Origin of the sequence: Bombella saccharophila (assembly GCF_026385475.1) — a bacterium.
GTDB lineage: Bacteria > Pseudomonadota > Alphaproteobacteria > Acetobacterales > Acetobacteraceae > Bombella > Bombella saccharophila.
Genome location: NZ_JANIDW010000001.1, coordinates 1 through 461,373, shown reverse-complemented (window position 1 = coordinate 461,373; position 461,373 = coordinate 1). Strand labels below are relative to the sequence as shown.

399 protein-coding genes, 6 tRNA genes, 1 pseudogene and 1 riboswitch (1 of these 407 only partly in view) are annotated in these 461,373 nt (G+C 53.7%); of the genes and pseudogenes, 164 read left to right on the top strand and 242 right to left on the bottom strand.

Going from position 1 to position 461,373, the window contains the following annotated elements:
- The 5 genes from rpmG to NQF64_RS02015 form a co-directional block, all read right to left on the bottom strand.
- A protein-coding gene (rpmG, locus tag NQF64_RS02035) for a 50S ribosomal protein L33 (RefSeq protein ID WP_043561310.1) crosses the window boundary here: on the bottom strand, nucleotides 1–161 show its 5' portion. The gene continues 7 nt to the left of window position 1, outside the view; the window shows 161 of its 168 coding nt (coding positions 1–161); it begins with the start codon at nucleotides 159–161; the stop codon falls past the left edge of the window.
- A 182-nt stretch (nucleotides 162–343) separates the two neighbouring features.
- The gene (locus NQF64_RS02030) at nucleotides 344–2,074 is read right to left on the bottom strand and encodes a hypothetical protein (protein ID WP_266106304.1); all 1,731 of its coding nucleotides are present in this window, start codon (nucleotides 2,072–2,074) and stop codon (nucleotides 344–346) included.
- Nucleotides 2,075–2,230: 156 nt separating this feature from the next.
- Complete coding sequence (gene pgsA / locus NQF64_RS02025; RefSeq protein ID WP_099025994.1) at nucleotides 2,231–2,794, bottom strand: CDP-diacylglycerol--glycerol-3-phosphate 3-phosphatidyltransferase; 564 nt, start codon at nucleotides 2,792–2,794, stop codon at nucleotides 2,231–2,233.
- Nucleotides 2,795–2,847: 53 nt separating this feature from the next.
- A complete protein-coding gene (gene uvrC, locus NQF64_RS02020) occupies nucleotides 2,848–4,716 on the bottom strand; it encodes an excinuclease ABC subunit UvrC (RefSeq protein WP_266106303.1) in 1,869 nt (622 codons plus the stop codon).
- A gap of 303 nt (nucleotides 4,717–5,019) precedes the next feature.
- On the bottom strand, nucleotides 5,020–6,048 hold the full coding sequence (locus NQF64_RS02015) for a dipeptidase (protein ID WP_099025996.1): 1,029 nt from the start codon (nucleotides 6,046–6,048) through the stop codon (nucleotides 5,020–5,022).
- Between the two features lie 101 nt (nucleotides 6,049–6,149).
- Here NQF64_RS02015 and NQF64_RS02010 point away from each other — a divergent pair, with 101 nt between their 5' ends.
- Nucleotides 6,150–6,947, top strand: coding sequence for an exodeoxyribonuclease III (locus NQF64_RS02010; protein WP_266106302.1), 798 nt, complete (start codon nucleotides 6,150–6,152; stop codon nucleotides 6,945–6,947).
- Nucleotides 6,948–7,015: 68 nt separating this feature from the next.
- Here NQF64_RS02010 and NQF64_RS02005 read toward each other — a convergent pair whose 3' ends face one another.
- The 7 genes from NQF64_RS02005 to NQF64_RS01975 form a co-directional block, all read right to left on the bottom strand.
- Entirely contained in the window at nucleotides 7,016–7,717 is a 702-nt protein-coding gene (locus tag NQF64_RS02005; RefSeq protein ID WP_099025998.1) for a response regulator transcription factor, read from the bottom strand.
- 134 nt (nucleotides 7,718–7,851) lie between these two features.
- Nucleotides 7,852–9,702, bottom strand: coding sequence for a cation:proton antiporter (locus NQF64_RS02000; protein WP_266106301.1), 1,851 nt, complete (start codon nucleotides 9,700–9,702; stop codon nucleotides 7,852–7,854).
- Nucleotides 9,703–9,817: 115 nt separating this feature from the next.
- On the bottom strand, nucleotides 9,818–11,131 hold the full coding sequence (locus NQF64_RS01995) for an RsmB/NOP family class I SAM-dependent RNA methyltransferase (protein WP_266106300.1): 1,314 nt from the start codon (nucleotides 11,129–11,131) through the stop codon (nucleotides 9,818–9,820).
- A 48-nt stretch (nucleotides 11,132–11,179) separates the two neighbouring features.
- Nucleotides 11,180–12,664 carry an IMP dehydrogenase gene (guaB, locus tag NQF64_RS01990; protein WP_266106299.1) on the bottom strand — a complete coding sequence of 495 codons (1,485 nt, stop codon included), beginning with the start codon at nucleotides 12,662–12,664 and terminating at the stop codon, nucleotides 11,180–11,182.
- A 145-nt stretch (nucleotides 12,665–12,809) separates the two neighbouring features.
- Nucleotides 12,810–14,198, bottom strand: a complete 1,389-nt coding sequence (hemN, locus tag NQF64_RS01985) for an oxygen-independent coproporphyrinogen III oxidase (RefSeq protein ID WP_266106298.1) — start codon at nucleotides 14,196–14,198, stop codon at nucleotides 12,810–12,812.
- Nucleotides 14,199–14,313: 115 nt separating this feature from the next.
- Nucleotides 14,314–14,387, bottom strand: a tRNA-Gln gene (locus tag NQF64_RS01980).
- A gap of 87 nt (nucleotides 14,388–14,474) precedes the next feature.
- Nucleotides 14,475–15,497 (bottom strand): DUF475 domain-containing protein, encoded by a 1,023-nt coding sequence (locus tag NQF64_RS01975; protein WP_266106297.1) that lies wholly within the window; start codon nucleotides 15,495–15,497, stop codon nucleotides 14,475–14,477.
- A 137-nt stretch (nucleotides 15,498–15,634) separates the two neighbouring features.
- On the opposite strand from NQF64_RS01975, the gene NQF64_RS01970 reads away from it, so the two are divergent.
- A complete protein-coding gene (locus tag NQF64_RS01970; RefSeq protein WP_099026004.1) occupies nucleotides 15,635–16,426 on the top strand; it encodes an RlmE family RNA methyltransferase in 792 nt (263 codons plus the stop codon).
- A gap of 36 nt (nucleotides 16,427–16,462) precedes the next feature.
- Here NQF64_RS01970 and mfd read toward each other — a convergent pair whose 3' ends face one another.
- On the bottom strand, nucleotides 16,463–19,957 hold the full coding sequence (gene mfd, locus NQF64_RS01965; RefSeq protein ID WP_266106580.1) for a transcription-repair coupling factor: 3,495 nt from the start codon (nucleotides 19,955–19,957) through the stop codon (nucleotides 16,463–16,465).
- Between the two features lie 107 nt (nucleotides 19,958–20,064).
- On the opposite strand from mfd, the gene recG reads away from it, so the two are divergent.
- Both recG and NQF64_RS08980 read left to right on the top strand, forming a co-directional pair.
- Nucleotides 20,065–22,167 (top strand): ATP-dependent DNA helicase RecG, encoded by a 2,103-nt coding sequence (recG, locus tag NQF64_RS01960; protein WP_266106296.1) that lies wholly within the window; start codon nucleotides 20,065–20,067, stop codon nucleotides 22,165–22,167.
- Between the two features lie 281 nt (nucleotides 22,168–22,448).
- Nucleotides 22,449–23,147 (top strand): cold-shock protein, encoded by a 699-nt coding sequence (locus NQF64_RS08980; protein WP_323670696.1) that lies wholly within the window; start codon nucleotides 22,449–22,451, stop codon nucleotides 23,145–23,147.
- A gap of 85 nt (nucleotides 23,148–23,232) precedes the next feature.
- On the opposite strand, the gene smpB is transcribed toward NQF64_RS08980, so the two are convergent.
- From smpB to NQF64_RS01930, 4 genes are all read right to left on the bottom strand, one after another.
- Nucleotides 23,233–23,736 (bottom strand): SsrA-binding protein SmpB, encoded by a 504-nt coding sequence (gene smpB, locus NQF64_RS01945; protein WP_099026006.1) that lies wholly within the window; start codon nucleotides 23,734–23,736, stop codon nucleotides 23,233–23,235.
- Between the two features lie 9 nt (nucleotides 23,737–23,745).
- The gene (gene dapA, locus NQF64_RS01940) at nucleotides 23,746–24,645 is read right to left on the bottom strand and encodes a 4-hydroxy-tetrahydrodipicolinate synthase (protein WP_099026007.1); all 900 of its coding nucleotides are present in this window, start codon (nucleotides 24,643–24,645) and stop codon (nucleotides 23,746–23,748) included.
- 82 nt (nucleotides 24,646–24,727) lie between these two features.
- The gene (locus tag NQF64_RS01935) at nucleotides 24,728–25,567 is read right to left on the bottom strand and encodes a prephenate dehydratase (RefSeq protein WP_266106295.1); all 840 of its coding nucleotides are present in this window, start codon (nucleotides 25,565–25,567) and stop codon (nucleotides 24,728–24,730) included.
- Nucleotides 25,558–26,307, bottom strand: a complete 750-nt coding sequence (locus tag NQF64_RS01930) for a 3-deoxy-manno-octulosonate cytidylyltransferase (RefSeq protein WP_266106294.1) — start codon at nucleotides 26,305–26,307, stop codon at nucleotides 25,558–25,560. The genes NQF64_RS01935 and NQF64_RS01930 overlap by 10 nt, the downstream gene beginning before the upstream one ends.
- A 68-nt stretch (nucleotides 26,308–26,375) precedes the next feature.
- Here NQF64_RS01930 and NQF64_RS01925 point away from each other — a divergent pair, with 68 nt between their 5' ends.
- The 3 genes from NQF64_RS01925 (at nucleotide 26,376) to NQF64_RS01915 (ending at nucleotide 30,110) form a co-directional block, all read left to right on the top strand.
- Nucleotides 26,376–27,170, top strand: a complete 795-nt coding sequence (locus NQF64_RS01925) for an inositol monophosphatase family protein (protein ID WP_099026010.1) — start codon at nucleotides 26,376–26,378, stop codon at nucleotides 27,168–27,170.
- Between the two features lie 83 nt (nucleotides 27,171–27,253).
- The gene (serA, locus tag NQF64_RS01920; RefSeq protein WP_155573507.1) at nucleotides 27,254–28,516 is read left to right on the top strand and encodes a phosphoglycerate dehydrogenase; all 1,263 of its coding nucleotides are present in this window, start codon (nucleotides 27,254–27,256) and stop codon (nucleotides 28,514–28,516) included.
- Nucleotides 28,517–28,613: 97 nt separating this feature from the next.
- Nucleotides 28,614–30,110 (top strand): YifB family Mg chelatase-like AAA ATPase, encoded by a 1,497-nt coding sequence (locus NQF64_RS01915; RefSeq protein ID WP_266106293.1) that lies wholly within the window; start codon nucleotides 28,614–28,616, stop codon nucleotides 30,108–30,110.
- Between the two features lie 16 nt (nucleotides 30,111–30,126).
- Here the strand turns inward: NQF64_RS01915 and metC are convergent, their stop codons facing one another.
- A complete protein-coding gene (gene metC, locus NQF64_RS01910) occupies nucleotides 30,127–31,356 on the bottom strand; it encodes a cystathionine beta-lyase (protein ID WP_266106292.1) in 1,230 nt (409 codons plus the stop codon).
- A gap of 149 nt (nucleotides 31,357–31,505) precedes the next feature.
- Here metC and NQF64_RS01905 point away from each other — a divergent pair, with 149 nt between their 5' ends.
- Entirely contained in the window at nucleotides 31,506–32,249 is a 744-nt protein-coding gene (locus NQF64_RS01905; RefSeq protein WP_155573506.1) for an endonuclease/exonuclease/phosphatase family protein, read from the top strand.
- On the opposite strand, the gene cls is transcribed toward NQF64_RS01905, so the two are convergent.
- The 11 genes from cls to hpnA all read right to left on the bottom strand — a co-directional run bounded on the left by cls (nucleotide 32,167) and on the right by hpnA (nucleotide 45,500).
- The gene (gene cls, locus NQF64_RS01900; protein WP_266106291.1) at nucleotides 32,167–33,588 is read right to left on the bottom strand and encodes a cardiolipin synthase; all 1,422 of its coding nucleotides are present in this window, start codon (nucleotides 33,586–33,588) and stop codon (nucleotides 32,167–32,169) included. The genes NQF64_RS01905 and cls overlap by 83 nt on opposite strands.
- A 19-nt stretch (nucleotides 33,589–33,607) precedes the next feature.
- Nucleotides 33,608–35,818, bottom strand: a complete 2,211-nt coding sequence (gene parC, locus NQF64_RS01895) for a DNA topoisomerase IV subunit A (protein WP_266106290.1) — start codon at nucleotides 35,816–35,818, stop codon at nucleotides 33,608–33,610.
- 43 nt (nucleotides 35,819–35,861) lie between these two features.
- Nucleotides 35,862–36,632 (bottom strand): DNA repair protein RecO, encoded by a 771-nt coding sequence (gene recO, locus NQF64_RS01890; RefSeq protein ID WP_266106289.1) that lies wholly within the window; start codon nucleotides 36,630–36,632, stop codon nucleotides 35,862–35,864.
- Between the two features lie 88 nt (nucleotides 36,633–36,720).
- Nucleotides 36,721–37,632 carry a translation elongation factor Ts gene (gene tsf / locus NQF64_RS01885; RefSeq protein WP_099026017.1) on the bottom strand — a complete coding sequence of 304 codons (912 nt, stop codon included), beginning with the start codon at nucleotides 37,630–37,632 and terminating at the stop codon, nucleotides 36,721–36,723.
- 124 nt (nucleotides 37,633–37,756) lie between these two features.
- The gene (gene rpsB / locus NQF64_RS01880; RefSeq protein ID WP_099026018.1) at nucleotides 37,757–38,545 is read right to left on the bottom strand and encodes a 30S ribosomal protein S2; all 789 of its coding nucleotides are present in this window, start codon (nucleotides 38,543–38,545) and stop codon (nucleotides 37,757–37,759) included.
- Nucleotides 38,546–38,717: 172 nt separating this feature from the next.
- Nucleotides 38,718–39,347 (bottom strand): nucleoside phosphorylase-I family protein, encoded by a 630-nt coding sequence (locus NQF64_RS01875; protein WP_266106288.1) that lies wholly within the window; start codon nucleotides 39,345–39,347, stop codon nucleotides 38,718–38,720.
- The gene (gene shc / locus NQF64_RS01870; RefSeq protein ID WP_266106287.1) at nucleotides 39,347–41,302 is read right to left on the bottom strand and encodes a squalene--hopene cyclase; all 1,956 of its coding nucleotides are present in this window, start codon (nucleotides 41,300–41,302) and stop codon (nucleotides 39,347–39,349) included. The genes NQF64_RS01875 and shc overlap by 1 nt, the downstream gene beginning before the upstream one ends.
- A 33-nt stretch (nucleotides 41,303–41,335) precedes the next feature.
- On the bottom strand, nucleotides 41,336–42,628 hold the full coding sequence (gene hpnE, locus NQF64_RS01865; RefSeq protein WP_266106286.1) for a hydroxysqualene dehydroxylase HpnE: 1,293 nt from the start codon (nucleotides 42,626–42,628) through the stop codon (nucleotides 41,336–41,338).
- Complete coding sequence (hpnD, locus tag NQF64_RS01860; protein WP_266106285.1) at nucleotides 42,625–43,509, bottom strand: presqualene diphosphate synthase HpnD; 885 nt, start codon at nucleotides 43,507–43,509, stop codon at nucleotides 42,625–42,627. Before hpnD ends, hpnE begins: the two co-directional genes overlap by 4 nt.
- An 87-nt stretch (nucleotides 43,510–43,596) precedes the next feature.
- A complete protein-coding gene (hpnC, locus tag NQF64_RS01855; RefSeq protein WP_266106284.1) occupies nucleotides 43,597–44,466 on the bottom strand; it encodes a squalene synthase HpnC in 870 nt (289 codons plus the stop codon).
- A 26-nt stretch (nucleotides 44,467–44,492) separates the two neighbouring features.
- The gene (gene hpnA, locus NQF64_RS01850; protein ID WP_266106283.1) at nucleotides 44,493–45,500 is read right to left on the bottom strand and encodes a hopanoid-associated sugar epimerase; all 1,008 of its coding nucleotides are present in this window, start codon (nucleotides 45,498–45,500) and stop codon (nucleotides 44,493–44,495) included.
- Between the two features lie 148 nt (nucleotides 45,501–45,648).
- On the opposite strand from hpnA, the gene NQF64_RS01845 reads away from it, so the two are divergent.
- Both NQF64_RS01845 and NQF64_RS01840 read left to right on the top strand, forming a co-directional pair.
- Nucleotides 45,649–46,641: a lysylphosphatidylglycerol synthase domain-containing protein gene (locus NQF64_RS01845; RefSeq protein ID WP_266106579.1), complete on the top strand. Its 993-nt coding sequence runs from the start codon at nucleotides 45,649–45,651 to the stop codon at nucleotides 46,639–46,641.
- Nucleotides 46,642–47,535 (top strand): prephenate dehydrogenase/arogenate dehydrogenase family protein, encoded by an 894-nt coding sequence (locus tag NQF64_RS01840; RefSeq protein ID WP_266106282.1) that lies wholly within the window; start codon nucleotides 46,642–46,644, stop codon nucleotides 47,533–47,535.
- 130 nt (nucleotides 47,536–47,665) lie between these two features.
- Here the strand turns inward: NQF64_RS01840 and pyk are convergent, their stop codons facing one another.
- The 3 genes from pyk to guaA form a co-directional block, all read right to left on the bottom strand.
- Nucleotides 47,666–49,030, bottom strand: a complete 1,365-nt coding sequence (pyk, locus tag NQF64_RS01835; RefSeq protein WP_099026025.1) for a pyruvate kinase — start codon at nucleotides 49,028–49,030, stop codon at nucleotides 47,666–47,668.
- 24 nt (nucleotides 49,031–49,054) lie between these two features.
- On the bottom strand, nucleotides 49,055–49,930 hold the full coding sequence (locus tag NQF64_RS01830) for an SH3 domain-containing protein (RefSeq protein WP_266106281.1): 876 nt from the start codon (nucleotides 49,928–49,930) through the stop codon (nucleotides 49,055–49,057).
- Between the two features lie 155 nt (nucleotides 49,931–50,085).
- A complete protein-coding gene (guaA, locus tag NQF64_RS01825; protein WP_266106280.1) occupies nucleotides 50,086–51,720 on the bottom strand; it encodes a glutamine-hydrolyzing GMP synthase in 1,635 nt (544 codons plus the stop codon).
- 90 nt (nucleotides 51,721–51,810) lie between these two features.
- Between guaA and NQF64_RS01820 the strand changes: the two genes are divergently transcribed.
- From NQF64_RS01820 to NQF64_RS01810, 3 genes are all read left to right on the top strand, one after another.
- Entirely contained in the window at nucleotides 51,811–52,188 is a 378-nt protein-coding gene (locus NQF64_RS01820) for a hypothetical protein (protein ID WP_266106279.1), read from the top strand.
- A gap of 94 nt (nucleotides 52,189–52,282) precedes the next feature.
- Nucleotides 52,283–52,359: transfer RNA gene (locus NQF64_RS01815), tRNA-Arg, on the top strand.
- 30 nt (nucleotides 52,360–52,389) lie between these two features.
- A tRNA-Arg gene (locus NQF64_RS01810) sits at nucleotides 52,390–52,466 on the top strand.
- A 6-nt stretch (nucleotides 52,467–52,472) separates the two neighbouring features.
- Here the strand turns inward: NQF64_RS01810 and NQF64_RS01805 are convergent.
- Nucleotides 52,473–53,708 (bottom strand): hypothetical protein, encoded by a 1,236-nt coding sequence (locus NQF64_RS01805; RefSeq protein WP_266106278.1) that lies wholly within the window; start codon nucleotides 53,706–53,708, stop codon nucleotides 52,473–52,475.
- A 183-nt stretch (nucleotides 53,709–53,891) separates the two neighbouring features.
- Between NQF64_RS01805 and lysA the strand changes: the two genes are divergently transcribed.
- Nucleotides 53,892–55,217: a diaminopimelate decarboxylase gene (gene lysA, locus NQF64_RS01800; RefSeq protein WP_266106277.1), complete on the top strand. Its 1,326-nt coding sequence runs from the start codon at nucleotides 53,892–53,894 to the stop codon at nucleotides 55,215–55,217.
- A gap of 5 nt (nucleotides 55,218–55,222) precedes the next feature.
- A complete protein-coding gene (locus NQF64_RS01795; RefSeq protein ID WP_266106276.1) occupies nucleotides 55,223–57,892 on the top strand; it encodes a DUF4175 family protein in 2,670 nt (889 codons plus the stop codon).
- A gap of 14 nt (nucleotides 57,893–57,906) precedes the next feature.
- Here the strand turns inward: NQF64_RS01795 and NQF64_RS01790 are convergent, their stop codons facing one another.
- The 4 genes from NQF64_RS01790 to NQF64_RS01775 form a co-directional block, all read right to left on the bottom strand.
- Nucleotides 57,907–58,635 carry a CDP-diacylglycerol diphosphatase gene (locus tag NQF64_RS01790; protein WP_143813596.1) on the bottom strand — a complete coding sequence of 243 codons (729 nt, stop codon included), beginning with the start codon at nucleotides 58,633–58,635 and terminating at the stop codon, nucleotides 57,907–57,909.
- Nucleotides 58,635–60,152: a Ppx/GppA phosphatase family protein gene (locus NQF64_RS01785; protein WP_266106275.1), complete on the bottom strand. Its 1,518-nt coding sequence runs from the start codon at nucleotides 60,150–60,152 to the stop codon at nucleotides 58,635–58,637. Before NQF64_RS01785 ends, NQF64_RS01790 begins: the two co-directional genes overlap by 1 nt.
- Before the next feature lie 2 nt (nucleotides 60,153–60,154).
- Nucleotides 60,155–62,263 (bottom strand): RNA degradosome polyphosphate kinase, encoded by a 2,109-nt coding sequence (locus tag NQF64_RS01780; protein ID WP_099026326.1) that lies wholly within the window; start codon nucleotides 62,261–62,263, stop codon nucleotides 60,155–60,157.
- A 206-nt stretch (nucleotides 62,264–62,469) separates the two neighbouring features.
- Entirely contained in the window at nucleotides 62,470–63,201 is a 732-nt protein-coding gene (locus NQF64_RS01775) for a DnaA/Hda family protein (RefSeq protein ID WP_099026033.1), read from the bottom strand.
- A 112-nt stretch (nucleotides 63,202–63,313) separates the two neighbouring features.
- Between NQF64_RS01775 and purM the strand changes: the two genes are divergently transcribed.
- Together purM and purN are read left to right on the top strand one after the other, a co-directional pair.
- Nucleotides 63,314–64,372, top strand: a complete 1,059-nt coding sequence (gene purM, locus NQF64_RS01770) for a phosphoribosylformylglycinamidine cyclo-ligase (protein WP_266106274.1) — start codon at nucleotides 63,314–63,316, stop codon at nucleotides 64,370–64,372.
- Nucleotides 64,373–64,380: 8 nt separating this feature from the next.
- The gene (purN, locus tag NQF64_RS01765; protein WP_266106273.1) at nucleotides 64,381–64,968 is read left to right on the top strand and encodes a phosphoribosylglycinamide formyltransferase; all 588 of its coding nucleotides are present in this window, start codon (nucleotides 64,381–64,383) and stop codon (nucleotides 64,966–64,968) included.
- A gap of 79 nt (nucleotides 64,969–65,047) precedes the next feature.
- Here the strand turns inward: purN and ndk are convergent, their stop codons facing one another.
- Nucleotides 65,048–65,470 (bottom strand): nucleoside-diphosphate kinase, encoded by a 423-nt coding sequence (gene ndk, locus NQF64_RS01760; RefSeq protein ID WP_099026036.1) that lies wholly within the window; start codon nucleotides 65,468–65,470, stop codon nucleotides 65,048–65,050.
- Nucleotides 65,471–65,581: 111 nt separating this feature from the next.
- Between ndk and NQF64_RS01755 the strand changes: the two genes are divergently transcribed.
- Entirely contained in the window at nucleotides 65,582–67,495 is a 1,914-nt protein-coding gene (locus NQF64_RS01755) for an ABC-F family ATP-binding cassette domain-containing protein (protein WP_266106272.1), read from the top strand.
- A gap of 65 nt (nucleotides 67,496–67,560) precedes the next feature.
- Nucleotides 67,561–68,778, top strand: coding sequence for an AI-2E family transporter (locus NQF64_RS01750; protein WP_099026037.1), 1,218 nt, complete (start codon nucleotides 67,561–67,563; stop codon nucleotides 68,776–68,778).
- Nucleotides 68,779–68,797: 19 nt separating this feature from the next.
- On the opposite strand, the gene NQF64_RS01745 is transcribed toward NQF64_RS01750, so the two are convergent.
- The 4 genes from NQF64_RS01745 to NQF64_RS01730 all read right to left on the bottom strand — a co-directional run bounded on the left by NQF64_RS01745 (nucleotide 68,798) and on the right by NQF64_RS01730 (nucleotide 72,413).
- Entirely contained in the window at nucleotides 68,798–69,214 is a 417-nt protein-coding gene (locus tag NQF64_RS01745; RefSeq protein WP_266106271.1) for a hypothetical protein, read from the bottom strand.
- A complete protein-coding gene (locus NQF64_RS01740; RefSeq protein ID WP_407651802.1) occupies nucleotides 69,201–70,280 on the bottom strand; it encodes a DegT/DnrJ/EryC1/StrS family aminotransferase in 1,080 nt (359 codons plus the stop codon). Before NQF64_RS01740 ends, NQF64_RS01745 begins: the two co-directional genes overlap by 14 nt.
- 77 nt (nucleotides 70,281–70,357) lie before the next feature.
- Nucleotides 70,358–70,759 (bottom strand): MarR family transcriptional regulator, encoded by a 402-nt coding sequence (locus tag NQF64_RS01735; protein WP_099026039.1) that lies wholly within the window; start codon nucleotides 70,757–70,759, stop codon nucleotides 70,358–70,360.
- Between the two features lie 244 nt (nucleotides 70,760–71,003).
- Nucleotides 71,004–72,413 carry a leucyl aminopeptidase family protein gene (locus NQF64_RS01730; RefSeq protein WP_266106270.1) on the bottom strand — a complete coding sequence of 470 codons (1,410 nt, stop codon included), beginning with the start codon at nucleotides 72,411–72,413 and terminating at the stop codon, nucleotides 71,004–71,006.
- A gap of 74 nt (nucleotides 72,414–72,487) precedes the next feature.
- On the opposite strand from NQF64_RS01730, the gene NQF64_RS01725 reads away from it, so the two are divergent.
- The 3 genes from NQF64_RS01725 (at nucleotide 72,488) to fdxA (ending at nucleotide 75,768) form a co-directional block, all read left to right on the top strand.
- Complete coding sequence (locus NQF64_RS01725) at nucleotides 72,488–75,043, top strand: helicase-related protein (protein WP_266106269.1); 2,556 nt, start codon at nucleotides 72,488–72,490, stop codon at nucleotides 75,041–75,043.
- Nucleotides 75,040–75,333, top strand: a complete 294-nt coding sequence (locus NQF64_RS01720; protein ID WP_099026041.1) for an RNA-binding S4 domain-containing protein — start codon at nucleotides 75,040–75,042, stop codon at nucleotides 75,331–75,333. The genes NQF64_RS01725 and NQF64_RS01720 overlap by 4 nt, the downstream gene beginning before the upstream one ends.
- 102 nt (nucleotides 75,334–75,435) lie before the next feature.
- Entirely contained in the window at nucleotides 75,436–75,768 is a 333-nt protein-coding gene (gene fdxA / locus NQF64_RS01715; protein WP_099026042.1) for a ferredoxin FdxA, read from the top strand.
- Nucleotides 75,769–75,919: 151 nt separating this feature from the next.
- Here the strand turns inward: fdxA and cyoD are convergent, their stop codons facing one another.
- From cyoD to NQF64_RS01690, 5 genes are all read right to left on the bottom strand, one after another.
- Entirely contained in the window at nucleotides 75,920–76,258 is a 339-nt protein-coding gene (gene cyoD / locus NQF64_RS01710; RefSeq protein WP_099026043.1) for a cytochrome o ubiquinol oxidase subunit IV, read from the bottom strand.
- Nucleotides 76,258–76,872 (bottom strand): cytochrome o ubiquinol oxidase subunit III, encoded by a 615-nt coding sequence (cyoC, locus tag NQF64_RS01705; RefSeq protein WP_099026330.1) that lies wholly within the window; start codon nucleotides 76,870–76,872, stop codon nucleotides 76,258–76,260. The genes cyoD and cyoC overlap by 1 nt, the downstream gene beginning before the upstream one ends.
- 18 nt (nucleotides 76,873–76,890) lie before the next feature.
- Nucleotides 76,891–78,888, bottom strand: coding sequence for a cbb3-type cytochrome c oxidase subunit I (locus NQF64_RS01700; RefSeq protein WP_266106268.1), 1,998 nt, complete (start codon nucleotides 78,886–78,888; stop codon nucleotides 76,891–76,893).
- A 14-nt stretch (nucleotides 78,889–78,902) separates the two neighbouring features.
- Nucleotides 78,903–79,898, bottom strand: coding sequence for a ubiquinol oxidase subunit II (gene cyoA / locus NQF64_RS01695; protein ID WP_257875044.1), 996 nt, complete (start codon nucleotides 79,896–79,898; stop codon nucleotides 78,903–78,905).
- A gap of 434 nt (nucleotides 79,899–80,332) precedes the next feature.
- Nucleotides 80,333–81,100: a Bax inhibitor-1/YccA family protein gene (locus NQF64_RS01690; protein WP_266106267.1), complete on the bottom strand. Its 768-nt coding sequence runs from the start codon at nucleotides 81,098–81,100 to the stop codon at nucleotides 80,333–80,335.
- A 111-nt stretch (nucleotides 81,101–81,211) separates the two neighbouring features.
- Between NQF64_RS01690 and thpR the strand changes: the two genes are divergently transcribed.
- Nucleotides 81,212–81,769, top strand: coding sequence for an RNA 2',3'-cyclic phosphodiesterase (thpR, locus tag NQF64_RS01685; protein ID WP_266106266.1), 558 nt, complete (start codon nucleotides 81,212–81,214; stop codon nucleotides 81,767–81,769).
- Between the two features lie 9 nt (nucleotides 81,770–81,778).
- Here thpR and NQF64_RS01680 read toward each other — a convergent pair whose 3' ends face one another.
- Both NQF64_RS01680 and NQF64_RS01675 read right to left on the bottom strand, forming a co-directional pair.
- Nucleotides 81,779–83,824 carry a lysylphosphatidylglycerol synthase domain-containing protein gene (locus NQF64_RS01680; protein ID WP_266106265.1) on the bottom strand — a complete coding sequence of 682 codons (2,046 nt, stop codon included), beginning with the start codon at nucleotides 83,822–83,824 and terminating at the stop codon, nucleotides 81,779–81,781.
- 1 nt (nucleotide 83,825) lies between these two features.
- Entirely contained in the window at nucleotides 83,826–85,442 is a 1,617-nt protein-coding gene (locus NQF64_RS01675) for a lysine--tRNA ligase (RefSeq protein WP_266106264.1), read from the bottom strand.
- A gap of 108 nt (nucleotides 85,443–85,550) precedes the next feature.
- On the opposite strand from NQF64_RS01675, the gene NQF64_RS01670 reads away from it, so the two are divergent.
- The gene (locus NQF64_RS01670) at nucleotides 85,551–88,481 is read left to right on the top strand and encodes an ATP-dependent DNA helicase (RefSeq protein ID WP_457851388.1); all 2,931 of its coding nucleotides are present in this window, start codon (nucleotides 85,551–85,553) and stop codon (nucleotides 88,479–88,481) included.
- 118 nt (nucleotides 88,482–88,599) lie between these two features.
- On the opposite strand, the gene groL is transcribed toward NQF64_RS01670, so the two are convergent.
- Together groL and groES are read right to left on the bottom strand one after the other, a co-directional pair.
- Nucleotides 88,600–90,261 (bottom strand): chaperonin GroEL, encoded by a 1,662-nt coding sequence (gene groL, locus NQF64_RS01665; RefSeq protein ID WP_099026047.1) that lies wholly within the window; start codon nucleotides 90,259–90,261, stop codon nucleotides 88,600–88,602.
- Nucleotides 90,262–90,318: 57 nt separating this feature from the next.
- The gene (groES, locus tag NQF64_RS01660) at nucleotides 90,319–90,609 is read right to left on the bottom strand and encodes a co-chaperone GroES (protein WP_099026048.1); all 291 of its coding nucleotides are present in this window, start codon (nucleotides 90,607–90,609) and stop codon (nucleotides 90,319–90,321) included.
- Between the two features lie 297 nt (nucleotides 90,610–90,906).
- Between groES and NQF64_RS01655 the strand changes: the two genes are divergently transcribed.
- Nucleotides 90,907–91,695: an SDR family oxidoreductase gene (locus NQF64_RS01655; RefSeq protein ID WP_266106262.1), complete on the top strand. Its 789-nt coding sequence runs from the start codon at nucleotides 90,907–90,909 to the stop codon at nucleotides 91,693–91,695.
- A 100-nt stretch (nucleotides 91,696–91,795) separates the two neighbouring features.
- Here the strand turns inward: NQF64_RS01655 and NQF64_RS01650 are convergent, their stop codons facing one another.
- Nucleotides 91,796–92,692, bottom strand: a complete 897-nt coding sequence (locus tag NQF64_RS01650) for an S-methyl-5'-thioadenosine phosphorylase (RefSeq protein WP_266106261.1) — start codon at nucleotides 92,690–92,692, stop codon at nucleotides 91,796–91,798.
- A gap of 317 nt (nucleotides 92,693–93,009) precedes the next feature.
- On the opposite strand from NQF64_RS01650, the gene hemF reads away from it, so the two are divergent.
- Nucleotides 93,010–93,915, top strand: a complete 906-nt coding sequence (gene hemF, locus NQF64_RS01645; protein ID WP_099026051.1) for an oxygen-dependent coproporphyrinogen oxidase — start codon at nucleotides 93,010–93,012, stop codon at nucleotides 93,913–93,915.
- A 24-nt stretch (nucleotides 93,916–93,939) separates the two neighbouring features.
- Here hemF and NQF64_RS01640 read toward each other — a convergent pair whose 3' ends face one another.
- The 7 genes from NQF64_RS01640 to NQF64_RS01610 all read right to left on the bottom strand — a co-directional run bounded on the left by NQF64_RS01640 (nucleotide 93,940) and on the right by NQF64_RS01610 (nucleotide 100,569).
- Entirely contained in the window at nucleotides 93,940–94,716 is a 777-nt protein-coding gene (locus NQF64_RS01640) for an ABC transporter ATP-binding protein (protein WP_099026052.1), read from the bottom strand.
- A complete protein-coding gene (locus tag NQF64_RS01635) occupies nucleotides 94,717–95,763 on the bottom strand; it encodes a FecCD family ABC transporter permease (RefSeq protein WP_407651801.1) in 1,047 nt (348 codons plus the stop codon).
- A gap of 40 nt (nucleotides 95,764–95,803) precedes the next feature.
- Nucleotides 95,804–96,940 carry an ABC transporter substrate-binding protein gene (locus tag NQF64_RS01630; protein WP_099026053.1) on the bottom strand — a complete coding sequence of 379 codons (1,137 nt, stop codon included), beginning with the start codon at nucleotides 96,938–96,940 and terminating at the stop codon, nucleotides 95,804–95,806.
- A 154-nt stretch (nucleotides 96,941–97,094) separates the two neighbouring features.
- Nucleotides 97,095–97,667 (bottom strand): Smr/MutS family protein, encoded by a 573-nt coding sequence (locus NQF64_RS01625; RefSeq protein ID WP_266106259.1) that lies wholly within the window; start codon nucleotides 97,665–97,667, stop codon nucleotides 97,095–97,097.
- Nucleotides 97,668–97,688: 21 nt separating this feature from the next.
- Entirely contained in the window at nucleotides 97,689–98,513 is an 825-nt protein-coding gene (locus tag NQF64_RS01620) for a DNA-methyltransferase (RefSeq protein ID WP_099026054.1), read from the bottom strand.
- Entirely contained in the window at nucleotides 98,510–99,733 is a 1,224-nt protein-coding gene (gene mltA, locus NQF64_RS01615; RefSeq protein ID WP_266106258.1) for a murein transglycosylase A, read from the bottom strand. The genes NQF64_RS01620 and mltA overlap by 4 nt, the downstream gene beginning before the upstream one ends.
- Nucleotides 99,734–99,828: 95 nt before the next feature.
- Nucleotides 99,829–100,569: a Tim44/TimA family putative adaptor protein gene (locus tag NQF64_RS01610; RefSeq protein ID WP_143813598.1), complete on the bottom strand. Its 741-nt coding sequence runs from the start codon at nucleotides 100,567–100,569 to the stop codon at nucleotides 99,829–99,831.
- 274 nt (nucleotides 100,570–100,843) lie between these two features.
- Between NQF64_RS01610 and secB the strand changes: the two genes are divergently transcribed.
- Nucleotides 100,844–101,362 (top strand): protein-export chaperone SecB, encoded by a 519-nt coding sequence (gene secB, locus NQF64_RS01605; protein WP_099026058.1) that lies wholly within the window; start codon nucleotides 100,844–100,846, stop codon nucleotides 101,360–101,362.
- Between the two features lie 46 nt (nucleotides 101,363–101,408).
- Here secB and NQF64_RS01600 read toward each other — a convergent pair whose 3' ends face one another.
- On the bottom strand, nucleotides 101,409–102,092 hold the full coding sequence (locus NQF64_RS01600; RefSeq protein ID WP_266106257.1) for a uroporphyrinogen-III synthase: 684 nt from the start codon (nucleotides 102,090–102,092) through the stop codon (nucleotides 101,409–101,411).
- Between the two features lie 2 nt (nucleotides 102,093–102,094).
- A complete protein-coding gene (gene hemC, locus NQF64_RS01595; RefSeq protein ID WP_099026060.1) occupies nucleotides 102,095–103,144 on the bottom strand; it encodes a hydroxymethylbilane synthase in 1,050 nt (349 codons plus the stop codon).
- A 69-nt stretch (nucleotides 103,145–103,213) separates the two neighbouring features.
- Between hemC and tsaD the strand changes: the two genes are divergently transcribed.
- Genes tsaD through murJ form a run of 4 tightly spaced genes read left to right on the top strand, consistent with a single transcriptional unit; the run spans nucleotide 103,214 to nucleotide 107,411 of the window.
- Nucleotides 103,214–104,329 carry a tRNA (adenosine(37)-N6)-threonylcarbamoyltransferase complex transferase subunit TsaD gene (gene tsaD, locus NQF64_RS01590; protein ID WP_266106256.1) on the top strand — a complete coding sequence of 372 codons (1,116 nt, stop codon included), beginning with the start codon at nucleotides 103,214–103,216 and terminating at the stop codon, nucleotides 104,327–104,329.
- A complete protein-coding gene (locus tag NQF64_RS01585; protein ID WP_099026062.1) occupies nucleotides 104,326–105,297 on the top strand; it encodes an NAD(P)H-dependent glycerol-3-phosphate dehydrogenase in 972 nt (323 codons plus the stop codon). Before tsaD ends, NQF64_RS01585 begins: the two co-directional genes overlap by 4 nt.
- Before the next feature lie 56 nt (nucleotides 105,298–105,353).
- The gene (locus tag NQF64_RS01580; protein ID WP_099026063.1) at nucleotides 105,354–105,851 is read left to right on the top strand and encodes a glutathione peroxidase; all 498 of its coding nucleotides are present in this window, start codon (nucleotides 105,354–105,356) and stop codon (nucleotides 105,849–105,851) included.
- Between the two features lie 3 nt (nucleotides 105,852–105,854).
- Nucleotides 105,855–107,411: a murein biosynthesis integral membrane protein MurJ gene (gene murJ, locus NQF64_RS01575; RefSeq protein WP_266106255.1), complete on the top strand. Its 1,557-nt coding sequence runs from the start codon at nucleotides 105,855–105,857 to the stop codon at nucleotides 107,409–107,411.
- A gap of 4 nt (nucleotides 107,412–107,415) precedes the next feature.
- Here murJ and NQF64_RS01570 read toward each other — a convergent pair whose 3' ends face one another.
- Nucleotides 107,416–107,889, bottom strand: a complete 474-nt coding sequence (locus NQF64_RS01570) for a GAF domain-containing protein (RefSeq protein ID WP_266106254.1) — start codon at nucleotides 107,887–107,889, stop codon at nucleotides 107,416–107,418.
- Nucleotides 107,890–108,070: 181 nt separating this feature from the next.
- Between NQF64_RS01570 and mutS the strand changes: the two genes are divergently transcribed.
- Both mutS and NQF64_RS01560 read left to right on the top strand, forming a co-directional pair.
- On the top strand, nucleotides 108,071–110,755 hold the full coding sequence (mutS, locus tag NQF64_RS01565; protein ID WP_266106253.1) for a DNA mismatch repair protein MutS: 2,685 nt from the start codon (nucleotides 108,071–108,073) through the stop codon (nucleotides 110,753–110,755).
- Nucleotides 110,756–110,796: 41 nt separating this feature from the next.
- On the top strand, nucleotides 110,797–113,574 hold the full coding sequence (locus NQF64_RS01560) for a [protein-PII] uridylyltransferase (RefSeq protein ID WP_266106252.1): 2,778 nt from the start codon (nucleotides 110,797–110,799) through the stop codon (nucleotides 113,572–113,574).
- Between the two features lie 64 nt (nucleotides 113,575–113,638).
- Here the strand turns inward: NQF64_RS01560 and NQF64_RS01555 are convergent, their stop codons facing one another.
- Nucleotides 113,639–115,876, bottom strand: coding sequence for a TonB-dependent receptor (locus NQF64_RS01555; protein ID WP_266106251.1), 2,238 nt, complete (start codon nucleotides 115,874–115,876; stop codon nucleotides 113,639–113,641).
- Between the two features lie 203 nt (nucleotides 115,877–116,079).
- Here NQF64_RS01555 and NQF64_RS01550 point away from each other — a divergent pair, with 203 nt between their 5' ends.
- From NQF64_RS01550 to NQF64_RS01520, 7 genes are read left to right on the top strand one after another with little or no spacing between them, the layout of a single operon-like run.
- On the top strand, nucleotides 116,080–117,552 hold the full coding sequence (locus NQF64_RS01550) for a PepSY-associated TM helix domain-containing protein (protein WP_266106250.1): 1,473 nt from the start codon (nucleotides 116,080–116,082) through the stop codon (nucleotides 117,550–117,552).
- Entirely contained in the window at nucleotides 117,549–117,857 is a 309-nt protein-coding gene (locus NQF64_RS01545; protein WP_266106249.1) for a hypothetical protein, read from the top strand. The genes NQF64_RS01550 and NQF64_RS01545 overlap by 4 nt, the downstream gene beginning before the upstream one ends.
- 23 nt (nucleotides 117,858–117,880) lie before the next feature.
- Nucleotides 117,881–118,891: an NHL repeat-containing protein gene (locus NQF64_RS01540; RefSeq protein WP_099026069.1), complete on the top strand. Its 1,011-nt coding sequence runs from the start codon at nucleotides 117,881–117,883 to the stop codon at nucleotides 118,889–118,891.
- Between the two features lie 26 nt (nucleotides 118,892–118,917).
- Complete coding sequence (gene thrC, locus NQF64_RS01535; protein ID WP_266106248.1) at nucleotides 118,918–120,315, top strand: threonine synthase; 1,398 nt, start codon at nucleotides 118,918–118,920, stop codon at nucleotides 120,313–120,315.
- A 48-nt stretch (nucleotides 120,316–120,363) separates the two neighbouring features.
- The gene (locus NQF64_RS01530) at nucleotides 120,364–121,632 is read left to right on the top strand and encodes a M16 family metallopeptidase (RefSeq protein WP_099026071.1); all 1,269 of its coding nucleotides are present in this window, start codon (nucleotides 120,364–120,366) and stop codon (nucleotides 121,630–121,632) included.
- The gene (locus NQF64_RS01525; RefSeq protein ID WP_266106247.1) at nucleotides 121,629–122,975 is read left to right on the top strand and encodes a TldD/PmbA family protein; all 1,347 of its coding nucleotides are present in this window, start codon (nucleotides 121,629–121,631) and stop codon (nucleotides 122,973–122,975) included. The genes NQF64_RS01530 and NQF64_RS01525 overlap by 4 nt, the downstream gene beginning before the upstream one ends.
- 7 nt (nucleotides 122,976–122,982) lie before the next feature.
- A complete protein-coding gene (locus NQF64_RS01520; protein ID WP_266106246.1) occupies nucleotides 122,983–123,948 on the top strand; it encodes a Tim44 domain-containing protein in 966 nt (321 codons plus the stop codon).
- Between the two features lie 200 nt (nucleotides 123,949–124,148).
- Here the strand turns inward: NQF64_RS01520 and NQF64_RS01515 are convergent, their stop codons facing one another.
- From NQF64_RS01515 to NQF64_RS01505, 3 genes are all read right to left on the bottom strand, one after another.
- Entirely contained in the window at nucleotides 124,149–125,069 is a 921-nt protein-coding gene (locus NQF64_RS01515; protein WP_266106577.1) for a heme o synthase, read from the bottom strand.
- Between the two features lie 52 nt (nucleotides 125,070–125,121).
- On the bottom strand, nucleotides 125,122–126,351 hold the full coding sequence (locus tag NQF64_RS01510; RefSeq protein ID WP_266106245.1) for a heme-copper oxidase family protein: 1,230 nt from the start codon (nucleotides 126,349–126,351) through the stop codon (nucleotides 125,122–125,124).
- 64 nt (nucleotides 126,352–126,415) lie between these two features.
- The gene (locus NQF64_RS01505) at nucleotides 126,416–127,075 is read right to left on the bottom strand and encodes a class I SAM-dependent methyltransferase (protein ID WP_266106244.1); all 660 of its coding nucleotides are present in this window, start codon (nucleotides 127,073–127,075) and stop codon (nucleotides 126,416–126,418) included.
- 188 nt (nucleotides 127,076–127,263) lie between these two features.
- Here NQF64_RS01505 and NQF64_RS01500 point away from each other — a divergent pair, with 188 nt between their 5' ends.
- Nucleotides 127,264–127,572, top strand: coding sequence for a hypothetical protein (locus NQF64_RS01500; protein ID WP_266106243.1), 309 nt, complete (start codon nucleotides 127,264–127,266; stop codon nucleotides 127,570–127,572).
- Between the two features lie 12 nt (nucleotides 127,573–127,584).
- On the opposite strand, the gene gshB is transcribed toward NQF64_RS01500, so the two are convergent.
- The 4 genes from gshB to uvrB form a co-directional block, all read right to left on the bottom strand.
- On the bottom strand, nucleotides 127,585–128,571 hold the full coding sequence (gshB, locus tag NQF64_RS01495) for a glutathione synthase (protein WP_099026077.1): 987 nt from the start codon (nucleotides 128,569–128,571) through the stop codon (nucleotides 127,585–127,587).
- A 62-nt stretch (nucleotides 128,572–128,633) separates the two neighbouring features.
- Nucleotides 128,634–129,134: a transcription elongation factor GreB gene (greB, locus tag NQF64_RS01490; protein WP_099026078.1), complete on the bottom strand. Its 501-nt coding sequence runs from the start codon at nucleotides 129,132–129,134 to the stop codon at nucleotides 128,634–128,636.
- 5 nt (nucleotides 129,135–129,139) lie between these two features.
- On the bottom strand, nucleotides 129,140–130,045 hold the full coding sequence (locus tag NQF64_RS01485; protein WP_266106242.1) for an aldose 1-epimerase: 906 nt from the start codon (nucleotides 130,043–130,045) through the stop codon (nucleotides 129,140–129,142).
- A gap of 2 nt (nucleotides 130,046–130,047) precedes the next feature.
- Nucleotides 130,048–132,183 carry an excinuclease ABC subunit UvrB gene (gene uvrB / locus NQF64_RS01480; RefSeq protein WP_266106241.1) on the bottom strand — a complete coding sequence of 712 codons (2,136 nt, stop codon included), beginning with the start codon at nucleotides 132,181–132,183 and terminating at the stop codon, nucleotides 130,048–130,050.
- 169 nt (nucleotides 132,184–132,352) lie between these two features.
- On the opposite strand from uvrB, the gene NQF64_RS01475 reads away from it, so the two are divergent.
- Nucleotides 132,353–132,709 carry a hypothetical protein gene (locus NQF64_RS01475; RefSeq protein WP_266106240.1) on the top strand — a complete coding sequence of 119 codons (357 nt, stop codon included), beginning with the start codon at nucleotides 132,353–132,355 and terminating at the stop codon, nucleotides 132,707–132,709.
- A 63-nt stretch (nucleotides 132,710–132,772) separates the two neighbouring features.
- Here NQF64_RS01475 and NQF64_RS01470 read toward each other — a convergent pair whose 3' ends face one another.
- The 4 genes from NQF64_RS01470 to NQF64_RS01455 all read right to left on the bottom strand — a co-directional run bounded on the left by NQF64_RS01470 (nucleotide 132,773) and on the right by NQF64_RS01455 (nucleotide 142,067).
- Nucleotides 132,773–134,131, bottom strand: a complete 1,359-nt coding sequence (locus NQF64_RS01470) for an ABC1 kinase family protein (RefSeq protein WP_266106239.1) — start codon at nucleotides 134,129–134,131, stop codon at nucleotides 132,773–132,775.
- 47 nt (nucleotides 134,132–134,178) lie between these two features.
- Nucleotides 134,179–135,999 (bottom strand): M3 family oligoendopeptidase, encoded by a 1,821-nt coding sequence (locus NQF64_RS01465; RefSeq protein WP_266106238.1) that lies wholly within the window; start codon nucleotides 135,997–135,999, stop codon nucleotides 134,179–134,181.
- A 72-nt stretch (nucleotides 136,000–136,071) separates the two neighbouring features.
- Nucleotides 136,072–140,634: a glutamate synthase large subunit gene (gene gltB / locus NQF64_RS01460; protein ID WP_266106237.1), complete on the bottom strand. Its 4,563-nt coding sequence runs from the start codon at nucleotides 140,632–140,634 to the stop codon at nucleotides 136,072–136,074.
- Entirely contained in the window at nucleotides 140,634–142,067 is a 1,434-nt protein-coding gene (locus NQF64_RS01455) for an NAD(P)-dependent oxidoreductase (RefSeq protein WP_266106236.1), read from the bottom strand. The genes gltB and NQF64_RS01455 overlap by 1 nt, the downstream gene beginning before the upstream one ends.
- Before the next feature lie 215 nt (nucleotides 142,068–142,282).
- On the opposite strand from NQF64_RS01455, the gene NQF64_RS01450 reads away from it, so the two are divergent.
- The 6 genes from NQF64_RS01450 (at nucleotide 142,283) to lptB (ending at nucleotide 146,481) form a co-directional block, all read left to right on the top strand.
- Nucleotides 142,283–142,369 (top strand) — tRNA-Leu (locus NQF64_RS01450).
- Between the two features lie 60 nt (nucleotides 142,370–142,429).
- Complete coding sequence (locus tag NQF64_RS01445; protein ID WP_099026086.1) at nucleotides 142,430–143,080, top strand: ribonuclease D; 651 nt, start codon at nucleotides 142,430–142,432, stop codon at nucleotides 143,078–143,080.
- A gap of 12 nt (nucleotides 143,081–143,092) precedes the next feature.
- On the top strand, nucleotides 143,093–144,070 hold the full coding sequence (locus NQF64_RS01440) for a KpsF/GutQ family sugar-phosphate isomerase (RefSeq protein WP_266106235.1): 978 nt from the start codon (nucleotides 143,093–143,095) through the stop codon (nucleotides 144,068–144,070).
- Entirely contained in the window at nucleotides 144,067–144,807 is a 741-nt protein-coding gene (gene lptC / locus NQF64_RS01435) for an LPS export ABC transporter periplasmic protein LptC (RefSeq protein WP_099026088.1), read from the top strand. The genes NQF64_RS01440 and lptC overlap by 4 nt, the downstream gene beginning before the upstream one ends.
- A gap of 7 nt (nucleotides 144,808–144,814) precedes the next feature.
- Nucleotides 144,815–145,735, top strand: a complete 921-nt coding sequence (locus tag NQF64_RS01430) for an LptA/OstA family protein (RefSeq protein ID WP_257875050.1) — start codon at nucleotides 144,815–144,817, stop codon at nucleotides 145,733–145,735.
- Nucleotides 145,732–146,481: an LPS export ABC transporter ATP-binding protein gene (gene lptB, locus NQF64_RS01425; protein WP_099026089.1), complete on the top strand. Its 750-nt coding sequence runs from the start codon at nucleotides 145,732–145,734 to the stop codon at nucleotides 146,479–146,481. Before NQF64_RS01430 ends, lptB begins: the two co-directional genes overlap by 4 nt.
- An 8-nt stretch (nucleotides 146,482–146,489) precedes the next feature.
- Here lptB and NQF64_RS01420 read toward each other — a convergent pair whose 3' ends face one another.
- Nucleotides 146,490–146,747, bottom strand: coding sequence for a DUF1150 domain-containing protein (locus NQF64_RS01420; RefSeq protein WP_257875051.1), 258 nt, complete (start codon nucleotides 146,745–146,747; stop codon nucleotides 146,490–146,492).
- Complete coding sequence (locus tag NQF64_RS01415; protein ID WP_257875052.1) at nucleotides 146,734–147,252, bottom strand: Hsp20 family protein; 519 nt, start codon at nucleotides 147,250–147,252, stop codon at nucleotides 146,734–146,736. Before NQF64_RS01415 ends, NQF64_RS01420 begins: the two co-directional genes overlap by 14 nt.
- A 173-nt stretch (nucleotides 147,253–147,425) precedes the next feature.
- Here NQF64_RS01415 and def point away from each other — a divergent pair, with 173 nt between their 5' ends.
- From def to NQF64_RS01390, 5 genes are read left to right on the top strand one after another with little or no spacing between them, the layout of a single operon-like run.
- Nucleotides 147,426–147,977 carry a peptide deformylase gene (gene def, locus NQF64_RS01410; protein WP_266106234.1) on the top strand — a complete coding sequence of 184 codons (552 nt, stop codon included), beginning with the start codon at nucleotides 147,426–147,428 and terminating at the stop codon, nucleotides 147,975–147,977.
- A 4-nt stretch (nucleotides 147,978–147,981) separates the two neighbouring features.
- A complete protein-coding gene (fmt, locus tag NQF64_RS01405; protein ID WP_099026091.1) occupies nucleotides 147,982–148,914 on the top strand; it encodes a methionyl-tRNA formyltransferase in 933 nt (310 codons plus the stop codon).
- Nucleotides 148,907–149,707 (top strand): tRNA pseudouridine(38-40) synthase TruA, encoded by an 801-nt coding sequence (truA, locus tag NQF64_RS01400; protein WP_266106233.1) that lies wholly within the window; start codon nucleotides 148,907–148,909, stop codon nucleotides 149,705–149,707. The genes fmt and truA overlap by 8 nt, the downstream gene beginning before the upstream one ends.
- Before the next feature lie 32 nt (nucleotides 149,708–149,739).
- Nucleotides 149,740–151,227, top strand: coding sequence for a D-glycero-beta-D-manno-heptose 1-phosphate adenylyltransferase (gene rfaE2 / locus NQF64_RS01395; RefSeq protein ID WP_266106232.1), 1,488 nt, complete (start codon nucleotides 149,740–149,742; stop codon nucleotides 151,225–151,227).
- A complete protein-coding gene (locus tag NQF64_RS01390; RefSeq protein WP_266106231.1) occupies nucleotides 151,227–152,375 on the top strand; it encodes an AGE family epimerase/isomerase in 1,149 nt (382 codons plus the stop codon). Before rfaE2 ends, NQF64_RS01390 begins: the two co-directional genes overlap by 1 nt.
- Here the strand turns inward: NQF64_RS01390 and dapE are convergent.
- The 28 genes from dapE to NQF64_RS01250 all read right to left on the bottom strand — a co-directional run bounded on the left by dapE (nucleotide 152,372) and on the right by NQF64_RS01250 (nucleotide 177,570).
- Nucleotides 152,372–153,517, bottom strand: coding sequence for a succinyl-diaminopimelate desuccinylase (dapE, locus tag NQF64_RS01385; RefSeq protein ID WP_266106230.1), 1,146 nt, complete (start codon nucleotides 153,515–153,517; stop codon nucleotides 152,372–152,374). The genes NQF64_RS01390 and dapE overlap by 4 nt on opposite strands.
- Nucleotides 153,518–153,525: 8 nt before the next feature.
- Nucleotides 153,526–154,356 (bottom strand): 2,3,4,5-tetrahydropyridine-2,6-dicarboxylate N-succinyltransferase, encoded by an 831-nt coding sequence (dapD, locus tag NQF64_RS01380; RefSeq protein ID WP_099026096.1) that lies wholly within the window; start codon nucleotides 154,354–154,356, stop codon nucleotides 153,526–153,528.
- Between the two features lie 52 nt (nucleotides 154,357–154,408).
- A complete protein-coding gene (argB, locus tag NQF64_RS01375) occupies nucleotides 154,409–155,323 on the bottom strand; it encodes an acetylglutamate kinase (protein WP_099026097.1) in 915 nt (304 codons plus the stop codon).
- Between the two features lie 50 nt (nucleotides 155,324–155,373).
- Complete coding sequence (yihA, locus tag NQF64_RS01370) at nucleotides 155,374–156,036, bottom strand: ribosome biogenesis GTP-binding protein YihA/YsxC (RefSeq protein WP_266106229.1); 663 nt, start codon at nucleotides 156,034–156,036, stop codon at nucleotides 155,374–155,376.
- A complete protein-coding gene (gene yidC / locus NQF64_RS01365; protein WP_266106228.1) occupies nucleotides 156,036–157,832 on the bottom strand; it encodes a membrane protein insertase YidC in 1,797 nt (598 codons plus the stop codon). The genes yihA and yidC overlap by 1 nt, the downstream gene beginning before the upstream one ends.
- Nucleotides 157,833–157,986: 154 nt before the next feature.
- Complete coding sequence (gene yidD, locus NQF64_RS01360; protein ID WP_099026100.1) at nucleotides 157,987–158,208, bottom strand: membrane protein insertion efficiency factor YidD; 222 nt, start codon at nucleotides 158,206–158,208, stop codon at nucleotides 157,987–157,989.
- Nucleotides 158,205–158,552: a ribonuclease P protein component gene (gene rnpA / locus NQF64_RS01355; protein ID WP_266106227.1), complete on the bottom strand. Its 348-nt coding sequence runs from the start codon at nucleotides 158,550–158,552 to the stop codon at nucleotides 158,205–158,207. Before rnpA ends, yidD begins: the two co-directional genes overlap by 4 nt.
- Before the next feature lie 2 nt (nucleotides 158,553–158,554).
- Nucleotides 158,555–158,689, bottom strand: coding sequence for a 50S ribosomal protein L34 (gene rpmH, locus NQF64_RS01350; RefSeq protein WP_018979184.1), 135 nt, complete (start codon nucleotides 158,687–158,689; stop codon nucleotides 158,555–158,557).
- A gap of 159 nt (nucleotides 158,690–158,848) precedes the next feature.
- A complete protein-coding gene (gloA, locus tag NQF64_RS01345) occupies nucleotides 158,849–159,256 on the bottom strand; it encodes a lactoylglutathione lyase (RefSeq protein WP_099026102.1) in 408 nt (135 codons plus the stop codon).
- 12 nt (nucleotides 159,257–159,268) lie between these two features.
- Nucleotides 159,269–160,111: an LpxI family protein gene (locus NQF64_RS01340; RefSeq protein ID WP_266106226.1), complete on the bottom strand. Its 843-nt coding sequence runs from the start codon at nucleotides 160,109–160,111 to the stop codon at nucleotides 159,269–159,271.
- Nucleotides 160,108–160,965 carry an acyl-ACP--UDP-N-acetylglucosamine O-acyltransferase gene (lpxA, locus tag NQF64_RS01335; protein WP_266106225.1) on the bottom strand — a complete coding sequence of 286 codons (858 nt, stop codon included), beginning with the start codon at nucleotides 160,963–160,965 and terminating at the stop codon, nucleotides 160,108–160,110. The genes NQF64_RS01340 and lpxA overlap by 4 nt, the downstream gene beginning before the upstream one ends.
- Nucleotides 160,966–160,970: 5 nt before the next feature.
- A complete protein-coding gene (gene fabZ, locus NQF64_RS01330; protein WP_099026342.1) occupies nucleotides 160,971–161,390 on the bottom strand; it encodes a 3-hydroxyacyl-ACP dehydratase FabZ in 420 nt (139 codons plus the stop codon).
- A gap of 168 nt (nucleotides 161,391–161,558) precedes the next feature.
- Complete coding sequence (gene lpxD, locus NQF64_RS01325) at nucleotides 161,559–162,602, bottom strand: UDP-3-O-(3-hydroxymyristoyl)glucosamine N-acyltransferase (protein WP_099026105.1); 1,044 nt, start codon at nucleotides 162,600–162,602, stop codon at nucleotides 161,559–161,561.
- A gap of 18 nt (nucleotides 162,603–162,620) precedes the next feature.
- A complete protein-coding gene (locus NQF64_RS01320) occupies nucleotides 162,621–163,538 on the bottom strand; it encodes an OmpH family outer membrane protein (RefSeq protein ID WP_266106224.1) in 918 nt (305 codons plus the stop codon).
- A 54-nt stretch (nucleotides 163,539–163,592) separates the two neighbouring features.
- Nucleotides 163,593–166,097, bottom strand: a complete 2,505-nt coding sequence (gene bamA / locus NQF64_RS01315; RefSeq protein ID WP_266106223.1) for an outer membrane protein assembly factor BamA — start codon at nucleotides 166,095–166,097, stop codon at nucleotides 163,593–163,595.
- A 226-nt stretch (nucleotides 166,098–166,323) separates the two neighbouring features.
- Nucleotides 166,324–167,412, bottom strand: a complete 1,089-nt coding sequence (gene rseP, locus NQF64_RS01310) for an RIP metalloprotease RseP (protein WP_266106222.1) — start codon at nucleotides 167,410–167,412, stop codon at nucleotides 166,324–166,326.
- Nucleotides 167,412–168,587, bottom strand: coding sequence for a 1-deoxy-D-xylulose-5-phosphate reductoisomerase (gene dxr / locus NQF64_RS01305; RefSeq protein ID WP_266106221.1), 1,176 nt, complete (start codon nucleotides 168,585–168,587; stop codon nucleotides 167,412–167,414). The genes rseP and dxr overlap by 1 nt, the downstream gene beginning before the upstream one ends.
- Nucleotides 168,588–168,676: 89 nt before the next feature.
- Nucleotides 168,677–169,444 (bottom strand): phosphatidate cytidylyltransferase, encoded by a 768-nt coding sequence (locus NQF64_RS01300; protein ID WP_266106220.1) that lies wholly within the window; start codon nucleotides 169,442–169,444, stop codon nucleotides 168,677–168,679.
- A complete protein-coding gene (gene uppS / locus NQF64_RS01295) occupies nucleotides 169,441–170,127 on the bottom strand; it encodes a polyprenyl diphosphate synthase (RefSeq protein ID WP_155573489.1) in 687 nt (228 codons plus the stop codon). The genes NQF64_RS01300 and uppS overlap by 4 nt, the downstream gene beginning before the upstream one ends.
- A 68-nt stretch (nucleotides 170,128–170,195) precedes the next feature.
- Nucleotides 170,196–170,762 carry a ribosome recycling factor gene (gene frr, locus NQF64_RS01290; RefSeq protein ID WP_099026109.1) on the bottom strand — a complete coding sequence of 189 codons (567 nt, stop codon included), beginning with the start codon at nucleotides 170,760–170,762 and terminating at the stop codon, nucleotides 170,196–170,198.
- Nucleotides 170,763–170,813: 51 nt separating this feature from the next.
- On the bottom strand, nucleotides 170,814–171,551 hold the full coding sequence (gene pyrH, locus NQF64_RS01285) for a UMP kinase (RefSeq protein ID WP_099026110.1): 738 nt from the start codon (nucleotides 171,549–171,551) through the stop codon (nucleotides 170,814–170,816).
- Nucleotides 171,552–171,645: 94 nt separating this feature from the next.
- The gene (gene era, locus NQF64_RS01280) at nucleotides 171,646–172,587 is read right to left on the bottom strand and encodes a GTPase Era (protein WP_099026111.1); all 942 of its coding nucleotides are present in this window, start codon (nucleotides 172,585–172,587) and stop codon (nucleotides 171,646–171,648) included.
- On the bottom strand, nucleotides 172,580–173,332 hold the full coding sequence (rnc, locus tag NQF64_RS01275; RefSeq protein ID WP_266106219.1) for a ribonuclease III: 753 nt from the start codon (nucleotides 173,330–173,332) through the stop codon (nucleotides 172,580–172,582). Before rnc ends, era begins: the two co-directional genes overlap by 8 nt.
- Nucleotides 173,332–174,171 (bottom strand): signal peptidase I, encoded by an 840-nt coding sequence (gene lepB / locus NQF64_RS01270; protein WP_266106218.1) that lies wholly within the window; start codon nucleotides 174,169–174,171, stop codon nucleotides 173,332–173,334. Before lepB ends, rnc begins: the two co-directional genes overlap by 1 nt.
- A 67-nt stretch (nucleotides 174,172–174,238) precedes the next feature.
- On the bottom strand, nucleotides 174,239–174,670 hold the full coding sequence (gene acpS, locus NQF64_RS01265) for a holo-ACP synthase (RefSeq protein ID WP_266106217.1): 432 nt from the start codon (nucleotides 174,668–174,670) through the stop codon (nucleotides 174,239–174,241).
- 5 nt (nucleotides 174,671–174,675) lie between these two features.
- The gene (locus NQF64_RS01260; protein WP_266106216.1) at nucleotides 174,676–177,000 is read right to left on the bottom strand and encodes a RelA/SpoT family protein; all 2,325 of its coding nucleotides are present in this window, start codon (nucleotides 176,998–177,000) and stop codon (nucleotides 174,676–174,678) included.
- Between the two features lie 80 nt (nucleotides 177,001–177,080).
- The gene (rpoZ, locus tag NQF64_RS01255) at nucleotides 177,081–177,446 is read right to left on the bottom strand and encodes a DNA-directed RNA polymerase subunit omega (RefSeq protein ID WP_099026346.1); all 366 of its coding nucleotides are present in this window, start codon (nucleotides 177,444–177,446) and stop codon (nucleotides 177,081–177,083) included.
- 1 nt (nucleotide 177,447) lies between these two features.
- Nucleotides 177,448–177,570, bottom strand: coding sequence for a hypothetical protein (locus tag NQF64_RS01250; RefSeq protein WP_266106215.1), 123 nt, complete (start codon nucleotides 177,568–177,570; stop codon nucleotides 177,448–177,450).
- A gap of 252 nt (nucleotides 177,571–177,822) precedes the next feature.
- Here NQF64_RS01250 and NQF64_RS01245 point away from each other — a divergent pair, with 252 nt between their 5' ends.
- Together NQF64_RS01245 and NQF64_RS01240 are read left to right on the top strand one after the other, a co-directional pair.
- Entirely contained in the window at nucleotides 177,823–178,431 is a 609-nt protein-coding gene (locus tag NQF64_RS01245; RefSeq protein ID WP_099026116.1) for a LabA-like NYN domain-containing protein, read from the top strand.
- Between the two features lie 200 nt (nucleotides 178,432–178,631).
- Nucleotides 178,632–179,240, top strand: a complete 609-nt coding sequence (locus NQF64_RS01240) for a superoxide dismutase (RefSeq protein WP_099026117.1) — start codon at nucleotides 178,632–178,634, stop codon at nucleotides 179,238–179,240.
- Nucleotides 179,241–179,323: 83 nt separating this feature from the next.
- On the opposite strand, the gene yajC is transcribed toward NQF64_RS01240, so the two are convergent.
- Complete coding sequence (yajC, locus tag NQF64_RS01235) at nucleotides 179,324–179,674, bottom strand: preprotein translocase subunit YajC (protein WP_099026118.1); 351 nt, start codon at nucleotides 179,672–179,674, stop codon at nucleotides 179,324–179,326.
- Between the two features lie 88 nt (nucleotides 179,675–179,762).
- Here yajC and NQF64_RS01230 point away from each other — a divergent pair, with 88 nt between their 5' ends.
- Nucleotides 179,763–180,638 (top strand): ATP-binding protein, encoded by an 876-nt coding sequence (locus tag NQF64_RS01230; protein ID WP_266106214.1) that lies wholly within the window; start codon nucleotides 179,763–179,765, stop codon nucleotides 180,636–180,638.
- Between the two features lie 43 nt (nucleotides 180,639–180,681).
- Here the strand turns inward: NQF64_RS01230 and NQF64_RS01225 are convergent, their stop codons facing one another.
- Nucleotides 180,682–183,159, bottom strand: a complete 2,478-nt coding sequence (locus NQF64_RS01225) for a TonB-dependent receptor (protein WP_323670695.1) — start codon at nucleotides 183,157–183,159, stop codon at nucleotides 180,682–180,684.
- Between the two features lie 239 nt (nucleotides 183,160–183,398).
- On the opposite strand from NQF64_RS01225, the pseudogene NQF64_RS01220 reads away from it, so the two are divergent.
- A pseudogene (locus NQF64_RS01220) lies at nucleotides 183,399–183,806 on the top strand ((deoxy)nucleoside triphosphate pyrophosphohydrolase); the annotation flags it as partial.
- Between the two features lie 28 nt (nucleotides 183,807–183,834).
- Here the strand turns inward: NQF64_RS01220 and NQF64_RS01215 are convergent.
- Nucleotides 183,835–184,728, bottom strand: a complete 894-nt coding sequence (locus NQF64_RS01215; RefSeq protein WP_155573486.1) for an SMP-30/gluconolactonase/LRE family protein — start codon at nucleotides 184,726–184,728, stop codon at nucleotides 183,835–183,837.
- A 135-nt stretch (nucleotides 184,729–184,863) separates the two neighbouring features.
- Here NQF64_RS01215 and NQF64_RS01210 point away from each other — a divergent pair, with 135 nt between their 5' ends.
- A complete protein-coding gene (locus NQF64_RS01210) occupies nucleotides 184,864–185,628 on the top strand; it encodes a competence/damage-inducible protein A (RefSeq protein ID WP_266106213.1) in 765 nt (254 codons plus the stop codon).
- A gap of 57 nt (nucleotides 185,629–185,685) precedes the next feature.
- Here the strand turns inward: NQF64_RS01210 and NQF64_RS01205 are convergent, their stop codons facing one another.
- From NQF64_RS01205 to NQF64_RS01195, 3 genes are all read right to left on the bottom strand, one after another.
- A complete protein-coding gene (locus NQF64_RS01205) occupies nucleotides 185,686–186,654 on the bottom strand; it encodes an acetyl-CoA carboxylase carboxyltransferase subunit alpha (RefSeq protein WP_099026123.1) in 969 nt (322 codons plus the stop codon).
- Nucleotides 186,655–186,727: 73 nt separating this feature from the next.
- The gene (locus tag NQF64_RS01200) at nucleotides 186,728–187,627 is read right to left on the bottom strand and encodes a tyrosine recombinase (protein ID WP_407651779.1); all 900 of its coding nucleotides are present in this window, start codon (nucleotides 187,625–187,627) and stop codon (nucleotides 186,728–186,730) included.
- A gap of 11 nt (nucleotides 187,628–187,638) precedes the next feature.
- Nucleotides 187,639–187,842 carry a hypothetical protein gene (locus tag NQF64_RS01195; protein WP_099026124.1) on the bottom strand — a complete coding sequence of 68 codons (204 nt, stop codon included), beginning with the start codon at nucleotides 187,840–187,842 and terminating at the stop codon, nucleotides 187,639–187,641.
- A 152-nt stretch (nucleotides 187,843–187,994) separates the two neighbouring features.
- On the opposite strand from NQF64_RS01195, the gene aroB reads away from it, so the two are divergent.
- The 6 genes from aroB to NQF64_RS01165 all read left to right on the top strand — a co-directional run bounded on the left by aroB (nucleotide 187,995) and on the right by NQF64_RS01165 (nucleotide 196,083).
- Complete coding sequence (gene aroB / locus NQF64_RS01190) at nucleotides 187,995–189,674, top strand: 3-dehydroquinate synthase (RefSeq protein ID WP_099026125.1); 1,680 nt, start codon at nucleotides 187,995–187,997, stop codon at nucleotides 189,672–189,674.
- Nucleotides 189,675–189,862: 188 nt separating this feature from the next.
- Complete coding sequence (locus NQF64_RS01185) at nucleotides 189,863–191,011, top strand: OmpA family protein (protein ID WP_266106212.1); 1,149 nt, start codon at nucleotides 189,863–189,865, stop codon at nucleotides 191,009–191,011.
- A gap of 176 nt (nucleotides 191,012–191,187) precedes the next feature.
- Nucleotides 191,188–191,622 carry a GtrA family protein gene (locus tag NQF64_RS01180; RefSeq protein WP_099026127.1) on the top strand — a complete coding sequence of 145 codons (435 nt, stop codon included), beginning with the start codon at nucleotides 191,188–191,190 and terminating at the stop codon, nucleotides 191,620–191,622.
- 91 nt (nucleotides 191,623–191,713) lie between these two features.
- Nucleotides 191,714–194,353 (top strand): alanine--tRNA ligase, encoded by a 2,640-nt coding sequence (gene alaS / locus NQF64_RS01175; RefSeq protein WP_266106211.1) that lies wholly within the window; start codon nucleotides 191,714–191,716, stop codon nucleotides 194,351–194,353.
- Between the two features lie 136 nt (nucleotides 194,354–194,489).
- Nucleotides 194,490–195,182: a carbonic anhydrase gene (locus NQF64_RS01170; RefSeq protein WP_266106210.1), complete on the top strand. Its 693-nt coding sequence runs from the start codon at nucleotides 194,490–194,492 to the stop codon at nucleotides 195,180–195,182.
- Nucleotides 195,172–196,083, top strand: a complete 912-nt coding sequence (locus NQF64_RS01165) for an endonuclease/exonuclease/phosphatase family protein (protein WP_266106209.1) — start codon at nucleotides 195,172–195,174, stop codon at nucleotides 196,081–196,083. The genes NQF64_RS01170 and NQF64_RS01165 overlap by 11 nt, the downstream gene beginning before the upstream one ends.
- Here the strand turns inward: NQF64_RS01165 and NQF64_RS01160 are convergent.
- The 3 genes from NQF64_RS01160 to NQF64_RS01150 form a co-directional block, all read right to left on the bottom strand.
- Nucleotides 196,080–197,633: a peptide chain release factor 3 gene (locus NQF64_RS01160; RefSeq protein WP_099026130.1), complete on the bottom strand. Its 1,554-nt coding sequence runs from the start codon at nucleotides 197,631–197,633 to the stop codon at nucleotides 196,080–196,082. The two genes, NQF64_RS01165 and NQF64_RS01160, sit on opposite strands and share 4 nt — an antisense overlap.
- A gap of 89 nt (nucleotides 197,634–197,722) precedes the next feature.
- On the bottom strand, nucleotides 197,723–198,340 hold the full coding sequence (gene rpsD / locus NQF64_RS01155) for a 30S ribosomal protein S4 (RefSeq protein ID WP_043560719.1): 618 nt from the start codon (nucleotides 198,338–198,340) through the stop codon (nucleotides 197,723–197,725).
- A gap of 83 nt (nucleotides 198,341–198,423) precedes the next feature.
- The gene (locus NQF64_RS01150) at nucleotides 198,424–198,558 is read right to left on the bottom strand and encodes a hypothetical protein (protein WP_266106208.1); all 135 of its coding nucleotides are present in this window, start codon (nucleotides 198,556–198,558) and stop codon (nucleotides 198,424–198,426) included.
- 145 nt (nucleotides 198,559–198,703) lie between these two features.
- On the opposite strand from NQF64_RS01150, the gene NQF64_RS01145 reads away from it, so the two are divergent.
- Nucleotides 198,704–199,906 carry an MFS transporter gene (locus tag NQF64_RS01145; RefSeq protein ID WP_266106207.1) on the top strand — a complete coding sequence of 401 codons (1,203 nt, stop codon included), beginning with the start codon at nucleotides 198,704–198,706 and terminating at the stop codon, nucleotides 199,904–199,906.
- Between the two features lie 21 nt (nucleotides 199,907–199,927).
- On the opposite strand, the gene NQF64_RS01140 is transcribed toward NQF64_RS01145, so the two are convergent.
- From NQF64_RS01140 to NQF64_RS01120, 5 genes are all read right to left on the bottom strand, one after another.
- Nucleotides 199,928–201,661 carry a TolC family protein gene (locus NQF64_RS01140; RefSeq protein ID WP_266106574.1) on the bottom strand — a complete coding sequence of 578 codons (1,734 nt, stop codon included), beginning with the start codon at nucleotides 201,659–201,661 and terminating at the stop codon, nucleotides 199,928–199,930.
- The gene (locus NQF64_RS01135; protein ID WP_266106206.1) at nucleotides 201,661–203,523 is read right to left on the bottom strand and encodes an FUSC family protein; all 1,863 of its coding nucleotides are present in this window, start codon (nucleotides 203,521–203,523) and stop codon (nucleotides 201,661–201,663) included. Before NQF64_RS01135 ends, NQF64_RS01140 begins: the two co-directional genes overlap by 1 nt.
- Nucleotides 203,516–204,574 carry a multidrug transporter subunit MdtN gene (gene mdtN, locus NQF64_RS01130; protein ID WP_266106205.1) on the bottom strand — a complete coding sequence of 353 codons (1,059 nt, stop codon included), beginning with the start codon at nucleotides 204,572–204,574 and terminating at the stop codon, nucleotides 203,516–203,518. The genes NQF64_RS01135 and mdtN overlap by 8 nt, the downstream gene beginning before the upstream one ends.
- A 10-nt stretch (nucleotides 204,575–204,584) precedes the next feature.
- On the bottom strand, nucleotides 204,585–204,884 hold the full coding sequence (locus tag NQF64_RS01125) for a YtcA family lipoprotein (RefSeq protein WP_099026136.1): 300 nt from the start codon (nucleotides 204,882–204,884) through the stop codon (nucleotides 204,585–204,587).
- Between the two features lie 220 nt (nucleotides 204,885–205,104).
- Nucleotides 205,105–206,454 (bottom strand): MATE family efflux transporter, encoded by a 1,350-nt coding sequence (locus NQF64_RS01120; protein ID WP_266106204.1) that lies wholly within the window; start codon nucleotides 206,452–206,454, stop codon nucleotides 205,105–205,107.
- Nucleotides 206,455–206,589: 135 nt separating this feature from the next.
- Between NQF64_RS01120 and cysS the strand changes: the two genes are divergently transcribed.
- The 3 genes from cysS to NQF64_RS01105 are packed head-to-tail and all read left to right on the top strand — an operon-like array spanning nucleotide 206,590 to nucleotide 209,812.
- Nucleotides 206,590–207,978: a cysteine--tRNA ligase gene (gene cysS / locus NQF64_RS01115; protein WP_266106203.1), complete on the top strand. Its 1,389-nt coding sequence runs from the start codon at nucleotides 206,590–206,592 to the stop codon at nucleotides 207,976–207,978.
- Between the two features lie 6 nt (nucleotides 207,979–207,984).
- Nucleotides 207,985–208,770 (top strand): RNA methyltransferase, encoded by a 786-nt coding sequence (locus NQF64_RS01110; protein WP_099026138.1) that lies wholly within the window; start codon nucleotides 207,985–207,987, stop codon nucleotides 208,768–208,770.
- A gap of 10 nt (nucleotides 208,771–208,780) precedes the next feature.
- Complete coding sequence (locus tag NQF64_RS01105; RefSeq protein WP_266106202.1) at nucleotides 208,781–209,812, top strand: ion channel; 1,032 nt, start codon at nucleotides 208,781–208,783, stop codon at nucleotides 209,810–209,812.
- 1 nt (nucleotide 209,813) lies between these two features.
- Here NQF64_RS01105 and gltX (NQF64_RS01100) read toward each other — a convergent pair whose 3' ends face one another.
- From gltX (NQF64_RS01100) to NQF64_RS01085, 4 genes are all read right to left on the bottom strand, one after another.
- Nucleotides 209,814–211,148, bottom strand: a complete 1,335-nt coding sequence (gene gltX, locus NQF64_RS01100) for a glutamate--tRNA ligase (protein ID WP_099026350.1) — start codon at nucleotides 211,146–211,148, stop codon at nucleotides 209,814–209,816.
- Nucleotides 211,149–211,202: 54 nt separating this feature from the next.
- A complete protein-coding gene (locus tag NQF64_RS01095; protein ID WP_407651778.1) occupies nucleotides 211,203–211,754 on the bottom strand; it encodes a hypothetical protein in 552 nt (183 codons plus the stop codon).
- Complete coding sequence (locus tag NQF64_RS01090; RefSeq protein WP_196424609.1) at nucleotides 211,751–212,830, bottom strand: nicotinate phosphoribosyltransferase; 1,080 nt, start codon at nucleotides 212,828–212,830, stop codon at nucleotides 211,751–211,753. The genes NQF64_RS01095 and NQF64_RS01090 overlap by 4 nt, the downstream gene beginning before the upstream one ends.
- Nucleotides 212,831–212,983: 153 nt before the next feature.
- The gene (locus tag NQF64_RS01085) at nucleotides 212,984–214,360 is read right to left on the bottom strand and encodes a class II 3-deoxy-7-phosphoheptulonate synthase (RefSeq protein ID WP_155572915.1); all 1,377 of its coding nucleotides are present in this window, start codon (nucleotides 214,358–214,360) and stop codon (nucleotides 212,984–212,986) included.
- Between the two features lie 239 nt (nucleotides 214,361–214,599).
- On the opposite strand from NQF64_RS01085, the gene NQF64_RS01080 reads away from it, so the two are divergent.
- Nucleotides 214,600–215,037 (top strand): hypothetical protein, encoded by a 438-nt coding sequence (locus NQF64_RS01080; protein WP_257875058.1) that lies wholly within the window; start codon nucleotides 214,600–214,602, stop codon nucleotides 215,035–215,037.
- A 29-nt stretch (nucleotides 215,038–215,066) separates the two neighbouring features.
- On the opposite strand, the gene NQF64_RS01075 is transcribed toward NQF64_RS01080, so the two are convergent.
- From NQF64_RS01075 to NQF64_RS01065, 3 genes are read right to left on the bottom strand one after another with little or no spacing between them, the layout of a single operon-like run.
- The gene (locus NQF64_RS01075) at nucleotides 215,067–217,163 is read right to left on the bottom strand and encodes an FUSC family protein (protein WP_099026142.1); all 2,097 of its coding nucleotides are present in this window, start codon (nucleotides 217,161–217,163) and stop codon (nucleotides 215,067–215,069) included.
- A gap of 26 nt (nucleotides 217,164–217,189) precedes the next feature.
- Nucleotides 217,190–218,581, bottom strand: a complete 1,392-nt coding sequence (gorA, locus tag NQF64_RS01070; protein WP_266106201.1) for a glutathione-disulfide reductase — start codon at nucleotides 218,579–218,581, stop codon at nucleotides 217,190–217,192.
- A 46-nt stretch (nucleotides 218,582–218,627) separates the two neighbouring features.
- Nucleotides 218,628–219,521, bottom strand: a complete 894-nt coding sequence (locus NQF64_RS01065) for a ferredoxin--NADP reductase (protein WP_099026144.1) — start codon at nucleotides 219,519–219,521, stop codon at nucleotides 218,628–218,630.
- Nucleotides 219,522–219,717: 196 nt separating this feature from the next.
- Here NQF64_RS01065 and NQF64_RS01060 point away from each other — a divergent pair, with 196 nt between their 5' ends.
- Complete coding sequence (locus NQF64_RS01060) at nucleotides 219,718–222,210, top strand: helicase-related protein (RefSeq protein ID WP_266106200.1); 2,493 nt, start codon at nucleotides 219,718–219,720, stop codon at nucleotides 222,208–222,210.
- 66 nt (nucleotides 222,211–222,276) lie between these two features.
- Here the strand turns inward: NQF64_RS01060 and NQF64_RS01055 are convergent, their stop codons facing one another.
- The 9 genes from NQF64_RS01055 to NQF64_RS01015 form a co-directional block, all read right to left on the bottom strand.
- Nucleotides 222,277–223,383 carry a hypothetical protein gene (locus NQF64_RS01055; RefSeq protein WP_099026146.1) on the bottom strand — a complete coding sequence of 369 codons (1,107 nt, stop codon included), beginning with the start codon at nucleotides 223,381–223,383 and terminating at the stop codon, nucleotides 222,277–222,279.
- A 180-nt stretch (nucleotides 223,384–223,563) separates the two neighbouring features.
- Nucleotides 223,564–224,829, bottom strand: a complete 1,266-nt coding sequence (serS, locus tag NQF64_RS01050) for a serine--tRNA ligase (protein ID WP_266106199.1) — start codon at nucleotides 224,827–224,829, stop codon at nucleotides 223,564–223,566.
- A gap of 29 nt (nucleotides 224,830–224,858) precedes the next feature.
- Nucleotides 224,859–225,632, bottom strand: a complete 774-nt coding sequence (gene tatC / locus NQF64_RS01045) for a twin-arginine translocase subunit TatC (protein ID WP_230873269.1) — start codon at nucleotides 225,630–225,632, stop codon at nucleotides 224,859–224,861.
- 92 nt (nucleotides 225,633–225,724) lie between these two features.
- On the bottom strand, nucleotides 225,725–226,333 hold the full coding sequence (gene tatB, locus NQF64_RS01040; RefSeq protein ID WP_266106198.1) for a Sec-independent protein translocase protein TatB: 609 nt from the start codon (nucleotides 226,331–226,333) through the stop codon (nucleotides 225,725–225,727).
- 19 nt (nucleotides 226,334–226,352) lie between these two features.
- Nucleotides 226,353–226,985 (bottom strand): SMC-Scp complex subunit ScpB, encoded by a 633-nt coding sequence (gene scpB / locus NQF64_RS01035; protein WP_266106197.1) that lies wholly within the window; start codon nucleotides 226,983–226,985, stop codon nucleotides 226,353–226,355.
- Entirely contained in the window at nucleotides 226,978–227,739 is a 762-nt protein-coding gene (locus NQF64_RS01030) for a segregation and condensation protein A (RefSeq protein WP_099026151.1), read from the bottom strand. Before NQF64_RS01030 ends, scpB begins: the two co-directional genes overlap by 8 nt.
- Nucleotides 227,740–227,757: 18 nt before the next feature.
- Nucleotides 227,758–228,696, bottom strand: a complete 939-nt coding sequence (locus NQF64_RS01025; protein ID WP_266106196.1) for an SPOR domain-containing protein — start codon at nucleotides 228,694–228,696, stop codon at nucleotides 227,758–227,760.
- A 3-nt stretch (nucleotides 228,697–228,699) separates the two neighbouring features.
- Nucleotides 228,700–230,511: an arginine--tRNA ligase gene (argS, locus tag NQF64_RS01020; RefSeq protein WP_407651777.1), complete on the bottom strand. Its 1,812-nt coding sequence runs from the start codon at nucleotides 230,509–230,511 to the stop codon at nucleotides 228,700–228,702.
- Between the two features lie 76 nt (nucleotides 230,512–230,587).
- The gene (locus NQF64_RS01015) at nucleotides 230,588–231,757 is read right to left on the bottom strand and encodes a deoxyguanosinetriphosphate triphosphohydrolase (protein WP_155572903.1); all 1,170 of its coding nucleotides are present in this window, start codon (nucleotides 231,755–231,757) and stop codon (nucleotides 230,588–230,590) included.
- A gap of 154 nt (nucleotides 231,758–231,911) precedes the next feature.
- On the opposite strand from NQF64_RS01015, the gene NQF64_RS01010 reads away from it, so the two are divergent.
- Nucleotides 231,912–232,247 carry a HesB/IscA family protein gene (locus tag NQF64_RS01010; protein WP_099026155.1) on the top strand — a complete coding sequence of 112 codons (336 nt, stop codon included), beginning with the start codon at nucleotides 231,912–231,914 and terminating at the stop codon, nucleotides 232,245–232,247.
- A 25-nt stretch (nucleotides 232,248–232,272) separates the two neighbouring features.
- Nucleotides 232,273–233,043, top strand: coding sequence for an exodeoxyribonuclease III (xth, locus tag NQF64_RS01005; protein ID WP_266106572.1), 771 nt, complete (start codon nucleotides 232,273–232,275; stop codon nucleotides 233,041–233,043).
- On the opposite strand, the gene NQF64_RS01000 is transcribed toward xth, so the two are convergent.
- The 5 genes from NQF64_RS01000 to NQF64_RS00980 all read right to left on the bottom strand — a co-directional run bounded on the left by NQF64_RS01000 (nucleotide 233,040) and on the right by NQF64_RS00980 (nucleotide 239,637).
- On the bottom strand, nucleotides 233,040–233,855 hold the full coding sequence (locus NQF64_RS01000; protein ID WP_266106195.1) for a nucleotidyltransferase domain-containing protein: 816 nt from the start codon (nucleotides 233,853–233,855) through the stop codon (nucleotides 233,040–233,042). The two genes, xth and NQF64_RS01000, sit on opposite strands and share 4 nt — an antisense overlap.
- Before the next feature lie 137 nt (nucleotides 233,856–233,992).
- A complete protein-coding gene (gene aspS, locus NQF64_RS00995; RefSeq protein ID WP_266106194.1) occupies nucleotides 233,993–235,813 on the bottom strand; it encodes an aspartate--tRNA ligase in 1,821 nt (606 codons plus the stop codon).
- Between the two features lie 160 nt (nucleotides 235,814–235,973).
- Complete coding sequence (locus NQF64_RS00990) at nucleotides 235,974–236,924, bottom strand: GNAT family N-acetyltransferase (protein WP_266106193.1); 951 nt, start codon at nucleotides 236,922–236,924, stop codon at nucleotides 235,974–235,976.
- A 159-nt stretch (nucleotides 236,925–237,083) separates the two neighbouring features.
- Nucleotides 237,084–238,700, bottom strand: a complete 1,617-nt coding sequence (locus NQF64_RS00985) for an FAD-dependent oxidoreductase (protein WP_099026160.1) — start codon at nucleotides 238,698–238,700, stop codon at nucleotides 237,084–237,086.
- Nucleotides 238,701–238,833: 133 nt separating this feature from the next.
- On the bottom strand, nucleotides 238,834–239,637 hold the full coding sequence (locus tag NQF64_RS00980) for a DUF2076 domain-containing protein (RefSeq protein ID WP_099026161.1): 804 nt from the start codon (nucleotides 239,635–239,637) through the stop codon (nucleotides 238,834–238,836).
- A gap of 187 nt (nucleotides 239,638–239,824) precedes the next feature.
- Between NQF64_RS00980 and NQF64_RS00975 the strand changes: the two genes are divergently transcribed.
- Together NQF64_RS00975 and glyS are read left to right on the top strand one after the other, a co-directional pair.
- A complete protein-coding gene (locus NQF64_RS00975; protein WP_266106192.1) occupies nucleotides 239,825–240,721 on the top strand; it encodes a glycine--tRNA ligase subunit alpha in 897 nt (298 codons plus the stop codon).
- Nucleotides 240,714–242,816, top strand: coding sequence for a glycine--tRNA ligase subunit beta (gene glyS / locus NQF64_RS00970; protein WP_266106191.1), 2,103 nt, complete (start codon nucleotides 240,714–240,716; stop codon nucleotides 242,814–242,816). The genes NQF64_RS00975 and glyS overlap by 8 nt, the downstream gene beginning before the upstream one ends.
- A gap of 84 nt (nucleotides 242,817–242,900) precedes the next feature.
- Here glyS and NQF64_RS00965 read toward each other — a convergent pair whose 3' ends face one another.
- The 8 genes from NQF64_RS00965 to NQF64_RS00930 all read right to left on the bottom strand — a co-directional run bounded on the left by NQF64_RS00965 (nucleotide 242,901) and on the right by NQF64_RS00930 (nucleotide 252,258).
- On the bottom strand, nucleotides 242,901–243,560 hold the full coding sequence (locus NQF64_RS00965; RefSeq protein WP_266106190.1) for a LysE family translocator: 660 nt from the start codon (nucleotides 243,558–243,560) through the stop codon (nucleotides 242,901–242,903).
- Nucleotides 243,561–243,590: 30 nt separating this feature from the next.
- Entirely contained in the window at nucleotides 243,591–244,745 is a 1,155-nt protein-coding gene (gene rodA, locus NQF64_RS00960; protein ID WP_099026165.1) for a rod shape-determining protein RodA, read from the bottom strand.
- Between the two features lie 9 nt (nucleotides 244,746–244,754).
- Complete coding sequence (mrdA, locus tag NQF64_RS00955) at nucleotides 244,755–246,689, bottom strand: penicillin-binding protein 2 (RefSeq protein ID WP_407651776.1); 1,935 nt, start codon at nucleotides 246,687–246,689, stop codon at nucleotides 244,755–244,757.
- A 71-nt stretch (nucleotides 246,690–246,760) separates the two neighbouring features.
- Nucleotides 246,761–247,327, bottom strand: a complete 567-nt coding sequence (locus NQF64_RS00950; protein ID WP_099026167.1) for a hypothetical protein — start codon at nucleotides 247,325–247,327, stop codon at nucleotides 246,761–246,763.
- Nucleotides 247,328–247,377: 50 nt separating this feature from the next.
- Complete coding sequence (mreC, locus tag NQF64_RS00945) at nucleotides 247,378–248,313, bottom strand: rod shape-determining protein MreC (RefSeq protein WP_099026168.1); 936 nt, start codon at nucleotides 248,311–248,313, stop codon at nucleotides 247,378–247,380.
- A 78-nt stretch (nucleotides 248,314–248,391) separates the two neighbouring features.
- Nucleotides 248,392–249,438, bottom strand: a complete 1,047-nt coding sequence (locus NQF64_RS00940; protein ID WP_099026169.1) for a rod shape-determining protein — start codon at nucleotides 249,436–249,438, stop codon at nucleotides 248,392–248,394.
- A 221-nt stretch (nucleotides 249,439–249,659) separates the two neighbouring features.
- Nucleotides 249,660–251,231 (bottom strand): 2-isopropylmalate synthase, encoded by a 1,572-nt coding sequence (locus NQF64_RS00935; RefSeq protein WP_266106188.1) that lies wholly within the window; start codon nucleotides 251,229–251,231, stop codon nucleotides 249,660–249,662.
- Nucleotides 251,232–251,421: 190 nt separating this feature from the next.
- The gene (locus tag NQF64_RS00930; protein ID WP_099026171.1) at nucleotides 251,422–252,258 is read right to left on the bottom strand and encodes an N-acetylmuramoyl-L-alanine amidase family protein; all 837 of its coding nucleotides are present in this window, start codon (nucleotides 252,256–252,258) and stop codon (nucleotides 251,422–251,424) included.
- Nucleotides 252,259–252,916: 658 nt separating this feature from the next.
- Here NQF64_RS00930 and NQF64_RS00925 point away from each other — a divergent pair.
- Nucleotides 252,917–255,691 carry an Rne/Rng family ribonuclease gene (locus NQF64_RS00925; RefSeq protein WP_266106187.1) on the top strand — a complete coding sequence of 925 codons (2,775 nt, stop codon included), beginning with the start codon at nucleotides 252,917–252,919 and terminating at the stop codon, nucleotides 255,689–255,691.
- A gap of 82 nt (nucleotides 255,692–255,773) precedes the next feature.
- Here NQF64_RS00925 and NQF64_RS00920 read toward each other — a convergent pair whose 3' ends face one another.
- Nucleotides 255,774–256,127, bottom strand: coding sequence for a hypothetical protein (locus NQF64_RS00920; RefSeq protein ID WP_099026173.1), 354 nt, complete (start codon nucleotides 256,125–256,127; stop codon nucleotides 255,774–255,776).
- Between the two features lie 24 nt (nucleotides 256,128–256,151).
- Nucleotides 256,152–257,684: an exodeoxyribonuclease VII large subunit gene (gene xseA, locus NQF64_RS00915; protein WP_266106571.1), complete on the bottom strand. Its 1,533-nt coding sequence runs from the start codon at nucleotides 257,682–257,684 to the stop codon at nucleotides 256,152–256,154.
- A gap of 78 nt (nucleotides 257,685–257,762) precedes the next feature.
- Between xseA and purD the strand changes: the two genes are divergently transcribed.
- On the top strand, nucleotides 257,763–259,001 hold the full coding sequence (gene purD / locus NQF64_RS00910) for a phosphoribosylamine--glycine ligase (RefSeq protein ID WP_266106186.1): 1,239 nt from the start codon (nucleotides 257,763–257,765) through the stop codon (nucleotides 258,999–259,001).
- A gap of 52 nt (nucleotides 259,002–259,053) precedes the next feature.
- Here purD and NQF64_RS00905 read toward each other — a convergent pair whose 3' ends face one another.
- The 3 genes from NQF64_RS00905 to polA are packed head-to-tail and all read right to left on the bottom strand — an operon-like array spanning nucleotide 259,054 to nucleotide 263,234.
- Nucleotides 259,054–259,728 (bottom strand): HAD family hydrolase, encoded by a 675-nt coding sequence (locus NQF64_RS00905; protein WP_266106185.1) that lies wholly within the window; start codon nucleotides 259,726–259,728, stop codon nucleotides 259,054–259,056.
- A 12-nt stretch (nucleotides 259,729–259,740) separates the two neighbouring features.
- Entirely contained in the window at nucleotides 259,741–260,406 is a 666-nt protein-coding gene (locus NQF64_RS00900) for an SCO family protein (protein WP_266106184.1), read from the bottom strand.
- 23 nt (nucleotides 260,407–260,429) lie between these two features.
- The gene (polA, locus tag NQF64_RS00895; protein ID WP_266106183.1) at nucleotides 260,430–263,234 is read right to left on the bottom strand and encodes a DNA polymerase I; all 2,805 of its coding nucleotides are present in this window, start codon (nucleotides 263,232–263,234) and stop codon (nucleotides 260,430–260,432) included.
- On the opposite strand from polA, the gene NQF64_RS00890 reads away from it, so the two are divergent.
- A complete protein-coding gene (locus NQF64_RS00890) occupies nucleotides 263,164–264,312 on the top strand; it encodes an alpha/beta fold hydrolase (protein ID WP_266106182.1) in 1,149 nt (382 codons plus the stop codon). The genes polA and NQF64_RS00890 overlap by 71 nt on opposite strands.
- Nucleotides 264,313–264,378: 66 nt before the next feature.
- Nucleotides 264,379–264,455, top strand: a tRNA-Arg gene (locus NQF64_RS00885).
- 74 nt (nucleotides 264,456–264,529) lie between these two features.
- Here the strand turns inward: NQF64_RS00885 and NQF64_RS00880 are convergent.
- Entirely contained in the window at nucleotides 264,530–269,782 is a 5,253-nt protein-coding gene (locus NQF64_RS00880) for a type ISP restriction/modification enzyme (protein WP_266106181.1), read from the bottom strand.
- Between the two features lie 325 nt (nucleotides 269,783–270,107).
- Between NQF64_RS00880 and NQF64_RS00875 the strand changes: the two genes are divergently transcribed.
- Nucleotides 270,108–270,536, top strand: a complete 429-nt coding sequence (locus NQF64_RS00875; protein WP_266106180.1) for an EamA family transporter — start codon at nucleotides 270,108–270,110, stop codon at nucleotides 270,534–270,536.
- Nucleotides 270,537–270,589: 53 nt separating this feature from the next.
- Here NQF64_RS00875 and NQF64_RS00870 read toward each other — a convergent pair whose 3' ends face one another.
- The 11 genes from NQF64_RS00870 to NQF64_RS00820 all read right to left on the bottom strand — a co-directional run bounded on the left by NQF64_RS00870 (nucleotide 270,590) and on the right by NQF64_RS00820 (nucleotide 281,531).
- A complete protein-coding gene (locus tag NQF64_RS00870; protein WP_099026181.1) occupies nucleotides 270,590–272,020 on the bottom strand; it encodes an amino acid permease in 1,431 nt (476 codons plus the stop codon).
- A 128-nt stretch (nucleotides 272,021–272,148) separates the two neighbouring features.
- On the bottom strand, nucleotides 272,149–273,666 hold the full coding sequence (locus tag NQF64_RS00865) for an alginate export family protein (RefSeq protein WP_266106179.1): 1,518 nt from the start codon (nucleotides 273,664–273,666) through the stop codon (nucleotides 272,149–272,151).
- Between the two features lie 261 nt (nucleotides 273,667–273,927).
- Nucleotides 273,928–275,457, bottom strand: a complete 1,530-nt coding sequence (locus tag NQF64_RS00860) for an alginate export family protein (RefSeq protein WP_266106178.1) — start codon at nucleotides 275,455–275,457, stop codon at nucleotides 273,928–273,930.
- 176 nt (nucleotides 275,458–275,633) lie between these two features.
- Nucleotides 275,634–276,674, bottom strand: a complete 1,041-nt coding sequence (locus tag NQF64_RS00855; protein WP_155579131.1) for an SDR family oxidoreductase — start codon at nucleotides 276,672–276,674, stop codon at nucleotides 275,634–275,636.
- Nucleotides 276,675–276,761: 87 nt separating this feature from the next.
- Complete coding sequence (locus NQF64_RS00850) at nucleotides 276,762–278,003, bottom strand: glutamate-5-semialdehyde dehydrogenase (protein WP_266106177.1); 1,242 nt, start codon at nucleotides 278,001–278,003, stop codon at nucleotides 276,762–276,764.
- 25 nt (nucleotides 278,004–278,028) lie between these two features.
- The gene (locus NQF64_RS00845; RefSeq protein ID WP_266106176.1) at nucleotides 278,029–278,679 is read right to left on the bottom strand and encodes an invasion associated locus B family protein; all 651 of its coding nucleotides are present in this window, start codon (nucleotides 278,677–278,679) and stop codon (nucleotides 278,029–278,031) included.
- Between the two features lie 35 nt (nucleotides 278,680–278,714).
- Nucleotides 278,715–279,401 carry a hypothetical protein gene (locus tag NQF64_RS00840; RefSeq protein WP_266106175.1) on the bottom strand — a complete coding sequence of 229 codons (687 nt, stop codon included), beginning with the start codon at nucleotides 279,399–279,401 and terminating at the stop codon, nucleotides 278,715–278,717.
- Between the two features lie 116 nt (nucleotides 279,402–279,517).
- A complete protein-coding gene (locus tag NQF64_RS00835) occupies nucleotides 279,518–279,853 on the bottom strand; it encodes an invasion associated locus B family protein (protein WP_266106174.1) in 336 nt (111 codons plus the stop codon).
- A 48-nt stretch (nucleotides 279,854–279,901) separates the two neighbouring features.
- Nucleotides 279,902–280,135 carry a hypothetical protein gene (locus tag NQF64_RS00830; RefSeq protein ID WP_155579126.1) on the bottom strand — a complete coding sequence of 78 codons (234 nt, stop codon included), beginning with the start codon at nucleotides 280,133–280,135 and terminating at the stop codon, nucleotides 279,902–279,904.
- A gap of 129 nt (nucleotides 280,136–280,264) precedes the next feature.
- Nucleotides 280,265–280,888: an invasion associated locus B family protein gene (locus tag NQF64_RS00825; protein ID WP_266106173.1), complete on the bottom strand. Its 624-nt coding sequence runs from the start codon at nucleotides 280,886–280,888 to the stop codon at nucleotides 280,265–280,267.
- 103 nt (nucleotides 280,889–280,991) lie between these two features.
- Nucleotides 280,992–281,531: an HdeD family acid-resistance protein gene (locus NQF64_RS00820; RefSeq protein WP_155572869.1), complete on the bottom strand. Its 540-nt coding sequence runs from the start codon at nucleotides 281,529–281,531 to the stop codon at nucleotides 280,992–280,994.
- Nucleotides 281,532–281,689: 158 nt separating this feature from the next.
- Between NQF64_RS00820 and gpmA the strand changes: the two genes are divergently transcribed.
- Nucleotides 281,690–282,409, top strand: coding sequence for a 2,3-diphosphoglycerate-dependent phosphoglycerate mutase (gene gpmA / locus NQF64_RS00815; RefSeq protein WP_266106172.1), 720 nt, complete (start codon nucleotides 281,690–281,692; stop codon nucleotides 282,407–282,409).
- Here the strand turns inward: gpmA and NQF64_RS00810 are convergent.
- From NQF64_RS00810 to NQF64_RS00790, 5 genes are all read right to left on the bottom strand, one after another.
- Nucleotides 282,373–282,861 carry a hypothetical protein gene (locus tag NQF64_RS00810; RefSeq protein ID WP_266106171.1) on the bottom strand — a complete coding sequence of 163 codons (489 nt, stop codon included), beginning with the start codon at nucleotides 282,859–282,861 and terminating at the stop codon, nucleotides 282,373–282,375. The two genes, gpmA and NQF64_RS00810, sit on opposite strands and share 37 nt — an antisense overlap.
- A 127-nt stretch (nucleotides 282,862–282,988) precedes the next feature.
- Nucleotides 282,989–284,215, bottom strand: a complete 1,227-nt coding sequence (locus NQF64_RS00805; RefSeq protein ID WP_266106170.1) for an SMP-30/gluconolactonase/LRE family protein — start codon at nucleotides 284,213–284,215, stop codon at nucleotides 282,989–282,991.
- Between the two features lie 84 nt (nucleotides 284,216–284,299).
- Nucleotides 284,300–285,364 carry an asparaginase gene (locus NQF64_RS00800; protein WP_266106169.1) on the bottom strand — a complete coding sequence of 355 codons (1,065 nt, stop codon included), beginning with the start codon at nucleotides 285,362–285,364 and terminating at the stop codon, nucleotides 284,300–284,302.
- A 63-nt stretch (nucleotides 285,365–285,427) separates the two neighbouring features.
- Entirely contained in the window at nucleotides 285,428–286,651 is a 1,224-nt protein-coding gene (locus NQF64_RS00795) for an aspartate-alanine antiporter-like transporter (RefSeq protein WP_266106168.1), read from the bottom strand.
- Nucleotides 286,652–286,698: 47 nt separating this feature from the next.
- Nucleotides 286,699–287,214 carry a hypothetical protein gene (locus NQF64_RS00790; protein ID WP_099026191.1) on the bottom strand — a complete coding sequence of 172 codons (516 nt, stop codon included), beginning with the start codon at nucleotides 287,212–287,214 and terminating at the stop codon, nucleotides 286,699–286,701.
- A 330-nt stretch (nucleotides 287,215–287,544) separates the two neighbouring features.
- Between NQF64_RS00790 and NQF64_RS00785 the strand changes: the two genes are divergently transcribed.
- The gene (locus NQF64_RS00785) at nucleotides 287,545–289,047 is read left to right on the top strand and encodes a protoglobin domain-containing protein (RefSeq protein ID WP_266106167.1); all 1,503 of its coding nucleotides are present in this window, start codon (nucleotides 287,545–287,547) and stop codon (nucleotides 289,045–289,047) included.
- A gap of 107 nt (nucleotides 289,048–289,154) precedes the next feature.
- Here the strand turns inward: NQF64_RS00785 and NQF64_RS00780 are convergent, their stop codons facing one another.
- Both NQF64_RS00780 and panC read right to left on the bottom strand, forming a co-directional pair.
- The gene (locus NQF64_RS00780; protein WP_099026193.1) at nucleotides 289,155–290,273 is read right to left on the bottom strand and encodes a glycerol dehydrogenase; all 1,119 of its coding nucleotides are present in this window, start codon (nucleotides 290,271–290,273) and stop codon (nucleotides 289,155–289,157) included.
- Between the two features lie 247 nt (nucleotides 290,274–290,520).
- The gene (gene panC / locus NQF64_RS00775) at nucleotides 290,521–291,354 is read right to left on the bottom strand and encodes a pantoate--beta-alanine ligase (RefSeq protein ID WP_155579119.1); all 834 of its coding nucleotides are present in this window, start codon (nucleotides 291,352–291,354) and stop codon (nucleotides 290,521–290,523) included.
- 177 nt (nucleotides 291,355–291,531) lie between these two features.
- Here panC and NQF64_RS00770 point away from each other — a divergent pair, with 177 nt between their 5' ends.
- Nucleotides 291,532–292,773: a TIGR03862 family flavoprotein gene (locus NQF64_RS00770; RefSeq protein ID WP_407651800.1), complete on the top strand. Its 1,242-nt coding sequence runs from the start codon at nucleotides 291,532–291,534 to the stop codon at nucleotides 292,771–292,773.
- Nucleotides 292,770–294,236 carry an ATP-binding protein gene (locus NQF64_RS00765; protein ID WP_155572859.1) on the top strand — a complete coding sequence of 489 codons (1,467 nt, stop codon included), beginning with the start codon at nucleotides 292,770–292,772 and terminating at the stop codon, nucleotides 294,234–294,236. Before NQF64_RS00770 ends, NQF64_RS00765 begins: the two co-directional genes overlap by 4 nt.
- Before the next feature lie 6 nt (nucleotides 294,237–294,242).
- Here the strand turns inward: NQF64_RS00765 and NQF64_RS00760 are convergent, their stop codons facing one another.
- The 8 genes from NQF64_RS00760 to tkt form a co-directional block, all read right to left on the bottom strand.
- Complete coding sequence (locus tag NQF64_RS00760; RefSeq protein ID WP_266106165.1) at nucleotides 294,243–295,856, bottom strand: glycosyltransferase family 61 protein; 1,614 nt, start codon at nucleotides 295,854–295,856, stop codon at nucleotides 294,243–294,245.
- Nucleotides 295,857–296,029: 173 nt separating this feature from the next.
- On the bottom strand, nucleotides 296,030–296,596 hold the full coding sequence (locus NQF64_RS00755; protein ID WP_099026198.1) for a gluconokinase: 567 nt from the start codon (nucleotides 296,594–296,596) through the stop codon (nucleotides 296,030–296,032).
- Nucleotides 296,584–297,270 carry a ribose-5-phosphate isomerase RpiA gene (gene rpiA, locus NQF64_RS00750; protein ID WP_099026199.1) on the bottom strand — a complete coding sequence of 229 codons (687 nt, stop codon included), beginning with the start codon at nucleotides 297,268–297,270 and terminating at the stop codon, nucleotides 296,584–296,586. Before rpiA ends, NQF64_RS00755 begins: the two co-directional genes overlap by 13 nt.
- Nucleotides 297,267–298,007 (bottom strand): 6-phosphogluconolactonase, encoded by a 741-nt coding sequence (gene pgl / locus NQF64_RS00745; protein WP_266106164.1) that lies wholly within the window; start codon nucleotides 298,005–298,007, stop codon nucleotides 297,267–297,269. Before pgl ends, rpiA begins: the two co-directional genes overlap by 4 nt.
- Nucleotides 298,008–298,036: 29 nt before the next feature.
- Nucleotides 298,037–298,864, bottom strand: a complete 828-nt coding sequence (locus NQF64_RS00740; RefSeq protein ID WP_266106163.1) for a Cof-type HAD-IIB family hydrolase — start codon at nucleotides 298,862–298,864, stop codon at nucleotides 298,037–298,039.
- 72 nt (nucleotides 298,865–298,936) lie between these two features.
- A complete protein-coding gene (gene gnd / locus NQF64_RS00735; RefSeq protein ID WP_266106162.1) occupies nucleotides 298,937–299,941 on the bottom strand; it encodes a phosphogluconate dehydrogenase (NAD(+)-dependent, decarboxylating) in 1,005 nt (334 codons plus the stop codon).
- A 2-nt stretch (nucleotides 299,942–299,943) separates the two neighbouring features.
- Nucleotides 299,944–302,790, bottom strand: coding sequence for a bifunctional transaldolase/phosoglucose isomerase (locus tag NQF64_RS00730; protein WP_266106161.1), 2,847 nt, complete (start codon nucleotides 302,788–302,790; stop codon nucleotides 299,944–299,946).
- A gap of 15 nt (nucleotides 302,791–302,805) precedes the next feature.
- Complete coding sequence (gene tkt / locus NQF64_RS00725; protein WP_266106570.1) at nucleotides 302,806–304,872, bottom strand: transketolase; 2,067 nt, start codon at nucleotides 304,870–304,872, stop codon at nucleotides 302,806–302,808.
- A 354-nt stretch (nucleotides 304,873–305,226) separates the two neighbouring features.
- Between tkt and NQF64_RS00720 the strand changes: the two genes are divergently transcribed.
- The 5 genes from NQF64_RS00720 to NQF64_RS00700 all read left to right on the top strand — a co-directional run bounded on the left by NQF64_RS00720 (nucleotide 305,227) and on the right by NQF64_RS00700 (nucleotide 309,788).
- Nucleotides 305,227–305,733, top strand: a complete 507-nt coding sequence (locus NQF64_RS00720; protein WP_266106160.1) for an ankyrin repeat domain-containing protein — start codon at nucleotides 305,227–305,229, stop codon at nucleotides 305,731–305,733.
- Nucleotides 305,730–306,794: a histidinol-phosphate transaminase gene (gene hisC / locus NQF64_RS00715; protein WP_266106159.1), complete on the top strand. Its 1,065-nt coding sequence runs from the start codon at nucleotides 305,730–305,732 to the stop codon at nucleotides 306,792–306,794. Before NQF64_RS00720 ends, hisC begins: the two co-directional genes overlap by 4 nt.
- Before the next feature lie 37 nt (nucleotides 306,795–306,831).
- Nucleotides 306,832–308,070, top strand: a complete 1,239-nt coding sequence (locus tag NQF64_RS00710; protein WP_099026359.1) for an aminopeptidase — start codon at nucleotides 306,832–306,834, stop codon at nucleotides 308,068–308,070.
- 21 nt (nucleotides 308,071–308,091) lie between these two features.
- On the top strand, nucleotides 308,092–308,535 hold the full coding sequence (locus NQF64_RS00705) for a hypothetical protein (RefSeq protein WP_099026205.1): 444 nt from the start codon (nucleotides 308,092–308,094) through the stop codon (nucleotides 308,533–308,535).
- 482 nt (nucleotides 308,536–309,017) lie between these two features.
- Entirely contained in the window at nucleotides 309,018–309,788 is a 771-nt protein-coding gene (locus NQF64_RS00700; RefSeq protein WP_099026206.1) for a response regulator transcription factor, read from the top strand.
- Nucleotides 309,789–309,875: 87 nt separating this feature from the next.
- On the opposite strand, the gene glmM is transcribed toward NQF64_RS00700, so the two are convergent.
- From glmM to secA, 15 genes are all read right to left on the bottom strand, one after another.
- Nucleotides 309,876–311,246 (bottom strand): phosphoglucosamine mutase, encoded by a 1,371-nt coding sequence (gene glmM, locus NQF64_RS00695; protein WP_099026207.1) that lies wholly within the window; start codon nucleotides 311,244–311,246, stop codon nucleotides 309,876–309,878.
- A 142-nt stretch (nucleotides 311,247–311,388) separates the two neighbouring features.
- Nucleotides 311,389–313,281, bottom strand: a complete 1,893-nt coding sequence (ftsH, locus tag NQF64_RS00690; protein WP_266106158.1) for an ATP-dependent zinc metalloprotease FtsH — start codon at nucleotides 313,279–313,281, stop codon at nucleotides 311,389–311,391.
- Between the two features lie 169 nt (nucleotides 313,282–313,450).
- Nucleotides 313,451–314,824, bottom strand: coding sequence for a tRNA lysidine(34) synthetase TilS (tilS, locus tag NQF64_RS00685; protein ID WP_266106157.1), 1,374 nt, complete (start codon nucleotides 314,822–314,824; stop codon nucleotides 313,451–313,453).
- A complete protein-coding gene (locus NQF64_RS00680; protein WP_266106156.1) occupies nucleotides 314,802–315,770 on the bottom strand; it encodes a tetratricopeptide repeat protein in 969 nt (322 codons plus the stop codon). The genes tilS and NQF64_RS00680 overlap by 23 nt, the downstream gene beginning before the upstream one ends.
- Before the next feature lie 105 nt (nucleotides 315,771–315,875).
- Nucleotides 315,876–316,364, bottom strand: a complete 489-nt coding sequence (gene pal / locus NQF64_RS00675) for a peptidoglycan-associated lipoprotein Pal (protein ID WP_099026361.1) — start codon at nucleotides 316,362–316,364, stop codon at nucleotides 315,876–315,878.
- 86 nt (nucleotides 316,365–316,450) lie between these two features.
- On the bottom strand, nucleotides 316,451–317,818 hold the full coding sequence (gene tolB, locus NQF64_RS00670) for a Tol-Pal system beta propeller repeat protein TolB (RefSeq protein ID WP_266106155.1): 1,368 nt from the start codon (nucleotides 317,816–317,818) through the stop codon (nucleotides 316,451–316,453).
- Between the two features lie 24 nt (nucleotides 317,819–317,842).
- The gene (locus NQF64_RS00665) at nucleotides 317,843–318,811 is read right to left on the bottom strand and encodes an energy transducer TonB (protein WP_407651799.1); all 969 of its coding nucleotides are present in this window, start codon (nucleotides 318,809–318,811) and stop codon (nucleotides 317,843–317,845) included.
- A 64-nt stretch (nucleotides 318,812–318,875) separates the two neighbouring features.
- A complete protein-coding gene (gene tolR, locus NQF64_RS00660; RefSeq protein ID WP_266106153.1) occupies nucleotides 318,876–319,304 on the bottom strand; it encodes a protein TolR in 429 nt (142 codons plus the stop codon).
- Nucleotides 319,305–319,309: 5 nt separating this feature from the next.
- Nucleotides 319,310–320,041: a protein TolQ gene (gene tolQ / locus NQF64_RS00655; RefSeq protein WP_266106152.1), complete on the bottom strand. Its 732-nt coding sequence runs from the start codon at nucleotides 320,039–320,041 to the stop codon at nucleotides 319,310–319,312.
- 111 nt (nucleotides 320,042–320,152) lie between these two features.
- Nucleotides 320,153–320,581, bottom strand: coding sequence for a YbgC/FadM family acyl-CoA thioesterase (locus tag NQF64_RS00650; RefSeq protein WP_266106151.1), 429 nt, complete (start codon nucleotides 320,579–320,581; stop codon nucleotides 320,153–320,155).
- Nucleotides 320,582–320,593: 12 nt separating this feature from the next.
- A complete protein-coding gene (gene ruvB / locus NQF64_RS00645) occupies nucleotides 320,594–321,652 on the bottom strand; it encodes a Holliday junction branch migration DNA helicase RuvB (protein ID WP_370513569.1) in 1,059 nt (352 codons plus the stop codon).
- Nucleotides 321,649–322,287 carry a Holliday junction branch migration protein RuvA gene (ruvA, locus tag NQF64_RS00640; protein WP_266106150.1) on the bottom strand — a complete coding sequence of 213 codons (639 nt, stop codon included), beginning with the start codon at nucleotides 322,285–322,287 and terminating at the stop codon, nucleotides 321,649–321,651. The genes ruvB and ruvA overlap by 4 nt, the downstream gene beginning before the upstream one ends.
- Nucleotides 322,284–322,790, bottom strand: coding sequence for a crossover junction endodeoxyribonuclease RuvC (ruvC, locus tag NQF64_RS00635; RefSeq protein WP_266106149.1), 507 nt, complete (start codon nucleotides 322,788–322,790; stop codon nucleotides 322,284–322,286). Before ruvC ends, ruvA begins: the two co-directional genes overlap by 4 nt.
- Nucleotides 322,787–323,536 carry a YebC/PmpR family DNA-binding transcriptional regulator gene (locus tag NQF64_RS00630; protein ID WP_099026216.1) on the bottom strand — a complete coding sequence of 250 codons (750 nt, stop codon included), beginning with the start codon at nucleotides 323,534–323,536 and terminating at the stop codon, nucleotides 322,787–322,789. Before NQF64_RS00630 ends, ruvC begins: the two co-directional genes overlap by 4 nt.
- 14 nt (nucleotides 323,537–323,550) lie before the next feature.
- Nucleotides 323,551–326,205, bottom strand: a complete 2,655-nt coding sequence (secA, locus tag NQF64_RS00625) for a preprotein translocase subunit SecA (RefSeq protein WP_266106569.1) — start codon at nucleotides 326,203–326,205, stop codon at nucleotides 323,551–323,553.
- 356 nt (nucleotides 326,206–326,561) lie between these two features.
- Here secA and NQF64_RS00620 point away from each other — a divergent pair, with 356 nt between their 5' ends.
- From NQF64_RS00620 to NQF64_RS00600, 5 genes are all read left to right on the top strand, one after another.
- Complete coding sequence (locus tag NQF64_RS00620; protein ID WP_099026217.1) at nucleotides 326,562–327,521, top strand: peptidylprolyl isomerase; 960 nt, start codon at nucleotides 326,562–326,564, stop codon at nucleotides 327,519–327,521.
- 2 nt (nucleotides 327,522–327,523) lie between these two features.
- Nucleotides 327,524–328,759: a bifunctional glutamate N-acetyltransferase/amino-acid acetyltransferase ArgJ gene (argJ, locus tag NQF64_RS00615; protein ID WP_266106148.1), complete on the top strand. Its 1,236-nt coding sequence runs from the start codon at nucleotides 327,524–327,526 to the stop codon at nucleotides 328,757–328,759.
- Nucleotides 328,760–328,918: 159 nt separating this feature from the next.
- A complete protein-coding gene (locus NQF64_RS00610; protein WP_266106147.1) occupies nucleotides 328,919–330,175 on the top strand; it encodes an NAD(P)/FAD-dependent oxidoreductase in 1,257 nt (418 codons plus the stop codon).
- 131 nt (nucleotides 330,176–330,306) lie between these two features.
- Complete coding sequence (locus tag NQF64_RS00605) at nucleotides 330,307–331,044, top strand: 2OG-Fe dioxygenase family protein (RefSeq protein ID WP_266106146.1); 738 nt, start codon at nucleotides 330,307–330,309, stop codon at nucleotides 331,042–331,044.
- 45 nt (nucleotides 331,045–331,089) lie between these two features.
- On the top strand, nucleotides 331,090–331,599 hold the full coding sequence (locus NQF64_RS00600; RefSeq protein ID WP_266106145.1) for a hypothetical protein: 510 nt from the start codon (nucleotides 331,090–331,092) through the stop codon (nucleotides 331,597–331,599).
- 49 nt (nucleotides 331,600–331,648) lie between these two features.
- Here NQF64_RS00600 and NQF64_RS00595 read toward each other — a convergent pair.
- Nucleotides 331,649–331,722 (bottom strand) — tRNA-Gly (locus tag NQF64_RS00595).
- 121 nt (nucleotides 331,723–331,843) lie between these two features.
- Nucleotides 331,844–331,924, top strand: a riboswitch (SAM riboswitch).
- An 80-nt stretch (nucleotides 331,925–332,004) separates the two neighbouring features.
- On the opposite strand from NQF64_RS00595, the gene metZ reads away from it, so the two are divergent.
- From metZ to ispF, 3 genes are all read left to right on the top strand, one after another.
- Nucleotides 332,005–333,219 carry an O-succinylhomoserine sulfhydrylase gene (gene metZ, locus NQF64_RS00590; protein WP_099026222.1) on the top strand — a complete coding sequence of 405 codons (1,215 nt, stop codon included), beginning with the start codon at nucleotides 332,005–332,007 and terminating at the stop codon, nucleotides 333,217–333,219.
- 133 nt (nucleotides 333,220–333,352) lie between these two features.
- On the top strand, nucleotides 333,353–333,829 hold the full coding sequence (gene apaG / locus NQF64_RS00585; protein ID WP_180794173.1) for a Co2+/Mg2+ efflux protein ApaG: 477 nt from the start codon (nucleotides 333,353–333,355) through the stop codon (nucleotides 333,827–333,829).
- A 27-nt stretch (nucleotides 333,830–333,856) separates the two neighbouring features.
- On the top strand, nucleotides 333,857–335,074 hold the full coding sequence (gene ispF / locus NQF64_RS00580; protein ID WP_266106144.1) for a 2-C-methyl-D-erythritol 2,4-cyclodiphosphate synthase: 1,218 nt from the start codon (nucleotides 333,857–333,859) through the stop codon (nucleotides 335,072–335,074).
- A 13-nt stretch (nucleotides 335,075–335,087) separates the two neighbouring features.
- Here ispF and NQF64_RS00575 read toward each other — a convergent pair whose 3' ends face one another.
- The 8 genes from NQF64_RS00575 to aat all read right to left on the bottom strand — a co-directional run bounded on the left by NQF64_RS00575 (nucleotide 335,088) and on the right by aat (nucleotide 346,397).
- Complete coding sequence (locus NQF64_RS00575) at nucleotides 335,088–335,786, bottom strand: ATP12 family protein (RefSeq protein ID WP_266106143.1); 699 nt, start codon at nucleotides 335,784–335,786, stop codon at nucleotides 335,088–335,090.
- 17 nt (nucleotides 335,787–335,803) lie between these two features.
- Nucleotides 335,804–338,533: an AsmA family protein gene (locus NQF64_RS00570; protein ID WP_266106142.1), complete on the bottom strand. Its 2,730-nt coding sequence runs from the start codon at nucleotides 338,531–338,533 to the stop codon at nucleotides 335,804–335,806.
- A 59-nt stretch (nucleotides 338,534–338,592) separates the two neighbouring features.
- Complete coding sequence (locus tag NQF64_RS00565) at nucleotides 338,593–339,564, bottom strand: RluA family pseudouridine synthase (protein WP_099026225.1); 972 nt, start codon at nucleotides 339,562–339,564, stop codon at nucleotides 338,593–338,595.
- Entirely contained in the window at nucleotides 339,561–340,925 is a 1,365-nt protein-coding gene (locus tag NQF64_RS00560) for a replication-associated recombination protein A (protein ID WP_407651775.1), read from the bottom strand. Before NQF64_RS00560 ends, NQF64_RS00565 begins: the two co-directional genes overlap by 4 nt.
- Before the next feature lie 53 nt (nucleotides 340,926–340,978).
- A complete protein-coding gene (locus tag NQF64_RS00555) occupies nucleotides 340,979–344,221 on the bottom strand; it encodes an AsmA-like C-terminal region-containing protein (protein WP_266106140.1) in 3,243 nt (1,080 codons plus the stop codon).
- A gap of 38 nt (nucleotides 344,222–344,259) precedes the next feature.
- Entirely contained in the window at nucleotides 344,260–344,757 is a 498-nt protein-coding gene (gene bcp, locus NQF64_RS00550) for a thioredoxin-dependent thiol peroxidase (RefSeq protein WP_266106139.1), read from the bottom strand.
- 3 nt (nucleotides 344,758–344,760) lie between these two features.
- Entirely contained in the window at nucleotides 344,761–345,627 is an 867-nt protein-coding gene (locus NQF64_RS00545) for a hypothetical protein (protein WP_099026229.1), read from the bottom strand.
- Nucleotides 345,628–345,722: 95 nt separating this feature from the next.
- A complete protein-coding gene (gene aat / locus NQF64_RS00540; protein WP_099026230.1) occupies nucleotides 345,723–346,397 on the bottom strand; it encodes a leucyl/phenylalanyl-tRNA--protein transferase in 675 nt (224 codons plus the stop codon).
- Nucleotides 346,398–346,428: 31 nt separating this feature from the next.
- Between aat and NQF64_RS00535 the strand changes: the two genes are divergently transcribed.
- A complete protein-coding gene (locus NQF64_RS00535; protein ID WP_099026231.1) occupies nucleotides 346,429–346,620 on the top strand; it encodes a hypothetical protein in 192 nt (63 codons plus the stop codon).
- A gap of 5 nt (nucleotides 346,621–346,625) precedes the next feature.
- Here NQF64_RS00535 and NQF64_RS00530 read toward each other — a convergent pair whose 3' ends face one another.
- Both NQF64_RS00530 and NQF64_RS00525 read right to left on the bottom strand, forming a co-directional pair.
- Complete coding sequence (locus NQF64_RS00530; protein ID WP_266106138.1) at nucleotides 346,626–347,465, bottom strand: EcsC family protein; 840 nt, start codon at nucleotides 347,463–347,465, stop codon at nucleotides 346,626–346,628.
- Between the two features lie 65 nt (nucleotides 347,466–347,530).
- On the bottom strand, nucleotides 347,531–347,947 hold the full coding sequence (locus tag NQF64_RS00525) for an EVE domain-containing protein (protein ID WP_155579095.1): 417 nt from the start codon (nucleotides 347,945–347,947) through the stop codon (nucleotides 347,531–347,533).
- Nucleotides 347,948–348,111: 164 nt separating this feature from the next.
- On the opposite strand from NQF64_RS00525, the gene ccmC reads away from it, so the two are divergent.
- From ccmC to NQF64_RS00475, 10 genes are all read left to right on the top strand, one after another.
- Nucleotides 348,112–348,852, top strand: a complete 741-nt coding sequence (gene ccmC / locus NQF64_RS00520) for a heme ABC transporter permease CcmC (RefSeq protein WP_266106137.1) — start codon at nucleotides 348,112–348,114, stop codon at nucleotides 348,850–348,852.
- On the top strand, nucleotides 348,849–349,019 hold the full coding sequence (ccmD, locus tag NQF64_RS00515; protein WP_180794174.1) for a heme exporter protein CcmD: 171 nt from the start codon (nucleotides 348,849–348,851) through the stop codon (nucleotides 349,017–349,019). The genes ccmC and ccmD overlap by 4 nt, the downstream gene beginning before the upstream one ends.
- A 27-nt stretch (nucleotides 349,020–349,046) precedes the next feature.
- Nucleotides 349,047–349,574: a cytochrome c maturation protein CcmE gene (gene ccmE / locus NQF64_RS00510; RefSeq protein WP_266106568.1), complete on the top strand. Its 528-nt coding sequence runs from the start codon at nucleotides 349,047–349,049 to the stop codon at nucleotides 349,572–349,574.
- Nucleotide 349,575: 1 nt separating this feature from the next.
- Entirely contained in the window at nucleotides 349,576–351,609 is a 2,034-nt protein-coding gene (locus NQF64_RS00505) for a heme lyase CcmF/NrfE family subunit (RefSeq protein ID WP_266106136.1), read from the top strand.
- On the top strand, nucleotides 351,600–352,202 hold the full coding sequence (locus NQF64_RS00500) for a thioredoxin domain-containing protein (protein WP_099026235.1): 603 nt from the start codon (nucleotides 351,600–351,602) through the stop codon (nucleotides 352,200–352,202). The genes NQF64_RS00505 and NQF64_RS00500 overlap by 10 nt, the downstream gene beginning before the upstream one ends.
- Nucleotides 352,199–352,669 carry a cytochrome c-type biogenesis protein gene (locus NQF64_RS00495; protein WP_266106135.1) on the top strand — a complete coding sequence of 157 codons (471 nt, stop codon included), beginning with the start codon at nucleotides 352,199–352,201 and terminating at the stop codon, nucleotides 352,667–352,669. Before NQF64_RS00500 ends, NQF64_RS00495 begins: the two co-directional genes overlap by 4 nt.
- A 5-nt stretch (nucleotides 352,670–352,674) precedes the next feature.
- Entirely contained in the window at nucleotides 352,675–353,130 is a 456-nt protein-coding gene (gene ccmI / locus NQF64_RS00490; protein ID WP_266106134.1) for a c-type cytochrome biogenesis protein CcmI, read from the top strand.
- Nucleotides 353,127–353,483, top strand: a complete 357-nt coding sequence (locus NQF64_RS00485; protein ID WP_266106133.1) for a hypothetical protein — start codon at nucleotides 353,127–353,129, stop codon at nucleotides 353,481–353,483. Before ccmI ends, NQF64_RS00485 begins: the two co-directional genes overlap by 4 nt.
- An 84-nt stretch (nucleotides 353,484–353,567) precedes the next feature.
- Nucleotides 353,568–355,238: an NAD-dependent malic enzyme gene (locus NQF64_RS00480; RefSeq protein WP_266106132.1), complete on the top strand. Its 1,671-nt coding sequence runs from the start codon at nucleotides 353,568–353,570 to the stop codon at nucleotides 355,236–355,238.
- Between the two features lie 39 nt (nucleotides 355,239–355,277).
- A complete protein-coding gene (locus NQF64_RS00475; protein ID WP_266106131.1) occupies nucleotides 355,278–356,687 on the top strand; it encodes a class II fumarate hydratase in 1,410 nt (469 codons plus the stop codon).
- Nucleotides 356,688–356,691: 4 nt separating this feature from the next.
- Here the strand turns inward: NQF64_RS00475 and purF are convergent, their stop codons facing one another.
- From purF to NQF64_RS00460, 3 genes are all read right to left on the bottom strand, one after another.
- Entirely contained in the window at nucleotides 356,692–358,134 is a 1,443-nt protein-coding gene (gene purF, locus NQF64_RS00470; protein ID WP_099026241.1) for an amidophosphoribosyltransferase, read from the bottom strand.
- A 71-nt stretch (nucleotides 358,135–358,205) separates the two neighbouring features.
- Nucleotides 358,206–358,760, bottom strand: coding sequence for a CvpA family protein (locus NQF64_RS00465; RefSeq protein WP_099026242.1), 555 nt, complete (start codon nucleotides 358,758–358,760; stop codon nucleotides 358,206–358,208).
- Between the two features lie 37 nt (nucleotides 358,761–358,797).
- The gene (locus NQF64_RS00460) at nucleotides 358,798–359,106 is read right to left on the bottom strand and encodes a hypothetical protein (RefSeq protein ID WP_099026243.1); all 309 of its coding nucleotides are present in this window, start codon (nucleotides 359,104–359,106) and stop codon (nucleotides 358,798–358,800) included.
- 242 nt (nucleotides 359,107–359,348) lie between these two features.
- Between NQF64_RS00460 and NQF64_RS00455 the strand changes: the two genes are divergently transcribed.
- On the top strand, nucleotides 359,349–360,050 hold the full coding sequence (locus tag NQF64_RS00455; protein WP_266106130.1) for a hypothetical protein: 702 nt from the start codon (nucleotides 359,349–359,351) through the stop codon (nucleotides 360,048–360,050).
- The gene (locus NQF64_RS00450; protein ID WP_266106129.1) at nucleotides 360,050–361,948 is read left to right on the top strand and encodes a ShlB/FhaC/HecB family hemolysin secretion/activation protein; all 1,899 of its coding nucleotides are present in this window, start codon (nucleotides 360,050–360,052) and stop codon (nucleotides 361,946–361,948) included. Before NQF64_RS00455 ends, NQF64_RS00450 begins: the two co-directional genes overlap by 1 nt.
- Here NQF64_RS00450 and hemA read toward each other — a convergent pair.
- Nucleotides 361,945–363,153 carry a 5-aminolevulinate synthase gene (gene hemA / locus NQF64_RS00445; RefSeq protein ID WP_266106128.1) on the bottom strand — a complete coding sequence of 403 codons (1,209 nt, stop codon included), beginning with the start codon at nucleotides 363,151–363,153 and terminating at the stop codon, nucleotides 361,945–361,947. The genes NQF64_RS00450 and hemA overlap by 4 nt on opposite strands.
- 194 nt (nucleotides 363,154–363,347) lie before the next feature.
- Between hemA and NQF64_RS00440 the strand changes: the two genes are divergently transcribed.
- Complete coding sequence (locus NQF64_RS00440) at nucleotides 363,348–364,610, top strand: MFS transporter (RefSeq protein ID WP_266106127.1); 1,263 nt, start codon at nucleotides 363,348–363,350, stop codon at nucleotides 364,608–364,610.
- 66 nt (nucleotides 364,611–364,676) lie between these two features.
- On the opposite strand, the gene NQF64_RS00435 is transcribed toward NQF64_RS00440, so the two are convergent.
- A complete protein-coding gene (locus tag NQF64_RS00435) occupies nucleotides 364,677–370,103 on the bottom strand; it encodes an autotransporter domain-containing protein (protein ID WP_266106126.1) in 5,427 nt (1,808 codons plus the stop codon).
- Nucleotides 370,104–370,605: 502 nt separating this feature from the next.
- The gene (locus NQF64_RS00430; protein WP_266106567.1) at nucleotides 370,606–372,240 is read right to left on the bottom strand and encodes an NAD(P)/FAD-dependent oxidoreductase; all 1,635 of its coding nucleotides are present in this window, start codon (nucleotides 372,238–372,240) and stop codon (nucleotides 370,606–370,608) included.
- 153 nt (nucleotides 372,241–372,393) lie between these two features.
- On the opposite strand from NQF64_RS00430, the gene NQF64_RS00425 reads away from it, so the two are divergent.
- The 3 genes from NQF64_RS00425 to NQF64_RS00415 all read left to right on the top strand — a co-directional run bounded on the left by NQF64_RS00425 (nucleotide 372,394) and on the right by NQF64_RS00415 (nucleotide 376,002).
- A complete protein-coding gene (locus NQF64_RS00425) occupies nucleotides 372,394–373,458 on the top strand; it encodes a cation diffusion facilitator family transporter (RefSeq protein WP_266106125.1) in 1,065 nt (354 codons plus the stop codon).
- A 4-nt stretch (nucleotides 373,459–373,462) separates the two neighbouring features.
- Nucleotides 373,463–374,419: a cation diffusion facilitator family transporter gene (locus tag NQF64_RS00420; RefSeq protein ID WP_155579075.1), complete on the top strand. Its 957-nt coding sequence runs from the start codon at nucleotides 373,463–373,465 to the stop codon at nucleotides 374,417–374,419.
- Nucleotides 374,420–374,619: 200 nt separating this feature from the next.
- Nucleotides 374,620–376,002, top strand: coding sequence for a chloride channel protein (locus tag NQF64_RS00415; RefSeq protein WP_266106566.1), 1,383 nt, complete (start codon nucleotides 374,620–374,622; stop codon nucleotides 376,000–376,002).
- Nucleotides 376,003–376,029: 27 nt separating this feature from the next.
- On the opposite strand, the gene NQF64_RS00410 is transcribed toward NQF64_RS00415, so the two are convergent.
- Together NQF64_RS00410 and NQF64_RS00405 are read right to left on the bottom strand one after the other, a co-directional pair.
- Entirely contained in the window at nucleotides 376,030–377,112 is a 1,083-nt protein-coding gene (locus NQF64_RS00410) for a WD40 repeat domain-containing protein (protein WP_099026252.1), read from the bottom strand.
- Nucleotides 377,109–378,176, bottom strand: coding sequence for a CobW family GTP-binding protein (locus NQF64_RS00405; RefSeq protein ID WP_155572802.1), 1,068 nt, complete (start codon nucleotides 378,174–378,176; stop codon nucleotides 377,109–377,111). Before NQF64_RS00405 ends, NQF64_RS00410 begins: the two co-directional genes overlap by 4 nt.
- 164 nt (nucleotides 378,177–378,340) lie before the next feature.
- On the opposite strand from NQF64_RS00405, the gene NQF64_RS00400 reads away from it, so the two are divergent.
- The 4 genes from NQF64_RS00400 (at nucleotide 378,341) to NQF64_RS00385 (ending at nucleotide 385,302) form a co-directional block, all read left to right on the top strand.
- Nucleotides 378,341–379,330: an aldo/keto reductase gene (locus tag NQF64_RS00400; protein ID WP_099026254.1), complete on the top strand. Its 990-nt coding sequence runs from the start codon at nucleotides 378,341–378,343 to the stop codon at nucleotides 379,328–379,330.
- Nucleotides 379,331–379,583: 253 nt separating this feature from the next.
- Entirely contained in the window at nucleotides 379,584–381,218 is a 1,635-nt protein-coding gene (locus NQF64_RS00395; RefSeq protein ID WP_266106124.1) for a Hint domain-containing protein, read from the top strand.
- A 353-nt stretch (nucleotides 381,219–381,571) separates the two neighbouring features.
- Nucleotides 381,572–383,173 (top strand): Hint domain-containing protein, encoded by a 1,602-nt coding sequence (locus tag NQF64_RS00390; protein ID WP_266106123.1) that lies wholly within the window; start codon nucleotides 381,572–381,574, stop codon nucleotides 383,171–383,173.
- Nucleotides 383,174–383,691: 518 nt separating this feature from the next.
- Entirely contained in the window at nucleotides 383,692–385,302 is a 1,611-nt protein-coding gene (locus NQF64_RS00385; protein WP_266106122.1) for a Hint domain-containing protein, read from the top strand.
- A 41-nt stretch (nucleotides 385,303–385,343) separates the two neighbouring features.
- Here NQF64_RS00385 and NQF64_RS00380 read toward each other — a convergent pair whose 3' ends face one another.
- Entirely contained in the window at nucleotides 385,344–386,051 is a 708-nt protein-coding gene (locus NQF64_RS00380; RefSeq protein WP_099026258.1) for a hypothetical protein, read from the bottom strand.
- A gap of 268 nt (nucleotides 386,052–386,319) precedes the next feature.
- Between NQF64_RS00380 and NQF64_RS00375 the strand changes: the two genes are divergently transcribed.
- Complete coding sequence (locus NQF64_RS00375; RefSeq protein ID WP_407651774.1) at nucleotides 386,320–387,126, top strand: DUF2272 domain-containing protein; 807 nt, start codon at nucleotides 386,320–386,322, stop codon at nucleotides 387,124–387,126.
- A gap of 12 nt (nucleotides 387,127–387,138) precedes the next feature.
- Here the strand turns inward: NQF64_RS00375 and NQF64_RS00370 are convergent, their stop codons facing one another.
- On the bottom strand, nucleotides 387,139–387,510 hold the full coding sequence (locus NQF64_RS00370; protein ID WP_099026259.1) for a rhodanese-like domain-containing protein: 372 nt from the start codon (nucleotides 387,508–387,510) through the stop codon (nucleotides 387,139–387,141).
- Nucleotides 387,511–387,659: 149 nt separating this feature from the next.
- On the opposite strand from NQF64_RS00370, the gene NQF64_RS00365 reads away from it, so the two are divergent.
- Entirely contained in the window at nucleotides 387,660–388,667 is a 1,008-nt protein-coding gene (locus tag NQF64_RS00365) for a cysteine synthase A (protein ID WP_155572799.1), read from the top strand.
- A gap of 34 nt (nucleotides 388,668–388,701) precedes the next feature.
- On the opposite strand, the gene NQF64_RS00360 is transcribed toward NQF64_RS00365, so the two are convergent.
- Nucleotides 388,702–390,030: an RsmB/NOP family class I SAM-dependent RNA methyltransferase gene (locus NQF64_RS00360; protein WP_099026371.1), complete on the bottom strand. Its 1,329-nt coding sequence runs from the start codon at nucleotides 390,028–390,030 to the stop codon at nucleotides 388,702–388,704.
- Between the two features lie 101 nt (nucleotides 390,031–390,131).
- Here NQF64_RS00360 and NQF64_RS00355 point away from each other — a divergent pair, with 101 nt between their 5' ends.
- From NQF64_RS00355 to NQF64_RS00340, 4 genes are all read left to right on the top strand, one after another.
- Nucleotides 390,132–390,815 (top strand): YggS family pyridoxal phosphate-dependent enzyme, encoded by a 684-nt coding sequence (locus tag NQF64_RS00355; protein ID WP_266106121.1) that lies wholly within the window; start codon nucleotides 390,132–390,134, stop codon nucleotides 390,813–390,815.
- A gap of 159 nt (nucleotides 390,816–390,974) precedes the next feature.
- Nucleotides 390,975–392,942 carry a potassium transporter Kup gene (locus NQF64_RS00350; protein WP_099026261.1) on the top strand — a complete coding sequence of 656 codons (1,968 nt, stop codon included), beginning with the start codon at nucleotides 390,975–390,977 and terminating at the stop codon, nucleotides 392,940–392,942.
- 2 nt (nucleotides 392,943–392,944) lie between these two features.
- Nucleotides 392,945–394,111, top strand: coding sequence for a radical SAM family heme chaperone HemW (gene hemW, locus NQF64_RS00345; protein ID WP_266106120.1), 1,167 nt, complete (start codon nucleotides 392,945–392,947; stop codon nucleotides 394,109–394,111).
- 44 nt (nucleotides 394,112–394,155) lie between these two features.
- Entirely contained in the window at nucleotides 394,156–394,608 is a 453-nt protein-coding gene (locus NQF64_RS00340) for a DUF1489 family protein (RefSeq protein ID WP_266106119.1), read from the top strand.
- On the opposite strand, the gene NQF64_RS00335 is transcribed toward NQF64_RS00340, so the two are convergent.
- Nucleotides 394,600–395,292, bottom strand: coding sequence for a 4-hydroxythreonine-4-phosphate dehydrogenase (locus NQF64_RS00335; protein WP_266106118.1), 693 nt, complete (start codon nucleotides 395,290–395,292; stop codon nucleotides 394,600–394,602). The two genes, NQF64_RS00340 and NQF64_RS00335, sit on opposite strands and share 9 nt — an antisense overlap.
- Nucleotides 395,293–395,379: 87 nt before the next feature.
- Between NQF64_RS00335 and pdxH the strand changes: the two genes are divergently transcribed.
- Nucleotides 395,380–396,036 (top strand): pyridoxamine 5'-phosphate oxidase, encoded by a 657-nt coding sequence (gene pdxH, locus NQF64_RS00330; protein WP_266106117.1) that lies wholly within the window; start codon nucleotides 395,380–395,382, stop codon nucleotides 396,034–396,036.
- A gap of 29 nt (nucleotides 396,037–396,065) precedes the next feature.
- On the opposite strand, the gene NQF64_RS00325 is transcribed toward pdxH, so the two are convergent.
- The 9 genes from NQF64_RS00325 to rimP form a co-directional block, all read right to left on the bottom strand.
- Nucleotides 396,066–397,493 carry an NAD(P)H-dependent flavin oxidoreductase gene (locus tag NQF64_RS00325; RefSeq protein ID WP_266106116.1) on the bottom strand — a complete coding sequence of 476 codons (1,428 nt, stop codon included), beginning with the start codon at nucleotides 397,491–397,493 and terminating at the stop codon, nucleotides 396,066–396,068.
- A 76-nt stretch (nucleotides 397,494–397,569) separates the two neighbouring features.
- Entirely contained in the window at nucleotides 397,570–399,720 is a 2,151-nt protein-coding gene (pnp, locus tag NQF64_RS00320) for a polyribonucleotide nucleotidyltransferase (protein WP_266106115.1), read from the bottom strand.
- 205 nt (nucleotides 399,721–399,925) lie between these two features.
- Nucleotides 399,926–400,195 carry a 30S ribosomal protein S15 gene (rpsO, locus tag NQF64_RS00315; RefSeq protein WP_099026267.1) on the bottom strand — a complete coding sequence of 90 codons (270 nt, stop codon included), beginning with the start codon at nucleotides 400,193–400,195 and terminating at the stop codon, nucleotides 399,926–399,928.
- Nucleotides 400,179–401,153, bottom strand: coding sequence for a tRNA pseudouridine(55) synthase TruB (gene truB / locus NQF64_RS00310; protein WP_099026268.1), 975 nt, complete (start codon nucleotides 401,151–401,153; stop codon nucleotides 400,179–400,181). Before truB ends, rpsO begins: the two co-directional genes overlap by 17 nt.
- A gap of 8 nt (nucleotides 401,154–401,161) precedes the next feature.
- Nucleotides 401,162–401,617 (bottom strand): 30S ribosome-binding factor RbfA, encoded by a 456-nt coding sequence (gene rbfA, locus NQF64_RS00305; RefSeq protein ID WP_266106114.1) that lies wholly within the window; start codon nucleotides 401,615–401,617, stop codon nucleotides 401,162–401,164.
- Complete coding sequence (infB, locus tag NQF64_RS00300) at nucleotides 401,614–404,334, bottom strand: translation initiation factor IF-2 (RefSeq protein WP_266106113.1); 2,721 nt, start codon at nucleotides 404,332–404,334, stop codon at nucleotides 401,614–401,616. The genes rbfA and infB overlap by 4 nt, the downstream gene beginning before the upstream one ends.
- A gap of 16 nt (nucleotides 404,335–404,350) precedes the next feature.
- Nucleotides 404,351–405,016 carry a DUF448 domain-containing protein gene (locus NQF64_RS00295; RefSeq protein ID WP_266106112.1) on the bottom strand — a complete coding sequence of 222 codons (666 nt, stop codon included), beginning with the start codon at nucleotides 405,014–405,016 and terminating at the stop codon, nucleotides 404,351–404,353.
- Entirely contained in the window at nucleotides 404,991–406,565 is a 1,575-nt protein-coding gene (nusA, locus tag NQF64_RS00290; RefSeq protein WP_099026272.1) for a transcription termination factor NusA, read from the bottom strand. Before nusA ends, NQF64_RS00295 begins: the two co-directional genes overlap by 26 nt.
- A 34-nt stretch (nucleotides 406,566–406,599) precedes the next feature.
- Nucleotides 406,600–407,202, bottom strand: coding sequence for a ribosome maturation factor RimP (gene rimP / locus NQF64_RS00285; protein ID WP_266106565.1), 603 nt, complete (start codon nucleotides 407,200–407,202; stop codon nucleotides 406,600–406,602).
- A gap of 236 nt (nucleotides 407,203–407,438) precedes the next feature.
- Here rimP and NQF64_RS00280 point away from each other — a divergent pair, with 236 nt between their 5' ends.
- The 3 genes from NQF64_RS00280 to NQF64_RS00270 all read left to right on the top strand — a co-directional run bounded on the left by NQF64_RS00280 (nucleotide 407,439) and on the right by NQF64_RS00270 (nucleotide 410,378).
- Nucleotides 407,439–408,020 (top strand): hypothetical protein, encoded by a 582-nt coding sequence (locus tag NQF64_RS00280; RefSeq protein WP_099026273.1) that lies wholly within the window; start codon nucleotides 407,439–407,441, stop codon nucleotides 408,018–408,020.
- Nucleotides 408,021–408,159: 139 nt separating this feature from the next.
- Complete coding sequence (locus NQF64_RS00275) at nucleotides 408,160–409,443, top strand: AAA family ATPase (protein WP_099026374.1); 1,284 nt, start codon at nucleotides 408,160–408,162, stop codon at nucleotides 409,441–409,443.
- The gene (locus NQF64_RS00270; protein WP_266106111.1) at nucleotides 409,440–410,378 is read left to right on the top strand and encodes a hypothetical protein; all 939 of its coding nucleotides are present in this window, start codon (nucleotides 409,440–409,442) and stop codon (nucleotides 410,376–410,378) included. The genes NQF64_RS00275 and NQF64_RS00270 overlap by 4 nt, the downstream gene beginning before the upstream one ends.
- A gap of 8 nt (nucleotides 410,379–410,386) precedes the next feature.
- On the opposite strand, the gene NQF64_RS00265 is transcribed toward NQF64_RS00270, so the two are convergent.
- A complete protein-coding gene (locus NQF64_RS00265) occupies nucleotides 410,387–411,937 on the bottom strand; it encodes an ABC transporter substrate-binding protein/permease (RefSeq protein WP_407651798.1) in 1,551 nt (516 codons plus the stop codon).
- Nucleotides 411,938–411,990: 53 nt separating this feature from the next.
- Nucleotides 411,991–412,734, bottom strand: a complete 744-nt coding sequence (locus NQF64_RS00260) for an amino acid ABC transporter ATP-binding protein (RefSeq protein ID WP_099026275.1) — start codon at nucleotides 412,732–412,734, stop codon at nucleotides 411,991–411,993.
- Nucleotides 412,735–412,919: 185 nt separating this feature from the next.
- On the opposite strand from NQF64_RS00260, the gene ccmA reads away from it, so the two are divergent.
- Complete coding sequence (gene ccmA / locus NQF64_RS00255) at nucleotides 412,920–414,245, top strand: heme ABC exporter ATP-binding protein CcmA (RefSeq protein ID WP_266106110.1); 1,326 nt, start codon at nucleotides 412,920–412,922, stop codon at nucleotides 414,243–414,245.
- A gap of 59 nt (nucleotides 414,246–414,304) precedes the next feature.
- Here the strand turns inward: ccmA and accC are convergent, their stop codons facing one another.
- The 3 genes from accC to aroQ are packed head-to-tail and all read right to left on the bottom strand — an operon-like array spanning nucleotide 414,305 to nucleotide 416,579.
- The gene (gene accC / locus NQF64_RS00250) at nucleotides 414,305–415,657 is read right to left on the bottom strand and encodes an acetyl-CoA carboxylase biotin carboxylase subunit (protein WP_099026277.1); all 1,353 of its coding nucleotides are present in this window, start codon (nucleotides 415,655–415,657) and stop codon (nucleotides 414,305–414,307) included.
- Nucleotides 415,657–416,115 (bottom strand): acetyl-CoA carboxylase biotin carboxyl carrier protein, encoded by a 459-nt coding sequence (locus NQF64_RS00245; RefSeq protein ID WP_099026278.1) that lies wholly within the window; start codon nucleotides 416,113–416,115, stop codon nucleotides 415,657–415,659. The genes accC and NQF64_RS00245 overlap by 1 nt, the downstream gene beginning before the upstream one ends.
- On the bottom strand, nucleotides 416,112–416,579 hold the full coding sequence (aroQ, locus tag NQF64_RS00240) for a type II 3-dehydroquinate dehydratase (RefSeq protein ID WP_180794184.1): 468 nt from the start codon (nucleotides 416,577–416,579) through the stop codon (nucleotides 416,112–416,114). Before aroQ ends, NQF64_RS00245 begins: the two co-directional genes overlap by 4 nt.
- A 158-nt stretch (nucleotides 416,580–416,737) precedes the next feature.
- Between aroQ and NQF64_RS00235 the strand changes: the two genes are divergently transcribed.
- The gene (locus tag NQF64_RS00235; RefSeq protein ID WP_323670694.1) at nucleotides 416,738–417,154 is read left to right on the top strand and encodes a septal ring lytic transglycosylase RlpA family protein; all 417 of its coding nucleotides are present in this window, start codon (nucleotides 416,738–416,740) and stop codon (nucleotides 417,152–417,154) included.
- Between the two features lie 2 nt (nucleotides 417,155–417,156).
- Here the strand turns inward: NQF64_RS00235 and NQF64_RS00230 are convergent, their stop codons facing one another.
- Nucleotides 417,157–418,122, bottom strand: coding sequence for a YihY/virulence factor BrkB family protein (locus NQF64_RS00230; protein ID WP_266106563.1), 966 nt, complete (start codon nucleotides 418,120–418,122; stop codon nucleotides 417,157–417,159).
- Nucleotides 418,123–418,177: 55 nt separating this feature from the next.
- Complete coding sequence (locus tag NQF64_RS00225) at nucleotides 418,178–418,933, bottom strand: aspartyl/asparaginyl beta-hydroxylase domain-containing protein (RefSeq protein ID WP_099026282.1); 756 nt, start codon at nucleotides 418,931–418,933, stop codon at nucleotides 418,178–418,180.
- A gap of 346 nt (nucleotides 418,934–419,279) precedes the next feature.
- Between NQF64_RS00225 and NQF64_RS00220 the strand changes: the two genes are divergently transcribed.
- The gene (locus tag NQF64_RS00220) at nucleotides 419,280–420,422 is read left to right on the top strand and encodes a type III PLP-dependent enzyme (RefSeq protein WP_323670693.1); all 1,143 of its coding nucleotides are present in this window, start codon (nucleotides 419,280–419,282) and stop codon (nucleotides 420,420–420,422) included.
- On the opposite strand, the gene NQF64_RS00215 is transcribed toward NQF64_RS00220, so the two are convergent.
- A complete protein-coding gene (locus NQF64_RS00215) occupies nucleotides 420,419–422,236 on the bottom strand; it encodes an ABC transporter ATP-binding protein (protein ID WP_266106108.1) in 1,818 nt (605 codons plus the stop codon). The two genes, NQF64_RS00220 and NQF64_RS00215, sit on opposite strands and share 4 nt — an antisense overlap.
- Nucleotides 422,237–422,366: 130 nt before the next feature.
- Here NQF64_RS00215 and nth point away from each other — a divergent pair, with 130 nt between their 5' ends.
- Complete coding sequence (nth, locus tag NQF64_RS00210; protein ID WP_230873239.1) at nucleotides 422,367–423,065, top strand: endonuclease III; 699 nt, start codon at nucleotides 422,367–422,369, stop codon at nucleotides 423,063–423,065.
- A 104-nt stretch (nucleotides 423,066–423,169) separates the two neighbouring features.
- The gene (locus NQF64_RS00205; protein WP_155572775.1) at nucleotides 423,170–424,114 is read left to right on the top strand and encodes a glycosyltransferase family 8 protein; all 945 of its coding nucleotides are present in this window, start codon (nucleotides 423,170–423,172) and stop codon (nucleotides 424,112–424,114) included.
- A gap of 4 nt (nucleotides 424,115–424,118) precedes the next feature.
- On the opposite strand, the gene NQF64_RS00200 is transcribed toward NQF64_RS00205, so the two are convergent.
- The gene (locus tag NQF64_RS00200; RefSeq protein ID WP_266106107.1) at nucleotides 424,119–426,422 is read right to left on the bottom strand and encodes a ComEC/Rec2 family competence protein; all 2,304 of its coding nucleotides are present in this window, start codon (nucleotides 426,420–426,422) and stop codon (nucleotides 424,119–424,121) included.
- Nucleotides 426,423–426,448: 26 nt separating this feature from the next.
- On the opposite strand from NQF64_RS00200, the gene gltX (NQF64_RS00195) reads away from it, so the two are divergent.
- From gltX (NQF64_RS00195) to NQF64_RS00155, 9 genes are all read left to right on the top strand, one after another.
- Nucleotides 426,449–427,852 (top strand): glutamate--tRNA ligase, encoded by a 1,404-nt coding sequence (gene gltX / locus NQF64_RS00195; RefSeq protein ID WP_266106106.1) that lies wholly within the window; start codon nucleotides 426,449–426,451, stop codon nucleotides 427,850–427,852.
- A complete protein-coding gene (locus tag NQF64_RS00190; protein WP_266106105.1) occupies nucleotides 427,849–428,787 on the top strand; it encodes an aspartate carbamoyltransferase catalytic subunit in 939 nt (312 codons plus the stop codon). The genes gltX (NQF64_RS00195) and NQF64_RS00190 overlap by 4 nt, the downstream gene beginning before the upstream one ends.
- On the top strand, nucleotides 428,784–430,061 hold the full coding sequence (locus NQF64_RS00185; protein ID WP_266106104.1) for a dihydroorotase: 1,278 nt from the start codon (nucleotides 428,784–428,786) through the stop codon (nucleotides 430,059–430,061). Before NQF64_RS00190 ends, NQF64_RS00185 begins: the two co-directional genes overlap by 4 nt.
- Nucleotides 430,058–430,693 (top strand): glycerol-3-phosphate 1-O-acyltransferase PlsY, encoded by a 636-nt coding sequence (plsY, locus tag NQF64_RS00180; RefSeq protein WP_266106103.1) that lies wholly within the window; start codon nucleotides 430,058–430,060, stop codon nucleotides 430,691–430,693. The genes NQF64_RS00185 and plsY overlap by 4 nt, the downstream gene beginning before the upstream one ends.
- Nucleotides 430,690–431,931 carry a DNA-processing protein DprA gene (gene dprA / locus NQF64_RS00175; protein WP_266106102.1) on the top strand — a complete coding sequence of 414 codons (1,242 nt, stop codon included), beginning with the start codon at nucleotides 430,690–430,692 and terminating at the stop codon, nucleotides 431,929–431,931. The genes plsY and dprA overlap by 4 nt, the downstream gene beginning before the upstream one ends.
- Before the next feature lie 57 nt (nucleotides 431,932–431,988).
- Nucleotides 431,989–434,688 carry a type I DNA topoisomerase gene (gene topA / locus NQF64_RS00170; RefSeq protein ID WP_457851387.1) on the top strand — a complete coding sequence of 900 codons (2,700 nt, stop codon included), beginning with the start codon at nucleotides 431,989–431,991 and terminating at the stop codon, nucleotides 434,686–434,688.
- Between the two features lie 149 nt (nucleotides 434,689–434,837).
- Nucleotides 434,838–436,694, top strand: coding sequence for a S41 family peptidase (locus NQF64_RS00165; RefSeq protein ID WP_266106101.1), 1,857 nt, complete (start codon nucleotides 434,838–434,840; stop codon nucleotides 436,692–436,694).
- Between the two features lie 35 nt (nucleotides 436,695–436,729).
- A complete protein-coding gene (locus NQF64_RS00160) occupies nucleotides 436,730–437,086 on the top strand; it encodes a DUF1491 family protein (RefSeq protein ID WP_099026292.1) in 357 nt (118 codons plus the stop codon).
- Between the two features lie 162 nt (nucleotides 437,087–437,248).
- Entirely contained in the window at nucleotides 437,249–438,394 is a 1,146-nt protein-coding gene (locus NQF64_RS00155; RefSeq protein WP_266106100.1) for an OmpA family protein, read from the top strand.
- Nucleotides 438,395–438,537: 143 nt separating this feature from the next.
- Here the strand turns inward: NQF64_RS00155 and NQF64_RS00150 are convergent, their stop codons facing one another.
- Nucleotides 438,538–439,125, bottom strand: a complete 588-nt coding sequence (locus NQF64_RS00150; RefSeq protein WP_099026294.1) for an Ig-like domain-containing protein — start codon at nucleotides 439,123–439,125, stop codon at nucleotides 438,538–438,540.
- Nucleotides 439,126–439,303: 178 nt separating this feature from the next.
- On the opposite strand from NQF64_RS00150, the gene NQF64_RS00145 reads away from it, so the two are divergent.
- Both NQF64_RS00145 and NQF64_RS00140 read left to right on the top strand, forming a co-directional pair.
- Nucleotides 439,304–439,837, top strand: coding sequence for a hypothetical protein (locus NQF64_RS00145; RefSeq protein ID WP_257875074.1), 534 nt, complete (start codon nucleotides 439,304–439,306; stop codon nucleotides 439,835–439,837).
- Between the two features lie 41 nt (nucleotides 439,838–439,878).
- Nucleotides 439,879–441,867, top strand: coding sequence for a DNA topoisomerase IV subunit B (locus NQF64_RS00140; protein WP_266106561.1), 1,989 nt, complete (start codon nucleotides 439,879–439,881; stop codon nucleotides 441,865–441,867).
- A 48-nt stretch (nucleotides 441,868–441,915) separates the two neighbouring features.
- Here NQF64_RS00140 and NQF64_RS00135 read toward each other — a convergent pair whose 3' ends face one another.
- The 3 genes from NQF64_RS00135 to NQF64_RS00125 form a co-directional block, all read right to left on the bottom strand.
- Nucleotides 441,916–442,749 carry an aldo/keto reductase gene (locus tag NQF64_RS00135; protein WP_099026296.1) on the bottom strand — a complete coding sequence of 278 codons (834 nt, stop codon included), beginning with the start codon at nucleotides 442,747–442,749 and terminating at the stop codon, nucleotides 441,916–441,918.
- 100 nt (nucleotides 442,750–442,849) lie between these two features.
- Nucleotides 442,850–443,956, bottom strand: a complete 1,107-nt coding sequence (gene dinB, locus NQF64_RS00130) for a DNA polymerase IV (protein WP_266106099.1) — start codon at nucleotides 443,954–443,956, stop codon at nucleotides 442,850–442,852.
- Nucleotides 443,957–443,987: 31 nt separating this feature from the next.
- A complete protein-coding gene (locus NQF64_RS00125; RefSeq protein WP_099026298.1) occupies nucleotides 443,988–444,749 on the bottom strand; it encodes a LexA family protein in 762 nt (253 codons plus the stop codon).
- Between the two features lie 206 nt (nucleotides 444,750–444,955).
- On the opposite strand from NQF64_RS00125, the gene NQF64_RS00120 reads away from it, so the two are divergent.
- The 4 genes from NQF64_RS00120 to NQF64_RS00105 all read left to right on the top strand — a co-directional run bounded on the left by NQF64_RS00120 (nucleotide 444,956) and on the right by NQF64_RS00105 (nucleotide 447,887).
- Nucleotides 444,956–445,603, top strand: coding sequence for a hypothetical protein (locus NQF64_RS00120; RefSeq protein ID WP_266106098.1), 648 nt, complete (start codon nucleotides 444,956–444,958; stop codon nucleotides 445,601–445,603).
- A 197-nt stretch (nucleotides 445,604–445,800) separates the two neighbouring features.
- The gene (locus NQF64_RS00115; RefSeq protein ID WP_266106097.1) at nucleotides 445,801–446,202 is read left to right on the top strand and encodes a hypothetical protein; all 402 of its coding nucleotides are present in this window, start codon (nucleotides 445,801–445,803) and stop codon (nucleotides 446,200–446,202) included.
- Complete coding sequence (locus tag NQF64_RS00110; RefSeq protein ID WP_099026301.1) at nucleotides 446,199–446,657, top strand: terminase small subunit-like protein; 459 nt, start codon at nucleotides 446,199–446,201, stop codon at nucleotides 446,655–446,657. Before NQF64_RS00115 ends, NQF64_RS00110 begins: the two co-directional genes overlap by 4 nt.
- 6 nt (nucleotides 446,658–446,663) lie before the next feature.
- Nucleotides 446,664–447,887 (top strand): PBSX family phage terminase large subunit, encoded by a 1,224-nt coding sequence (locus NQF64_RS00105; protein ID WP_266106096.1) that lies wholly within the window; start codon nucleotides 446,664–446,666, stop codon nucleotides 447,885–447,887.
- Nucleotides 447,888–447,899: 12 nt separating this feature from the next.
- On the opposite strand, the gene NQF64_RS00100 is transcribed toward NQF64_RS00105, so the two are convergent.
- A complete protein-coding gene (locus NQF64_RS00100) occupies nucleotides 447,900–448,034 on the bottom strand; it encodes a hypothetical protein (protein ID WP_255446343.1) in 135 nt (44 codons plus the stop codon).
- 37 nt (nucleotides 448,035–448,071) lie between these two features.
- On the opposite strand from NQF64_RS00100, the gene NQF64_RS00095 reads away from it, so the two are divergent.
- The 6 genes from NQF64_RS00095 to NQF64_RS00070 all read left to right on the top strand — a co-directional run bounded on the left by NQF64_RS00095 (nucleotide 448,072) and on the right by NQF64_RS00070 (nucleotide 453,121).
- Entirely contained in the window at nucleotides 448,072–449,523 is a 1,452-nt protein-coding gene (locus NQF64_RS00095) for a phage portal protein (protein WP_266106095.1), read from the top strand.
- Complete coding sequence (locus NQF64_RS00090; RefSeq protein WP_266106094.1) at nucleotides 449,520–450,557, top strand: DUF2213 domain-containing protein; 1,038 nt, start codon at nucleotides 449,520–449,522, stop codon at nucleotides 450,555–450,557. The genes NQF64_RS00095 and NQF64_RS00090 overlap by 4 nt, the downstream gene beginning before the upstream one ends.
- A gap of 34 nt (nucleotides 450,558–450,591) precedes the next feature.
- Nucleotides 450,592–451,092, top strand: a complete 501-nt coding sequence (locus NQF64_RS00085; RefSeq protein ID WP_266106093.1) for a structural cement protein Gp24 — start codon at nucleotides 450,592–450,594, stop codon at nucleotides 451,090–451,092.
- 47 nt (nucleotides 451,093–451,139) lie between these two features.
- Nucleotides 451,140–452,162 (top strand): DUF2184 domain-containing protein, encoded by a 1,023-nt coding sequence (locus NQF64_RS00080; protein ID WP_099026306.1) that lies wholly within the window; start codon nucleotides 451,140–451,142, stop codon nucleotides 452,160–452,162.
- Between the two features lie 3 nt (nucleotides 452,163–452,165).
- A complete protein-coding gene (locus NQF64_RS00075) occupies nucleotides 452,166–452,579 on the top strand; it encodes a hypothetical protein (protein WP_099026307.1) in 414 nt (137 codons plus the stop codon).
- Between the two features lie 77 nt (nucleotides 452,580–452,656).
- Nucleotides 452,657–453,121: a DUF4054 domain-containing protein gene (locus NQF64_RS00070; RefSeq protein ID WP_266106092.1), complete on the top strand. Its 465-nt coding sequence runs from the start codon at nucleotides 452,657–452,659 to the stop codon at nucleotides 453,119–453,121.
- Here the strand turns inward: NQF64_RS00070 and NQF64_RS00065 are convergent.
- A complete protein-coding gene (locus NQF64_RS00065; protein ID WP_099026309.1) occupies nucleotides 453,118–453,312 on the bottom strand; it encodes a hypothetical protein in 195 nt (64 codons plus the stop codon). The genes NQF64_RS00070 and NQF64_RS00065 overlap by 4 nt on opposite strands.
- A gap of 140 nt (nucleotides 453,313–453,452) precedes the next feature.
- Between NQF64_RS00065 and NQF64_RS00060 the strand changes: the two genes are divergently transcribed.
- Genes NQF64_RS00060 through NQF64_RS00010 form a run of 11 tightly spaced genes read left to right on the top strand, consistent with a single transcriptional unit; the run spans nucleotide 453,453 to nucleotide 460,447 of the window.
- The gene (locus tag NQF64_RS00060) at nucleotides 453,453–453,914 is read left to right on the top strand and encodes a hypothetical protein (protein ID WP_266106091.1); all 462 of its coding nucleotides are present in this window, start codon (nucleotides 453,453–453,455) and stop codon (nucleotides 453,912–453,914) included.
- Between the two features lie 19 nt (nucleotides 453,915–453,933).
- Nucleotides 453,934–454,323: a hypothetical protein gene (locus NQF64_RS00055; protein WP_266106090.1), complete on the top strand. Its 390-nt coding sequence runs from the start codon at nucleotides 453,934–453,936 to the stop codon at nucleotides 454,321–454,323.
- Nucleotides 454,269–454,850 carry a phage neck terminator protein gene (locus NQF64_RS00050; RefSeq protein ID WP_266106089.1) on the top strand — a complete coding sequence of 194 codons (582 nt, stop codon included), beginning with the start codon at nucleotides 454,269–454,271 and terminating at the stop codon, nucleotides 454,848–454,850. The genes NQF64_RS00055 and NQF64_RS00050 overlap by 55 nt, the downstream gene beginning before the upstream one ends.
- 39 nt (nucleotides 454,851–454,889) lie before the next feature.
- The gene (locus NQF64_RS00045) at nucleotides 454,890–456,059 is read left to right on the top strand and encodes a DUF3383 family protein (protein WP_266106088.1); all 1,170 of its coding nucleotides are present in this window, start codon (nucleotides 454,890–454,892) and stop codon (nucleotides 456,057–456,059) included.
- A gap of 2 nt (nucleotides 456,060–456,061) precedes the next feature.
- On the top strand, nucleotides 456,062–456,505 hold the full coding sequence (locus tag NQF64_RS00040) for a phage tail fiber protein (protein ID WP_099026314.1): 444 nt from the start codon (nucleotides 456,062–456,064) through the stop codon (nucleotides 456,503–456,505).
- A gap of 11 nt (nucleotides 456,506–456,516) precedes the next feature.
- Complete coding sequence (locus NQF64_RS00035) at nucleotides 456,517–456,981, top strand: phage tail assembly chaperone (RefSeq protein WP_099026315.1); 465 nt, start codon at nucleotides 456,517–456,519, stop codon at nucleotides 456,979–456,981.
- Between the two features lie 14 nt (nucleotides 456,982–456,995).
- Nucleotides 456,996–457,118 (top strand): hypothetical protein, encoded by a 123-nt coding sequence (locus tag NQF64_RS00030; protein ID WP_266106087.1) that lies wholly within the window; start codon nucleotides 456,996–456,998, stop codon nucleotides 457,116–457,118.
- Nucleotides 457,105–458,301 (top strand): hypothetical protein, encoded by a 1,197-nt coding sequence (locus NQF64_RS00025; RefSeq protein ID WP_266106086.1) that lies wholly within the window; start codon nucleotides 457,105–457,107, stop codon nucleotides 458,299–458,301. Before NQF64_RS00030 ends, NQF64_RS00025 begins: the two co-directional genes overlap by 14 nt.
- A gap of 32 nt (nucleotides 458,302–458,333) precedes the next feature.
- Entirely contained in the window at nucleotides 458,334–459,026 is a 693-nt protein-coding gene (locus tag NQF64_RS00020; protein ID WP_266106085.1) for a phage baseplate protein, read from the top strand.
- 3 nt (nucleotides 459,027–459,029) lie between these two features.
- Entirely contained in the window at nucleotides 459,030–459,329 is a 300-nt protein-coding gene (locus NQF64_RS00015; RefSeq protein ID WP_266106084.1) for a phage baseplate plug family protein, read from the top strand.
- Complete coding sequence (locus NQF64_RS00010) at nucleotides 459,326–460,447, top strand: hypothetical protein (RefSeq protein ID WP_266106083.1); 1,122 nt, start codon at nucleotides 459,326–459,328, stop codon at nucleotides 460,445–460,447. The genes NQF64_RS00015 and NQF64_RS00010 overlap by 4 nt, the downstream gene beginning before the upstream one ends.
- A 9-nt stretch (nucleotides 460,448–460,456) precedes the next feature.
- Here NQF64_RS00010 and NQF64_RS00005 read toward each other — a convergent pair.
- Nucleotides 460,457–461,373, bottom strand: a 917-nt coding sequence (locus tag NQF64_RS00005) for a hypothetical protein (protein ID WP_266106082.1), incomplete at its 5' end; no start/stop codon positions are given.

Below are 461,373 nucleotides of genomic sequence, written 5' to 3'. Positions count from 1 at the left end.
ATCTTTGCTTCACGAAAGACAACATGCTTGCGCACAACGGGGTCGTACTTACGCACTTCCATCTTGCCTGTTGCTGTACGTGCATTCTTCTTCGTGACGTAGAAATACCCCGTATCTGCGGAAGAAACGAGACGAATCATAATAACATTTGTCTTGGCCATACTACCCTCGGACTGCTGCCATGATGGGATGCCGCTTTACCATTTACTCAAGAGCAGCATATCCCCTAATACTTGGACGGGAGAATGATACCTTGCGCCTTCCAGGTCAAGCCTTTTTGGTGGAAGTTCTCTCAGTAAAACGGATTATCATCATTTTCTCCCGCCCTATCACCGTCTTTCTCTTATTTATCACCAAAATCATCCAACGAATCATAATGATCATGCACAACATGATGCCGAGCTGAACCTTTCTTCCCGCCCATTCCAGCATGTTTATGGGACGGATGACGCCGCCCAGACGTAGCATGAGGCATAGCCACCCCAACTGTCTCGGAGAGCTTGATGACATCGCCCTCCCAATCATATCGACTGGCCTGCTGAGGCCCAGCTGCGGGCCTATAATGCGGCATCGGAATAGGCCTCTGCATTACAGTAGAATCCCGCTCATACCGCGCTGGTTGTTTGGCACTCTCTTGAAGAGAGGCCCCTCGTACCTCATGAACCACCTTAATATTACCATCTGGACGAATAAGCGTGAACGTCCCATCCCCATTAGGAATAGACACCGTCCCCGGGGCAATCGCCTCAGCTGATGCAGCCACTTGCTCATGATGACGAGGGATGGACGACGATTTAGCACCGCCAACCCCCTCATCAAAATCATTCCCTTGACCAACAGAAGGTGTAGAGCTGTACATCTCTTCAGGAATCACAGAGACGGCAGGCGGATTATGCGACAGGCCATTAATAACGGTATTCTTATTGGATTCATGCAGAGGTAACGCCCCTCCACCCGCTGCAAAAACAGCAGCAACGTCATTATTATACCGACCAGAACGAGCCGGAGGCGGAGCCACTGTCGGTTTTCTATCCTGCCGGGGCACTTCCTTCTCCGCAACCGGCTCTGGCGCAGAGGGAACAACAATCGAGGGCAGCGGTGGCAAGGTAGCCTCATGTGTAGCCACTTCTTCACGGTGCGTAATAGCGGCCTCATGCGGGCTAGAAACAGGCAGTGCAGAGGCAAACGGCATCGTCTTAACAGGCTGCTGCGGTGCTGGTACTGCCTGAGCTGCCATCTCTTTTTGAGGCACCATAGATGGTCGCTTAACTGGTGCAGCCGGTGGCAAAGGAGGGATAACAATCAAAGCAGGCGGCGGTAAGGTAGCTTTACGCACAGCCACTTCTTCACGGTGCGGAATGACAGCCTCATGCTGCCTAGAAACAGGCAGCGCAGAGGCAAACGGCATCGTCTTAGCAGGCGGCTGCGGTGCCGGCGTTGCTTGAGCTGCCACCTCTTTTTGAGGCACCAAAGACGGCCTCTTAACGGGCTCAGCCTGTGGTAAAGGAGGGACAACAATCAAAGCAGGCGGCGGCAAGGGGGCTTGTGCAACAACGTTCTCTTTATGCCCCTCTTGCTGCGGCGGAATCGTAGCAGGAGACGCAGCTGAAACGGTATGATTCACACTCTTGAGCGCTTTGGCAGATTGAGCAGCCTCCTGCTCATCCAATGGCTCCAGATAAGCGGAAGCATTATCCTGCACATGCGACGGCAAGGTTTTATCAAGCGGCATTACAACCTTGCCAGAACCATAACGCTTGCCGACACCTTCCCCAACCGTTATGCCCTGCCCATCGGCAAGTTGATGCTGCAAATCTGCTTCTAATTGCGGTCTTAATTGATGCCATTTATCAATAAAATGACTATTAGAGCGACTAACATCCTGCAAGCTAGGTACTGGGTCTGGCTGACCAGGCCAAATATCACCTTCCTCAGGTAAAATAGGCGTCGTACTGACCACTTCGCCACGTACACGCCGGGCGACCTCACTCTGTGCATCAGGTGAATTAGGATTACCTAAAGGATTAAACATCTCCCCTGCATGTCTGTCCCAGCCTGTGCAACTTGCTGTCAAAACAGAGAGGATAAGGAGGCTCGCTCGCTTTATTTTATCTTCTTTGCCCTTTACCATCTGAGGCGCATATCTCTTCCTATAAACATCCTCCGATAAGAGGAGGAGACGATGCGCCCCTATCTGGGCTTTATATTTATCTAACTGATGTCCCACCATTTATACCCGCATCCGTGCCACGGTTGCTTTAAGATACCCCGTCCCTGTCAAAAGGGTAGGAATTACAGACAACCAAAGCAATGCCGCGCCAATCACCCCGAAATATCGGGCTATATCATGAAAAGAATTAATAACCCCTTGCCCGAGGATGAGAAAACCTATAGCGACCATCTGCATCCCTGTTTTCCATTTCGCCAAGCGGGTCGATGGGATTGTCTGATTCTGAGACGCCATATATTCCCGCAAACCACTAATTAAAATCTCTCGCAGCATAATTAAAATAGCCGCATAAAGGGACCAAAACCGCAATCCCCCCGTCCCTGCCAGAGCCAACAATAAGCCCCCTACCAAAAGCTTATCAGCAATAGGGTCCATCATACGACCTAAATCTGAGGTCAACCCTTGCCGACGTGCCAAGGCCCCATCCAGATAATCCGTCACACATGCCCCAACATAGAGAAAAAACGCAATATCTGCCCATAAGCCACCACCGGCGAGACATCCAATCAAAACCGGGATAACAAGAATACGGAACAATGTAAGAAGATTGGGTAGGTTAATCACTACAAATCTCTATCCGGCAGGTCATGCCCCAACATATATCTCGGTCAGGGTTTTTAGGAGATGTCACTCTGTTCTCTTACCCATTCTGGATGGAAATATCCATAAATGACCTGCGCCATTTCACGATTAATTCCTGGTACATGTTCTAACTCCTCTATAACGGCCTGTCGCACTTGCCGAACAGACCCAAAACGTGTCAACAACGCCTTCTTTCGGGCAGGCCCAATCCCCGGGATGTCATCCAACCCCGAATGAGTCAGCGCTTTTGAACGGCCCGCCCTATGGGTTGTAATAACAAAACGATGCGCCTCATCTCGTAAACGTTGCAAGTAATATAAGACAGCATCGTTAACAGCTAATTGAAACGGCTCTCGTCCTTCAACAAAAAACCACTCCCGCCCCGCATTACGATCCACCCCTTTAGCAATCCCAACGACTGGGATGGACGCAAGACCTCTCTCAATTAACATTTCTTTTACAACTCGTACCTGCCCTTTACCACCATCAATAAGCAATAAATCTGGCCATGTCTCACACCCCGCATCCTCTTCACTTAACTGTGCAAAACGCCGACTCATAACCTCTTTCATCATTCCAAAATCATCACCAGGGGCAATGGGGCCACGAATAGAAAATTTCCGATAAGCTCGTTTCACAAATCCCTCTGGCCCACCAACAATCATTGCCCCATAAGGGGCTTGGCCCATCAAATGAGAATTATCGTATACCTCAATTCTTTTTGGTGGAGCGGGCAACCCAAATAAATCTGCCACTTTCTGCAACAAGATGGCCTGGCCTGCGGTTTCTGCTAAGCGGCGTTCTAACGCTTCACGCGCATTAAGGATGGCATGATCTAGCACATCCTTTTTCTCTCCTCTCTGCGGTTGGAGTAGCTGTACTTTATGCCCACGCTGTAACGTGAGCGCCTCTGTAAGCAACGCCTCTTCTTGTGGGATGATGTTTGTCAGTATCTGAGCAGGAGGCTGCTTATCTTCATAGAACTGAAGTAAAAAAGCCGCCAATATATCAGCTGCGAATGCATCCTCCGCATGACGTGGGTAGAAAGCGCGGTTCCCATTATTTCGTCCGCCCCGGATGAAGAAAACCTGTATGCAGCTCTGTCCCGCTTGCTGCCACAAAGCCACAACATCTGCCTCTCGAATAGTAATGGGATTAATCGCACCTGAGGCTCGAAGATTCGCAAAGCCGCGGATACGGTCCCGAATCAAAGCAGCACGCTCAAAAGCCATCTCCTCAGCCGCCTCTTCCATCTCTTTTGTGAGGCGTTGTTGTAGTTCCCGCCCCCCACCGCTGAGGAATTCTTTTGTCTGTTCTACTAACGCTTGATATTCCTGCGCGCTAATCCGCTCCACACAGGGGGCAGAACAACGCTTGATTTGATAGAGTAAACAAGGCCGGGTGCGGGATTCAAACACGCTATCGGTGCATGTCCGCAGCATAAAAGCCCGTTGAATAACCTGGATCGTCTGATCCACCGCACGAGATGACGCAAAAGGCCCCCAATAAGTTGCTCCCTTTACCGGTTTCCCTCTTTGGCGCATCAAGCGGGGATAGGTATGGTCCCCACTCAGCAACAACCAAGGGTAAGATTTATCGTCCCGCAAGAGGATGTTAAAGCGTGGCTTCATCCGCTTGATGTAATTGGCCTCCAGCAACAAAGCCTCAGCCTCTGTTCGCGTAACAACAATCTCCATCCCCACAGTAAGCGTTACCATCAAGCGGATACGCTCGGGCAAGCGAGAGAGAAGCGTGTAAGACGTAACACGCTTTTTTAAATTTAACGCCTTACCAACATATAAGACCTCCCCTTTACTCCCGAGCATACGATAAACGCCTGGAGTATCAGGAATCGTTTTTAAGGCTTTACGAATCGCAGCCACACCTTGAGGGATTTCAGCCATATCTCTTATTTTTCCGCTGATTTTTCCTAATTCTACGGAGCCTCTCAAACTCATCCACTATTCCTGTGGAAAAAGCTGTGAATACCCCAAGGGTAAAACGCCGCATCGTAGAGTTTCTCTTCCTTTCAATAGATTGCCTATTTTTTGGTCACTAAAAATAACCCCTTGAAAAATAAGGATTTATAAAAGGTTTTCTAGAACGTAACACGTCTGCTTCCGCCTTTCTTCCCAATATAACTGTCAATCCCGTTTCTGAAAAAAAGAGTGGACAAAATGCGATAACATCCACTTGAAAAGAGTAATTTATGTTTGACTCTTCGTCATTCTTCGTTCTGCCTTTTCAAGCAATGTTAACATATTGCCACTCGCCACGGCTTGCAGCTCACTCTCATCTAACCCTTGGTCCCGTAGAGCCTGCAGCAATTGAGGTGTCTCACCAGCATCCTGCCAGCCCTCTATGCCGCCCCCGCCATCAAAGTCGGAGGAGAGACCAACATGCTCCACACCTATCCGGCGGATAACGTACAGCACATGCTTCGCAAAATCCGTCGCTGTGCCACCACCGCCACGTTTTAAAAACGCCCCCATGGCTGTGATTTGGATGAGCCCACCACTCGCCTTCAACGCATCTAGCTGCCCATCATCCAGATTACGCGGATGGTCACACAAAGCCCGCACGCAAGAATGACTCGCAAAAACAGGCACCTCGGAAAATTCTACAGCCTGCATCATCGTCTTGCGCGATGCATGTGAGACATCCACCAACATGCCATGACGATTCATCTGTTGAATCACACGGCGGCCCAACGAGGATAAGCCGCCATGCGCTTCCTCTGGGCCTTCTCGTACCACTGCGGAATCCGCTAAGAGATTATGCCCATTATGGGTAAGGGTCATATAACGCACCCCATAACGCTGAGCGAGCCAACCAATGCGGCTATCATCCTCTCCTATCGGATAACCATTCTCCATCACCGGGATGAGCGCGACATCGCCATTTTGCGCCGCCTGCCGTATATGCGCGGCTGTGTGACATAGAGCCGCCTGTCCCTCAAGATAATGGGGGACCATATCCTCTATTGCCTCTAACATAGCTTGCGCCCGCCGCCATGCCGCCGCATGACCAGCTTCATCAAGGCCTGCTTGTGGTGTATAGGCTGCCAAACAAGCCGCCCCTAACCCGCCCGCTTTCGCTTTGGGGACCGTAAACCGCCGCTCTACATCTCGCTGGGCGCAATCAGCTTGGTCACGCTTGTGCCAACTGGGAAGGCCATCCGCCGTTTTTTCCTCCCACGGAATATCAATATGCGTATCCATGATGAAAATAGACATCTATAAGGCCCCTTCCTTCGCTATACGCTTCAATGTGGCGTAATGCGCCGTAATCGCAAGATCATACTTGAATTTTTCCGCTTAAAGAGGGATCAAAAGCCATGCGTCTTATTACATGGAATATCAATTCACTTCGCCTCCGGCTGCCCCTCTTAACGCGTCTGAGCGAAGAATACGCCCCTGATGTCATCTGCCTTCAGGAAACTAAGGTCCCCGACCCGCTCTACCCCCAAGAGGCGTTAACGGCCCTGGGTTACCCGCATCAGCTTTATCGCGGGATGAAAAGCTATAATGGTGTGACGATTCTATCACGCATACCGTTAGAGCCCGCCCTACCTCATGCACCTGATTGGTGCGGCAAGATGGATTGCCGCCATGTTGCTGCGCGCCTTCATCCAGACTCCGGCCCGGTGAATCTTCATAATTTCTACGTCCCTGCTGGTGGCGATATACCAGACCCAGACGAGAACGAAAAATTCGCCCATAAGCTCGCTTTTTTAAAAGAAGCCAAAGAGTGGTTTACAGCCCACCCTCCTAAAAGAAGCATCCTTGTGGGGGATTTAAACATCGCCCCGCTAGAGCATGACGTATGGAGCCATAAACAGCTCCTCAAAATTGTTAGCCATACACCCATTGAGACATCCGGCTTGTTAGACTGGATGCACACAGGCTTTAAAGATGCCATGCGTACTGCCATCCCAGAGCCAGAAAAACTCTATACATGGTGGTCATATCGCAACCGGGATTGGAAGAAATCTAACCGTGGACGTCGATTAGATCATATCTGGACCACGCCAGATATTCTCCCCAACATGCAAAAAATCACCGTTCTCAGCGCGCTACGCGATTGGGAACCCCCCTCCGACCATGCCCCGGTCATGATGGACATCACCCTCTAACAATACCACCCTATAAAGAGTGCAGGCTGACCTAACATGATAGGACCAGCCTGCTTTAAAGAGCGCCTTTACAAATTAGGGTTAAGGCAATAGCCCCCACCCTCTGTCAGCAAAATCCCAGCTCGGCCATGAGCAGGCTCTATCTTTTGGCGAAGGCGATAAATATGGGTCTCTAATGTATGGGTCGTTACAGAGGCATGATATCCCCAGACCTCATGCAACAACACATCACGCTCTACTGGCTGCCCCCCAGCACGGTAGAGATATTTTAAAATGGCTGTTTCTTTTTCTGTCAGATGGATACGCCGCCCTGTTTTTTGGTCCAAAAGCTGTTTATTTGCAGGACGAAACACATAAGGACCAATATCAAAAACAACGTCCTCACTATTTTCGAACAAGCGTAATTGGGCACGCACCCGCGCTTGTAATTCCCCTACACGGAAGGGTTTAGCGACATAATCATTCGCCCCTGCATCAAGACCACGAATGACATCATCTTCATCATGAGAGCCTGTCATGATGATAATAGGGATTGCTAAGCCTTTTTTACGTAATGCCGCACAAAATTCCCGGCCATCGCCATCAGGAAGATTCACATCCAACAAGACAATATTAATCCGCCCCTCAGAACGACCCAATACTTCCTCTGCAAGAGCAAGCGTGGTTGCGCGCTCTACCCGATAAGCCGCTCCCTCTGACAACTGAGCCGCTAAGACGGAACCTAAACCATCATCATCGTCAACAATTAATATTGAGTGACGAGTATTCATGTCTCAAAAATCCTGTTCATAAATACAGTTCAGTTACTGCACCGCCTCTACCATTCCCCAAAAAAAGGAAGCCTGAAAAGCATAGCACTGCAACTAACAACCAACACTACCCTAATCCGTTTAAAAACAGAAGGCTATGCCTCCTCACGTAGCTGTGCATCCTCTTTTGCAAGCGTGACGGCTTCTTGACCATCGGGCGAGACCATAGCAACCACTAAATCCCCTACTACGGGGATCGTCTTTGCGCGATCTTCTGCTGATCGTATAAATATCCCTGTACCACGACGAACAATGAGTAATTCAAGCCGATTTTCTTCTTTCTCCAATAATTCAACGGTTGATTCCGTTACAATGTAACTAACAAATCGCCAACCACGACTAAATAACGTATCAAAAAACGTATAGTTCCACCCCGGCTCTCCCAGTACTTTACCACGCGCATCACGCGAGAGACCACGATAGAGGTCCAGCCGTGCCACACCGGGGCTGACCTGATAAACGCGCTCCCGCCCCATATGAGGGGCTAAATGCCCGCAGACCATGCCATTATAAATCGCATCCCCTGTTGTCGCGATTAGATAATCGGCGGGCCGCTCCTCCAAGGCTTCTTGCCCGGCTGCGGAGAGAAGTTCCGTCTTTAAAACAGGCACGCCGCGCCGTGCAGCCGGCATAAGCTCTTGCGCTGTTGTATCAACAAGCAAGACGGGTACTTTCTCCTCATTCAAGCATGCAGCAAGGTCCGTTGACCACGCATTACCGCCTAAAATGACCAAAGCGGGCTCGTTAGAAAGTGTCAGATGTAGCCGCCGTGCGAGGGGACCGAGGGAGAAGCCATGGCAAATCATCGTCACAGCAATGACCGCAAACACCGCAGGCATCACCAACTCTGCCGAAGGATACCCCGCCTCTGCCAATTTAATCCCCGCAGCCCCAGCCACAGCCGCTGCAACAATACCGCGCGGGGCAATCCAGCCCACAAAAAGCCGCTCTTGCCAGCTCATCGTTGTGCCTAATGTGGAGAGGAAAATCCCCAGTGGCCGCACCACAAACAACACCACTAAGGTCAACAATAAAATCGGGACCGAGAGCCGTGCCAGAACCCCACGATGCAAATCCGCCGCGAGGAGGATGAACAATACAGAGACCATCAGCACGACAAGGGATTCTTTTGTGCGTTTTAGCTCATTCATCCCCGGCGGGTGTAGGTTGGTCAGCATCATGCCAAAAACGGTTACGGCAATTAGCCCCGCACCTTCCATCGCCAATGTGCAAGCCTCAAAAATAATCAGGGCCAGTGTTAGAATGACAGGGACCTTTAACAGCTCTGGCATTAAGTCCCGCGTAAAGAGATAGCTGAGCAAATAAGCAGGCAATATCCCCGCAGCAACAGACAAAGCCCCCGCCACAACCATATCAGGCAAAGTGTGGACAAAGAGCATCTGTTTATGCAGGTCGAGATGCAGCAACATAACCTGCATCACAACCGCAGCAAGAATAGCCCCTAGCGGGTCATTCACAATCGCTTCCCACCGTAAAAAGGCAGCAACACGCGGTTGTAACTTGGCACTGCGTAGCAAAGGCAGAATGACCGTAGGCCCCGTCACCACGATAATCGCCCCAAAGAGAAAAGACGGCCCCCACTCCAGCCGTGCAACATAATGTGCGGCTATGGAGCCTAAGAGCCAGTTGATAGGCAAGGCCACCATCGTCAAACGTGCAACCCCTTGCCCAGCCTCGCGTAACTGACGAATATCCAGCGCAAGGCCGCCTTCAAACACGATCAAGGCGACCAGCATGGAGACAAGCGGGCGAAAGGCATGACCTAATGTCGCAGAGGGGTTCAACCAGCCTAGCACAGGGCCAAAAAGAAGCCCCATAGCAAACAGCAACACAATCGCTGGCAGGCGCAGACGCCACGCCACCCATTGCGCCAACATACCAGCCCCAAATGTTAGCACCACACCAAAGAGAACATCATAGGCCATAGGGAGCGTATTTCCTCCATTGCGCGTAGCCGAATATCAGCCATTCTCACAATAAATACACAAACGCTCCATGGCAGAAAAGCTCCGCCATCACGCTAATGAGGCTGTAAGAGGCTCAATTTTGTGCGCTACGCTCCATCACCGCAACAAAAAAGCCATCTGTCCCATAGCTATGGGGGGTAAGGGCAAAGGCAGAATCTTGGCGCAAGCTCTCTGGCAAGAATAAAGACCGCCGCGCTGAAGGGAGGGGCTGATAATCAGCCCGTCTTTTAAGGAAGGCCTCTATCTGCTGGATATTCTCCACTCCTAAGAGAGAGCATGTGGCATAAACCAATTTCCCACCGGGGCGAACAAGCCGTGCGGCAATATCCAAAATAGCGGCTTGCTTTACGCAAAGCTCTTGTACATCCGTCTCACTTAGCCGCAGCCGTGCATCAGGGTTACGCCGCCATGTTCCCGTACCAGAGCAAGGCGCATCGACCAATACCGTCTCAAACTGTCCTTCCCGCCGTTTGGCCCATTTATCTCCCTCTTTGAGGAGATGGCGCGTCACATTATGCACACCCGCCCGGCGCAACCGCTTTACAGCCCCCTCCAACCGTATAGAGGAGACATCACATGCGACAATTTGACCCTTATTTTCCATCGTCATGGCAATGGCTAAGGTCTTTCCCGCCGCACCAGCGCAATAATCAAGCAACCGCTCGCCAGGGCGAGCATCAACCGCCGCAGCGATGAGCTGGCTTCCTTCATCCTGAATCTCTACCAGACCATCCCGAAAAGGTGCCGCAGCGGTAATGGGCTGGCGACCCTCAAGGCGAATCCCCCAAGGGGAGAGAGGCGTTGGCTGCCCATCAAACCCTTCCCGCTTAAGGCGGCGCAAGGCTTCCTCACGCGTTCCTTTCAGCAGATTCACGCGGAGGTCGAGCGTTGGAGCCCCCATGAGGGCACGCATTTCCTCCTCCAATCGCTCACCGAAATCACGCTCTAAATAAGGGTGCAACCAATCAGGATATTCCAACCTGACAGGGAGGGATTGTTTCTCATCTGTGATGGATTGGCCCTCTAATGCCGCCAGCATCGCATATTCACGCTCACTCAATGGGGCTGGCGCGTAACGCTCCCCACTAAATAACGCCTGAATGGAGGATAAAGGCTGCCCCACAAAATGCAGCATCGCCGCGCATAAAAGCCGTGGGGAAATATCCTCATGCCGGTACCGTAACTCTGCCCGTAAATGCCAATGCAGCCGCCGCCACGCCCGCAGCACATCCCACGCTAAGGTCGAGATAGCCCTGCGATCCCCGCCACCAATATAGCGGCGTTCGCGGAAGAAGTTATTAGCCACGGCATCAGCCGGACGATGAGGCGCATTTTGAATCGCACAAAGCAGATCAATCGCACCAGAGAGACGAGCAGCGGGGGTCATGGCCCCCGCCTACCCTGTTTCCGTCCTTCAGGAAAGGGAAAAATCACCTTACAGGCGATAGTTCGGTGCTTCCCGCGTGATGGTCACATCATGCACATGGCTTTCGCGCAGGCCAGCATTCGTAATTTTGCGGAACTTCGCCCGAACTTGCAAATCTGCCACGGTAGCGGAGCCTGTATAACCCATACCAGCCCGCAGCCCCCCAACAAGCTGATGCACCACCGCTGCCATCGGGCCTTTATAAGGCACTTGCCCCTCAATCCCCTCTGGAACCAGCTTGAGCGTATCGCGTACCTCCCCTTGGAAGTAACGATCCGCCGAGCCACGGGCCATCGCCCCCATGGAGCCCATACCACGATACGCTTTATAGGTCCGCCCCTGATAAAGGAAGCTCTCACCAGGGCTTTCCTCACATCCTGCGAGCATGGAACCAACCATCACAACATCCGCACCCGCCCCAATGGCTTTGACGATATCGCCAGAGGTCCGAATCCCCCCATCGGCAATAGCGGGGACATCAAGCTCATGACAGGCGGCCGCTGTCTCCAACACCGCAGAGAATTGCGGCACACCCACACCCGCCACCACACGCGTTGTGCAGATGGACCCTGGGCCAATGCCAATCTTTACACAATCTGCACCGGAGCGAATCAAAGCTTGTGCAGCCTCTGGTGTCGCGACATTCCCCGCAATGAGCTGCACATCCGCATAACGGTCCCGTAATTGCGCAACAGTTTCTAACACACCGCGGGAATGGCCATGGGCGGTATCAACCACCAGCACATCCACCCCCGCATCCACAAGGGCAGCCCCACGGCGGAGGCCATCTTCCCCTACGCCGATAGCCGCCGCACAGAGCAACCGGCCCTCAGCATCCTTTACCGCCAAAGGATGGGTCGTTGCTTTATCCATATCCTTAACGGTAATCAGCCCCACGCAATGCTCTGCATCATCCACAACAAGGAGCTTCTCAATCCGATGGTCATGCAGGAGTTGGCGGGCTTGCTCAGGCGATGCCCCATGCTTAACCGTCACCAACCCTTCATGGGTCATCATATCGCGGACAAGTGTTGTCTCATCAGCAGTAAAGCGCATGTCACGATTGGTCAAAATCCCAACCAGCTTGCCGCTTTTCTCCACAACTGGGAGGCCAGAAATCCCATTGCGGGCCATAATCTCATGGACTTCCCGCAGGGTTTGGTCCGGCCCAACTGTTACGGGATTAACCACCATCCCGGCCTCAAAACGCTTCACACGGCGGACCTGCTCAGCCTGCTCCTCCAGCGTTAGGTTTTTATGGATAACCCCCATACCGCCTTGCTGGGCCATGCAAATAGCCATTTCTTCTTCCGTCACTGTATCCATAGCGGAGGAAAGAAGTGGAATATTCAGGCTAAGCTTACGGGTAAGACGTGTCTTTGTGCTGACCTGCCCCGGCAGAACAGAGGATTCAACAGGTTCAATAAGGACATCATCAAAGGCCAAGGCATCACGCACTCGGTTATAAAGTCTCTCTTGTGGGAAGTCTGTCATGCTGCCTACGCCCTCGCTCGTGCGTCCTGTGTCGATACAACTCGGTCAGCCTAACCCTATTGATAGGTTTTAAGCCGTTGGCAGGGTCTCATAACGCACTCTGCAAAGGGAGGCAAAGAAAATCCGCCACTATGACCCTTCTATCTCACAATGAAGCCGAAAAACGCGGCGTCGCTTGGCCTGTTTGCTTTGCGGCAAGCTCTTTCTGCCGTGCATCAAACACCGCTGCCACATGCCGGAGGAAAGGCTTGCCCTTTTCTGTCAGGCTAAGGTGATTCCCTTGCCAGTGAATCAACCCATCTTCCTCAAAAGAGCGTAACGCCTCTAGCTCCGCAGCAAAAGCCTGACTTAGAGCCTGCCCTTCTGGAATATAAGGGGTAAGGTCCACAGCAGAGAGGCACATGATGGTCTCAATCACCCTCCCCCGCCAACGATCATCTTGTGTGCGAAAGACACCGCGGGCGATGGGCAAGCCGTCTTGCTCCTTCAAAGCACGGCCATAAGCGGCTGTGGAGGGGATATTCTGATAATATCCCTCTGGCGTCATGGAGATAGACGAGGCCCCCATCCCCAGCAAAACAGGTGAGGAATCAATCGTATAGCCTTGGAAGTTCCGATGCAGTGTCCCGGCCTCATAAGCGCGCGCCATTGCATCATCTGGATGGGCGTAATGGTCTAGCCCAATGGGCTTATAGCCCGCCTCTACCAAGACGTGATCAATCATCGCCGCTTGCTCAACCCTCTCCTCCGTACCGGGTAAGGCCTCCTGAGGGATGAGTTGCTGGCGTTTCTGCTTCCACGGGACATGAGCATAACCAAAAACAGCTAATCTATCTGGTCGCATGGCCACAATGCGTTGGGCGGTGTCCTTCACACTCTCCACCGTTTGATAAGGCAGACCATAGATGAGGTCGATATTCACCCCATGCACCCCGGCAGCATGGGCTTGCTGCACACAGGCGAGAGTTTGCTCATAAGATTGTACGCGCCCGCATGTCTCTTGTACGCGTGGGTTAAGGTCCTGCACTCCAAAGCTGATGCGATTAAACCCCAACTCCGCCAAGAGTGGCAACATCCCCTCTGGAACATGACGCGGGTCCATCTCCATAGCCAACTCTGCATCTGGAGCTATCTGGAACGCCCTACGCACAGCGGCCATGACCTCCCGCAAAACATCCTGCGGTAAGGTTGTCGGCGTCCCTCCCCCAAAATGAAGATGCCGTACAAGGCGGCCTTGCCCTATCAGGGCGATAACGCGGCGCATCTCCTCTAGCAATAACGCCCCATATGCCTTGCGTCCCTCCTCCTGCCGCATCACAGCCGTATTACAGGCACAAAAGCGGCATAGCTCATCACAAAAAGGGACATGAAAATAAAGCGAGACCGATTGCTCAGCCGGCAAAGCCTTTAGCCAGCTTGCCACATCTTGCGGGCCAATAGCATCAGTGAAGCTAACAGCGGTTGGGTAGCTGGTATAACGCGGCAGATTGCCCGCATAACGCGCTATTAAATCAGATGAGATTTTTGCAGCCATATCGTGCCATGCTCCAACCTTGAAGAAGGGAGCCCTCCCTTACAGCGGCATACGCTGATACGCAAATCTGAAGCGTATGTTAAGCGAACTTGTGCATCATTTAAGCTAAGATAACTGGCTGGGAGACCTGGATTCGAACCAGGGCTGACCGGGTCAGAGCCGGTAGTTCTACCGCTAAACTATCTCCCAAGGCGGTGTATGCAGTCGGGTTTCTAACGTCATTCATTTTCAGGCGCAAGAGGGCAGGCACGTTTTTCCCCCCCCTCATCTATCCCATCAGCCCGAACGCCTCTGGGCTATGCTCGCCAAAAAGGCCCCGCCTATCAATAATAGCCCGACCAGCCCCGTTATCCATTCTGGCACAGAGACCAACACGCCACATAGCATCAAAAGAGACAGAATAAGGATGGTATAAAACGCCCCATGCTCTACATAAACATACTCTGCCAAAGCGTTCGTTTTCAGCATGGAGAGGGTCATAGACCGTACAAACATGGCCCCCACACCAAGGCCAAGGGCGATTGTGATAGGGTCTGTCGTAATAGCAAACGCCGAAATGACACCATCAAAGGAGAAGCTCGCATCAATAAACTCTAGGTAGAGGAAGCTAAGCAAGCCGCCCTTCATCATAAGGGGGGCCGCACCGGGCTCACCAATCAACCAGACGAGACCTTCTTTGCCCAATATATAGGCAACAATCCCCCCACAGCCCCAAAAGAGAAAGGCTAACGGGTCATGCCCGGGGCCCATCAAACGGCTTACCCCCATCAGCACCGCTAATGTCACCCCCACAGGCAAGGCGGGGACCCCACCAAGCCGTGCTACTGGCTTTTCCACCCATGTAACCCAATGATGGGTTTTATCATCATCTAAAAAGTAATTCAGCGCGATGAGGAGGAGGAATGCCCCACCAAAAGAGGCAATCATATCCCGCGCACCGAGCATGATATGGGCATAACGCTGCGGCTCCATCACCGCCAAACGCGCCGCTTGCCACGGGGAAAGCCCTGCGACAATAGCCACAAGCAGAATGGGGAAAAGAAACCGCATCCCTAAAACTGAAATCGGCATCCCCCAACTCATATAACGGCGTTGCCATTGTGGAGACATGGTTTTGAGAATACCGTAATCGACAATCGCATTATCCATGGATTCAGCAGTTTCCATCAGGGCTAGAATCGCTACAGCCTCTACCCCCATAAGCACCCCGGTAAGGCTCGCTGTCTGCCAATATCCTAAGCCTGCCCCTATACATAAGGCGAAGGCTGCAACCATAAAGGCGGCGTAAAATTGTCTCACAAAATGCCCTTATCTTCTCTAGTGCAACGGCTAACACAATGTCTCTGCCAGCCCCTTACAAGCAAAAAGCCTCTTACAGCAACAAAAAGACGAAGCGGCCTTTGCAGATATGGAGGAAGGGCTTATCTTCTCGCATTATGAGCCCAAAAGATACGCCTCCTTCATCCCGCCGCCCTGCTAAAGAGCGAGCCGCAAAACGTGTTCCCGGCAAGCCCTTGCGTCACTCACGCACACCCGGCACGCGCGACCCCGCCGATGATGCCTCTGCCTCCCAAACCTTACGGACGCAGACCGTCAAACTACGCAAAGCCCGTGGGCGCACCCCTGCCCAGCAACGCTGGCTCAATCGCCAATTAAATGACCCCTACGTCAGTGCGGCACGCCAACAAGGCTGGCGGTCCCGCGCGGCCTTCAAATTGCTGGAGATGGATGACCGCTTCCACTTTATCAAACCCGGTAGCCGCGTGGTGGACCTGGGTGCCGCACCGGGGGGCTGGGCGCAGATTGCCGTTAAGCGCGGGGCGGCTAAGGTCATTGGGGTGGACTTACTACCAGTGGACCCCGTACCGGGGGCCGACATCATCGAAGGGGATTTTATGGAAGCCGACATGCCAGAGCGGCTCCAAAACATGCTTGGCGGGCGTGCAGACCTTGTGATGTCCGATATGGCACCTAACACCACAGGCCATGCTGCAACTGATCATATCCGCATTATGGCCTTAGCTGAAAATGCTCTCGACTTCGCCTTAAAAATCCTCGCTAAGGACGGCGCCTTTATTGCAAAAGTCTTCCAAGGGGGGTCAGAAAAAGAGATGCTAGACCTGATGAAGCGCAACTTCGCCGTTGTAAAGCACGTCAAACCGCCTGCCTCCCGTAAGGAATCGAGCGAGCTTTACGTCATCGCCACTGGCTTCCGTGATGAACTCTGATTTCCTTGATTATCCCGCTCCCTTCCAAGAGATGTTTCAAGCCGCATCACTCTGGTGCGCTTTCTCCAGCAATTTACCCAGAGAAGCGAGGATTTTCCGCGCCATGTTAATGCGTACGGCGTTTGTCATCTCCCGCACCATCGCAAGCTTATGGTCCGGGCGTATCTTCACCCCGGCTTTCTCATTCCGCGCAGCCCAGCGGATTAACCCATCTGGATTAGCAAACTTATTCTTGCGGAACTGAAGCACCATGCCTTTAGGGCCAGCCTCCAGCCGCTCCACCCCGGTATCGCGGCAGAGTTTTTTAATCATCACAACATCAAGCAGATTTTCTACCTCTTGGGGCAGCGGGCCGAAGCGATCCACCAGCTCTACCCGCATCGCATCCACATCAGCTTCGTCCTTCAAAGCGGCGATGCGGCGATATAGACCAAGCCGAACAGGCAGGTCTTTTACATAATCCTCCGGCAAGAGGACAGCCAAACCGAGAATGATGTTCGGTGTCCAGCCTATATCCTCCTCATCGCTCTCATCACGCATCCGCCGCAAATCCGTCACCGCATCTTGCAGCATCTGTTGATACAGCTCGATCCCCACCTCCCGAATATGGCCTGATTGCTCATCGCCTAAGAGGTTCCCCGCCCCGCGTAAATCGAGGTCATGCGAGGCGAGCGTAAAGCCTGCCCCCAAGGAATCCAACGTCTGCATAATCTCTAAGCGTTTGATGGAAGAGGAGGATAATACATGCGTTTGTGGCCATGTCAGATAGGCATAACCACGCTGTTTGGCCCGCCCTACACGACCACGAAGCTGATAAAGCTGGCCAAGGCCAAACATATCCGCCCGGTGAATGATAATCGTATTAACACGCGGCATATCCAAGCCGCTTTCCACAATATTGGTGGAGAGCAGAATATCGTACTTCCCCTCCGAAAACTCCGTCATCACCGTTTCTAGCTCGGTGGGGGTGAGGCGGCCATGCGCCTCGGTAATGCGGGCATCTGGCACAATCTCTTTAAGCCGCTCTGCCATATGCCGCATATCCGATAAACGCGGCACAACGCAGAAAATCTGCCCCCCGCGGAAGCGTTCTCGCTGAATGGCTTCATGAATCATCACTTTATCAAAAGGCGTGATGAAGGTACGGACCGAGAGCCGGTCTGTCGGCGGGGTGGCAATCAGGCTCATCTCCCGCACACCAGAGAGCGATAGCTGAAGCGTGCGGGGAAGCGGGGTTGCGGAGAGGGTCAGCACATGGACATCCTCGCGCATGGCTTTCAACTTCTCTTTATGCGCCACGCCGAAATGCTGTTCCTCATCAATAATCAGCATCCCTAGCCGCTCAAAAGACACTGCTTTGGAGAGGAGCGCATGAGTCCCGATGACAATATCCACCGTGCCATCAGCCAACCCATCGCGCACTTTTGTGGCTTCTTTTGCGCTCACCATGCGTGAGAGCTGCTCTACCCGCACAGGTAGCCCTTCAAAACGCTGTTTAAAGCCAAGATAATGCTGCCGTGCGAGCAAGGTTGTGGGCACCACGACAGCCACTTGCATACCAGAAAGAGCTGCGACAAACGCCGCGCGTAAGGCGACTTCTGTCTTACCAAAGCCGACATCCCCACAAACGAGGCGGTCCATCGGCTTGCCGCTACTTAAATCCTCCAACACATCGGCAATCGCGCGCGATTGGTCCTCCGTCTCCATAAAAGGAAAGCGCGCGCAGAACTCATCCCACAACCCCTCTGCGGGAGCCATGATGGGGGCCTCCTTCATCGCCCGTGCCGCTGCGGTGCGAATCAGCTCCCCGGCCATTTCGCGCAGGCGTGTCTTCATCTTCGCCTTACGCGCCTGCCATGATGTCCCACCTAGCCTATCAAGCTGCACCGTCCCTTGCTCGGAGCCAAACCGGCTAAGCAAGTCGATATTCTCCACAGGCAGAAGCAAGCGTTGCTCCCCATCATAAAGGATGGAGAGATAATCATGCGCTACACGCCCTTCGCGCACGGTCTCTAGCCCAACATAACGCCCAATGCCGTATTCCTCATGGACGACAAGGTCACCCTCGGCAATTTCGCCAATTTGGGTGATAAAATCTTGACCCTTTCGCCGCCGCCTTGGTGGGCGGGCTAACCTCTCTCCTAATAAATCTTGCTCGGAGACAAAGGCGACCCTTCCCCCCGTAAAGCCACGCTCTAGCCCCAGAACAACCAGCCCAACCGCCCCACGCGCCATAGCTGCGGCCTCGGGCCAGCCTTCAAAGCTCTCACACGCAATATCATGATCGCGTAAGAGGGTCGCAATCCGCTCCCGCGAGCCATTGCTCCATGCCGTTAGGTAAGTGCGCCGCCCCTCTTTCGCCCATGCTTGCACATGGGTTGCAAATTGCTGAAAAATCCCTTCTCGCCCCGCGCCGCCCATGCTGGCAAAAACAGGCCCCGGCTTATAGCCCGCCTCTATCCCCTCAGCTCCATCAGGGCGCGCAAAGGGTGATAATAGGACGGCGGGATGGCCCTTCAACATCCCTTCCCACCCATGGCGATTGAGATATAAACGATGCGGCGGTAGGGGCCGGTAAGGCAGCTCCCCCTCATGCCCCGCCGCGCAACGCGCTTGGTAATGGTCGGCAATCATCTCCAACCGGGCGATAAGAATCTCTGGCGTCTCACGCTCAAAACTCACCGCGGCATCTGGCAGATAATCCAACAAAGTTTCCATATGATGGCCATCACCATCATGAAAAAGCGGTAGATAATGCTCTGCCCCGCTGGCCCGGCGTCCCTCCAATAATTGCCGGTACAGCACATCCTCCATCGCACCGCTGCCAAACACATCCCGCCATCCTGTCTGAAAACGGCTTAGGCTGGCTTTATCCAATGCATATTCCGACACGGGCGTAAGGCTGAACCCCTCCCGCGCCTCTGTCGAACGCTGGGTTGCAGCATCAAAATTACGGATATTATCAACCTCATCTCCGAAGAAATCGAGCCGCACAGGCTCCCCCGCATCAGCGGGATAGAGGTCGAAGATGCTCCCGCGCATAGCAAATTCGCCGCGCTCCATCACGGTATCAACACGGCTATAGCCATTCCCCACCAGCTGCTCAGCAAGGTGATTAGCCTCCACCATATCACCACGTTTGATGTGGAGTGTCTGGCCCGCAAAAGCGGCACGCGGCGGTACACGTTGAATCATCGCATGGATTGTCGTCAGCACAATCCGGCCTGTGGGCGGTGCGGGCTCCAATAAATGGCTTAAGGTTGCTGTACGCTCTGCAACGATGGACGGATTAGGCGAGATACGATCATAAGGTAGGCAATCCCACGCAGGAAAGCGCAGCACCATTACCTCTGGCACAAGCCAACTCAGCATATCAGCCAGGGACGCTAAAGCGGCATCATCATGAGCGACATGCACAATCGTCCCTTGATGCTCTGACAAACGCTGACGCAGCAAAAACGCCACCGCGCCATCTGGCACACCCCAGATAGTCGGACCAAAAGACGCCATGGCAGAATCTTCAGCGTGCATCAAAGCAGGCTCCCCTCATGAGATAAGAGTATTTTTATTATCTGATGGTTTTGCTACCCTATAACGCTCCCTCGGCCCTCTGTCAGCACAAAAGCCGTTTACACGCTATGCCCCTTGCCCCTCCCTCTTTGCGGATTACCCCGCTTTTGGCCCCGCTGACGAGCTTGCCGGGACTCACAGCACGCCATGCCACATTATTAAGCAAAATTAGCGGCGGCAAACGGGTGATTGACCTGCTCTTTACCCTGCCAGAAAAGCTCATTGACCGCCGAAAAATAATGACCCTTGCCGAAGGACGCGCCCTCCCAACGGGAGACGTACTCACAAGCCATGTCCGCGTCTTAGACATTCGCCGTCCTGCACGGCCTTCTCAACCAACTATCCTCACCGCCCATGATGAAACGGGCATGTTGGAGATTACCTTCTTCCAAAAAGGACGACTATTCCTCCCCCCTGAAGGCACGGAGATTCTCGTCTCTGGTAAAGTAGGACATTATCATGACCGCCTCACACTCTCCCGGCCAGACCATATCATCGCGTGGGAGAAGAGAGATAACTTCCCGTGGTTAGAGCCTGTCTGGCCCTTAACGGCTGGATTATTCCCCTCCACCGTGCGCCGTGCCATGAAGGCCGCTTTGGCCCTCATCCCCGATGACCTCCCCGAATGGTTAGATGCCCCCCTCCTGCCAAAACATCGCTGGCCGTCCTTCAAAACAGCATTAGAAACTTTACATCTGCCCGAAAGCCTCTCCCAACAAGGGGACCCCACCCCCCTTTTAGAGCGCGCACGCGCACGCCTTGCCGCTGATGAAGTCCTCGCTGACCAGCTTTGCTTAGGGATGGCCCGCCAACAAGCGCAGGCGCGCGAGGGGCGTGCCCTTATTGGAGATGGCACACTCCGCCAACAGCTTTTGGAACGTTTTGGCCATCGCCCCACCGCAGCCCAAAGCCGTGTCATGGATGAAATTGCCGCTGATATGAGCCAACCCACCCTGATGATGCGCCTTTTACAAGGTGATGTAGGGGCAGGGAAAACCCTTGTCGCGATGATGGCCATGCTCCATGCTGTAGAGGCCGGCACGCAAGCGGCCTTCATGGCCCCGACCGAAATCCTCGCTCAGCAACATGCCAGCACTTTTGAAGCCCTCTGCCCTGTGCCCTTTGTCTTTTTAAGTGGCTCCATCAAAGGGCGTGCCCGGCGGATTGCCCTAGCCAAACTAGCCGATGGTCATGCTAAAATCGCCATCGGCACGCATGCACTCTTTCAAGATGGTGTCATCTTTGCTGACCTCGGGCTTGCTGTCATTGATGAACAGCATCGTTTTGGGGTGGAGCAGCGTATGAAGCTCGCCACAAAAGGCCCTGCAACTGATGTGCTGGTCATGACAGCCACCCCCATCCCCCGTACACTTCAACTCACAGAATGGGGCGAGATGGGCGTTAGCCGGCTGGATAGCAAACCCGCCGGACGCCAACCCATCCATACGACTGTTCATAATATGGGCTTATTGGATAATATTCTCGCAGGGATAAAGCGCGCCTTAGAGCAAGGAAAACAAATCTTTTGGGTCTGCCCTCTTATTGAGGAGAGTGAAAGCCAAAGTGCCGCCGCAGCGGAGGAACGCTGGGCCTCACTCACCAAACGATTCGGCCCCATCATCGGCCTTGCCCACGGCAAACAGGATATTGAGACACGCCAAAAGGCCCTCACCGCCTTTGAGCAAGGCAAAACACGCCTCCTTGTTGCCACAACGGTGATTGAAGTCGGCGTTGATATCCCCAATGCAACGATTATGGTCATCGAGCAAGCTGAGCGTTTCGGCCTTGCCCAGCTTCATCAACTCCGTGGCCGGGTGGGGCGTGGGGCACAACAATCTTACTGCCTCCTCCTCCATAGTGAGGAGAGCAGCTTCACCGCGAAAAAACGCCTCTCCCTCTTACGCGATACTGAGGATGGCTTCCTCATCGCTGATGAGGATTTCCGCATCCGTGGTGGGGGCGACCTTGCAGGCAGCCGCCAATCTGGCTTACCGGGCTTTCGCCTTGCCGACCCCACACGCCTTGCTTTGCTCCTCACCGCTATGCGCCATGATAGCCAGCGTGAGCTAACGCGTAACCCCACCTTACAAGGCCCACGCGGAGCCGCTTTGCAAGACCTCCTCCACCTGTTTGACCGCGCAACTCCCGGACGTTTATTGGCAGCTGGTTAACGCACATTACGATAAATCAGTTTTATTTATAGAATACTGAATGATAACCATGCTTCATTATAAAATCTGCCTTATCTTCCTTTTAAACAAGCGCGTTCATCAAAACACACAAAATAAAGAAATTGAAAAATCTTCACGGTTTTTTCTTTTTCGTATGGCGTAAGTGAAAAAACATGCTACCGTCACATATGGAACGCACAAAAGCGGCTCCATTTTAAGACCCCTGAGGGCAGCAGAACACTGCTCCCTCCCTGATGACCCCCCAGTACGGGACGAGACCCTTGAGAAATAATAGATCCGACCGCAGCTCCTTTTCCTCTCGCCGCGGCGGCTTTGACCGCGATTTTATGACCCAGCCCTCTTATTTTGACGATCGTGGCAGTTACGATGCGCCGCGTGGTGGCTTTGGTGGTGGCCCCCGCCGTAGTGGCGGTGGCGGCCGTGGTGGCCCGCAAATCACCCCCACAGGCCCCGAAATCACCGGGACAGTTAAATGGTTCAACTCCGAGCGTGGCTTCGGTTTTGTTGGGCTAAGCGATGGTAGCGGGGATGTTTTCCTCCACGCGAATACGCTAAATACTGTTGGCCATGGCGAGCCTGCACCGGGCACAACTGTTGTTGTACGCGTTGGCCAAGGCCCTAAAGGCCGCCAAGTCGCCGAGGTTCTCTCTGTTGATGCCAGCACTGCAACAGAGGAAGCCCCCCGCCACTCCGCACCGCCTATGCGGCAAGAGCGCGAGCGTTTCCACCCTGCACCAGATCTCTCCCAAGCTGAAGAAATGCGTGGGATTGTAAAATGGTACAACACCACCAAGGGCTTTGGCTTCATCACACCAGAAGCTGGGGGTAAGGATGTATTTGTCCACGCTTCTGCTTTGGAGCGGTCCGGCCTGCGTAGCTTAGCTGATGGTCAAGCTGTTGGGATGCATGTTGTCCAAGGCCATAAAGGCCCTGAGGCTGTACAGCTCTCCGCTGAATAAGCAAAGGAAAAGGGAGGTTGTGCCTTTACAACCTCTCCCACCTTATAAAAAACCCCACGGCCTGCATGCTGTGGGGTTTTTTATATCAATATTCACCACGTCCTTTATTACGCAGCAGGCGCGCTTTATCGCGCTGCCAGTCTCTATCAGCAATCGCGTGGCGTTTATCTTCTTTCTTCCGCCCTTTCCCAAGGCCAAGCGTTACTTTAGCCACACCGCGCGCGTTAAAATGAATATCTAACGGCACAAGAGACGCCCCAGCCTTTGTGACCTCCCCAATATATTTGGCTAATTGCTTACGGTGCAGCAGAAGCTTCCGTGGTGCCCGTGTATCAAAGCGGGACAACACTCCGCCCTGATATTCTGGAATATAGGAGTTAATAAGCCAAAGCTCGCCCTCGCGCTCAACCGCATAAGATTCGGACAATGTAGCCCGCCCCATCCGCAAGCTTTTTACCTCTGGCCCTTTTAGCACCAGTCCGGCTTCCACAGTCTCTATGATGGAGTAATTAAAACGGGCTTTACGATTCTGCGCGGCAATACCGTGCGAAATCAGCCCGCCTTTTGTCTTTTTCTTACTCGCTGCCATATCCGCGTCTTAACCCAACAACCCAAGCGAACGTAAAGCGTCATCAACCCGCTTCTTCGTCTCATCACGCGGCTCAACCATCGGCAAACGCAAAGTCGGAGTGCAAAGGCCTAAACGAGACAGCGCGTATTTTGCCGGGGCAGGGCTTGTCTCAGCAAAAAGAGCATCATGCAACGGCATAAGCTTATCTTGCAGCGCAATCGCCTCTTGCACCTTCCCTTCCTGCCAAAGCCGATGAAGCTGCGCACAAAGCTCCGGCACTACGTTAGAGGTCACACTAATGCAGCCATGCCCACCTGCCGCAAGGAAGGATAAAATCGTCCCATCCTCACCAGAAAGCTGATTAAACGCTGCCCCTGCAACACGCCGCACCGCAATCGGGCGTGTGAGATTCGCCGTGGCATCCTTCGTCCCCACAATATTAGGATGCTGAGCAAGGCGACCTACAGTCTCTGGCGTTAAATCCACAACCGAACGACCGGGGATGCAATAAAGCCAAAGCGGCAAGGGAGTCGCATCTGCCACCGTCATAAAATGCCGATAAAGCCCTTCTTGCGTTGGTTTATTGTAATAAGGCACGACAACCAACAACGCATCTGCCCCTACTTTATGGGCATGACGGGCCATCCCCACAGCCTCATGCGTACTGTTGGAGCCTGCACCAGCCATCACCAAGGCGCGCCCATTAGTCACCTCGACACAATGTTCGATAACCCGGCCATGTTCAGCGTGGGATAATGTGGGGCTCTCCCCCGTTGTGCCTGATGGGATCAGCCCCGTGGTCCCCCCCTCAATCTGCCGCTCAATCAAACGAGCAGCCGTTTGCTCATCAAGCGTGCCATCCGCCTTCATCGGGGTGATAAGGGCGGTCAAAGAACCGCGATAGTGCTGATTAATCGTCTGCGCCATAATGATACTCTCCGCCCTCATCTCTCAATCATCACAACAAATAATGCCGCCATTATAAGCATCCTCCCCTCTGGGAGGAAGGTCACATCTCATCACGGAAGGGACTCCGTGGGTAACTCCCCAAAATATGATGGCCCTCGCTTACCTTTGCCAACGCGGTGAGGGCATGGTGCACCTTTGGCTCCTCCACCGCACCTTCTATATCCATCAAAAAACGAGACGCCTCAAAAGAGCCCCCCAGCATATAGCTCTCAATCCGCGTCATGTTGACTCCATAACGTGCAAAACACGCTAAGACATCACATAAAGCCCCCGGCACATGCCGAATATGGACAAGCAATGTCGTCATCATCGGTTGCCCAGCCATAGCATCTGTAACAGAATCTGGCAGGGCAACACGGTAAAAGCGCGTTGTATTATGGGCAGCATCCTCAACATTGCGTTGCAGAATATTCAACCCATTCAGCTCCCCCGCTAGGGAGGACGCAATGGCTGCATCTTCCTTCCGCCCCCAGCCAGCTACAAGCTCCGCCGCGCCTGCTGTATCAAACTCCGTCACAGGCTCCAACGCATAATAAGCAAGCAAGCCGCGTACCTGTGCCATCGCTACAGGGTGGGTATGAACACGCTTTATATCCTCAAGCCGTGCCCCCGGTACGGCTAATAGGCAATGCTCCACGCGCTGAAAATGTTCCCCAACAATTTTTAACCCCGCCTCTGGCAAGAGCGCATGAATCTCCGCCACACGCCCAGCAAGAGAGTTCTCACATGGTAAAAGCCCCTCATCTGCTTGCCCATCCCGCACGGCCTCAATCGTCTCGGCAAAGCTGCGGCATGGTAGGGTAACCCAGCCCGGCCGGGTTGCACGGCATGCAAGGTCGGAATACGCACCCGGTCGGCCCTGAAATGCAATTACCGGCATGATGCTCTCTCCCCCAGATGCGCCCTGACCCGCGCTAAATCCTCGGCTGTATCCACACCTAACGGAGCATGAGCCACCTGCACACAGCCGACCGCCATGCCAGCCTCTAAAGCGCGTAATTGCTCCAAACGTTCGCGTTTTTCTAACAAGGAAGGCGACAATCTCACAAATTGCGCTAAAGCCTTACGCCGCCATGCATACACCCCTACATGATGCCATAAAGGCCCACCCCCCCACGGAATCACAGAGCGCGAAAAATATAAGGCCCGCGCTACAGCATCATCATGCTGAAACGCACAGGCTACCTTCACAACCGACTCGGCTTTAGCTTCAGCCTCGCTCTGCACAGGGGCCACTAAGGTGCCAATTGCAAACTGCTCATCCTCTAAAGGGCGCAATGATTTTGCAATCATCTGGGGGTCTATCAAAGGGAGGTCCCCTTGGAGATTAACGACAGAATCGTAATGTTCGTGAGGGTCATAAACAGCCAACGCCGCTTGCACACGGTCCGAGCCACTGGGTAAAGCGGGATCTGTTAAAACCACCTCCACACCGGGAAGATGGGAGACAGCCGCGCTAATCTCATCATCGCCCGCAGCGACTAAAACCGGCCCCAACCCAGCCGCCACAGCACGCCGGGCGACATGAACAATCATCACCTCGCCATCAATTAAAGCCAAAGCCTTGCGTGGAAGCCGCGTAGAGGCAATTCTGGAGGGGATGACAATAATCGCTCGCATGAGTCCTTGATTGCCGCGCTCCCTGCGTCTCGTCAATTACTCCGTAAGAATAAAGGCATATCCGCCCTATGTCCCACCCCGCTTTTTCTGACTATCTTCCCCTCGCCCAACAATGCGCCGAGGCCGCGCGGCGGGTCATTCTTCCCTATTTTCGGCAGTCACTCGCTATTCATGCCAAAGAGGATGACAGTCCCGTTACCAAAGCTGACCAAGAGGCTGAGGCTGCTATGCGGGCCCTCCTCACCCAGCATGTGCCCCATCATGCCATCTTAGGAGAGGAAGCGGGACACTCTGGCCAGATAGATAATGAATGGCTCTGGGTCTTAGACCCTATAGACGGCACACGCGCCTTTGTGACAGGCCGCCCCAGCTTTACGAGTTTAATCTCCCTCTTTTACAAAGGCCGCCCTGTTTTAGGGCTCATCGACCAACCAATAACCAATGAACGCTGGATAGGGGTTGAAGGCGCACCCAGCCGTTATGACGCCCCTCACATGCCCGGCCATATCGGCACATGTCAGCACGTCCCCCTCCATGAGGCTGAACTCTCCTGCACCGCACCAGAAATCTTCCGCCCTGCGCAATATCAATGCTTCCAAAAACTCCAAAAACAAACGCGCCGGACCTCATGGGGTGGTGATGCTTACGCTTACGGGCTGCTCTGTTTAGGTCATATCGACATCATCGCAGAAGATACACTCAAACCGTGGGATTGGGGGCCTCTTTTGCCCATCATCACGGGGGCCGGTGGCTGCGTAACAGATTGGGCAGGCAATGCTTTAACACTAGAAAGTGATGGCACTATCCTCGCTTGTGCCAACCCAACCCTCCATCAGGAGGCGATAGAAGCCCTTTCCTCTTAACGCGCTGTCCGTTACAGATAAAGAACGATTCCTTTCGTGCCGCGCTCATGTTGGCACCCGCCTTTATGATGAGGTTACCCGCTATGACCCTCTCCCTCGCTAAAGACCGTATTAAAATCCTTCTGTTGGAAGGGATTCATGACAGTGCGGTTAATTACCTAGAGCAACAAGGCTATGCCTCTGTTACCCGCTTAAAAGGGGCTTTGGAGGGTGATGCCCTTAAAGAGGCTCTTGATGGCGTCCATATGGTCGGCATCCGCAGTCGTACACGCCTTACAGCCGAGATTATCCATTCTGCTAACCGCCTGATGGCGATTGGCTGCTTCTGCATTGGGACCAATCAGGTGGACCTTAATGCCGCGCGCATGGCCGGTATTCCTGTCTTTAACGCACCTTTTAGCAATACGCGCTCCGTTGCGGAGCTGGTCATGGGCGAGATTGTGATGCTCCTCCGCCGCATCCCCTCCCGCTCGGAAGCCTGCCATCAAGGTGGATGGGAGAAATCCGCCGCCAATGCATGGGAAGTACGCGGCAAGACAGTCGGCATTGTTGGCTATGGCTCCATCGGCTCTCAGCTTTCTGTTTTAGCGGAATCCTTCGGCCTGCGCGTACTTTATTACGATATTGCCCCGCGCTTGCCCCATGGGAACGCCATCGCCGTTGCCTCATTGGAGGAATTGCTAAGCCAGTCCGATATTGTCACCCTGCATGTTCCTGAAACACCGGAGACAAAGGACATGATTGGCGAGGCAGAAATCCGTGCGATGAAGCCTAACTCCATCCTCCTCAATAATGCCCGTGGTACGGTTGTGGACCTTGAGGCCCTCGCCCGCGCGCTCAAAGATAAGCATTTGATGGGGGCTGCGATTGATGTTTTCCCTGTCGAGCCAAAAAGCAGCCAAGAGCGTTTTACCACTCCGCTGCAAGGGCTAGAGAATGTGTTGCTCACCCCTCATATTGGTGGCTCCACGATGGAAGCACAAGAGCGCATCGGTGTGGAAGTCGCCCAAAAGCTGGTGGAATATTCCGATGTTGGCTCAACCATCGGGGCGGTCAATTTCCCGCAAGTACAGCTTGGCGAACGCCCCGGTGGGATGCGCTTTATGCACGTCCATGCCAATCAGCCGGGTATTTTAGGGCAAATCAACGATATTTTTGCGAAGTCGGCCTGCAACCTCACAGCGCAGTTCCTCCAAACAGATGGCGAGCTTGGCTATGTCGTCACCGAGGCTGAGGCTCAGCCGGGGCAGGACATCCCCACATTGGAGAAAGCCCTGCTCGAGCAGCTTCGCGGTTTGAAAGGGACGTTACGGGCCCGCTCTATCCGCCCGCTCATGAGCGCGTAAAGGGGCCTCGCCTCTCTATCAGCCCCGCCCATCATGAATACGCCTATGATGGCGGGGTATCGTCCCACAAGCCCCTATATGACGGAATCCTAGCGTTATGGCGGTTACGCCTCCTTCCCTTGCCCGCATCCAAAGCTTCACTTTTATGGGGATTGATGCTTTGCCGGTCATGGTGGAGGTGCAAATCTCCAGCGGGTTACCGTCTTTCATCATCGTTGGTATGCCCGCCCGCGCTATTGCGGAATCACGCGAGCGTGTACGGGCTGCCCTCTCCGCTATGGGGCTTGCCCTCCCCCCTAAGCGCATCCTTGTTAATCTCACACCAGCAGACCTCCCCAAAGAGGGCGCGCATTTCGACCTCCCTATTGCGCTAGGCGTCCTTGTCGCGATGGGCGTCATCCCACCAGAGGCCACAGCCCCGCTCACCGCCTTAGGGGAAGTCGCCTTAGATGGCACGATAAACCCTGTTAGGGGCGTTCTTTGTGCGGCATTAGCGGCTGTCAGCCAGGAGCGTGGCTTAATCTGCCCGGCCTCTCAAGGGGCAGAAGCCCGTTGGGGCCATCCAGAGCTTAACATTATTGCTGCCCCGACCCTTAAGGCACTCATTGGCCATCTTCGCAAAGAACAACCCCTCCCGCCAGAGCCTCCACCCACGCCACAACCTCCCGATTACGGGCCGGACCTCAAAGATGTTAAGGGCATGATGCAAGCACGCCGTGTGTTGGAGATTGCCGCAGCGGGGCGTCATTCCCTGCTGATGTCTGGCCCGCCGGGCTCTGGCAAATCCATGCTAGCAAGCCGCCTACCGAGCATCCTGCCTGAGCTTACCCCTGCTGAAATGCTAGAGACGAGCCGCATCCATAGCATTAGCGGGCTATTACCGGCGGGTAGGCTCATCAACCGCCCGCCTTATCGCGCACCGCATCATAACACGACCCTCCCTGCCCTCGTTGGCGGCGGTCCTAAAGCTATGCCCGGCGATATTAGCCTCGCTCACAATGGCGTTCTTTTCCTTGATGAACTCCCCGAGTTCCCCCGTAATTGTCTGGAAGGTTTGCGCCAACCTGTTGAAACAGGGGAAGTAACCATCTCCCGCGCGGCACGGCATACGCAATATCCAGCGCGTTTCCAACTCATCGCGGCGATGAATCCCTGCCGGTGCGGCTATGTTCATGATGCCGAACGCGCTTGTAAAAAAGCCCCTCGTTGTGCGCAAGAATACACTGCCCGCATCTCCGGCCCGATGATGGACCGCATGGATTTATGCGTCCATATCCACTCCCTCTCCCCACTAGAGATCAGCCGCGCCCCTACGGGTGAGAGCAGTGCAGAAGTACGCGCGCGTGTCCAACAAGCTTATGACCGCCAAATCGCCCGGCAAGGGGCGTGTAATGCTGCTATGCCACCAGAAGGCTTCGCCTTTGAGGACGAAGCCCGTACCCTTGCCGAGCAAGCCGCCCTACGGATGAAACTCTCTCATCGTGGTATTACGCGCATGTTCCGCGTAGCCCGCACCATTGCAGATTTAGACGCAGCCACCACCGTACAAAAACAGCACGTGGCCGAGGCTCTCTCTTACCGTAATGCGCTTTAACACCCGCCATAAAAGCCTATTTTACCGCCAATCCTGCAAGGCCACGAGCAAGGTCGGCTTGAAGGTCCTCCACAGCCTCCAACCCCACCTGGATACGAAAGGCCGCCCCGCTGGGGAAGCCCTCTTCATGATGGCGCGTTAAACCGCCTGAGGTAGGTAGAACGAGGCTCTCATACCCGCCCCAACTAGCACCAATGCTGAACAATTTTAGCCCATCCAGCATGGCAATCATCGCCTCTTGCGTGATGCCCGCTGCTAATTCCACACCAAATAGCCCACTTGCATCTTGGAAATCCCTCTTCCAAAACGCATGACCAGGACAAGAAGGCAGAGCAGGATGACGCACACAAGCAACCTCTGGCCGGCTCTCCAACCATTGCGCTAACGCGTAGGCAGAGCGGGCTTGTTGTGCCAAACGCACGGCCATCGTTTTTAAACCGCGTAACGTCAGCCAGCACTCATCTGGTGCGCCACAGGCCCCAAGCTCAATCGCTGCACGGCGCAAGGCCCGCCAATCCTCTGGTTTTTGAACCGTAATCGCCCCCAAAATCACATCGGCATGACCTGCGGGGTATTTCGTCAAGGCTTGGATGGACACATCCACCCCATGGGTAAAAGGCTGAAACGCCCCAATCCCCCATGTATTATCCAGCAATAAGCGTGCCCCCACCCCATGTGCCATCCGCGCTAACAGGGGAATATCTTGGACCTCAAATGTATGGCTTCCGGGGCTTTCTGCAAAGATGACCGCTGTATGAGGCTTCATATAAGCCCGCAATTCAGCCTCGTTCGCACGCGGGGGATAAAAGCTGGTTTCCACCCCAAAGCGGGCCAAAAAATTAACCGCAAAACGCCGTGTCGGCCCATAAACCGAATCGGGTAATAAGAGATGATCCCCGCCCTTTAAAAAAGCGAGCAAGGCTACTGTGCAAGCAGCTAGGCCAGAATTAACAACCTGCGTATGCTGCCCGCCCTCTAGCGCAGCAATAACGCGCTCTAACTCATGCTGAACGGGGTTACCCATCGCCCCATAAACAAGCTCATGCTCATAAGCCCGTGCCCCTTGGGCCTCCATATCCGCCACAGTGGGGAACACTACAGTAGAGCCACGCTCGATAGGTGGATTCACAAAACTACCATCGCGCCCCGGCTTTTGCCGCCCTGCATGGGTTAAAAAGGTCGCTAATTTCTGCCAACCAGCCCCAATAATGCGCTCTGATGATTCAGATGATGGTGTCTTTTCCATACCCACCGGCACAGCTCCCTTGCTGGATTCATGCCATCTCTTATAGCGTGCCGCCTATATCTAAACTACCCAATGCGCTTCATACTGTCTTTTACACCCCAAATCAGTATAGAATGGTGGTTCCCATTGCTAGGATTCAGGCCATGTTCATGCAGGATTCGACAATACCCTCTACCTCCTATCTTCGGCTCGTTAGTTGGAATCTCTTCCATGAAGATGGAGCCACGCTAGAGGATATTCGCCTGCTACTGCGTACAACCAAGGCTGATATTTTACTGATGCAAGAATGTCGCCCTTTTACAAACCGCTTACCAGACCTCGTTGGTGGTCATTATAGCCGCCTCGCTTCCGAGGGGCGTGTGCATGGGACAGCTTGTTGGAGTCGCTTCCCCTTCCAAACCCCGCCCCGGCTGCACATGCTCCAACCGGGGCTAGTCGCTCATCGCTCGGCACAATTATTGGAGTTTGATATTGGCTTCGGCCCCTTTACAATCGCCAATGTGCATCTCTCCCACGGCCCCATCCTCAACCGCCGCCAGCTACGCCTTATCCGGCAAGAACTCTCAGAGCGCGCCATCATTATGGGGGATTTTAACCAAGTTGGGCCTGCTATGCTCCGTGGCTTTAAAGATGTCGGCCCGCGTGAACAAACACATCGGATGCTCGATAAAGTCCCCCTCCGACTGGATCGCTGCCTAACACGTGGCTTCTCAGCCCTAAGCCATCGCGCTTATCCCCGTTTTGGCTCGGACCACCGGCCTATTGCCGTCACCCTTTACCCTCATGATGAAGTGGAAACCTTTCTCCCCCTTAAAGGTAAGGGAGAAAGAGCCGACATACCCCATTACGCAACCTTGTCACCAACGGCCATACCTCAATATCCGACAAGGTAAGCCTGTCGTTACAATGGGCTAGGATGAAGCCCTCCAAATGAGCGGCGGTTGCCTCATCATGCAATGTTATGTTGCTCTCAAAATTGAGCCGCAATGACCGCCTATCCAAATTCGCGCTACCGACAAAGCTCCACATCGTATCGACTGTCATTAATTTGGAATGATTAAAGGGCGGCGCACCTAACCAAACACGACAACCAGCCTGTACCAACTGCCGCAAACATGCATCACGCGCATAATCGGTGATAGGATGATTACTTCTATGCGGCACAACAATATCAATCACCACACCACGCAGTGCGGCTAATTCTAACGCTGTTGCAAAACGATCATCGGGGATGAAATAAGGCGTCATGAAACAAACATGATACCGTGCCAAAATAATGGCTTGGAGGATGGTATATTCTATAAGCTCCACCTCCATATCCGGCCCAGATGTCACAACCCGTGCAGGAATATCCCCTGCTGCAACGGGGTCTGGGAAGTAACGCTCGCCGTCCAGCTCCTCCCGCGTTGTAAACGCCCAATCTTTAATAAAGACTTCTGATAACTGCTGTACAACGGGGCCTTCTAGGCGGAAATGTGTATCTGCCACCGGCATACGGCGGTGGGTAGCGTTATTGAGGCAATTTTCATCCCCAATATTTAGCCCGCCCATATAGCCAACACGGCCATCCACCACCAAAATCTTACGATGATCCCGCAAATTGACAAAAGGCATCCGCCACGGCCATAGCGAATGCATAAAACGCGCACAGCGTATATGACGTTGTCGCAACTGCTTGATAATGGGGCTATAGAGATAGCCACTGCCAATCCCATCCACCAACACACGCACCTCAACACCGCGCTGCTGCGCTGTGGCAAGGGCATCTACAAATTGGCGACCAATTTTATCATACCGAAAAATGTAAGAGCATAAGAGGATGGACCGCTCCGCCTGATGAATACTCTCCAACATATGCGGGTAGGCTTGGTCACCATTATGAAGACACTCAACCTGATTCCCCTTCAATAAGGGTAAGCCCGTCAAGCCATCCAACATCTTAATCAACGGATTCATGAAACTATCTTGAGCATCATGCGTCCATTTAGCGAGGAAGGCGGTTTCCTCCGGGCTAGTATATTCCCGCAATTTTTGCGCGCGCCGCCGCACCCGATTAATACCGAGGCATAAATATAGGATAGGCCCCATATAGGGCATAAACCAGCAAATGCCGATCCACCCTGTCGCAGCGGCCGTGTCCCGTTTTGTTAGCAACACATGCGCTGTAATACCGAGCGAGAACGCAATATGCAGCGCACCAAGCCAAAAAGAGACTGAAAAGAACGATGCCATATAGGGCCGCCCCCCTCTCTTAACGCCGTAACATCCATTGCGGTGCGACCCGGCCAGCACTCCCACGACGCCCCACAAGCGGTGATAAATCCTCTGGCGAGCGTGCCCGTTGGCCATCTTGCCATATCAGCCCTTCATCAAGGCAAAAGAGCCGGACTTGCTTTAAACTTGCCCCGGCAGCCAGTTTTTGCAAACTCACTCCCCCGCCTTTTGCCACTTCGGCCACTTGCTCCAATGGGAAAATCAGCGCGCGCTTATTGGTTGTCAGGCACAAAACATGGGTTCCCTCCGCTGGGAGGACATACTGCACCACAGCCCCATCGCGCAGATTAAAGACCTGCCGCCCTGTCCGCTTCTCAGCTGCGAGATTCCCGGCTGAAACCTGCATCCCGCGCCCATCACTGCTTGTCAGCATATAGCGGCTCTCATCATCACCTAATGCAAAGAGAGCCACCGGTTGGTCCTCTTGGGCAAGGTCTGCCAAAGTACGCACCGGCTGGCCAAAACCACGACCACGCGGCAGGTCTGCCACTTTTAACGTAAAAGCGCGGCCTCCTGCTGCCATCATGCACAGGCGGTCCGTACTCTGACATTCCACAGCATAAGCCAGCCCATCGCCTTCCTTAAAGCGATGATTCGCTACATCATGCCCATGCCCCTTTACCGCACGGATCCACCCTTCTTGCGAGAGTAGAACCGTCACAGGCTCCCGCTCCACCGCAAGGGCGGCGGACGTATCAATAGTTGCAGGGGCTTCCCCTATAATGGTGCGGCGAGCCCCATAAGCTCCCCCTTCAAAAAGAGCCTGCATTTTTTGGAGGTCTTTACCGATCCGGCTCCAACGGCGTTTTTCAGAGCCTAAAAGGGCCTCCAACGTGGCTTGTTCCTTCCCAAGGCCATCCCACTCTTTACGTATCTCCATTTCTTCCAAACGCCGCAGAGACCGCAAACGCATATTCAACACATAATCGGCTTGCAATTCACTGAGGGAGAACGCCTTCATCAAAGCGGGTTTTGGCTCATCTTCCTCCCGAATGAGTCGGATAACCTCATCTAGATTTAAATAGACCTTTAAAAACCCTTCTAAAATCTCCAGCCGCTTCAATACCGCATCCAAACGGTGCTGCGTCCGGCGGATTAAAACCTCATGAACATGCTCTAACCATGCCTGCAATACCGCTTTTAGCGACAAAACCCCGGGGATCTTCCCTTGGCTCAGCACATTCATATTCAAGCTAAAACGGCTCTCCAACATCGTATGTTTAAAGAGCGTCTCCATCAGCACTTCTGGGGCACAATTACGGGTTTTGGGCTCCAAAACCAATCTTATATCCGTTGTGCTTTCATCCCGCACATCTGCCAGAAGGGGCAGCTTACGCTCCTCCATCTTCTTGGCGATATCTTCGATCAACTTACCCTTTTGCACTTGATAGGGGATTTCCGAGACGATGATGCTCCATGCCCCAGCGCGGCCTTTCTCTACAACCCAACGCGCCCGGATGCGGAGACTCCCCCGGCCTGTCTCATACGCTTGGATGAGCGTCTCCCGGTCCTCCACCAATAGCCCTCCCGTGGGGAAGTCCGGCCCTTGGACAAGCTCTAAAAGCTCCGCGATGGTACAATCTGGTTTTTCAATTAATAAACGTGCGGCTTGGTAAAGTTCCGCCGCGTTATGAGGGGGGATGCTTGTGGCCATCCCCACAGCAATCCCCGCCGCCCCATTAGCCAACAAATTGGGGAACAACCCCGGCAAGACAACAGGCTCTTGGTCCTCATTATCGTAAGTCGGGCGGAAATCGACCGCATTATCGCCAATACCTTCCAGCATGATGCGCGCGGTTTCTGTCATTCGGCTTTCTGTATAACGCATGGCTGCTGCACCATCGCCATCAATCGAGCCGAAATTGCCTTGCCCTTCCACCAAGGGATAACGCACAGCAAAATCCTGCGCTAGGCGGACTAACGCATCATAAACGGAGGCATCACCATGGGGGTGGAACTTACCAATCACATCCCCCACCACGCGGGCGCATTTCTTAAAGCCAGAGCTTGGGTCTAGCTTGAGCTGCTGCATCGCATAGAGCAAACGCCGATGCACGGGCTTAAGACCATCGCGCACATCCGGCAGGGAACGCGATGTGATAGTGGACATCGCATAGGCCAGATAACGCTCGCTCAACGCTTCTGCCAGCCGTGTATCTTCAATATGCCCGGCGTGGTCCCCCGTCATAAATTCTCCTGCTCGTTCTCATTCGCTATGATGGCACCCTAGGTTAGACACGCTCTTTGCCCTCATGTCCAGTGCTGCTAGCGGCAACAGCCCGCTGTAAAGCGGTCATTAATCTCTCCCGCGCGGCAGGGAGTGGGCGGTGATGCGTCGCAAAAACGGCCCGTTGCAGAAAATAACCGCTCAGCTGGGCTCCTTCTAGCCAATCTGCTGCGCGGCCTTCGGCCTCCTCGTCATATAAAAAGGACGGCAGAGGGAGAAGTCGATCCTTCCACTCCCCTGCACCCTCCTCACTCACAGCGCGCCCCGTACGGGGGGAGACATAAGCAAGCCCCTCACTCGCCCCCGTAACCGCGCAGCGATCCAGCGTTAAGCCATAGCCGAGCTCTTGCAGCAAAAGCAGCTCCCACCGCAAATAGAGCGCAACAGGCGGTTGAGCTGGGGAGACACTTAAAGCCCCTAAAAAATGCGTCAGAGAGGAAAAGAGAATCTCATGCGGCTCACGTTCTGCAAGGGCCTCGCTACAAAGGCTACACGCACTGCTCAGCAAGGTTAGAGCGAGGGGATAATCCAACAGAAAAGACGCGCTGGGCCTAACAAGCTCTGCCGTCAAATAGCCTAGCTGCTCTGGCAGGCGGGCTTTCCAGCGGGCCATGATAAGGCTGCCCTCTTGCCACAAACCCGTTTGCCGGCGAGAGCGTCCCCCATGCACCAACGCATGATACATACCACGCTTTTGCGTCAATATCGTAGCACGTAAGCTGCTCTCACCATGGAGGGACAACCGCAAAATAATCGCTGGCTCTTCCCACTCCATACGTCCCTCCCTTTTAGGGCCGTAACATGAAAAAAGCCCCCGCTATAGTAACGGAGGCCTTTTTCTCATCATAAACCCCTAATAAGGTTTATTTCTTTTGGCCAGAAGCCGCAGCGACCTCAGCCGCGAAGTCTGTCTCAGCCTTCTCGATGCCTTCACCGAGTTTAAAGCGCGTAAAGCCGACCAGCTTTGCCCCAGCCTTTTTGACAACTTCCTTCACGCGGCTCTCACCGTCATGCACCCAGACTTGCTCCAGAAGAACCACTTCCTCATAGAACTTACGGATGCGCCCATCGACCATCTTCTCAATGATAGCTTCTGGCTTGCCAGAGTTACGGGCTTGCTCCTCCAGCACCTTACGCTCATGCGCCACAGCAGCAGCATCCACACTATCAATATCCAGAGCGGTCGGGCTGGTGGCTGCAACATGCATACCAATCTGACGACCCAATGTGAGCAGAGCCTCACTCTCGGAAGGAGCCTCAATCGCAGCCAACACACCGATGCGGCCAACACCCGGACGCAGCGCACCATGAACATAGCTCGCCACAACGCCAGAAGGAACGCTCAGCACGCTCACGCGGCGGAGGGTCATATTCTCGCCGATTGTTGCGACAAGATGGGTCAGCTCATCAGCCACTGTACGACCAGACGGCATTTTAGCGGCCTTAACAGCCTCTAAATCATCACCGACCTTCAGCGCAACTTTGGCGATATCTTCCACAGCCTGCTGGAAGGCATCATTACGCGCAACGAAGTCCGTCTCCGCGTTCACCTCAACCAGAGCAGCCTTTTTGCCCTCAACCGCTACAGCAACGAGACCCTCAGCCGCCACACGGCCGGATTTCTTTGCGGCTTGGGAGAGGCCCTTCTTCCGCAACCAGTCAATCGCGGCTTGCATGTCGCCCTTAGCTTCGGTCAGGGCTTTTTTACAATCCATCATGCCGGCACTTGTTGCATCGCGCAGCTCGCGCACCATTGCTGCTGTAATCTCTGCCATAGTCTCTAACCTCTAATAACAAGCGGCACAGCCACGGGGACCCCACGGCTGTGCGGCTCTCTATACGCACATAGGCAGCGTAGCATCCCACATAGGGCTAGATACTACGCTTACTTTATACAGCTCAGCCAGCTGTCGGAGCGGCAGCCTCGGCCTTCTCTACAGCGGCAGTCTCCTCCACTGGCAGCTCCGCAGAAGCCCCAATATCCTGGCCAGATGCTGCCAGCTCGGCAGAGATACCATCCAGCACAGCACCGGAAATCAGCTCGCAATAAGTTGCAATAGCGCGGATAGCATCATCGTTACCGGGGATGGGGAAGGTCACACCCTTAGGGTCGGAGTTGCTATCCAGCACAGCGATCACGGGGATGCCCAGCTTATTGGCTTCCTCAACAGCCAGCTTCTCTTTGTTTGTATCAATCACAAACAGAAGGTCCGGCAGGCCACCCATATCCTTAATCCCACCGAGGGAGCGTTCCAGCTTCTCACGATCACGGGTGATGTCGAGGATTTCCTTCTTCGTCAGGCCCGTTGTATCGCCAGCGAGCATCTCATCAATGCCGCGCAGACGCTTAATGGAACCGGTGATGGTCTTCCAGTTCGTCAACATACCACCGAGCCAACGGTGATTCACGTAATACTGGCCGCAACGCTGTGCTGCCTCTGCCACGAGATCCGCTGCAGCGCGCTTTGTCCCCACAAATAGGACACGCCCACCAGAAGCAACCGTGTCACGCACTTGCTTCAAAGCGCGGTCCAACAGCGGTACAGTCTGCTGAAGGTCGATGATATGAACCTGATTACGCACACCGAAAAGATACGGTGCCATAGCAGGGTTCCAACGGCGGGTATGGTGACCGAAATGAACACCAGCCTCAAGCAGTTGACGCATTGTGAATTGTGGCATTGCCATCGTAAAATCTCTCTAACTCTGGTTAAACCTCCGCATAGCAACGCTCCCTTAACGGGAACACCAGGTGATTGCGGGCTATGCGTGCGAAATACACCTCCCCCTTACGAGGGAAGATAGCTCTCCTATAAGCGAGGGAGGGACAGAAAACAAGCCTCCCGCGCTGCCGCTGAGGCTAGGATGTTATTTTTTGTAAAAACCGCTCCATAACACGCCGTGCATGAGCAGCATCGCGCCCTAAACTGATAAGCGCACCAATTTGCAGCGGATGGCGTATTAGGGACCCCATTAACGCAGCAATATCAATGCGCCCCTCACGCAGCCCATCGCGCGCTGCAGGAGGAAGGTCTCGCCCCGCATCATCACACACAACACGCAGCACGGCAAAAGGCAGGCCCGCTTGTGCCACTAACCCGCTCTCCATATCCACTGTAGAACACTGGCTGCGTGTAAAGCAGGCGGCTTTTTCAGCCGCACGATCGAGCATAATCGGGCTATGATACACCCCACCGCCGATGACCGCCTGCCCCGCCCCAAAACGCGCGTTTAAGGCTGGGGAGGTCGGGTATTTTTTCCCTTCAACAAAAACGTAATCGGCAAGCTGTATCGTCCCCGGCTTTAAGGCTCGGTCCAACCCACCTGCACAGCCAAAGGAGAGCAGCTCCGTCACCCCGGCTTCTTTTAGGGAGGCAACCGCCCGCTTCGCCCCTGCCTCATGCGCGTGGCTAAGGGCGATTTTCGCATGAGGGAAATAGCGTTCAGCCAAACGGGCCTCTTGCGCTAATCCCACAATAATGCCGAGCATTAAAAGCCGTACTCCACCCGGCCCGAATTACTAGAGGCCAAATTGCGATAACGCGACAAAGCCATAAGCGGGAAGAATTGCTTATAGCCATGATAACGCAGGTAAAAGACCTTAGGAAAGCCAACAGCATTATAGGGGGCCTCGTGCCATTCCCCAGCCTCATCTTGCGCTTGGGTAAGATAGGCCATGCCGCGCTGCACAGCCTCGCTTTCCTGCCGCCCAACAGCCATAAGCCCAAGGGTAGCCCATGCTGTCTGGGTTGGTAGGCTCTCCTTATACACCCCTTGCGGAGCCCCCTCATAACTGGCGCAATCCTCACCCCAGCCGCCATCATCATTCTGCACGCTTTCCAACCACGCAACAGCGCGTTGAATCATCGGGTCATCATGAGGGACACCGGCAATATTCAAGGCACATAATACAGACCATGTCCCGTAAATATAATTCGTTCCCCACCGGCCAAACCAGCTACCAGAGGCTTCCTGCTCTTTGCGAATATAGTCGATCCCCTTACGGATAACCGCCTTATCCTCTGGGTGCCCCAACTGCGCTAGGAAGGAGATGCAACGTGCTGAGACATCTACCGTTGGCGGGTCCAACAACGCACCATGATCTGAGAACGGGATGTGATTGAGAGCTTCAAGGTCGTTATCAATATCAAACGCCCCCCAGCCGCCATTACTGCTTTGCATCCCAATAATCCATTCCCGCGCGCGCTCAATCGCAGGAGCGTTTTTCTCTGGGTCCATCCGATGCAGCAACATCCCGACAACGGCTGTATCATCAACATCAGGATAATAATCGTTTTTATATTGAAAGGCCCAGCCACCCGGGCGCAGATGCGGCGTATTAATCGCCCAGTCGCCTTTCACATCGAGAATCTGCCGTTCACGCAACCATGACGCCGCCTTCTCCAAAGCAGCCATTGTCTCGGCATTCTGTACAGCTTTGGGGCCTGTCGCCGCCTCCATCATCGCAAGGCCAGAAAGCCCCGTATCCCACACAGGCGAGACGCACGGCTGGCAATAAGCCTCATCGTCCTTCACAACCAGCAAATCTTGCACAGCTTGCCAAGCTTCTACAGCCCGTGGATCATCATCAGGCACGCCCATGACCCGATACATCATCACAACATTGGCCATGGCGGGGTAAATAGCCCCTAACCCACCCGCACTAAGCCGTTCTTCCACAAATTGAATGGTCGTCCGAATCGCTTTTGCATGGATAGAGCGTGGAATATGCGGCACAACAGGACGCAACGCTTTATCCAGATAGGTAAAGAGCCGCCCCCAGATGGAGCGATAAGGCCCGCGTATCCAATCCTTCACCTGTGCTGGGGGGGTTTTAAATAGCTCCTGCACATGCACACCACGCGGATTAATCGCTACTGGTTTACGCGTCACAAGAATCAAAAGCGGGGCAATGACCGTGCGAGACCAATAAGACATATTCCAGACGGAAAAGAAGGCCTTCCGCGGCAGTAACATCAGCTCTATCGGCATAACAGGGACGGCATGCCACGGCACTTCCCCATATAAAGCGAGTTGAATCCGCGTAAAGACGTTACTCCGCTCAGCCCCGCCATGTTGGAGGATGGCCGCACGCGCCCGGCGCATATGGGGGGCATTAATATCATCGCCAATCATCTTGAGGGCGAAATAGGCCTTCACGCTCGCTGAGAGGTCGAACTTCCCATCCGTATAAAGAGGCCAGCCCCCATGCACCCCTTGGATACGCCGGAGATACACGCCTATTTTTTGCTCAAGAGGCTCATCTATCCGGTCGAGAAAATGCCGCAGCAAGACATATTCAGCAGGAATAGTGGCATCAGCCTCTAGTTCGAAGACCCAATGACCATCTTCCTTTTGACGTTTGCCCAAAGCGGTGTGCGAGGCCTTAACCGCTTGCTCCACCGCTGTGGCATCAATTTTATGACGGGACAACGTCGCGCTCACTGAATCTCTCCTCCACTTTCCACAATATCGGCCTTATGCCACATCACTCACGGCCGAACGAAAACCCAACGCATCCACTGCAGCAAGACCAGATTTAATAGCCCCTTCAATCGTTGAAGGCAGGCCGGTATCCGTCCAATCCCCCGCAAGAGCAAGATTAGCGTATGAGGTTTTTGCCTCAGGCCGCTTCTTATCCTGTTCTGGCGTGGCTGCAAAGGTGGCCCGTTTTTCACGGATCAACCGTGCAGCGGGCATTACCTCTGGCAGAGGATGCTGTAAAGCAGGATTTAACGCTTGTTGAAGCTCCTGCCACATATGGGCTAACATCTCGTCATTCTGCCAGCTTGCATAACGGTTCGCCGCACTCACTGTGACAGACAAAACCTCATCATGCAGAAAGACCCATTCCGCCACACCGCCGACAAGCCCCATAAAGCCTGCCTCACGCAATGCCGCATGGGGCTTAAGCGGCTCTGCCAAGCGATAATGCGCATTAGCAATGCTCTCAAACGCATCAGGGCCGGTAATAGAGGGCATCAACCCCGTAGCCACAGGGGCCGGTACAGCGAGAATAACGACATCTTCAGCCCCTAGGGGAACCTCCCCGCCAGATGTCTCTAACGCCGTAATGCGCCCTCCTTCTTCCCGCAAAGCGGATACGCGCGTCCCCGTTAATATTTGGGCATAAAAGCTCTCCAGATAAGCCATAGCCGGAGTGACGAAACTTTCTGACAAACCACGCGCAGCCGTCCAAGGGCAACATGCCGCCCCTCCCTTAGCTAAGGTTTGCCGCACGATATTGCCCAGCAAGCGGGCACTTCCTTGCTCAATATCCGTATTCAACGCAGAGACCGCCAAAGGCTCCAACAGACGGCGCGACAATGCCCCTGGTGAGAGACATTCCCCCACACACATATCGTCATCAGCCTTCATCAAACGCGGAAGGGCCATCAAATCCCCCCATCTCATCCCCGGCACGCGATGCTCTTTACGGAATAACCAAAAGGGAATCCGCCCCTTAGAGAGCCGCAAGACCCAAGAGAGGTCCGCCTCTAAATCATACCACGGGAAAAGCGGCCTCCCCGGCCCTTTTAACGTACCGCGCGCACCTAAAAGGTCCAAATAACGAAATGTATAGGGATTTGCTGAAAGAATGAGGTGATTGCCATTATCAATCACGCAATCCAACGCTTTATCATGGAAGGACCGTGCCCGCCCACCACAGGCAGGGCCAGCCTCATAAAGTGTTACCTGCGCTTGGGGGGCAAGCTCCACCGCGGCAGAAAGGCCAGCAAGCCCCCCACCGATGATGTGAACATGGCTCACAGCGAGACCCCAAAGGCCGCTAAGAGCATGGAAAGCTTCTTCCATACCGAGCAGACCCGTAAAGGCGCCTCTGGGTTACTCCAACCACGCCGCCGGAGTGCAGCTAAGGTCACGCGGTATGAGGCTGCCATAATGCGCGCTGGCCGTACCGTTGCCGCAGGACAACGGGCCATCACCGCATAAGCTTTGCGGAAATGGTCTTCCGCCCGCCCTGCGATAATCCGGCACAGCCCATCTAGCCCGACAGCATAAAGAGCCTCTGCTGGGTCAGCAGGAACGCCATAACGCTGCAAAAGCTCAGCAGGAAGATAAAGCCGCCCACGGGAAGCATCCTCTGCGACATCCCGCAAAATATTGGTAAGCTGCAACGCACGCCCCAGATGATAAGCCAGCTCATCCCCCTCTGGCTCTGGCGTGCCAAATATGCGAACAGAAAGCCGCCCCACAGCCGAGGCCACACGGTCGCAATATAAATCCAACGTGGCTTCATCAGGCGCAATAATGGGCGCGCCGCAATCCATCTTCATCCCCTCAATCACGGCGATGAAATCATCTTGCTGCAAACCGAATTGCTCAATCGCGGCATGAAGGACACGGTCCAACGCATCTTCTGTATGGCCTTGATACAAAGCAGCGATGCGCTCTTTCCACCCCTCCAAAACGAAGGCTGGGTCATCCAGAGGGATATCACCATCGGCAATATCATCCACCAGCCGGCAGAAAGCGTAGATCGCATACATGCCATCGCGCTTTATAGGGGGTAGAATCTTCATCCCACGACCAAAGGATGTGCCAGAACGGTTAACGATCTCCTCCACATAATTTAGGTCCGATGGAGCACAAGGCAGACCTTGAGGCACGTTGTGATGAGTGGAGACCATAACCTTCCTCTTACTTTTCTAACATTAGCGTGAGTCTGTCTTACTCTTAAAGGCCATATTAGGCCAAGAGCTACACATTAAAAGAACTCAACGGATATACTGCATCGCCCAGCTTAATGCGCGCAGGCCATCTAGTTTGGTGAGAGCTACACGCTCTGCTATCGGGTCTTGATGGCGTAAACGTGCGCTCAAACGGCGGCATAAAGCAACAATAACCGCAGCCTCTAAGCGCATCCGGCGATCCTTTACCAAAGCAGGCAGGCGGGCCGCTTCCTCATTTAACGCATCAACATGGGCGAGCATTTGGTCAAACACGCGCCGCACACCCGGCTTACTCCGCGCGAGGAGGAGGTCCTCTATTCCCACATTTTCTGCCGCCAACCAAGGCAAAGGCACATAACACCGATTCAGCGTTTTAAGGTCACCCTTAACATCCTGCATGTGATTGACAATTTGCAACGCCGTGCAAAGCGCATCGGAAGGGCCGAATGTCGCCTCACTCTCCTTATGCAGCATCAGCAAAAACCGCCCCACAGGATTGGCGGAATAACGACAATAATGCAAAAGCTCCGACCAATGCTCGTAACGGGCTTTCTCAGCATCCATAATAAAAGCGGTGATTAAATCGCCCCCCACCTCCAAAGGTAGGCCATGCTCTTGCAGCACAGTGCGTAGCACAACGGCACTCCACCCATCAGCACGCCCAGCAGGCGGACGCCGCCGCCCGTAAAGGACATCCCGCAACGCTGTCAGCCGGTCCACCTTTTGCGTGGCAGAAAGTTCGGCATTATCCACCATATCATCAGCAATGCGCGCAAAACGATAATAAGCATGGACAGCCGGCCTCACGCGCGGGGCAATGAGGAATGACCCGACCGGGAAGTTCTCATCCTTCATCCCTTTTGAGGATGAAACATCATGCGCCCCCCACAGGCGTGCCTCTTCTTGCTCTTGCATATAACCCTCCCCGCCTGACTCCGTTATCATGCTGAAAACTGCCCTGATTTATGGGCTTTAAACCACGCAATCGCATCCGTAAGGGCCTGACGCGCCGCACGGGGACGGTAGTCTAGCTCGCGCTCTGCTTTCTCTGAGGAGAAGAACATCAGCTTCTTAGACATCACCAGCATCTCCCGTGTTACGCGCGGCTCTATGCCACAACTGCGCGCTAATAGCTCCGACACACAGGCAACAGGATATAACCATGATTGCTTGAGCTGGATGCGCGGGGGCTTTCTATGCACAATCTCCGCTACCATGCCAAAGAGGTCCCCCAGCATGATATTCTCCCCGCCGAGAATATATTTCTCGCCAATCGTCCCACGCTCAAAAGCAAGGACGTGGCCTTCAGCAACATCATCCACATGGACGATATTCAACCCCGTCTCCACATAAGCGGGCATACGCCCTGTAGCAGCATCAAGAATCATCTGCCCTGTTGGAGTTGGCTTAATATCGCGTGGCCCGACTGGGGTGGAGGGATTTACAATCACCGCGGGCAGCCCTTCCTCCCGCACAAGGCGCAAGACCTCTTGCTCTGCACGATATTTAGAGCGTTTATACGCCCCAACAATCTGATCCTCCGTCACAGGGGATGATTCCGTAGCCGGCACCCCATTGCGAGCCGTGGCAAGAGCTGCAACGGAGGAACAATAAACAACCCGCTTTACACCTGCTTTTTTAGCCGCGAGCATTAACTTACGCGTACCCTCCACATTCGCGCGCATCATCGCATCAGGGTCAGGCACCCATAACCGATAATCCGCTGCGACATGAAAGAGATAGGATACCCCCTCCAACGCAGCCTCCATGCTCGCTTGGTCGGAAAGGTCCCCAACAGCGAACTCCACCGGCAGGTCCGCTACATTGCTGCGGTCTGATGTATGGCGGACAAAAAGACGCAGCTTATGCCCGCGCTCTAGCAAAACGCGTGCCACAGCGGACCCTACAAAGCCGGTCGCACCGGTAATCAGGGTGATTTCTTCTGCCATAACCGCTCTTTCCTTCCTACCAGCATTATCTTGAGGGATATAAGCCCCCACTGCATAGCCGGTAAAGCCCCCTCTGATTGGACCTTCCCCCCAGAGTAGCCTAGAAGGGGTCAAACTAAATTGACTTGCGGCGGCCATCTTGAAGAAAATGCTCCCCTACATCCTGTCTCTGGCAGGAATTACCCTCTTTTGCATCCTCACCTTGCGGGCTGGGATACATCCGATTCTCCTAAGCCTTGCTAAAATTGGCCTCTCGGGCTTTTTTCTGCTGCTTCTCTGCCAACTCGCTGTCAATTTTCTTCTCGGCTTCGCATGGAAGAGCAGCATCCCCGATATTAGTTTTACCCGGCTAACCGCCTCACGTTTTGTACGAGATGCCGCAGCGGCCTGCTTGCCTTTCTCCCAACTCGGCGGGATGCTCCTTGGCATCCGTGCCACAACCGCTGGCCATGCCCGCCATACCACCAATGAGCAGCCCATTAGCTGGATGGAAGGCATTGCCGCAAATATTGTCGATATTACAACCGAAGTTTTGGGCCAGATTGTCTTTATCATCATCGCCCTCCTATGCCTGATTGGTCAGGCCGATGCGGGGCGGTTTATGTGGCCGCTTGGTATTGGGATGGTGTTTCTCACCTGCGGGGTGGCTGGTTTTATTTGGACACAGCAACGCAGCGGGAACGCCCTGCAAGCCCTTGCACGCTTTTTTGCCAAACATATCTCCGCAGAATGGCGCGATGTCCTTGCCGATAATACTGAGAACTTCCAATCCTATATGGAAGGCTTATGGGGTAACCCGGCACGCATCGGACTAGGCGCAGGGATGCACCTTCTCTGCTGGGTGGGCAGTGCTTTTATGACGTGGCTCTCCATCATTCTCCTTGGCGCGCATTGCAGCTTTCTCAATGCGTTAGCGATTGAAGGTGTTGTCTGCGGGATTATGTCTGCTGGCTTTTTCATCCCCGGCTCTTTAGGTGTGCAAGAGGCTGGTTATGTTGCTTTAGGGCATCTCTTTGGTATTAATGCCGACATCGCCATGAGCATTTCCCTACTACGCCGTGGGCGGGATATTGTCATCGGCATCCCTGTCCTACTCTTATGGCAGCTCTATGAGTTCCGGCATTTAAAGCGGCGTTCCTAAATGGCTGATACCCCCCCTCTCCTTAAGACCATAACCATCATTGGGCCGGGATTAATTGGCTCCTCCATCCTCCGCCGCGCCCGACAAACAGGCACGCTCGCCCAAAAGCTCATCGCTGCGGACTGCCAAGAGGCTGTTCTCCACCGCGTGACCGCGCTGAACATCGCTGATGAGACCACAACCGACCTCATCGCGGCAGCGGCGCAGTCTGACCTTGTGATTCTGTGCATCCCAACAGGGGCTATTAGAGCTGTTGCCGCCACTATCCTCCCCCATATGAAGCCCGGTTCTATTCTAAGTGATGTCGCCTCTGTACGCAGCAGCTTAGGGCCAGAGATACACGCTCTCCTACCCGAGGGGGTAAGCTACATCCCTGCCCATCCTATGGCAGGGACGGAATATTCCGGCCCGGATGCTGGCTTTGCCACCTTATTTGAGGACCGTTGGACGCTCCTCATCCCACCCCCCGGCACTGCACCGGAGGCCATCGCGCTTATGGAGGCCTTTTGGCACCGCTGTGGGGCACGCACACGGCAAATGACCGACCAATATCACGACCAAGTATGTGCCATTGTGAGCCATTTGCCGCATTTACTGGCCTTTACTATCTGCAACACGGCAGACCGGCTTTCGGCTGACCTACAAACTGATGTGTTAGAATATGCGGCCTCTGGCTTTCGGGATTTTACACGCATTGCAGCATCCGACCCGATTATGTGGCGCGATATTTTCCTGACCAATAAAGATGTCCTCCTCGCCACATTTAAGCGGTTTGAGGAAGATGCGCATCGCATGGTTAAAGCCATTCAAGAAGATGATAGCGAGGCCATAATGCAAAACCTCCAACGCGGGCGGCATATTCGGCGCGGCTTGATGCCAGAGCCCCAAAACTAACCGCCCTCACGCTATAACGACCCCATTATAAAAAAGCCCCCAGCAGAGGATGAACCCTGCCGGGGGCTTTTAGTCTCATCACCTCTGACGACTGAAACCATCAGAGGTGATAACCTGCAATCCGTAGGGATTAGACCTTAACAATACGCAGGTTCTTGGAGCTGTCGAGCAGAACAACATGCTCACCGCTCTTAGCGAACTCGCCAACAGCCTTCACATCATCCTTGCTGGAGACAACCTTCGGGAACACACCCCACACCACACAGAGACGACGTGATGTCTCCGCGTTGGTCAGAGCCACAACAGGCTCATGCGGACGCTCACGAGAGACCAGCACAGCACTACGGCCATTCTCTGTATGCACAGCCAGAGCCTCCGCACGCGCATTACGCGCTACATCAAAGGCAGACTTAGCCTGTGCCCCTTGGATGGTATGCTCAGCAACCGGGCGCATACGGTCCATACGGGCGCGCCATTCTGGGTCCTGCTCCACGCGGGAGGTGACACGCACCATCGTTGCCACAGCTTCCGGCCCGAAAGAGCCAGCCGCACTCTCAGCAGAGAGCATAACAGCATCGGCACCATCATAAACGGCATTTGCAACGTCAGAGACTTCTGCGCGCGTTGCCACTGGGCTGGAGATCATGCTCTCCATCATCTGTGTTGCCACGATGACCGGGCGACCCTGACGGCGTGCCTCATTAATGGCGCGCTTCTGAATCACAGGCACATCCTCAGCAGGCAGCTCCACACCAAGGTCCCCACGAGCCACCATCAGACCATCAGAGAGACGGATGATTTCCTCAAGGCACTCAACAGCTTGTGGTTTTTCCAGCTTGGTGATGATCCAAGCGCGGCCCTTAACGATGTCGCGTGCTTCTTGAATATCAGCCGGACGCTGCACGAAGGAGAGGGCAATCAAATCCACCCCGATGGAAAGGGCGAATTGAAGGTCCTTATGGTCCTTCTCTGTCAGAGCAGGGATTGGCAGAGCAACGTCAGGGACGTTCACGCCCTTACGCTCGGAAAGCTTCCCACCAACGAGGACCTCAGTCTCCAGAGAGTCTTTGTTCTTCTTAGTGACACGCAGGGCCAGCTTACCATCATCCAGCAACAGACGATGACCGACATCAATAGCAGAGATAATCTCTGGGTGTGGCAAGTTAACGCGATGAGCATCACCCGGAGCCTTATCAAGGTCTAGGTTAAACTTCTGCCCGACCTTCAACTCAACCGGCCCGTCTTTAAACACGCCAACGCGCAATTTGGGGCCCTGGAAGTCCGCCAGAACAGCCAGAGGACGCCCCAGCTTGGCCTCAGCCTCGCGCACAGCTTTGTGGCGGGCGGCATGCTCATCATGAGCACCGTGGGAGAAGTTCAGGCGGAAAACATTCACACCAGTCTTAGCAAGATTAAGAATCTGCTCAGCAGTCTGTGAAGCCGGCCCGAGGGTCGCAACAATCCGCGTGCGGCGATGATGGATGTTGGCTGTCATAACATTCCTCGACTTTTCATTTGGTCAGTCAGGCTGAATGATTTCATCGGGTAGAAGCCCCCATAACAGGCGGCGTTCAACCCACCCGTCATAGCCCCTGACTGTAACATGACACCATGATAAACCCTGTGGACAAGCCTTAATCTTTCCAACCGTGCCAGGCTCTAGCAAGGCAACAATCTTATGATCAGGCTTCTCCGAGCTCATCAGCGGGACGTCACGATTCTGACCCCGTGCTACCTCTCCCGCGGACCGATAGGCCACAATACGAGAATCAGCATGCCCCGTGATCGAAACTTTAGACGCATCCTCATCATAGGACGAGGAGCCAGGTATAAGGAAGGAACGGCTGCCATGCAGTGTGACCTGATGGACCCATCCCTTCTGGCCATCTGAGTCCTCTACAAGACGCCAGACGCCAAATTCACGCTCAATTTTTACCGGATACCCACGACGATGATACACCCAATCAATCGGGTACCGCTCGCCTGGGCCACGCCGCATATACACACGGTCCGCCCGCATAGAGGCAAAACGTGGGAGCGGCAATTTCGTCTCCGTCCCTATATTATCGGGCACGGCTGGCGGAGCAGAATGAGCAGCTTTTGCAGCACTTGCCGCCGCTGCAGCAGCGGCCGCCTTACGCTCCAACGCACGATGATGGACACTCCCATGCTTTGTTGCGCGGGTGTGCCCCTTACCAACGGCAACATCTCCCTTTGCATGAGCCTGCGCCCCTGCATGATGTTTGCCATGGTGATGAACGCGATGGTTTTTTTGAGACTCGTCTTGCTCCTGCCCCACCCCATAAGCAGGCCCCCCAAGTGACAAGGCCACCACCGCAAAGGGCACAACCCCTTGCTTAAATAACTTGTGGGAAAAAGGAACAAACACTCTCATCCCCTTATCCCTGCCAAGGGATGAGCATTTGGGCAAGCCGTATTCACCCTCATTCCCCCAAAAAATGCCCTTATAGAGAGCAACCCTGCCCTGCCAGAAAAGCGGGGCAGGGTTGGAAGACATAAAACACCCCTCTGCACGGCGTTATGCCCCGCTCACTCCCATTCGATCGTGCCTGGGGGTTTGGAGGTGATGTCGTAAGTTACGCGATTAATACCGCGGACTTCATTCACGATGCGCCCTGCAACACGGTTGAGGAACTCGAAGCTAAAAGGATAGACCTCCGCCGTCATGCCATCCGTGCTAGTGACGGCACGCAAGGCGCAAGCTTGGTCGTAAGTGCGGTCATCACCCATCACACCGACTGTACGCACAGGCAGCAGGACAGCAAAAGCCTGCCAAATCTCGTCATACAAGCCAGCCTTACGGATTTCCTCCAGATAGATGCTATCTACCTTGCGTAAAAGGTCCAGCTTCTCCCGCGTGATATCCCCGGGGATGCGAATAGCCAGCCCCGGCCCGGGGAAGGGATGCCGCCCCACAATATGCTCTGGCACGCCAATCTCACGGCCTAAAGCACGCACCTCATCCTTAAAGAGTTCACGCAGCGGCTCAACCAACTCCATATTCATCCGCTCTGGCAAGCCACCCACATTATGATGGGACTTAATCGTCACAGATGGCCCACCATTAAAGCTGACACTCTCAATCACATCCGGGTACAATGTCCCTTGCGCGAGGAATTGTGCGCCCCCCAGCTTCGCTGCCTCTTGCTCAAACACCTCAATGAACAAGCGGCCAATGGTCTTACGCTTTACCTCCGGGTCCGTAACCCCTGCCAACTCACCGAGGAACAAGTCGGAAGCATCCCGATGAACGAGCTGAATGTTAAAGCGATCTCGAAAGGTCTTTACCACCTCATCCGCTTCCCCGGCCCGTAAAATACCGGGATCCACGAAGATGCAGGTTAGCTGATCGCCAATCGCATCATGGATCAACTTCGCCGCAACAGAGCTATCCACCCCACCAGATAGGCCACAAATCACCTTGCCATCACCCACCTGCTTGCGGATGCGGGCAATCTCTAGGTCACGAAAACCCGCCATTGTCCATGTGCCAGAACAGCCCGCCACATCATGCGTAAAGTTGCGAATCAGCTCCGCCCCGTGGGGGGTATGAACAACCTCCGGGTGGAATTGCACGCCATAGATTCGCCGTTCCTCATTAGCGATGATGGCAAATGGCGCACCTTCGGAATAAGCAACGGCCTTAAACCCGGGGGGGAGAGCCGTAACGCGGTCCCCATGGCTCATCCATACTTGCTCACGCCCACCTTGTGCCCACAGGCCATGAAAGAGCGCACATTCCTCCGCGACATCAATATAAGCGCGGCCAAACTCACGATGATCATGCGTCTCCACACGCCCGCCAAGTGTGTGGCACAATACTTGCTGGCCGTAGCAGATTCCTAAAATAGGGCGGCCAAGCTCCAACACACCATCTGGTAGGGTTGGTGCATTATCATCACGCACACTAGCGGGACTACCAGAGAGGATAATCCCACGCGGGTTAAAAGCGCGAATCTTCTCCAATGTGGAGGTAAAAGGCCATATCTCGCAATAAACGCCACTTTCCCGCACGCGCCGGGCGATGAGCTGGGTCACTTGGCTACCGAAATCCAAAATCAGGATACGGTCCTCATGGAGGGTTTCATCAAGATGGTGAAGAGTCTCTGCGCTTTTCTGCGTCACGGTCCGGGCCTCGCCTGCTGGATATGGCACAATAGTCATTTCGTGCTATCTCTATAGGACGACAGGCCGCCAAGGTCATCCTTATTTTCCAGCGGCTTTATCCTAAAAATGCAATTTCGAGTCTTGCCTATGCGTCTTACTCCTCTCCCCTATCTCTTTGGTCTTGTCCTCCTTGGTGCTTGCTCCTCCCTGCCAGACCCTGCGCATGACCCATATGGCACATGGGTGGGTAAGCTTGTTACGGATGAAGGAATCTGCCCTACAAAGAATGTCTCTTCTCTGCGCATCCGTGGGAAGGATATTGTCTTTAACCCCGGTATGACATCCTCCGTCCTGCGCGGCACGTATCAGCAAGGCCAACAAAGCTATCATGCAGAACTCGTTGACCAAGGGATGAACAACACACCCTATCGGCAGGTTTTTGAGGGTTACCCGGTCGGGACAGCCATTGGCGGGAACTTTACAACCCCACGCTGCCACGCCCATATCACCTTAACGCGCCGCTAAATCCCACCACCAACCCTACTGAAAATATATAAAAAAGCCTTTCAGTAGGGTTGCACCTTCCTACAAGACCGGATAGAAGCCTCCTCAACACAGCGCACCCGTAGCTCAATTGGATAGAGCACCAGACTACGAATCTGGGGGTTGGAGGTTCGAGTCCTCCCGGGTGCACCAGTGGTTCATGCCCCGGTGTAATCGGGCATTGCACCCGTAGCTCAATTGGATAGAGCACCAGACTACGAATCTGGGGGTTGGAGGTTCGAGTCCTCCCGGGTGCACCAATCTCCTTATGCAGTATCATACAGCTTGATGATTTCATCAGCTTTCACAGCGGCTTCTTGCGGGAAGAAGCTGAGATGGCTGACCATGAAGTCCGAGAAAATCGCCACCTTTTTACCAAGAAACCGTGGCAGAACAACGCTTAGCATATGCTCATCGTCATCTTGCGGCGTTATTTGCATGTAACGCAACATCTCTCCCCGCCAACCGATGAAATTGATGGAAAGACGCGCCTCCACATCCATCAAAGCCTCCCCTAACGGAAAAGAAGGCTTACCTTGCGCTATAAAATGACGGTGCAAGTTATAAGCTTTTTGCCCATCTTGCCATAAGGTCCCTCCAAAGCCCTGTTCAGGATTTTCAAAAGCCCCAAGAGCCTGCGGCAAATGCCCGGCTTGTTGCTGAAGATAAGCACAGACACCATTATTCACGACATTGGCTGAGATGAGGAATTTATCGGTTCGCTCTTCAATACAGCGTATAAAGTCAGCCACCCGCTCTTCTTGCAGATAAATAATATCATCATCACATTTTAAGAAAATGGCCTCTTTATACGCCTCATAACGCTCCACATAATATTGATAAGCCTGCCAATATGGCTTCTGGCACCCTTTATCCCCAATAAAGCGGCTCACTTTTTCTGATAGATTGAGACGTTCTATTGAGCTTCCGAACCCACCACGTAAAAAAATCTCTACCTTCCCAATATCACCCCGCAAGGGCAGTTCTGGGAATTTATAGCCAGAAACAGTGACACCAAGCTTACCCTCATCCGTCAGATAAACCCGTAGCTTATCTTTAAGCTGCCCACATAAAACAGACGGCGTACTAGCTTGATGCAGACATTGCCCCTCCCCCCGCTCATAAGTTGAGAAAGCCGCCTCATCTAACTGCCGAATCATCGAGCCACGATTCTGCCACCCCCCAATCACATATTCCAAAAATTGATCATGCCCGGCTGTTTTAATAGCGACATGCACATCTGATGCCGCCATAAAAGAATAATCTCGCTCTGCACCACGCTCTATCATCCCAACAGAATGATACCCCGCTTCCGGCCTTAAAAAACGTACAGGACCATAATGTGATGAAATATAAGCACGGTCCTGTTCCGTCCTTGTAAAATCCCAAACATGCCATTCATCCAACAACCCCGCATCTAATAAGGACGAAACATGCTTCTTTAAAAGTCCCATACGGTCCTTACGACCCGCAAATGTAACTAATATCTTTCTTTTATTCATAATATATTAATACCCTTCCTTTTTGAGAGGCTAACATCTCTGCATTTCCTAAAGACTAATCTCTTTTATTAAATAAATAATTTCAAAAACAGAGCATTCTCCCTGCTCTTTGCACCAAAGATAAGGTCTTTCCCTACAAGAGACATCTTCCCATTTACGCTACTGGTCTGTAATCATGCAGGCATGACGTCCACAGCTTCAGACCCGACCTTCCATCGCCTCCTCGCGACTCATCCCAACCTGCATTATGACAACAAGCAGGGTTTAATGATGGATGGAACAGCCCTAGCCCCCCTTGCTGAGCGTTATGGTACGCCAAGCTGGGTTATCAGTGCCGACACATTGCGCCAACGTGCGCATAACGTGCAGGCCGCTTTTAACGAGCGCGGCCTATCTATGGGCTATCATTTCGCCGTAAAAGCGCAGGATCATCAAGCCTGCTTAAGCGTCCTCGCACAATGTGGCTTTGGCGCGGATGTTGTCAGCGGGGGGGAGCTAAAGCGCGCCCTTACAGCGGGGATGAAAGCGCGCCATATCGTCTTTTCGGGAATCGGTAAAACTGATGACGAATTGACCTATGCCATCCAGCAAAACATAGGCCAAATCAATATCGAAAGTATTGAAGAACTAACCCGCATCAACCACCTTGCCGAGACCCTTCAACAACGTGTGCGCGTTGCCTTCCGCGTTAATCCCGATATTGATGCCCAAACCCATAGTAAAATCACAACCGGACGCGCTGAAGATAAGTTTGGCATCGCTTATAACCTCATCCCTGCCTTATATCGCCGCACACAACAGGAGATGAAGGGGGTGGAGCTTGTCGGTCTAGCGGTCCATCTCGGTAGCCAAATGCTGGCGGAAGCCCCCTTCCGCAAAGGGTATGAACGCATTGCGGAGCTCGTTAAGACCCTCCGCGCAGATGGTTTATCTGTCACCGATATTGATTGCGGCGGCGGGCTTGGCATCGCCTATCGTGGTGAGGACGCTCCCCCGCCTGCGCTCTGGGCTAAGGTCATTGCCGAGACATTGGGGGGATTGGACGTTCACCTTCATATCGAACCGGGCCGTTGGCTCGCAGCCCCGGCGGGGGTGCTGCTTGCGCGCGTTATTGATGTTAAAGAGGCAGCGCGCCGTTTTGTCATCATTGATGCCGGGATGAATGACCTTGTTCGCCCCGCTATGTATGATTCATGGCATGGTATCTTACCCTTACACGCCCCACCTACAGACACGCTTGAAGAACGCGTTGATGTTGTTGGCCCGATTTGTGAAAGCAGCGATATTTTCGCCCGTCAACGTACCTTACCACCTCTTAAAAAAGGCGACCTTATTGCCCTTTTAGATGCAGGAGCTTATGGCACAGTGATGAGCTCGACCTATAATTCTCGTCCTTTTGCAGCACAAATCATGATTAGTAATGGCCAAGAGGCCGTCATCCGTAAACGCCAAACGCTTGATGAGCTTCTCGCACAAGACGTTGTCCCTAGCTGGTTAGCCCGCCCCTAACGCTCGTGAAGGCCCAACTCCTCCCCCCCCAATTTGCGCGCCTCAAGCGGAAAGCCGCCCGCCGGTTGCAGGTGGAGCGTGTGTGGCACTATCTGCGCTGGCTTGTACTGCTTATCGGGCTATGGGGGTGTGCTGCCTGCCTCCACCTTCCGCAATCCCTGCCGGATTATCTTCATTTTGTGCTAGAGTTCATCCTCTTTGGGGGGATGATTCTTTGGGTGGGATACGCCCTTCATCATGAGCCACCTCCCTCAATGGAGGCGATCGACCAACGCATTGCCCGCGATGCTGGGCTCGCCTTTCATCCTCTCGCAGCTCTGACAGACCGACCCGCCCTTCTTGACACATTATCTGATGAGCAAAAGCATCATACAGGGTATATATGGGCTCTCCACCGCCAAAGGCTGCTTACGGCATTAGAGACCATTTCCCTCCGTCCGCCGCGTTTCTTCCATCATTGGGGTGAGCGACTAACCGCTCTTTTGCTTCTTATCAGCCTTGCTAGCCTCGCAGCCCTAGCAGGGCCACAACTAGGCTTACGCCTAAAAGCAGGCTTCCTCCCCGGCCATGATGACGATGCTGCACCGCTCCCCTCCCTCCAAGCATGGATCAATCAACCGCATTATGCGCCTGGGGCACCGGTTTTTCTTACCCCACACATGCCCCCACTCTCCCTACCAGAAGGTGCAATGCTGCATATCCTTGTAGGGGACGCAGCAAGTCGCCCTTCCTTACGCGGCAAAGTTCACGCCCATTATAGCCATCTTCCTTCTGGAGAATGGCAGGTTGAGGCCACCCTCCATAACAGCCACACACTCATTTTAACCTATCGTGGCCGGATACTGAGCCGTTGGTCAGTACAAATTAGCCGCGATACCCCCCCTGACATACGCTGGGATGGCAAAGCTGGTACACAAGACAAAGATGATTGGCACACCAATATCCCTTGGGCTGTCTCCCAACCGCATGGCGTTATTGCCCTAAATGTACAGCTACATCCCATCATCCCCCCTTCTCATGCCCCAGATAAAGCGCATGAAATACTTATTCCACTCCCTTTAAAACCTCATACCCTTAAAGCTAACACCACCACGCGACTTGATCTCTCAAAAAACCCCTTTGCAGGATTGCACGTCGTAGGCCGGCTCTGCGCACAAAGCAGTTCTGGCAAATGGGCTTGCTCCGCAACTCAGACATTTAAGCTAGGACATCGTCCCTTCCACAACCCCATTAGCCGCGCCCTGCTTGCTTTGCGGTTACGCCTTGCCAGCGGGCAAGATGACCTTACCCAAACAGCCCATACGCTCCAGCTACTCACAGACCTCGCTTTACCTAACGATGTTGCATTCCCCCTCATCGCACTGCAAAACCAAATTCGCATAGGTCTCTCCACAGCAGATGTTATTGAGCAGCTTTGGTTTGATGCACTATATAATGAGGATCGCCAGCATGATGGGCAAATGATTGCCCTCTCTATGCTCCATGTCCGCGCATTACAAAATGCGGTACAACTGCATTTACGCGCTTTGGCTCAGCAGCCTATCCCCCCCTCGCTGCATGAGCAAAACGCCTTACATGACGAGTTGGACCGCCTTAAAGACGCCCTAGACCAGCATCTGGCGTTTATCTTTCAAAAAGCGAACCGCAACGGACTCATTATGCCTATGCCTGATGGAAACGGCATGCCTTGGACACGCCTTGCCGGGCAAGTGCAAGCTGACGCGCTAGCAGGGCATATCCCACAAGCTTTAGACCATCTCCAAGCTATGCTAGAGCCTGCTGAACAAATGCGCCAAGCAACGTTGCCAGACATGCAAACTCTCGCAGCCTCTATGCAGGCCCAAGCAGAAGCACGAAGCCAACGTATGGCCCTACGCGACCTTATCCGGGAAGAGACAAACCTGCTCAACCATGCCCAAAAACGCCTCGCTGCCGAGCAATCATCCCCGATGACAACAGAGCAACATAAGGACGTCTCTCAGATGTCCACGGCAGAATTACTCAATCAATTAGGCATGGCCCCACGAGACGCGGCTCCGCCTCCGACCACTCCGCTTGAGCACACAGCCCTTCTAAACCACGCTGATGACCGTAGGCAGGATCATGCCACGCAATATGCCCTACGCCACCTTGTCCATATCTTAAATAAACGCGGTGAAGTCTTAACAAAAAAGAAAATGCCTAATCTTGTAAAAGCCGAAGCAGATATGGGGCCTGTACTACATAATTTGGCAAATCGGCAGGATGATATCAGTATCAAAGCCATCCAAACTGTTTTGGATGATCTCTCCAAAGCACGTCATGAGATGAAGCATAATCAAACGGAAATGCAGAAGCAGGCCAAAGGTCATCTCGGCTTCATCCCCCCACCCTCTTCTAACCCAACGGAGGACCCTAATGGCAGCGTAGGGACCTCCCCCACAGATGACCCTAATGGGGGGCAAGATCAGGATAATGACGAGCCAGAGGAGGAAAAACAACCTCAAAACCGAGACCCGCTCGGGCGGAAGCTAGATGATAGCCCTGACTCGGATGCGCATATACCTGACCATGAAAATAACCGTGCCCATGATATTGAACGTGAGCTCCAACGCCGCGCTTCAGACCGCACACGCCCGCAAAGTGAGCTAGATTACCTCAACCGTCTGCTCGCCCCACTGCGCCAGCCGCATTAAACCCTCTCAACCCGTTATGGGCGGCATTGATGGTCCTGCAGCTCCTCAGCATACCCCCAGCCCATCCCTCCAGCACGATTACGGAGTAAGAGAAACGCCCCTTGCGAGGCAATAACTGCCACACCATACCGACCGCGCTCTCTTTCATCCGCGCCTTTTGGGAAAAAAGAAACCATTTGCAACGCAGGCGGCTCTAGGGTGGGGACACGCCACCACCGGTACATATGCCCCAAGAGACGCACCTCTCCCGCACGAGCCTCACGCGGTATGTGGGCCAGTATTTGCCGTACATCCTCCCTCATACAATCTATATGAATATGAAGCTGCTCTTGGCTTCGTGCCCAACGAGAGTTAATCGCTAATAAAAATCGTTCATCAGCTATGGGAATACCATAAGCATACGCAACAAAATGACGTTGCTCCCATGCCTGCTGCACATAAGGTGGCGTGTCGGCATGTAATAAAGGATCAGCCTCAATGCCGCGTATAGGTTGGGTCGGTAAAAGAAGATACTGCCCCTGTCCCTCCCGTGCTTTTAGCACGGCATAACCATCCTTCGCTTTGTATATAGTACAAGGACGATGCGCCGCATCCACCGCACAATGTTGGACAATACGCCACAAAGCTCCACTTTGATAATGCCAATAAAAAAGACACAACATCACCCCACATAACAAAGCCGTGGCCCCTCCCATTAGAAGAACCACGGCCGAACGAGATGGCGTAACATTCACCACTGGCACTAACGCAAATCAGCCTCCACCCCTAGAGATTCAGCTAACCGGCTCAACTGGCGCGATACAGCATTACCACCAGAGCGCAAACGGCTACCATGTAGATTAAGAACCAGCTGATCCTCATCCTTTAAGGCTAGATGCGTCTCCTCCAGCAACACTTCCGTGCCTGCACAGAGCATATAAACAAGCCGGAATGCCTGCCCTAACCGAATAGCCGCCTCATAATATTCCTTACTCAACAAACGACGCGACGGCTCTAGAACAGGGCTTTCCCGGTCCATGTCGTATCGTCCAGCTAACACGAGGGCAAGAAAGGCGCGCGATTCATGCGAAAAACCCACCCCGTGACAATATAAAAGCCGTCGATATGTTTGCTCCGCCCTATATTGCGGATGGTCATAGGAGCCAATATCCGAGACCATACAAGCCAATCTAAATTGTAAGGAAAGGAAAGCGTCGTCCTTCCATCCCAACCCAAATAAAAAGACCGGTGCTAACCACGCATGTAATGGCCCAGCAAAGGATGCATTCCGCCCTAATCGCCCTGCCATCTCGCCTGCAAGAGCCTCCATCGGCTCTTCATCGGCTACACAAGCGGCAACCTCGCGCATGTACCACCCTTCACGCAGCCCTTCTGCACTGAAGATAACTTCTGGCGCATCCGTTTTATCGAGCAACGCTAACAGCACTTGTGCAGCAAAAGGAGCGTCCACCATCCGTTTGCGGGGGACATTCCCTATCTTTTCCATCTGCTTACGGCTGGCCCCTGTAATCCATTCAGCCATCTCGACAGCCTCTTGGCGGTTAAGACAGAAGAGATGGACCATATTCAATGGATAATCCGTCCGCGCCATATGCAAACGCGCTAAGGCACGAAACGCCCCACCGACTAAATAAAGCGGCTTGCCCTTCGCATCCTCTAACCACGCGACATCGGCCAATGTTTTACGCGCAATCGCCGCGGCCTTCTCTAAATCATCCTCCGAGCGTTCTCTAAGACGAATCACCCCAAGAGGCGTTGTTCCAGCATCAAAATAGGCACCATCACGTACACGAATCAGCTCTAAAGAGCCTCCGCCAATATCAGCCACGATACCATCTGCCGCCGGCAATGCGCACAAGACCCCCGTGGCAGAATAATCAGCTTCTTCTTCCCCATTTAGGACGCGAAAACGTGCCCCAGGCATCCGCATCTGAGCCGCTCGGACAAACTCTGCCCCATTACGCGCATCCCGTACGGCCGCTGTTGCCAAGACATCAAAGGGCTGCACCCCCATCGCCTGGCCAATAACCTGATAACGAGCCAAAACCTCCAGCGCGCGCTCGATGCCTTCCTCACTTAGCAAGCCTGTTGCCTCTAATCCGGCACCAAGCCGCAATGTTGCTTTCTCGTTAAAAATGGGAACGGGGTTACGCGCGACCCCCTCATACACGACCATCCGTACCGAGTTAGAACCGAGGTCCACAATCGCCGCCCGGCGGGACTGACGAGCAGTCCCCCGTTGCGCTGTGTTTTCTACCATCCTTACGACTCCTGTACTGCTGCCCCAGCACGAGACCCAGGTGCTACAGGGGCACTCGCCGCCCCATAAGCAGGAGAGGGATGAGCCATGAAATAATCATGGGCACAAAGAGGCTCACTACCTGGAGCCATACGCTCCCACTTACCCTCTGGGGTCATCTTCCAACTCCGCAATGTATCACGCAAATTCACAACCATGATCTGATTGAGAATATGAGCATGGGCAGCAGGGTCAGTAATGGGAACCATCGCCTCAATCCGCCGATCCATATTGCGCTTCATCCAGTCTGCCGAGGAGATATACAGCTTAGCGCTCTCTGAAGGAAGCGCCTGGCCATTCCCAAAGGCAAAGACACGTGCATGTTCCAGGTAACGCCCGACGATGGAATGGACCTCAATATTATCAGAAAGGCCCTTCACACCAGGACGCAAACAGCAAATACCCCGTACCACTGCCTTAATAGACACACCCGCTTGTGAGGCATCATAGAGCAGCTCGATCAATTGCGGGTCCACTAAGCTATTCATTTTCAGCCAAATCTGCGCTGGACGCCCTGCACGAGCATGCTCCATCTCCGCATGGACTAGCTCCTCCAATTTAGGACGAATCGTCAGAGGAGAGCAGCAAAGAGCTTGCAAATGAGGTTCCGCACAGCCCGTTGTATAATTGAAAAGCCGGGCCGCATCCTCCACCAACACAGGATTACACGTAAAGAAGGAAATATCCGTGTAAATCTTCGCCGTGCTAGGATGATAATTCCCCGTCCCAAAATGAGCGTAAGATTGCAGTCGTTCTCCCTCCCGCCGGACAACGAGAATCATCTTCGCATGGGTCTTATACGCAGCCAGACCATAAACAACCTGCACACCCCGTGTCTCCAGTGCACGCGCTAGACGGATATTGGCCTCCTCATCAAACCGAGCACGCAATTCCACCACGGCCGTAACGGACTTACCTGCTTCAACAGCGGCAATCAACGCATGAACAATCGGGCTATCATGCGATGTCCGATAAATAGACTGCTTAATGGAAATAACATCTGGGTCTTGCGCCGCCTGTTGGAGGAAATGCACAACAACATCGTAACTCTCGTAAGGATGCTGAACCACCAAATCTTTTTCTTTGATAGTGGCAAAACAATCCCCGCCATGATCCACCACACGTTGGGGCATAGCAGCATGAAAGGGGGGAAAAAGCAGCTCCGGCCGGTCAGACACAATAAGCTGTTTCACATCGCCCATACCAGCCATCTTGGGTAACAAGACGACTTCATCACGCTCTAACCCCAACTTACGGATGACATGCTTAGGGATAGTCCCTTCCACCTCTAAATGGATGCACGCACCACGTCGGCGCTCCTTTACCGCATTCTCAAAGTTATTGAGCAAATCCTCTGCATCTTCCTCAAGCTCAACGTCCAAATTCCGCACGATACGCATCATCCCTGTAGGGACACTATGCATCCCAGGGAAAAGCGACTTGGAGAAATGAGCAATCACATATTCCAATGCTATAAAACGGATGACCCCCTGCTTATCCGGCAAACGGATAAAACGCGGAAGCTGTGGCGGCATCACAACTAAACCATCTGCTTTGTGCTTGTGCGAATCAGTCTCCCTAAGACGCAGCACCAAAGCCTGCCCCCCACTTGGAATAAATGGCAGAGGATGTGTTGGATTTAAATCCACCGGCGTCAGGACAGGGTAAACCTGTCCCTCAAAATATTCCTTTAACCATGCTTTATCAAGATGATGCAGCTTATCGATCGACTCGATGACAATATTTTCTTTGGCCAATTCCGCACGCAAGCCGTGCCAAATGCGCTGCTGCTCTTGTTGCATACACCATGCTTGGTAACGCACCGTCTCTAGCTGCTGTGTCGGTGTCAGACCATCAACACTTTTTTTCGTAGCTCCATCATGGACCTGATCTATCAACCCAGCAACACGAACAGCATAAAATTCGTCCATATTCCCCGCACTAATGGAGAGGAAACGCACCCGCTCCAAAAGGGGATTGGACAGATCTTCCGCTTCTTCCAGAACACGCTGGTTAAAATCCAACCAGGACAATTCCCTATTGATAAACGCTAAATGGTGATATTTATGCAGACCCTTCGCCGCTGCATATCCCTCATGATGTGTGGAATCGGCTCTGTCAGTCACGTCAGTTCTCCTCCAAACGTCTTAGCAGCATCCCGACGGGGACACCTGAACGTGAAAATCATTACAACAACCATTCTTCCAACATAGCAATCCTTCTGGAGGATTTTATTTACCTTCCATCAAACTAAATATAGCAGCATTGATCGTACCGATTACTCCTCCTCTTTTAATAGGTCTTTAAGCACATCCACTGCCAACATCCGTGTAATCGCACTCCCTCGCGCCATCGCTGCTTTATCAAGACGTTGTACGGCTTGTACCAACGCACCCCCCGTCCGGGGGAGCCGCCGCCATAGCCAATCTGTCACCGATTGTGGGACAACAAGCTGACGCTCCGCTAATAGAGACAACAATAAGGTCGCCCGTACATCATCCTCTGGTTCCTCCAAACCCGCTGTAACAGTTGCGCGCAACCGGCTTGCAAGGTCAGGCAGGGCAAAATCACCCCGTGCAGGAGGATAACGCGAGGCCATCAACACACGCTGCCCTGCCGCATGAGCACGATTAAGTACATGCAGCAAGGCAACTTCATCTTTTAAGTTTTCCAGATGATCAATGGCTAAAGGGGCAATGGCAGCCTCTAAAACACGCCCCTCAACACGCAACGCACCCTCGTGATCGCATGACAGTGACGCTGCCTCAAACAGAATCGCTTCCTGTTCTGCCGCCCATATATGGAGCAAATGCGTCTTACCTGTACCCACAGGCCCCCATAGCCACAACCGCCCTTCTGGCCATTGAGGCCGTGCTAACCACGCCCGTGCTGAAGCGTTAGAGCCCCCCGCAATAAAACGCTCTGCTGAAAAATGCCGCCCTTGTTGCAAGTCCAACGCAAGTTGTGCCTGTACGCTAAGGGGCGTGTCCGGCTCTCTCTTTTCCCCCATATATGCCCTCTCAGCCTATTCGCTTAAATGATTTCATACGCCCTACATTCCGTCTTCGTGCAGGATGCTCTATAAAGAGGCCAGCATCAACCAGCAGGGATAGCCTCTCTCCATGACCAAGACCCCTCCCCCCTCCAGCGCAAGTTATGCAGCCGCCGGTGTTGATATTGAAGCCGGAGATGCTCTGGTTGACGCCATCAAGCCCGCGGCCAAGGCAACCAATCGCCCCGGTGTTATGGGCGGGCTTGGTGGGTTTGGTGCCCTGTTTGACCCCAAAGCCGCTGGGTTAAAGGACCCTGTCCTCGTCAGCTGTACAGATGGCGTGGGCACAAAGCTCCTCCTCGCTATCGAGAGCGGCTTGCATGATGAAATCGGCATCGACTTAGTCGCTATGTGCGTTAATGACCTCATCGTCCAAGGGGCACAGCCGCTTTTCTTCCTTGATTATATGGCAACAGGTCATCTCTCCGTCTCCGTGGCAGAGCGGATTATTAAAGGGATTGCCGCAGCCTGTAAGGAAAGTGGCTGCGCCCTCGTTGGGGGGGAAACAGCGGAGATGCCGGGCCTTTACGGCAAAGGCCATTATGACCTCGCCGGCTTCAGCGTTGGGGCAGCAGAGCGTGACGCTATGTTACCTGCCACCATTCGCGAGGGCGATAGTCTCATCGCTCTGCCCTCCTCTGGGGTACATTCCAACGGGTTCTCCCTCGTTCGTCATATTGTGGAGTCCTCTGGTCTAAGCTGGAAGGACCCCGCCCCCTTCTCACCAAAGCAAACTTTGGCAGAAGCCTTCCTGACCCCCACACGGCTTTATGTCAAAACCGTGCTTGCCTTACATGAGAAGAAGCTCCTCAATGGCTGCGCGCATATCACAGGCGGTGGCCTGCCGGGCAATCTGCCACGTGTCCTGCCAGAAGGACTCGGTGTGGAAGTAGATGGGCAAAGCTGGCCACTCCCCGGTGTATTCTCATGGCTTGCCGAGCAAGGCCCTGTATCTGAAGATGAAATGCTCAAAGTCTTTAATTGCGGGATTGGTATGGTTCTCATCACCAGCGAACCCGAAAAACTCATGACGGAATTGGAAAAGCTGGATGAAGACGCCATGCTGATTGGCCGTGTTGTCCGCAGCACCACAGCTTTCCGCCTCACTGCGCCATTAAATCTGGATTGAAGCGATTTATGGTGACGAAAACCCCCATCGCTATCCTCATTAGCGGGCGCGGTAGTAATATGCTCGCGTTAATGGAGGCCTGCGCCCGCCCGGACTTCCCAGCTAAAATTGTCCTTGTTCTAAGCAATAAGGCCGATGCCGCTGGGTTAGACACCGCTCGCAAGGCAGGGATTAAAACGCTCTGTATCCCCCATAAAAACTATGGGAAGGACCGTGAGGCGCATGAACGTGCCATAGATGAAGCCGTGCGGGCCTCTGGTGCGGAATTAATCTGCCTTGCAGGCTATATGCGCGTTCTCACCCCTTGGCTTGTCCAGCAATGGCAGGGGCGGATGATTAATATTCATCCCAGCTTGCTTCCTGCGTTTCCCGGCCTCCATACGCATGAAGCCGCCCTAAAAGCAGGTGCTAAAGAGCATGGTTGTACCATTCACCTCGTCACCGATGGGGTGGATGAAGGCCCCATCCTTGCCCAAGCGCGCGTCCCTGTCCTGCCCCATGATGATGCTGATGCCCTCGCCGCCCGCGTTTTGGAGCAAGAACACCGCCTCTATCCCGAAACGCTCAAGCACTTCATCACACAACGCCACACCTAAAAGCCAAGCATAAAAAAGGGGAGCCATAATGGCTCCCCTTCACAGCATGTCCAAACATCATGCTAACTCCACTGCTTCATCAGGGCAGGATTTCCGTCTCCGCAAAGAAGAAGCTAATCTCACGCTTAGCATTCTCAAGGCTATCAGAGCCATGAACGGAGTTCTCACCAATGCTTTGAGCATAAAGCTTACGCACAGTCCCTTCAGCCGCCTCGGCGGGGTTGGTCGCGCCCATCACCTCACGATGATGCGCCACGGCGTTCTCGCCCTCTAGCACCTGCACAACAACCGGCGCGGAGCACATAAAAGACACAAGCTCCCCAAAGAAGGGGCGCTCCTTATGGACCTCATAAAAAGCCCCGGCTTGCTTCTCTGTCAGCTGAATACGCTTTTGGGCTACAATACGCAGGCCAGCTTCCTCAAAAACAGTATTCACCTTGCCTGTCAGGTTACGGCGTGTTGCATCCGGTTTGATGATGGATAATGTACGTTCCAGAGCCATAAGTCCCTCCTTATAAAGAGCCCTCTATCTCCAACTTCCCCTAGAGGAAAAAAGCAGTTCCTGATAGGGTTAGAGCCATCTTTTTTCATCTTTCCCTGCTGAGTGTGTGCGTTGAGCCTGCTTTCCATCACCGACCTTACCTTACGCATCGCAGGCCGTACCCTGCTAGAGCAAGCCTCCCTCACTATTGAGCCGGGTAAACGCATCGGGCTCATCGGCCATAATGGAGCGGGGAAGTCCACGCTGCTGGCGGCCATCGCCGGGGACATCGCCCCAGATGGCGGCAGCATTACCCTCTCTGGCCGTGCCACGATGGGGCGGGTCAAGCAGGAAACACCTTCTGGCGAGCTGTCCTTATTAGAGACCGTTCTTAACAGCCATGAGGAACGCACCCGCCTCCTCACCGAGGCCGAAACCACAACTGACCCTACCCGCCTTGCTGATGTGCATGAGCGCTTACTCGCTATTGATGCCCATACTGCCCCAGCGCGTGCTAGTACAATCCTCGCCGGGTTAGGCTTTGACCAAGCGGCCCAACATCGCCCGGTCAATGACTTCTCCGGTGGTTGGCGGATGCGCGTTGCCCTTGCCAGTGCCTTATTCCTCGCCCCTGACCTTCTGCTCCTTGATGAACCAACAAACCATCTGGATATTGAAGCCACATTATGGCTGGAAAATTGGCTAAGCCGCTTCCCCGGTGCAGCGTTAATTGTCAGCCATGACCGTGCGTTACTAGATAACAGCGTGCAAGCCATTGCCCATTTAGAGCAAAAAAAGCTCTCCCTTACCCCCGGCGGCTATGAGCGTTTTGTCCAAATCCGCACCGAGCAGAAGCTCCAACAAAATCGCCAAGCGGAAAAACTGGCAGACCAACGTGCGAAGATGGAAGCCTTTGTGGCGCGCTTCCGTGCCAAAGCGACCAAAGCCAAACAAGCGCAATCTCGCTTAAAAGCCCTCGCCCGCTTGCCACAAATTGATTCAGTCGTGGAGGATACCCCTACCCATTTCACCTTCCCCGACCCCGGCCCGCTCCCGCCTCCCATGCTCACATTAGAGGATGTCTCTGTCGGATATGGGGAGCGCACGATTCTTCACCATCTCTCTTTACGGCTTGATAGTGAGGACCGCATCGCCCTACTGGGGCAAAATGGGCATGGCAAATCAACCTTCGCCAAATTACTCGCCGGTCAGCTCATCCCTATGGGAGGGGTATTTCAGCCTTCATCACGCTTGCGGGTTGGTTATTTCGCCCAACATCAAACAGATGAGCTTATTGTGGATGAAACCCCCATCCAACATATGGCCCGCACGTTAAAAGATGCCACACCCCCGCAAGTGCGTGCCCAACTAGCCCGTTTTGGGCTCGATGCTGAACGTGCCGAAACACCCATCCGCAACCTCTCTGGTGGGGAGAAAGCCCGCCTCCTCCTCGCCCTTGCCACACGTCACGCCCCTCATCTACTCATATTAGATGAGCCAACCAACCATTTAGACCTCGATGCCCGCGATGCACTCATCCGCGCTCTCAGTGCTTTTGAAGGGGCCGTCATCCTCATCAGCCATGATAGTCATTTAGTCGAATCCGTAGCTGAGCAGCTTTGGATCGCCGCAAACGGGACTATCACCCCTTTTGACGGAGATATGAGTGATTACCGCCTCTGGTTAGAGGCCCGCGCTAAACACGCTTTAGAGGCAACGCGACAAGCCTCCTCCCCCGCTGCACACGGCGCACAAGCCGCCACAACGCCTGATAAAAACCAACAACGTGCCCAACGCAAAGAGCAAACCCGCCAGCTTGCCCCCCTCCGCCGTAAGATTCGGGAGCTGGAAACCCGCCTCTCCCGCTTGGAAAAAGCCAAAGAACAGCTTGAAGCGAAATTAGCAGACCCCGCCCTTTACCAAGCAAACCACGCTGGAGACATCGCCACATTAAATAGCGACCTCGCCCTTGTCCGCCAAAAACAAGAGGAGACCGAACTACAATGGCTAGAAGCCCAAGACGAATTAGAGCAAGCCACAAATTGACCCACCATTAAATAACCCACATTATAGCACACCAACTCACCGCCCGTTGCAGGACGCCTATGCCCATGCCCTTCTTCTTCAACCGCCCGCCGACTCCCGCAGCCCAACAAACACCCACCACCGCGTTGGACCGCATTTATGGCATTATGCGTCTCACGCTTTGTCTTTCTCTCATTATGCTGGCTGTTTGGTTGATGGGAGAGGTCTTAGCGGTTCTCTTCGCAGCCGTATTAATGGCCATTGTTCTGCATGGGCTTGCACGTATCCTCCGCCGTCGCTTACCCTTCATCCCTTATACAATCGCAATTAGCATCGTGGCCTTTAGTATCGTTGGGCTTTTTGCTGCTCTTGTTTGGAGCAGTGGCCCCTCTATGGGGGAGCAATTCATCAGCCTGAAGAATGCTCTTGTTGTGCAATCAAGCGATCTCCGCTCCCACCTCTCCCAAACCACAATTGGCCAGATGGTGCTCGACCATTTACCGGCCTCCTTCGGCGGGAACGACAAAACGGCCTCTCTCAGTAGTTTTGGCTTTGGAATTGCAGGCTCCGTGACCGGGTTGCTCGGCAGCGCGGTTGGCTTAATCGGTACGATTTTTGTTGTTTTAATCGCCGCCTTTTACTTTGCCGTCTCACCATCTCTTTACATCAACGGCTTCCTCCGTCTCATCCCCCCTTACCAACGCGAAGCCACACGCACGCTCCTCTATAGCGCAGGCAATACTTTATGGGCATGGACCGCAGGCCAAGCGTTGGACATGCTCGCCGTAGGGCTTTTCTCCGGTATTGGGCTATATCTCATCGGGATGCCCCTCGCTCTCGCTTTGGGCGTTGTCGCAGGGTTGTGCAACTTCATCCCCTATATCGGCGCGATTTTAGGGGCGGTGCCTGCCTTGCTCATCAGCCTCTCTCTTGGCACGCATGAAGTTTTATTCGTGGCCATCCTCTATAGCGTTATCCAATTTTGTGAAGGCAATATCCTCGCCCCGCTCATCCAACGGCGTGCAGTCCATATGCCCCCTGCACTAGCCATCCTCTCCCAAAGTGTTTTTGGCTCCATCCTTGGGGTGCCGGGGCTCGTGCTGGCTTCCCCCATCACCGCAGCCCTCCTCGCTGTTTTTGATAAAGCCATGCCCCCGCTGGAAGATGCCACCAAAACCCAATTGGAGACAAACGAACTCACCCCCAAAGAGGCTGCCCAAAACGCTCAAGAAAAAGCAGCTGCTAACAAACAAGAGACCGAACAAAAGGAAAAAGATAAACCCACCCCGCCTCCCTCCACCTGAGGAAAGCAAGGCCTCCTTTTTAAGGAAGGCCCGGCAAGTGGAGGGTCCCACGATCGAAGGAGCGCATCCTATATGCGCCCCCCGGTCGGGTTTGTATCCCCACAACATCATCCCCATGCTTAAAATGCCATGCGGAGAGAATGACAAAGCGGCCCTCTGCACTGCTCATCTGATACACAGCGAGCGCGGGCATATTCTTAGGGGGAACCTCACCTGAGACCCCCCAGCCTGTCCGATACTGTTGCACCCAAAGATTCATCGCCTTTACTTCATCCTCAGTGAGGCTGCGCTGCTGCTGAGCCTGCTCTACCGTGCCATGAACAACCGTTGGGAGGGACCACGGGCGCAAAATAGGCCACGCAAAATACCAAATCACCACAACAGGAATAATCACAATCGCCGCAAACATAAGAAGATATTCGTCATTCTGCTTCATGCTGCTCTCTCGCCCATGTTTGACTCTCTCTTATCACATAATCTACGGCCTCATCGGTAAGGTCAGGATGGATTGGCAGGGCCAAGACATACTCCCCTAACGATTCCGACACAGGTAAAGGAACCCCATCATGGCACGCCTGATAGGCTGGCTGATGATGCAATGGTTTGGGATAATAAATAGCCGTTGCAATCTGCGCTTGTGTGAGATGTTGCCTTAAAGACTCACGCAAAGATAGCGAGGGTAGCTTCACACAATAGACTGCCCATGCACTCTGGCTTTCTGCCACACGTGCAGGTGAGGTGATGAGAGAGGGCAAGCCTGCATCATAAGCGCGTGCCACAGCCTCACGCCGTTGCAGCTCCTCCTCAAACACATCCAACTTGCTCAAGAGAACCGCCGCTTGCAGGCTATCTAACCGCGCATTAAGGCCAATGCGCTGCACCTCATAGCGTTGTTGCCCCTCCCCATGGCTGCGCAAGGAGCGGTAAAGAGCCGCCTTATCATCATCATCAGTAAGGATAGCCCCGCCATCGCCATAACAACCTAGCGGCTTAGATGGGAAGAAAGACAGAGTCGTAGCCATGGCCTCATGCCCCAACTTCCGCCCCTTATAGGCCGCACCAAAGGATTGAGCGCAATCCGCAATGAGGGTTAGGCCCTCTTGTGTGGCAAAACTCTTTAGCGCATCCCACGGGGCAGGTTGGCCAAATAAATCAACCCCGATAATCGCCTTTGGCACCACCTCTCCCGCTTGCTTTACCGCGGCAACACGCGCCTGCAAGGAGGCAAGAGAAAGTTGGAAGCTATCCGCCTCCACATCCACAAAAACCGGCTTCGCGCCTAATAACAGAACAACCTCTGCCGTGGCCGTGTATGTAAAAGCAGGTAGGAACACCGCCATCCCCGGCCCAATTCCCTCCGCCATGAGGACGGTTAAAAGCGCATCTGTACCGGAGGAGACAGCCACAGCATGACGCGCCCCCCCATAAAGAGCCAAACGCGCCTCAAGCTCTACAACCTCCGGCCCCATTACGAAGCGACAATGGGTTAAGACCCGCTCCATCCGCTCCCGCAACGCCGCACCAAGACGCCGCTGCTGGGCAGGAAGGTCCAAAAAGGGAACAGCCCCCACCAGGATACTTACCCAGCCCGACGCGCTTGGAAGGATGCTACAGCCGGACGAGCCGCTTTACGGAGGATAATCTCCTCCCCGCAGGCTTCCTCCATCACATCCCGCAACCCACGCAGATAGGCAGAGCCTTTCAACGTCCGTTGAACAAGAATGGAGCGGCGGTCCAACGGGTCCACCTTACGGCGTGCTAAATCAAGCTCGCTCAACCGGTCCAACGCACGGGTGATAGCGGGTTTAGAAACATTCAAAGACTGTGCTAAGCCCCGAACGGTATGAGCCCCATCATCCAAATAACAACTCAAAAACACAGATAATTGCCGCGCAGAAAGATCCGGCCCATCACCGCGCACGGTGGACACAATCGTATCGCGCAAAAGCTGCAACATGCGGTTATCGCCATTTCGACTCATAAAAACTCTCTTTCGCCCTTTTACAACGCGACTTACCCTCTGCCAGTTAGCGCATATACGCCCTCCCCGCTGGCCGGTGGGATACATCATATTTGCGATTTCTACTTAGTCCTATTCTAATTTGTGACGCTTATGTATCGAAATAACAACCACGCCCAACGCAGGGCTGCTATTCCTAAAGACAAACCTCATTAAAAATGAATAAAAACAGCCAGTTATACACGCTATAACGAATCATTACTTTTTAGAAACCTTCCGAAACCGCACGGAACAACGCCCTTAAAGCTAGCACCTCACCCCCCATAGGCCGGCCGGGGCGTGCGTTATCATTCCATCCATAAGTATCAATATGCGCCCATCTCTGCCCCTCTGGGACGAAGCGTTGGAGGAATAACGCCGCTGTAATCGCCCCGGCCATAGGCCGAGAGGAAAGATTGTTACAATCAGCAATGGGGCTATCCATCCATTCATCATAATCAGCCCATAATGGGAGCTGCCAAAGCGGGTCATGCGCATGACGCCCAGCGGCAAGAATATGCGCCGCTAATGCATCATCATTACTAAAAAGGGCGGGTAAATCTGGCCCCAAAGCCACACGCGCAGCCCCGGTAAGCGTTGCGGCATCTATGATGAGGTCCGGCTGGCTCTCTGCGGCCTCTGTCAAGAGGTCAGCTAGAACCAAACGCCCTTCTGCATCCGTATTGCCGACCTCTACCCGCAGCCCTTTCCGCGTGGTCAACACATCCCCCGGCCGCATCGCATGGCCGGAGATACTATTCTCCACACAACCAAGGCGAATCTCCAAAGCGACATCTAGCTCCGCCTCCATAATCGCGCAGGCCAGGGCGAGCATCAATGTCGCTCCACCCATATCCTTCTTCATCTTCGCCATGGAGGAGCCGGGCTTGAGGTCATAACCGCCTGTATCAAAACACACGCCTTTACCCACTAAAGAGAGGCGCGGGGCTGCTTTGCTCCGCCCGGGTTTTTGCCCGACCACCACAACAGCCTCCCGGTCCGAGCCCGCCCCCACAGCGGCAAGGCATGGGTACGCTTGTCTTAATGCCTCCCCTTCTATCAGCTCAACACAGGCCCCACGTTCCTCCAGCATGTGACGGGCTGCCGCCGCTAATTCCGCAGGGCCCATCAGATTCGCCGGGCTATTAATCAGGTCACGCCCCAGCCACGCCGCCCGCGCAAGGAGACGCGCCTCGCGCCCATATTCTGCGGCGATGCATAATTTAGGCTGCGCTTTGGGGGTATGTTGGGCAGCCCCCTTTAGATGATACTGATACGCCCCTAAGCAGAAGCCAAGAATGAGCTCCTCCAAAGCCGCCCTTGTGTCTTGCCCCTGAACCTGCGGATGAAACTGCGGAACCCAACGCCCCTCTGGCAATTTTGCTGGCAAAGCCCCATAAGGCATAGGCCCTGCCGTAGGCTTGATGCAAAATACCGCTCCGGCAATCCCCTCCTTACCCGGCAAAAGGGTAAAATCCCCCGCACGTCCTTCAAAGCCTTGCGCGCGCAAAAAAGGCTCATCACGCCCTAACAGAGCGGAAAGCGCAGCAGACTCCCCCGCTTCTACGATATGAAGCGGGTACGTCTCCTCCCCATCACAGGGAGCGCACAGGGGCAAAAAAGGGGCATTAGACATAAAAACCATTCCACCAAAAAACTCTTATAGAGAATGTCTTGCTTTTATCGCATTCACGCAAGATCATTCCACCCATGACAGCACGTTCTTCCTCCTTTATGCCTGCGGCGGGCCAGCCCCCACGGCTTATTCATGCGATTTTAGGGCCGACCAATACCGGTAAGACCCATTACGCCCTCACCCGTATGATGGCGCATCAGAGTGGGATTATCGGCTTCCCCCTCCGCCTGCTTGCGCGCGAAAATTACGAACGGCTCGTCAAACTAAAAGGCGAACGCCATGTCGCCCTCCTCACAGGGGAGGAAAAGATTATCCCTCCCCATGCACGTTGGTTCTCTTGCACAGTGGAAGCAATGCCGCTGGACCGCAAAGTGGAGTTCATCGCTATTGATGAAATCCAGCTCGCTGCGGATCCTGATCGCGGGCATATTTTCACCGACCGCCTCCTCCATGCGCGAGGGACGGGGGAGACGCTCTTCCTCGGTGCGGAGACCATTCGCGGCTTGCTCAAACAGCTTATCCCCTCCATTACGATTGAGACCCGCGCCCGTCTCTCCCACCTTACCAATATAGGGCCGGTGAATCTCACACGCTTACCCCCGCGCTCTGCCATTGTAGCTTTCTCCGCCACGGAGGTTTACGCCATTGCCGAGGCCATCCGCCAAAAGCGCGGGGGCTGTGCGATTATTATGGGCCGCCTCAGCCCTAGAACACGCAATGCCCAAGTCGCCCTCTATCAAAATCGCGATGTTGATTATCTCGTAGCGACTGATGCCATCGGGATGGGGCTGAATATGGATGTGGACCATGTTGCCCTTGCAGCCTTGCATAAGTTTGACGGCCTTGCCTCCCGTGCTCTAACCCCGCAAGAAGTGGCTCAAATCACCGGGCGAGCAGGCCGTGGGATGCGTGATGGCACCTTCGGCACCACGGGCTCTTGCCCACCTATGAGCCAAGAGCTCATCAAGGCTGTGGAGGACCATAAGTTTGAACCATTACGCGCCCTTTATTGGCGGCAAACGGCCCTAGATTATAGCTCTCCTGAAACGCTGTATCACAGCTTGATGCGTAAACCCCCGCGCCCCGGCCTCATCACCGGGCGCACAGCTTCGGACCTTGATGTCCTCACCGGCTTGATGCAGATGGAGGATATTCGCGCTGCTGCACGCGGTACAAAGGCCACAACTCTCCTATGGGAAGTCTGCCAGATACCAGACTTCCGCAAGCTTGGTGATGGTAGCCATACCCGCCTTTGTGGCCGTTTATTTCTCGACCTCTTAAAACATCACCGCATCCCCCCTGCGTGGATGGAAGGCCAATTACGCGGGCTTGACCGGCTTGATGGCGATATGGATACGCTCATGCACAGGCTCTCTGGTGTGCGTGTCTGCGCTTACATCGCCGCTCGGACAGGCTGGATGCCCCAAAGCCGCCATTGGCAAGATCGCTGCCGCACAGTGGAGGACCGTCTCTCTGATACATTACATGAGAGGCTGAAAGAACGTTTTGTCAATAAACGTGCCACGGCCCTGCTCCGCCGCTCGGACACCGGGCAACGTGTTGAGGCCCTCTATGCCATAACGCCCCAAAATCGCATCCTTGTGGAAGGCCATGAGATTGGTCGTATCACCGGTTTTGGTATGAATCTGGACGCCACGGCGGACCCTCAAGAGAGTGCATTACTCCTCAAAGCAGGCAAACGTGCCCTCCACCACGCAATGCCCGCGCGGATACGCTACTTCCTCCAACAAGAGATGACCGCTCTGCACATCACGGAGGCTGGGCATATCCATTGGGAAGGCGCGCATATCGCCAGCCTGACCCGTGGCGAGGACCTCTTTAGCCCCCATAGCCAGCTTCTACCGGGGGAGTTTCGCGATACATATCAGAGCCGCCAAGTACAGGAACATCTTCATACGCTCGTCAACGCACTGCTGCGCAAAACACTCGCCCCCTTCTTTCAGATGGAAGCGCACCTCCAAAAGACGGCCTCATTACGCGGTTTAGCGTATCGTTTGCGTAAAGATGGCGGCACAACACCAACCTTGCCAGAGGACCGCGCAATCTCGCGCGAAGAAAAACGCTTCCTCCATCATCACGGTGTACAGATTGGGGAGCAATTTATTTACTGCCCACGCCTGTTTAAACCAGCCTATCTCCCTATGATGAGCCTGCTTCATACCATCTGGCATGGACGGGAGTATCGTATCCCTCATGCCGGGTCTATCTGCCTACCCACCGCAGATTATCCCACCCCACCACCCGGATGGCAGAATGCCGGCCCTGTCCATATACGACTCGATAAATTAGACGCGCTCCTGCGTCTCCTTCGCCCTCATGGCAAACCACCCCGCCATAACCAGCTCATTCCCCCCACGCTCGCCTCCTCCCTTGGGGTGAAAGCCGCCCTTCTCCCCGCCCTCCTAAAAGGGCTTGGCATTGCCCACCATCCTCCACAAGCTTTAGAGGAAACACGCTATGGGCCTGCTGCGCCCCTCATTATTCTAGGACGCCCGCATAAACATAAAACAGCCCCAACGCGCACAAAAAAGGCCCGCAAGCCCCAACGCGCCGTGGCCGACTCCCCCTTTGCTGCCCTCCAAAACTGGGCTATGCGCCCCTCCTCATGAGTACAGAGCCACATCAACGGCTAGATCTCTGGCTTTATTACACGCGGCTTGCCAAAACGCGCGGCCTTTGTGCTGCCTTCATCCGCAAGGGGCGTGTCCGCATTAATGGCCAAAGAACGCACAAAACCCACGCACACCTCCATATTGGCGATATTGTGAGTTTTGCCTCCCCCCACCGGGACGAAAAGGTCTGTATTTGGCGCGTTATACAACTTGGCGAGCGGCGCGGCCCCGCTAAAGAAGCCGCCCTTCTCTATGAAGAACTTGAGGAAAAGAGCGGTAATTCCTGACAATAGACTTGCAAAAGCCCCCCATCATTCGGCATATCTGTGCTGGAATATTTAAGAGGGGCCGTTCGGCTGGCCTGTAACACCAAACCGGAGACGGCAATCATGACCTATGTGGTCACAGAAAACTGCGTGCGCTGCAAGTTTATGGATTGTGTGGAAGTTTGCCCTGTTGACTGCTTCTACGCAGGTGAGAACTTCCTCGTTATCAATCCCGATGAATGTATTGATTGTGGCGTCTGCGAGCCTGAATGCCCCGCAGAAGCCATCTTCCCCGATAGTGATGAACGCTCTGCGGACTGGATGGAGATTAACGCCAAATATTCTTCCATTTGGCCTAACATAACCCAAAAAGGCACCCCTCCAGCCGATTGTGAAGAATGGAACGGCAAAGAAGGCAAGCGCGAGATGCTCTCTGAAGAGCCTCATAAAGACTAACCCTTCTTTTTAAAGGTCGTCGTATAATACCCTGAGAGGTCTCCTTCCTTTCAGGGTATTTTTTTAATCGCCCTATAAAATATAGCCATAAAAAAGCCGGTGGAGTTACCCCCACCGGCTTTTCTCATCTCAAAGAGATATAGCGCAGCTTTTAGCTGGGCATCATATTCATCTGGGCATCCCAGAGAACAAACAGATAACCAGCAATCACGATCAGCACCATCAAAGCAGTCACAATGAAAGCTGCCAGATTATGCCGCTGCGACAAGCTCTTCACCCCCATATGGAGGAAGAAGATCAGATGAACAACCACCTGAATGGCAGCCAACACACCAAGGATGGCAATCGTCTGCCAGAAGGAGAAAGCCTTGCTCAAGACAGTGGCAAAAGAAGCCACTGTCAGGATAACAGCAAGAACAAACCCGACAATATAGGAGCCGTAAGAGCCGTGGCTCTCACCTTCGTGCGATGTCATATGATTTTCGCTCATTAGACAACACTCCCCAGGTAGACGAAGGAAAAGACACAAATCCAAACGATATCAAGGAAATGCCAGAATAAGCTCAGGCATGTCAGTTTCGTTTGCATCCGGCTGCTAAGCCCCTGCTTGCCCATAATCTGGAAGAACAGAACGAACATCCAGATCAGGCCAATTGTGACATGCAGCCCATGTGTCCCCACCAGCGTAAAGAAGGATGACAAGAACGCGGATTGATCCGGCCCTGCCCCACGAGCCACAAGCTCATGGAACTCTTTAATCTCAAGAGTGACAAAGGAAACACCAAGGATGAAGGTCAGCAATAGCCAAACCAACACGGCACCTTTGTTCTTCTTATGCGCATTGATGGACGCAAAGCCATAGGTGATGGAGGAAAGCAACAAGATGGCTGTTTCGATCTCAACATTCTTGATGTCGAACAGCTCTTTCCCTGTCGGTCCCCCAGCAAAGTGATGGCAAAGTGTAGCAAAGACGGCAAATAACGTGCCGAAAATGATACAATCTGTCATCAAATAGACCCAGAAACCAAAAATTGTGGTTTCTTGCTGATGATGCTCATGCTCCTCGCTATGAGCAACGGGCGCGTGCATTGTGTCGTAAGACATGGTTTTCATCGCCTCCCTTTACTCTGCCGCCTGAGCAGCAGCAAGCCGCTTGGCAAAAGCTTCTTCATCAGCGCGGATCTCCTCTACCGTTACGTAGAAGTCCACATCCAAATTCGCACTACGATGAACCAGCGCAAAGAAGGATACGATCATCCCCGCAACAACGGCCCACCAGATATGCCAGACCAACGCAAAGCCAATAACCAGCGCACAGGCACCCAAAACAGGACCAATGGCAGAATATTTTGGCATATGGATCGGCTCCAGCTCAGCTAGTGGCGCTGGGCGTCCCAGTTCCTTCTCGATATGGAATGTATCCAAACCGCGAACGACTGGCAGACGAGCAAAGTTATAATGCGGTACAGGGGAAGGCAAAGACCATTCCAACGTACGGCCTGAGCCCCAGTTATCGCCTGTAAGGTCAAGTGCATCCGGCTTCTTATTCACAGCGTCAAACGCTGCAAAAACAAATTGGATAACCTGACAAGCCACACCAGCAGCCAGAACGAACACACCAACACAAGCCACCAGCAGCCAAGGGTGCCAGTTCGGATTGTCATAATGGTTCATACGGCGGGTCATCCCCTCCAGACCAACAACATAGAGCGGCATAAAGGACAGATAGAAACCAACGAACCAAAAACGGAACGCCCATTTGCCCCATACATCACGCATCTTGAAGCCGAAAGCCTTCGGGAACCAGTAGCTCAGACCAGCGACATAACCAAAGAACACACCACCGATAATCACGTTATGGAAGTGCGCCACCAAGAAGAGGGAGTTATGAATCACCCAGTCCGCTGCAGGCATCGCCATCATCACACCAGTCATACCACCGATGGAGAAGGTGATCATGAAGCCGACAATCCAGTTCATTGGACCTTCGAAGCGTACACGCCCCTTATACATGGTGAAGAGCCAGTTGAAGATCTTCACACCTGTCGGCACAGCGATGAACATCGTCATAATACCGAAGAAGGTGTTTACATCCGCACCAGAGCCCATCGTAAAGAAGTGATGCACCCATACAATGCTACCCAGGAAGGTAATAATCCCCGTTGCGATAACCATCGTGGCATAACCAAAGAGAGGCTTGCCAGAGAAGGTCGCTGCAATTTCGGAAAATACACCAAAAGCAGGCAGAATAAGGATGTAAACTTCAGGATGGCCCCAAGACCAGATCAGGTTGAGGTAGAGCATAACACTACCACCACCATCATTGGTGAAGAAGTGCATCCCCAAATAACGATCCAACGCCAGCAATGCCATGGAGACCGTCAAGACCGGGAAGGTCGTCAGGATCATGATGCACGCGAAGAAGGCTGTCCATGTAAAGACAGGGATGTGCATCCACTTCATGCCGGGGGCGCGCAATTTAACAATAGTTGTTAGGAAGTTCATCCCTGTCAGCAGCGTCCCGATACCGGAAATCTGCACAGACCAGATGTAATAATCCACACCAACGCCAGGGTTAAACTGCAACTCGGAGATCGGCGGGTAGCCGAGCCAACCAACATTGGAGAACTCACCAATGAAGAGAGACACATTGATGAGAATGGCACTAACCAACGTCATATAGAAGCTGATTGAGTTAATCAGCGGGAATGCAACGTCGCGCGCACCAATTTGCAAAGGCACCACAAAATTGAACAAAGCCTGCATCATCACCATGGCCATGAAGAAAATCATGATCGTACCATGGGCAGAAAAGACCTGGTCGTAATGGTGCGGTGGTAGATAACCAGGGTTACCTGCGTAAGCAAGGGCAAGCTGTGTACGCATCATCAACGCATCGGCAAAGCCACGCACAAGCATGACAAGGCCAAGAATAACGTACATGATGGCGAGCTTCTTATGGTCAACGGTGGTTAACCACTCGCGCCACAGATAACCCCATTTTTTGAAGTAAGTGACTGCCGCAAGGACGGCAATCCCGATCACGGCCACACCAATAAATGTACCAACTAGAATTGGCACATCATACGGTATGGCAGAAAGGGTAAGTTTTCCGAGCATCTTTAGATCAGTCCTCACATGCCGGTATTAGAAGGCGCAGCCATATGGGAGTCAGAATGCATGTCCATAGGCATATTGCCCATAGGTTTGCTATCTTTCTCATGGGCTTTGCTGCCAACATTGTATTTTGCAACAATGCTTTCAAACAACCCAGACTGCACGCTGGAGAAATACAGAACAGGAGCCGGTTTCGGTGCGACCTCGTTAGAGATAGCCGGCGGCGCCTGGTATTTCGGATAGCTTTGTGAGTCCAGTGCCTCTTTAGCTACGAACGGATTTTCACTGTTGTGGACGCTCTGCACCCATGCATCAAACTGCTCTTGGGGCATAGCAATCGTACGGAAGCGCATATCGGAGAAGCCTGGCCCTGTATATTGAGCAGCCTCACCCTGATAATTACCCGGACGGCTTGCAAGCAAGTGGAGCTGTGTCTCCATACCTGCCATGCTGTAGATCTGAGACCCAAGCTGGGGGATGAAGAAGGATGTCATCACACTGTCAGACGTAATCCGGAAATCCAGAGGTGTCTTTGTGGGGACATCAAGCTCATTGATGGTAGCAATCCCAAGGTCTGGGTAAATGAACAACCATTTCCAGTCCAGAGAGACCACTTCAACACGGAGCGGTTTCGCATCAGGTGCCCCAACTTTAGCCAGCATCTCTTTAGAGATTGGCTTATATGGGTCGTAATAATGCGTACTCCAATAATTAAATCCACTCAAAACAAGAATAATGAGAATGGGTACACCCCAAATAAACACTTCAATCTTGTTTGAGTGTGACCAGTTCCGTAAATATTCCGCCTTCTCATTAGATGCCCGATACTTCCAAGCAAATATAAGAGTCGCAATGATTACCGGAACCACAACGCACATCATGACGGCCCATTCAAGCACCATCATGTCGCGATTACCTTCCCCGATCGGACCTGCAGGTTGAAGCAGATCAACCGTACAGCCTGACAGCATTAATGCAGGCAACGCCGGGAAAAATCGCAAGAGTCTTTTCATGGATCCTGCCTCTATCTGTTATTCTGCCACAAAGGGGTCAGAACACTTTCTGACACAGTCAGGACGGCGCAAGCACCATCGAACGTTGTCATCTTATATGTGCCTTTCCCGTTCGTATCCTGACAACAAGGGAGACCCCTCCCTCGTACTCAATGAAATATGGAACGTAAAAACGCCCCAGTGTCGCCACTTTTAATCAGCCGGAATGAACGAGATTACAAGGGGTCAATTTTAACAAAAAAAAAGACTGTACCAGTCTTTCTTTGTAAAAAGACCGGCTATCCGCCATTTCTTATAATTCATCACAATGACATCATAAAATAGAGTCTGTGACTTTTAATTTCTCATTATCCTCCTAATCGCAAAAAATCGCAACAAAAAAGGGGCAGCTCTGCCCCTTTCTTATTTTATGCAATGTTCCGACTCTTCTAAAGTCAGTCACGACCACCTGATCTCGTCCCAGTAAATTGAAGAAGAAACTGAAAAAGATTAACAAAGTTTAGGTACATAGAGAGCGCATCATACACGCTCATCTTCTCCAATGCTTCAGCTGGCCAAGCCGAGGCGTAACTCTGATAAGAGAGCTTAATACGCTGGGTGTCGTAAGCCGTAAAACCTACAAAAATCAGCACCCCGATGAAGGAGATCACCGTTGTCATCCCTTGTGAGGGGATAAACAGCGCCACAAGAGAGGCAATAATAAGGCCAATCAGGCCCATCATTAGGAAAGAACCCATCCCCGTTAGAGAGCGCTTCGTGACATAGCCCCATAGGGACATCACACCATAAAGCGATGCCGTAATGAAGAAGGTCCGCACAACAGAAGCCCCAGTATAGGCCATCAATATAGAGGCCATGCTAATGCCCATAGCAACACTATAGAGCACAAAAAGCATCTGCGCAGTTGAGCGAGAGAGACGATTAACCCCAAATGACAGCACAAGAACAAAAGCGAGCGGCGCGAAAACCCCCACCATACCTAAGCCCGTTGGGGCAAATACAAACTCGTCTCCCCGCTGCACCACGTGGAAAAACAACGTCCGCAGAGAGGTATGAACCACGGCATAAGCCGTAACGGCTGTTAAAAACAGAGCGAATGCCATCCAGTTATAAACGCGCACCATATAAGCGCGCAAACCAGCATCAAACGCCGCAGCGGCCGAGTATCCCCGTGAGGAGCCAAAATCGGAATGGAAAGCCATGATACCTACTGTTCCGGAATTAAACTATAAGTCTAAAGGGATACATCATCCCCAACCTATGCAAGATGTGGGGTCCTTCCTGTTAAAGTCAAGATAAACTACACTACCCCTATGTCTTTCCTCCTCGCTCTCCCCCTCTCCGCTACCATGCAAGACGAACTTAACATGCTGCGTGACAGCCTGGATGAGGTACGCTGGCTCCCGCCTGCACATTGTATGATTCCTCTCTACACTTTGGGTCGAATCACCGCACGCCATGCTTTGGAAGAGCTAGATGCCACGCTCTCCCATCTCCACTGGGAGCCTTTTTCCATCACCTTGCAGGAAGTCGGTCATCATTTAGGGGACGTTGAAGATACGCTCAGCGTTGGGATAACGCCCAAGCAAGCACTCATTACCTTCCAAAAGAAGCTCTCAACCTTACTAAGACGCGCTGGTTTTGCACCATCGCGCCGCCCCTTCATCCCCGCAATGACCATTGCACGGCTCGACCCCGCCGCCCCGACCGACCTTATGACATGGGTGCAGCGTCATAACCTCTTCCGTAGCTCACCTATGATGGTTGATCGCCTCTATTTGATGGAACATCTCTTCTCTCAAGGAGAGGATCATTTCCAGCTTTTGGAGCAATATCCAGCCATCCCAGCTATGCTCGTCGGAGAGGTGTAGGAGGCGAGTTTAAAACCCTATGACTTTTCGTAAGGCTAGATAATCTTCTACATGGCAAAGGAGAAACCAGCCTTCTTCCCCCTCCAGGGAGAACGCCTCTAAGCCAATAGAGCGGTAAATATCTGCCTGCCTTGCACCATGTTGAAGAATCGCCAAACGACACCCTTCTTGCACCGCATAATCGCGTAATCGCCAAATCGCCCCAGCCCGTTGTTTAGAGGCCCCCACAGCGCCTCCCAGACATAACAAAATAGGCTCTGACAATAAGAAAAGCTGCAATTGAGTCATCGCACACGCAGCTTTACCCATTGCATCAAATATAATGCCATCTGGCGATAACCCACGCGCCAAAGGGACAGACAAAGCCGCACGTGCATCTTGCAAACAGGCATAACGAATCCTCATCGTCAAAGTCCATGGTTGCACATGCAAACGTGCCCGCCGGAGAGCTAGGCCGAACCCTAATAAACAACATAAAGCCGAGCCACCCAAAACCCAGCGGCCTATGGCTGTATGGGCATCATAAACCATCGCCCGCCACCAAATCGGCCCTAAATGATGTTGGCGTGCAATCCACCTCACCCCTGCCAAACCACAAAGCCATAAGGATAAAGGGGCAAGAATAAAGGGAGAACATGGCTCTACCCGCCAATAAGCCTGCCGGTAATAAGCGTTCCGAAACGGGATTAACGTTACTAACACAGCCATCACCACAGCAAACACGGCCCAATGGGCTTGCCGTAGCATTAACACCCCTACCGTGCCGCTCAACACAATCACCGAGAGCCGCCATGCCAGTGCAACCCGGCGCGAAAGCCCTGTGGAGAGGGCGATCAACACCACCCCAGCAACTACCAGAAGAAAGGCCGCACCTTGCATGAGCCCGCCTTCTAGAGAGGAACGAAACGCAGGGAGAGGCGTAAGCAGCCCATACAGCACCAATGCTACGCCTAATACAGCCTGACTGCCCGTTGCCACGATGGTAGAGAAGTCCCCCTCCGACGTACGCAACGCTTGGCTTGCCTCAACAACACGCCCAAAGCGCGCTAGGAAGGGAGCCCCGCGTACCATTAACTCATGCCCTGCGAACATCAGCCCAGCCACAAGTAAGGGGATAATGTAGTAAAATAGGCGAAAAACGAGGATGCCGCTCATAATATGGGGGATGGAAAACCACGGGGAGAGAGCCAGCATCATGGTGCTATCAAACACACCGAGGCCCCCGGGAACATTGGCCAAAAGCCCCGCTGTATAAGCCCCGATATAAATCGCGAGGAACCCGCCAAAGGTTAGGTTACATCCCGCAGGCAAAGGACCCATCACGCACCAGGCGATCAAAGCCGTGGCGGACATATCGGCCATACTCGCAAGAATCTGCCCCAGCCCGATACGCCATGTAGGGAGCGGCAAAGTCCATTTATAAAGCGTTATCTCACGCTTCCAGCATGGGATGAGCACATAAGCCAGCAAAACAGCAAAGCAACCACCCCCGGCAAGCTTAGGCACCCAAAGCGGCATCGTGCGAATATAAGGGATAATGCCCGGCTGAGTGAGCAAAATAACCCCAACTAAGCCAATCATCCCCAGCCAATATGTAATTGAACAAAACGCAACGATGGAGGCAATCTTTCGCCCCGATACGCCCCAATTGCGATACAGCCTATAGCGCACCGCCGTGCCTGATATCGCAGCGCAGCCTAGATTATGAGACAACACATAGGAGCAAAACGCCACAAAGGCCGAACGCCCCCATGAGACACCCGCCCCCACATGGCGACATGCAAGACCATCGTAAAACGATAAAATCCCATAAGAGAGCAGCGTAGCCCCCGCCCCCTCCCACAAACTAAGAGCGGGGATAGCCCGTAATCCCCCAATAATTTGGGGGAAGGAAAGATGCCGCACCTCACGCCACATCACAATAATGGCAGCAACCAACAGCACCAACCCGACCAATGCAGGCAGCCGAGTAAGCAACCGCCTTAACCATTTACCCTTTACAGAGCATGGCGTTTGGGCAGGCTCCTCCTGCGGCGTACCGGCATGCTCGGCCATCTTAGCCTTCAGCCTCTCCAGCATGGGCATCTACAGGGCGCGCTAGAGCTTCATCAATCAAAGCAATGGTTTCTTTCAGCCCAAAGAGTGCTGCAAAAATGCCAAAGCGCGGCCCTTCCTTCTGGCCCAGTAGGACCTCATATAAACAACCGAACCATGACCGCAGCTCTGGCTTGGCAAAATACCGCTTACCCACTTCAAAGACGACATTTTGCACATCATCCGGGCTGGCCGTCTCGGGTACAGTCTTTAGCGTGGCGGCAAGATCCTCCAACGCTTTGCGCTCTGTCTCCATTGGGGCACGGAAGACCTTTGTCGGGCGGACGCGTTCATTAAAATAATCCAACGCATGTTGCACCAACCGCGCCACATAAGGATGTGTCTCTGGCGAGAGAGACGCATCATAACGGCGCAGGAACTTCCATAACGTCTCCACCTCCCGCGCATTCGCCACACTAGCCAGATTCAACAGAGCTGTGAAGGAAACCGGGCTGGTATCTTGCGGGCGTAACGTCCCATCATGCACAAACCAAACCGGATTAGAGCGGAACTCCTCCGCTGTTTGCTGCTCGCCCTTTTGCACAAGAGCCAAATATTCATCCGTAGCACGCGGAATCATATCGGTGTAAAGCCGCTTCGCCCGCGTAGGTTGTTGGAACATATAATGCGCCAAACTTTCCGCCGGGCCATAGCGCAGCCACTCCTCTACCGAGAGGCCATTACCTTTGGACTTACTAATCTTCTGCCCATGAGCATCAAGGAACAGCTCATAGGTCAGATTTAGCGGCGGCTCTTTTCCCAAAATACGGCAGATTTTGGATGAAAGCTTCACACTATCGATGAGGTCCTTACCGGACATCTCGTAATCGACCCCTAAGGCGTACCAGCGCATGGCCCAATCCGCCTTCCATTGCATTTTGGCCTGGCCGCCATACACAGAGGTCTCAAAGCTCTTGCCGTCCTCATCCTTCCAAGCCACTGTACCAGCATCAGGATTCACACTGATGATGGGCACCTGCATGACACGGCCCGTCTCTGGATGGATGGGCAGCACGGGGGAATAAGTCGCGCGGCGTTCCTTCCCCAATGTAGGGGCGATGACCTCAATAATGCGATCATGCTCCTCCAGAACACGCTTCAAAGCCGCATCGAAAATGCCGGAGGTGTAATAATCAGTGGCTGAGGCGAATTCGTAATCAAAGCCAAAGGCATCTAAAAACTGACGCAGGCGAGCATTATTATGGGCCGCAAAGCTTTCATGCGTACCAAAAGGATCAGGAATACGTGAGAGGGGCAAGCCGAGATGCTCTGCCAACATCTCTTGTTGTGGCACATTGCCCGGCACTTTACGCAAAGCATCCATATCATCAGAGAACGCCAAGAGCCGGGTCTTACGGCCTGTAAGCTCCTCAAATGCCTGACGAACCCATGTTGTCCGCGCTACCTCGCCAAATGTGCCAATATGCGGCAGACCAGAGGGGCCATAACCTGTCTCCATCAAGACCGGTTTGCTAGGGTCCCTCTCTGCCACTCGGGCGGCGAGCTTGCGGGCTTCCTCAAACGGCCAGAGCTTGGGAAGGGACGAATCAGTCTGAGAAGACGGTGAATGTTTTGTCATAATCCCACGGTAATTATGAAGCCACACTCTACGGGTCAAGTATCCTAATGCGAGGGAGGCATGTCTTCTCTCTCGCAGAAAAGACCATTCGCGTGTATGGTAGCAGCAATGCCCAGCCTTTTTCACTCCTTTTTTGATGCCCCGGCTCTCATTGCCCGCCATGGCTTATCCTCCCTCATCACACCTGATGGGGAAATGCTGGACTTACCGTTAGAGGAGCTGCGCAGCACATTACGCCAGCTTCCCCCGCCTTTGCTCATCCACGGCCCGGCCACGCTACGCCTGTTGGACCTCCCGCCAGAACCCCCACCAGCCCCGTGGTTAGACCTGCTGGAGCTTTTCCTTCTCATTCATCCTGCGCGTAATGTTACCCCTACCGCCCGTGGCCTCGCCTTAGAGCTTGGCCTCATCGCCCCCGAGGATACACAGCCCCTCCAAGCTGATAGCCTTTATGAAATCGCGCAGAAGCTGCTTGATGACCTCCCCTCGCGTCCACCTCATCACCTTGCCACAATTCGCCTCCTTCTTCCCTCCCTAAAGCAAGCAGGGTGGAGCTGGCATGACATCGTCACACAGGCCCTTCCGCCATCGCCTGACACAACACCCCCCAACCGCGCGCAAGAGATTGATGCGCTGAAAATATGGAAACGTCTCCCCCAATGGGAGGAGCGCGCGCCTCGCCCCCAAGCCGCTAGCCAACCGGTGGACCCGCAAGAGGCCCGCAAACGCCTCGCCACCTTGCTCGGTCACACGGCAGAGCCACGGCCCGGCCAAGCGGATTTTGCCTCCGCTGCCAGCTATGCTTTTGCCCCACGCGATATTGCCAACGCCCCCAACATCATGTTGGCCGAGGCTGGAACAGGCACAGGCAAAACGATGGGCTATATCGCCCCAGCCAGCTTATGGGCGGAAAAGAACGATGGGGCGGTATGGGTCAGCACCTACACACGCCATCTACAACGCCAAATTGAGCAAGAACTCACCCGCCTCTATCCCGACCCAATAGAGCGGCGGGAGCAAGCCGTCATCCGTAAAGGACGTGAGAATTATCTTTGCCTTTTAAACTTGGAAGACCTCACAAATGCGTGGCTTAACCGCCCCCCGCATGAGCAACATGGCCTTATCCCACTTATCTTTCTCGCCCTTTGGGCTGAGCATACGCAGGATGGTGACCTCATGGGTGGCGACCTCCCCGGCTGGTTTGGGGAGCTGTTTCAACGTGGTTTATTAAATATGCTGGCAGACCGGCGCGGTGAGTGCATCCATTCGGCCTGCCCACATTATCAAAGCTGCTTTATTGAGCATGGCATACGCCGCGCCCATCATGCCCAATTCGTCATCGCTAATCATGCGCTCGTCCTCTCCCAAGCGGCATGGAATGCCCTCCTCCCCCAAGAGCTTGCCCCCGGCAATTTGCCCGATGAAAACGGCATCCCCTCCCGTTATGTATTTGATGAAGGCCATCACATCCCCGATGCCGCCGATAGTGCCTTCTCCCTCACCTTCTCCGGGTTAGAAACCGCAGAGCTACGGCGTTGGATTCTCGGTGCGGAAGGGAGCCGCTCTCGCGCACGCGGCTTATTACGCCGGATGGAGGACCTCATAGAGGCTCTCCCTGCCCTAAAAGACCCCTTCCAAAAACTGGTCTATGCCACGCAGCAAGGCTTACCCCGCCCCGGTTGGAGCGACCGGCTCCATGAGGCACGGCAAAACCGCCTCAATGCTCCTATTATGGAAGCCGAGCATGAAGCCAACCTAGATGATGCCGCAGCACAACAACCAGCAGAGGCTTTTCTCCAATCTCTTGATACCCATCTTGATGCCCGCTTGGCAGAAATCAGCCTACAAACACGAGGCGAGCATGGAGCCTATGCACGGCAAGAATGTGACCTCCACCCCATTCCCCCGACTCTGAAAGACCAAACCGAGGCCCTCCTTACCGCTCTGCAAGCGATTGTCACCCCACTTGATGACATCCTGCGTATTCTTCGCGAGGCGTTGGAAGACCAAGAGGAGCTCGACACCGCTTTTCAACAACGGGTGGAAGGCGCAATACGCAGCCTCTACCGCCGTGCCCTCTCCCGTTTGCAGGGGTGGATTAGTATGTTGCGCTCTATCCTTGCAAGCTCTCCCCTCAGCCCAACACTCCCCACCTTTGTGGACTTCATCCATCGCGAACCCTTACCCACGGCACGCTTTGGGCAAGAGGGGCATGACATTGCCCTCAACCGCCATTGGTTAGACCCTACCATCCCCTTTGCCAGCACACTGCAAAGCACCACCCACGGGCTGCTTATTACCTCTGCAACATTGCGGGACCGCAAAGCTGATGATGATGAAAAAGACGGCTGGGAACGCGCTGAAAGGCGGCTAGGGACGACGCATTTCCTCAAGCCGCCTATGCGGGCTTCTTTAATGAGTCCCTTTGATTACGCCCATCAAACCCGCGCTTACATCATTACCGACCTCGCCAAAGGCCCTGCCGCGCAGGCGCAAGCCTTCCAAGCCCTTTTTGAAGTTGCTCATGGCGGCGCGTTAGGGTTATTTACCGCCATTAATCGGCTTAAAGAGGTTCATCGCCGTATTCATGAACCTTTGGGGATGAAACACATCCCCCTCTATGCCCAGCATATTGATGCGATGAATAACGCCACCTTGGTGGATGTTTTCCGCACCGAGACCAATAGCTGCTTACTCGGCACAGATGCGATGCGCGATGGCGTGGATGTCCCCGGTGAGGCCCTGCGTATGGTCGTGTTAGAGCGCACCCCTTGGCCACGGCCCGATATCCTCCACCGTGAACGCCGCCGCCATCTCTCCGGCGGCAGGCCGGGTGATTATGACGACCTCATCACCCGGATGCGCCTACAACAAGCCTTTGGGCGGCTTATTCGCCGTGCGGATGACCGCGGCGTGTTCATTATTTTAGACCGCCGCATGCCCTCCCGCTTACTCTCCGCCTTCCCCGAGGGAGTGCCCATCCAAAGGCTCCCTCTTGCTGAAGCGTTGGAGGATATTAATGGGTTTCTTAACCCATAACGCACAAAAACAACGCATGAAAAAAGCCCCGCTCCGGCAAGGAACAGGGCTTTTCTTTTGACCTGTCGTGACAGGTGGCCATCCCGGCCACATGACCGGGATGGGGAAGAATGAGCGATTAGAAGCCGCCCATACCCCCCATGCCACCCATTCCGCCCATGCCACCCATACCGGCACCAGCAGCATCATCGGACTTCTTCTCCGGACGCTCGGCAACCATAGCCTCGGTGGTGATGAGCAGGCCAGCAACGGAGGCTGCATCTTGCAGAGCCGTACGCACAACCTTTGTCGGGTCGATAATACCAGCCGCTACGAGGTCCTTATACTCACCCTTCTGAGCATCAAAGCCCTCGTTATAGTTGCTCAGCTCCAGCACCTTACCAGCAATCACGGCACCATCTTCACCCGCATTATGGGCAATCTGACGCAGCGGAGCTTGAAGAGCCTTGCGCACAATATGGGCACCAGCGCGCTGATCGTCATTCTCGAAGGAGAGATCATCAAACAGCAAGCTTGCACGGGCCAGAGCCGTACCACCACCGGGGACGATGCCTTCCTCAACCGCAGCGCGGGTTGCGTGCAGGGCGTCATCCACGCGGTCTTTACGCTCCTTCACCTCAACCTCGGTGCTACCACCAACGCGGATGACAGCAACGCCACCAGCAAGCTTAGCCAAACGCTCTTGCAGCTTCTCGCGGTCATAATCGGAGGTTGTGGCCTCAATCTGAGAGCGGATTTGTGCACAACGGCCCTTGATAGCCTCTGCCGCACCAGCACCCTCAACGATGGTGGTGTTCTCTTTATCGATATGCACCTTCTTGGCTGTGCCAAGCATATCCAGCGTTACAGATTCCAGCTTGATGCCAACTTCCTCAGAGACAACCTGCCCACCTGTGACGATGGCGATGTCCTCCAGCATAGCTTTGCGGCGGTCACCAAAGCCCGGAGCCTTCACAGCAGCAATCTTCAAGCCACCGCGCAGCTTATTGACAACCAGGGTTGCCAGAGCCTCGCCATCCACTTCCTCAGCGATAATGAGCAGCGGACGGCCAGACTGAACGGCACTCTCCAACAGCGGCAGCATCGGCTGAAGGGAAGAAATCTTCTTCTCATGAATCAGGATGTAAGGGTTTTCCAAATCAGCGGTCATCTTCTCCGTGTTTGTCACGAAGTACGGGGAGATATAACCGCGGTCGAACTGCATGCCCTCAACAACATCAAGCTCGGTATGCAGACCCTTGGCCTCTTCTACCGTGATAACGCCCTCATGGCCGACTTTCCCCATAGCTTCGGAGATCATCTTACCCACTTCGGACTCACCATTGGCAGAGATTGTGCCAACCTGAGAAATCTCATCCTGAGAAGAAATCTTCTTAGTGCGGTTTTTCAGCTCCTCCACAACACGCAGAACAGCTTTATCAATCCCGCGTTTGAGGTCCATCGGGTTCATGCCCGCAGCGACAGCTTTAGCCCCCTCACGGATGATAGCCTGAGCCAGAACTGTAGCTGTTGTGGTACCATCACCAGCAACATCATTGGTCTTAGAGGATACCTCACGCACCATCTGCGCGCCCATATTCTCGAACTTATCAGCAAGCTCGATCTCTTTAGCGACAGAGACACCATCCTTAGTGATGCGCGGGGCACCGTAGCTTTTATCCAGCACGACATTGCGGCCTTTAGGGCCGAGTGTCACCTTCACAGCATTGGCGAGAATATCCACACCACGGAGCATACGCTCACGAGCATCTGCACCAAATTTTACGTCTTTAGCAGCCATAATAATATCACTTCCTTAAACAAAGGTCAGAACAGGATTTAAAGAGAGGGCGCAGCCTTAGCCAACAACGCCAAGAATGTCGCTCTCTTTCATGATCAACAGGTCTTCCCCATTGACCTTCACCTCAGTGCCGGACCATTTGCCAAAGAGGACACGGTCGCCCACTTTAACATCCAACGGCACAACCTGGCCTTGCTCGTTACGGGCACCAGAGCCAACAGCGAGAACCTCGCCTTCCATTGGCTTTTCCTTAGCGGTCTCAGGAATGATAATGCCACCAGCGGTTTTTTCCTCACCATCTAGGCGACGGACCACTACACGGTCGTGAAGGGGACGAAATTTCGTCATGGATCACTCCATTCTAGGCTGGCCCTTCTCATAAAGCAGCGCAGCCGGGTTATTGCGCTCAATCTAGCAGCGCACCAAGAAAACTCCCCATTTTGTGGGGCGAATGAGAGATAGTGATGCCCTCTAGCAGCGTCAAGCAGGAGAGAGGCGTCCTTATGATGTTTTTTAATCGTTATTGCCTTTTAATATCTATTATTCATTAGATTTTCTTATTCTATGTCAAACACCATCTCCCTCTTGCGCTCCTCTCCGAGAGGATGAATGGTGTGAAGGTCTTTTAAAAGGGGGAGCCAGATTATGGACCTACATCTTACGCGCCGCTCGGCCATTATTATGGGGGGTAGCCAAGGGCTGGGACTAGGGGCCGCCCTAGCCCTTGCAAAAGAAGGGGTACGCCCTTATCTCCTCGCTCGCAATGAGGCGACCCTCCAACAGGCTGCAACAAAAATCACGGCTGAGACAAGCATCACACCACAGTGGCATAGTGTAGATTTTGCCTCTCAAGAGAGTGTCCAAACGTGCCTCAAAACCTTAAAAGCAGATTTGCCAGAAGTTGATATTATCATCGGCAATGGCGGCGGCCCGCCCCTTGGCCCTGCAACAGAGTGCGACCCAGCCCTATGGCAGCAAGAAGCCACAACCATGCTGCTGCCCATTATGCAGCTTGTCAGCCAATATCTACCGGGGATGAGGCAACGGCAATTTGGGCGCATCCTTATGATTTCCTCCACCAGTATTGTGGAGCCTATCCCTAATCTTGTTCTCTCTAGCGCGTTACGCTCTGCTTTGGCGAGTTGGGGCAAAACGCTTGCGCGTGAGGTAACGCAGGATGGCGTGACTGTTAACACCATTCTCCCCGGTCGGTTTGAGACAGAACGCACTGCAACGCTCAATAAAATCCGTGCCGAAAAAGCGGGGATTCCCCTCGCAGAGTTTCGCAAACAAAAAGAAGCTGGGATCCCCGCAGGCCGTTATGCCCAGCCTGAGGAGTTCGGCCATCTCGTAGCATTTCTCGCAAGCCCGCTTGCCGCTTATATCACCGGGACGCGCATCCCGATTGATGGCGGCTTGCTCCACGGATTTTAGGCCCCATTCATCCTAGAAAAAGATAGAAAAAGCCCCTCTGCTTACAATGGAACAGAGGGGCTTTTCTACAGCGTCATTCCTGCATCATCACAGGCTGGACTTAGCCCATCAAAACACGGCCTGCGACCGCATCCAAGCGTGAAATAGCCGCAAAATCCCGTGCTTCTGGCGGGGTGATAATGGCGTTATCCAACGCACGCTCTGCCGCACCGGGGCCTGTGCAAATAGGCCGCGGCTTCCCAAGGGCAGGAATAGCGCGGCGGACAAGCTCCCGCGCATGGGTGGAGTTGCTCTTCATCGTCCGAATTACAGCCTCCACCGTGACATGCTCATGCTCCTCATGCCAGCAATCATAATCCGTCACCATCGCAACGGTAGCGTAGTTCATCTCTGCTTCCCGCGCGAGGCGTGCTTCTGGCATGTTTGTCATCCCAATGACAGACGCCCCCCAAGAGCGATAAAGCTCACTCTCGGCCCGTGTGGAGAATTGAGGCCCCTCGATCACCACATAAGTCCCGCCCTTCGTGACGGAAATATCCAGCTTTTCAGCCTCCTCAGCTAATGTTTTAGCCATTCGTGCTGAAACAGGCTCACCCATGGCCACATGGGCCACGCAGCCTTCCTCAAAGAAGGTCCGGGGACGGCCTTGTGTGAGGTCGATAAACTGATCAACCAACACAAAATGGCCGGGAGCTAAATCTTCCTTCAAAGAGCCAACAGCGGAAAGGGAAATAATATCCGTCACACCTGCACGTTTGAGCGCATCAATATTAGCACGATAATTCAAACGGGAAGGTGGGATAGGATGCCCACGGCCATGGCGTGGTAAAAAGACGCATCGCACACCCTCCAGCGTGCCAAAAAGCAGCTCGTCCGAAGGCTTACCCCATGGCGACTCACAACGACGCCATTCCCGGTTTTCCAGCCCATCAATCTCATAAAGGCCGGAGCCTCCGATAACACCAATGACAGGCTCGATTGTATCTTCTGCAACCATAAATCCTCACTCCATCCTGCCTAAACCCGGCCTGGCTGATAAGCTCTCCATAGCCCCCTACCAAGCTGCTGACAGTCCTTTCTCAGATAACGAAGAGTTTTTCAGAAGAGCAACCCTAAAATCAAGAGTTAAAGACGATCTTCTATCTCTCTTCACCTTTTACAGCATGGGAGAACAGACTAACTATAGTTTTGCGTCTCCTAATTACAGAATCAAGAACAGCCAGTAAGCAGACACGGCTTTTTGTCTTGTGAGGACATTCCCCTATGATAGAATGAAAGAAATCGCTTCATTCTATGAGGAATAGGAAGATCATTATGCCTTCCTCCAATAGCTTCACTCTACCTGACCTCCCTCATACAGCGTTAACAAAAGACGCCCAATATTGGTTTGAGAACTTACGTGACCGGCTTTGTGCCACCTATGAAGCTTTGGAGGATAAGGCCGTTGCAGAAAATGCCCCAACATTGAAGGGGCGTACGGAGGCTGGTCGCTTCCAACAAACATCATGGAAGCGTGCTGAAGGTGGCGGCGGGGTTATGTCCGTCATGAAAGGCCGCGTGTTTGAGAAAGTTGGTGTCAATATTTCCACCGTGTGGGGGGAGTTCACGCCGGAGTTCCGCAAATCCATCCCCGGGGCAGAGAGTGACCCACGCTTTTTTGCCACTGGTATTTCTCTCGTAGCTCATCCCTGTAACCCGCATGTCAGTGCAGCGCATTTCAACACACGGATGATCCTGACCTCCAAGGGCTGGTTTGGCGGTGGTGGCGACATCACCCCCATGTTCCCCGAGAGCCAAGAAGCTCTTGATGATGCGGCTATGTTTCATGCCGCCTTTAAGCAAGCGTGCGATAGGCACGACCCTGCTTATTACCCACGCTTTAAAGCTTGGTGTGATGAATATTTCTTCCTCAAACATCGCAATGAACCACGCGGGCTTGGAGGCATCTTTTATGATTGGCTCGATAGCGGTAATCTCGCAAGCGACTTTACCTTCACCCGCGATGTCGGCGATGCGTTTTTGGAATGCTACGCTGCCATTGTCCGCAAACGCATGTTCACCCCATGGAGCGAGGAAGACCGCCTAGCACAGCTCAAGCGGCGCGGTCGTTATGTGGAGTTTAACCTCCTTTACGACAGAGGCACGCTCTTTGGGTTAAAAACAGGGGGCAATACGGAGGCTATCCTCATGTCCATGCCGCCAGAGGTTATCTGGCCTTAATCCTCCCATAGAGAGGGCGCCTTCTTAAGCATCCTCTCCTATAATGCCATCTACCAGCACATGAGGCAGGCCACGGGGGCAGACTTCAAGACGGGTCTCAACCCCATAAACATCACCGAGAACCTCAGGTGTGGTAACACCCATCACGCTACCCTGTGCGACAAGGCGACCATTGCGCATATAGACGACATCATCAGCGCGTTGGAGAGCGATGTTGAGGTCATGCACAACCAGCAATGTGACGATATTGCGTTTACGCGTCTCCCGCCTCACAACATCCATCACAGCAAACTGATAGCGTAAATCCAACGCGCTTAAGGGCTCATCAAGCAACAACATCGCAGGACGGCGCACTAAGGCTTGTGCCAGACCAACCATCTGACGCTGCCCACCGGAGAGTTCATCCATATAACGGAGGGCAAGATGGCCAATCCCTAGCTCCTCCAACACATCAGTGCTATCGCGCAAAGCACATTCAGCCGAGACAGCCTCGCCTGCCCGCCGCGCTACCATCACCGCTTCAATCACCTGAAGATGCACTGTTGGAGGGAGGCTCTGCGGTAAATACGCCGCTAAGCGTGACCGCTCCCCCACAGCAAGGCTAGAGAGGTCCTTCCCCCCTAGGCGAATACGCCCCTCTGCCCGAACAAGCCCCGCAATACCGCGCATAAAGGTCGATTTTCCCGACCCGTTCGGCCCCAAAAGGGCTGTAACACGCCCTGCTTGCATGGGGGCCAATGTCATACGGTGCAGCACTTCCCGCCGCCCATAATGGACGCAAAGGCTCTCAATCTCCAGCATTTACGCCCCCTTTCGTAAAACCACAGCAAGGAAGAAAGGAATCCCCACTAAGGAGGTCACAATCCCAACAGGAATCACTACCCCCGGCATGATGTTCTTCGCTGCTATGGAGGCAAGAGACATTATCAAGCACCCACATAGGGCAGAACCGGGAAGATAAAAACGATGATCCTCCCCCAAAAGTCGCCGTGCAATATGCGGGGCTACCAACCCGACAAACCCAATCGTCCCCACAAAGGACACCGCTAGAGCTGAGAGGACGCTAATCCGCAATAAAGACATCATCCGCAAATGTTTGACATCCACCCCATAACTCGCCGCACGATCCTCCCCCAGACGCAGAGCCGTTAAAGCTGGGGCTGCACGGAAGCAAAAAGGCAAAACCACCGCACAGCCTACCGCCATGACGCTAATCTTCCCCCAATCGGCGCGTGTTAAACTGCCCATTGTCCAAAAGACGAGGTCTTGTAGGGCATCCTCATCGGCAATGAACTGCATCAACGCCACAAAAGCATGGAAGGTAAACACAAGCGCAATCCCGAACAAAACCACCATCGTGGTGGAATGGCCACGTGCCCGTGCCACAACCTCCAGCAAACAAGCTGATCCAACAGCAAATAAGAAAGCCTCTAGCGGGACCATCCATGTCTCTGGCACATAAGGAATGTGCCAATGCAGCACAATCGCTAAAGATGCCCCAAAGGCCGCAGCCGCAGACACGCCAAGTGTGTAAGGGCTGGCCAATGGATTATCCAACACTGTTTGCATCTCGCCACCGGCGATGCCTAAAGCACACCCAACAAGGATAGCCATAAGCGCGTAAGGCAAGCGAATATGCCAGACAATTACACCATTTGTCCCAGAGGAAGGGTTAAAGAGCGCATGTACTAAAGCACGTGGCCCCAGCCCAGCTGGCCCTAAGGAGAAGTCCAATAAAAGTGACAGCAAAATCAATCCAGCCAACACGCTTAATAGAGCCACCCTATGGCGCGTAAGCTGCACATAAGCTGTTTGTATGCCCGTCAAACGTGTGGCTAGACGGGTCATCTCCTCAGATGACCCATCACCCAACGATTTTTTTACCTCATTACTGGACATGCGCCTTGATCCAATATGTCCCGCTATTTGGCATAGCTGTAAAGCGGCTCTGCACAAGGCTGCGATCCGCCTCTGGGTCTAAATCCTTAAACCGCTCTGGGTAAAACCACTTAGCCATGACCTCAATCGCTAGGATATTAAAGGGGCTGTCATAAAATGTATGCCAGATGCCATAAGCACGCCCATTCCGCACAGCCTTCAACCCTGCAAGCTCCGGGGCTTGTAAGAGGCTATTTAATGAGGCTTCTGCCATCTCCGGCGTGACTTGAGAGCCCATCTTTAGGCCTGGACCACTGGGGCCGGGGCCGCGTGTCCCATCCAAGATAAGTACGTCAGGGTCTTGGGCGATAACCATCTCGGCAGAGACATCCCCAATATAACCAGGCAAAAGAGATGCCGCGATATTACGACCACCAGCGGCCTCGATAAACGCACCCATATTCCCACGCCCAGCTGTATGACAGCAGCTTTGGCGTGCCCCGGCTAGCATATTGATAAATACAGTCGGCTTTTGTGCCTCTGGGATGGTCTCCACGACCGAACGAATGGCCTTTAGCCGTTCTTCATAAAAATCCGTATAGGCTTTGGCCTCGGCCTCACGACCAAGAGCCTGCCCTAAAATGAGCATACTCGGCACAGTCGTCTTTACCGGGTCTTGGCGGAAATCCACAAATAAAACAGGGATGTGCGCTGCTCTAAGCCGCGCCGTTACATCGCCAGATTGCCCCGGCCCGTGGCCTGTTGTGCTAAAGATGGCAAGGTCTGGGTGGAGGTCTAACACCTTCTCTGGGCTAATCGTATCGGCTGTTGTGCGGCCAATCACTGCAACATGTGCCGCCTCTGGGAAGGTTTTGAGCATTTGCTCGTAATTCTGCGTATCTGCCTCGCGGAACTCCCCTTGCCAGCCCACGATATGGTCAAACAAATGGCGGCCTTCTAAAGGCTCCAGCGCGTAAATCAGCCGCCCTTCCCCAAGGATGATCCGCTGCGGATGGTCGGGGACAGAGACAACCTCCCCCGTAATATCGCGCACATCCTTCGCTTGAGCCTGTAACGGGAGCATAGCTCCTGCCAACATAGCCATCGTTAAACTTACAGGATTAAAGAAGCTTTTGAGTGAGACCATCGTTATTACGCCTTTACCCACTAGAGACGCCGGTCCATCGTTGCTTCTGCTCGATGGTCTGGACTTTATGCCTCAATTAATAATCATTCGCGTTCTATTGGTTATAGAAGAGCCTTCGCCCTTATCCAAGGGTAAATAACATCTTTCTCACCGCCTAACGTTTCTTTCGTAATAAAAGCCTTAAAGCCCCTTGATTACCGCGATGACTATGGACAACCCCCAACACCATTGGCGCAATATCGCTGCGCTGCAACCATAAGGGTAATTCTTGCCGGATTGTCCCGCCGCGCGCCCCGCTGCCTAGCCCTGTAACAATTTCCACACATCGCCACCCCATCACGCGGCCGCGTTGCATAAACCGATGGAACACCTCAAAAGCCTCTTGCACGATATAGCCATGTAAATCGAGCCGTGCATCAACACGTAATTGCCCCCGTGAGAGACGCCGCCATTGTGTATCATCCAACCCAGCCGCCCGTACCCCCACATGTGGCACAGGCCGAGGCTTGATGAGCGGTTTAGCAGGCGATACAGCAAGCTGCATCATCACCATTGGGGCGGGCTGCACCAGCTTTTCCTCCCCCACCTCTTGCTTTAACTCTGGCTTATGAGGGGGCTTAGGCGGGCGTACCGCCTTAACAGCCTGACGAGAGCGCAATGGCGTGACATCCTGCATCACGGCACGCCAAAGGGCGGCTTCATCTTCACCTAATGCTCGCTTTGCCACGCTCTTACCGCCCCACTTCCATCATACATCCGCCTCTTGGCCTTGCTCTATCATCGCACGCAGACGCTTACGCGCAAAGCGGACATATGTTGTATCGGCTTCAATCCCGATGGACCGCACCTTTAACGCCTCTGCGGCGATAAGGGTGGTGCCTGTGCCCATAAAGGGGTCTAACACCATCATATCAGGCCTCAAGCCATGCAGGCGAATACAACGCTCTGGCAAGGCAACAGGAAATGTCCCTGGATGGCTATACCGTGCGTGACGACTCCGTACCGTCTCGTAAGGGATGAACCATGTATCCCCCCGACACCGCCTATCCTCTTGATGTTGGCGGCGATGAATATTGCTCTTATCCGTAAAGGGCACCCCCGCCCCTAGCCTATCAAGCTCTACTGCACCTTGTTTGGTGAGGTGAAAAATATGTTCATGATTACGATTAACATAGCGCGGGGAGTTTACAGGCTTAAAATGCCCATGCGTAACCTCACCAATGGCTATAGATTTGACCCATGAAATATGATTTTGCAGCACAAAAATCCCACGCAACCGGACCATAAGCTCAAAAGGTAACCAAGGCTGTGCGGAGGAGCCTGCAATATTGAGAAAAAACGAACCATCTTCTTTAAGAACACGGGCTATCTTTTGGCAGATAAGCTCCATCCAATCCAAATAGCTTTCTTCAGAGAGGCTATCTTTATAACTACGATAGGCAAGACCAAGATTATAGGGAGGCGATGTTACTACGACATCCACACTCCCCATAGGCATACGCCGCATCACGCTGAGGCAATCACCCCGGATTAAAGCATGTTCTCCTAGCGTCTCACGACGCGCACGTATCATTTGGCCGTCTGTCCCCCTCCAGCGGTTGCCTGCCCGGCCGGAACATTGGGTGCGAGCGTCAAAGAGGTGCGTGGGACCAAAACAAACATACGGCCATAATCCTTCATGTTCCCCGCAATATTAGCAGCTTCCTGCCCCCAACCAAGGAAGAGGTCGCCCCGTCCAGCCCCTCGTATATCGCTCCCTGTATCTTGGGCAAACGTCATCTGCGCCCATATAACAGCCTGCCCATCACGCCCTTTACCGCTCATATCAGCCCATATTGGCATCCCATATCCAATAAGCCGCCTATCCACAGCCATAGAACGACCCGCTGTTAGCGGTACGCCAAAAGCCCCCATCGGCCCTTCCTCAGCCTTACGCTCTACAGGGCGGAAAAAAACATAACTCGGATTTGCTTCCAAGACGGGCTTCACTTGGTCTGGATGTGCCTCCAACCACGCGCGAATATTCTTAATATTCACATCCTCTGCGCGCATCTCGCCTTTATGTACTAACACACGCCCGATCGGTACATAAGGCTGCCCATTGCGGCCGTCATACCCAACAAACATCTCCCCCCCATCCTGCAACCGCAAGCGACCAGAACCTTGTGTTTGCAATAGGAAAAGATCTAACGGGCTTTTTAACCATGCTAATTCTAGCCCTCTCCCCTCCAAAGACCCACCATCAATAGCGGCTCGGTCATCATAAGGGCGGAATACTGAATTCACCCAATGCCCAAACTCTAACTCACCATTGGCATTACGCCCCCGGAGAAGGTCTTTAGGACGACGATAAAGAGGGATCTGATACGCACCACCTTTTGTAAGAGAGGCGGGGACTTCTGGGTCATAATATCCTGTATAAAATGCCCCTTTAACGACTAAATAAGGCTGAAACCATGTCTCAAAAAACTGCCGCGCTTGTGCATCATCACCATTCTGCACATCTGCAAGAGCTGCGCATACATTACGCCAATCTTCCACATGCTGCCCAGAAGGCAGAGTCCGTGCCCCACCTAAAAACGTCCCGGCGGGAAGTTTATCAATGCGCTGACATTCATCAGCTAACATTTTAATAAGCCGTGGATGATCTTCACGCTCCCAACCAGAGAGATTGCTATACTCTGCTGATGTCACATCCATTTTCCCCGAAGGCAAACCCGGCATACAACCTGCCAGAGCCACCAGTAAAGGGAACATAACAACACTAATTGAAGGAAAAGAACGTTTCATCATACCACGACACATTACGGTCCACCTTAGAGTAGTGGACTGTTTCAATATAATCTCCCATCACATATATGAGAGAGGCTTTTTGCCCCCAAAGACGCTCAATCCGCCCTTGTTGCAACAATCTTCCATTGGCCTTTCATATCATATTCAAAGGTCCAACAATCCCTAAATTCCGTCAAAGCTTCTGTCCCTTCGACGATGGTCCCTTTTTCATCCCGGCAATAACTGACCTGCCACGAGATAATCCGCACCCCTAACTGGCACGGCCCCTCTTCTGCTTTATCCCCCGTTGCAAAGATGTACTCTAGCCGTTCGATCTGCCGTAACTCCAGATGCACTTGCTCATGTCGTTCAGCACGTTCATCAAGCACTTTCGTAAAATGCTCTAGCAACTCAGGGGCGAGAACAGATGCAAGCATTGACCGATCAGCACAAGCGAAAGCCTTCACTGTTCGTGCAAATACATCTTCCGCTTTTTTAAGAAAAAATTCTGCTGAGAAGCCACTTACAACATCACCGACTCGCCCCAGGGACTGCGCTAAAGCACTATCGCCCGTTGGGATGCCATATTCTGTTACTTTTTGCTCCGGTCCGACGCGGTTAGGCAAAGGTGGTGGCTTAAGCGCATCTGCCGACGAAGCCTCCTTGGAGGCACGCACAGCTAAGGAAGAAGAGATCGTCTCACGCCGGAAAGCCTGCGCACCCATACGCCGCCCTAATACAAAAAATACAGCACTGCCAATAATGACAGCTACTACAGCCCACACCACGATATCCCAGGGGAAATCCACCATTGTATGTCCTAAATCATCCATCCAAGCTGGGAAGGCATAATGCACTTCCCCCAATAATTCCTCATAGGTAGGACGCCCCCGCTACAATCTCAAGAGCATCTATTGCTCCTTAGTAACAGGATAAGCACAAATACACCTCTTTTTTGTTCCTAAAAACATGCCAGAATTTCGATAAAAGATCATCCCTCTCGCTTGGCCCTCTCCCTAAGACATGCTACCGCCTGAGAACGATAGACGCCTCTACTTTGTGGGGAGATTGTCCTCATAAAGCATGCATACATCACCTTATAATCCTCTCATCATGCAAGGATGACCCCCCATGTCAGCTTCTAACGGCCCTACCGCTGGGCAGGATAACACCCCTCCAGCCCTGCCTTTGGCCATTAATCTGCAATATACAAAGGACCTCTCTTTTGAAGTCCCCCGCGGAGCAGCGACCTTTGCCTCCCTCCAAGCACCACCGCAAGTAGGTGTGAATATTGATGTCCAAGCCAGCCGGATTGAGGAAGAGCAATCCATCTATGAGGTCACGCTCATCATCCGTGCAGAAGCCACCGAGGCCCCTGCTGAGGGTGAGCAAACGGCTGGTCCTGTCGTCTTTATTGCAGAGCTCTCCTATGCCGCCATCATCACGCTAGAGAACCCACCCCAAGAGCTGATTGAGCCGATTCTGTTGGTTGAAATCCCTCGTTTGCTCTTCCCCTTCGCCCGCGCCATCATCAGTGATGTAACGCGTGATGGGGGCTTCCCGCCGGTTGTTCTCCAGCCGATTGATTTCGCAGCCCTATGGCAAGCAAAGCAGGAACAAAACTTCCCCGAGCCAGAAGGCGAAGCATAATCACCGAAGGCCTAGCCTCTTGGCCTCCTTTTACCCTCCATAGCCGCTATATGTGGCCCAAAAGGGTAAGAGGAGGTCCAAACTCCACCTCGCCCCATATATCATAGCTTCTGGCATGGGCTGCGATGGCCTCCGACAAGCAAAGCGCACGGCAATGGCGTAATACAGCGCGTAGCTCTGCGGGGCAGAGTTCCATAAAAAGCGTTACCGTCTCACGCGAATAAAAGAGGATGGCCGTTACCTCATCATGAGCAAGAGCCCTCAGGGCTGCATCGCTTAAAGACGGAACCGGCCGTACATGATACGCCTCGAGCCGCTGCACCCCCAAGGACTGCACTAGCCCTGCCCCGTAAAGCTGGCCATCACGCCCACGTCCACACGCCAAAACAAGGCTCGGCCCGCGCAAGCCTTTTTGTTGGCAAAGAGCCTCTAACGCTTCTTGGTCACCACTTGCGGCCTCGACATGCTGAAAGCCCATCGCCCGCGCATGACGCGCTGTGGCCTCCCCCACAGTCAGGACCAAACGCTCTCGATTCTGATGCGCTAAAAAAGGGAGGACCTGCCGACTCGTCACCAACATCGCCTGGCAGGGATAATCAGCAATAGGCGGGGTGGGCTGTATGTGCATCACAGGGCTTGCCACACCGTGCCAACCTTGTGCCTGCACACGCGCAAGTGTCTCCCGCAAGCCCGGCTCTGGCCGGGTGATAAGAACAACCCGGCGCATCATCTTTATGATTGAACAATCTTTGCAAAAATCGCCGGTGGTGTATCGCGCCTTAGCTCACAAGCAAGCTCATACCCCATCCGCGCGGCATCCTCTGGGAGACCCTCATACTCACGCCGTAGCAAGAAGGTGCCATCCTCACTCGCCACAAGGCCAGAGAGATGCAACCGCCCTTCTTTCAACTGGGCATAACCCCCAATCGGGGTCCGGCACGAGCCATCAAGCTCTGCCAATAAAGCACGCTCAGCCGTTGCAACAGCGCGGGCCTCCGGGTCCTCGATAGCTGAGAGAAGCTCCCGTAATTCATGATCGCTCTCGCGCACGGTAACGCCGACAATCCCTTGGCCAGAGGCAGGCAACATCACCTCGGGGGAGAGAGGAACATCAATCCGGTCCTCCATGCCTAACCGTTTTAGCCCCGCATAAGCCAACAAGGTGGCATCACATTGCCCCGCACCCAGCTTATCCAAGCGAGTCTGCACATTTCCACGCAGAAGGGTGAAGCGGAGGTCTGGCCGGACATGGAGCATCTGCGCTTGCCGCCGTACAGACGCACAGCCCACTAAGGCCCCTTCTGGCAGGCAATCAAACGGCTTAGCCGGGTCCACCTTTACCCCACGCTTACGTAGCATGAGGACATCGCGCGCATCTTCACGCTTCATCGTACAAGCTAGCACAAGCCCCGGCGGGAGATGCGTCTCAAGGTCTTTGAGACTATGGACGGCAAAATCAATCCCACCTACAGCGAGAAGCTCATGAATTTCCTTAGAGAACAGCCCTTTTCCGCCAATCTCAGCGAGCCTGTCTTTTAGATTCAGGTCGCCAGAGGTTTGCATCTGCTCCTCTTTAAAAGCCCCCATATCCCGCAATACGGGGCAAAATCGCGTTAGCCGCGTTAAAAAATGCCGCGTTTGCACAAGGGCCAGTGGGGATGCCCGCGTCCCCACTCGTAAGGGGAGTTTACGGCGGTCCGGCGGGGTTTGCGCGTGCGAACGGCGCGCTGCCTCAGCAGCGACCTTTTGGAGCGAAGCGGAAGAAAAAGAAGAAGCATTCATGGTCTGCCCTCCATAACCGATTTTCTAAGGGGTGTCATGCTTCTGGAGAATCCGGCATAATAAGGCACTATGTCCGACCTATCCTCCCTCACCCCCCTCTTAGCTATTGAGACCTCCTGCGATGATACCGCCTGCGCGATTCTCGATAGTCATGGCACCTTGTTGGGGGAAAGCGTCCTCTCGCAAGAGGACCACGCAGCCTTAGGGGGGGTCGTGCCGGAAATTGCCGCCCGTGCCCATCTTAAAGCTTTGCCCAGCCTTGTGGACCTCACCTTAGAGCGTGCAGGGCTAGCCCTTAGCGATATTGCCCTTTTTGCCGCCACGACAGGCCCCGGTTTAATTGGCGGTTTGATTGTTGGTAGCTCTTACGCCAAGGGGCTAGCCATGGCGCGCGGGAAGCCCTTTATGGGCATTAATCATATTGAAGCGCACATCCTCACACCACGCCTACCGGCCTCTCTCCGCCCAGAAGAAACCGCACCAAACTTCCCTTACTTAGCCTTGTTAGTCTCTGGGGGGCATTGCCAATGCATCCTTGTGGAAGGCGTCGGCCAATATCGCCGTCTTGGCGGTACGATTGATGATTCTGCAGGGGAAGCCTTCGATAAAGTTGCAAAGATGCTTGGCCTTGGCTGGCCCGGCGGCCCCGCTTTGGAGGCACTGGCAAAAGAGGGTAACCCCCGCGCTTACACCCTGCCCCGCCCGCTCAAAGGTCGCCCCGGCTGTGACTTCTCCTTCTCCGGACTTAAAACAGCCGTCTCCCGCTATCTTGAACCCTTTGGCCGAGAGGCTCTGCCTCGACACATCGCCGCAGATCTTGCTGCATCCTTTCAGCAAGCTGTCGCTGATGTAATGACAGACCGTGTAAAGCAAGCTCTCGCTACGGTCCCACCGGTCACAGCTTTGGTCGTAGCGGGTGGAGTGGCTGCGAATCAGACGCTGCGCCAACGCTTAGAGAACATTGCACAAGAGCATCATATCGCCTTCCTCGCCCCGCCTTTGCGCTTCTGCACCGATAATGCAGCCATGATTGGCTGGGCCACTTTGGAACGCCTATATCAAGGTGAGCAACCCGGTGATATTGCCCTTGCCCCACGCCCTCGTTGGCCGTTAAGCGAACGCTGTGCGCCTTCTGCTCATCCTTCTGCTTCAATCTCCCCCTCGTTAATGGAGCCATCATCATGACTGCCCCGCCACGCATTGCCGTCATCGGGGCTGGAGCGTGGGGAATCGCCCTCGCCTGTAGCCTCGCCCCTATTGCTAAGGTCAGCTTATGGACGCGCACCCCCGTCCCCGCAGGGACGCGTAACATGCCGCATCTCCCCCAAGTGACCGTCCCCGAGAGCGTTACAATTTCCAGCTCATTGCCTAGCGAGGCGGATATTGTGTTGCTGGTCGTCCCCACTCAGGGGCTGCGTGATACGAGCCTTGCACTACAAAAGCAGCTTGCTGCTCATGTCCCTGTCGTCACATGCTGCAAAGGGATGGAGCAAGGCACCTTCCTCCTCCCGTTGGAGGTCCTCGCCCAAACCATGCCCGGCCGCCCTGCTGCGGTTTTATCCGGTCCCAATTTTGCTATCGAAGTCGCCCAAGGTATGCCCAGCGCGGCCACGCTAGCTACAGAGGATGCCGCATTAAGCGCACAACTTACGCAGGCCCTCACAACACCGAGCTTACGTCTTTATGCCAGTACGGACCCGCTTGGTGTGCAACTTGCTGGGGCTGCGAAAAATGTCATCGCCATTGGAGCGGGCATTAGTGTGGGGGCAGGCATGGGAGAAAATGCCCGTGCTGCCATCATTACCCGTGCTTTAGCCGAGACCGCCCGCCTTGTCGAAGCTATGGGCGGGCAAGGGCGTACTATGTACGGCCTCGCTGGGATGGGAGACCTCATCCTCACTGCCACGGGGGCGGGCTCACGCAATTATAGCCTTGGTGTGGCAATGGGTAAGGGCGAGAATATTGACGACATCCTCGCCCGCCGCAATACAGTGGCAGAAGGCGTTCTCACCGCCCCAACCCTACGCGAACTTGGCCGCCGTTTTGAAATTGATACGCCCATTATTAATGTCATCACCCGCTTACTCTCCGGGGAGCTGACCCCCCATCAAGCCCGTGATGAATTATTGGACCGTCCTCCTTGTTTTGAATAATATGCCGCCCCGAGTCCGGCCCTTATGGCCTTATGCTGCTTTCAGGATATACCCTCATGACCAGCCTGTATGATTTCAAACTACCCGCGCTTGAAGGGGGAGAGATTGACCTCTCACAATGGCGGGGGCGTCCGGTTTTAATCGTCAATACAGCATCAGAATGTGGCTTTACCAAGCAATATGAGGGCCTCCAACAACTCTGGCGGGAGATGGGCCATTCTACGCCGGATGGGCTTATCATCTTAGGCGTTCCCAGTAATGATTTTGGCCAGCAAGAACCGGGGGATTCAGGGCAGATTAAGCAATTCTGCCAACGGCGTTATGGTGTGAGTTTCCCCCTTGCCGCGCGATCCATCGTCAAGGGACATGCGGCGATTCCACTCTTTCAATGGTTAGCAAAAGAAGGCGGCTTCCTCTCCCGCCCGCGTTGGAACTTCTATAAATATCTTATCAATCGGGAGGGGCATTTACAACGCTGGTTCACCCCTCTCACAACCCCGCACGCCCCCCGTCTGTTGGAGGAAATCCAACGGGTAAGCGCACAACGCCGCTAATTTATGCTGCGGAACCTCCTCACTGTTGGCGGGTGGACCATGCTCTCCCGCCTGCTCGGCCTTGTGCGAGACCAGCTCCTTGCTATGTTCCTCGGTGCGGGAGCGGTGCAAGATGCGTATCAAATCGCCTTCCGCCTGCCCAATATGTTCCGCCGCTTATTTGGCGAGGGCGCGCTTAACGCAGCCTTTGTGCCACTCTTTACCGCACGTTATGAAGAACAGGGCCGCAAGCAAGCTCTCTTACTCGCAGGGCAAGCCTTCTCCTTATTGCTGCTATGGCTCACCTTCCTCACCCTCCTTGCTGAAATCTTCATGCCATGGGTGATTGACCTCATCGCCCCCGGCTTCCGCCATTCTGGGGCAGAGCGTTTCACCCTCGCAGTCCAGCTCACGCGCATTACAATGCCCTATACGGTGCTGATTTGCGGCGCGGCCCTTGTGGCGGGCATCCTCAATGCACGCAGCCATTTTGCGGCGGCCTCTGCTGCTTATATCAGCTTCAATATTGTTGGGATTGCGGCCATCTTAGTCGGGGCTTATTGCGGGCAACATAGCGTCGCCCCAGCCAGTGCTTGGGGCATTACCCTCTCTGGTATTGTCCAACTCGCCGGCCTTTTATGGGCCGCTAAACGCGCCGGGGTCATGCCCCCTTTGGTCCGCCCCACTCTTTCAGCCGACATAAAACGCTTACTCCGCCGTATGATGCCGGGGCTTATTGGCTCTGGCGTAACGCAAATCAACCTCACGATTGATACCATCATCGCCACCTTATTGCCCACAGGCTCTATCTCGTGGCTCTATTTTGCCGACCGCGTTAATCAGCTGCCTTTAGGCGTCTTAGGGGCGGCGTTAGGCACAACGCTTCTCCCCCTCTTTACGCGCCATATCACCGCCAATGACCGCCCTGCCCTCCAAGCAAGCCTTAACCGCGCTCTGGATTACGCGCTGCTCCTCAGCCTACCGGCAATGATTGGCCTATTCAGCCTCGCCCCAGAAATTATGGCAACCCTATTTGGCTATGGGCACTTCACCCCCCGTGATGTTCACAACTCCGCAGCGGCTTTGCGTATGTATGCGCTTGGCCTGCCCGCTTTTATCATCGTGAAATTATTAGCCCCGGCCTTTTTTGCTGAAGGCGATACCACAACGCCTGTGCGTATCGGTTTCGTCACGCTAGGGCTCAATCTCGCCCTCAATCTCCTCCTTTACCGCTCATTAGCTCATCTTGCCCCGCCCCTTGCCAGCACCTTAGCCGCACTCGTGAATATGCTCGCCCTCGGCTGGATGTTATGGCGGCGAGACTCCTTCCTCCCCACCATGACAAGCCTGACACGCGCGGGGCGTATCCTAGGGGCAGGCATGCTGATGGGGCTATGGGCATGGGGTGGAACGGCCCTCTTTGCCCCTAACCTCCCCAACTGGCATGCCCTACCCAAATTAGGGATGTTGATGCTGCTCATCAGCAGCAGTGCGGCCCTTTATGGGGGGCTGCTCCTTCTCCTCGGTGTTTTAAACCTCACCGAGCTGCGCGCACGTCTCCTCCAACGCTTAAAACGCTAGGCCCTCAGCCAGCGAAGTGCGCTTCTATCAAACGGACTAATGATTCAAGCTGCTCTTGGTCATCTGCTGAAAAACGATTCGTCACGGGGCTATCAATATCCAACACGCCATAAACCTGCCCGTCGCGCATAATCGGGATAACAATCTCCGAGGCTGAGGCCCCATCGCAGGCAATATGACCGGGGAAGGCATACACATCTGCCACGCGTTGGGTCGCACGCTCTGCTACGGCGGTGCCACACACGCCTTTACCAACAGCAATCCGCGTACAAGCAATCCGCCCTTGGAAAGGCCCAAGCACAAGCTCGCCGGCTTTCATCACGTAAAACCCAACCCAATTTACTTGAGCCATCGCCTCAAACAACAAAGCAGCGATATTGGCGAGGTTAGCAATCTCATCACATTCGGCCTCTAGCAATCCTTGGGCCATCGGCAGAACATCATCAAATAAAATTGGATTTTGCGGTGCAGTACTCATAAACACACCATGCCATTCTCCCCCCAATGATAACAAGGAAAGAATTACGCTGTCTTTTTAGGTAACTTCCAACATGCTTCCCATCATTGAGCGAGAAAATAGTCGCATTCTTGATTGAAACCCTGTTACTCTCAGATAAATAGGTTAATTGTTGCTTATTCGTTAAGGTTCTCTTTCCTACATGGTCAACCAAAAGCCACATATCCCCCCTATTCCCGCTCAAAAAACGGGCAAAGTCACACCGACCATGGAGCAGTGGTTTAGCTTAAAACACCAAGAACCTGACGCATTACTTTTCTTCCGCATGGGGGATTTTTACGAATTATTCTTCGGGGATGCAGAAGCCGCCTCTCTGGCTTTGGACATCACCCTCACCCAGCGCGGTATGCATGATGATGCCCCTATCCCTATGTGCGGCGTCCCTGTTGGCACGGCACAAATTTACCTCTCCCGCCTCATCCGCCGTGGCTTCCGCGTTGCCGTTGCCGAGCAGACAGAAACCCCAAGTAAAGGCCAAAAAGGCCCGCTCCGGCGCGAGATCATCCGTGTTATAACCCCCGGCACCCTCACAGAGGATGAACTCTTAGAAGCTGGGCGGGCCAACACGCTCCTTGCCATTACCGCCGCTGATAAACGCCATAAAAACCGGCTCGGCGCAGCATGGATTGATATTTCCACCGGCACGTTGGAAATGCTCGCACTCACACAAGATGCCCTTGCTGAACTTCTTGCCCGCCTGGCCCCCTCCGAGATTTTGGCTGAGCCATCCCTCATCCCTGCTGATTATGCTGGCCTTCTCACCCCCTCCACGGCTTGCCCAGACCAAGCCACAGCAGAGCGCACGATAAAAGAGGCTTATCACGTTGCTCAAATAGATTCGTTAGGGGATTTCAGTACAGAGCAAAGCATAGCCTGTGCGGTATTACTAAATTATGTCCGCCGTAGTCAGGCTGGCGGCCTCCCCCGCTTAGCCCCACCCATCGACCATGGTTTAGACACCATCATGGGGCTAGACCCTGCCACACGCAGCAGCCTTGATATTCTCCAATCCCGCGATGGCGATACAAAACACACGCTTTTTAACAGCGTGAATCAGACCAATACGGCCGCTGGGACACGCCTCTTAGCGTCATGGCTTAGCAGCCCTAGCACAGACCTCACCCTCATCACGCAACGACAAGAGGGATGGGATTGGCTGCATCAACACCCTCAGCTGACCACTACGTTACGCGACATCCTCAAACAGGCCCCTGATTCTGCACGTGCTTTAGGCCGTATCTCCAGCGGACGCCCCCTCCCACGGGACCTTGCAGCACTCCGCGATACGCTACGAACAGCCAACCTCGTCACCGAGGCCCTAGCCCCATTAGCAACGGAGTCTATGCCCTCCTATATCCGTCAGATTGGCGCTAAACTCTATGGCCGTGCTGACACATTGCTCGAACGTTTAGACGCTGCGCTAAACCCGGACCTCCCCGCCAAGATTGAGGATGGTGGGGTCATTGCCCCCGGCTTTGATGCGGAATTAGACCATCAACGGGACCTCCGCGATAATAGCCGTCGTCTGGTCGCTCAGCTTCAAGTCCGTTTGGCAGAGCATTACAACATAACAAGCTTGCGTATCCGCCATCACAATCAACTTGGTTATGTTATCGAGGTCCCCACGGCGGCCGGTCGTACCTTACGCCAGCATGAGGAGTTAAGCTTCCGCCAAGGGACGACAAGCCTCGCGCGTTTCTCCAACGAAGAACTCACATCCCTTAATCAAGCTATTTTAGAAGCATCTGAAAAAGCAGACCAATTAGAACGCCACCTCTTTACCGACCTCGCCCAGCAATGCCTAAACACCCCTGCCCTTGATGAAATCGGCCTTGCTTTGGCCGAGCTGGATGTTCTGCTCTCATGCGCTACTCTCATGGCACGCGGCTCATGGTGCCGCCCGGTCATGACCGAGGGGCGGGATTTCAGCCTCCATACCTGCCGTCACCCTGTGGTGGAAGCGGCTTTGCAGGATAACCCTGCCCATAATAGCCCCTTCATCGCGAATGATTGCACCCTACCGCCAGAAAAACACGCTATCTTACTCACCGGGCCTAACATGGCGGGGAAATCGACCTTCCTCCGCCAAAATGCTCTAGCGGTCATTCTTGCCCAAGCCGGCCTCCCCCTCCCTGCTCAAGAGGCCAAAATTGGGATTGTGGACCGTCTCTTCTCCCGCGTTGGAGCCGCTGATGACCTCGCGCGTGGCCGCTCCACCTTTATGGTGGAAATGACTGAGACTGCCGCTATCCTCAACCAAGCGGGGCCGCGCTCCCTTGTCGTGGTGGATGAAATTGGTCGTGGCACCTCAACGCTGGATGGGCTTTCCATCGCATGGGCAACGTTGGAAGCTCTCCATTCCCAATTACGCTGCCGCACCATCTTTGCCACGCATTATCATGAGCTTGGCGCATTACTGGACACACTCCCCCGCCTTGGGGCCTATACAATGGCCGTGCGGGAATGGAAGGGAGAGGTCATCTTCCAACATGAAGTCCGCCCCGGTCTTGCACAAAAAAGCTGGGGTTTGCATGTTGCAAAATTAGCAGGAATACCGTCCACTATCATTCACCGAGCGCGCATCCTCCTAACGCATTTAGAGGAGGAGCGCAGCAACAACCAAAAAGCCACGTCTCTCCCTCTTTTTGAACAAAATCATCATGCCCCTCTCACCGACTCACCCTTAGAAGCCATCCAGCTCCTTGAGGACTTGGACCCGGATTCTCTCTCCCCACGAGAGGCCCATAATGTTCTTTACCAGTTAAAAAAACTGCTTAAAGACCATCATGAAACAGGCACGCCACATGAAGAAAGGTCCCCGTCATGACCATATCCTGGCCAAACGCCCCTGTAGAGAGGAACGACCCTATGTCCGCTTCTGATCACCATGTGGCCTATCAACCTCGCCTTCCTCGGGAAGAAGCCCTCACACGCCTCTGTGCGGAGCTAAGTACCCAGCGCGAGTCTATTCGTCAGCGTTTTGAGCAGCGCGAAGCTAACGGTATAGCCACAGCCCGCAGCCTCGCCTTCCTCATGGACCATATCATCAACAAGCTCGCCCATTATGCGAATCTACCTGCCCATACGCAGGATGATGATACAGAAGAAGCCTTTTGCCTCTGTGCAACGGGGGGGTACGGGGCTGCTTTAATGGCGCCTTTTAGTGATGTGGACCTCCTCTTCCTAACTAAGGAAGCCCCTTCGCCAAAGCTCATTAAAGCTATTGAGTATGTGCTCTATACTCTCTGGGACCTTGGTGTGCGCGTAGGCCATGCTACCCGCACTATTGAGAGCGCGATGGAGATGGCCAAAACAGACCAAACCGCCTGTACAACCCTCCTAGACATCCGCCCTCTCTATGGTCAAGAGGGCCTCGCCCATACATTACGCAAACAGCATGATGCTTATCTAAAAGGGCCAACCCTTAAAAAATTCATCCGTGGGGCCATTGCCCAACGAGAGGACCGCCATCACGCCTTTGGCGATACACCTTACCTTGTCGAACCTCACATTAAAGAAGGGAAAGGCGGCCTGCGGGACCTCCAAGTCCTTAGTTGGATCGGTCATGCTGCTTTAGGCTATGACGTGCCAGAACATTCCACCTTTCGGCACGCACGCGGGCTTGCGCCTATCAGCACGTTATTAGGTTTGCTGACAAAACGTGAAATCACCCGTACACGCATTTTATGGAACTTCTTTTGGACAGTCCGCCTTCACCTCCATTACATCACCGGGCGTAATGAAGAGCGACTAACATTTGACGTCCAGCCCATTATTGGTGCGCGGATGCGTTATGGTAACCATGGCCATCAACGTGGGGTGGACCGCTTTATGCGGCATCATTTCCTCATGGCACGCGCAGTGATGCGGCTATCGCATGTTTTCCAGCCGGCTCTTATTCTCTATCTGCGCCATCAAATCCAACAAAGCCCTCCGCATATTGAAGCCGGGCCTGAGGGATTCCAACGTGTTGATGGGTATCTTAACCTGCCTAACCCGCTTATCTTGGTAAAAGAGCCAATCACTATTTTCCGCTTATTAGATTGTGCCCGGCGTTATCAATTACCGTTACACCCAGCTGCCTTCCAGCAGCTTATCCGTTTTGAACGTCACGCAGCAGCGCTATGTGGGAATGCAGAGGCTTCATCGCTTTTCTTACAACTACTCTGCGACCCCCTAAAGGACGCCCCCTCCCAACCGGAGGCCTCCCCCGCCCATACAGAGCACGAACGCACCTTCTGGCTGCCTTTACTTAATGAGACGGGGATACTCTCACACTTCCTCCCCGGCTGGTCTCGCATTTTAGGGCGGACACAATTTGACGGCTATCACCTTTATAGTGTTGATGCCCACATCATTGAATCTATCCGTATTTTGCGGCTGATTGAGCAAGGGCAAATGGCTGATGAGCTTCCCCTTGCTTATAAAGTTGCCCGCACCATTACCCAAAGAACAGTCCTTTATCTCGCAGCCTTATTGCACGATATTGGCAAGGGGCGTGGGGGCGGACATTCCGAAATTGGCGCACAACTCGCCACGCGCATTTGCCAGCAACTTGGCCTCTCTGCTAGCGATAGCGATACAGTCTCATGGCTTGTGCTGCATCATTTACTCCTCTCCCGCACCGCCTTTAGCCGGGATATTGATGACCCACAAACCATCTTAGACCTCGCCGATATTATCCAGTCCCCCAAGCGGCTCCGGCTCTTATTGCTCCTTAGCATTATTGATATTCGCGCCGTTGGCCCACACGCATGGAATGCGTGGAAGGCGACCCTCCTTGGCCGCCTCTATAGCCGTATTGCTGATGTCTTAGAGGGTGGATTACAAGCCCAAGAAGATGATGAGCGCGTAGAGCAAAATAAAATCTTTGTCCAAGAGGCATTGCAGGCAGAAGGCATGACCCCTGCTGATATTGCTCATTTCATCAAGTTAGGCCGCCCGGGCTATTGGCTTGGCTTTGATGGAGATAGCCAGCTCCGCCATGCACGGCTTGTTAGCCGCTATCGTGCCGAAGGGCGGGATGATGCCATCCTCTTAGATATCGCCCCCCTACCAGAGCGCGGCATTACAGAGCTAACTGTTTTTTGTAAGGATCAACCGGGGCTATTCTCCCGCATTACGGGGGCGTTAGCGTTATGTGGGGCTTCCATTGCCGATGCGCGCATCCATACGCTTAACAGCAATATGGTGCTCGATACATTCTGGTTCCAAGACCCCTATGGGGAAGCCTTTATAGAGGAAGAGCATCTGGACCGCTTGCGTGAGACGGTCATCCAAGCCATTCATGGTGAGATTGACCTCAGCGAGACGCTCAAGGCAGCGCAATTCCCGCTCACACGGCGGCTAGAGGCCCTGCATATCCCCTCGCAAGTACTTATTGATAATGAAGCCTCAGAAAGCTGTAGTATTGTGGAGGTCAATGGGCGGGACCGGCCTGCTCTTCTGCACAACATCACAGCCACGCTCAGCCGGATGAAGCTGCATATCTCCTCCGCCCATATTATGACCTATGGGCTACGCGCGGTGGATGTCTTTTACATCACTGATGCAACGGGCCATAAACTCACCTCCCCAGCGCAGGAAGAAGCCTTGGCGGCTGCGTTAATCAACACCCTCCATCAAACAGCAGAGCCAACAACCTAGCTTTACCCGCCCCTTAAAAAGGACCATGCCATTTTACTGCATGGTCCTTTTCCATAAGCTGGTCTTATAAATCCATCGTCAACGAGGCTTTAAAGGTCCGCGGTAGCCCCTCTGTCAGATAGCCACCATAAGAGGATGCCCAATAATGGCTATTGGTCAGGTTCTCTACACCAAAGCGTAATGTCATAGGCTGTTTACGCGTCATCAAGAACGTATATCGCCCGCCGAGGTCGTAAGTCGTCCAGTTGGCAATACGCTGTGTGTTCTGTGCATTCGCCCATTGATGGCCAGTATGAATCACGCGCCCCGTTAAGGTCAGCCCTTTAGCAAAAGGGATGTCATATTCTATATTCCCGTTGATCGTATAACCGGGCACCCCGATGGCCCGTTGCCCTTCATAGGTTCCTTTCATCTGTTTGGCATCAATGAGGGCCGTTCCCCCATTAAAGCGCAGGCCCTTGATAATTTCCCCATTGATATTGAACTCAATCCCTTGGTTACGCTGCTCTCCATCCACGGTGAAAATACCTTGCCCTGTATTGCCATAAGGGCGGACATAACTATTAGGCTGCGTTAAGCGGTAAAAAGCTAAAGACGCGCTAAACCGTCCAATATCGTACTTCCCGCCGAACTCATATTGCACTGTCCGCACTGGGGCAAAGAGCTGTCCCATATTAACAATATTCGCCCCTGTTGCCTGTGGGCCCGGCGCCAACCCTTCAACACGGTTAAAATAAAAGGAGGAATGTTTTGTCATATGGATGACAAGCCCTACCACAGGGGTGATGGCATCACGGTCATAATGGTCCGTCAAAACCTGCTTATAGCCGTAGGATTTTGTCATAATGTTCTGATAACGGAAGCCCCCTGTCAGCGCGATGCGGTCATGCCAGAAGGACACAGTATCGGAGAAGAACACGCTATAAAGCCGTGTCATCATATCTCTTTTAGGATGATGAACATTCCCCCCTGTTAAGGTCGTTTCAGGCAAAGGCGAATAAATAGGTGCATAGAGGTTGCTCGCACTCGACTTCCCAAAACCCCATGCGCGTGCAACCTCATTCCACAAGCTGGATGCCCCAAGATTAATCTCATGCTTTAATGGCCCGGTATTAACATGCACACGCGCCCCGCCACGCGTACTCTCATTCGTCTCCTGATACGGCACATAAAGGAAGCCATCTGTCCCCGCCCCTGTTTGGGCGTTCGTCACGGTGAGAGAGCTATAATTCCCTTCCTCTTTCCCTGTTAACCCGCCAAACGCTCCGTAAAGCGTGATGTGCTTGTTAAGGTCATGCTCTACATTCACCATCCCAAAGACATAATGCATGTCTTCATAGCTCCAACGCTGGCCCCAATTATGAGACGGTGCCGTTGGTTTGGGGACAGAGGTTAAGGCAGATGATAACAAAACCCCACCGCGCCCCTGCTGGACGTTCTGATTCTGGTAGTTAATATCCATCGTAATGCGGGTTGTCTCTGCCTCATTATGCCAATCCGTATCCAACCCTAATGCCACGGAATGTCGCCGCTCCCCGTGGATGGAGGTCTGCCCGTCCATTCCAGCAGCATTAAAGCGAACACCAAATTGCTGACTTTCCCCAAACCGCCGGCTCATATCCACATTACCGCCGCCTTGGCCTGTCCCGGTATAATCGCCTGTTACGCGTAATAGCGGGTCTTTCCCGGCATGTTTGAATTGAAGATTGATATTCCCACCAATAGAGGTCCCACCGGGAGCCGCCCCATTGAGGAAGGCATTCGCCCCATTCATCACCTGCACAGAATCATAAAGCTGCGGTGAGACAAGCTGGCGCGGGGTAATGCCATAAAGCCCATTAATGGCAACATCATCCCCATAAATAGGCAGACCACGAATGATAAATACTTCCGAGAAATTGCCGTAGCCATAGGTTGTCCGTACGGAGGGGTCATTCTCCAAAACCTGACCTAATGTCTGTGATTGCTGATTCAAAATCATGCTGGAGGTATAGCTGCGGAGGTTAAAGGGAAGGTCTAACCCCTTTTTAGTCCCCAACACACCAGCTTGCCCCCCAAGCTGAACCTCCATCCGCTCACGCCGCCGCGCTTTAACGATGATCGTCTCTTGTGGAGGATGTTGCTGTTTTAGGTTCGCTTTCGCCACTTTGGAGGAAGGGTGTTGTGCGTCACTCTTTCCTTTACCAACAGGAGCATAGTGAGATGATTCCGCGGCCCATAAAGATGGGCTTGCCAAGCTGCTCCCAACCACCAATCCCCATAAACCAACAGTTTTATAAGACATACGAAATAGAGACACCATCTCTTCAATCATCCTAAATAAGGGAGCCAGGGAGTGCTGTTTATATGTAAATGAAAATTATTCGCAATGATTCTTTATCAGCACTCTCACCTTCCCCCTCCCTCTGTTGCTAAGCTTTAACAATCTTTCTCACCGCCATTTACAGCGTTTAGAAAGCCCATTAAAGATGCGAACAATTCTCATTCATATGTTGTCGCACCCCTATGTCCCCTAGGCTCCGCACCATTTTGCGCGTTATCCACCGTTGGGTTGGCTTTCCCTTTGGGGTCTTTTTATTCATCCTCTGTTTTACAGGGAGCCTTGCTTGCTTTGGGCCAGAAGTCCAAAACTGGATGCAGCCAGAGGCAGCCTTGCGCCCCTCTTCCCCTCCCATGAGCCAAACCGGCCTTATAGAGGCAAGCCATCAGCTTAAAGCCCAGCTTGATAAAGGCCAGTTCGCCTTTTTAAAACTGCCCTCACAACGAGACCCTGTTTTCCGCCTATGGCATTATGATGGCCATATTTTCCGCGGCCCTGCGCTTGCTGCCGATACCGGCTTGCCTCTCCTCACATCGGATGTTGTCGGGGGCTCCTTTTTCACCACCCTCCATAGCAGCCTGTATCTTCCTACGCCGTGGGGACAATGTCTCACTGCCTTAGCTGGCTTGGCCTTGATGATAGCCCTCATCAGCGGTTTATGGCTTCAACTCCGCCGCTTTCTCCCTGACTTACTCCTTTTCCGCCCTCATGCGGCACGCCATCGCCAATGGTTGGACCTCCACCTCCTTGGGGGAACGCTCAGCATACCAATTCTTTTCATCGTGGGGGGCTCTGGCCTTGTGCTGCAATCCCAAAAACTCCTTCATTTTATCAATCCGCCCTCCCACACAGCACGACCTGCAAACCGCCATCAGGCCCATAGTCAGACATCACCCCCTATCTCTGATGCACTCATCACCAAATTAGCCCAAAACGCACAACAGCAATGGGGTGATGAGGGCAATGGCTTCTTCATGCTTGCGGGCAAAGAGCTCGCCTTATATGCCCCTGATACACTGCATTTCTGCCTTTACCGCCAAGCCATAACAGCTTCACGCCCGCGCCTTCCCCCTCACAATTTATGCCCTACTCTACATAGCGTTTTCCTCGGGGTGCATAACCTGCGCTGGGCGGGGTTCGTCACACGTTGTCTTTATGGGCTCACTGGCCTTTTAGGGTGCTTAATTATCGGCTCCGGCATGAGGCTGTTCTTACAATCGGAGCAAAATCACCTCTGCCATCATCACGCCATCACTTACAGTCAGCATATTCGGCAACGGCTCTATCGCGCGGTGAGCATGGCGACAATATTCGGCTTACCCCTCGCCACCCTTGCTCTTTGCTGGAGTACACGGCTCCCTGCCCCCCTCCCCCCCATCTTATGGGAGGAAGGGCTTTTCTTCACCTTATGGGGTGTCTCACTTCTTTACGCCTTGATAAGCCGCCATGCTGCCCGCCATTTATTGATGATGTTGATGCTCTTAGGCCTTGGCACAAGCGGGCTAGACCTTGCCACTCGTCCCTTCCATACAGGCCGCCCAGCTCTTTTTCTTAGCGTTGATGCTCTTGCTGCCTGTCTGGGAGGGGCGTGCCTATTGGCCCTTCTTTACCATCCTCATTATGCCAAAAAACGCGCTATTTTGAGGTCAAAACGATGATAACCCTCCTGATACTCCTCCCCCTATGGGGATTCATTGGGCTCTGTTATCTCAACAGCCTGCCTCCCCATAGGCGGCAAAACCCATGCCATCTTCCACGCTCTACCCCATGGCAACGTTCCTGCTATATCGCAGGCCCTTTCATCGCTTTAGCCTTAAGCTATCGCCTCGCGGGGCTAGATGGCCTCTTCCTCTGGGGCTTTAGCGCGCCACTTATGGGTATTGTCCTCGGTATTACCCTACCTTACTGGCCCAAAAAGCATGTGCAAAAAGAAGCTCTGAGCGATCACTACTTGCAAAAATGACAGGAAGCCTCAAAATACCCGTTATGAAAGTCTGTTTCTCTCGCCTTTTGGCCTCAGCTTTAGCCCTCCCCGCCGCCCTCTTGGGCGTGAGTACTGCCGCACATGCGGACCGCCCTTGGCAGGATGTCCCAACACCCGCGCAGGTGATAAAGGAGTTCCCCCTCAGCCAACCGCTCGCCCCTGTGCTAACAGCCCTTCCCGCTGGCACACCCTTTACATTGAGCAAAAATGGCAAACTCTACCGCTTAGACCCCGTTGATGGCCGCCTTACCACCTTAATGGATGAGCTTCCCCCCCTCAGTGCCGTCACTGCTACAGCACAAGGCTTATGGGCTGTCGCGCCGGCCCCTAAGCCAGAGCTCCTCAATCTCGCGCCTGATACTGGTGTTATTCTTAATCATATTAGCATTACAAAAGTTCTCACAACGGGTAGCCATATCGCAGCGATGCGTATTGCGCATGATACCGCCATTCTTGCTGATGATGGCGTCCCGGCCTTTATCATCATCGACCTAAAAACAGGCAAAATGCAACGGCTGTTAGAAGGCTCCCCTACCTTGAGCGGGCACGGCCCTCTTATGCGCCGGGGGCAGCCTGTTACCACCGCTAGCGGCCAAGCAGAGACAGGCGGGAATATCCGCTTCCTCGCTTTAGATCACAACCGCCAATGGCTTTTTTATCAGGCTCCAACAGGGCCGCTTTATCGCATTGGTACAAACCTACTCACCGACCCGAGCCTCGGCCCAGCTGAACGCATTGAGGGCATGGCAAATTGGCGGCGCACCCCTAGCCTTGGTGGCCTAACGATAGATAGCCACGATGTGCTTTATATGGCTGATATTGAGCATGGCGACCTCCTCGCCTTTGGGCCAGACCGAATCCCGCTACGTCTCCTCCATGATGACCGGCTTTATGATGCCCAAGCCCTCACTGTTTTAAAGGATAAAACCAGCCCACAACGCCATTTGGCGGTCCTGCTTGGCCCAACAGCAGCAGATAGCCATTATCATCTTCTGGAAATTGCTCTGCCCTAATGGCATTTCAGTGTTATAGAGGTTCCATGCGTTATCGATCTACTCGCGGCACATTAGATGCCGCTGCTCCTGATTTTTCCGATATCCTTCTCAGCGGATTGGCCGATGATGGCGGGCTATATATGCCCGACCATTGGCCCCACATCCCGCGTGAGACCTTAACAAGCTGGCGTGCCCTCCCTTATGCTGACCTTGCTGCAGAGGTCATCGGCCTCTTTACCGAAGGCAGCATAGACCGCGATACACTCCGCACAATGGCGCGGGAGGTTTATGGCACCTTCGACCATGCCGCTGTTACCCCGTTAGTTGAGGTGGATGACGGGCTGTTCTCGCTAGAATTATTCCACGGCCCTACCCTCGCTTTTAAAGATATGGCCATGCAGATGCTTGGCCGCCTTTTTGAATATGTGTTGAAGCAACGCAACCGCCATGTAACCATCGTTGGGGCTACCTCTGGCGATACAGGATCTGCCGCGATTGAGGCCTTCCGCGGGCGAGAGCATATCTCCATCATCATCCTCCACCCCCATAATCGGACATCCGAGGTCCAGCGGCGGCAAATGACCACCGTGTTGGAGGATAACGTCCTCAACATCGCCATAGAGGGCGATTTTGATGATTGTCAGGATATGGTGAAAGCCATGTTCGCTGATGAGACCTTCCGTCAGGAATGTTCGCTCTCGGCTGTTAATTCCATCAACTGGGCACGGATTGCCGCACAAATCCCCTATTATGTACATGCAGCCCTCGCCCTTGGTGGGCCGGATAGGCCTGTCTCCTTTGCTGTGCCGACGGGTAATTTTGGCAATATTCTCGCCGCATGGGTCGCCAGCCAGATGGGCCTACCCATTGAGCATCTCTGCGTTGGCTCAAACCGTAATGACATTCTCACGCGCTTCCTCCTCAATAACGACATGACCAAGCGCAAGGTGGAGCCGAGCCTCTCACCCTCGATGGATATTCAAGTCTCCTCCAATTTCGAGCGTTTATTGTTTGAGATGCTAGGCCGGGATTCCAACCGCTGCCGCGCTATTATGACGGAGTTCCGCCAAACCGGGTGCATGGCGGTCCCCCATGATGCGTGGGAGCAAATTCGGGAGGTCTTTTCTGGCATGGCCTTGGATGATGAGCACACTGCCGAGACTATGCGCGCGCTTTATAAAAGCAGCCATTATCTAGCGGACCCTCACACGGCCATCGGCCTTGCTGCGGGTAAACGCTTCCGCGAGGCAGGCGTGCCGATGGTTGCCGCTGCCACGGCGCATCCAGCAAAGTTCCCCGATGCGGTGAAAAAAGCAACGGGGATTCACCCAGCCCTTCCCCCTCATCTGGCCGACTTGTTCTCTCGTAAGGAGCGTTATGACGTCCTGCCAAACGATATAGACAAGGTCAAAGCGGCTGTGCGCGCTCATCGGGGCCATTAAAGCGCGCATATCCCATTCTTTTACACGCATGGACCATCACGAAACTGCATGAACGAACAAATCAAACGTACAACTCTTGATAATGGCCTCAACATCGTCACAGAGCGGATGGAACGGGTCGAGACGGTCTCTTTTGGGGCCTATGTTGCCGCTGGCAGCCGTCATGAGGAGGCAGAGACAAACGGGGCGGCTCACTTCCTTGAGCATATGGCCTTTAAGGGCACACAACGCCGCTCTGCCATCCGCATTGCCGAGGAGATTGAGAATGTCGGCGGGTATATCAACGCCTATACGGCGCGCGAAAATACCGCTTATTACGTCAAGCTCCTTAAAAATGACCTCCCTTTAGGGGTGGATCTCATCGGCGATATTCTCACCCACAGCACCTTCCTCCCAGAGGAGGTAGAGCGTGAGCGGGGCGTTATTCTGCAAGAAATTGGCCAAGCCAATGATACGCCTGATGACATCGTTTTTGACCATTTTCAGGATTGTGCTTATCCCGACCAACCAATGGGCCGCCCCATCCTCGGGACGGAAAACGGCATCGCTACTATGAGCCGTGACACTTTAATGGCTTATATGCACCGCCATTATAGCACGCAAAATATGGTCATCGCTGCGGCAGGGAATCTCCATCATGATGAGGTGGTCGCATTAGTCCGCAAACATTTTGCCGACCTCCCCACACATACGCCCCCGCAAGCCGTTCCCGCCCATTATAAAGGGGGGATGAAGCAGACAGAACGCAAGCTAGACCAAGTGCATATCCTTATGGGCTTCCCCGCCCCTGGCTATCGGGAGCAAGGCTATTATAGCGCGATGGTCCTCTCCACCTTACTCGGTGGGGGCATGTCCTCCCGTTTGTTCCAAGAAATCCGGGAGCGGCGCGGTTTGGTTTATAGCGTCTATTCCTTCGCTAGCCCCTTTGCTGATAGCGGCTTGTTCGGCCTTTATGCTGGGACAGGGCCAGATAAAACCGATGAGCTCATCCCCGCCGCCCTTGCTGAGCTACGCAATCTGCAACATGGCATCAATGATGAGGAGCTCAATCGCGCCCGCACGCAGCTAAAAGCCTCTTTGCTCATGTCGCTGGAAAGTACAGGCAGCCGTTGCGCCCAAATTGCGCGGCAAATCCAGGTTCATGACCGCATCATCTCGACAGAGGAGATTGTCCGCAAGATTGACGCTGTGACAGAGGGCGATGTTCTCGCTATGGCACGCACCATCTTTGAAGGGGCACCAACCCTCACCACTATGGGGCCCGCACGCAACATTCCAACGCTGGATAGCCTCCATAACGCTTTGAAGGCGGCATGACAGACCTCCTCACTCCCCTTCACGATGCTCTCACACGTGCGCGCCATCACGGAGCGGACCATGCTGATGCCCTCATTATGCGGAGCCAGAACCGCTCTGCTATGATTCGGCAAGGCAAGGCGGAGGGCATCCGCCATGCAGAGGGGCTCTCCCTCAGCTTGCGTGTCTTTCATCAAGGGCGTGTTGCCAGTGTGTCAGGCAATGACCTCACCACACACGCACTCGACCAGCTAGCCGAACGTGCTTGTGCGATGGCTCAAGCCGTTCCGCCCTCCCCAGAGGATGGATTAGCCGAGCATCCGCTCATCCCGCTCCCACAAGAGGCCATCACAAAGCTAGACCTCTTTGACTCCACACCCACACCAGAGATAGACGCCCTCCTCGCCACAGCGAAGGAAATGGAAGGTACGGCCCTCGCCCATAAGGGCATCACAAATAGTAGCGGGGCCGCAGCGAGTGCCAGCACGCATGACATTGCCCTTGCCACAAGCGCAGGTTTTGCGGGGCAGTATCAACGCAGTGGGCATAGCCGAAGCATCAGCGTTGTGGCAGGCACAGGTCCGCATATGCAGCGTGATTATGCCTTCCATAACGCGGTGCATCAGGCCGATTTGCACAATCCGACTCACTTAGGGGATGAAGCAGCCCGTCATGCGTTGGCTCGTCTCAACCCTATCCGGCCTAAAACGGGCTTTTATCCCGTATTATTCGCCCCACGCGTCTCCTCCTCTCTCTTAGCGCATTTCGCCGCAGCTATTAATGGCGCGGCCATTGTACAAGAGGCCTCCTTTCTTAAAGATAAGCGCGGAGCGGCCCTTTTCCGTAAGGGCATCACCTTAACTGATGACCCAACCCTCCCTCGCCTTGCGGGGTCTCGCCCCTTTGATGGTGAAGGGAGCGCGACTCTTCCATTAAATCTTGTTGAGAATGGCCAACTCAACCACTGGTTGCTAGATAGCCGCTGCGCGCGTAAGCTAGGCTTCCCTACAAGCAATGGGCGGGCTATCCGCAGCGGAGGGAGTGTACGGCCGGGTCTTTCCACATTCTATCTCCATCCTGGAGACCATTCCCCCTCTGCGTTGCAATCTGATATTAAAGAAGGCGTGTTACTGACAGAACTTATGGGCAATGCCATCAATATGCTCACTGGGGATTATAGCCGTGGTGGCTCTGGCTTTATGATTCGCAATGGTGAGATTGCCGAGCCTGTCTCTGGCATTACCATTGCTGGCAATCTGCTTGAGATGTTTGCCCGCCTTATCCCGGCCAATGACCTCGACCTCATGGCTGGTTATCACGCCCCGACCATTCGTATCGACCATATGAGTCTTGCTGGAGACTAACCCGATTATGCGTATTCGTCTTATCCCTCTTGCCACAGCGGTGCTGTGCCTGCCGCTCTTTGCCCTCGCCCCTGCCGCTGAGGCCCGCGCTGGGATGGGCTCCTCCCTTGGCAGCCGTGGCTCCCGTACATGGAGCGCACCGCCCCGCACCAGCGTTACCCCTAGCTGGACACGGCCTATGGACCGTAGCATGACCCCACGCACCCCCTCTTACGGCACGGCAGAGCCTTCCATGGGCAGTGGCTTCAACCGTCCTGCTTTTGGTGGTGGGATGCGCCCTCCCTTTGCGGCACGTCATCCCTTCCTGACCAGCTTGGCCGGTGGCTTCTTAGGGGCTGGCCTTTTTGGAATGCTTAGCGGGCATGGCTTCTTTGGGGGCTTTAGTGGTGGCGGTTCCTTCTTTGGCTTTATCTTCCAAGCACTGCTCGTTGCGTTGCTGATAAACTTCGTCATCAAATTATGGCGGCGATCCTCAAGCACGAATAATGGCCCTACAACGGGGTTTACGCCCGCTAATGGTGGAGCATCTCCCTTCCCCAACCAACCTCAGGCTGCACCAGCACAAGATGTTACCTTAACACCAGAGGATTATCAGAGCTTCCAACAACTCTTGCTCAATGTCCAAGCGGCATGGAGCGCGCAGGACATGGCCTCCCTGCAACGTATGGCCACGCCGGAGATGGTGAGTTACTTCAATAACCAACTCTCCGAGCTTACAAGCCGTGGGGCGCGCAATATCGTCTCTCAGGTACGTTTCATCCGTGGGGACCTCGCCGAGGCATGGCGGGAAGGCAATATCACTTACGCTAGCGTTGCTCTGCAATATTCTGCTGTCGATGTCACGACCGATAGTATGGGCACAGTGCTTGATGGCAGCAAAACCGAGCCACAAACTATTACAGAGCTTTGGACCTTCCTCCGGGCCGATGGACGCGGTAATTGGATTCTCTCTGCCATCCAACAGGCAGGGTAATCTTACACCTGCTGAGCAATAGGTAAAGAAAACCCCGCATCCTGCCTGCGCTGGTGAGATGCGGGGTTTTTTATAAGCCCTCATAAGGGCACCTTACAGCCGGTAAAGAGCTGCCACAAAAAGGGAAAGAGCAAAAAAGGACAAGCCAACAACAATGCCAAAAAGGCGGCCTTGCCGGCGGGGGGTCGTATTAAGATCGCTCATGCCAGAAGAACCCTATCAATCAATAGACCACAAAAGAGAAAAAAGAGATATGCCAGCGAGTAGCGAAAAGCATAGCGAGCTGGTCTATCCTTTGTCAGGCTGTTACCCTTATCATCTTGCTTATCACAGAGAACGCGCAGCCCGTAATAGATAAAGCCGAGGTCTAACAGGCTAGTGCAAACTGTGTAGAACCAGCCACATTGACCCACCACACTCGGCACGAGCGAGACAAGGCTTAAAATCACGGTATAAATGACAATCTGCCAGCGCGTATGGCGTGCACCTTTTACGACTGGCAACATAGGGATGCCCGCACTCTCATAATCCTTACACGCATAAAGGGAGAGAGACCAAAAATGCGGCGGCGTCCATAAAAAGACAATCGCGAACATCACTACAGGCAACACATCTAGCGAGCCCATGCTCGCAGCCCAGCCTATCATGGGGGGGAAAGCCCCCGCCGCCCCACCAATCACAATATTCTGCGGCGTGCTACGCTTAAGCCACATCGTATAAATCACGCCGTAAAAGAAGATGGAGAACGCCAAAATCCCCGCTGCGAGCAGGTTTGTCGCCAACCACAGCACCACAACCGACGCCACGGAGAGAATCACGGCATAAACCAGCGCGCTCGTCGGCTCTACACGCCCGCCTGGCACGGGGCGAACCTGCGTACGCTTCATAATCGCATCAATATCGCGGTCATACCACATATTGATGGCCCCAGCCGCCCCAGCCCCGATGCAAATACAAGCAATGATAACAAGACCAACGGGGATAGACGGCCATTTAGGGGCCACGGCCATGCCTGCAAGCCCCGTAAATACAACCAGCGAAATCACCCGCGGTTTGAGCAAGGCGATCCAATCTTGCAAGGCGGCATCACCATTTTGCCCCTCTACACGCAACATAGCCATAAACCGCGTTAGTAGCGATGAGGATGGTGTGGATGATGCCTGCATGATGCGATTACCCTTTACACTCAAGCTCGGCTCTAATGTTGGCACGCGCCACTAACAGAGCGTACCAAAGCCGCCCTGCGACCAAGCCGAACATGACCAGACTCGCCGTCATCAAAATAACCGCGGGGAGGGCAAGCTGCGGCATGACCGAGCAGACTGCCCCTATAAATGTCACAAAAGCATGAAGGGAGCCAAAAAAGACCAGCCCTTTATTATGCTGCGCCAACCCCGCAGAGCACCACGCATAAAATGCCGCGCCTAGTGCCAATAAGCTACCAAACATAACTAATTGATGACTCGCCGCGCCTGAAAGCCCAAAGGGGAGTGACTGCACACCCCCCAACACCATCAAAATCCAGCCCGCTAAAAGCAGCACCAAACCACCAGAGGCCCAGCTTGCCACAGGGCCGGATGGCAGACGCGCGCGCCACATATCACCTAGAAACGCTCCTAAAAGAGCCAAGCAGGGCATCGCGAGCCCCACCACAAGCCCGACCCTATACGCCGTAGAGGATAGCCCCCCAAATAGATGGTCCGCCCAGCATAAAACAGGCACAAGCCCCATCACCCCAAAAGCATAAGGGGCACATCGTGCGACCATGCCACGTTCCGCTTTGGCAGGGAGCAGGGCTGCAACAATAATCCCTAAAGAAGGAACGCTCAGCAAGCTCATCTCGACCCCACCATGCAGGACTGCCAGCAAAGCCGTTGCCCCACCACCCGCAAAGCCACTACGCACGAGGAAAGCCAAAAGAACCGGTGCTACGATGAGAACAGACAAAGCACTCCCCACAAAAGCCCAAATGAGGGGAGGAAACGCCCGAAAGGTGATAGAGCGCATCTCCAATATTGTGGCAAGAACATTGACGGCCAAAGCCAACATCCCCAAGGCCCAAAGAGCTAACCCCCCATAGGGCATAACAGGCAGCAAAAACACACCGACAGCTAAAAGCACAAACCCGGCGTGAGAGGCAGTGGGGAGGGCCATCCCCTCACCCTTTAAAAGCTTGGGGAGGAACCATTGCGCCATACCCCCCAACATCACAGGGCAGACGACATAAAGCGTCATCAACAACGCATGAGCCACCACAACACCAGCAGAGGGTTGCACATGGAGGAAAGGCATCCCTAAGCTTCCCCCTAACATGCCCGCAAAAAATGCGAGCAAGAAGAACCTTCCCCCCTCACGATGTAGGGCGGTAGAATATGTTTTCTGAAATAAAGGCCTTGTAGTCACGTCTTTGATGCCAGTTTAGTCTTGTCTCAATCCAATCTAACCATCCTTAACCGGATGGAAGACCTTATTCTTTAGACGGCTCTTGCGGCAATGTCACGAGGGTAAACAACCCCGCTGGGGGGACAGGTGTAACCGTCGCACGCGCTAAATCCTCCGGTGGTAGAAGTGATTCAATCGCAAAATCAGGGTGCCACCCTAGCGCGCGCGAGGCCCGTGCCATCACACGCTCAACACGTAAGCGAATCCCCCTCTGCGCTAGGAAGTGGTTGACAAATAGAATATGCCCTCCCGGCTTTACCACCCGTTTTAGCTCAGCCAAAAGGCGATCAGGATGCGGCACCACAGAGGCCACAAACATCCCTACAGCGATGTCAAAACTATTATCAGCAAAGCTTGTTTGCTCTGCATCCATCACCAAAAGTTCATCAATATTACGCAGGCCATCGCGCTTTACGCGCTCCTTAGCTAAAGCCAGCATATCTTCTGAAAGATCGATTCCTGTAATGCGTTTTTCAGCCCGATAAGAGGGCAAAGCAAGCCCGGTACCAACCCCGACCTCCAGCACGCGCTCTCCTGGTAGGGCATTCACCGCAGCTACAGCCCGGCGTCGCCCAAAGGCTGAGACACCCCCAAAGACTTTGTCATACATATGCGCCCAACGACGATACGCCTCACGCACGCTATCTGCATCAAGAGAAGAACGAGGGTTAGGGGAAGACACCATGAAAAAAACGCAGCCTCAACAGTCTGCCCCCAATTAAAGCGGGGAGCATGATCGCTACTGATACCTATCAGTTTGCCCCTTCTTGCCTCTCCTCACCCTTTGCTGACAAGGTGGCTAAGGGGTATAATGGAAAAAAAATTCGTTTATCTGCCTTGCAGGGCCCCACTCTACAGTGCAGGACTACCATAATGAAGCATCTTAACCTCATTCTTGCTCTGCTCTGCCTAGTTGTATGGGCTAGTCTCTATATTGTCTATTATAAAGAGCAACTTATCCCCTGGGCGGTTAACCGCTTCACCCGTGATAAAATGCCCAAAGATACAGAGATTAAAGACGGCTACTTCTCTGACGGGCTGGCCGTCCCCTTCCGCGAAAATCTTTACCCTTCTAAAAAGCCCACGCAAGCGGGAAAAGAGCAAAACACAGAGCCACCCCCTCAACAGCCGCAGAAGCATGATGCGGAGGGTGATGCGCCACCTCCCCCACACCAGCCATAGGGTATAAAGAGGTCAGGCTAGACGCCCCTCAATACATTCCCAAATTAACCCAGCACTATTAATGCCATCAAAGCGGTCCAGCTCTTGCAAGCCTGTTGGGGAGGTGACGTTGATCTCCGTCAGCCAATCGCCAATCACATCAATGCCGGTGAAGATAAGCCCGTGCTCTTTAAGGTAAGGGCCAATCGCTTTGCAGATCTCCTTATCTCGCGCTGTCAGGGCCACACGCTCGGCACGACCACCGACATGCATGTTAGAGCGCGCATCACCCTGGGCTGGCACGCGGTTGATCGCCCCAATCGGCTCCCCATCCACAAGGATGATGCGCTTATCGCCTAACCGCACAGCAGGTTCGTAACGCTGCACCATTAAAGGCTCACGCGAGCGAGAGAAGTGCATCTCCAAAAGGGATGAGAAGTTCTCATCATCCTCCTTCACCCGGAAGATGCCCACCCCGCCATTGCCGTACAGAGGCTTGAGGATGATGTCCTTATGCGTCTGGCGGAAAGCGGCAATCGCCTCCTTATCCCATGTAACCAAGGTTGGCGGCATAAGCTGGGGAAAATGTGTGACCAGCAACTTCTCTGGCGCATTGCGCACCGAGATAGGGTCATTCACCACCAATGCCCGCCCCGGCCCTGTGCCATGAATATGCTCTAACATATGGGTCGCTGTGATATAGCCCATATCAAAAGGCGGGTCTTGCCGCATGAGGATGACATCAAAACTGCCGAGGTCTAACACCTCCTCTGGGCCAAAAGCCGCATGGTCCCCCTTTTTACGCTGGACACTCACCTTACGTCCCCGCGCTTGGAGGCGGCTTGAGGTGCCCTTCCCCTCCAATAAAGACAATGTGGTGGGATGATAGACATAAAGCTCATGACCACGCCGTTGGGCTTCTAACATCAATGCGAAGGTGGAATCGCCATCAATATTAATCTCCTCCAACGGGTCCATCTGCACAGCCACACGGCATGAGGACGATGATAACGACACCATAACTTATTACTCCGCAAAGCAGGTCACAAAGGCGCAAGCCAGATGGCTCTCTTAGGCCGGACTTAAGCCGGATGAGGATAGGTGATAGATAGGACCTCTACCAATACAGGGCCAGAGGGGGTGTGCATAGTCACTTCATCATGCACAGCCGCCTTCATCAAGGCCCGTGCAGCAGGGGCTTGCAGGCTAATCTCCCCATGCTCCAACCGCGCTTCATCCACACCGAGGATGGTCACCGTATAATGGCGGTCCTCCTCATCAGCATAACATACAGTAGCCCCAAAAAAGACACGCTGGCGGTTGGTCTGCGCGGCGGGGTCCACAATCACGGCCTGATCCAGCCTTTTGGTTAGGAAGCGGATGCGCCGGTCAATCTCGCGGAGGCGGCGTTTACCATATTGATAATCCGCATTCTCGGAGCGATCCCCATTACTCGCCGCCCAAGAGACAATCTCCACAACCTGCGGGCGTTCCTTTTGGGTTAGCTCTTTAAGCTCCGCCCGCATCCGCGCAGCCCCTTGAGGGGAGAGATAACGATGCAGCGCAATCTTCTCACCAGCCATACAGCCTAACCTTCTGCCGGGCGGCGTGGGGCCTCAACTTGGACATGCAGCATTCCCCCACAGCTTTGCCCCGGCGCAAGAACATGTACGCCCCGCCCTGCACTATCAGGCCGATTAAGCGCGTCCGTCATACTCGTTACAGGCTCAATAGCCACATAGTCATCAGCGAGTTGGGAGAACACCACGAGATGAGAGAATATTCCATCCGCCTTTATCGTCACAGGCGGCGTTGTGGGGGATGGCTCCAAAAGCGCAGAGCCGGTAAAGCCTGCAAAACCGTTATCCAACACGCGCCCTGCCAAAGCCTGCCCTTTGGAGAAATCCCACTCCCCCTCGCAGGCTTTTTGCGTCTCTGGCAGGCCTGTCTTATCCGTCAACCACACGGAGTCCGCGTTAAAGGTTAAACGGGCTGCCTCTGTTGCATGGAAGAAGGGATGAAAGCCAAACCCTACAGGCTGGTCACGCTCATCACAATTCTTCATCACTAAAGAGATATGCAGCCCATCAGCGCGTAACTCATACGAGATGACAGCCCGATACGCGTAAGGCCATTCCCGCTTCGCCGCCTCATCCTCTGGTTTATGTTCGAAGGTCAAAATAGCGTGGCTCTCCGTCTTATGAGAGACCTGCCATTCATGCTCCCACCCATTACCGTGGATAGAGTGAGGGCAGCCTTCCATATTCAAAGCAAGCTGATGCGCCTCCCCCCCAAAAGCGAATTGCCCCTTCGCAAGACGATTCACATAAGGCAGAAGCGGGTAAGCCCCCACCGCTATACCCTTTTGCCCGCGTAAAGCCTCATTAGCGACAGGGCGAAGAATATCATGCCCCCGCACCTGCCATTGCACCAAAGCGGCCCCGACATCAGGCAGGATAGTAAGGCTCTGCTCGTCTCTCTTTAGGGTTAACATGGCTAATCCTTCTTTCTGCGTTTGCTTGTCCGTTTGGTCGTCTTACGGGCTGGCCCTTGGGGGGCGGCTTTGGCGGGCATGGGGGGAGCTATCAAGCCAATATCACTTGCCTCCCGCCGGTGAATCTCATCACGAAAGGCCGCTGCTTGCTCGAAGTCAAGCTCTGCTGCGGCTTCTCGCATCTTTTTACGCAATTCATCAAGGGTAAGCTGTGGGTCTGCCTCGGCAGAAGGCTCCTTGCCCGCGATTTCTTCTTGAAAGAGCGTATCACTAATACGGCTTCGCACAGTTTGCGGGGTGATGCCGTGGGCCTCATTCCACGCCATTTGCTTCTCACGGCGGCGGGCTGTTTCCTCAATCGCATAACGTAGGCTATCGGTCTCCTTATCCGCATAAAGTAAGACACGGCCATTCACGTTACGGGCCGCGCGGCCAATAGTCTGCACAAGCGAAGTACGCGAGCGCAAAAAGCCCTCTTTATCCGCATCAAGAATCGCCACAAGGGCACATTCGGGAATATCCAACCCCTCCCGCAGGAGGTTAATGCCCACCAGCACATCAAACGCGCCTAGCCGCAAATCTCGAATAATCTCCATGCGTTCCAACGTATCAATATCGGAATGGAGATAGCGAACCTTTACGCCATGTTCAGAGAGATATTCCGTCAAATCCTCGGCCATGCGTTTTGTGAGGGTGGTGACCAGAACACGACCATTCTCGTCAATCGTAGCTTTGGCCTCATGCAACAAATCATCCACCTGCCCTTCTACCGGGCGGATGATGGTTATCGGGTCTGTTAAGCCTGTGGGGCGGATAATCTGCTCAGCAAAGGCCCCTTCTGTTTGTTCCATTTCCCACGGCCCTGGCGTGGCGGAAACGAAGATACTTTGCGGGCGGAACGCATCCCACTCCGAAAAAGATAAAGGCCGGTTATCCAAACATGATGGCAAACGAAAGCCGAAATCCGCCAGCGTTTCCTTCCGTGCGCGGTCGCCTCGCTCCATCCCGCCAATTTGCGGCACGCCCACATGGCTCTCATCAACAATGAGCAACGCATCTTCGGGGAGATATTCAAAGAGGGTTGGTGGCGGGTCACCGGGCCTGCGTCCAGAGAGATAGCGGGAGTAATTCTCGATCCCCTTACACACGCCTGTTGTCTCTAGCATTTCAAGGTCAAAATTGGTCCGTTGGAGGATGCGCTCCTCCTCCAGCGGTTTCCCCGCATTTTGGAAATACCGAATCCGCTCTTGCAACTCATCTTTAATGCTCACCATCGCTTGATTCAGCGTTGGCCGGGGCGTGACGTAATGAGAGCTGGCATAGAGGCTTACCTCCTCCAACTCTGCCGTTTTCTCCCCTGTTAACGGGTCGAACTCTGTAATACTCTCCACCTCATCACCAAAGAGCATTACACGCCAAGCGCGATCCTCATTCTGGATGGGGAAAATATCCACCTGCTCCCCCCGCACACGGAAGGTTCCACGCTCAAAAGCGAGGTCATTGCGTTGATATTGCAGCTCCACCAAATGACGGATGAGGTCGTCACGGTCGATAATCTCCCCCGGTACGAGGCGAATCTTCATCCGCGCATATGATTCGGGCGAGCCAATACCGTAAATACAAGAGACAGACGCTACGATGATGACATCATTGCGCTCCAACAATGCTTGTGTGGCGGCATGGCGCATCCGGTCGATGCGCTCATTACGCTGGCTATCTTTCTCAATGAACGTATCTGAGCGCGGAACGTAAGCTTCTGGCTGGTAATAATCATAGTAGGAGACGAAATATTCCACCGCATTATCGGGGAAAAACTGCTTCATCTCGCTATAAAGCTGGGCGGCCAAGGTCTTATTGGGGGCCATGATGAGCGTAGGGCGCTGGGCGGCCTCAATCACCTTCGCCATGGTGAAGGTCTTACCAGAGCCTGTCACGCCCATAAGCACTTGGTCCCGCTCTCCAGCTGCCAGCCCTTCTACCAAACTTGCAATCGCTTGGGGTTGATCACCAGAAGGCTCATAGTCCGACTGCACAACAAGCCGCTTTAGCTTTGGCTTTGCCGGTTGGCGCTCAGGGAAAAAATCCGTCTGACGCGGGGCGATAGGTTTTTTCTTCTTACGAGAGGATGAGACTGCCATGCCCCCTAAATGGGGTTATCACCCGGCCGTCACAAGATGCTGATTATGCAATAAATAACCTACCTTCATCTTGCCACGTCATCTCCATAGAATAGACTAATAGTTCTTGAAGGGTTCTTCCCCACGAGCCCGCTTCTTAGAATGTACGTCTCTAAAAAGGTTGACCCTTATGGATATTGAACAAATTACGCAGAGCTACACGCAGTTTCGCAACACCGCACAGGAAGCTTTTCAACTCATTGACCGGTTAACCGGCCAAATGCAGGAAGCCTCCCAAAATGGCGATGAGCAAGCTGGTGAATGGGCCGAGAGCCTCCAGAAAATTTCCTCCATCTTCCAAAATGGTCAAGGCCATGCGGGCGACCTTGTGGGGCAGCTTGCTGGGCTTGTTAGCCATCTTGGCGAAAAGACAGACGGGGCAAGCTCTGGGGAGCAAGGCGGCGATGTCGCAAACTTCGGCAAGTCTCTTCAGCAAGATGTTATCCAAGAGATTGGTGGCGCATTGCTAAAGAAGTTCCTCCGGTAAGGACCGGCTATAATCTGCATTATGATGAGGCCCAACACGCATTAAGCGCGTTGGGCCTTATTTTTACTGGGCAGGACTAACCTGCGCTTTCTCCAAGGCCTCTTTTTGGCGGGCTGTGAGGGCTTCCACCGTGAAGCCCTGCGTAAGCTCCATAAAGAGCCGGTGCCAATTCACCTTCGCCCCCAACCGTAAGAAGGCACTGCCTAACCCAATGGCAGAGCGGTCTAACATCACGAACTCACGCGGTAAGGTGATGCCGCCCGTCCGTTTTAACCCCTCATAAACACGCTCTAACACTTTACGGGCCTCTTGGGGGTTATTGCTCTCCCCTACATCACAAACATGGTCCGTCATCAAAGGGCGGTAGAAAAAGCGTGCCCATTCATTCAGCACCGCAGCACGCTCGCGGGAAATATCCTTAAAGCCCCAAGCATGATAAGCCTCATAAGCGCGCTCCTCATCCCCATCCCGCAGAGCATGAAAAAGCGCAAGGACACCCTCTACAAAACGAGGCGAGAAAATCCGCACCGCGCCGAAATCCAACAGATTCAACCCGCCATTTTTTCGCACGGTAAAATTACCCATATGCGGGTCACCATGAATCACCCCATAGCGATAAAAGGGCGTGTACCATGCTTTAAACAACGCTACCGCAATCGCATTGCGCTCCTCTTGGGAGCGTTGCTCAGCCAAAACGGACTTCATGGAGCGACCTGGCACCCAATCCATCGTCAAAAGTCGCCCTGTTGTTAGCTCTGCCACAGGGTGAGGGACGGTAACCTCTGGCACATCGGCCAACATATGCTGGTAAAGCCGCACATGGCTGGCCTCACGAATATAATCCAACTCCTCGCGCATCCGCTCCGCAAGCTCGGTATAGACCTCATCTTGCCTAATGGCATTACCCACAAGACTAAAGACCCCTAAACCGCGTTTAAGCTGCTTTAAATCCTGCTCCATCGCGCCGGCCATACCGGGATATTGCAGCTTGCATGCAACCTCGCGCCCATCGGCCAAAGCCGCGCGATGCACCTGTCCTAATGATGCCGCTGCAACAGCCTCATGGCTAAAAGAGCGGAAATGCCCCTCCCAGCCCGGCCCTAGCTCGGCCTTCATCCGCCGTTGCACGAAGCTCCACCCCATAGGCGGCGCATTGGATTGGAGATGTGCTAACTCCTCCGCATATTCATCCGGCAAAGCCCCGGGGATGGTGGAAAGAAGCTGCGCGGCTTTCATCATCGGCCCTTTTAATGAGCCTAAAACAGCGCGTAACTCCTCCGCATGGCTCGTTTTATTGCTGCGCAGCCCCAGCTTATGGCCTGCCATGCGCACTGCAACACCGCCCACCATGCCAGATGCCTGAAACATACGCTGCATGTTATCGACAAAGCCGGTCTTATCGATGTCACGTTCACGCGCCATGCTCATCATCCTTCTTTACTCTGCCCATGAGGGCGGGGAATGACCTTTTAGGAATGAGGCGTGGCCTCAAGCTGGTCAATAAGGCCAGAAATCACATCCAACCCACGCGTCCAGAAGGATGGATCACCCGCATTCAACCCAAAAGGAGCGAGCAGCTCTTGGTGACGCAACGTCCCCCCAGCGGCCAACATCTCCTTATACTTACCGGCAAAACCTGCGGGACTATCCTGGTACACACCATAAAGGGCATTCACCAAACAATCGCCAAACGCATAAGCATAGACATAAAAAGGCGAATGAATGAAATGTGGGATATATGACCAATAAAGGTCATAATCCGGGGTGAAATGGAAGGCCGGCCCTAAGCTGCGCGTTTGCACATCACGCCAGATTTCCCCTAAACGCTCGGCAGGGATTTCCCCTTTGCGGCGTTCATCATGGACCTGTACCTCAAAGAGGTAAAAGGCAATTTGCCGCACCACAGTATTGAGCATATCCTCCACTTTGGATGCGAGGAGATGATGGCGGCATTTAGCGTCACTCTCCCCATCCAATAGAGATTGGAAAGTCAACATCTCCCCAAAAACTGAGGCTGTCTCTGCCAACGTTAAAGGCGTGTTGGAGCGTAAATAGCCCTGCTTCTGCCCTGCTAACATCTGATGAATCCCATGACCCATCTCATGGGCTAAGGTCATCACATCGCGCGGGCGGCCATGATAATTCATCAATAAATAAGGATGGACAGACGGCACAACAGGATGCGCAAACGCCCCGGAGGACTTACCCGGCACTGCTGCCGCATCAATCCATGGATTGCTCAAAAAACTATGAGCATGACGGCCCATCTCCTCATCAAAATCCTGATAAGCGCGATGAACAATAGCCTTGCCCTCATCCCAGCTTAGCCGTTTATCCTGAACATCTGGCAGAGGGGCGTTACGGTCCCAATGCTCCAGCTGCTCTAACCCCAGCCAACGGGCCTTCATGCTATAATAGCGGTGCGATAAACGCGGGAAAGCCGCCTGCACAGCATCCACCAGCGCATCAACAACCTCATCCTCCACCATATTGGCCCGGTTACGGCTGCTCACAGGGCGTGGATAACCGCGCATGGCATCAGTTGTGGCTTTATCCTTTGCTAAGGTGTTGGTAATACCAACAAGCAGCTTATTCTCCGCTGCTAATGTCGCACTAATGGCCTTTGCCGCGGCCTCCCGCCGCTCACGCTGACTATCGGTAAGGTAATTGAACACATCACCAAGGGGCTGGTCTTTCCCCTCAAAATGGACCATCAGCCCGGCCATGGTCTCATCAAAAAGACGCACCCACGCATTACGACCAGACACGGCCATATCTATCAATACACGCTCTACCTCATCAGAGAGCTGATAAGGCCGAAAGACGCGTAAATCCCGCAGATAAGATTGCCATGAGGCGAGGTCTTTATTCTCCTGAAAGCCAGCCTCTAAAACAGCATCATCAAGCCGGTTTAGCTCCAAGGGGAAAAAGAGCAGATGAGCCGAAAGAGCCGTTAGACGCTCACGCACGCTCTGGGCAAACCGCCCTACGCTGGCCTCTGTCGTATGGGCCGCAAAGAGAAGCTGAGCATAAGAGCCAATCTTCCCGAGCCCCTCCTCTATCACCTCATACCCTTGCAGGGCATGGGCCAGCTCCGCAGCGGAGGCTTTGCCAAGTTTACCCTTCCAGCGGGTCTCAAAGCTCTGAGCCTCCGCTGTTAAGCGGATGAAGTCCGACTCAAGGGCTGGGTCCTCTGGTGAGGTATAGAGGTCTGACAAATCCCAGCGTGGGGCCGCAACCGGGCCAGAGGCTGAGACAGACGAAGGCGAGGTGAGAAAAGATGTCATCATGCTGTCAGACTACCGCAAGCAAGCAGCCTCTGAAAACACCCTTTATCACTCTCCTCACCTCATTAGGCTAAATTAGGCCGAAAGATTTTTTAAATCCGCCTCCTCATAGCCAATGATGCGAGCATAATCCTTCGGCACGACATGCCAAAAATGCGGCATCATCTCATCCCAATGGTGCAGTAAGTCCGCTGCATAGGCACTGCCTGTCTCACGCTCGTGCCGCTCTACAAGGGTGCGTAGCTCGTCCTTCCAGCGTTGTGCTGTCACGGGCTGGCACATCACCGTGTCGTGATTCACCCGTTTGAGGAAGTCCCCTTCCCGGTCCAGCACATAAGCTGTTCCACCGGTAAAGCCTGCCCCAAAATTATCGCCCGCTTTACCCAGCACAACGACTGTCCCGCCGGTCATATATTCACAACCATTAGAGCCACAGCCCTCCACCACGGCAATAGCACCGGAGTTACGCACAGCAAATCGCTCCCCCGCTTGCCCAGCGGCAAATAATGCCCCCGCCGTGGCCCCATAAAGCACCGTATTGCCGATGATGGCGTTCTTCTCTGTCGCACAAGGTGTGGCTTTGCTAGGCCGCAGCACTAAGGTCGCCCCAGAGAGGCCTTTGCCAACATAATCATTCGCATCCCCCTCTACCTCAATGCGTAGCCCTTGCACGGCAAAAGCCCCTAGCGATTGCCCCGCAGAGCCGCGCAACGACAATGTGAGGTGCCCTTCTGGCAGACTTGCCATCCCAAAGCGGCGGGTGATGAGGGAGGAAAGACGCGTCCCCACCGCGCGATGTGTATTGCGGACAATATAATGAAGATGCAATTTCTCGCGCCGCTCAAAGAGTGGTTGAGCATCAGCAATAATCTGCGCATCAAGCGTATCGGGCACTTCATTACGGCCCTCTAGGGTGCAATGGCGGGCAAAACCACCCGTATCGGCCTGCACGAGCAGCGCGTTTAAGTCCAAATCATCCAAATAATCCGAGCCACGATAGACCTGATGCAGCAAATCTGTCCGCCCGATAATCTCATCAAGGGAGCGGAAACCTAAACGTGCAAGGATATTACGAACATCCTCGGCAATGAGGGTAAAGAGGTTAATCACCTTCTCTGGTGTGCCCTCAAACTTCTTACGCAGCTCCTCATCCTGCACACATACCCCAACAGGGCAGGTGTTGGTATGGCATTGCCGCACCATGATGCAGCCCATCGCGACCAGAGCCGCCGTACCGATGCCGAACTCCTCCGCCCCTAACATCGCGGCCATGACGACATCACGCCCGGTTTTAATCCCGCCATCCACACGCAACTTCAACCGATGACGCAAGCGATTAAGCATCAACACCTGATGCGTCTCACTCAACCCCATCTCCCATGGTAAGCCTGCATAATAGATGGAGGATTGGGCACTCGCCCCTGTCCCGCCTGAATGACCAGAAATCAAAATCGCATCCGCTTTGGCTTTCGCCACACCAGCAGCAATCGTGCCGATGCCTGTCCGTGCCACCAGCTTGACCGTCACGCTGGCCTCTGGATTGATTTGCTTGAGGTCATAAATCAGCTGGGCGAGGTCCTCGATGGAGTAAATATCATGATGCGGGGGTGGGGAAATCAACGTCACACCCGGTGTTGCATGGCGCAAGCGTGCAATCAGCTCCGTCACTTTAAAGCCCGGAAGCTGACCCCCTTCCCCCGGTTTTGCCCCTTGAGCAACCTTAATCTCCAGCTCGCGGCAATTATTGAGATATTCTGCCGTAACACCAAAACGCCCCGAGGCAACCTGCTTAATCGCAGAGGACGCATTATCCCCATTTGGCCGCGGCATCGCCCGCGCCGGGTCCTCCCCCCCCTCGCCGGAATCAGACTTCGCACCGATGCGATTCATGGCGATGGCTAAGGTCTCGTGCGCTTCAGGGCTTAAAGCCCCGAGGGAAATACCCGGTGCCACCAAGCGGCGGCGAATTTGAGTGATGCCTTCAACATCATCAACATCAATAGGCCGCGCGGTGGAGCGGAAATCCAACAAGTCACGCAGAGCAACAGGCTCTTGGGCTTCCAACGTCTCAACATAACGGCGAAAGAGCTTGTAACTATTGGCCTGCACTGCCGTTTGCAGCATATGCACAGCACTCGCCGAGAAGGAATGAGCCTCCCCACCGGGGCGGATTTTATACCGTCCCCCAATGGGCAGGGGTGAAATATTCGCCGCTTGCCATGCGCGTTTATGCGCCTTGATGACATTACGCGCGATGCCCGGCAGCCCAATGCCCGAAATACGCGAGGCCATACCGGGGAAGAACTCCGCCACCAAAGCACGCGACAGGCCGATTGCCTCGAAATTATAGCCCCCACGATAAGCCGAGACGACCGAAATCCCCGCTTTGGACATAATCTTCAAAAGGCCTTTATCCACGGCCTTACGGTATTGCTCCATCGCTTGGCGAAGGGTCATTTTGCCAAACAGGCCCCGGCGGAGACGCTCTGCAATGCTTTGCTGAGCCAACCACGGATTCACAGTCGAGGCCCCAACACCGACCATCACCGCTAGACTATGAACATCCAACACATCTGAGGCCCGTACATTCACGGAGGTGAAGGTCCGCAAACTATGCGTGATGAGATGCACATGCACCGCCGCTACAGCCAGCACCATCGGCACGGCGGCACGCTCTGCCGTACTATGCTCATCTGTGAGGAAGAGATGCGCACAACCGCCGCGCACGGCCTCCTCAGCCTGTTGGCATAGATGGGTCAAAGCCGCGCGCATGCCCTCCTCCCCATCTGCTACGGGGAAGGTGCAATCAATCGTTGCCCCCTGCGAACCGCACATCTCCTGAAGGCGATGGAACTCCCCATTGGTTAAAATCGGGCTAGAGAGTTGAAGAAGCCGGCATTGGCTTGCTTCCTCCGCAAGGATATTGCCCAGATTCCCCAAGCGGGTCACAAGGCTCATAGCCCGCGTCTCTCGCAAACTATCAATCGGGGGGTTAGTAACTTGGCTAAAACCTTGGCGGAAATAATGCGATAAGCCCCGATAATAGCGCGAGAGCACCTGCAAGGGCGTATCATCGCCCATAGAGGCCAAGGCCTCGCTCCCATTTTCCACCATCGGGTGAAGTGTGGCTTCCATATCCTCATAAGTGAGGTTGACCGCTAATTGACGGCGGCGGAGTGTTTCAGGGTCGATGCCCTCAGGCTCACTCACCTGTGCCATTATAGGGGCAAGGTCTTGGATGCCCTCTTTAATCCAGCCCTCATAATCCTGCCGTGTGATGAGCTGCTCTTGCACATCATCAGGTGTGTAAAAACGCCCTTCATCCAAATCGAGCGCGAGGGTTTGGCCCGGCCCTAGCCGCCCCCGTTGTGCGATGGCCTCATCAGGCACGCGGACCATCCCCGTCTCAGAGCCAACAATCAGCAACCCATCCTTTGTGAGGCTGTAGCGCAAGGGCCTAAGACCTGCCCGATCCAACCCCGCAATCACCCAACGGCCATCTGTACCACATAAGGCCGCAGGGCCGTCCCATGGCTCAATAACGGCATTGCAATAACGGTAAAACGCCTTCGCCCGGCTAGAGAGGGACGAGTTCGCTCCCGCAGCAGCGGGGATAAGTAACGCTTTAGCAAAAGGCGCATGACGCCCCGCAAATGTCAGCAGCTCGAACACATTATCCAACGCCGCAGTGTCGGAGCCTGCAACCTGCACAACCGGTTTTAGGGCGTCCATATAAGCATCAAGCTTAGGGCTGCTCAGGCGTGTCTCATGCGCGCGCATCCAATTCACATTGCCCGAAAGCGTATTGATTTCCCCATTATGAGCAATCTTGCGGAAGGGCTGCGCGAGCTTCCATGTTGGGAAGGTATTGGTGGAGTAACGCTGATGGTAAATCGCAAAACGAGAGATGAAACGCTCATCAAGCAAATCAGGGTAAAAATCCGTCAGATTTTCCGCAAGGAACATACCCTTATAAATCAAAGAACGGCATGAGAGAGAGCAGATATATAAATCCACATGCGCCTGTGTGGCCGCCTTCTCAATACGCCGGCGGATGATGTAGAGGTCACGCTCGAGCGTCTCCTCATCACGCCCCAGCGCATTGCGAATCATAATCTGCTCAATCTCGGGGCGGGTTTCATTCGCTTTTTCGCCAATGCAGGCTGTATTAATCGGCACTTGCCGCCAGCCATAAATCCCGTACCCAAATTTGAGGATTTCTGTCTCAATAATCTGCCGGCACCGCTCCTGCGCGGCGAGGTCTGTACGTGGCAGAAAGACCATCCCGACAGAAATACGGCCCTGAATCCGTAAATCCCCCGCATTATGAATGGCATCTTCAAAGAAGTTCTGCGGGATTTCGACATGAATCCCCGCCCCATCCCCGGTTTTGCCATCGGCATCTACCGCACCGCGATGCCAAATATTACCTAACGCCTCGATACCCGCTTTCACCACGGCACGGCTGGGTTTGCCATCCATCGCTGCGACCAGCCCAACACCGCAAGCATCATGCTCTTGGCGAGGGTCGTACAACCCCTCCAACCGTTGGAGATTCGCCTGATAAGAGGCCACAAAACCCTGCGCCGTCTCGGCTGAAGAGGATGCGCTTTTAGAATGTTTGTAAGAGGCTGACATTAAGCACACTCCCCAACGGATGGTTCTTCACTCACAGAGCAAGCAGAAAGATGCTTCATGATGGCGTCTGCCGCCCCTCGCCCATCACGAATGGCCCACACAACCAAGCTCGCTCCGCGCACAATATCCCCCCCAGCAAACACACCGGGTAGGCTCGTCTCATAGCCACGCTCCCCCACAGCTAATGTCCCCCACGATGTCACCGCTAAGTCTGGCTCTGCCCATAAGGTGGGGAGAGGCTCTGCCTCAAACCCCAAAGCGCAAATCACCATATCGGCTTTAAGGTCTCTCACCTGCTCGGTCGGCTCTACGGCTCGACGGCCTGTCTCATCAGCCGCGCCAAGGCGCATCTCACGCAGCCGCACAGCTTCCACATGCCCATCGCCTAAGAAGGCCTCTGGAGTGAGCATCCATTCAAACCGCGCGCCTTCTTCCTCGGCATTGAGCACTTCTTGGCGAGAGCCGGGCATATTGTCACGATCCCGCCGATACGCGCAGACCACATCTGCCGCCCCTTGCCGAATAGCGGTGCGCATACAATCCATTGCTGTATCACCACCACCTAACACAACAACGCGCTTCCCCCGCGCTGTAAGGCTCTCTGTTGTGGATTCATCACTTTGGGAGGCTTTAAGATAAGGCAGGGCCTCCAGCACATTGGCTAAACCCACACCGGGGGCTTTGACCTGCCGCGCCCGATACACACCTGTCGCTAGAAACACAGCATCATGCTGCTGGCGTAAGATCTCTAACGCAATCGCCCCTTCACCATGCCCAATCGCTTGGCCTAGATGAAAGATAATGCCTTGTGCCTCCAGCAACTTCCAGCGGCGCTCCACCACGCTTTTATCTAGCTTAAAGCCGGGGATGCCGTACATGAGCAACCCGCCGGGCTTCTCCTGCCGCTCATAAACATGCACCTCATACCCCGCCGCGCGCAGCCGCTCGGCACAGGCTAAACCCGCCGGGCCAGAGCCAACAATCCCGATACTCTGCCCTATCTCATGGCGCGGTATGCGTGGTTGCACCCAGCCTTCCTCAAAAGCGGTCTCGGTAATGTGGCGCTCTACCGCCCCGATGGTCACGCTCTTAAAGCCGGGTTGGATAACGCAATTCCCCTCACAAAGGCGATCTTGAGGGCAAATACGCCCGCAAATCTCAGGGAAGCTATTGGTTTGGGAGGACAGCGCATAAGCCTCCTGTAACCGTCCCTCTGTCGCTAAACGCAACCATTCGGGGATGATATTGCCTAACGGGCAATGCACCGTGCAATAAGGGATACCGCATTGCGAACAGCGAGAGGCTTGCTCCCGCGCAGCGTCCGAGCGAAAGCCTTCATAAATCTCCCTAAAATCCCGGCATCTCTCCGCAGCAGGGCGTTTCGTAGGGCGTTTTTGAGACCATTTTACGAATTGCAACATCTGCTCAGCCATTTTACGCCCCATCCCTAAATCCGCATATCGTACCTTTCCCATAAACAAATGAAGGATAGAAAAATAGACAGCATTACTGACTAATTTTCTGCATACCTCTTTCTAAGAACGGCTCTTAATTGGTGCAGTCTGCATAAATAAGTCCGATACGGTCCTTTTTGTGTCTCCTTTACCATCTTGCAAAAAAGACCAGTTCCCCCTAGAAACCTCCTCAAGCCCAGATGGCGGAATTGGTAGACGCGCAGGCTTCAGGTGCCTGTGTCCGCAAGGACGTGGAAGTTCGAGTCTTCTTCTGGGCACCAAGGCTTTCTCCCCGCTTATGTGGGGGGATGTGTTCTCCCCTTAGACAATCCGGTGGTTTTATGAGTACTCCGCACAACGCCATTCATCTTCATGAGGGCGACCTCCCGGACGGATTGGACCTGGGGAAAATTGTCGCGATTGATACCGAGACAATGGGCCTTAACCCTCACCGCGATAGGCTATGTCTTGTCCAACTCTCAAGCGGGGATGGGCAGGCACATCTTGTCCAATTCATCCCGGAGCATCTTGGCGGGCGCGGCTATCATCATTGCCCGAATCTCAAGGCCTTATTGCAAGATGCCTCTGTCACCAAGCTGATGCATTTTGCCCGCTTTGATGTCGCTGTATTGCAGCATTATTTGGGCATCACGCTTAACGCAATCATCTGCACAAAAATCGCCGCACGGCTTGTTTATACATTCACCGATAAGCATGGCCTTGCCTATCTCAGCCGGGAGCTTCTCGGTATTGAGATGTCCAAACAGCAACAAAGCTCCGATTGGGGGAACCCGCATTTAACAGAGGAGCAGCTCCGCTATGCAGCCTCTGATGTGTTGTACCTCCATGCCCTTTGGGAGAAGCTAGAAGCTATGCTCATCCGCGAAGGGCGGCGTGAGCTTGCTCAGGACTGTTATGAGTTTCTGCCCACCCGTGCAAAGCTAGACCTTCTCGGCTATGATGTGTCGGATATTTTTGCTCACCGCGCTTGATACGACTGCTTCATGACCTCTCCCTCCCTCGCAACAGCCTGCCACGCCTTATTGATGGAGCGTCAGGGGCTTGAGCAGCTTGAAGCCGCTTTGCAAGGGCCTATGCAGGTAGGGTTTGAGGCGGCTTTAGAGGCTATCCTCACTATGAAAGGCCGCCTTGTTCTCACAGGGATGGGGAAGTCTGGCCATATTGGGCGCAAAATCAACGCGACCTTAGCCTCCACGGGAACCCCCTCGCTCTTTCTCCATGCTGCTGAGGCAGCACATGGGGACCTCGGCATGGTCGAGCGTGGCGATGTCATCCTCTATCTTTCCAACTCCGGCGAGACGGATGAATTAGCCCCGATTCTCCTTCATGCGACGCGGTTGGGGTTGGTGCAAATTGCCCTCACCAGCAATCCCGATTCTACCCTTGCTCGTGCTGTGCAGATTCCGCTTATCCTCCCACAAGCACCCGAGGCCTGCCCAATGGGCCTAGCCCCTACGACCTCTTGCCTGCTGCAACTCGCTCTGGGTGATGCTCTAGCGATTGCCCTTTTAGGCCGCCGGGGGTTTAATCAAGACGATTTCCACCAACTGCACCCTGCTGGCACATTAGGCGCGCGCTTACGCCCTGTAAGTGACTTTATGCATAGCGGCGATGAGATGCCTCTCGGGCAAGAGACCATGCCGCTGCGTTCTATCATTTTAGAAATGACGCGCAAACGCTTTGGCTGTATCGGTATTTTAGATGAAGCTGGCCGCCTGAGTGGCTTTATCAGCGATGGTGACCTCCGCCCCGCTTTGGAGCGCGACCTTGATGCAACCTGTGCAGCCGATATTATGAATCGCAGCCCGCTCACCACAACAGCACATGCCCGCGCACAGGAGGTGCAACATCTTATGAGCCACCGTCCCACCCCTGTGAGCAGCTTGTTCGTCTTGGATGAAGAGCACCGGCCTCTTGGTATCCTCCATATTCATGACCTTTTACGGGCAGGTCTCTCATGAAGGCTCCCCCTCCTAATCGAGATGATTTTGACCCAGACCGCGCAGCAAAAACGCAGCAACTAGCCCAATTACGGCAAGAGGCCCTCGCGCGCCGGCGCACACCGCCCTCTGCCGCTGCAATGGCCCGCCGCCGCTTATTGTTTAAACGGGCAAAATGGGGGTTGCCGAGTTTTGCATTCCTTATGCTGCTCTGCATTGCTATTTGGCCGGAGATCAATCATCTCATCCACCAAAATAAAGCTATCTTAGAGATGATGCGCCATACCCATACTGATAGCGGTATGATGGAACATGCTATTTATCACGATATTGATTCGCATGAACGGCCCTACACGCTCACCGCGCGCATCGCCCAACAAAGCGAGCATAATCGCATTGATATGACCGACCCCGTGGCAGATATTATGCTCCATAACGGGCAATGGGTCCATGTGAGGGCTGATATAGGGATGTACCTCCAGCATGAGCAAACATTGACCCTAACCGGCCATGTTGTCCTTTATCGCAGTGATGGCTTATTGCTGAATAGCCCTACGGCTGATATCGACCTGCCACAACAAATTGTCGCCACGCATGATTGGGTCCATGCAGAGGGGCCTTTTGGCACACAGGACGCTGAAGGGGCTTTTATGGACCAACAAACAAATACGATTCAGTTCATCGGGGCGGGAAAGACGAATCATTTTGCTGATTTATCGCCCACCCCCTCTTCTCCCAACCCCGTAAAAAGCCCATAAGGAGGGCATGATGCGTTTTTCTGTCCTCTCTCGCTCTTATACTCCTCTGGCAGTGGCCGGGTTAACACTCGCCACCTCCCTTCTTGCAGCTCCTTGCTCTGCTCATGCGGCTGATACTGTCATGCCCGACCAATCACACGGGCAAGTTGTGCATCTCTTTTGGAAGAAGGAGGAGATTTACGACCATAACCGCCAGACCGTTACCCTCACAGGTGGAGCGCGTGCCCAGCGTGGTGATATGACTGTGGATGCAGATACGCTGGTTGGTTATCTCCGCCCCAAACCCCAAAGCGCACAAACTACAGAGAGCGATACGGGGAATATGGAGCTTTACCGTGTAGAGGCCTTTGGGCATGTCCATATCTATAACCTTGTGGACCAAGGATGGGGGGATCACGGGCTTTATGATGTCGATAAAGGCGTCATGCTGATGACTGGCAAAGCCATGAAGTTCACAAGCCCGCGCCATCTCCTCACCGCACGCGACCTTGTGGAATATTACCCCCATACGCGCGTCTCCATCGGCTGGGGGGATGCTACTGTCAATACGAGTGACGGCAAACGCATCACCGCCGATATTATGCAAGCTTTTGAACTCACTGATGCCCAGAAGGCGGCTAACCGTGCCAGCCAAAAGGGGCAGAGTGCTAACAATTCTGACCAACAAGACACAAACCTAGACCGCGCTTACGGTTGGGGGCATGTCATTGTCCGTACCGAGCGACAAACTGCCACAGGGGACCGAGGGGTTTATCTAGCTGGGCCGCAACTTGCCCGTATGGTGGGTAATGTGCATGTCACCCAAGGGCAGAACCAAAATAACGGCTCCCAAGCAATTGTGGACTTTAAAACGGGCGTCTCCCACATGCTCTCTGGCTCTAGCGACCCTGTACAGGGCCTAATTGTCCCTAATGAGACCAAGCAATGACTAATACCGACCTTATCAGCGAGACCCCCGGCTTAGCCGCACATGGCATTGCCAAAAGCTATAAAAAGCGCACTGTTGTGCATGATGTTTCCCTCCATGTGCAACGGGGTGAGGCTGTGGGGCTGCTTGGCCCGAATGGGGCAGGGAAAACCACCAGCTTTTACATGATTGTTGGTCTTGTGCAGGCCGATATGGGCAGCATCACCCTTGATGGTGCTGATATTACCCCCCTCCCCATGTATCGCCGGGCACGCTTAGGCGTTGGCTATCTCCCCCAAGAAGCCAGCATCTTCCGTGGGTTAAATGTTGAGCAGAATATTCTTGTCGCGCTCGAAGCAGTAGAGAAAGACCGTGACAAACGCCACGCTATGCTAGATGGCCTGCTTGCAGAGTTTGGTATTACACGGCTGCGGCGGTCCCCTGCACTTGCTCTATCAGGGGGTGAGCGGCGGCGGCTAGAAATCGCCCGCGCTCTTGCTAGCCAGCCTAATTATATCCTCCTAGATGAGCCTCTAGCGGGGATTGACCCTATTGCGGTAAGTGAGATTCGTGACCTTGTTTCGCACCTAAAAGACCGCGGCATTGGCGTGCTGATTACCGACCATAATGTCCGCGAAACATTGGAGGTGATTGACCGCGCTTATATTCTTCATAGCGGGCGCGTCTTAATGGAGGGCACGCCAGAAGCCATCGTTGCTCACGAGGATGTACGCCGCGTTTATCTGGGGGAGAATTTCTCCCTCTAGCCTCAACGCTATTGCAGAAAAGTTGGTACCATATCTTGCTCGAGGATAGCATCAACCGCGCTGGCTTCATCCTCCGCAATCGCTACGGGCGTGCCATCAGCGGCATAAATCGCCACGATTGAGGCTCCCTCATAAGAGATCTGGCGTAAATAAGCGATCTCTGTCAGGCCCCAATTCCGCAGCTCCGTACCCGTCATCGCACGGGCACGGTCCTGCATTGCTTCCACAACAGCCAGTGCAGACGTCCCCTTTTTACTCTCGCCCAAACGGCCCCTCCTCCATAATGGGAGAAAGATCACGCGCTGGGCTCACATCTTCCCGGCGGGCTATATCGGGCATTGCTGTTGAGGCTTCAGCACTGCCTTGTTGGATGGTGATGTGCTTTATCCGCACTTCTGGCTCTGGGCGGTGGAGGTCGATATGCAGCAAGCCATTATCAAGCCACGCCCCGGCAATCTCAATGCCTTCTGCCAAGACAAAGGCTTTATGGAACTGCCGCGCTGCAATCCCACGATGGATGAACACGCGGCCCTGCGCGTCATCAGCTTGGCGACCACGGATGACGAGCTGATTATCCTCTTGGGTAATCTGCAAATCATCCATCACAAACCCTGCCACAGCAAGGGTAATCCGCAAAGCCGTACGGCTTAACTGCTCGATATTATACGGCGGGTAACCGTCTGATGCTGTTTTTGAAGCACGCTCAAGCATTTGTTCCAAATGGTCAAACCCCAAAAACATGGGGGATGTAAAAAGACGTCCTGACGACATAAGCGAACCTGCCTCCTCAAGGAGCGAGACGTGATAACAAGCAGGCGACCCTACCAAAGGCATCCCCCACGCTGCATGATATGATAATCCATCCCCTAAGATGCAAGCCCTCCCTCATTAAGCATAAAAAGAAGACGCTGGAATTAACACCGCCCAGCCGCTAACATAGCCGTATGAAAGACTTAGATTTTCTTGATCATCTTGATGATATAGCCCCAACGTCAATTCTTGTTGCGCCGCAACCTGTTCTCAGCCGTGTCGCCCATGAGGTACGACCGGAAGATATGGCCGGAATTCGTGAGGCTCTGCCGGGGATGTTCTCGGCTATGTATAAGGCCCCCGGTATTGGCCTTGCGGCCCCACAAGTGGGCCTAAGCCAACGCTTTGTCCTTGTCGATGTTGCTCGCGAAGATGAACCGCGTGACCCGATGGTCCTCATCAATCCAGAAATCATCGATTCTGCTGAGACACTTGCCGCGCGGGAGGAAGGCTGCCTCTCCCTCCCTAACCAATATGCGGAGGTTATCCGCCCGGAATCCATCCGTGTGCGCTATCGTAATTTAGCTGGTGAGACTATTGAGCAAGAGGCCTCGGGCTTGCTGGCCACCTGTATCCAGCATGAGATTGACCATCTCGATGGTATTTTATTTGTGGACCATCTTTCCTCGCTAAAACGCAATATGATTATGCGGCGTCTAGCGAAGGAACAAAAACGGAGACGATAAACCCATGCGCCTCATCTTCATGGGGTCGCCGGATTTTGCCGTCCCTGCCCTTCATGCGCTTATAAAAGCGGGCCATGATATTGTGGCCGTCTATACCCAGCCCCCACGCCCTGCAGGCCGGGGGAAGTCATTGCGCCGGCAACCCGTGCATGAGGCCGCAGATGCGCTCAACATTCCTGTTCGCACCCCAGAAAGACTGCGCCATAATGAGGAAGAGCTGGCTATCTTCCAATCCTTCAACGCAGATGCGGCGATTGTGGCGGCCTATGGGTTGCTTCTTCCAGAGGCGATTCTTAATGCTCCCCGCCTTGGGTGCTTAAATATTCATGCCAGCCTCCTGCCACGTTGGCGGGGGGCTTCGCCCATTCAATCAGCCATTCGCGCTGGGGATGAAAAAAGCGGCGTCTGCATTATGCAGATGGATAAAGGGCTTGATACGGGGGCGGTCATTCTCTCCGAGGCCACACCCATCACCCCCACGGATACCGCTGGGAGCTTGCATGATAAATTAGCGGAGAGTGGTGGGCGTTTAATCGTCCGTGCTTTAGCCGAGCACCCCACCCCTCGCCCGCAAGATGATGCCCAAAGCTGCTACGCTCCGCGCTTAGAACGCAAAGATGGGCATATCGATTGGACACGCCCCGCCCATGAGATTGAGCGGCAAATCCGGGCCTTTATCCCTTGGCCGGGAAGCTATGCCTTATTGGATGAGCAAAGCTATCGCATTGGGGCCGTAACGCTAGTGGATGACGCCGAAGCCACTGCTCTCACCGCTGCATCCCCTATACCGGGCACCATATTGGATGACGCTTTAACCATTGCGTGCGGGCAAGGCTGTTTGCGTATTGAGCAAATTCAAAAACCGGGGCGAGCCATGATGGCACGAGACGCCTTCCTCCGCGGTACCACGCTTAGCAAAGGGACCCGCTTTGTTTGATGCTGCTCCCCCCGGTATTAGCCGCTGGGCTATTCGTGTTGAGTTTGATGGACGGCCCTTTGTAGGCTGGCAGCGGCAAAAGAGCGGCCTTTCCGTCCAACAACTGATTGAAGAAGCTGCGCAGCATCTCACACAGGGCCGCAAGGTCAGCAGCGTAACGGCAGGGCGGACGGATTCGGGCGTGCATGCAGCGGGGCTTGTCGCGCATTTAGACTTCCCAGAAGATGCCCCGCTCAGCCGCAAAGCTGTGCGTGATGCGCTGGGCTATCACCTCAAACCCCATCCTATCTCCATCTTAGAGGCTGCCCCCGCACCAGATGGATGGAATGCCCGCTTCTCTGCAACATGGCGGCGATATCGCTACACCATCCTCAACCGCCCGGCTCGGCCTGCGATGCAGGAAGGCTTTGTCTGGCATATTCGCGCCCCGCTCGATATTGAGGCGATGCAGGCGGGGGCCAATCACCTCCTCGGCAGTCACGATTTTACATCCTTCCGTGCTGTCGCTTGCCAAGCGCGTGATGCCCTCCGCACCTTGGATGAGCTGACCATCACACGCTCGGGAGAGGCTGTGTATATTGATACACAAGCACGCTCTTTTCTCCATCATCAAGTCCGCAATATGGTGGGAACGTTAGCGTTAGTTGGCCATCATCAATGGTCCCCCGAGCGTGTAAAAACAGCCTTAGAGGCCCGTAATCGCTGCAAAGCAGGCCCTACGGCTCCACCTGATGGGCTATGCCTGATGGATGTTGGCTATCCTGATAATCCCTTCGTAACCAAAATGGGCTAATATCGTCACGCTATTCTGGAGGGGTATATATTTTGTCCAAGCCTATACCATCCCGCACTATCACCATTCTGGGCGACCTGCTTTTAGACCAATATATTAGCGGGGAGGTCAATCGCATCTCCCCAGAGGCCCCCGTCCCCGTCTTATTGCACACGCAAGAGCGTGTAACCCCCGGTGGGGCCGCAAATGTCGCGGTGAATGCAGCGGCTCTTGGCCATCCGGTCCATCTCATCGGGGTTGTAGGCAAGGACCCTGCAGCAGAAACACTCCGTCAGGCCCTAGCACAATGGTCGGACATCACCTTAACGGGCCTTATTACCGACCCTCACTGGACAACCATTACCAAAACCCGTGTTCTTAGCGGGCGACAACAAATTGTGCGCTTAGACCAAGAGAAACTGACCCCCTTCCCCCGTGCGATTGAAGATGCCCTCATTGCTGCAACGCTCACCGCGTTAGAGACGAGCCGCATCCTCATTTGCTCCGACTACGCCAAGGGTGTGCTGTCTGATTATGTGCTGCAAAATGTTATTGCCGCCGCTCGCGCACGGGACATTCCTATCTTAGTGGACCCTAAACGGGCTGATATATCCGCCTATCGCGGGGCAAGCCTTTTAACACCCAACCGTCAAGAATTGCGCACCGCGTTAAAAACCGCCTCTATCCACCCCCTTACTGGGCATGAATGGGCCTTAGATAATGATGCAGAGATTGAGCAAGCCTGCACAGCCATAGCCCCTCTTACAGGTAGCGATATCCTCCTCACACGCTCCGAGAAAGGAATGACCCTCTGGCAGCAAGAGGCCGCCCCCCTCCATTGCCAAGCTCATCCTTCAGAGGTGTATGATGTCTCTGGCGCGGGCGATACGGTCATCGCCACAATCGCCTGCGCGTTGGCCGATGGTCATGCCCTCCCCAGTGCGGTCACTATGGCTACTACAGCCGCTGCTATTGCGGTGAGCAAATTAGGCACAGCCTATGTGACGCATGAGGAATTACGCCAACATCTCCTCGCGGAAATTGCCGATAATGGCTCCTACCTTCCCCTTGCTGATGCTTGTGCCATTGTGGAGACGTGGAAGCGTCATGGGGCTTCAGTCGTCTTTACGAATGGCTGTTTTGACCTGCTCCATCCCGGCCATGTTGCCCTTGTGCAATATGCTGCAGGGCAAGGTGATAAACTCATTGTAGCCCTCAATAGCGATGCTTCTATCAAACGGCTCAAAGGTCCACGGCGGCCTTTGCAGCATGAGCAAGCCCGCGCAACGGTTATACGCGCCCTACGCCATGTCGATCTTGTTGTTCTATTTGATGAGGACACCCCCCTTGAGACCATTACCGCCCTTAAACCGGACATCATCGTTAAAGGGGCTGATTACAAAGAGGATGAAGTCGTGGGGGGAGATTTCATCAAGGCCTATGGCGGGCGAGTCTGCCTTGCTCCGCTGTTAGATGGCCATTCCACAAGCCATATCGTCAAAACCATGGATGATACGCACCCTTTAAAGGACGTTCCCTAATGTCGTCTCTCACAACAGAGCAAACACAATGGCACGCATGGTTATGCCAAAAGGCCCTGCCCCTCTGGGACCAAGCTGGTTTTGATGAACAAGCTGGCTTGTATCACGAACGCCTCACCTTTGCAGGAGCTCCCATCCCCCTCCCTCATCGCCGTTTGATGGTCCAAGCACGTCAGGTTGCGACTTATTGCCAAGCGGCTTTAAACGGCCATTATAAGGCAGGAGAACGCGCTTTGGCCTGTTTGGCACAACTCACTAAACGCTATCATCGTGCTGATGGTCAAGCGGGATGGGTCTTTGCTTTAGGGCCGGACCTTGCCCCCTCTGACACCAAGCGCGACCTTTACGGCCATGCTTTCATCCTCTTTGCCCATGGATGGGCCTATCGCCTTAGCGGGGATACAGCCCTCCTTACCATAGCTGAGAAAAGCCTTGCTGAGATTGATGCCCTCTTTCCATCCCCTCAAGGGGGGTATCGTGACGCTATTCCTGCCCTCTCTGAGCGACATTCCCAAAACCCGCATATGCATCTTCTGGAAGCCTGCCTGACCCTTTTTGAGGTCTCACAAAGGGAGGTTTTTCTCCATCATGCAGAAGCTATTCTGGCTCTGGCCCTGCGCGCCTTCATCCCCCAAGGGACAGATGCGCTGTTAGAGTTCTTTACCCCCGCTTGGACGCCAGAAGAACCCTATGGGCGCAATCGTGTCGAACCCGGCCATCAAGCCGAATGGTGCTGGCTGTTAGGAGAGTATCATCGCCTTGCCCCAGCAGGTGCGCACGCCACTGCTGCACGCAAGGCCCAACATAAGCTCTATGACCGCCTCCACCAAACCGTTCCCGGCCCGCTCCTGCCCGATGCGTTATATGATGATGGTACCCTACTAGAGGCCACAACACGCATCTGGCCCCAAACGGAGATGATGCGTCTGCTCGCTCAACACGCGCCTGCTGAGCCTGCTACGCGGTATCAACGTCTATGTCGTATGAGCCAGTTGTTCTTCACCCAATACGCGCCTGCTACGCTCTTTGGTGGGTGGATTGACCGGCTAGATGAAGCAGGCAACAGCGCAACGGACCATATGCCCGCTAGCAGCTTGTATCATATCTATAGCGCGGGGCAGGCTATCCTTAACGCCCCACCCGCTTAAACACCAAAACGCTGCATGAACTCCCCGTAAATCTGGGTGAGCTCCTCCAATGAAGCGAGGGAGACATGCTCATCACATTTATGCATCGTTGCCCCCACGAGACCGAACTCCGCCACAGGGCAGCAATACGTGATAAAACGGGCATCGGACGTGCCCCCGCCAGTATCGAGCTTCGGCATCCGCCCTGTTACAGCCTCCACCGCTTGGGAGAGATGCTCTACCTCCGCCCCCGCTATAGTGCGAAAGGCTTCCCCACTGATGGAGACATCCACCGTGCCATGCGCTGTATGGCACGCCACAACATCCTCTATCCAGCCCGAAAGACTTTCCCCCGTATGGAGGTCATTAAAGCGAATATTCACCCGCGCTTGTGCCGTAGCGGGTATCACATTCGTTGCAGAATTACCGACATCAATGCTGGTAATTTGCAAAGATGAGGGCGCGAACCACTCATTGCCTTGGTCCAGCACACGCGCTGTTAGGTCACTTAAAATCTTCACAAGCCGATGGGTGGGGTTATCTGCCAAATGTGGATAGGCCACATGCCCCTGCACCCCACGCACCGTGATGACGGCATTCATGCTGCCACGACGGCCAATCTTAATCACCTCACCCATCTCTGTTGGGTTGGTCGGCTCACCCAGGAGGCAGAAATCAGGCTGTTCCCCTTGCTCTTTCATCCACTCCAACACGGAGCGTGTGCCGTAATGCGCGGGGCCTTCCTCATCCCCTGTAATCAGGAAGGCAAGGCTTCCTTTAAGAGGCCCGGCTTCCAGCCGGCGCGCTACAGAGGCCAGAGCGGCCGCTACACCGCCTTTCATATCCGCTGTACCACGGCCATAAATACGACCCTCGCGCACCTCCCCCGCAAATGGGTCGCTGCTCCACCCCTCACCGGGGGGCACAACATCTGTATGACCAGCAAAGCAAAGGCAGGGACGCCCCTCCCCTAACCGCGCATAAAGATTGGGGGTCTCCTCCCCCTTAGGGCCAAAGGCCAACCTTGTGACGGTAAAGCCCATCATCTCCAACGCCTCTGCCACGACGCCCAAAGCTCCGTCATCAGCCGGGGTGACAGAACGACAACGAAGAAGGGCCTGCAAAAGGGCAAGCGGGTCCCGCAGGGAAGATGACAGGCTCATAAGGTCACTCAGTCACGCAAGAGCTCATTGATGGATGTTTTAGAACGCGTCCGCTCATCCACACGCTTCACAATGACCGCGCAAGCTAAGGACGGTCCACCCGGTGTCTTGGGTGGCAATGTACCCGGCACAACAACAGAGTAAGCCGGGACACGGCCCATATGAATCTCACCTGTTGTGCGATCCACAATCTTCGTGGAGGCCCCAAGGAAAACCCCCATGGAGAGAACAGAACCACGCTCAACCACGACGCCCTCAGCCACCTCAGAGCGTGCGCCGATGAAGCAATCATCCCCAATAATCACCGGTGCGGCTTGGAGGGGTTCCAGCACCCCGCCAATCCCTGCCCCACCACTAATGTGGCAGTTCTTCCCAATTTGAGCGCAGGAGCCCACTGTGGCCCATGTATCAACCATTGTGCCGCTTTCCACACGGGCACCGAGATTAACGAAGCTGGGCATCAAAACCACACCCGGCGCAATATAAGCCGAACGCCGTACAACAGCCCCCGGTACAGCGCGGAAGCCTGCTTTCTCGAACTCAGCCTTGCCCCAACCAGCAAATTTGAGCGGCACTTTATCAAAGCCCGGGGCACCACCACAGCCATGAGCCATAGGCTCGGACTCATAAAGACGGAAGGACATAAGAACGGCCTTCTTCAGCCATTCATGAACAATACGCTCCTCGCCCTTTTGCTCTGCAACACGGAAGGTCCCGTTATCCAACCCGGCCAGAGCAGCCTCTACGACATCGCGCGCCTCCCCTTTGGTTTGAGGAGAGAGGCTTGCACGGTCCTCCCACAAAGTTTCTACATGCTTACGCAGCGTTGCGTGGTCCATAATTCATTCCTTTTTAACAACCATCATGAGGGCAAATAGCGTGCCCTTTTCCTCATTCTGCCGTGATGAGCGTGCCCGGTCCAGCGCGGGTAAACAACTCTAGCAAGCATGTATGAGGCACGCGACCATCCAAAATAACCGCAGCCTTAGCCCCTGCTTGCACGGCTTTAAGGCATGTCTCCACCTTCGGAATCATCCCGCCTGTGATATGCCCCTCTTTAATAAGCCGACGTGCCTCTGCTGCGGTAAGCTCCTCAATGCGCTTACCATGCTCATCCAAAACACCGGGCACATCGGTCAGCATCAATAGACGAGAGGCCCGCACAGCCCCCGCTACGGCCCCGGCGGCTGTATCGGCATTAATGTTATAAATCTCGCCTTCCTTACCGGCCCCTAAAGGAGCGACAACGGGAATCAACCCCGCTCCTAAAAGCGCATAAAGAACGCGCGGCTCCACCCGCACAGGCGTGCCGACAAAGCCGAGGTCTATAGCCTCCTGATGGGCCGCATCACCCCGACGATAATGGACTAACCGCTCGGCCTGAATCAAACGCCCATCCCGGCCGGAAATCCCAACGGCCAAGGCCCCTGCATGGCTGATAAGGTCTGCCACTTGCTTATTGACCGTACCGGAGAGGACCATCTCGATGACATCAATCATCTCACGGTCTGTCACGCGCAGCCCGTCTACGAACTGGGATTCAACCCCCAGACGCTTCATCATAGCGTTAATTTGTGGCCCCCCGCCATGCACCACGATGGGGTTAATCCCCACAAGCTTGAGCAAGGCAATATCGCGCCCAAATGTCGCGGCAAGGTCATTCTCAACCATTGCATGGCCGCCATATTTCACCACGATAGTATCACCGGCATAGCGGCGCAGATAAGGCAAAGCCCCTGCAAGAATAGCCGCTTGCTCTTGCTCGCTTAATTTATCGGACGCCAGAAATTCTTCTGGGAGTGGCATAGGAGGGGAAGATGAAGAAGACATGACCATTCACTCTCAGACACTATTTTTCAAGGACGCCCAATAGCGGGTTCAGCAAACTGCGCTATTATGCCACGCAATTCCGCAATACCCAACGCAGTTGTACTACTTGTCGCCACAATATGGGGGAAGGCTGCCGCATGGCTTTTCGCCAAGGCTTCCACTTCCTTCACACGCTCTGTTAGAGCCGTGGGGGATAAAGCATCGCATTTTGTCAGCACGATTTGAAAGACAACCGCCGCTTTATCCAAAAGGGCACAGACCTCTTTATCAGAGGCCTTAAGGCCAACCCGGCCATCAATCAGCAAAATCACACGGGCCAGATTCGGACGGCCACGCAAATAGGCGAACATCGTCCTCTGCCAATCTTCCTTCACCGCTTTGGAGGCTTTAGCAAAGCCATAACCCGGCATATCCACCAAAGAAAGACGCCCGCCGAGGTCGAAGAAATTAAGCTGCTTTGTCCGCCCCGGCTCTGATGAGGCACGGGCCAAAGCCCGCCGCCCCGTCAAAGCGTTAATGATGCTGGATTTGCCTACATTAGAGCGTCCTGCAAACGCCACCTCTGCCCGCTCTGGCGGGGGAAGCTGCTCGATCGTCTGCGCGCCGAAGAAGAAGTTACAAGGGCCTGCAAAAAGCCGCCGACCCTCCTCAAGTTCTTCCTCACTCAGAGCAGGGATATGATGTGGCATCACGGCTCGTTCTTCTTGCCAAAGCGTTTACGCAAAGCGCGCCCGCCCAGCTTCATCAACGGTACAGGCAGGGCCGTCCGCCGCTCGATATAATGCTGCTGGAGGAAGGTCAGCACGTTGTTCCATGTATAATAAACCAGCAGGCCAGCAGGAAAGCTCGACATCACAAAGACATACACCACCGGCATGAATTGCATAATCCGTGCCTGTGCTGGGTCCATCTGAATCATGCTATGCTTTTGCAACAGCCAAAAGGTAATACCCAATGCCGCTCCCCAGATGCTGAGATGCAAGAAGGAGACAATATGGGTTGGGTCAAACGGCAAGAGACCAAACAAGTTAAACAGATTTGTTGGGTCTGGGACGGAGAGGTCCTTAATCCACCCAAAGAAGGGCGCGTGCCGCTCATCAATGCTCAGATTCAGCATCTTATACAAGCAGAAGAAGATAGGGGCTTGGATAAGCATCGGCAAACAGCCCCCAACCGGGTTAATTTGCTCCTCCTTATACAAGGCCATGACCTTCTGATTCATCGTCACCGGGTCATCTTTATATTTCTGCCGTAGCTCCGTGACTTTAGGGGCCACGAGCCGCATACGTGCTGATGATTGTGCCGCTTTAGACGCCAAGGGAAAGAGAAGAATCTTCACCAACAGCGTTAGAGCCATCAACGCAAGGCCGAAATTGCCGATATGGGCATAAAGCCAATGCAGCAAGAAAAGGATCGGCTTATTAAGATAGGAGAAGGCACTCCAGCCAAAATCAATACTATCATCAAAGCGCGCTAGACCTAGTTTACGGTCATAATAACGCAATAATCCGGGCTCTTTCGCACCAGCAAACAGGTAACTCCCCTGCCCTAACCGCGCACCATCCTGAATGACCATCGGCTCTTGCGGCATAAAGGTTACACGATAAGAACCTGCCCCCTCTGGAACGTAACTCTCTTGCAGACGAACCGGCAAAGCAGGATCCGCCCCTACGGCGGTTAACCAATATTTATCGGTAATACCGCCCCATCCACCTTTGCCTGTGGCCTCCCAGGCGACATGCCCCGGCTTGTCGGCCCCTTTGCGAATATCTTTATAATCATTCCGTGTCAGGTCACGTTCCATGACGGAAACGGGACCTTCAAACTCTGTCAAAGAACCGGTATTTTCAGGCAAATAATCACGCTGCACGCGTTGAAAAGGATAAAGCGAGATAGGCTGGCCAGAGTGATTCTCCACCTCCTGTCGCACTGTCACCATATAGTGGCGGTCCTGCGCTAAATGGATGATAAAGCGCACATTCGCGCCATTATCCCAATAAAGCGTCACGGGTTGCTCTGGGGTAAGAGCCTCCTGCTCGCCATCAACTTGCCAGAGAGAATGCTCATCTGGCACACGGGTTTTGTCCCCCGCAGCATTCTGCCAACCTAACACAAGATAATTCGGTGCTTTGCTGCCCGCTTTATCCAGCAACCGCACGAGCGGACTATCATGAGCAATGGTCTCACGATAGCGCGTTAGCTCCAAATCATCCAACCGCGCCCCACGCAGATTGAAAGAGCCTTGCACGTCAGGACTCCGCACCGCTAAGCGATGCTCTTTATGGTCATCCTGTGCTACTTCTGCCGTTGCTACAGGCGCTGTGGGCATTGTAGCAGCGGGAGGCTGACTTGCCGTAACAGAGGCAGGGCTTTGCGGAGGCGTATTATCCGCCTTATGCCCCTTCTGCGGTACAAGAAAATTAAAGCCGATCAGAATTAACGCTGATAAGCCAAAAGCGAGGATAAATCGTTTGCTACTTTCCATCGGGCTGGAGCCGCTCTTTCATTTACTGGAAGGGTAGATGGCCCTTCACTGGCGTAAAATCATCCCTAAAACAATAGCCGTAGCCTGTTTTTTACACGCACTGCCCTACCCCAAAGATGAGTGCAGAGCAACATCGTCTTTGTATCTGCGCACTTCAGGGCGGATAATCTACCCCTCCGGGATGAAAGGGATGACATTTTAAAATACGGCATACCGTCAACCACAAACCGCGCCATGGCCCGTATCGGCGGATCGATTCCTCCCCATACGCGCTACAGGACGGATAAAAACGACACCGCCCTCCCATAAGAGGACCAAGCAAAAGCTGGTACAGTTTTATCAACCCTACCAAAAAGGCAGCAAATACCTGCCTCACCTCCCTTTGCTCTCCAAGGCGCGGAAAACTTTACGAACATCATCTTTTAAGAGAGAGAAAGGCCGCTGCCTCGTTGCGGCACGGCCTATCAAAACCACATCACCAGAAGGAGGACAGCCCCCCTCCTTTACCACCACACGCAAAGCCTCGCGCAGGCGGCGGCGGGTACGATTGCGCACAACGGAATTACCGACCTTCTTCGTCACGGTAAAACCAGCCCGTACCCCTGCACCCCCCTCTCGCGGCAAAACTTGCCCAATAAGACCGGGGGATACGACCTTCTGCCCCTTACGGGCCAGATGCAAAAACTGTGACCGCTTCTTAAGACGGTCAAGCGGCTGCATAATTAAGCAGAAAGCTTCTTGCGGCCTTTTGCACGGCGATTAGCCAGCACGCGACGCCCGCCAACAGTAGCAGAGCGTGTACGGAAGCCATGGCGACGCTTACGAACCAGACGGGAAGGCTGATATGTGCGCTTCATTCTTTCTATCCTCTAATCTTTAGAACATACCCTTTTAAAGGCATGCCTTAGAACAGGACGCACCTAAGAACGCCCCTCCACTTAGGGGTGGCTTTTAAGGGGCTGGCCCTGCTCTGTCAATCCTACAATGCCCACTCGTTTCTTATAAGGCACTAGGACTTAGGCTAGCTTAGGCGCATCAGCCTTCTCAATTAACTCGACCTTATAGCCATCTGGGTCTTGTACAAAAGCAATCACAATGCCTGTATTGCCCATAGGCCCGGCCTCACGCGTAACGCGCCCACCCCCTTGGCGGACAACCTCCACCGCAGCGGCAACATCTGGCACTCCAATAGCAAAATGCCCAAAGCCCGTGCCGTGAGTATAATCTTCTGTTTGGTCCCAATTATAAGTGAACTCAATTTCCGCTTCACCATGCTCATTACCGCCATAGCCAATATAAACCAGTGTAAAACGGCCCTCTGGCACTTCCAGGCGGCGTAATTCCCGCATGCCTAGCAATCGATAAAAGCCTAAGCTCCGGTCGAGATCTCGTACACGTACCATCGTATGGAGATAAACGCTCATATGTCTCTCTTCCTAATCTCCTGAGGGACTCTCCTCCCCCAATCCATAAAAAAATAATCCTAAACGGTCTGCCTCTTCTATACAGCGATCCGCATCCAGCACCAAGGTTAGTTCTGGCAAGAAGGCCACGCCACGCAACCCGGCCTCTGCAATATTAACAAGCGTTGTCGGACCGATTGTTGGCATATCAGCACGCAGCTCTTGCCCCGCTTTAGGCATTTTGACGAGCACCCCGCCCGCCCCTTCCTGCCGCAAAGCCGCACAACGCTGGAGCATCGCATCTGTCCCCTCCAGAGCTTCTACCGCCAAAGTCAACCCCTGCTGAACAACGCAGCCTTGCCCAATATCCAGCGGCCCCATCACAGATAAAATATGCACCGCCTGCTTTATATCCGCTAATGCTTGTTCATCAGGCTGAATCCTACCCCATGCCCCCTTTTGACAACATGACGGTGTGAGAAACTCATGCGCCCCACGGATGCGAAAGCCTTCCTCCTCCAACAAGCGCACAATCGCGGCAAGGAGGCCATCATCCCCTGCAAAGAGGGCACGGCCTAACCGGCCTATCAAGCGCATCCCCTCTGCATCAGGCCGTAAAGCCCGCCATGAGGGCCGCTTAACTGGGCCTATCAAAACAAGTTCACGGCAGTGCTGCGCCCTTAAAGCACGCAGAATCGTCCCCGCAGCCCCAAGCCGCATAACCGCATGGGGGTAAGGCCTAAGCAACGCCTCATCTACAAAACCTTGAAAACCGATCAAAAACGGCTCACGCCCTTGCTGACGCACGGACGCTGCAACGCGAGCAGGCAAGGGACCACCACCGGCTAAAATCCCAACCCGCTCTTGCTGGCTCACCCCTCATCATCCTTTTCCCACGCTGCGCCCCGCCCTGGGCGGGTCAAGCCGCGACGCGTTGGGGACTCCATAAAGCGGAGCATCTCCGCCACACGCGCAATATGCCCATATTTCTGCCGGACAACACTGACACGCTCTCCCAAGACAGTCTCACCACCAGAAGCACGAGGATATAATTCCCGAAAAGCAAGACGCATTTGTTGAATCTCACCAGCTTCCACCCCCGCACGTTTCAGCCCTACCCAATTAAGCCCTACGAGACGAGCGCGGTTGCCTAAAACACTCCCATAGGGGATGACATCCATCTCCACACCGCATAGCCCCCCCACAACGGCCCCACGGCCGATACGGACAAACTGATGCAACGCAGCAGAGCCCATAATGCGTGCCTGCTCCCCAATAGTAACGTGACCGCCCATCACCACATTATTGACGATGATAACGCCATCACCCAACACACAATCATGCGCGATATGGGCGTTAGCCATAATGAGACAATCCCGCCCGATATAGGTCTCTCCCGCGCCTTGGGCGGTACCACGATGGATTGTGACACTCTCTCGCACGATGGTTCGCGCCCCGATATGGCAGCGTGTCGGCTCGTTTTTATATTTTAAATCCTGTGGAGGGTACCCCACCGTTGTGAAAGGATAAACCTCTACCCCATCCTCCAGAACGGTATGGCCTTCTACCATAACAGAAGCATGCAACCGGACATGATCCCCCAGACGTACATGCGGACCGACCACACACCAAGGGCCAATAAACACCCCCTGGCCCAAGGAGGCTTGCGGGTCCACAAGAGCCGTTGGGTGAATCTCCGTCTCTTTAGGGAGATGTCCCGGTGCTGGCATCAACGTTAATCCACAATCATCGCACTAAACGATGCCTCAGCAACAACCACGCCATCAACCTTCGCTACACCACGGAAACGCCACACCGTCCCACGCGCGCGCTCCTTGTTAACATAAATGCGCAGTTGATCCCCCGGCCCAACAGGACGGCGGAACTTCGCGTTCTCCACCGTCATGAAATAGACCAACTTCCCCTCGAAAGCCTTCCCGAGCGTTAACACAACCAAGGTTGCCGCTGTTTGTGCCATCGCCTCAATAATAAGCACACCTGGCATGACAGGACGTGCCGGGAAATGCCCTTGGAAGAAAGGCTCGTTCACCGTTACATTTTTAATGCCAACTGCCGATTCCGCAGCCTTGATATCCTCCATCTTGTCTAACAAGAGGAACGGATAACGATGCGGAATCGCCTTCATAATCTGCATCACATCTACGCTCTCAGGCACGTGATGTGTTTGCTCAGTCGCCTCTCCCACCTATCTCATCTCCTGGCTTTCATGTGATAGAACGCAATCAGCCTCCCATCTACCAGGTGAGAGGCGCAATGTTCGCTTCTTCTACCAAAGAAATGCCAAAACACCAATCGGGGAATATCATTTCCGAGAGAGCTTCCTTAATGTTGCCACATTACGAAAAAACTCTCGAAACGGCATCGCCGGACTACCAATCACATCCGCACCGGCATCCACATCATTCATAACACCGCATTGCGCACCAATCCGCGCTTTACGGCCAATATGGATATGACCAATTAGGCCCGCCTGTGCCGCAATCGTCACAAAATCCTCAATAACGGTAGAGCCAGAGACACCAGCCTGCGACACAACGATGCAACAACGACCCAGCTGCGCGTTATGACCTATCTGCACCAGATTATCGATGCGTGTCCCCGCCCCAATCACCGTATCACGCATTGAGCCACGATCAATGGTTGAGTTCGCCCCCACTTCCACCCCATCACCCAGCACAACACGGCCTAGCTGCGGTACGGTTTCAAACCCTTCTGGCCCAACGGCAAAGCCAAAACCATCTTGGCCAATCCGCGCACCAGGATACAAAACCACGCGTTCTCCCAATAAGGCATGGCTAAGCGAAACATGCGCCCCAATCCGACACCCTGCCCCTATAACAACATGGTCCCCTACCGAGGCATGTGCGCCGATCACACAGCCATCACCAAGGCTCACCCCATCGCCAATAACGGCAAAAGGTCCGATCTCCACTTGCTTACCGATTTTGACATCTTGGCCAATAACAGCCGTCGGATGGCACTTAGCCTGCACCGGCGGGGCAGGATGAAATAAGCGCGCAACACGGGCCCAAAGCAAATAGGGCTCGCGGCTTATCAGAGCGGTACAGCCTTTGGGGACTTTATCAACAAAAGCAGGCCCTAGCACGACCAGCCCGGCCCCCGTTGTCTCCAACAATGGGAGATAACGACGATTATCACAAAAACTAACATGCTGCGGCCCTGCCGCATGGAGAGGGGCAACCCCCTCAAATAATGTCTCCGCCGTAGCAGGGCCCAAAGCTTCCGCCCCTGTGACCTCCAACAATCGTGCTAAAGAGAAAGGCCCTGAACGCGTAAAAAAACGAGAATCACCTGGTAGTTGACTCTGCTGCCCTTCCCGCGTCATACCCGCGCCCCCCTTTAATTAGTGACGCCGTACGACAGAGCCCGCCCCCGGTGCCTGCGCTGTCGCAGCTGGCTGTTGGGCCGCTTGCATCAGGCGTTCTTCATCCGCCGTAGTAGGCATTTTCCCTGACTTTGCCAGGACTTCCGGGTCCACACCATCGGCAGGGATAAAGACATGAGGCAGCACTTTATTCAAACGATCTGCCACTTCCTCCGTAATATCCTGGCCATCTACATGCAAGACCGCCTGCTCAGCATGAAGAATCAGATTCATACCATGTGCAGCAGCCACTTTTGCAATAATGCCATCGCGTTGTTCCAACACGCGTTCAATCTGATGGAAAGCAACCTGATACGCTTCCTGAATAATCCGCGCCTGATTGCTGAAATCACGCTGATCTTTTGCCCTGCGCTCTTGCAAATGGCGCACCCGCAATTGAAGCTGATCCGATGTTAAGCTCCGCGCTTGTACTTGTAATTTCTGCTGTTCTGCACGCCACGCGGCCTCTTCCTTCTGCACCAAACGCGCTAGGCGATCACGCCGCTCACCAAGCACTTGCTGCATTTCCTGAGCCGCGGTGGAAAGCTGCATAACCCCCTGCACGCTAATCAAGCCCAAAGTAACAGCTGGTGGTGGAGCTTCCTTTGGTACGGCTGGCGATGAAGGAACAGCCGGCAAAGGCAAAATAGGTGGCGTTTGCGGGGCTTCACTTTCGTTCCCATCAGGCGAAGCGTCCTCCGCCTCCCCCATATCCGGGGCATCAACAGGTGCAACAGGAGCCACCGCCCGATGATGGGTTGCCGGTGGCGCGGAAGGCTGAGCCGCTTTAGGCACAAACCACGCCCCATTACCATTATTATCCGCCGCGTTACCTAGCCCCAGCGGAAGAAAGACCAAAGCACTCGCAGCGAGTAAAGACAAAGAAAAGCGCAACATGAAACCCTCTTATCTAAATAAATATCAGTTTAAAGGAACGTCTCTTCCGTTTTCTTAAAACTGTTGCCCAAAACCAAAACGGATCGGATACAGGCGGTCCCCCCTCTCGCGATGGATCGGCACAGCACCATCAATATTAACCAAACCGAAGGGGCTCTTCCACGAAATACCCAACCCACCTGAAACACGCGGTGTCATCGTGCTACCACCGATTGGCGTATAATAGGGGTCGTTAAAGTTACGATAATGGTTACGATTCTTCACACGTTTACCTGAGAGGCTACCAGCATCAATAAAACCACGACCAGAAATACCGAGACTTTCACCAAACGGTAACGGGAAGTTCAGCTGAGCTGATGCTGTGTACATGAAGGTACCACCCAGCAAATCATCCTGCCCTGCACCTGGGCAAAAGCCATTACGGGCTTGGGCAAGAGTATTATTCGCAGTACCCGGGTGACACGGAGCGCGATAATGGGAGCTACGCGGCCCCACACCACCTTGCAAGAAGCCACGCAAGTTCTCACCACCGAGATAGAAATTATCAACGATGTTCCTATCCCCGCTGGAGCTCCAGTCATGCATATAACCCACGCCGCCTTTAAACTGGAGGCCCCAATTATGCGTTCCTGTTAAATCATCCAACGGTACATAATAGGCACCATTTGCCTTCACGCGGTAATATTTTTCATTACCACCTAAGCCAGCAAACTCCCCACCAGCACTCACAACATAACCAGAGCGCGGGCTCATGCGGTTATCACGCCGGTCATATGTAATCGTCGTGCCAATCTGCGATAGCAAAGACCAACCCGCTGCATTACGCACATAGACAGAAGGCGTATCATCCTGCCAGCCTGCATAATCCTGATTCGGCACACCATTACCCACATGACGGTCCACCACCGTGTACGTCCAGGATTGGGAAAGATAGCGGTTATAAGCGTAGCCTAGACGGATAGAGGCACCATACTGGCCCTCATTATAGCTCTGATACGTTTGATAATTATTCTGGACCGTATAAATATCAAACCCGGCAACAAAGTTACGGCCTAAAAAGTAAGGGTCTGTAAAAGACAAGTCTGCTTGTTTCTCGTAATACGCAACCGTGCCGGAGAAGCCAGCATCCACGCCTGTCCCCAGCAGGTTATGCTGCTTGAGCCCCACATTCCCCATCACACCGGCATCTGTCGAGTACCCACCACCAAGGGAGAACTCCCCTGTTGGCTTCTCCACCACATTAGCACTAACATTGACCTTATCTGGTGCAGAGCCCTGGCTTTGGTCCACATTTGTACTGCTGAAATAGCCCATATCTTGCAGGGCCATCTTCGTATATTTGCGGTTAAAGGGCGTGTAAGCATCCCCCTCGACCATGGGCAGATTACGGCGGATGACATGGTCACGCGTAACGGTATTCCCGTTAATATCAATCCGCTCCACATAGACATGCGGACCCTCCACAATATCGAAGAGCAGATCCACCAGCTTTTTCTCTGGGTTGCGGGCAATCTCTGGACGGACCATCGCAAATGGATGGCCGTTTGCCTGCAACCATTCCTGCATATCAGTTGCATTATCTTGCACGGCTGTGCCGTCATAATACTGGTTTTTATAAACCTCGATATGCTTCTTCACCATCTCTGGAGTGACATGATGCACGTTAGAGCGCACGCCAATCTTATTCAGCTTATAGCGCGGCCCTTCATGAATCGTGAAGGTAATGTAGAAGCTTTTATGATCAGGTGATAACTCACCCGTTGAGTCGACAATATGAAAATCTACAAAGCCATTCCGCAGATAAAAACGCCTCAACAGCTCGGCATCATAGCGGACACGCTCTGGATTATATTCATCCGAGGAGGAAAAGAACCGATACCATGCAGCCTCTTTAGAGGAAATAGCGTGAGACAATACAGCCTCACTATAGGTATTATTCCCCACAAAAGAGATTTTCCGCACTAAGGTCTGGCGTGCTTCATTGATATTAAAAATCACATCCACACGATTATGCGACAACCGAATCACCTGCGGGACTACAGTCGCCCCATAACGCGCACGGGCGGCATACATGTTCAAAATCTTCTGACGGTCCGCAGCAACAATCTGCGTTGAGAACACTGCCCGAGCACGCAAGCTAATTTCTTTGCGCAAATCAGCATCCTTAAGAGTGTGGTTACCCTCAAAGACGATCCGATTCACTACCGGATTCTCTACTAAATTAACAACTAATGTATTGCCCTGACGTTGCAAGGTAACATCCCGGAATAACCCAGTTGCATATAATGTTTTTAATGACCGATTGAGTGCATCACGGCTAAAGCTATCACCAGGTTGTACGACCAGATAAGACAGGACGGTACTCGTCTCAATCCGCGTGTTACCACGGACGTCGATAGACTGAATCATCCCCCCTAACGGGACAGGAGCAGCCTCCGCCTTATTTGCCACCGAACGCGTATGCCCACGCCCATGGCTACCTAAAGGCGCAGCCTGTGCAGCACTAAGCAGGGTTGGTGCCGTACAGACAGACGCCAGCAGAGCCAGTCGAACGGCCATCGGCCGAAAGCTTTTTGTACGCAATCCTGACAAAACCGGTATTCCTCGTCTCAAAGTTCTACAAACAGCCACCCGCATCATTTTGATGCAAGCTGTTCACCATAGTCCCATACGCCATAGCGCAACCCATCGCAGCCCTTTAACCACATAATGACTAAAGACCCACTTATCTCAGTTATAAAACGCTACCCAAGTATGACCTTTTCCCTCATTGAAGGGGCAAAAATCAACCCCTATGTGCAAACAACCAATGAAAAACGCCCAACCCTCTGAGATCATTCACTGTTGAAAAGACAAAAAGAGCCACAACGAGCAATAATCCAAATTGCAACGCATAGCCCTGTGTCCGTTCTGATAAAGGACGACCCAAGATAGCCTCGCATCCATAGAACAGCAAATGCCCACCATCAAGCATTGGCACAGGAAACAGATTAATCAAGCCTAAATTAAGCGACAAAAGTGCCACAAATCCAATCGCACTTGCCATCCCATAATCCACCGCTTGGCCGGACATATGAATAATGCCAATCGTCCCCGAAAGCTGCTTCGCACTCCGCTGCCCACTGACGATCTGCCAAATGCCTTCCAGCATATTAGCACACATATCCCATGTTTGCCCAAAAGCAGCGGGAATAGCCTTATAAACAGGCAAGGGTGCCCCATGCTTTAACATAAAGCCCACACCTAAACGGCCGACCTCATGCCCATCTTGTGTGAGACGATCCAACGTCACGGGGAGTTCTAGCTCTTTGCCCTCCCGCATCACGCTAACCTGCATCACCGCCCCCGGATGAGCCGCTACTTGTGCTTGGATATCACCAATGCTGAGGATACGATGCCCATCCAGCTTGGTAATCTCATCACCTAGCTTTAGACCAGCACGGCTAGCAGCACCATTAGGGGCAAGGCTACCAATATCGGGCTTTGCCTCTGGTTTGCCGAAGCATGAAAGCAAAACAGCAAATAATATGATGGTCAGTAAGAAATTAAACACCGGCCCTGCGACGGTTACAAGCGCACGGGAGAGGACGGACTTGCGGTTAAAGGCGTTCTCATCACCTTCCTCAGCGGGGGCATCAGGACGATTCTCAAAGCCATGCAGCTTAACATATCCCCCCAATGGCAAGAGGCTAATTTGCCATTTTGTCCCCACCCGATCTTGCCATGATGTCAGAACTGGGCCGAAGCCAATGGAGAATACATCCACCTGCACCCCACGCCAGCGCGCAGCCAAATAATGCCCCATCTCGTGAACGAACACGACAATCCCAAAGACAACCAACCCGGCAATAACAGTATGTACGGTATGCATCATCAGCTCATACGCTCCATTTGCTCACGGGCGAGGGCGCGACCACGTTCATCCCAATGATAAATATCCTCCAAAGAGGTTGGCTCTGGATTCTCGGGCATAGCCTGCAAACTTGCCTCAATAAGCTGGCCAATACCGAGGAAACGAATCTTCCCTGCTAAAAACGCCTCAACGGCAATCTCATTCGCTGCGGAGAACACCGTTGGGGCCACACCGCCTGCTCGCAATACTTGGCGGGCTAGACCGAGGGGACGGAAACGATCCTCATCAACGGCCTCAAACTCCATCCGGCCAAGCTTTACAAAATCCAACCGCTCGCATTTTGTCTCCATCCGCGTAGGGGCCGCTAATGTGTGAGCGATGGGAATCCGCATATCAGCCGTACCCATCTGGGCTACAAAGCTCCCATCACGAAAACACACCATCCCATGCACGACCGATTGCGGATGAACCAGAACATCTATCTGATGCTCCGGCAGCGAAAAGAGGCGTGCGGCCTCAATGACCTCTAACCCTTTATTGGCCATAGAGGCTGAATCAATCGTAATCTTCGCCCCCATAGACCATGTTGGATGCTTTAAAGCCTGCTCTGGCGTGGCTTTGGCCATCTCCTCCTTGCTCGCCCGGCGGAATGGCCCGCCAGAAGCGGTAAGGACGATCTTCTCCACTAAAGACATATCCGCCCCGCCGAGGGATTGGACAATCGCATTATGCTCGGAGTCAACTGGCAGCAACTCTGCCCCGGCATCGCGCACGGCCTTGAGCATGACCTCCCCCGCGCAAACGAGGGCTTCTTTATTGGCTAAAGCGACCTGATGCCCATTTTGCACCGCCGCCAATGTAGGGGCGAGACCCGCCGCCCCTGTGATGGCGGCCATGGTCCAATCTGCCTCTAACGCGCCTGCCTCAATCACAGCTTGCCGCCCTGCTGCGACCTTTGTAGATGTCCCGGCTAGACGCTCTTTAAGCTCGGCATAATGGCTCTCATCATTTAAGACGGCCAGCTCCGCATTTAACGCACGCGCTTGCTCTGCCAAAAGAGCCGCATTCCGCCCACCTACCAGAGCCCGCACTTGGATGGACTCTGCCTGCGTTTTTAAAAGGTCAACGGTAGAAACACCAATACTGCCCGTGCTGCCTAATACGCTGACCCGCCGCCGCTCAGAACCTCCACCCATAAACACCCTCTCCTTTAATTGTTCCATCATCTCGCATAAAAGCCTCTGCCCTATAGCAGATCACCCACCAAATCCTTAAAGAAATAAGTCTAAAATAGCGTCCAAAAGGCTGCCTGACCGCTGCATAGAGCAAACAATCCCGCAATGGGGGCTGCCAGTAACAGCGCATCTAGCCTATCTAGCAACCCGCCATGACCGGGAATCAGCTTACCCGAGTCCTTTACCCCTAAACGCCGCTTAAAGGCACTCTCCATCAAGTCCCCACATTGGGCCGCAATGGCTAAAATGCCCCCCATAAGACAGGCACTAGCAGACCAACCCGCCCCCGCAGCATGAGCAATGACCCCGCCCATCACCACAGCTCCTATAATCCCTCCGATAGAGCCAGAAATGGTCTTACCAGGGGAGATCGCTGGGGCAAGCTTAGGCCCACCAATCAAACGGCCCGTCGCATAAGCGCAACTATCACTCGCAATCACGGCAAATATGACAAAGAGTGTCTCATACAAGCCTTCTGGGCGACTACGCAGCCATAAAAGCGCAATCCCCCCAAAGATGGAGACCAACACCGGCCCGCAAGTGGAGAGGCCAAACAAAAGACTCGCCCCCACCAAAGACGCTACAGCCAACCATTGCCCCTTGATCGCGATCAGCCCCGCGCAAAGCGGCCATAACATCAACAAGACACCACGCAGAGTTTTCATCCGTTGGCCGAGCAGGCTTTCACCCTCCCAGACCAGACCAATCATAACCAGAAGCACTAATGCCCGGTACACCCATCCGCCCGACCATAAGCAAAACAGCACGATAGGCACTAAAACGAGGCTAGAGAGAATACGCTTTTGCAGCTCCGTCATGATGGCCGTCCCCCAAATCGCCGTTGGCGGCTTTTATAATGCTGGAGAACCTCTGCAAAATCAGCCTCGCTAAAATCCGGCCAGAACACATCAAGAAAAATCAGTTCCGCATAGGCAGACTGCCATAAGAGAAAGTTGGACAGGCGTGCCTCTCCACTTGTACGGACCACAATATCCGGGTCTGGGACATCATGTGTCTGCAAAGCGGAGGCAAAGCGGCCCTCATCAATCGCTTCTGGCTGTAATGTCCCGGCTTTTACTTGCTCTGCCAAAGCACGCGCACTTGCGGCAATTTCTGCACGCCCCCCGTAAGACAAAGCCAAAATGAGCGTTAGCCGCGTATTCTGTGCGGTTTTATCTTCCGCACGGCGTAACTCTTTACAAAAAGCTGCCCCAAAACGCTCAGGCTCACCAATAATCCGCAGCCGTACCCCTTGCTCATCCAGCTCCTTAAAGCGATGGCGCAAGTAAAATTGCATCAGACCGGTAAGGTCCTTGATCTCATCACCAGAGCGCCGCCAATTCTCGGAGGAGAAAGCATAAAGGGTGAGATACTTCACCCCATTTTGTATGGCAGCCCGCACACAACGCTGCACAGCCTCCCCACCAGCGCGGTGGCCCTGCACTGTAGGTAAGCCGCGCTGCTGCGCCCAACGCCCATTGCCATCCATAATCACAGCCATATGGCGCGGCACGGCGGGAACATCCTTAGCAGATGATGAGAGGGAAGAAGCCACCACGACTCTAGCGATCAGACCTGCTTAATATCGCGCTCTTTATCAGCAAGCAGCGTATCAACCCGGCCAATATAATCATCGGTTAGTTTTTGGATGGCAGCTGTCCAGACCTTCAGGTCATCTTGGCTAATATCGCCATCCTTCTCTAGCCCTTTGGCTTTATCCATCCCATCACGGCGGACACCACGCACAGCAACACGTCCGCCTTCGGCATAGCGTGCCGCGGCTTTGGCCATCTCATTGCGACGTTCTTCCGTCAATTGAGGGATGGGTACACGAATCGTCTGGCCCTCAGCGGCAGGGTTCAGCCCCAGCCCGCTATCGCGAATCGCTTTCTCAACAGAGGACACAACGCTAGCATCCCATACGGAGACTGTTAACATACGCGCTTCTGGCACAGCGACAGAGCCAACCTGCGAGAGCGGCACAACAGAGCCATAAACCTCCACCCGCACCGGCTCCAACAAATTAGGGCTAGCCCGACCAGAACGCAGGCCGGAGAGGTCTCGCCGCAAACTCTCTATCGCGCCTTCCATGCGGCGTTTTAGGTCATCTAGCAGGGTGTTTAATTCTGTACTCATAACATGCTTCCTCAAAAACCACTCTTTTAAACGCGCTTAGCGCGTCTTACCTCAGCCTTCAACAATGCGCGTAAAGGGTCCTTCCCCCTTCATCGCCGCAGCAAAGGCACCCGGTGCATGAATGTTAAAAACAATAATGGGCAGCGTATTCTCGCGCGCAAGGCTCACAGCGGCAGCGTCCATAACCTTCAGGTTACGTGCTAAAGCATCCATATAGGTAAGCTGCTCATACCGCGTGGCTTCAGGATTGCGGCGTGGGTCGTCAGAGTAAACACCATCAACCTGCGTCCCTTTAAAGAGGGCATCGCACTCCATCTCATTTGCGCGTAACGCCGCGGCGGTGTCGGTCGTGAAGAAAGGATTGCCCGTCCCCGCAGCGAAAATAACAACCCGCCCCTTCTCCATATGCCGCAAAGCGCGCCGCCGGATGTAAGGCTCAGCGATAGACGCCATATGAATAGCCGTCATCACGCGGGTTTCAACCTCGCGCTTCTCCAACGCATTTTGCAGCATGAGCGCATTAATGACCGTTGCCAACATCCCGGCATAATCGCCCTGTACGCGGTCCATCCCCTTTGCCGCTGCGGCTAACCCGCGAAAGATATTGCCGCCCCCAACAACAAGGCACACCTCCCCTCCCATCGCGACCACGGCGGCAATATCGGCCGCAACCATATCCACCATCTCCGGGTCTACACCGGCTGTCCCTTTGCCCATAAGGGCCTCACCGGAGACTTTGAGGAGAACACGTTTATAAGGGAAGGAGGGGTTTTGTGGGGCGGGGCTCATAATCGTAACGGCTCTCTAACTGGTGGTACCCTAATATGTGTTAAGTCCTCTCATACAGAGCCAACCTTATGGGAACAAGAGATACTCGCGCCCTTCAGCTATGATCAGCAAGACCAAGGGCACGGAGACGGGCTGTTTCTTCATCCCATGCTGCGCGTTCCTTCACATTCAGGAAAAGATGGCACGGCGCGCCAAGCAAGCCTGATAGCTGCTTTCGCGCCCGCATCCCAATCTCCCGGATGCGCTGGCCGCGCTCGCCAATCAAAATCGCTTTATGACCAGACCGCGAGACATAAACTGTTACATCAATACGGATTGACCCATCAGGCCGCACTTTAAACGATTCCGTCTCCACAGTGGCATGGTAAGGAATCTCCTCATGGGTCTGTAAAAACACCTGCTCCCGCACAATCTCAGCCGCAAGAAAGCGGTCAGGCAGGTCCGTTAGGTCATCCTCTGGATAATGGTATGGCCCTACGGGTAAGGCCTTGGCCAGCCCATCTAACAACCCATCCACCCCATCACCAGAGCGCGCACTGACCATATACACCTCCTCCACCCGCAGCACATCCGTAACGGCTTTGGTCAGAGGGAGAAGCTGATCATGGGCGATGAGGTCGGTTTTATTCAGCACCAACCAGACAGGGCGTTTGCTTTCCTTTAGCGTGGTGATGATGTCGCGGATTTCATCCGTCAAACCGATGCGGCTATCAATCAATAAAAGGCTTAAATCAGCATCTTGCACACCGCTCCAGGCCGCTTTTACCATCGCGCGGTCCAACCGCCGGCGAGGTTTAAAAATCCCCGGCAAATCCACAAACACAATCTGCGCTGCCCCACGCATGACAATGCCTAAAGTCCGAAAGCGTGTTGTCTGTGCTTTAGGGCTAACGATGGAAAGCTTGGTCCCCACGATATAATTCATCAAGGTGGATTTACCAGCATTAGGAGCCCCTACTAGAGCCACAAACCCGCAACGAGCCACACCATCATGAGCGGGGGATAATGTCTCTGGATGGGTAAAAGCCTCAGTCATGGTCCACCTCCCGTCCTAGCTGCTGTAACAACGCTTTTGCAGCAGCACTTTCTGCCGCGCGTTTACTGCCCCCCTGCCCAACACCGACCTGCCCTAGCGCATGCACTTCCACACAAAATACAGGCGCATGAGATGGCCCCTCAGCAGACGTCAGCTCATAATGCGGCAAAGCTTCCCCACGGCCTAGCAAAAACTCTTGTAATAACGTTTTAGGCTCTTTATGCGGCTGGCCGCTCCGCTCAATATCCCTATCCCATAAGCGGCGGACAACATGTCGTGCAGGCTCCAGCCCAGCATCAAGATATAACGCCCCTAAAAGGGCCTCCATCCCATCAGCAAGGACACTCGCTAACTCGCGAATCCCAGCATGTTCCTCATGTTGGGCAATTTGTATAGCCTCAGAAAGTTCAATCCGCTCCGCAATGCGGGCTAAAACAGGGCGTGAGACCAAATGTGCATGGCGCGCACCTAAGGCCCCTTCTTGCTCCTCTGGGTACCGCTCAAACAGCCATTCAGCCATAAGCAAGCCCAAAACACGGTCACCTATAAACTCCAACCGCTCATTAGAGCCCTGCCCACGGGGCTTCTTTACGCCCTTTTGGTCCTTCTTCTGTCCCCGATTCCGCCCTGCCCTCCGAGGCACGGCAGAGCGATGGGTCAGAGCTTCATGCAGCAGAGCTGAATCCTCAAAATGATGATTCAACTTAGCTTCCACAAGGCGAACAGCGTCCTCTCGTGTCATCATTAGTCGATACCGTGTAAGAAGCGGCCCCACCGAATCTCCACAGGCCAGTACCAAAATTGCCATGCTGGATGGCGCATCTCTACAGAGAAAAGAACAATCTTCGCCTTACCCACCAGATTTCCTATAGGGACGAATCCAAGGTCATGCCCGCTACTATCACTGAGATACGCATTCCCCGGTGGGGCCGCACACGCCCCTGTCTCACGCCCCCCTTGGAAGCGGCTATCAGAGCTATCATCTCGATCATCCCCCATAGCGAAAAGACAGCCCTGCGGGACGATATATTCCGGCGTATTATTAGCGAGGTCATGGTCACGCATTTTCAAAATATCATGCGCAACAACGTGACCATCCTCCCGTGGTATCATCTCACGATAACGCGTGCCAGAAAGCACATAGCCGCGCTCATCCTGCACGCTATAAGGGCCTTTATCCTGCCTTGGCACGGCCTGCCCATTGATGAACAGCCGCCCCTCCTCCATACGAATCCGGTCCCCCGGCAAGCCAACAATACGCTTAATATAATCAATGGAGGTATTCTGCGTATAACGGAACACCGCCACATCCCCACGATGAGGCATACTGGCAAAATAACGCCCAGAAATGAAAGAAGGCGACATCGGGAAGGAATAGCGGGAATAGCCGTAGCTCATCTTAGAGACAGCAACAAAATCCCCCACTTGCAGCGTAGGCACCATAGAGGCGGAAGGAATATTAAAAGGCTCCACCAATAAAGACCGCACAGCCACAATCAGCACAATCCATAGGATAATCTGCCGAATAGAGGCCCCAAGGCTCTCCTTCTGCTCTGATGGCTCTAATGGTGTCTCTGCGCTCATATCTCTCTATATCCTAACTCTAACCCACCCGGCATAGCCTGCTTGGCCTGTGGGGTCATGCGTTAATTTACCGTGCTGCGCTTTTCTCTACGTAACTTAGAGGGACAAGCTGTATCAAAACCTGTGCCATTGCGAGAGGGGCGTCATCACTCATACTCACCAAAATCTCAGCATAATGGCCCGCTGGCGTACGCTTTTGCAAAAGAGCCGCAGCCTTACCAGAGAGACTCATAAGCGGCGCACCCTTCGCGTTACGCTCCACGGCTATATCCTGCATCTGCACGCCCTCGGCAAAGCCTGTCCCCAAAGCTTTAGCACAAGCCTCCTTTGCGGCCCAACGCTTGGCACAAGCCCCCGCTTGGGCCGTAGGGGCGAGGCTGCGTATGTAAGATTGCTCCGCTGGCGTAAAAACACGCTGCAAAAACGCCTCCCCATGCCGCGCCAAGGCTCCCTCTATCCGCGCTATGGCACAGACATCCACCCCAATACCCAAAATCATACGGGTTATCCCTTCGTCCGCTCTGCTTGGAGGACGCCTTTCTCGGAGCGGAAACTCGCTAAAACCGTGGCAAGATGGCCTTTATTACGGACCTCCAAATCCACCAAAATCTCCATAAAATCGAGCTGACGATTTACAATCCGCAAATTCACCACACTCGCCTCATGCCGCGTTGCGAGATTGGTAAGAGCCGCAAGAACAGCCGGGTCACTCCCTGCCACAACAGAGAGCCGCGCCATATAGCGGGGGGCATCCCGCCCGACACGCCCCATAGCCTCATCGCTCCACGAAATCTCCAAAAAACGCTCCGGCATGTCGGAGAACATGCTGAGATTATGACATTTCCGCCGATGCACCGTCACCCCTTTTGAGGGCGCAATAATCCCGACAATCCGGTCCCCCGGCAGAGGGCGACAACACCCCGCGAAATTGATCTCAATTCCACTCCCGATGCCCTCAATCAAGGGGCTATCATGGCTATTAAGGGGTTTGGGTGGTGCAGGCCGCTGGCCTAACCGCTCCTCCAAACGCGGGGATAAGCCGGGGACAATCCGCGGGGCGCGCCCTTGGCGGGAAAGCTCGGGATATGCCGCCCCAACAACATCTTTCGGGTCTATATGACCCGCCCCAACAGCCCCGTATAAATCTGTAAGGCTATTCTGCTTTAAGGTGCCTAAAATACCCTCCAACACCTTTTCAGAGCCATCCACCCCTTTTTGACGGAAGGCCCGCGCCACCGCACCACGGCCATTTTCTACATTATTCTGCCGCTGTTGGAGGGCAACAAACCGCCGTACACGCGCCCGCGCTTTGCCGGTAACGACAAACCGCTCCCACGAGGGTGAAGGCGTACCCCCCCGTGCGGTCATGATGTCGATTTGGTCCCCATTTTGCAAAATATGCTTTAGCGGGACAAGCCTACCATTCACCTTAGCCCCAACGCAGCGATCCCCTATCTGGCTATGCACCGCATAGGCAAAATCCACCGGGGTCGCCCCACGCGGGAGAGAGATAAGCTGCCCTTTGGGGGTAAAGCAAAAGACTTGGTCTTGATAAAGCTCTAACTTCGTATTCTCTAAGAACTCATCAGGGCCTTGGCTATCCTCTAAAATATCCAACAAATCTTGCACCCACCGCAGCTTACGCGTGTAAGCCCCGAAGGTCTCAGACAAGACAGCCGTTTCATATTCGCTAGGATGGGAGCCATCTTTGTAGCTCCAATGCGAGGCCACGCCATTTTCGGCAAGGTCGTGCATCTCTGGCGTGCGGATTTGCACTTCAATCTTTTGGCTATGAGGGCGGTAAAGCGTCACCCCTGTATGCAAGGATTGATAACCGTTTGTTTTCGGCGTGGAGATATAATCCTTAAACCGCCCGGCAATCATCGGGTAAGCCCCGTGCACAGCCCCCAGGGCCGCATAACATGCCTCCCGCGTAGGCACGAGAATACGAAAGGCCATGATATCCGAGAGCTGCTCAAAGGCGACATTGCGCCGCTTCATCTTCTCCCAGATGGAATAAGGCGTCTTTTCTCGGCCAACAACCTCCGCCCCCTCTACCCCAGCTTCTTTGCAAAGAGTGAGCAACTCACAACGTATTTGCTCAATCATATCCGCGCCTTGGCCACGCAGATAATTCAGCCGAGCGCGAATAGTCGCATCAGCATCAGGCTCCAGATTCGCAAAAGCGACATCCTGCAATTCTGTCTTAACGCGGTCCATACCGATGCGCTCGGCAAGGGGAGCGTAAATATCCAACGTCTCACGCGCAATACGCTGGCGGCGATCCGTCCGCTGCACATAATGCAAGGTCCGCATATTATGCAGCCTATCGGCCAATTTGACGATAAGGACACGAATATCACGCGACATCGCCAAAACGAGCTTACGGAAGTTCTCTGCTTGCTTTGTCCGGTCGGATTGCAGCTCCAAACGCGTAAGCTTGGTTACGCCATCCACAATAGCAGCAACATCTTTACCAAATTGGTGCGTTAGGCTCTCCAGCGTTATACCGGTATCTTCAACCGTATCATGGAGAAACCCAACCATGATGGAGACAGGGTCCATACGGAACCCTGCCAGAATGTTCGCTACGGCGATAGGATGCGTAATATAAGGGTCGCCATTGTCACGGCATTGCCCCTCATGCGCTTTTGCCGCTAGGTCATAGGCCTTTTCTATCTGGGCAAGGTCGGCATAGGCATCATATTGCCGAATGCGCTCTAACAGACCATGAATAGGCGGGTGAAAGTCTTTACAGGCGCGGCCATCGGCAGTCTCAAGCGTTTTTCCCTCTGATAACCCAGACGAAAGCAACGACTCACCACCCATGACCCCGCCTCCATTTCATCCTCTTGGGATCACCACGAGGAAAACCTTCCTCATAACTTATGAGGAAAGGCCCTTAAAGCTTAGCGGCGTCTCCGACCAGAGCCAGCTTCGTCAGCGGCCATATTGGCGGCTTCTTCCTCAGCGGAGACATCCTGCAAACCAAAGATGTTCTGGTCTGTTGGGATCAAATCTAGCACTTCCTCATCCGAAGGCTCAACTTCTGGCTGATGGCCCATGGAACGGACAATCCCATTCTTCAGCCCTTCAAGGCTGACATGATCCTCAGCAATTTCACGCAGGGCAACAACGGTATTTTTATCATTATCGCGTGGGACCTGCATCTCCTCCCCACGGGAGAGACCGCGAGCCCGCTGAGCCGCTAGCAACACGAGGTCAAAACGGTTTGAAACCTTCTCAATACAGTCCTCTACAGTTACACGTGCCATATTACCGGCTCCCCCCCACATTTACAGCATGCTGTTGTTGGTCTAATCGCAACGCACGCCCAAACCAACCCAGCACAAATAGGCCGAAGTCACCCCCGCCTATCTCACACTCTGAGTGTGCCACTATCACAAATCTCTTTATTGATGCAACGTAAAGATGTAAGAGGGACTCCGCAGGGGCGGTCCCGTTCTCCATGTGACAGCCTTCACCTTTTCATCACGCGCGATGCCATCGCATCGTAATTACATTATGGAACAGGAAAAGAAAAAAGGTGATTTACCACCCCATAGAACCAACAAATATTTGACGGTCTAAGCCTGAACACATGGGACGTCCCTTCATAACCCCACCATCTAAAATCTCACTGTGAGTTATATGTCCAATCTTCTTCTACGCAAAAACGATCGTACGTCACTTTTCATCAACGGTGCCAGCCTCCACCATGCAGCCCGCAATCTTGGCTTTGAGGTGGACTTCCTAGCCCTGCGGGATTTGTTTGAGCAGCAATCAGCCTTCCAACGGGCTTTTTATTACGCTGCCATGCCAGAGACAGAGGATTACTCCCCTCTACGCCCCCTGACAGATTGGCTTGCTTATAATGGCTACCATCTCGTCACTAAAACAGCACGGGAGTTCACCAACCAGTCTGGCCAACGCCGCATCAAAGGGAATATGAATGTCGAGCTGGCTGTAGACCTCATCGAGCAAGCCCCACGGTTGGACCACATCGTCATCATCAGTGGCGATTCCGACCTTCGCCGTGCTGTAGAGGCGGTGCAAGCTTGTGGTGTCCGTGTGACGGTCATCTCCTCCGTTAAAACCACCCCCCCGATGATTGGGGATGACCTCCGCCGCCAAACCGACCATTTTGTAGAATTGGCGGATATTGCCCATCATTTCACCCGGCGCAATGCCGATAACCGCTCCCGCCCGCCTATTCGTCATCCTGCTGATGTCGATGATGATTATGATGATGGAGAATAAATCTCCCTTCAAACCCCGCTTCGGCGGGGTCTTTTTTTACCTTAATCGCACGGATAGAAGATTATTTGGACCATTTTACTCTTTTTTTGTATATCTCCCCCCTCGCTCCCTTGACGTTCCCGCACTGCCACCATAGCTAAAGGGTCGTCATGAATGGGACAGAGCGTATCTGTCCTCTCATATGCTAAGGAAGATTCACAATGGCTTTTGAGCTCCCCAAACTCCCCTACGCAGAAAACGCTCTAGCGGCTGCTGGCATGTGCCAAGAAACGCTAGAACTCCATCACGGTAAACATCATCAAGCCTATGTCACAGCCCTAAACGGCTTTGTAGAAAGCAAAGCTGAGCTTGCTGGTAAGTCCCTTGAGGAGATTATCGCCCTCTCCCACGCAGATTCTGCTTTAGCCCCAGTCTTTAATAATGCTGGCCAGCATTGGAACCACATCATCTTCTGGAACTGCCTCAGCCCTAAAGGCGGGCGCATCCCCGGTGCGTTAGAGAAGAAGCTGGTTGAGGATTTCGGCTCTGTCGATGCTTTTAAGGCCGCCTTTAAACAAGCCGCAACAACGCAGTTCGGCTCCGGCTGGGCGTGGCTGGTTTTAGGCTCTGATGGCAAGCTGAAGGTTACCAAAACCGCTAATGCCGCCAACCCCCTCTCCGAGGATGAAGGGCGTACACTCCTTGGGCTAGATGTGTGGGAACATTCCTATTATCTGGACTTCCGCAATCGCCGCCCTGATTATGTGACAAACTTCCTCGATAAGCTCGCTAATTACGACTATGCCGAGGCCTGCCTTAAAGGGGCCTAAACCTCCTGCCCCACGGCATTTATAAAAGAAACCCCGCCATGATTACTCGTGGCGGGGTTTCTTTAGGGCATCGTTTATAACGATTATGAATCGTTAGCCGCTTTGCCTTCGCGTGAAAGGACGGTGTTAATCGTGCTGCGGATGACCTTCACCTTCACACCGGGGGCAATCTCCACATCCACTTCCTGCGAATCATCACGGGTTGCTTGCACAGTCCCCACAATACCGCCCGAGGTCACGATGCGGTCACCACGGCGCAAATTGCTTTGCTCCTCACGCAGCTTCTGCTGGCGTTTTTGCTGAGGGCGAATCAGCAAGAAATAGAACACAACACACACCAAAAGGATTGGAGCAAATTGCACCAATCCCGCTGCACTAAACGGGCTAGCTGCTGCATCAGCCGCATAGGCTGTAGAGAAAAGAAGATTGTTCATAAGTCAGTTTAGTTCCATCTTAGGGAGAAACGCTTGGCGACCATATAGCGCCGACACCACACGTCAACCTTCATTCTAGGAAAAGACCATGCCTTCCGCTGCACTCCTCCCCCTTTTAACCCGCATCGCCGAGAGTTTGGAGCGCATCGCCCCACCCCCAGCAGACCCTACCGTATTAGAGGATGAACGCAGCGACATCTTCCTCTGGCAAGGCACAACTGCCAACCTACAACCACTTAAAGCTATGCAGACCGTCCCACTCTCTTTGTTAAAAGGGATCGACCAGCAAATGCAAAAAGTGCTGGCCAATACGCGCTTTTTTGCCCAAGGCTTAGCGGCAAATAATGTCATGCTATGGGGTGCGCGCGGGATGGGGAAATCCTCCCTCGTCAAAGCTTGCCTTCTCCGGGTGAATGAGGAGCAGCGCAAGGCAGGCCAGCCTCCCCTCGCCCTCATCGAAATCCCCCGCGATGACCTCCACACTCTCCCGCAGCTTCTCGCCCTATTGCGCTGTAGCACCCGCCGGGTCATCCTCTTTTGTGATGACCTCTCCTTTGAGGCACAAGATGCCGATTATAAATCGCTCAAATCCATCCTAGATGGTGGCATTGCAGGCAGGCCAGAGCATGTATTGGTCTATGCAACCTCTAACCGCCGCCATCTTATGCCGCGTCATATGATTGATAATGAAGCCGGAGATGCCATCAATCCGGGGGAAGCGATTGAGGAAAAACTCTCCCTCTCCGACCGCTTCGGCCTCTGGATTGGCCTGTATGGGGCAACGCAGGAGCATTATCTCAGCATCATTGATGCCTATGCCGCAGAAAGGCACCTCCCCATCGCTCAGGAGGACCTCCACCGCCGTGCCCTCCAATGGGCTATCCAACGGGGGAGCCGCTCTGGCCGGGTTGCCGCTCAGTTTATAACCGCCCTTGCTGCAGAGCTTGCAACAGCACAACGCTAGCACAATCGGTCCAGCCTCTCATAATACAGGCTGGACCTTCCCCTTAAAACGCTGCGCTAATCGTCCCGAAATATTCCCGCGTGGCCCCACGCTCTAGGGACTGATAATCCCCTACAGGTGGGTTATTATTCTCACCCATCATGGCAATATATTTTGTATTTAAGAGGTTATAGACGTTAAAACTAACTGTAACATCACGCACGCCAGCCAGTTTCTTAAACGTATAGCTAGCCCCTGTATTGGCCAGCCAATAACCACCAATAGAGGTATCATTCATAAAGCTATAATAACGCCGGCCGAAATAATTCGCATCAAGATGCGCGTTCAACCCATGCCATGTATAGGCAATAGAGGCTTTATACATCCATGTTGGGTAATTAGCGATGCTCTTACCTTTGAGCGGATAATAATTCCCCGCGCTAGAGGTAATATTACGCTCATATCGCCCCCTATTATAGCTAAGCGTATTGGTAATCACCAAGCCCGGCAATGGACGGATGGCAATACTCCCATTCGCCCCCGTCATAGAGATACGCCCGAAGTCAAACTCCTCAGAGATCGGGTTAAACATCGTCCCGCGTGCCCCAGCGAGAAGCTCGTGCATTAAGGTGGAGTGATAAACGGTAGCATCTAGCTGCACAATGGAGGTCGTAAAACGATACCCCCCTAGATAGGTCCATGCTCTTGCAGGCTTGCTCTGCGCCTTTTGCCGTAGGAACTCCTGCTGATTCGGGACGGAAAAGAGGGAGTTTGCCACCCCTGTACCGGAGACCTCATAAGCACGCATATTCTTAGAGACATCAATATAGAACTCATGATGGCGATTCACCCGCCAATCAAGATTGAAATGCGGCAAAAATGCCCCTGTCGCATGTAAGGAGCCAGAAGGCAGCCCCCCTGCATCCAGCGCAGCCCATGAATTATCATTCTCATGCCCACCACCAGATGTCTGGGAGATAAGAGAACGAAAGCCCGCTGTCAGCGTCAAATTACGCGTGATGCTATAAATATCCTGTAGATGCGTCTGCACCACATTGGTACGCCAGCGGAAGTTATATACCCGGTCAGCTGGGCCATACACATTATATGGCCCAACGGCTTTAACAGGATTCCCCGCCCCTAATTCTGGCTCTAGGTAATTATATAAGCCTGCTGTTTGGTTATTATTCTCATACCAAATACCGGTCTCAATTTTATGATGAGCAATACGATATTGCAGGCTACTATTAACCCCAAAACGCTGCTGGCTATTCTTCCACACCTCTTGATAAAGCGGTACACCATTAGGTGTTGCTACTTGGAGGTCCGGGTCGGTCGAAGCAGCAGAGGCGGCGGCTGTGTAGCTATAATTACCCGACTGCCCATGCCCATAAACAGTTGTGTGCCATGTGAGATGGTCAGTTAATGCGAAATCGAAGTTCAACCCACCTAAAAAGTTTGTCTCACGCTGCCCCCCGTCATAATACGGCATTTGGCACGCATTGACCTGCCCATTAGACCCCGGATAAGCGAGAAAATTATTCGGGCTATTATTGCATTGCTGCGCCCATTGATAAGCTTTTTTGTAATCAGGATAGAGATGAGGCACACGCCATCCCAGATTATGAATCATCCCCAAAGAGAGGTCTGGGTAATTTTGCTGTTGCAGGTCTGTCCAGTCAAAAAAAGCAGAGATTTTGCTACGCTCACCAACAGGTTGCACTAACTTCGCATTCACTTGTTGGAGGAACTGATCACCCTTCCCTTCCCACATCCCCTCATCTGTACGCGCATAAGAGGTGTAAAACTTCGTCCCCGACTCATTCAGCCGTCCAGAATCAAACCGAGCATAAGTCCGATAGGAGCCATAGCTCCCAAAAGCTTGGCTAACCTTCCCCCCCAATTTATCGGCCGGGTCGCTTGAGGTAAAACGAATTGTCCCGCCCAGCGTGTTGGTCGAGGGGACATCCACCCCACCCCCACCTTGGGACATAGTGATGCTATCAATATCATCAGGGATGATAGCAGAGGCCAAGCTCAACCCATTAACCGATTGATAGGTCTGGTCATTTAGCGGGATGCCATCAAGCGTTACGCCTAGCTGATTCATAAAGAAACCACGGACGTAAAGATTGGCCCCAAAACTATCCACACCGAAAGGGTCAGTCGAGGTAAAACTAACCCCCGGCATACGGTCCAACGCCTTATACGGGCTGGTACCGGGGACATATTGCTTCATCACGCTTTTCGGCACCACCATCTCTGCCGCGCGGCTAACATGCCCTGCATGAACAGAGAGCGTCTGCACGCCTTTTGCGGTAACATATTTCGGCTTATGATGAGCTGGAGCAGCATGAGCCCCCGCTTGCTGGGCAAGCGCAGCCCCCTTCTTTGCCGGATGCGCAGCCATAGAGGACGCCAGCTTCTTGCCTGCTGTTCCATGTGCCGAGGCGGACTTATGCGGCTTTGTCTGTGCAAAAGCAGACGCGCCCCCCAAGCCAATAAACATCACAGCAGACGATAAAAGAAGATGACGGCGCACTATGCTCAAATCCCTCGCATATTCCAATGGTGATAAACTAGCCACACACTGTTACAGAATAACCGATGCTTATCCTTTCATAACAGGCCGGTTTCCTTACCGGCCTACTGCGCTTACGCCAAGCATTGTGTCCATTTTTTAACTTTTCCTCTTCCCCCTGTGGCATAAAAGGCGCATTTTAGTTTCATTCTGCCTCTAGTTAGCTCATCTCATGGGAGTATTGAATGACGACACCTTTCCGCCCTCATACTTTGCTCGTCACAGCAGCCGCTCTCATAAAAGATGATGGCACGGTCCTACTTGCCCAACGTCCAGAGGGCAAAAGCTTTGCAGGATTATGGGAGTTCCCCGGTGGGAAGGTCGAAGTCCCCGAATCACCAGAGGCCGCCTTAGTGCGCGAACTCCATGAGGAGCTGGGCCTCATTGTGGCACCAGAAGCCCTAAAGCCCCTCACTTTTGTGAGTGAGGATTGCGCAACCTTCCATCTCCTCATGGTGTTATATGTCGTCCGGCAATGGGAGAACGACCCTATCGGGCGGGAAGGGCAAACCCTCGCTTGGGTCTCTGCTGAAGATTTAGGGACGTATCCTATGCCAAAGGCGGATGCGCCCCTCATCCCCCACATCCAAGAATTGCTCACTCACTAATAGCGGGCATAATGGCTGAGACGCCGCCTTATAGCGGCTCCAGCGCGAAGCTATGTTGGGGGTTACCAGCAATATCGGTACGGAAGGCAAAAATCCCCCCCGCTTGAGGCTGCGCCTCTGCCATACCAGGGGTTAGGCCCTTCCGTGCAGTCGTTACAAAAACGGTCTTATAATCCACGCCCCCAAAAGCAACCTTCGTTACATTAGAGACTGGCAAAGCGATAGGCTCCATCATCGTTCCATCAGGCCGAAAACGCGTAATCTGACCACCAGCCCATGTGCCGCACCATAGATTACCTTCACTATCGGTCACCACACCATCGGGATACCCTTTCGTCAGGGTTGCGAAGATACGCTTATTTTTAAGCTCGCCCGCCTCTGTAATATCAAACGCATAAATACGTTGGCGCGGGCTATCGCAAGCATAAAGTACCTTGCCACAAGGTGAGAGCGCTGGCCCGTTTGAGACCGTATAGCCACTATCCCAATGAGACACGCTAAGTTGACCCTTTTTATGCTCAACACGGTACAGGGCACCACTCTCCCGGCTCTCGCCTTCATCCATCGTGCCAAACCAGATGCGCCCTTTTTGGTCTACACAGCCATCATTAAGGCGGTTATCGGGATCCTCTGCCTCTATCGTGCACGCATGTTCAAAATACCCGGTTTTAACATCAAACCGATGCAACCCATCAGGCAACCCCGCCAAAAATGTGCCATCACTGACAGGGAGAAGAAAGCCAATCCGATTAGGGGCATTCCAACTCTTGAGCGTAGCATCTGCAAGGCAATAGCGATGGACGCGATGGCTATGAATATCCACAAAATAAAAGGACTGCTCTGCCGCTATCCAAACTGGTCCCTCCCCTAGCATGGCGCGGAGGTCCGAGAGACAAACAGGTTTGTGATATTCTAGCTCCATAGCGAACACTCCTTTTCTTACCACCGTAATAGGCCCATAGTGAGGGTGGTTCATACATCCTTCATCACGTCCCTAGGCTGATAGGACACCCTACAACCCATGGGGATGTGGCTATTATAAGGTAATTCTAGGCTTATGGCTCCCCGTACAGCGTGTTTTCTTGTCATTGGTAATGAGATTCTCTCCGGCCGCACACAAGATGCAAATGTGCGCGTCCTTGCTCAAGCCCTCAATCATCAAGGGATTCGGTTGGTAGAGGTCCGTGTCATCCCCGATATTCCTGCTCATATCATCACAACGGTGAATGAATGTCGCGCCCGGTTCGACCTCCTCTTTACAAGCGGGGGCATTGGCCCCACCCATGATGATATCACCGCCGCGTGCATTGCCGAGGCGTTTAACGTCCCGCTGATATGCCATGAGGAAAGCTTCCGCCAGCTTGAAGCCCTTTTCCCTGCCGGGAGCTTTAATAAAGCCCGCCAGCGTATGGCGTGGCTCCCCCAAGGGGCAGCACCTATTAAAAACAGTGTCTCCACCGCGCCGGGTTTCTCTTTAGGCAATGTCCATGTCATGGCGGGGGTGCCGCGTATTTTCCAAGCCATGGTCTCATGGCTCATCCCACAATTAGAGGCAGGCTCCCCTTTATCCAGCGTAAGCTGGTATAGCTATGATGTGTATGAAGGCGACCTTGCTGAGCCCCTCACTACCCTGCAACATGACTACCCTATGCTAGATATTGGCTCTTACCCCTTTGATGCCGGCCCAAAACGCGGCGTGGCTCTTGTAGCTAAAGGATATGATGACCAAGCCGTCTCCCATGCAGGGGCCGCCCTTAAGCACTTATTGCAAGGCCTCGGCTTCACACCGCTAGAAGGCGACCCTCCCCGCCCTAACATATAAAAAGCCGCCCCTATAATGAGAGGGGCGGCCCTATAAGGCGTAATACGGCCCCACATGTTAGTGAGCGCGCGTCATCTCCAAATAACGCTCCCGGCGGGATGGCAACAAATCCTCTTTAGGGATTGCCTTCACAGCGGCCAAAGCCTCTGCGATGGCCTCACCAACACGGTCAATCGCCTCGGCAGGCATACGCTGTGCACCACCAACAGGTTCCTCAATAATCTGATCAATCAGCCCTAATTTCTTCAAATCATGAGCTGTCAATTTCAAAGCTTCAGCGGCATTAGGGGCCATCTTCGGGTCCCGCCACAAAATAGAAGCCGCCGCTTCTGGCGAAATAACCGAGTAAATCGCATGTTCTAACATCAACACACGGTCCCCTGCGGCAATGGCAATCGCCCCACCAGAGCCACCCTCACCAATTACGGTAGCAATCAACGGCACTTTTACTTGCAGGCACGTATCAATCGCCCGTGCAATCGCCTCGGCCTGACCGCGTGCCTCAGCATCAATCCCCGGCCATGCGCCAGCAGTATCCACAAAAGTGAGAATCGGTAGGCCAAAACGCTCTGCCAAACGCATCAAACGCTGCGCCTTACGATACCCCTCTGGCCGTGCCATCCCAAAATTATGACGCAAACGGCTCTCTGTATCAGAGCCACGCTCTGTGCCAATCACCACAACAGGCTGACCCCGAAAGCGCGCAAGCCCCCCGATAAGAGCTTGGTCATCCCCAAAAAGACGATCCCCCGCAAGAGGGGTGTATTCTGTCATGAGGGATTCGATGTAATCCAAAGCGTGAGGCCGCTGTGCATGGCGTGCAACTTGTACCTTCTGCAACGGCGTTAATTTGCCATACAAAGTGCGAAGCTGCTTATCCGCCTTTTCAGACAGACGGGTCATTTCCTCATCAATATTCAGACCATCCAGGCCGGCCCCATTTTCTTGGCGGCTAACCTGACGAAGTTCACCGATCTTGGTCTCAAGCTCGGCAACTGATTTTTCAAAATCTAGGAACTGGCGCATACCCTGCCCGATAGCACGCCAAGAGAGCCTAAAATAGCCCTTATTTGCATTTCCTGACGAGAAACCCGTCCCCTTATCCCCTTTGCCCTAAGGGATGATATTGCCGAACAGTTTCCTTTAATCGTTCTGTCATCACCTGTGTGTAGATTTGCGTGGTAGTAATATCGGCATGGCCTAACAACATCTGCAACGCCCTAAGGTCGGCACCGCGATTAAGCAAATGTGTGGCAAAGGAATGACGCAATACATGCGGGCTAACCCGTTGTGGGTCTATCCCCGCTTGAAGCGCACAAGCGTGTAAAATCTTATCAAAACCCTGCCGGGTTAAGGGCTTTTTGGGGTTACGACCAGGGAACAGCCACGGGCTATCCAACACGCTATCATAAGCTATCAAAGCCTCTGCTGCTTCTCGCGCAGCATGAGAGAACGGCACAAGCCGCTCCCGCCCGCCTTTACCGCGGATGGGCAACATCCCTCCCTTATGACGCACTGCCTGCGCGGGAAGGGTGAGGAGTTCGCTAATCCGCAAGCCCGTTGTATAGAGCAGCTCTAAGGCCACACGGGCCAGTAAGTCGCGCCGCACATCAGCATGGCCGCGCGTGCCTTTCTCCAACAGTTTTTGCACCTCAGCTTCGCTAAGCGGATGAGGCAAGCCTGCCTGATAACGTGGCGTCTCTTGGCCTGCTGTAAGGTCATCCTCACGCACACCCATTTGGAGCAAAAAGCGCGCAAATTGTTTAAGAGCAGAAAGCCGTCGCGCTTGCGTACGTGCCGCAAGCCCCGCACGCCCTAATGCCGCAAAATAAGCATGGACACGCTCCCCCGGCACTAAAGCTACAGACTCCGGCGCACACCAACGAGCAAAATCCTCTAAATCGGCACGATAAGCCTGCCGCGTCCTCTGGGCCGCCCCGCGCTCGGCCAACATCGTCTCCAAAAACGAATCTATCAGCGCTGCGGATTCAACCATCATGAAAAAACGGCTCAGTGTCCTCCAACAGGGGGGAGCTCTGGCAGGCTAGTACCTCCATTTGTCTGAGCTGGTACACTCGGCTCAGCGCGAGGTGTTAAGTCGTGATGCACCATAACCGGAGCTGGCGGCTGTTCCCCATGCGTTAAGATATAGCCTCCCCCTGCCAACGCAACCAGGACCAATAAGACCACAATCAAACGCACAATGACTTTCATAAAATCGCTCCCCAAAGGATATGCCCTGCTTATAAAGGGAAGAAGCCATTTTAAAAACCCTCTTCTCCTCACCTTCATCTCGCCTACGACATCACCCCCTTAACCATGAAGAGGACTTACCCCCGCCCCTTGACCCGTGGTAGGAACACCTCATGTCTCACTCCCTTGCTCCCACAGTGCCCCGTAATAAGCCCCCTTTTCCTATTATTGTCCTTGTTGGATTAATGGGGGCTGGCAAAACAACCCTAGGGCGCCAACTGGCCCAATATTATGGTATCCCCTTTATCGATACTGATGCCGAAATTGAAAAAGCGAGCCGTCAAAGCATCGCGGAAATCTTCTCTCAACATGGGGAAGCCCATTTCCGTGCGGGGGAACATCGTGTCATACGCCGCCTCCTCAAAGGTGGGCCCTGTATTCTCGCTACCGGAGGTGGAGCATGGATGCACCCACAAACCCGCGCCCTCAGCCATGGACGAGCTGATATCTGCACCATCTGGCTGCATGTCCCTATGCCTGTCCTCCTCAAACGCCTCCTCCATAATCGCCATAACCGACCTCTCTTAGCCAAAGGCGACCCGGAGGCGATCCTCCATCACCTCGCTCAAAAGCGTTACCCTTATTACGCAGAGGCAGACCTCATTATCGAATGCGGAGATGAAAGCGTGGAACACGCCATACACACCATGAAGACCAAACTCGCCACAACAACATTACCGCACCATGTTCCCGTCACATTGGCAGGCCATAGCTATGAGGTACTCACCGGCCCCCAGCTTTTGCATGATGCTGGTTTACGCCTCCGCCCTCATCTACCCAATAATCGCGCAATTATTTTAACCGATAGTACGGTCGCTTCCCTTCATCTTGCCCCCTTGGAAGAAAGCCTCACCCGCGCAGGCATCCATTTTACCACCATCACCGTACCACCGGGAGAAAACAGTAAATCCCTTGCCCGCTTCGAGAACGTCATAGAGACGATTCTCGCCCAAGGGATGGAGCGTGGCACAACCATTATTGCCTTTGGCGGTGGCGTCATAGGTGACCTCGCCGGTTTTGTCGCAGCAAGCGTTTTACGCGGGGTGCCTTTCATCCAGATTCCCACAACATTATTAGCCCAGGTAGATAGCTCTGTCGGTGGGAAAACAGGTATTAACGCCAAAGCCGGGAAAAATCTCATCGGGGCTTTCTGGCAACCACGCCTCGTTTTAGCCGATACAGATGTGCTCGATACCCTTCCCCGCCGCCAGCTTGTTGCCGGCTATGCAGAAATCGTGAAAGCGGGCTTAATCGCCGATGCCACACTATTCGCTTGGTGTGAGCAGCACGGCCATACCGTGCTAGAAGGCAACCCAACAGCTTTGGGTGAGGCTGTACGCCGTGCTTGCCTCTTTAAAGCTGGAGTCGTCCAAGACGATGAACGGGAATCCGCCCAATCTGGCGGTCGCGCCCTCTTAAACCTTGGCCATACCTTCGCTCATGCTTTTGAGGCAGAGTTCCATTACGATGGACGGCTCTTACATGGTGAGGCCGTATCAATCGGCCTACACATGGCTCTTGCCCTTTCAGTTAAAATGGGACTCGCCCCCCAAGACGATCTCACACGCTTAGATGCTCACCTCCATAAGCTCAATATGCCCTCAGGGCAGGCAGACCTACCTCATAATCTCAGCACCGCGACTCTTTTGGCGCATATGGGACGTGATAAAAAACTCCGCGATGGGAAAATTACTTTCGTTCTCCTCCGCGGTATAGGCAAAGCCTTCACCTGTCGTGATGTTGCTCTAGAGGATGTGCGCGATCTCCTTCTCGCAGAAGGGTTTGCCCCCTAATCAACCTGTGTTCAATTGGACACAGTGTGCTCTTCTTCGCAACAGAGGTTACTAAAAACTCTTAACTTTAAAGGTTCTTTCCCCTAAGTCTGTATCCATCGGCCGCGATGGCTCCATACGGTGATCGTTCCGACGCCCGCCAACCGTAATGGCCGTATGTTACACAATGTTAAGGACTGAGGAAGTAAATGCGTATTCGTAATGCACTTCTCGCCATGACCTCGATGGTGGCTCTGCCCTCCCTCGCCATGGCCAGCACGATCACCGGCCCGTATGTCGATATGGCAGCCGGCTATAACCTGGTTCAGCACCAGAGTGCCCGCGTTGGCACAGGCCGCAGCATCAAGCGCGATGCTACGCAAGACTACGGCAAAATGCACTCCGGCACAGGCTTTAACGGCTATCTGTCCGCTGGTTATGGCTTCGGCAATGGCCTGCGTCTTGAAGTCGAAGGTACCTACAACCAGACACATATCAACCGTCTGACAGGCACCTTCGCTGATGGTGGAACACGTCACGCTCATGGTAAGAGCGAAGGTTACGGCGGGTTCGTCAATGTTCTGTATGACATTGACCTCGGCATGTTCGGGCTAGACAACTTCCCAGTAACGCCGTTCGTTGGTATCGGTGCTGGCTATATGTGGCAGAACTACCGTAAGGTTTACAACCGCGGCACAAACTATCCTAACTTCAACAACACCACAGGTGGCCTCGCTGCTCAGGGTATCGTTGGTGCGGCTTACGACATCCCAGGCGTTCCCGGTTTGGCTCTGACCACCCAGTATCGTTTCATCGGTCAGGCTGGTTCTTCAGGGGGGGGCTCCAACGGCCGTCACTACCTGCATCATGACGGTGAACGCGGTGATCGCGTTGGTTATGGCACACGCTATACCCACCAGTTCCTCTTCGGTGTTCGTTACGCCTTCAACAGCGCACCGCCAGCTCCGCCTGCTGCACCGCATGTTGTCGTTCCGCCGCCGGCTCAGGCTGCTCGCACTTACCTCGTCTTCTTCGACTGGGATAAGTCCAACCTGACAGGTCGCGCTCGTGAGATCGTTGCTCAGGCTGCTCAAGCTTCCACACACGTCCAGACAACACGCATCGAAGTTAACGGTTACACCGATAACTCCGCTGCTCATCCTGGCCCACGCGGTGAGAAGTACAACATGGGTCTCTCCATCAAGCGTGCTAACAGCGTGAAGGCTGAGCTGGTCCGTCTCGGCGTGCCTGCTACAGCTATCGACATCCACGGTTACGGCGATGCCAACCCGCTGGTTACGACAGCTAAAAACACACGTGAGCCGCAGAACCGTCGCGTTGAGATCATCCTGAAGTAAGTTCAGGGCGAAAGCTCAATAGACGACCTTCTAAGGTTGCAGAAAAGGGTACCTCCGGGTGCCCTTTTTTGTTGTGCTTTTTTATGACAAAACCTTTCTGAAAAGTCCTTACCTCTAGGGCTAAGCTATGCTAACCCTGCTACACCTTCCTCACAATGAAGTGCTCAACATAAACGATGCAGCTCCTCAAACAACATTGGCAAAAATATTATCCGCTTCTCCAACGTTTTTTCTATTTTGGCATCGTTGGTGCGGTAGGCTTCTTGATAGACTGGGCTACATTGTCGCTCTTTCGTCATGTCCTTGGTTTACGCCTTGCCGCTTTACTTGCTTACATTGTGGCCTCTAGTAATAATTGGGTACTAAACCGCTATTGGACCTTCCGTGACCGCTGCCGCGAACGTTATAAAATCCACCATCAATGGGGCCGATTCATTCTCGCTAACTTGCCAGGCTTTATTATCAATCGTGGCATTGTGTTAGCTTTGTTTAGCCTCTGGCCGCTCACACGCCACTATACGTTTATCGCCCTTCTTTGTGGCACGGCAGGCGGTATGTTCATCAATTTCACCTTCTGTCATCATTTTGTCTTTCATAAAAAGAAGGACTAATCCGACTAAGAATCCTGCCATTTCCAATAAGACAGGAATCCTCTAACATGCGGGAAGCATTCCTCCTTTCCGCCTTCGGACCTATAGGCTCATGATCAGCACCAACGATATCCGCTCTCAGTTCCTTAACTATTTTGAATCCCACGGCCATCAGATTCTACCCTCTGCGTCTCTTGTGCCGCAGAATGACCCATCCCTTCTTTTTACCAATGCAGGAATGGTCCCTTTTAAAAACGTCTTTACCGGGCAAGAGAGCTTACCCTTCAAGCGTGCAACAACAGCCCAAAAAGTCGTCCGGGCAGGCGGGAAGCATAACGACCTTGATAATGTTGGCTATACAGCCCGGCATCATACTTTCTTCGAGATGATGGGTAATTTCAGCTTTGGAGACTACTTCAAAGCTGAAGTGATTGAGTTCGCTTGGACACTCTTAACCAAGGGCTTCTCCATCCCTGCGGAAAAGCTGCTTGTTACTGTCTATGCAGATGACCATGAAGCCGCAGAATTGTGGAAAAAAATCGCGGGTCTTACGGACGAAAAAATCATCCGCATTGCTACCTCTGATAATTTCTGGCGCATGGGCGATACTGGCCCTTGTGGCCCCTCCTCCGAAATCTTTTACGACCACGGCCCCTCTGTTGCTGGGGGCCCTCCCGGTAGCCCTGATGAAGATGGCGACCGCTTTGTCGAGATTTGGAATCTCGTCTTTATGCAATTCTTTGAGGAAGGTGAGGGCAAACGCTCCAACCTCCCCCATCCTTCTATTGATACCGGCATGGGGCTAGAGCGGTTCGCTGCCGTTATGCAGGGTAAGAAGGATAATTACGATACAGATACCCTCCGCGCTTTAATCGAGGCCTCTGCGGAGTTAATGCATCAAGGTGCTGATGGGCGTTTTAAAACCAGCCATCGCGTTGTGGCTGACCATTTACGCTCTACAGCATTCCTCATCTCCGATGGTGTTCTCCCCTCCCGCGAAGGGCGCGGCTATGTCTTACGCCGCATCATGCGCCGTGCCATGCGCCATCTCCATCTCATGGGCGCGAAGGAGCCCGTTTTTTATCGCCTCCTCCCCGCGCTCATCCAACAGATGGGCCATGCTTACCCAGAGCTAAACCAGCATAAAGCCCTCATTGCTGAGACCATGAAAGGCGAGGAAGAACGCTTCACCGCCTTACTTGGCCGTGGGATGGCTCTGCTGGAGGAGGAAATGGGACGCCTCTCCAGCAAAGGGCAGCTCCCCGGTGATGTGGCTTTTAAGCTTTACGACACATTTGGCTTCCCGCTGGACCTTACCCAAGATGTCCTCCGTGAGCGCGGCCATAAAGTGGATGAGGCAGGCTTTGAAAATGCCATGGCTGAGCAACGCCAACGTGCCCGTGCGGCCTGGGTGGGCTCTGGCGATAGTGCTGTAGAAACTGTGTGGTTTGATGCGCGCGACCGCTTCGGGGGGACGGAGTTCCTCGGCTATGTAAGTGAAACCGCGGATGCCCAAGTGCAAGCTATCTTCCGCGGTAGTGATGAACTCGCCGAGGCAAAAGCGGGTGATGAAGTCGCTATTCTTCTCAACCAATCGCCTTTTTATGGGGAGAGTGGTGGGCAAGTGGGCGACCACGGCACGCTCACAGGCCCCGGTTTGAAAATCGACATCACCGATACGCAAAAGAAAAACAGCACGCTCATCGTGCATTATGGCCGCGTGATGGAGGGTGTCCTCAAGCCCGGTATGGATGTCCATGCCGAAATCGACCATACACGCCGGACGGCCGTGCGCGGACATCACTCTGCCACACATTTATTGCATGAGGCCTTGCGCCGTCACATTGGCGAGCATGTCACCCAAAAAGGTAGCCTCAACACACCGGATCGTTTACGGTTTGACATCAGCCAGCCCCGCCCCCTCACTGAGGAGGAGCTAAAGCACATTGAGGCTGAGGTTAATGCGCGCATCCGGCAAAACAGCCCGGTTGAAACGCGCCTCATGACGCAGGAACAAGCCATTGAGAGCGGGGCTATGGCCCTCTTTGGTGAGAAATATGGCGACGAGGTGCGCGTTGTCTTCATGGGGGATGAAGATGAGAAAAACCGCCAAGCCTACTCCATCGAGCTTTGCGGCGGAACGCATGTAAACCGTCTGGGTGAGATTGGCCTTTTCCGTATCCTGTCCGAAAGCGGGGTCTCCTCTGGTGTGCGCCGCATTGAGGCCGTATGTGGGGCCGCAGCAGAACAGGCTATTCGCACTAGTGAGGACCGCCTTGCCGAGATGGCCGCTCTGCTCAAGGTCACACCGGCTGAGGCTCCCGCTCGCCTTGCAGCTTTGTTAGAGGAGCGCAAAGCCTTAAATGCGCAGATTTCCTCTCTGCAACATAAGCTAACAACGGGGGATGGTGCGGCATCAAGCGAGACAATCAACGGTGTTACGCTTGCAGCGCGCTTCTTGGAGGATGTAAACCCCAAGGACCTTAAAGGGCTAGCTGAGGGGCTGCTCAAACAGATTTCCTCCGGCGTTGTCGCGTTAATCTCCGGGGCGAATGAGCGTGGCAGCATCGTCATTGCCATTAGCAAAGACCTCACCACACGTTTTGATGCTGTAGCCCTTGTCCGTGAGGCTTCTGCCCTCATGGGTGGTAAAGGTGGCGGTGGACGTCCCGACATGGCCCAAGCCGGTGGGACTGAACCCGCTGCTGAGGCTGTGTTTGAGATGATTCGCCGTAAACTTACAGAGGGTTAAGGTCTTTTTACCTAGACGGAAATTAAAAATCTTTTTAAGGGTGCCCTATGGGTAGGGTTCCCTCTCTCCCCATAGTACCGTTGCGGGGTAGTCTTGCCTCGTATGATGCGTCTTAACCAGGAAACGAAACAACGCTATGGTCTTTCACCGTAACACTCTGCTGGAGCTTCTGGATGGGGTCCACACCTTCGAGAGCGAAGTGTATCCTCAAAAACAGGAATTATTCCAGAGTCTGGCTTACGATCAGACCCCACCGACTTTGTTCATCACCTGTGCGGATAGCCGCATCAGCCCTAGCCTTATTACGCAGACAGAACCGGGGGAGCTGTTCCTCATCCGCAATGTTGGCAATATCGTCCCCGCCTATGGCAATATGGTCGGAGCTGTAGCCTCCGCCATTGAGTATGCGGTGGGTGCGCTTAAGGTAAAGAACATCATCGTCTGCGGTCACTCTAATTGTGGGGCTATGTCAGCGCTCATTAATCTGGTGATCGACCCAGATAAACTTAATCACATGCCGACAGTCCGTCGCTGGCTGCATAATGCAGAGGCCGCCGCTGCGACTATTAGTGACCTCCGCGCCGAAGATGTCGGCCCTAAGGATGTGCGCGACCTTGCGGAAGCAAATGTTCGTTTGCAGATTACACATCTAAAGACCCATCCCATCGTTGCCAAAGCCCTCTCCCGTGGGGAGCTAAATGTACAAGGATGGTATTACGATATTAAGAAGGGCCGTGTTTATATTCTTACTGAGGATGCCAAAACGGAACATTCCGTCAAGGAGGCTATCGCTATCCTTAGAAAAAATAAAAACCCCAATGATGTTTAATCATGCCATCATGACAAACTATAAAAACCGCCTGCGCACACTCGTGGGCGGTTTTTTATGTGCCATCCTCTTTGGCTTCCTCTCGGCCGCGCAAGCCTCTACCCCGCTTAAACTCACAAGCTGGAATATGGATTGGCTCACCCTCCGCTCCGCTAATGACCCCGCCTTACCGCCTAACGTCCCTGCCCGGACGCAAGCCGATTTTGCCGCCTTACACGCTTATGCAGAGAAGCTCCAAAGCGACCTTATCGCCTTTGAGGAAGTCGATGGCCCAGACGCAGCACGACAGGTTTTTCCCCCGCAGGATTATGATCTGTTCTTTGCGCCTGACCCCATCATCCAGCAAGTCGGCCTTGCTATGCGGCGCGATAAGGGGCTGACAGCAACCCTCAACCCGGAGCTTACGGCCCTCAATATACTACAAGAGGGCCATCACCACCCCCTAAGAGGAGGGCTAGACATCACCATCCATCATGGGGATGCCCATTTACGTCTCCTCATCCTGCACTTAAAAACAGGCTGCTGGGCCCAGCCACTGACCTCTAAAAAACGGGCTTGTCGGCTGCTTTATCAACAATTTCACGTCATTGAAAATTGGATTTTAGACCGTCAAGATGACGGTACCCCTTTTGCCATTCTAGGCGATTTTAACCGCCGCCTCACCCCGCTCGACCCGCTTATGCAGACCCTGCAAAGCGATGCCCCCCTCACCCTAACCACTGCTGGCTTCTCCAGCCCATGTTTGGGAGGGCGGCAATTTATCGACCATATTATCCTCGGCAATCAAGCGCGGGAGTGGCTTATTGCCGATAGTCTAAGGGTTATGGTCTTTCCCCATACAGCACGGGGCATAACCCTCTCGGATCATTGCCCCGTTTCTGTCCAGCTAGCTTTGCCTTAAGCCTTCTCAACAAGCCCAATCTGCTTAATATCATGGAAGCTGAGGGCCTCATTCATCTCCATAGCGCGATTCATCATAAAGCCTGAACCAGCGAGAAAGACGGGGTCTCCATCCAAATCATCAGCCATGGCACTACGATTGACAGCCGTAAATTGCTCCAACGCCGCCTTTTCGCCCGTAACCCAACGCGCTAGAGTGAAGGGCGTGCTCTCAAAACCAACAGGCACGTTATATTCAGCATTCAGGCGGGATTGTAGAACATCAAGCTGCAAGGTGCCCACCACCCCGACAATCGGCGGCGCTCCATCTTGAGGGCGAAAGAGCTGGACAACCCCTTCCTCTGCTAATTCAACCAATGCTTGGCGGAGTTTCTTGGCCTTCATAGCATCATCTAAACGCACACGGCGAAGAATCTCTGGTGCAAAGTGAGGCACGCCAGTAAAGCGCAGCTCCTCGCCATCGGTTAATGTATCCCCAATCCGCAATGTGCCATGGTTCGGGATGCCCACCACATCACCTGCAAAGGCTTCCTCCACTAACTGACGGTCTTGGGCGAAGAAGAATTGCGGCGTGTGCAGGGCGAATTGTTTACCAACCCGCACATGTTTAAGGCGCATACCACGCGTTAAACGGCCAGAGCACACACGCGCAAAGGCCATGCGGTCCCGATGGTTAGGGTCCATATTGGCTTGAATCTTAAAGATTAAGGCCGTGACATTCTCCTCCGTTGCCTCAACCTCACGCGTCTCGGAGGATTGCGCGCGCGGTGGCGGCCCGTACGCAACAAGCGCATCCAGCAAATCCGTAACGCCAATTTCCTTCATCGCGGAGCCGAAAAAGACGGGCGTTAAATGGCCCTCATCAAAAAACTCTTGCTCAAAGGGGGGCAATACGCCCTCAGCAAGCTCTACCTCCTCCCGCATCAGCTGCAAGCGTTCATCATCCTCTGCTAACTCCTCTTTGAGATGCAGAGATTTGGTGCGGATATCATAAATCCCGGCAAATTTTGCAGCACGCCCAACCGGCCATGTCGCAGGGGAGACATCCAACGCCAATGCGCTAGAAATCTCATCAAGCAGCTCAAAGCAATCTTGTGCCTCACGGTCCATCTTATTGATGAAGGTGACGATAGGAATATCCCTCAACCGGCAAATCTCAAAGAGTTTCCGCGTCCGTGCCTCAATCCCCTTTGCCGCGTCAATCACCATCACGGCGCAATCCACCGCCGTTAGCGTGCGGTATGTATCTTCAGAGAAATCCTCATGGCCCGGTGTGTCTAGCAGGTTAAAGACACAGCCCCCGTAATTGAAGGTCATCACCGAGGTAACAACAGAAATACCACGGTCCTTCTCAATGCTCATCCAGTCCGAACGGGTGCGCCGCCGCTCCCCCTTGGCCCGCACATTCCCAGCTAGCTGAATCGCCCCACCAGCGCGAAGGATACGCTCTGTCAACGTGGTTTTACCAGCGTCAGGATGGGAGATGATGGCAAATGTGCGCCGGCGTGACACCTCCGCTGCAATATCACCAGCTTTAGGAGACTCGGACATAGGGACTTTCCTCACTTATGAGCATGAAACAGCAAACGCCGGACGGTACAAACCGCCCGGCGTCTCTTATACGGCTCAAAAACCGTCTCTTAGCGGGAGTAGAACTCGACCACCAGATTCGGCTCCATCTGCACCGGATACGGCACATCGGAAAGCTGCGGCACGCGGATGAAGGTACCCTTCATCTGGCGATGATCAACCTCGATATATTCAGGCACATCGCGCTCAGCACTCTGGACGGAATCCAGAACAATCGCGAGCTGCTTGGACTTCTCACGCACCTCAATCACATCCCCTTCCTTCACGAGGTAAGAAGGAATATTGACGCGCTTACCATTCACCAACACATGGCCGTGGCTGACAAACTGACGCGCAGCAAATGGCGTCATAGCAAATTTCAGGCGGTAAATAACCGCATCCAGACGACGCTCCAACAGACCAATCAGGTTCTCAGACGTATCACCCTTGCGGCGCACAGCCTCATCATAATAACGGCGGAACTGCTTCTCGCTGATGTTACCGTAATAACCCTTCAGCTTCTGCTTCGCCATCAACTGAACAGAATAGTCAGATGGCTTCTGACGGCGACGCTGCCCATGCTGGCCGGGGCCATATTCACGGCGATTAACAGGGGATTTTGCACGGCCCCACAGGTTAACGCCAAGGCGGCGGTTAATTTTATACTTGCTCTCAAGACGTTTTGACATCGGTTAAACCCGTATTCTCTCTCAGACATACCGATTCTGCGCGGCAGCCCTTTGTTGCACCGGTAGGCTCTCTCTCCCCATGTTCAACAATGGTTAGACAGAACGGAATCGCCTACGACCATACGGAAAAACAACGCCACAGCGCGCTGCCTCCCAGCCAGACCACCCACATTCCCGGCAATGAGGTTGCTGCTACATGAAGGGGGAAAGAATGTCAAGAAACAGGGAGGAAACCACGGCTCTTCCTTTATAAAAACTATAAAATTAAGGTGCGTTTTTATAAGTTCATCTTGGAAAACGCCTTCGCTATCCCGTAATATTGCCCCATCATACCTCTTTGTCATTAAGGGAGAATGCTTCCTCATGGAGCAAACCCAAACCAACACCGGGCCACAGCTTACCCCACCACATGGGTTTGCACCGGCCATTGCAGCCCTCATGCTGGGCACCTTCACCATTGGCACGGGCGAATTCGCCATGATGGGCATTCTGCCCGCCTTCTCGGACGCCCTCCATGTGTCTATTGGGCAGGCCAGTGCCGTGATCTCCGCTTACGCGTTAGGGGTTGTCGTAGGCGCACCCGTAATGGCGATTGCCGGGGCTCATCTACCACGCCGTACCATTCTGCTTCTCTTGCTCACCCTCTTTTGCATCGGCAATATCGGCACTGTTCTTTGCTCCTCGCTTCTCCCAATTGAGGTCATGCGCTTTATCACCGGGCTTCCGCATGGGGCCTATTTTGGCATCGCTGCCTTAACTGGGGCCTCCATGACCGTACGCGCCCGGCGTGGGAGGGCCATTGGCATGGTCCTCTCCGGGATTATGATTTCCACCGTTATTGGAGCACCCCTTAGCACCTTCCTCTCCCATTATATCTCATGGGAGGTCATTTATGGGGCTCTCTCTGCTTTAGGCCTGCTCTGTATTGCAGGAATATGGGCTCTCATCCCGGCTGATAAACCGCATCATGATGTCAATGCCCTCTCAGAACTCGCCGCTTTTAAAAACCCCCATGTTCTGCTCACCCTCCTTACAGGGGCCATCGGCTTTGGGGGAATGTTTGGGGTTTATACCTTCCTCACATCCGCGCTTGCCCAAGTTACTCATCTAAGCCCTTGGATGGTTACGCTATACCAAGTCATCTGGGGATGTGGGATGGTCGCTGGTAACGCCTTTGGCGGGGCCATGATTGATAAAAACCTCGACCGCACAACCATTTTCAGCCTTATTGCCAGCATTATCTTCATGCTTGCCTTCTGGGTTTTTCTCCCCTCTCCCACAGCCATGGTTGTGATTTGTTTCTTCCTCCCGGCTGCCACAGTCATCCTTAGTCCTGCTATGCAAGCGCGCCTTATGGATGTTGCGGGGAATGCACAAACACTCTCTGCCTCGCTCAATCACTCCGCCTTTAATATTGCCAATGCCTTGGGGGCCTCTTTTGGAGCTTTACTTGTAGAGCATGGCCTTGGCATGAATGCAGTCGGCTGGGGTGGGGCCATACTCTCCGCTGGAGGGCTTGTGATTTACCTTCTCACCCTCCATGTTGGCCGCCGCCATCCCCTTTAACCCCCAAACGCAGCGCGTGCCTTACGGATTTTGCGGTGCAATGGGCACTGGCTCTGGTGCTGTTTCAGCCAAGGAGCCTTCAATATCCGTCAAGGCTGCGCTGCTACCCAACGTCCCTGCTGCATAAGCGAGGGACGCAGCAGCACTCAACATACCGTAATAGCTGTCAGAAACGGAAAGACGCGCATTGAGGAGTGTATTTTGCAACTCCAACATACGTGTCATCGTCCCATCACCAGAACGATAAGCGGTCAGGGCAGCATCAAAGCCTGTTTGGCTGGCCTTTTGCAAGCTAAGAGCCGCTTGATAGGCGGTAATCCCCGTATGAAGCATCGCCTCTGCGCTCACAATAGTCCGCACCGCGTTATTTTGTGCATCTTGCAGCGCAGCACGGGCACTATCCTCGCGCTCATGCGCCTGGCGCAAACGGTTACGGCGTAACCCACCATCATAAATTGGGACGGAAATCCCCGCTGTAATGAGACTACCAAATGTATGGATGCGATCATTCAGAGACGATACAGTCCCCAATGGCAAATTGCGGAAATGCAGGTCATCAAAATTATACCCCACATTCCCATTCATGAAGATTTGTGGCCGATAACTCGCCCGTGCCCCCTCAACAGCACTCTGTGCCGCCCGTAAGCTTGTATAAGCAGCCAAAACATCCGGCCTGCGTGAGACAGCTTGATGGACCATCTCATCACTAAGGCGAATATCATCCACTTTAATATCGCGCTTATTATCTGTCTGCACATGCAAAGGTTGCGAAGGATTCATCCCAACGGCTGTAAGCAACTCTAGCCGGTAGGTTTCGACATCGCCTTCCGTACGTGCCAGGACCAACTCTGCCTCAGCAACGGCTTGTTCAGCCTGAGACGTATCAACCACAGTCCCTTCGCCATTGCGTAAATTAGCCGCCGCAGCGCGGGAAATCTCATGCGCGTTCTCAAGCGATTGCTTCACTAAGGCGACATTATTTAACGCTGCGGAATAGCGATAATACGCCAACGCCACTTGATGAATGACCTTCTGATGCTCACCGGTAAAAAGAATATTCTTACCTAAGCTAATCTGGCTGGCTTCTTCCATCGTGGCACGACGTTTGCCAAAGTCGAACAATAACCATTCCAACCCAACTTGTTGCCGCTCTAATGTTCCGTGGATCTTCGTATTACTATTCGCCGATGCATCACCACGAATTCTATTATGCGGCTCCAATACCGCATACCCCCCCATGGCACTTGCCGTTAAATGAGGGAGATATTGTGAGCGTGCAATACCTGTCTCCGCCGCACTCTGCCGTGCTGCATCCCACGCCATACGCGTTGAGGGGTTAAGGGACTGCGCTACATCAATCAAATCCGCCAAATTATAGGCGTGATCAACCTGAACGGAAGCTAAAGCGGGAGCCTGAGGCATACTATGGTCTGCCGCTAGACGGAACCCCTCCGGCATACGCAAGCCCCGCGTGCCGCGCTCTGCATGAGGTGCCTCTTCCCCCCCTGCAAGGAGATGGCCTTGCACATTTGTCCGCTGTGCCCAAGGGCGGTCTGGTGCCGTGGGCGCATCCTTCATCGCCCCTGTTTGGCAACCGCTAAGAGCTGTGCTGCCTACCAACCATGCACACAGCCACACCGCCTTGCGCCACCGCCCACCCGGCGCGCTATACTGGCAAGATGATACAGCCGGCCAGCTTTGTGCCTTTTGCCCTTTATTATGCCTCATGCGTTTTTCCCAATCCCTGCCCATCATCACGATTGCCCCTCTCCTTGTGCAGAGGCTGGCGCATCTTCTTTTAAAATCTGGTCCAACCGAATGACCTTTTTCTCCTGATGCTCTGCTGTGGCCCCAAATAAGCATCCTGCATTCATAACAGCCCGCCGTAAAAACACCTTATATTGCCGCAGCCTATGTTGTGTTGGGCGCATATAAGACGGCTCTAACATAGCAGAACGCAACGAACTCATCGCACCGCTAGCAGCCTCCTGCACACGGGCGGCCTGAAGTGTACGTTGGTCATGGTTCCACTGCGTTACATCTTGCCCTAACAAAGCATCTAACGCTTTGAGCTTTTTCATCGCCCCTGTCATCGCACTACATGGCCAAAAGACCGTATGCACAACAAAGGTAATGGTGAGTCCAATCAAAATCCCGATAATACGATCACGCGGGATGGTAAGATCTGTCGCTGGGGCAAATTGCACAAGGTCCGATAAAGCAAAGGCTATGATCATCTGCAAACCCATATAGGAAATCCGCTGATCTCCGGCCTTTACCCACGCCCCGATGAAAATCATAATCCCAACGACGATCAATAATTCCGCCACGCTCGTCAGGTGGGGCATCACCCACACAATAAGCCCCATCGCCATACTACAGCCAATCAGTGCCCCAAAAATACGAAGTCGCTGCTTATCCAACACAGCCCCCATTGTGGGGAGAGACACAACAAAGCAGGTGATGATGCACGTATGCACCCCTGTCCAGTTCAACTGCTTATAAGTGATAATCGCTATACAGACAGAAACAGTCCCCTTGACGGCAAAGCGGACATTCTCCTTATCCCAAAACGCCCCCGGTATAAAGAAACCCGGCTTTTTAGGAGGGTTTTTTGCTGGCGGCTGATTGGGAGGGAGCTGGACATCCTCTGCGGTAAGCGGTTGCGTAAAGGCCTGAATTAATCGCTCTATCTCTTGTGCTAAAAGACCAGAGCAAACCGTTTGCTCGTCTATCTCGGTTGGTCGTCTATTCTCGGCAAAACACTCCCCCAATGCCTTCACCTTACCAGCAAGATGAGCGCAATCCTCATCACTAATAGGCGCATTATTCGTCAAGCATTGCCCAACAACTTGTAAAATACCAAAGCTATTTAAGGCAGCACGCCGCAGATAAGAAAGATCCGTCCCCGTCCAGCGATGCTCTAACGCTGCCAAACCGAGGACGCCGAACATACCGCTTACGCCCTCACCCACACTATCGGTGATTGCCTCTTGCAAACCTATCGGGATAGGCTGACCTTTTGCGCGGCGGGTGAGGCATTTTGCTGATAAGAACAACCGCTCTACAATCTGATCGGTCAAAACATGCTCTGGCGAGGGCGAAAGCCAACTCCCAATAAACCCTATCAATCCCCCAATAATGAGGAACACACGCCACGCATAAAGTACAAGACGAGCAACTGCATCGCCTATTTGCATACTATCTAAGGTTACAAGCAGGTAAGACAACACCAACCCACCCACAACACTAATGAGGCCTAATATGGTGGTGGTACTTAAGAAGAAGAACACAAAACTCAGCAACAAGTTAAACACCAATGTTGCAAAGAAATTGTTGATAGTTGTCGCCACACCAACGTAAAGGACACCCGTTACGACCGAGAAAAAGACCACATACATCACGGCGACTTTCATATTCGCCACTCTGTTATTCTGCCATAAGGCGGCCAAGCTCAAGGTAAGCAGGCTCAACATTGGCAGCTGCCATATCTCACCAATCAGCACAGCGGCCATACAAATAACGCCGTTGCGTAAGGCCAAGGCAGTGCGACCGCGTGTTGGCCTAATAGCCAACCGCCATACCCGCAAAACCGCATCAATGTACGGTTTAAGCATGGCAAGCAGCACCATGGAGAATCTCCACATTGGCCGTCGCCCCTAATCGTAATAAATGTTGGTTCTCAGCGGCATGCTCAATCCGTATCCGCACAGGGAAACGCTGCGCAATATGCACCCAGTCCATTTGCCGCTCCACATATGGGGCCCCGCGGTCATTTTCCTTCATATAATCAGTCAACACACCCCAGCCGACACTCTCCACAACCCCATGAAGCGGGTGGCTACGGTCGATCATAGAATAAACAGTGGCACAATCGCCCTTATGAATCGGGGCAAGATTGATTTCACGAATAGGGGCAAGAGCATACCATTGGTCTTTTGATACCAACGTAAATAACACCTGATTAGCCGCAAGGACCTCCCCTTCCCGCACGCCTAAGCTGGTCACAAAGCCATCCAAATCCGCTGTAACGCGCGTTTGCCGTAGCTCATAACGCGCATGCTCCACCGCTGCGACAGCTTCTTTGAGAATCGCTTCAGCATGCTTCACATCACCAATAGCGACTTGGCTCGCTTGCTCGGCATGTTGGGCTTCGGCCAAGGCATCAACAGCCGAGTTAAACCGCGTTACGGCTTGGTCATAAACCTGCCATGAGACATAATGTTGCTCAGCCAAAGGTTTAAGACGCGTCACCGTGCGCCATGCAAGGTCTTTCTCATCCTCTGCTTGATGGTGCCTACGTTCACTCGTTGCAGCCTCTGCCATACGCACAGCCAAAGCACGGCGGGCATCATTAAGGTCTGCCTCGGCCTGCGCTTGGCTCGCCTCGGCCCGATGCAAGGCAATCTCGTAAGGTTCAGGGTCGATTTGATAAAGCAAATCCCCCTTATGAACGGGCTGGTTAGGCTCCACAGCCAGATGCTGCAAACGCCCCCCTACCAGAGCTGCAACATGAACACTCTCTGTATAAATGATCGAACTATCACTATCAGGATGCAGCCCTGATTCATGATCCACATACAGGGCCACAAGCAACGCCCCTACAAGGGCAGAAAGGGCCAACACGCTCCCCACAGGGAAGCTGCCTTTAATTCGTTCTGTTTTCATCAAAGCACCCTTACTGCCCAAAAAGCACCAGCCAACCCACTAGGCCGAACAACGTCCCAAGGGAAAGATACGTCACTAAATGAAAGCGCAACAAGCCATCCACATGCAACGCAAGGAAAATTGTCCGCAGCAAGACCGACCCAACCGCCCCAATAACAAGGCAAATCAACCAAGCCGGGAAATACGCGCCCACTATAGGAAAGCTAGGCGCACCCACCCATGCCCACCCTTCTGAAGGACCTAAGAGACAAAATATAACCCACCACGGTATGCCATCACGACAGGGGGACGCGACCTTAGGCAACTTCATGCATGCTCCTATTTCCAACCATCAAAAAATACGGACTATTATAGTATGGGTTGTTACCCTCTAGGATGAATACGCTACAGCCTCTACACAAGATTTTGTTAACTGCGTTATATATATTTTAGCAGATAAGCCTTCCCAAGCCTATATGAAGGCCAAACCCGGCATACATAAGCTATTGTCCTAGCCACCCTTTTCTAAACACATACTGGTAATAATATAATTACGCCTGCCCTTGGCGATAAAGCCGCATATAAAGGCGTAACCCTAATGCCACAGCAGTAACCCCTAGCCCTGCTGCAAGGCCAATCCACAAACCTTTAACACCATAACCCTGACAAAAAGCCAGCCAATACCCCAAACCAATGCCGACTAAGCCGTAGGTTACAATGCTGATGACCATGGGCACCACCGTATCACCACAGCCACGCAAAGCACCGTTACACACTGCTTGTATCCCATCTACAATCTGGAAAATCCCCGCTATTTTTAAAAGCAGAACCGTTGTTGCAAACGTCCCAGCATCGGGCGGCGTCCCCGTATAATAAAGCCGTGCAATCCAATCCGGGCTAAGCATCAATACAAGGCCTGTCAGAATCGTCCACAACAATACAAGCAGCAACGCCCCGCTAGAGGCCCGGCAGGCTTCTAATGGCCGTTTTGCCCCACGCCAATAAGCCACCCGCACATTCGCCGCTTGCCCAATGGCTAAACACACCATGAAAAAGAGGGAAATCGTGTTCAATGCCACTTGGTGCGCTGCCAGACTATGCGTCCCTAACCGCCCTGCATTTAATGTAGTGATTTGAAAGAGCAAAAGCTCTGCCGTGGCGGTCACCATCATCGGCAAACCAAGGTGCAAAAGCTCCTTAATAAGCGACAGACGCACCTTCATAGGCTTCAATAACGCCCGTAAATTGGCTTTACGCAGGCATAGCCCCAACAAAACAAGGCTCGCCCCCCACCCTGTGAGCATGGTGGCATGGGCCGAGCCGAACAGCCCATAAGCCGGTAAACCAAACCAACCATGAATTAGAGCCGCATTCAGCACCCCATTACACACGGCCATAATCGGCATTGTCCATAATAAGAGCGATTCTGCCCCCAAGGACGGCAAGGCCACGCGGCATAACCCTAACAGAACGAGATTCGGCAATAGGGCATAGAGCAATACATCAATAAACCGCCCCCCTTGCGTGACGACAAGGTCGGGCTCTCCCATCCATGTGAAAATCGGGCTGGAGCATAATAAAATCAACAAGCACGGTATAAAGGCCAGCAAGGCGACCATAACCCCAGCACTGATGATGCTACGTTTATCATGCCCTCCATGATGGCCATGCTCCACCCCACCACGCGCATGGGAGAGCAGCACGCCGACTCCACCCAACACCGCCTGGAAGGAAATCATGGTCGTAAAAAAGAAATTGTTGGAAATCCCACCAATGGCAACCGCATCGACCCCTAAACTCCCGAGAAGGATCGTATCAGTCACCCCCATGGCCATCTCTGCCAACTGAGCGAGGGCAAGAGGCAAACTAACCTGAATGAGAGTGCGGATATGCGCAGACATCCCTACTCTAGGGTGTTTTATGTGGATTTTTGATGCAGACATATCATTCTCTTAACGCATATAACCCAAGACGCAACTGTGAAAGTCGTAATTCCCCTGTTGCACCAGACGCATCTCTGTCGCATTGAACAGATTATGACTACGAAGCAGAGCCACATCACCGTGCCCCCCGCCTTGTTCAGCCTAAAGCTGCATGACAGCCACCGCCGTGAGACTGTCCCCTTTATCCCCGAAGACCCGGCGCATATCCGCCTCTATTTTTGTGGACCAACGGTTTATGACCGCGTCCATCTGGGCAATCTGCGCTCTATGCTTAGTGCAGATATTATGGTGCGCCTGCTTCATGCTCTCTATGAGCGCGTCACTTACGTCCGCAACATTACTGATATTGATGATAAAATCATTCAACGTGCCGCAGAGAATGGGGAGGACATCACCCACCTTACCGAACGCACAACAAAGGACTTCCACCAAGACCTTACTGCACTAAATATCCTACCCCCCACTATTGAGCCGCGTGCTACGCATCATATCCCTGACATGCTGGCGATGATTGAACGTCTCATCACCCAAGGCCACGCTTATGAAGCTGACGGGCATGTGTTGTTTGATGTTACCTCCTTCCCCAGTTACGGCGCGCTCTCTGGTCGGTCGCTAGAGGATATGCAGGCCGGAGCACGTGTGGAGGTTGCCGATTATAAACGCCATCCCGGTGATTTTGTCCTCTGGAAGCCTTCCAACGCAACAGAACCCGGCTGGGATAGCCCCTATGGGCGCGGGCGGCCTGGTTGGCATATTGAATGTTCCGCCATGGCAGAACGCTATCTAGGGGAGAGTTTTGATATTCATGGCGGGGGCAATGACCTCCTATTCCCTCATCATGAAAATGAGCGTGCCCAATCGCTTTGCTGCCATCCTCATAGCCATTTCGCCCGCCATTGGCTCCATACGGGGATGCTGCTCTCTGGTGGGGAGAAGATGTCCAAATCGCTGGGCAATTTCCATACAATCCATGAGGTGTTAGAGCGCGCACCCGCAGAGGCCCTCCGCCTGCTTTTCCTTGGGGCGCATTATCGCTCTACTCTGGACTTCACCTGGGAGAAGCTGGAGGAAGCACGCCATATTATGGACCGCTTCTACCGTGCTTTGGAGAAAACCCCCGCCACGAAAGACGATTCACGCCCTGTTGATGTCCTTAATGCGTTATGTGACGACCTCAATACACCACAGGCACTCAGTATTCTGCATCGTTATGCTGATGCGGCGTTAGAGGGCCAACAGGAGGCCGCTAATCAACTCCTCGCAGGGGGGCAGCTTTTGGGCCTCTTTACCATGAGCCCGACTGAATGGTTCCAAGGGGGAACAGAGCTAGACCCTGCTACGATTGATGCCCTCATTGAAAAACGCCTCGCAGCGCGTAAGGTGCGCGATTTTGCCCTTGCCGACCAGATACGCAATGACCTCGCCGCCCAAGGGATTCTGCTCGAAGATGGCCCTAACGGCACCACTTGGCGCAAAGGATAAACAACAATGACAGGCCGTAATGGTGGGGCAGACCTCGCCCCACCCGCTCTATTCGACCCCGTTGTCATCCTTGTGCGCCCGCAATTAGCGGAGAATATCGGCACCACAGCGCGCGCTATGGCTAATGGGGGGTTATTTCACCTCCGCCTTGTTGCCCCGCGTGATGGCTGGCCCCAAGCACGCGCATGGTATGCGTCCTCTGGGGCTGACCGCATCCTAGAAGCTGCAACTGTTTTTGATACAGTCGATGACGCGATTGCAGACCTTCACCGCGTCTTTGCCACCTGCCCACGGCCTCGCCACGTCATTAAACCGGTGATGACAGCCCGTGGAGCGGCGGCTGAGTTACGCGCTATCAGTTCCCGCCACCTTAAAGCGGGCATCCTTTTTGGGCCAGAACGCGCAGGGTTGGATAATGAGGATATGGCCCGTGCCGATACACTCATCCGTTACCCGCTGAATCCGCGCTTTATGTCGCTTAATCTGGCACAAGCGGTCTTAGTCATGGCTTATGAATGGTATCTTACAGAAGATACCGTACCTGAGCGTTATTTTATGACGAATGAAACACACGTCGCCACAAAGGGGGAGGTTGAGACCTTTATGACCCACCTCATCCGCGACCTTGACGAATGTGGCTTCCTCCATCATGAACAAAAGCGGCCCGGTATGGTCCGCAATCTCCGCCATCTCTTTGCCCGTGGCGAAGTGACTGAGCAAGAGTTACGGACCCTCCATGGGGTCGTCAGTGAACTCTCCCGCGCGCGTAAAGCCCGCCACTTGAAAAAGTAAATAACCGTTTATGCAATTCCATACCCCGCATGACCTCCTCCTACGTTATAAACAAAAGCGGCAACAACAACGCCCTCCGGCACAAAGTAGTTTTCTCTCGCAAGATAATATCTTTAACATCCCTGTAAAAAGGCGTACGGGGGTACGTCTCTTAGGGGACCTATATCATATCAGCCTAAGCATAGGTTGGACTGCCTTTTTTGCCGCCGCCACGGGGGCTTATTTCTTCATCAATCTCCTCTTTAGCCTTTGCTTTTTTTGCCTACCCCATGGGGTTAGCAACGTCCAAAAGAACGATTTTTGGGCAGATTTCTTCTTTAGTGTGCAAACGCTCTCAACTGTGGGTTATGGTTATCTCTACCCGCAAGGTTATCTGGCCAATGCCATTGCCTCTATAGAAGTATTCGTTGGCGTGGTGTTTACCGCCATCATCACCGGCTTGGTCTATGCACGCTTCTCCCGCCCCCGTGCAGCCGTCCTCTTTAGCCGCGTGGCCACGCTTTCCCAGCGGGGCGAGCATATGTGCCTCAATTTCCGTGTTGGTAATTTGCGGCGCACCCCCCTCATCAATGTAGAGCTTGAGGCAATTATCGCCCGCACACAAAAAGACGATACAGGCCGGGAAACCCTCCAGCTAGACACATTGCCATTAACCCATGGCCATATTCCGCTGCTCCCTGTTAGTCTCTCCTTCACCCATACCGTTACGGAAGAAAGCCCGATTTATGAGCGGGATAAAGAGGCTCTGCTGCAACAACAAGCGGTCATCCTGCTCACCCTCACCGCAACGGACCCCGTATCCGCACAAAGTGTGTTTTCATACCGCATGTATAAAGCCGATGACCTTCTCCCAAAGTCACGCTTTGTTAGTCTGCTCCAGCCAAATAATGATGGGGTCTTAGAGGTCGATTTCAGCCTCTTTCACGCGACCATCCCTGATGGCACAAGCGATACAAACAACGCACCTTCCCCACAAGAGCCGGTGGAGGCCCAGCAGCACCCAGAAGATGCTCCTACTCCTCCCTCCGAGCCGCAGGGATAAATTATCCCTGCACCGCGTCCTCTAAGCGTTGCAGCACACGCCCGCGGCCCATAAGCGGTAAAAGCGCGGCAAGCTCTGGCCCAGCATCCTCACCTGTTAGAGCCAAACGTAAGGGCAGGAAGAGCTTCTTGCCTTTACGGCCTGTCTCAGCCTTTATGAGGTCGATCCAGCGTTTCCACACTGTTTCATCCCACGGCTCTGCGGGTAAAAGCTGTGCTGCTTGGCGGAGGAACGCGCCATCTTCAGGCTGCGAGGGTGCGACAATATCCCCCTGCACCACAGCCCACCAATGTGCAATTTCTACCGCAAGGTCGATATTCCCACGGATGGCCAACCAGAATGCCTCATCAGCCCCCTCTGGCAAACGTGGCCGGATTTCCTCATACGACATGCTATGCAGCACGCGCCGGTTCAACCCCAAAAGCTGTGGGACATCAAACCGTGCGGCAGAGCGTGATACATGGCTAATATCATAGCCTTGAATAATCTCCGCCATATCTGCCACTTGCGGGTCGTCCGAACTTCCCAACCGGGCAAGATAGGCCACTAAGGCCCGTGGCTCTATCCCATCATGCCGCAAGGTGGAGAGAGACAAACCGCCTAAGCGTTTGGAGAGCTTACCGCCATCCTGCCCCAAAAGCAGCGGCAGATGCCCAAAGGTGAAATGCCCCGCTTTGGTGCCAATAGCCTCGGCAATATCCAACTGCACACCCGTATTGGTCACATGGTCTTCCCCACGCAGAATATGGGTGATGCCCATATCCACATCATCAATAACAGAAGCCAATGTATAAAGGATGCTCCCATCCGCACGGACCAATACCGGGTCGGACACGGCACTTAACTTTACATGGCACTCCCCCATCACAAGGTCTTGCCATGTCCGCGTTGTCCCGCTGAGCTTAAACCGCCAATAAGGCACCTTGCCATTTGCCTCGGCGCGAGCGCGTTGCTCCTCTGTCATCCGCAGCATCGCACGGTCATAAAGCGGGGGCTTCCCCTCTCGCAGACGTTGCTCGCGCTTATATTTCAGCTCCAGTTCACTCTCAAAACAAGGATATAACCGCCCATCAGCTTTAAGCTGAGCAATGACTTCCTCATAACGGGCTAAACGCTCAGACTGCCGAGCATATTCGTCCCAGTCTAACCCAAGCCATGTGAGGTCCCGGCCAATCCCCTCCTCATACGCTTTGCTGCCGCGTTGTGTATCTGTATCATCCATCCGCAGCAAAAAGCGGCCCCCATGCCGCCGCGCGAACAGCCAATTCGCTACGGCAAGACGTGCATTACCAACATGGAGCTGCCCTGTGGGCGAAGGAGCAAAGCGTACTTTCATAATCATTCCGTCTTTTGGTCTCATAAATCTAAAAACTAAGGGGCGGCGTTAGGGTTAGGATTCAGCCTGCTTGCGGCGGATGATTTCCGTCACAAAGGCCTCGTCATCATCCTCATCAGCAAGGTCATCATGCGCAGTGTCCGAAAAACCCTCAAGAGCGGCTTCATCAACAAGGCGGCGCGGGTCTAGGGCACGCCAATCACGCTCCATCGGTGTGGCAGGGCTGGAGACAAAATCATCCAGCTCCGTGCTGGCCTTCCATCCATCCTCACCAGCATCCACAACCTCAGCATTCTCCCCAAAGGCGAACCAACTTTCCAGCACATCGCGCTCTGCAGCCCCGGGGATACGGCACCGCTCTATACTATCGCGCACATAAGCACGCGCAAAAGCATTGGCATGGGCGAGGTCTAAAAAACCTTTGACCTCCTCCACCACGTCATCATCACCCGCACTCGCCCCGGATTGGTCGAGGATACGCACCACCCAGCCAGTCTCCCCCGGCTTGGCAGTGGCGGCTTGCTCTGGCTCCTCCCCTTCGCTCACTTCCCCGCGAATACCAGTGATGAAAGCGCGCTGCGCCTCTTTATCAGCCTCATCCATCATTTGGCTCTCTCCTGAAGTTTCTGCAAAAGGAACTCACGGCCAATCTTCACCCGTGGCACCTCATCATAAGCAACAATATCCGCCGTTGCATAAGTCTCCGACCAGCGATCAGGCAGAAAAGACCCAGTGCCCACAATATCAATCGGGGCAGACGCATCATGCATGGCTGTGCATTTAGCAATGCCAAAGCCAGAGGAGACAATAATCTTTACCTTTGTAAAGCCTGCCTCATCCAACGCTTCACGCATCCGCCATATCGCTGCGGCAGAGACCCCCGTCCCTACCAAATAACGCAGCTCTTTCTCCGAGCGATAACGCCGAATCGTACCCGGCGTGTGACGCTCCAACACTTCATAAGAGCGTTGCGGGTCTAACCCTTCTAAAAACCGCCCGCCATGCGTATCTAGCCGCACACTCACATTCCCCGCTGCTGCACGCTCTGGGAAGCGGCGGCAGACAGCCAACGCATCGCTCACCTCTTGGCCAAAATAATCAACTAGAACGGTTAAACCTTCATCGGGGAAGCGTTCCACATACATTTCTGCGGCCCGCAAGGTAGAGCCTGCATAGCCAATAAAGGCATGTGGCATCGTCCCTAGCCCACGCTCCTGCCCAAAAAAGCGTGCCGTGTCGTGATTCGCATTGCCGATAAAGCCAACAGCCCCTTCCTTCTGCGCGGCGCGAGAGCCCACAGCGGCGGCATAAGCCATAAGCTCTTGCATCTCCGCCCCCGCGCAATGGCGTGCATCCATCGCGAGGAAGGGCACTTTGGGTAAGGCCAAAGCCATTTGATACGCGTTATGTGCCGCAACACAAGCCGCCCCTGTTTTTTGGAGCAACAATGTCTCTAACGGCGCAAGGGCCTCCAACGAGCCTGTAAGGTAAAAGAGCGGGTCACCCGCCCCGACCCATGTCCCCTCTGGATGGACCTCTGTAATCTCCACCGCAAAACCTTGATGCTGGGCAACATTCTCTACCCAGCGCAGAGCCAAGCCATAAGCCGCCACAACCGGGCGACGGATAAAGACGGCATAGGTTACTCGACTATCCCCAAACTGGCGGACAATATCGCGCATTCTTAAAAAATACGCATCCGTCCGCCCCTCAATCTGGGCCGTCTCCAACTCTTGCCGCGGGGTTTTTGCCTGTTTGAGGGCCTGATTCCAACTGCTCACACGACCACTCCCTTATAAAGAGCCCGCCAGCACGCGATGGGCTGGCCGTTCTGCTCACCCTTTTGCAAAGATACGCGCCATCCGCTCGGAGAGCTGGAAGGCAATCTCCAAAGATTGCTCCGCATTCAACCGTGGGTCACAGAATGTTTTATAGCATGTTGGCAAGTCAGCATCGGTCAAACCACGCGGGCCGCCGGTGCATTCTGTCACGTTATAGCCTGTCATCTCCAGATGAATCCCGCCGGGGATACGCCCTGCTTGCTCAAACACATCCATAAAGCCGGTAATCTCCCCCAATACATGCTCAAACGCACGCGTTTTATACTTATTGGAGGATGTCGTGGTGTTACCATGCATCGGGTCGCACACCCATGTCACACGGCGGCCTGTTTGGGAAACAGCCTCCAATAAAGGCGGCAGAAGCTCCCGCACCTTTTGATGTCCCATACGGGAAATCAAGGTAATGCGACCGGCCTCATCCTCTGGGTTGAGAATATCTAAGAGTTTTTTCAAATCCTCCACTGTGGTGGTCGGCCCGACCTTGATCCCAATCGGGTTATCCACCCCACGGAGGAACTCCACATGCGCGCCATCAGGCTGGCGCGTGCGATCCCCAATCCAAAGGAAATGAGCCGAGAGGCCATAATGCCGCCCGGTCGTCTCATCAATACGTGTCAAAGCTTGCTCATAAGGCAGCAGCAATGCCTCATGAGAGGTAAAGAACTCCACCTCATCATATTGAGGGGCATTATCATCCACACCACATGCCTTCATAAAAGCAAGGCTGCCTTCAATCTGGCTGGCAAGCTGCGCGTAACGCTCCCCTTGGGGGGATTGCTGCACATAATCCAACATCCAACGATGCACATCATGCAGATTAGCAAAACCGCCATGGGAGAAAGCCCGCAATAGATTCAACACACCAGCGGCTTGAAAATACCCCATCTCCATACGGGCTGGGTCTGCTTTACGCGCTTCAGCGGTGAAGTCCGGACTATTGACGTTATCCCCGCGATAGCATGGCAGCTCCACCCCATCGCGTGTCTCGATGTCAGAGGAGCGCGGCTTCGCATATTGCCCGGCCATGCGTCCGATTTTCACCACAGGCACTTTGGCTGAAAAAGTCAGCACGGCAGCCATTTGCAGCAGAACGCGGAAGGTATCGCGAATAATATCGCCGGTGAACTCCCCAAAACTCTCCGCACATGGGCCGCCTTGCAAGACAAAGGCCTCCCCGCGTGAAGCCGCTGCTAACCGCGCTTTGAGCCTGCGCGCCTCCTCCCCAAAAACGAGTGGTGGATAGCGATGCAACCGCGCCTCAACCTCGGCAAGAGCGTTCTGGTCCTCATAATGCGGGGCTTGGCGGATGGGTCGCGTACGCCAACTCTCGGGAGACCATGAAGCTTTGCTCTGCCTATCTGACTGCTGCATCTTACTCTCCTACAACATGGGGAACGGGGCGAATTTACCACACCCCAATGGTATGTTTATGCTGTTAGCACCCTATTTTATGGCCGAAATATTGTGCAAATGGTAGAGTTTGCAACAAATTAATCAGCCTCACACTCACGCATCTATCATCTTTCTCTCTGAAAAAACTTGATTATTACGCCCCATATAGCGAGTATAACGCTCCAGAAGTAGCTTTACTACGCAGGACGTAATCACATATGGCTTCGCGCTTTTCTTCCCCCCTCATGCGGCTGACAACACTCGCGGCATTAGGGCTTGCCACCACTCTTAGCTCTCACGCTGTTGCGCAGAGCGTCCATTTTAGCACGCCTTATCAGGACGACTCCTCCAGCAAGGTTAGCAGCAAAAAATCGACACAAAAAACCACAGCACCAACCACCCATGGTGGTGAGCATTTCCACGCTACGGGCCATCGTCCCCCACCGCCTGGCTATCAGGATGTGCCCTCCACAGAGTTTGAAAATGGGCCAGACCCGGACCATGAAGCCCATCTACGGGCCAATCGTGATTCTGTCACGGGGAGTAATTTGGGTCATTTCGGCAGTGCTTATCAGGACAGCAACCCCATCCAAAGCGGAAAAATGGGCGATGCAACAGGCAATGGCTGGGTCGCCCCACGTGGCAACGGCTTTTAATCGCCCTTTGCCTCTCTAAAAGCAGGGCGTTACCCCCGGTTACGCCCGCGTGCGAGTAGGAACTCATATTCCTTACGGAAGAAGTTTCTACTCGCCATATATTCAAAATGAATAATCCGCAATGAGCCAATCCCCACGGCTAGATCATGCCGTGTTGTACTCGTGCCGTGGCTCTGCCGATATTTTTCTATTAGGAACTGTTGTTCCTCTAAAAAAGCTTTACTAGTAGAGCGCGGAAGATGGCCGCCTGCTTCTGTCAGATGGATAATGTCTTTTACCATCTGCTCACCTGTTTGTAGCGCATTTTCGGGCAAACGCTTTTGCAACGCCAAATCCCGCAAGGTGATGAGATGCCGTCCTACTGTCATCACCGCCAATGTCCCACGGACCATGCTGTTAACGTCATGCTGGGGTAATTTCCCTGCAAAACGTATGACCTGCTCCATGCGTTGTGTGGTTTGGCTTGTCCAGTCATTTTGGGCTTGCTTACGGCCTTGCAAAGGCTGTTTAAGCTGGCGAATCTCCTCCACAAGCTGGCGTCGTAATTGCGCCCAGGCTTGCTTAACGGAAAAAGGCATCACCGTTTTAAAAATCTGCACCCCACTCCATAACGCCAAAAGCAAAGCAAGGGATTGGTTAAACCACTCTACCTCATTAATGCGCGCCTGGTTATCCAACCCCAATACCCAAGGAAAGAAATTAACATAAGAGGCTGCAATACCAACTGTAGGGGGATAGCGTAACGCTATCCCACCTAGAAACATCAACACCGCAAAAGGAAGAGAAAATACCAGGTAATTAGAAGTCAGCGGCATCACAAAAAAGACGGGAATAATACTGGCCAATACCGCCCATACCGCCCCGTAAAAGAAGGATTTACTCACTAAAATCATATTATCCATAATGGAGAAACGGGCGCAAACCACAGCCAATAGGCTTAAATAAGCCCACCCGTAGGACCACGCGGTTACTTCCCATATTAGTGCACCTAAAATCATCGCCACTGCAGCACGCACCGCATTGGTAAAAGCCAACCTCCCATCCGCAATACGGTGAATATGATGCCGCACCGAGACATGCCGCTTCTGTAACCCTGCAAATTGAGATTCCACAGCCGAGCGGAAATCCACCAACATGGCTTCCACCCCCACCCCGGCGATGCTTTGCTGGATGGAATCATCATCATTCAGCGGCAGGCAACGGTCTAATTCCTCCCGATTCTCCTGCAACATAACATCCAGCCGCCCCAACCCCGCGACCACTTGGAGAATATCTTTTTTCAATAAATTGGAAAGATCATCCATTTCCTCAGCAACACGCTCCAGCCCCTTGGCTAAACGCTCTGGAATATGCGAGGCAGAAGCAAGGCGGGAGCGCAGCCCCACCCCACGTGCAAGAACAAGAGCCACACGCTCTAACGTGACATAAGCGCGGTCCGCATCCTCCCCTGCTAAGCGGGAATCAATACGGATAAACTCTAACTGGTCATTAAAACTTTGCAGTGAGCCAAGCAGCCGCGTTAGCCCCTTAATCCCCTCATCATCACGTCGTAAAACATGCCCTAATGCGATGGCTGTTTGGCTCAGCAACTCGGCAATACGCTTTTGCAATTCCGCCCGTGCTGCACGGTCCGCCCCCGGTACAGCAATCATCCCCGCGACCATCTCGCAAACAACGCCGAGCAAAATATAAGAGCCACGCGCCATAGCGATATAGAACACATGGTCCGGCTGCTCGGCTGAGGCAAGGGCGATAATGGCCCCCGTATAGCCAGCGAGAACCATCGCATAACCACGGAAGTTATCCAGCAAACAGGCAATACCCGTACACCAGCCAACCCATCCTGCTAAAAGTAAGAAGAAAATCCATGGATGTTGCGGGGCAATGGCGATGAGGCCAATCCCCCCCACCATCCCCAGCATGGTCCCAGCAATACGCCACCGCCCTTTAGAGAGACTCATCCCGCGAGAATTCTGGGCGACAATCCACACCGTCATAGCCGCCCATTGCGGCCCGCCCATCTCCATCTTCAAAGCGATGGCAAGAGCGACTAAGCAGGCGATGGTTGTTCTAAGGGAGAAGAAAACGGCACTCAGAGTTGTGGGCTGTAACTTTGGCCAACTCATGCCTATCTCCCCCCTTTAATAAAGCCTTATTGCTTATCCACCATACGGGTTGGGGTTCTCATCGTCACGAACTCCTCTGCAGTGCTAGGATGCAAAGCAATCGTTTGGTCCAACTGCTTCTTCGTCAGCTTTGCCGTTACAGCAATAGCCAGCATTTGGATAATCTCTGGCGCATCAGGCCCGACCATATGCGCGCCCAACACAATGTCGCTCTGGCGGTCCACCACCAGCTTCATCAACACCTTCCCGGCCCGTTTCGGCAATGTTTGGCGCATAGGGGTGAAGGTGGATGTATAAATAGCGAGGTCATGCTTTTGGGCCGCTTCCTCCTCACTCAGCCCCACAACCCCTATAGGGGAGGAGAAGAACACCGCCTTAGGCAGCGTCTCAAACGACCATGTGCGCCCTTGCGGGTTAAAAAGCTGCTCGGCCAACATATGGCCTTCTGCAATCGCCGTGGGGGTTAGGTTATATTCATCACGAATATCCCCAATCGCATAGATAGAAGGGATATTCGTCCGCCCATCAATCCCAGCGACAACATGACCCTTCTCCATCGCTACGCCAACAGAATCAAGGCCTAGCTTATCAATAGCGGCCCGGCGACCCGTTGCCATAATAACGGCATCAACCTCATGAGCCGTGCCATCGTCCAATATAAGGCGAACAGCTTTACCACCGCCAACATCCTCTAGCCGCACGGGGCTCGTGCCGGGATGTTGCGTAATGCCATATAGGTCTATCAACTCTTTTAGATGAGCGCGGACCTCACCATCAAAGCCGCGCAAGGGCAACGTCTGACGGTAGAATAAATCCACCTGAGAGCCCATACCGGCTAGGATGCCAGCAAACTCCACCCCAATATACCCGCTGCCAATAATCGCAACCTTTTGGGGCCGCTCTGGGAGATGAAATAGCTCATCAGAGGTAATGGCCAGCTCTGCACCGGGGATGTCCAACCGTATTGGGGTCGAGCCTGTGGCGAGGACAATCTTCTTAGCCCGCACGCGCTGTACCGGGGCATCAGGTGCAAGGACAGAAGGGCCAATCTCGATCGTATGAGCATCAATCAGACGGGCATCCCCCGTATAAAGGGTGATGCCTGCTTTCTCCAACATAGAGATGTAAATGCCATTTAGACGTTCAATCTCACGGTCTTTCGCGGCAAGGAAGCTATACCAATCGAATGTTTCAGGCCGTTGGACATCCCAACCAAAAGCTGGGGCATCCTCAATCATACGGCCTGTCTCTGCAGCATAGACCATCAGTTTTTTGGGGACACAACCGAGATTGACACAGGTCCCACCCCAATGACGGCGTTCGGCAATGCCCACGCGGGCCCCGTTCTGCGCGGCAATACGCGCACAACGCACCCCACCTGAGCCAGCACCAATGACAAAGAGATCCAATTCCTGCATAGCGTGCCTTCCTCCCCGCAAAGACTCCTGCCTTTACAGCGCGGCTTTACCGCTCTGCAAACGCTTTCTCGACCACATAAGAGCCTTGGCGGCTCATATTACCTTCCTCAAAACCGCGCTCTTCCAGCAGTTTTTGTGTATCTGCAAGCATCTCTGGGGAGCCACAAATCATCACACGATCATGCTCTGGGTCTAGCTCATCAATATTCAGGTCACGGAAGATGCGGCCATTATTGATCAATGCCGTGATACGCTCCTGCACGGGGAACTCCTCACGCGTCACAGCGGGATAATATTTCAGCTTCGCAGCAACATCTTCACCAAGGAACTCATGCTTTGGCAGGATATTGGTAATGTAATCCCGATAGGCCAACTCCCCACGCTCACGCACTGTATGGGTGAGGATGACATTCTCATAGCGATCATATGCATCAGGGTCTTTAATCAAGCTCATGAAAGGAGCAAGACCCGTCCCGGTGGAGAGGAAATATAGATTCCGCCCCGGTTTGAGATTATCGAGTAGCAAAGTGCCAACTGGCTTACGACCAATCAATACCGTATCACCAACCTTTACATGGCGCAGGCGGGAAGTGAGTGGGCCATTCTCTACCGCAATGGAGAGGAACTCCATCTGATCCTCATAATTCGCAGAGGCAAGGGAGTAAGCACGCAATAACGGCTTGCCCTCTACCTCAATCCCAATCATCGCAAACTGCCCGTTGGAGAAGCGCAAGCCGGGGTCGCGAGTCGTGGTGAAGCTGAAGAGCCGGTTTGTCCAATGATGCACTTGCTTCACCGTGGCCGGATAAAGATGGCCATATTCTTTCGTTGGGGTAGCAAGGCGATATTGGCCCTCATGCCCTTCAAAAGGGACAAGGCCCGTCAATGGCTCAGCAATAACGGGGGTCGGAGCTGATTCAGCAGGATAAGGTGTGCTCATGAATCCGTATTCCTCTCTCAAATGACACTCAGGTCACGGTCTTTCATCATAAGGGGGAGATACTGGCGAGAGGCCATCATTACCACCCATCATGGCCCGTAACATGCCTATCTTTTCCTCTTTTGTCATCACAAACACGCAGCCATCACCGCCTTTTTGCTTGACTTCCCTACCCACCACTCCCGAAAACACCCCTATGACAGATGCTTCCCCGCCCCGTGATTCCGCCCATACAACGCCTCTCTCCCCTGCGGAGTTCGCCTTAACACAGGCTGAAGAAGCCTTTGGCACGCATCTTGCCATCACCCCGCGTGAACGTGCCGCTTTGCTCCGGCAAGTGGCGCGCCGTTTAGGGGCTGATAAAACCAGCATTAATGAGGCCGAGCTCCTCCACGCGCTCTGCCAAGTCCGCCGCCGTGGTTGGGCTAATAGCATGATGAACCATGCTCATCGCAGCGGGGCTGTTTGGGTGCGTAAAGCTGATGTCCTCCTCGCAGCGGAACGGATTCACGACCCCCTCATTGATGAAGAAGGCCAAGCCGCCGTGCTGGAAAGCCTCTTGGAGGAACGCTGGCGGGATATGGCCGATACCCCCTTGCGCGTCCTTGATGATGTGCGTGCCGACCTAGCCGATGCGGGAACGTACCTCTCTGGTGCGCAAATTGAGCGTCTCTCCCACAGCATTGCCCGTGCCTTTGGTGGGGTTGATCTCGGCTTTGAAGATGAGCTGATCCTTGAGGAAGAACGCCGCGCACGCGAGCAAGAGGACATCCGCGCCAAAGCCGAGGCCCGCCGCGCACGCGAGCTACAGAAAATTAAAGACTGGGAAGCCACACTTGTCGGGTTTGAGAAACTCCCCGCCCTTCTGCATTGCTCCCGCCGCGAAGCCCTACGTTGGATTGCAGAACAGCGCATCCCCATCGCCAAACGCGACCAACAGCCAGACGGGTTGGAGATTTTCTATTTTGACCCAGCCGAGCTTAAAAAATGCCGCCCGCTCCTCAATAGCTGGCGACGTGGGACAAGCCAAAAACGCGATGAAGAGTATGATGATAGCCCCCAAGCCCGCAAAGGCAATGCAGCTATCGCACGTGTAGCGGCATTAGACCGCTTTGCAGCGCATTTCCGCACGGCACGCGCACTTAATCGCCGCATCACGCTTGTGACAGGGCCGACCAACTCCGGCAAATCTCATACAGCGTTAGAGGCCCTCGCCCAAGCAGAAAGTGGGCTGGCCCTCGCCCCGCTGCGCCTCTTAGCCCATGAGTTCCGCGAGGCTATGCTAAGCCGCGGTGTACCTGCCTCCCTCACCACGGGGGAGGAGCGCATCATCGACCCCACCGCTCGCCATCTTGCCGCTACCGTGGAGATGTGCCCATTTAACAACCCTGTTGATGTGGCCATCATTGATGAAGCCCAAATGCTCAGCGACCCCGACCGAGGTGCGGCATGGACAGCGGCCATTATGGGGGTGCCTGCCCGCCATGTGTTCATCTTAGGCGCGGCAGATTGCATCCCCCTCGTCAAACGCATTGCCGAACTCTGTAATGACCCCGTTGATGAGATCCATCTAGAGCGTAAAAGCCCGCTACGCCCTGCGGGTACGCTTGCCTTAACGGACCTCCGCGCAGGGGATGCCCTCATCGCTTTCTCCCGCCGGGATGTGCTGGACCTCCGCGCCGAGCTAATGGCCCATAACCGCCGGGTAGCCGTTATTTACGGGGCGTTAAGCCCAGAGGTCCGCCGGGCCGAGGCAGCACGCTTTAACCGTGGTGAAGCGGACATCCTCATCGCAACCGATGCGATTGGCATGGGGCTTAATCTCTCCATTCGCCGGGTGGTATTCAGCACGCTGCGCAAATATGATGGGCGGCAAACGCGCAATCTTGTCTCTCAAGAGGTCAAGCAAATTGGCGGGCGCGCGGGCCGTTTTGGTAAACATGAGGAAGGCTTGGTCTGCGTGCTAGAAGGGGCGGGCCGTCCCAGCTTCATCCGCCATATGCTCGAAGCCCCACCAGAGCCTATGCTAGAGCTACGCCCCCTTGTGCAGCCTGATGCTGACATTGTGCAAGCCGTTGCTCAAGAGATGGAATCAGACAGCCTCTATGGTGTGCTAACCCGCATTAAACGGGCTGTTTTACGCCCTGATGACCCCAATTACCGCCTTGCGGATATGGAGCAAGCGTTAGAGATTGCCGCAGCCTTGGAGGGGGTAGATGGGTTAGACCTCTCCACCCGCTGGACCTACGCCATGTGTCCTATCAACACACGCGATAACGGCATCCCCCGCCTTGTGGAATGGGCGGCCCTCCATGCGCGCGGGCAATCCATCTTCCCCCCCGGCACAGGCCGCCTTCCCCAAGCCTCTACCGCTGGGCGTGAAGAATTAGAACGCGCTGAAAAACGCCATCGCCGCCTTGTGACATGGCGGTGGTTGGCAATGCGCTTCCCCGATAATTACCCAGAGCTCATCGTGGCGGAACGAAATGCCGCTATCTTAGATGAATGGATTGAGCATGTCCTCCGCACCCAGAGCCGGATGCGCGAGACCTCCCGCCGCCATCAGGGCCGCCGGGGCGAGCATCATCCAAAACCCCATGCGGGAGGACGCGGCCATCATAAAGCCTCCCATGGTAAGAAAAGCAACTTGGGCTCTAAAAAACCACATCACAAACGCAAAACGCATTAACCCCACAAAAAAGGGCGTGCCCAAATGCAGGACACGCCCTTTTTGCGACAACGCTAAAGCCTCACCTTACCGGCTTGGGATCGTCACCATTGCACCTTTAGCAGTCGCTGTCTCGGCAATTGCATGGATGAATTGCAGCATGGAGAAAGCAAGCTTACTGGCAAGGTCATTCTTTGCAATCCAATACCAAGAGCCCTCATACTCCACAGATGTATAAGCGACATCATCACCAGGGCGCGCTGGGCTGCAATGGATGATAATTGCAGGTTGCGGCTCATTAGGACCACGTACAACAGATGGTGCAGTAATGCCCTTTTCCACCATTTTTTTTGGCACTTCCATCGTGCTGGCCACATCCTCCCAAATAGATAACATGGAGCGTGTCACCATCGCGACCTCGCCTGGATGATTAGGCTTACGCCCATAAACAACCTCTGCCTGCTCACTCCCTGCGGGGAGTTGCAATGCCTGGCGCACTTGGCCTTGTAGCTCTGTAATCTCAGGCGAACTACTCTTTGGCAAAAGGATAAAGGTCCGCTCTGGCTGGGCAGGTTCTGTTTTGGTGGCTGCTGTCGGAGCAATGCTACGGATGCTCAGCGCATTACCTGCTTGCAATTTACGTAACGCACGCAGCAAATACGTAAAGCGAATGGAAGCCTCTTTACCCTCTGTCCCTGCAATCGTACTGGTCGTATTACTCGCCGGGCCGATAGACTGCATCGTCATTTGCAGCAGCGTATCAACCGGCAAGCCGCTGGAGATTAACGGCAGAAGCGTTTGTGGCGAAATCGGCCGCAAAATATTCACCGAGAATTGCACACCAGAGACAGGCTGGTACGTCACAGTCGGGCTATCGCTATAGGAATAACCTAAAGATCCACCCAAAGAGCCACCTGCCCCTTGAATCCAGGGCGTACCGCTAATATTTGCACTAGAACTTGTCTCGGCTGTATAGGCTGAGATGATCTGTGTCGTCTCAATCAAGGTCGGCGACAAAGAATAACGGAGCTGCACAATGTTAAAGAGCATCTCCTGGTTCTGTTGTCGGCTCATTTCCTTTTCATAATCCAGCCGGTCCCGCCGCATATTATGCGGACCAACCGAAGAAGAACATGAGGACAAGGCTAGCGCACTGACTGCCAGCACACGCCCCATAGAACGAAGCAATGTCATAATTTATCCTGAAGAAAATGTGTTGAGAGCCCTATAAAGCCCTCAACACTACATTATCTCGCTGTTAATATATCACAGTCCATCACGGCTCTACCAGCTAAAAAGAGTAAGAAAAACAAGGACCATCCCCCATTTAGCTTCTCTTTTTAGTGAACAGCCCTCCCAATAAATCATCCTTCTTCAATGTTGAATGACATCAATACCCCCCATATAAGGGCGCAAAGCCTCAGGCACGATGATGCTGCCATCCTCCTGCTGATGCACTTCCATCAGGGCAATCATCACCCGCCCCACCGCAAGACCGGAGCCATTTAGTGTATGCACAAAGGCAATCGTCTTCTCCTTACGCAAACGGGCATTCATCCGCCGCGCTTGAAAGTCCCGCGTATTGGAGCAAGAGGAGACCTCCCGCCATGCTTGCTGCCCCGGCAACCATGCCTCTAGGTCATATGTTTTAGCCGCCCCAAAGCCTGTATCCCCCGCACAGAGCAACACACGGCGGAAGGGCAGGCCCAGCCGCTCCAACACGGTCTCGGCTGCACGGGTCATACGCTCATGCTCTGCCTCGCTCTCCTCTGGTGCGACAATGGAGACAAGCTCGCATTTCGTAAATTGATGTTGACGCAACATACCCCGCACATCCCGCCCCGCAGAGCCAGCCTCAGAGCGGAAGCAGGTGGAGAGGGTTGTCATGCGCCGTGGCAAACTCTCCGCCGTGAGAATCTCCCCCATAACTGAGGCTGTCAGCGGCACTTCCCCCGTAGGGATGAGCCAACGATCATCATCTGTATGGAACGAATCTTCCGCAAATTTGGGTAATTTATCCGTGCCATACATAGCCGCTTCATTCACCAAAAGCGGTACAGTGACCTCCTCATAACCAAACTCCCCCGTATGCACATCGAGCATAAACTGCCCTAAGGCCCGCTCTAGCCGCGCTAGGGCTCCACGCAACATCACAAACCGCGAGCCTGCAATCTTACCCGCCGCGGTAAAATCCATCAGCCCCAAAGCTTCGCCAAGCTCAAAATGTTGTTTGGCCTCAAACGCAAAGGACGGCACCTCCCCACGTTGATGCACCACGACATTATCGCTCTCATCCTTGCCATCAGGCACGGAAGCATCAAGCTGGTTTGGCAAGCGTTGGAGGACACCATCAATGCGCGCTTGGATTTCGCTCGCGCGGGCCTCTAACGCAGCAATCTGCTCCCGCAATGCCGCACCGCGGGCCTCGATGGCGGTTGTATCCTCCCCTGCCCGTTTGGCTTGGCCAATCTCTTTTGCCAAGCCTTTCCTTTGCCCTTGGGCCTCCTGCAATGCAGCTAAAGCCGCCCGGCGTTGTTCATCCTCTTTCACCAAACTCTCCGCCACAGCAGGGAGGTTACGCCGTGCCAAAGCGGCATCGAAAGCAGCAGGATCAGCGCGTAGGGCTTTAAGGTCGTGCATAAGGTCAGATACTCCGTATAAGCTCTTAATTATGGGAGGGTGGATGAGGTCTCATCGTCATCATCAGCGGTGATAGGCTTAGGCTCTACCAAGCGAGCGGTTAGGATAGAGACCTCATACAACCCTACAAGCGGGATAGCGAGGCCCAGCATCGTAATTGCATCCGGCGGGGCCAATACCGCTGCAACCGCAAAAGCCGCCACATACGCATAACGGCGAACACGCCTTAGCTGCCCCGTCCCCACAAGCCCGGCCCGGACAAGGAGGGTTAATATCACGGGGAGCTCAAAGCAAATCCCAAAGGCCATAATCATCTTGGTGACAAGATTAAGATATTCCGAGACACGCGCTTGCAGCTCTATGCCCATCTGATTCGCCCCCCCTAATTGTTGGAAGGAGAGGAAGAACTTCCACGCAAAGGGGAATACGAGGTAATAGGCCAACGCCCCCCCTGCGACAAACAACACCGGTGTGGCAATCAAAAAGGGCGCGAAGGCCTTCTTCTCATTCTTATACAAACCCGGTGCGATGAATATCCATGCCTGGATAGCAATCATCGGGAAGGAGAGGAAGAAAGCCCCAAAAACCGCTACACGCACATAGGTAAAAAAAGCCTCATAAAGGGCTGTATAAATCAAATGCGGTTGCTCACCCTTCTGCCGCATGATGCTCGCTAAAGGGGCGGCCAGAAAGCGGTAAATCTCACCCGAGAAGTGATAACATAGCAAAAACGCCACTACGAACGTCGCTAAAGACCAAATTAACCGTCGCCGAAGCTCCATCAAATGCTCCAGCAACGGCATCGGTTTATCCTCTACAGCCCCATTATCCTGCACTTCTGCTGTGGGGAGGGGTTGGGAGGTCGGCTCACTTATTTTAGAGGGGTCATGCTGGGTCATGAAGTCGCTGTCTCCCCCGTTTTATGAGGCTGTGATGGCGCAAGAATGGTCGTACGTTTACCATGATGCAAAGCAATTTCAGGCGGCAAAAAAGCAGGACGATGCCAATAACGTGCTTCTTCAATCAAGCGTAGAGCCGTCGTCGGGGGGAGGAGTGCGGGCGCGCGCTCCAACGCTGCGGCTTGCTCTTGCATACGGGCATTATGCGGCTGGGGGTTTGTATAAGAACGCGGCTGTCCTAGCTCCTCACTCCCCGGTGCAGGCGGCGGAGGCGGTGGTGGTGGTGGTGGAGGCGGTGCCATGGGCATACCCCCTTGATGGCCAGCCCCCATCTGTTTTTCTAATGTGCGGTCAGGGTCAATCGCCTTACGTAACTGCTCGCGTGGGCTAAATTGCCTAATCTCCCGCAATTGGTCTCGTGCCTCACTGAGATCGGCCTCCTTGACCATCTCATCAATATGATTCTGAAACTCCGCCCCCATCTTCCGAATGGCTTTAAGCGTCTTAGAGAGCGTCCGCATCGCCACGGGGAGGTCTTTAGGGCCGATACAGACGAGTGCCACAATCACCAATAAGGCAATTTCTGTCCAACTCAAATCAAACATCGTCCCACCTCCCCCCTCTTTATGAAGGCTGAATGGTTTCTTCTAACCCACTTCCCCCCTCATCGGAAGGCGACTCAAAGAGCAATTCTTCCCGTCTGGGGAGGTCATTAAGACTTGCAAGGCCAAAAATCCGTAAAAATTGTGGCGTTGTCCCCCAGAGAACAGGCCGCCCCGGCACCTCTTTACGCCCTTTAGGGGTTATCAATCCCTCTTCAAGCAATGTATCAAGAATACTCTGCCCAAGCCGCACCCCGCGGATTGTCTCAACCTCCACCCGCGTGCAAGGCTGATGATATGCCACAATCGCCAAAGCCTCCAACGTGCCTTGGCTCAACCGCCTTGGCCGCTCAATCACCCGCGCAAGGGCAGGGCCAAACATAGCGCGTGTCCGTAATTGCCAGCCACCAGATACCGCCTGAAGCTCCACCGCATGGCCTTTATAACGCTGGGCCAGACCATCAAGAACAGCACCGGGATTATCTGCCTGTTCCTCTAACCCTTGCTCCCGCAATATCGCCACAATAGCACTAGCAGAAACCGGTCCCGCATTGGCAAATAGCAGAGCCTCTACAAAGCTAACTGCCATTGCGACTCTATCATGCTCCACCATGTCCGACGGACTCTCCAGCATGGCTGATTGTATCTCACTCATGCCCGCTCTCCTCTCTCTGCCGCCATTCGATGACGCCAAACGCATTTTCCTGCCGTAACTCCACCTGCCCCCCACGGGCCATCTCCAACCCGGCCATCAAGGCCCCGGCAAGGGCGGCGCGCTGGCTAAGGGGGCCGCCTTCTGTTAGCTCTGGCAAAACAGACGCCAAGGATTGCCACCCTGCCACATGCGCCCGCCCTAAAAGCCGTGCGAGTGCAGAGCGCGCTTGCTGGATGCTCCAATACCGCGCCACACGCGGAGCATAAGAGCGTTTGCGCCCGCTCCGCCGCCGCGCAGCAAGATAAGCCAGAACCAAAGCCGGCATATCCCCCTTGAGCGGGGCCATCTCAATACGCGTATGATTTTCCGGCTCTGGTCGGGCAAACACATCACGCCCTAAGCGCGGTTGCTCCTCCAACCATGCCGCAGCACGGTGCATCTGCTCTAGGTCAATCAACCGCTCATGCAACTGCCCAGCGGCATCTTCCGCCTCATCATCCTGCGTAGCAGATGGCAGCAAAAGGCGAGATTTTAACCATGCCAACCAAGCCGCCATGACCAACCAATCCGCCGCAATCTCCAACCGTAACGCCTCCGCCCCACGGCGGGCGCGCTCTACAACATCCAGATATTGCTCTGTAAGTTGCAGAATGGAGATTTTCTGGAGGTCCACCTTCTGAGAGCGCGCAAGGTCTAAAAGGAGGTCCAACGGCCCCTCAAACCCTTCCAACACCAAATGCAATGCGTCACTCACAAGCGATAGGCCATTGCGTTAGTTTGTCACCACAGCACAAGCCTGCGCTTGCGCATGCAGCTTCACGCAGAATTGCCGCGCCGCTGCCCTGTCAGCAAAGCCTCCCACCCGCAAACGGATGAAGTGCTTACCATCGCGCTCCACCGTCCGCAAAATAGGCTCACGCCCGCCTAAAAGGTCTGGCAAGCGGCTACGCAGATGCGCCCATTCCTGCCGAGCTTGCGCCTCATTTTGTAAAGCAGCAAGCTGCACTTCATACAATGTCGCAGAGGCCGGGGCTGGTGCTTCGTCCTGCGCCGCCGGGGGAGGAAGCTCCCCTTCCTGAACGGCTGAGGTTTGCGCTGCTGGAGCTTTCACAGCCTCTTGCTTCGCCTCGGTCTTTGTTTCCCCATCCATAGGGGGAGCTTCCGCATTATCTGCCCCAGACGGCGGCTTCGTTTCCGACAGTGACGAGGCTTCACCTTCTTTATGAGCGGTGGTGTTAGCTGCCGTTGCTTTCTCCTCCCCATTGGTTGCAGGCTGGTCCAACCGTCCCGCAAGCAAGCCCGCATCGGGCTGTTCTGGCGGGGGGGCTAAATGCACCGCACCGCGACCGGTAACATCACTTTTGGTTGTATCATCCCCCATAATCATCATACCGCCGGGGTCAGCGGGGCGATCCTTCACAGCATAAGGCGGCGGGCCAATCACAGGCACACCAGCGGGATGACTACCCACAACCCAATTCCACACCCCGCCAATCACAAGCAGCAACGCCGCTCCCGCAACGGCAAGAATCATCAAACCACGCGTGCCGGATTGCCCCGTTAAAAGCGATGAGACAAACCCCGCACGACCCGCTGCATCGCCATCACGCGGTCCACGCTCTTTACGCGATGGCCGCTGCGCCCTGCCAGCTAAGCGCTCGCGCCCCTGTGGGGGCGTGTCATCCTCATACTCATCATCCGGCCTAGCCATGACTTAGCGTAGCTCCTCTACCGCTTCGACACCTAAAAGCCCTAGCCCGATGCGCAATGTCGCGGCAATGGCCGCAACAAGAGCCAAGCGTGCCTTGCTCACCTCTGGGGCATCATCTTGAATAAAGCGCAAGCTCGTCTCCTCACGCCCGCGATTCCAAAGCGCATGGAAGTCCGCCGCAAGGTCGATGCAATAGGTTGCAATACGGTGCGGCTCCCGCGCGAGAGCAGCGGCCTCGATCTGGCGGGGCAATTCTGCAATGCGGCGTAAGACGGCTAATTCCTCATCCGCTGTAAGGGAAGATAAATCCTGCCCTGCAAGGGCGGCCTCTGTCATAGCCTCCGCCCCGTAACGCTCCTCCCCCAACCGTAGAACAGACCGACAACGTGCATGAGCGTAATTGACGTAAAAGACCGGGTTATCCCGCGTCTGCGCAACAACGGCATTGAGGTCGAACTCCATCTGCGCATCGGCCTTACGGGTCAGCATGGTAAAGCGCACGGCATCCTTGCCGACTTCATCAATCAAATCCCGCAAGGTCACAAAGGTGCCAGCCCGTTTGGACATACGCACTGGCTCGCCATCTTTTACGACACGCACAATCTGGCACATCACGACTTCAAAAGCCGTCTTACCCTCCGTCAACGCCGTAATGGCTGCACGCATCCGCGAGACATAGCCGCCATGGTCAGCCCCCAATACGTCAATCAAAAGGTCCGAACGGGATGCTTTATCAGCATGATAGCCGACATCATTGGCAAAATATGTGTTCGACCCATCAGACTTCCGCAAGGCACGGTCTTGGTCATCCCCAAACTCTGTCGAGCGGAAAAGCGTCTGAGGGCGCGCCTCCCAATCCTCGAGCTTCTTACCCTTTGGGGGCTCTAACACGCCTTCATAAAGCAGGCCGCGCGCTTCCAACTGAGCGATGGCCGCATCCACCTTCCCGCTCTTTAAAATCTCTGCCTCACTGCTAAAGATTTCATGCTCAATCCCTAAAGCTGCGAGGTCCTCTTTAATCATCCCCATCATCTGGGCGAGAGCTTCCGCCCGCACGGTCTCAAACCACGCATTCTCTGGGGCAACACCCCCATCAGCCCCGGCAAGGGCACGGCCATGTTTTTTGGCCAAAGCCTGCCCCACAGCAATGAGATAATCACCTTGATATTGCAAACCACTCGGGGCCAAAGCCCCAAACTCATCAGCCGGAATCTCCGTACCAATAGCCTGAAGATACCGCCAATAAGCCGCCCATGTTAGCGCAATAACTTGCGCCCCAGCATCATTAACGTAATATTCCCGCGTGACGTTAAAACCCGCTGCTGCTAGCAGGTTCGCTAGTGCATCCCCCACCACAGCCCCACGGCAATGGCCAACATGCATCGGCCCGGTCGGATTAGCCGAAACATACTCCACATTCGCACGTTTCCCCGCCCCTAAGCGGGACTGCCCATAAGCCGCCCCGCGCTTGAGAACAGCTTTTGCGACATCATGAAACAAAGCAGGCTTTAAGGTCATATTCACAAAGCCGGGGCCTGCCATCTCTACATGGGCGATGTCAGGCAAAGCTTCTAGCTGCGCGACAAGCTCTTTAGCAATCTCAAAAGGTTTCCGCTTAGCTGGCTTTGCTGCCAAAAGGGCCGCATTCGTTGCCATATCCCCATGAGACGCATCACGCGGGGGAGTGACCTCCACACGGGCAGCAACATCATCTGGCAGGTCAGGCAATACGGTCTTGAGAGCCGCAACGACCTTCTCGCGCATGACGGAAAAAAGACAATCTGGAGATGATGCTGTCGGGGCAAGAGCTGCCATAATCTATATTATTCCCTTTAAAACCTGCCAAAGCCCTTCTTACGGCTTGGTCTTTCTTCCGTCCCTGATACCGCACTTACCCTAAAACGGAAATATCCATCAGCCGGCGATGTTCCTCCATCGCAAAACGATCCGTCATCCCTGCGATATAATCGGCAACTACACGGCGCGAGGCGGCCTCGTACCCTTTTTTCTTGCTTGGCAAAGCTTGCTCCCGCCATGGCGTTGGCAGTAGCTCCGGCTCATTACCCAAAATAGTGCAAATATCTCCCAAAGCGATACGCGCTTTACGGGTCATCCGCTGTACACGCCAATGCCGATACATCCGCGCATAAAGGAACTTGCGTATCTCCTTATTCCGCTCGGCCATTTCAGGCGAGAACTCCACCATCGCCCGGCCTGCATGGCGCACCTCATCCGCATTTTGCGGGTCTAAGGCGGCCAGATTCTTCTGGCTTTGTTCAATCAGGTCACTCGCTAAGCGATTAATCACCCGCCGCACTGTCTCATGCCGAATACGCTGGTCACGGTCAAACGCCCCATGACCGGACCAATCCAGCGCACGCGCTTCCTCAAGGCAGGTTTTTAAAAGTGGGACAGATTCAATATCCTCAAAACTGAGCAAGCCCGCCCGCAAGCCATCATCAAGGTCATGCCCATGATAAGCGACATCATCACAAATAGCAGCAATCTGCGCTTCTACAGAGGCATAACATTCCAACTCTAACGGGTAACGGTCATCAAAACTCACCAGCCACGGGGAGGGTCGTTTTACAGGGCCATGATGTTTTGCCAGCCCTTCCAACGCCTCCCATGTCAGATTCAAGCCATCAAAACCATTATATCGCGCTTCAATCTCCGTCACTTGCCGTAAGGACTGGATGTTATGGTCAAACCCACCCCAATCCTTCATCGCCTCTTGCAACGCATCCTCCCCAGCATGACCAAAAGGCGTATGGCCAAGGTCATGCGCGAGGGCGATAACCTCTGTTAAATCCTCATTCACCCCTAATGTCCGGGCAATAGAGCGGGAGATTTGTGCGACTTCGAGCGAATGGGTCAGCCTTGTGCGGAAAAAATCACCTTCATGATTCAAAAAAACTTGCGTCTTATATTGCAGCTGACGAAACCCCGCCGAATGTAACACACGGTCACGATCACGCTGCCACGGGGTGCGGGTGGAGCTTTCCTCCTCTGCAAATTGTCGCCCGCGCGCGCCTTGCAACTGTACAGCGTATCTAGCCATTATGCTCTATTGTCCCCATATCCATATGTAGGCTGCTATAATTACACAGCCTTTCAACTTTTGATTCTTGGCGTCCAATTTTATAGTGTCAACCGTTCCGCAACCATTTCTGCCGCGATGGTAGGCGTTTTTGTGATGATAAGGAGCATATCTCATGGCCGAGTTTGGCATTTCCCCCGCGGCAGCGGCCCGTATCGCAGAGATTATTAGCCAGCAACCCCAGCCTGAAAACACCGCCCTGCGTGTTGCCGTCCTCGCAGGCGGGTGCAATGGCTTCCAATATCAATTTAAGCTTGTCCAAGAGCGAGAAAGCGATGACCATTTAATTGAAAAAGACGGCGCACGCGTCTTTGTTGACCCTACAAGCCTAGACCTCCTCGAAGGGGCAGAGCTAGATTTTGTTGATAAACTCATGGGCGCGCATTTTACAGTTAAAAACCCCAATGCGGCCTCATCTTGCGGGTGTGGCAGTAGTTTCTCCCTCACCTAACGCCCTTTTGGAGACCTCACACCCTATGTCCCTGACCTTTGCCAGTTGGAACATCAACTCCATCCGCACCCGTGCCCATCTGGTAAAAGACTGGCTGGACCGCAATGAAGCCTGTACCTTGCTCTGCCTGCAAGAAATTAAATGCGAAGCCCACCAATTCCCCCCTCTCTTTGAGGAGGCTGGCTTTCATGTCGCTGTCGCGGGGCAGAAGGCTTATAACGGAGTTGCCCTCATCAGCCGCGCCCCTCTAACCATCACGACCGACCACCTCCCCGGTTTTGAAAGTGACGAGGCCCGTTACATCGAGGCTGAGCTAGACGATGTGACCATTGGTAATCTCTACCTCCCCAATGGCAATTCTGGCGGAGAGGCCGGCTTTGCTAAGAAGTTAAACTTCTTTGACGCCCTTTATCATCGCGCCCGTGCTTTGCAGCAAGAGGGACGCTCCTTCGCCTTTATTGGCGATTATAATGTCTGCCCAACGGATGAAGATTACGCCCCCAAAGCTCTCTCCTCCGATGATGCCCTCCTCCGCCCAGAAAGCCGCGCGGGCTTCCGCCGTCTGCTATGGTCCGGCCTGACAGACGCACTGCGCTGCCTACACCCTACCGGGCAACATTATACATTCTGGGACTATCAGGCAGGGGCATATCAACGTAATTCCGGCTTACGGATTGATCACGCCCTCCTCTCCCCCCGCCTTGCCGACCGCCTCACCAGCTTCACCATCGACAAAGACGAACGCGGCCGAGACAAACCCTCCGACCATGTACCGGTGGTCGTTACTCTTTCCTAAAACGGCACCTTCACCATGGCTCGGAACAAAGCCTCGGCCTGCTTCTGCACGTCTTGCTTTGGTTTGGGGAAGGGGCGGGTCTCGGCGTGGGCGAATTCGGCTTCGATAAGCTCATTCACCGCAGGGATGGAAGGGCCGCTCTGCTGCTCCCGGCTTCTGGATTTAAGGTACAGCAACTCCCGGATAGGCCCCAATACGGAGCGTGGCACGTCACAACCCTGACAAAGGGCTTGAAAGTTCATCGGGGGCTGGCCCTGCCCGTGCAGGCGCATCCAGCGTAACGCCATAGCCGGGCGTAGCGCGTAAAACAGCCGCTTATAATGTGTTGTTCCATCCTGTTGAAAAGCACGCTTCCAGCTATTACGCCCTAGATTTAGATAATGAAGTTGGCAGCTTAACCCCGCTTCAATCTGCTGGGCAAAGGCGGCAAGCTCATCAGCTTGTGCTTGCCATACATAACGCACCGGGCTGACTAACCATTCCAACAAAGTGGGATTAGGTTTCATCAATAGATTCAGGGCCTTGCGTATATCCCAGCCATTTACGTCCAAATCATCAGAGATAGGCAGCTCAATCACATCCCGGCCTGGCGTTAAGGACAAATACCAATCCAACCGATGGCGATAGATAAAGCGCACATCATAATCACTATCTGGCGAGGGGAACCCCCATGCACGGCTGCCACTCTCCACAGCAAACAGGATCTCCACATCATGATCCTGCTCAATCTGTCGCAAGCTGGCCATGACCTCCGCCCGCACCGCTGGAGCAATTTCCGGCACGTAATCCGGCATCATCTCATCAAAACTCATGCGCCGCTCCTTCTTTCCCCTCCCCAGAATGGCCCAGACCATCACAAGAAGACATAGCCCCGCTACAAAAAAGCCGAGATGGACTTACCATCCCGGCCTTTATCTCACCACCTAAACCATCCACTCAAGGCTGTAACTCAGCCCTTCTTTTCCGCCGCGTTACCGTTAGAGGCAGAAGGTTTCGGCTTAGGTAAGTCCAGCTTGAGGGAAAGCTCCTTCAAGCGGGCTGGCTCGACCGGCGCAGGGGCTTCCATCATTAAATCCTCCCCGCTCTGATTCAGCGGGAAGAGAATGACCTCACGAATATTCGGCTCATCAGCAAGCAGCATGACGATGCGGTCCACACCCGGTGCCGCACCACCATGCGGCGGAGCACCATAGCGGAAGGCATTGAGCATCCCACCAAAGCGCGCCTCCACAACATCAGGGCCATAACCTGCAATCTCAAACGCCCGTAACATCACCTCTGGCAGATGGTTACGCACCGCCCCGGAGGATAGCTCCACACCATTACAGACAATATCATACTGATAAGCCTTGATGCTCAACGGGTCCTGCGTATTCAGGGCCTCCAAGCCACCCTGCGGCATGGAGAACGGGTTGTGGGAGAAGTCAATCTCCCCTGTTTCCTCATTACGCTCATACATGGGGAAGTCCACCACCCAGCAGAAGCGGAAGGCATTTTGCTCAATCAGCTCTAGGTCTGTCCCGATCTTCGTCCGCACTACGCCAGAGAATTTGGCGACCTCATCACCCTTCCCTGCCGCGAAGAACACGGCATCACCGGCCTTCAAGCCGCACATCTCACGGATTTTCGCAACGCGCTCGGCTTCCAGATTTTTGGCAATTGGGCCTTTACCGCCTTCTTCATCAAAAATAATATAGCCAAGACCACCAGCCCCTTGGTCCCGCGCCCAATTATTGAGTTTATCGAAGAAGGCACGAGGACGGCTGCCCGCACCCGGTGCCGGGATCGCTCGCACCTGCCCACCAGAGGCAGCAATACGCGCAAATAACCCAAAGCCAGAGCCTGCAAATTGCTCCGTTACATCCTTAATAATCAACGGGTTACGCAAATCCGGCTTATCGGAGCCATAATCGCGCATCGCATCCGCATAGGCAATACGGGGGAAGGCCCCTTCGGTAATCTTCCATCCCTCTGGGGTAAACTCGTTAAACACGCCCGCTAATACTGGCTCTAGCACTGCGAAAATATCTTCCTGCGTGGCGAAAGACATTTCAAAATCCAACTGATAGAACTCGCCAGGGCTGCGATCCGCACGGGAGGCCTCATCACGGAAACAGGGAGCGATCTGGAAGTATCGGTCAAACCCCGCCACCATCGCCAGCTGCTTAAATTGCTGCGGAGCCTGCGGCAACGCATAGAACTTACCCGGATGCAACCGTGCTGGCACGAGGAAGTCCCGCGCACCCTCTGGGGAGGAAGCTGTAAGAATAGGGGTTTGGAACTCAGTAAAGCCCTGCTCGACCATACGACGGCGCAAGCTGGTGATAATCTGGCTCCGCAAGATGATGTTGCGGTGCATTTTCTCACGCCGGAGGTCGATATAGCGATATTTCAGGCGCAAATCCTCAGGATAATGCTCTTGCCCCGCCACTTGGAAAGGCAGCACCTCCGCACGGGATTGCACATCAATCTCGCTGGCACGAACCTCCACATCCCCTGTTGGCAAGGCGGGGTTACGCTGCCCATCCTCACGCACCACGACCTCACCGGTGACGGTGATGACGCTCTCCACCCGCAAACGCTCGGCTTTTTCGAGCAATGCCCCTTCAGAAGGGATAACAATTTGCGTCATGCCGTAATTATCGCGTAGGTCGATAAAGAGCAGCCCGCCATGGTCCCGCTTGCTATGAACCCAGCCAGAGAGCCGTACGGTCTTGCCTGCATCATCAGCACGCAGGGCATTGCAAAGATGGGTACGGTACTGGTGCATGAATCTCAAACCTCGTCACTATCGTCTTTAACGGCATGAGGAGCCTTACGTCATTATGACGTAGCGTCCTTCTTATCGCTGCTTCCTACCTGAAAAACCAGGAAAACGCCAATCTTAATCCATCATCTCTCATACGAGCAAAGAAAAGAGAGGGAGAGCCTCAATAAAGATCATAACTCCGATATTTTTTCAGGATATGCTTTTGGAGCGTATCAATCATATAGCGCTTTATGTTATACCTCCATGTCCCGAAACGAATTTCCGGCCGGGGGACTGGCTTTTGGCCGAAGCTAGCCAGCATTTTTGCTGTACGAACAGAGCCAAAACTATCAAAGTCAAAGATCAAATGCCGCTCTTTAGCCTGCTCTATCGCCTTCCAAATAAGTAACATTGTCATACCCGGCACTTTAGAACGACGACAGCGTGCCGATTGCCAAAAATACAGCGTTTTTTCATCCCATATCAATAAAGCCGCAGAGACAAGTTTTTCCTGATCATAAGCATAAAGGGCTGTCGCTTGCCCACGTTGATATGCAGCTTCAAATAGCGCCTTAAGCAAAGGAAAATCATGATGATTATGCGGCAATTCTCGTTGAACTAAAGCAATGAATGTCTCACATTCCCCTGCTTGTTGGACAGAGAGTTTCTTATCGGCTGTTCTAATGAGATTACGCGTTTTATGGTCACAATCCTGCCAGACGGCATCCAACGATTTTTCCGGCATAATGCGAAAGGTAAATTCATGTAATATCTTAAAACCTGCCAAACGGAAGGCCAATAAAGATTCATTATCAGGGTCAACAAAGAAATGAATACCATCATATTTTGGCAAGCGCTCTATTGTTTTTTCAACAACATGGCGGATATTTTGCTCATACCGAAAGGACTTAGATTGCGGCAAGGAAAAATACGGCCCCAATACCCGCGTATATTTAGGCATCTTAATAACCGATGACCCTAATGTCTTTTTCACAAGGAAAGGAAAACGAGACACAATCTTCCCCCCCATCTCAATATCAATTGATGCAAATCTTCCACGGCTTGCTATCTCCAGCCACCATTCTTGATGAAAAATGGATGGCGGCTCATACACTGCAAACGTGTCAGACATAAGAAGCACTTTATAAAATATAACTCAAGACAAGGTTTCCTCTTATCACCCCGCCCTTCCAACACATACTAATATTTGTTTTAATATATCTAGAAATATTCCTACAATATTAATATTCAACCCTTTAAAACCAATAGCGCATCAATATTAAAAATATATTTATATAATGTGAGTTCTCACTTCCTCATTTACAAACCTTTCAAAATCCACCGCTGCTCGCGCCATCGCCGCGGACCGCCCCGAAGATACTAATGCGACCACTTTCTGATCCTTTATATAGGCCGCCATAAAATCAAAGCCCCCTAGATCACCCTCTATTAAAATATAATCAAAGCTTTCCCCCCAACCTAGATATTCCACCTTTTTGCCAAATTGCTGCGTCCAATACCATGGCATTGGCATAGGCTGTCGTGGCAGACCCAAAATACTACGCGCTGCTGCACGGCCCTCACATTGGGCAGGCCGCCAATGCTCAACCCGGCACAAAGTTCCATTTCGCCGGAATGCCGCAACATCGCCTGCCGCATAAATGCCAGGTCGTACCTGCATATTATCATCTACGATAATACCCTGTACGCCCCCTTCTTCCTCTTCTTTTGTTTGCTCAGGTAAAAAATCCCGACACGGCTCATTCCCAATGGAGACCAGCACATGAGTACATGTTAAGGTCATACCGTCATCAAGTTCGACCCCTGTTACGCGCTCTGTCCCATGGATTGCCACAACAGACGCATCTGTCACAAAGGCAACGCCATTATCCTCATGCAGACGACGTAAAACCTGCCCAATTTCCCGGCCCCATTGTCGCTCCATCGGGACAGGATAATCAGGAGCAATAATTGTAACGCCAGCACCTTTTTGCCGCAGAGCAGAGGCTGTCTCTAACGTTGTAAGGCCACAGCCAATGAGGATAACGGCTTGATCCCCCGTAATCTCTTCAGCAATCTTCCACGCATCCCGCACGGTGTGGAGAGACATGACACCTTCAAGCCCAATCCCAGGGAGCGGCGGTAAAACAGGACGCCCTCCCGTTGTTATCAGGATATGATCGGCATGATAGGTCTTACCTTCATCCAGCCGTACTTGCTTTGCCTCACAATCTAACGCAACAACTTTTCCACGCATCCTGGCCACTTCGTGCCGTGCGTAAAATTCCTCACTCAACAAAGGAGAGGGTTGGACCTTCTCTCGCCCTCCCAAGAATACCCCTTTACTCAGCGCAGGACGCTCATAAGGCACAAAGCCTTCATCACCAATCATCGTGATACGCCCAGCAAACCCTTCCTCTCGTAATGTATAAATTGCACTCGCAGCAGCAGCCCCTGCCCCAAGTACGAGTACCGTCTCATCCTCTCCACATTTAGCCGCTGGTTTTTGAATAATCGGATTAGCCCCAACAAGGACACGCCCCTCCACCTGTCTTACGGGATAAACAGGCAAAGACGAAAAAGCGATCGGCTCCTTTACCTTACCATCCTGCACCCCAAAGACAGCCTTATGCCAGGGACAGACAATCACATCACCATGAACAGGGCTACGGCAAGAAAGTTTCCCACGGAATGATGCCCCCTTATGCGGGCACCTCCGCCCTACGGCGTGGATCTCATCCCCCACACGCACCAAAGCAATAGCCTGCTCCTTTAATGTGATAGAAAGAATATCCCCTTCTCTCACATCATCCACCGCCGCCACATCATAGAGGGTCTGATCTGGCAAAGCAGGAGTAGTCGTCCCATTGACATCCGGCCCAAGAGCAGCTTGAGGAGCAATCTCCATTATCGTGTCCCTTACACACACCCTTTATCCAAACATTCCACCCATCTAACAGAGGCATACGACCTGGAATGTTCTTAAAAAATGAGTGGGGCACATAGCCCCACCCATCGCTATATTATGGCCTTATACGCTTTCAAAAAAAGTCATCCCGATCCGCATTATCATCTGCAAAATCTTGCGGGCCGAAATCTTGTGCGCCGAAGCTTCCAGCTTCTGTCCCACTCCCATTAAAGGGATCGGCACCTTGTGGGCCGTTAAAGTCCCCATTATTCCCATCGCCATAATAATTATTGACGATGGTTGTCTCATTACCAAAATCGGCCCCTGTTCCAACAGCTCCTTCATGAGCGCCATGCTCGCCAGAGAACAGCCCTTCCAGTGCGTGTGCTGCCATCATACCACCAGCCACGCCGGCCGCTGTTGTCAAAGCCGACCCTAGAAAACCAGAGCCAGAACGAGCAAACATCCCCGGCTGATACCCTGGTGGCGGGGCATAGCCGCGGCCCATCTCCGGTGCTGCTGCCCCGGAGGCCGGCCCCCACCCTGGAGGAAGAGACGCAGCACGCGGCGGAGCGGACGTTTGACCATTACGCCCAAACAACCCTGAGAAGAAACCACCTGATTGCCCTGCTTGCGAACCAGATTGAGACGCCACTTGCTGTTGTAACAAAGCAATCTCCCCCCGCGCTTGTTGGAGCTGAAACTCTAGCTCACGAATACGAGCTTGCGCTTGTGCCAAAGCAGCCTCCTGCACGACAGCCAGCTGCGTAATGCGGTAACGTGCCTCAGGATAACGCTGGAAGTTCTCGGCGATATAACGATCCGCTTCGGGGTCTATAGGCGGGAGACTTGCCGGCCCCTGACCATTCGGCAGCCCTACCCCACCCCCAACACGGGCGACAAAGCGGCTTATGAGATCACGTTCTTCCGAATTCATGACTATGTTATCCTTCATCACATCAGGGTCGTCCCAATCAGGGAGATCGCCCTTTATTCTCTATAAGATAGGATACTGTTCCCCGCCCCTGCAAGGCCCCGCTCACGAAGGCGGCCAAAATCGGCCTCTAACTGCTAGCGATGATGCCCATCATCCTATAGAATGCCCCCAATCATGCTTTACATTTATGGAGCCTCGTGAATTGTCCGCATCCCGGCCCCCTTGTTTTCAGGATCTGATCCTGCGTCTTCATCAGTTCTGGTCTCAAAAGGGCTGTGCCATCCTTCAGCCTTACGATACCGAGCTCGGCGCAGGCACACTCTCGCCACATACTACATTGCGTGCTCTTGGCCGTAAGCCTTGGGCTGCGGCCTATGTGCAGCCATGCCGCCGCCCCTCTGATGGTCGCTATGGGGAAAACCCCAACCGCTTACAGCATTATTATCAATATCAAGTTCTGCTCAAACCCACACCGCAAGAGAGCCAGAACCTCCTGCTTGAGAGCTATCGTGCGATTGGGATCGACCCAGAGAAGCACGATATCCGCTTTGTTGAAGATGATTGGGAGAACCCCACAATCGGCGCGTGGGGCCTTGGTTGGGAAGTCTGGTGCGATGGGATGGAGGTAACGCAATTTACCTACTTCCAGCAGGTTGGCGGCATCCCAACGGTCATCCCCTCTACCGAGCTAACTTACGGGTTGGAGCGGCTAGCTATGTATGTGCAAGGGGTGGAGAATGTCTATGACCTCGACTTCAACGGTCGGGGCCTCACTTACGGCGATGTGTTCCTCCGGGCTGAGCGTGATTATTCCCGCCATAATTTCGAGCTTGCCGATACGGATATGCTCCTTGCCCAATTTAACGCTGCCGAGGCTGAATCCATCCGCCTCTCTGAAGCCGGTGTGGCCCAGCCAGCTTATGACCAATGCTTAAAAGCCTCCCATCTATTTAACCTCTTAGATGCGCGCGGGGTTATCTCCGTCTCCGAGCGTGCTTCTTATATTGGGCGTGTGCGTACATTAGCAAAAGCCGCCTGCGAAGCTTGGCTTGCTGGAGATGAGGAGGACACCACCCATGGCTGAATTGCTACTTGACCTTTTTTGTGAGGAAATCCCCTCCGGGATGCAAGCCCGCGCAGCAGAGGACCTTACCCGCTTGCTAGAGCAAGCCCTAGCCCCCCTCAACCCCCGCACTATGCGCGGTTTTTACGGGGCACGTCATATTGCCGCTAGCCTAGAGGTGGATGAGAGCATCCCCGCGCGCACCCTCTCCGAGCGTGGACCGCGTGAGAGTGCACCTGAGAAAGCCCTCGCTGGTTTTTGCCGTAAACATGGTGTCTCCCCCGATGCTCTAACAAAAGAGAACGGTTTTTGGGTCCTCCATCGCACGCTCCCGCCCATCAATGCAGCAGCTCTCATCGCCGAGCAGCTACCAGAGCTATTATGGAAGTTCCCTTGGCCTAAGGCGATGCGTTGGGGCAATGGTTCGCTCTTTACATGGGTGCGCCCGCTTCATCATATTGCCTGTGTGTTGGATGGGCAGACCGTCCCCTTCAGCCTTGCGCGTCAGGATGATGATGCTCATGGCCTTACAAGCGGCAATGTGACAGAGGGTCACCGCATCCTCTCCCCCGGCACGTTCACCATCACCAATACGGCGCAATGGCTGCGGGATTTAGAGGCTCGACATGTCATCCTTGATGAACAAAAACGCGCTGATCTCATCCGCAATGGTGTGCATAAATTAGCCGAGGATAAAGGCTTAAAGCTCGTTGAGGATGAAGGGCTTGTCCAAGAAGTCAGCGGGTTGGTGGAATATCCCGTACCTTTGCTCGGCCGCATTGATGATACCTTTATGAACCTTCCGCCAGAGGTGATGCAGGTCTCCATGCGGGTAAATCAACGCTATTTTGCCCTGCGTACGCAAGAAGGCAAAGCAGCTCCCTATTTTGCCTTTGTCGCCAATCAAAGCTTCACTGATGCAGGGGCCCTCTGCATCGCGGGGAATGAGCGCGTCTTACGCGCCCGCTTTGCTGATGCCCGGCATTTCTGGGACCTTGACCGCAAAACCAAACTCGCAGAGCGTGTCGCTGCGCTAGGGGCTGTGACCTTCCATGCTAAGCTTGGCACGCAAAAAGAACGTGCAGAGCGCATCGCCACTTTAGCGGGCCTCATCGCCACAGATATGGGCCTTAATGAGGGGCAGATAGCCCATGCTAAGCGGGCGGGCCTGCTCGCTAAAGCAGACCTAACAACGGGCATGGTGGGTGAGTTCCCTGAGCTTCAAGGCGTCATGGGGGGCTATTATGCGGCCCATAATGGTGAAGCCTCAGAGGTGGCACAAGCCATTGCTGAGCATTACATGCCCCGCGGGTTGAACGACCAAACAGCTAACGCGCCCATCTCCATCGCTGTTGCTCTCGCTGATAGGCTGGATATGCTGGCAGGCTTCTTCACAATTGGGGAGACACCCAGTGGCTCTGGCGACCCTTACGGGTTACGCCGCGCCGCTTTAGGCGTCATCCGCACCATTCGTGATAATGGCCTCCGCCTAGACCTTGGCCACCTGCTCTCCAAAGCGGCTATCCCTCATGCCAGCAAGGCCGGTAAAGATTCCGCTCTTGAAGATATGGATGGGTTCTTCATCGATAGGCTGCGCGTCCAACTGCGTAATGAGGGCCGCCGCCATGACGTGCTGGATGCCACATTGGCCGTCACGCAAGCCCTAGAGGGCACAACCCTCTTTAAGCATTTAGATGGTGACCTCGTCCGCCTGCTCAACCGGGTGGAGGCTCTCTCTACCATGATAGGCACAGAGGATGGGAAGAATCTTCTCGCCGCCTATCGCCGTGCCAATAACATCCTCCGTATTGAGGAGAAAAAAGACGGCCCCTACGCCCCCACGCCAGAAGCACATCTCTATGTGCAGGAGGAGGAGCGTGCGCTAGATGACGCCCTTAAAGAGGCTGGGCCTATTATTGATGCCCATTTGAAGAAGGAGGACTTCACCAGCGTTATGCAGCATCTTGCCGCTCTACGCCCGGTGATCGACCACTTCTTTGAGGCCGTCACGGTAAATGCAGACGATGCAGCACAACGCAACAATCGCCTGCGCCTCTTAAAACGCTTTAGCCAAAGCGGGCGGCTCATTGCTGATTTTAGCAAGATTGAAGGCTAAACCACCCTTCATCACACTTTCAGCACATCATCATAAAAGCCGGTTGGGGTTATGTCCTAACCGGCCTTTTTATGTCCGTTCTTATCAAGGAGCGGCGGGGCTATGGGTGAGGAATATCTTCGCCCCAAACCCGATAAACACAAGCCCAGTAAGCCGATCAAGCCGCCGCACCACCACCGGCTTATTAAAAAACCGCGCTAAAGGCACAGTAAGAGCCACCAGCAGCCCTAGCCAAATAAATGTCAATAAGACCTGAATCACCACCTGTACTAAGGTAAAAGCCACAATATTAGCATCTGGTGGGATGAATTGTGGGAAGAACGTCACCACAAAAATCCCCGCCTTAGGATTTAGCAAGTCCGTCAACACCCCTCGGCGGAAACCGGACCAAAAATCGTGACGAGATGTAAGGGGGGGACGGAATGTCGTTGGAGGGGACGTTGTCAACGCGGCCCTGGGATGAAAGAGCTGAGAGCAGCCTATCCATAATAAATACAATGCCCCCACACATTTTACGATGAAGAAGGCTTTGCTAGAGGCAGCCAATAATGCCGTCAGCCCAAAAGCGGCCGCTAAGCCCCATATGGTTAGCCCGAGTGCGATGCCAAAAATGGCCCCTACCCCAGCGCGCCGCCCCTCTGCTGCGGCTGTCCGTAAAACCATGATGGAATCCAACCCCGGCGTAATGGTGAAAAGCGCGCCAGCGGTCGTAAACGCTAATAAGGGGAGAAGCCACGCATGCATAAAGACCGACTACCTCTCACGCTTATTGCTTTAATCAGGGTCATCCCGATGGACCCAGCTTGATAAAAGCAGGCCAAAACCAAACATCATTGTCAACATGGCCGACCCCCCATAGGAGATAAGCGGCAAAGGCACCCCACCAACAGGGATGACCCCCATCACCATAGAGAGATTTACAACACAATATAAGAAAAAATCCATCGAGATACCCAGCCCGACCAGCCGGCCAAACCGATTACGGCATCGCAGTGCAATTAACATCCCGCTCATTGTGATGAGAAAGAGCAGACCAATCACCAACACACCGCCCGCATAGCCCCATTCCTCACCAATCATGGTGAAGATAAAATCCGTCTGCTTTTCTGGCAGGAAGCTAAGCTGGCCCTGCGTGCCATGCATATAGCCTTGCCCCCAGCGACCACCCGCCCCAAGGGCAATTCGCGATTGTAGGATATTATACCCCGCCCCTAACGGGTCATGCTCAGGGTGTAGAAACGTATCAATCCGCGCTTTTTGGTAATCATGCAGGTGGCTGTAAAGAAATGGCCCTAAGAACGGGATAGGCGCAGCCAGCAGGATGATTAACCACCAGCGCATCCCTGCGGCAAAAAAGAGCGAGGCCCCAATCACACCCACAATGGTTGCCGTGCCAAGGTTAGGCTCCTTTAGCACCAACACGACAGGAATAGCCGTTAAAATCGCGGGGATAATCAAGCGCAGCGGATTTCCCATCCGCTCCCGCCCTATCCGGTAAAACCATGTTGAGAGCATCAACACCAGCGCGATTTTAGAAAACTCTGAAGGCTGAAACTGAAAGCCCCCCAAATTAATCCATCGCTCTGCCCCCTTACCCACATGGCCCATTTTCAACACCAGAGCCAAAAGCAAGATGGACAAACCATAAATCGGGATAGAGAGCATCCGCAAAACGCGTGGGCTAGCAAGGGCTACCCCCAACATCATCAAAAGCCCAAAGCCAAAGCGTATAATCTGCGGTTGAGCAAAGGCTTCCGCACGCCCGCCACCTGCTGAATATAAAGCGATATACCCAACACCAGCCAAGCAGCACACCAGCAGAACAAAAAACCAATTAATCTGCCATAAACGCGAGAACATGCGTAGGTTAGGCTCTGCTCGCAATAAACGCCGCGCTGTGCGAGGGACAGTAAAATCCTTGAGGGACATAAGCCTCCCCTACTCGCTTACATCATCAGCGCGTGCCACAACCCCGCGCGAGAGTGACGTCCGATTAGCAGGGTCTCTTACCAACGTATCGGTCATAATCTGCGCGGCCAGCGGGGCGGCCTCTGTCGCACCAGCATTACCATGCTCTACAACGACCGAAACCGCATAACGCGGGTTATCATAAGGTGCAAAACAGATGAACAACGCATGCGGGCGATACTGCCACGGCAGATTCATAGAGTTAAAATGCCCGCTCTCACGCAAAGCGCGGGGAACATTACGCACCTGTGCCGAGCCCGTTTTCCCCGCCATTTGTACACCGGGGAGGTTTAAACGCGCTTTGGGAGCCGTCCCTTGTGGCTCATTCACCACCGCGAACATCCCACTCCGCGCGGCTATGAGAGAATCCTTCGTAAAGGGCAGAGGAGGAATATCCTCCGGCACAAGCTTCTCACTCACCGTCCGAACAAGATGGGGTTGCACCATCCGCCCCGTAGCTAAGCGAGATGTATATGTAGCCAAAGCCAGAGGCGTTGTTTGCACTAAGCCTTGCCCAATTCCCGCATTAACGGTGTCACCACCATTCCAATGATGCCCATGCTGCCGCCGCATCTCTGGCGTGGGGACAGATCCCGCCCGCATATGGGGAAGCTCTATGGGTAAATGGCCACTTAGGCCTAAGCTAACAGCAGCCTCGTGAATCGCATCCATCCCACACCGGCGCGCTACTTGATAGAAATAAACGTCACACGAATATTTCAACGCCTGATGCAGGTTAATAGAGCCATGCCCATAACGGCTCCAACAATGGAAGCGCACCCCGCCCATGTCATAATAACCCGGGCATGTAAAACGCTCCGAAGGGGTAATGGCATGGGCCTTCAATGCCGCTAATGCTACGGCAGGCTTAAAGGTAGAGCCCGGCGGATAAAGACCGGACACAGCTTTATCCACCAACGGCGTAGCGGGGTCGGTAATTAAGCTATTCCATTGCGTACGGCTAATCCCGCCATCAAATAAAGTGGGGTCGAAGGAGGGCGTGCTGACCAGCCCCATCACCTCCCCATTGCGGCAATCCATCACAACCGCACTCGCCACACGCTCACCAATGCGTTCTCTGATGCGTGTTTGCAGCACTGTATCTAGCGTCAAACCTAGCCGCGCACCGGGTTGGCCTTCTACACGTTCCAACTCGCCCATCACACGGCCATAGGCGTTGACTTCCATCTCCACCGTGCCGGGCTGGCCCCGCAATGTGGCCTCTTGCGTTTGCTCTAACCCCCCGCGGCCTATCTTCATCCCCGGTAGGGCCAAGGCGGCATCATGCTGCACATCAGTCTCATTTGGCGGGGCGACATAGCCGATAATATGAGACATCAGCTCTTTAAACGGATATTCGCGCGTGGTGCCAACATCAATCAACACACCCGGCAAGCTCGGCGCATTTAACCCCAAACGCGCCACATCATCCCATGTGAGGAACTCTTTCAGCGTCAACGGCACATAACGACGAATATGTTTGCGGTCCCGTTCTATACGGGCCCGGTCCCGCTCATCTAGCGGCACAATGGTGGCAAACCGATCCACCACCGCCTGGAGGTCCGTTGTCTCCTCCACCATCACAAGAGCGCGCCAATTTGGCTTATTCCCCGCAACGAGCACACCGCAACGGTCGTAAATCTCCCCACGTGCGGGCGATATTTGCCGCCGACTCGTCCGATTACGACGCGCTTGCTCCTTTAACGTCCCGCCTTCTACAACCTGCAATTTGTAAAGATGATGTGCCAGAGTGCCCATAACGCCCGTTTGCACGGCCAATAACAATAGGGCACGGCGCGTAAACATACCCCCCCCTATTGCCCGTTCTTCCGTAAAAGACGGGTCAGGTGGTGAGCTACTCCGCCTCCGAAATAGCGAGCCGGTATCATTGCGCCGGAGGGACATCTATACTAAACGCTAAAAAAAGATTAAAAAACGAAAAATCAAGCTATTTAAGCCACATTCGCCATAGTTTATTACAATCTGTCGTGCTTTTCCATAACGGAAAGGCCCCATAGATAAAGAATATGCAAAAAAGGGTAGCTTCCTACCGCCAATGCCTCTTGAAATACGATCGGATAGACAGAAAGAGCGCCACGAACCCTAATAACCATCAAAACCCAATCCGTTAGAGCTTCCCCCAGGACAATTAGACCGTAGAGACTCCACGCTAAAAGGAAACCCTGCCGCGATAGGCTTACCCTGCATCCGTGGGCAACACCATAAGCAACCAACATCCAAAACAAAAGGACACCCGGCGGATTAACACTAAATAATTCCACAATTAATCCACCGCAGAACAACCCCACAAGCGGCATAAAGGCAGGACGATAAAGCGACCAGAACCACACTGTCCCCAAAATAAGGGCTACTTGCAGCTCCATCTGTCCTAAAATTCCAAAAGGCGTGGAGAGGATAACTGCCAGGACCACCATTATGATACATGGGAAAAACTTACGCCGCATGCGGACCATCAGTTTCCGCTGTCTAGCCCCTTCTAGAGCGTCATGGTCTAACCCTCCGTGCTCAAATCGCATGACCATTTTACGCGTCCCTTTAATATACTACTCTCATAAATAACATGGCCTCTAAATTATCCATTCTGCAAAGATGTAAACGGTAGAAACCTGCGCAAACTCTGCCAAGTAGAGGGGGTATTACCATCATGTTGCTCCGGCAAAAGCGGCGGTTTCTCCCGCACACGGCCAGAACTTACCGGCCCTTCTGGCATAAAATCACCATCAAAAATACGCACTAAATCCAGATGCTCCAACGCAGCATCTGGCACCACAACAGGCTGCCCAGGTGCCAAATAATGGACCCGCCCTACAGCAATACCGCCGGTTAATCCTGCCGTTTGCGCCCGTGTTACGAGATGTTCTCCCTCCTCGGGATGAATATTCTGATTATAATACATCAGGCGTGGGTAAAGCGTATTATCGCCTATCATCATGGCATCCCCACCGCTATTTTGCAGCGTAACGGGGATACGGCTTGCCGCATCTTCAATAAGTAATACACGGACCACATGCGGGCCGACTTCGCTCACCCGCCCTACAAGGCCGACCTCATCCACAGCGAGACTACCAACAGTAACATGATGCCCTCCGACATCAAGCAAGACTGCCCGGAGATACGGCCCTGTCTCATCGCGCACAACCCAACCACTTACATAGTCCCGCGCACCTTCTGCCCCCCAATGAAGGACCGATTTTAAACGGGTATTTTCTTGCTTGAGGGTTTGTGCCTCCCCATACCAATAAATAAGTTTGCGGTTCTCCTTCCGTAAGCGGGCATTCTCCGCCAAAAGGTCACCAACACCTTGTAAGGTGAGTTGCCATTTATGAAATTGCCGCTGCGGGAATAATAACGCTTGATAAACCGGCCCAACATCGCGCACAGCTCCCATACGCAGCTGCGCCATCCTATCTGGCCAGATTTGCCCTGTTAGAATGATCCCCACAGCCAAAAACACAAAGACCGGCAAAACCAGCCCAGACAAAAGCTGACGTGTGTGGATGGAGATCATAAAAGGGTGGCTCCTCCCCTCTCACCCTACCTTATAGCTAAAGAGGGCAGCAGGTTACCCCTGCCAAGAGAGGCTCTATCAGTACATGCTGCTCAAAACGCTACGAAGCTGCTGCATCTGCTCCAATGTCCGCCCTGTCCCAACAGCCACACAAGAGAGGGCATTTTCCGCCACAAAGACTGGCAGACCCGTCGCATAACGCAACACATCATCCAAACGACGCAGCAAAGCTCCCCCGCCGGAAAGGACGATCCCTTTCTCCACAATATCTGCCGCAAGCTCAGGGGGTGTATGCTCCAATACGGTTGCAACAGCATCAATAATATGACCGACTGGCTCTTCCAAAGCCTCGGCAATTTGTGCCTCGCTCACAATAATCTCACGCGGGACACCATTGAGCAAATCACGCCCCTTAAGCGGCATGGTTCGCTCTTCCCTCTGAGAGGCCGGGTCGAAAGACGCCGCACCTAGCTCAATTTTAATCCGCTCTGCAGAGCTTTCACCGATCATAAGATTATAATTACGACGGATGTAAGCCATAATGGCCTCATCCATTTGGTCCCCCCCTACACGGACAGAGCGTGCATACACGATGCCGCCGAGGGAAATCACCGCAACTTCTGTCGTACCGCCGCCAATATCAACAATCATGCTGCCGGAAGGCTCCGTCACAGCAAGGCCCGCACCGATGGCCGCTGCCATAGGCTCCTCAATCAAATATACCTTACGGGCCCCAGCACTTTCCGCACTTTCCTGAATCGCACGCCGCTCCACCGCGGTAGAGCCTGAAGGCACGCAAATCACAATCTGAGAACTGAAAAAGGAACGACGATTATGCACTTTGCGGATGAAATGTTTAATCATCTCCTCCGCGCTCTCAAAATCGGCGATCACCCCATCACGCAGAGGACGAATGGCCTGAATATTCCCCGGTGTACGCCCCACCATCAATTTGGCCTCATTACCAACGGCCAAAACTTGTCTGCGCCCGCGCACTTCTGTAACAGCGACGACGGAAGGCTCACTCAACACAACACCACGCCCCTTGACATATACCAAGGTATTGGCAGTGCCAAGATCGATCGCCATATCGACGGAAATGAGCCCCAACAGACGAGAGAACATTCAAAACTCCTGGCAGGATGACCCCGCTTTTACGAGGGTAAAGAAAACGGTCCGAATACCATCCACAGCATTCGCCGCAAATTATAAAGACCCACGACCGTTCAGCAAGGCCATATTCCCGCTTCTGAGCGTTTTTTTCGCAGAAAACCCCACTTATTAATAAGCTGTTATATTCATGAACTTATTTTTTCACAAAAAATGGGGGGTATCCCCCCATTTTACTAGGCCACATCCTCTGCGGGTTCACCGCGTAAGCGTTTCACTAATAATTTATTCAAAGCATGAATATAAGCCCGCGTGGCTGATACAACCGTATCGGCATCACTGCCTTGCCCATCCACAAGGCGGCCACCCTCTTGCAAACGTACCGTCGTACGCGCCTGGGCATCCGTCCCTTCAGTCACATTCGCTACTGAGAATAACGCTAAGGTCGCCTCATGGGGGAAGGCCTCACCTAACGCACGGAAGGCCGCATCCACCGGGCCATTCCCCGTTGCAGTGACGTGCTGCGACTCACCATCAATCTCCAGCGTCATAACAACATGCGCGGCATGTTCTGTCCCACCCTTCAGATCCAAAGAGATAAGACGAATACGCTCATGGTCGCGACTTTCATCATCCACTAAAGCCCGCACATCATCATCAAAAACGATCTTCTTTTGATCTGCCAAAGCCTTAAAGCGTTGGAAGGCCGCGTTAATTGTCTCCTCTTTCAGCTCATCATAACCCAGAGCCTTCAATTTATCGCGGAAAGCAGCACGACCAGAATGTTTACCCAACACCAAAGAGGTACTCGTCCAGCCCACGCTCTCCGGCGTCATAATCTCATATGTTCCGGCATGTTTGAGGATACCATCTTGATGGATGCCACTCTCATGAGCAAAGGCGTTACGCCCCACAATGGCCTTATTGGGTTGGACATCAAAGCCTGTAATGGTCGCCAGCAAACGGGACAGCCCCAGCAGACGCGGAGTCTCAATCCCTGTCTCCATACCGTAGCGGTCATGCCGAGTCCGCAACGCCATGACGACTTCCTCTAGTGCTGCATTACCTGCGCGCTCGCCAATGCCGTTAATCGTACATTCAATCTGGCGGGCTCCCCCCTCAACAGAGGCCAACGTATTGGCCACAGCCAAACCTAAATCATTATGATTATGGGTGGAGAAAATCACCTGATCCGCCCCCGGGACACGCTCCTTCAACATCGTGAAGATACGCTCCATCTCATCAGGGGTCGCAAAGCCGACTGTATCGGGGATGTTAATAGTCGTTGCCCCGTTCGCAATGGCTGTTTCCACACAACGACACAGAAAATCTGGTTCCGTCCGGGAGCCATCCTCAGCTGACCATTCAACATCATCTGTATAGCGGCGGGATTCCTTATTGCCGAATGCTATCAGCTCCAACACGCGCTCCGGCTCCATCCGCAGCTTGTACTTCATATGCAGAGGCGAGGTGGAAATAAAGTTATGAATCCGCCCCCGGCGCGCACCTTTAATCGCCTTACCAGCGGCCTCAATATCCCGCGCAGCACTACGGGCTAACCCACAAATGACAGGCCCATCTACATGGTCAGCAATTTGTTTTACGCTTTCGAAATCACCTTCCGAAGCGGCGGGGAAGCCTGCCTCAATTACATCAACCCCCAGCGTAGCCAAAGCATGGGCCATACGCAGCTTCTCATCCAGATTCATGGAAAAGCCGGGAGACTGCTCGCCATCGCGCAAAGTGGTATCGAAAATAACGATGCGTTTATCGTCAATATGACCAAAAGAAGGATGCTGAAAAGACATCGTAACGCCCTCAATTTCTACGTTTTGACAAATGATAAGAACAAAACCCCTGAACGCAGCAGACCATCTGCCTGCCTATACGGCATTCAGGGGGTCATAAGTCGTAGAAGGAGGGTACGAAAATCTAACATTACACGCGTTACCTATCGCCTTTTCCGATATAATGCAAGCGATGAGACCATTCTTCTTTTTAAAGCGTTGCGCTTACCCGATTATGAAAATAATGGTCGATCGCCTGCTTCATCGCTTGGGCTACTTGCGTCCTATGGGCTGCGCGGCGCAATGCTTGCTCATCTAAATGGTTGGACATAAAGCCCATCTCCACCAACACTGAGGGAATATCGCCCGATTTCAACACCCGAAAGGCCGCATGACGCGAGGGGTGATGCAGCAACTGCACCCGATTCTGAAATGCCTGAATCACGCTCGCAGCCATATGGGCCGAGCCACGTCGTGTTTCCTCATGAATCAGGCTATTCAAAATCGCTTCAACTTCAGCTGGCACACCTCCTATCCCTGCATGGCCTGCAAAACGGTCCGCACTATTTTCCGTCTCGGCTAATGCAGCTGTTTGTTTGTCCGAGGCATTACCAGATAATGTATAAACACTCGCCCCGCGTACCTGTGGTTGATGCAATGCATCGGCATGCATAGAGATAAAAAGGTCTGCCTTGTGTTTGTGAGCCAATTCCACACGCCCTGCTAAGGGGATAAACCGGTCATCATTGCGGCTAAGAACAACCTGATATTGCCCTGATGCCATGAGCATACGCTGTAACTCTGTCGCGGCGGCCACGGCGATATGCTTCTCATACGTCCCAGAGACGCCAATCGCCCCGGGGTCTTTGCCGCCATGCCCAGGGTCCAACATGATGACCGGCTTAGGCGGTGGCGCATGGCGTAAAATAGCCGGAGCATGACTATTATGCCGCCTCGCAGCTGCTAGCCCAGGGTGGGGCCCAAATGTTGTTGCCATACCACCGGCTATGGTCCCCCTCACAAAACCACGACGCGTTAAGCCTGCCATAGCCTCTACACTCTCTCCAACAGAGTTCTGCCCCTCATATCGTATTTCACCTTATTATACTGCATTGTAAATATTAACATAGTGATCCGTCGCTTCCTTCCGTCATTGCCGCGATAAATTGACTATAATTTAGATAAAATAGTCTCCTTTTCAGACATGAATATACTCTTAAAAAAGGCAGAAAATGGCTGTATTCTGCCTTACCATAGGGGGACGAACTCCCCTCTTGCCAGCCACGCTAATTTACGTCATTCTATAGCTAGCAAAAGCCGGTAACATGGTACGTCCTGATTTAACTCATAAAAGGCCGTGCCAAGCGCGGCTCACGCATGTAGTACGCTTTATGCCGTTCGGTGTCGAAAGCCTGAGGCCATTAACCTTCAGTACGCTCACACCCTGGCAGGAGGTCTGCATCTACAACTAACGCGATCGGCCCGGTGGCATAACCATCTCACAGGCGGGTTGCATGATAATCCCGGTGGCAGTGTCTGCTACCAGCATGTTTACCAGAGGCTGCAATGCTGTTCTGTGTTATTCCTTATGGCGTACCGCGTGATACGAAGCCCGCTCGCCAGAAAATGGACAGGATGCCCTCTATTGATCAAGACAATCGGCGCCAGGAAGGCTATACGCCGCGCGCCACGGAGTCCCGTCCTTCATGACTAAACAAATGCTCATAGACGCCACACACGCTGAAGAAACCCGCGTGGTGGTCATGAACGGCAAGCGTATTGAAGATTATGATGTTGAAACATCAGCGCGCCGTCAGCTCAAAGGCAATATTTATCTCGCTAAAGTTATTCGTGTAGAGCCAAGTTTACAGGCCGCCTTTGTGGATTATGGCGGCAATCGCCACGGCTTCCTCGCTTTTAGTGAAATCCATCCCGACTATTTCCAAATCCCTGTCGCTGATCGCGAGAAACTCCTCGCCCTTCAAGAGGAGGAATATGCCGCTGAACAACGCGAGCAAGATGATCCCCTTGAAGAGGACGACCGTACGGAAGACACCCTCTCTGATGATAACAGCGATGGTGATAATGACAGTGATGGTGAAGATGTAAGCCCAGAAATTGTCAGCGGCGAGCATGATACTGGTGATGAGCATAGTGCCAGCCGCCGTATGGCGCGTTTTCTACGCAATTATCGCATCCAAGAAGTCATCCGCCGCCGGCAAGTGATCCTTGTCCAGGTTGTAAAGGAGGAACGTGGTAATAAAGGAGCTGCTTTAACGACCTATCTCTCCCTTGCGGGACGTTATGGTGTGCTCATGCCCAATACCCTCCGCGGGGGCGGTGTGTCGCGCAAAATCACCTCCGAGACAGACCGGCGGCGTTTACGCAGCATTGTAAACATGCTGGACCTCCCCCCCACAATGGCGATGATTATCCGCACCGCCGGGGCGGGCCGCCCGGAGACGGAGATTACGCGGGATTGTGAATATCTCCTCCAACTCTGGGAGGATATTCGCACTCATGCGCTTACCTCTATCGCCCCTGCTTTAATTTATGAGGAAGCAAGCCTCATTAAGCGGGCTATTCGTGACCTCTTTACCCGCGATATTGAGACCGTGTTGGTTGATGGAGAAGAGGCGTGGAAAAATACGCGGGAATTTACACGCCTGCTGATGCCCCATAACGTCAATCGCATCCGCCTTTGGCAAAATAGAGGGCAAAATCTCTTCGCCCATTATCAGGTAGAAAGCCACCTTGATGCGATGTTCTCCCCCACTGTGCGGTTGGAATCTGGGGGCTATCTCGTCATCAATCAGACCGAAGCCCTTGTCGCTATTGACGTCAACTCCGGCAAATCCACCTCCCAGCGCAATATTGAGGAAACCGCCCTCCGCACAAATCTAGAAGCCGCTGAGGAAGTCGCTCGCCAACTCCGCCTGCGTGACCTTGCCGGGCTGATTGTCATCGACTTCATCGATATGGAAAGCCGCCGCCATAATAACCAGGTGGAAAAACGCCTCAAAGATGCCTTACGGTTGGATAGAGCGCGGATTCAGATAGGCCGTATCTCTCATTTCGGCCTTTTGGAGATGTCGCGCCAACGCCTGCGCCCCTCCATTGCTGAGAGTATGCTCAGCCCCTGCCCGCATTGCCAAGGCACTGGCTCCATCCGCGGGGTGGAGAGCATGGCCTTACAAGTACTACGCAGTGTAGAAGATGAAGCCAGCCGCCGTCGTGCTTCGGAAATTGTCGTGCATGTTAGCCCTAATATCGTCCTTTACATGCTTAATAGCAAAAGGGCGGCTATTAGCGGGATGGAACAACATCACGACATGACCATCCGTTTTGAAAATGACAATACCCTCCCAGAAGGGGAGCTCCGCATTGAGCGTGTTGCCCCCCGTCACAAGACGGCACGTGAAGATAATCCTATCACTACCATCCGCACGATTAACATTGCTGATGAAGCTCCCCCTGCGCCTACATCCACCACAGATGAAGCACATCATGAGATGGAAGAGAGCAATAACGATAAAACCTCTCGTCGTCGCCGGCGTCGGCGCGGTGGACGTCGCCGCGATGATGAAACCCAAGATACTCTAAACCCAACAAACGAAGATACAGACATGCCTCCCTCAATGGAAAGCAATGAAGAGAATGACCGCGCCCTCATGCCCGGCCGGCGTCGGACACGGACACGGCGCGTTACATCCTCCTCCGCCACCGCTCCTCAACACGAAGCGCAAGAACGGTCTCACCGCCGCGAGCTTTCTTCCCGCCGTCGCCCCCCGCGCCAGCAGGAAGAGCTTATCTCCACTGAAGAGCTCGCCGCTTATCAAGGGCCAACACCTGCAAATCCTTTCCAAAATGCCGGCATTGATATTTTCGATATGATGGAACAACAGGAGGCCCGGCACGCATCCCCAACTCTTCATCAAGACGAGCAGCAAGAACACGCTGTAGCGGAGGAGGCCCCTTCCTCCACACGCCGTCGCCGCCGCCCAGCGCGTAGGCATGAACGCCTCGAAGAAGAGAATGAAGCCACACCGCGCCGTCCACACACGCCGCGCCAACCTCCAACACGCAGCCGCATCGTCACAGATCAAGAAACAGAAGACGACGCGACCCACATGGTGAAAATCTCCACACGCTCTGCCTCTACAGGTGAAGATAGTGAGACCACCACGCGCTCTTCCACGCGTCGTGCACGGCCGCGCCGCCGGCCTACTACAGCCCGCACCACGACAATGGATGAAGCTATAGAAGAGACCGCTACATCCGCAGATGAAGCTGTAGAAAAAGCCTCCCCCGCACGCAAACGTCGCCCTGCGCGACGGAAAAAAGCCGAGGACACGCCTGCTGCCCCCACGCAAGAAGCCACAGCAGACACCACCCCTGCGGAGAATATCGCTGCCCCACAGCCCGTCAATATTGACGAAGCCAAACCCCAAAAACGGCGAGTGGGTTGGTGGCGGCGTTAAGTCTTACCCCATCATAAAGGCCTATTTAGGTTTTATGCAGGATGGCTGGGTTTCGGTCCGGCCATTCTGCGTATCTCCTTCCTTACCGACAAACGCTATTCGTACCGTTCTGCGCAATGAACGTCCCTGTTAATGGCTGAAAACAAGCATTACGCGTACAGCTATTGCCCGTCATCAAACCACCATTATAAATCGCTTCACCAGTGCTGGCTTGTTCGTGCAAAGCCGTACCGCAGAGGGGTGTATCCGCTGGGGCAGAAGGAAGATTCAGTTTTACACGTTCGGAAGACTCAACCTCTGACTGCCCCGTAGGAGCCCCGACGAAACTCTGAATCTTAGGATGTTGAGCCGCGGCGACCTCGCGTGCGGTAGGATGGCTCGTACAGCCTGCCAAAAACATAATTCCCATACCCAACATAATTCTATAACGATACATCACCCCCACTCCTTCTCATCCTTGTTATAAAGCAAGCTCACCTTGCGATTTATTATCTGCCTCTGGCGGTGTAGCGGCTGTCTCATGCACTACACGGCCCTTACGATGCCGTTTTTTCCCTCCCTCATTAGGCTCTAGCTTAGCTTGTCTTGCACCGTCTGCAAACGCAAGCTGCACTGCACCCCCTTGAGGTAAAGCCGCCGCGTGCGTCACTGGTCGTCCCTTTGCATCCTGCACCAGCACATAACCACGCTCCAACACCGCACGGGGAGAGACAGCCTCTAAATGCCGCGCTACCCCAACAAGCCGCTCTCGTTGTACAGCACACTGCCCTTGAATCACCCCAATTTGCAACGGCATCCGCATAAGACGCATCTGGCAACCCTGCCAAAAACGCTCCCACCCTGCCTGCAACCGCCCTGCCTGCCCCTCCAGCAAACGATGACGCTGACCAAGAACCGTCTCCATGGCCGGGAGGTGGAATGCCGCCTCCCCCAAGCGTGCACGCGCACGCATCACAAAGCCCGGTAAGGCAAGCTCCAACCTTTGAGCGCGGTCATCCAAACGCATACGTGCCGTATCAAGCAGGCTAGGCAAGTCCAGCATACGCGCGGCCATTGCTTGCAACTGCAAGCTCTGCTTTTGCAAAATACCCACTAACCCGCTCGAAAGGCGCGCTGCCCGATGGGCAAGGTCTGCCACAAGCTCCGAGCGCACAGGCACGGCCATCTCCGCCGCGGCAGTCGGTGTCGGTGCCCGGCGGTCAGCTGCATAATCTACGAGGGTTGTATCGGTCTCATGCCCCACGGCGGAAATAACCGGCAAGGGGCACGCCGCCACGGCCCGTACCACAGCTTCATCGTTAAAGGCCATGAGGTCCTCTAACGAGCCACCCCCACGCGCCACAATCAACACATCTGGCGGGTGGGGAAGCTGCCCCATTGCCTTAACAGCATGAGCAATTTGCTGTGCCGCTCCCTCCCCCTGCACGGCAACGGGCCAGAGCAGAATCTCACGAGGGAAACGGCGGGCAATAGTGGTGCAAATATCATGCAAAACCGCACCGGAGCGTGAGGTAATCACCCCGACACGATGCGGCAGGGAGGGGATAGGCTTCTTCCGCTCCGGCGCAAAAAGCCCTTCATCTCGCAGGCGCACCCTTAGGGCCTCTATTCGCGCGAGCATGGCCCCTTCCCCGGCAAACTCCATCCGCTCAATAATCAGTTGATAGCTCGACCGCTCCCCATAAGAGGAGATGCGCCCAGTGGCGATAACCTCTGTCCCATTTTCTGGCACCATACCAAGGCGAGAGGCATTGCCCCGCCAAATCACCCCAGCAATCTTCCCCCCCTCATCTTTGAGAGAAAGATAAATATGCCCAGAGGCATAACGCTTCATCTCCGTGATTTCCCCACGGACGCGCACACGGCCAAAGCTTCCCTCCAGCACGCGCTTAATGGCGGAAGAAATCGCCCCAACAGAATATTCGGGGATGTTACTCCCCGCCGAAGTAGCATTTTGCGGCTCTTGGGCAGAAAAAAGAAGGTCTCGTTCCATCATCCTGCTATTCTATGCTAAATGAAGGGCAACGTAAAAGCGGCTATCAACACCGCAGGCTCATATAAAGGAAACAGGATGCGCGTACTTCTTGTTGGTTCTGGCGGGCGGGAACATGCCCTCGCTACCGCCATTGCCCGGTCCCCTCAGCTCAAAGCCCTCTTTGCCGCCCCCGGTAATCCCGGCATAGCAGAATGCGCCCGTTGTGTCCCTATTGCAGCTGATGATATTGCAAGCCTTGTAGAGTTCGCCAAAAAAGAAGCGATCGACCTTGTCGTCCCCGGGCCGGAAGTCTCCCTCGTGGCGGGGTTAGCCGATGCATGTAAAGAGGCCGGTATTGCCTGCGCTGGTCCTTCCAAAGCGGCAGCGGCCTTAGAGGGCAGCAAGGCCTTTACAAAAGAAGTGGCCGATGCTGCGGGCATCCCCACCGCACGCTGGCAGCGTTTTGATGCTAATAGCAGCATAGACGCCGCCAAAGCCTATGTGCGCAAGCAAGGTGCGCCGATTGTCATCAAGGCCGATGGCCTCGCTGCGGGCAAAGGCGTTGTTGTGGCACAAAGCGTTGATGAAGCCCTCGCCGCTATCGATCATCTCGGCCTCCCCCTCGTCATTGAGGAATGTCTTACAGGGCGGGAAGTATCCCTCTTTGCCTTTTGTGCAGATGATAAAGCCAGCCTGATTGGTGCCGCACGGGACCATAAGCGCGTTGGCGATGGCGATACTGGCCCTAACACAGGCGGGATGGGAGCCATCTGCCCCCCACCGGATTTTGACCGCGCCGCACAAGAGGCCGCATTAGACCTCACGGTCCGTCCCATGTTGGCTGAGATGCTCCGCCGGGGCACGCCCTTCCGTGGTGTCATCTTCGCAGGCTTGATGCTGACAGAAGAAGGACCAAAGCTCATAGAATATAATGTCCGCTTTGGTGACCCAGAGGCCCAAGCCCTGCTCATCCGCTTAGAGAGCGACCTCCTCCCCGCCCTCAAAGCCCTCGCAGAAGGCACCCTCTCTGAGGAGAGCATCCGCTTTACAGACCAGCCCTCCCTCTCCCTCGTGCTCGCGGCTAAAGGCTATCCTGATGCTCCGGTAAAAGGGGGTGTCATTTCTGGCTTAGACCGCACCGCACAACTCCCCGGCGTCTCCGTATTCCACGCAGGGACAAAGCTAGAGGGCGATAAATTGGTGGCGAATGGAGGGCGTGTGCTGACCATCTGCGCCACAGCCCCCACGGCAGCCAAGGCGCGCTCCCGCGCTTATGAGGCCGCAGCGACCATTCAATGGGCTGATAAAATGCTCCGCAGCGATATTGGGCTCTAAAGCAGCATCATAGGTGATACCCCCACCCCCTTACCGGCGGGCGGGGGCCTCCTTAGCTCTCCGTCTTTGCTAAAAGAGTCGGGAACTCCCACAAACTATCAATATGATATGTAGGCTTTAACGCCTTACAGACCTCTGCCACACCATGGCCGTAGCTGGCCCAGCAAACATCCATACCGAGTGTTTGGGCAAAGCCGATATCGGCCGTTGTATCCCCCACCATGAGGAACCCCGCTGCGGGGACGGAAGGAAATAGCGGCGCAAGACGGTGCTGAAACACCTCTTGCTCTGGCTTACGCGGTAGCCCTTCTTCTGCACCGAGGGCGACCTCAAAAAACCCATCAAGCTGGAACCGTGCCAAACTATGACGCAAGGTTGGCCCATGCTTGTTACTAAGGGCCACCAGCCGATAGCCACGCTGCTTTAAAATAGGCAAGACCTCATGCACCCCATCATACAGGAAGGTCTCCTCCGCATCCGCTTGGGCATAACGCTTCCGATAGGCTGCGACATAACGCTCGGCTTCTTCGGGGGAGCTATCATTGACTAACCCCTTATAAAACCCTTGGAGCGCATCGCCCTTACCTAACCGCTCTGCCAGCTCCGCAGCGGAGGGCGGGGTACGGCCAATGTCCTCAAAAGCTTCGCGCAAGCTCCTAATAATAGCCGGGCGTGTTTCAGCCAATGTGCCATCATAATCAAGTAAAAGAACAGGATAACGTAACATAGCGGCGGTCCTTTATTGGCTCTTTTGCTGAGGGTGAGCCATGAGGTGCTCTAACCCAGCCTTCAACGCCGTTGAATCATGCGTAACAGGGAGCATCCCAACATAATGGCCCTCTGGGTCCATGACCACAAAGGACGGCGCAGGCTTATAATATCCAGCCCCCCGTTCCTGCTCATAAGGGGCATGGAACAAGCGCGTCATCGCTTGGGTCATGTTCTGGGTCGCAAAAACGGGGAAGATATGCGGGGCCACCCCCATGACATAATCCTTCAGCCCATCAGAATCCTCCGCCTTTGCATCTAAGGATACAACAAGGGGGAGGACCTTCCGGCCCTGTGCCTTCATGCTCATAAGGGTGGCATCCAAAGCCTTTAAAGGCGGCTGGCATTGGGCAGCAGGGCAACGCGGGTCCACAAACCACACCACCATCCACGCCCCGCGGAAGTCCCCTTCCGTCACCATTCCCCCCCCAAGGGAGAAGACACGGAAAGAGCCACCAACCTCATTACCCTGTTTATGGAGCCGCGCCCCTTCATCATGACCAGTGGAGAGATAATACCCCCCCAAACCTAACAACCCCGCGACCAGCAGCAAACCCGCTATAATCGCCCCAATCTTCCAACCTAGATATTTTTTTGGCTCCACCCCGCCCGTACCGTCACTCTGCACGTCCATCATGCTCCTTACTATGACCTCAAACCTCAATGAGCCTCAGCCCAATTATCCCCAAGCCCCGTCTCCACCACCAAGGCTACATCCTTTAACGAGGCCGCTTGTTCCATCACATGCTTTACCAAAGCGGCTGTTGCCTCAGCGTCCTCATCGGGGACTTCGAACAATAATTCGTCATGCACTTGCAACAACATACGCGCTTTTAACCCGGCCTCAGCCAAAGCACGCGGTACCTGCACCATCGCTTTTTTGATGATATCAGCCGCCCCGCCCTGCAAAGGCGCGTTAATCGCCTGCCGCTCCGCATAGGACCGCTGCGCTGCCTGCCGCGCTTGCATCCCCGGCACATAACAACGCCGCCCAAAGGGGGTCAGGACATAACCCTTCTCGCGCGCCTCTTCCTTCATCGCCTCCATATAGGTACGGATGCCGGGATAACGCTCAAAATACGCCTCAATATAGCGTTTGGCCTCCCCTTGGGGCACCTGCAACTGACGCGCCAACCCAAAGGCTGAAATACCGTAAATAATACCGAAGTTAATCGCCTTCGCCCGCCGTCTCGTCAACGCGTCCATCCCTTCTAAGGGGATATTAAACACCTCGGACGCTGTACGGGCATGAATATCCTGCCCATGACGAAACGCATCTAATAATGGGTCAATCTGCGCTACCTGAGCCAATAAACGCAGCTCAATTTGGCTATAATCCGCAGAGAGCAGCTTATGCCCCGGTGCCGCCACAAAAGCCTGCCGAATACGCGCCCCTTCCTCCGTGCGGATAGGAATATTCTGCAAGTTCGGCTCATTGGAGGAAAGCCGCCCTGTTGTGGTTGTCGTCATCTGAAAGGTCGTATGCACACGCTGGGTTTTCGGCTCCATCAGCTTAAGCAGCGCATCCGCATAGGTGGATTTCAGCTTTGCCAAACGCCGCCAATTTAGGATAGCCGTTGGTAAATCATGCCCTTGTACAGCAAGCTCCTCCAACACGCGGGAATCTGTCCCCCATGCGCCGGTTTTCGTCCGCTTGCCCCCCGGCAGACCCATCTCATCAAACAGGATTTCCCCTAATTGTTTAGGCGAGCCAATATTAAAGGGCCGCCCGGCGCGGTCATAAATCCCCTCCTCCATCTCCGCCATGCGTGTTGCGAAATCTTCCGAGAGACGGCGCAATTCCTCCGCATCCACACGGATGCCAGCATCCTCCATCCCCTCCAGCACGGTGATGAGGGGACGCTCCATCTCCTCATACAAGGCGGTGGCTTTCTGCCGTGGTAAGGTCAGGCGCAATATCTTCCACAAACGCAATGTTACATCCGCATCTTCCGCCGCATAAGCGGTTGCTTTATCCAACGGAACTTGCGTAAAGGCGATGCGATTCCGCCCCGTGCCCGTAACATCATCATAAGAGATGGGCGTATGGTCTAAATGCAGGCGGGAGAGCTCATCCATCCCCTGCCCATGCGCCCCAGCAGACTGCGCGTAAGACAGCAGCATCGTATCATCCAGCGGCGTAATAACCTCCAATCCCGCACGACGCAAAATCGTGAGGTCATATTTCGCGTTTTGGAAAATCTTCAACACCGCCTCATCAGCCATCAATGGGGCAAGCAGGGCGAGCGCATCTTTTACAGCGAGCTGCTCCCCAACAGGAGCCTCCAACGTGCCTTCATGACGGAACGGCACATAGCACGCCTTCCCCGGTGCAATAGCGAGAGACAAACCAACAATCTCCGCCGTGCGTGCATTCAGGCCCGTTGTTTCCGTATCCACCGCAACAAACCCAGCCTTATAAGCGGCCTCCACCCATTGTTGAAGTGCCTCCTGCGTTGTCACCGTCTCATAAGGGCCAAAGGGAGCCTCACTGCGAGGCACCATATCGCCCTCCACCTCAGCCTCGCCACTAGAGGCTGGGCTCACATCAGGCTTATGCCGCGCTGGCGAGCGGGCCTTGCCTCCAAAACCCATGCGTTGAAGAATGGAGGAAAAGCCCATGCTCTCCAGCCAATGCCGCAACGTCTCGGCATCAGGTTCGCGGGGACGTAGCTCATCAACAGGGGTCGGCACAGCGACATCATCCGCTAATAAAACCAACTGGCGGGAAATACGGGCCCCCTCGGCGTGGTCAATTAGGTTCTGCCGCCTTTTAGAAGGCTTCATCCCCGGTGCGGCCTCCAACACCGCCTCTAGCGAGCCATATTCATTAATCAACTGTGCCGCCCCTTTTGGGCCAATGCCCGGCACACCCGGCACATTATCGGTAGAATCCCCCATGAGGGCTTGCACATCCACCACTTTATCAGGCGTTACACCGAACTTCGCTTCAACCTCCGCTAAGCCGATGGGCTTTTGCTTCATCGGGTCCTTCAACATCACCCCCTCACGCACAAGTTGCATGAGGTCTTTATCGGAGGAAATGATGGTGCAATTCCCGCCTTGCTCCACCACCAACCGCGCATAAGTTGCTAGGAGGTCATCCGCCTCCCAGCCGGGTAGCTCAATCGCGGGGATGCCGAATTGGTCCGTCGCTTGGCGAATGAGGTCGAATTGCGGGCGTAAATCCTCCGGCGGCTCTGGCCGGTGGGCTTTATATTCAGGATAAATATCGTTACGGAATGTTTTGCGCCCTGCATCGAAGATGACAGCCATAGGCTGGCCCTCATGCTCTTTAATGAGGCGTGAGAGCATATTGGTAAAGCCATAAACGGCATTAACAGGCACACCCTCCGGGTTGGTCATCGGGGGGATGGCAAAAAAGGCACGGAAGATGAAGCCAGAACCATCCACCAAAACCAGATGTGTGTTTTTTGATGTCACGCCGTCCCTCTCCCTTGCCATATTGGGCACATTACTTTTGCTCTATAGGCTCTCTCTAGCGGATTTCCGCCGCTTTAAAAACGCCTCACATGCCGATAAGGCTGTATTTCTCCCTCTCATGCTCTGTTATGCGCTATTTCTAACAGGGTGCAGCACGGGGCCGCGCCCGGAAACATGGCCTCACAGCGCTACAGAATCCGCCTTCATCCCCGCGAGCCTCTCCCTCCCGCTCTCCGATGGTAAGAGTGCGCCCATACGGCTTTACACGCCACCCCAAAACAAGCCCCTACGCGGGGTGATTCTGGCCTTTCACGGCTTTGGGGATAGCCGCGATGCGTGGGAGGTTATGGCACCACCCTTAACGCAGGCTGGGTTCCTCATCGTTGCCCCTGATATACGCGGCTTTGGGGCCTTCCCCACACCACGGACATGGAGCAACACCCAACGCCTCATTGCTGATAGCCTAGCAGAGGCCCAATGGTGCCAGCAACAATGGCCCAAGCAACCGCTTTACCTAATGGGCGAGAGCATGGGGGGTGCTATTGCCCTCCTCACCAGCACTGCACTGCAGGCCCCCCACCCCGCCGGGTTAATCCTCCTCGCCCCAGCCATCATGACATTAGGCCAGCCATGGCAAAGCCTTTTGGAGGGCTGGAATCTCATCACCCCTCAAGCTCGCCTAACAGGGGCCCATATGCCGGGACAGCATATTGCAACGCGCAATATCAAAGCCCTCCGTCGCATGTTTTTCGACCCTCTCACCCGCCATGGCACAACCGTCCACGCCCTCCGGGGGCTAACGCATCTGATGAGCCATGCCGCCCAAGAGACCCCAAAACTACACACACCCACCTTGCTGATATGGGGTGATCGCGACCAATTTGTCCCCGCCTCTGCCACACGTCACCTTATCCAGAGATCACCCCAAGGCCTCCTCCGGCTAGATGAACTCCCCCATGGCTATCACCTCATCTCCCGCGAGCCGCAGAACCGCCCTGCCCGAGACATTCTCTCATGGCTTGAGCAGCCAGGGCATTTCCTCCCCTCCGGCGGGGATAATGCTGCCACCATGTGGCTTTGGCTGGCAGAAACACAGTGAACGCACGAAAAAGCGACAATTCAGGGCTAGGCAAAACAGCAACTTCCCGTTAAAAGAACGGCCAGCGGACCCGTAGCTCAGCTGGATAGAGCGTTGCCCTCCGAAGGCAAAGGTCGCGCGTTCGAATCGCGCCGGGTCCACCATCCAACAGTCCTAAAAGCAAAGACGTTAGGGGCGTATTTCAGCCCCTTGCTAGCCTCTTACCGCTGTCTTTCTCTCACAACGCCATCTTAGGCAACGTGGCTAGCACCTCTCTCGTCTCTAATGCCACATGCAGCACTTTTAAAAAGAGCAAGAGGGGCCATTTAGGGTCTTGAGCTTCGGCACGAGCCCAATCGTTAGGGTCATTGGTGATGGTGGAGCGTTTATCAATCTTGACCTGCTGGCGATCCATCACCCACTCAAGAGCAGATTTACCGTTCACCTGATATTCATAGGCTTCCAGCGGAATACCTGTAATCTCGATGTGATTATTATAAATCAGGTGGGTTTTGTCAGGGATGCGTTTGCCATCCTCACCACGGGTTTTGGCAAAGGCCATCTTCTCGACACGATAAAGCTGCTCCTCCGTAAGGCCCGCTTTGGTTTTGATATGCACATGCGTCGCATCATCCAGCGCGAAATAAGGCACCGCCGCCTCATACCCCAAATGAAGCTCCGCAAGCGCCCGTCCTGCTTTGGAAAATGCCCAGAAGTCATCCTCTGTCTTTACGCAAGGGATACGGGGGAGTTCTTTGGAGAGGCTGGTGGCGTAATGGCTGCGATAATCCGGGGCATGAAGCAGACCATAGATGTAATAAAACACATCTTCTTCATCAAACTGCGCCTTAGGCCATGCTTTACGAAAATAGGCCATGCCCTCTGGCGTGATAGCACTTTTCTTTTTGTAACGAGCCGCATTTGGCTCCTCCATCCCCCCAAACATATCCCCTTCAGGCTGTGTAGTTTTTATGGGTTCATAATGATAGAGGGGGAAGCATTGACTATCTCCAATCAAATGGAGATCAGGAAGATGATCCACCATAATAGGTGGCATGTTATCACTTAGCCCAGCCAAACAAATCACCCTATTCTCCATCCCCACTTCTGGGAAGATTTTGGGAAGTTGAGAGACCCTTTCATTCAGCCTGCGACTAAAGAAAAGGACCTCCTTCGTAAAAGGACGGTACATGCCAACACGCACCTCCCCATCGGAAGTAGATAATGGCTTATCTGCTACTACTGTATCCTGCAAACCACTTGTCCAACTCAGTGCCGCTGTCTCAAAGTCAGGAGAGCGTTTCAGTTCATTTAACCGAGCCTCTTTCTTGCCATGAGGCAAAAGCTCATTGAGCCGTTCCCGCTCAGCTTCATAAGTCGCAACTTGTTGCTCTACACTCTGCTGGATACGCTCACGAGAGAAGTTCCAAACCCATCCGTCACGATTGGTCGCAAGACCTAGAGAATATAAGCCAAAAATACTGTGTTCACCTTTTTTACTCCCCATCGTCATAAAGGCTGAGAAGCTGTCATCTCTCTGGTGTAACCAGTCGCCATGCTCATCAGGTGTCAATGTTTGCCAGCGGCGGAACGTGCCATCAGGGTTGGTTTCTTTCCCCGCATCTGAGGCCTCGCTCGGGATAGCCGCGATAGACCCAAAGCGATGCAGCCAATGGAACTTATCTGTCTCTGGGGCATTGCTTAGGTTTGCCCCAGCGCGTGCATAAGCCTCCTGCGCTGTAAGATAGTCACCAATATCGCAGAAATGGATTTGGCCTTTGCCTGTATGAGTCTTTTTGCGGGCCAGAATGGTGATGGCAACCGGAGCCCGGCTGCCTTGCCCAAAAATATTATCCCGTTCCTGCCGTCGTTGTTCACCTGATGTTCGCGCATTCCCACGCAGGTGGAAAATCCAGATTTCGGAAAATTCACTTTCCAAAGCGTTACGGAGGCCAGTACTGGCAGCACTATCTATGAAGCCTGCATTGGTCACAAACCCTATGACGCCTTGTTCACCTATGCGATCCGAGGCCCAACGAATACTGCGGATATAGCTATCATATAACGACCTCTTTAAATTGGCTTTTGATTTTTGCGTATATGTTTCTTCAATACGCTTATCGAGATATTCATATTTATCATTTTGAACACCTCCTGCCGTCTTGGAACCATTAGAATAAGGCGGGTTGCCCATAATCACCCGGATGGGGGCACTCTCTTGTGCAAGGATGCGGTCACTATTGCCTTTTAGGTAGCCCCCCATGCTGTCATGCAGGGTTCTATCTGTCTGCACATGCTCTGTTAGGTTAAACGTGTCTGTCAGGCAGAGGCCACCAAAGGGTGCTTGTTTGCCTGTACGGGCGGTATAAGAGGTCGCGATATTAATACCCGCTACGTAATAAGCGAGCAGGACAAGCTCATTGGCCCAAAGGCCGGGCTTGCCAAGGATGGCATCTTCTTTCCCGGCGGCCTCATATTTAGCAGCCAGTTTTTCAGTAGGGATGATGTAGTCTCCCTCACTACCATCGGCCTGACGTTGCCGTAGGTCAATCAACCGGGCGATAAAGCTGCCAGTACCGGTAAAGGGGTCCAAAACCGAGACGTTCTCATCCCCCATGCCACAGCCAAACTGCGTCTGAAGCACATGCTCAACAGAGCGGATGATAAAATCCACCACGGGGACCGGTGTAAAGACAATGCCCAGCTTATCAGCTTGTTTTTTGAAGGCCTCTCGGAAGAAATCATCATAAAGCTGGATGGTCAGGGCCTGTCGGCTCTCCGGGCTGGCATCTTTCAGGCGGGCACGGATGCTGTCATAAAAGCTCTCCAGCCCTTGCTGTTCCTTCGTTAGGCCGTTGGCGTAAAGCTCCTGCGTGACGGCATCAAGAGCTTGTGTCATGGGGTTGGAGCTATGACCACCATTTTCCCCGAAAAGAGCATCAAAAACCGGGCCTGTCACAAGGTGCTGGCCTAGCATCTCGATGATTTCACTATCCGGGACGTTCGGGTTGATAGAGGCGTGGATTTCCGCCTTTAGCTTGTCAAAGACCTTCCGGGCCCGGGCGGATGCGTCTTGCAGGGTACGTTCTGCCTCATGCTCGGCCCCAAGGGGGAGCTGACCATCCAAAAGGCGGGTAATGCTAATAATATGCCGGTCCACAATGCGTTTGACGTCTTTAGACCACCGAGCAAAGGGATTACGATTGCCAACCTTCTGCACAATACGAGCATAAAGCGCATCAGCCAGCTTTTCCCGCTGGCCATATTGCATGACAAGCTGCTGGCCGTAATCGGTAATCTCCTCCTCAGAGGCACGTTCATCCGCACCCTGACCATTAAGATGTTTATTCACACTATTGGCGGCGGATTCAGCTTTGCCCTTTTTCTTTTTAGCTGGAATACGAGCTGAGACGCATACGACTTCCATCTTCGTATAGTCCAGCTGGCCACCAAGATTCACACGGTCTAGCTCATCATCCAAAGAAGAATCATGCGCCCGGAGGGCCTGAAGAACCATCCAAACCGTACGAAAGCCTGATGACCCTTTAGCGAAATATTCATCAGCCGTATAACCATGCGGCACCACAACGGGAATAATGATATAGCCACGTTTCTTGCCCGGCGCACGGCGCATCACCCGCCCTACGGACTGAACAACATCCACCTCGCTGCTGCTAGGGGCTAAAAACACCACGGCATCCAATGCGGGGACATCCACCCCCTCAGACAAGCAACGCACATTAGAGAGGATACGACAGACCTCTCGTTTTCTCCCATCTTCATCAATAAAGGGTGGGGCATCATCCTTCAGCCAGTCCAGCCGTGCGCTTTTTTCGGCAGCGTTCATCCCGCCATCAACATGCCTAATCTCGCAATAAGCCCCAGGCTTTTCCTTCTTGGCTGCCTCTTCTGGTAGCTTACTCTTGCGCTTACGGTACTCCTCCACAACATCGGAGAACCCCTTCTCAATCACACGGGAGGCAACATTGCCGCTACGTTTTTTAGACGGATCAATCGTAGAGCAAAAAGCCACCGCCCTATGCATCGGGCGTGTCTCATCCTCACCTCGCATATCATCACGGGAGAGGCCCTTCCATGCGCCAATAATGCGCGAGGCGACATCCAACGTGATGTTATTATCTTTATCAGACAAGGTACTAGGGACGAACTCCGCCACATCGCTCTCTGACACACCGAGAACGACAATCTTATAGGGGCAGAGACGCTCCTTCTTCACCGCCTCAGCAAAAGAGATTTCATGAATAATGGGGCCATATAGCTCCTCATCATCCATGGAATACAAGATTGTATCGGCATCCTTGGCCTTCTCCAACGCGTCGGATGAGAAGATACGCGGCGTTGCCGTCATAAAAAGAGTGCGCGCCCGTTTTATGCCGTCCGGCTGATGAATGAACTGGAAGGCCTTTGTCTCCTCATCTCGCCTTTTAGCACCGCTCGTACGGTGCGCCTCATCGCATATGACGAGGTCCAAAGCAGGCAAACCAAGCTTCTGCGCCTCCCCAATAACAGGCGAAGAATGATAGGTCGAAAAGATGACGATCATCCGCTCATCAGCATCTTTAGCAGAACGCGCTTTGGTAAGGGCGTTTGTCAGGCCGAGGGCATCGGTAGTGGCGGGGTAATCCAAGTCATTTTCCACCCGTCCAACATCATCACGTTTTTTACCCACTTCGCTATCTGAGCAAACGGCAAAGCAGGACAACTTAATAGCAGATTGCTGCGTCCATTCCGTCAATGTCTGAGACACAAGATGAAGCGATGGCGCTAAAAACAGAACAACCTTCCCTTTGCCTGCGAGATTTTCCGCAATTTTGAGGGATGTAAAGGTCTTGCCCGTTCCACAAGCCATAAGAAGGCGACCTTTAGTAGGATGTTCTATAGTCCCCCCCTTCAAGGTTGAGACGGTTTTTACGATGGCTTCCTGCTGTTCTTCACGAGGTGTTTTGCGGGGTAGTAATGTCGGTTCACCCGTCTTGAGATACTGGCTCCAATCTATGGCCGCATTTTCAAGGTCGGAAAGCGTTGTTAAATGGATGAGCGGCTCGACCATCTGCATGGTAGCCTTAGCGTTATCACCCCACTTGCCCGTTGTAGCGATGATCCGACGACTGATGAAGTCCGCACGATTGCTTGCCGCGATGAAGCTATCCAATTCCTTTTTGGAGATTGTATGGCCCGGGCTATAAAATTTGGCCTGAATGGCCTCAAAGCCAGAACCATCCCGCATAACACCAACAAGATCAACCCCCGTATCACGCGCCGAACCACCGGGGATGTATTTTTTAACCCAATCTGCGAAGGTCAAAACCTCCGAGAATAATTCCTGAAACTTCGGCTCATTCTGAAGATAAATTTGGGCCAGTTTTTCAAACCCCGTGCCCCGGTCCCGCTGGCCTGTCTTATGGCCCTGCCCATCCTCATCAAAACTCGCTAGAAGTGTGCGAAAAGCAGTGCCTTGTGAATTGGACATGGGTGGTCTCCGGTTCATAATAGTGTTTTTACACTACACAGTGAAGCAAGGAACGCCAAGCAGGACGGCTCTCATCCTAACTAGCTTATGATCTTTCCTTTTGCTCTGCCTCTCTGCTCACGCTGGGAGCATACCCCCCTGCTGAATATGAGAACTGACACAAACAGTCAGAAGAAACTGTAATTCAAAAAATTACAAAAGATATTACCACCAAAAAGCCCATTAAATAGAGCGTTGGAGACCCGAACCGTTAACCCTAGCAAGCCCCCTTTTCAGACCATCTTCCATATTTTAGAAAAAGATCAGCATAATATGAGGAGGTATAATGCCCTCTACCTCATGGCTCTTTTGGGCCTTACTTTCCGCAGGCTTTGCGGCATTAACGGCTCTGTGCGCTAAGGTCGGTGTTAATGAAATAGATTCCGACCTTGCAACATTCATCCGTACGATCGTCATTCTTGCTATTCTGGCCGCTTTATTGCTGGCGACAGGAAAGTTTCATAATACCGCAGGCTTTACGCCACGGGCGTGCTTTTTCCTGCTGCTCTCTGGTTTGGCGACGGGGGCCTCATGGCTTTGTTATTTCCGCGCCCTCAAGTTGGGTGACGCGGCCCGTGTTGCACCAGTCGATAAACTCAGCGTTGTGTTTGTCGCCTTACTAAGCGTCACACTCTTAGGTGAGCAGCTATCACTTAAAGGCTGGATGGGGATTCTTTTTATAGGGTTGGGGGCTATCCTCGTCTCTACAGGTTAGCCCGCCCATAGGGATGGAAGGAAGCCCCCTCCATCCCTATTTTTATGCCTAACTTAGGCGTTACCGTCTTTAGACTCTTCGTCCTTTGTCTCTTCCTCCGTCACCACAGGCTCAGAGATAGCGACAGGGGCCAAGCGACTCGCAAAGTTACATGCCATGAGATAACACACCACGGCTGTACCAAGGGAGGCAAAAGCCGTTTCCCGCTCGCCGGGGTTAATCAACATGGCCACAAACACCAGGATGATAGCAATCAACGAGGCAATACTCAGATACGGATAGAGCATCATGGTAAAATGCTCACTCGTCCCTGCACGCTTACTACGCCCACGCAAGACAATATAAGACGTAGAGATGAGTGCGTAGGTTAGAAGGATCAACCCACCACTACAGTTCAGCAAGAAGCCGAAAATCTCACTCGGTGCAAAGATGGAGGAGAACGCCACCAACAACCCAGCAATAGAGCTGATCGTAATCGCCATACGCGGGGCCTTATCTGGTGCAGAGCGCACAAGGAAGGCCGGTGCATCACCCTGAATCGCCAGCTCTGTCAAAATACGAGAGGTAATGTACATACTGGAGTTCAAGCAGGACAGAACGGCACTCAAGATAGCAATCTGCATGATGAGTGCAGCACCTGGCACACCCATGACCTTCAACACAGCCACGAAGGGGGATTTACCCGGATAAAGGCTCCACCACGGCACGATCATTGTAATTAAGCAGATGGAGGAGACGTAGAACATCATAATCCGCAGGCCGAGTGTCCGTGTCACACGGGAGACGTTCCCCCCCGGGTCGGATGTTTCAGCCGCCGCAACGGTGGAAATCTCAGACCCCATCATGGTGAACAACACCGTTGGCACAAGGGCAAGCAGCGGCACAATACCATTAGGGAACAAACCACGGCGCCCAAAGAGATTCTCATGCACGGGCACGCCATGACCAAAAACATGCAGGACATAAAGCAATGCCAGCAAGATAAAGGCCACAATGGTGAACACCTTAATGCTGGAAAGCCAGAACTCACATTCACCAAAAATCTTCGGCGCAAAGAAGTTCACTAGCTTCATGCTGATGATGAGCAGAACAGACAAGACCCAAACAGGCAGATGGATCCAATCCCGCAGCATCATGGCCCCAGCGATAGCCTCCGAGCCAATCACCACCACCCAGAAAAACCAGTAAAGCCAGCCAGAAGCAAAGCCGATCCGGTCCCCATGGGCAAGACGAATATATTCCACAAAGGAGCCACGGCCCGGGTCGCTCACAACAATCTCGCCCAGCATGCGCATGATCGCCATGATCAAGAAGCCCACAGCAACGAAAACGAGCGCAATGCCCGGCCCTGCCTTTGCTATAGCCGCACTACTCCCTACGAAAAGTCCCGCGCCAATCACACCGCCTAGGGCAATCATCGCGATATGACGACTCGAAAGTCCTTTATCCTCGGACACGGTTTGATCGCTAGTTGGTTCCTTCATGAAAAGGTCCTTATGATAGTTGGCTGTACGGGGTACCCAGTAAGAAAATGAACACTCCGCTACGGTAGCCCATTTTGTGACATCTCCCGGCAAAATGGAAGGCAGAACAGAAGAAAAGCCTGTGTGCCTTAAAAATGCCGGTAGAAATAGAGTTCCAAAACGCCTGATGTCCCATGCATGGGTGGAACATTCATCCCACTAGGAATCCCTGCTTTTGCAAGGGCCTTACCCCCAGGGCCTGCAAATGCGGCCCCTCCTGTAATGGCTCCAGATGTATTGGCATCAAACGAATATTCAGCAGAAAGATCAACCTCATCCGACATATGACGCCCTACCGTACTCGGCAGGCCAGAGCCACTGGGATAGAGAAAAGAAAGGTCGTAGAAATGCAGACCCAACTTTAATTCATCACCTTTGCGTAATAAATGGATTGGGGGCACGCCTGTCAAGTCCACCTGATGAATTTCCATATTCGAGAGCGGAGCAAGATACATACCCGTAATCTCTCCTGGCCAATAGCCGCCATAAGTATAACGGCGACCATCATAAAGAAAATATGTATCATAATTATGTTTTGTCCGGCTATGGGGATTCTTCCCTCCACTAAAGCGCGTATAACGGTAGAATATATGGGGCTTCCATGGCAGAGATGTAAACGTATATCCCGGCTCTATATAGGTTGCATAGGCACTGACACCTTTATAACCATTACCTGCATGGCTATTTTGTTCAGAAACAAATGTCCCATATAGAGAGAAATGCTTATCAATGCCCCATGTTTTTACAGGAATGAACGTCCCACCCCAACTAAGCTGCGTAACATTCATCCCCTGCCGGTCGGCACGGTTTGCGTAGTCATAAGCGGCTCCAATATTTGCCTTACGTACATGAAAATACGCTAACGTAATATAGGCCGCTCTATCCTCATAAACTGCACCGCCATTACCGCCCTCTTTGCTGCGAAAAAGGGTAACATCAAACCCCTCAAACTTCGTCTCCGGGCGGTCATTATTGCGAGTCTGATTATTATTAGTGTTATTCTCCAACATAAACGCATCGGCACGGATATGCTTACCTTGATATTTAATCACCCCAGGTCCTGCAAAAGCAAAACGTGGCGCATACCACCACGCCCCACGGTCCCCAGAGCTATAAGCCCCCTTCCCCACAAGAAAACCATCATCAATCTGGAACTTTTGTCGCCCCCCTTCGATGATCAACTTCTGGTCTTTATTAAACGGCAAATCGACCCCCAGATTAGCTTCCTCTAACGTGATCGCCCGCGGCGTACGCGTAGTTTGGGAGAGGCTTTCTGCATCCCCATCGCCTAAGGTTGTCGAGCCAATCGCCGATGCTTGGCCAAATACCGTAAACCCCCATGGGGTCTTCCATTGCCCGGAAAGAATTGGCTTGCCATAGAGCTCCGCATAGGTCGTATCTTGAATCAACGCATAACCACCTGAGCGACGTTGCCGATACGACCCTGCTCCATAATTTGTATTTGGTAGAAAAAACGCATCACCCCCAATATCAAGACCAGCCTTGATCGTAATATCTTTGCTCTCCACAAGTGTCTGATCTGCATAAGCATCGGAAAACGCATAAACATTGCCCAATGCGGCAAGCGAGACAAGAAATCTCCGCAATTTCGGTGCCATATTTTAACCTTTTTGGGATGCTCTATCCGTCTTTTATTGCAGCATTATGCTCTTATGTCTATATCACGCTCTTTCTAATTATTAATTTAATTTATAATTACTGTACTATATATAAAAGTGTTCTTTTATTATTTTGAAGCTCATTTTCATTTCAATTCGGCACTAAATCGCCATTCTCGCCATATTTTCTTACAATGAGAAACCAGGCATTTTCACAGCCTAAAATGAACAAACTTTTCTAAAAAAATTTCAAAAATGCTTATAAAAATACAGCTCTACCACACCGGAGGCCCCATGCACCCCCGGCATCGTTTGCCCAGCAGGCACACCAGCACGCACCAACGCCCGCCCTGCCGGGCCAGAAAAAGCCGCCCCCGCAGCAATCGCACCTGATGTATTAGCATCCAACGCATATTCAGCAGAGATATTCACCTCATCAGACATACGCCGTTTTGTCCTCGCTGGCAGCCCCGCCCCGGTAGGATAAAGATAAGCAAGGTCATAAAAATGCAGACCAAGCTTTAGCTCGTCATCCTTCTTCCATAAATGAACAGGCGGCACACCTGTAATATCAAATTGCTGAATCTCCATATTAGATAAAGGCGAGAGATTATTACCTACAATCTCACCCGGCCAATAGCCGCCATAAGTATAGCGCGCGCCATCATATAAAAAGAAGGTATCGTAATTATGCTTTGTCCGGCTATGTAAATCCCTGCCGCCACTAAAGCGTGTATAACGGTAGAATATATGAGGCCGCCAAGGTGCATTTGCAAATGTATAGCCGGGCTCTACATATACAGCATAAGCACTTACACCCTTATAGCCATTGCCTGCATGGCTATTCTGCTCCGAGACAAAATTGCCGTAAAATGTGATATTCTTTGTAAAAGGATGAGCCTTCATCGCACAGGGCGTCCCGCCCCAGCTAAGGGCTACGACATTCATCCCCTGCCTATCTGCCCTGTTGGAGTAATCATAGGCCGCACCTTTATCCGCATGACGCACATAAAAATAGGTCAGCGTAATATAAGCGGCTCTATCACCATAAGTAGAAGCCCCATCGCCCCCCGGCTTACTGCGGAATAACGTAACATCAAACCCAACAAACTTTGTTTCTGGCTTATCATTTCCATAAGTCTGGCGGTTATTACTATTATTCTCCAACATAAATACATCAGAGCGTAAAGATTTCCCCTCATATTTAATGACCCCCGGGCCAGAAAAAGCAAAACGTGGCGCATACCACCACGCCCCTCTCTCACCGGAGCTATAGGCCCCCTTCCCCATCAAGAACCCATCATCAATTTGGAACTTCTGCCGCCCGCCCTCAATAATCAGCCGCTTTGTTTTCGTGAGAGGGATTTTGACACCAAGATTTGCATCCTCAAGATTCACCTGCCGTGGTGTGCCAGAGGTTTGGCTCACACTCTCTGCATCACCATCGCCAAGGGTGGTAGAGCCAATGGCTGAAACTAGCCCAAAAACTGAAAATCCCCACGGTGTCTTCCATGTGCCAGAAAGCATAGGCTGGCCATAAAGCTCCCCAAGGGTGACATTCTTTGTGCGTGTATAGTACCCCCCTTTATGCGGCGCGTAAGAACCTGTCGCAAAATTAGCATTAGGGAAATAAAACGCATCGCCACCAATATCTAATGCAGCATTGATGGTGATATCTTTACGGGAAAGCAGCGTGAGATCAGCATAAGCTTTGGGAAAAGGGATGATCGTGACCGCCATAAACGCTGCATAAAGCAGTTCCCGCGTTTTTACCGCCATGACTATCCTTCTCTCGGTCTCCTTGGCGGCTCTATTACAGCATGTTCGCTCGACAATCCAGAGAATGTTACAGAAGCGAAAAAAGATCTCGCTCTATCCTCCTCTCACCCCAAAGCTCCCCTGCAAGGGGGGCAACCATACAGGCTGCCACCACATTGCATAAGCGGCATTACACCTTACCCCGGTATGCCATCACCGCCAGTAATACCCCAGACTTGCCCCGTCACATAGCTGCTCTCTTGAGACGCCAGCGTGACATAAACCGGGGCAATCTCCACCGGCTGACCAGGGCGGTGGTAAGGCGTCTCCTCCCCAAAATGTTGCACAACTGATTGCGGCTGTGCCCCGCATACTTGGAGAGGCGTCCAAAATGGTCCCGGTGCCACAGCATTCACCCGGATGCCACGTGGGAGAAGCTGCCGGGCCAAGCTATGGGTCATATTGGCTATACCGGCCTTCGTCATCGCATAATCAACCAAAATCGGGTTAGGCTGATACGCATTGCGGGAGGTCGTATTAATAATCGCACTACCCTTTGGCATATGCGGTATGGCCGCTTTTACAAGCCAAAAGAGTGCGTAAAGATTCGTCTTGACTGTCCAGTCAAACTCCTCAGTCGTAAGCTCAAGAATATCCTCACAATAATGCTGCCGCCCTGCATTATTAACCAGAATATCCAACCCACCCAGCGCATCGACCGCTTTATGTATGATTGTCTGGCAGGTTGCTTCCTTACGAATATCACCCGGCAATAACACGGCTTTTCGCCCAGCTTGACGGATAAGAGCCTCAACCTCACGCGCATCACTTTCCTCTTGCGGCAAGTAGCTGATAGCAACATCGGCCCCCTCGCGCGCATAAGCAATCGCCACAGCCCGCCCAATGCCGGAATCCCCACCAGTGATCAACGCCTTACGTCCCGCAAGCCGACCGGAGCCTTGATAATGCGCCTCCCCACAATCTGGGCGAGGGGTCATCGCACTTTGCAGGCCGGGCCAATTCTGCGGTTGTTGCGCAAAAGGGGGAGCGGGATAACGCGTCACAGGGTCCAATAACCCCCCTGCCTCGTGCGTCTGCATAACAGACGGCCCCGCCGCAGCTTGAGCAGATGAAAATAAGGAAAGTGACCCCAAAGCAGCAACACCAGAGACAAAACTCCGCCTATCAACAGCCCGTTGATGCTCGGTTTGGCGGGCATCTTTTACAATGCGTGACATAGAGGCTCCTTCCTCAACGAACGTTTCTAAAACACCCCCTACCCTCTTCTTTCCTCAAGAGGAGGTCAAGCAGCCCTTATCTCATCATTATGGCCGTATATGCCCCGCCCCATGCACCTCATAACGGTAACTCGTTAGTTGAAAAGGCCCAATCGGCCCGCGTGGTATGGCACGCTCTGCCACAATCGCCACCTCTCCCCCAAGGCCGAACTCCCCGCCATCGCTAAACTGGGTCGAGCTATTCCACATCACAATGGCACTCGGAATACGCGCCATAAAATAACGCGCTACGGCTTCATCCTCTGTCAAAATCGCTTCAGTATGGTGGGAGGAAAAACGTGCAATATGCGCTAGGGCCTCGTCAATATTGGCCACAACAGCGATATTAAGCACTTTATCCAACCATTCTGTCGCGAAGTCTTCCTCTGTTGCCGCAGGCAAGGTTGGCAGAAGGGCACAGGCGGCCTCATTCGCGCGAAAGCTACAGCCCTCTGCGCCGAGGTCTGCTACAATCAACGGGAGGAGCTGCGGTGCAATGGCAGCATCTATTAAGAGCGTTTCTGTCGCTCCACATATGCCGGGGCTACGCAGCTTGGCATTACGCAGCACACGCCTTGCCATCATAGGCTCTGCCGCGGCATGAATGTAGCTATGGCACAACCCCGCCGCATGCGCCAAAACTGGCACGCGTGATTCCCGCTTGATACGCTCTGTCAAAGCGCGATCGCCACGGGGGATGATGAAATCAACCAACCCAACAGCCTGCAATAAGGCCGCACGCTGTGCCGCATCCCCATATGGAGTGAGAAGAACGGCATCTTCTGGCAAGCCCGCCTGTCGCAAGCCACGCTGAATCACTTCATGAAGGGCCTGCATACTATGGGCACTCTCCGCCCCACCGCAAAGCAGTATCGCATTGCCTGACCAAAGACTTTGTAATGCCGCATCCCAGCCTATCACCAAGCGATGCTCGAAGATTAAGCTTAACACCCCCAACGCTATGGCAACACGGCGGATTTTTAAGCCATTGGGCCGTTCCCATTCCCCTAGAACCTGCCCAACAGGGTCCTCCATCTCCGCAAGAGCCTCGGCCTTACGGGCCATCCCTTCCAAACGCTCATCTGTTAATGTTAATCGCGCTTGTAAAGAAGGGCTAAGAGCAGGCCCGCCTATATCATGCTGGTTCGCTGCCAGCACAGCCGCCTTATCCGCCCGCAATGCAGCAGCTATATGGTACAGGGCGTCTTGACGCTGTTTTGTCGGGCTTAGAGCCACACTCTGAGCCGCTATACGCGCGCGCTGTGCGAGATGTTGCACCGTCATCGGCATGACCTATCTCCCTCCCTACCCTACATTAGGGGGCCAAGGCTCCTTGGGCGGCCCAACTCTCAATCTCTCTCATCCCAAGCTGAATATCCGCTAAGGAAAAGCTGTAGGACCACGCCTCTCCACGCTTTGTTTGCGCGCTTAAATACCCCGTTTGCCCCGTTGCTAGGGCTTGAAGCTGCTCAGCCGTCAAAGCCTGCTGCACCATGCAGCCCGTACCATCGCATGATTGTATCGTCAGCGGGATAGTCGTCCCTTGGTCAATACGGAGGGACGGCGCAGCCTGCATCCCAAATGGCAAGCGCGTGGGTAAGTTAAAGCTTATCTCCCATGGCTGTTGTGCCAAAGGGGCTGTCTTCATATTCGGTGTGGTGTGTGTAAAGAGGAGAAAACCGCTATCAATCGTTGTGCCGCTCATATGCTCAAGCTGAATAATGCAAAATTGCGTCACTTGTGGGCTGCCTTTGGCAGGATACGCACAACCATAACGCCACGGCCCTGCAAAAGCGGACCGCGCAGCAACGCCCGGATGCTCTGCGGCCATAATCTCCGGCATGCCCCCACCTTTTTGCGTGACAGACGCAACAAGAGCCGCCTCATCCGCCCATGCTGGCAGCGGCATAAAAAATACGAGCAATGCAGCAAGCACACCCCCAAACATATAACCATCATGCCGCATTTTCATTCCTTCCCACACCGCTCTCATACCCCCCCTTATGGCCCTGCTGCTTTTGGGGCCTCACAGGACTGACATTCCGGCTGCGTCTCAGTAAATCTGGTCACATTATCAAGCATGAACCGAAAGTTCATAAAGCCCAGATTGTAGAACCATTTTGTGCCATTCTTCAACGTCACTGTCAGATGGGCATGTTTTGCTTGTTTAAGAGATTGTACAAACGCGTTTGATACCTCGGGGCGAAACGCCGCTTTGCATTTCTTACCGTAACACACATCCCACCCTATTGCCATTGGTGGGCCGTGGTCCACCACAAGCTGTAGAGGGCTGCTCTGGTCTGCCTCTACCATATCTGGGAAGATAACCAGCACAAACCATGGATGCTGCGACGATGGGGCTTCCTCACGCGCTAAGAATATCTCGCCACCTGATAAAAAATTATCTGTTACTGTCCCTCCCATAAAAGGACGACTAACCCAACATTTGTTAACGTTATTATGCCACTCTGGCGTCCCGGGGAGGCATCCCAACCCCCAGCTCCACCAGTTCCGCGCCAAACTCGTCCTTATCGCACCTCTCACCTGCTCAGTACCTGTATCAAAAGGCAGATGAGGATTCCCCCAATCCACGCGCGCAAAAGCGTTGCTGCCCCAACATAAGAGGCAAGCCAAGAGGCCGCTCTTTACCAACGGCATTACCCTCTTTTGCAGAACAAAACGTACCATGATAGCCCCTTACAACAACACCCAGCCTTATAATGAAGGCTGGGTATCTCTATTTACGAGAGCATAGCCCCCAAATAATATGGGAGTTCGCAACCCACTCCATCATAATCCACATATTAGGGGATTAATTCACCATGCTCAATCCAGCTATCAACCTGTGTTAGACCTGTATTTACAACATCCAAAGAAAAGTCATAAGAATAGACTGTGCCGTTCTTCTGCTTTGCAGTGAAATGCGCCTGTTTTTTAGTCTTCAAAGCCTGAATAACAGCCTCCGGTATAGCCGGAATCCGTACGCTGCATCCTAAATCTGTACAAGACCGCCAATTAATAGACAAAGTCGGACCTTGCTCAATAACTAACTGAGCAGGCACGCTTTGGTCCACCGCCACAAATGCCGGGAAAACGACGGAAACCCCCCAAGGCTGCTGCACAATGGGTCGAGCCTTCATATCCGTTGTTTGACGTAAAAACATCACCATCCCATTTTTGCTAGTTTGCTAGGGGGTCTTACCTATGGCAAAAGCACGGCCTACCGTACATATCGTAGCACTTGCTGGACTAGCCTTACCCGGATAGACACACCCATACCCCCATGGACCCATTGTCATCGCTTTTTTCACAAAGCCGGGACTTGCTGGTACAGCATCAGGGGAGGTTCCTGCATGAGCATAAGAGCTACCAGCAAGACACACAGCCAGCGCGCATAGGCCGCCTTTTACAAAACGCATCATTCTTATCTTTATCATAGGCGTATTTTGCAACGGACGCTAACGCATTTACCCCGCAAAGCCAGCACTACACGCCCAATGCCTCTGCCTATATTCCTTAAAAACTCCGTTAGTTAATGCCTTAATGCACGATTAAGGGGTTAACTCACCATGCTCAATCCACTGGTTAATCTGTGTAATGCCCGTATTCACCCCATCCAGGGTAAAATCGTAAGACCATAGCGTGCCATCTTTCTGCTTCGCTATAAAACGCGCCTGCTTTCCCGCCTTCATTATCTGGAGAAAGTCCTCATGGAGAACCCTAGCAATAGTCTGACATCCTAAAAAGCTACAAAACGCCCATGGAATTAAAACTTTATGCGTCTGATCTACCACAAGTTGCGCTGGCACTGTTTGGTCAACTGCCACAGCTCTGGGAAATATTACAAGAACCCCCCAAGATTGTTGGGCGATCGGCTTCTGCGCCACATCAGACGTTACGCGCAAAAAGATTGCAGACCCACCAATAGCCCCTGCCAACACACCTGAACGAAAAGGCCCACCAACCCCACAACTAATTATATGAGCTTTGCCCGTTTTATCAGGGTACGCACAACCATACCCCCACGTCCCAATACGCGCTGACTTTGTAAGCAAACCGGCACGAACAGGTATTGGGGCCGGAGAGGCGGCATCCTCAGCATAAGCAGCATGCCCCCCAATATAGCCAACAAGAAGAATGACCACAGCCCACATGCCATTCTTTATAGAGAACATTCCCCCGTTTTCACTCATCCGTCTCATACCCCTATATAAAGATACCCAGCCACTATGCGAGGCCGGGTCTCTTTATACTTATGATATGCCATCATCAACGCATTTAGAGCAAATGCTTCAGTAACGCGCTCCGGTAAATCAAAGAAAAGCCCCAGAAGATCAAACTGATAGCCACATAAAAACCCAAAGCAGCCTGTGCGGTGATGGGGTTTAAGCACAGCAGCATCACACCGAGAACGATATTCACTAACGCATCAATCGCCATAAAGCCACGGCCATAAGGAGAGGCCCCCATACCTGCAAGCTCCATCACACCACGGACGATGAACCAAGCGGCGATCCACACCGTTAAACCAATCGCGGCACCAATCGGATTAAAGAAAATCAGACCCGCTAGGACGATAAAACATATCCCCAAAAGCCCATCGAGCATTTTACGCTCCATGGCATTACGGCGGAAGACATCAACCAATGTACAAATCCCCGCCACAAACAACAAAGCAGCTACCAAAGCGGTAAGAGAGATGAAGGTCAGTACCGGGGTCACTGCCATCACAAGACCTGCGATAACAATCAATATCCCCATAATCAGGCCGGAATTACCTTCCCGCTGTAGTAATGAGTCGTCTTTCTTCTCAATCATGAATGGCGTCCTTCTATATCATCACATATTCTGCATGGCCCATCCTTAACCATCTGGCAAGTATGAGAAGCCATGCATGATAGGCGGGGCATTCTCTCTTGGCGTCCCCTATAATCCTCTTGTAGCGTTACAGCCCCAACCATTAAGAGGAAGGCCCCATGACCCATGCAAGACTCGTGCTCATGCGCCACGGGCAAAGCCTTGGTAATCATGCTAATCTCTTCACCGGATGGTATGATTTAGACCTCTCCCCCGCAGGTCATGAAGAAGCCAGAAGAGCAGGCCGCCTGATGCGCGCGCATGGCTTCCAGTTCCATGCAGCTCATTGCTCTATGCTTAAACGCACCATCCATACTTTATGGCATTGCTTGGATGAGCTTAACCAAACATGGCTCCCTGAACATAAAAGCTGGCGGCTAAATGAACGTCATTACGGTGCCCTACAAGGGCTGGAGAAAAACGATATTATTGCCCGCTATGGGGCTGAGCAGGTCCAGCAATGGCGGCGCGGCTTTGCCATTACCCCACCGGAAGTTGGGGAAAACAGCCCCCATTATCCCGGCCATGACCCACGCTATGGCAGCCTCCCCCGCGCTGACCTCCCCAAAGGAGAGAGCCTCGCTACGACCATAAAGCGCGTCCTTCCTTATTGGCAAAACACACTCCGCCCCAGCTTACAGGCGGGGCAATCCCTGCTTGTCATCACCCATGGGACGGTTATGCGCGCGCTCATCAGTCAACTAAACAGCCTCAGCCCAGCAGAAACCTGCACGCTAGAACTCCCCACCGGCACCCCGCTCGTCTATGAGTTTAAAGCCGATGGTCAAACAGAACGCGCTTATTACTTATCGGCGGCTCGCAGCGGCGAACAAATATAACCATCATAGGGCGGCTTTAACTTCATAATCACTGATTGAGTACTATGACCTATAAACTCAGCCATATCTCTTATCGCCCACATATAAAATACTACAGACGCCATTAATGATAAATATAAAATACCAGCCAAACAACAATTCACTGTCCCTTGGCGGAAATTCTCTTTTTCCCCTATACCAATTATAAATGATATAATCGCAAGGCTAACCCCAAATACGAGACATCCCCCTATACGCGCATAATAATCATGCGCCATAGAAGCTAAACGACATGACAAAGCATTATCTTTATCAACTACCAGCACATTATATGTTGGATATACTCCCAAACAAACGACTAAAAATGCTCCACCAAAGGTCATCGCAACCCGTGCGCCACCCATAGCCCGCTGATAGGATTGCAATGTTTTGAAACTTGCCCAAAAGCGTTCCCACCTCTCATTGCCACTCATCTTATCCTCACCTGCATCTTCTCCCCACCTATCCACAGCCTCATCCCCACATCATCCACTATTTCATCCGCCAAAATTGTGAGTAACTCCGTTGGAGCGTGGGACACATGGGGCATGGGGAAAAGCATTAGCAATACCCTGCCCCTTGAGTTGCCGTCACGAGGCTAAAGAGGGCCGTGCCACAGCACATATATAGGATATTCCGTTTCGGCCCACCAAAAGTGAGGTTGGAGCAGCCAATGGGTAGGCGAATACGGCCTATCATCTTTCCCTCTGGGCTATAAATCAGCACGCCGCACAGCCCTAACGGCCCCCATGCCCCGCACCAAAGATTACCCTCCACATCGGCACGGAGACCATCAGGGCGCATCGGATGGCCTGCTACGGTGAAATCCGTAAAAATCCGTCCATTTACCGGGCGGCCCTGCTTTATATCGAACACATGGATGCTGTGGTCTGGCAAGGGCGGTTGCGCGCCCAAAGCAACACCTGATGAAACCACATAAAGCTTTGTGCCATCAGGTGAGAAGCAAAGCCCATTAGGGCCAGCAACATCCTTTTGGGCTAGTACAGCCTCTATCTTGCCTGTCTGCCCATCAATGCGGAATGTATGGTCCTCCTGCCGCTGCAACCCGCCATATTGGCTTGTCAGCTCAGCATCCAAATAAGGATTCAGATGCCGATGAGGGTTTGCTGGCCCCTCCGCATCGGCATGGCCTTCTACCACACCGTCCCCATAGCCGGGGTCGGTAAACCAGATGCTCCCATCAGGGGCTACGACAACATCATTAGGAGAGTTAAGCGGCTTACCGCGATACCGGTCGGCCAAGACGCTTGCTCTGCCATCATGCTCCCAACGGATAACACGGCGCATCCCATGCTCGCAGGTAATTAACCGGCCTTCTTCATCAAATGTATTGCCATTAGCATTATAGCTCTCCCGGCGATACACGCTGATATGCCCTTGCGGCCCATCCTCCGGGTCATAACGATATTGCCGGCTTGCAAGCGTATCACTGAGTAAGAGGAACCGCCCGACCGTACACCATGCTGGCCCCTCCAACCAACCAGCCCCTTGCCATACACGCTGTAAAGGGGCATTGCCGTAATTCACCTGCCCGAAGGCGGGGTCCAAAACTAATATATCAGGGTCAGGCAGATTAACCGGTGGGGCTTCTGCCCCCCACGGGCGCGGGGGCATGCTCGTCACACTCAGCCCAGAGGCAATCGGCCCGATGGCCCACCCTGCGAGGGGGGTGGCCGCTAAACCCACAAGGCCACTCAACATGCCACGACGGGTCAAGCGCATATGCCGGGCCTTCTTCTTTTGTAACACCTCTGCTTTGATGCTCATGCCCTGCCCTCCTCATCTAAAACATTCACCACCCTACCGCGGAAGGCTCCGGCTTATAAACTGATGAAGATGCAGGGCTGCTTCTCAATACCCGAAGGCAAAAGCCTGTTGCACATCTCCCACATCCCGCACATCTGCCGCTAAGAGAAGTTGGAGCAATATCCGGGCCTTTTGGGGGTTCAGATCATATGATGCCACAAAATGATGCGCATTATCATCAACCTCTACATTCCGGTTAACAAACCCATCCCCCACATGGCTAGAGCGCACAACCACAAGCCCCGCTGCTACGGCGCGGTCCAGTGCTTTCATAGCCGAGGCAGAGACATTGCCATCGCCCATCCCGGCAATCACAAGCCCTTTTACCCCTGCACGCATGGATTCATCAATCTGCCGTCCATCCATATCCGCATGAGCGTAGATCACATCAACGGCTGGCAAGCTCTGCTCTTTGGGGAGTGCCATCGCCAAATGCGGGCGCGGTGGGGCAAAAAAGCGCACCGCTGCCGGGTCCACAATCCCAACAGGCCCTGCATGACGGGAGGTAAAGGTTTGCAACGCTGTGCTATCAGCCTTACTCACCCAATGGGCCGCATGGATTGTATCATTCAGCACCACCAACACACCCCGCCCGCGTGCGTGGGGATGGGTAGCGACCTGCACAGCCTCGTAAATATTCGCCGGACCATCCGCACTAATGGCTGAGCCAGGACGCATAGAACCTGTCATCACCACAGCTTGCTCATGATGCAACACAGTATCGAGGAAGAAGGCCGTCTCCTCCATCGTATCCGTGCCGTGGGTGATAACCACCGCATCCGCCTCATGATGAGCAAAGGCGGCATTAATCCGCTCTGCAAGACGGAACCAGACCGTATGATTCATATCCTGCGAGGGGATATTAGCAATTTGCTCCACCTTAAGATGCGCAAGCTTATCCAGCCCCGGCACATTCGCGATGAGTTGCTGTCCTGTTGCCGCCCCGGCATCATAACCAATGGCCGAGCGTGGGTCAGCCTTGCCCGCAATCGTGCCCCCTGTGGCTAAGATAAGAACACGCGGTAAGGGCCCCTGCCCTGTGCTTCCCCCGCCAGACGCAGGAGCGGCCGCCATAAGGCTTGTCCCCCAAGGTAACATCGTCAACACCATAAAAACTGCCCTTATGTAAGCTTTCACCCCCATAGCCCCCTTCATCATCAACACGCGCCTCCCCTACACAAGGGCCACGATGAGCGGGCCCAGCAATGTGAGTAATACATTGGCAAGTGCATACGTAATCGCAAACGGAATTGTAGGGCTACTATGGCCCGCTTTGGCTAAAATCTCCCCAAAAGCGGGGTTGGAACTACGCGTCCCCGCTAAGGCCCCAGCAAAGAGAGCCACATTGCGGTAGCCTAACACAAAATAGCCAATCAATGCCGCAATCATGAGGGGGATAAGCGTTACCAGCCCCCCTAACAACAGCAACATAACCCCATGCTCTGCAATCACCGCCACGGCGCGTTGCCCAGTTTGCAGGCCCATCACTGCCACAAACCCCGCTAAGCCAAACATGCTCCAAAAGGCACAAACTGATGAGGGCATAGCCCCATAATGAGGGTGCCGCCCTTGCCACCAGCCAAACACCAAGCCCGAGAGCAACGCTCCGCCCCCGCTCCCTAATGTAAGGGGAATATCCCCCCAATGAACCACCACCAATCCCAGCAACAATCCCGCTGTAACGCCGAACATATTATAAACAAGGTCCGTCCCCACTGGCAGAATAACCGGCGGGATGGCTGAATGTTTTGACGTTCCTAGCAAAGCATCCTCAGTAGGGGTAAGCCCTGTATTACGCGCATCCTCCGCTAGAGACCGGCCCATACAAAAGGGCAGAATATTCACACAAAAAATGATTGTGCCGATAGAGCCAAAAATGTAGGTCACCGCATAACCAATGGCGACATTACCTTGTAATTGCTGCACTTGCGCTAAAGGTAGACCTAACTTCTCTAAGGCCGAGCCTGCGGTGCCAATCATCGCAGATTGGGTCAATCCCCCAGCCGCTAAGCCCGCAGCCATCCCTTTATCTAAATGAAATAACCGGCCTAGGATAACAACCGTGCCAAGGCCGCTCATGGCCATAATCACCGCTAAGGCAATTTCCTTACAGGATTGCCGCCCTAAAGAGCGGAAAAAACCCGGCCCGCTGCGATACCCCACCGCATAGATGAACAAAACAAAAAGGACCGTCTTAAGGTTGGAGCTAATCTGCACACCATATTGGCTGAGCAAAACTGCGACTAATAAAGACCCTGCCACCCCACCAAGCTGGAAGGCCCCGACCTTTATACGCCCTACCAAATACCCCAACCCGATAGAGAGGAAAAAGGCCAGCTCCGGGCTTTCGGCAAATAAATGTGAAAGCCCAGACGCTATAGAATGAAAGAGCTGCAAACCTTTTCCCTCTTCGGCTTAAAAGGGCCATTTAGCCCTCAGGCCTTTTACTCTGCGGCTGTAAAAATTTCTTCTAAATGCTCAAGAGAGACTTTTTCCAAACTATCAGAGATGGACTTACCGTCATGATCTATTTTTTCAATCTCATAAACTACAAAACCATCATTATCATAATGAACATGCGTGACGATAAAGCGGTCATTCGCCTCGCCTTCACCACGATGCTCCTCTGTTTTCTTTAAAATTTGTCCCTTTTGGAAGGGGAACTTCTCTAATTTTTCTTCATCAATTTGTCGAACAGCGTGGTTCCATTCTTTAAATGTCTGCTTAATAACGGAATAAATCTCCGTAATATTGGGGAACTCCTCTACATCTTCGGTCGTCAAAACCTCCACTGTAGCGAGGTCTGATCCAAAATTAGCCTGTAACTGGTAGATGTCAGGCACGACCGCTCGCACAGCCTCCAAAATACGCTCGAGAAATTCAGGCCCATACATAGATGAGTTAAAATTCAACATCTTAGAACGATCAAGCGTAATACTAATTTTGGCAGTTGTGGCCATAACGCCCTCCTGGATAAAAAAGTGCCAGGCGCATTCTACCAAATTGCTACGTTCCGCATACCCCCTCATCACATAAATAACGACTTATTAGATAGAGATATGATATTTCTCCACACATATAAAAAATATTAAGTATTGAATATGATGCATAAAGAATTTTTGTCATATTTATATACTATTCCTATTATTATATTCTGTTTTATATTTTCCAAAATATTAATAGAAAGCTGCATTTACTCCAAAAAAAATCATATAAACATAGAAAATGCTTTATAAAAAATCTCATTCATTCATATTCCACGCGATATGTAGAGACGTTCAGAGGTTATCATGTCCCAACTACCAACTACCATGACCAACCCACATAAACCTACTGATGATGTAGAGCTTCAATCGCGGCTCAACTTCCTCCATCTTAACGAAGCTGAGTGCCAAGCTATCCGTCGGATTGAGCCTTATATTGTTAAAGCAATCCCCCATGCTCTGGATGCCTTCTACACCACCGTCCGCAATGAGCCTCAGACCAGGGTCTTTTTTGCGTCCGATCAACATATGCAACAAGCCAAGCAAGCCCAGATAGGTTATTGGAGCAATATCGCTTCTGCAAATTTTGGTACGGCTTTTACCAGTACCGTCCGCAGAGTTGGCAAAACCCATGCCCGTATCGGACTTGAGCCACGCTGGTATATTGGCGGGTATGCCATCATTCTAAGCCACATCATTAATGGTGTTACAGCGCAGATTATACCTACTGTGCCATTCCTCCCTGCCAAACTTTCCTTACGCGACCTAGCTGCCTCCTTTGGAAGCCTCTTTAAGGCCGTCTTCTTAGATATGGACCTCACTATCTCTATCTATATTGAGGAGACAAAAAGGCTCAATAAAGAGGAAATGACCAAGCTTGATAACGCTATTGAGCAAGAGCGTCAGTTCGTCACACAAAGCTTCGGCCATATCATCAATGCATTGGCAGATAAAAATCTCTCCCTCACAGTGGACGGAGACCTCCCCACAACCTATCTCCCCATGCGCGATGACCTCAATCACGCGATTGCCACCTTATGCCAAACACTCAATAGCATCAGAGAAACAACTGGCAGCATCGACACCACCGCTGATGAAATAGACAGTGCAGCCCGCGACCTTGCCCGCCGCACCGAGAAACAAGCCGTCTCTGTCGAGAAAACAGCCGCTGCCGTGGAGCAAATCACAGCGACTGTCTCCTCCACTGCGGCCCGTGTTATGGAGGCCAACCGCTTTGTAGAGGAATGCCAAACTACGACAGAACGCTTCGGCACAATGATCCACCGCGCCAATGCCGCCATGAAGGGAATCGAACGCTCTGCCGAGGCTGTCAATAAAATTACCAATGTGATCTCTAATATTGCCACCCAAACCAACCTTCTTGCCCTCAATACAGGGGTAGAAGCCGCTCATGCGGGGGAAGCAGGTAGTGGCTTCCGTGTGCTTGCCCAAGAGATTCGCAAATTAGCAAACCAAGTCGGCAATGCTTCAGAGGAAGTCAAAGAGCTTATCACGACCTCCCAAAGCCATGTAAGCTCTGGCTCCACTATCATGAAGGATGCTAGCAACGCGGTAGATACGATCATTTCCAGCGTTGCAAATATCAGCACACATTTGCAAGAAATTACCAAAGCTACGTCCGAGCAAGCCTCTGCCCTCAAAGACGTTAATAATGCCATCGCCACCATCGACCAAGGCACGCGGGAAAACGCCGCCATGGTGGAGGAAACATCCGCAGCGACCTCCAACATGGCCCAGCGTACACGCCAGCTTCGCCATTTACTTGGGGAATTCACCCTACAGAACTAACCTAACCACACCATATGCATACCCATATAAAAAGGCCCGGAGCATCCATCTCCGGGCCTTTTTGCAAGGGGGGAGGAAAACCCCCCCCCTTATAAAGCAGAGCCTTATTAGCCCTGATGCTCTGCGCGATAACGCTCACCCAATGCATTAGCCGCTACCATAGCGTGATACACATCATCTGGCGTCACCTTGAAGGGTAGGTTCCCCATTGTATCGTTCTTATCGCAAGCGATTTCAGCAACTTTGCGCCAATCTGCCTCAACAAACTCTTTTACGCCAAGTTCCTTCAGCGTCATGGGCAGGCCAGCAACCCGTACGACACGCAAGACTTCCTCAATCTCTTCCTTCGGCGCATTCTCAAGAACGAGCTGGGTCATCAAACCAAAGACCACTTTTTCACCATGCTGAGCGTGGTGGAGGTCCTCAATCGCGGTCATACCGTTATGCACCGCATGGGCTGCGGCAAGGCCGCCTGTCTCCGCCCCGGTCCCACTAAGATAGATAGTCGCCTCGACCATCTCCTCCAAAGCGCGGGTCGGCACTTTATTGCGGACGGCATCCATAGCGAGGTCCACATTCTTACAGACAAGGTCGTAACACATACGTGCTAGGCCCAGCCCTGTGCGGGACGGACGCTTACAAGAAAGGTTCATCCCATCAGCCTGATGGCAAGCCCGTGCCTCAAAATAGGTAGAGAGCGCATCACCAATCCCCGCAGCGAAGAAGCGTACCGGTGCACCAGCGATCACACTTGTATCAGCCACCACAACATCAGGATTCTGCGGCAGGAAGAGATAACGGTCAAACTCACCGGACTCGGTATAAATCACTGCCAGAGCGATACAGGGAGCATCGGTAGATGCAATGGTCGGGTACAGGATGATAGGCAGTTTGTAGTAATGTGCCACAGCCTTACTGGTATCGAGTGTTTTACCACCACCAATACCCACAATGACATTCGCGCCCTGCTTTTTGGCTAGCTCACCCAGACGTTTAATCTCGGCATCTGTACATTCGCGATTAAACTTCTCGGCCTTCCCCTTCAGCCCTGCTTTCTCCAGTCCTGCGACAGATTCCTTCTGCACGCGCTCAATAAAGAACTCATCACTGATGATGAAGGCATTATCGCCAAAATCCTTCACAACATCATGCAGCTGGGCCAGCAAACCCGTGCCGATAACGAATTTCTTGGGGGACGCAACGGTACGTGGGGTTGTCTCAACCATGCTTAAACTCTCCTATCAAGCATATCTAAAATGCTGAATACGTTGTTACGCTACGCCCTTCTCCCGCCCTTGACTAGTGAGTGAAGCGTATTTCCGAGCATGACAGCATGTAGTGCGCTGCATAGGTTGAAGATAAATTTACATATTTTACCTAACAATAAACTATCTTCTCCCAATAATAGGACAAATGCACCCCTATATTATAGGTAAATACTCTTCATCATATTGGACAATGCCCCTCACAACCTCATAATAACGGCATATTATCAATCAAACGCACCGCCCCTACCCGGACTGCTAATAACGCCAAGGCATGAGGCGGGATAATCTCCCCCTCGGTATGGAATGTCTCTGGGTTTACAATCATCGCATAATCAATGTCTGTCAGCCCTTCTGCCTCTAGGACAGAGCGCATTGCCGCCTCCAACACAGTACGGCGATGCTCCCCAGCACGCACACAGTCCCGCGCATGGCACAAAGCCCGATACAAAGCCGGGGCACGTTTGCGGTCCTCCTCCGTTAAGCGGCTATTGCGGCTAGAGCCAGCCAAACCATCTGCCTCCCGCCATGTGGGGGCGGTGATAATCTCTACAGGGCTGTTCACATCCTCCACCAAACGGCGAACAACCGCACATTGCTGCGCGTCTTTCTGCCCAAAATAGGCCCTTTGTGGTTGGATGATGTTAAATAACTTCGTCAGCACCATCGCGACCCCCGCAAAATGACCGGGGCGAGAGGTGCCCTCTAATGCAGCAGCCACACCGCCAAGGGACATCTGCGTTACAAAGCCTTCTGGATATAATTCTGCCACATCAGGGGCGAAAACACACGCCACACCTTCTTGCTGTAACAAGGCCACATCGCGCTCTAACGCACGAGGGTAAGTTGAGAGGTCCTCTGCCGAGCCAAATTGTATGGGATTGACAAAGATGCTCACAATCACCGCATCATTCTCCGCCCGCGCTTGCCTAACGAGGGAGAGATGCCCCTCATGCAAAAAACCCATTGTCGGGACAAAACCTACCGTCCCTAAAGCAGCACGCGCTTGCCGTATGGCTTGGATTGTTGTGCAGAGTTCCATCTCATCATCCCCTTCATCTAACGGCCCTATAAGCCTAGAGGCTCCTCCTTATCCTGTCTTATAAGACGATTCTATAGAGGGTTGCATAGAAAGCCCATCTTTCCCCTCGCTACAGAACAGGCTAACAACAGCTACAGCCTCCTCTTCACACGATATTATCGCCGGATACGCCCCTCTATGTGCCATCATGCTACGGCTCCTACTGCCCCTATTGCGATTATTGGTGCTGGCCCTGCTGGGCTTTTCGCTGCGGAATTATTGAGCAAACGCGGCTATCAGGTTCATCTTTACGACCATATGGCGCGGCCGGGGCGCAAGCTCCTTATGGCAGGGCGTAGTGGCCTCAACCTCACTCATAGCGAGCCGCTAGAGACCTTCCTCACCCGCTATGGCCCCGCGCACCATTGGTTAGAACCCGCTTTACGTGCCTTCTCCCCCACAGACCTCCAAAATTGGGCTGAGGGGCTTGGCACGCCTTGTTTTGTGGGCAGCTCTGGCCGGGTATTCCTGCACTCTCTTAAAGCCTCACCCCTTCTGCGCCAATGGCTTGCGCGATTGCAACAGCAAGGGGTGCAGTTCTTTCCCCATCACAAACTCATCGGCCAAGAAGGGCTAACCCCCACCTTCCAGACGCCAGAAGGGGTTGTAACGCAGCCTGCCTCGGCGGTTATCCTCGCCCTTGGGGGAAGTAGCTGGTCCCGCTTGGGCAGTGATGGCCAATGGGCCTCCCTCCTAACCCCTTATTGCACGCCGTTTGCTCCCTCAAATTGTGGCTTTATGCCCGACTGGCCGGATGACGTCCTCACCCGGCATGAGGGCGCCACATTACGCGGGGTTACGCTCAGCTTTGCAGGCCAGACCAAACGTGGGGACCTCATCATCACCAAACGCGGGCTTGAGGGGGCTCCCCTTTATGCCCTCTCGGCCCCTCTGCGTGAGGCCCTTGCGCAGAACCACCCGCGCCCTATCACCCTGCATCTCTCCTTACGCCCTAACTTAAAAGCGGACGCAATAAGGGAGCGTTTGGCACGCCAACGCCTGCGTGAAAGCCGGAACAATAAGCTCCGCAAAGCCTTAGGGTTAGACCGCACCATGCGCGAGCTGCTCACCCTCCTCTGCCCCGAAGCCCGCAGCCCTGATGAGCTAACACAAGCGATTACGCATCTCCCCCTCACCCTCACCGCACCAGCCGCATTAGACCGTGCTATCTCAACGGCCGGTGGGGTCAAGCAGGATGCTTTGGATGAGCATCTCATGTTCCATCATCAGCCCGGCTTATTCGCCTGTGGAGAAATGCTTGATTGGGAGGCCCCAACGGGGGGATATTTGCTCCAAGGGTGTTTTTCGACCGCTTATCTTTGCGCAGAGGGCGTTCATCTCTGGCTCTCTGGCGCATTGCCCGGTAAACTACCTGCATGAGTTCATCACAGTTTGGCCCCCTTCTCCTTGGCACGACCTCCCGCGGTGAGGATGCCCATATTGACCTCCCCGAATTGCTCGCTACGCGTTTGCTCGTGCAGGGTAATTCTGGCTCTGGCAAATCCCACCTCCTCCGCCGGTTATTGGAGCAGAGTGCGACCCTCGTCCAGCAAGTCATCATCGACCCAGAGGGAGACTTCGTCACCCTTGCTGAAAAATACGACCATCTCGTGATTGAGACAGATACACAATCCGAGGCCAGCCTCCGCGCGGCGGGGGAACGCGTGCGTATGCATCGTGCCTCTGTTGTGCTGAATCTGGAACAAAGTGAGGCAGAAGGGCAACTCCGCTCCGTTGGGGCCTTTCTGAGTGGAATGTTCGATACCCCACGCGCTTATTGGTATCCCGTCTTAGTCGTTGTGGATGAGGCGCAACTTTTTGCCCCCATCGCAGGGGGGGATACCTCTGATGAAGCGCGCCGCCTCTCCCTCAATGCCATGACCAACCTCATGTGCCGCGGGCGTAAGCGCGGTATGGCGGGGATTATCGCTACCCAACGCCTTGCCAAGCTTGCGAAGAATGTCGCCGCAGAGGCCTCCAACTTCCTTATGGGGCGGACCTTCCTTGATATTGATATGGCCCGTGCCGCGGACCTCTTAGGGATGGAACGCCGCGCTGCTGAGAGCTTTCGTGACCTTGCCCGCGGGCAATTTATGGCCCTCGGCCCCGCACTCGCCCGCCGGCCTCAACGGGTCACGATTGGCCCGGTGGAAACCGCAAGCCATGCAGGCGGCCCAGCCCTTATGCCCTTAGAGCAACCCTCCATGCCTGTGGAGGAATTACGCGACCTCATCTTAGAGCCTGTTGCCGAGCCAACACCCCGCCCGCGTAAAGAGCCTGCTGCCCCCAAGCCGGACCTCCTCGCCCAACTTGATGCCTATAGTGCAAACCGTGCCGCAGAGGAACAACAGCAAGCCAGCCTCTCCACCGAGCCAGACCCAGAGACCCTCTGGCAACTTGTTGCAGAAACAGGGCAGGATAAAGACGCAGCCTATCGCCCGCTTGCTACCTTGTATCAAGACTTCCAAATGCGGGCGCGTTTAGCAGGATTCTCACGCAATTTACTGCCTATGGCGCGCTTCCAGACCATGCTCAGCACCATCCGATGCGGCCTAACGCGCGAACAAGCCGAGAGCGAAGAATGGCAGGATATTCAACAACGGGCCGGACGCTTACCGGATGATATGCAGCCTGTTTATTTCCTCCTCGCCCGGGCTGCGATGGAGGGCAAGCCATGCCCTGATGATGCCGCCCTTGCCCGCGCTTATGGCACACACTCCTTAGGGCGCGCCCGGCGGCAACTCACTTATCTGGAGACATGCGAGGCCATCATCTTACAAGGGACAGGTCGCCACCGCCGTGTTGCGATTATTGGGCCGGGCTGGCAAACTGCGGCTCTTTAAGAAAGATCATGCCTCTATTGAGGAACTATCATCCTTAAAAACGCGCTGCCATGCCGCCATAAGCCCATAGTGATGAGCCTTTTGTTGGTCCCACGTACCAAAGAGACATTTTTCCTCAAGTAAGGTTAAGGCCTCCTGCAAACGTCCTCTCCTCTCAAAAGCCACATTATATGGCCTTAGGGTAAATTGCTCCCATGTCAGTACCTCTGTCCCATCACTATGCAACGGCAAGCCTACATGCGCCGGAGGGGCTTTAAGCCATAACCCCGTCTCCGGGTGTTGCAAACTCACCGCCCCGTCCGCACCACGCATCACACGATAGGATAAAAATGGCCCTCCCCCATCATGAAGAATCCCCATACAGGGTAACATATCATCCTCAGCACATAGAAAAGCAGCTTCCCCCACTATGAGGGCTAAGACTGGCACATGCCACCGGCTCACATCCTCACAACATGCCACGGTCTCATAAGCCGTATGCATTGTGACAGGCTCCCCAAGAGCGGAATAAAGCCGAAATATCTCCACCGTTTGATGTAATGTAGGATGAAGGGAAAATGCACTCTCCTGCTCAGAGGCCCCTTCATCACGCATGAGCTGTGAAAGACGAACAAGCAGCGCATTCGCCACTGCCTCGGGGTCCTCTAACACACAAGCTACCTTGAACCCAGGCGCAGGATCGACAGCCCGCTGCCCACCAGCTTTTACCCGTACATAAGCAAGCCGGGTATCATGCACAGCATCCATAAGTGGGAAGGAGCGATAAATATGGTCATCAAAACAAAGCGCAACACCGCACACATAATCTGTAAAAATAGCTGTATGCCAGGCTGACCCCATAATGCCTATCACAGGGTGACATGCAAATAATGAGATCTGCTCCCGCACACTCAGCATTTCCGGCACAATAATTTTAACCCCACGCTGCTGCAAAGCGTGGATTAACGCCTCTTCATTTACCAATTGTCGCGTGCCACCTTTTAAGGCTGCGCGGCTTAAATAAATAGGTTGGACCTTTCTCTCCCGCATCTCTAACGGTAAAGCACACTCCCCCAATAACCGGCAGCTCTGCCCATAGCCTTCATAAATAAACCCATCTTCACTAAAGCCCTGGCCTGGTAAAACTAAGCTCTCTATAATAACGGGTAAGTGCGGTAATAGAATTTGCTCTGGTTTTATCTGACAATAAGATAAAAACTCTGCCATCCAGGGGATGGAAAAAATCTCCTCCACCGTCAGATCACTATGAAATAAAATCCGCCGCTCAGGGTCCGGGTTTTCTATACAATACCATAGGACACTCAAACATTCCGTAATGAAGTGCCCATAATGATCTCCAATCACCCCTCCATACACTACATTGCCCTCTACCCTTAGACGATAAGGGGAGGGCATAAGCGCAGTCGTTATCCCTTGGCTCTTTAATTTTTGCGGGTATCGGGAAAATAAGGCATGGTCGAGTAATTGTCGCCCTGTCTCAGAAAATAGACCAAACTCCGTATCACGTCCCCCAGCTGCCCGAGGAACATATAAAACATTACGTCGTAATTGAACTTCGGGCTGTCCCGGTAAAACATTGCCCTGCAACGCAGGACTGGGACAATCACTCAATGTCATCATGTAGCTTCCACCGGACAAATACCCTTACTGATAAAGAATAGTCCTACCGTTTCTTGCCACAATAAGCAAAGCTTATGCCCCGTCTATTAGTCACCTGTTAATTAAAAATGGCGAGACCAAGGCCCCGCCATTCATTTTGTCTCATGTAACTAAGACATACTGCCGAGATTTACTTAAAAATTCTTCGGCGGGGGCACCACGCGCAACCGCTCGATAACACGGTCCCGCAATTCCTCAGGAGGAGCATCACCCGGCACACGAATTACAGGCTCATCATCGGTCGGCTCTTCAAGCGTGGCCAACTGGCTCGGCAATAAAGACGGCGGCATATAATGGCCCACACGATGCTTTAACCGCTCTTCGATAATCTTCGGATCTACCTTGAGATAAACAAACTGAACAGGAATATGCTTGGCAAGAACCTCACGATATTTCTTCTTCAACGCAGAACATGTCAACACAGCCCCTGTTCCCTTCTCGGCACATTTTGCCAGCCAATCATGGCATAGCTCCAGCCAAGGGGCGCGGTCCTCATCCGTCAACGGGTGGCCAGAACGCATCTTCTCCACATTCGCCTTGGGGTGAAGGTCATCACCTTCCTGAAACGGCCATCCCAGACATTTAGACAGTAGCTCTGCTACAGTCGTCTTGCCGTTGCCGGAAACACCCATCACCACAATATAATGCGGAGCGATACCAGCGGCAGCTTTTACTGCCTCTTTCTCTGTCATGGCGTCCATTGCTCAACCTCCCGTTCGGTTGCAACCAGTACATCGGTTGCCATATTGGGGAACAGTCCATGCTCCACCACACCTACAATCCCATCAAGCCGTGCCGCTAATGCTTGCACATCCTCAATAGGGCCGAAGCTGCAATCGAGTATTCTATTCCCATTATCGGTAGTAAGAAGCTCACCAGTAAGCTTCCTGCGGGGGCAAATCACTTTTGCCCCCATGGCTTCCAGACGGGCCGCCGTTGCCTCATACCCAAAAGGAACAACCTCCACAGGTACGGGCACCCGCTCGCCAAGCTGGTTCACCGGTTTTGTCGCATCGACAATAACGACAAAACGCCGTGATGCCTGCGCAACAATCTTCTCACGCAGCAAAGCCGCCCCTAGCCCCTTGATGAGATGTAGCGTCTTACGCTCAACCTCATCAGCACCATCAATGGTGATGTCGACTACAGAATGCTCTGCAAATGTTGTGATTTTAATCCCTGCTGCACGAGCTAAAGCAGCCGATTCCTCAGATGTTGGGATGGCTAGAATATCCAGCCCCTCAGCCACACGCTCGCCTAAGCGCTCAATCATGAAAGCGGCGGTACTGCCTGTGCCAAGCCCAACAACCATCCCCGGTTTTACGAGGCTGGCGGCATAATGAGCAGCAGCACGTTTGCAGTCATCAACGTTCATGAAGGCTCTCCAGCAGCAGCACTGTCTGCCAGTATCAGAATTTCTCCTTCCGATACAATACGCCCGGATGGGATGCTGCCATCCCCCTGACGCAAACGGGCCAACATTGGTACTTTATTTTCCCCCGTCACCAAAAAGACCACTAACTTGCTAGAGGCAATGGCTGGGTATGTCAGGGTAAGACGCTCATGCGGGGCTGTTTTGGGGGCGGATACCCCCACCCAAGCGGTTTTCTCTTGTAAAACAGCCTCACCGGGGAAGAGAGAGGCCGTATGCCCATCTGTCCCTAAGCCCAGCATGACGATATCAAAAAGGGGATGCCCTGCCTCTAATGTCTTGCGGCCATAAGCATGTTCCAACACGGTTTGATACTGTGCGGCATCAGCTTGGGCGGTCCCTTTTGTCGGCATAGGATGAATCTGAGCGGCCGGAATCGCTACTTTGGAGAGCAATAATGTCTTAGCACTCGTATGATTGCTATCCTCATGGCCCTCGGGCACATGACGCTCATCCCCATAGAAAATCTCTACGCGTGACCAATCAATTTGTTGCGCTACCTCTGGACGTGCAAGAATCGAGAATAATTTTTTAGGGGTAGACCCACCAGAAAGCGCAATACGGGCCTTACCGTCCCGCTTATTACGCACCGTCTCTATTAATAGCTCTGCCATTTTCATGGCGACAGCATCAGCATCCTTCAACACATCCACAACGGCGTGGCGCATATCTGTTGTCATACCCATAACTCTCCGAATCACTAACTACCCTATTGTGATAGGGCTGCGGGTATAATGAACCTCTCTGCCGCATATGCCCAGCCATCTTCAGCAGGTGTTTTTGTCACATAGCGTGCCTGCGCCTTTACGCCCTCTGGGGCTTGGCCCATCGCAATGCTCATCCCCGCTACGCTCAACATCGGTAAATCATTCGGCGCATCACCCAAAACCGCTACATTCTGCGGGGTTACGCCATAAAGCTGGGCAAGCTCCCTCACCGCATCACCCTTATTGGCTAGGGCGGGCGTAATGTTCAATTTATGTGGTGCTGAACGCAACATACTGGCCCGCCCCCCAAAAGACGCAGGCAATTCAGCCTCTAACCGCGCGATTAAGGCCGTATCCTCCGAGCATACCATCACACGATTCACAGCCTCATCATGTGAGGAAAGTTCTGCAACTTCCCGCGGGGTGATGCCTGTTAGATTCTGCTCGCGTTGTACTAAAGCCGTACTTGCATCCCCAACAAGCCATTCACGTTCGGTCTGGAACCATAGCTCTACCGGCAAGGGCGCAAGCCGTGCCAGCAAGGCTGTTACATCCTCTGGTGGGAAACGATAGCTCTTTAAAATTGTGCCATCAGGGGAAAAGAACACCCCCCCATTAAACCCCGCGCACGGCCCCTTTAGCCCTAACTGCCGCACATAAGGCAGAATCGCCGCAGGCAAACGCGCACTTACAAGCGCAACGGGGACATGATGCGCGGCAAGCTGCTCCACCGCTTTGCATGTCGCGGGGGAAAGGCGTTTATCGGGGCCGAGAATGGTGCCATCCATATCTGACAACACCAATTTGATTATGGGGGCTGTATCGCTCATCCTGACCATCCTCCTTAAAGGAGGCTAGGGGCGGATGCCCCCAACCGCCCCTTACACCCTATAACAGGCCTTTTATTTTTTACGCTCTACATGCCCACCAAAGCCGTAACGCATGGCGGAGAGAGCTTTCTCGGCAAAATTATTGCCTGTCCGAGAGCGGAAGCGTGTAAAGAGGGCCGCTGTCATCACAGGGGCGGGCACATCCTCCTCAATCGCTGCCTCAATCGTCCAGCGCCCTTCACCAGAATCCTGCACTTCCCCACTAAACTCGCTTAGGTCGGAAGAGCGGGCAAGAGCCTCGGCTGTGAGGTCTAACAACCAAGAGGAGACGACACTACCACGACGCCACACCTCTGCAATATCGGCTAGGTGAAGGTCATAACGCTCATCTTCGGGCAATTTGGCGGAGTTCTTGCTGGCGAGAACATCAAACCCCTCGGCAATGGCCTGCATCATGCCATATTCGATGCCGTTATGAATCATCTTCACAAAATGGCCTGCCCCAGCAGGGCCGCAATAAAGATAGCCTTTCTCGGCCCGTTGGTCGTGACGGCCATCATCTTCACGGTCTGGCGTACGCGGCACATCACCAACACCCGGTGCCAATGCATCAAGAATCGGGTCCACATAATCAGCGGCATGTTTCTCGCCGCCATACATCATGCAATAGCCGCGCTCTAACCCCCACACACCGCCAGATGTGCCGACATCAATATAATCAATGCCCCGCTCACCTAGCTCTTTCGCGCGGCGAATATCCTCTTTGTAATAGGTATTGCCACCATCAATGATGATGTCACCCTTCCCCAAGAGAGGGGCAAGCTTTTGGATGCAATCCTCTGTGACCTTCCCCGCTGGCAACATGACCCAAATCACGCGGCGTTCTTCCCCAGAGAGAAGCTCCACCATTTTCTCAAAAGTAGGAGCCCCCTGCGCACGCCCCGCCTCGCTCCGCTCGACGATTCGGTCGATAACAGCAGGGGTCCGGTCGAACGCGACGACATCATGGCCCTTACGTGTCAGGCGGACGGCAATATTACCACCCATACGGCCAAGCCCAATAATTCCGATACGCATCCTCAAGCTCCTTTTAAAATCTCTGTCACCAGTTGAGCGAGACGGTCCAACCCTGCTTGCAACGGCCCTGTAATATGCACACGTAAAGCACGACGCCCACGCGAGGCAAGAACATCGAAATCCCCTCTGGCCTGGGCGGCTTTGACAACGCCAAAGCTATACGCATAGCCCGGGATAGACAGGTCAGCAGCATCATCTGCCGTTATTTGGAGGAACACACCGCTATTGGGGCCTCCTTTATAGGCCTGACCTGTCGAATGGAGGAAACGCGGCCCAAATTGCGCTGCTGTTGCAACATGAAGTTGATCTCTCAACGCCACTCTAACCGTCTGTTCCCACGCGATATGAGCTTTATCTCGCTCAATATAAGCCAGGAGGCCAATATAATCATTCTTACCCACGCGGTCAAAATGCGCTTTGAGGATGGCTTTGGCATCCTTGCCCGCTAAAGCCTCATGATTACGCTCATCAGCATAAAAGGCGAGGTTGCCATCCTTTGCAAAGGGGGCTTCCTCTGGCAGATGGCCAGTCTCCGCATAGGCTTTTGTCAGTTTCCGCGTCTCAACCTTGCTAAACTCCACATCAGGTTGATCGAACGGGTCAATCCCCAAAACAGAGCCCGCTACGGCTGTTGCAAACTCAAAGACAAAGAAGGCTTGGACAATCTGCTCCACCGTATCAAGATGCAGTGTCACGACTGGGTGACCTGCCTCACGCAGAGCTTTCAACCCCGGGCTTACAGGCTCATGCCCAAGCCGTAATTCCACAAAGATGCGGTCATCACCATAAACATCCGGCCGGCCCAACGGCTCGCCATCAATAGGGATGAGCCCCGTACCGCTCTTGCCCGTACTTTCTGCCAAAAGCTGCTCTAGCCATGCCCCGAGGGAGGCAATCTGCTCAGAAGCAACAAAGGTCACCTTATCCCGCCGGAAGGTCGTTGCCGCCACACCGAGAGCCAAACCAAGATTTACACCCGGATTCGTCACAGGGGGGACAGAGGCATCGCATGCCTCAATCATCAGCTGTGTGCAGTTCAACAACGCACGCACATCATACCCGGCAGCGGCTGCGGGGGTGAGACCAAAGGGGGAGAGAACAGAATACCGCCCCCCAATCTCTGGATTACCGTGGAAGATATGCGCAAAGTTGTGATCCTGCGCTACAGTCTCAAGCGAGGAGCCGGGGTCTGTCACCGCTACAAAGCGGTCCCCCGGTTTACGGCCAAGGGCTGTCCCCGCTAAGGCCCAGAAATACGCAAAAAGAATATTTGGCTCGAGCGTGCTGCCCGATTTACTGGAAACGATGAAGAGTGTCTTGGTAGGGTCAATCGCCTTAGCAAAGCTCGCAACTTGCTGCGGGTCCGTACTATCCAGCACATGCAACTTCGGCCCACCAGATACTTGGCCAAATGTCTCTGCCAGAACCTCCGGCCCAAGGCTAGAGCCACCCATCGCAAGGAGCAGCACATCACTATAGCCGCGCTCTTTTACCTCACGCTGTAGGGCCTCGTAAGCATCAATATGAGCCATGCCATCTTTAACGACATCAAGCCAGCCGAGCCATTTGCTCTCTGGCCCATTTGTCCAAACAGACGCATCGCGCTCCCACAGGCGGCGCACCTTACCATCCTGCGTCCAGCTTTTACCCGCTGCGACAACAGCGTTATCCAACTCATCCGATAATGCTAAGGATACTCGCATAAGACGTCCCCCCAAAACAGCCTCTCGGCGGGCTGCAACCGCACCGAGCAATCCATCAAAAGCAGCTTTAAACGCTGCTACACCTTCGCCCAACAACGTGGTGGTTACCGCTGGGAGATCAAGCCCTAGCCGGTCTGCATCCTCTAGAATCTGGCGCGATTGCTCCACATTATCCGCTAAGCGCGCTTGGGGTACACCGTGGTCCCTAAACGCCTCAAGCGTATGTGGTGGTACCGTATTGACAGTATCCTCGCCAATCAGCTCCTCTACGTAAAGGACATCACGATAGGTCTTATCTTTTGTACTCGTGCTAGCCCACAGCAAACGCTGGGTTTGCGCGCCCTTTTCTGCCAAAGCGTGCCAACGCGGACTCGCCACAACATGCAAATAATGTTGATACGCCATACGCGCATTAGCAATAGCAACCTGCCCACGCAAACGCTTCAACGCGTCCGATTGCGGGTCCCTCGCAGCGATGCGCCGGTCGATCATCGCATCAATCCGCCCATCAATGCGACTTACGAAGAAGGATGCCACGCTCCCAATCTGGGCAATGGGTTGACCTCTCTGAACGCGCGCCTCTAATCCACGCAGATAAGCCTCCAGCACGTTTTCATACATGGATTGAGCAAAAAGCAGCGTGATATTAACATTTATCCCCTCCGCAATGGCCTGCTCAATCGCTGGGAGGGCGGCCTCTGTCGCGGGGATTTTAATCATCACATTAGGCTGATTAACACGCTGCCATAACCTACGGGCCTCATGCAAAGTGGCCTCAGCATCATCAGCGAGATAGGGTGAAACCTCTAAGCTGACATAACCATCCCGGCCGGATGTCTCATCAAATACAGGGCGCAAGACACGACAAGCTTGGCAGATATCCGCCACCGCTACGGCTTCATACAAGGCACCAGCAGGCAAGCTCTCCTCACACAGTAGCTCCTGCACGGCTTCCTCATATTCCGCCCCTTGGCCGATAGCTTGCTCAAAAATCGCCGGGTTGGAGGTCACCCCTTTAAGGGCATCCTCCTTCACCAGAGAGGCCAAACGGCCTTCTTCAATAAAATCCCGCCTGATAAAATCGAGCCAAATAGATTGGCCGTATCCTGCCAGACGCGTAAGGGGGGTGTCCGGCTTACGCCCCATATCTTTCCTCCTCCATCAAGCCGTTTGTTGGCTCAACAAACGGCGTGCTTGTGTGTACACAGCCTCTACCGTAAAGCCGAACTTCTCCATCAATTCCGCCGCAGCACCAGACTCGCCAAAACGATTCATCGCAATAACGACACCATCTAGACCGATATAGCGGTCCCACCCAAAGGATGACGCCATCTCGACCCCAACCCGCAAGCGCACCGCAGGTGGCAATACAGCATCACGATAGGCTTTCTCTTGCGCATCGAACAGATCGAAACTCGGCATAGACACCACGCGCGCCTTAACCCCCTCAGCAGAGAGACGCTCATACACTTCTACCACCAAAGAGACCTCAGAGCCTGATGCTAACAGCAAAATCTCTGGCGTGCCTTCACAATCTGCCAAAACATACCCCCCACGCGCCACACCAGCGGCAGAGGCATAGCGGCTACGGTCCAATGTGGGGAGATTCTGGCGCGTAAGAGCAAGAGCCACCGGCCCAGAGCGATGGCCCATCGCAACACGCCAGCTCTCTACCACCTCATTAGCATCAGCAGGGCGCAACAATGTAAGCCCCGGCATGGAGCGGAACTGGGCAAATTGCTCGATAGGCTGGTGCGTTGGCCCATCCTCCCCCACGCCGATGGAGTCATGTGTCAGCACATAAATCACAGGCAGGTGCATCAACGCGGCAAGACGCATCGCAGGCTTCATGTAATCCGAGAAAATCACAAACCCAGCGCAGAAAGGCCGCAACCCACTTAAAGCCAGCCCGTTACAAATGGCTGCCATGGCATGTTCACGCACACCAAAATGAACATTACGCCCACCATAATGCCCGCTGCCTTCCCCTTGGTTAGAGGGTGCCTGCAAAGAGAATTCTCCTTTAATCAGGGTCCGTGTCGAAGGCGCAAGGTCCGCCGCTCCCCCCATAAGCCACGGCACATGAGTTGCCATGACATTGAGCACCTCACCAGAACTTTGGCGCGAGGCAATCCCCTTTGCATCTGTAGGATAATGGGGGAAGTTATGCTCCCACCCTTCTGGGAGCGTGCCAGCGAAAATATGCTTTAACTCCCGCCCTTCTTGCGGATATTGCACACAATAAGCCGCAAATTGCTCCTCCCACCGCGCTTGCGCTTCCGCCCCGCGCTTGCCAGAGAGGGCCTCAAAATGCTCCCTTACTCCATCTGGGACGGTAAAATGTGGGGCATCATGCGGCCAACCATAGGCCTTCTTAGCCCCTATAAGGGCCTCCATACCCAGCGGCTCACCATGGGCCGAGGCCGTCCCGGCTTTGCCCGGTGCGCCATAGCCGATGATGGTATTAAGGATGATCAAAGTCGGGCGGTCCGTCTCCTCCCGCCCTTGCTTGAACGCCGCGCAAATAGCGGGGACGTCATTCCCATCCTCAACTTCCAGGACCTGCCAGCCATAAGCGGCAAAACGTGCAGCAACATCCTCGGTGAAGGTCACATCTGTAGAGCCTTCAATGGAGATGCGATTGCTATCATACACCCATGTCAGATTGCCTAATTTGAGATGCCCTGCAAAAGAGGCCGCCTCACTGGCTACCCCCTCCATCACATCACCATCGCCACAAAAGGCTGTGATGTGATAGCCAAACAAATCAAACCCCGGCCTGCCATAACGCGTTGCCAACCACCGCTCGGCCATCGCCATACCTACGGCACTACTGCACCCTTGGCCTAAAGGCCCTGTGGTCATCTCCACCCCTGCGGTGAGGCCATATTCTGGGTGGCCCGGCGTACGCGCCTCAAACCGGCGAAAGTTCTTTAGATCCTCTAAGGTAAGAGCGGGACGGTCCACGACCTTTCCGTCCTCTATATCCTTCACCCCAGCGAGGAAAATAGTCGCATAAAGCAGGATGGAGGCGTGCCCTCCTGAGAGGATAAATCGATCCCGCCCCGGCCAAAAGGGATCAGCCGGATTATAATACATTGTAAACTGCCAATAAGCATACATAGCCGGAGCCAGAGCCATTGCGGTACCCGGATGGCCGGATTTTGCGCGCTCTACACTATCCATCACCAATGTGCGGATCGTGTCTATGCCAAGTTGAGACAGCATACTATTCACTGATCTAACGTCCTTAAGTCAAAACATCGTCCGGTCGCCTGCCATCAGCCCCGTGCCCCTTAACACAGCCCAATAACAGTCCAGACATTCTACAACTGCCCTCATACGGCAAAAGAACGCAATGCCTAACACGCAAATAAGGTTAAATTTCCTTATAATCCTGTATATTACCCCCCAAACTCACGCCTAAGCTCATAGCCATCAGCTAGAGGCTCTCTTTTTACGCCTTCCCTCTCATACACAGCTATTCCACCATTCTCCCCCTTGACCTAAGTGCCTACAAGCAAGAGATTGAGAATACTTGTTAATCAATCTGCTCTCCTTCTAACACAAGGTAGCCTACCCATGTCCCAACCCAACATGTCCTTTACCCCAGAACAGATCACAACACTCTTTATTGATGCTGCCCGTAATGGGGAGACTGACCTTGTTACGCAATTTCTGGACGCTGGGATGCCCGCCGATTGCACCAACAACCAAGGTTATACGCCCCTCATTGTCGCAACCTATAATGAGCAGCTCGATACCGCGCGTTTGCTGCTAGAGCGCGGGGCCGACCCTAATGGCGTGGATGCGAAAGGGGCAACCGCCCTCTCTGGTGTGGCCTTTAAAGGCTTTGAACCCATTGCCCGCCTCCTCTTAGAGCATGGGGCGAAGGTGGATCATCCTAATCATGCAGGACGGACACCGCTTATGTTCGCCATCATGTTTGGGCGGCAAGCAATGGCGCGCTTCTTGCTAGACCATGGGGCCAACCCAGACCTCCGCGATGCTGAGGGCCTCTCCGCGCGCGACCTTGCCCATCGTCAAGGTCTTGGCAGCCTCTTTGACGCAAAGACACCAAACCCATGAGCCGCTTTTGGAACCAACGGGTCCATACCCTCAAGCCCTATATCCCCGGCGAGCAGCCACGCATAGCAAAACTGGTTAAGCTCAATACCAACGAATCCCCCTACGGCCCTTCTCCGCGCGCGCTAGAGGCTATCAAAGCCGGTGCTGATGACACGCTGCGCTTATACCCAGACCCTACCGCCCTAGCGCTGCGTACAGCCATTGCCGCACAAGCAAATGTCCCCGTTGAGTGTGTTTTTGTCGGCAATGGGTCTGATGAGGTCCTCGCTCACACATTCCGCGCCTTATTCCAAGATGATGCCCCTGTCCTCTTTAGCGATGTGACATATGGCTTCTACCCCATTTATTGCCAATTATTTGGGCTAACATACCGCACCATCCCACTACGCGATGATTTCACCATCGCGCCAGAAGATTATGAAGGGCCTACGGGGGGCATCATCATTGCTAACCCTAATGCCAATACAGGCATCAGCCTGCCTTTACCGGCCATTGAATCACTTCTCCAACGCGTCTCGGAACAGGTTGTGGTGATTGATGAAGCCTATGTGGATTTCGGTGGGGAGAGTGCTATCAGCTTAATCGACCGCTATCCCAATCTTCTTGTCATTCGCACCTTCTCCAAATCATCAGGATTAGCAGGGCTGCGCGTAGGATACGCCATCGGCTCGCCCCCCTTAATTGAAGGGCTGGCACGCGTGAAGGATAGCTTCAACTCCTACCCTCTCTCCCGCCCTGCCCAAGTAGGGGCGGAAGCCTCCATCCGTGATGAGGCATGGCTTAAACAAACAACAGCCCGCATCATCGCCACACGCGAGCGCATTATCACGGCTTTGCAGAAGCGTGGGATGGAAGTCCTCCCCTCCACAGCTAATTTTATTTTAGTCCATCATCCCTCTTGCTCTGCGGCGCATATCTTCACCGCCTTGCGGGAACGCGCCATCATTGTCCGCCATCAAGGTGATAGCCCACGCATCAGCGGTTGGTTACGCATCACCATCGGCACAGATGAGGAGATGGATAGCCTCCTCACCGCCCTTGATGACATACTCCCCCGCTAAACGCCTCCATGCAGCCTCTCCAAAGGATTATATGACGATGCCTACATCTTCTTTCACCCATGACCAGCTTTTAGACCGTCTAGCAGAGGTTGCCGTCCGCACGGGGTTAAATATTACACCCGGCCAGCAGCTTGTTATTACCGCAGGGCTGGAAGCCGTCCCGCTTATCCGGCGCATCACCACCCATGCCTATAAAGCAGGGGCCTCACTCGTCACAACGCTGTATCAGGATGATGAAACCACTCTGGCCCGTTTCCACCACGCCCGTGAGGAGAGCTTTGATACAGCTGCGGGCTGGCTGGCCAATGGCATGGCTGAAGCCTTCCGCAATGGCGCAGCCCGCATGGCCATCACCGGGGGCAACCCCACCCTTCTAAAGGGGCAAAACCCCGAGCATATCTCCCGTGCGAGCCGGGCAAGCTCCGCTGCTCATCGCCCCGCGATGGAGCTTATCACAAGCTTTGATATTAATTGGAACATCATCGCCTGTGCTACCCCCGCTTGGGCGCAACAGGTCTTCCCCCATCTCCCAGAGGATGAAGCCCTCGCTGCCTTATGGAAAGGCATCTTCCATGCCTCCCGCGTGGATGTTGCAGACCCTGTAGCGGCTTGGGCAGAGCATAATAAAACCCTCCATGCCCGCGCGGCTATGCTCAATGACGCTCGGTTTGATGCCTTGCACTTCACCGGGCCGGGGACGGACCTGACCGTTGGCCTCGCAGATGGGCACCTCTGGACAGGTGGGGCAGAAGCTGCGGGCAATGGTGTGGTCTGCAACCCCAATATCCCAACGGAGGAAGTCTTTACGACTCCCCATTGTGCGCGGGTAGAAGGTACCGTCTCCAGCACGAAGCCGCTGTTTCATCAAGGGTCCCTCATTGATGGGATTCAGGTCCGGTTTGAGAAAGGCCGCATCGTGGAGGCCCATGCTCAAAAGGGCGAAGATGTCCTCCAACGGATTTTGGAGAGTGATGAAGGCGCGCGCCGTATTGGGGAGGTGGCCCTTGTGCCTCATTCCTCACCGATTTCCCAAAGCGGTATTCTCTACCAAAACACCCTTTTTGATGAAAATGCCGCGTGCCATATCGCCCTCGGCCAAGCCTACACAAAATGTATGATCGACCCTGAAGGCTTGAGTGAAGATGAGCTCATCGCCCGTGGGGCCAATCACTCCATGATTCATATTGATTGGATGATTGGCTCTGGTGAGATTGATATTGATGGTGTGAAAGACGGCCAGCACGTTCCTCTCATGCGTGCAGGGGAATGGGTGTAACGTCAAGCAAGATAAACGCCCATGGCCATTACGCTCGACCCTGCCCATCTACCTAAGTTGGATGTCCTCTCCCTCGCTCAAAACGGTCTCATCCTCCGTGCTGAGCGAGAGACGCCAGAAGGGAGCATCCCCTGCTTTCTCACTCGCGCAGGGTGGGAGGAGCTAATAGCGCACCATAAAACCACGCCAGAGGAAACAGAGGCACAAATTGGAGCGCGCCTCCTCCCTGCCTTAGAGCGTATTTGCGCTCGCCTCCTCAGTGAAGCCGCCAAAGAGGCCGAGCAACAACATAAAGAGGACGCCACCGTCTTTACCCTCCAGACGGACCTTTTCCCAAGCTCCGCCCAAACACGCCTTGTCTTTGTTGCTGATAAAACCCATCCCGTTGCCTGCGCCTTGATCGGGACAGTCGAGCATATCAACCATTTGCTCAGTACTTCGGGCACTATTACGGGATGCGCCTGACGCATTTCCTGCTTAAGTCGCGATTCGTTCTCAAGAAAGCCTGCCACATTGTGGCTCTTTGTGGCAAAAAAATGCTGGATTGCATAATTTTGGTAATTGAAAATACCAATAAGTAAATATGCATTCATAAGAATCTATATATCATTATGTTCACAATATGATAATTTTATATTAACTTAGAAATTGATTAGATAATTTGTTTATTAAAAGATGTTAAATATTTAATTTAATGTAGGTATAAAAAAATCATATACCCCATATAAAATTTAACACTTAAATAACAATAAGATATACTTATTTTTTACTTTAGGAAAAATTGTAAATTTCTCGTGATATATCATCCCTTTTCCTAGAAAAAACCTATGGGCCGAGCTTCTTAATAACTATACTTTTAGTTGTGTCATTTCACCTTTAGACAATCTAGGGTTGCATTATTCCTAATAAACTATCCATAATACAACCAGTTCAAGGGAGGTTGAATTATGCGTATTCTTATCGCTGAAAATGACAGTGTCGCTGTAGAGCAGCTCATTACCGTGCTGGAACGCTTCTCTTATCAAGTTGAGCATGTAAAGACAGCTGATGACGCTCTCAACATGTTTAAACACTATCAATATGACCTCTTCATCACCGCGTTAGGTTTACCAGACCTACCCGGAGAAGAGTTGATTCGCCAACTACGGCGGTCCCGTGTTGCAACTCCCATCATGGTCATCTCCTCCCAGGCCGATGCACAAACCAAAGTTGCTGCATTTTCCGCTGGGGCAGATGACTACGTTACAAAACCGTTTGACATGAGCGAGACGCAAGCCCGTGTCCAAGCTTTAACCCGCCGCGCCTATGGGGCGTCTGAGCCTCGCCTTAGTGTCGGGCCGTTGGAGCTGGACCTTGAGAGCCGTATGGTTAGTATCAATGGGCAGTTCCTCAACCTTACAAGTAAAGAATATTCTATTCTTGAGCTCCTTCTTCTACGTAAGGGGGCTGTTCTCACCAAGGATATGTTCTTAAACCATCTTTATGGCGGTATTGATGAGCCAGAGATGAAAATCATTGATGTATTCATCTGCAAACTACGCCGTAAATTACAACGTTTCGGCGCAGACCACATGATCATCACGGTTTGGGGGCGTGGTTATATCTTGCAAGACCCAACAGCAACGGCACCAGCCCTCGCAACAGCACACACAGCTCCGCCAGCCGCGCAAAATTTGGCACGCAGCGAGGCTGCGCATAACCTTTGTCACGCTGGGTAGCCATTGTAGAAAGTTATCTTTTCTACCCTACATCTACACGTCTCAAAGAAGCACTCTATCTCCTAGAGTGCTTCTTTTTTTTATCTCTTAATCCGTAGCTAAGTCTCTCATATGCGCGCTCACGCGCTCAACCACCTCATCAACCAACGCCTTATCTTGTGCTTCTACCATGACGCGGATCAAAGGTTCTGTCCCACTCGCCCGCAAAAGCAGCCGCCCCTGCCCCTTCAACTGCTCCTCTGCTTCTCTTACAATATCATCTAACGCAGGGTGATTCATTGGATTAGCACCGTGATACGGCACATTCTGTAAACGCTGCGGATAAGGGGTAAATAACTGGCAGAGTTCACTCGCTTTTTTACCCGTCTCGACCAACGCCGCCAGCACTTGCAAGGCCGCTAACAGCCCATCGCCCGTTGTCGCATAATCAGACAACACCATATGGCCAGACTGCTCCCCCCCTAGATTCCCCCCTGTTTGACGCATCCGCTCCACAACATAACGGTCCCCCACCGCCGTGCGGTATAAGCTTAAACCTTGCGTGGCAAGGTAAGCTTCTAGCCCCATATTGGACATCACTGTTGCGACAATTTCAGTCCCTTTTAAGCAACCTAACCGCTGCCATAAGGTCGCAATCAGAGCCAAAATCTGGTCTCCGTCCACTATCTCGCCGCGCTCATTTACAATCAACACACGGTCTGCATCACCATCCAACGCAATACCGCAATCAGCCTTATGCTCACGCACCGCAGCACATAGGGCTTCTGGATGGGTGGAGCCAACACCATCATTAATATTCAACCCATCAGGGGAGGCCCCTAACGTGATGACCTCTGCTCCCAACTCCCACAAGGCGACCGGAGCCACACGATAAGCTGAGCCATGAGCGCAATCCAAAACAATCTTCAACCCATCCAACCGTAGCCCACGGGGGAAGGATGATTTCACACTCTCAATATAACGCCCTGCGGCGTCATTCAGCCGAGAGGCACGACCAATCGCCGCAGGAGAGGCGAGCTGCCCACTTAAATCCTCCGCCATCAGAGCTTCAATCTCTGCCTCAACAGTATCGGAGAGCTTAAAGCCATCAGGACCAAAAAGCTTAATGCCATTATCAGTAAACGGATTATGCGAGGCAGAAATCATCACGCCCAAATCCGCCCGCAAAGACCGCGTTAAAAACGCAACGGCTGGCGTAGGTAAAGGCCCTAACAGCACAACATCCACCCCGGCAGATAAAAAGCCAGAGACCAAAGCACATTCGATCATATAGCCAGAAAGACGCGTATCCTTCCCCACAATAATCGTATGGCGATGTTGGCGGCCTGTCTCACTCTGGCGGCAAAAATACAAGCCAGCCGCTTGGCCTAGGGTCTGGGCGATATCTACCGTCATGGGGGCCATATTCGCCGTACCGCGAATACCATCCGTGCCGAAAAACGTCCGTTTACCTGCCATGCCCTTCCCCTTTATCGACTAAAACACCCATCGCCGCTGTGATGCCAGCCTCCCTTTTAGGACGCAAGGCCTTCCCCTAACAAAACAGGCGCATGACCTCCGCCATACGCCTGCTCTTAACCCTCTTTTTTAAAAGGAATCGTTAAGCCGGTTGTGGAGCTACCGGCCCATCATCCCCAACAGAAGCACTCACCCCTTGAATAAATGAGGGCACAGAAGGCCTACGCCCATGGAAGGACTGATTCTCCTCATCAGTACGGCCTAAAGGCTCCCCACGGATGAGACGACCAATCTCCTCACCTGTTAGAGTTTCGTACTCCAACAAGGCCTGCGCAACACGGTGAAACGCCTCCATATGGGTCAGAATGATATGGCGGCATGTGGCATAGGCCTCATCCAGGATTTTGCGGACCTCCTGATCCACCTCCCGTGCGGTGATGCCAGAGAGCGTATCCTGATCAGCATAGTCCATCATGCCCAGCTTATCGCTCATACCCCATCGTGTGACCATCTGCCGAGCAATGCCTGTTGCCGACTGAATATCACCAGCCGCCCCGGCACTTACCTCATCATGCCCAAAGATAACCTCCTCACCAACGCGACCTCCCATACAAATCACAATCCTAGAGAGGCACCATTGCCGCCGGTAGGCAAGATTATCTTTCTCCGGCAAGGACTGCACCATCCCCAAAGCTTGCCCACGCGGAATGATCGTTGCTTTATGCATTGGGTCAGCACTCGGGCTATAATAACTCGCCAAAGCGTGTGCCGCCTCATGATAGGCGGTCATTTTCTTCTCTTCTTCCTCAATAACGGCAGAGCGGCGTTCTGCGCCCATCCGTACCTTATCATGCGCTTCATCAAATTGCGCCATGCTTACTGTCCGCAAGCCCAAACGTGCCGCAAATAACGCCGCCTCATTTACAAGGTTAGCCAGCTCCGCACCAGAGAAGCCAACGGTCCCACGCGCAATCACTTTTGGATTCACATCAGAGGAGAGCGGCAACTTCTTCATATGGACTTGAAGAATCTTCTCACGCCCTCTCACATCCGGGTTCGACACAACCACTTGGCGGTCAAAACGACCGGGACGCAGCAGAGCAGAATCCAAAACATCAGGGCGGTTAGTCGCAGCAATCAGGATGACACCCTCATTACTATCAAACCCATCCATCTCCACGAGCATTTGATTAAGCGTCTGCTCACGCTCATCATTACCGCCGCCCATGCCTGCGCCACGATGGCGGCCAACTGCGTCAATCTCATCAATAAAGATAATGCAGGGGGCGTTCTTCTTCCCTTGCTCGAACATATCGCGCACACGCGACGCCCCAACACCGACAAACATCTCCACAAAATCAGAGCCGGAAATGCTGAAGAAAGGCACATTCGCCTCCCCCGCAACAGCGCGGGCGAGCAAGGTCTTACCGGTACCGGGCGGGCCAACCAACAACACCCCTTTGGGAATCTTCCCCCCCAGCCGGGTATATTTATGCGGGTCTTTTAAGAAATCGACAATCTCGACCAATTCCTCTTTAGCTTCTTCAATCCCAGCAACATCGGCAAAGGTCACACGGCCCTTTTTCTCGACCATCATCTTAGCGCGCGATTTGCCAAAGCTCATCGCCCCACGCCCACCGGCACCGCCATTTTGCATCTGACGGAACAACATAAAGCCTAAGCCGAGCAAAAGCAGAATCGGCAGATACGCCATGATATAACGCCAGCCCGAATTATCATCACTCTGCGATGGATGAGCCGTCACCTGCACACCAGCAGAGGTAAGACGCGGGACGAGCATCGGGTCCTCTGGGGCGTATGTCTCAAAAGATGTCCCATTCGTCAGCACACCAGAGATATTCTGGTCCTGAATGGTCACCGAGCGCACCTCATGGCCTTCCACGTCATGCACAAAATCGGAATAAGCGATCTTTTGGGTCACCTGATGACTACCGGGCTGGAATGCTGCCAGCACACCAATGGCTGCCAAAACGATGACCACCCAAATCGCAACATTACGGCCAATGTTGTTCATCTGTTTTCATACCCCATTAAATAGGCCATGCAGTTTCACCCCACACGACTCTCTCTAGTCCTCTCAAGATAGGTATTTCTGCCTCGGTTCCTACCCCTTACAACGTAGAAAGGGGACAAAAGACGCTCTTTTTTGCATTTATGTAAGAGATTTCATCTTTACATAGCCTCTATTCAGCGTAGCCACTCTGCCAATCACGCTCACCCGTAACAGGGATTCCCCCCTCCCATACAAAAGCCACCCGGGGGACGTCAGAGCGCAAACCACGCATAGCCTCTGGCACAGCCACAAGCTCCCCCCCGCGCCATAAAGCCGGCAGACTCGGTAAGATACAGGCAGGCACATCACGCCCCTCACGCCATCGCGTGGCGTGCATGCCTAAAGCGGCAATCACTACATCAGAATATTCCGGCCCATAATATCGCCATCGCCCATCCCACCATTGCCCTGTATGAGCGGGCATAGCCCCTGCAAGATTGCGTGCCTCACGGTACAACATCCAACCTCGCTCCTGCCCTTTTAACGGGGTAAGACAAACCCGCCCTAACGCCCCATGCCCAGCACGGCGCAAAGCAGCCACAGCATGCCGCGCAGGAGCATAATCCTGCCCCCCAATGAGCCGAATCAATCGGCCCATCACCTCATCACACAAAGCGGCAAAGCGCGTTTCATCCAGCCCATCATCTATGAAGATATGCGGCCTCTCATGCGCTGTTTGAATCAGAAAAGGAGCCAGCTTTAGCCATCCTTCTGGCTGCCACGCCACCCCATGAGCAAGGAAGCGCGCTACCCATGCGTCATCCTCTTGCTGGGCTATACACGCCTTTTGTTGCAGCTCCCTCATCATACGCCGCTGCGCTGAAGTTATATCTTGCCGCACTTGAACACGGCGAAACCGGCGATTTTGATTAGACGGGTCCTCGCACCAGGCCACACCAGCTTGCTGCAATGTGGCGCGTAAACGCTCTGGCCTGACCCCCAATAATGGCCGTGCCACTATAATCCGCCCACGCGCAGCACGATGAGCCATACCCGCTAGCCCTCGCGTACCGCTGCCACGCTCATGCCGCATCCAGAGTGTTTCTTCTTGGTCAGCCTCATGATGGGCAACCAAAAGAACCGTTGCTCCAGCGTCCACGCATGCTGCCTCCAAAGCAGCAAAACGCCCCTCACGCGCGCGTTGCTGTAGCCCCCCCGCAGCCAACGGCCCTAATGTTAATAACCGCGCGGGAATATCCAACGCCACTAAACGCTCACATGTTAAACGGGCCTCCGCTGCGGACTCTTCACGCAACGCATGGTCCACCACCAACGCAAGAACATGCCGCCGCCATCGCCGCGCTAAAAGGGCAAGGGCCATGGAATCCCCTCCGCCCGATACCGCAATACAAACCGGATGCCCTGCCTCATCAGGCCCTATAGGCTCCACCAACGCCATCAAAGCGCGGAACTCAGCCTCTGTAAGTGGCTCTGCCTCCCCAGCCTGTATGAGATGAGGGGGCGATGTCCCTACCCCCGCCTTAATGGCAAGATGCTCTCTCACGGAAGATTTTTTCAGACGCCTTTACCCGTGCAGATGCATTAGGGAACTCTTTATGTAACCGCTGCAATGCCTCGCAGGAGGCCGCTTTATTGCCTAACGCCAACATAGAGGCCGAAACCCCAAGCAGTGATTCCGGCGCGCGGGGAGAGGATGGTGTACGACTATAAATATCATAATATGTTAACGCCGCATTTTTATAAGCTTTCTGCCCGGCTAGGGACTGCGCGAGCAAGAACTGAGCTTCTGTTTTGCTCCACCCCGTTTTACTCTCTTTTATAGCCTGACGGGCCTGCTCCTCAGCCTCTTTGTAATTATGTGCTTTCAAAGCAGCTCGCCCCGCTTGTAAGGCATCTGCCCCATTATGAGGCACAACCGCCGCAGAGGCAGCAGAAGGCGCATCACCCACTACCGCTGGGGCTGCATGGCTCTCTGCCGCATGTGGGGGGGCCGCAGCATGATGGCCATTCTCCAAAGCAAATTGCATATCACCAAGCTGCTTATTCACTGTCGCTTCATCTTGATGGAGTTGATTGCTCATCTGCTCCATCTGCCCATGCATCTCCCGCACTTGGCCTTCCAACGCCGTGACGCGCTCAAGCAGCGTGGTCACCAGGTCGCTGCTCCCCCCTTGATGAGATGACGCCGTATTACGGGTTGTCTCCCCACGCCCCTCTGATGTGCTAGGAGCGGGTGAAGGCAATGCTTCTGGCTCGGCAGTGCTGACACCGCTATCGCTTAGGTCATCAAGAGCATCCCCGCCCGCATCCTCATGATGCTCATGTTGTTGAGCAAGAGCTTGATGTTGCTTCATGATCGCCTCGCGCGAAAGGGAATCATCCGCCCATGCCACCGAGGCCACTGCGTAAGATAGCAGGGCAAGCCCCCCTAACCCTCGCATCACCGCACATGTCATGCTTGTCATAGTCTCAGCAGAATGACGCATCATCTCTCTAACTCCCCATCGATGAGCCTTCATCGCATATAAAATCGGACCGGTCTCTCCAACCGGCCCGATTTCTCCCCATAAGGGGCATCAAACCCCTAACTACTCTTAGCGGACAGAGGTAATCGCGTTACGATTTTGTGCCCATGCATCTGGTGTATCACCATCAGCTGTTGGGCGGTCCTTACCATACGAAATGGTCATGATGCGTGTTGGAGCAACACCTTTGGCCTCCAAATATTCACGCGCTGCATTGGCACGACGCTGCCCCAGAGCAATATTATATTCCTCCGTCCCGCGGTCATCACAATTCCCTGCGATGAGAATATTCACCTGCGGATAGCGAGCCAACCACTCAGCCTGTTTATCCAATGTTGCGCGGGCATCACTATCAAGCTGGTTCTTATTCAGCTCAAAATAAACGCGATCCCCTGCTGTTGCGACAAGGTCGCCCTCACTGCCCGGTGTAGGGCCCTGATTATATTGCTGTTGGGATACGTTCTGGCCATTGCCATCACCATTATCATCTTTATGGCCACCACTACATGCAGCCAAAGCGCAAACCATGCCTAAAGCGGCAATCTTTGTAATTTTCATAACCATTCCTCCAAAATAATCTCCCCCTTTATGAGGAAGAATTCCCCCGCCCGCACTGCGCGAACAAGAAAAACCAGAATAATCCCTTACCGCCGTAAAGGAGACCAAGCCGGGTCGGACGCGCCCGTTGTGGTGGGGATGCTATGCTCGTTAAACCCAGCAACATCAATCACCTCAATGGTAGAGGTAAAACCAGATCCCCCCGCTCCAGCGGCATTTTGACGGCAGAAGGCCAAAGCCCGGCCATTAGGCGCAAAACTGGGACTCTCCACCGTGAAGCCTTCTGTCAAGGTCCGCTCACCAACACCATCTGGGCCCATCAACCCTAGGGAGAACCCACCATGACCAATGCGCGTAAAGGCAATTTGATCCCCCCGTGGTGACCATACGGGGGAGCCATAATGCCCATTCCCGTAAGAAATCCGCCGTGCATTCCCCCCATCGGCACTCATAACGTAAAGCTGGGGCGAGCCACCACGATCGGAGTTGAAGACAATGCTCCGCCCATCAGGGCTAAAGCACGGGCTGGTATCAATCACACCGGGTGTGCCTGTCAGCTTACGCCGATGTTGCGTAGCAAGGTCAATGAGATACAAATCCGCCCCGCCATCACGCGTTGTGGCTGAAAGAATAATGCTCCGCCCATCAGGGGAGAAGCGCGGCGCAAAAGAGATACCCTCAAATGTGCCAAGAATCGTCTGCTGCCCGCTATTGAGGTCATAGACATAAACGCGTGGGCGATTATTGGCATAGGAGAGGAACGCGAGCTTCTCGCTAATTGGACTAAAGCGTGGCTCCAACGTCAACCAGCTGCCATTGGTCAGCATATGCGCGTTCGCCCCATCTTGGTCCATAATCGCAAGACGGGTTGTTTGATGCCGCCGCGGGCCTGTCCGCGCGATATAGGCAATCCGCGTATCGAAATACCCGTCCTCACCTAATAACCGCTTGTAAATCTCATCAGCGATGATGTGAGCAATCCGCCGCCAGTTGCTTTGAGAGGCCGTATAAGCACGGCCTGTCATCTGCTGGCCTGCCAATACATCCCACAAGCGCATCTCTACCCGAACACGGTCAGCCCCCGTTGCGCTCCCTGCTACAGCAACGCGCGCGCCACGGGCTTTCAACGCATGAAAGTCTGGCTGACGAGAGGCAGGGACATCACCACCTAATACCTCAAACAACCCTGTGCTGCTAAGGTCCGCGGCAATCACGCTAGAAATCTGATCCCCTAGCCCCGCCCCAAAATTAGGCACCACGATAGGAATCGGTGCCTGATGAGCATTGGCTACAGTAATCTCTGCCGGAGCCGCCTCACCGCTTGCATAAGCACGCCCCCCTAAAAGGCCCAGCGGCGTAGCAAGAACACCCCCCGCAGCCACCCCGCCCATAAGGGACCGGCGGGAAAGATGTTTCTGAAGAAAACCAGCTTCAGCATCGGAAAAAAATGACATGACCTACCTCAGATAAATCCAGCCTTAGGGCTTAAAAAGGAAGCGAAACTGCCGCACCTGCCCCAAAAGTCGCTTGGGTACAGGCAAGCGGGAACATACAGGGCTCAACACCGCATCACGCGCGCGCTCAGCCTGAACACGATAAGCCGGGTCCGCCGCCATACGGGCGCGCGTCTCTGGCAGGAAGGTCACCATGCGTGCCTCACCTGTTGCATCGACAGTGACCATCATACGCGCTGAGAAGCTCTGATAATTCCGCGCCAATGTATCTTCTTGATAACAACGCTGCACGGAAGAACCAATGGCATTCTGCTCCCCGCTTGTCAGAGCGGCCGTATCACCATCAACACGCCCACCCCCATGAGGAGACCCCCCTTGTGCCGGGTTAGGATGCGCCTTAGGCGGCTGCTCCTGCTTTGCTTGGCTACGGAACTCATCCAGCGTGGCCAACAAAGAGCGACTATCAGCTTGCGTTTTCTTCGCCTCATGCGCCTGCTCCGTATGGGAGGGCTGCGCCTTAGTCGGCGGCTTCTCCACCACACGCTCTGGGGCCTTCACCTGCGCCTGCTTACGCGCGGGCACTGGCTGTGGCTTAGGCGTATCACTCACCTCGCCCTTCTCCTGCACGGGAGCCTTTTGCTGCACGGGCGTCTTAGCCGCCACCTGCGCAGGCTCCGGCTCAGCTTGAGCAGGGGGAGGTGGCGGCGGGGCAGGCGGTGGCGGCTCAACAGGCTGTAGCTTTGCAGGCTCTGGCGCGGGGGGAGATTTCGTCTCTACCGGCGCAGGAGGAGCAGGCACATCGGCTTTCTGCATCGCTTTTGCCGCAGCATGAGGGCCACCTGTACTCTCATACACCATAGCAACCGTCTGCTCTGGCTGCGGCTCCGGTGGTGGTGGCTGAGGGTGCCACAGCAAAAGGACCAACAACCCACCATGCAGCAAAAGCGAGACCACCACCCCGCCTGTCACCAAGCTGGAAGGCTCTCGCCCCAACCGCGGATAAGGCGGTGGAGCCTCATCAAAAGGTGGAGAGGCAGAGAAACTCACAAACGGCTCCTTAATGCCCGCCCTGCGGCTGCTGGGCAAGAAGGGCCACATGGGTAAAGCCCCCAGCGGTAATCTGACCCATGACGCTCATCACCTTGCCGTAATCAATCTTCGCATCAGCGCGGACGAAAATCCGCCGCCCGGAATCATTACTCGCTAATTGCTGCAAGTGTGAGACTAACTCCTCCGCACTCACCGGGTCTTCCCCTAGGTAAAGGCTGCCATCGCTCTTAATCGACACGGTAATAGGCTTATTATCCGCATTAACAGGCTTAGCACTCGTCTGCGGGAGGTCCACATTCACACCACTGGTGAGCATCGGTGCTGTGACCATGAAGATAATCAACAACACCAACATCACATCAACCAGCGGCGTCACATTAATATGCGATTCTGGCTTCCGCCGGGTCCGTCGCCCGCTCCGTAAGGAAAACGCCATGACCTTCAGCCCTTCCCGCCGCCACGCTCTTCAGACTGACGGGAGAGGATAGCAGCAAACTCCGTACCAAAACCCTCCATCCGGTCGCCAAAATTATCGATCGCGCGGCTGATAAGGTTGTACGCCACATAGGCAGGGATGGCGGTAATCAAGCCAATCGCTGTAGCAAACAAAGCCTCAGAGATACCCGGGGCCACCACAGCAAGGTTCGTATTATGCATTGTCGCGATAGAGCTAAAAGCGTGCATAATCCCCCAAACCGTCCCAAACAGCCCCACAAAGGGAGCCACCGGGCCGATTGTGGCCAGCAACACAACATAGCGGTTCAGACGGTCCGTCTCGCGGGCAATCGTAATGCCAATGGCACGGTCTATCCGCTCAGACGTACCGCCATGAATCACATCAATCCCCGCAATACGGGAGGACCGCCGCCATTCCCCCATAGCCGCACCAAATACCGCAGCCATAGGATGAACAGGCCGTGCCCCCTCGCTATCATAGAGGTCATCCAACGAGCCACCGGACCAAAAACGATCCTCAAACGCGCTGGCTTCTTGATTCACACGGCGAAGAAGAAGGAACTTCTCTACAATCACAGCCCAGACGAAGATGCTACACAGCACCAACCCTACCATCACAAGCTGCACCACGAACGAAGCATTCAGGAACAGATGAAGGGGAGACATCCCCGCTGCCCCAGCAGCACCCAGGGCACTCGAACTCACAGCCTGATCCACTCCGCTCTCCTATCTCATGGTCCATCAACTAAAAAACTACTGCTTCATGTTGCAGTAGGATGACCTTTTTTCAATGGCACAAGGGGAGGAAAGAGCAAATATCTTTAATCGTTAATCTTTTGTCAGGTCTTTTAACCCCTCCAACCGCGCTTGATAAACGGCGGGCAGACGCAAGGGGGTCATGCTGGCGAGTTTTAAACACGCTAGCTCTACCTCAATCACCACGGCCTTTTGCCCCGCTCGGCTGTGATTGGTGATGATTTGCCGCAACGTCAACCGCGCCCCGCTGGCATGCAGGAGGCTTGTCTCCACCTCTAACAGCTCATCCAACCGCAATGGTGCGTGATAACGGATATTCAACTGCCGGACGACAAAGCCTATCCCATCCTCTGCGGCCATCTCACCTACAGATAGCCCTAAAGAGCGCAACGCCTCTGCCCGCGCACGCTCTGCAAAGCCAAGATAACGCGCATGATACACAATACCCCCTGCATCCGTATCCTCATAATAGACACGAAATTGACAATGATGGGCCGCCATACCCTCTCCTTTTTATAAAAACCGTGGCTCTTGTGGCTCTATAGAACTTGCTGGTGGGGTCAAACCCAAATACCGCCATCCCGGCTCCCCCAACATACGCCCGCGCGATGTCCGTAAGACGAGACCTTCCTGAATCAAATAAGGCTCTACAACATCCTCTAATGTATCGCGGGCTTCTGCCAATGCTGCGGCGAGGGTCTCCACCCCTACAGGGCCACCACGATGATGCTCGGCAATACGGCGTAAATACCGCCTATCCATCGCATCCAGCCCGTGGCGATCCACCTCTAAGCGAGAGAGGGCCATATCCGCTAAATGACGGTCAATCACATCCTTTTTGGCAACCAACGCGAAATCACGCACACGCCGCAGCAACCGCCCAGCAATACGCGGTGTCCCGCGTGAGCGGCGGGCAATTTCCTCCGCGCCTTCATCTGTAAGGGCCATGCCCAACTTTGCAGCCCCACGGCTAACAATCTGCCGCAATTCATCCGGTGTATAAAAGACGAGCCGCAAGGGGATACCAAAACGGTCGCGCAACGGCGTGGCTAACAAGCCAGAGCGCGTTGTCGCCGCAACGAGCGTGAAAGGGGCAAGGTCAATCCGTACCGAGCGCGCCGCTGGCCCCTCGCCTATGACAAGGTCAAGCTGAAAATCCTCCATAGCGGGATAGAGGATTTCCTCAATCGCAGGCTGAAGGCGGTGGATTTCATCAATGAACAGCACATCGCGCGGCTGTAAGTTCGTCAAAATAGCAGCTAAGTCGCCTGAGCGTTGAATCACAGGCCCAGATGTTGCACGGAAACCTACCCCTAATTCCCGCGCAACAATTTGAGCAAGGGTCGTTTTCCCTAAACCCGGCGGGCCATGCAAAAGGACATGGTCCAACGCTTCCCCACGTTTACGCGCCGCCTCGATAAAGATAGCGAGATTCTCACGGCTCGCTTTTTGCCCCGTAAAATCAGCAAGGCTTTGAGGGCGCAAAGCAACATCTGCCACATCCTCCGCCTGACGCGTTGCATCCGTCTCTGGGGCACGCTGGGGGGGCGTCTCCGGCATAAAGGGTGTCATCGTGCAAGCTCCTTCAAGGCAAGACGAATCACCACATCCAACCCGGCCCCCTCAGTCTCCCCGATAATCCGATTCACGATAGGCCATGCCTCAGCACGTTTAAAACCTAACCCCTCCAACGCCATAAGGGCATCTTGCTCAACCCCTCCATGAGAATGAGCCCCACTTACCCCACCACCGCCGTGGCTCATCGGCGCAAGGGGCTGCCCACTAAGGCTTGCAGGCGCGGGCATCTTGGCGACTTTGGCTTTTAGTTCCGTCAATAAACGCGTTGCTAGCCGCGGCCCAACCCCGGCTGCTTGCGTAAACACCGCTTTATCCTCCGCCTGCACAGCCTGCCATAATAAGGCGGGCCGACTGGCCGATAAAATCGCCAATGCCACGCGCACACCAACGCCTTGAACAGTCGTAAGAAGGCGAAACCACGCTTGCTCATCCGCATCAGCAAAGCCGAAAAGCTGGATGGCATCCTCCCGCACAATCGTCTCCACCAACAGGCGCGCGACCTCTGGCGGGCGCGGCAACTGCCCTAATGTATGGGTAGAGGCCGACACAACATACCCCACCCCATGCACATCAACCAGGCAATGATCCCCCTCTATATGCGAGACGAGGCCGGTAAGCTGTCCTATCATGCCATGCGCACTCCCATTGCGACATGCTGGGCACTCGCCCGATGATGAGCATGGCAAATCGCAATCGCAAGCGCATCGGAGGCATCAGCACGTTTTATCTCCGCCCCCGGCAAGAGACGGCGCACCATCATGCTCACTTGCTCCTTGGTGGCAGCACCCGTCCCAACAACAGCACGTTTAACCGCCATCGCGCCATATTCATGCACACTTAACCCCGCAAGAGCAGGCACCAACAACGCCACACCACGCGCATAGCCGAGCTTTAATGTCGAGGAGCCATTGCGATTCACGTAAGTTTCCTCCACCGCGGCCTCACTTGGCTGATAACGGCGGATGAGGGTCATCAAACCCTCATGCAGGTCACAAAGGCGGCGGGGGACATCATCACCGGACTGAGTGGCTAATACACCATCAGCCACATGCCGGAGGCGATTGCCCTCCACATCCACCACACCCCAGCCCATAAAGCGCAGACCGGGGTCAATCCCTATCAGACGAATCAAGCTGCGAGAGCCTCAGCAACCTCATCGGGGAGGTCAAAATTGGCATAAACGGCTTGGACGTCGTCATTCTCCTCCAGCACATCAATCAGCTTGAGGACAGAACGCGCTTGGTCTTCATCCAACGTCACGGTCGTTTGGGGACGCCAATCCAGCTTTGCCGAGCGCGGCTCCCCAAAACGGCCCTCCAGCGCATCACGCACGCTCATCAGAGCTTCCATCTCGGTGATAATTTCATGACCATCTTCCGTGGTCTCTACATTATCCGCACCAGCTTCAATAGCGGCTTCTAGCATATCATCTTCGGAGGCTGCTTCCAGCGGATAGGTAATCACCCCAATATGATCGAAACCGAAAGAGACGGAGTTTGTCTCCCCCAAAGAGCCACCATGTTTAGAGAAAGCCGCACGCACCTCGGAGGCTGTACGATTGCGGTTATCTGTCAGCCCCTCGATGATGATGGCCACACCAGCGGGGCCATAACCCTCGTACCGAACAGCCACATAATCCTCACCACCGCCGGCACCGCTGGCCTTCTTAATAGCCCGCTCGACCGTATCTTTTGGCATATTCACTTCACGCGCAGCCGTGATCGCAGCACGCAGACGGGGATTCATAGCCGGGTCTGGCATACCAGAGCGTGTCGCCACGGTAATCTCGCGAATCACCTTCGCAAATTGCTTGGCCCGCTTTGCATCCTGCGCGCCCTTACGGTGCATAATATTCTTAAATTGGGAATGTCCTGCCATGGGCCTCTCTCCTCTTAAACCATCTTGCCGTGACAATGTTTAAACTTTAACCCAGAGCCACAAGGGCATGGGGCATTGCGTGGAACCTCATTCAACCAACGCGCAAATGTGGCTGTATCCAACGCTTCATCCTCTACGGGCTCCTCCACCTGCATCGCCGCAGGAACCTCCGGCATGGTAGGTGCCTCACTAACAGGCTGCACATGGGCAATCGCCTGCACAACGCGCATCCGCATATCTTCCAGCATATATGTAAACATCTGGAAGGCTTCTTGCTTATATTCATTAAGCGGGTCGCGCTGGCCATAAGCCCGCAAGCCAATCCCTTGGCGCACTTGGTCTAGCCCGTGGAGATGCTCCTTCCACGCGCCATCAAAAGATGTGAGCAGAATATGCTTCTCAATCAAGCGCATCATATCCGGCCCGATGGTCGCTGCACGCGCAGCATGAGCCCGTGTGGCTTCTTCCTCAATCCGCTCGATGACACCTTCTTCGGTCATGCCATCTTCTTGCGCCCATTCTGCAATCGGCAGATCAAGATTCAAAACACGCTTAACTTCGCGTGTCAGCCCTTCAATATCCCAAGCTTCAACAAAGGCATTCTCGGGGATATGCGCATGGACAATATCTTCAATCACCTTGCCGCGTATATCCGCAATAACGCCGGAAAGGTCCTTCAAGGCCATATATTCGCGCCGATGGGCATAGACCTCTTTACGCTGTGCATTCATGACATCGTCATATTTCAGCGTGTTTTTCCGCATATCGAAATTACGGGCTTCGACCTTCTTTTGCGCTTTCTCCAAGGCACGATTCAACCAAGGATGCACAATCGCTTCACCGCGCTTTAGGCCCATCTTCTGCATCATCGCGCCCATACGATCCGAGCCGAAAATGCGAATCAAATCATCCTGCAAGGACAAAAAGAAGCGCGAATTACCGGGGTCACCCTGACGGCCAGACCGCCCACGGAGCTGATTATCAACACGCCGGCTCTCATGTCGCTCCGTCCCGATAACATAAAGCCCGCCAAGCTCATGCACACGCTCATGGTCTGCCGCAACTTGCGCCCGCACTTGGGCAGCAACGGCCTCACGCTCGGCTTCATCCTCAATACCTGCGGTCTTTTCAGCCACCAGCATGTCCACATTGCCGCCAAGCTTAATATCTGTCCCGCGCCCGGCCATATTGGTAGCAATCGTAATCGCGCCGGGCACCCCTGCTTGTGCAATAATGCTCGCCTCACGCTCATGATGCCGTGCATTCAACACATTATGGGGGATACGCTTCTGCCGCAAAAGATGTGAGAGAATCTCGCTCTGCTCAATCGAGGCCGTCCCAACAAGGATAGGCTGTTCCCGCTCATGAACCTTACGAATCAACTCCGCTACGGCCTCGTATTTCTCCTCCGCCGTGAGATAGACCTCGTCATTCGCATCCTTACGGCGGACAGGCAGGTTGGTGGGGATTTCCACCACCTCAAGATTGTAGATCTCCGCAAACTCATCCGCTTCCGTCATCGCGGTACCGGTCATGCCCGCAAGTTTGGGGTAAAGACGGAAGTAGTTTTGGAAGGTGATAGAAGCAAGCGTTTGATTCTCCTGCTGAATCTCCACCCCTTCTTTCGCCTCTAGGGCTTGATGCAACCCATCGGAGTAACGGCGACCATCCATCATACGCCCCGTAAACTCATCAATGAGCATCACTTTACCATCACGGACGATGTAATCTACATCCCGCGTAAAGAGCGTCCGCGCCCGTAATGATTGCTGAACATGATGCACGACCGAGACATTATGCAGGTCATATAATCCCCCGCCCTGCAATAGCCCCGCCGCATTCAGCATCTCCTCCACAAGGTCAGAGCCATGCTCTGTGAGGGTGACGGTCCGCATCTTCTCATCTTTATCATACACATTTGGCTCCTCAACCAAACGTGCCACCACCTCATCTACATGCCGATAAAGGTCGGAACTATCATCCGCAGGGCCGGAGATAATCAGCGGGGTGCGGGCTTCGTCAATGAGGATACTATCCACCTCATCGACAATGGCGAAGTTGAAGTCCCGCTGTACCATCTCCTCTAGCGCGTATTTCATGTTATCGCGCAGATAATCAAAGCCGAACTCGTTATTCGTCCCGTAAGTAATATCCGCCGCATAAGCTGCTCGGCGTTCCTCATCAGAGAGGTTAGGGATAATCACACCAGTTGTGAGGCCGAGGAAGCCGTAAAGACGAGCCATCTCCTCCGCATCACGGCGGGCGAGATAGTCATTCACCGTTACAACATGCACGCCCTTGCCTGTTAGGGCATTTAGGTAAACTGCGAGCGTACCGACAAGGGTTTTACCCTCACCTGTGCGCATCTCGGCAATACGGCCATCATGAAGAACCATCCCGCCAATCAACTGCACATCAAAATGGCGCATCCCCAATACACGGCGAGACGCCTCCCGGCACACCGCAAAAGCCTCGACCTGCAGCTCATCCAGCGTAGCACCATCAGCCAACTTACGACGGAACTCTGCCGTTTTGGCCTTTAATTCCTCATCCGTAAGAGCCTGTATCTGAGGCTCGAAGGCATTAATCTCCGGCACTCGCCGCTGATATTTCTTCAAAGAGCGGTCGTTAGAATGGCCAAAAAGGGCGCGAGCAAGGCGTGAAAGCATGAGATACCCTGAAAATTTTGCCATCAGCGGCCAGTGTCCCTTCCTCTTTCCCTGAAAGCCGAAAAGAACCTGCTACGGATGGTCACAACGCTTTTCATATAGGCCCGACATAAGCGGCCTTGCTAGTATGGTCAATGAAAAAGCCCGTTTCCCCCTCTATAATGCACTATTTTCATCCTCCATTAAACATATAACCAGCCCGCAAAAGGCCACTTAACCTGCAACACAACATAAAAAATAACATAAAATATAGGAAATACTTTGGGTTTTGCTCCCCTCATCCCCTTGCAGGGATCGGCCGGCTTTGTCATGGTAACAGGGCTGATTTTTAATAGATCGAAATAACGAGGTCTTTCATGCGGCTTTCCCGCTCTTTCTTACTCTGCACAGCTCTCATTGGGAGCTTCTCTTCCCTAACAACGCAGGCCATAGCGGCTGATGCCGCCCCAGCGCAACCGGCCACCAAGGCCGATGCCACGGCGCAATCCTCTACCACGCCAGCAACAGACCCCAACTTGGTGTTAGCCACTGTTAATGACCAAAAAATCACCCTAAGCGATGTGCAACGTGCTGCAGCGACCTTGCCCCCGGAGGCACGCCAGCTCCAACCTACAGTGATTATCCCGCTGCTCATCAATCAGCTGATTGATCAAAAGGCAGTGCAGATTCAGGCTGAAAAAGAGGGCCTACCGGAGAAACCCGCTGTTAAAGCAGCCATGGAAGCCGCAGCGGGGAATGCTCTTCAAAACGCGTATCTGGAAGAGCAGGTGGCACCAAAGCTGACCGATGATGCCCTAAAAGCCTATTATCAGACCCAGTACGCCTCCAAAAAGCCGGAGGAAGAGGTCCATGCTCGCCACATTTTGGTAGATAGCGAAGCAAAGGCGCAGGATATTATCCGCCAGCTCAATAAAGGGGCTGATTTTGCCAAGCTCGCCAGCCGCCTCTCCACAGACAAAGCCTCTGGTGGCACAAATGGGGGCGACCTCGGTTGGTTTAAGCGTGGTGATATGATCTCTGCTTTCTCCGATGCTGCTTTTGCCATGAAGTCTGGTAGCATCACGCAGAAACCGATCCATACGCAATATGGTTGGCATGTCATCCAAGTCCTAGGGACGCGTACGGCCCCAGTGCCCAGCTTTGAGCAAGTCCGCGACCAAATCCGCCGCGATCTGATCCGTCAGGAAGTGCGTAAGGTCGTGGAGAATGCCGAGAAGCAAGCCCGAATCGTGCATTACGATGCAAAAGGCCAGCCTATTACGAACAACCCAGCAGCACCGGCTCCTGCTGCCACCCCAGCAAATACGGCACACTAACCATGGCACAGTCGTACCCGCGCTCCCCTTTGGCCCTCTCCCTCCCCAAACTATCCCCTATCGCTGGGGTGCGTCTTAGCGGTGTGGAGGCTAATATACGCTATAAGGGACGAACAGACCTCATGTTGGTTGAGTTCGCGCCGGGTACGACAGCAGCCGGGGTCTTTACACGCAATCTCTGCCCCGGTGCCCCCATCCCTTGGTGCCGGGGCGCGCTGGCTCATACGCCCCATGCACGGGCTTTGTTGGTCAATTCTGGCAATGCCAACGTCTTTACTGGCCGTGCTGGTGAGGAGGCTGTGGTAGCATGTGCAGGTGAGGTCGCTCATCTACTAGATTGCCCTGTGGAAGACGTATTTCTTGCCTCCACAGGCGTAATTGGGGAGACCCTCCCTTATAAAAAAATTATCGCAGCCCTCCCCGCCGCCATTGAGGGCCTCCATGAGGACCGGTGGGAGGACGCTGCACGCGCTATTATGACAACAGACACCTTCCCCAAGGCGGCACGCCGTGAGGTCGCTATTGGGGATGTGACGGTCTGCCTCCAAGGCATCGCCAAAGGCTCCGGCATGATTGCGCCGGATATGGCAACTATGCTCGCCTATGTCGCCACCGATGCCGCTCTTCCCCAACCTGTATTGCAAGCCCTATTGGAAGAAGCTGTAGGGCCGAGCTTTAATTCCATCACTGTGGATTCCGATACATCCACGTCAGATATGGTCATGCTCTTCGCTACAGGGCAGGCCAAACATGCCGAGATCACCGCCCTTGAGGATAACGCACTCGCTGCCTTCCGCACCGCATTAAAGGAGCTACTGCATGAGCTTGCTTTGCTCGTGGTGCGTGATGGCGAAGGGGCGACTAAGCTCATCAGGGTTGATGTCCAAGAAGCCGAAAGTGATGAATCCGCCCGCAAAATCGCTTTAGCCATTGCTAACTCCCCCTTGGTGAAAACGGCCATCGCTGGGGAGGATGCCAATTGGGGCCGCATCGTTATGGCGGTTGGTAAAAGTGGCCAACCAGCAGACCGCGATAAACTCTCCATCGCGATTGGGGACCATTGGGTTGCCCATCAAGGTTGCGTCAAAGAGCATGATAGTTCTGCTCTGGATGCTTATATGCGCCAGCAGGAAATCACCATCACGGTGGATATGGGGCTAGGTGCAGGCTCTGCGAGTATTTGGACGTGCGACCTAACCCACGGTTATATCGATATTAATGGCTCGTATCGCAGTTAGACGAGCCATCCCCCCTGTAACCTTAATAACCCCTTAAAAAATATGCGCTCTTCCTTCATCAGGGCTTGTATCTCCTGCATGGGAAGGCTACTAGGACACGTTTTACTACCATGCGCGTCCTATTTGCGCTGATTGCATCAAAAAACGAGGAACGGGCTCATGGCCACAAAGAAACGTATCGTCATTCTTGGAGGTGGTGTTGGCGGGCTAGAAGCCGCAACGCAGCTGAGCCATAACCCCCGTGTGGCGGTCACCTTGATTGATAAAAACAAGGTCCATTTCTGGAAGCCGGTCTTGCATGAATTTGCATCAGGAACCATTAGCCCTAAAGGTAATCTATTCGCTTTTAACGAGCTCGCTAAACGCTTTGGCTTTACCTTTATCCAAAGTACAATGGAGACGATCGATCGCACCAATCGGACGCTCACCTTAGAGGATGGACAGACTCTCCCTTACGATACACTTGTGGTCGCCCTTGGCTCTTGTGCAAACGACTTCGGGACACCTGGAGCAAAAGAGAACTGCCTGTTCCTTAACTCCCTCGCTGATGCAACCACCATCCATGACCGTTTCCGCTCCCTTATTGAGCGCGCTCAACTTACAAACGAGCCTGTCCATATGGGCATTGTCGGCGGGGGAGCGACCGGTGTGCAACTTGCTGCAGAACTCTGCCAAGCGATTGATAACACGCCCGGTCTTGGGCCTGATGCCCGGCGCAAATTGCTTAAACCCACTTTGATTGAAGCCTCTGAGCGTCTGCTCGCCGCCTTCCCAGAGAAAGTGTCTGCCGAAGCCAAAACAGAGCTGGAGAAACTCGGCTTCCAGGTCATTGTATCAGGGATGGTTAGTGAAGTCGGCTGTGGGTATATCGCCCTCAAAGATGGCCGTCGTATTCAATCCGACTTTCCTATCTGGGCAGCCGGGGTAAAAGCCTGTGCAGCAACGTCCTTACTAAAAGACCTAGAGCTAAGCCGCAGCGGCCAGATTATGGTCACTGCAACGCTCCAAACCACAAAAGACCCCGCAATTTTCGCCATTGGGGATTGTGCCCGCATGGAGGTCAACCCCGTTGCCCCAACCGCACAAGCCGCCCGCCAAGAAGGGCGCTATGTTGGCCGGGTGGCTATCCCTCGGCAAATCGCTGGGAAAGCGCCTGTACCCTTCGTCTATACCGACCGTGGGTCTGTCGTCTCTTTAGGTCATTATAACGCTTGGGGTATGTGGCCTTCCAAAAAAGGCTTTGGTGGTCACGGCCTAGGGGCCCAATTGGCACGTTTTATTCACGAGGGCCTCTTCCGCCAGCATCAGATGGGTTTAAGCGGCCTTTTCCGTACACTCTGCGTCGCCCTCAAGGAGCGCTTCCACCCCAATAATCCAGACCTTAACGGCAAAGAACGACACAAAAAGAACGATTAATCCTGCGCCCTTCCTCTCACATTCACAACCATGTGAGAGGAAGAGCCTAATATCACTCTACAGACAGATACACATAAGTAAGTTATAGCTTTGCCCTACACCCCTAAGCTGGAGAAAGGGAATCGGCCGTCATGATACCGTCTTGCACAGCCCTTAACCGGACGGACGAAGCCCAACTTCATAAACAAGGCTTTCTTTTTCTACCTGCTCATCATGCTCAAGCATGGCTAACACCCTATGGTCTAAAGGATTGGGAGAGCTTCGTAGCGAGTTGGAACACGTTAGGGATGGACCGTTACATGGCCGATAGCGGGCGTTACCGCCGTCGCCGTTATGGGACATTTTCCATCAATAGCGGTCACATAACCCGCAAAGAACATCAGCCACATTATCAAAGCCGAGATTATAACCTTCTCAATGGCGGGATAGAACGCTGGTTCAACCCTATTAGCGAGGAGATAGGCAATCATCCTGCACTCCAAGCAATCCTAAAGGCCAGTGCGACATTAGCTGATCACCTCGCCCAAGAGCATGCACGCCCAACCTCATGGCATGTGGAGGTTCATCAATTCCGCATTGAGGCCGCAGTTCATACGCAAGGTCGTCCCACGCCAGAGGGTATGCATCGCGATGGTGTAGATTGGGTCTTTGTATTTATGATCAACCGTATCAATATTCGCGAGGGCGTTACGAGTATCCATGCGCTGAATAAGCAGACAGAACTAGGGTCTTTTACATTAAAGGACCCGCTCGATACCGCTATTGTAAATGATCATCGCGTTTATCATGGAGTAACCGCTGTGGAGCCAGAAGACCCCTCACAACCAGCCTATCGTGATGTCCTTGTCGTCACTTTGCGATACGAATAAGAACCCCGCCCCTTCATCCCTTCTCCTCCTTACAGGATCACCATTATGACATGCTCATGCCATCGGTCTCTTCGTTTCGTCATTCTCACTATTACGCTAATCGCTTTTAATCCGTTGCATTCTCTTACGCATCAAGCATTAGCAGCCCCCCATGCACGCCATACCCCCAACACAACCTCTGTAGAGTTAAAAGCCCGCCCTGGGACAGAGCTCGACAAGCAGGCACGCGCTCTTAATGCTGACCTCCTCGATGATGCAGCCCGCCATAACGACCAACCCATCATCCTTACGGGGACAGCCCGGCTCTCCCCACGCCAAAAAGAGACGATTCTCTTTGTACAACTGCAATCTTATCGGCTATGCGGCTCGGCCGGATGCACGACCTCCATTTACCGTCAAGCTGGAAACGACTGGGAGACCTTGCTTGATAGCGTGAATGGCACCATTCGCATCACACGGCGTTATCATAATGGCATGGCGGATTTGCTCATCAATGGGAATGACCGGTGGGTCTTTGATGGCCAACATTATCAAGACACGCTCAACAGCCCGTAAGGCTCTACCTAACGGATAACGCATCATACCCAAATTTTTAGAGAAATCTTGGAGCGGATGAGGGGAATCGAACCCCCGTATGCAGCTTGGGAAGCTGCCGTTCTACCATTGAACTACATCCGCTCAACGAGGGTTGTTATACTGAGGGGAGTAACAGCGTGCAATCCCTTGTTTATATATTTTTCGCAATAGTTGCGCTTGACGCTCTCCCACCCTGAGCGCATAGTCTCATCGTGATGGGACATACCATCGCCCTCGTGATTTGATAGGCCGGCTTGCGGCGAGGTTAAACAACATGCGCTAAAGAGGCCCTGTTTCTCCCCCGCAGAATCAGGACTTCAGACGGCCTCCATCTCAATTAGGCGGCCCGCTGGGGTGCGGCTGCCTCTTCAGCTGGAGGAACCCATGCCCTCTACCGACCCTACCTTCCTTGCCTCCTGTCGCACAGGCACACGCCTGCTGCATGAAGCGCGCCATCGTACCGAACATGGGGAGACATCCGATGCCATCTTCCCCACATCCGGCTTTGTGTATGATAGTGCCGAGCAAGCCGAGGCTACTTTTGAAGGCACGATTCAACATCTCCAATATTCCCGCTATGGCAATCCCACGGTCGATGCCCTGCAAGACCGTCTCGCCCTGCTAGAAGGAGCCGAGGCCTGCCAGACGACGTCCACCGGCATGGGGGCTGTCTCCTGCGCGTTACTCGCCCATCTTAAAGCGGGGGACCGTATTGTTGCTTCCAGCGCGCTCTTTGGCTCCACCCATTGGCTGCTCGACAGCTTGCTTCCCGCTTATGGGATTGAGACGGTCATGATTGACGGCACCAACCCCGCAGCGTGGGAGGAGGCCCTCTCCCGCCCTACTAAGGCTGTGCTGATTGAGACCCCCTCCAACCCTATGCTGGATGTGCTGGATATTCGCCATATTGCCACGCTTGCTCATAAAGCGGGTGCGCTCTTTATGGTCGATAATGTCTTTGCCACCCCTGTCGGCCAAAAACCGTTAGAGCTTGGGGCCGATGTCGTTATCTATTCCTGCACCAAACATATTGATGGGCAAGGCCGTGTGATGGGCGGGGCGATTCTAGGCAGCCAAAAATGGATTACCGAGACGCTGCAACCCTTTGTCCGCAATACAGGTAACACGCTCTCTCCCTTCAATGCGTGGGTTCTCTCTAAGGGGCTAGAGACCTTACAACTCCGCGTTGAGGCTATGGCCCGCAATGCTGCCCGTATTGCTGATGTACTAGGCGACCTCCCCGGCATTACCGCTGTGCGCTATCCGGGGCGGAAAGACCATCCCCAAGCAAAGCTTGCACATACACAAATGAGCAATGGCGGCACGCTGATTGCCTTTACCGTTGCAAATGGCAAGAAAGGGGCTTTTGCGTGCCTCAATGCCTTTCAACTCATTGCTATTTCTAACAATCTTGGTGATGCACGCAGCCTTGCTACACATCCTGCCACCACAACACACCGCAAGCTAACGCAAGAGCAACGCAATGCCCTTGGCATTACCGATGGCTCCATCCGCTTCTCTGTTGGTTTAGAGGATGCAGAGGACCTCATCGCAGATATTCGCCGTGGGGCAGAAGCTGCTTTAAGGGCTGGACGCTAACCCCCCTTTTTATGTTATAAGGAATCTGCCCGCACCCCCGGCCGCCCATCATACCACCCCCATGATGGGCGGCCTTTCTGTAAATATCCTCCGCAACCGTGACAACCCTCTATAATGAGTCTAGTAAGAGCCTATGTCTGATAACGCTCCCCCCTCAGAAGATTCATTGGCTGACACAGACACTGTTGAGCTAGAGCCCATCACCTCCCTCCCCGCTTTTACTGCCCGCACGGGGGATGTAACGGTCAATGTTCGGCCTTTTTGGGTTGATGAACATTCCGACCCTGATGAGCATCGCTATGTGTGGCTTTATCACGTATTGATCGAAAATAACGGCCAAGAAAGCGTCCAACTCCTCTCCCGTAGTTGGACCATTACCGATGAACGCGGCAGCCAAGAGCAAGTGCATGGTGAGGGCGTCGTTGGGGAACAACCCATCATCGCTCCCGAAAGTAACTACCAATATACATCTGGAGCAGAGCTCAAAACCCCTAGCGGTTTTATGGAGGGCGTCTATCACATGATTACCCCAGCGAGCGGTCATCGCTTTGATGTCAGCGTGCCAGCTTTTAGCCTAGACAGCCCCCATCATATCGGCATGACCCACTAACCTCCCGGTTTTGCGAAGGACGCCCCCTTGGACGCCACTCCCTCTCCCATTAAACGCAAGCGCGTTGCGGCCCTCCTCCTTGCCGCAGGGCGTGGGCGGCGATTCTCTGCTGGTACGACAGAAGAACAAGCAGCCATCAGCAAGCAGTTCCATCTCCTTGCGGGGCAGCCTGTTATTCGTCATGCGGCCCTCGCCCTTTTGCCGCATGTTGATTATCTCCAACCTGTAGGCAGTGACCCTCTCCTCCCGCAAGCTCTAGCGGGGCTGGATGTTCTTTCCCCCGTCCCCGGCGGGGCCGAGCGTCATGATAGTGTGCGCGCTGGGTTGGAGGCTCTGGCTGCTTTGCCCACACCCCCGGATATTGTGCTTGTTCATGATGGTGCGCGCCCTTATGTGCCAGCGGCCCTCATTACCCGTGTTTTAGAAGCGTTAGAGCATCATGAAGGCGTTATCCCTGCCCTGCCTGTCAGCGATACGTTAAAGAAGGTCAAAGACGGCATCATCACCGATACCGTCCCGCGTGATGGGCTATGGCGTGCGCAAACCCCGCAGGGCTTCTCCTTTCCTTTATTGCACGCCCTCCATACCCGCCACCGCACAGCCTTAACCGATGATGCCGGGCTTTTAGAGGCAGCAGGCCACCCTGTGGCTATCGTTATGGGGGCCGAAGATAATATTAAACTGACCGTTACGGAGGACCTTATGCGGCTTGAACGTGCCATGCAAAGCCAAGAAAACCAGCCTACCCCACCGCTCTTACCGCGTGTTGGGTTGGGTTATGATGTCCACGCTTTTGCTGAGGGGCGTAAGCTCATCCTATGCGGTATTGAGATTCCTCATGAGAAGGGCCTTGCCGGTCACTCTGATGCCGATGTGGGAATCCATACACTTTGCGATGCGATTTACGGCGCCCTTAATGAGGGCGATATTGGCCGGCATTTCCCCCCCACAGATGAAAAATGGCGCGATATGGATTCCGCTCGTTTCCTCATCCATGCTGGGGAGCTAATTCGCTCCAAGGGGGGGATGTTGGTGAATGCCGACCTCACCATCATCTGCGAACGCCCCAAAATCGGCCCTCATGCTCAGGCCATGTGTGCTCGTTTGGCCGAGTTGCTCAAGGTCCATCCCAGCCGCATCTCCGTCAAAGCTACAACGTCCGAGCGTCTCGGCTTCACCGGGCGTGAAGAAGGCATCGCCGCTACGGCCGCCGTCAGCATCATGGTACCCGATAGCGGGGTGTGATACCCCCGCTATTCTAACCCTGCATGAGGTTATAGAAACGGAGCGCATCCGCAATATCCGCGTTTTTGCGCTCTAATTGGCGGGCCAGCTCTTTATCATGGCCCCATTTTGTAAGCTGCTGATGTTCATCTGCATGGGCAAGATGCACAGCGTCATCAAAAGACACGATCCCCCGCACAAGGGCGAGAGGCAGCAGCAAACTGCCCATAATAGGGACCATAACCCCTAACGTGGCCAATAAGGCAGGGTCCATCTTCGCCAGCGTGGCTTTTACTGCCTCTTTGTAGAATTCTGGCTGCTCTAGCGGCATCACCGCCTCAGTCATGGCAGGATGTAACCCTTGCTCCGCTGCCCAAGCAAGGATGCGCCTAACTAAAGCCCCATCCTGCGCCTCGCTTTGGTAACAGAGATTATCATCAATCCCATAGCCATAGAGAACGGCTTCTGTCGCAGTACGGTCGGGCAAAATACGCTCAATATAACTCCCGGTAATACGCGTCAGCACCAAATCATCAGGGGTGAAATGCGCTCCTTCAGCAATCTGCCGCCACTCCTCCCCCAGAGCATGAGCCAGGGCGGAGGACGATACCGCCAGCACAGCGCCCGCAGGTAAGCGCACGGGCCGGCCATCTAGCAACACGCCTTGTCGCCCATCATCTCCGACCGGCCCAACGGTTACATGCTTCCAAAAGCGTTTACGCGCTTGTACCACGCTCTACCCCCTTCTCTTTAATGCCCACCAAGGCCAAGCGCACGCAGGATACCCCCTGCACCACCGCCATGGTCTTGCTCCCGCTCAGGTAGGGGCAAACCTTGCCGCCCTGCGCGTGCTTGTTGCACAGCATAAGCGCAAGCATCATCACCAAATTTTGCTGTATCAAGCGGGGGCAAAGCGGGGACGCCATCTTTCCCTGCTGTACCGATATGGACGCTTCCCCCTTTACCCTCCAGCAGCAATGGTGTGGAGAAATCCGCTCCAATCACACTAACATGGGGCATAAGCTGAAGCGTATAGCTTTGGTCTGCCAAGGCCATACTGCCCTGCCCAAGGACCGAAAGATGTTTGACCTCCAAAGCCATATCCCCAAAATGAACCTGCCCATGGTTAAACTGCACCACGCCCGCAGCACAGCGCAGGCCCATAGTGCCATCACCCAGCTTGAGCAACCGTGCCGCGGGGCCTGCTAAGGGGGCTAAAACCTCCCGATGGATACGCCCATCCACAATGGAGAGGCCCATCTGCCCTTCAATCGCTTGCAAAAGGTCAGATGGATGCGCACCTTCCGTCCCTAAAGCCCCTACAAGTTGAATTGGCCCCTCCACCGTAACAGGCTGGTTTAACGCCAACTGCACCCAACGTGCGGGCAAAATGAGCGGGTCCGCTTTCATGCCCATCCGCAAAGGTTCAGTAGAGCCATCAAGCACGATCTCGCCCGATAATGATACAGTTTGCACCGCCCCCCCTAGGACAGAAAGAACAAGATGCCCCTCATGCCCTAAAAGATGCAGGTGCAGCCCTTGGTACTCTACCTCCGTACTTTGGAGATGATCAGCCGTAAAATCTATATCCAAGGGTTGGACGGCCAGAGCCCCTAACCAACGCGCCAGAGGGCCATCATGGCCCGGGAGGTTTGCAAAAGCCGCCTCTGCATGAGATTGCCCTCTATGAGCCTCCGCTTCCATCTCGTGAGAGCCAGCATATTGCGCACCTATATAACGATCCCCCGACGAGCGACTCTCTCCTGAGGGCATAGACGTAGCAGGGGGTTGCTCCACTGTTTTGAGCGCAGCACCGAGTGATAAAGTCGGCACAGACGGCTCCGCCGCGCCCCCCGCAAACTCCATAATCGGCGCATAGTGAAAGCGCGTCTCATCCATATGGGCAAGATGTATCTGCCCTGTCAGCCCTGCCGCGCCGAGAGGAGCAGGCACTACCATAGCCGCGCTCCCACCGATCTCCTGACTTTCAAAAACTAGATCATGCAGTGTGACAGACGGCAGGCCCGCCTCCTCTATCGCCCCAAAAGCGAGCTGGCCTTTTAAATGGACATCATGCAGCAAAAGGCCAGAGAACCATCCCCAATCAGGTAATTGCAAAAGATGCGCTTGGCCGGAGACATCCAGCATACTGCCCGTCCGCCCTATTTGCCCTTGCAGAGCGAACGAAACATGCTCTTGCGCGGCATTCCCTTTTTCCGTGTCACTTTGGTTAAAAAGGCTCGCTAACGTTTTGTCCTCACCTTGCAGCTCCATCTTCACCATCACAGGGGTAGAATCACCCGGCAACCCAGCCATTACCGCTTGCTGTAAGCTTTGCACCTCCCCATGGAAGAGCCACGCATACCGCCCCTTGGTGGCCTTACCCTGCATAATAAGAGGGGCTTGTCCGTTCTCAGCATCCAAACGCACATCGCGTAGCTGAAGCCCTGTTGGAGCCGTTACATGCCCTAAATGGAGATGAATCACATCAGGGCGCAAACGCTGTGGCACATGCAACAGAGCATCCGTCAAAGCGACATCAGCCCCTTTATCAAGCCCAGCATCAACCTTATGCGGAACATCAACTGCATGAAGGCGCAGCGTGCCATCAAGCTGCTCCATCTCCACCGGCATAAAATGCGGAAACAGACGATGCAAGCGTTTAAGGGAAGCCCAATGTCCTTCCAGCGTAAAAGCTAAGCCCTGCAGACGATGCGCATCGCTCATTGTTCCATCTAAAGTAGCATGGTCCTGTTGCGTGCCATCTCCTAACGTCATACCAAGGCTGAAAGGCCACGGCCCCTTTTGCTCTGCTTTGGCAGAGAGCAAACGCTCCAACGGCCCCATACGCCCACGCAACGTAAAGGGCGTATGCTCATACTGCCCGCTTAGATCCACCCACGGGCTGGCACTGCGCATACCCTCTAATTCCAAACGCGTGATCTGAACACGACCACTAATCGGCACCTCTCCATCTGAGAGATCATCCTGCCATGAGAGGGTCGCGTTCTTTAGATGCAAAGCCCCAAAGCTTACCTTCCACCGCGGGAGAAGATGGCCCGGCATAGCAGCAGGAACAGCCCCACCTTGTGCCGGCTGAGACATCACCGGCAGCCATGTAGAACATTGCCCCTCGCTTGCCCGATGGAGCATAACCCCTGCCCCATTGATCGTGAAATCTTGAAAAGAAACATCACGATTTAACAACGCAAATAAAGACATATCCGCATGGACAGACCGCGCCACAACAAAGGGCGAGCAACCCGGGCGCGTCAACACCACATTTGTCGCTTGGAAAGACGGCCATGGTAAGAGCTGAAAAGACGTCTCTCCCATTTTAAGCTCTAAGCCTGTTTGGGCTTGGAACACCGCCGTCACCCGCTCACGCAAATGGTTTTGGTCTATCAAAAACTGTGGGGCAAGGCTGATGCCTGTCAGCACGACCACCAACCCTATCAGACTGGCTGCTAGTTTTTTCATCAGCCTCTTCCCTTTCCTTCTTTCACATCGGGCTTGGGTAAAACCAACGCCCCACCATCTTAACGGCTACGGCGGGGCTTAGGGGTATCACCTGCGATAAACCCCAACATCTGAAACGTCTCTTGCATATGCGGCGGCAAAGGAGCCGTAACCTCCAACCGTCCCCCTGCTGGGTGGGGGAAGGCCAGCATACGCGCATGAAGATGCAACCGGTCGGGGAAACCCTCCACATGCGCTGCGGCCCCGCCATAGCGCGGGTCCCCCAAAATAGGCGTGCCTAAGCTCTCTGTATGGACGCGTAATTGATGCGTCCGCCCCGTCCATGGTGAAAGGGCCAGCCAGCTAAACCGCTTACCCGTGGCATCGAGCGTCTCATAAGCACTTTTAGCACTCATCGCATCCTCATCGCCGCGCTCTACTGGCACGATGAGCGAGGCCCCACCAGCCCCTACTTTGGCCAAAGGCTGATCAATAACGCCCTCTGGCGGTGTGGGACGCCCCACCACAACCGCCCAATAGGTCTTGCTCACCTCACGACTACGAAAAGCCGCCGCCAACTTCGCCGCAACGCCGGGCGTCCGCGCCACAAGGAGCAACCCTGATGTATCCCGGTCGATACGGTGAACAAGCCGGGGCTTCTCGCCCCCTTCAGGGCGCAACCCTTCCAACATCATATCCACATGTACGGTAATGCCGGGGCCGCCTTGTGTTGCCAGACCAGAGGGTTTGTTCAACACAATGAGCTGCTCATCCTCATACAGAATCATATCCCGCATTTGTTGGATAAGCTCTGGGTTAGGCGGTGGCGGCGGGGCCGGGCGGCTTTGGTCTGGCAGAGGCGGGATGCGGATGCTCTGGCCGGGGTAAAGCCGTTTATTAGGTTGTACACGCCCACCATCAACCCGCACCTGCCCTTTACGGCATAATTTCTGCAACCCGCCTTGGGTCAAATTGGGATAATGACGGCGGAACCAGCGATCAAGGCGTAAATCGGCCTCATCCTCACTGACAATACGATTCTGAACACTCATGATTGGCGAGATGCCCGTTTCTGCGTCAACATGTCCAGACGCTCGCGAATTCTTTTTTCAAAACCACGATCAACCGGCTCATAAAGCGTCACGCGCTCCATCCCTTCTGGAAAGTAATTTTGGCCAGAGACACCATCCTCATAATCATGGTCATACTCATAACCTTTATTATAGCCTAGCTCCTTCATCAACGCTGTTGGGGCGTTGCGAATATGTGCAGGCGGCATGAGGCTCCCTGTCTGTTTGGCTAAAGCCCGTGCTTGGTTATACGCTTTGTAAACAGCATTCGACTTAGACGCCACAGCAAGATGCACCACAACCTGCGCTAATGCGACCTCCCCCTCTGGCGAGCCAAGACGCTCATAAGCTGTCGCCCCAGCTTGCGCGAGCGGCAGAGAGGTTGGGTCAGCCTCGCCAATATCCTCACTCGCAAAACGCACAAGACGGCGGGCAATATAGCGCGGGTCCTCCCCCCCTTCTAACATACGGGCAAACCAATAAAGGGCCGCGTCAGGATCACTACCACGCAATGATTTATGCAACGCAGAGATAAGATTATAATGCTCATCCCTATCTTTATCATACAAAACAGGACGGCGGGCTAAGGAGCGCGCTAAAGCCTCCGGGGTAAGTGGCTGCGTATCTGCTTTTGTAAGCGATAAAAGCTGCTCCACCATATTAAGCAGATAACGCCCATCCCCATCCGCCATTGCCCTTAGTGAGGCCCGTCCTTCCTTGGTGAGCGGGAGGGTGCGGCCTATCTCCCCCTCGGCACGGCACAATAATTGCTCCAACGCCTCATCATCAAGACGATGCAACACCAAGACCTGACAACGCGATAAAAGAGCGGAGTTCAGCGCAAAGGAGGGGTTCTCCGTTGTCGCTCCCACCAATACGACCGTGCCGCGCTCCACATAGGGGAGGAAGCCATCTTGCTGCGCCCGATTAAAACGGTGAATCTCATCAACAAATAATAGCGTCCCCCGCCCGGTAGCCTCTGCTTTGCGCCGTGCTTCCTCAAACGCCTTTTTTAAATCTGCCACGCCTGAAAAGACGGCTGAGATTTTCGTATAAAACAACCCAGCTTGAGCGGCGAGAAGCTGAGCAATGGTCGTCTTACCACAGCCCGGCCCACCCCAGAGGATTAAGCTTGAGAGATGGCCGCTCTCTAACATCCGTGTCAGCGTGCCTTCTGGCCCTAAGAGATGCTCTTGACCGCGAACATCCCCTAGATGTTGCGGGCGCAATCGGTCTGCTAAAGGCTGCGTCCCCGCCTTATGCCCTATAGCAGCCCCACGGCGTGGCAATGCCGCTCCCGCCTCTGGCTCCTCTGAGGGAGACCTACCAAAGAGATCCGCCATAATCTCCGCCCTCATCCTCTCTCACATTTATCCGACAGCCTTGATGATAAAAGCTACTCGAACAAACGCCTTAATATAGCCGGCACAAATGCTGAGAGATAATTAACATGCAAGGCGGGTTTGGCAAAACTCCCCTCTAGCTTATAGGTCACCGCCATGGCCCCACTGCCTTTTTTAGCCCCAAAGACGCTCCCTGCGGCTTGATTCACCCCAAAGAATGGCGAGAGCGTCCCTTGCATATGCAACATCTCCTGCCCGAGATCGACCTGCCCTTTCATCGTGCCCCCAAAGATGGCATTGCTGGCTCGGCCATCCTCCACGTCCAATTGGTTCCCCGCCATATGGAACGACGCACGAAGGCGCACATCCTCAAAACGTTCCCGTGAGATCTGCCCCCAATGCAAGGGGGCAGCAAAGGTAGCCACAACTAAGGGTGTTGGCGGATGCTCTAAGTTTAGATGGTCTATTTTAAGCGTCCCCGTAAAAGGAGGCAGACCAAGGCCTATACCCATTGTTTGCTCTGCCTCCGTCACCGAGCTTCCCGGTACTACAGGCTGACAGCGCCCCTCCAAATCCACCGTACCACCGGTAAGTTGCTGATAAACCCCAAGGGAGGCCAGCCAAGCCCCAAAATCCGCTACCGTAAACTTCACATCATACGCGCCCTTCTGCCCGGGGATGGGGCTGAGGTCAAAAGCGAGCGGATTAGGTTGGCGTATATGCAAGGCAAGCTCTGTTACATGGTGAGCCGCCCATTGCGCACGCACTATGACATGAGAGGCCGTTTTCGCCTTTCCATAAAAGACTTTATCAGCCTCCAGACTCACCTTCCACGTCCCCGCTGGGAGGAAAGATGTGCGCGATTTGGATGGCGATTTACCCGCACCCGCAGGAGGCTTCGCAACAGGTTGCCCCTTCTTCTTCCCCCACCATGGGGTAAGGTCTAAAAGCTCTGCTTGAATATTCGCTTGATAACGTGCTGTCAGATCACCCTTTAAAGGCCAGTCTAACACAGCGTTGCCCTCTGTCCGGCCAAGTTGAAAGTGCGTCAGATGAACACCGCCCACCTGCCCTTGCCGCACGCGCCCCTCCGCCTTTAAAGCAATCTGCGGCCCATGCGCTTGCACATCATCCAACCCGACAAGCTTACCATTCTCCCATAGGATTGTCCCAACTAAACCTGCATCCACCCCGGCGGGCTTCTGCCAGAAAGAAGCTGTCACAGCGAGCGGCGTAAGGTCTAGCTGTAATTGAGCCTTCGTACGTTTATGCTTGTTGCCTAATCCATATTGTTCATACACAACATGACTTTGCGCTTTACCTTTTAACACGGAAGGCCGCGCAATAGAGGCAGGCACCCCAAGGGTGCGAAACTCCGCTACACCAAGCGGGGCGGTTAAATCAGCCTTCAATAACAAACGCCCTGCAATATTGGATTGGAAACTATCAAACACACTCCCCGCTACTGTAAGACCACGAAAAACCGCCCCGCCTTTAATCGTCAGGCTAGTCTCATTAATAGAAAGCCGTCCCCACCCTTGCTGTACATGGTCAATACCGGGCATCGCTATCCCAATATCGTGAATGTCAAACGCTGCCCCGAACTGCAACTCCTTCATACTGACATGTTTTTTAAGCGGTAATTTGATTGTAAAAGTTCCCTTCATCTCGCCCTGCGTTGTCGCCGGGTCAACAGGATGACGGGCTAAGAGATTCAAACGGGGATATGATAAAATATATAAAAAAGGTGGTAATTTGCCCTCTATCCCCAAAGAGAACTCACCCATTTGTTCATGATGTAACAAATCACTCAATATAATGCGCCCAGAAGGCAGCAAAACCATACCGCCTTTACCGTCAGCAATATGGCCGTGCTGAAGGTCTATTTGCAATGTCTCTGGCCCTATGAAATGGGCATGAGCATATTCCCCCGTTACTTGGGGCATATTATCTAACCATGTCACATTCAGCCCATGGCCAATCAAATCACCATCCAAAGCATGGACATCCAACCCCGCTAAACCCGTTGTACTGGAGAAATAGAGGATAAGCCGGAGATGATCCCCCCGCCCGGCAGTCATATTGGTTGTCATCCAACGCCGCGCACCGCGAGCGGCCCCTTCTGGCCAGACGCTCGCTAATGTTGCAAAATCGAAGGCAGCAACCTTACCATCTACCGTCATGCTGACATTATGTGCATGCTGTAGATGGTCCATTTCGCCATGAGCATCAATAACAAATGGGACAGGAATCTCATGGGAATCCAGAGCAGTTAGATCCGTATGCAGGGCCAATGCCCACGGCTCGGGCTTATCAGCATGAGCCGGCCCAAAGGTGAAGCGCGACCGAGCCGATGACACACGGAAAGGCATCTTCCCCGGCCGAATAACCTCCCCCGCCCCAGCCTCAACTGTGCCACTAAGCGTCTCGAACGCTCCTAACACACCGCGTTGCTGAAACTGCCCTTCTAGCTGAAAAGCAAGCGGCAGATTAGCGACTAGAAGCCCTTTCTTCTGCTCATTCGCCACAGGAATCCACGGGGCCAAAGCGGGCAAGCGCATAGGGGAAAGAGTGAAGTGCCAATGGCTTTTCCCGCTCCCCTCTGGGGCAATATCGCCCTTAATCTGCACCGTCGCGATATCCAAGCCTTCCACCAAGCCCGGCCCACGAAGAGAAAGCGCAAATTGGCCTTGCCAGCCGCTCCGCGTTGTATAATCCGCTTGCATATCCGGCATACTCATCACCAAAGAGGCATCTGGTTGAGCCTCATCCAACATGGTGAGATGAATATCATGCATAGTAAGATGATACGGCACGAGCGAAGCGAAGGACTCAGCCCCCCCAGAGCGATGATGCGTCCGTGCATTACGCCCCATCCCTGCAACCTGCACACGGCCTTGTAAGGTCTTTATCAGGGTTACATTGACCCCTTGCACCTCAAGCGAGCGCGCCCTCACCGTCCCACGCAATAGAGAAGCTAATTTAAAGGTAAACCCCACATGCTCTATATGCTGTATAGGAGCAGAAGGAGCGATGAAGCGAATATTATCAAACTGCAATAATAATTTGGAGGAGTGACCGCCCTTTTGCGGTTGCCATGCGAGGGCCATGCGCTCCCATTGCAATGTCCCCCCGCCTATATGTGTTAACGCCCCACCCCACCGATGGGATAGACCCGTCACATCCAACGGTCCCTGCGCTAACCGCCCCAAAAGCAGAGCCACAGCCAATAACACCCCAACAAATGGGATTAAAAGACCAAACGCCACACGGCGTACCATTGGCTGCCAGTTCATACTCTAGGAGACCTCAAGAAGGACATATCTAAAAAGCCTTACAGCTGTGCTAAAGCCTCTTGCACCCAAGCCACATGCTTTGCAGGGCTGACCTTCCGCTTAAAAGCAGCAATACGCCCCTGCGCATCAATAAGGAAGGAGCTACGCTCTATCCCCATAAACTCACGCCCATACAGCTTTTTAAGCACCCAAACGCCATAAGCCTCAGCCAATTTATGCTCATGGTCGGAAAGGAGCGTAAAGCTCAGTGCCTGCTTGGTGAGGAACGTCTCTAACGCGCCAAGAGCATCGGGACTAACACCCAGTACTGTCAGCCCCTCCCCACCGGGGATGCGTAATTCTGCCAAATGGTCACGCAAATCACACGCTTGCGTTGTACAACCCGGCGTAGAAGCCCGCGGGTAGAAGTATAATAAATAAGGTTTACCTTTTAGCGAGGCACTCTCTACCTGCGTTTCCCCTTGTGGACCAACGCCCTCCAACGTGAAGTCCGGCGCGCTCTGCCCAAGCTCTATTACGTGCGTTTCTTGCGTCATGGCTTATTGCCCCTCATTGCTGCTTGTAGGTTGGTCGCTATGGGTAACACTCCCATCCCCTACCGAATCATCAGGGCTATGAGGTTGGTCCCCAGCAGGTTGCTCCACAGCCTCATGGCCCCCACGGCGCATACCCTCCATCGCAGCACCCGGCACGGGCGGCTGGCCTTGCTGAGATTGCTGTGCTTGCTGCGCCTGCTTTTGTGCAAGCTGCTTCTTCATCTTGGCAAATGGATCAAACTTCTGGAACCCAGCTGGAGGCGTAAAAATATCCGCAGGTAAGTCTTTATACTCTACGGCAATGGCCTTTAAACGGCCCGTTAGCCCATCAGCATCCACCCCTTCTTCAGAGAGAATAAGACCATCCTCCGTCACACAGGCTTTTGCTTTGCCGCGCTTGCTATCAATCGTCCAATTCTGACACGTGACATGAGCAATCTGCTCCGTTCCCTCAGGGTGGTAGGTCATCCCTAACCCTAAGAAGAACGGATTATGCAACCCATGCATAGGGCGAAACTCAATATAACGCCGCTCTTGCATACTCACGAGCGTCATAATCTGGGTTTGGCGATTTAAAATTGTTGCACTGCGGCCATCGTCAGGGTCTATCCGTAGCCGGTCTCCTGATGCAGCGAAGGATACTTTGACTTGATGCTCCGGCTCACTGCCTTTTTTATCACCCGGCAGCACCTCCGTTTGGAAGCGATACGTCACCACCGCATCCCGCGTGGGAGATAGCGGCGGGTGATCCGCCCCTGCCCATGCAAGAGACGTATGAGCCCCTACCAGAATCGCCAATGAGGCAGCCGCTATCACACCACCCTTGCCGCATCTATGCTGCCCATCCCGCTTGATACGCCAAAGTGTCATCACTGCCTCTCTTTCTTGCTCGTCTCATTCACAATCTCACCCCCACCATAATCAGACCAAAAAGAGAGAGCCAGAGGGAAAAATGCCCCCGCCCTTCATCTCCCTTTAGAACGCTGGGCCATAAGGGTAATCTCGGCTGCCAAAGCCTCCAAACTTATATCATCAGGCCAATGGCCTTCCTGCATCATGGCCGCCTCAAGCTGCTGTTTATACGCTATAAAGGGGACAGACACCCCACCCAAACGCGCTAAATGAGGGGTGATATATTGCGTATCTAAAAGCTTATACCCCCCACGCCGCAATGCCGCCATGAGATGCACCAGCGCGATTTTGGAGGCATCCCGCACGCGCGAGACCATGCTCTCCCCAAAGAACGCCCCATGCAGGGAGACGCCATAAAGCCCGCCGAGCAAAGCCCCGCTCTCTTTATCGCGCACCTCGACAGAATGAGCATGACCTAAGCGATGCAACTCCCCATAAAGCTGCCGAATCCGCCCGCTAATCCATGTCTCTGGCCGCTCAGCGGTGGCTTGGGCACAGGCTTGCATCATGCCATCAAAATCTTCATCACTACAAAGGCGATAATGCCCGGCTAAGACGCTCCGCATCAACCGCCGCGGTAGGCGGATGGCCTCCAAAGGCTCTAGCGGGATAATCCCCCGCTCTTGTGGGCAGAACCATTCCAGCTCATCGCTCTGCTCATCTGGAGCCATGGGAAATAAACCTGCCGCATAAGCGCGCAAAACTAACTCAGCCGTGATAGTCTCCATCTCTCAAGCAGCCCTTATAGAAAGACTCTTCATGTCCACACGTCAGCCTTCATCCTACCAAACATATATCTACGCTCTCAGCCTAGGGCTGGCATTCATGCTGCAACTCGCCCGCCCTGCCCTGCGCCCTCTTATGAACATCATTGAGGTTGGCTGCCTTCTTGGCATCCTCATCTTCGCCCCGTTAGAGCTTTACCAGCTCTGCCGTCATAAAAAGGGCTGATGCGTCTAGCCCTCTGCCCCTGCATGACCCCGATACGCCTCGGCAGCCTCCTGCACGGCCATACCGTGGGTGCGCTCCAACCGCCGGATGGTGAAATGCGCTTTCGCCACCGCACGATAATGCGCCAAAAAGGCGGAGTTAATCGCTGCCCCACATAAGGCCCCCGCTACCGGGACCATCTGCGCCGCTAATTTGCGGGAGAGAGCCATCCCATAATGGCCAGCAACTTCCGCCATAAGCAATACAAGCGGCTGACCGCGCATGAGGCTGCGTGCTGCAAAAAAGCCGAGCTCACCTTGCCCCTCACCCGGCTCGCCGCCCTGTTTGCCGCCCATATTCCGTAGGGCAAAGACTTCCAAACACGCGCGGCGTGTTTCCTCGCTTTGCAAATCCTCCCCATTTTCCTGCGCGATAATGGCAATCTCACGCATAATCGTTAGGGTGGTAAAGCCAATATCCGGCCCCATGCTCATAAGGCCGCCAAAGCCGCCCGCCGCGCCAGAAGCTGCAACAACGGCTTGCCTCATCCTCTCCTTAATCGCGTGCTGAGGCCGCCCCTTTTGCCGCTCCAACCCCAAAATCGCGATGCGATAAGCTTGCTCTAACGCTGTACCGGCAAGGGATTGCACCTTCTCTTGCAGGCCCGGTGCCAAAGAGAGCGTATGCAAGCCCAAATGCGCTGCACGACCAACCGCACCGCCCATCAAATCCGCCAAACGGGTTAGGGTGCTACGCCCCTTCTCAACACCATCAAGCACGGCATGTAATTGGGACAGAGCCTCCGTATCGAGGTCCTGAAACAGAAAAGCCGCGCTGGGCACATGCTCTTTCCGCTCGTTACTCATGCTCTGTACCTCCTTTTAAGAATCGGCTTTTACACAAAAGCTTCCTCGTTGTTACTAACCTTTAATCAGGCTTTTTCCCACTGGCCCTTTTTTGTGAGATACGCAAACTCCTCCTCCCGCACCGGTGCGACCGAAAGACGAGACTGCTTCAATAAAGCCATCTCTGTTAAGGTAGGGTCGGCTTTAATCTCTGCCAATGTGATAGGCTGTACAAAAGCCCCATCTGCTTTAACATCCACACAGACCCAACGCGGGTCCTCTGCTGTTGGGTCGGGGTAAGCTTCCTTCACAACCTCTACCACACCGACAATGCGCTTTTCCGTCACGGAATGATAGAACAACGCCTTATCGCCGCATTTCATGGCCTTCAAATTATTCCGCGCTTGATAATTCCGCACGCCTGTCCATGGCTCAACATCATTCTGCACCTGCTCATCCCACGAAAAAGACGCTGGCTCCGATTTAATCAGCCAGAAGGCCATGGCTCCATTCTCCTTATATTCTATACGCTATTGGCCCCACCATGCCCGACTTCATCTCTTTTTCAAAGAGTCGTTTCCTACAGGATGGTGCGAACATGCTTACGGCCCCCACCCTTCATATTTTTCATTTTCTTCCGCCCCCTAAAACGTCCATACTAGGGGCTATGCGCATATCCTCATCCCTAACCCGTTGGACAACCAGCCCCACCGCGTGCCTCACACTCATCCGCCGCCTCACCCTCCCTTGCTTATGTGTAGGGTTAAGCATGCTGGCTGTTGGGATGATATGGGGCCTCTTTTTTGCCCCGGCGGACTGGCAACAGGGAGAGACTGTCCGCATCATGTTCCTCCATGTCCCGATGGCATGGCTTGCCAGTTTGGATTACGCCCTCCTCGCCTTATGTGGCTTTCTCTATCTTGTATGGCGCAACCCTCTTATTGGTCTTATCGCTGTGGAGGCAGGGCCGCTTGGGGCTATGGCTGCGGCTTTATGCCTCATCACAGGCTCACTATGGGGCAAACCAAGCTGGGGAACATGGTGGGTATGGGATGCACGGCTCACCTCCGTCCTCATTCTCTTTTGCCTCTATCTTGGTCACATCCTTACCATCCGCGCATTTGATGACCCACTCCGCGGCCAACGCGCAGCGGCCCTGCTGGCCCTTGCCGGGGCGGTAGACCTCCCCATCATCAAATTCAGCGTCCAATGGTGGAATAGCCTGCACCAGCCTGCCAGCATCACCCTTACCAAAGCCCCAACTATGGCTATGAGCTTCTTTTACCCACTCATAGTCTGTACCATCGGCTTTACCCTTACAGGGTTCGCCCTTTTATTGCTCCGCCTCCATGCCGCCTTGCTCGAGCGCCGCGCCCAAGCCCTTGCCATGCAGGACCCCACATTATGACCCCACCCTCATGGCCCCCTCATTGGGGCTTTATCCTCGCCAGCTATGGGCTTACCTGCCTTGCCGTCCTGCTCATCCTCGGTGGTAGCCTCATCCGTTTATATCGTGCAAAACGGCGTCTTGCCCTTATGCACCGCCTCTATAAACCGTCATCCTCTTTAGACTAACGCTCTATGCCCTCATCACGCCCTTTCATGCGCCGTAAGGCTGGCCGGTTTTGGCTCATCATCGCATGCCTAAGCTGCTTCGCTGGGGCGGTGGGATTGATCATGCATGCGCTCTCCAGCACGATTATCTTCTTCATGACCCCTGCACAAATACACGCACACCCCCCACCCATACACCAAACCATCCGGCTAGGCGGCATGGTGGTGGCAGGCTCCCTCCATAACCAACCCACCCAAGATGGCACGCCAGATACCTCCTTTGAGGTCACAGATGGCCAAACCGCCTTGCGCGTCTCCTATCACGGCATTTTACCCGACCTCTTCCGCGAAGGGCAAAGCGTTGTGGCTTTGGGCTATTATCAGCCTTCAGGATATTTCCTCGCTTCTGAGGTCCTCGCTAAACATGACGAAACTTACATGCCCAAAGAGGTGGCTGATGCTCTGCAAAAAACCGGCAAATGGGACCCTCGCTTTGGCCCCCCACCTGATGCTGCAAGTTGGAACCGTATGACCGCCCCCGCCAAAAGCTCCACCACCCTAAAGAACACACCCTGATATGCAGGCCCTTTTCACCACACTGCTTGCACCCTTAGCCCCCGTCTTTTCACCAGAAAGCGGGCATTTTGCCCTCGCCCTCGCTTGTGTGCTTGCTGCCCTGCAAGGAATATTACCCCTCATAGGGTTGCGCCGCGCCCATAGCCCGCTTACAGCCTTGGCCCGCCCGCTTGCCCTCAGCCATTGCCTCGCATTGCTCATCTCGTGGGCCTGCCTCATCATCGCTGCTTTAGGGGATGATTTCTCCCTCAAACTCATTGCCGATAACTCTGCCATCAACAAACCATGGCCTTATAAAATAGCCGGATTATGGGGCAATCATGAAGGCTCTCTCCTTTTATGGGTGAGCTTGCTAAGCCTCTATTGCGCCCTCTTAGCCCTCCTCCCCGGCCAAAGCCCCCGCCATCCCGCCGGGTTGCCACCCCGTTTACGCAGCCGCCTCCTCGCCCTTTTAGGCATCGTCAGTGCAGGATTTGAGCTTTTTTGTCTCACAACCTCCAACCCCTTCCTCCGCCTCTGGCCCGTCCCGATAGATGGGCTAGGGATGAACCCCCTACTGCAAGACCCCGGCCTCGCTGTGCATCCACCCCTATTATATAGCGGCTATGTCGGCTTTGCCGTGCCCTTCGCCTTTGCCATAAGTGCCTTGCTAGATGGCCGCGCCGATGCGCTTTGGGCACGCTATGCCCGCCCATGGGTCATCAGCGCATGGGCGTTGCTTACATTAGGCATCACATTAGGCGCGTGGTGGTCCTATGCCGTCTTAGGATGGGGGGGCTATTGGTTTTGGGACCCGGTGGAAAATGCCGCGCTCATCCCGTGGTTAACAGGCACAGCCCTCCTCCATAGCGTCATTGTGGTGGAAAAACGCAGCCATTTGCAAAGCTGGTGCCTCTTACTCGCCCTCGCCACCTTCGCGCTCTCACTCTCTGGCACATTCCTTGTCCGCTCGGGGATTCTCAACTCCGTTCATGCCTTTGCGAATGACCCGGCACGCGGCCTTTTTATCCTTGCCTTATTGGGCCTTTATGGCGGGGGTGGATTATTACTTTTCGCCTTGCGCGCGCCTAACCTCCTGCCACCAGCAACACCATCCTTCACCCCCCTCTCACGGGAAGGAGCGTTAGTCCTTAACAACATCCTCCTCTGCACCTTATGCGCCATCGTGCTTACAGGCACGCTCTACCCACCTTTTATGCAACTGCTCTTTGGGCGCACCTTATCGGTCGGTAAACCGTTTTTTGAGGCCACAACAACGCCATTCATCATCCCGCTCCTCCTCCTAATGGGGGGCAGCATGGCCTTACCTTGGCGTTATGCCCCTATAAACCCAACCTTACGCCGTCTTGCGCTGCCTCTATGCTTTACTCTTGGGGCCATTCTGCCCGCCTTCTGGCTCTTTCCCACCGCTTTGGCAGCGAGTGTGGCTGTCCTCGCTCTTTGGGTTATCAACGCAGCTTTAAACGACCTCATCTCGCGTTTTTATACAATGCCGCAAGAGCATCGCGGCCTCTCCCGCTTGCCACGCAGCCTTTGGGCAACAAGCCTTGCTCATATTGGGGTCGGCATCACAATGCTGGGCCTATGCGGCATGGCTGGCAGCCAAGAACGCCTCATTGAGGCCCAAATAGGCACGCATCTCCACTTTGGCGGGCATGATTGGGCCCTCACCGCTCTCACCCCTCATCATGGCCCGAATTATGAGGCAGTAGAAGCTCACATCATCATCCGCCGTCATGATGCACATGGTCCCGTGCTAGCCACCCTTGAGCCGCAAATCCGCCTTTTCCCCCAACAGGGGCAAAAAATCCTGCATGTCGCAATCATCCACCGCCCGTTAGAGGACCTCTACGCCGCCTTAGGGAGTGTTAAAGAGGTCCAAACTCCGCAGGATCAAAACACCTACCGCGTTATTTTACGCGTGCATGAAAATCCCCTCGCCTCTTGGCTATGGTTTGGCGGAATCATCATGGCCATGGGCGGCGTCTTACATCTCATCCCCGCACGCCGTAAGAGGAGGCCCGCATGCGCCTAACACGCCGCCATTATCTCGCTGCTCTGCCCGCTTTAGGGGCCGCTGGCTTAGGGGGTGGGTTCCTCTACATGCTCCGCCATGCCACCCAAGGGACATTCGACCCCAAAGCCGTTCGCAACCCACGGCTAGGCCAAGCGGTCCCCGCCTTCTCTCCCCTGCCAGCCTTGCCAGAACAACCTACCCCTTGCCCCGGCCTCTCATGGCAGGATTTTCACACCCTCACGCAGCCTGTCCTCCTGCTCATCTGGGCCTCATGGTGCTTACCTTGTCTGGAGGAAATCCCCTTCCTCCGCCAGCATATCGCGGGGGAGACCACTACCGCATCCCCGCTCGCTTTATGGGGGGTTTGTTATAAAGATACCCCCTCACAAGCCGCGCACTGGCTAGAGCAAGCACATCACCCCTTCAGCCGTCTAGGCATGGATTATGACGGCCAATGCGCTATTGAATGGGGCGTAACAGGCGTGCCGGAGAGCTTCCTCATCCTCCCTCATCCTCTAACAGGCAGCCGCATTGTCTGGCACGGGACGGGGAGTTTAACAGAAGCACTCTATCGTGAGCAGATTCAACCCTTTTTAAGAGGGGCATTATGATGCGCATCTGCCTAAAGGGCCTGCTCCTCCTCGCCATCTGCCTATATGGAAGCTCCATCGGCCATGCTATTGATAGCCCTGATGAAATGCTACCTGACCCGGTATTAGAACAAAAAGCCCAGCATATTGGCCAGCAATTACGCTGCCTCGTCTGCCAAAATGAGAGCATTGAGGAAAGCTCCGCCCCCCTAGCAAAAGACCTCCGCCACATCGTACGTCAGCAACTCCAGCAAGGCCGCTCACCAAAAGACATCACCTTATGGATGACCCAACGCTATGGGGAGTTCATCCGTTTACAACCGCGCTTCTCTGCATCGACAGCCTTGCTCTGGCTTATGCCACTCCTCAGCCTTATGATAGGCTTCCTCCTAGCACGCCCCCTCTGGGCACGCCGCACCTCTCCCCCGCCACCCCCCCTCACTGTGGAAGAACGCCAAAAACTCAATCAGTTTTTCAATAAGGACTAGCCTGCATGTCGTTTCTGATCCTCGCCTTTCTATGCTTGTTTATTGGCTTACCGATTGTAATTAGCCTTGCCATACGCGGAACACTCAGCAAACAGACGGAAGACCCCTTCCTCACCCTCCATCAAGAACGGCTAGAAGCCCTCGCACGGGATAAACAAGCCGGGCTGATGGACCAACATCATTATGATGCCGCCCGTATTGAGACAGAGCGCGATATTATCAACCATATCTCCACCCCTCCACCAAGCCTCAGCGGGGCAGGGCATGCGCATCGCATCATTGGTATTTCCACCCTCGTCTTAGTCCCGCTTGTGGCCTTGCTGCTCTATGCCCTGCATGGTCAACCCTTCCTCGGCCCGCATCCTGAAGCTGCCCTTCCTGCTGGGGCGTTTCATACCTCGCCTATCACGCCACCAGCCAGCACAATGGCCCCCACCCACACCTCTGGAGGACAACCATGAAGCCCACCCTACCCCGCACAGCCGCCACCCGATTACATGACAGCACGCAGCCTCTGCCACCGCATAAACTCATCCCATGCCCCTGCTGCCATGAACCCCTCCAACATACGGCCCTCCATTGCGCCCATTGTGGGGCAGAGAAACATTATGGCCCCCGCCTCCATGAGCTTCTCCTCTATGCACTTAGCGGCCTTGCCCTCTGCTTAGCCCTCATTTTCATCCTCACACCACATGCCTTCAGCACAGCATCCTTCTGGCTCTACCCCCTTTTGGGCTCTGGGCTAACAGCAGGGTTCCTGTTGGCGCAATTCCGCTTCTCCGGGGAGCGATGGATTCAACACCGCAAAAAGTAAGAACGGGTTCCTTTTCTTTAAACTTCGCCGTATGATTGAGGCGTTATATCCAAGGCTCTGCCACGATTCTGGAGGTTCCTGCCCATGGCTGCCCCGCTCTCCCCTCGTACTATCACCCAACACGGGATGGCCTTATTAGACACGCCTTTACTGAATAAAGGCACAGCCTTCCCCATGGATGAGCGCACAGCTTTTGGGCTTCACGGGCTTCTTCCCCCCGGCATTCATACGTTAGAAGAACAAATTGAACGCGCTTATAACTACATTACCGCAACTAACGATATCTTAAGCCGCTATGTGCGCTTACGGACAATCCAAGATAATAACGAGACGCTCTTCCACGCCTTGCTCCAAAAATATCTCACCGAGCTTATGCCCATCGTCTATACACCCGGCGTTGGGGAGGCGTGTCAGGAATTCTCCAAAATATGGCAGCGTCCTCGCGGTTTGTTCCTCTCCAGTGCAGACCGTGGGCAAATCGCTGATCGCCTCGCGGCTATTCCACAGAATGACGTTCGCCTCATCATCGTAACCGACGGTGAGCGCATTTTAGGCTTGGGTGACCTCGGTGCAAATGGGATGGGCATCCCCATTGGTAAGCTCGCCCTCTATACAGCCTGTGCAGGCTTAAACCCTGCCCTTCTACTCCCTGTCACCTTAGATGTGGGGACAGAGAACATGACACTGCGTAACGACCCTGCCTATATCGGCAATCGTACACCTCGCCTCCGCGGGCAAGATTATGCCGAGTTTGTGGAGGAGTTTGTCACCGCTATACAGCAACGCTGGCCGGGCATCATCCTCCATTGGGAGGATTTTGCAGGGCGTAATGCCGCCCCTCTCCTCAAACGCTATCGGGACCGCCTACCTAGCTTTAATGACGATATTCAAGGCACGGCCGCCATTGCCGTAGCAGCCATCCTCAGCGGTGTGCAAGCGAATGGGGAGCAATTAAGCCAACAACGCATTGCCATCGCTGGGGGTGGCTCGGCAGGGATTGGCATTGCTGAGCTGCTCCTCACCGCCCTAGAAGCAGAAGGCCTCAGCCGTGAGGACGCCCTTAAACGCTTCTATATCGTGGACCGTAACGGCTTACTCACCCACGATATGGCTAATCTTAGCGAGGGGCAGACCCTTTTTGCCCGTCAGGATGAAACCGCTCAGAATGGGCAGGGCCGACCACTAGGGGAGGTTATCAGCAAATCTGCCCCTACGATTCTAATTGGTGTATCTGGCCAAGCCGGTCTCTTTACGGAAGGGATGATTCGCGAGATGGCCACTCATTGCACCCGTCCGCTCATCTTCCCCCTCTCCAACCCGACAAGCTGTGTAGAAGCCACACCGCAGGACATCCTCACCTGGACGGCAGGGCAAGCGTGGGTCAGCACAGGTGGGCCTTTTGCCCCAGTAGAACTAGATGGCCGGAATGTCGTGATCGACCAAACCAATAATGCGTATATCTTCCCCGGTTTGGGGCTTGGAGCTTTGGCCTGCAAAGCCAAAACGGTAAGTGAAGGGATGATCATGGCCGCCGCGCAAGCCGTTGCCGCCCTCTCCCCATTGAAGAATGGGGGGACGAATCTCCTTCCACCCCTCGAATCCATTCGCACAACTGCTCTTAAAGTTGCATATGCCGTAGCCCAACAAGCGCAGGCTGAACAACTCTGCCCGGCTTTTGATGATACCGCCCTGCAAGGGGCCATCGCCGCCCTTAGCTGGCAGCCGCGCTACCGCCCCTATCGTCCGGCCTCATAAACGAGGCCCGTCCTTCCCATCCCTTGCTAGAGAGTTCCCATGGCACACCGTATAGAAACCGATGGCCTCGGCCAGATTGAAGTCCCCCAAACAGCCCTATGGGGGGCGCAAACACAACGGTCTCTACGGTATTTTAGCATTGGGAAGGACCTCATGCCGCGCGAGATGATTGAGGCCTATGCCATCCTCAAGCGCGCTTGTGCCATCGCCAATGCGGCGAGTGGGCGGTTAGCAGGCGATAAGGCGGACCTCATCATCCGTATTTGTGATGAGATTATGAGCGGAATACACGACCGTCACTTCCCGCTACATGTCTGGATGACAGGCTCTGGCACGCAATTCAACATGAATGTTAATGAGGTCATCGCCAATCGTGCGAGCCAAATGACAGGGCAACCTTTAGGGAGCAAAAAACCGCTGCACCCTAATGACCATGTCAATATGGCGCAATCGACAAACGATACCTTCCCCGCTGCCATGTATATTGCCAGCGCACTCACCACCCATCGCCGCCTCCTCCCCGCTTTGGAGCGATTACACGGGGCGATTGCTCATAAGGCAGCGCAATGGAAACATATCGTCAAAGTCGGCCGTACCCATCTCCAAGATGCTGTCCCCATCACATTAGGGCAGGAATGGGAAGGCTATGCAGGTATGCTGGCCGAAAACATCCAACGTATTGAAGCCGCACGCGATGGCCTTCTCCCACTCGCCTTAGGCGGGACAGCCCTTGGCACAGGGGTAAATACCGACCCACAATTTGCTACACGCGCTTGTAAAGAGATTAACCGCCTCACCCAGCTCGACTTCACAAGTGGGAGCAATAAATTCGCCCTCCAAGGCGCGCATGATGCCCTTGTACATCTCTCCTCCACTTTACGGACCTTAGCGGGCAGCCTCTTTAAAATTGCTAATGACATCCGCCTGCTCGCCTGCGGCCCTCGCGCCGGATTGGGGGAGCTAAACCTCCCGATTAATGAGCCCGGCTCCTCCATCATGCCGGGTAAAATCAACCCCACTCAAGCCGAGGCCCTCACTATGCTCTGCCTCCAAGTGATGGGTAATGATACAGTTGTCGGGATGGGCGGGGCCAGTGGTATGCTGGATATGAACGTCTATAAACCGGTGATGATTCATAACATCATGCAAAGCCTTACCTTGCTCCATGATGGTATGGAAAACTTTCGCCGCTTCCTCATTGAGGGCACAACCGCCAATGAGGAACATATCCGCCAACAATTAGACCATTCCTTAGTCTTGGTCACAGCCCTCTCCCCCAGCATTGGGTATGACAAAGCCTCTCAGGTAGCGCATCACGCCATGAAGCATGGACTCAGCCCCCGCCAAAGCGCGCTAGATCTCGGTTTTATGAGCGGAGAGGACTATGACCGCGTGGCGGACCCTGCCCTCATGCTTAAGCCGAATATTACGCCCCCTAAGGGGTCGTAAGAGCTCATTGCTGGATGAGTTTGCCCTCTTTATCCACCAAGCTAATAGGATAATCACCAGAGAAACACGCATCGCAATTCGTATGGTTAGCCACAGGGCGGCCTTGGTGACCAAGAGCACGGTACAAACCATCAAAACTAATAAAAGCAAGGCTGTCAGCATTGATGGCCTTACACATTTCTTCTAACGAATGCCGCGCTGCTAACAAATGCTTCTCCGAGGGAGTATCAATCCCATAAAAACACGGATGCTTTGTCGGGGGGGAGGTGATGCGCATATGCACCTCCTTCGCCCCAGCAGCGCGCACCATATCGACAATCTTACGCGAGGTCGTTCCCCGTACGATCGAATCATCCACCAAAATAACGCGCCGTCCTTCCAGCACCGCTTTATTGGCGGAATGTTTCATCTTCACACCGAGATTACGCACTTGGTCTGTCGGCTGAATAAAGGTGCGCCCTACATAATGGTTCCGCACAATGCCCATCTCGTAAGGTAGGCCACTTTCATGCGCATAACCAATGGCCGATGGCACACCGGAATCCGGCACAGGCACGACGACATCCGCCTCCACCCCGCTCTCCCGCGCTAATTCTCCCCCAATGCGCGTCCGCACTTCATAGACGGACTGACCCTCCAGCACAGAATCAGGCCGGGCAAAATAAATATACTCAAAGATGCAAAAACGCCGCCCGACATCCCCAAAGGGCCAAAGCGACTTTACCCCTTCAGCATTGATGACAACAATCTCACCCGGCTCAATATCGCGGACATAATCCGCACCGATGATATCCAGCGCACATGTCTCGCTGGCTAATATCCAACCGCCCGCTTTCTTCTCATAACCAGGCATCCGCCCTAACACTAACGGCCGCACGCCAAGCGGGTCGCGCATCCCCATCATGCCGTTATCAGGCGTTAAGGTAATGAGAGAATAGGCCCCTTTAATCTGCTTCGCAGCATCCATCAGACGGTCAATAACCGTATCATAGAGAGAAATCGCAATGAGATGAACAATGACCTCTGTATCCATCGTAGAATGGAAGATACAGCCACGCTTTACCAAAGCTTGGCGCAAGGTCGCAGCGTTGGTCAAATTGCCATTATGAGCAACAGCCAACCCCCCAAAGGCGTAATCGGCATAAATAGGCTGAACATTGCGTACATGCGTCCCGCCCGTTGTGCCGTAGCGGTTATGGCCAATCGCTGCCTCGCCGGGTAAACCTTCTATAACGGCTTGATTACCAAACACATCCCCCACCAACCCAAGAGCCTTATGCTGGTGGAAAGCCTCGCCATCAAAACTGACAATCCCCGCCGCCTCCTGACCACGATGCTGCAAAGCATGCAGGCCTAGGGCTGTCAGAGCGGCCGCATTTGGCACCCCCCACACACCAAAAACACCACATTCCTCATAGGGACGACTGGACGATTCAGGAAAAGACATAGACAGAGCAAACCTGACGAGCGACTCTCGCTCTTATCGAGTGGCACAGCAGCGCATGAAACGCTGCCCCTTCAATGGCTATTCGGAGCCATAAAGGCAAGATGTTCCGACCAGGAAAGAGGCACATACCCCTGCAAAAAAGCAACGCCTCGCACGATATAAGGGGAGAAAATGCTCCCTTTCATCGCAGTTTCCAGCCAATCTTGAGCAAGATAGCCCCCTGCGCAAAAAAGCAACACTAAAACCACATAACCACGCACCACACCAAAGCCCGCCCCCAAAAGAGCATCCAACGAGCCAGAGAGAACAACCCGAAGCGCGCGCGCTAACTGTCCTGTTATAAGGTTAAGCACAATCAACACCAGTACAAAGAGGACCAACCGCCCCCCCCAGTAAAGCAATGGCGTCCCTTGGAGGGAGGGTACGATCAACGGGCCAAGCTTTGCCAGTACAGCTCCACCTACCCGGCTAACAACCCACACACTCCCAACCCAAACAAGCAAGGCCCCACTCTCACGAGAGACGCCGCGTATCAGCCCCCACACAGTCGAAAGCCCGATAAGACTGAGAATCCCCCAATCCATCGGGCCTAAATGCTCCAAAAACGTCCCATGCAGGCCTGTCATATAACCCCTTAGCCCCCGCTCAAACTACTTAAAAACATCAAGGCAGTTTAGTAGAGCGATATCGCCCTCCCTTACGAGCCCTTATGCCACGCTTAAGTAAATCTGCCGAGAGGTCGAGCCGCTCTGTTAGCTCCTGCCATATAGCAACCTCGCTTATGCCATGCTGATGCCATATTTTTTGTATCTCTTGGAGGAAGAGCGCGCTATCATCAACCAATGCTTCCGGGTCCCCATAAAGGTAATCCAGCAAGCAGTCAGTTGCCTGCTCAGCAAAGGCTTTACACTCCTGCCCAGCCTTAAGTTCTGCGCGTTCCTTAGCAGCGTTATGTTTTGTGGGTTTTTTCATCTCAAGGCCATTATAACGGGCTTATAGCGTCCTGCAAAAGGAAAGAAAGCACACAAGAATGTTATATCCCTTCCTCAAGCATCATTTTATCTCAATACGCCCCTACTCTACCCGATTATAGCTTAAGAAAGGTCAAACGCCGCCAAAACCTGCCAAAGGCCTTTTCTCTCACTCTAAAATCTTTTATATCTCCCCTGCGTGAGCGACTGGCATCGTCTTTTACCATATGGGGTCCGGTTTTTATGGATGTATCATCCACAACCCTCCCGGTACGCTGCGTTCAAGCGATAGTCCTTGTTTGTGGCCTTCTCTCCCCTCATCACGCATGGGGGCAGGCTACACCTGTTGCAGGCTACTCCCCCGGCGCGCGTAGTGCCACAACAGCCAATACAATGCTTGATAGCGTTGTCGGCAATGCTCACTCACCGCTTAAAAAACAAACCAGCATTACAGGCGACCTCTACCATATCGCTGCCGATGGCACTGTTACTGCGCCCAATGGGTTAATTGTCCCTCCCGGTGGTTGCCAAACCCCCGGTACGGCCCGCCTCCCTACCAGCCAAGCGGCTAATGCCCCACATTCCCATTATCAATTTGGCACCGGTCGGCGTGGAAAAGGGTTTGAGACCGTAACCATTGGGGTGAGTGAACAACCTATCCTCGCAACATCCAGCCCCCATCCCCCCACAACACGTCGGGCAACACTCAATGCCTCTTTTGGTCCTACCGGCATTTATATTCTGCCAGAGCCATGCACGCGCTCCCATCCAAGCGACCGCGCCTTAACATTAGATGCCGCCACCAGCCTTGCCAGTGCCGATGGCAACGCCTTTACTCTAGCGGGTAATCGCTCTCATGAGGTCCCCGTCAATACAGCACAACGCTTACCTGATGGGGATATTGACTTAAGCAATAACGCACTCGCTGGCCCCGCCTCTCCGTGATGCCCGCTCCTTCCACATCACAACGGGCCTTGAAAGAGTGGCGCATATGGTCATGGTCTGCTTTATTGGGCTTGCTCCTCATTCCTGCACAAGCCCTTGCCCAAGGTGTTCCCCCTGCCACCACACAAGCCGGTGTGCCCATCACCGCTTTGCCAGAACCATTTGGCCTTTTTAATCGCCATACAATCGGCGGGCCCTCTGCTAATGTCCAAGGTACAGCATCAGGCGATAACACCCCCAACACATCCCCGCCTGTAACAGAGCCCATTCCCCAAGGCCCTGCCGGACCAAACCCAGCCCCCCATATGGCTAATGATGTAGCGTTACCGCATCTCCAAGCTGTGGTCCTCCAACCTGCAGGTCAAACTGGCAGCCAACTGGACCAACAGCCCATTTCCTCAGCCGGGCTAAGGCTTAGCCACGCACCGGGGCTTTATAAAATCATCCTGCCTTATATAGGCAAACCCCTTACCTTCCAGAAAATGCACGAACTTACAGGGGCGATTGCCGTCTTTTATCGCCAACATGACCGCCCCTTTATCAGCGTAACGGTTCCGCCGCAGCGCGTGCATAATGGTGTGCTGCATATTGATATTTCCGAATACCATTTGGAGCGCATCACGGTGCATGGCAACCGCTGGACGCCTGCTTGGCAAATCCGGCAGACCAGCACACTCAGCCCCAACCAAACCATGGCCCTCACCTCCCTTCAGACGGAGCTAGACTGGCTTAACCTTAATCCTTTTCACACGGCAGACCTCATCTACCGCCCCGGTACGCACCCCGGCAGTACGGATGTGGATATTAATATCACAGACCGCTTCCCCGTTTATGCTTATGCCGCCATGAATAATCAGGCCGACCGCTCCTTAGGGCGGTTTAACTGGTACACGGGAGCCTCATGGGGAAACGCTTTTGGGCTGGGGCACATCCTGACCTATCAATTCAACCGCACTTTTATGAATCGCTTTGACAACCATACAGGCAGTTGGACCATCCCTCTTTTTGGGCATAATGCGCTCCAAATCTTTGGCAATTACGCCCTCTCTCACCCCACCAGCAACACGCGCGACCTCATCAACCGTGGTCAGAGCGGGCAAGTCTCCCTACGCTGGCTCCATATGTTCGACCATATCGCCCTAGGCCGTAATGCTGGCCTTGATGGCATGATTCAAGTTGGGTTTGATTGGAAGAATACCCATTCCGACCAATTCTACCATGCACGGACCATCACCCTCTCCGAGGCCGATACAGCGCAATTTGTGGTAGGCTATACAGGCTCCCTCCAAGACGCATGGGGGCAGACGCAAATTAATAACCAATTCTTTTACGGTCCCGGCGGCCTACTCCCCAATGATACACGCCGCGCTTATGAGGGCATCTTCCCGAAATCCAGCCCGAATTATGTTTATGACCGCCTCATGCTCACCCGCACACAAAATCTTCCTTACGGGTTTTCCTCCACCACGAAGGTAACCTTCCAACGTGCGAGCAAAAATCTACTCTATAGTGAGCAGCTCATGATTGGGGGAATGGGCAATGCACGCGGTTATTTTGCCAATACATCCTTCGGCAGTAACGGCAATGCTGTAAGCGAGGAGATATTCACCCCCGCCCTCTCTCTCCTCAAACTCGCCCATATCCCCACAGCAGGACAGCCAGATAGCAATAAGCTGGGTATCTTTTGGGATTGGGCAGATAACCGCCAAGTCCGCCATGTCGGCACAGGGCCACGCGCAGCTAGCCTCGCCAGCATTGGCGCAGACCTCACCGGTAGCCTCAATAGGCACATCAACCTTACAGTCGATGCCGGGATACGCCTGCGCCGCATCCATACAACAGAGCTCGCAAATCGCCGTGGGACGTTCTGCGACTTCCAAATTGTGGGGGGATTTTAAGCCCCTGCCCGCGGGAGGTTAAGCTCCTGCCATACATGATCCAACGCACGGACCAAAGAGTCTAAATCTGCCTCTGTATGCAGCGGCCCCGGCGTAAGGCGCAAACGCTCCGTGCCGCGCGGGACAGTCGGGTAATTAATCGGCTGAAGGTAATGACCATGCTCTTTTAAGAGCCGGTCTGTCACCTCACGGCACAAAGCCGCATCCCCCACCATCACCGGCGTAATATGCGATTGCGCGGGCATATAAGGGAGTTTCACTGCCTCTAGCTTCTTCCGCAAAGAGGCTACGGCGGCTTTCTGCCCCTTACGTTCGGCATCGCTATGGCGCAAATGCCGCACACTCGCCAGAACCCCCGCGGCAATCATCGGTGGCAAAGAGGTCGAGAAAATAAAGCCAGAACCAAAAGAGCGCACAAAGTCGCATAACGCCGCCGAGGCTGCAATATAGCCCCCCACCACGCCATAAGCCTTGCCTAATGTGCCTTCAATCACTGTCAGGCGATGCTCCAACCCACGCTCCTGCGCGACACCACCCCCTTGAGGGCCATACATCCCAACCGCATGGACCTCATCAAGATAGGTCATCGCATTATAGCGGTCAGCAATATCGCAAATCTCCTCAATCGGAGCGATATCGCCATTCATGGAATAGACTGATTCAAAAGCCACAATCTTGGGCGTCTCAAGCGGAAACTCTTTTAGCTTCGCTTCTAAATCTTGTAGGTCATTATGCTTGAAGATGCGCTTCTCCGCACGGGAGTGACGAATCCCCTCAATCATGGACGCATGGTTCAATTCGTCAGAAATCACCACACAGCCCGGTAAACGTGCCGCTAATGTTCCTAATGTAACCCAATTTGATAAATAGCCTGAGTTAAATAATAACGCACTCTCCTTACCATGGAGAGACGCAAGCTCTCTCTCCAAACTAACATGGTAATGATTAGTGCCAGAGATATTACGCGTTCCCCCCGCGCCAGCCCCGCTTTCATCCAATGATTTATGAATCGCCGCTATAACATCAGGATGTTGCCCCATCCCCAAATAATCGTTAGAGCACCATACCGTCACATCACGCCCAACACCGTGATGAAATGCCTTGGGAAACTTACCCGCATGACGCTCTAACTCCGCAAAATAACGGTAGCTACCATCAGCACGCAGGCCATCTAATGCGGTTTGAAATAGGGTATCGTAATCCATAAATAGTTCTCCTTGCGGGCCTCACTTTAGGTCTCACTCCCCAGAAAGCAAGGCTTAAACACTGTTATAGGCGAAAACATAATTACAGAATCTTTAAAATAGGACTATTAAACTACTATTTTCCTCTCCATTCCTTTATAGCTAATAACATTCATCCTGCCCCTATGGGGCCTGCTTGCCGGAGGGCCTCTCTTTTGCCTGTTTCCGCCTCATCTCACCAAAATGAACATCCCCGTTTTGCTGCTTTACTGCCTTACTGGCAGGTCACACTGGCTGCCTTTAGCGGCTGGTTTTTGGATGCGTTTGACCAAACCGCCCTCATGTTTACCCTCCCCGATATTGCAAAGGATTTCGGCTGTTCATTGGCGATGTTAGGCAGCGTCTTTTTAGCGCAAGCTCTGGGGCGCGCTGTTGGCAACACAGGGTGGGGATGGCTCTCAGACCGCTTCGGACGCAAACCAGCCTTTACATTAGGCGTCCTTTTCTTTGCCCTGTTCGCCGCGTTAACCGGCACAACGCATCATCTCCTCAGCCTCATCATCATTCAATTCCTTTTCGGCATTGGCTTTGGGGGAGAATGGACCGCCTCCGCCACACTCTTAATGGAGAGCGTACCCGCCCCGCTCCGCCCCTTAGCCTCTGCTACAATGATGTCCGGTTATGAAATCGGCTATATGGCCGCAGCAGGGGCGCAGGCTTTAATTCTGCCACATTATAGCTGGCGGCTTATATTCTTTATCGGCTTACTCCCGGCTTTACTCGTCATCTTTATTCGCCTTGGAGTGGCAGAAAGCCCCCTCTGGCTCGCCACGCAAGAAAAGAAGAAGCACGCAACACATACCTCCCCAACCGCCGAGAAAGGCCCCAGCCTATGGCATATCATACGTGCCTTCTGGAACGGAGCTGCTTTTCAAGCTGTGGCCTTTATGTGCTTCCTAGAGTTCCAAAAAGCAGCATTATACACATTCTACCCCACGATTTTGCGGGAGCATCACCATCTAAGCCCCCAGCTTATCTTCTGGCCCGTAGCACTTTATTGCCTCGGCTCTTTTAGTGGGAAAATCCTATGCGGGGCTTTAGCTGCACGCTTTGGGGAGGCCCGCATCATGCGCCTTGCCCTCCTAACCGTCATACTTTTAATCATCCCCTTCCTCAATGCAGGACCATGGGCCATTTTGCTGGCATCAGCCTTCCTCATCGGGGCAGCCGCATCAGGCGTTTATGCCCTTGTGCCACATTACCTCTCCCAACGCTTCCCTAATGAACGCCGCAGCGCGGGGATGGGCACAAGCTATGCTGTTGGCTCATTAGGACAAGGCTTAGCAGGTCGCATTGTACCCGCTCTTGGGCCTCTCGTGGCGGGGCTGCCCATCGCTGCAACCATATGCGTGCTCGCTGGTACGATGATGAGCATCGGGGTAACGTTCTTCCGCCCGAAAGATGTACAAAACTTCTAAGGGATTCAGCATGTAAAAAGGCGAGGCCTCATTAAGCCCCGCCTCCCCTACATAAAGATATACCCCTCAGAAGCTCACATTCACACTGCCTGTGGCACCACTCTCGATGGAGTGGTTGCCATATTGACCGATATAGGAGAGGTCTACCCCCACACGGTCCGTCACCTTCGCGGTAATACCCGCATCCGTCACAGCGGCATTGCTAGAAAGCAGAACACCAGCAACATCCATCGTGTTCGTTCCACCACCAGCAACAAAGCCCTCATGCAGCCCAGGCCGCAGACGCCCAAACCCATGACGATACGCACCCATAATATGCGGCATAAAAACAGCCTTACCAATATTCAACCGCGTTGCCGCACGGAAGCCAAAGGTGGAGAAGGTCACACCCTGATCCGTCCCCCGGCTGCGTAAGGCCGCATCATTGCCATGCTCACGGAAGCTGTTCGTCTGCATATTGACGTAAGCCACATTCATAAAGGGCTCGACCACTGTACGGCCTGCGCGCAGCTTATAGCCAAGCTCCGCATAGGCTTGCGCTGTACCGCCCAGATAGCTGCTCCGCACACGGCTGCCATAATCCCCAACGGCAATTTGACGGCGCGTGTTAATCACATTCCAGCTATAATCGGCCCCTAAACGAAGGTTCAGCCGCCCCCAATGCGTCCCCGCATAGGCCCCAACAGAGATGTTATTGCTGTTACCAGAGGAGGACCGCCCACGCTCAACATTAAATTGAGAATGCCCATAGGAGAGCAGCCCACCAACACGCCAATGACTATGGTTGATGGGTGCATCCGCCCCTACGATAAAGCCTGCCGTGTTATGGTGCATCAGCGCGGCATTACCATCCCCGCTATTATGGCCTAAGCCCCCATAAGCTTGGCCCCAGAGGACAGCATGATCAGAGTAGCAAGCCCCATTCTTTTGATGGGTTTTAAGGTCATAAACACTCTGCCCATTACGGCCATAATCACAATCTGCATTGGCGAGACGGTTAATCACAGCATTGCGAAGATAGAAGCTATCCTGGATTAACGCTGTGCGGATGGAGGCATGTAACTCACCCGAGAGGTTATCAAGCGCGCGGCGGGCTTGGTCTTTGGTCAGGCCCGTTAAGGCTGTCACCAGCCCACTCCCTGTCCCAACATGGCTTACCCCTTGGCCAGCCGTCACCTCATTACGCGTCCCGCCAATATCACCAAAGCCAGTGCTATTGCGCTTCAACACAATATCGACCGCATCAGCACTATAAGCAAGGGTCGGGTCCAGATACGCATATTGTGCAGCGAGATTAGTCGTCAGCCCACTAAATTGACCGCTCACCCCTTGTGTGGCTGTCAGAACACGATAGGCCTCGCCATAGGCTAAACCTTCTCCCGCATTCTTAACAATGAGGTCTAACGTTCCGCCCGCTAAGTTTGCCTTGCCCGTAACAGCCAGACGGTCAGAGGTTAGTTCGTTATACCCATCCCCCTTTGCCGTGGTCAGGCTCTGGCCTGTCACATCGCTTGTACCATTGATGCGAAGGATAGAGCCTTTCGCCATGCTCACATCACCCGTGACGTGAAGCGTCCCCAGGCCACTCTGCGTCGAGATCCCCGGTGCAATAACGCCGCCACTCTCAACATGCGTCTCGCCAACACTCCCCACACCACGTAACAGACCATCTTGCTGAACGGTCAACAACCCGTTCCCAGTTGCGCCATTTACTTCCAGCGTTGCTCCATCGGGAACCATTGTCGGGCCAGAATAATCATTCATACCCGTTAAGACCTCGTGCCCTTTTGCAACGACTATCCCACCATTACCGGATAAGGAACCACTATACATATCCTGTGCATTAGTAAGTGTTAAAATGCCATTCAACGTCCCCCGTCCCGCTCCAGACAACGATTGCGCTTGGGAATCCCCTGCAACTGTAAGATCATTATTATTAATCAACCTGCCTTGGATAATAGCTTTATTTAACGTCATGCTCCCATTATTGGTGGCAGAGGCTACAGTAGCTCCGTTAGTAAGGTTGGACGTACCATCGTTAACTAACGTCCCTGCCAATGTACCGCTATTTAGATCCAACCCCGCCCCTTTGGCCACGCTCGTAGCCCCTGTGAAACGGTTCTGGCCGGTCAATGTTTCTGTCCCACCAGTAATATTCACTCCAGCTGTGCCAGAAAGTGAGCCACTATAACTATCCTTAGCGTTCGTTAGGGTAAGACCCCCCTCTAACGTCCCATCGCCCTTGCCAGCCAAGGACCCCAATTGGGCACCATCTGTTCCAACAGTAAAATTACCATCATTGGTCAATGTACCTTGGACAGTCGCCTTATCTACTGTCATGCTGCCATCATTGGTAACAGACGCTACATGAGCCCCATTCGTCACACTAGAGGTGCCACTATTAGCCAACACACCAGCTAATGCACCACCATTCACGTTCAATCCCGCTCCTTTTGCCACGGTCGTAGCACCCGTGAAGCTATTTTGACCGGTGAGAGTCTTGGTGCCAGCGGCGATGGTCAACCCACCACTCCCAGCGATGGTGCCATTATAATCATTCTGTGAATCAGCATCTGTGAGCGTCAAACTATTCCCACCTAATGCCACTGTCCCATCACCACGCAGGTCCGTCACAGATAATGGCGTACTACTCGCTTGGCTAATATCAAATTGTGCCTCCTTCTTAACATCCACATAGGATGAAGGCGCAATACTCCCACTACCAGCCAAGGCTAATGTACCATTTTCAATAATCGTATGGCCTGTATACGTATTAGCCCCTGTCAGAGTTTGTGTCCCCGTTCCTATTTTAACGAGGCTCCCGCCTGTATCATTACTCGCCCCACCATCTTTTATGACCGCACCAAGTACATCATTTTTATTAAGACCACCGAGCGTTAACGTCTTACCTCCTAACGATACAGTCCCCCCCTCACCAGAAAGAGACCCAATAGAAAGGCCATTTGTATCCATCTTGGAAATATCTATTTTACCTCTCTGCTGATTGACAACACTAGCCGTATCAGCCGTCGTGTTATTAGAGAAAGATAAATTACCAGCATTCTTGATCGTAGAGGATCCAGCAGTGCTATTATCTGTGAAAGTCAGCGTAGAGTTATCCTCATCATTGCTTATTGTTGCATTGCCTGCTGTACTATTATTATGGAATGTAGTTATATTTGTTCCTTTATTTATTATTGTTGAATTTTCAGCAGAACTATTGTCATAAAAGTTCAATGATGCATTATATATGTTCGATATCGATGCATGGCCTGCCCCCGTATTGTTATAAAAATTAACTTGAGAATCATGACCATAATTTGCCTTATTAAATATATTAGCACTATCAGCTGTACTTTTATTATATAAATTAAGGTAACCACCATCAACAGTCACCGTATGATGACCTAATGTAGCTGATGCTTGACCACCATCACTAGGCACACCATTCATATTCACTGTGGAGTTACTGATAAAAACATTCCCTCCTTGTGTTGTCGCATCCGACAACCCAAAAGGCGTAGCATCATTCGCATTTACCGTGACATTAGGCGTGCGCCATGTACCAGGCCCCACAATATACGTATCTCCTGTATAGGTATTATCCTTATTTAAATTAATAACTGAATTTCCATCATTACTATTGGATATAAAAATACTTCCTGGACCAATAATAGGTGCATTGGTATCATAGGTATGACCATTAAGATCAATACCATAACGATAGCCACCATATGTATTTTCATTATGACCTGAATGATTAGACGGGCCAAGAATAATTGTCCGCCCCACCTCGTTCGTAATATCAGCGCCAAGTTTTAATATACCACCATCAATATCAATAGATGTACCCTGCTGCCCCAAGCTTTGATCAGAGGCAATTTGAAGGATACCATTATTAATAGCTGTCCCACCCGTATAGCTATTATTGCCGTTTAAAATGAGTGTTCCCGTATCTGTTTTTACAAGAGTTGTAGAATTATTGGGATCATCTGTAATATTTGTATCAATAATAGCCGTTTGACCATCACCAAAAGACGTTCCATTCCCTACACGAATAATCGAAGCAGACCCCGTTTTATTAAAGAGGAGACCTGTTTTCTGCTCATCACTTACACTACCCTGATTAGTGATAGAGAATATATTATTGTTATACTGGTTCCCATTTAAAACAATAAGACTATCATCACCTTTGGACAACACATGATAAGTAGATTGACTTCCACCCTGTCCATTACCTTCTGGCGCAAATTGCATACCCGCAACTTTTACCGTTCCATCTACTGTAATATTACCGCCATTATGCTCAAAAATAGCATAGCTATTTTCATTCCACGCGGCATTATTTGTCCCCTGAATTGTCGTCCAATTTGTTGGGGCACCCTCTCCTTGCTTCCATACGCCATCTCCTCCCTCAACTTGACCTGTTGAACTCACATGGGAGCCGTCCCAGAAAGTAAGCTTATCTTCAGCGTTGGTTTGGATAAAATTAACTTGATGCTGCCCCGTCTGAAGAGCACTTAAATCAGGTCGTGCCCCCTCACCATTTACAGCCAATACAGTATTCTGCCCTATATTAAGATTTCCACCATAATTATACAGCGTACGAATACCCGACCCCAATTGCGTTTGAAGCGGAGCTACATAAATAGTACCATTTAAATTAAGATTTTCAGTAACGTTAATAACACCACTGCCCTGCTTTCCAGAGCCATTATCACCTATATTAAGAAAACTAGAATTTCCATTCATATTTAAATTACCTGTAACCGTTAAATAACTACGTGGGTTACCAGGTATAGCTGGAGCAATAGTACCACCAGACTCTACATCTATATCATGCCCCGCAGAGCCAATACTCCCCGTACCCTGCAAAAGGCCACCGCTCTCAACCGTTACATGAGATGTTCCCGTTATATTACCATAAACATTTAAAGAACCACCGTTCTGGACACGCGTCTCCCCCGTATATGAAGCCCCATTATAAACATCAACATATTTAGCCTTGGCTATTAAACTAATATTTCCTTCAATATTCCCGCCAAATCCTTCTTTTGTTCCACTAATTACAAGCGTACCACCATTACCTTTAACATTGGTTTGAATTGTAGCATCAGTTGATGTAATATTTAATGTATTAGCACCAATATCAACCGTTGTACCTGCCGTGCTTCCCCAGTCTCCACCAAGGCTCGTAATATTTACAGGGCCTTGCGCTTGCGAAATATCAAATGTACTGCCACCACTCATAGCTACCCCGCTAGAATGGGCAATACTCCCCTCCCCCGATAGAGCAAGAGTCCCCTGCTCGATATTTGTATTCCCCGTATAGCTATTAACAGCCGACAATATAGTCGTACCTGCACCATTCTGCACGAGAGTAACAGGCGCATCCGCCTTATCAGTGATAGGAGACGTTACAGTCTGCGTCTCGCCTTGGGCTGGTGTATAAGTTTCAACATTACCCTCCGCCGCATATACAGAGGACCCCACAAGTGACAGGGTGGAAACCCCCGCCATAAGAATTACACATCGAGCAGAAGCTCTAAGCGGAAAACAATCGGATACAGTCCGCAGAAAAAACGGAGATCTACGATGCAATCCACAGTACTTCGCCATAAAGCCATCCCTAAATATTTAACTTACTAACAAAGAATTAAGATAAAGAGACGAATCAATACCCTCTCTATCAGGCGCGGCCAACAATAGATGGTAAAAATTACACGTCAATAAATTTTGATTGAATTGTAACTTCTTTAATTATGGAAAAATCCTATCTCTTTGATATGATTTATTACATGCTCCCCTTATTTATGCGAAAAAGCAGCTCGCTATGAGCCGCCTTTTTACAATGTTGGCCATATTGGCCGGTATAGGGGAGGTTTAACGCCGCATGGCCCATCAACGATAATACCAACACCCCCCTCACAGCAGCATTGCTAGAGGGCAAAACTCTGGCATCAAAACCCCACAAGCCTGCCAGATACCAAACGCTCTATTTTAGCTTTGCAAAAGACTCAATAAGCCATTCCGCTACACGGATGCCGTCCATCCCAGCGGAGAGGATACCCCCTGCATAGCCAGCCCCTTCCCCCGCCGGGTAAAAGCCACGCACAAGCGGGCTTTGGCCAGTGTCATCCCGCAAGATGCGCAGAGGCGAAGAGGTCCGCGTCTCCACCCCCGTCATCACCGCATCATCCATGCTATAGCCCTTAATCTTGCGCTCAAAACGCGGCAGAGCTTCCCGGATGGAGGCCACAACAAAATCTGGCAAACATGTTGTAAGGTCCGTCGGGGTAACACCCGGCTGATAAGACGGCACAACCGCTCCCAAAGAGGTTGAAGCCCGCCCTGCGAGGAAGTCCCCCACTCGTTGGGCCGGAGCTCGATAAGCCCCACCACCCGCTATAAACGCAGCCTTCTCCCAATGACGTTGGAAGGCAATCCCCGCCAAAGGCTCATCGGGGAAATCCACACCCGGCCGAACCTCCACAACAATGCCGCTATTAGCATTACGCTCCGCACGGGAATATTGGCTCATCCCATTAGTGACGACTTGGCCTTCCTCCGAGGTTGCTGCGACAACTTGCCCACCCGGACACATACAAAAAGAATATACACCCCGGCCCGTACTAGCATGATGCACCAGCTTATAATCCGCAGCACCAAGCAAAGGATGCCCCGCTTGCGGGCCAAAACGCGCAACATCTATCACTGATTGAGGATGCTCAATCCGCACCCCAATAGAGAAAGGCTTGGCCTGCATCGGCACGCCACTCTCATGCAGCATAGCAAAGGTATCGCGTGCTGAATGCCCCACCGCCAGAATCACCCGCTCCGCAGGTAAAACCTCCCCAGTAGAAAGCCTAACCCCAGTAATCTGCCGCATATCTGGCTTATCTGCACAAGCTGCCGTCTCAATGCCCTCCAGCCGTGTCTCAAACCGATATTCACCACCGAGAGCCTCAATCTGAGCCCGGAGGGACTGCACAACCGTCACTAAACGAAACGTCCCAATATGAGGTTTGGAGAGATATAAAATCTCCTCCGGGGCTCCGGCCTTTACGAATTCCTCCAAAACCTTACGGCCAAGATGACGCGGGTCCGACACGCCAGAATAAAGCTTGCCATCAGAGAATGTACCGGCACCCCCCTCGCCAAATTGTACGTTACTTTCCGCTGTAAATTGCGCCTTCCGCCATAGAGCGAATGTATCAGCCGTGCGCTGCCTAACAGCACGACCACGCTCTAAAATAATCGGCTTTAACCCTGCTTGAGCTAAAATAAGAGCCGCCATCAACCCACATGGCCCTGCCCCAACCACAATAGGGCGCGCGGCCCTTTCACGCTGCTCTGCGGTCAATATCGGGGCGACCCAGCGCGTATCGGGGGTAGGGCGAATCTGCTGGTCATCGCCAAAACGCGCTAAAACAGCCTCACAATCCCGCACGTCACAATCGAGCGTATAGACAAGCTGTATATGCCCCCGCCGCCGTGCATCATACCCACGGCGGAAGATATGATAGGCCCGCAAAGCCTCTGCCTCTATGCCCAGACGCGCAATAATCGCCGTGCGTAACTCATCCTCTGCGTGGTCTAAGGGGAGAGCAAGGTTACTCAAACGAAGCATAGGAGAAGAAGCTGTCATGCCCGCTCCTTTACTGCTAGCAACGCGGCTCTGGCAAGCAGGCTCAGCACAAGCAAAGCAGAAAAATGATGCATCGTGAATAAGTTTCCCTTATCATTAGCCTTCCTGTGCTTTCCTCTGCCTATCAGGATATTCATGACGACCACCGCCCATCACCACCATGACCATCACCATCATGACCACCATACGCATACACATGGGCATGGGCATGGGCATGGGCATGGGCATGGGCATGGGCATCATCACGGGGGGCATAGCCATGCGCCAACCTCTTTTGGTGGCACCTTCCTCATCGCCATTCTTCTCAATTCTGCCTATCTGATTGGGGAGGCCGGATGGGGATTTGCCGCCCATTCTCTCTCCCTTTTAGCCGATGCCGGGCATAACCTCTCCGATGTATTAAGCCTGCTTGCCGCATGGGGCGCACAAGCCCTCGCCCGCCGCAGCCCCAGCGAACGCTTCACTTACGGTTTTAAACGCGCCACGATTCTCACCGCTCTCCTCAATGCAACCATCCTTTTACTCGTCACGGGGGGGATTATTTGGGAGGCTATCTGGCATTTCATTCATCCAGAAATCGTCCACGGCCGGACAATCAGCATCGTAGCGGCTATTGGCATCCTCATTAATGGTGGCACGGCTTTATTGCTCATGCGCGGGGCGCATCACGACCTCAATATGCGCGGGGCCTTCCTCCATATGGCCTCCGATGCTCTTATGGCCCTAGGGGTTGTCATCGCAGGGGGGCTTATCACCCTCACAGGCTCTTCCTTCATCGACCCCTTAGCGAGCCTCATCGTCTCTGGGTTGATTATCTGGGGCACATGGTCGCTTCTGACCCACGCACTCGGCCTCGCTTTAGATGCGGTCCCACACAGCATCACACCACGCGCTGTTGAGGATGCCCTACGCGCTATGCCCGCTATTGCGGACCTCCATCACCTCCATATCTGGCCAATCAGCACAACCGAAACTGCTCTAACGGTCCATCTCACCCTCCACCCCTTCCCTGAAGGATACAGCGCGCAAGACGCACAAAGCCAGATTGCGGCAACCCTGCATGAAGCCACCCATCTGTTGCAAGAACGCTTTGCCATCGGCCACCCGACCTTCCAAGTCGAGGCTGCTACGGCTACGGCCTGCTCTGCACCGCATTGCACGCCAGAGGCTCACCATACATCAACCACAACCACGGACTAACCCCATGGCTGCCGCTCTCCCACTCCCAACCCAAGAGGCCCCCCCTTATAACGCCACAACGAAACTACGTTTGCGGGTTGCACGCCTCTCTATCCTCGTGAGTGTGATTGTTCTGAGCATCAAATACACAGCATGGGCTGTCTCACATTCCGGGGCTTTGCTCTCTGACGCTATCGAGACCATCCTGAACGTTCTTGCTGCCATCGGCACTTTATGGGCCGTTGCCTTCGCTGCACGCCCTGCGGACGATAACCACCCTTACGGACATGGCAAAGCTGAATATGTTTGGGCCGTGATAGAAGGCGTACTCGTTGTCCTCACCGCCCTCGTCATCCTTGCTATTGCAGGGCATGATGCCCTCCATATTCATGCACCAGAAGCCCCCTTACCCGGCGCGTTGCTCAATGCTTCAGCGGGGGTTATCAACCTCCTCTGGGCACTCATCTTGCGGAGGATGGGCAAAAAACACCATTCACAAGCGCTCAGCTCCGCAGGGGATCATGTTCTCTCCGATGTTTGGGCCAGTATTGCCTTGCTCGTTGGTGTGTGCCTCATCCCTGTCCTTCATTGGCTTTGGTTGGACCCGCTCCTCTCCGCCTTTGTAGCCTTAAATGTCCTATGGACCGGCTTTGGCATGATGCGCCATTCCATGACCGGTTTGCTTGATGAGGCCCCCCCGCCGGAGCTTGTCAGCCAAGTGGGCCAGACCATCACCCAAGCTGGCCAAGGCGCATTAGAGGCTCATGACCTCCGTATGCGGCGCGTTGGGGCTCTTTATTTCGTGGAGTTCCATCTCATCGTCCCTGATGAAATGCGTATTACGGATGCTCATGATATTTGCGACCGCATCGAACATGCCATCCGCGCCGTATTAGGCCGCTCTTCCATTCATATTCATGTCGAGCCAGAAGACCTCGCCAAACGTCATAAACCCGGTGCAAGCGGTGTGTTGGTGATGTAACACAGCCTCCCCGTACGTCCCTCCTGTTACGGTAAGGTCACATCTGCCATGCAAATGCACATCTCCCCTTGACCACACCCCGCCCTGCATCCGAATACGGGACCGAAATCCCTTCACCCTGACCCCGTGGCGGACCCACCCGAACTGTGCCCGATTCTTCCCAACCAACCCCACCTCCTGCCCCAAGCTCACCCCATGCGATGAAGCGGCGTAACCGTATTACGCGCTTTCGCCGCTCGGCACGCACACATACAACGCATTGGCAACGCTCCCTCATCTTCTGGGCAGGGGCAATTACGGTTGGTATCATTGCATGGCTCTTTGCTCGCGCTGCTGATTATGCCAGCTCCCTTTGTCTGAGCTTAACCCACTGGAACCCTTATATCATGCTCGTTATCATCCCTAGCGGGCTAGCCCTCTCCATGTGGTTGACCAAACGCTTCTTCCCCGGTGCGCAAGGCTCTGGCATCCCTCAAACAATCGCTACACTGCATATTGAGGACTTCTCCCTCATCAACCGCATTTTGGCGTTACGGATTGCCTTTGGTAAAATCTGCCTCACCACCTTAGGGCTGCTCTGCGGGGCATCCATCGGGCGTGAAGGGCCAACAGTGCAGGTTGGTGCCGCTATTATGCACGCTTATTCCCGCTTTTTGGGTCATGCGAATGTCTCCACACGCCGGGGCGTTATCCTCGCGGGCGGGGCAGCTGGGGTGGCAGCGGCCTTCAACACCCCCCTTGCCGGGATTGTCTTTGCTATTGAGGAACTCTCCAGCTCCTTCCACCAACGGACCTCCGGCTTCATGCTCACAGGGGTTGTGATTGCTGGTGTAACGGCCATTGTCCTAACAGGGGGCAATTATACATATTTCGGCCATGCATCAGTTGATGTCCCTGTTGGCACAGCATGGATCGCCGTCCTCGCATGCGGCATCCTGGGCGGGCTGGGTGGTGGGGCCTTCTCCGCTTTTCTCATCCGTGTAGGGAAGGGGTTGCCGGGTAAAATTGGCCGCATCCAACGCTCCAGGCCTGTTCTCTTTACCGCCCTATGCGGCGTTTTACTGGCTATTCTCGGCATTGCTAGCCATGGCGAGACATTCGGCACAGGGTATATCCAAGCCCATCACCTCGTTGATGGCTCCCGCCATGGCCATATGTCTTATTTCTTGATGAAATATGCCGCGACCATCATTTCTTATTGCTCCGGCATACCGGGCGGGTTGTTCGCCCCCTCCCTTTCCATTGGGGCATCTGTCGGGGGGTGGGTAGCACGTTTCCTCCCCCATACCGCCCCCGGTGCAGTGGTTCTGCTCGGCATGGTGGGCTATTTCTCCGGCGTGGTGCAATCGCCCCTCACCGCCACCGTCATTGTGATGGAAATGTGCGATAACCAGCAAATCACCCTTGCTTTGTTGGCCACCGCCTTCCTCGCCTTAGGCGTCTCACGCATGGTCTGCTCCCATTCCCTTTACGGGCAACTCGCCGACCAATTCCTCGCCCGGCAGGAAGGGTATCTACAAAAGCAGCATGACCAAACCCGCCAAGCCTCATCAGACCATTCCACGCCGGAAGAAGCACCATAAAAGGGCCGCTCCTTCCAGCATCAGCCCTTATGCGTGGGCAGATAAATCCACCACACCGATATAGCCTTCCTCTGTACCGAAGATGACAGCACCGCCTTGGGGGGTGAAGGCAATGGCATTTACCGCACCACGGGCCACACCACCGCTACGCTGGCCATTACATAAGGGCAGGATGCGGTCGGCCCCCGGTGCGTTATCCTCCATTGTAGCGGGGACTTCTGCGAGGAGCACCGTGCCATCCTCAAAACCAATGGCGAGAATATCATCCGTGGGATGAGCACAAACGCAGGTCACAAACAAACCCGGCAGACGTGCTAACTCCATAGGTGGCTTGCCCATTGGTCCCCCGCCAAAGAAAGGCCATAGAACAGCCGCATCCGCCCCCGAAGTCGCCAACCAACGCCCCTTACGCGTAAAGCTCATGGAGGCGATTTTACGCGGATAGCCGCTCATGCGCATATTATGCCCATCGGATAAACGCCACCCATGCAGCTCATTCTCCTGCATGCTCGTCACCAAGGCCTCTCCACCGGGATGTAAGCAAAGGCCCGTATGGCTGCCTTTCCACTCTAGCGCACGCACTCTCGCCTCTTTCGACTGCACGTACCATAGAGAGGCCCCATTATAATGAGATGCCGCTAACTGCTTGCCCTTGGCATCAAAAGCGAGGCCACTCAAAGCAGAGGGATGCTCTAGCACCTTCACCGCCTCTTCATGCCCCGCCTTGTAAAGATGCACCTCCTTCTTACAAGCGCACGCCCAATGAGTTGGCGTACTAGCCAGACAATCCACCCAGCTACGGCCCTTATGACGCTCCTCCATAGTGCCATCAGCACGCGTCTCCACCACGCGGCCATCTTCCCCGCCGCTAAGGAAGCTCTCCGGCTCACATCCCTGTGCAAGAGAGATGGCCCCCTCATGCACAGCCAGCTTACGCCACGTCTCTTGTTGGCGTAGCCCTTCCCGCGGGATGAGATGCAGCTCCCCATCCATCGTCAAGGCTGCGAAAGTCTGCCCACCCCGGCTAGCCTGCACGGCAATAATGGGGGCTTCCGCCTGATGCTCCGCCCCACGTGTTTGTAACAATGTTTTACTTAGCGGGTTGCTCATACAGCCACACACCCTTCAAAACCACGCTGCAACTGGGCACGGTCTAACTTACGCCCGATAAAGACAATGCGTGATTGCTTCGCCTCACCCTCCTTAAACGGGCCAATCATCGCGCCATCGGCCATCATATGCACCGCCTGAAAAGCAAATCGCTCCTCTTGGCCTTTAAAGTGTAAAATCCCTTTAGCTCGCAAAATATCCGGCCCTTGCTCCTGCAAAATAAGCCCTATCCACGCATTAAAGCGTTCTTCATCCAAAGGAGCCGTAACGGTGAAAGAATGGCTCGTTACATCCTCATTATGGGCGTGATGATGCCCCCCTGCCCCATGCTCATGATGATGGTCATGGCCGTGGTGATGGCCGTGTTCATGCTCATGGTCGTGATCGTGATGATGGTGGTGATCATCTTCCTCTAAGAAGTCCGGCATGGTGGTCAAAGCCCGTTTGAGGTCAAACCCACCACGGTTCAGAATATCCTCCAACGCCACATTGCCCCGCTCAGCACGATGAATCCGCACAACGGCATTAATGGCTTTTAACTTCTGCTCCACCGCAGCAAGGCCCGCCTCATCAAGCAAATCACATTTATTGAGGATAATCACATCCGCAAACGCTACTTGATTCACCGCCTCTGGGCTTTCTTTAAGCGTTTGCAGCACATTATAAGCATCCACCACTGTTACCACAGCATCCAGCTCTGCCTTTTCGCGAATCCCGGCATCAACAAAAAAGGTCTGCGCAACAGGGGCTGGGTCTGCAAGGCCGGTAGTCTCTACAATAATGCCATCAAACTTGCCGCGCCGGCGCAAAAGGCGGCTTAGAATCCGGATTAAATCCCCCCGCACCGTGCAGCAGATGCAGCCATTATTCATCTCAAAGACTTCTTCATCCGCATCCACAACGAGGTCATTATCAATGCCCAGCTCGCCAAATTCATTCACCACAACAGCGTAATTACGCCCGTGATCAGCCGTTAGAATATGGTTTAGCAAGGTCGTCTTACCCGCGCCTAAAAAGCCAGTCAGAACGGTAACGGGGATTTTGCGGTCCTGCATATCAGCCATGAGGGTTATCCTTCTCTCCAAAAACGAGGGTCATTATACGCCTCCTCCCGCGCAATACCAAAAAGAAGAACAGACGCTTGCATCACCCCCATCCCCCGCCCCATATGGGAAGGAGGCCGTTACCCTCATAAGCACGGCCCTCACTTTCTAATGGAGACAAACCTATGAATGAAAACACCATTCTCATTCCCGGTTTTGACAAACCCGTATCACGCGTTGCCCTAGGCACATGGGCCATTGGTGGCTGGATGTGGGGCGGCCCTGATGATGATAATGCCGTCCGCACCATCCATCGCGCGTTAGATGAAGGGGTAGACCTCATCGATACAGCGCCCGTTTATGGGTTTGGTCACTCCGAAGAAGTGGTAGGCCGTGCCTTGGCTGAAAAACCCCATAGAGCCCGCGTTGCCACCAAACTAGCCCTAGATTGGAAGGACGATCACAAGCCTTTCCGCAACTCCAGCCCTGCCCGTATCCGTAAGGAAGTGGAAGATTCCCTCCGCCGCTTACGGGTAGAGACCATCGACCTTGAACAAGTCCATTGGCCAGACCCTAACACCCCCATTGAGGACACAGCACGTGAGCTGCAAAAGCTCCATAAAGAGGGCAAGATTCGCGCACTCGGGGTGAGCAATTACTCCCCAGAGCAAATGGACATCTTCCGCGAGGTTGCGCCGCTGGCAAGCGTTCAATCACCCTACAACCTCTTTGAGCGCGAGATTGAAAAAGACGTCCTGCCTTACGCAAAAGAGCATAAACTTGCCCTGCTGGCTTATGGGCCGCTCTGCCGTGGCTTACTGACTGGCAAAATGACAGCGGATAAAACCTTCCCCGAGAGCGACCTCCGCTCTGGTGATCCGAAGTTCCAAAAGGAGCATTTTAAGGACTATCTCGCCGCTGTAGATGATTTAAAGAAAATCGCAGACCGGCACGGTAAGTCGCTCATGGTGCTCGCCATTCGCTGGGTGTTAGACCAAGGCCCAACCATTGCTCTATGGGGCGCACGCAAACCAGAGCAAATTGACGGTGTGGCTGATGTCTTTAACTGGCAACTCACCGCACAGGATAAGAAGGAGATTGACGCTATCCTTCATCGCCACGTTCCCACACCCATCGCGCCTTCCTTTATGGCACCCCCAGCCCGGAAGTCATAATCCCTCCCATACACCCCAAACTGCAATAATATGGCCGGAATCCCACAAGATTCCGGCCATTTTTATATGATTATCTACAGCATACACTCTGTCCACAATTGCCATACTTTCGTCAAAAAATAGAACATACGTCATTATAACACCTTCTCTTCTCCCGAATCTCTCCTCAACTTTGCCATAAATAAAACATTAATATTTTTTACTAGACGATACGTAACTCAACATGGTCAGTCCTATTGTAGGAGAGACGTACGTGCCTGGTGATCCCCAACCTGTCGTTACACTTGGTTCCTATCTTGTTAACTTCACTTCCCTTACGATTGATAAATCTCAATCTACCGCAAATGGTTTAGAATTTGGGCCGGGCAGCCTCTCAAACCAGCTCTATAGCGTAAAAGCGACATTCACGACCCATATCCCTACCGGCCCTAACGACCAAAGGGTGCAAGATTTTGTCATTCAGGACCCTAAAACGGGGAAGGTCCTCATTAGGGGTAGTTACGACTATTCCTGGGGTAATAAGGCTGTTAATGGCTTCATTATTGGTGACGGCCAGGGGCAATATTATCTTATATCCTCTGCCGTGCCAGGGAGCTCCTCCTCCACTATCCCAGGTGAAGTGCTGCTTAACCCGTGGCAGACTTCCTATGGCTATGTTTATAAATGGAGACAACCTTGGTCGGTAGGGAACCATTTTACCCTTAATTTGAATGGTTGCTATTATACATTCCGTCAAGATGACTGCGGAACTGCAACGGATGGCTCCTTGGGCGAGCCATTTACCTTCAATACATGCTTCTTAGCTGGCAGCCTTATTAAAACCCCAACAGGGTACAAAAAGGTAGAAGAGCTAAAACAAGGCGATATGGTTGTGACCTACAACCATAAAACAGACACTATGCAGTCACAGCCCCTCACCTGGGTTGGGCGCAGTCACGCATCGGTCAATACCACCCTACCCATGGATATGGCGGGCTATCCTGTTTGCATCAAAAAAGACGCCCTAGCCGATAACATCCCCTCTCAGGACCTTTTCGTCACGGCAGAACATTGCCTGTTTTTTGATGGCTTCTTTGTCCCAGCCCGGATGATGGTCAACGGACAATCAATCTATTTCGACACAACAATTTGCACCCCTCACGATATTTTCCATATCGAGACAGAGGAACATAGCGTCATCATTGCCAATAATGTCATGACAGAGAGCTATCTCGACACAGGCAATCGCCATACCTTTATACCATCCTCTCCAGCCACTCAGCATGAAAACGTCATTGTACATCCACATGCTACAAAGAAGCTATCCTGGCACGAACATGCTGCTGCACCATTATGCACAACACAGGAGTTTGTAGCACCCCGCTATCATAACCTCCTCCAACGTGCTGCAGACTTAAACGTCCCCATTCAGCATCCTTACAAAGCAGAAGTGCTTTCTGAGGATCCCAACTTCCACTTACTCACTGATCAAGGGCGCATTTTGCGCGAACAACATACCTCCAACGGTTATAAGACCTTCGCCATCCCTCCCGATACGAAGTATCTTACACTCATCTCCAAAACCAGCCGCCCAGTCGATGTGCACGGCCCTTATGTAGATGATAGACGTTCATTAGGTGTTCTCATCGGTGAGATACTCTACTTCCAAGGTGGCCACTCACGTAATATCGACGCCCATCTCACTACACAAACGCTAGACGGATGGTGGGCTTTGGAGGATGCGCCTCTCCGTTGGACAAAAGGAGCAGCCTTCTTGCCCCTCCCAGCTGAGCCCTATTTTGATGGGCTAAAAACTGGGTTGCTCGCTATCAAAGTCGTCGCTGGTGGGCCTTATCTTGAAGAAGATACCCCCTCCCTAGAGCCTTATCGCTTCAATAAAGCAGGCTAAACACACAACCATAAGTAGAGTTACCCTTCATTATTCAGGGCAGCGGAATCAATAATTCTGCTGCCCTTTTTCTTTGTCTCATCGCCCTATACCCTTTGTAAGACAGCACATAATCACAACCAAAAAGACGCAAAATAGACTATAAACCAACTAAAAGATGGCATAATCAAAATTTATAAACACATTATCAAACAACAATGCACACTGAGACTACGAAAAAACTACACTCATTTAGACTCTAGCGCTATGATTCTTTATTGCGAATCTATTTCCGTTAATTTAATGTAAACGCATTCTTAACTTTCTAGGAAGATCAGCTTCCAGCTCCCTTCCCTCCTTCGGAGTCCGTTCCCGTGTCTAACCCCAGGCCAGTCGTTACTCTCGGTACCTATAGCATCAATGTAGCAGCCCTCACCGTGGATAAGTGTGGGGTCGGACATCTGTCGGACCAACGCTTTTGTGTAAAAGCTACATTTACGACGCATACTGCAACGAGTTCTTCTGACAAGAAAGTACAAGACTTCTGCTTTACCGACCCAAAAACGGGACGAACCATTAAAGGAAGTTACGATTACTCATGGGGCAATAAAGCTGTTAATGGCTTTATCATCGGTGATGGCTCGGGTGGTTACTACCTCATTACATCAGCACGACCAGGTAGTTCATCCTCCAAAATTCCGGGTTATACACTACTCGACCCTTGCAGAGCTTCTTATTGTTACGTCAACAAACCATATGAGCCATGGTGTAAAGGGAATTTCTTTATCCTCAACCTTAACGGCTGTGTTTATTACTTTACACAAGATAATAGCGGCTCCGCCACTGACGGATGCTTAGGCTGGTGCTTTACATTTGATACATGCTTCCTTGCTGGCAGCCTTATCGAAACACCTGAGGGCTATAAGAAGATTGAAGCCCTTGCTTGCGGAGATATGGTCATGACCTACGACCCCATTTCCCAGCAAAAAACGCCACAGCCCATCACATGGCTTGGCCATGGTCAGGTCAATATTGATCCGACACACCCGTTGGATATGGCGGGATACCCCGTTCGTATTACAAAAAATGCGATCGCTGCAGGCATTCCTTTTGACGATCTACTCGTCACTGCGGAGCATTGCCTCTTTTTCGAAGGGCACTTTGTCCCAGCACGTATGATGGTTAACGGCCGTTCAATTTATTTTGAAACGTCAGAAACCGTCCCCTCCACATACGATATTTATCACCTCGAAACAGAGACCCATAATATTCTCTCTGCAAATGAGGTCCTCACGGAAAGCTATTTGAACACGGGGCACCGCGATAACTTTGAAACTATTAGCCAGACAGACACTGTCACGCCGCTTTCCCCCTCACAAAAGCTTTCATGGCAACATGATGCTGCAGCACCCCTCTGCACAACCCAAGCCTTTGTCGAGCCGCTCCATCGCGCCATGCTAGAACGCGCCGAGCGCTTAGGCGTGCCACTCCAACATCCTTACAAATATGACAAACTCTCTGATGATCCCGAGTTTGCCCTCATGACCGACCAAGGCGATATACTGAGAGAACAACGCACGACGAATGGCTACAAACTATTCACCGTGCCACGGCAAACCCGCCAAGTTACACTCGTATCCCGAACAAGCCGTCCTTATGACGTCCATGGCCCCTTTGTTGATGATAGACGCCAGCTCGGCATACTCGTTGGCGAGATCACCTATTTCAAAAATGGACAATCCCACGCCATTACCGACCATCTCACCACACCGGACCTAGATGGTTGGTTGGAATTGGACCCCACGGCAAATGGCCTACGCTGGACGGAAGGCACAGCCATACTTCCCTTACCAGATGATAACCAAGAGCACAGTGTAGGCCATGGGTTACTTGCTATCAAAGTCGTAACGGCAGGCCCTTATCTAGATCAATCATATTTCTTATCGGAGGCTGAGAATCGATACATCGCCGCATAAACGGCACCTATTTTCAGGAGGGACAAGAACTCGTGAGACAATGGAGTGCTTAAACGGCCCACTCTGTTGTCTCATTCCACCTTGAGATAAATATAACCTTACTTTTTTGTGATCGAATCTAAAATAATCATCCTTATTTAATAAAAATTTCACAACGACATCCTCGCAGAGAATGAGTATAATAAATAAAATATATTGAAATTTATAAAAATCCCATCATTTTACATATATAAAATAAGGTTATAAAATTTTAGCCATTAGATAGCGCGTAACTTCAATTCATTTTACAATAAAACAAAACAAATGAAAAACTTTCCATGTTATATTATGGTAATACTTTTAATAATTTATGAACTTGTTTTTAGTTATTGTGTATTGATTTGGTAAAAAAATTTTTATCCATAATAATCATACTCTAACCTTCTTAAAATTACGATATATCTTGCATATCTCTTCCTCTTGATATACTTATCTGAAAATCTTCTACTCCTTTAAATAATTTCGGAGACCGCGTCACCATGACCGACAATAACCCACGCCCCGTTGTTGCTGTTGGTGATTACCAGATTAATTTTGCCACATTACGACTAGACTCTAATGGCTTTGGCACTCTCTCCAACCAACATTATAACGTCCAAGCCACCTTTACCACACATACATCTACAGGCCCTTCAGACCTAAAAGTCCAAGACTTCACCTTTACAGACACCAAAGGGAATGTTATTAAAGGAAGCTACGATTATTCTTGGGGCAACAAAGCTATCAACGGTTTTATCATTGGTGATGGCTCTGGCGGTTATTACGTTATCACCTCTGCTATACTTGGCAGTTCATCCTCTACAATCTCGGGTGATCAACCAATCAACCCCAGTATGACCCAATATAACTACCCCTACCCTTTCGGTAACATCCCGGGAGATTGGGCAACTGCTAACTTCTTTTTCCTTAATCTAAATGGCACAGTGTACATGCTCCGGCAGGATAATAGTGGCACTGCGACTGACGGTCAGATTGCCAACCCTAGTACCCATGCTGACAACCAATTTACGTTTGATACATGCTTTCTAGCTGGTAGCCTCATCGAAACACCAGACGGGTATAAAAAAATAGAAACCCTAAAAGCAGGCGATATCGTCCTAACTTACGACCCTCAGAATAACCGTAAATCCCCACAACCCATCCAATGGGTCGGACAAAGCACCGCAAAAATTACCCCTAACACACAGCTCGAAATGGCCGGATACCCCGTCAAAATCTCCAAAAACGCTATCTCAGAGGGCGTCCCACATCGAGACCTCCTCATCACACCAGAGCATTGCATCTTCATCAATGGTAATTTCATCCCCGTCCGTATGCTCGTAAATGGACAATCAATCTTCTTCGACACAGCCACAGACAAAAAAGAATACCCCATCTACCATATCGAAATGCAAAAACACTCCATCATTTGTGCAAATGGCCTCCTCTCAGAAAGCTATCTCGATACAGGAAATAGACATACCTTCACTAACTTAAACGACCCTACCGACGTCATATCACTGCACAATACAAAACAACTCTCTTGGGAAAAGGATGCCGCTGCTCCTCTCTGTACAGACCAAAATATCGTCGAGCCTTTGCATCACGAAATCCTAACACGCGCACAAAAACTCAAAATGCCCGTCCAACACCCCTATAAGGAAGAACAACTAACAGACGACCCCGCCTTCACCATCATGACAGATGATGGAACTACCCTGCACCAACAACGCGTCGTCAATGGATACGCTATCTTCTCCGTGCCAAGCCATGTTACCCAGGTCACGCTGCTCTCAAATGTAAGCCGCCCTTGTGACGTCAAAGGTCCTTTCGTCGATGATAGACGGCAATTAGGGGTCCTCATCGGCCATATCACTTACTTCCACAGTGGACAATCTCACGACATCTCCACCCATCTGACGACCCCAGACCTCCAAGGATGGAACACGCTAGAAGAAAATACTGGCCTCCGCTGGACCAAAGGCGCTGCAAAACTCCCGCTCCCCGTCCAAAACCATAGCAATGAAGCAGGATTGCTCGCTATCCAAGTCGTAACAGGGGGGCCATATGCCGCTCCCAAACCATTCCTCTTCAGCCAAAAAGTCGCTTAAAATCAAATATGGCGGCCCGGTAATGGGGCCGCCTTCTATTTTTATTGTCCAATTGTTTTCACAGAGCTAGGCAAGCCTAACTCTTGACGATCACTTAGAGTTGGCGTCCAGTCCTCAACACGCGTATTGAGCGACCCCTCCCCATGGAACTCCCTTAACCGTTTTTGGGAATGTTTGCTGATATGCTTATGGAGGTGCGGATGCTTCCTCCGCGCTAAGCGACTAATATCCACCTCTACTTGCCGTGTCGTGACATCACTCTCAGGCGAAAGTGCAAGAGCACTCCACACAAAAGCAGGCGGAACAACATTATATTGTGAACGCCCGCCCGATTGAGCGGCAGCGTCATCATGGATAGAAAATTGCGGGCGAATGACAAGGAGCCAATTCCCCTCCGGCAAATTATTAAACACAAGCCGGCACCCCGACCCTAAACTTACACGGCGTACTAGTGGCTCTGCCTGATGTCCTAGCTTTTCTTTAAAGCCCACTTGCGCCAAATCAACACGCAAATAATTCCGATAAAATTTTGTATCAGGCAACAACATCACATCTTTTTCAGCCACGTTACACTGTAATGCTTGGTGCAAACCATCATTACCAACAACCTGAACGGCCAATGTTTTATTGCCAGGATTCTTTGCCCATGCCACTTGGTCTGGCTTAAAATTTGTATTGTAGCCATCACAGCCACTTACTAACAACGTTAACCCCATAAGGGCACAAAGAGTATATTTATAATGTTTCATTCTACTTACACCTTCTCCACTATCGTAAAGTCGCTAAACGCCTCTTGTCTTTACCTTGTAAAAACAGTTTACTCTTTACCTCATATACGTCAGAGATAGCCAATAAAGCAACATAGGGCCTATCATGCAGACCATTTCTTCTTCTCGTCCCCATGCTTCTTCCTCTTTCCGCCAGAACAAGAACTCCGTAAAAAAGATTATATCGTTATACGGGCTCATGCTGCTCGCAGCCTGCGCTAACTCACCCAAAAAACCTGCCCTTACTCCTATGAGCCAGTATGCAGACGGCCATACCGGCCCTTTAGGGTATGACGACCACGTCCCCGCCTTTGCGAGCGAAAATTTCGCTCCCTTTAACCGCCAAGATGTCGCTGCGATCGCCCTGCGCGAATGGCGGATGTTCGGCAGTCCCGTAGCCGATGCAGACCCCCATGACCGGCCAGAACCAAGCAGCCCCGCCCTCAAGCCTGAACGCCTCCCCGGCCTATGGCAGCGCATTGGAGAATATTGGTGGATAGGCCAACCCCCTGAGGAAACAGAGAGCCGTTGGACAGGCCGCACAGACGGTGATGGCCGCCTCTTCCCCGCCGCTAAAGATGGTAATTATGCGTGGTCTGCGGCCTTTATTTCGTACGTTATGCGCGTAGGGGGGGCGAATATTCGCTTCCCATATTCGCCTAACCACGCCACCTATATCAATGTCGCTGCCTCTGGCAATAATCCGGGCATCACAGCGCAAAATCCCGCCTCTTACGCCCCACAACGCGGGGATATACTCTGCGTAGGGCGGGGACGGAGCAGTAGCATCACCTTCTCTATGCTGCCCACCCCTTACGGCTTCCCCGCCCATTGCGGCATTGTTGTTGCCACGGGCCAAAATGCCGAGCCTTTCGGGCGGGAAATCAGCATCATTGGTGGGAATGTGGATGATGCTGTCGCCCTCACCCATGTCCCAACCGATGCAAGCGGTCATGTCAGCAGCCCAGAGGGCCAAAGCTATGATAGCCGCTACCCGTGGTGCGTCATCCTTACCCCCCGCTATGAGGCCGAGACAGACCCTAATAGCGGGCAATAAGGCAAAGGAGGCCTATTTTACAGGGAGGCCACAGGCCTTCCACCCCGTGCCGGGGCCGTGCTTATCCTCAAAACCATCAGCGACATTAGTGAGCGTTTGGTACCCAGCCTGCGCAGCTAATGTCGCCGCCTTTTGCGAGCGCACACCAGAGCGACAAATGAAGAAAAGCGGCGTGGCCTTATCCGGCACCGCTTGCTCTAAGGCATGAATAAACTCAGCCTCGCTCCCCGCTCCCCATGTTAAAGCGACAAGCTTCCTGCCTATGCTACCAAGCTCTGGCATGCCCACCTGTGCCCATTCCTCTGGCGTACGGACATCAACCAATACGGCTTGCGCCTCATTTTGCAAGCTGGACCATACCTCTTTTGCAGTGCTTTGTTTCATCCTACTTCCTTCTGTTGAATCTAAAATTCACGATTATATATGGGTTATAATACCCTTCCACGCTATTTAACGTGGTTCATAATGATGATACCCTATTTCACACGTTAAAAGCGATTCATTCCGTCGATCAGAAACAACCGGATTCTCTCATGCCTCTCACGTCACCTTGCCCCTCTTTGATTCAGGCCATCGGCAATACGCCACTCATTCGCCTCCGCCATGCCTCGGAGAGTACGGGCTGTAACATCTACGGCAAAGCAGAGTTCATGAATCCTGGTGGCTCGGTAAAGGACAGAGCCGCTCTCTCCATCATTCAGGATGGTTTTGCCCGTGGCGTGCTGCAAAAAGGCGGTACGATTGTCGAAGGTACGGCAGGTAATACAGGCATCGGCATCACACTCGTTGCCCATGCACTCGGCTGCAAAGCTGTTATTGTGGTGCCAGAAACCCAAAGCCGGGAAAAGCTAGACTTCCTACGGATGATCGGGGCAGACCTCCGCCTCGTCCCCGCTAAACCTTATCGCGACCCCGGCAATTATGTGCATGTCTCCCGCCGTTTAGCCGAAGAAACAGGGGCCTTCTGGGCGAATCAATTTGATAATACCGCCAACCGTGAGGCCCATCGCACCACCACCGCACCAGAGATTTGGTCCCAATTACAGGGTAAAGTCGATGCATTTACCTGCTCCTGCGGCTCTGGTGGAACATTAGCCGGTATGGCCTTCGGCCTGCGCGAACTCGCCCAACGTGATGGTGCAAAAACCCCCGACATCGTCCTTGCCGACCCAGAAGGCTCCGGCCTTTATGGGTGGGTCACGGCAAATGACCTCAGCATAAGCGGGGGCTCCATTACCGAAGGGATTGGCCAATCCCGCGTTACAGCAAACCTAGAAGGTTGCGCCCCTGATCATGCTGAGCGCATCCCCGATGCGGAAGCTTTGGAACAAATCTATCATCTCACAATGGAGGAAGGACTCTCCGTTGGGGGGTCATCAGGCATTAATATTGCTGCGGCTATCCGCATAGCCCGCCGGTTAGGGCCGGGGCATAACATCGTCACTATCCTCAGCGATGGCGGGGCGCGTTATCAATCCAAGCTTTTCAACCCGGATTTCCTCCGCAGTAAGAACCTCCCTACCCCACCTTGGATGTCATAACTTTGGATGTCATAAACCGCTTCACGCTCCGCCCTCACCGGCGGAGCAAACGCGCGGCAAAGAAGCCATCCATGCCCCCTTCTGCAACATTCATCCCCGGATGAGTGCGGAAATACCCTTCCTCCGTCCGTGCGCGCGGTAGGGCAGCCAGCTCCTCCTCCGTAAAGGGAGATAACTCCCACCGCCCATCTTCTAGCGCATGGGCAATGCGCTGGGGGCCTTCTTCATCCTGTAATGAACAAACAGCGTAAAGCAACATCCCACCGGGCTTGAGCATCTCATAGGCCGCATCAATAAATCGGTCTTGCCCAGCAGCCAGCGTGGCGATATCGCGTGGCCGTTTAATCCACAACACATCAGGATGCCGCCGCAACGTCCCCGTGGCCGAGCAAGGCGCATCCAACAACACAGCATCCAAGGGGGCTGATGGACGCCAGCGCAGCGCATCCCCCACAACAATCTCCGCTTTTAAACGCAGACGGGCCAGATTTTCGCGCAGCCGCTGAGCGCGTGGTTTTTCACGCTCTACAGCCACCACATCAGCCCCTGCACAAAGGAGCTGCGCTGTCTTGCCCCCCGGAGCTGCGCATAAATCCGCCACGCGCTTGCCGCTCATATCGCCCATCAACCGCACCGGCATAGCCGCCGCCATATCTTGCGCCCAAAACTGCCCTTCCTCAAAACCAGGTAAGGCAGAGAGTTTCGTCCCCGCAGGGTAACGCACGCTCCCTGTTGGTAAGGTCTTACCCCCTTCTGGGGCCTCACAACCGGGTTTGAGCGTCACATCAAGAGGGGCTTCTTGGTAAAAACCTTGCGTAATAGACCGCGCGCGCCGCCCCCATGCGCTCCATAACCACGGCGGCACATCCAACCGCGCATCATCCAGCCCTTCCTTTAGCGTATCCGCTTCCCGCGCCACACGGCGCAACACAGCATTTGCAAGCCCTGCAAAAGGTGACAGCCCTCGCCGATGCAGCAAATCCACAATCGTGCCGACTGCCGCATGGGGCGGCGTTTGGAGCGGCAAAAGCTGTGCCACACCTAGTAATAATGCACAGCGTACAGGCTCCGGCGGTTGACGCCGCAAAAGCGGTTGGAGCAGCTCCGTCATACTGCCCAAATGCCGCAAAGTCGCTGCGGCAAGCCGGTGCGCTGCGGCCCTATCGCGCCCTTCACATGGACTACGCTCTAAGGTCGTCTCCAGCATCCGGCGATGCTCCACCACACCGCAGACAATATCGAAGGCTAAATCCCGCACCGGGTCTTCATGGCGCGATATAGAGGCAGGACGTACCGTTTTACGGCGGCCTCGCCCCCCTTTAGGGCGTGCAGAGGCAGGACGAGGAGAAGAAGCATGTGTCATGCGCCCGTTTTCGGGAGTTACATATAGAAAAGTCAAGAGGGTTTTTATAGCGACCTCAAGAAGCTCTTGACCCCTCCCCATAAAGAGAGTGCAATCCCCCCATGACGCAGAATCACTCCATCGCCCAAGCCCTCACCGAGATTCGCAACCAGATGGCCACGGCCTGCCATAACGCGCATAGGCAAGCTGATGAGGTTCAGCTTGTTGCTGTCAGCAAGTTCCATCCCCAAGAGGCCGTGCGGGAAGCTCTCAAAGCAGGGCAACGCATTTTTGGTGAGAATCGCGTCCAAGAAGCAGCCGCAAAGTTCCCCGCTTTACGAGAGGAATGGCCGGAGCTTAAGCTCCATCTCATCGGCAGCTTACAAACAAATAAAGCCGTTGAAGCCTGCGCTCTCGCCGATGTGATTGAAAGCCTAGATCGCCCCTCCCTCAGCACCGCGCTGGAAAAAGCGGCCCAAAAAACGGGTCGCCTACCGGAGCTTTTTGTTCAGGTCAATATTGGCGATGAGCCACAAAAATCCGGCATTAGCCCCTTAGAGGCTGACCGATTTATCGAAGATGCTCTCTCACGTTTTGGAAGCCACGTTAAAGGGTTGATGGCCATCCCGCCTCTCCATGCGGACCCACGGCCTTTCTTCCAAAAGCTTGCTCGCCTCAATCGCCGCCATGGCCTACCAGCACTCTCTATGGGAATGTCGGCTGATTTTGACGTCGCCATTGCTGAAGGGGCTACAATCATCCGTGTTGGCACCGCCATTTTTGGAGACCGTCCCGCCAGCCCATAACGACATAAAAGAGAGTTTTTTGCCCTTTCCGTCTTGCATTTTACATAAAAAAACTGTCATGAAGCCAGAATCATAGTCAGTGCCCCTATGTGACGGGGCGTTACTGCCTGTCTTCCTGCGGGGGATGGGTGTCTATCAGTCAAACAGGATGATTTCTCCATGTCTGAACAAGATGGCATATCCCTCAAGGATTCATCAGCCGATGCACGCTATCCCGATTCCACGGGCCAGCCTACGTCCATCCCTCCCCAAGCCGAGGGGGGGCATGTGCGCCCCAAAGGGCTCGGGGCTATGCTCGCAGCGTTGGGCGTGGTGTATGGTGATATCGGGACCAGCCCGCTCTATGCTCTGCAATCCTCTATCCGCACCGTGGGGACAGAAACTCATCCCGCCCAAACATGGGAGGTTATCGGCCTTACCAGCCTGACCTTCTGGGCCTTAATGCTCATTGTAACTATCAAATACGTTATGCTCGTTATGCGGGCCGACCATAATAAAGAGGGTGGTATTATTGCCCTCATGGCCTTGGCACAACGCGTTTGCAAATCCACCTATTTTCGCTGGGTGTTTGGTTTAATTGGGATTGCTGGGGCCTGCCTCTTTTTTGGTGATGGCATTATTACACCCGCTATCTCCGTTCTCTCCGCTGTGGAAGGGGTGGAAGTCTCCGTCCCCGACGCGTCGCCCTTCATCATCCCTGCCGCGATTATGGTGCTATTGGGCTTATTTGCAGCCCAAGCCCTCGGTACTGGCAAAATTGGGCGTGCCTTTGGCCCGATTATGTTGGTTTGGTTTGTCACCATCGCCCTCTTAGGCGCGCGCGCCATTACGCTGCATCCAGGGATTATGCTCGCTCTCTCCCCCCTAGAGGCTATCCGCTTCATCGTCACCCACGGGAAGCTTTCCTTCGTTGCGCTCGGCTCTGTTGTACTATCCGTTACGGGGGCAGAAGCCCTTTATGCGGATATGGGGCATTTTGGTCGCTCTCCTATTCGTTATGTCTGGATATTCCTCGTGCTGCCCGCTTTGACGCTCAACTACTTTGGGCAAGCGGCCATGATTATCCATAACCCCACGACCTTGGCGAACCCCTTCTACTACCTCGCCCCACATTGGATGCAAATCCCAATGCTGCTGCTGGCTACATGCGCTACCATTATTGCTAGCCAGGCTGGTATTTCGGGTAGCTTCTCACTCTGCCGGCAACTCATTCAACTAGGGTACTTACCTCGTACACGCATTATTCACACCAACCCGCATGAGGAAGCGCAAATCTACTTGCCCTCCTTCAACTGGATGTTGGCTTTTGGTTCTGTTGTACTGGTACTCGCCTTCCGCTCTTCTGCGGCTCTGGCTTCAGCTTACGGCATTGCCGTGACGGGGACCTTCCTCTGCACCTGCGTGCTCTCTATGGTCGTGTTCCACCGCGTTTTCCAATGGAAGAGCTACGCTGTAGGGGTTGTATTCGGCTTCTTCTTCCTCCTTGATGGCGTGTTCTTCTCCGCCAATGTGATGAAGATTCCAGAGGGCGGATGGGTACCGCTCAGCATCGCAGCGGGAAGCACACTCATCATGACCACATGGCAGCGGGGCCGTCAGCTCATCCGTAATACAAAGAAACGCGACGCCGTGCCGATGGGCTCCTTCATCACACGCCTTACCCAATCCCGTACCATCCGCGTGCCCGGTCTTGCAGTCTTTCTGACCTCCGACCCGGAGATGGTCCCCGATGCCCTCCTTTATAACCTGCGCCATAACAAGGTTCTTCATCAAACGGTCTTGTTTGTAACGGTCCAAACACTTGACCAACCAGAGGTTGAAGCTGCCGAGCGCATGACCGTTAAGGAGCTCTCACCGGGCATCCGCCGTGTTATCCTGCGTTATGGGTTTATGGAGATGCCCAACCTCCCCGTTACCCTCGCCCAGATGACTGAAATGGACTTCGACCCCATTCAGGCCTCTTACTTCACCTCTCATGACCTCGTCTTCCGCTCCAAAGTGCCGAAGATGTCGCTCTGGCGGATGTGGATTTTCCTTTATCTGCTCAATAACGCGACCTCTATTTCGGAGTTCTTCCGTATTCCACCAGAGCGCGTTATGGAGTTCGGGGTGCGGGTCGCGATTTAAGCGTGACCTCACCCTTACCCCTCGCCCTTTATATTCATTGGCCTTTTTGCCTCTCTAAATGCCCGTATTGTGACTTCAACTCCCATGTACGGGAGACCATCCCGCAGGAGCGTTTTACACAAGCCCTGCGGGATGAATTACGCTATGAGGCTGCTCTTTTAACGCAGGATACTCCCCGCCATCTTGTCTCCATCTTCTTCGGCGGGGGAACGCCCTCCCTTATGCAGCCAGAAGCTGTTCATCAACTTATTGAGGATGCGCGCCAGCTTTTCCCTAGCGTGAATGACCTAGAGGTCACGCTAGAGGCTAATCCCACCAGTGTGGAGGCTGATAAGTTCCGTGCTTTTGCCCAAGCCGGGGTTAATCGCCTCTCCCTCGGCGTGCAGAGCCTACATGATGCAGACCTCGCCACGCTTGGCCGCCAACATTCCGCACAGCAAGCACTTACCGCGCTAGAGCTTGGACGTCGCTTATTCCCGCGCCTCTCTTTCGACCTCATCTATGCCCGCCCCGGCCAAACAGAAGCACACTGGCAAGCAGAGCTCCGTACAGCCCTCGCCCTCGCCGCGGACCATCTCTCCCTGTATCAACTCACCATCGAGCCCGGCACGGTGTTTGAGGCCCGTCATCGGCGCGGTGCCCTTACCCTCCCAGAAGATGACCTCGCCGCCCGCCTCTATGAAATGACGCGTCATGAAGCCGCCACCTATGGCTTACGCGATTATGAAATCTCCAACTACGCTATCCCCGGTGCCGAGAGCCGCCATAACCTTACCTATTGGCATTATGATGATTATCTCGGTATTGGCCCCGGTGCCCATAGCCGCCTTACCCGCCAAGGCCAGCTCTACGCAACACGCCGCCATCGCGCCCCAGAGCCATGGGCGGAGCGTGTTGCCCATTATGGCCATGGCACACGCACACAAGAAGCCCTCACCCCGGAGATGAAAGCACGAGAGGCTCTCCTCATGGGCTTACGCCTCCGCGAGGGTATTAACAAAGCCCATTTCGCCCAGCGTACGGGCCTCCCCCTCCAAGACTGTCTCGAGCCTGTAATTCTACAAGCCTGCTTGGAGGAAGACTATCTACAGCAGGATGAACATACACTCCGCGCTACAGAATCAGGCCGTCTCCTGCTAGAGGCCATGCTCAGCCAACTCGTCCTCTAAAACAGGGCTTCACACACACGCAGCACAGCTTTATCTTTAAAGCTATGCCCAACCAAGCTTCAACGCCGCTCCATCTCATCAAATTGATTGTCGGCTGCACATCACCGGAGATGCTGCAAGACTGGGTCGCTATAGAGCGTCATAACGGCATTGCTTATGTCCGCACCCGCACTATGCCCAAACGCGCAGAGGAGATTCTCCAAACGAGAGGGTCGATTTATCGCGTCATAAACGGCCTCATTATGTGCCGACAACCCATTATTGGCTTTGATACCTACACGCGCGATGATGGTCACCAAGGCACGCTCATCCTCGTCTCTGATGAGGTCATCCCCACCCAACCACGCCCGATGCGCCCCTTCCAAGGCTGGCGTTACTTCAAAGCAGAGGACGCCCCGCCTGACCTCAATCACACTGCAACAGGCGTAGCAGATGACGGGGTCAGCTCCCTCCCCATCGCCTTACGCAACCGCCTCTCGGAGCTGGGATTACTTTAATGCCGCTACTGTCTCACAACAGGCCATAACGGCGCGTAATTGGTCCTCCAACTGCGCACTCTTGGCCGGGAAGACGCCCTCAAAAGCCGCTGTCCCCACAGTAAACCCCGCTGCTCCAGCACGTCGTACCACCTCAATTTGCTCTGGCGTGCTGATGGACCCTGCAACAATCACTGGTTTTTCCACCGCAGCACAACTCGCCCGGATGACCTCTGGCACATCCCCATCATTGCGATAAGCAAGCAGGTCCAGCCCTGCCACAGCGGGATGAGCCGCCCATTCAGCCGCATTACGGGCAATCTCCTCCGGTGTGCCTTTCAACACGCTAGGATGCCCCACCACATGCCCCGCAAAGGGATAATAAGCGACATTATGCCCCTCTAGCAGGGGCAGAACATCAGGCACATGCGTCCCGCCCATCAGACAATCCACCCCTAAAGCTAACCCCGCCTTCACCGAGTCCAATTCGCGCTGACGATCAGGGGAGACAACCTCCAAATACACACGCGCCCCAGCAGAGCGAATAACCTCTGCCAAACGCTGCAAGGCGGGGATAGGTAGACCAATATCTTTAAAGCCGATGTCTTTTATCCCCAAACGCAATGCCGTCTCCACCACAGTGAGAGCATGCTCTACCGTGCGGTCATCCTTTGTGAGCATGAAAATAAACCGAAAACTCTCCATCACACACACCCTCCATAAAGCTGGACATCCAAGCGTCGCGCTTTCATGATTATCTCATCCCCTTACCACTATGCCAAGGATACCCCCATGACGGACGCCCCAGGCACCCCCCCTCATCATGAAATTGAGACCGCTTTTGAAGAGGATGGTCACACTATCACCGGTGAAAATCCCTTTCTTCTCTTTCAGGATTGGATGAGCTTAGCCGAGGCAAAAGAACCTAACGACCCCAACGCCATGGCCCTCGCCACGGTTGACGCCACCGGCCTGCCCGATGCGCGTATGGTATTGCTCAAAGGCTTTGATGATGAAGGCTTCGTCTTTTACACCAATAGCGAATCCGCTAAAGGGCGCGAGTTGGACCATAATATGCAGGCTGCTCTGCTCTTCCACTGGAAGTCCCTGCGGCGGCAAGTACGCATCCGCGGGACGGTCTCACTCTTACCAGCAGCAGAGGCGGATGCCTATTTCCAATCCCGCCCGCGTGCAAGCCGCATTGGCGCATGGGCTAGCCAGCAATCCCGCCCTATTGAGAGCCGTAAAGCCCTCTGGCAGGTGGTGACAAAAGAGGCCGCCCGTTTCGCTATTGGGAGCATCCCCCGCCCCCCTTATTGGAATGGCTATCGCGTCCGCCCCTCCACTATTGAGTTCTGGATGGACAAACCCTTCCGCTTACATGACCGCGTTCTCTTTACCCGCAGCCCAGATGGGAAAGACTGGACAACCCAACGCCTCTTCCCCTAAGAGACGGCCTCACAAGATATGGCGGGCTCTTATCGGCCCGTCATAATCCGCTCGACCAGCTCCTTCACTGTCGGGATATGCCCATTGGCATAAAATGGGTCTGTCGCAAAACGCCACGCATTCGTCCCACCAAAAACGAGATTATGGTCCACAATCTGCCTTTGTTCTGCCAAAGGCACATCCTGAAGGTGGGAAATCTCCTGCAAGGTCTTTTGAATACAGAAAGAACGCGGATCCGCCCGCTGCCCCGTATTAAAGGCGGGGCCTTTCTGGCTCCAATTTGAGAAGCGACATTGCGAGAGGCACCCCATACAGGCCGCCTGGTCAGCCAAAACCTGCCGCGCTGTCTCTAATGTCTCAAACACCACCGTGTCATCGGGTGTACGCATCGGCTGGGTATAGCCAGCCTCTTTCCACCGTGCGATGCGCTCTACATCCTCAGCTTGGACAAAGACCTCACGTCCCCGCCCACCTAAACAAACAGGTGTATCAAACACGCCTTCTGCTGCACTCTTAAATGCCACCTGACGCTCAGACCGCTCCCGCAAACCACGAAGGAAACTATTCGTCACCGCGGAGGAATAAAAACCCGTTGGCGAGAAGCGATTTAGATAGACATCCCCTTCCTTTAGGGTAAGGAGCAGCTGCTTCCATGCCTCTGGGATGGGGCTCTCTTTTGTTAAAAGAGGGCGCGTCCCAAACTGGAAGGCGATCAAGCCAATCTCTGGGTTATCAAGCCAATCATTCCACTCCTCCAGATGCCACACACCACCTGCCATGATAATGGGCACATGCTGTAGGCCAAAGCCATTCAAGACCTTCCGTAGAGCAACCACACGATGATAAGGTTCCTCCGGGGCGAGAGGGTTCTCAGTATTGGAGAGGCCATTATGCCCCCCAGCCCGCCACGGGTCCTCATACACGACCCCACCGAGCAGCTCCGCTGAACGGACGTAAGAGCGTTTCCAAAGCGCACTAAATGCCCGGCCGGAAGATACAATCGGGTAATAAGGCACCCCAAAACGCGCAGCAATCTCCGAGAGGCGATAGGGCATCCCCGCACCGCATGTCAGGCCATGAATCAGCCCCGGTGCCCCTTCCAAAATCCCCGTAATAACCTCTTCTGCCGCGCCCATTTCCCACAAGAAGTTGGCATGGATACGACCACGGCCGCCGGAAATATCGTGCGCTATCTTTGCTTGGGCAATCCCACCCTCAATAGCATAGCGTACCAACTCGCCCTGCCGTTCGCGGCGCGTCTTGCCATGATAAAGCTGTGGAATGGGACGGCCTTGCTCATCGTAACTATCAGCATTAACGGCGGAAATCGTCCCGACTCCCCCCGCCGCAGCCCAGTGCCCGGCAGAGACGCCATTGGAGACAGAAACACCTTTACCCCCTTCAATTAGGGGTAAAACTTCCTGACCACCAAAACGGACGGCATTGATCGACTTCATAGAGGTCAGACGTCCCCACTACTCAACCACAAACAACCCTACGGAGAGGGACATCATGTCCCCCTCCACACACAACTTACTCCGCATCACGGCGTGGACGACCCGGCTTAGCACCGACAGTCTCGGTAATATCCTCACCAGTCTCTTGGTCCACAACACGCATGGAAAGCTTCACCTTACCACGATCATCAAAGCCAATCACCTTGACCTTAACAACATCACCTTGTTTGACAACATCTGTCGTCCGCCCCACACGGCCCTCGGCCAGCTCAGAGATATGAACTAGACCATCTTTAGGGCCAAGGAAATTAACAAACGCTCCAAAATCAGCCGTTTTAACGACCTTACCATCATAAATCCGGCCAATTTCCGGCTCTGCTACGATGCCTTCAATCCGACTAATGGCTTTTTGCGCCTGTTCATCATTGGCAGCGGCGATCTTAATGACGCCATCATCCCCGATATCGACCTTCGCACCGGAATATTCAACAATCTCGCGAATAACTTTTCCACCCGAGCCGATTACATCGCGAATCTTCGCCACAGGCACCGTCATCGTGGTAATTTTCGGCGCATTACCGGCAACATCTGTCCGGCCTTCAGCCAGAGCCTTGCTCATCTCACCGAGGATATGCAACCGCCCTTCCCGCGCCTGCTCCAAAGCAACCTTCATAATCTCTGGCGTGATGGAGGTAATCTTGATGTCCATCTGCAAGGCTGTCACACCCTCAGATGTCCCTGCCACCTTGAAGTCCATATCCCCAAGATGATCCTCATCACCCAAAATGTCCGTCAGCACAGCATGACCGCGCTCTTCTTTAATCAGACCCATCGCAATCCCTGCCACAGGACGTGGCATCGGCACACCCGCATCCATCAGGGAGAGAGAGGTCCCGCACACAGTCGCCATAGAGGAAGAGCCGTTACTCTCTGTAATCTCAGAGACAACACGCAATGTGTAAGGGAACTCCTCCTTAGAAGGAAGAAGCGGATTAATCGCACGCCATGCCAACTTACCATGGCCAATCTCGCGCCGCCCCGGTGAACCCATACGACCACATTCCCCAACGGAGAAAGGCGGGAAGTTGTAATGCAGCATAAAGCGGGAGCGATATTCCCCCTCCAACGCATCAATCACCTGCTCATCCTGGCCTGTGCCCAAGGTCGCCACAACAAGAGCCTGCGTCTCCCCACGGGTAAAGAGAGCCGACCCATGAGAGCGCGGCAGCACACCAACTTCCGCCATGATAGGACGCACTGTCTTTGTATCGCGACCATCAATACGGATGCCGGTCTTTAAGATGGCACCACGCACCACCTGCGCTTCCAAATCCTTAATCATCGGCTTGGCAAGCTCAGGGTCAAAACCCTCTTCCTCCAGCGTCGCAACAATCTTCTCACGCGCAGCAGCGACCTTTTCCATCCGCGCTTGCTTGCTGCGCTCCTTATAGGCTTCGGCAATCAGCTTATTACCCACCTTATCAACACGCTTGCGCAGAGCCACTTCCTCTTTGGAAATCTCCGGCAAATCCCACGGTGCGCGTGCCGCATGCTCGGCAAGGTCAATAATCGCATCAATCACAGGTTGGAAGGCCGTATGGCCCAGCATGACGGCCTCAAGCATCTCCTCCTCGGAGAGCTCTTGCGCCTCAGACTCAACCATCAACACGCCTTCAGCCGTCCCTGCTACAACGAGGTCCAAACTGCTATCAGTCACCTCGCTCAGGGTCGGATTGACAACAAATTTGCCATCAAGACGACCAATGCGCGCCGCCCCAACCGGACCAAAGAAGGGAATACCCGACAATGTCAACGCCGCAGAACAACCGATGAGCGAGACCAGAGCCGGATCATTCTCCATATCATGGCTTAAAACAGTCGCCACGACCTGTACTTCGTTACGGAAATTATCTGGGAAAAGCGGACGAATCGGACGGTCAATTAAACGAGACGCCAGCACCTCATGCTCAGAAGGACGGCCTTCCCGCTTGAAGAACCCACCCGGAATCTTCCCCGCGGCGTAAGCTTTCTCCTGATAATTCACTGTCAGAGGGAAGAAATCCTGCCCCGGCTTTACCGTCTTGGCCCCTACAGCAGTACATAACACGACTGTATCACCATACGTGACCACAACCGCACCATCGGCCTGACGGGCAATCTTCCCCGTCTCGAACACAAGCGGACGGCCCGCCCATTCAATTTCTTTACGAAAATAATTATCAAACATTCTGTCTTCCTCCGGAAGCAATTATAACAGCGCCCCTGCTAGCCCCAGTCTCGAACAGCGTTTCGGACGGCATGGCGAGGATGATACATCAGCGTATCATGACACCATGTGGCCTGAAACGCCGAGAAAAAGCGTTCCCTGGCGGCTATAGCACAAGACCAAACCCGGAGAGGCACTACCACCTCCCCGGGCTATGGATAAACCTTTAGCGACGCAATCCAAGACGCTCAATCAACGTCTTATAACGCTCTTCGCTCTTACGCTTTAGATAATCCAACAGCGCGCGACGGCGCCCAACAAGCATCAACAACCCACGGCGGGAATGGAAGTCCTTTTTATGGGTCTTCATATGCTCGGTAAGATTCACAATCCGCTCTGTCAGCAGGGCAACCTGCACTTCCGGGGAGCCTGTATCATCCTCAGCGCGACGATATTCAGCAATAAGCTGGCTGCGGCGTTCAGCAGTGATCGACATCGTGTTCTCCAAAAAACAAATGGTTTTCCAACATTCTGACTGCCCGTAACCGCCCTTCAGCCGCCCGGCACAGCCCGATAACATGCCCCTCTACCGTAACCCGCCATAATGGAACATCCTCCATATTAGCAGGCACGTCCCCTTCAAGATGAGCCAACGTCACCGCTTGCCCACAAATCAGGGCCTTCCCCTCTGCTTCTGTAACGGCCAACGCCGGGATGTCGACCAGCGCGGTCGCCGCATCCAGCAAAGGAACCGGAAGGGCATATGCCTTGTCTCTAGTTTCGGCCGATTTGTCTAGTGCTAACTGCTCAATCTCATAAGCATGAGAGAGATCAAACGGCCCACACTTCGTCCGCCGTAGGGCCGAGATATGCCCTACCGTGCCACAAGCTAGAGCAATATCCCGTGCTAAAGAGCGCATATAAACACCCTTGCCCGACTGTACCTCAAACACAGCTCTATCCGCATCTGGCCGCTCGATCAGCGTAATCGAATCGATCCGCGCTGGGCGAGGCGGCAAATCTGGTGGGCGACCTGCACGGGCTAGGTCGTAAGCACGTTGCCCCCCCACACGCAGGGCAGAAAACACAGGCGGCACCTGCATCACATCCCCACATAATGCAGGAAGAACAGCCCGTATCTCCTCATCAGATGGCCGTTTATCAGAGCGCGCAAGGACCTCGCCCTCACGGTCATCCGTTGTACGACTTTCCCCAAAAGATAACGTAAAGCGATACCGCTTTGTCGCATCCATAATATAAGGAATCGTGCTCGTAGCCTTACCAAAAGCAATAGGCAAAACGCCAGAAGCCAACGGGTCCAGCGTCCCCCCATGCCCGGCCTTGCGCCCATCAAAAAGGCGTAACACCCGGCTTACCATCGCTGTAGAGCTCGGCCCTAATGGCTTATCAAGAATCAACCAGCCATGTATATCGCGCCCTGTCTTACGCGCCATAACGCGCCTTATTCTGCATCATCAGAATTAGACGAATCACGGCTCCCAGCCTTTAAATCACGCTGAACCTCTGGAGAGCGCAGAATCGTTTCCACCTCCATAGCATGCTCTAACGATATATCAGGCTGAAAATGCAATTCCGGCACAGTCCGCAACCGCAAAGCAGTGGCAAGACGCTTACGCAAAAAGGGCGCAACACGCTTTAACGCAGGCAAAACAGCCTCGACATCATCACGCCCCAACCGGGTTACAAACACCGTTGCATGGCGGAAATCCGGCGAGACACGCACTTCCGTTACCGTAATGGTAACGCCGTAAAGCTCCGGGTCCCGGAACTCCGTCCGCGCGAACACCTCCGCCAAGACATGCCGCACCTCCTCCGCAACGCGAAGTTGGCGCGTACTCGGCCCGACAGGATTCTCACCTGCCGGGGTTAACAAATCAAAGGATGGTCGTTTCTTCAAGCGGGAATCTCTTCCATCTCAAAACATTCCACGACATCGCCCTCGCGCAGGTCATTATACCCTGCGAAGGAAAGACCACACTCATAGTTATGTGCCACTTCGCGGACATCATCCTTAAAGCGTTTCAGCTGGCTTAGCTCACCCTCATGGATGACCACATTGTCGCGCAACAGCCGCACGCCACAGCCGCGCTTGACAACACCTTCCGTCACATAACAACCAGCGACCTTACCCACCTTGGTAATATTAAAGACCTGACGAATCTCCGCATAACCAAGGAACTTCTCACGATGTTTCGGCGCGATGCGGCCTTTAACCAGCGTCTCCACATCATCAGCCACCTGATAAATGATGGAGTAATAGCGAATATCCACACCATCACGCTGGGCCAGCTCACGCGCCTGCACTGTGGCACGCACATTGAAGGCGATAATCACAGCATTGGAGGCTTTAGCAAGCTGCACGTCACTCTCAGTGATTTGCCCCACAGTGGCATTCAGCACACGCACAGCCACTTCCTCATGAGACAACTTCTCGACCGTTGCTTGAATCGCCTCAGCAGAGCCTTGCACATCGGCTTTGACGACCAAAGCCACTTCCTTCTGCTCGCCTGCTTGAATCCGCGCCAACATCTGGTCCAGCGTGCCACGCGCTGCCACCTGCATCGCCGCAACTTTCTCTTGCGCCTTGCGCTGGCGGAACGCGCTAATCTCACGCGCCCGATTCTCACTATCGACAACAACAAAAGGCGCCCCGGCATCAGGCACACCGCTCATCCCCAAAATCTCTACAGGGACAGACGGACCAGCCTTTTTAATCTGCTTGCCGTGGTCATCCAACAAGGCACGAACACGGCCCCAATGCGCACCGGCAACCACAATATCCGTCCGGTTGAGCGTCCCCTTCTGCACGAGAACAGTCGCAACAGAGCCACGACCACGGTCCAAACGGCTCTCAATCACGGCACCCTCTGCAATGCGATTCGGGTTCGCCTTCAGGTCCAAAATCTCAGCTTGCAGAAGGATAGCTTCTAAGAGTTTATCCAACCCTTCCCGCTTAAGCGCAGAAACCTCAACCTCCTGCGTATCACCGCTCATACTCTCAACCACAATCTCGTGGTTTAGCAGCTCAGTCCGCACACGGTCTGGATTCGCACCGGGCTTATCAATCTTGTTAATCGCCACAATAATCGGCGCATTAGCAGCTTTGGCATGTTTGATAGCCTCAATCGTCTGCGGCATCACGCCGTCATCCGCGGCTACCACCAACACCACAATATCCGTCACAGAGGCACCACGCGCCCGCATGGAGGTAAAGGCTTCATGGCCCGGCGTGTCGATGAAAGTCACCTTCTGCCCAGAAGGCACCGTTACCTGATACGCCCCGATATGCTGAGTAATCCCCCCAGCCTCACCATGAGCCACATCCGTGGTCCGCAACGCATCCAGCAAGGAGGTCTTCCCATGGTCAACATGGCCCATCACCGTCACAACCGGCGGACGCGGCTTCATGTCCTCTGGTTTATCCTCAATGCCCTCAATGCCAAGCTCAACATCGCTATCAGCCACACGCTTAATGCGATGCCCGAACTCACTCACAACAAGCTCAGCAGTATCACCATCAATGCTCTGGGCCGCAGTGGCCATCACGCCCATCTTCATAAGCGTCTTGATAACTTCACCCTGACGAGCAGCCATACGGTTTGCCAGCTCACCTACGGTAATGGTCTCCGGCACCGTCACATCGCGCACCACACGCACTTGGTCAGAGCGCAAACGCTCCAACTCCGCTTGCCGCCGTTCCCGGTCCCGCTGACGGCGAACAGAAGCTAGAGAGCGTGTCTTACCATCATCACCCTCAATAGCGGCCCGCACATCAATCCGACCAGAGCGACGATCCTGCCCCGCACCACCCCGCCGCGGTGAAGAAGAACGACGCGACTGAGGAGCAGAACGACGCGCACCACCACCACGACGTGATGTTGTACCGCCCTCATCATCTCCCGCAGCTGCCACCGCTGCTGCACGACCACGCAAATGCAGCGTCTCATTCCCACTAGGACGCTCCGAAGATGCCCGAGAGGAAGGCGTGGCTGTATTTACAGGGCGACTCGGCATAATAGCGCGCTCTGCCAATGGACGGAGCCGCTTTGTTGGCTCAGCAAGCTGGACACCACCTGCACTAGAACTCGTCAAAGGCGGGGGTACTTGTTGCTCAGCCTCTTTCCGACGCGCTGCCGCTTCAGCCTTGCGGGCTTTCTCTTCCGCAGCACGCGCCTTTGCTTCTTCCTCTTCCGCTACACGCTTACTTTCGGCTTCGGCCTTCTTCCGTGCCTCTTCCTCCGCTGCGGAGCGGATGCGAATCGTCTCTGCTTCACGACGGGCTTCCTCTTCCGCCTCACGCCGTGCTGCTTCCTCGGCGAGGACACGCTGACGCTTCTCCTGCTCCGAAACAGTTAGCCCGCGCACCCCTGTCGCACTGCGGCTGCCACGCGCCCCGCCTGCATTATTCCGTTTAGGCTTACGCACCTCAACACGGACTTCCTTAGAGCGTCCGTGGCTGAAGCTCTGCCTTACAGAGCCAGCCTCTACAGTCCGCCCGACCTCCTTACGCCCCGCAGGCCGCAAAGAAAGGCGACCAGAGCTTTTGCTCTGCCCTTCTTTAGGCGTTGTCCCCTTTGGAGTTCCACTCTGGTTGCGCTCGTTGCCGTCGCTCATAGTCTCTGCCTGTCCCTTACTGCCCCATATTGAGGCCCAGAGGTGTATATTCAGCCACCCCCGCAAATCTCTTATATTCCGCCTTTAGTCGTTCTGCCAGCGCACCAGGAGCCATCACCGCATAAACGGCACGATCGCGCCCAAATGACGCTGCCAGGATACGCCCTGGCACCCAGACCACCGGGAGATCCCGATGCCCCGAAAGCAGACGAGCCACCTCATCCTGACTCGCACCTGCTGCACAAATAACAACCCCGACTTTGCCAGCAACAATACGTTCCCGGCATTTCTGGAACCCACAAACCGCTTCACCAGCGCGTCGGCCCAGACTGATACCATCCAGGAGACGCTTTGCCAAACCATCCTTGATATATCCTACAAGACCAACAGGGACGTCCAGCTTTTGCCGCGCTGCGCGTGAAAAAACCCTTGGAAGCTGCGCATCCTCTAACACAGCACGGTTTGCACACAACCACATACCACGCCCAGGCAAACGTGCGGCGAGATCTGCCACTATCTGCCCCTCCGGCCCAACGACAAAACGCAACATATGATGCGGCTCATCGTGGGTCCGCGTGATAAGACAACGCCGCTGGGAAGACACTATACGCCCCTTCTTAACCGGACCGTCATCAATACTATCGAGGATGCATTCTTCAAGCGTGACCCGAGTCTCCTTCACGAATGGCTCCTTCTGCAGCCGCATCTGATGAAGAGTTCTCCTCATCATCCTCAAACCAATGCGCACGAGCCGCCATGATAATCTCATTGGCTTCCGCTTCCTCCAGCGGTTCGTCACCGCCAAGAAGCTCAATCAACTCATCAGCGGCAAGATCAGCAAGATCATCCAGTGTTTTGATGCCTTTCTCACCCAGCTCAACAAGCACCTGCAGGGAGAACGCATTCAACGCGACAAGATCATCCGTCACACCAAGCTCGCGACGCCGTTCATCCAACGCGCGCTCCCGGCCGGCGAGATAATCATTCGCACGCGCCATCAGCTCCTCAGCGACCGATTCATCAAAACCTTCAATATCATGAAGCTCCGCGGGATCGGCATAGGCGAGATCCTCAACCGAATGATAACCCTCCGTCACCAGCAAGCCAGCGATCACATCATCAACATCCAGCTCATCAACAAACTGGCTGCTGCGCTTACGGAACTCCTCCTGTCTGCGCTCCGATTCTTCAGCCTCTGTAAGAATGTCGATATCCCATCGGGTCAACTGGCTGGCCAGACGTACATTCTGCCCCCGCCGCCCAATGGCAAGGGAGAGCTGCTCATCAGGAACCACAACCTCAACGCGCCCTGCATCTTCATCCATCACCACTTTGGTCACTTCAGCAGGCGCAAGAGCATTCACAACAAAGGTCGCTGCCTGTGCACTCCAGGGGATGATATCGATCTTCTCGCCCTGCAATTCCGCCACAACAGCTTGCACGCGCGAACCACGCATCCCCACACATGCCCCTACCGGGTCAATCGACTGATCCCGCGATTCGACAGCCATTTTAGCCCGCGAGCCAGGGTCACGCGCTACAGCTTTAATCTCGATAATCCCATCGTAGATCTCAGGGACTTCTTGAGCAAAAAGCTTTGCTAAGAAACCTGGATGCGTCCGGGAAAGAAAGATTTGCGGCCCGCGCGGCTCATCGCGCACATCATAAATATAAGCACGAATCCGATCAGAATTACGGAAGGATTCACGAGGAATCAGCTCATCCCGGCGCAACAGCCCTTCAGCATGGCCACCCAATTCAACCATCAGATTGCCATACTCAGTCTGCTTGACCGTCCCGTTAATCACCTCGCCAACACGGTCTTTAAACTCATCATATTGACGTTTGCGCTCATATTCCCGCACACGCTGAACAATAACCTGCTTAGCCGTCTGCGCAGCGATACGCCCAAAATCGATCGGCGGGAGCGGGTCAACAATAAACTCCCCTACCTGAATTTCTGGCTTAATTTTCTGTGCAATTCGCAATGGAATCTGAGAATCCTCATTCTCAACCGTCTCGACCACTTCCGTCCAACGGCTTAGGCGCACCTCACCGCTTTTACGGTCGATCGTGGCACGAATATCTTTCTCATGCCCATATTTCGCACGGCCAGCCTTTTGGATGGCTTGCTCCATGGCTTCCAACACTTGCTCACGGTCAATATTCTTCTCCCGCGAGACGGCATCAGCAACCAAAAGCAATTCAGGACGGGTAACAGATGTGTCCATTAGATCGGACCTCCAACCAGCATAAGACGGGTCATCAACTCTTCTTCCCCGGCTTTTTGGGTTTCAATTTTGGCGCACGACGGGGTTTACCGCCAAGCTCAGCCTCTTCTTCTTGCGCTATGCCAGCCAGCACAGCACTTGCCTCAATCAACTCATCAGTCAAGACAAGGCGTGCCTTACGCATATCATCCAACGGCAAAGCCACATCTTGTCCATCATCCAACCGGAGCAATCCGACGCCCTCACGCGTGCCAAGAACGATCCCTGCAAAACGCTTCCGGCCCTCTAAAGGAACATCCAGCTCCACTTTTGCCAGATGCCCTGCAAAACGCTCCCAATCCTTCGCACGAGTAAGAGGCCGGTCTATCCCTGCGGAAGAGACCTCCAACATCCACGCACCCGGTATAGGATCATCCACATCCAGCACCGCACCAACTGCATGGCTGATCTGCTCACAATCATCAACGCTGATGAGCGAGCCATCAGCACGATCAGCCATAACCTGCACGGTTGGTGTCTCATGCCCTAGGACAGAAAGCCGCACAAGCTCGTACCCCATATCAGCCAATGTCGGGGCAATGCGGTCGGCAATACGCGCCTCCAACCCACTAAGACGACGAATCCCATGAGAGGACACCCCCTCATGCTCTACGTTTGACTGGCCAGAACCCTCCGGCGTGGTGGAAAAGTGATCCAAAACAAAAAAGGCGGCCCAGCCGGGCCACCCCCCAAAAGAACGGAAAGTGAAAACACCTTCCTGATACGACAGAGCCACAAGTGATGCAAGCTTTTCTCACAAGGTATCATGACAACAAAAACCATCATCCTCATCAACATCTTGTAGTGCAGCCCCAAATAATGCGACATGGTTACATGATGGAGCCACAATCCCCCTCCCCAACACCAGAGCCTAAAAAATCTCCTCTTTGGCGGCCTGCTGCCCTTGCAGCAGCAGTCGCGGGCCTGGGGGGAGCTGTTCTTGCTTTTAATGCTCATCCCCCAGCGCCATCAACGCCCCCGCAGCCGCGTGTGATCCAACAAACAATCCCCATCACGCAAGGGGCACTCGTTCTGTCCATGCTCCCCCCTCATGAAGCTGAAAATGCTCTTGCAAGCAGCACGATCCCTAACAACCAAAAACCTGCTTTACTCGCTGCCCTAAAGGATAACCGCATACGCCTCGCAGCCTTACCTTTGGTTGATGCTAACCAACAAACAGGGCAAAGCCTCACCGTCAGCACCGCAGGCTTTACACAACACGTCATTTTAGGGCCTCGCCCGCGCACTGTACTCCTCCCCATCTCACAACAAGGGGTCATCACCTTGACACGCCAAAGCCCCGCACAAATGGGACCACTCTCCATTGCAACGCTGAATATGTTCCATTCTGTTGTTGTCTTACCGCCTCTTACGCCTCAGGCCCCTGCATTATCCGTACCAGTCATCGTGCAATAGTTAGGCATCTGTTAAAATGACCTGCCTGTCATCATTAAAGGGCTTGACCCCATCCCACGCTGGTAGCGAAAACAACCTATTGTATAGTCTTTACAACAATACCTCTCACACCATCTGTCCGAGATAGCAGCCACCTATGATGAAATCCCTAATCCCCTGGCTATCCCGAATGATGCCGCTCATGATGGCAGCCTTCCTTATTCTCGCTGCCGTCCAACTTGCGCTGATGGTCCATCTCTCCCCAGGCGCTTTGTTACATGACCTCTTAATTGCTATAAACTGGGCACGCCCGGGCTATCTGCCTATCGGAATAATCGGGCTTGCCCTCTCTTTTGCCGGGATGCTCTATTATCTCTCCTCTGAACATCTGGCCCGCCACGGCCTCCGCCATAGAAAGACTTTCCTCATGGATGTTCTCAGCCGTTTGACCAACCGCACAGCCCTTGAAGATATGCTGGCTCGCCAACAACGCGAAAGTGCCATTAATGCCGAAGAGCTTGCCGCCTCTTTACGCGCACGCGTTATCGGGCAAGACCAGGTATGTGAAGATATTTCCCAGCAGCTCCGCCGTCGCTTAGCCCTTCACACGCGCAACCGCCCTGTTGGTGTGTTTCTACTTGCTGGCCCCCCAGGCACTGGGAAAACCTATCTCGCCAAGCAAATCGCCACCCAAACAGAGCGACCTCTTCTGCATTTCGATATGACACAAATGTCCAGCCCTCATGCGGCAACACAACTCTTTGGTTCGCCCAAAGGCTATGTGGGGTCGGACACATTTGGTCGCCTTACAGGCGGTCTTAAAGAACAGCCTGATGCTGTCGTCCTCCTTGATGAAATAGAAAAAGCACACCCTGACGTCTTTAAAAAATTCCTTACCGCTTGGAATGATGGACACGTCACGGAAGCCTCCACCAATGAATTAGTCCCAACCACACGCGCTATCTTCGTTCTCACCTCCAATGTCGCAACTGATGAACTCAGCACCATCGCCGAACGTTGGGCCGAAGACCCCGAAAGAATGCGCGCTGAATCCACAGAGGCCCTGCGCCGCTCCGGCTTCGCACCGGAGGTCCTCAATCGACTAGACCGTATTTTCGTCTTCCGTCCCTTACGTGGGCTAGACCTCGCCCGTGTTGCCGCCCTCGAAATTGAGCAGATGATTCGTGGTTATGGGCTTAATGTTGAAGCTGGCGGCATCGACCCCGCCCTTTTATTTGAGCTTATGCAAAAACAACAAAAACTCGGCAGCATGGCAAGTGCGCGCGATCTCCTCCGCTCCATTGAAGATATGATCAGCGACAGCCTCATTACCGCTCGTCAACAAGGCCGGACCCATGTTCACCTCATTATGGAAGAGGAGGGCCAAATTCGTGCTGAAACCAGTGAAGAGCCGCAGGAAAAAATGCATAAGGCAAGCCTGTGAAAACATTATTAAACGCCTTCATAGCATTGTGGCGGCAAGCACCGCTTTGGCGATGCTGCTTTATCCTTGGGGTTGGTGGCATCCTCATGGCAGCCTTCTTCCCTAGCCCTTGGGTTAAAAAACACGCCCCTTGGCTGCCAGGCCACCTACCTCCGCATACCTCTAACGCGCTACAAGCAGCTAACTCTGCCCATGATGATTCAACCGAGGCAGAAAGCCAATCAACAAATCATCCGCCCATCCATATGCAATATCCTAGCATGGCAGAGATCGTGCGCGACCGCGTCACCTTGGCAGGGCATACTATCCCTCTCCCTAAAGGAGAATGGCACCCCATTCTCTCTGCGCAAATCAGCAACGATTCTCCCTTTTCCTTCTTAGCCCTTGTCCGCACCCAACAAGGGGCCATCACGGGGCTCATTATTGCACAGGCAACACAACAGCCCATCCCTCTAGACCAAACCTTCGCAGCCACTAACGTATGCCACGATGACCGCAACTACCTTAACCATAGTCTCCCCCTGCTCCCCGCTGGGGAGGACTGTATTGGTGCGGGGACTGTTGTCTTACAAGGCGATGATGTCAGTACGAATCCTCTCATCAATCAATCCATCAACCGACTACAAGCCCTCGGGGTCACGCCCATCCCGCCTCTATTTCTCGCCGTCCAGTGGCGTCATATCGCTGTAACCTCAAATGGGCAGGCCCAAATCGCCCTTATTGATACTCTCATCCCCCCCCTTAACCCGCAAACGCATCAGTTCCTCGCCCCCCTGCCAGCATGGGCACACGACACGCAAACACAACCAACTATTGTGCGGGATTTCATCACCAAAATGCGTAATTGGGCCCTCGACTGGCAAAAGAGCCTACGCTTAGGTTTTGACAACCAGCTAGAGGGGCACATAATCCCCCACGACCCTGAAGCCCCCTAGCTCACGACTTAATGATGCCCTTTAGACACCACCCGCCCCATGCGCTTTTCCGCCATGCGGGCGAGGCGGACAAAAGGCAGGCCTACCAACAAATAAGCTAAAGCGACCAAAAGCCCCGTCCCAATATAATCATAATAGGTCGAGGAGAGCCGGATATAAGTCTGGCTCAACTCCGTTAGAGTAATGACCGAGACGAGCGAACTATCCTTTAAGAGCGCGATAAAATCATTCGTCATGACCGGGACAACCGTGCGAAAAGCCTGCGGAACAATCACCAAACGCAACGCTTGCCGATGGGTCATATTCAGCGCAATGGCCGCTTCCATCTGCCCACGCGGCACAGAGAGCAAGCCCGCACGGTAATTCTCTGCCTCATACGCAGCGTAATTCAGCCCCAAAGCCAACACACCCGCCGCGAAGGGCGATAATTTCACACCAAACGCAGGCAGGCCATAAAAGATAAATAAAACTTGGATTAAAAGCGGCGTGCCACGCACAACCTCCACATACACACCCGCGACCCACCGCAAAGGGGCCAGACCATAGGCACGGGCTAGAGCCAAAACCAACCCAAAAGCGACCGCTAACACCATCGCAAGGGCCGATACGGCAAGCGTCATCAAAGCCCCACGCGCAATGAGGGGCAAGAAGCTGCTATAACGCTGCACCATCGCTTGGAGACCACTGCCAGACATACGCTCCATCGTCTGACGATACCCCGTCCATGCCGTTGGCTGGGTGGAAGAGACGCTATGGTCCCCCGTATAGTCGGCCATTTGTGGCGTCCACAGATTCCAACGCGCGAGAATCTGATGCAACGTCCCATCGCTCATCAATGTGCCTAAAGCGGCATCAACAGCATCACGCAAGCCGGGATTATCTTTGGCAAACGCAATCCCATACGCCACACGGCCAATCGGCGGCCCTACGAGCTTTAAATCATCAGAGCAATAATAAAGGGCAATTGGCTCATCAATTAAAATCGCATCAAGCCGCCCATTCTTCAGGTCGGAGAAAAGATTAGTCTCCTCATCATAAGAGCGCACATTCGCCGGGTCGTGGTCCAGCAATAACCGCTCCGCCGCAGTACTCTTAATTGTGCCAACAACATGCCCTTTAAGGGCCGCCACACTCTCCAACCCCGTCTCATTCTTCCGCAGGACAATCCGGTCCACCGTCACGTAATAAGGGCGTGAAAATAATACCGCCTCCTTATGCTCCGGCGTCATCTCAATCCCATCTATAACCAACGCATAAAGGTCACGCCCAAGGCCGGGAATAAGCCCATCCCACCCATTTTGCACAAACCGCCCCTGGCGGCCTAGCCGAGGGGCCAAAGCCTGCATCAGGTCATATTCAAACCCTGTCATCCGCCCTTCATGCGCAGGGTCGTGGAACACGTAAGGGACATTCGCCTCCCCGTCCGAGGCCCAAGGCAAGTCCTGCTCATTACGTGCCCCCGGCACATGCAGCCCTGCAACAGATGGCTGCCCTGCCGTTGCTGCTGCCCCATCTGCCCACGCTACAGAGCCACCACCAAGCAGCCCAGCCCATAGCATAAGGCCAGCTGCCCATAATAAGACGCGTTTCATACGCACCACGCCCTTATCCTTCACAATAATGTCCGCAGAAAACGCCGCGTCCCCGCCTCACGCGGATTAGCGAAAATCACATCCGGGTCGCCACTCTCAACAATCTGCCCAGCCTCCATAAATAACACCCTATCAGAGGCAGCACGGGCAAAGCGCATATCATGCGTTACAACAAGCTGGGTCATTCCCTCTGCATCCAATGCCCGCATGACCGACAACACTTCCTCTGAGAGTTCCGGGTCCAACGCAGAGGTTGGCTCATCATAGAGCATGACAGAAGGCTTCATAGCCAAAGCCCGCGCAATGGCAGCACGCTGCTGCTGCCCACCAGAGAGACGATCAGGATACCGCCCCTTCACAGCGGATAGACCCACCTTCTCCAACAACTCGCAAGCAATTTTATGGGCCTTGCCTTCCTCTAATCCTTTCACCTGCATCGGTGCGAGCATAACATTCTCCAACACCGTACGATGGGGGAATAAGTTGAAGGACTGAAACACCATCCCCACATGGCTCCGCAACCGATGAGCCTGCGCCTCATCCGCCCGCCGCCATGCCCCATGGCTGGCAAGCTTCACATTCTCCACCTGCACATCGCCCGCATCAGGATGTTCTAAAAAGTTCAGGCATCGCAAAAAGGTCGATTTTCCACAACCGGATGGCCCGATGATGGAAATCAACTCCCCACGCTCCACCTCTAGCGAAATCCCCCGCAGAATCTCATTCCCGCTAAAGGATTTGACGATATTACTCGCCTTTAACACCCAATCAGTCAGTTCAGAACATCCTTCCCCACGCTACAATGTGGCGTTACCACCTTGTAGTCATTCATCATGTGCCTTCATAACCATAAGAACCCTTCCAGCAAAACAGGCTTTCCTATATTTTTCATCAATCAGCATCATTTTCTTCCTACCCTCTGGGTACACACTCCACATGAAACACCCTCATGCACCCTACGCCCCTCTTATCATTAGACCATATCCAACTGACCCGTGCAGGGCGGTGCCTCATCAACGACCTCTCTGGTCAGCTATACCCCGGTGATGCCCTTACCCTTATCGGGCCTAATGGCGTTGGTAAATCCTCCTTTCTACGGCTGATTGCTGGGCTTTGCCCACCCACACAAGGGACACTCACCGCCGCAGCCAATATCGCATGGCTAGGGACGGACAATGCCCTCAAACCCACCCTTACTGTAGAGCAAAATCTCCGCCTCTTTACCCCCCACACAATAACAGCCCTGCATGAGGCCCTCACACACTTAGCCTTAACCCCTTTGCTCAACTGCCCGGTACGTTTGCTTTCATACGGGCAAAAACGCCGGGTGGGACTCGCCCGACTCTTACTCACTAACGCGCCCCTTTGGCTCCTTGATGAACCCACTCATGGGCTGGATGCCCAAAGCCTCGCCCTCTTTAACACCATCATCGCCACCCATCGCGCCCGAGGGGGCTGCGTGATGGCTGCCTCACATAATCCGCTTCTCCTCCCCCATAGCCACATACTCACACTCGGTACAGCAACACACAGCATAACACCCACCCCACTCTCCTCCCGCCTTCATATTGCACCACCTCTGCCGCAACATATTCATGAGAGGCCCAAACACCCCGTTCATCCTTTTCTACACCATCTCCGCCGCGAGTTCTGGCTGGCTCTCTCTCATCGGCGGGACGGCATTGCTGGGCTGGGCTTTCTCATCATATGCTGCATGCTCTTTGCGCTCGCACTCGGCCCCGCCCCAGCGCGCCTCCAACAGGTTGGGCCGGGCATTTTATGGGTCTGCCTCTTGCTCGCAAGCCTCTTACCGCTGGAACGTCTTTATAACGCCGATGCGGAAGATGGCTCTTTAGACCTCTTACGCATGCGCCTCGCCCCTGCTTTTATTGCCCTTGGTAAAATCATCAGCCATTGGGTCACCAGCAGCCTTCCCTTGCTGCTTATCACACCGATAATGGCCCTTTTCTTCCAGCTCTCGCTCTCATCCCTGCCCCGCCTTATCCTCAGCATGACCCTCGGCAGCCTCACCTTAGCCTTCCTCGGTGGCATGACAGCGGCTATCACCCTAGGGGCACGGCAGAACAGCCTTCTCCTACCCATCCTCACCCTCCCGCTTATGGCCCCAAGCCTCATTTTCGGCACGTTAGCTTGCACAATGCCACCGGGACCTGCCAACCATGCCACGTTAAGCCTTTTGGCAGCTTTCTTCCTCCTCAGCGTCCCCCTCTGCCCTTTTATCGCGGGGTTAAGCTTACGCGATGCTCAATCTTAGACATAAAAAAGGCCGTCCCTCATAAAGGAACGGCCTTTCCAACATAATACACCGCACAATTAGTGGTTATTCTGCATCTTCTCGACAAAATTCTCCAGCCAGTGGATAGTATAATCCCCTTTTTGGAACTCCGGGTCCGCCAATATCTTCTGATGCAGTGGAATGACCGTTTTCACCCCTTCTACAACACACTCTGTCAAAGCACGCTTCATACGGGCAATCGCTTGCTCCCGCGTTGGGGCATGGACGATCAATTTCGCAATCATGCTATCGTAATAAGGCGGAACCTTATAGCCGGAGAAGATAGCACTATCCATGCGTACCCCTAACCCACCAGGCGCGTGAAAGACCTTCACTTTACCTGGATTCGGCACAAAGCTCATCGGGTCCTCAGCATTGATGCGACATTCAATCGCATGGCCGGACATTACAATGTCCTCTTGCCGGTACCCGAGCTTTTCTCCCGCTGCAACGCGGATTTGCTCTCTTACCAAATCCACATCACACACCATCTCTGTAACAGGATGCTCCACCTGCAGACGGGTATTCATCTCAATAAAGCAAAATTGCCCATCTTGATAAAGGAACTCCAACGTCCCCGCATTGCGATACCCCATACGCGAGAGCGCATCGGTAACGGTCTTACCAATCTCATTACGTTGCTCTGGTGTAATGACGGGCGAGCCTGCTTCTTCCAGCAATTTTTGGTGACGCCGCTGCAAGGAGCAATCACGCTCCCCAAAATGCACAACATTGCCGTGCGTATCACCCATAATCTGAAGCTCAATATGACGCGGCTTATCGAGATATTTCTCTAAATAAACCTCATCATTGCCAAAAGCGGCCCGTGCTTCTGTCCGGGCAACACTCCATGCTTCTTCAATCTCATCAGCCGTTTGGGCAACTTTCATCCCTCGGCCACCACCGCCTGCTGCAGCTTTGATGAGGACAGGATACCCCACACGTTCAGCCACCTCACGCGCTTCCTCAAGGCTAGCCAACGCCCCATCAGACCCCGGCACAAGCGGCACACCAAGAGCCTCCATCGTGGTCTTAGCGGTGATTTTATCCCCCATCATGCGAATATGCTCAGCCGTTGGACCGATGAAGGCAATACCATGCTCCTCCACCGTTTCCGCAAACTCAGCATTCTCAGAGAGGAAGCCATAACCGGGGTGAATCGCCTCCGCCCCAGTAATCGTCGCTGCAGAAAGAATCGCCGCCACATTCAGGTAGGAATCACGAGAGCTCGGCGGCCCAATGCAGACAGCCTCATCTGCCAAACGAACATGCATAGCATCGGCATCAGCTGTGGAATGCACCGCCACCGTCTTGATGCCCATCTCCCGACAGGCACGCAATACACGCAACGCGATCTCGCCACGATTGGCGATTAGAATCTTGGAAAACATTACTCAATAATCGCCAATGCAGCCCCAAACTCAACCGGCTCACCAGACGCCACACAATAACGGACCAGCTTACCCGCACGCGGAGCCTTGATCTGGTTGAACGTCTTCATAGCCTCAATGAGCATAATGGTCTGCCCCGCGGCAACCTGCGCGCCCTCTTGCACAAAAGGCGGGGAAGATGGATCTGGCGTAAGATAAGCCACCCCCACCATCGGGCTAGGCACCGCACCAGGATGAGAGGATAAATCCGCTGGCGGTGCTACCGCCTCATCCGCCGCAGGAGCTGCCGCAGCAACCGATGATGCCGCCACAGGGGCTGCCGCTGCCTGCACACTCACATTGCGCGCAACACGAAGGCGGCTATCACCCTCGGACACTTCAATTTCGGTCAAGCCTGTATCAGTTAAGATATCGGCTAGTGCCCGAATGGCCTCCTTATCCACGAGCATACGGCTCATCCTTCATCCTCAATCATATCTGCCACCGCCTGTAGAGCGTGAGCGTACCCACGTATCCCCAACCCGCAGATAACACCACGAGCTGCCTGAGAAACATACGTATGATGACGAAATGCTTCCCGGCGATGAATGTTAGACATATGCACCTCAATCACCGGCAACTCAACGGCTAAAAGCGCATCAAGTAAAGCAATTGACGTATGCCCATAAGCCGCAGGGTTTATGACGATGCCACTTGCACGGCCACGACACTCCTGCACCCACGATACCAGCTCCCCCTCACCATTGGTCTGGCGAAAATCAATCGTTACATCCAGCCGTTCCGCTGCTTGTAAGCAGAGCTGCTCCACATCATCCAATGTTGCAGCACCATATATATCAGGCTGTCTCAGCCCTAGCATATTTAGGTTCGGTCCGTTTAGGACAACAATGAGAGGTCGCTTCATCGGCACGGCTGATAGCATCTTCATATTCCCTAGGTAAAGACACTCTTTTTATAGCAAACTCTTAACACTAAAGAGAGATACTCCCTAACCTTATCTACCCTCTTTAGTCCCACGCTAGCTCTTACACCTAATTTATGAGACAATCTTATAAGATAAAACAACAACCGATACAGTTCATGACCACACGAACCTTCCTTTCCTTCCTCTCCTACACTCTATTTTGCTTTATACTCGCCTGCTTACAGCCTACCACCGCCTTAGCGTCTACGCCCGCTTTCACACAAAGTGGTCTTGCCAGTTGGTATGGCACTAAAAGCTTTGCGGGCAAGCGTACCGCCAGCGGGGAACGTCTCCACCCTGATGCCATGACGGCCGCCCACCCTACTCTACCCCTCGGTACGCGCATAAGGGTACATTCCTCCGTAACAGGCCGTTCTGTTATCGTCCGCGTAAATGACAGAGGCCCCTATAATAGCGACCGCATTATTGATCTTTCCAAAGCAGCGGCTAGTAAATTAGGCATCCTCCACCACGGTGTAAGCCATGTAAGCCTTACGACCCTGCCGCCCAATCAAAAACTCCAATGCCAATAACCCTACAGCCCATCTCCTTGCTGTTCCAACTCCTTACGAACAATTTTCCGATAGCCACGTTCTTCTAATTCTGCGTTCAATACCGCACCAAACAGCACAACATAAGCGCTCACAAACAACCACATCATCACCGCAGCGACAGCCCCTAATGGGCCATAGGTTGCGCTGTAGCTCGCAAAATGTGCCACATACCAAGAAAATGCAATCGAGACCGCAACCCACAAAATAGTTGCCAAAAACGCACCAGGGAAAATCCACCGCCACGCCGTCTCCCGCTCACGACATGGGGCAATGCGGTAGAGTACCATCACCGCCGTAAAGACAAAAAACAGCATAATGGCTGGGGCCAGCCAATGGACTAATACCGGGGTCCATTGCTCAACCAAAAAATGCAAATGCGGTGGGATATTCGCCATCCCCAACCCTACATAACTCAAATAACGCGGCAAATAATCCACCAAAGCTGGTGCAGCCACCATAAGAGCCAATGTTAAACACGCCCCAATCACCGCCATAAGGGTCGTCACAAACGCAAGGCATTGAAACTCAAAAAAACCTCGCGTTTCCTTAGCATGATAAACAATATTTAAAGCCGAAAGAATAGACTTACTACTCGCCGTAACCGACCATAACGCCACCAAAACCGAAAAAACGAGCCCTAACGTCAAAGACGAATGAGGTTGGGTAACCAGCGCATGGACCCGGTCAAAAATCATGTCATAAGCAGCAGGTGGCAAAATATGCTTAACATTATGCAATTGCCCCTCGGCTGTTTGGACATCAAAAGCCAGCCCATAAAGGGAGATCAATGCCGTAAGGGCAGGGAAAAGCGACAATGTCGCATAAAACGCGCAGCCAGCCGCGCTAAGAGACGTCTGGCTATCTCCGCTATTATTAAGGACTTGGTAAAAAACAGCCTTCCAACCCTGCGGTGGCGGAGGAAGAGTTTCCTGCTGCATTTCAGTCATCTCAGACACGGAACACACTCACCCTTCACACACCGCCACTACAAGGGCGTAGAGTTTAGGCCTTCTCCAGCTCCGCTTGGATCCGATTCCAACGTTCAATATTATCTTTTGCATCCTTCACAAAAGCAGATTTCTTCACCCCGCCAAGGAAGATGCGCTGCATCAACCGGCCTAAGCCACGTGTTGGCCTCTCAAACTGGATGAACAAAATACCGCGCACATCATCCGTATTATTCTGCACTGTATGACGATACGTATCGTCAAAGACGAAGACCTTCCCCTCATCCCAATGCAACTTATCGTCTGCGACTTGGATCCAACAATTATCACGATCCCGCGGAACACCCAAGCCCATATGCGCATTCAGCATCCCTTTTGTAACCCCTTTATGCGGCGGAATTTCCCCACCCGGCTCCAAAATAGAGAACAAAGCCGAGCATAAACCGGGTATCCCTGCCACAAGCTGAGCCGTTACTGGTGCTTTTGCACAATTCTCCGGCACCGCAATCCCATATCCGTAAAGAAAGAAGGACTTCCAACGGTTATCAGGTGCAATCCGCCGATGATCAGGGGATAAATCACGCAAAGCCGGTACGCGCTCACGCTCTGCCATAACCGCTTGGAACTCCTTCACCATTAAGGGAGCCGCCTTTTCCAACGCGGCTACCCAAGGAAAGAGCTTATTGTCTAAATTTGGGGTATTCGGCACCAAAGAATCTTTTGCAATCAGGTTATTAAACCAAGGCCGTAGAGCCTTACCAACCCGTACCAATAACGGACGTTTTTTCTTATCTTGCTGATTCGCCGCCATGATAGCCTGCCTCCCAACAGATGCATTCACTCAATTAAAACCGGTAATTCCCTACCAAAATTCCCTCACGGACGAAAAGCGGCCCTCTATGTCTAGCTGCTCTTCATTACAAACATGTCATGCAAGAGGAAGAATGATCAAAAAGTCGTTAACATCCTAAAAATATAAAATTTTCTCCTAGCGTCCTCTCCCCCAACACAGTAAGCAACAGAGCTTCTTTTCTCTATTATCACTCTTTTGTGATAATAGAACATCTTTTTCATCCCTCCTTTACCCTTTCCCCTTGCATTAAAGCGCAATCTGCGCTTTTGACGCAGCTCCCCCTTCCTAAGAGGATGTGTGTCTTATGACCCCAAAAATCGCCCGCTTCCTCGCTGACCAACAGCCTGCCACACCGTGCCTGGTTGTGGACCTCTCCATTGTGGCAGAGCAATACCAAGCCCTTCACAAAGCCCTACCGACAGGGCGCATCCATTACGCGGTAAAAGCCAATCCTGCCTCTGCGATTCTTACATGCTTGCACCAACTTGGCTCTTACTTCGACATTGCCTCGCCGGGGGAAATTGACCTCTGCCTCCAAGCGGGCATTCCCGCAGCAAAGCTCTCCTTCGGCCATACCGTAAAAACAGCCCGCTCCATCGCTTATGCACACCAAAAAGGCCTCACCCTCTTTGCCTTTGATTGCCTTGAAGAGCTGGAGAAATTAGCACAGCACGCCCCCGGCTGCTCTGTCTTTTGCCGCCTCGGCGTCCTCAATACCGGGGCAGAATGGCCCTTATCCCGCAAGTTTGGCACAACGGTAGAGCATGCTTTTACCCTCCTCACCAAAGCCCGTGCCCTTGGTTTAAAACCCGCTGGTTTGTCCTTTCATGTCGGCAGCCAACAGACCCATATCGAGGCTTATGCTGAGGCCATTGCCCAAGCCGCAGAGCTTTATCATCGCCTCGACAAAGAGCAGAATATCACTCTGGATTTCATCAATATGGGGGGCGGCTTCCCCACCTATTACCGCACCCCCATTCCCGCTATCGACCAATTCGGGCAGGCCATCACAACCGCCATGCAAACGCACTTCCCCCATCACGCCCCGCAGATTCTCTTAGAGCCAGGGCGGTATATGGTCGGCAGTGCCGGGATTGTCCAAACAGAAGTCGTCCTCGCCAGCCATCGCGGTAACCGAGAGGATGAACCACGCTGGGTGTATCTTGATATTGGCCGTTTTGGCGGCTTAGCCGAGACAGAAGGCGAGGCGATTCGTTATGCCTTCCAAACCCCTTATGATAAGACCAGCACCCACTACTCCCCCTGCATCCTCGCCGGCCCCAGCTGCGATAGTATGGACGTCCTTTACGAGAAAAACCCCGTCCCTCTGCCCGATGAACTCAAAACAGGGGATAAACTCATCATTCTCTCAACAGGGGCTTATGTCTCCACCTATTGCTCCACGGGCTTTAACGGCTTCCCCCCTCTCAAAGAATATTATCTTTAACCATGCTCTAAAGACTGTAACGTCACGAGACGATGATACGCCCCCTCTGGGCAGGCCATTAATGTCGTATGGGTGCCATCCTCAATAATCTGCCCCCCCTCAAAGACTAAAATACGATCCAAATCCCGCACGGTTGCTAGGCGATGAGCCACCACAAGCACCGTGCGTTCGGTCATTAACCGGGCCATAGCCTCTTGCACCAACCGCTCCGATTCAGAATCCAAGCTCGCCGTTGCTTCATCAAAAATCACAATTGGCGCGTTTGTTAAAAAGGCACGCGCAATAGCCACACGCTGCCGCTCCCCACCAGAGAGTTTCACCCCGCGTTCACCCACTAATGTATCATAACCATCCGGCAACTGCGTGATGAATCCATCAGCATTGGCTAAACGGGCCGCCTCCTCAATCGCCTCACGTGGGGCATCAGGCTGCCCATAGGCGATATTCTCAGCCAATGTGCGGTGGAATAACATCGGCTCCTGCGGCACAAGAGCAATCTGCCGGCGCAAACTTTGTTGCGTGACATGGGCAATATCCTGCCCATCAATCAAAATGGCCCCATTCTGCACATCATAAAGCCGTTGCAATAGCCGCGTTAAAGTCGTCTTGCCAGAACCAGACGCCCCCACTAACGCCACACGGCTCCCCGCCGCAATCTTCAATGAAAAATCCCGATAAATCGGCGTCGATTGCGAAGGATAACAAAAGCTGACATCCCGTAGCTCAATCGCCCCATCCGTCACGACCAACGGTACCGCCCCTTCAGCATCCTGCACGCCCGGTGCTGTAGCAAAAAGCCCAACAAGCTCCTCCATCTCATTCACCGAGCGTTGCACTTGGCTGACTTGCTGCCCCAAATCCCGCAAATAGCCTTGGATGAGGAACATCATCGTCAACACATAAGCCACATCTCCCGGCCCTGCCGCCCCACGCCACCAAAAGAGAACCGCAAGGCCAATCATCACCACACGCATCAAAAGCGTATAGGACGCCTGAAGATTGGCACTATTGGTTCCCCTATACCAACTATAATAGGTCTTCTCCGCCCATGTCCGGGCTACAGAATGTAAATGTTGCTCCTCACGCTGCTCCGCCCCAAAGCTTTTCACCACAGCATTGCAGGTAATCGCATCACCTAACAGGGCCCCCATTTTGGAATCCCACTCATTCGAGACCCGCGCCGTTGGGGCTACATACCGCAAGGCCAACCAAATGGAGAGGCACGCAAACAGCACGACCATCACCGCCAACACTAACCCCAATAGCGGGGCCCGCACCAGCAGAACAAGCGTTGTGCCCACCAGCACCAAAAGCTCCGGGGCAATCAACAAAAGCAACGTGTCATCCAGCGTATCAATGGCCCAAATCCCCCGCGTCACACGCCGCACAACCGAGCCTGCAAAACTATTAGCATGCCAGTCGGAAGAGAAACGCTGCACACGGGCAAAGGCATCATCTAATACCTGACGCATCACCGCTAAACTAAGCTTGCTTATCCCCAAATAGGAGGAACGCCGGCCCATCACCCCCACAAGCCCTAGGACCAATAGCCCACTCACCATCAATAAAGCATCATGCAGCAAAGCCGCACGGCCCCCTTCTGCCGGGGATGGCAGCACCGTGGTAGAAATATCCCCCACTAAACGCCCTGCTAAAAGCGGCGTGCAAATGTCGGCCAATGTAGCCAGCCCCACACCCCCCAATGTCCGCGCTAACATGGCCGGATGCTGCACCCACCGTACCATCACAAAGCGCAGCACCTCGGTAAAAGAGAGCTTCATCCCCTTATGGGGCTTGCTATTTACCTCTGCCATTGGCCACCGCCTCCCTCGCCCTTACGTCATCCCTAAGCGTTATCCTTGCTCCTATCACCCGCTTGAAGAACAACGCAACACAGCTTAGGAACAGACCCATCATTCTCACCACGGACTAACCTGACCCCTCATGGCCACATCCCGCACAAAACCCACCACAACACCAAAAATGAGCCTAAAAGCCGTCCGCGCCTTCCTCAACGCCTTAGACAATGCCCATCCTGATGCACGCAGCGAGCTCATCTACCATAATCATTTCGAGCTCCTCGTCAGCGTCGTCCTCTCCGCTCAGGCCACGGATGTATCTGTCAATAAAGCCACCCGCGCTTTATATGAGAAAGCCCCCGACCCTGCCAGCATGGCTGCTTTAGGGGAAGACGGCATTGCCCATTATATCCGCACTATCGGCCTATGGCGGTCTAAAGCGCATAATGTCGCCCTTCTCTGCCAGCAATTACTAGAAAAACACAATGGCCATGTACCCAATAACCGCGAAGCGTTAGAAGCCCTCCCCGGTGTAGGCCGTAAAACCGCCAATGTCGTCCTAAATATCGCTTTTGACCAACCCACCATGGCGGTGGATACGCACATCTTTCGCCTTGGCAACCGCACCGGCCTTGCCCCTGGCAAAACCGTCCGCGCTGTGGAGGATGCCCTCATCGCCCGCATCCCCAAAGAGATGCTCCGCCCTGCTCATCATTGGCTCATCCTCCATGGCCGCTATGTCTGCAAAGCCCGCACGCCAGAATGTTGGCGTTGCCCCGTAACAGAATGGTGCCTTTATAAGGAAAAGAATAAGATTCCTCCCAAATCCAAAACAACCCCATAAAGGGCAAATACGCCATCTCGCCTTATAATGGCTTTATTTTATAGCATAAAACTGTAGAAAGGCTTTTCTTCTCCCAATTAAAGCCTTATAGCACGAGCTAGAGCATGACCCCGCCCTTATTGGAAGAAACGGCCATCATATTCGGTGCAGACGGCAACGACCTCTGGCCTACGCTCTGTGCTATCCAATCCGTCATCACACATAACCCCCACACAAAGCTCGATTTTTACATCCTCCACACCGCTATTCCCACAACCCTTCAGCACCTCATCACAGCTCTTTTCCAAACAGAGAGCAGCCAGCTCACCTTCCTTGATGTCGCCCAAAAAGCACAAGCCCTACGCACACATACGCACCCGCGTTGGCAAGCAAGCTGTTTCTATCGGTGCTATCTCCCTGTTTTATTCCGTGAGAAACGCTTCGTCCTTTGGCTTGATAACGCCCTCCTCGTCACCGGCTCACTCGCCCCTCTCCTCCATCGTTTTCCCCAAGAAGCAAGCCTCGGTGCTGTCGTTGACCCTCTCGCTTACATGCTTCAGCGTAATAATGTCCCCCTCCATACCCTGTTGGGCGATGCCCCCGCTGCGGGCCTCCCTGATACGACCCTCGCCCATTACACCAAAGACCATCTTAGCCTCACTCAACCGGAGCATTACTTTAACAGCAATATGCTCCTCCTCCGCCCCCGCTTAATCTCGCCCTCACAAATCAATCGCTGCTTTACCCTCGCAACACGGCCTTACCTTTGCCCCGGCACAGATATTCTTAATCAAGTCTTTCACAATCATGTCCATCTCCTCCCCGAACGATGGAACTTCATGACCGGCAAACTCACAGAAAATCTCTGCCTGCATCTCCCCGAATCATGGAAAAAACAACGTGAGACAGAGCGGCTCCATCGCTGCATCCTCAACTTCCCCGAAGGCGCAAAACCATGGCAAGACCCTGCCCTCCCCGGTGCCAGCCATTATCAACGCCTCTCCACACAGCTTGAAGACCGCCTCAGCCGCCTCGCCCCTACCCTCATCCGCACCTTATGCAGCGGCTAACCCGCTATTCCGCCTTCGCAAATGGGAGAGGGGGCACACCATGAAACCCCATCGGCCCAACCCATAACCGCTCCCCCTGCCACATCCGCGCTGAGATGAGCCGCACACCACCACGCCCATCATCATAAACAGCCCAGCTTCCCTCACGCTTTATATCCTCTATGCTCACATGCTGCGCAGCCATACAAAGTGGCTTTTGCTCCCTCACATTCACCTCCAACGCTACATGCGCACAGAGCTGAGATTGCTGAGGCTGCAACACCTCATCTGCCCCTTCCAGCATACGCCATAAAATGACCTGCCCCGCTTTGAGAGGAACACGACATATCCCCGCCTGACAAAACGGCACCCCCACCCCACGCGCTTGCCATCCCAAAGCCCGTTGTACCTCCTGCCGCACAAGGGGCATCCCTAACCGTCCCTCCACAAGGCGCATCTCCCCCTCTTGCCGCACAGCAAGAGCATGCTCCAACGTTGTAATCACCATCACCGGGCGCGGCATCACCCATACCAAGACAAGGGCTGCCCCTATCATCCCCAGCCCACAAAAACGCGCCATCCCCCGCCATAAACACAGCACCGCTAATCCCAGCAGAAATAACCCCACATCCCACGCAGGAAAGGAAGGCACCGGCCATGAGGCAAACGGCATCACCGCTACATGCCGTGCCAACCAAGAGATAACCTCAATCCCCCAGCCCATCACACGTAATGCCACAGCCGACAGCCCCAGAGGCATAAGAGCCAAAGCGATCAACCCCGCAGGCATCACCCACAAGCCCATCAACGGCACCGCCAGAATATTGGCTAAAACAAACCAAGGCTGAAACGCCCCAAAATACGCCATGCTCAACGGCAAAGTCGCCAACCCCGCTAACAATGAGGTTATCACCAACATAACAACCCCAACTGCCATGCGCCGCCACCAAGGGGGACGCTGCCCCCAAGACCGCCCTACCGGCCTCGCTCCATACCCTCCCAAACGTGCCAAAACCCCACGCAACGGCTCATACCCGGCAATCAACGCCATCACAGCGGCAAAGGACATCTGAAAAGACACATCCAAGACCACAGCAGGCGAGGCCACCTCCAACGCTAAAGCCACCAAGGCAAGCCCCCGCAACGAAATCACCCGCCGCCCCAATAAAAAGGCCACAACCCCAAGCCCTGCCATCCCCAAAGCCCGCAACCCCGGTATATGGCACCCCGTCAGCAGCACATAAGCCACACCCGCCCCCAAAGACGCCACAAGGGCTATCTCTCGGCACGGCCAATGGGCTGAAAGACGCTGCGACAAACTCATCCCCCGGCGCAGCAAAACAAACACAAACCCCATCACAAACCCAAGATGCAACCCCGCCACTGCCAATAGATGCGCAAGACCAGAAGCCGCATAATCCTGCCGTGTCTGGGTGGAAATTAACCCCGTCTCCCCACACAACACCGCCGCAGCAATCGCCCCAACCTGACCGGGTAAATAATGTTCAATCTGCCGCGCCACTTGCCCCCGTATCGCCCCCCAACGCCCTCTATCAGCTTGTGCATCATCTACGCGCTCCACTGGCGACAACGCCGTCCCCGTTCCCGCTCGGCCAGAAAACCACGCCGCCCGCTGCCCATCATACCCCCCCGGCCATGAAGGTGCCGTTGGCGCGCGCAACAATGCCCGCACCCGGACGACCTCCCCCGGATTCATACCCTCCACAGCCGGTATATCTTTTGCCGGTAAGGTAATCACTAAAGAGCGTGACAACGGGGCCATCCCCTCCCACCAAGGGGAACGAAAGACCGCCCCTTTAATCGTCATCCGCCATGACGCCCCACCCTCCACATGGCGCCCTATCACAGGCTCTAAGGCGGCTAAACGCCCCTCAACCAGCATGGATTCCAACGGTAAAAGCGGCATGGGTGGTTGCCGCCTCGCTTGAGCGAAAGCTAACAGAAATCCCATTCCTAGCGCACATAAAGCACTGCCCAAACAACAGCCCAACAGCTGCCACCGTGCAGCCCGCTCCGTAACCGCCACCACCCAACGGCTACCCACCAAAAGGGCCAACCCAACAGCCACTCCCCCCACTATGGCCGTACACAACCACCCTGTAGGCTCCTCCGGCAAAGCAAAATAAGCTGCAATACCCAGAGCCACCCCGACAGGGAGCCAACAAGCAAGACGGCTTCCTTGCCGGGCCAATCCTGCCATCATCATCCCATCCATACTGCCCTGCCTCTTCGCAATAACCGCCCCTTTTCTCATTACCGCACTTGCACTAAAGCCCATAATGACACATCGAAGGTCATAGCCCGACACCGCTCAGCATGTTATAAGGCTTGCTCATGAAGATCCGTACCCGTTTTGCTCCCTCGCCCACCGGGCTGCTCCATATCGGCAATGCCCGTGCTGCCCTGTTTAACTATCTTTTCGCCCGCCATCATGGCGGGGAGTTCGTCCTCCGTATCGAAGATACAGACCGCGAACGCTCCACCCAACAGGCTGTAGATGTTATCTTTGAGGGTCTAAAATGGATGGGGCTAGACTGGGACGGCGAACCGACCTTCCAAGCCAGCCGCCAAGACCGCCATGCAGAAGTCGTCGCCCAACTGATGGAAAAGGGCATGGCCTATCGCTGCTATTGCACCGCTGAAGAACTCGCCGCCATGCGCGAAAAAGCCCGTGCCGAAAAACGCCCCCCCCGCTATGACGGCACATGGCGCGACCGCGACCCTGCCGACGCCCCAGAAGGCGTACCTTACGCTATCCGCCTTAAAGCCCCTAAAGAAGGCGAAACCATCATTAAAGACCTCGTCCAAGGGGAGGTCCGCGTAGCCAATGCGGAGATGGATGACCTCATCCTCTTACGCTCCGATGGGACACCAACCTATCTGCTCGCCGTGGTGGTGGATGACCACGATATGGACATCACCCATGTTATGCGCGGCGATGACCATCTCACCAACACCTTCCGCCAAGCCATGATCTACCGCGCCATGGGCTGGGACCTACCAAAATTCGCCCATCTCCCCCTCATCCACGGGCCAGATGGTGCCAAACTCTCCAAACGTCACGGCGCACAATCGGTTGTGGAGTTCCGGGAGGAAGGCATCCTGCCAGAAGCCCTCTGCAATTATCTGCTCCGCCTCGGCTGGGGCCATGGCGATGCGGAAATATTGGACCGCGAGGAGCAAATCAAACTCTTTGATATTGATGGGATTGGCCGCTCCCCCTCCCGTATGGATTACGTCAAACTCAGCCATCTCAATGGCATTTGGATGCGCCGCGCAAATGATGAGCGTCTAACAGCCCTCGTTATGCAGCGTTTAGCACAACGAGACGACCTCAATCATGATGAGACTGTCCGTGCCCGTGTCCTCGCCCTCATGCCGGGGCTAAAAGAGCGCGCCAAAACCGTGGTAGAGCTTGCCGATAACGCCGCTTTTGCTGGCCTGCGCCTGCCGCTCACCCTCACCCCAAAGGCGGAAAAACATTTAGGTGAGGAGGGCAAGAAGGTTCTCGCAGGGTTAGAGACAAGACTCGCTGCACTAGAGCCTTTCACCCCAGAGGGAATCGATAGCACCTTACGCGCCTTCGCCACTGAGCATGAGCTAAAGCTCGGCGCTGTAGCCCAGCCGCTCCGTGCCGCGATGACAGGCACCACAACCTCACCGGGAATCGACCTCACACTCGCCGCCTTAGGGCGGGAGGAAGTCCTCGCCCGTATTCGGAGTGCCCTATCCGCATGAGCCCCACACACCACATCCCCCATCTTCTCGGCATTGAGGGCATGACAGAGAAGGACATCACCCCCTTTCTCGACCTCGCCGAGAGCTATGCCCTGCTTAGTCGCTCCCGCAACGCACCGCGCGATGTGCTCCAAGGCCGTACCGTCATCAATCTCTTCTTTGAGGATAGTACCCGCACGCGCACTAGCTTTGAGCTTGCCGCTAAACGATTAGGGGCCGATGTGGTGAACATGACCGTCGCCACAAGCTCGGTCAATAAAGGGGAAACCCTGCTCGATACCGCTTCCACCCTCAATGCCATGCATTGCGACCTCCTCGTCATCCGCCATGCTCAAAGCGGGGCCCCAGCGTTGCTCTCGCAAAAGGTCGAGGCCAGTGTCGTCAATGCCGGTGATGGCATGCATGAGCATCCTACCCAAGCCCTGCTTGATGGCCTAACCATCCGGCGGCATTTTGGTCGCCTCAGCGGCTTAAAAATCGCCATTTGTGGCGACATCGCCCATAGCCGCGTAGCCCGCTCAGACATTCACCTCCTCCGCGCTATGGGTAATGATATTCACCTCGCTGGTCCCCCAACTCTGCTTCCCAATGCCCTCGGCACGTTGGAGGGCGTAACCCTCCACCATAATATTGATGACGCCCTAAAAGATGCTGATGTAGCAATGTGCCTCCGCGTCCAGCGGGAACGCATGGGCAGTGGGCTTGTGCCCAGCGCACGGGAATATTTCTCCCTCTTTGGGTTAGACCGCCGCCGCCTTGCTCTAGCCAAACCCGGCGCACTGGTCATGCATCCCGGCCCCATGAATCGCGGGGTAGAAATCGCCTCCGCTGTTGCCGACTCTCCACAAAGCGTTATCTCTGAACAAGTCGAGATGGGCGTTGCCGTCCGCATGGCTGTTCTTGATCGTCTCTCCCGCATGAAGAATCCCGCATGAGCAGCATCTTTTTCCAAAATGTTCGGCTAATAGACCCCGCCTCCGGGCGCGATAGCATGGGCAGCCTACTCGTCGAGGACGGCCTCATCACCGCCATCGACCCCAAAGATCCTCCCAAAAATGCCCGCCTCATAGAGGGCAATGGTGCCGTCCTCTGTCCCGGCCTTGTCGATATGCGCGCTCGTTTTGATGAGCCGGGGGCAGAATATCGCGAGAATATCGACTCCGGTGCCCAGGCAGCCGTTGCCGGGGGCATTACCACCCTCGCCCTCCTCCCCGATACCGACCCCGCTATTGATAACCCCGCTCTCGTCCATTACATCCGCCGCCGGGGTGAGGAGACAGGCCTTGTCTCCATCCATCCTTACGGGGCCCTCACCAAAGGCTGCGCTGGGGGCGATATGGCCGAGATTGGCTTGCTCAAACAAGCTGGGGCCATTGGCTTCACCGATGGAGCCCGCGCGATTGCCGATACAAAGCAAATGCGCAACCTACTCGCCTATTCTGGCTTTTTAGACACGGTCATCATCTTACATCCAGAGGACCCCTCTCTCGCCAAGGGAAGCTGTGCCACTGCCAGCCCACAAGCGGTCAAAATGGGCCTACCGCAAATCCCCGCCTGTGCCGAGGCTATGATGGTCGCACGCGACCTTCGCCTTGCTGCCCTCACCGGGGCGCGTATCCATTTTAGCCACATCTCCACAGGTGAGGCCCTCAGCCTCATTGCCGCAGCCAAACAACAAGGCATCCGCGTCACCTGCGATACCGCCCCACCCTATTTCGCCATGACAGAAGCCGATATTGGGGACTTCCGCACCTACGCCAAACTCTCCCCACCCCTCCGGCAAGAGGCTGACCGGCGCGCCATCCTCGCAGGCCTCGCAGATGGCACGATTGATGCCATCGCCTCCGACCATAGCCCCGCAGATGCTGATGATAAACGTCTCCCCTTCGCCCAAGCCCGCGCAGGGGGGACCGGCCTCGTCACCTTGCTCGGCGTCACCCTACAAGCGGGCTTGCCATTGCTGGATGCGCTACGCCTTCTCACCATCGCCCCCGCCCGCCTCTTAGGACTGCCAGCAGGCACTCTCAGCATCGGCGCAGCAGCGGACCTCTGCCTTTTCGCCCCAGAGGAAGAATGGGTCGTTACAGCCGGCAGCCTACCCGGCCGTGCCCAAAATACCCCCTTTGATGGCCAAACCCTCAAAGGACGAATCCACCGCACCTTCTATCACGGGCGAGAGGTCTTTACCGCAGAGGGGCTTTCAGCATGAGCAGCCTATTCCACTGGTCCCTCATGCCCCCTAGCCTCCTCGTTATCGCTCTTGCTGCTTACGGGATAGGCAGCATCCCCTTCGGCCTCCTCCTAACCGCTTTAAGTGGCCAAGGCGACATTCGCAAAATCGGCTCCGGCAATATCGGGGCTACCAATGTCCTACGCACAGGTCGCAAAGGCCTCGCCGCCGCAACCCTTCTGCTTGATGCCCTAAAAGGGTTACTCGCCGTCCTACTTGCCCAAGCCCTCTCCCCCCTTAACACCGCCCTTTGCCTCTCCGTAGCTGGGTGTGCTGCTGTACTTGGTCATTGCTTCCCCCTCTGGCTCGGCTTCCGCGGCGGGAAGGGCGTTGCAACAGGCATCGGCGTCTTTTGGGGCATGTGCTGGCCTGTCGGGCTGCTCTGTACCATCCTCTGGCTAGCGGGGGTACGGCTGAGCAAGATTTCCTCTGTCGGTGCATTGCTTGCCTTTTTATCTGCGCCATTTCTGATGGTTGCTTTCTCACTAGCCCCCATCCTCTCCGCCCGCCCTATTGCAGCAACCTTCATCACCATTCTTATCCTCTTGCGGCATCATGGTAACATCGCCCGCCTCATTAACGGAACAGAGCCACGCATCGGCCAAAAATGACCACATCTAGCCCCCTTCTGGCGGCCCCCACAGCAGCAGAACGACTCGCCCAAATCCGCCTCGCCCGCACTAAAGGAATCGGCACCGCCACCTTTAGCAAATTGATGGGCCTGTATAGCTCCGCCACACAAGCGATAGAGGCCCTCCCCACCCGTGCCCGTCTGGCAGGCCGCCCCGCCCCCCTCATCCCTTCGCAAACCGCCATAGAGGATGAAATTGCATGGCTTGCCCAGCGCGGTGGTGCCCATCTCCTCCGTTCCGACTCCGCCTATCCACACCTCCTTACCCTTCTTCCCAACGCCCCGATTCTCCTCTTTGCCCAAGGCAATACAGCCCTCCTCTCCTCCCAATCAGTCGCCATTGTGGGCGCACGTAATGCCTCTAACCCCGCTCTAAAACTCACCGAACAATTCGCAACAGGCTTAGCAGAATCCGGCATCACGATTATCTCCGGCCTCGCCCGCGGGATTGATGGTGCCGCCCATCGCGGGGCCTTACCCTTCAGGCGGACAATCGCCGCCCTCCCCGGCGGGCTAGATGTTACCTACCCGCCCGAACATGCCGCTCTCCAAGCAGACATCGCCCAACAAGGCTGCTTAATTACGGAATATCCCCCCGGCACTGCAGCCAATGCCCGCCATTTCCCACGCCGTAACCACCTCATCGCCGGCCTATCACGCGGTTGCTTGTTAGTTGAGGCCGCCCATCGCTCCGGCACCCTCATCACAGCCCGACTCGCCCTAAACTATAAACGCCTTCTTTTTGCCATCCCCGGCTTCCCGCAGGACCCACGCTCCCGCGGAGGGAACGACCTGCTCCGCCACAATAAAGCCCTCTTGGTGGAGCGTTACCAAGATATCCTAACCCACCTCAATAATACCCCCTTATCAGCCCATAATCCCGCCGCATGGGAACGACCACCCGCACGGCAAGCCTCCCTCTTTGCACCACCCCCACCGGCACCGCTACCACCGGCAGCAGCAGTATCAACATCACTTGTATCAACGCCGCCCACCTCCCCGCCCCAATCGCCATCCCCCACCATGCCGGATGATCAAAACAACGATTCCGATAAAAAAAATATACTCTCCCTCCTCGCGCATACCCCCTCCACGGTTGACGAGATTGCCTCACGCTGTCAGTTGTCCATCTCAGCAGTTGCAGCCATACTCATTGAGCTGGAGATAAATGGTGCCATCCAACGCCACGAGGACGGCACCCTGACCACTCTCAGCTAACGGGCAACGCCCAACTGCCGAATCGTCAGTTAAGACATCAAAGACCGGGAAAAACTCATGGCCGTGAAGAATGTTGTGGTTGTCGAAAGCCCCGCCAAGGCAAAAACCATCAACCGTTATCTCGGCAGCGACTACACTGTCATCGCCTCATTTGGCCATGTACGGGACCTCCCTCCAAAAGATGGCAGCGTCCGCCCAGATGAGAACTTCGCTATGTCGTGGCAAACTGATGAGCGCGGCTCCAAGCAAATCACCGCCATTGCCAAAGCCCTCAAAGGGGCTAGCAAACTCATTCTCGCTACCGACCCGGATAGAGAGGGCGAGGCCATCTCATGGCATGTCCGCAGCGCACTAGAAGAAAAGAAGCTCCTCAAAGGCATTGAGGTCGAGCGCGTCACGTTTAACGAAATCACCAAAAACGCCATCGCCGCGGCCATGAAGGCCCCCCGCACGCTAGACCGCCCCCTTATTGATGCTTATCTCGCCCGCCGTGCGCTAGATTATCTCGTTGGCTTCACCCTCTCCCCCGTCCTCTGGCGCAAGCTACCCGGCAGCCGCAGTGCAGGGCGCGTCCAATCTGTGGCCCTACGCCTCATCTGCGAACGAGAAGCAGAGATTGAAGTCTTTAAAGCAAAAGAATATTGGAGTGTAGAAGGCCTCTTTACCACACCTAAAAAGGCCGATTTTTCCGCCAAATTAACCCATCTTGAGGGCAAAAAGCTCGACCAATTCGCCCTTCCTGATGAAGCTACAGCCCATAAAGCGCGTGACCTCGTCCGCGCCTCGGCTCTCAGCGTCCGCAAGATTGAGCGCAAACGCACACGCCGCAACCCCGCCCCGCCCTTCACCACCTCCACCCTCCAGCAAGAAGCCTCCCGCAAGCTGGGCATGAGCGCACAAACCACCATGCGCACCGCTCAACAGCTTTATGAAGGGGTGGACCTCAATGGTGAGACGGTCGGCCTTATCACCTATATGCGTACCGATGGCGTTACAATGGCCACAGAGGCAGTACAAGCCATCCGCTCCCATATCAACACAGCTTTCGGCAAGGATTACTGCCCCGCCAAACCCCGCTCTTACGCCACAAAAGCCAAAAACGCACAGGAAGCCCACGAGGCCATCCGCCCCACCGATGTATCTCGCACGCCCGATGCCGTTGCTGCCGTCCTCACAGCGGACCAAAAACGCCTTTATGAGCTGATTTGGAAGCGTTCTGTCGCCTCTCAAATGCAATCAGCAGAACTCGACCAAACAGCTATTACCATCGGCGATAATACCGACCAAACCCTCCTGCGTGCTACAGGCTCCATCATCGCCTTTGATGGTTTTTTAAAACTCTATATCGAAGGCCATGACGATAAAGACAAAAACAACGATGACGACCAAAATCGCCTCCTCCCCGCGATGGCGGAAGGCGACTCGCTAAACACAAAAGACGTCAAAGCCGAGCAACATTTCACCCAACCACCACCGCGCTACTCCGAGGCCTCTCTCGTTAAAAAAATGGAAGAAATCGGCATCGGTCGCCCTTCCACCTATGCGTCCATCCTCAGCGTCCTGCGCGACCGCAACTATGTCCGTCTCGAGGCCCGCCGCTTTATCCCGGAGGATCGCGGTCGGCTCGTTACCGCCTTCCTCACCTCCTTCTTCCAACGCTATGTCGATACAGGCTTCACCGCCTCACTTGAGACGCAACTTGATGATATTTCCGATGGTCGAGCCGATTGGCATGATGTCATGTCCGCGTTCTGGCAGGACTTCTCCGCAACCGTTGCCAAAACAAAAGACCTCAAAATCTCCGATGTAATTGATGCGTTGGATCAAGACCTCGGCAATCATTTCTTCCCCCCCCGCCCAGATGGCAGCGACCCACGCCATTGCCCTTCCTGCACGGATGGGCGGCTCGGCCTCAAATTAGGGCGTCATGGGGCCTTCCTTGGCTGCTCCAACTATCCAGAATGTCGCACCACACGGCCTCTCACCGTTGATAATGGCGAGGACACCGCCCTCCCCGATGGGATGCGCCTGCTCGGCCATGACCCCGCCACTGGGGAGGACATCACCCTCCGCCGTGGCCCTTACGGTCTTTATGTCCAACGTGGCGAACCCGACCCAGAGGATAAAAAAGCCAAACCCAAACGCGCCACCATCCCCAAAGACCGCAACGGAGAGGAACTCACCCTTAAAGAAGCCATCGGCCTCCTCTCCCTCCCTCGCGATGTCGGCCCCCATCCAGAAACAGGCGAAATGATCACCGCAGGCTTAGGCCGCTTCGGACCTTTCGTAAAAATGGGCAGCATTTATGGCACGCTCAGCAAAGATGATGACGTCCTCACCATTGGGCTCAATCGCGCTGTCGATGCCTTAGCCAAAAAACTCGCCTCTATCCGCGCATTAGGCACACACCCCAAGGATGGCGAAGCCGTTATAGTCCGCAAAGGCCGATTCGGCCCCTATGTGCAGCATGGGCAACTCATCGCCACCCTCCCTAAAGGGGATTCAATGGATGATATTACCCTAGAGGAAGCCCTCGCCTTATTGGATGAAAAAGGCAAACCCCTAAAGGGCGGGCTCAAAACAGCTACAAAAAAGACCGCCACCAAAAAAACGACCACGAAAAAAACCACAGCAAGAAAGACTACATCCAAAAAGGCTGCATCATCACCCAAAAGCAAAACTACAACTCAAAAAGCCAAAACCGCTAAGACCAAAATGGCCAATACAACAGCAGATAAAGACGATATGCCTTTTTAACTTTCCTTCCTTAATAAATGCCTCATAATAGCCAGGAATGCCCCTTACCCTGCATTCCCGTCGGCTGTCCTGCGCCTCAACTCTCCCGTGCAGGCAGTATATCTTTCCTCTTGCCCCCCTTCTTTTCCACCTTTTGTAGCATCGCGCTCATGATGTCAGTCTGCCACCCTCTGCGCCGAATCTTCGCAAACTCTGCTCAGCTTACCCTGTGCGGAGTTTTACTCGTTAGTCTTGAAACCCCCTCCCAAGCCCGTGCTAAATCCACCTCTTTTTGGCACAATTTTATTCAACGTCTCACGCCAGAAGACGGCAACACAGCACATATAGCCACTCATCCACCAACTCCCACAATTACCCCATCGCCTGTAAAACCCGCCCCAACGACCACGGCAGAACCCGCTCTCACAGCCCCTATCGCCTTGAGCGATGATGATAAACAAACACAACAGACACTCACTGCCGCATTAAACTTCATGATTCCCCGGCTACTAACGGCCCATACACCGCAAACATTATGCCTCTGGGGTATGCAAGCTCTGCTCCAAATGCAGTCTGCCGCCAATATATCTCAACCTAAATTGACCCTTACATTACACCCTACACGCCTCACACTTCTCCACGGGACACGCATCGCCTTTAATGAGCTTCCCCCCAGCGCGGATGATATACCTGGGTGGAGCCAGATAAGCACACGCTTCATCGCGGCCTTACATTACAATTTCCCAGAGCGTTACCCCCAAAATGACAATGCCCTGCTTACATCCTTTCTCAATGGCCTACTCTCTAAGCTAGACCCTTATTCCCGCTACTTGCCCCCCAACCACACCAACACACCTCTCCCGGCTGCCCCCCCCTCCCCAGCCTCTGCCAGTATCGGCGTAACATTACGCCCCTCACACTCTCATTTTCCTATTGTAAGTGCTATCAATCTTAATAGCCCCCTTTGGGACGCAGGAATCACACCAGGTGATAGGCTTATCAGCCTAAATCGCCATAGCACTCGCAAAATGACAGTTAAGGAGCTACAAACCTTACTTACCGGCCCAACAGGTAGCACGGTCGAACTCGGCTTTCGCCTTCAAGATGGACAACATCTTACACGCTCTTTCACACGCAGCATCATGGCAGAAGAAAGCGTATTCCCCGACCATATAGGCCCTCTACCCATCTTACATATAACGCATTTTTCAAGCCGCACCGCCGAGGAAATCAGCCAATATCTATCCACTTTCTTCCCTAACAGCGCTGCGGAGGGTGACCTATCATCCCCTCCCCCCCTCCAAACGCGGCCAATACCCCTCCCCGGTCTTATCTTAGACCTCCGCGGCAATCATGGCGGTATTCTCCAACAAGCCGTCATGACAGCCGCCTTATTTCTAGATCATGGCATCATCGCTACGACAGAAGGACGCGCCGCCGAATCCAGCCATGTATGGAGTATTCAAGGCGGAGACCTTACCAACAACACCTCACTAGCCTTATTGGTGGATAAAGATACAGGCAGCGCAGCCGAAGCCCTTGCCGCCGCCTTAGCAGATCACCGACGCGCTGTTATTATAGGTAGTACAAGTTTCGGCAAAGGCATGGTCCAAATTTCTTCCACCTTGCCCAATGCCGGTCACCTCACCCTTACATGGGCCCGCATCACAGCCCCACAAGGATGGCCCCTACAAAGTTTAGGCGTTATCCCCCAGCTTTGTACCTCTCCTAACAGTCAGTTTTCTCTCAAAGACCAACTCTCTGCTTTACGAGATGGTCACTCCCTCATGGCAACAACCCTTCAAAACGCACGCTCTCTTCGTGAAAATAGCCCCCTAAACACACGTCTCTCCTTACGCTCTGTCTGCCCTCCCGCCCCATCTAGCCCTCACGACCTCTCTACAGCTCAAATTCTAGTATCCACACCGCATGTTTATCAGGCCGCACTTCTCAGTGTCCCTGACATCAATTCACCCCCTCTCCCCTCTCAAAACGATGCTGCACCCCCGTCATCTCCCACCCCTTAACAAAGTTATTTTACATATATTGAAAGGACATTCCGTTGTTTTTCGGCCTTAAAACCGGCTTCTGGATACGCGCCACCCTCCGCCGCCTCAACCAAAATGGCCTCATCGCCGCTATCGCCCAAAAAGGGGATGAGGACGCAGGCAGCATTTTTATCGTCCTTGCTTCAAAAGACGGTCACCGTGCTATCTTACAAGAGCAAGATACCCACTGGTATCGGCAAGAATTTCATTCCACCGAGACCGAAACAGCCGCTCAACAGACCACACAGTATCTCGAACGACAAAAAAATATCGATCCCGATTTATGGATTATCGAAATTGACGTCACCGACATCACATACCCTTTAGAGAAGGAACTCGGTACACGGCGATTTCACGAAACTGGATCATAAGCGCACCCCTAGCGCAAACATACAGCCCACTAACCTGTAACCAATAGGCCACATCCTATCTCGTTCAATAACGCCAAATGCAGCTATAACCAATTCATCCATTGCTTTTGCCTTCCTTTTCAGTGAAAAGGATAACCATCTGTCTGGTTGGAGAGTAATTACATGACTGCACGCACCTCCATTACATCACTGCTGGCCCGTGGTGCCTGTGCCGCCTGCCTGTCAGCCATGGCGTTTGGTGCGGCAAAAGCTCAGCCCGTCCGCGGTCTTTATGTTGCCGGGGCAGCTGGGGCAAGCTTCAACCAATCACAAACAGTCAACCCACACACAAAGCTCTTTCCCCATGGTCGTGATGATTATACGACAGGCATCACCGGCCTCGGTAGCATCGGCTGGGGTCTAGGCAACGGTTTCCGCGTGGAAGTCGAGGGGAACTACCGCAATAACCGTCTCTCCCGCTTCCACTCCCCAGGGTTTAGCTCCACCGCCCACGGCCACCAGCAAAAATATGGCGGTATGGCGAACGCCTTGTTCGATATGGATATCGGCCAAAACTGGATCTACCCCTATTTTGGATTCGGTATCGGCTATGCACGGCAGTTTACCAACACCACCATCCAAGGGACAGGGGCCAATAAAGGCTTCCGTCAACGTGTTGATGACGGCGCCAATGGCTTCGCCTATCAAGGCATCTTCGGCACATCCCTGCCTATTCCGTGGGTCGTTGGTCTTTCCACCACGATGGAATATCGCTTCTACACCATTACAGGCCATCATCGCCATTACGCGGAGGCCAGCTATAACATTGCCAATGCTGATAGCGGGCCTGTAGGCGGCCGCCGTAGCAGCCGGACCGACTTCAACCATTCTTTGATGCTCGGCTTGCGGTATGAGTTCAACCCGGCCCCACCACCGCCCAAACCAACTCAAGCCATTGCTGCACCTGCCCCTGCGCCCGTCCGCACCTATCTTGTCTTTTTCGATTGGGACCGCGATACATTATCCGACCGTGCCCGCTCAATCGTAGAGACCGCCGCGCGTAACTCTACCTCCGCGCAATTCACCCGCATCCAAGTAAATGGCCATGCCGATTCTTCTGCCGTTCATCCTGGCAGTCAAAAAGCAAACAACTATAATATGTCCCTCTCCCTCCGTCGTGCTCAAAGCGTCAAGGCAGAATTAATCCGCGATGGTGTTCCTGCCGGTGTGATTAATATCCATGGCTTCGGCGATACCCAACCACTGGTTTCTACACGCCCTGGTACGGTAGAACCACAAAATCGTCGCGTTGAGATCGACTTCCAATGAGATAGATCATCATCACTTTACTTGATGATGCACATCACATTAAAAAAACCGACATTGCCAACGGCCATGTCGGTTTTTCCATAACACTACATTTAAAAAATAATGGGCGGGATATTTCTATAAACACCCACCCATATTTATAGTTACTTACTTGTACTCTGTCCCGCAGCCTTGTGCGCCACAATACGACGTTTATGCACGGGTGTTACAGGCTTAACCGCTGCTTCCACAGGCGGGGTTGCAGCCGTAGTCGCCGCAGGTTGCTCTACAGAAACCTTCACCGTCAACATACGACGTGGCTGAGCAGACCCAGGGATTAATTCAACTGAAAATGAATCTTCACCCTTATAATCTACCGCCGGCGTATATTCCACATAGGTACGATTATCATAGCTATAGAGAAAAGCTTTCCCATGCTCAGGAGGTGGTACAACTCCAAAGGACACATAACTCCCCCCACCGCCTTTACTAACAGCAAAAGGACACATACCCCCATCACCAGCCATTACGGTCATCATCACACTCATCCGCCCTGTCGCATCCGTCTGCAACGGGGATACCTCACAATGGGCCGCACGTTTTTCATTCGCAAAGGGATTAGGTAAAATCCCCCCATTATCCGGTGCTTTTTTCTGATTCGCAGCACATCCCCCAAGAGCAAGAAGAGCCGTTGCGACAACTCCTACCTGTAAAAAACCACTCCGTTGCACAGCAACCTCCTCAACAAACATAAAAAATAGACGGGGTTATGAGAGGCACAAATCCTCACACACTACCTTCACATGAGCACGATACGCCTTCAATTGGTTCATGAAAATGCAATCCCGCATATTTCTTTCACTCCCTAGGGCAGACTTTCTTATAAGAGCATGATATGAGGCGAAGGACCTGTTAGCGGGAGTCTTCCTCATGCCTTTTCTGTTCCCCGGCCAGTCCCTGATCAAAGCTGGGCTAGCCCTTTCCACTGCGTTCCTTCTTCTCTGTGCCCCCGCCGCGCAAGCAGCCAGCTGCCATCCCTCTGAGGCCGACCACGCAGCCTTTAACTTAGCCGGTTTAAAATCCGAGCTTATGGTCACAGCCCTCTCCTGCCATACGCAAGACCGCTACAACCAATTTGTTAATCGGTTTCGCCCTATCTTGGCCGAATCAGAAAAAAGACTCGATTCCTACTTCCGCCGTACTTTTGGCAACCAAGCCCAAAGAAAGCACGATGACTACATCACTCAACTAGCGGATATACAATCGCTCGGTGGTCTCAAATCAGGTACAGCCTTCTGCGCCCAACGCGTCCCTATGTATGATGAGGTTGATGCCCTAGACGATTCTAACTCCGACCTCGCCCATTATGCCGAGGCCAAGGACATCGCCCAACCCGCATCATATGAGAGCTGTACAGCCCCACCCGCACCTCACCACACACATATTCGAGCACGTCACCGCTAGCCCCCCCTCTAAACTAATCACAGGACCACAGAATGGCCGATATGTTCGGACAGAACGAGCTACCCAGCCCCTCCAACCCCTCATCTCCTAATACGTACGATGCCGAGGCTATTGAAGTTCTCGAAGGGTTAGAGCCTGTCCGCCGTCGCCCCGGCATGTATATCGGCGGCACGGATGATACCGCCTATCATCATCTCGCTTCCGAGATCATCGATAACGCTATGGATGAAGCCGTAGCCGGCCATGCAACACTTATCGAGGTCCATCTCGAAGACGCCCATACCCTGATGGTCCGCGATAATGGACGTGGCATCCCCACCGATCCTCACCCTCGCTTCCCAGAAAAATCTGCCCTAGAGGTCATTTTCACTACCCTCCATGCCGGCGGTAAGTTCTCTGGTAAATCCTACGCTACCTCTGGCGGCTTGCATGGTGTGGGCAGCTCTGTTGTCAATGCCCTCGCCTCCTATTTAGAAGTAGAAGTCTATCGCAACCGCAAAGGCTGGCGACAAACTTTCTCACGCGGCCACACCACCAGCACGCTAGAAAATACCAAACCCGCTATCAAACGCGGTACTATGGTCCGCTTCACCCCCGATAGCGAAATTTTCGGCCCCCTCCATTTTTCGCCCCAACGCCTTTACCGCCAATGCCAAGTTAAAGCCGCCCTTTTTCATGGTGTGAGCATCTCATGGTCTTGCGCGGCAGACCTCCTCAAGGGGGAAAACGCCCCACCTGCCCATACTGTCATCTCCTACCCTAATGGGCTAGAAGACGCCCTAAAAGATGACCTCGGCTCCACCCCTTCTCTGCTAACCCCCCTTTGGGCTGGCCAAGCCGACCTCCCCATCGCCGCAGATGGCCAACCCGGCGGCCGTGTCGAATGGGCCATCGCCTTTTTAGACCAAGGCAATAGCACCCTTATCTCCTACTGCAACACCATCCCCACCCCCCAAGGCGGCACGCATGAAAATGGCCTCCGCGCTGCCCTTGTCAAAGGGTTTCGCAACTGGGGCGACCAACGCAAAATCCGCCGCTCCAACGCCATTACAGCCGAGGATATTCTCGGCACCATCAATGCCCGCCTCTCTGTCTTTATCCGTAACCCCCAATTCCAAGGCCAAACGAAAGACCGCCTCACCACACAAGAAGCCAGCCGCCTGGTAGAAGGTGCCCTGCGCGACCGCATCGACCATTGGCTCGGTGGCAATCCCCAGCAAGCTGATAACCTCGTCAGCTATATTGTTGAACGCGCTGAAGAACGCCTCCGCCGCCGTGAAGCCCGCGAGACAACACGCAAAACCGCCACGCGCCGCCTACGCCTCCCCGGCAAATTAACCGACTGCTCCCGCAGCAACGCCCATGAGACCGAGCTTTTCCTTGTTGAGGGGGAATCCGCCGGTGGTTCCGCCCGCCAAGCGCGCGATAGAGAAACACAAGCCGTCCTCCCCCTACGTGGCAAGATTCTCAATGTCGCCTCCGCCACGCAAGAAAAACTCCGCGCCAATACCGAGCTACGCGACCTCATCGAGGCCATGGGCTGCGGCTTTGGCAAAACATTAGACCTCTCCAAACTCCGCTATGGCCGCATCATCATCATGACAGATGCCGATGTCGATGGTGCCCATATCGCTTCCTTATTGATGACCTTCTTCTTCCGCGAGATGCCAGACCTCGTCCGGCAAGGCCATCTTTACCTCGCCCAACCCCCTCTTTATCGCCTCACTCATGGCAGCAAAACCATCTACGCCATGGATGATCTCGACCGCGACCGCCGTCTAAAAACAGACTTTAAACCCAACGCTAAGGTTGAGATCTCTCGCTTTAAAGGCCTTGGAGAAATGCCCGTCTCCGACCTTAAAGAAACCACCATGTCACCCACACGCCGCACCCTGTTGCGCGTTACCGTCCCCACGGAGGAGAACCTCCTCACGCGTAACCGCATCGAAAGCCTCATGGGTCGCAAGCCAGAGCTTCGCTTCCAGTTCATTCAAGAACAAGCCCGCTCTGTCGAGCTTTTGGACATCTAACGCCTCACTAAAAAGGGCGTCCCTTTATTGAAGGAACGCCCTCCCCGCTTAAAATACCGGATGAGCCGGGTCCGCCCCCATCCGCCCATCAGGGCGGTCCAGCGTCCGTATCGCCGCCATTTCATCGGCTGTCAAAACAAAGTCAAACAACGCCACATTCTCTGCCATTCGCTCCCGATGCACTGATTTAGGGATGACAATAACCTCATTCTGCAAATGCCACCGCAGAATCACTTGGGCAGGGCTTTTATGATGCCGCTTCGCAATACGGCCAATCACCTCATTATCTAACACCGTCCCCTTCCCCAAGGGCCGCCATGCCTCTGTCTGAATCCCAACCTCTTTATGGAAAGCCCGCAACGCCTCTTGTTGAAACACAGGATGAATCTCAATCTGATTCACCGCAGGGACAACACCCGTCTCCTCAATAATCTTCTGGAGATGGTCTTTCTCAAAATTAGAAACCCCAATAGAGCGCACACGCCCTTGCTTTTTCAGCTCAATCAAAGCCTTCCATGTCTCTACATATAAACCCTGCTGCGGCATCGCCCAATGGATGAGATATAAATCCACAACATCACGTTTTAATAAACGCGCACTCTCATCAAAAGCCCGCAAGGTCGCATCATAACCCTGCTCATCATTCCATACTTTCGTTGTCACGAAGATATCAAGATGATCACGCAAACCATCCCCAACACCCGCCTCATTGCGGTAAAGCCGCGCTGTATCAACGGCCTTATACCCAACATCAATCGCCGTCTTTACCACCTCAGCCGTTTTATCCGGCGGTGTTTCCCACACACCAAGGCCAATCCACGGCATCGTCTGCCCATCATTCAGCGTAACACGCGCCGCCGCATTTTTTGGGAACTCACTCATAAGCCCCTCCCTTCTAAGGATTCGCCACCATGACTATCCATGGGGTACACCCCATCATCTACGCTCTCCACCCCATAAACAACTATCCCTTTTTTAACCTTTATTCCTCAAATAACCCCATCTGCACCGGCACTACCTCATCCCGCACCCCAAGGGCAGAAATAGTTAATCCAAGCAAACGGATAGGCCGCTCCAACGGAAAGAAACTACGCAATAATTCCAAAGCCATCCGCCGTAACACAGCCCCCTCCACAATCGGAAACGGAGCCGAACACGCCCGCGTTACTGTATGGAACCCCGCATAACGCAACTTCAACGTCACCGTTCGCCCCGCAATGGACTTCTGCTCACACGCCACTATCAACTTCGCAACAATCCCCTCCAATGTAGCAGCAAGGCTCTCCCATGCCTCTACATCACGCGCAAAGGTCGTCTCCGTCCCCAGAGATTTGCGCGGCCTATTCACCTCAACCGGTCGATAATCCAGCCCCCGCGCAATATCATGATAAAACTGAGCAGAACTCCCAAAATGTTGACGCAACGCCGCCACACTCCATGTCTTTAAATCCGCCCCCGTATAAATCCCAAGCTTATGCATCCGCGCCGTTGTCGCAGGCCCCACACCATGAAACCTCTCCACCGGCAAATCCGCTACAAACGCCGCCCCCCGCTGAGGAGGAATCACAAACAACCCATTAGGCTTCCGCTGCCCAGACGCCAATTTCGCCAAGAAGCGATTATACGACACCCCCGCTGATGCCGTTAAACCCGTCTCTTTCTGAATCTCACGCCGAATCGCCTCAGCAATCGCCGTGGCCGAGCCATAAGCCGCCCATTGTTCCGTCACATCCAAATAAGCTTCATCTAATGCAAGGGGCTGAATCATCAGCGTATAACGCCTAAAAACATCATGAATCTGAGCCGATACCGCCCGATAAACCTCAAAGCGCGGCGGCACAAAAATCAATTCCGGGCACCGCTCCAACGCTTTATGGGAGGGCAAAGCAGACCGCACCCCATAAGCACGCGCCTCATAACTCGCTGCCGCTACCACACCCCGCCCCGCAGCACGCCCCACCGCCACAGGCCGCCCCCGCAACGCTGGATTATCCCGTTGCTCGATAGACGCATAAAACGCATCCATATCCACATGCAGGATGCGCCGTATTCTCTCTTCCTCCCTATTACCTTTAGGCGTCGCGTTCATCCTCATACCATTCTAATATGGGATGACACCCTTAAAAGGACGCCTTAGGCATAGGCATATAACTCCCCACTACCAACGCTAAAATCGTTACATTCGGGCTTTCCGCCGCACTATGGCACACAGTCGTTTCCGGCCCCGGTAAAATCAAAGGCGCCTGGAATTCCGGCTCCGTACTTTGCGGCCATAATACCATCTGCCCACTCGCTTTAATCTGCACCGCCTTAATCGTTGCTTCAAAACTATCCGAAACATCCGAGCGCTGCATCGCCACCACATAATCCCCATTCCGCGGCCTACGCCCCAATTCGGAGAAATTAATGACAATTACCACCGAGCCTTCTTGAAACACCCGATTCATGGACTGCCCCTTCACCATCAGCCCATAACGCTTCAACCCCGGATATTCCGAATCTTGTGGGATCGTAATGGCATAACGGTCCAGCACAGGCCATTCCTGCGCCTCTTTCCACACTCCCGCCTGCACCTCTCCACAAACTTGAATCTGAACTACAGGCAAAGAAGGCGCAGACGCCCCGGCAGAACTATCTACCGTAATCGCCTCTCCATTATGGCTAATTTCCTCCATCAAACTGTTTATCGACACACCCAGTACCTGGGCCAAAGCAGCTAGCTTATCCGACCGAGGTACATGCTTTCTCCGGCGCATATCCCGCAAAAAATCCACCCCAACAGCAGGGTTAATCTCACGTGCCTTCAAACACGCCCTCCTATCCGAAAGGCCCTGTTCATCCAAAAGCACATCAAGGCGATGTAATAACGATTCGATAGACATACGGGGATTATCCCTAATTCTAAAAAAAAGTCTATACGGGATTTTTCCCTAATTCATCTTGACATCCGAGGATATTTCCCCGCATTTTAAATCCATTCCTCACTAAGATGTCGCTCACACATCACTTACAAGGGAAAATACCCACATCATCCTCTCAAAACCCACGCCTCTAACCCCATCATGATTCATTTTCAAGGAGTCGTCCTTTGTCACGTATTAACTATCTAACCACAACCCCCACACGGGAACGCACACGCAAGGTCGATTATGAGACCCTTGGCCGCCGTCGCCGCCGCGCCAATACCCTAGGCGCACTTTCTTCGCGCCTCAAAGCTGAAGTAATTTCGGAGGCAGAACAATGGGTTAAGGATTGGATGTTGGCCGAGCATGGCTATCTCGACATCATGAAAGATGGCGGAGCCCCCGCCCTAGCAGGAAATGTCTTCACTTTTAACGCCCTACAAGGCAAAGCCTGGGGCCGCCTCAAAGCATTCCGCCGCCATGCAGGGCGCGAGCGGCATCAACTCCTCGTCAATTTACTTGGGTTAGGATGGTCCTTTACCTCACTCGGCTCCAAACTCTACCCTAATCTCCATCCAGATCGCGCCCGCAAAAAAGCCGCCGATGACTGCGCCACCACACTGGAGATGCTCGCTGATTTTTGGCTAGAACAACGGCGCGCCAAAGCCCGCCAAGCCGTCCATATCGCCCGACAACACCGCCAAGGGTTAGATATTCCAACCCTCTCCAAAACCTATAATATCGCCCCTAAAGGCATGCAAAAAATCATCCAACATGGCGAGCATATCCTCAACAAACCGCAGAAAATCACCGCTGTTGAACTACGCTCCTAAATAAAATCATCACCACCTCATTTTCTCATTGACAGCCCGCCCGCTTTCCCCTATAAAAACCTCATCATCGCGAGCCGTGTGCCAATAAGGCATACGGCTTTTTTATTGCCGTAACCCGGCACCTAGAATCTGGTCGATAGAGCCCCTTTCATACGGCTCATCCCACATATTCCTTCTCTAAAAAACGGATGTCTCTTATGGCACAGGCCCTCTCTACCGCCGAGCAGCCGCTCGGACGCGGTCGCATTGTCACAACCAAACGCGGCCGCTGCGTCGTTTTAGCCGAGGACGGCCCCCGCCTCGTTCTCTGCCCCCTCTATGAAGCACCAGACCTCCATCATAGAGCTGACATTCCCCTTAGCTGGCGCGATGAACTTATTTTGGGCCTGAAACAAAATGCTGTCATTAGAGCCATCCCCTTCCTCAAACAACGCAATGCCGTCATAGCAGAGGACACCTATATCTCCGCTCTAACACTCACCCAGCTCCGCCTCCGCACCCATAGGGAACTACAAATCAGCACGCTAGAGAGCAAACGCCTCCCCCTTTTCTCTGGTCGGCCCATTCGCCACTCTGCACATCTCAGACACCTTACATGAAGACACAGCGCAAAAAGCCCGTCACGTTCTCACAATCTCTCTTTGATGAAATGATGGAGGACCTCATGCTCGGCCACCCCTTGCATGACATCTGCTCTGGCACACATCGCCCTACCCTCCGCAGCTTCTATCGCTGGCTATACAAAAAACCAGCCCTCCTTCCCCGCTACCGCCATGCAAGAGACCTCTCAGCCGATAGCTTAGAGGCCAAAATCCTCTCTCATCTTGCAACCCTGCCCGACAAAGCCGACACCGCCACCGTCAACCTCTTTAAACTCCAGTTCGACACACTTCGCTGGCTTATGGCCCGGCGCGCGCCCAAACGCTATGGTGAACGACAAACAGTCGAACATACTGGCCAAGAGGGCGGCCCCCTTCACACTATCCAACGCGTCATTATCGACCCCAACACCCCTCCTCCAGATAATAAAACCGATACCTTAATGAAGGGGTAAACCCTCATGCCGCCTCAGACCCACCTCACCATCACCACCCCACGCGCCTTTGCTCCCTTACTCAAACCATCACGCTATAAAGGCATCTGGGGCGGCCGCGGCTCCGGCAAATCGCACTTCTTCGCCGGCTTATTAATCGAACAAGCCACACTCCACCCCGGCCTCCGCGCTGTCTGCATTCGCGAAATCCAAAAATCCCTCGCAACATCTGTTCATCAGTTACTTTGCGACACAATCAACCGGCTAGGATTACACCACCACTTCACCATTAAAGAGAGAGAAATCATCACCCCCGGCGGAGGCGTCATCTTGTTCCAAGGCATGCAAACCCATAACGCCGAAACCATTAAATCACTCGAAGGCATGGACATCGCATGGGTGGAAGAAGCCCAATCCCTCTCTGCCCACTCCCTCAAACTCCTCCGCCCCACCATCCGCAAGCCCGGTTCAGAAATCTGGTTCAGCTGGAACCCCAACCACCCTTCCGACCCTGTCGATGCCTTCATGCGTAACCCCTCTCATGAGGATGACCCCTCCATCATCACCATCCACGCACGCTGGTCCGACAACCCTTGGTTCCCAAATGTTTTGAATGAGGAACGAAAACGCGACCAAACATTACGCCCACAAGATTACGACCATATTTGGGAAGGAGATTACCAACAGCATCATGATGCCCTCATCTTCCCCGATCGCGTCAGCATAAAATCATTCACCACTCCCGAATCTTGCCGCTTCCATTTCGGTGTAGATTGGGGCTTCTCGCGGGACCCCACCGCTCTCGTCCGCTGCTTCATCCATGACGATATCCTCCATATCGACTATGAGGCTGGCGGCACAAACATCCCCCTAGACCAACTCCCCTCCCTCTTCGAGACACTCCCCGCCATCCGTCATTGGCCTATCCGCGCCGATAATGCCCGCCCCGAAACCATCAATTACCTCAAAAACCGCCATCACTTCCGTATCACATCCGCCAAAAAATGGCCCGGCAGCGTGCAAGACGGCATAGAGCGTCTCAAATCATTCCGCGCCATCCATATCCATCCACGCTGCGTAGAAACCGCACGGGAGTTCCGCCTCTATCGCTATAAAACTGACCCTCTCACCGGCGACATCCTCCCCCATATTGAAGACGCCAATAACCATTATATCGATGCGCTTCGCTACGCGTTGGACGGCCTCATTACCAACCACACCCCCCTGCCGGACTTCTCACGTTTTGCCTAGCCACACTAATCCTCACTGCCCAGCCATTATCCCCCATAAAATAAAACCACCCACAGCCCCACCCAACACCACACCAGCACAAACAGCCAACCATAACATCCGTGCTGCAATGCGTTGCGGCGGCGCTTTCCAATCTAACCATCCCATAAACCAACGTCCTCCCCGTTAAAGATAGGTCTTTCTCATGTCCGGCTTCTCCCTAACACGCCTCTTTACCAAGAAGCAGCCCACCCCCTCTCATAACAGGCAAGACCCCCTTCCACCACGCCACCCTACTACCCCTCATAAAACGCCTGTCTCATGGCTCAAACGCCTAAGACGCACCGAGCCACCCACCCTCTCCCCCAACACAACCTCACACTTCATGCCCTACCAACCACCACCGGGTATCGTGCCAGAAGGTTATAACCGCCCCACCCCTCTTGGCTCCGATGCCGCGCCTAGCACCACAGCAGACATCACCAGTTGGGCTATGGGCCAAACCACCTCCCAACCCTCTTGGATGGCCGATGGTTTGGGCTTTCTTGGCTACCCAACCCTCGCTCAAATGGCCCAACGCGCCGAATTCCGCAAACCTTGCGATGTCATCGCCCGTGAAGCTACGCGAGAATGGATTAGCCTTAGCACACATAATCCTGCCGATTGTCCCCCTCCCGAAATCCCTCAAGACCCTACAACCCGCCTCCACGCGCTTGAAGTCGAAATGAAACGACTCAATATTCGCGAACTCCTCCACCAACAAATCCTCGATAGCCTACTCTACGGCATCGGCCATATTTGGCTCAATATGGCTGACACACCCCGCACAACATACGGCCAAACACTCCCCCTCCCCCTCACCTCCAACGGCGTCCGCAAAGGCACACTCGCCGGGCTAAAAACAATCGAGCCCATTTGGACAACCCCCAACGCCTATAATGCAGACTCCCCCCTACAAGATGATTATTACCGCCCCCGTAATTGGTGGGTGCAAGGCTGCCTCGTCCATCGCGACCGTCTCATCAGTATGATCCCCTACGGCGTGTCAGACCTTTTTAAACCTTCCTTCAATTTTGGCGGTATGAGCCTCACCCAACAGCTACGTCCGTATGTTCATAATTTCTTACGAACACGGAACAGCATCAGCAACATCACCGCCAACTTCTCCAAACTGGTTTTAAAAACCGACATGGGCGGCCTCATGGCCACCGGCACCAGCGATGAAACAGACCCCACAACCTCCATCACAGGCCGCGCCTCCTTTATGCAGAAGATATCGGAAGGCCAAGACATCATCGTAGCCGACCACCAAAATGAGGACATCTCCATCATCGCCACGCCCCTCACCGGGCTGGCAGACCTCCAAGCACAAGCTATGGAGGCCATGGCCTCCATCCCCGGTATCCCCTTAGTCAAACTCTTTGGCATTACACCCAACGGGTTAAACGCCTCCTCAGCAGGAGAAATCCGTGTTTTTTATGATGAAATCGCCGCCTTTCAAGAAGCTCATATGCGCCCCGTTCTCACGCGGTTACTCACCCTCCTTCAACTCAATCTCTGGGGGGCGACCGACCCCGCTTTAGAAATCACCTTCAACCCCCTTTGGCAGCATCTCTCCGCCACGCCAGAGCCAACTTCTTCCAAAGAGAGCCCATGACCATCCTCGCTTATGACCGCAGCGGCTCTGTCCGCAGCTTTGATGATAATGGCCGCCTGCGTGTAGAGCGCACCCCCATCAGCAAAGCTAATATCTGCACTTATCAAGGCCGAGAAATCCCCCATTACGACAAACTCGGCCTGCATCCAGACCAGCCATACCGCCTCCTGCGCGACCCTCACGAACTCGCAAAAGCAGCAGACAGCTTTAACTCTCTCCCTATTCTAGAGGAGCATATCCCCACCAGTGCCCAGGCCCACCCACGAGAACTCACCGTTGGGGCCACCATGGATAATGCCCTCTTTGAAGCCCCTTATCTGACCGTCGGCATGGTCATTTTCGATGGCCCCGCCATCGCCCGCATCCAATCCGGTGAGCAGAAAGAACTTTCCTGCGGCTACGCTTATGAGGCCGATATGACACCCGGCACATATGGGGGCCAACCCTATGATGGCCGCATGATTAACATTCGAGGCAATCATATTGCTCTCGTAACAAAAGGTCGAGCCGGACCAGATGTCCTCGTCCACGATTCATCTCCCGCTCCGGCTTCCCCCTCACATAATAGGACACACACCACCATGACAAAAACCGATGCACATTCCCCCGCTATAGAGAGCGACATTCCTAACACACCGCCACATAATGAGGCAGAAACCATCAAAACACATCAACCAACAGACCTACCGGCTGAAAATCAGGCTGAAGATAAAGAAGCCGCCCTCAACGCCGCTATTCAAAAGGCCATCGCCGCCGACCGCGCCTTACGCCTCGCCACAGAAGAAGCCTGCCGCCTCGTTCGCCCCCTCGTTGGCGATGTTCACGGTATGGATAGCGCAGAGGATGTTTATCGCTACGCTCTTCAACACTCTGGTATGGCCGCCGATAGCCTCACAGAGGTTAATCAAGCGGGCTTGCGCGCACTTGTCCATGCACGCCTCACCACTATGGCTCCACCGGCTTATAACGCGGCTCACACTCCCCTCGCAGCCGATAAAGCTTCCGCCTCCTATAGCGCACCACGCCGTTATTAATCACCTCTCCATCCTATAAGCAGGAATCTTTTCCATGTCCGATTTCCAACAGACAGTCTCATACACATGGCCGCAAGGCTTCCCCGGTGCCCCCGCTAGTGCCAACCCCATCCGCACCTCCATCGCGCCAGAAGGCGGATTCGTCGCGGGTAATAATGGCCTCACCATCGCTCATTTCGCATGGCGCAATGATGACGGCATTACCCTGAGCAACAGCGGCACGACCGCACCGGCAGGCTTCCTCTATCGCAGCCAGCAAGGCGTGATGACACAATATCTCCAATCCGCCACAATGACACTCCCCGCAGGCTTTGCCGCAAGCCTTGCAGAAGGTGGTGACTTCTGGGCACTCGCCACAACAGCTTCCAGTGCTGGCCAAGCCGTTTACGCCAATACAACCGATGGCAGCTTACAAACCGCTTCTCCATCCAACACACCACAGGGCACCGTTCCAACAGGCTGGGTCGTCTCTCGTGGTGGTGCAGCGGGAGAACTCATCATCATCTCCGGCCCAATGCACCCTGTAGCGGCCTAATTGCGCTGTCACATCTCTATACCCCAAAAACTCATTAAGGCATTCGCATGACCCACTCCATCTCCCCTGCCATGCTTCAACGCGATTTCGGCGTCCATGGCATCCTTGACCATAACTTAGCCTTCGACAACGCTACGGCCCCTAACTCAGGGATTCCGAGCATTTTCTCCACCTATACAGACCCCCGCACGATCAAAGCGATCATCACCCCTATCCGCGCCGAAGCCATCTATGGTCAGGGGCAAAAGGGCGACTGGCTGACAGACACCGCTCAATTCCCTTTCGTAGAACTCTCCGGCCAGACAGCCTCCTACGGCGATTATGATAGCTCCGGCGATAGTGACGCCAACGCTAACTGGGTCCAACGTCAATCCTTCCACTTCCAGACATGGACAAAATGGGGTGAGCGTGAAGCAGAACGCATGGGGGCTGCCCGACTAGACTGGGTCTCCCGTAAGAATGAGGCCTCCATCTCTGTCCTTAATAAAACAAGCAACCGCATCAGCCTATTCGGTATGGAAGGCCTACAGCTGCGCGGTGCTCTCAATGACACCGCCCTACCACCGGCCATCCAACCTAGCCCCAAAATCGGCCCTTCCGGCACTGCCACAGGCAGCAATGACTGGCTGAGCATGACCGACCCGGTGCAGGTCTATAACGACATCCTCAAAGCCTTCCAGCAGCTCTCCGAGCAGATGGGCGGCAATGTCACGTTAGAAAGCCCATTGACACTCGTCATCCCGACAGAGCGTCAGCAATGCTTGCTTTATAGCAACCAATACCGCACATCCCTCCGCGATTTACTGCGCGAAAACCTACCGAACTTAAAGATCGAAACCCTGCCAGAAGCCGGAAGCACACTTTCGGGCGGCCAGACAAAGGTCACGCAGCTTCAGCTCTTCCTACGCGAAGTCGATGGGCAAGAGAGCGTCACCACCGCCTTCACCGAGAAACTCCGCGCTCACACGGTAGAACGCTACAGCTCCTACATCCGCCAAAAGAAATCGCAAGGCAGCTGGGGGACCATCTGGTTCTACCCCGTCGCCTGCGTCACCATGACAGGAATCTAACCTATGGCCGATCATGTCACCGTTCTCTGCCGCCTCCCATCCGGCATCCGGCTCGACCTGCACGACCTGCCTAGCCTGAGCGAACGCGCTCAGGCTAGTGCCCCTATTATGGCCCCTCCACAGGCCCGTGCATCCATCACACTCAACGGCATCCGGCAAGACCCACACTACCATCCGTTGGAAAACCGGCTCCTTGGCCGCGCTGGTCGCACCAATGTCCCCACAGATTTTTGGAAAGCATGGCTAGAACAAAACAAAACTTCCAGCCTCGTCACCCAGAAACTCGTTTTTGCCGAAACCACAGCCGCCCGCGCTGATAACGCCATGAACGAACTCGCCAAAGAACGTACCGGCCTTGAAGGGGCCGAACATACATCCTTGGTTGAGGGCGTCACCCCACTGCACTCTGCTGCATAAACCTCCCTATACCCTGCCTTCCCGTCTTTATGAGGGGAAGGCAGCCTCTCGGCTCATTTCCTTGTAAGGACACCCGCATGACCCCAGAACCACCGATGACATCCCCCGGCGTTGTTCCCTTTTCCTATACGGATTGGTTAGCGGCGTACCCTTCCTTTTCCGAAACCATCACCGCCCCACAAGCCGAGAGCTTCTTCCACCTTGCCGAGCTTATCCTCAATAACACGGCCCGCTCCCCTATTCAGAGCCTCACACAACGCCGAACACTCCTCTGGCTGCTCGTAGCTCATCAGGCACAGCTTTTTGCCAATAACAAAGCGTATAATACTGACGCATCCTCTCCTACTACCCCACCTGTTGGGCGCATCGCCTCCGCCACACGCGGCTCCGTATCCATCAGTTTTGATGGCAGTGCTCTCCCCAAACAAGCAGGATGGTTCAACCAAACACAATATGGTCTTATGTTCTGGCAGGCTACCGCACCATTACGGCAAATGCGCTTCCTACCGGGGCGAACCCATCCCCCTCGCCTGTGGCCTTAACCCCAAAGCAGCCACCAAACCGCATAAATCAGAATAAAGGGCACCAACAACCGCACAATCACATGTACCGTAAGGCCCTCTCCCTCCCCGCCAGAACGTACCATTAAAAAGATGGTCCGTGTCAAAGAGAGCAAACACAAAATCACCACCACCGCAAACAACACAACCTTGCCTGTCACAGCACCATACATAAACACCTACCTCCTTACATCTACCAAGCCCGATATACCCAATAGCCCAGTCGCTATACAGCCTTAAAGTGGCGGAGTGCTCCCCTTTCGTCAATCAAAACAGCCCGTCCCCTCATATAATATGCAAGGACCTCCACATTATGCCGTCTGCCCTTAAAGGGGGCCAAAAAGCCCATTCTTTGCTCCTAAAACTCACCCAATCCGCCACAAAAACAAATGTTTCGGTCGGCTATTTTCCACAAGACCACTATCCAGACGGCACCCCCTTAGCCCAAATCGCAAGTATGCAAGAATATGGCACCACCACCATTCCCGCTCGCCCCTTCCTCCGCTCTACAATTGCCAACCGCCAAACCGCCTGGGCACAACAAGCCCGCCAGCTTCTCCAAAACCCCGACACATCCCCCCAAAAGGCCCTCACAACCCTTGGCCAAACCATCGTCACGGATATTCAAACCACAATAGACCACATCACAACCCCACCACTCAAACCCGCTACAATCTCACACAAAACACAACATCATAGCCCCCAACCGCAAAAACCACTCATCGATACGGGCCTCCTTCGCAGCAGCCTCCGCTCACAAATCACTCAAGAGTAACCCTCAACAGGCCTCTCCCATGAATCTCTTCTCCCTCACCGCGGGCGTAACCGCAGCCCTCAACCCCCTCCAACCCGCCCAACTCCGCCGCATGACCGGGACAAAACACGCTGCCGATTACAGCACCACTCCTCTTTATGAGGACATCCCCGTCATGATCGACATCCAACCAGCCCCTAGCAATGTCCTACAGCTCATTGGCAATATCGCCCAACAAAGCGAAAACCGCACAGTTTATCTACGCGGTAACGCTCATACCCTCAGCCGCCCGCTCCAAAGCGGGGGAGACAGCCTCATTTTTGAAGGCTCCGAATGGCTCATCACAAAAATACTCGAACAATGGGGACCCAATGAATGGTGCCGCCTAATAGTTACACGCCAGACCCTACAGAGGTCACAACCCAACTAATCCCAACAGAAAGCACCATCATGCACATGGTGGGAGATTGGCTTACAGAAGTCGCCCTCCCAGCAGATTGGGCTCTCATTCAAGGGCAGCAAAACCGCCTTCCCCCTCCAGCGCAACGTTTTATGGTCATGCAGACCATCACACGCCGCCCTCTCGCAACCAATCGGCATGTTTATGGTCCTACCACAACCACCATCACCCAACCGGTAGAACTCGCCATTCAGCTTACTGCCTATGGTGATGATGCCATCACAACCCTTGGGACCATCAGCACCCTCTGGCGCGATCCTGCCGCGGTCCGTTGGTTCCAACAAAAACGAGACGACATGGCCCCCATCAACACAGGGCCCATTATGCAGCACAGCTTTATCACCGCAGAGCAACAATACGAGGATTCAGCCACATTAACGCTCCTCCTTATCATACAAACCCGCCTCTGCCGCTCCGCTGAAACTGCCTTGGCACTCTCCATGTCCTCCATACGGGAGGTCGATCTGCCATCTCAGCCTCTCTCCCCCATTTCCTAACGCTTCCTCTTTCCCCCTTAACATTAAGGACCCCATCTCATGGCATCCCTTACAGGCACCATCCCCCTTTCCCAAATTGTCACCATCAACCCCGGCACGATTGGCGCTGCTAGCGGCGTCCCCTTCATCAACGGGTTATTCATCACCACACCGGGCGATACATCCACCCTCACCGCTGGACAGCTCAAAACCTACACCTCTTTGGAAGACGTCACAAAAGACTTCCCCGCCACAAGCCTTGAAGCCCGCATGGCGTCCGTTTATTTCAGCGGCTTTGAGGACGCCACCCAAAGCCCTTCTACCTTGCTCATCTACATGGCTGATGCCGCCCACCAAGCCAGCCCAGCCGACTTGATGGACCTCATCACCAGCCAAACGCAAAACTTCGCTGGCTTTACCACCACATGGGAACCCACATTAACCCAGAAGCAGGCCTTCGCGAACTGGACCGCAAGCCAAGCTGACCGCTACTGGTACGTCCCTTTTGATACAGATGCACAAGCCCTCAACAGCCAGAATAGCACCAGCTTCGGCACATGGTTACAAAACCAGAATATTGACGGCACAACCCTGCTCTACCAAGACCCCTTAGCATGTGCTTTCTGCCTAGGTTGGATGGCGTCTTTGGATTTCAGCGCAACATCTGGACGCACCAATCTATGCTTCCGCCGCAGTGGGTTGCTTACCCCTACCGTAACAGATGCCGCAACCGCTTCCACATTGCGTGCTAATGGCTATAACTTCTACGGGGCTTACGCTAATGGCCTAGGACGCTTCCAATGGCTAGAGGATGGCCATGTCTCAGGCGCGTTCCTCTGGGCTGATAGCTACATCAATCAAATTTGGCTTAACGCCTCCTTCCAATCCGACCTTGTGAATCTCCTGCTTAATGTGGGCCAAATCCCTTATAACGTCACAGGGGACGGGCTTATCTCCGCGAGCGTGCAGGATACCATCAACCAAGCCTTGCGCTTTGGGGCCATCCGCCCCGGCATCCAGCTTACAACCCTGCAAAAACAGCAAATCGACCTCGCAGCAGGCACAACCATCAGCGACACAGTGCAAACACGCGGTTGGTACTTCCAACCTAACGCTTCTACCTCCCCGGCAGATATTCGCGTGGCTCGCAAAAGCCCGCCCTGCCGCTTCTGGTACACGGATGGCCAGTCCGTCCAATCCATCAACCTTGCGTCTATTGAGGTCCAATAATCATGTCAGGCAACGCACTCATCACAGCAGCAGATGCCGTATTCACCCTTACGGTCAAAACTCTGTTCAACACCCCCATCACATTGGAGAACTGGGCCACCGAAAATTCATGGAGCAGTGGGCAGAAAGTAAAACTCGCCGCCACAACACTCTCCCTCGATGGCAAGATGAATAAAGGCTACATCCCTTCCCTTTATCCCATGGTACTCACCTTCTCAGCAGGCTCCAACTCCTTGCTGGTTTTTGATGCCATCGCCACGGCCTCACGTCAGGCCCGCACGGTATACGAACTCAATGGCGAGCTCCTCCTACACGGGTTAGGGCGGCGTTACACCTTCACCAATGGTTGCCTGACGGATTACGACCCCGTCCCCGCCGGCAAAACAACCTTAGGCGACCGCAGCGTGACCATCACATGGGAGAATGTCCTCCCCGCTGGCTTATAAGGACCTCCTTCGTGAAATCCATTGAATGGACCCCAAAAGACGGGTCAGATGCAGGCAAATGCTTTGTCATCTCCCGCATGTCCGCCTTTACGGCGGACCATTGGGCACGGCATGTTGTTCGTGCCCTCGCCCGCGCGGGCGCAAACACCCCGCGCGAGGCCCTACAAAGCGGCATTGTCGGTCTTTCCGGCCAAAGTATGGCTCTATTCGGCCATATGAGTGACGAGGACTGCGACAAAGCCTTCTCCGGCCTGCTTGATTGCGTCAAAATCCGCCGCGACCCGCATAATCAGGCCATCGACCCCGCCCCCCTCATCGAGGCCGACATCTCAGACCCCAACACATTACCCGCTCTCCGAGCGGAGGCCTTTCGGCTTAATGTGGATTTTTTCAAGGCCGCGATTTACCAGATCTACCCTCTCATCGCCATATTGAGGGAGACACAGCCGGAGGACGCAGCCCCACCCGCTGCGTAAACCTCTCAACCCCAATGGCCTTTGTCATCGGGGCAGGCTTAGCCACATTACACGAGCTGAAAACACTTTATGACAGCGAGGATATGTGGCTCCTCTGGGAAGTCGCGGCAGTGGAGCGCGTAAATGGCAATTCTTGATACCCTCATAATCCAACTTGGGCTAGATGGCTCCGGCCTCGCCCAAGGGGCCGCACAAGCCCACCAAAACCTCACGACACTAGAGCAACACGCAAACAACACCGCTCAAACCCTTGCCCAAACAGGCCAACAAGGGGCCGATGCCTTCCGCACCTTCCGGCAAGAAGCCATGGGGGCCCTCGCCCTCTTTACCGGGGGCCGCTCCCTCGCCACATTTGGCCAAGACATCACCCACGCCACTCAGGCTCTCAGCACCCTTGGCCAACAGCTAACAGCCACCCCGCCACAGCTCAACACCCTCCAACAAGCTCTAGCCCCCCTCTCTCAACACCCCACCTCCTCGCTGGAAGACACACCCCTCACACCACACACCCCGCAAGACCACACCCACACCGCCACCTCCCAGACCCCAACATCCCCAATCTCCTCTCCCCTCACACACACCTCGCCATCCCCTAACCGCGCTGTGCAGGAATGGGCAAACCTCCTCTCACGCGCCAATCAGCTCACACGCCAAGCCCTCCAAGAGGTCGAGCCTACCCTCCATAATGCCGAGCAAGCCCTCGCCCGGCTCCACAAGCGCAAACAACACCCCAACGCTGATGCCCCAGCCAACAACCCTCTGGCTATGGTGCAAGACCTCTCCGCTTTGCTGACCACCCGCACCATCCTAGCCTCACACACACCACCACACTCACCCCCCTCCCGCAGGGCAGAACCCCCATTTTACACGCCACCAACGGCCAAGCCACACACACCCAATGCCCCCCCACAACCCAACCTTACAACACGCACCGCCGCCGCCTCACAAGCAGCAAACACCCCCCTTACACCAGCCTCACCACCCCACCTACCAGAACGAGACGAAGCCTCAACACACTGGGCACGCCTCACCCATGCGTTAACCCAAGCAAGTGCTGCACTCGCCCAACACCACCTTCCCCAACAGCACAACAACACAACCCCGCCACAATTGAGCAACACACACGCCATCACCCAAATTGTGCAAGCGATGGACACCGCCCAACCACGGCACACCACCACCCACAACAACACAACCCACAGCCCCACTATTAACATCACCGTGAAGGCAAACTCACAACACCCAGCGGAAATCGCCCGCGCGGTAGAAGCGAGCATTGCCAAAACCATCACCCGCTACACACTCGCCCATATTAGCTAAACCACAGCGGGCCAGAAAAGAGAGGAACCCCCATGTCCGCCCTTACATCCCTCCGGGCCACGGCCTCCAGCTTTGGGGGGGACGCGTTGGAGAACTGGGCCATCCAACGCGCCGCCCGCCAATGGGGCATTTTCACCGACGCCCGAACTCCTCCAACACGTGGCTGGCAAACCACCGCCACCAAACTGCTAGGCAATGACGTCACCACCCTTTTCGGGAAAGGCCCCAAACGCGTCCTCTCCGCCGCTCATGTCTCATCCCTGAAGGTAGAAGAACAATCCTCTATCTGCACCGCCCCGCAAGAAAACACCTCTTTCACCAGCTATAATAAGGTCGCCGCCCCCTACACTGCCACCATCCGCATGATCTGCGATGGGTCAGAAACCGGCAATCTCGCAGAGAACCTCCTCCCCGGCTTTTTACGAGGGGCCCTCGGCGTTGGGCCAGATGCAGTAAAAAGTGACTTCGTAAATACCTTAGTAAAATTGGTAAAAGATACTAATCTGTACTTTGTTGTTACACCAGAACGTAACTACCCAAATGCCAATATTACCGGCTATAGCTTCACCCGTACCTCAGACGGCACGGCGGACTACATCGTAGCCGATATCACCCTGCACGAAGTCCGACAAAGCAATACTTTTCCCTTACTCGTAAGCAGCCATCCATCGGGGGCACCTACACAAAATACAGGCCGTACCGCCCTCAATCCCGTAAGGCCTTAACCCATGCTCTACACCATCCCCCTCTCCCCCATTCCCGCCCAAAGCCTCACCTGTCCTATCGCCGAGTTACAATGCCAATTTTGGCTCCGCCAACTCGCCTCCGGCTTGTATATAGATATCACCACAAACAACACCCCCCTCCTCCTTGGCATCCTCTGCCAAAATGGGACAGACCTTCTCCGCTCTCCCCTCAGCCCCCTGCCCGGCACCCTCTATTTTGGGGACAACGCCGGCACATCAGACCCTTACTTCACAGGCCTCGGCTCCCGCTTCCTCCTTTATTATGAGGACAACTCATCATGACCTACACCGCCTCCGCCACACCCCCAAAAGCCAACAGCTTTACAAAAAAACAAATCATCATTACCTTTTACACACCACAAGCTGATGGGTCCTTTTCCAATGTCACCATTGGGCAAGACCACGCCATCCATGCCAACATTAAACATGCAGGCGTCGCACTCGGTTCCGAGGCTGACATCACCATTAAAGGGCTTTTCAAGAAAACACGCGAAGATTTCTCCATCGTGCCCGATTACCCTATGGTGGACGACCTCAACCACGTTCTCCCCGGCCGCACCAGCATCATGCTCTCTGTGAGCGATGATAATAACGCCCCCCTCACAACTCTCTTTATCGGGCAAATTAACGACGCCTATACGGATTATAACGACCCAGACACACCCTTCCAAATCCATGCCATGACAAACACAATCCCCGCTGGCATTCTCATCCCCGCAAAAGGCTATAAAGGCCCTTACTCTGCCCTCTCTATCCTACAAGACATCTGCTACGCAGCTAAACTCCAACTCCTCAATTATGGCGGTTGGGATCATCACCAAACCCTCACCAACCATTACCGCTCTGGGACTGCGCTAGACCAAATAGAAGGAGTCGTAAACGCAACAAATATCCACTATAATTTCAAGCAATACACCCCCATTACGCAAGACGATACTAACAACCTCCCCAACAGCTACAAGCAGCAAATCTCCCAAACAACAGCCCATCTAGGGGCAATTGAAATCTGGGGCGGCTCCTACACCGGCACCCCTCCAAATGGGCAAGAAAAATCAATACCCATCATCTCCGCCCAAAACGGTATGGTTGGCTATCCCAAATATAACGAGGCCGGAACAACCATCACAACACTCCTCCGCCCAGACATCGCCTTCTGGCAACCTCTTATATTAGAGAGCAAATACGCTCCTCAAAACTGGCTCCCTTCCCCCAATCAACCGGACAGCCTCACCAACCAAAGCCATCAACTTATCAGCAAAGCCCCTTGGGATGGCCTATGGCTACCCATCGCCATCCAACATGAAGTCTCAACAGAAATAGCGGAGGGTAAATGGCACACAACCATAGATTGCATCCGCACCAACCTCGGCCAAAAACCACCTCACAACGGAGCAACCTAACCCCTTGCTCTACCATCCCTCCCGCGGGTCATGATTCATATTATCCACATCGCAAACCCCATCGCCAACCGTACTTCCTACATAATAAAACCCTTTATTTATCGCATCTACATGATGGGTAATATCCCCCCACTCATACCCCATATTATCCAACAATCCCCCTACAATAACCGCACAACGCCAATAACGCCCCTTCTGTGCCAACACCAAATCTGCCGCATCCTCAGCATGATCCCATCGAACGCCCACTTTCTTCAACCTCTTAATCGTTCCCTTCCGGTCCTCCCGAAAGGCCTTCAACAACCGCTCAATAGACGGCGCATAAGGGTCTTCCGCATTCGGGTCTTGATACATCCGCCCAATGTCACAATCTGTTTCCGCTGTACCAAAACTCCGAGCATTCAACTCCCGGGCAATATCCGTATCCAGCCCCATCAACGGTTGATGAGCGTGCAATAAAAGGTCTACTGTCACAGCACAGGCTTCAAACCTTCCTTTTTGAGTCGTTAAAAGAACAGCTGCACTCTCCGCAACACCTTTTTCTACACCAGCGTCAATCATTGCCTTAATCGTCCCTTGGCGATCGGTTAAAAAGTCCCTTGCAACCACCTCTGCATGATTACGAACTACAGGCTTCGCAGGCGTCTTATCCAAAAAGGCCTTGCTACAAATATGCACCTGCTCAATATCGTAAACAAACCGCCACGACCCAGAATTCGCTAAGCGAATACGCTCCTGCCTATCCTTATCCGGCGGCCCATCATCAGGGAACTCAGGATGCAACGCATCATACCCACTCAACAGCAAACTCACATGCTGCGCGCACATAGACTCAGGCTTATACTTCGCCCCCCACAAAGCTTGCCGCGCTAACGCCGCACTCAAGCCCATCCGTTGCAACGCATATTGCTGCTGCGCCGCAACCA

Coding starts and splice junctions, on each gene's coding strand:
- uvrC (WP_266106303.1), bottom strand. CDS start 4,716: ATGGCTGAAATCCCTCAAGGTGTGGCTGCGATTCGTAAAGCCTTAAAA.
- NQF64_RS02015 (WP_099025996.1), bottom strand. CDS start 6,048: ATGTCTATTTTCATCATGGATACGCATATTGATATTCCGTGGGAGGAA.
- NQF64_RS02010 (WP_266106302.1), top strand. CDS start 6,150: ATGCGTCTTATTACATGGAATATCAATTCACTTCGCCTCCGGCTGCCC.
- NQF64_RS02005 (WP_099025998.1), bottom strand. CDS start 7,717: ATGAATACTCGTCACTCAATATTAATTGTTGACGATGATGATGGTTTA.
- NQF64_RS02000 (WP_266106301.1), bottom strand. CDS start 9,702: ATGGCCTATGATGTTCTCTTTGGTGTGGTGCTAACATTTGGGGCTGGT.
- NQF64_RS01995 (WP_266106300.1), bottom strand. CDS start 11,131: ATGACCCCCGCTGCTCGTCTCTCTGGTGCGATTGATCTGCTTTGTGCG.
- guaB (WP_266106299.1), bottom strand. CDS start 12,664: ATGACAGACTTCCCACAAGAGAGACTTTATAACCGAGTGCGTGATGCC.
- hemN (WP_266106298.1), bottom strand. CDS start 14,198: ATGGCTGCAAAAATCTCATCTGATTTAATAGCGCGTTATGCGGGCAAT.
- NQF64_RS01970 (WP_099026004.1), top strand. CDS start 15,635: ATGAGCCCAAAAGATACGCCTCCTTCATCCCGCCGCCCTGCTAAAGAG.
- mfd (WP_266106580.1), bottom strand. CDS start 19,957: ATGCACGCTGAAGATTCTGCCATGGCGTCTTTTGGTCCGACTATCTGG.
- recG (WP_266106296.1), top strand. CDS start 20,065: ATGCCCCTTGCCCCTCCCTCTTTGCGGATTACCCCGCTTTTGGCCCCG.
- smpB (WP_099026006.1), bottom strand. CDS start 23,736: ATGGCAGCGAGTAAGAAAAAGACAAAAGGCGGGCTGATTTCGCACGGT.
- dapA (WP_099026007.1), bottom strand. CDS start 24,645: ATGGCGCAGACGATTAATCAGCACTATCGCGGTTCTTTGACCGCCCTT.
- NQF64_RS01935 (WP_266106295.1), bottom strand. CDS start 25,567: ATGCCGGTAATTGCATTTCAGGGCCGACCGGGTGCGTATTCCGACCTT.
- NQF64_RS01930 (WP_266106294.1), bottom strand. CDS start 26,307: ATGCGAGCGATTATTGTCATCCCCTCCAGAATTGCCTCTACGCGGCTT.
- NQF64_RS01925 (WP_099026010.1), top strand. CDS start 26,376: ATGTCCCACCCCGCTTTTTCTGACTATCTTCCCCTCGCCCAACAATGC.
- serA (WP_155573507.1), top strand. CDS start 27,254: ATGACCCTCTCCCTCGCTAAAGACCGTATTAAAATCCTTCTGTTGGAA.
- NQF64_RS01915 (WP_266106293.1), top strand. CDS start 28,614: ATGGCGGTTACGCCTCCTTCCCTTGCCCGCATCCAAAGCTTCACTTTT.
- metC (WP_266106292.1), bottom strand. CDS start 31,356: ATGGAAAAGACACCATCATCTGAATCATCAGAGCGCATTATTGGGGCT.
- NQF64_RS01905 (WP_155573506.1), top strand. CDS start 31,506: ATGCAGGATTCGACAATACCCTCTACCTCCTATCTTCGGCTCGTTAGT.
- cls (WP_266106291.1), bottom strand. CDS start 33,588: ATGGCATCGTTCTTTTCAGTCTCTTTTTGGCTTGGTGCGCTGCATATT.
- parC (WP_266106290.1), bottom strand. CDS start 35,818: ATGACGGGGGACCACGCCGGGCATATTGAAGATACACGGCTGGCAGAA.
- recO (WP_266106289.1), bottom strand. CDS start 36,632: ATGGAGTGGGAAGAGCCAGCGATTATTTTGCGGTTGTCCCTCCATGGT.
- tsf (WP_099026017.1), bottom strand. CDS start 37,632: ATGGCAGAGATTACAGCAGCAATGGTGCGCGAGCTGCGCGATGCAACA.
- rpsB (WP_099026018.1), bottom strand. CDS start 38,545: ATGGCAATGCCACAATTCACAATGCGTCAACTGCTTGAGGCTGGTGTT.
- NQF64_RS01875 (WP_266106288.1), bottom strand. CDS start 39,347: ATGCTCGGCATTATTGTGGGATTAGCGCAAGAGGCCCGTTTGGCTGAA.
- hpnD (WP_266106285.1), bottom strand. CDS start 43,509: ATGGTCTCCACTCATCACAACGTGCCTCAAGGTCTGCCTTGTGCTCCA.
- hpnC (WP_266106284.1), bottom strand. CDS start 44,466: ATGCAAGAGCAAGAAGAGGCACGCCTGTGGGGGGCGCATGATGTTTCA.
- hpnA (WP_266106283.1), bottom strand. CDS start 45,500: ATGGCAGAAGAAATCACCCTGATTACCGGTGCGACCGGCTTTGTAGGG.
- NQF64_RS01845 (WP_266106579.1), top strand. CDS start 45,649: ATGCTCCCCTACATCCTGTCTCTGGCAGGAATTACCCTCTTTTGCATC.
- NQF64_RS01840 (WP_266106282.1), top strand. CDS start 46,642: ATGGCTGATACCCCCCCTCTCCTTAAGACCATAACCATCATTGGGCCG.
- pyk (WP_099026025.1), bottom strand. CDS start 49,030: ATGACAGCCAACATCCATCATCGCCGCACGCGGATTGTTGCGACCCTC.
- NQF64_RS01830 (WP_266106281.1), bottom strand. CDS start 49,930: ATGAGAGTGTTTGTTCCTTTTTCCCACAAGTTATTTAAGCAAGGGGTT.
- guaA (WP_266106280.1), bottom strand. CDS start 51,720: ATGACTATTGTGCCATATCCAGCAGGCGAGGCCCGGACCGTGACGCAG.
- NQF64_RS01820 (WP_266106279.1), top strand. CDS start 51,811: ATGCGTCTTACTCCTCTCCCCTATCTCTTTGGTCTTGTCCTCCTTGGT.
- NQF64_RS01805 (WP_266106278.1), bottom strand. CDS start 53,708: ATGAATAAAAGAAAGATATTAGTTACATTTGCGGGTCGTAAGGACCGT.
- lysA (WP_266106277.1), top strand. CDS start 53,892: ATGACGTCCACAGCTTCAGACCCGACCTTCCATCGCCTCCTCGCGACT.
- NQF64_RS01785 (WP_266106275.1), bottom strand. CDS start 60,152: ATGGTAGAAAACACAGCGCAACGGGGGACTGCTCGTCAGTCCCGCCGG.
- NQF64_RS01775 (WP_099026033.1), bottom strand. CDS start 63,201: ATGGGGGAAAAGAGAGAGCCGGACACGCCCCTTAGCGTACAGGCACAA.
- purM (WP_266106274.1), top strand. CDS start 63,314: ATGACCAAGACCCCTCCCCCCTCCAGCGCAAGTTATGCAGCCGCCGGT.
- purN (WP_266106273.1), top strand. CDS start 64,381: ATGGTGACGAAAACCCCCATCGCTATCCTCATTAGCGGGCGCGGTAGT.
- ndk (WP_099026036.1), bottom strand. CDS start 65,470: ATGGCTCTGGAACGTACATTATCCATCATCAAACCGGATGCAACACGC.
- NQF64_RS01750 (WP_099026037.1), top strand. CDS start 67,561: ATGCCCTTCTTCTTCAACCGCCCGCCGACTCCCGCAGCCCAACAAACA.
- NQF64_RS01745 (WP_266106271.1), bottom strand. CDS start 69,214: ATGAAGCAGAATGACGAATATCTTCTTATGTTTGCGGCGATTGTGATT.
- NQF64_RS01740 (WP_407651802.1), bottom strand. CDS start 70,280: ATGGAGCGGGTCTTAACCCATTGTCGCTTCGTAATGGGGCCGGAGGTT.
- NQF64_RS01735 (WP_099026039.1), bottom strand. CDS start 70,759: ATGAGTCGAAATGGCGATAACCGCATGTTGCAGCTTTTGCGCGATACG.
- NQF64_RS01730 (WP_266106270.1), bottom strand. CDS start 72,413: ATGTCTAATGCCCCTTTTTTGCCCCTGTGCGCTCCCTGTGATGGGGAG.
- NQF64_RS01725 (WP_266106269.1), top strand. CDS start 72,488: ATGACAGCACGTTCTTCCTCCTTTATGCCTGCGGCGGGCCAGCCCCCA.
- NQF64_RS01720 (WP_099026041.1), top strand. CDS start 75,040: ATGAGTACAGAGCCACATCAACGGCTAGATCTCTGGCTTTATTACACG.
- fdxA (WP_099026042.1), top strand. CDS start 75,436: ATGACCTATGTGGTCACAGAAAACTGCGTGCGCTGCAAGTTTATGGAT.
- cyoD (WP_099026043.1), bottom strand. CDS start 76,258: ATGAGCGAAAATCATATGACATCGCACGAAGGTGAGAGCCACGGCTCT.
- cyoC (WP_099026330.1), bottom strand. CDS start 76,872: ATGTCTTACGACACAATGCACGCGCCCGTTGCTCATAGCGAGGAGCAT.
- NQF64_RS01700 (WP_266106268.1), bottom strand. CDS start 78,888: ATGCTCGGAAAACTTACCCTTTCTGCCATACCGTATGATGTGCCAATT.
- cyoA (WP_257875044.1), bottom strand. CDS start 79,898: ATGAAAAGACTCTTGCGATTTTTCCCGGCGTTGCCTGCATTAATGCTG.
- NQF64_RS01690 (WP_266106267.1), bottom strand. CDS start 81,100: ATGGCTTTCCATTCCGATTTTGGCTCCTCACGGGGATACTCGGCCGCT.
- thpR (WP_266106266.1), top strand. CDS start 81,212: ATGTCTTTCCTCCTCGCTCTCCCCCTCTCCGCTACCATGCAAGACGAA.
- NQF64_RS01680 (WP_266106265.1), bottom strand. CDS start 83,824: ATGGCCGAGCATGCCGGTACGCCGCAGGAGGAGCCTGCCCAAACGCCA.
- NQF64_RS01675 (WP_266106264.1), bottom strand. CDS start 85,442: ATGACAAAACATTCACCGTCTTCTCAGACTGATTCGTCCCTTCCCAAG.
- NQF64_RS01670 (WP_457851388.1), top strand. CDS start 85,551: ATGCCCAGCCTTTTTCACTCCTTTTTTGATGCCCCGGCTCTCATTGCC.
- groL (WP_099026047.1), bottom strand. CDS start 90,261: ATGGCTGCTAAAGACGTAAAATTTGGTGCAGATGCTCGTGAGCGTATG.
- groES (WP_099026048.1), bottom strand. CDS start 90,609: ATGACGAAATTTCGTCCCCTTCACGACCGTGTAGTGGTCCGTCGCCTA.
- NQF64_RS01655 (WP_266106262.1), top strand. CDS start 90,907: ATGGACCTACATCTTACGCGCCGCTCGGCCATTATTATGGGGGGTAGC.
- NQF64_RS01650 (WP_266106261.1), bottom strand. CDS start 92,692: ATGGTTGCAGAAGATACAATCGAGCCTGTCATTGGTGTTATCGGAGGC.
- hemF (WP_099026051.1), top strand. CDS start 93,010: ATGCCTTCCTCCAATAGCTTCACTCTACCTGACCTCCCTCATACAGCG.
- NQF64_RS01640 (WP_099026052.1), bottom strand. CDS start 94,716: ATGCTGGAGATTGAGAGCCTTTGCGTCCATTATGGGCGGCGGGAAGTG.
- NQF64_RS01635 (WP_407651801.1), bottom strand. CDS start 95,763: ATGACCCGTCTAGCCACACGTTTGACGGGCATACAAACAGCTTATGTG.
- NQF64_RS01630 (WP_099026053.1), bottom strand. CDS start 96,940: ATGGTCTCACTCAAAAGCTTCTTTAATCCTGTAAGTTTAACGATGGCT.
- NQF64_RS01620 (WP_099026054.1), bottom strand. CDS start 98,513: ATGATACGTGCGCGTCGTGAGACGCTAGGAGAACATGCTTTAATCCGG.
- mltA (WP_266106258.1), bottom strand. CDS start 99,733: ATGATGAAACGTTCTTTTCCTTCAATTAGTGTTGTTATGTTCCCTTTA.
- secB (WP_099026058.1), top strand. CDS start 100,844: ATGTCAGCTTCTAACGGCCCTACCGCTGGGCAGGATAACACCCCTCCA.
- NQF64_RS01600 (WP_266106257.1), bottom strand. CDS start 102,092: ATGATGCGCCGGGTTGTTCTTATCACCCGGCCAGAGCCGGGCTTGCGG.
- hemC (WP_099026060.1), bottom strand. CDS start 103,144: ATGAATGCTTCTTCTTTTTCTTCCGCTTCGCTCCAAAAGGTCGCTGCT.
- tsaD (WP_266106256.1), top strand. CDS start 103,214: ATGTCCGACCTATCCTCCCTCACCCCCCTCTTAGCTATTGAGACCTCC.
- NQF64_RS01585 (WP_099026062.1), top strand. CDS start 104,326: ATGACTGCCCCGCCACGCATTGCCGTCATCGGGGCTGGAGCGTGGGGA.
- NQF64_RS01580 (WP_099026063.1), top strand. CDS start 105,354: ATGACCAGCCTGTATGATTTCAAACTACCCGCGCTTGAAGGGGGAGAG.
- murJ (WP_266106255.1), top strand. CDS start 105,855: ATGCTGCGGAACCTCCTCACTGTTGGCGGGTGGACCATGCTCTCCCGC.
- NQF64_RS01570 (WP_266106254.1), bottom strand. CDS start 107,889: ATGAGTACTGCACCGCAAAATCCAATTTTATTTGATGATGTTCTGCCG.
- mutS (WP_266106253.1), top strand. CDS start 108,071: ATGGTCAACCAAAAGCCACATATCCCCCCTATTCCCGCTCAAAAAACG.
- NQF64_RS01560 (WP_266106252.1), top strand. CDS start 110,797: ATGTCCGCTTCTGATCACCATGTGGCCTATCAACCTCGCCTTCCTCGG.
- NQF64_RS01555 (WP_266106251.1), bottom strand. CDS start 115,876: ATGGTGTCTCTATTTCGTATGTCTTATAAAACTGTTGGTTTATGGGGA.
- NQF64_RS01550 (WP_266106250.1), top strand. CDS start 116,080: ATGTCCCCTAGGCTCCGCACCATTTTGCGCGTTATCCACCGTTGGGTT.
- NQF64_RS01545 (WP_266106249.1), top strand. CDS start 117,549: ATGATAACCCTCCTGATACTCCTCCCCCTATGGGGATTCATTGGGCTC.
- NQF64_RS01540 (WP_099026069.1), top strand. CDS start 117,881: ATGAAAGTCTGTTTCTCTCGCCTTTTGGCCTCAGCTTTAGCCCTCCCC.
- thrC (WP_266106248.1), top strand. CDS start 118,918: ATGCGTTATCGATCTACTCGCGGCACATTAGATGCCGCTGCTCCTGAT.
- NQF64_RS01530 (WP_099026071.1), top strand. CDS start 120,364: ATGAACGAACAAATCAAACGTACAACTCTTGATAATGGCCTCAACATC.
- NQF64_RS01525 (WP_266106247.1), top strand. CDS start 121,629: ATGACAGACCTCCTCACTCCCCTTCACGATGCTCTCACACGTGCGCGC.
- NQF64_RS01520 (WP_266106246.1), top strand. CDS start 122,983: ATGCGTATTCGTCTTATCCCTCTTGCCACAGCGGTGCTGTGCCTGCCG.
- NQF64_RS01515 (WP_266106577.1), bottom strand. CDS start 125,069: ATGGCTATGTTGCGTGTAGAGGGGCAAAATGGTGATGCCGCCTTGCAA.
- NQF64_RS01505 (WP_266106244.1), bottom strand. CDS start 127,075: ATGGTGTCTTCCCCTAACCCTCGTTCTTCTCTTGATGCAGATAGCGTG.
- NQF64_RS01500 (WP_266106243.1), top strand. CDS start 127,264: ATGAAGCATCTTAACCTCATTCTTGCTCTGCTCTGCCTAGTTGTATGG.
- gshB (WP_099026077.1), bottom strand. CDS start 128,571: ATGGTGTCGTTATCATCGTCCTCATGCCGTGTGGCTGTGCAGATGGAC.
- greB (WP_099026078.1), bottom strand. CDS start 129,134: ATGGCTGGTGAGAAGATTGCGCTGCATCGTTATCTCTCCCCTCAAGGG.
- NQF64_RS01485 (WP_266106242.1), bottom strand. CDS start 130,045: ATGTTAACCCTAAAGAGAGACGAGCAGAGCCTTACTATCCTGCCTGAT.
- uvrB (WP_266106241.1), bottom strand. CDS start 132,183: ATGGCAGTCTCATCCTCTCGTAAGAAGAAAAAACCTATCGCCCCGCGT.
- NQF64_RS01475 (WP_266106240.1), top strand. CDS start 132,353: ATGGATATTGAACAAATTACGCAGAGCTACACGCAGTTTCGCAACACC.
- NQF64_RS01470 (WP_266106239.1), bottom strand. CDS start 134,131: ATGGCGCGTGAACGTGACATCGATAAGACCGGCTTTGTCGATAACATG.
- NQF64_RS01465 (WP_266106238.1), bottom strand. CDS start 135,999: ATGATGACATCTTTTCTCACCTCGCCTTCGTCTGTCTCAGCCTCTGGC.
- gltB (WP_266106237.1), bottom strand. CDS start 140,634: ATGTCAGCCTCTTACAAACATTCTAAAAGCGCATCCTCTTCAGCCGAG.
- NQF64_RS01455 (WP_266106236.1), bottom strand. CDS start 142,067: ATGGCTGAGCAGATGTTGCAATTCGTAAAATGGTCTCAAAAACGCCCT.
- NQF64_RS01445 (WP_099026086.1), top strand. CDS start 142,430: ATGAGTACTCCGCACAACGCCATTCATCTTCATGAGGGCGACCTCCCG.
- NQF64_RS01440 (WP_266106235.1), top strand. CDS start 143,093: ATGACCTCTCCCTCCCTCGCAACAGCCTGCCACGCCTTATTGATGGAG.
- lptC (WP_099026088.1), top strand. CDS start 144,067: ATGAAGGCTCCCCCTCCTAATCGAGATGATTTTGACCCAGACCGCGCA.
- NQF64_RS01430 (WP_257875050.1), top strand. CDS start 144,815: ATGATGCGTTTTTCTGTCCTCTCTCGCTCTTATACTCCTCTGGCAGTG.
- lptB (WP_099026089.1), top strand. CDS start 145,732: ATGACTAATACCGACCTTATCAGCGAGACCCCCGGCTTAGCCGCACAT.
- NQF64_RS01415 (WP_257875052.1), bottom strand. CDS start 147,252: ATGTCGTCAGGACGTCTTTTTACATCCCCCATGTTTTTGGGGTTTGAC.
- def (WP_266106234.1), top strand. CDS start 147,426: ATGAAAGACTTAGATTTTCTTGATCATCTTGATGATATAGCCCCAACG.
- fmt (WP_099026091.1), top strand. CDS start 147,982: ATGCGCCTCATCTTCATGGGGTCGCCGGATTTTGCCGTCCCTGCCCTT.
- NQF64_RS01390 (WP_266106231.1), top strand. CDS start 151,227: ATGTCGTCTCTCACAACAGAGCAAACACAATGGCACGCATGGTTATGC.
- dapE (WP_266106230.1), bottom strand. CDS start 153,517: ATGAGCCTGTCATCTTCCCTGCGGGACCCGCTTGCCCTTTTGCAGGCC.
- dapD (WP_099026096.1), bottom strand. CDS start 154,356: ATGGACCACGCAACGCTGCGTAAGCATGTAGAAACTTTGTGGGAGGAC.
- argB (WP_099026097.1), bottom strand. CDS start 155,323: ATGCCACTCCCAGAAGAATTTCTGGCGTCCGATAAATTAAGCGAGCAA.
- yihA (WP_266106229.1), bottom strand. CDS start 156,036: ATGCCACATCATATCCCTGCTCTGAGTGAGGAAGAACTTGAGGAGGGT.
- yidC (WP_266106228.1), bottom strand. CDS start 157,832: ATGGAAAGTAGCAAACGATTTATCCTCGCTTTTGGCTTATCAGCGTTA.
- rnpA (WP_266106227.1), bottom strand. CDS start 158,552: ATGCAGCCGCTTGACCGTCTTAAGAAGCGGTCACAGTTTTTGCATCTG.
- rpmH (WP_018979184.1), bottom strand. CDS start 158,689: ATGAAGCGCACATATCAGCCTTCCCGTCTGGTTCGTAAGCGTCGCCAT.
- gloA (WP_099026102.1), bottom strand. CDS start 159,256: ATGAGCGTTTATCTCCATACGATGGTACGTGTACGAGATCTCGACCGG.
- lpxA (WP_266106225.1), bottom strand. CDS start 160,965: ATGCCAGCACCGGGACATCTCCCTAAAGAGACGGAGATTCACCCAACG.
- fabZ (WP_099026342.1), bottom strand. CDS start 161,390: ATGCAGATTATGAAGGCGATTCCGCATCGTTATCCGTTCCTCTTGTTA.
- lpxD (WP_099026105.1), bottom strand. CDS start 162,602: ATGACGCGGGAAGGGCAGCAGAGTCAACTACCAGGTGATTCTCGTTTT.
- NQF64_RS01320 (WP_266106224.1), bottom strand. CDS start 163,538: ATGTTGCGCTTTTCTTTGTCTTTACTCGCTGCGAGTGCTTTGGTCTTT.
- bamA (WP_266106223.1), bottom strand. CDS start 166,097: ATGGCCGTTCGACTGGCTCTGCTGGCGTCTGTCTGTACGGCACCAACC.
- rseP (WP_266106222.1), bottom strand. CDS start 167,412: ATGATGCATACCGTACATACTGTTATTGCCGGGTTGGTTGTCTTTGGG.
- dxr (WP_266106221.1), bottom strand. CDS start 168,587: ATGGGTGGAGGTTCTGAGCGGCGGCGGGTCAGCGTATTAGGCAGCACG.
- NQF64_RS01300 (WP_266106220.1), bottom strand. CDS start 169,444: ATGACGGAGCTGCAAAAGCGTATTCTCTCTAGCCTCGTTTTAGTGCCT.
- uppS (WP_155573489.1), bottom strand. CDS start 170,127: ATGGCTGTGATTATGGATGGCAATGGGCGTTGGGCGCAGCAGCGCGGC.
- frr (WP_099026109.1), bottom strand. CDS start 170,762: ATGAGTACAGAATTAAACACCCTGCTAGATGACCTAAAACGCCGCATG.
- pyrH (WP_099026110.1), bottom strand. CDS start 171,551: ATGAGCCCCGCCCCACAAAACCCCTCCTTCCCTTATAAACGTGTTCTC.
- era (WP_099026111.1), bottom strand. CDS start 172,587: ATGACTGAGGCTTTTACCCATCCAGAGACATTATCCCCCGCTCATGAT.
- rnc (WP_266106219.1), bottom strand. CDS start 173,332: ATGATGACACGAGAGGACGCTGTTCGCCTTGTGGAAGCTAAGTTGAAT.
- lepB (WP_266106218.1), bottom strand. CDS start 174,171: ATGAGCGCAGAGACACCATTAGAGCCATCAGAGCAGAAGGAGAGCCTT.
- acpS (WP_266106217.1), bottom strand. CDS start 174,670: ATGATTTTGGGTATTGGGGTGGATGTCTGTGCCATAGCGCGGATAGAG.
- NQF64_RS01260 (WP_266106216.1), bottom strand. CDS start 177,000: ATGGGTGGTGAGTCGTTGCTTTCGTCTGGGTTATCAGAGGGAAAAACG.
- rpoZ (WP_099026346.1), bottom strand. CDS start 177,446: ATGGCACGTGTAACTGTAGAGGACTGTATTGAGAAGGTTTCAAACCGT.
- NQF64_RS01245 (WP_099026116.1), top strand. CDS start 177,823: ATGTCCAATCTTCTTCTACGCAAAAACGATCGTACGTCACTTTTCATC.
- NQF64_RS01240 (WP_099026117.1), top strand. CDS start 178,632: ATGGCTTTTGAGCTCCCCAAACTCCCCTACGCAGAAAACGCTCTAGCG.
- yajC (WP_099026118.1), bottom strand. CDS start 179,674: ATGAACAATCTTCTTTTCTCTACAGCCTATGCGGCTGATGCAGCAGCT.
- NQF64_RS01230 (WP_266106214.1), top strand. CDS start 179,763: ATGCCTTCCGCTGCACTCCTCCCCCTTTTAACCCGCATCGCCGAGAGT.
- NQF64_RS01215 (WP_155573486.1), bottom strand. CDS start 184,728: ATGGAGCTAGAATATCACAAACCTGTTTGTCTCTCGGACCTCCGCGCC.
- NQF64_RS01210 (WP_266106213.1), top strand. CDS start 184,864: ATGGCTCCCCGTACAGCGTGTTTTCTTGTCATTGGTAATGAGATTCTC.
- NQF64_RS01205 (WP_099026123.1), bottom strand. CDS start 186,654: ATGCGCCAGTTCCTAGATTTTGAAAAATCAGTTGCCGAGCTTGAGACC.
- NQF64_RS01200 (WP_407651779.1), bottom strand. CDS start 187,627: ATGATGGTTGAATCCGCAGCGCTGATAGATTCGTTTTTGGAGACGATG.
- NQF64_RS01195 (WP_099026124.1), bottom strand. CDS start 187,842: ATGAAAGTCATTGTGCGTTTGATTGTGGTCTTATTGGTCCTGGTTGCG.
- aroB (WP_099026125.1), top strand. CDS start 187,995: ATGTCTCACTCCCTTGCTCCCACAGTGCCCCGTAATAAGCCCCCTTTT.
- NQF64_RS01185 (WP_266106212.1), top strand. CDS start 189,863: ATGCGTATTCGTAATGCACTTCTCGCCATGACCTCGATGGTGGCTCTG.
- NQF64_RS01180 (WP_099026127.1), top strand. CDS start 191,188: ATGCAGCTCCTCAAACAACATTGGCAAAAATATTATCCGCTTCTCCAA.
- alaS (WP_266106211.1), top strand. CDS start 191,714: ATGATCAGCACCAACGATATCCGCTCTCAGTTCCTTAACTATTTTGAA.
- NQF64_RS01170 (WP_266106210.1), top strand. CDS start 194,490: ATGGTCTTTCACCGTAACACTCTGCTGGAGCTTCTGGATGGGGTCCAC.
- NQF64_RS01165 (WP_266106209.1), top strand. CDS start 195,172: ATGATGTTTAATCATGCCATCATGACAAACTATAAAAACCGCCTGCGC.
- NQF64_RS01160 (WP_099026130.1), bottom strand. CDS start 197,633: ATGTCCGAGTCTCCTAAAGCTGGTGATATTGCAGCGGAGGTGTCACGC.
- rpsD (WP_043560719.1), bottom strand. CDS start 198,340: ATGTCAAAACGTCTTGAGAGCAAGTATAAAATTAACCGCCGCCTTGGC.
- NQF64_RS01145 (WP_266106207.1), top strand. CDS start 198,704: ATGGAGCAAACCCAAACCAACACCGGGCCACAGCTTACCCCACCACAT.
- NQF64_RS01140 (WP_266106574.1), bottom strand. CDS start 201,661: ATGATGGGCAGGGATTGGGAAAAACGCATGAGGCATAATAAAGGGCAA.
- NQF64_RS01135 (WP_266106206.1), bottom strand. CDS start 203,523: ATGCTTAAACCGTACATTGATGCGGTTTTGCGGGTATGGCGGTTGGCT.
- mdtN (WP_266106205.1), bottom strand. CDS start 204,574: ATGAAAACAGAACGAATTAAAGGCAGCTTCCCTGTGGGGAGCGTGTTG.
- NQF64_RS01125 (WP_099026136.1), bottom strand. CDS start 204,884: ATGAAGTTGCCTAAGGTCGCGTCCCCCTGTCGTGATGGCATACCGTGG.
- NQF64_RS01120 (WP_266106204.1), bottom strand. CDS start 206,454: ATGTCTGCGCATATCCGCACTCTCATTCAGGTTAGTTTGCCTCTTGCC.
- cysS (WP_266106203.1), top strand. CDS start 206,590: ATGACTACGAAGCAGAGCCACATCACCGTGCCCCCCGCCTTGTTCAGC.
- NQF64_RS01110 (WP_099026138.1), top strand. CDS start 207,985: ATGACAGGCCGTAATGGTGGGGCAGACCTCGCCCCACCCGCTCTATTC.
- NQF64_RS01105 (WP_266106202.1), top strand. CDS start 208,781: ATGCAATTCCATACCCCGCATGACCTCCTCCTACGTTATAAACAAAAG.
- gltX (WP_099026350.1), bottom strand. CDS start 211,148: ATGAAAGTACGCTTTGCTCCTTCGCCCACAGGGCAGCTCCATGTTGGT.
- NQF64_RS01095 (WP_407651778.1), bottom strand. CDS start 211,754: ATGATGGATGAGGCTGATAAAGAGGCGCAGCGCGCTTTCATCACTGGT.
- NQF64_RS01090 (WP_196424609.1), bottom strand. CDS start 212,830: ATGCGCGATATTGTCCGCCAGTTTGGGGATAGTCGAGTAACCTATGCC.
- NQF64_RS01085 (WP_155572915.1), bottom strand. CDS start 214,360: ATGCAGCAGTCAGATAGGCAGAGCAAAGCTTCATGGTCTCCCGAGAGT.
- NQF64_RS01080 (WP_257875058.1), top strand. CDS start 214,600: ATGGCTTCGCGCTTTTCTTCCCCCCTCATGCGGCTGACAACACTCGCG.
- NQF64_RS01075 (WP_099026142.1), bottom strand. CDS start 217,163: ATGAGTTGGCCAAAGTTACAGCCCACAACTCTGAGTGCCGTTTTCTTC.
- gorA (WP_266106201.1), bottom strand. CDS start 218,581: ATGCAGGAATTGGATCTCTTTGTCATTGGTGCTGGCTCAGGTGGGGTG.
- NQF64_RS01065 (WP_099026144.1), bottom strand. CDS start 219,521: ATGAGCACACCTTATCCTGCTGAATCAGCTCCGACCCCCGTTATTGCT.
- NQF64_RS01060 (WP_266106200.1), top strand. CDS start 219,718: ATGACAGATGCTTCCCCGCCCCGTGATTCCGCCCATACAACGCCTCTC.
- NQF64_RS01055 (WP_099026146.1), bottom strand. CDS start 223,383: ATGACATTGCTTCGTTCTATGGGGCGTGTGCTGGCAGTCAGTGCGCTA.
- serS (WP_266106199.1), bottom strand. CDS start 224,829: ATGCACGACCTTAAAGCCCTACGCGCTGATCCTGCTGCTTTCGATGCC.
- tatC (WP_230873269.1), bottom strand. CDS start 225,632: ATGCCGTTGCTGGAGCATTTGATGGAGCTTCGGCGACGGTTAATTTGG.
- tatB (WP_266106198.1), bottom strand. CDS start 226,333: ATGTTTGATTTGAGTTGGACAGAAATTGCCTTATTGGTGATTGTGGCA.
- scpB (WP_266106197.1), bottom strand. CDS start 226,985: ATGAGTGAGATACAATCAGCCATGCTGGAGAGTCCGTCGGACATGGTG.
- NQF64_RS01025 (WP_266106196.1), bottom strand. CDS start 228,696: ATGGCTAGGCCGGATGATGAGTATGAGGATGACACGCCCCCACAGGGG.
- argS (WP_407651777.1), bottom strand. CDS start 230,511: ATGGCAGCTCTTGCCCCGACAGCATCATCTCCAGATTGTCTTTTTTCC.
- NQF64_RS01015 (WP_155572903.1), bottom strand. CDS start 231,757: ATGGCTAGATACGCTGTACAGTTGCAAGGCGCGCGCGGGCGACAATTT.
- NQF64_RS01010 (WP_099026155.1), top strand. CDS start 231,912: ATGGCCGAGTTTGGCATTTCCCCCGCGGCAGCGGCCCGTATCGCAGAG.
- xth (WP_266106572.1), top strand. CDS start 232,273: ATGTCCCTGACCTTTGCCAGTTGGAACATCAACTCCATCCGCACCCGT.
- NQF64_RS01000 (WP_266106195.1), bottom strand. CDS start 233,855: ATGAGTTTTGATGAGATGATGCCGGATTACGTGCCGGAAATTGCTCCA.
- aspS (WP_266106194.1), bottom strand. CDS start 235,813: ATGCACCAGTACCGTACCCATCTTTGCAATGCCCTGCGTGCTGATGAT.
- NQF64_RS00990 (WP_266106193.1), bottom strand. CDS start 236,924: ATGTCTGACACGTTTGCAGTGTATGAGCCGCCATCCATTTTTCATCAA.
- NQF64_RS00985 (WP_099026160.1), bottom strand. CDS start 238,700: ATGGAGATTGCTCCTCAAGCTGCTCTTGGGCCGGATGTCAATGGGACG.
- NQF64_RS00980 (WP_099026161.1), bottom strand. CDS start 239,637: ATGAATTCGGAAGAACGTGATCTCATAAGCCGCTTTGTCGCCCGTGTT.
- NQF64_RS00975 (WP_266106192.1), top strand. CDS start 239,825: ATGGAGCCTCGTGAATTGTCCGCATCCCGGCCCCCTTGTTTTCAGGAT.
- glyS (WP_266106191.1), top strand. CDS start 240,714: ATGGCTGAATTGCTACTTGACCTTTTTTGTGAGGAAATCCCCTCCGGG.
- NQF64_RS00965 (WP_266106190.1), bottom strand. CDS start 243,560: ATGCATGCGTGGCTTCTCCCCTTATTAGCGTTTACGACCGCTGGCGCG.
- rodA (WP_099026165.1), bottom strand. CDS start 244,745: ATGTCCCTCAAGGATTTTACTGTCCCTCGCACAGCGCGGCGTTTATTG.
- mrdA (WP_407651776.1), bottom strand. CDS start 246,689: ATGTCCCTCCGGCGCAATGATACCGGCTCGCTATTTCGGAGGCGGAGT.
- NQF64_RS00950 (WP_099026167.1), bottom strand. CDS start 247,327: ATGGTCATGCGATTTGAGCACGGAGGGTTAGACCATGACGCTCTAGAA.
- mreC (WP_099026168.1), bottom strand. CDS start 248,313: ATGATCTCCATCCACACACGTCAGCTTTTGTCTGGGCTGGTTTTGCCG.
- NQF64_RS00940 (WP_099026169.1), bottom strand. CDS start 249,438: ATGTTCTCTCGTCTGTTGGGGCTCATTTCCGTCGATATGGCGATCGAT.
- NQF64_RS00935 (WP_266106188.1), bottom strand. CDS start 251,231: ATGTCTTTTCAGCATCCTTCTTTTGGTCATATTGACGATAAACGCATC.
- NQF64_RS00930 (WP_099026171.1), bottom strand. CDS start 252,258: ATGGCAGGCTTAACGCGTCGTGGTTTTGTGAGGGGGACCATAGCCGGT.
- NQF64_RS00925 (WP_266106187.1), top strand. CDS start 252,917: ATGACTAAACAAATGCTCATAGACGCCACACACGCTGAAGAAACCCGC.
- NQF64_RS00920 (WP_099026173.1), bottom strand. CDS start 256,127: ATGTATCGTTATAGAATTATGTTGGGTATGGGAATTATGTTTTTGGCA.
- xseA (WP_266106571.1), bottom strand. CDS start 257,684: ATGGAACGAGACCTTCTTTTTTCTGCCCAAGAGCCGCAAAATGCTACT.
- purD (WP_266106186.1), top strand. CDS start 257,763: ATGCGCGTACTTCTTGTTGGTTCTGGCGGGCGGGAACATGCCCTCGCT.
- NQF64_RS00905 (WP_266106185.1), bottom strand. CDS start 259,728: ATGTTACGTTATCCTGTTCTTTTACTTGATTATGATGGCACATTGGCT.
- NQF64_RS00900 (WP_266106184.1), bottom strand. CDS start 260,406: ATGATGGACGTGCAGAGTGACGGTACGGGCGGGGTGGAGCCAAAAAAA.
- NQF64_RS00890 (WP_266106182.1), top strand. CDS start 263,164: ATGAAGCCAGAACCATCCACCAAAACCAGATGTGTGTTTTTTGATGTC.
- polA (WP_266106183.1), bottom strand. CDS start 263,234: ATGGCAAGGGAGAGGGACGGCGTGACATCAAAAAACACACATCTGGTT.
- NQF64_RS00880 (WP_266106181.1), bottom strand. CDS start 269,782: ATGTCCAATTCACAAGGCACTGCTTTTCGCACACTTCTAGCGAGTTTT.
- NQF64_RS00875 (WP_266106180.1), top strand. CDS start 270,108: ATGCCCTCTACCTCATGGCTCTTTTGGGCCTTACTTTCCGCAGGCTTT.
- NQF64_RS00870 (WP_099026181.1), bottom strand. CDS start 272,020: ATGAAGGAACCAACTAGCGATCAAACCGTGTCCGAGGATAAAGGACTT.
- NQF64_RS00860 (WP_266106178.1), bottom strand. CDS start 275,457: ATGGCGGTAAAAACGCGGGAACTGCTTTATGCAGCGTTTATGGCGGTC.
- NQF64_RS00855 (WP_155579131.1), bottom strand. CDS start 276,674: ATGTCACGCATTGTAAAAGATGCCCGCCAAACCGAGCATCAACGGGCT.
- NQF64_RS00850 (WP_266106177.1), bottom strand. CDS start 278,003: ATGCCGATGACGGTGCAACATCTCGCACAGCGCGCGCGTATAGCGGCT.
- NQF64_RS00845 (WP_266106176.1), bottom strand. CDS start 278,679: ATGCGGCATGATGGTTATATGTTTGGGGGTGTGCTTGCTGCATTGCTC.
- NQF64_RS00840 (WP_266106175.1), bottom strand. CDS start 279,401: ATGGTACGTTTTGTTCTGCAAAAGAGGGTAATGCCGTTGGTAAAGAGC.
- NQF64_RS00835 (WP_266106174.1), bottom strand. CDS start 279,853: ATGAAGGCTCGACCCATTGTGCAGCAGCCTTGGGGGGTTTCCGTCGTT.
- NQF64_RS00830 (WP_155579126.1), bottom strand. CDS start 280,135: ATGATGCGTTTTGTAAAAGGCGGCCTATGCGCGCTGGCTGTGTGTCTT.
- NQF64_RS00825 (WP_266106173.1), bottom strand. CDS start 280,888: ATGTTCTCTATAAAGAATGGCATGTGGGCTGTGGTCATTCTTCTTGTT.
- NQF64_RS00820 (WP_155572869.1), bottom strand. CDS start 281,531: ATGATTGAGAAGAAAGACGACTCATTACTACAGCGGGAAGGTAATTCC.
- gpmA (WP_266106172.1), top strand. CDS start 281,690: ATGACCCATGCAAGACTCGTGCTCATGCGCCACGGGCAAAGCCTTGGT.
- NQF64_RS00810 (WP_266106171.1), bottom strand. CDS start 282,861: ATGAGTGGCAATGAGAGGTGGGAACGCTTTTGGGCAAGTTTCAAAACA.
- NQF64_RS00805 (WP_266106170.1), bottom strand. CDS start 284,215: ATGAGCATCAAAGCAGAGGTGTTACAAAAGAAGAAGGCCCGGCATATG.
- NQF64_RS00800 (WP_266106169.1), bottom strand. CDS start 285,364: ATGGTGTTGACGATGTTACCTTGGGGGACAAGCCTTATGGCGGCCGCT.
- NQF64_RS00790 (WP_099026191.1), bottom strand. CDS start 287,214: ATGGCCACAACTGCCAAAATTAGTATTACGCTTGATCGTTCTAAGATG.
- NQF64_RS00785 (WP_266106167.1), top strand. CDS start 287,545: ATGTCCCAACTACCAACTACCATGACCAACCCACATAAACCTACTGAT.
- NQF64_RS00780 (WP_099026193.1), bottom strand. CDS start 290,273: ATGGTTGAGACAACCCCACGTACCGTTGCGTCCCCCAAGAAATTCGTT.
- panC (WP_155579119.1), bottom strand. CDS start 291,354: ATGGAACTCTGCACAACAATCCAAGCCATACGGCAAGCGCGTGCTGCT.
- NQF64_RS00770 (WP_407651800.1), top strand. CDS start 291,532: ATGTGCCATCATGCTACGGCTCCTACTGCCCCTATTGCGATTATTGGT.
- NQF64_RS00765 (WP_155572859.1), top strand. CDS start 292,770: ATGAGTTCATCACAGTTTGGCCCCCTTCTCCTTGGCACGACCTCCCGC.
- NQF64_RS00760 (WP_266106165.1), bottom strand. CDS start 295,856: ATGATGACATTGAGTGATTGTCCCAGTCCTGCGTTGCAGGGCAATGTT.
- NQF64_RS00755 (WP_099026198.1), bottom strand. CDS start 296,596: ATGGACGCCATGACAGAGAAAGAGGCAGTAAAAGCTGCCGCTGGTATC.
- rpiA (WP_099026199.1), bottom strand. CDS start 297,270: ATGAACGTTGATGACTGCAAACGTGCTGCTGCTCATTATGCCGCCAGC.
- pgl (WP_266106164.1), bottom strand. CDS start 298,007: ATGACAACAGATATGCGCCACGCCGTTGTGGATGTGTTGAAGGATGCT.
- NQF64_RS00740 (WP_266106163.1), bottom strand. CDS start 298,864: ATGAGCGATACAGCCCCCATAATCAAATTGGTGTTGTCAGATATGGAT.
- gnd (WP_266106162.1), bottom strand. CDS start 299,941: ATGCGTATCGGAATTATTGGGCTTGGCCGTATGGGTGGTAATATTGCC.
- NQF64_RS00730 (WP_266106161.1), bottom strand. CDS start 302,790: ATGGGGCGTAAGCCGGACACCCCCCTTACGCGTCTGGCAGGATACGGC.
- tkt (WP_266106570.1), bottom strand. CDS start 304,872: ATGCTGTCTCAACTTGGCATAGACACGATCCGCACATTGGTGATGGAT.
- NQF64_RS00720 (WP_266106160.1), top strand. CDS start 305,227: ATGTCCCAACCCAACATGTCCTTTACCCCAGAACAGATCACAACACTC.
- hisC (WP_266106159.1), top strand. CDS start 305,730: ATGAGCCGCTTTTGGAACCAACGGGTCCATACCCTCAAGCCCTATATC.
- NQF64_RS00710 (WP_099026359.1), top strand. CDS start 306,832: ATGCCTACATCTTCTTTCACCCATGACCAGCTTTTAGACCGTCTAGCA.
- NQF64_RS00705 (WP_099026205.1), top strand. CDS start 308,092: ATGGCCATTACGCTCGACCCTGCCCATCTACCTAAGTTGGATGTCCTC.
- NQF64_RS00700 (WP_099026206.1), top strand. CDS start 309,018: ATGCGTATTCTTATCGCTGAAAATGACAGTGTCGCTGTAGAGCAGCTC.
- glmM (WP_099026207.1), bottom strand. CDS start 311,246: ATGGCAGGTAAACGGACGTTTTTCGGCACGGATGGTATTCGCGGTACG.
- ftsH (WP_266106158.1), bottom strand. CDS start 313,281: ATGAACAACATTGGCCGTAATGTTGCGATTTGGGTGGTCATCGTTTTG.
- NQF64_RS00680 (WP_266106156.1), bottom strand. CDS start 315,770: ATGATGCGTCATTCTGCTGAGACTATGACAAGCATGACATGTGCGGTG.
- pal (WP_099026361.1), bottom strand. CDS start 316,364: ATGAAAATTACAAAGATTGCCGCTTTAGGCATGGTTTGCGCTTTGGCT.
- tolB (WP_266106155.1), bottom strand. CDS start 317,818: ATGTCATTTTTTTCCGATGCTGAAGCTGGTTTTCTTCAGAAACATCTT.
- tolR (WP_266106153.1), bottom strand. CDS start 319,304: ATGGCGTTTTCCTTACGGAGCGGGCGACGGACCCGGCGGAAGCCAGAA.
- NQF64_RS00650 (WP_266106151.1), bottom strand. CDS start 320,581: ATGGCGGCCCATCATTGTCAATTTCGTGTCTATTATGAGGATACGGAT.
- ruvB (WP_370513569.1), bottom strand. CDS start 321,652: ATGACACCCTTTATGCCGGAGACGCCCCCCCAGCGTGCCCCAGAGACG.
- ruvA (WP_266106150.1), bottom strand. CDS start 322,287: ATGATAGGACAGCTTACCGGCCTCGTCTCGCATATAGAGGGGGATCAT.
- NQF64_RS00630 (WP_099026216.1), bottom strand. CDS start 323,536: ATGGCAGGACATTCCCAATTTAAGAATATTATGCACCGTAAGGGCGCG.
- secA (WP_266106569.1), bottom strand. CDS start 326,205: ATGCTTTCACGCCTTGCTCGCGCCCTTTTTGGCCATTCTAACGACCGC.
- NQF64_RS00620 (WP_099026217.1), top strand. CDS start 326,562: ATGCGGCTTTCCCGCTCTTTCTTACTCTGCACAGCTCTCATTGGGAGC.
- argJ (WP_266106148.1), top strand. CDS start 327,524: ATGGCACAGTCGTACCCGCGCTCCCCTTTGGCCCTCTCCCTCCCCAAA.
- NQF64_RS00610 (WP_266106147.1), top strand. CDS start 328,919: ATGGCCACAAAGAAACGTATCGTCATTCTTGGAGGTGGTGTTGGCGGG.
- NQF64_RS00605 (WP_266106146.1), top strand. CDS start 330,307: ATGATACCGTCTTGCACAGCCCTTAACCGGACGGACGAAGCCCAACTT.
- NQF64_RS00600 (WP_266106145.1), top strand. CDS start 331,090: ATGACATGCTCATGCCATCGGTCTCTTCGTTTCGTCATTCTCACTATT.
- metZ (WP_099026222.1), top strand. CDS start 332,005: ATGCCCTCTACCGACCCTACCTTCCTTGCCTCCTGTCGCACAGGCACA.
- apaG (WP_180794173.1), top strand. CDS start 333,353: ATGTCTGATAACGCTCCCCCCTCAGAAGATTCATTGGCTGACACAGAC.
- NQF64_RS00570 (WP_266106142.1), bottom strand. CDS start 338,533: ATGAAAAAACTAGCAGCCAGTCTGATAGGGTTGGTGGTCGTGCTGACA.
- NQF64_RS00565 (WP_099026225.1), bottom strand. CDS start 339,564: ATGAGTGTTCAGAATCGTATTGTCAGTGAGGATGAGGCCGATTTACGC.
- NQF64_RS00560 (WP_407651775.1), bottom strand. CDS start 340,925: ATGGCGGATCTCTTTGGTAGGTCTCCCTCAGAGGAGCCAGAGGCGGGA.
- NQF64_RS00555 (WP_266106140.1), bottom strand. CDS start 344,221: ATGAACTGGCAGCCAATGGTACGCCGTGTGGCGTTTGGTCTTTTAATC.
- bcp (WP_266106139.1), bottom strand. CDS start 344,757: ATGACGCAAGAAACGCACGTAATAGAGCTTGGGCAGAGCGCGCCGGAC.
- NQF64_RS00545 (WP_099026229.1), bottom strand. CDS start 345,627: ATGACACTTTGGCGTATCAAGCGGGATGGGCAGCATAGATGCGGCAAG.
- aat (WP_099026230.1), bottom strand. CDS start 346,397: ATGGAGACTATCACGGCTGAGTTAGTTTTGCGCGCTTATGCGGCAGGT.
- NQF64_RS00535 (WP_099026231.1), top strand. CDS start 346,429: ATGTCCACACGTCAGCCTTCATCCTACCAAACATATATCTACGCTCTC.
- NQF64_RS00530 (WP_266106138.1), bottom strand. CDS start 347,465: ATGAGTAACGAGCGGAAAGAGCATGTGCCCAGCGCGGCTTTTCTGTTT.
- NQF64_RS00525 (WP_155579095.1), bottom strand. CDS start 347,947: ATGGCCTTCTGGCTGATTAAATCGGAGCCAGCGTCTTTTTCGTGGGAT.
- ccmC (WP_266106137.1), top strand. CDS start 348,112: ATGCGCATATCCTCATCCCTAACCCGTTGGACAACCAGCCCCACCGCG.
- ccmD (WP_180794174.1), top strand. CDS start 348,849: ATGACCCCACCCTCATGGCCCCCTCATTGGGGCTTTATCCTCGCCAGC.
- ccmE (WP_266106568.1), top strand. CDS start 349,047: ATGCGCCGTAAGGCTGGCCGGTTTTGGCTCATCATCGCATGCCTAAGC.
- NQF64_RS00505 (WP_266106136.1), top strand. CDS start 349,576: ATGCAGGCCCTTTTCACCACACTGCTTGCACCCTTAGCCCCCGTCTTT.
- NQF64_RS00500 (WP_099026235.1), top strand. CDS start 351,600: ATGCGCCTAACACGCCGCCATTATCTCGCTGCTCTGCCCGCTTTAGGG.
- NQF64_RS00495 (WP_266106135.1), top strand. CDS start 352,199: ATGATGCGCATCTGCCTAAAGGGCCTGCTCCTCCTCGCCATCTGCCTA.
- ccmI (WP_266106134.1), top strand. CDS start 352,675: ATGTCGTTTCTGATCCTCGCCTTTCTATGCTTGTTTATTGGCTTACCG.
- NQF64_RS00485 (WP_266106133.1), top strand. CDS start 353,127: ATGAAGCCCACCCTACCCCGCACAGCCGCCACCCGATTACATGACAGC.
- NQF64_RS00480 (WP_266106132.1), top strand. CDS start 353,568: ATGGCTGCCCCGCTCTCCCCTCGTACTATCACCCAACACGGGATGGCC.
- NQF64_RS00475 (WP_266106131.1), top strand. CDS start 355,278: ATGGCACACCGTATAGAAACCGATGGCCTCGGCCAGATTGAAGTCCCC.
- purF (WP_099026241.1), bottom strand. CDS start 358,134: ATGTCTTTTCCTGAATCGTCCAGTCGTCCCTATGAGGAATGTGGTGTT.
- NQF64_RS00465 (WP_099026242.1), bottom strand. CDS start 358,760: ATGACAGGCCTGCATGGGACGTTTTTGGAGCATTTAGGCCCGATGGAT.
- NQF64_RS00460 (WP_099026243.1), bottom strand. CDS start 359,106: ATGAAAAAACCCACAAAACATAACGCTGCTAAGGAACGCGCAGAACTT.
- NQF64_RS00455 (WP_266106130.1), top strand. CDS start 359,349: ATGGATGTATCATCCACAACCCTCCCGGTACGCTGCGTTCAAGCGATA.
- NQF64_RS00450 (WP_266106129.1), top strand. CDS start 360,050: ATGCCCGCTCCTTCCACATCACAACGGGCCTTGAAAGAGTGGCGCATA.
- hemA (WP_266106128.1), bottom strand. CDS start 363,153: ATGGATTACGATACCCTATTTCAAACCGCATTAGATGGCCTGCGTGCT.
- NQF64_RS00430 (WP_266106567.1), bottom strand. CDS start 372,240: ATGCTTCGTTTGAGTAACCTTGCTCTCCCCTTAGACCACGCAGAGGAT.
- NQF64_RS00425 (WP_266106125.1), top strand. CDS start 372,394: ATGACGACCACCGCCCATCACCACCATGACCATCACCATCATGACCAC.
- NQF64_RS00420 (WP_155579075.1), top strand. CDS start 373,463: ATGGCTGCCGCTCTCCCACTCCCAACCCAAGAGGCCCCCCCTTATAAC.
- NQF64_RS00415 (WP_266106566.1), top strand. CDS start 374,620: ATGAAGCGGCGTAACCGTATTACGCGCTTTCGCCGCTCGGCACGCACA.
- NQF64_RS00410 (WP_099026252.1), bottom strand. CDS start 377,112: ATGAGCAACCCGCTAAGTAAAACATTGTTACAAACACGTGGGGCGGAG.
- NQF64_RS00405 (WP_155572802.1), bottom strand. CDS start 378,176: ATGGCTGATATGCAGGACCGCAAAATCCCCGTTACCGTTCTGACTGGC.
- NQF64_RS00400 (WP_099026254.1), top strand. CDS start 378,341: ATGAATGAAAACACCATTCTCATTCCCGGTTTTGACAAACCCGTATCA.
- NQF64_RS00385 (WP_266106122.1), top strand. CDS start 383,692: ATGACCGACAATAACCCACGCCCCGTTGTTGCTGTTGGTGATTACCAG.
- NQF64_RS00380 (WP_099026258.1), bottom strand. CDS start 386,051: ATGAAACATTATAAATATACTCTTTGTGCCCTTATGGGGTTAACGTTG.
- NQF64_RS00375 (WP_407651774.1), top strand. CDS start 386,320: ATGAGCCAGTATGCAGACGGCCATACCGGCCCTTTAGGGTATGACGAC.
- NQF64_RS00370 (WP_099026259.1), bottom strand. CDS start 387,510: ATGAAACAAAGCACTGCAAAAGAGGTATGGTCCAGCTTGCAAAATGAG.
- NQF64_RS00365 (WP_155572799.1), top strand. CDS start 387,660: ATGCCTCTCACGTCACCTTGCCCCTCTTTGATTCAGGCCATCGGCAAT.
- NQF64_RS00360 (WP_099026371.1), bottom strand. CDS start 390,030: ATGACACATGCTTCTTCTCCTCGTCCTGCCTCTGCACGCCCTAAAGGG.
- NQF64_RS00355 (WP_266106121.1), top strand. CDS start 390,132: ATGACGCAGAATCACTCCATCGCCCAAGCCCTCACCGAGATTCGCAAC.
- NQF64_RS00350 (WP_099026261.1), top strand. CDS start 390,975: ATGTCTGAACAAGATGGCATATCCCTCAAGGATTCATCAGCCGATGCA.
- NQF64_RS00340 (WP_266106119.1), top strand. CDS start 394,156: ATGCCCAACCAAGCTTCAACGCCGCTCCATCTCATCAAATTGATTGTC.
- NQF64_RS00335 (WP_266106118.1), bottom strand. CDS start 395,292: ATGGAGAGTTTTCGGTTTATTTTCATGCTCACAAAGGATGACCGCACG.
- pdxH (WP_266106117.1), top strand. CDS start 395,380: ATGACGGACGCCCCAGGCACCCCCCCTCATCATGAAATTGAGACCGCT.
- NQF64_RS00325 (WP_266106116.1), bottom strand. CDS start 397,493: ATGAAGTCGATCAATGCCGTCCGTTTTGGTGGTCAGGAAGTTTTACCC.
- pnp (WP_266106115.1), bottom strand. CDS start 399,720: ATGTTTGATAATTATTTTCGTAAAGAAATTGAATGGGCGGGCCGTCCG.
- rpsO (WP_099026267.1), bottom strand. CDS start 400,195: ATGTCGATCACTGCTGAACGCCGCAGCCAGCTTATTGCTGAATATCGT.
- truB (WP_099026268.1), bottom strand. CDS start 401,153: ATGGCGCGTAAGACAGGGCGCGATATACATGGCTGGTTGATTCTTGAT.
- infB (WP_266106113.1), bottom strand. CDS start 404,334: ATGAGCGACGGCAACGAGCGCAACCAGAGTGGAACTCCAAAGGGGACA.
- nusA (WP_099026272.1), bottom strand. CDS start 406,565: ATGGACACATCTGTTACCCGTCCTGAATTGCTTTTGGTTGCTGATGCC.
- NQF64_RS00280 (WP_099026273.1), top strand. CDS start 407,439: ATGATGGAGCCACAATCCCCCTCCCCAACACCAGAGCCTAAAAAATCT.
- NQF64_RS00275 (WP_099026374.1), top strand. CDS start 408,160: ATGAAATCCCTAATCCCCTGGCTATCCCGAATGATGCCGCTCATGATG.
- NQF64_RS00265 (WP_407651798.1), bottom strand. CDS start 411,937: ATGCTATGGGCTGGGCTGCTTGGTGGTGGCTCTGTAGCGTGGGCAGAT.
- ccmA (WP_266106110.1), top strand. CDS start 412,920: ATGCACCCTACGCCCCTCTTATCATTAGACCATATCCAACTGACCCGT.
- accC (WP_099026277.1), bottom strand. CDS start 415,657: ATGTTTTCCAAGATTCTAATCGCCAATCGTGGCGAGATCGCGTTGCGT.
- NQF64_RS00245 (WP_099026278.1), bottom strand. CDS start 416,115: ATGAGCCGTATGCTCGTGGATAAGGAGGCCATTCGGGCACTAGCCGAT.
- aroQ (WP_180794184.1), bottom strand. CDS start 416,579: ATGCTATCAGCCGTGCCGATGAAGCGACCTCTCATTGTTGTCCTAAAC.
- NQF64_RS00235 (WP_323670694.1), top strand. CDS start 416,738: ATGACCACACGAACCTTCCTTTCCTTCCTCTCCTACACTCTATTTTGC.
- NQF64_RS00230 (WP_266106563.1), bottom strand. CDS start 418,122: ATGACTGAAATGCAGCAGGAAACTCTTCCTCCGCCACCGCAGGGTTGG.
- NQF64_RS00225 (WP_099026282.1), bottom strand. CDS start 418,933: ATGGCGGCGAATCAGCAAGATAAGAAAAAACGTCCGTTATTGGTACGG.
- NQF64_RS00220 (WP_323670693.1), top strand. CDS start 419,280: ATGACCCCAAAAATCGCCCGCTTCCTCGCTGACCAACAGCCTGCCACA.
- NQF64_RS00215 (WP_266106108.1), bottom strand. CDS start 422,236: ATGGCAGAGGTAAATAGCAAGCCCCATAAGGGGATGAAGCTCTCTTTT.
- nth (WP_230873239.1), top strand. CDS start 422,367: ATGGCCACATCCCGCACAAAACCCACCACAACACCAAAAATGAGCCTA.
- NQF64_RS00205 (WP_155572775.1), top strand. CDS start 423,170: ATGACCCCGCCCTTATTGGAAGAAACGGCCATCATATTCGGTGCAGAC.
- gltX (WP_266106106.1), top strand. CDS start 426,449: ATGAAGATCCGTACCCGTTTTGCTCCCTCGCCCACCGGGCTGCTCCAT.
- NQF64_RS00190 (WP_266106105.1), top strand. CDS start 427,849: ATGAGCCCCACACACCACATCCCCCATCTTCTCGGCATTGAGGGCATG.
- NQF64_RS00185 (WP_266106104.1), top strand. CDS start 428,784: ATGAGCAGCATCTTTTTCCAAAATGTTCGGCTAATAGACCCCGCCTCC.
- plsY (WP_266106103.1), top strand. CDS start 430,058: ATGAGCAGCCTATTCCACTGGTCCCTCATGCCCCCTAGCCTCCTCGTT.
- dprA (WP_266106102.1), top strand. CDS start 430,690: ATGACCACATCTAGCCCCCTTCTGGCGGCCCCCACAGCAGCAGAACGA.
- topA (WP_457851387.1), top strand. CDS start 431,989: ATGGCCGTGAAGAATGTTGTGGTTGTCGAAAGCCCCGCCAAGGCAAAA.
- NQF64_RS00165 (WP_266106101.1), top strand. CDS start 434,838: ATGATGTCAGTCTGCCACCCTCTGCGCCGAATCTTCGCAAACTCTGCT.
- NQF64_RS00155 (WP_266106100.1), top strand. CDS start 437,249: ATGACTGCACGCACCTCCATTACATCACTGCTGGCCCGTGGTGCCTGT.
- NQF64_RS00150 (WP_099026294.1), bottom strand. CDS start 439,125: ATGTTTGTTGAGGAGGTTGCTGTGCAACGGAGTGGTTTTTTACAGGTA.
- NQF64_RS00145 (WP_257875074.1), top strand. CDS start 439,304: ATGCCTTTTCTGTTCCCCGGCCAGTCCCTGATCAAAGCTGGGCTAGCC.
- NQF64_RS00140 (WP_266106561.1), top strand. CDS start 439,879: ATGTTCGGACAGAACGAGCTACCCAGCCCCTCCAACCCCTCATCTCCT.
- NQF64_RS00135 (WP_099026296.1), bottom strand. CDS start 442,749: ATGAGTGAGTTCCCAAAAAATGCGGCGGCGCGTGTTACGCTGAATGAT.
- dinB (WP_266106099.1), bottom strand. CDS start 443,956: ATGAACGCGACGCCTAAAGGTAATAGGGAGGAAGAGAGAATACGGCGC.
- NQF64_RS00125 (WP_099026298.1), bottom strand. CDS start 444,749: ATGTCTATCGAATCGTTATTACATCGCCTTGATGTGCTTTTGGATGAA.
- NQF64_RS00115 (WP_266106097.1), top strand. CDS start 445,801: ATGGCACAGGCCCTCTCTACCGCCGAGCAGCCGCTCGGACGCGGTCGC.
- NQF64_RS00110 (WP_099026301.1), top strand. CDS start 446,199: ATGAAGACACAGCGCAAAAAGCCCGTCACGTTCTCACAATCTCTCTTT.
- NQF64_RS00105 (WP_266106096.1), top strand. CDS start 446,664: ATGCCGCCTCAGACCCACCTCACCATCACCACCCCACGCGCCTTTGCT.
- NQF64_RS00100 (WP_255446343.1), bottom strand. CDS start 448,034: ATGGGATGGTTAGATTGGAAAGCGCCGCCGCAACGCATTGCAGCACGG.
- NQF64_RS00095 (WP_266106095.1), top strand. CDS start 448,072: ATGTCCGGCTTCTCCCTAACACGCCTCTTTACCAAGAAGCAGCCCACC.
- NQF64_RS00090 (WP_266106094.1), top strand. CDS start 449,520: ATGACCATCCTCGCTTATGACCGCAGCGGCTCTGTCCGCAGCTTTGAT.
- NQF64_RS00085 (WP_266106093.1), top strand. CDS start 450,592: ATGTCCGATTTCCAACAGACAGTCTCATACACATGGCCGCAAGGCTTC.
- NQF64_RS00080 (WP_099026306.1), top strand. CDS start 451,140: ATGACCCACTCCATCTCCCCTGCCATGCTTCAACGCGATTTCGGCGTC.
- NQF64_RS00075 (WP_099026307.1), top strand. CDS start 452,166: ATGGCCGATCATGTCACCGTTCTCTGCCGCCTCCCATCCGGCATCCGG.
- NQF64_RS00070 (WP_266106092.1), top strand. CDS start 452,657: ATGACCCCAGAACCACCGATGACATCCCCCGGCGTTGTTCCCTTTTCC.
- NQF64_RS00065 (WP_099026309.1), bottom strand. CDS start 453,312: ATGTATGGTGCTGTGACAGGCAAGGTTGTGTTGTTTGCGGTGGTGGTG.
- NQF64_RS00060 (WP_266106091.1), top strand. CDS start 453,453: ATGCCGTCTGCCCTTAAAGGGGGCCAAAAAGCCCATTCTTTGCTCCTA.
- NQF64_RS00055 (WP_266106090.1), top strand. CDS start 453,934: ATGAATCTCTTCTCCCTCACCGCGGGCGTAACCGCAGCCCTCAACCCC.
- NQF64_RS00050 (WP_266106089.1), top strand. CDS start 454,269: ATGGTGCCGCCTAATAGTTACACGCCAGACCCTACAGAGGTCACAACC.
- NQF64_RS00045 (WP_266106088.1), top strand. CDS start 454,890: ATGGCATCCCTTACAGGCACCATCCCCCTTTCCCAAATTGTCACCATC.
- NQF64_RS00040 (WP_099026314.1), top strand. CDS start 456,062: ATGTCAGGCAACGCACTCATCACAGCAGCAGATGCCGTATTCACCCTT.
- NQF64_RS00030 (WP_266106087.1), top strand. CDS start 456,996: ATGGCCTTTGTCATCGGGGCAGGCTTAGCCACATTACACGAGCTGAAA.
- NQF64_RS00025 (WP_266106086.1), top strand. CDS start 457,105: ATGGCAATTCTTGATACCCTCATAATCCAACTTGGGCTAGATGGCTCC.
- NQF64_RS00020 (WP_266106085.1), top strand. CDS start 458,334: ATGTCCGCCCTTACATCCCTCCGGGCCACGGCCTCCAGCTTTGGGGGG.
- NQF64_RS00015 (WP_266106084.1), top strand. CDS start 459,030: ATGCTCTACACCATCCCCCTCTCCCCCATTCCCGCCCAAAGCCTCACC.
- NQF64_RS00010 (WP_266106083.1), top strand. CDS start 459,326: ATGACCTACACCGCCTCCGCCACACCCCCAAAAGCCAACAGCTTTACA.